The organism is Paracoccus alcaliphilus (assembly GCF_028553725.1).
In the GTDB taxonomy this organism is placed as follows: Bacteria; Pseudomonadota; Alphaproteobacteria; order Rhodobacterales; family Rhodobacteraceae; genus Paracoccus; species Paracoccus alcaliphilus.
The window spans coordinates 2,919,072-3,371,248 of record NZ_CP067124.1; the positions used below are offsets into that span (position 1 = coordinate 2,919,072).

The 452,177-nt window shown below is 65.0% G+C and carries 436 protein-coding genes, 7 tRNA genes, 13 pseudogenes and 2 riboswitches (2 of these 458 cut by a window edge); of the genes and pseudogenes, 182 read left to right on the top strand and 274 right to left on the bottom strand.

Annotation, left to right across the window (positions count from 1 at the left end):
* On the top strand, positions 1-69 hold the final stretch of the coding sequence (locus JHW40_RS15205) for an N-formylglutamate amidohydrolase (protein ID WP_244519270.1). It extends 690 nt beyond the left edge of the window; only the last 69 of its 759 coding nucleotides appear in the window; the start codon falls outside the window, past its left edge; it ends in the stop codon at positions 67-69.
* An 81-nt stretch (positions 70-150) separates the two neighbouring features.
* Here the strand turns inward: JHW40_RS15205 and JHW40_RS15210 are convergent, their stop codons facing one another.
* Positions 151-1,011: a D-amino-acid transaminase gene (locus JHW40_RS15210; RefSeq protein WP_090614427.1), complete on the bottom strand. Its 861-nt coding sequence runs from the start codon at positions 1,009-1,011 to the stop codon at positions 151-153.
* Between the two features lie 191 nt (positions 1,012-1,202).
* Between JHW40_RS15210 and JHW40_RS15215 the strand changes: the two genes are divergently transcribed.
* Together JHW40_RS15215 and JHW40_RS15220 are read left to right on the top strand one after the other, a co-directional pair.
* Positions 1,203-2,162, top strand: a complete 960-nt coding sequence (locus tag JHW40_RS15215) for an L-malyl-CoA/beta-methylmalyl-CoA lyase (protein WP_090614430.1) — start codon at positions 1,203-1,205, stop codon at positions 2,160-2,162.
* Positions 2,163-2,338: 176 nt separating this feature from the next.
* Positions 2,339-2,480: riboswitch (FMN riboswitch) on the top strand.
* A gap of 75 nt (positions 2,481-2,555) precedes the next feature.
* Positions 2,556-2,990 carry a 6,7-dimethyl-8-ribityllumazine synthase gene (locus tag JHW40_RS15220; protein WP_090614432.1) on the top strand — a complete coding sequence of 145 codons (435 nt, stop codon included), beginning with the start codon at positions 2,556-2,558 and terminating at the stop codon, positions 2,988-2,990.
* 43 nt (positions 2,991-3,033) lie between these two features.
* On the opposite strand, the gene JHW40_RS15225 is transcribed toward JHW40_RS15220, so the two are convergent.
* Positions 3,034-3,987: a TIGR02186 family protein gene (locus JHW40_RS15225; RefSeq protein ID WP_244519271.1), complete on the bottom strand. Its 954-nt coding sequence runs from the start codon at positions 3,985-3,987 to the stop codon at positions 3,034-3,036.
* Positions 3,984-4,904, bottom strand: coding sequence for a sulfite exporter TauE/SafE family protein (locus JHW40_RS15230; protein WP_090614435.1), 921 nt, complete (start codon positions 4,902-4,904; stop codon positions 3,984-3,986). Before JHW40_RS15230 ends, JHW40_RS15225 begins: the two co-directional genes overlap by 4 nt.
* A 149-nt stretch (positions 4,905-5,053) precedes the next feature.
* Between JHW40_RS15230 and surE the strand changes: the two genes are divergently transcribed.
* The 5 genes from surE to JHW40_RS15250 all read left to right on the top strand — a co-directional run bounded on the left by surE (position 5,054) and on the right by JHW40_RS15250 (position 8,340).
* Positions 5,054-5,908, top strand: coding sequence for a 5'/3'-nucleotidase SurE (gene surE, locus JHW40_RS15235; protein WP_090614437.1), 855 nt, complete (start codon positions 5,054-5,056; stop codon positions 5,906-5,908).
* Positions 5,905-6,564: a protein-L-isoaspartate(D-aspartate) O-methyltransferase gene (locus JHW40_RS15240; protein ID WP_090614440.1), complete on the top strand. Its 660-nt coding sequence runs from the start codon at positions 5,905-5,907 to the stop codon at positions 6,562-6,564. The genes surE and JHW40_RS15240 overlap by 4 nt, the downstream gene beginning before the upstream one ends.
* A 148-nt stretch (positions 6,565-6,712) precedes the next feature.
* Entirely contained in the window at positions 6,713-7,642 is a 930-nt protein-coding gene (locus tag JHW40_RS15245) for a LysM peptidoglycan-binding domain-containing protein (protein ID WP_336390097.1), read from the top strand.
* Positions 7,528-7,797, top strand: coding sequence for a murein hydrolase activator EnvC family protein (locus JHW40_RS24040; RefSeq protein WP_336390115.1), 270 nt, complete (start codon positions 7,528-7,530; stop codon positions 7,795-7,797). Before JHW40_RS15245 ends, JHW40_RS24040 begins: the two co-directional genes overlap by 115 nt.
* 87 nt (positions 7,798-7,884) lie before the next feature.
* The gene (locus JHW40_RS15250; protein ID WP_244519275.1) at positions 7,885-8,340 is read left to right on the top strand and encodes a site-specific integrase; all 456 of its coding nucleotides are present in this window, start codon (positions 7,885-7,887) and stop codon (positions 8,338-8,340) included.
* Positions 8,341-8,609: 269 nt separating this feature from the next.
* Here the strand turns inward: JHW40_RS15250 and JHW40_RS15255 are convergent.
* Together JHW40_RS15255 and JHW40_RS15260 are read right to left on the bottom strand one after the other, a co-directional pair.
* Positions 8,610-8,686, bottom strand: a tRNA-Pro gene (locus tag JHW40_RS15255).
* A gap of 57 nt (positions 8,687-8,743) precedes the next feature.
* Positions 8,744-9,328, bottom strand: coding sequence for a GNAT family N-acetyltransferase (locus tag JHW40_RS15260; RefSeq protein ID WP_170851879.1), 585 nt, complete (start codon positions 9,326-9,328; stop codon positions 8,744-8,746).
* A 200-nt stretch (positions 9,329-9,528) separates the two neighbouring features.
* Here JHW40_RS15260 and JHW40_RS15265 point away from each other — a divergent pair, with 200 nt between their 5' ends.
* The 5 genes from JHW40_RS15265 to JHW40_RS15285 all read left to right on the top strand — a co-directional run bounded on the left by JHW40_RS15265 (position 9,529) and on the right by JHW40_RS15285 (position 13,518).
* Entirely contained in the window at positions 9,529-10,365 is an 837-nt protein-coding gene (locus JHW40_RS15265) for a glucosamine kinase nucleotide-binding domain-containing protein (RefSeq protein WP_090614448.1), read from the top strand.
* Complete coding sequence (nagA, locus tag JHW40_RS15270; RefSeq protein ID WP_170851880.1) at positions 10,365-11,525, top strand: N-acetylglucosamine-6-phosphate deacetylase; 1,161 nt, start codon at positions 10,365-10,367, stop codon at positions 11,523-11,525. The genes JHW40_RS15265 and nagA overlap by 1 nt, the downstream gene beginning before the upstream one ends.
* 60 nt (positions 11,526-11,585) lie before the next feature.
* Positions 11,586-12,329 carry a TerC family protein gene (locus JHW40_RS15275; protein ID WP_090614454.1) on the top strand — a complete coding sequence of 248 codons (744 nt, stop codon included), beginning with the start codon at positions 11,586-11,588 and terminating at the stop codon, positions 12,327-12,329.
* Between the two features lie 92 nt (positions 12,330-12,421).
* On the top strand, positions 12,422-13,372 hold the full coding sequence (gene lipA, locus JHW40_RS15280; protein WP_090614457.1) for a lipoyl synthase: 951 nt from the start codon (positions 12,422-12,424) through the stop codon (positions 13,370-13,372).
* Positions 13,373-13,434: 62 nt separating this feature from the next.
* Positions 13,435-13,518: transfer RNA gene (locus tag JHW40_RS15285), tRNA-Leu, on the top strand.
* Positions 13,519-13,603: 85 nt separating this feature from the next.
* Here the strand turns inward: JHW40_RS15285 and JHW40_RS15290 are convergent.
* Positions 13,604-13,996: a site-specific integrase gene (locus tag JHW40_RS15290; RefSeq protein ID WP_139208203.1), complete on the bottom strand. Its 393-nt coding sequence runs from the start codon at positions 13,994-13,996 to the stop codon at positions 13,604-13,606.
* Positions 13,997-14,031: 35 nt separating this feature from the next.
* Positions 14,032-14,166, bottom strand: a complete 135-nt coding sequence (locus JHW40_RS15295; RefSeq protein ID WP_272849001.1) for a hypothetical protein — start codon at positions 14,164-14,166, stop codon at positions 14,032-14,034.
* Positions 14,167-14,283: 117 nt separating this feature from the next.
* Here JHW40_RS15295 and JHW40_RS15300 point away from each other — a divergent pair, with 117 nt between their 5' ends.
* A complete protein-coding gene (locus tag JHW40_RS15300) occupies positions 14,284-15,216 on the top strand; it encodes an IS5-like element ISPlc1 family transposase (protein WP_076612002.1) in 933 nt (310 codons plus the stop codon).
* Between the two features lie 340 nt (positions 15,217-15,556).
* Here JHW40_RS15300 and JHW40_RS24045 read toward each other — a convergent pair whose 3' ends face one another.
* From JHW40_RS24045 to efp, 3 genes and pseudogenes are all read right to left on the bottom strand, one after another.
* Positions 15,557-16,525 (bottom strand): terminase gpA endonuclease subunit, encoded by a 969-nt coding sequence (locus JHW40_RS24045; protein WP_336390116.1) that lies wholly within the window; start codon positions 16,523-16,525, stop codon positions 15,557-15,559.
* A gap of 39 nt (positions 16,526-16,564) precedes the next feature.
* A pseudogene (locus JHW40_RS24050) lies at positions 16,565-17,285 on the bottom strand (phage terminase large subunit family protein); the annotation flags it as partial.
* Positions 17,286-17,468: 183 nt separating this feature from the next.
* Entirely contained in the window at positions 17,469-18,032 is a 564-nt protein-coding gene (gene efp, locus JHW40_RS15310; RefSeq protein WP_090617857.1) for an elongation factor P, read from the bottom strand.
* Positions 18,033-18,394: 362 nt separating this feature from the next.
* Here efp and JHW40_RS15315 point away from each other — a divergent pair, with 362 nt between their 5' ends.
* The gene (locus tag JHW40_RS15315) at positions 18,395-18,718 is read left to right on the top strand and encodes a DUF6280 family protein (protein WP_090617855.1); all 324 of its coding nucleotides are present in this window, start codon (positions 18,395-18,397) and stop codon (positions 18,716-18,718) included.
* Positions 18,719-18,829: 111 nt separating this feature from the next.
* On the opposite strand, the gene JHW40_RS15320 is transcribed toward JHW40_RS15315, so the two are convergent.
* The 3 genes from JHW40_RS15320 to JHW40_RS15330 form a co-directional block, all read right to left on the bottom strand.
* Positions 18,830-20,818 carry a TonB-dependent receptor domain-containing protein gene (locus tag JHW40_RS15320; RefSeq protein ID WP_090617853.1) on the bottom strand — a complete coding sequence of 663 codons (1,989 nt, stop codon included), beginning with the start codon at positions 20,816-20,818 and terminating at the stop codon, positions 18,830-18,832.
* Positions 20,819-20,974: 156 nt separating this feature from the next.
* Positions 20,975-21,928, bottom strand: a complete 954-nt coding sequence (locus tag JHW40_RS15325) for a 1-phosphofructokinase family hexose kinase (RefSeq protein ID WP_090617851.1) — start codon at positions 21,926-21,928, stop codon at positions 20,975-20,977.
* Complete coding sequence (locus tag JHW40_RS15330; protein ID WP_090617849.1) at positions 21,925-22,332, bottom strand: metallopeptidase family protein; 408 nt, start codon at positions 22,330-22,332, stop codon at positions 21,925-21,927. The genes JHW40_RS15325 and JHW40_RS15330 overlap by 4 nt, the downstream gene beginning before the upstream one ends.
* Before the next feature lie 78 nt (positions 22,333-22,410).
* Here JHW40_RS15330 and gltX point away from each other — a divergent pair, with 78 nt between their 5' ends.
* The 4 genes and pseudogenes from gltX to JHW40_RS15350 all read left to right on the top strand — a co-directional run bounded on the left by gltX (position 22,411) and on the right by JHW40_RS15350 (position 26,633).
* Positions 22,411-23,736 (top strand): glutamate--tRNA ligase, encoded by a 1,326-nt coding sequence (gltX, locus tag JHW40_RS15335; protein ID WP_090617847.1) that lies wholly within the window; start codon positions 22,411-22,413, stop codon positions 23,734-23,736.
* 194 nt (positions 23,737-23,930) lie between these two features.
* A tRNA-Met gene (locus JHW40_RS15340) sits at positions 23,931-24,007 on the top strand.
* A 391-nt stretch (positions 24,008-24,398) separates the two neighbouring features.
* A pseudogene (locus JHW40_RS15345) lies at positions 24,399-25,332 on the top strand (IS5 family transposase).
* 68 nt (positions 25,333-25,400) lie between these two features.
* Positions 25,401-26,633, top strand: coding sequence for a hypothetical protein (locus tag JHW40_RS15350; protein ID WP_272849002.1), 1,233 nt, complete (start codon positions 25,401-25,403; stop codon positions 26,631-26,633).
* Between the two features lie 127 nt (positions 26,634-26,760).
* Here the strand turns inward: JHW40_RS15350 and guaD are convergent, their stop codons facing one another.
* Genes guaD through xdhA form a run of 4 tightly spaced genes read right to left on the bottom strand, consistent with a single transcriptional unit; the run spans position 26,761 to position 32,541 of the window.
* Positions 26,761-28,041 (bottom strand): guanine deaminase, encoded by a 1,281-nt coding sequence (gene guaD, locus JHW40_RS15355; RefSeq protein ID WP_090616806.1) that lies wholly within the window; start codon positions 28,039-28,041, stop codon positions 26,761-26,763.
* The gene (xdhC, locus tag JHW40_RS15360) at positions 28,029-28,769 is read right to left on the bottom strand and encodes a xanthine dehydrogenase accessory protein XdhC (protein ID WP_090616805.1); all 741 of its coding nucleotides are present in this window, start codon (positions 28,767-28,769) and stop codon (positions 28,029-28,031) included. The genes guaD and xdhC overlap by 13 nt, the downstream gene beginning before the upstream one ends.
* Positions 28,766-31,087, bottom strand: a complete 2,322-nt coding sequence (gene xdhB / locus JHW40_RS15365) for a xanthine dehydrogenase molybdopterin binding subunit (protein ID WP_090616804.1) — start codon at positions 31,085-31,087, stop codon at positions 28,766-28,768. Before xdhB ends, xdhC begins: the two co-directional genes overlap by 4 nt.
* Before the next feature lie 2 nt (positions 31,088-31,089).
* The gene (gene xdhA / locus JHW40_RS15370; protein ID WP_090616803.1) at positions 31,090-32,541 is read right to left on the bottom strand and encodes a xanthine dehydrogenase small subunit; all 1,452 of its coding nucleotides are present in this window, start codon (positions 32,539-32,541) and stop codon (positions 31,090-31,092) included.
* Positions 32,542-32,656: 115 nt separating this feature from the next.
* Between xdhA and JHW40_RS15375 the strand changes: the two genes are divergently transcribed.
* Positions 32,657-33,550: a LysR family transcriptional regulator gene (locus JHW40_RS15375; protein ID WP_090616802.1), complete on the top strand. Its 894-nt coding sequence runs from the start codon at positions 32,657-32,659 to the stop codon at positions 33,548-33,550.
* 21 nt (positions 33,551-33,571) lie between these two features.
* On the opposite strand, the gene JHW40_RS15380 is transcribed toward JHW40_RS15375, so the two are convergent.
* The 8 genes from JHW40_RS15380 to bhcA form a co-directional block, all read right to left on the bottom strand.
* Positions 33,572-34,840, bottom strand: a complete 1,269-nt coding sequence (locus JHW40_RS15380; RefSeq protein ID WP_090616801.1) for an NAD(P)/FAD-dependent oxidoreductase — start codon at positions 34,838-34,840, stop codon at positions 33,572-33,574.
* A 78-nt stretch (positions 34,841-34,918) separates the two neighbouring features.
* Positions 34,919-36,181: a urate hydroxylase PuuD gene (locus JHW40_RS15385; protein ID WP_419182448.1), complete on the bottom strand. Its 1,263-nt coding sequence runs from the start codon at positions 36,179-36,181 to the stop codon at positions 34,919-34,921.
* Positions 36,182-36,184: 3 nt separating this feature from the next.
* Positions 36,185-36,538: a hydroxyisourate hydrolase gene (uraH, locus tag JHW40_RS15390; RefSeq protein ID WP_090616800.1), complete on the bottom strand. Its 354-nt coding sequence runs from the start codon at positions 36,536-36,538 to the stop codon at positions 36,185-36,187.
* Positions 36,539-36,764: 226 nt separating this feature from the next.
* Positions 36,765-38,258, bottom strand: coding sequence for a nucleobase:cation symporter-2 family protein (locus JHW40_RS15395; RefSeq protein ID WP_090616799.1), 1,494 nt, complete (start codon positions 38,256-38,258; stop codon positions 36,765-36,767).
* A gap of 34 nt (positions 38,259-38,292) precedes the next feature.
* Positions 38,293-39,255, bottom strand: coding sequence for an iminosuccinate reductase BhcD (gene bhcD / locus JHW40_RS15400; RefSeq protein ID WP_090616798.1), 963 nt, complete (start codon positions 39,253-39,255; stop codon positions 38,293-38,295).
* Positions 39,255-40,421, bottom strand: coding sequence for a 3-hydroxy-D-aspartate aldolase BhcC (gene bhcC / locus JHW40_RS15405; RefSeq protein WP_090616797.1), 1,167 nt, complete (start codon positions 40,419-40,421; stop codon positions 39,255-39,257). The genes bhcD and bhcC overlap by 1 nt, the downstream gene beginning before the upstream one ends.
* Positions 40,422-40,432: 11 nt before the next feature.
* Positions 40,433-41,395 (bottom strand): beta-hydroxyaspartate dehydratase BhcB, encoded by a 963-nt coding sequence (gene bhcB / locus JHW40_RS15410; RefSeq protein ID WP_090616796.1) that lies wholly within the window; start codon positions 41,393-41,395, stop codon positions 40,433-40,435.
* The gene (gene bhcA, locus JHW40_RS15415; protein WP_090616795.1) at positions 41,395-42,585 is read right to left on the bottom strand and encodes an L-aspartate--glyoxylate aminotransferase BhcA; all 1,191 of its coding nucleotides are present in this window, start codon (positions 42,583-42,585) and stop codon (positions 41,395-41,397) included. Before bhcA ends, bhcB begins: the two co-directional genes overlap by 1 nt.
* A gap of 186 nt (positions 42,586-42,771) precedes the next feature.
* Here bhcA and bhcR point away from each other — a divergent pair, with 186 nt between their 5' ends.
* A complete protein-coding gene (gene bhcR / locus JHW40_RS15420) occupies positions 42,772-43,578 on the top strand; it encodes an HTH-type transcriptional regulator BhcR (protein ID WP_090616794.1) in 807 nt (268 codons plus the stop codon).
* 61 nt (positions 43,579-43,639) lie between these two features.
* Here bhcR and JHW40_RS15425 read toward each other — a convergent pair whose 3' ends face one another.
* Positions 43,640-44,941 (bottom strand): NCS2 family permease, encoded by a 1,302-nt coding sequence (locus JHW40_RS15425; protein ID WP_090616793.1) that lies wholly within the window; start codon positions 44,939-44,941, stop codon positions 43,640-43,642.
* Between the two features lie 226 nt (positions 44,942-45,167).
* Between JHW40_RS15425 and puuE the strand changes: the two genes are divergently transcribed.
* Complete coding sequence (gene puuE, locus JHW40_RS15430) at positions 45,168-46,574, top strand: allantoinase PuuE (RefSeq protein WP_090616792.1); 1,407 nt, start codon at positions 45,168-45,170, stop codon at positions 46,572-46,574.
* Positions 46,575-46,687: 113 nt separating this feature from the next.
* Positions 46,688-47,464, top strand: coding sequence for a bifunctional allantoicase/(S)-ureidoglycine aminohydrolase (locus JHW40_RS15435; RefSeq protein ID WP_244519342.1), 777 nt, complete (start codon positions 46,688-46,690; stop codon positions 47,462-47,464).
* A gap of 24 nt (positions 47,465-47,488) precedes the next feature.
* Here JHW40_RS15435 and JHW40_RS15440 read toward each other — a convergent pair whose 3' ends face one another.
* The 7 genes from JHW40_RS15440 to JHW40_RS15470 all read right to left on the bottom strand — a co-directional run bounded on the left by JHW40_RS15440 (position 47,489) and on the right by JHW40_RS15470 (position 55,259).
* Entirely contained in the window at positions 47,489-48,667 is a 1,179-nt protein-coding gene (locus JHW40_RS15440) for a DUF1501 domain-containing protein (RefSeq protein WP_090616790.1), read from the bottom strand.
* Positions 48,668-48,671: 4 nt separating this feature from the next.
* Positions 48,672-50,039: a DUF1800 domain-containing protein gene (locus JHW40_RS15445; RefSeq protein ID WP_090616789.1), complete on the bottom strand. Its 1,368-nt coding sequence runs from the start codon at positions 50,037-50,039 to the stop codon at positions 48,672-48,674.
* A 74-nt stretch (positions 50,040-50,113) separates the two neighbouring features.
* Positions 50,114-51,889 carry an aspartate--tRNA ligase gene (gene aspS / locus JHW40_RS15450; protein WP_090616788.1) on the bottom strand — a complete coding sequence of 592 codons (1,776 nt, stop codon included), beginning with the start codon at positions 51,887-51,889 and terminating at the stop codon, positions 50,114-50,116.
* A gap of 60 nt (positions 51,890-51,949) precedes the next feature.
* A complete protein-coding gene (locus tag JHW40_RS15455; RefSeq protein ID WP_090616787.1) occupies positions 51,950-52,612 on the bottom strand; it encodes a CPBP family intramembrane glutamic endopeptidase in 663 nt (220 codons plus the stop codon).
* A complete protein-coding gene (locus JHW40_RS15460; RefSeq protein WP_090616786.1) occupies positions 52,585-53,370 on the bottom strand; it encodes a glycoside hydrolase family 25 protein in 786 nt (261 codons plus the stop codon). The genes JHW40_RS15455 and JHW40_RS15460 overlap by 28 nt, the downstream gene beginning before the upstream one ends.
* 161 nt (positions 53,371-53,531) lie before the next feature.
* Positions 53,532-53,807 (bottom strand): lipase chaperone, encoded by a 276-nt coding sequence (locus JHW40_RS15465; RefSeq protein WP_090616784.1) that lies wholly within the window; start codon positions 53,805-53,807, stop codon positions 53,532-53,534.
* Between the two features lie 72 nt (positions 53,808-53,879).
* Positions 53,880-55,259, bottom strand: a complete 1,380-nt coding sequence (locus JHW40_RS15470) for an FAD-binding oxidoreductase (RefSeq protein WP_090616782.1) — start codon at positions 55,257-55,259, stop codon at positions 53,880-53,882.
* 144 nt (positions 55,260-55,403) lie between these two features.
* Here JHW40_RS15470 and JHW40_RS15475 point away from each other — a divergent pair, with 144 nt between their 5' ends.
* The gene (locus JHW40_RS15475; RefSeq protein ID WP_419182449.1) at positions 55,404-56,279 is read left to right on the top strand and encodes a glycosyltransferase; all 876 of its coding nucleotides are present in this window, start codon (positions 55,404-55,406) and stop codon (positions 56,277-56,279) included.
* Positions 56,280-56,286: 7 nt separating this feature from the next.
* Positions 56,287-57,096, top strand: a complete 810-nt coding sequence (locus JHW40_RS15480) for an NAD-dependent epimerase/dehydratase family protein (protein WP_090616780.1) — start codon at positions 56,287-56,289, stop codon at positions 57,094-57,096.
* Between the two features lie 11 nt (positions 57,097-57,107).
* Here JHW40_RS15480 and JHW40_RS15485 read toward each other — a convergent pair whose 3' ends face one another.
* From JHW40_RS15485 to JHW40_RS15500, 4 genes are all read right to left on the bottom strand, one after another.
* The gene (locus JHW40_RS15485) at positions 57,108-57,404 is read right to left on the bottom strand and encodes a hypothetical protein (RefSeq protein WP_090616778.1); all 297 of its coding nucleotides are present in this window, start codon (positions 57,402-57,404) and stop codon (positions 57,108-57,110) included.
* Positions 57,404-59,032 carry an IS66 family transposase gene (gene tnpC, locus JHW40_RS15490; protein ID WP_272849003.1) on the bottom strand — a complete coding sequence of 543 codons (1,629 nt, stop codon included), beginning with the start codon at positions 59,030-59,032 and terminating at the stop codon, positions 57,404-57,406. Before tnpC ends, JHW40_RS15485 begins: the two co-directional genes overlap by 1 nt.
* A gap of 62 nt (positions 59,033-59,094) precedes the next feature.
* Complete coding sequence (gene tnpB, locus JHW40_RS15495) at positions 59,095-59,442, bottom strand: IS66 family insertion sequence element accessory protein TnpB (RefSeq protein ID WP_272849004.1); 348 nt, start codon at positions 59,440-59,442, stop codon at positions 59,095-59,097.
* Positions 59,439-59,807, bottom strand: coding sequence for a transposase (locus JHW40_RS15500; protein ID WP_272849005.1), 369 nt, complete (start codon positions 59,805-59,807; stop codon positions 59,439-59,441). The genes tnpB and JHW40_RS15500 overlap by 4 nt, the downstream gene beginning before the upstream one ends.
* Before the next feature lie 205 nt (positions 59,808-60,012).
* Here JHW40_RS15500 and JHW40_RS15505 point away from each other — a divergent pair, with 205 nt between their 5' ends.
* Complete coding sequence (locus JHW40_RS15505) at positions 60,013-61,428, top strand: IS4 family transposase (RefSeq protein ID WP_272848964.1); 1,416 nt, start codon at positions 60,013-60,015, stop codon at positions 61,426-61,428.
* A gap of 190 nt (positions 61,429-61,618) precedes the next feature.
* On the opposite strand, the gene cobT (JHW40_RS15510) is transcribed toward JHW40_RS15505, so the two are convergent.
* The 3 genes from cobT (JHW40_RS15510) to cobS are packed head-to-tail and all read right to left on the bottom strand — an operon-like array spanning position 61,619 to position 65,548.
* Entirely contained in the window at positions 61,619-63,487 is a 1,869-nt protein-coding gene (gene cobT / locus JHW40_RS15510; RefSeq protein ID WP_090614488.1) for a cobaltochelatase subunit CobT, read from the bottom strand.
* On the bottom strand, positions 63,484-64,539 hold the full coding sequence (locus tag JHW40_RS15515) for a glycosyltransferase 61 family protein (RefSeq protein WP_090614490.1): 1,056 nt from the start codon (positions 64,537-64,539) through the stop codon (positions 63,484-63,486). Before JHW40_RS15515 ends, cobT (JHW40_RS15510) begins: the two co-directional genes overlap by 4 nt.
* A gap of 37 nt (positions 64,540-64,576) precedes the next feature.
* Positions 64,577-65,548 (bottom strand): cobaltochelatase subunit CobS, encoded by a 972-nt coding sequence (cobS, locus tag JHW40_RS15520; RefSeq protein WP_090614494.1) that lies wholly within the window; start codon positions 65,546-65,548, stop codon positions 64,577-64,579.
* A gap of 144 nt (positions 65,549-65,692) precedes the next feature.
* Here cobS and JHW40_RS15525 point away from each other — a divergent pair, with 144 nt between their 5' ends.
* From JHW40_RS15525 to JHW40_RS15555, 7 genes are all read left to right on the top strand, one after another.
* Positions 65,693-66,196: a hypothetical protein gene (locus JHW40_RS15525; RefSeq protein WP_090614497.1), complete on the top strand. Its 504-nt coding sequence runs from the start codon at positions 65,693-65,695 to the stop codon at positions 66,194-66,196.
* The gene (locus JHW40_RS15530) at positions 66,193-66,582 is read left to right on the top strand and encodes a hypothetical protein (protein ID WP_090614499.1); all 390 of its coding nucleotides are present in this window, start codon (positions 66,193-66,195) and stop codon (positions 66,580-66,582) included. Before JHW40_RS15525 ends, JHW40_RS15530 begins: the two co-directional genes overlap by 4 nt.
* Positions 66,583-66,708: 126 nt before the next feature.
* Positions 66,709-67,710 carry a DUF808 domain-containing protein gene (locus tag JHW40_RS15535; RefSeq protein WP_090614500.1) on the top strand — a complete coding sequence of 334 codons (1,002 nt, stop codon included), beginning with the start codon at positions 66,709-66,711 and terminating at the stop codon, positions 67,708-67,710.
* Positions 67,711-67,911: 201 nt separating this feature from the next.
* Positions 67,912-69,231, top strand: a complete 1,320-nt coding sequence (gene ugpB, locus JHW40_RS15540; RefSeq protein ID WP_090614502.1) for a sn-glycerol-3-phosphate ABC transporter substrate-binding protein UgpB — start codon at positions 67,912-67,914, stop codon at positions 69,229-69,231.
* Between the two features lie 60 nt (positions 69,232-69,291).
* Positions 69,292-70,170, top strand: coding sequence for a sn-glycerol-3-phosphate ABC transporter permease UgpA (gene ugpA / locus JHW40_RS15545; protein ID WP_090614507.1), 879 nt, complete (start codon positions 69,292-69,294; stop codon positions 70,168-70,170).
* Positions 70,170-71,018, top strand: a complete 849-nt coding sequence (gene ugpE / locus JHW40_RS15550) for a sn-glycerol-3-phosphate ABC transporter permease UgpE (protein WP_090614509.1) — start codon at positions 70,170-70,172, stop codon at positions 71,016-71,018. The genes ugpA and ugpE overlap by 1 nt, the downstream gene beginning before the upstream one ends.
* Positions 71,019-71,021: 3 nt before the next feature.
* The gene (locus JHW40_RS15555; protein WP_090614512.1) at positions 71,022-72,026 is read left to right on the top strand and encodes a sn-glycerol-3-phosphate import ATP-binding protein UgpC; all 1,005 of its coding nucleotides are present in this window, start codon (positions 71,022-71,024) and stop codon (positions 72,024-72,026) included.
* Positions 72,027-72,053: 27 nt separating this feature from the next.
* Here JHW40_RS15555 and JHW40_RS15560 read toward each other — a convergent pair whose 3' ends face one another.
* The 3 genes from JHW40_RS15560 to pdxH all read right to left on the bottom strand — a co-directional run bounded on the left by JHW40_RS15560 (position 72,054) and on the right by pdxH (position 73,954).
* A complete protein-coding gene (locus JHW40_RS15560; protein ID WP_090614514.1) occupies positions 72,054-72,566 on the bottom strand; it encodes a DUF192 domain-containing protein in 513 nt (170 codons plus the stop codon).
* A 3-nt stretch (positions 72,567-72,569) separates the two neighbouring features.
* Positions 72,570-73,178: a cold-shock protein gene (locus tag JHW40_RS15565; RefSeq protein ID WP_090614625.1), complete on the bottom strand. Its 609-nt coding sequence runs from the start codon at positions 73,176-73,178 to the stop codon at positions 72,570-72,572.
* Between the two features lie 173 nt (positions 73,179-73,351).
* Positions 73,352-73,954: a pyridoxamine 5'-phosphate oxidase gene (gene pdxH, locus JHW40_RS15570; RefSeq protein WP_090614518.1), complete on the bottom strand. Its 603-nt coding sequence runs from the start codon at positions 73,952-73,954 to the stop codon at positions 73,352-73,354.
* An 88-nt stretch (positions 73,955-74,042) separates the two neighbouring features.
* On the opposite strand from pdxH, the gene fabI reads away from it, so the two are divergent.
* From fabI to JHW40_RS15590, 4 genes are all read left to right on the top strand, one after another.
* On the top strand, positions 74,043-74,870 hold the full coding sequence (fabI, locus tag JHW40_RS15575) for an enoyl-ACP reductase FabI (protein ID WP_090614522.1): 828 nt from the start codon (positions 74,043-74,045) through the stop codon (positions 74,868-74,870).
* Between the two features lie 25 nt (positions 74,871-74,895).
* Positions 74,896-75,510, top strand: coding sequence for a LysE family translocator (locus JHW40_RS15580; RefSeq protein ID WP_244519276.1), 615 nt, complete (start codon positions 74,896-74,898; stop codon positions 75,508-75,510).
* A 31-nt stretch (positions 75,511-75,541) separates the two neighbouring features.
* Entirely contained in the window at positions 75,542-76,027 is a 486-nt protein-coding gene (gene gpt, locus JHW40_RS15585) for a xanthine phosphoribosyltransferase (RefSeq protein ID WP_090614526.1), read from the top strand.
* A 147-nt stretch (positions 76,028-76,174) separates the two neighbouring features.
* Positions 76,175-76,915: a PRC-barrel domain-containing protein gene (locus JHW40_RS15590; RefSeq protein WP_211657360.1), complete on the top strand. Its 741-nt coding sequence runs from the start codon at positions 76,175-76,177 to the stop codon at positions 76,913-76,915.
* A 109-nt stretch (positions 76,916-77,024) separates the two neighbouring features.
* Here the strand turns inward: JHW40_RS15590 and trpE are convergent, their stop codons facing one another.
* The 4 genes from trpE to JHW40_RS15610 all read right to left on the bottom strand — a co-directional run bounded on the left by trpE (position 77,025) and on the right by JHW40_RS15610 (position 82,610).
* Entirely contained in the window at positions 77,025-78,527 is a 1,503-nt protein-coding gene (trpE, locus tag JHW40_RS15595) for an anthranilate synthase component I (protein ID WP_090614530.1), read from the bottom strand.
* Positions 78,527-80,461 carry a peptidylprolyl isomerase gene (locus tag JHW40_RS15600; protein ID WP_244519277.1) on the bottom strand — a complete coding sequence of 645 codons (1,935 nt, stop codon included), beginning with the start codon at positions 80,459-80,461 and terminating at the stop codon, positions 78,527-78,529. The genes trpE and JHW40_RS15600 overlap by 1 nt, the downstream gene beginning before the upstream one ends.
* A gap of 67 nt (positions 80,462-80,528) precedes the next feature.
* Complete coding sequence (locus tag JHW40_RS15605) at positions 80,529-81,704, bottom strand: aminotransferase (protein WP_090614533.1); 1,176 nt, start codon at positions 81,702-81,704, stop codon at positions 80,529-80,531.
* 3 nt (positions 81,705-81,707) lie between these two features.
* Positions 81,708-82,610 carry a hypothetical protein gene (locus JHW40_RS15610; protein WP_090614540.1) on the bottom strand — a complete coding sequence of 301 codons (903 nt, stop codon included), beginning with the start codon at positions 82,608-82,610 and terminating at the stop codon, positions 81,708-81,710.
* 107 nt (positions 82,611-82,717) lie between these two features.
* On the opposite strand from JHW40_RS15610, the gene JHW40_RS15615 reads away from it, so the two are divergent.
* From JHW40_RS15615 to lexA, 7 genes are all read left to right on the top strand, one after another.
* Positions 82,718-83,308, top strand: coding sequence for an anthranilate synthase component II (locus JHW40_RS15615; protein ID WP_090614543.1), 591 nt, complete (start codon positions 82,718-82,720; stop codon positions 83,306-83,308).
* A complete protein-coding gene (gene trpD, locus JHW40_RS15620) occupies positions 83,305-84,330 on the top strand; it encodes an anthranilate phosphoribosyltransferase (RefSeq protein ID WP_090614546.1) in 1,026 nt (341 codons plus the stop codon). The genes JHW40_RS15615 and trpD overlap by 4 nt, the downstream gene beginning before the upstream one ends.
* Positions 84,327-84,992, top strand: coding sequence for a uracil-DNA glycosylase (locus JHW40_RS15625; RefSeq protein ID WP_090614549.1), 666 nt, complete (start codon positions 84,327-84,329; stop codon positions 84,990-84,992). Before trpD ends, JHW40_RS15625 begins: the two co-directional genes overlap by 4 nt.
* Before the next feature lie 15 nt (positions 84,993-85,007).
* A complete protein-coding gene (gene trpC / locus JHW40_RS15630) occupies positions 85,008-85,799 on the top strand; it encodes an indole-3-glycerol phosphate synthase TrpC (protein WP_090614552.1) in 792 nt (263 codons plus the stop codon).
* Positions 85,796-86,269 (top strand): cyclic pyranopterin monophosphate synthase MoaC, encoded by a 474-nt coding sequence (moaC, locus tag JHW40_RS15635; RefSeq protein WP_090614555.1) that lies wholly within the window; start codon positions 85,796-85,798, stop codon positions 86,267-86,269. The genes trpC and moaC overlap by 4 nt, the downstream gene beginning before the upstream one ends.
* Complete coding sequence (locus tag JHW40_RS15640; protein ID WP_090614557.1) at positions 86,266-87,450, top strand: molybdopterin molybdotransferase MoeA; 1,185 nt, start codon at positions 86,266-86,268, stop codon at positions 87,448-87,450. The genes moaC and JHW40_RS15640 overlap by 4 nt, the downstream gene beginning before the upstream one ends.
* A 94-nt stretch (positions 87,451-87,544) precedes the next feature.
* Positions 87,545-88,267 (top strand): transcriptional repressor LexA, encoded by a 723-nt coding sequence (lexA, locus tag JHW40_RS15645; RefSeq protein WP_090614560.1) that lies wholly within the window; start codon positions 87,545-87,547, stop codon positions 88,265-88,267.
* A 12-nt stretch (positions 88,268-88,279) separates the two neighbouring features.
* On the opposite strand, the gene hemC is transcribed toward lexA, so the two are convergent.
* On the bottom strand, positions 88,280-89,221 hold the full coding sequence (hemC, locus tag JHW40_RS15650; RefSeq protein WP_090614562.1) for a hydroxymethylbilane synthase: 942 nt from the start codon (positions 89,219-89,221) through the stop codon (positions 88,280-88,282).
* A 73-nt stretch (positions 89,222-89,294) separates the two neighbouring features.
* Between hemC and hemE the strand changes: the two genes are divergently transcribed.
* The 4 genes from hemE (at position 89,295) to JHW40_RS15670 (ending at position 92,756) form a co-directional block, all read left to right on the top strand.
* Positions 89,295-90,323 (top strand): uroporphyrinogen decarboxylase, encoded by a 1,029-nt coding sequence (gene hemE, locus JHW40_RS15655; RefSeq protein WP_090614565.1) that lies wholly within the window; start codon positions 89,295-89,297, stop codon positions 90,321-90,323.
* A complete protein-coding gene (locus JHW40_RS15660; protein WP_090614568.1) occupies positions 90,320-91,192 on the top strand; it encodes an EamA family transporter in 873 nt (290 codons plus the stop codon). Before hemE ends, JHW40_RS15660 begins: the two co-directional genes overlap by 4 nt.
* 136 nt (positions 91,193-91,328) lie before the next feature.
* On the top strand, positions 91,329-91,922 hold the full coding sequence (locus JHW40_RS15665) for a DUF4956 domain-containing protein (RefSeq protein ID WP_211657362.1): 594 nt from the start codon (positions 91,329-91,331) through the stop codon (positions 91,920-91,922).
* Between the two features lie 27 nt (positions 91,923-91,949).
* Positions 91,950-92,756: a polyphosphate polymerase domain-containing protein gene (locus JHW40_RS15670; RefSeq protein WP_090614570.1), complete on the top strand. Its 807-nt coding sequence runs from the start codon at positions 91,950-91,952 to the stop codon at positions 92,754-92,756.
* A gap of 40 nt (positions 92,757-92,796) precedes the next feature.
* Here the strand turns inward: JHW40_RS15670 and hemF are convergent, their stop codons facing one another.
* Positions 92,797-93,651 carry an oxygen-dependent coproporphyrinogen oxidase gene (gene hemF, locus JHW40_RS15675; RefSeq protein ID WP_244519278.1) on the bottom strand — a complete coding sequence of 285 codons (855 nt, stop codon included), beginning with the start codon at positions 93,649-93,651 and terminating at the stop codon, positions 92,797-92,799.
* 77 nt (positions 93,652-93,728) lie between these two features.
* On the opposite strand from hemF, the gene JHW40_RS15680 reads away from it, so the two are divergent.
* On the top strand, positions 93,729-94,166 hold the full coding sequence (locus tag JHW40_RS15680) for a hypothetical protein (RefSeq protein ID WP_090614576.1): 438 nt from the start codon (positions 93,729-93,731) through the stop codon (positions 94,164-94,166).
* Here JHW40_RS15680 and JHW40_RS15685 read toward each other — a convergent pair.
* The 3 genes from JHW40_RS15685 to clpS are packed head-to-tail and all read right to left on the bottom strand — an operon-like array spanning position 94,144 to position 96,278.
* Positions 94,144-94,965 carry an SDR family NAD(P)-dependent oxidoreductase gene (locus JHW40_RS15685; RefSeq protein WP_090614579.1) on the bottom strand — a complete coding sequence of 274 codons (822 nt, stop codon included), beginning with the start codon at positions 94,963-94,965 and terminating at the stop codon, positions 94,144-94,146. The two genes, JHW40_RS15680 and JHW40_RS15685, sit on opposite strands and share 23 nt — an antisense overlap.
* The gene (locus JHW40_RS15690; protein WP_090614582.1) at positions 94,962-95,957 is read right to left on the bottom strand and encodes a class I SAM-dependent methyltransferase; all 996 of its coding nucleotides are present in this window, start codon (positions 95,955-95,957) and stop codon (positions 94,962-94,964) included. Before JHW40_RS15690 ends, JHW40_RS15685 begins: the two co-directional genes overlap by 4 nt.
* A gap of 3 nt (positions 95,958-95,960) precedes the next feature.
* A complete protein-coding gene (gene clpS / locus JHW40_RS15695) occupies positions 95,961-96,278 on the bottom strand; it encodes an ATP-dependent Clp protease adapter ClpS (RefSeq protein WP_090614584.1) in 318 nt (105 codons plus the stop codon).
* A gap of 299 nt (positions 96,279-96,577) precedes the next feature.
* On the opposite strand from clpS, the gene JHW40_RS15700 reads away from it, so the two are divergent.
* Together JHW40_RS15700 and JHW40_RS15705 are read left to right on the top strand one after the other, a co-directional pair.
* Positions 96,578-98,233: a D-alanyl-D-alanine carboxypeptidase family protein gene (locus JHW40_RS15700; protein WP_139208205.1), complete on the top strand. Its 1,656-nt coding sequence runs from the start codon at positions 96,578-96,580 to the stop codon at positions 98,231-98,233.
* Between the two features lie 396 nt (positions 98,234-98,629).
* Positions 98,630-100,207, top strand: a complete 1,578-nt coding sequence (locus JHW40_RS15705) for an OpgD/OpgG family glucan biosynthesis protein (protein WP_090614587.1) — start codon at positions 98,630-98,632, stop codon at positions 100,205-100,207.
* 63 nt (positions 100,208-100,270) lie between these two features.
* Here the strand turns inward: JHW40_RS15705 and folE2 are convergent, their stop codons facing one another.
* The 6 genes from folE2 to JHW40_RS15735 form a co-directional block, all read right to left on the bottom strand.
* Positions 100,271-101,317 carry a GTP cyclohydrolase FolE2 gene (folE2, locus tag JHW40_RS15710; protein ID WP_170851884.1) on the bottom strand — a complete coding sequence of 349 codons (1,047 nt, stop codon included), beginning with the start codon at positions 101,315-101,317 and terminating at the stop codon, positions 100,271-100,273.
* A 31-nt stretch (positions 101,318-101,348) separates the two neighbouring features.
* Positions 101,349-102,536: an O-succinylhomoserine sulfhydrylase gene (gene metZ, locus JHW40_RS15715; RefSeq protein WP_090614590.1), complete on the bottom strand. Its 1,188-nt coding sequence runs from the start codon at positions 102,534-102,536 to the stop codon at positions 101,349-101,351.
* Positions 102,537-102,643: 107 nt separating this feature from the next.
* A complete protein-coding gene (locus JHW40_RS15720; RefSeq protein WP_090614593.1) occupies positions 102,644-103,969 on the bottom strand; it encodes a sigma-54-dependent transcriptional regulator in 1,326 nt (441 codons plus the stop codon).
* 17 nt (positions 103,970-103,986) lie between these two features.
* Positions 103,987-105,702: a sensor histidine kinase gene (locus JHW40_RS15725; protein WP_170851887.1), complete on the bottom strand. Its 1,716-nt coding sequence runs from the start codon at positions 105,700-105,702 to the stop codon at positions 103,987-103,989.
* A 141-nt stretch (positions 105,703-105,843) separates the two neighbouring features.
* A complete protein-coding gene (purQ, locus tag JHW40_RS15730) occupies positions 105,844-106,512 on the bottom strand; it encodes a phosphoribosylformylglycinamidine synthase subunit PurQ (RefSeq protein WP_090614599.1) in 669 nt (222 codons plus the stop codon).
* A gap of 148 nt (positions 106,513-106,660) precedes the next feature.
* Entirely contained in the window at positions 106,661-106,879 is a 219-nt protein-coding gene (locus tag JHW40_RS15735) for a SlyX family protein (RefSeq protein ID WP_090614602.1), read from the bottom strand.
* Between the two features lie 54 nt (positions 106,880-106,933).
* Here JHW40_RS15735 and hisS point away from each other — a divergent pair, with 54 nt between their 5' ends.
* From hisS to tig, 4 genes are all read left to right on the top strand, one after another.
* On the top strand, positions 106,934-108,415 hold the full coding sequence (gene hisS, locus JHW40_RS15740) for a histidine--tRNA ligase (RefSeq protein ID WP_090614645.1): 1,482 nt from the start codon (positions 106,934-106,936) through the stop codon (positions 108,413-108,415).
* Complete coding sequence (locus JHW40_RS15745) at positions 108,412-109,482, top strand: ATP phosphoribosyltransferase regulatory subunit (protein WP_336390098.1); 1,071 nt, start codon at positions 108,412-108,414, stop codon at positions 109,480-109,482. Before hisS ends, JHW40_RS15745 begins: the two co-directional genes overlap by 4 nt.
* On the top strand, positions 109,479-110,162 hold the full coding sequence (hisG, locus tag JHW40_RS15750) for an ATP phosphoribosyltransferase (protein ID WP_090614605.1): 684 nt from the start codon (positions 109,479-109,481) through the stop codon (positions 110,160-110,162). Before JHW40_RS15745 ends, hisG begins: the two co-directional genes overlap by 4 nt.
* Positions 110,163-110,347: 185 nt before the next feature.
* Complete coding sequence (gene tig / locus JHW40_RS15755; RefSeq protein ID WP_090614651.1) at positions 110,348-111,682, top strand: trigger factor; 1,335 nt, start codon at positions 110,348-110,350, stop codon at positions 111,680-111,682.
* Positions 111,683-111,745: 63 nt separating this feature from the next.
* Here the strand turns inward: tig and bluB are convergent, their stop codons facing one another.
* From bluB to JHW40_RS15775, 4 genes are read right to left on the bottom strand one after another with little or no spacing between them, the layout of a single operon-like run.
* Positions 111,746-112,369: a 5,6-dimethylbenzimidazole synthase gene (gene bluB, locus JHW40_RS15760; protein ID WP_090614608.1), complete on the bottom strand. Its 624-nt coding sequence runs from the start codon at positions 112,367-112,369 to the stop codon at positions 111,746-111,748.
* A gap of 3 nt (positions 112,370-112,372) precedes the next feature.
* The gene (locus JHW40_RS15765; RefSeq protein WP_272849006.1) at positions 112,373-112,711 is read right to left on the bottom strand and encodes an SMR family transporter; all 339 of its coding nucleotides are present in this window, start codon (positions 112,709-112,711) and stop codon (positions 112,373-112,375) included.
* Positions 112,712-112,733: 22 nt separating this feature from the next.
* Positions 112,734-113,726, bottom strand: coding sequence for a YihY/virulence factor BrkB family protein (locus tag JHW40_RS15770; protein WP_170851885.1), 993 nt, complete (start codon positions 113,724-113,726; stop codon positions 112,734-112,736).
* A 19-nt stretch (positions 113,727-113,745) separates the two neighbouring features.
* Complete coding sequence (locus JHW40_RS15775; protein WP_090614612.1) at positions 113,746-114,510, bottom strand: hypothetical protein; 765 nt, start codon at positions 114,508-114,510, stop codon at positions 113,746-113,748.
* Positions 114,511-114,651: 141 nt separating this feature from the next.
* Between JHW40_RS15775 and purB the strand changes: the two genes are divergently transcribed.
* The 4 genes from purB (at position 114,652) to gap (ending at position 118,425) form a co-directional block, all read left to right on the top strand.
* Positions 114,652-115,965, top strand: coding sequence for an adenylosuccinate lyase (gene purB / locus JHW40_RS15780; protein WP_090614616.1), 1,314 nt, complete (start codon positions 114,652-114,654; stop codon positions 115,963-115,965).
* An 82-nt stretch (positions 115,966-116,047) separates the two neighbouring features.
* A complete protein-coding gene (locus tag JHW40_RS15785) occupies positions 116,048-117,067 on the top strand; it encodes a FliG C-terminal domain-containing protein (RefSeq protein ID WP_090614619.1) in 1,020 nt (339 codons plus the stop codon).
* Between the two features lie 54 nt (positions 117,068-117,121).
* Positions 117,122-117,265, top strand: coding sequence for a hypothetical protein (locus tag JHW40_RS15790; protein WP_170851886.1), 144 nt, complete (start codon positions 117,122-117,124; stop codon positions 117,263-117,265).
* A gap of 158 nt (positions 117,266-117,423) precedes the next feature.
* Positions 117,424-118,425 carry a type I glyceraldehyde-3-phosphate dehydrogenase gene (gene gap, locus JHW40_RS15795; RefSeq protein WP_090614622.1) on the top strand — a complete coding sequence of 334 codons (1,002 nt, stop codon included), beginning with the start codon at positions 117,424-117,426 and terminating at the stop codon, positions 118,423-118,425.
* Between the two features lie 116 nt (positions 118,426-118,541).
* Here the strand turns inward: gap and JHW40_RS24245 are convergent.
* Positions 118,542-118,637: pseudogene (locus JHW40_RS24245) on the bottom strand (IS5/IS1182 family transposase); the annotation flags it as partial.
* A 229-nt stretch (positions 118,638-118,866) separates the two neighbouring features.
* Here JHW40_RS24245 and JHW40_RS15800 point away from each other — a divergent pair.
* Positions 118,867-119,880 carry an IS110 family RNA-guided transposase gene (locus JHW40_RS15800; RefSeq protein WP_272848955.1) on the top strand — a complete coding sequence of 338 codons (1,014 nt, stop codon included), beginning with the start codon at positions 118,867-118,869 and terminating at the stop codon, positions 119,878-119,880.
* A gap of 335 nt (positions 119,881-120,215) precedes the next feature.
* Here JHW40_RS15800 and JHW40_RS15805 read toward each other — a convergent pair.
* A pseudogene (locus tag JHW40_RS15805) lies at positions 120,216-120,663 on the bottom strand (IS3 family transposase); the annotation flags it as partial.
* Between the two features lie 64 nt (positions 120,664-120,727).
* Here JHW40_RS15805 and JHW40_RS15810 point away from each other — a divergent pair.
* Positions 120,728-121,660 (top strand): IS5-like element ISPpa3 family transposase, encoded by a 933-nt coding sequence (locus tag JHW40_RS15810; RefSeq protein ID WP_026155396.1) that lies wholly within the window; start codon positions 120,728-120,730, stop codon positions 121,658-121,660.
* 48 nt (positions 121,661-121,708) lie between these two features.
* Here the strand turns inward: JHW40_RS15810 and JHW40_RS15815 are convergent.
* The 5 genes and pseudogenes from JHW40_RS15815 to JHW40_RS15835 form a co-directional block, all read right to left on the bottom strand.
* Positions 121,709-122,043, bottom strand: a pseudogene (locus tag JHW40_RS15815) (IS3 family transposase); the annotation flags it as partial.
* 282 nt (positions 122,044-122,325) lie between these two features.
* Complete coding sequence (grxD, locus tag JHW40_RS15820; protein ID WP_090617537.1) at positions 122,326-122,688, bottom strand: Grx4 family monothiol glutaredoxin; 363 nt, start codon at positions 122,686-122,688, stop codon at positions 122,326-122,328.
* A gap of 59 nt (positions 122,689-122,747) precedes the next feature.
* Entirely contained in the window at positions 122,748-122,990 is a 243-nt protein-coding gene (locus JHW40_RS15825) for a BolA/IbaG family iron-sulfur metabolism protein (protein ID WP_090617540.1), read from the bottom strand.
* A 139-nt stretch (positions 122,991-123,129) separates the two neighbouring features.
* Complete coding sequence (glnA, locus tag JHW40_RS15830) at positions 123,130-124,536, bottom strand: type I glutamate--ammonia ligase (RefSeq protein ID WP_090617543.1); 1,407 nt, start codon at positions 124,534-124,536, stop codon at positions 123,130-123,132.
* A 79-nt stretch (positions 124,537-124,615) separates the two neighbouring features.
* On the bottom strand, positions 124,616-124,954 hold the full coding sequence (locus JHW40_RS15835) for a P-II family nitrogen regulator (RefSeq protein ID WP_090617546.1): 339 nt from the start codon (positions 124,952-124,954) through the stop codon (positions 124,616-124,618).
* Positions 124,955-125,109: 155 nt separating this feature from the next.
* Here JHW40_RS15835 and JHW40_RS15840 point away from each other — a divergent pair, with 155 nt between their 5' ends.
* From JHW40_RS15840 to JHW40_RS15860, 6 genes and pseudogenes are all read left to right on the top strand, one after another.
* Positions 125,110-126,828, top strand: a complete 1,719-nt coding sequence (locus JHW40_RS15840; RefSeq protein WP_090617548.1) for an NAD(P)H-hydrate dehydratase — start codon at positions 125,110-125,112, stop codon at positions 126,826-126,828.
* A 125-nt stretch (positions 126,829-126,953) separates the two neighbouring features.
* A pseudogene (locus JHW40_RS24250) lies at positions 126,954-127,016 on the top strand (hypothetical protein); the annotation flags it as partial.
* A gap of 57 nt (positions 127,017-127,073) precedes the next feature.
* Positions 127,074-127,665, top strand: a pseudogene (locus JHW40_RS15845) (integrase core domain-containing protein); the annotation flags it as partial.
* A gap of 50 nt (positions 127,666-127,715) precedes the next feature.
* Positions 127,716-128,078 carry a transposase gene (locus JHW40_RS15850; RefSeq protein WP_419182450.1) on the top strand — a complete coding sequence of 121 codons (363 nt, stop codon included), beginning with the start codon at positions 127,716-127,718 and terminating at the stop codon, positions 128,076-128,078.
* A gap of 16 nt (positions 128,079-128,094) precedes the next feature.
* Positions 128,095-128,310: pseudogene (locus JHW40_RS15855) on the top strand (integrase core domain-containing protein); the annotation flags it as partial.
* 68 nt (positions 128,311-128,378) lie between these two features.
* Positions 128,379-129,182, top strand: coding sequence for a DNA adenine methylase (locus JHW40_RS15860; protein WP_170851972.1), 804 nt, complete (start codon positions 128,379-128,381; stop codon positions 129,180-129,182).
* A 533-nt stretch (positions 129,183-129,715) separates the two neighbouring features.
* Here JHW40_RS15860 and JHW40_RS15865 read toward each other — a convergent pair.
* Positions 129,716-129,789, bottom strand: a tRNA-Gly gene (locus JHW40_RS15865).
* Between the two features lie 275 nt (positions 129,790-130,064).
* Between JHW40_RS15865 and JHW40_RS15870 the strand changes: the two are divergent.
* Positions 130,065-130,288: pseudogene (locus JHW40_RS15870) on the top strand (IS3 family transposase); the annotation flags it as partial.
* Positions 130,289-130,325: 37 nt separating this feature from the next.
* Here JHW40_RS15870 and JHW40_RS15875 read toward each other — a convergent pair.
* A complete protein-coding gene (locus tag JHW40_RS15875) occupies positions 130,326-131,414 on the bottom strand; it encodes a YcjF family protein (protein ID WP_336390099.1) in 1,089 nt (362 codons plus the stop codon).
* The gene (locus JHW40_RS15880) at positions 131,411-132,781 is read right to left on the bottom strand and encodes a YcjX family GTP-binding protein (protein ID WP_090617555.1); all 1,371 of its coding nucleotides are present in this window, start codon (positions 132,779-132,781) and stop codon (positions 131,411-131,413) included. The genes JHW40_RS15875 and JHW40_RS15880 overlap by 4 nt, the downstream gene beginning before the upstream one ends.
* 135 nt (positions 132,782-132,916) lie before the next feature.
* On the opposite strand from JHW40_RS15880, the gene hrpB reads away from it, so the two are divergent.
* On the top strand, positions 132,917-135,376 hold the full coding sequence (gene hrpB, locus JHW40_RS15885; RefSeq protein ID WP_090617557.1) for an ATP-dependent helicase HrpB: 2,460 nt from the start codon (positions 132,917-132,919) through the stop codon (positions 135,374-135,376).
* On the opposite strand, the gene JHW40_RS15890 is transcribed toward hrpB, so the two are convergent.
* Complete coding sequence (locus tag JHW40_RS15890) at positions 135,373-135,708, bottom strand: DUF2794 domain-containing protein (protein WP_419182451.1); 336 nt, start codon at positions 135,706-135,708, stop codon at positions 135,373-135,375. The two genes, hrpB and JHW40_RS15890, sit on opposite strands and share 4 nt — an antisense overlap.
* Before the next feature lie 211 nt (positions 135,709-135,919).
* Between JHW40_RS15890 and JHW40_RS15895 the strand changes: the two genes are divergently transcribed.
* Positions 135,920-137,335 carry an IS4 family transposase gene (locus tag JHW40_RS15895; protein ID WP_272848964.1) on the top strand — a complete coding sequence of 472 codons (1,416 nt, stop codon included), beginning with the start codon at positions 135,920-135,922 and terminating at the stop codon, positions 137,333-137,335.
* 11 nt (positions 137,336-137,346) lie between these two features.
* On the opposite strand, the gene JHW40_RS15900 is transcribed toward JHW40_RS15895, so the two are convergent.
* The 3 genes from JHW40_RS15900 to JHW40_RS15910 form a co-directional block, all read right to left on the bottom strand.
* Positions 137,347-137,634 carry an I78 family peptidase inhibitor gene (locus tag JHW40_RS15900; protein WP_244519183.1) on the bottom strand — a complete coding sequence of 96 codons (288 nt, stop codon included), beginning with the start codon at positions 137,632-137,634 and terminating at the stop codon, positions 137,347-137,349.
* Positions 137,635-137,638: 4 nt separating this feature from the next.
* Complete coding sequence (locus JHW40_RS15905; RefSeq protein ID WP_090612113.1) at positions 137,639-138,022, bottom strand: hypothetical protein; 384 nt, start codon at positions 138,020-138,022, stop codon at positions 137,639-137,641.
* A 129-nt stretch (positions 138,023-138,151) separates the two neighbouring features.
* Positions 138,152-138,688, bottom strand: a complete 537-nt coding sequence (locus JHW40_RS15910; protein WP_244519184.1) for a TetR/AcrR family transcriptional regulator — start codon at positions 138,686-138,688, stop codon at positions 138,152-138,154.
* 327 nt (positions 138,689-139,015) lie between these two features.
* On the opposite strand from JHW40_RS15910, the gene JHW40_RS15915 reads away from it, so the two are divergent.
* Positions 139,016-140,443: a Glu/Leu/Phe/Val family dehydrogenase gene (locus JHW40_RS15915; RefSeq protein ID WP_090612280.1), complete on the top strand. Its 1,428-nt coding sequence runs from the start codon at positions 139,016-139,018 to the stop codon at positions 140,441-140,443.
* Between the two features lie 252 nt (positions 140,444-140,695).
* On the opposite strand, the gene JHW40_RS15920 is transcribed toward JHW40_RS15915, so the two are convergent.
* Positions 140,696-141,058, bottom strand: a complete 363-nt coding sequence (locus JHW40_RS15920; RefSeq protein ID WP_139208153.1) for a hypothetical protein — start codon at positions 141,056-141,058, stop codon at positions 140,696-140,698.
* A 244-nt stretch (positions 141,059-141,302) separates the two neighbouring features.
* On the opposite strand from JHW40_RS15920, the gene JHW40_RS15925 reads away from it, so the two are divergent.
* From JHW40_RS15925 to JHW40_RS15945, 5 genes are all read left to right on the top strand, one after another.
* Positions 141,303-141,989 (top strand): aquaporin, encoded by a 687-nt coding sequence (locus JHW40_RS15925; RefSeq protein ID WP_090612119.1) that lies wholly within the window; start codon positions 141,303-141,305, stop codon positions 141,987-141,989.
* Positions 141,990-142,088: 99 nt separating this feature from the next.
* The gene (locus JHW40_RS15930; RefSeq protein WP_090612122.1) at positions 142,089-143,492 is read left to right on the top strand and encodes a protein adenylyltransferase SelO; all 1,404 of its coding nucleotides are present in this window, start codon (positions 142,089-142,091) and stop codon (positions 143,490-143,492) included.
* A gap of 96 nt (positions 143,493-143,588) precedes the next feature.
* Positions 143,589-144,272 (top strand): endonuclease/exonuclease/phosphatase family protein, encoded by a 684-nt coding sequence (locus JHW40_RS15935; RefSeq protein WP_090612125.1) that lies wholly within the window; start codon positions 143,589-143,591, stop codon positions 144,270-144,272.
* A gap of 68 nt (positions 144,273-144,340) precedes the next feature.
* Entirely contained in the window at positions 144,341-145,615 is a 1,275-nt protein-coding gene (gene eno, locus JHW40_RS15940; RefSeq protein ID WP_090612127.1) for a phosphopyruvate hydratase, read from the top strand.
* Positions 145,616-145,835: 220 nt separating this feature from the next.
* Positions 145,836-146,969, top strand: a complete 1,134-nt coding sequence (locus JHW40_RS15945; protein WP_090612282.1) for a TRAP transporter substrate-binding protein — start codon at positions 145,836-145,838, stop codon at positions 146,967-146,969.
* Positions 146,970-147,032: 63 nt separating this feature from the next.
* Here the strand turns inward: JHW40_RS15945 and JHW40_RS15950 are convergent, their stop codons facing one another.
* The 5 genes from JHW40_RS15950 to cobU all read right to left on the bottom strand — a co-directional run bounded on the left by JHW40_RS15950 (position 147,033) and on the right by cobU (position 151,788).
* Entirely contained in the window at positions 147,033-148,850 is a 1,818-nt protein-coding gene (locus JHW40_RS15950) for a TRAP transporter large permease (protein ID WP_090612130.1), read from the bottom strand.
* The gene (locus JHW40_RS15955) at positions 148,847-149,494 is read right to left on the bottom strand and encodes a TRAP transporter small permease subunit (RefSeq protein WP_090612132.1); all 648 of its coding nucleotides are present in this window, start codon (positions 149,492-149,494) and stop codon (positions 148,847-148,849) included. The genes JHW40_RS15950 and JHW40_RS15955 overlap by 4 nt, the downstream gene beginning before the upstream one ends.
* A 101-nt stretch (positions 149,495-149,595) precedes the next feature.
* Complete coding sequence (locus JHW40_RS15960) at positions 149,596-150,324, bottom strand: adenosylcobinamide-GDP ribazoletransferase (protein WP_244519185.1); 729 nt, start codon at positions 150,322-150,324, stop codon at positions 149,596-149,598.
* Positions 150,317-151,270 (bottom strand): nicotinate-nucleotide--dimethylbenzimidazole phosphoribosyltransferase, encoded by a 954-nt coding sequence (cobT, locus tag JHW40_RS15965; protein WP_090612138.1) that lies wholly within the window; start codon positions 151,268-151,270, stop codon positions 150,317-150,319. Before cobT (JHW40_RS15965) ends, JHW40_RS15960 begins: the two co-directional genes overlap by 8 nt.
* Complete coding sequence (gene cobU / locus JHW40_RS15970; protein WP_090612139.1) at positions 151,267-151,788, bottom strand: bifunctional adenosylcobinamide kinase/adenosylcobinamide-phosphate guanylyltransferase; 522 nt, start codon at positions 151,786-151,788, stop codon at positions 151,267-151,269. Before cobU ends, cobT (JHW40_RS15965) begins: the two co-directional genes overlap by 4 nt.
* Positions 151,789-151,890: 102 nt before the next feature.
* Here cobU and JHW40_RS15975 point away from each other — a divergent pair, with 102 nt between their 5' ends.
* The 3 genes from JHW40_RS15975 (at position 151,891) to gluQRS (ending at position 155,714) form a co-directional block, all read left to right on the top strand.
* Positions 151,891-153,480, top strand: a complete 1,590-nt coding sequence (locus tag JHW40_RS15975; RefSeq protein WP_090612285.1) for a peptide ABC transporter substrate-binding protein — start codon at positions 151,891-151,893, stop codon at positions 153,478-153,480.
* Positions 153,481-153,543: 63 nt separating this feature from the next.
* Positions 153,544-154,881: a methylenetetrahydrofolate--tRNA-(uracil(54)-C(5))-methyltransferase (FADH(2)-oxidizing) TrmFO gene (gene trmFO / locus JHW40_RS15980; protein WP_090612141.1), complete on the top strand. Its 1,338-nt coding sequence runs from the start codon at positions 153,544-153,546 to the stop codon at positions 154,879-154,881.
* Complete coding sequence (gene gluQRS, locus JHW40_RS15985; RefSeq protein WP_090612144.1) at positions 154,863-155,714, top strand: tRNA glutamyl-Q(34) synthetase GluQRS; 852 nt, start codon at positions 154,863-154,865, stop codon at positions 155,712-155,714. The genes trmFO and gluQRS overlap by 19 nt, the downstream gene beginning before the upstream one ends.
* Before the next feature lie 64 nt (positions 155,715-155,778).
* On the opposite strand, the gene hisI is transcribed toward gluQRS, so the two are convergent.
* Positions 155,779-156,138 carry a phosphoribosyl-AMP cyclohydrolase gene (hisI, locus tag JHW40_RS15990; RefSeq protein ID WP_090612146.1) on the bottom strand — a complete coding sequence of 120 codons (360 nt, stop codon included), beginning with the start codon at positions 156,136-156,138 and terminating at the stop codon, positions 155,779-155,781.
* A gap of 62 nt (positions 156,139-156,200) precedes the next feature.
* On the opposite strand from hisI, the gene JHW40_RS15995 reads away from it, so the two are divergent.
* Entirely contained in the window at positions 156,201-156,644 is a 444-nt protein-coding gene (locus JHW40_RS15995; protein WP_090612148.1) for an iron-sulfur cluster assembly scaffold protein, read from the top strand.
* Positions 156,645-157,020: 376 nt separating this feature from the next.
* Here JHW40_RS15995 and lepA read toward each other — a convergent pair whose 3' ends face one another.
* Entirely contained in the window at positions 157,021-158,820 is a 1,800-nt protein-coding gene (gene lepA / locus JHW40_RS16000; protein ID WP_090612150.1) for a translation elongation factor 4, read from the bottom strand.
* 145 nt (positions 158,821-158,965) lie between these two features.
* Positions 158,966-159,880 carry a DMT family transporter gene (locus tag JHW40_RS16005; protein WP_090612153.1) on the bottom strand — a complete coding sequence of 305 codons (915 nt, stop codon included), beginning with the start codon at positions 159,878-159,880 and terminating at the stop codon, positions 158,966-158,968.
* A gap of 236 nt (positions 159,881-160,116) precedes the next feature.
* Here JHW40_RS16005 and JHW40_RS16010 point away from each other — a divergent pair, with 236 nt between their 5' ends.
* Both JHW40_RS16010 and JHW40_RS16015 read left to right on the top strand, forming a co-directional pair.
* The gene (locus tag JHW40_RS16010) at positions 160,117-160,419 is read left to right on the top strand and encodes a hypothetical protein (RefSeq protein ID WP_090612156.1); all 303 of its coding nucleotides are present in this window, start codon (positions 160,117-160,119) and stop codon (positions 160,417-160,419) included.
* 4 nt (positions 160,420-160,423) lie between these two features.
* Positions 160,424-161,098 carry an NAD-dependent deacylase gene (locus JHW40_RS16015; protein ID WP_090612158.1) on the top strand — a complete coding sequence of 225 codons (675 nt, stop codon included), beginning with the start codon at positions 160,424-160,426 and terminating at the stop codon, positions 161,096-161,098.
* Positions 161,099-161,104: 6 nt separating this feature from the next.
* Here JHW40_RS16015 and parA read toward each other — a convergent pair whose 3' ends face one another.
* A complete protein-coding gene (gene parA / locus JHW40_RS16020) occupies positions 161,105-161,740 on the bottom strand; it encodes a ParA family partition ATPase (protein ID WP_090612159.1) in 636 nt (211 codons plus the stop codon).
* Between the two features lie 77 nt (positions 161,741-161,817).
* Positions 161,818-162,141, bottom strand: a complete 324-nt coding sequence (locus JHW40_RS16025) for an antibiotic biosynthesis monooxygenase family protein (protein ID WP_090612161.1) — start codon at positions 162,139-162,141, stop codon at positions 161,818-161,820.
* 131 nt (positions 162,142-162,272) lie between these two features.
* On the opposite strand from JHW40_RS16025, the gene JHW40_RS16030 reads away from it, so the two are divergent.
* A complete protein-coding gene (locus JHW40_RS16030; RefSeq protein WP_090612162.1) occupies positions 162,273-163,319 on the top strand; it encodes a dipeptidase in 1,047 nt (348 codons plus the stop codon).
* A 106-nt stretch (positions 163,320-163,425) separates the two neighbouring features.
* Here the strand turns inward: JHW40_RS16030 and JHW40_RS16035 are convergent, their stop codons facing one another.
* Positions 163,426-164,700, bottom strand: a complete 1,275-nt coding sequence (locus JHW40_RS16035; RefSeq protein ID WP_090612164.1) for a helix-turn-helix domain-containing protein — start codon at positions 164,698-164,700, stop codon at positions 163,426-163,428.
* Between the two features lie 111 nt (positions 164,701-164,811).
* Positions 164,812-166,041: a 5-aminolevulinate synthase gene (gene hemA / locus JHW40_RS16040; protein ID WP_090612287.1), complete on the bottom strand. Its 1,230-nt coding sequence runs from the start codon at positions 166,039-166,041 to the stop codon at positions 164,812-164,814.
* Between the two features lie 163 nt (positions 166,042-166,204).
* Between hemA and JHW40_RS16045 the strand changes: the two genes are divergently transcribed.
* Positions 166,205-167,590, top strand: coding sequence for a dipeptidase (locus JHW40_RS16045; protein ID WP_090612165.1), 1,386 nt, complete (start codon positions 166,205-166,207; stop codon positions 167,588-167,590).
* A gap of 323 nt (positions 167,591-167,913) precedes the next feature.
* Here JHW40_RS16045 and JHW40_RS16050 read toward each other — a convergent pair whose 3' ends face one another.
* Entirely contained in the window at positions 167,914-168,558 is a 645-nt protein-coding gene (locus JHW40_RS16050; RefSeq protein ID WP_244519186.1) for a lytic transglycosylase domain-containing protein, read from the bottom strand.
* A gap of 252 nt (positions 168,559-168,810) precedes the next feature.
* Here JHW40_RS16050 and gatB point away from each other — a divergent pair, with 252 nt between their 5' ends.
* Complete coding sequence (gene gatB / locus JHW40_RS16055; RefSeq protein WP_090612170.1) at positions 168,811-170,325, top strand: Asp-tRNA(Asn)/Glu-tRNA(Gln) amidotransferase subunit GatB; 1,515 nt, start codon at positions 168,811-168,813, stop codon at positions 170,323-170,325.
* Here gatB and JHW40_RS16060 read toward each other — a convergent pair.
* On the bottom strand, positions 170,322-171,437 hold the full coding sequence (locus JHW40_RS16060) for a DUF6456 domain-containing protein (RefSeq protein WP_090612172.1): 1,116 nt from the start codon (positions 171,435-171,437) through the stop codon (positions 170,322-170,324). The two genes, gatB and JHW40_RS16060, sit on opposite strands and share 4 nt — an antisense overlap.
* Positions 171,438-171,650: 213 nt before the next feature.
* On the opposite strand from JHW40_RS16060, the gene JHW40_RS16065 reads away from it, so the two are divergent.
* Positions 171,651-171,974 carry a DUF6477 family protein gene (locus tag JHW40_RS16065; RefSeq protein ID WP_090612175.1) on the top strand — a complete coding sequence of 108 codons (324 nt, stop codon included), beginning with the start codon at positions 171,651-171,653 and terminating at the stop codon, positions 171,972-171,974.
* A gap of 3 nt (positions 171,975-171,977) precedes the next feature.
* Here JHW40_RS16065 and JHW40_RS16070 read toward each other — a convergent pair whose 3' ends face one another.
* Entirely contained in the window at positions 171,978-173,570 is a 1,593-nt protein-coding gene (locus JHW40_RS16070; RefSeq protein ID WP_090612176.1) for a helicase HerA-like domain-containing protein, read from the bottom strand.
* Between the two features lie 466 nt (positions 173,571-174,036).
* Between JHW40_RS16070 and JHW40_RS16075 the strand changes: the two genes are divergently transcribed.
* Positions 174,037-174,864 (top strand): invasion associated locus B family protein, encoded by an 828-nt coding sequence (locus JHW40_RS16075; protein ID WP_090612179.1) that lies wholly within the window; start codon positions 174,037-174,039, stop codon positions 174,862-174,864.
* Positions 174,865-174,933: 69 nt separating this feature from the next.
* On the opposite strand, the gene JHW40_RS16080 is transcribed toward JHW40_RS16075, so the two are convergent.
* The 4 genes from JHW40_RS16080 to JHW40_RS16095 all read right to left on the bottom strand — a co-directional run bounded on the left by JHW40_RS16080 (position 174,934) and on the right by JHW40_RS16095 (position 179,235).
* Positions 174,934-176,142, bottom strand: coding sequence for a beta-ketoacyl-[acyl-carrier-protein] synthase family protein (locus tag JHW40_RS16080; protein WP_090612289.1), 1,209 nt, complete (start codon positions 176,140-176,142; stop codon positions 174,934-174,936).
* Positions 176,143-176,204: 62 nt separating this feature from the next.
* Positions 176,205-176,471, bottom strand: coding sequence for an acyl carrier protein (locus tag JHW40_RS16085; protein ID WP_090612180.1), 267 nt, complete (start codon positions 176,469-176,471; stop codon positions 176,205-176,207).
* Between the two features lie 12 nt (positions 176,472-176,483).
* The gene (locus JHW40_RS16090; RefSeq protein ID WP_090612183.1) at positions 176,484-177,584 is read right to left on the bottom strand and encodes a UDP-3-O-(3-hydroxymyristoyl)glucosamine N-acyltransferase; all 1,101 of its coding nucleotides are present in this window, start codon (positions 177,582-177,584) and stop codon (positions 176,484-176,486) included.
* Positions 177,585-177,609: 25 nt separating this feature from the next.
* Positions 177,610-179,235 (bottom strand): L,D-transpeptidase family protein, encoded by a 1,626-nt coding sequence (locus JHW40_RS16095; RefSeq protein WP_244519187.1) that lies wholly within the window; start codon positions 179,233-179,235, stop codon positions 177,610-177,612.
* Between the two features lie 304 nt (positions 179,236-179,539).
* Here JHW40_RS16095 and mepK point away from each other — a divergent pair, with 304 nt between their 5' ends.
* Both mepK and JHW40_RS16105 read left to right on the top strand, forming a co-directional pair.
* Entirely contained in the window at positions 179,540-180,100 is a 561-nt protein-coding gene (gene mepK / locus JHW40_RS16100) for a peptidoglycan L,D-endopeptidase MepK (protein WP_090612185.1), read from the top strand.
* A 263-nt stretch (positions 180,101-180,363) separates the two neighbouring features.
* Entirely contained in the window at positions 180,364-180,951 is a 588-nt protein-coding gene (locus tag JHW40_RS16105; RefSeq protein ID WP_170851813.1) for a TetR/AcrR family transcriptional regulator, read from the top strand.
* A gap of 3 nt (positions 180,952-180,954) precedes the next feature.
* On the opposite strand, the gene JHW40_RS16110 is transcribed toward JHW40_RS16105, so the two are convergent.
* Positions 180,955-181,572 (bottom strand): TetR family transcriptional regulator C-terminal domain-containing protein, encoded by a 618-nt coding sequence (locus JHW40_RS16110; RefSeq protein ID WP_090612189.1) that lies wholly within the window; start codon positions 181,570-181,572, stop codon positions 180,955-180,957.
* 234 nt (positions 181,573-181,806) lie between these two features.
* Here JHW40_RS16110 and JHW40_RS16115 point away from each other — a divergent pair, with 234 nt between their 5' ends.
* From JHW40_RS16115 to JHW40_RS16145, 7 genes are all read left to right on the top strand, one after another.
* Positions 181,807-183,072: a Zn-dependent hydrolase gene (locus JHW40_RS16115; RefSeq protein ID WP_170851814.1), complete on the top strand. Its 1,266-nt coding sequence runs from the start codon at positions 181,807-181,809 to the stop codon at positions 183,070-183,072.
* Positions 183,073-183,140: 68 nt separating this feature from the next.
* Positions 183,141-184,592 carry a dihydropyrimidinase gene (gene hydA / locus JHW40_RS16120; RefSeq protein WP_090612190.1) on the top strand — a complete coding sequence of 484 codons (1,452 nt, stop codon included), beginning with the start codon at positions 183,141-183,143 and terminating at the stop codon, positions 184,590-184,592.
* 7 nt (positions 184,593-184,599) lie between these two features.
* The gene (locus JHW40_RS16125; protein WP_090612294.1) at positions 184,600-185,367 is read left to right on the top strand and encodes an ABC transporter ATP-binding protein; all 768 of its coding nucleotides are present in this window, start codon (positions 184,600-184,602) and stop codon (positions 185,365-185,367) included.
* A 43-nt stretch (positions 185,368-185,410) separates the two neighbouring features.
* Positions 185,411-186,274 carry an ABC transporter permease gene (locus tag JHW40_RS16130; protein ID WP_090612297.1) on the top strand — a complete coding sequence of 288 codons (864 nt, stop codon included), beginning with the start codon at positions 185,411-185,413 and terminating at the stop codon, positions 186,272-186,274.
* A gap of 46 nt (positions 186,275-186,320) precedes the next feature.
* Entirely contained in the window at positions 186,321-187,166 is an 846-nt protein-coding gene (locus tag JHW40_RS16135) for an ABC transporter permease (protein WP_090612192.1), read from the top strand.
* Between the two features lie 23 nt (positions 187,167-187,189).
* A complete protein-coding gene (locus JHW40_RS16140) occupies positions 187,190-188,173 on the top strand; it encodes an ABC transporter substrate-binding protein (protein ID WP_090612194.1) in 984 nt (327 codons plus the stop codon).
* 87 nt (positions 188,174-188,260) lie between these two features.
* Positions 188,261-189,199, top strand: a complete 939-nt coding sequence (locus JHW40_RS16145; RefSeq protein ID WP_090612196.1) for a nucleoside hydrolase — start codon at positions 188,261-188,263, stop codon at positions 189,197-189,199.
* Here the strand turns inward: JHW40_RS16145 and JHW40_RS16150 are convergent.
* The 8 genes from JHW40_RS16150 to pyrH form a co-directional block, all read right to left on the bottom strand.
* A complete protein-coding gene (locus JHW40_RS16150) occupies positions 189,196-189,930 on the bottom strand; it encodes an OmpH/Skp family outer membrane protein (RefSeq protein WP_090612198.1) in 735 nt (244 codons plus the stop codon). The genes JHW40_RS16145 and JHW40_RS16150 overlap by 4 nt on opposite strands.
* Positions 189,930-192,266: an outer membrane protein assembly factor BamA gene (bamA, locus tag JHW40_RS16155; protein WP_090612200.1), complete on the bottom strand. Its 2,337-nt coding sequence runs from the start codon at positions 192,264-192,266 to the stop codon at positions 189,930-189,932. The genes JHW40_RS16150 and bamA overlap by 1 nt, the downstream gene beginning before the upstream one ends.
* Positions 192,267-192,369: 103 nt before the next feature.
* On the bottom strand, positions 192,370-193,701 hold the full coding sequence (gene rseP, locus JHW40_RS16160; protein WP_090612203.1) for an RIP metalloprotease RseP: 1,332 nt from the start codon (positions 193,699-193,701) through the stop codon (positions 192,370-192,372).
* Positions 193,698-194,855, bottom strand: a complete 1,158-nt coding sequence (gene dxr / locus JHW40_RS16165) for a 1-deoxy-D-xylulose-5-phosphate reductoisomerase (protein ID WP_090612204.1) — start codon at positions 194,853-194,855, stop codon at positions 193,698-193,700. The genes rseP and dxr overlap by 4 nt, the downstream gene beginning before the upstream one ends.
* Before the next feature lie 5 nt (positions 194,856-194,860).
* On the bottom strand, positions 194,861-195,709 hold the full coding sequence (locus JHW40_RS16170; protein ID WP_090612207.1) for a phosphatidate cytidylyltransferase: 849 nt from the start codon (positions 195,707-195,709) through the stop codon (positions 194,861-194,863).
* Positions 195,706-196,440, bottom strand: a complete 735-nt coding sequence (gene uppS, locus JHW40_RS16175; protein ID WP_090612209.1) for a polyprenyl diphosphate synthase — start codon at positions 196,438-196,440, stop codon at positions 195,706-195,708. The genes JHW40_RS16170 and uppS overlap by 4 nt, the downstream gene beginning before the upstream one ends.
* Positions 196,441-196,448: 8 nt before the next feature.
* Positions 196,449-197,012 (bottom strand): ribosome recycling factor, encoded by a 564-nt coding sequence (gene frr / locus JHW40_RS16180; protein WP_090612211.1) that lies wholly within the window; start codon positions 197,010-197,012, stop codon positions 196,449-196,451.
* Between the two features lie 125 nt (positions 197,013-197,137).
* A complete protein-coding gene (pyrH, locus tag JHW40_RS16185; RefSeq protein WP_090612299.1) occupies positions 197,138-197,872 on the bottom strand; it encodes a UMP kinase in 735 nt (244 codons plus the stop codon).
* Between the two features lie 86 nt (positions 197,873-197,958).
* Here pyrH and miaA point away from each other — a divergent pair, with 86 nt between their 5' ends.
* A complete protein-coding gene (gene miaA, locus JHW40_RS16190; RefSeq protein WP_090612213.1) occupies positions 197,959-198,837 on the top strand; it encodes a tRNA (adenosine(37)-N6)-dimethylallyltransferase MiaA in 879 nt (292 codons plus the stop codon).
* A gap of 172 nt (positions 198,838-199,009) precedes the next feature.
* The gene (locus JHW40_RS16195; protein WP_139208154.1) at positions 199,010-199,936 is read left to right on the top strand and encodes a helix-turn-helix transcriptional regulator; all 927 of its coding nucleotides are present in this window, start codon (positions 199,010-199,012) and stop codon (positions 199,934-199,936) included.
* Here the strand turns inward: JHW40_RS16195 and JHW40_RS16200 are convergent.
* From JHW40_RS16200 to JHW40_RS16215, 4 genes are all read right to left on the bottom strand, one after another.
* On the bottom strand, positions 199,924-200,676 hold the full coding sequence (locus JHW40_RS16200; RefSeq protein ID WP_090612218.1) for an RlmE family RNA methyltransferase: 753 nt from the start codon (positions 200,674-200,676) through the stop codon (positions 199,924-199,926). The genes JHW40_RS16195 and JHW40_RS16200 overlap by 13 nt on opposite strands.
* Positions 200,677-200,692: 16 nt before the next feature.
* Positions 200,693-201,814, bottom strand: coding sequence for a Ppx/GppA phosphatase family protein (locus JHW40_RS16205; RefSeq protein ID WP_090612221.1), 1,122 nt, complete (start codon positions 201,812-201,814; stop codon positions 200,693-200,695).
* A gap of 86 nt (positions 201,815-201,900) precedes the next feature.
* Positions 201,901-203,481, bottom strand: coding sequence for an amino acid ABC transporter ATP-binding/permease protein (locus JHW40_RS16210; RefSeq protein WP_090612223.1), 1,581 nt, complete (start codon positions 203,479-203,481; stop codon positions 201,901-201,903).
* A complete protein-coding gene (locus JHW40_RS16215) occupies positions 203,478-205,124 on the bottom strand; it encodes an ABC transporter ATP-binding protein/permease (protein ID WP_090612302.1) in 1,647 nt (548 codons plus the stop codon). Before JHW40_RS16215 ends, JHW40_RS16210 begins: the two co-directional genes overlap by 4 nt.
* Before the next feature lie 99 nt (positions 205,125-205,223).
* Between JHW40_RS16215 and JHW40_RS16220 the strand changes: the two genes are divergently transcribed.
* Entirely contained in the window at positions 205,224-206,672 is a 1,449-nt protein-coding gene (locus JHW40_RS16220) for a TrkH family potassium uptake protein (protein ID WP_090612304.1), read from the top strand.
* Here the strand turns inward: JHW40_RS16220 and JHW40_RS16225 are convergent.
* Positions 206,669-208,162, bottom strand: a complete 1,494-nt coding sequence (locus JHW40_RS16225; protein ID WP_244519188.1) for a peptidoglycan-binding protein — start codon at positions 208,160-208,162, stop codon at positions 206,669-206,671. The genes JHW40_RS16220 and JHW40_RS16225 overlap by 4 nt on opposite strands.
* Positions 208,163-208,280: 118 nt before the next feature.
* On the opposite strand from JHW40_RS16225, the gene JHW40_RS16230 reads away from it, so the two are divergent.
* The 3 genes from JHW40_RS16230 to glyS are packed head-to-tail and all read left to right on the top strand — an operon-like array spanning position 208,281 to position 212,052.
* On the top strand, positions 208,281-209,222 hold the full coding sequence (locus tag JHW40_RS16230) for a glycine--tRNA ligase subunit alpha (protein WP_090612225.1): 942 nt from the start codon (positions 208,281-208,283) through the stop codon (positions 209,220-209,222).
* The gene (locus tag JHW40_RS16235) at positions 209,219-209,692 is read left to right on the top strand and encodes a DUF6446 family protein (protein WP_244519189.1); all 474 of its coding nucleotides are present in this window, start codon (positions 209,219-209,221) and stop codon (positions 209,690-209,692) included. The genes JHW40_RS16230 and JHW40_RS16235 overlap by 4 nt, the downstream gene beginning before the upstream one ends.
* Positions 209,692-212,052 carry a glycine--tRNA ligase subunit beta gene (gene glyS, locus JHW40_RS16240; RefSeq protein WP_090612227.1) on the top strand — a complete coding sequence of 787 codons (2,361 nt, stop codon included), beginning with the start codon at positions 209,692-209,694 and terminating at the stop codon, positions 212,050-212,052. The genes JHW40_RS16235 and glyS overlap by 1 nt, the downstream gene beginning before the upstream one ends.
* Before the next feature lie 85 nt (positions 212,053-212,137).
* Here the strand turns inward: glyS and hflX are convergent, their stop codons facing one another.
* The 9 genes from hflX to dusB all read right to left on the bottom strand — a co-directional run bounded on the left by hflX (position 212,138) and on the right by dusB (position 224,277).
* Entirely contained in the window at positions 212,138-213,463 is a 1,326-nt protein-coding gene (gene hflX, locus JHW40_RS16245; RefSeq protein WP_090612230.1) for a GTPase HflX, read from the bottom strand.
* Positions 213,464-213,697 (bottom strand): RNA chaperone Hfq, encoded by a 234-nt coding sequence (hfq, locus tag JHW40_RS16250; protein ID WP_020949330.1) that lies wholly within the window; start codon positions 213,695-213,697, stop codon positions 213,464-213,466.
* Positions 213,698-213,834: 137 nt separating this feature from the next.
* Positions 213,835-215,445 (bottom strand): potassium transporter TrkG, encoded by a 1,611-nt coding sequence (locus JHW40_RS16255; RefSeq protein ID WP_090612232.1) that lies wholly within the window; start codon positions 215,443-215,445, stop codon positions 213,835-213,837.
* 11 nt (positions 215,446-215,456) lie between these two features.
* Positions 215,457-216,833, bottom strand: coding sequence for a Trk system potassium transporter TrkA (gene trkA, locus JHW40_RS16260; RefSeq protein ID WP_090612234.1), 1,377 nt, complete (start codon positions 216,831-216,833; stop codon positions 215,457-215,459).
* 76 nt (positions 216,834-216,909) lie between these two features.
* Positions 216,910-218,301 (bottom strand): nitrogen assimilation response regulator NtrX, encoded by a 1,392-nt coding sequence (ntrX, locus tag JHW40_RS16265; protein WP_090612237.1) that lies wholly within the window; start codon positions 218,299-218,301, stop codon positions 216,910-216,912.
* Positions 218,298-220,562, bottom strand: coding sequence for a sensor histidine kinase NtrY-like (locus JHW40_RS16270; protein ID WP_090612240.1), 2,265 nt, complete (start codon positions 220,560-220,562; stop codon positions 218,298-218,300). The genes ntrX and JHW40_RS16270 overlap by 4 nt, the downstream gene beginning before the upstream one ends.
* A 75-nt stretch (positions 220,563-220,637) precedes the next feature.
* On the bottom strand, positions 220,638-222,092 hold the full coding sequence (locus JHW40_RS16275; protein WP_090612242.1) for a response regulator: 1,455 nt from the start codon (positions 222,090-222,092) through the stop codon (positions 220,638-220,640).
* A gap of 11 nt (positions 222,093-222,103) precedes the next feature.
* Positions 222,104-223,246: a two-component system sensor histidine kinase NtrB gene (locus tag JHW40_RS16280; protein WP_090612245.1), complete on the bottom strand. Its 1,143-nt coding sequence runs from the start codon at positions 223,244-223,246 to the stop codon at positions 222,104-222,106.
* Positions 223,243-224,277, bottom strand: a complete 1,035-nt coding sequence (dusB, locus tag JHW40_RS16285; protein WP_090612248.1) for a tRNA dihydrouridine synthase DusB — start codon at positions 224,275-224,277, stop codon at positions 223,243-223,245. Before dusB ends, JHW40_RS16280 begins: the two co-directional genes overlap by 4 nt.
* Positions 224,278-224,516: 239 nt before the next feature.
* Between dusB and JHW40_RS16290 the strand changes: the two genes are divergently transcribed.
* The 4 genes from JHW40_RS16290 to JHW40_RS16305 all read left to right on the top strand — a co-directional run bounded on the left by JHW40_RS16290 (position 224,517) and on the right by JHW40_RS16305 (position 229,971).
* Positions 224,517-225,899: an L-serine ammonia-lyase gene (locus tag JHW40_RS16290; RefSeq protein ID WP_090612250.1), complete on the top strand. Its 1,383-nt coding sequence runs from the start codon at positions 224,517-224,519 to the stop codon at positions 225,897-225,899.
* A 96-nt stretch (positions 225,900-225,995) separates the two neighbouring features.
* Positions 225,996-226,985 carry a hypothetical protein gene (locus tag JHW40_RS16295; RefSeq protein WP_090612252.1) on the top strand — a complete coding sequence of 330 codons (990 nt, stop codon included), beginning with the start codon at positions 225,996-225,998 and terminating at the stop codon, positions 226,983-226,985.
* Positions 226,986-227,122: 137 nt separating this feature from the next.
* Entirely contained in the window at positions 227,123-229,324 is a 2,202-nt protein-coding gene (locus JHW40_RS16300) for a YjbH domain-containing protein (protein WP_090612253.1), read from the top strand.
* Positions 229,321-229,971 carry a YjbF family lipoprotein gene (locus JHW40_RS16305; RefSeq protein WP_090612256.1) on the top strand — a complete coding sequence of 217 codons (651 nt, stop codon included), beginning with the start codon at positions 229,321-229,323 and terminating at the stop codon, positions 229,969-229,971. The genes JHW40_RS16300 and JHW40_RS16305 overlap by 4 nt, the downstream gene beginning before the upstream one ends.
* A 178-nt stretch (positions 229,972-230,149) precedes the next feature.
* Here JHW40_RS16305 and JHW40_RS16310 read toward each other — a convergent pair whose 3' ends face one another.
* On the bottom strand, positions 230,150-230,353 hold the full coding sequence (locus JHW40_RS16310) for a hypothetical protein (protein ID WP_419182452.1): 204 nt from the start codon (positions 230,351-230,353) through the stop codon (positions 230,150-230,152).
* A gap of 424 nt (positions 230,354-230,777) precedes the next feature.
* The gene (locus JHW40_RS16315) at positions 230,778-231,275 is read right to left on the bottom strand and encodes a Fur family transcriptional regulator (protein WP_090612260.1); all 498 of its coding nucleotides are present in this window, start codon (positions 231,273-231,275) and stop codon (positions 230,778-230,780) included.
* A 181-nt stretch (positions 231,276-231,456) separates the two neighbouring features.
* Between JHW40_RS16315 and hemP the strand changes: the two genes are divergently transcribed.
* The gene (hemP, locus tag JHW40_RS16320) at positions 231,457-231,633 is read left to right on the top strand and encodes a hemin uptake protein HemP (RefSeq protein ID WP_090612263.1); all 177 of its coding nucleotides are present in this window, start codon (positions 231,457-231,459) and stop codon (positions 231,631-231,633) included.
* 35 nt (positions 231,634-231,668) lie between these two features.
* Here the strand turns inward: hemP and JHW40_RS16325 are convergent, their stop codons facing one another.
* Positions 231,669-233,132: a pseudouridine synthase gene (locus JHW40_RS16325; protein WP_090612265.1), complete on the bottom strand. Its 1,464-nt coding sequence runs from the start codon at positions 233,130-233,132 to the stop codon at positions 231,669-231,671.
* A gap of 119 nt (positions 233,133-233,251) precedes the next feature.
* Between JHW40_RS16325 and JHW40_RS16330 the strand changes: the two genes are divergently transcribed.
* The 4 genes and pseudogenes from JHW40_RS16330 to JHW40_RS16345 all read left to right on the top strand — a co-directional run bounded on the left by JHW40_RS16330 (position 233,252) and on the right by JHW40_RS16345 (position 235,522).
* The gene (locus JHW40_RS16330; RefSeq protein WP_090612267.1) at positions 233,252-233,704 is read left to right on the top strand and encodes a nucleoside deaminase; all 453 of its coding nucleotides are present in this window, start codon (positions 233,252-233,254) and stop codon (positions 233,702-233,704) included.
* 60 nt (positions 233,705-233,764) lie between these two features.
* Positions 233,765-234,311, top strand: a pseudogene (locus JHW40_RS16335) (transposase); the annotation flags it as partial.
* A gap of 321 nt (positions 234,312-234,632) precedes the next feature.
* Positions 234,633-235,028, top strand: a complete 396-nt coding sequence (locus tag JHW40_RS16340) for a VOC family protein (protein ID WP_090612271.1) — start codon at positions 234,633-234,635, stop codon at positions 235,026-235,028.
* Positions 235,029-235,090: 62 nt separating this feature from the next.
* Positions 235,091-235,522, top strand: a complete 432-nt coding sequence (locus tag JHW40_RS16345) for a GFA family protein (RefSeq protein WP_244519190.1) — start codon at positions 235,091-235,093, stop codon at positions 235,520-235,522.
* 4 nt (positions 235,523-235,526) lie between these two features.
* Here the strand turns inward: JHW40_RS16345 and JHW40_RS16350 are convergent, their stop codons facing one another.
* Complete coding sequence (locus JHW40_RS16350) at positions 235,527-236,030, bottom strand: DUF892 family protein (RefSeq protein WP_090612273.1); 504 nt, start codon at positions 236,028-236,030, stop codon at positions 235,527-235,529.
* A 147-nt stretch (positions 236,031-236,177) separates the two neighbouring features.
* Here JHW40_RS16350 and JHW40_RS16355 point away from each other — a divergent pair, with 147 nt between their 5' ends.
* Positions 236,178-238,031: an ABC transporter ATP-binding protein gene (locus JHW40_RS16355; RefSeq protein ID WP_090612276.1), complete on the top strand. Its 1,854-nt coding sequence runs from the start codon at positions 236,178-236,180 to the stop codon at positions 238,029-238,031.
* 61 nt (positions 238,032-238,092) lie between these two features.
* Here JHW40_RS16355 and tuf read toward each other — a convergent pair whose 3' ends face one another.
* Entirely contained in the window at positions 238,093-239,268 is a 1,176-nt protein-coding gene (gene tuf, locus JHW40_RS16360; protein ID WP_090616862.1) for an elongation factor Tu, read from the bottom strand.
* Between the two features lie 197 nt (positions 239,269-239,465).
* Here tuf and JHW40_RS16365 point away from each other — a divergent pair, with 197 nt between their 5' ends.
* Complete coding sequence (locus JHW40_RS16365) at positions 239,466-240,329, top strand: tellurite resistance TerB family protein (RefSeq protein WP_090617907.1); 864 nt, start codon at positions 239,466-239,468, stop codon at positions 240,327-240,329.
* A gap of 57 nt (positions 240,330-240,386) precedes the next feature.
* On the opposite strand, the gene parC is transcribed toward JHW40_RS16365, so the two are convergent.
* Positions 240,387-242,609: a DNA topoisomerase IV subunit A gene (gene parC / locus JHW40_RS16370; RefSeq protein ID WP_090617909.1), complete on the bottom strand. Its 2,223-nt coding sequence runs from the start codon at positions 242,607-242,609 to the stop codon at positions 240,387-240,389.
* Between the two features lie 137 nt (positions 242,610-242,746).
* On the opposite strand from parC, the gene JHW40_RS16375 reads away from it, so the two are divergent.
* The 9 genes from JHW40_RS16375 (at position 242,747) to betC (ending at position 250,257) form a co-directional block, all read left to right on the top strand.
* Positions 242,747-243,277, top strand: a complete 531-nt coding sequence (locus JHW40_RS16375; RefSeq protein WP_090617910.1) for an SH3 domain-containing protein — start codon at positions 242,747-242,749, stop codon at positions 243,275-243,277.
* Positions 243,243-244,097: an SDR family NAD(P)-dependent oxidoreductase gene (locus tag JHW40_RS16380; protein ID WP_090617911.1), complete on the top strand. Its 855-nt coding sequence runs from the start codon at positions 243,243-243,245 to the stop codon at positions 244,095-244,097. The genes JHW40_RS16375 and JHW40_RS16380 overlap by 35 nt, the downstream gene beginning before the upstream one ends.
* A gap of 44 nt (positions 244,098-244,141) precedes the next feature.
* On the top strand, positions 244,142-244,339 hold the full coding sequence (locus JHW40_RS16385; RefSeq protein ID WP_090617913.1) for a twin transmembrane helix small protein: 198 nt from the start codon (positions 244,142-244,144) through the stop codon (positions 244,337-244,339).
* A 2-nt stretch (positions 244,340-244,341) separates the two neighbouring features.
* Positions 244,342-244,914, top strand: coding sequence for a cob(I)yrinic acid a,c-diamide adenosyltransferase (locus JHW40_RS16390; protein WP_090617915.1), 573 nt, complete (start codon positions 244,342-244,344; stop codon positions 244,912-244,914).
* 108 nt (positions 244,915-245,022) lie between these two features.
* Positions 245,023-245,781, top strand: coding sequence for an electron transfer flavoprotein subunit beta/FixA family protein (locus JHW40_RS16395; protein WP_272849007.1), 759 nt, complete (start codon positions 245,023-245,025; stop codon positions 245,779-245,781).
* On the top strand, positions 245,781-246,707 hold the full coding sequence (locus JHW40_RS16400) for an electron transfer flavoprotein subunit alpha/FixB family protein (RefSeq protein WP_090610920.1): 927 nt from the start codon (positions 245,781-245,783) through the stop codon (positions 246,705-246,707). The genes JHW40_RS16395 and JHW40_RS16400 overlap by 1 nt, the downstream gene beginning before the upstream one ends.
* 159 nt (positions 246,708-246,866) lie before the next feature.
* Positions 246,867-247,742: a 3-hydroxybutyryl-CoA dehydrogenase gene (locus JHW40_RS16405; protein WP_090610921.1), complete on the top strand. Its 876-nt coding sequence runs from the start codon at positions 246,867-246,869 to the stop codon at positions 247,740-247,742.
* A gap of 89 nt (positions 247,743-247,831) precedes the next feature.
* The gene (choX, locus tag JHW40_RS16410; RefSeq protein WP_090610922.1) at positions 247,832-248,767 is read left to right on the top strand and encodes a choline ABC transporter substrate-binding protein; all 936 of its coding nucleotides are present in this window, start codon (positions 247,832-247,834) and stop codon (positions 248,765-248,767) included.
* Positions 248,764-250,257, top strand: a complete 1,494-nt coding sequence (betC, locus tag JHW40_RS16415) for a choline-sulfatase (protein ID WP_090610923.1) — start codon at positions 248,764-248,766, stop codon at positions 250,255-250,257. Before choX ends, betC begins: the two co-directional genes overlap by 4 nt.
* Positions 250,258-250,294: 37 nt before the next feature.
* Here the strand turns inward: betC and JHW40_RS16420 are convergent, their stop codons facing one another.
* From JHW40_RS16420 to JHW40_RS16445, 6 genes are all read right to left on the bottom strand, one after another.
* Entirely contained in the window at positions 250,295-250,657 is a 363-nt protein-coding gene (locus JHW40_RS16420) for a DUF2852 domain-containing protein (RefSeq protein ID WP_244519126.1), read from the bottom strand.
* 117 nt (positions 250,658-250,774) lie between these two features.
* A complete protein-coding gene (locus JHW40_RS16425; protein WP_244519127.1) occupies positions 250,775-251,389 on the bottom strand; it encodes a TetR/AcrR family transcriptional regulator in 615 nt (204 codons plus the stop codon).
* 7 nt (positions 251,390-251,396) lie between these two features.
* Positions 251,397-251,675 carry an HPr family phosphocarrier protein gene (locus tag JHW40_RS16430; RefSeq protein ID WP_090610926.1) on the bottom strand — a complete coding sequence of 93 codons (279 nt, stop codon included), beginning with the start codon at positions 251,673-251,675 and terminating at the stop codon, positions 251,397-251,399.
* Positions 251,672-252,094: a PTS sugar transporter subunit IIA gene (locus JHW40_RS16435; protein ID WP_090610927.1), complete on the bottom strand. Its 423-nt coding sequence runs from the start codon at positions 252,092-252,094 to the stop codon at positions 251,672-251,674. Before JHW40_RS16435 ends, JHW40_RS16430 begins: the two co-directional genes overlap by 4 nt.
* A 36-nt stretch (positions 252,095-252,130) precedes the next feature.
* The gene (gene rapZ / locus JHW40_RS16440; RefSeq protein ID WP_090610928.1) at positions 252,131-253,102 is read right to left on the bottom strand and encodes an RNase adapter RapZ; all 972 of its coding nucleotides are present in this window, start codon (positions 253,100-253,102) and stop codon (positions 252,131-252,133) included.
* Between the two features lie 42 nt (positions 253,103-253,144).
* The gene (locus JHW40_RS16445) at positions 253,145-253,555 is read right to left on the bottom strand and encodes an HPr kinase/phosphorylase (RefSeq protein WP_090610929.1); all 411 of its coding nucleotides are present in this window, start codon (positions 253,553-253,555) and stop codon (positions 253,145-253,147) included.
* Between the two features lie 208 nt (positions 253,556-253,763).
* Between JHW40_RS16445 and JHW40_RS16450 the strand changes: the two genes are divergently transcribed.
* Together JHW40_RS16450 and JHW40_RS16455 are read left to right on the top strand one after the other, a co-directional pair.
* Complete coding sequence (locus tag JHW40_RS16450; protein ID WP_090610930.1) at positions 253,764-255,359, top strand: phosphoenolpyruvate carboxykinase; 1,596 nt, start codon at positions 253,764-253,766, stop codon at positions 255,357-255,359.
* Positions 255,360-255,520: 161 nt separating this feature from the next.
* Positions 255,521-256,055: pseudogene (locus tag JHW40_RS16455) on the top strand (transposase); the annotation flags it as partial.
* Positions 256,056-256,127: 72 nt separating this feature from the next.
* On the opposite strand, the pseudogene JHW40_RS16460 reads toward JHW40_RS16455, so the two are convergent.
* The 3 genes and pseudogenes from JHW40_RS16460 to JHW40_RS16470 all read right to left on the bottom strand — a co-directional run.
* A pseudogene (locus JHW40_RS16460) lies at positions 256,128-256,649 on the bottom strand (IS3 family transposase); the annotation flags it as partial.
* Positions 256,650-256,730: 81 nt separating this feature from the next.
* Positions 256,731-257,027: pseudogene (locus tag JHW40_RS16465) on the bottom strand (integrase core domain-containing protein); the annotation flags it as partial.
* A 114-nt stretch (positions 257,028-257,141) separates the two neighbouring features.
* Positions 257,142-257,924 carry a 3-hydroxybutyrate dehydrogenase gene (locus JHW40_RS16470; RefSeq protein WP_090610931.1) on the bottom strand — a complete coding sequence of 261 codons (783 nt, stop codon included), beginning with the start codon at positions 257,922-257,924 and terminating at the stop codon, positions 257,142-257,144.
* Between the two features lie 234 nt (positions 257,925-258,158).
* Between JHW40_RS16470 and JHW40_RS16475 the strand changes: the two genes are divergently transcribed.
* The 3 genes from JHW40_RS16475 (at position 258,159) to JHW40_RS16485 (ending at position 261,483) form a co-directional block, all read left to right on the top strand.
* On the top strand, positions 258,159-260,027 hold the full coding sequence (locus JHW40_RS16475) for an extracellular solute-binding protein (protein WP_090610932.1): 1,869 nt from the start codon (positions 258,159-258,161) through the stop codon (positions 260,025-260,027).
* A gap of 127 nt (positions 260,028-260,154) precedes the next feature.
* The gene (locus JHW40_RS16480; RefSeq protein WP_090610933.1) at positions 260,155-260,496 is read left to right on the top strand and encodes a hypothetical protein; all 342 of its coding nucleotides are present in this window, start codon (positions 260,155-260,157) and stop codon (positions 260,494-260,496) included.
* Positions 260,497-260,595: 99 nt separating this feature from the next.
* On the top strand, positions 260,596-261,483 hold the full coding sequence (locus JHW40_RS16485) for a cation diffusion facilitator family transporter (RefSeq protein ID WP_090610934.1): 888 nt from the start codon (positions 260,596-260,598) through the stop codon (positions 261,481-261,483).
* 9 nt (positions 261,484-261,492) lie between these two features.
* Here JHW40_RS16485 and xth read toward each other — a convergent pair whose 3' ends face one another.
* Complete coding sequence (gene xth / locus JHW40_RS16490; RefSeq protein ID WP_090610935.1) at positions 261,493-262,278, bottom strand: exodeoxyribonuclease III; 786 nt, start codon at positions 262,276-262,278, stop codon at positions 261,493-261,495.
* Between the two features lie 63 nt (positions 262,279-262,341).
* Positions 262,342-262,665 (bottom strand): HesB/IscA family protein, encoded by a 324-nt coding sequence (locus tag JHW40_RS16495; RefSeq protein WP_090610936.1) that lies wholly within the window; start codon positions 262,663-262,665, stop codon positions 262,342-262,344.
* Positions 262,666-262,735: 70 nt separating this feature from the next.
* Here JHW40_RS16495 and JHW40_RS16500 point away from each other — a divergent pair, with 70 nt between their 5' ends.
* Entirely contained in the window at positions 262,736-263,932 is a 1,197-nt protein-coding gene (locus JHW40_RS16500) for a deoxyguanosinetriphosphate triphosphohydrolase (protein ID WP_090610937.1), read from the top strand.
* Between the two features lie 87 nt (positions 263,933-264,019).
* Complete coding sequence (locus tag JHW40_RS16505; RefSeq protein WP_090610938.1) at positions 264,020-264,514, top strand: superoxide dismutase family protein; 495 nt, start codon at positions 264,020-264,022, stop codon at positions 264,512-264,514.
* A gap of 35 nt (positions 264,515-264,549) precedes the next feature.
* Here the strand turns inward: JHW40_RS16505 and JHW40_RS16510 are convergent, their stop codons facing one another.
* Positions 264,550-265,977, bottom strand: coding sequence for a mannose-1-phosphate guanylyltransferase/mannose-6-phosphate isomerase (locus JHW40_RS16510; protein ID WP_090610939.1), 1,428 nt, complete (start codon positions 265,975-265,977; stop codon positions 264,550-264,552).
* A 157-nt stretch (positions 265,978-266,134) separates the two neighbouring features.
* On the opposite strand from JHW40_RS16510, the gene JHW40_RS16515 reads away from it, so the two are divergent.
* The gene (locus JHW40_RS16515; RefSeq protein ID WP_170851761.1) at positions 266,135-266,557 is read left to right on the top strand and encodes an OsmC family protein; all 423 of its coding nucleotides are present in this window, start codon (positions 266,135-266,137) and stop codon (positions 266,555-266,557) included.
* Positions 266,557-267,411, top strand: a complete 855-nt coding sequence (locus JHW40_RS16520; RefSeq protein ID WP_090610940.1) for a transglutaminase-like domain-containing protein — start codon at positions 266,557-266,559, stop codon at positions 267,409-267,411. The genes JHW40_RS16515 and JHW40_RS16520 overlap by 1 nt, the downstream gene beginning before the upstream one ends.
* A 6-nt stretch (positions 267,412-267,417) precedes the next feature.
* On the opposite strand, the gene JHW40_RS16525 is transcribed toward JHW40_RS16520, so the two are convergent.
* The gene (locus JHW40_RS16525; RefSeq protein WP_090610941.1) at positions 267,418-269,013 is read right to left on the bottom strand and encodes a peptide chain release factor 3; all 1,596 of its coding nucleotides are present in this window, start codon (positions 269,011-269,013) and stop codon (positions 267,418-267,420) included.
* Positions 269,014-269,288: 275 nt separating this feature from the next.
* Here JHW40_RS16525 and JHW40_RS16530 point away from each other — a divergent pair, with 275 nt between their 5' ends.
* Positions 269,289-270,749, top strand: coding sequence for a hypothetical protein (locus tag JHW40_RS16530; RefSeq protein ID WP_139208115.1), 1,461 nt, complete (start codon positions 269,289-269,291; stop codon positions 270,747-270,749).
* 9 nt (positions 270,750-270,758) lie between these two features.
* Here the strand turns inward: JHW40_RS16530 and JHW40_RS16535 are convergent, their stop codons facing one another.
* Entirely contained in the window at positions 270,759-272,429 is a 1,671-nt protein-coding gene (locus JHW40_RS16535; protein ID WP_090610943.1) for a formate--tetrahydrofolate ligase, read from the bottom strand.
* Positions 272,430-272,525: 96 nt separating this feature from the next.
* Positions 272,526-273,113, bottom strand: coding sequence for a uracil-DNA glycosylase family protein (locus tag JHW40_RS16540; protein WP_090610944.1), 588 nt, complete (start codon positions 273,111-273,113; stop codon positions 272,526-272,528).
* A gap of 175 nt (positions 273,114-273,288) precedes the next feature.
* Between JHW40_RS16540 and JHW40_RS16545 the strand changes: the two genes are divergently transcribed.
* Genes JHW40_RS16545 through kdsA form a run of 3 tightly spaced genes read left to right on the top strand, consistent with a single transcriptional unit; the run spans position 273,289 to position 276,579 of the window.
* Entirely contained in the window at positions 273,289-273,942 is a 654-nt protein-coding gene (locus JHW40_RS16545; RefSeq protein ID WP_090610945.1) for an ABC transporter ATP-binding protein, read from the top strand.
* Positions 273,926-275,743 (top strand): capsule biosynthesis protein, encoded by a 1,818-nt coding sequence (locus JHW40_RS16550; protein WP_211657242.1) that lies wholly within the window; start codon positions 273,926-273,928, stop codon positions 275,741-275,743. Before JHW40_RS16545 ends, JHW40_RS16550 begins: the two co-directional genes overlap by 17 nt.
* Complete coding sequence (kdsA, locus tag JHW40_RS16555; RefSeq protein ID WP_090610946.1) at positions 275,740-276,579, top strand: 3-deoxy-8-phosphooctulonate synthase; 840 nt, start codon at positions 275,740-275,742, stop codon at positions 276,577-276,579. The genes JHW40_RS16550 and kdsA overlap by 4 nt, the downstream gene beginning before the upstream one ends.
* Here kdsA and JHW40_RS16560 read toward each other — a convergent pair.
* Positions 276,576-277,757, bottom strand: a complete 1,182-nt coding sequence (locus tag JHW40_RS16560) for a BaiN/RdsA family NAD(P)/FAD-dependent oxidoreductase (protein WP_090610947.1) — start codon at positions 277,755-277,757, stop codon at positions 276,576-276,578. The genes kdsA and JHW40_RS16560 overlap by 4 nt on opposite strands.
* A 93-nt stretch (positions 277,758-277,850) precedes the next feature.
* On the opposite strand from JHW40_RS16560, the gene JHW40_RS16565 reads away from it, so the two are divergent.
* Positions 277,851-277,925 (top strand) — tRNA-Gln (locus JHW40_RS16565).
* A gap of 86 nt (positions 277,926-278,011) precedes the next feature.
* Here the strand turns inward: JHW40_RS16565 and JHW40_RS16570 are convergent.
* From JHW40_RS16570 to JHW40_RS16670, 21 genes are all read right to left on the bottom strand, one after another.
* Positions 278,012-279,454: an FGGY-family carbohydrate kinase gene (locus JHW40_RS16570; RefSeq protein ID WP_090610948.1), complete on the bottom strand. Its 1,443-nt coding sequence runs from the start codon at positions 279,452-279,454 to the stop codon at positions 278,012-278,014.
* A 16-nt stretch (positions 279,455-279,470) separates the two neighbouring features.
* The gene (locus JHW40_RS16575; RefSeq protein ID WP_090610949.1) at positions 279,471-280,136 is read right to left on the bottom strand and encodes an HAD family hydrolase; all 666 of its coding nucleotides are present in this window, start codon (positions 280,134-280,136) and stop codon (positions 279,471-279,473) included.
* 9 nt (positions 280,137-280,145) lie between these two features.
* Positions 280,146-281,609 (bottom strand): mannitol dehydrogenase family protein, encoded by a 1,464-nt coding sequence (locus JHW40_RS16580; RefSeq protein ID WP_090610950.1) that lies wholly within the window; start codon positions 281,607-281,609, stop codon positions 280,146-280,148.
* A gap of 63 nt (positions 281,610-281,672) precedes the next feature.
* Positions 281,673-282,671 carry an ABC transporter ATP-binding protein gene (locus tag JHW40_RS16585; RefSeq protein WP_090610951.1) on the bottom strand — a complete coding sequence of 333 codons (999 nt, stop codon included), beginning with the start codon at positions 282,669-282,671 and terminating at the stop codon, positions 281,673-281,675.
* A 15-nt stretch (positions 282,672-282,686) separates the two neighbouring features.
* Positions 282,687-283,517, bottom strand: a complete 831-nt coding sequence (locus tag JHW40_RS16590; protein WP_090610952.1) for a carbohydrate ABC transporter permease — start codon at positions 283,515-283,517, stop codon at positions 282,687-282,689.
* 3 nt (positions 283,518-283,520) lie between these two features.
* The gene (locus JHW40_RS16595; protein ID WP_090610953.1) at positions 283,521-284,390 is read right to left on the bottom strand and encodes a carbohydrate ABC transporter permease; all 870 of its coding nucleotides are present in this window, start codon (positions 284,388-284,390) and stop codon (positions 283,521-283,523) included.
* Positions 284,391-284,453: 63 nt separating this feature from the next.
* A complete protein-coding gene (locus JHW40_RS16600; protein WP_090610954.1) occupies positions 284,454-285,761 on the bottom strand; it encodes an ABC transporter substrate-binding protein in 1,308 nt (435 codons plus the stop codon).
* Positions 285,762-286,257: 496 nt separating this feature from the next.
* Positions 286,258-286,413 carry a hypothetical protein gene (locus JHW40_RS16605; RefSeq protein WP_272849008.1) on the bottom strand — a complete coding sequence of 52 codons (156 nt, stop codon included), beginning with the start codon at positions 286,411-286,413 and terminating at the stop codon, positions 286,258-286,260.
* Between the two features lie 516 nt (positions 286,414-286,929).
* A complete protein-coding gene (locus JHW40_RS16610) occupies positions 286,930-287,706 on the bottom strand; it encodes a succinate dehydrogenase iron-sulfur subunit (RefSeq protein WP_090610955.1) in 777 nt (258 codons plus the stop codon).
* Positions 287,707-287,718: 12 nt separating this feature from the next.
* Entirely contained in the window at positions 287,719-288,564 is an 846-nt protein-coding gene (locus tag JHW40_RS16615) for a hypothetical protein (protein WP_090610956.1), read from the bottom strand.
* Positions 288,565-288,605: 41 nt separating this feature from the next.
* On the bottom strand, positions 288,606-288,908 hold the full coding sequence (locus JHW40_RS16620) for a hypothetical protein (RefSeq protein ID WP_090611070.1): 303 nt from the start codon (positions 288,906-288,908) through the stop codon (positions 288,606-288,608).
* Positions 288,909-288,912: 4 nt separating this feature from the next.
* Positions 288,913-289,284 (bottom strand): hypothetical protein, encoded by a 372-nt coding sequence (locus JHW40_RS16625; RefSeq protein WP_090610957.1) that lies wholly within the window; start codon positions 289,282-289,284, stop codon positions 288,913-288,915.
* Positions 289,284-291,086 (bottom strand): succinate dehydrogenase flavoprotein subunit, encoded by a 1,803-nt coding sequence (sdhA, locus tag JHW40_RS16630; protein ID WP_090610958.1) that lies wholly within the window; start codon positions 291,084-291,086, stop codon positions 289,284-289,286. The genes JHW40_RS16625 and sdhA overlap by 1 nt, the downstream gene beginning before the upstream one ends.
* Positions 291,087-291,093: 7 nt before the next feature.
* Positions 291,094-291,480, bottom strand: coding sequence for a succinate dehydrogenase, hydrophobic membrane anchor protein (sdhD, locus tag JHW40_RS16635; RefSeq protein WP_090610959.1), 387 nt, complete (start codon positions 291,478-291,480; stop codon positions 291,094-291,096).
* 17 nt (positions 291,481-291,497) lie between these two features.
* Positions 291,498-291,890: a succinate dehydrogenase, cytochrome b556 subunit gene (sdhC, locus tag JHW40_RS16640; protein ID WP_090610960.1), complete on the bottom strand. Its 393-nt coding sequence runs from the start codon at positions 291,888-291,890 to the stop codon at positions 291,498-291,500.
* A 292-nt stretch (positions 291,891-292,182) separates the two neighbouring features.
* The gene (locus tag JHW40_RS16645) at positions 292,183-292,752 is read right to left on the bottom strand and encodes a P-loop NTPase family protein (RefSeq protein WP_090610961.1); all 570 of its coding nucleotides are present in this window, start codon (positions 292,750-292,752) and stop codon (positions 292,183-292,185) included.
* A 7-nt stretch (positions 292,753-292,759) separates the two neighbouring features.
* Entirely contained in the window at positions 292,760-293,794 is a 1,035-nt protein-coding gene (locus JHW40_RS16650) for a MaoC family dehydratase (protein WP_090610962.1), read from the bottom strand.
* Between the two features lie 9 nt (positions 293,795-293,803).
* Complete coding sequence (locus tag JHW40_RS16655; protein WP_090610963.1) at positions 293,804-294,010, bottom strand: DUF1737 domain-containing protein; 207 nt, start codon at positions 294,008-294,010, stop codon at positions 293,804-293,806.
* Position 294,011: 1 nt separating this feature from the next.
* Complete coding sequence (locus JHW40_RS16660) at positions 294,012-294,563, bottom strand: NnrU family protein (protein ID WP_090610964.1); 552 nt, start codon at positions 294,561-294,563, stop codon at positions 294,012-294,014.
* Between the two features lie 41 nt (positions 294,564-294,604).
* Complete coding sequence (locus tag JHW40_RS16665; protein WP_090610965.1) at positions 294,605-295,453, bottom strand: HpcH/HpaI aldolase/citrate lyase family protein; 849 nt, start codon at positions 295,451-295,453, stop codon at positions 294,605-294,607.
* 81 nt (positions 295,454-295,534) lie between these two features.
* A complete protein-coding gene (locus JHW40_RS16670) occupies positions 295,535-296,287 on the bottom strand; it encodes a sulfite exporter TauE/SafE family protein (RefSeq protein ID WP_272849009.1) in 753 nt (250 codons plus the stop codon).
* Positions 296,288-296,467: 180 nt separating this feature from the next.
* On the opposite strand from JHW40_RS16670, the gene mdh reads away from it, so the two are divergent.
* From mdh to JHW40_RS16685, 3 genes are all read left to right on the top strand, one after another.
* Positions 296,468-297,430 (top strand): malate dehydrogenase, encoded by a 963-nt coding sequence (gene mdh, locus JHW40_RS16675; RefSeq protein WP_090610966.1) that lies wholly within the window; start codon positions 296,468-296,470, stop codon positions 297,428-297,430.
* Between the two features lie 226 nt (positions 297,431-297,656).
* Complete coding sequence (locus tag JHW40_RS16680; protein WP_244519130.1) at positions 297,657-299,321, top strand: site-specific integrase; 1,665 nt, start codon at positions 297,657-297,659, stop codon at positions 299,319-299,321.
* A 90-nt stretch (positions 299,322-299,411) separates the two neighbouring features.
* A complete protein-coding gene (locus JHW40_RS16685) occupies positions 299,412-300,239 on the top strand; it encodes a phage portal protein (RefSeq protein ID WP_090610968.1) in 828 nt (275 codons plus the stop codon).
* Positions 300,240-300,612: 373 nt separating this feature from the next.
* On the opposite strand, the gene JHW40_RS16690 is transcribed toward JHW40_RS16685, so the two are convergent.
* Entirely contained in the window at positions 300,613-301,374 is a 762-nt protein-coding gene (locus tag JHW40_RS16690; protein WP_090610969.1) for an NAD kinase, read from the bottom strand.
* Between the two features lie 177 nt (positions 301,375-301,551).
* On the opposite strand from JHW40_RS16690, the gene glyA reads away from it, so the two are divergent.
* Together glyA and JHW40_RS16700 are read left to right on the top strand one after the other, a co-directional pair.
* Positions 301,552-302,847, top strand: coding sequence for a serine hydroxymethyltransferase (glyA, locus tag JHW40_RS16695; protein ID WP_090610970.1), 1,296 nt, complete (start codon positions 301,552-301,554; stop codon positions 302,845-302,847).
* 209 nt (positions 302,848-303,056) lie between these two features.
* Complete coding sequence (locus JHW40_RS16700) at positions 303,057-303,668, top strand: OmpW/AlkL family protein (protein WP_090610971.1); 612 nt, start codon at positions 303,057-303,059, stop codon at positions 303,666-303,668.
* Positions 303,669-303,705: 37 nt separating this feature from the next.
* On the opposite strand, the gene JHW40_RS16705 is transcribed toward JHW40_RS16700, so the two are convergent.
* Both JHW40_RS16705 and JHW40_RS16710 read right to left on the bottom strand, forming a co-directional pair.
* Positions 303,706-304,203, bottom strand: a complete 498-nt coding sequence (locus JHW40_RS16705; RefSeq protein WP_170851753.1) for a lysozyme inhibitor LprI family protein — start codon at positions 304,201-304,203, stop codon at positions 303,706-303,708.
* Positions 304,204-304,214: 11 nt separating this feature from the next.
* Entirely contained in the window at positions 304,215-304,730 is a 516-nt protein-coding gene (locus JHW40_RS16710; RefSeq protein ID WP_170851754.1) for a lysozyme inhibitor LprI family protein, read from the bottom strand.
* Positions 304,731-304,863: 133 nt separating this feature from the next.
* On the opposite strand from JHW40_RS16710, the gene JHW40_RS16715 reads away from it, so the two are divergent.
* From JHW40_RS16715 to JHW40_RS16735, 5 genes are all read left to right on the top strand, one after another.
* Positions 304,864-305,433, top strand: coding sequence for a histidine phosphatase family protein (locus tag JHW40_RS16715; protein ID WP_244519131.1), 570 nt, complete (start codon positions 304,864-304,866; stop codon positions 305,431-305,433).
* A 16-nt stretch (positions 305,434-305,449) separates the two neighbouring features.
* Positions 305,450-306,355, top strand: a complete 906-nt coding sequence (cbiB, locus tag JHW40_RS16720) for an adenosylcobinamide-phosphate synthase CbiB (RefSeq protein ID WP_090610974.1) — start codon at positions 305,450-305,452, stop codon at positions 306,353-306,355.
* A gap of 124 nt (positions 306,356-306,479) precedes the next feature.
* Positions 306,480-307,691, top strand: a complete 1,212-nt coding sequence (locus JHW40_RS16725; protein WP_090611073.1) for an efflux RND transporter periplasmic adaptor subunit — start codon at positions 306,480-306,482, stop codon at positions 307,689-307,691.
* A gap of 1 nt (position 307,692) precedes the next feature.
* Complete coding sequence (locus JHW40_RS16730; RefSeq protein WP_090610975.1) at positions 307,693-309,657, top strand: MacB family efflux pump subunit; 1,965 nt, start codon at positions 307,693-307,695, stop codon at positions 309,655-309,657.
* Positions 309,658-309,728: 71 nt separating this feature from the next.
* The gene (locus tag JHW40_RS16735; RefSeq protein ID WP_090610976.1) at positions 309,729-311,429 is read left to right on the top strand and encodes an ABC transporter ATP-binding protein; all 1,701 of its coding nucleotides are present in this window, start codon (positions 309,729-309,731) and stop codon (positions 311,427-311,429) included.
* A gap of 93 nt (positions 311,430-311,522) precedes the next feature.
* On the opposite strand, the gene JHW40_RS16740 is transcribed toward JHW40_RS16735, so the two are convergent.
* The 9 genes from JHW40_RS16740 to JHW40_RS16780 form a co-directional block, all read right to left on the bottom strand.
* Positions 311,523-312,494: a siderophore-interacting protein gene (locus JHW40_RS16740; protein ID WP_090610977.1), complete on the bottom strand. Its 972-nt coding sequence runs from the start codon at positions 312,492-312,494 to the stop codon at positions 311,523-311,525.
* 89 nt (positions 312,495-312,583) lie between these two features.
* Entirely contained in the window at positions 312,584-314,902 is a 2,319-nt protein-coding gene (locus JHW40_RS16745) for a Tex family protein (RefSeq protein WP_090610978.1), read from the bottom strand.
* A gap of 63 nt (positions 314,903-314,965) precedes the next feature.
* Entirely contained in the window at positions 314,966-315,931 is a 966-nt protein-coding gene (locus JHW40_RS16750) for a HesA/MoeB/ThiF family protein (RefSeq protein ID WP_090610979.1), read from the bottom strand.
* A complete protein-coding gene (locus JHW40_RS16755) occupies positions 315,918-316,541 on the bottom strand; it encodes a thiamine phosphate synthase (RefSeq protein WP_211657245.1) in 624 nt (207 codons plus the stop codon). Before JHW40_RS16755 ends, JHW40_RS16750 begins: the two co-directional genes overlap by 14 nt.
* A 2-nt stretch (positions 316,542-316,543) precedes the next feature.
* Positions 316,544-317,302, bottom strand: coding sequence for a thiazole synthase (locus tag JHW40_RS16760; protein WP_090610981.1), 759 nt, complete (start codon positions 317,300-317,302; stop codon positions 316,544-316,546).
* 3 nt (positions 317,303-317,305) lie between these two features.
* Positions 317,306-317,503, bottom strand: coding sequence for a sulfur carrier protein ThiS (gene thiS, locus JHW40_RS16765; RefSeq protein ID WP_090610982.1), 198 nt, complete (start codon positions 317,501-317,503; stop codon positions 317,306-317,308).
* Positions 317,493-318,419, bottom strand: a complete 927-nt coding sequence (locus JHW40_RS16770) for an FAD-dependent oxidoreductase (protein WP_090610983.1) — start codon at positions 318,417-318,419, stop codon at positions 317,493-317,495. Before JHW40_RS16770 ends, thiS begins: the two co-directional genes overlap by 11 nt.
* Complete coding sequence (thiC, locus tag JHW40_RS16775; protein ID WP_090610984.1) at positions 318,419-320,233, bottom strand: phosphomethylpyrimidine synthase ThiC; 1,815 nt, start codon at positions 320,231-320,233, stop codon at positions 318,419-318,421. The genes JHW40_RS16770 and thiC overlap by 1 nt, the downstream gene beginning before the upstream one ends.
* A gap of 100 nt (positions 320,234-320,333) precedes the next feature.
* Positions 320,334-320,461: riboswitch (TPP riboswitch) on the bottom strand.
* A gap of 25 nt (positions 320,462-320,486) precedes the next feature.
* Positions 320,487-321,434 carry a hydrogen peroxide-inducible genes activator gene (locus JHW40_RS16780; protein WP_090610985.1) on the bottom strand — a complete coding sequence of 316 codons (948 nt, stop codon included), beginning with the start codon at positions 321,432-321,434 and terminating at the stop codon, positions 320,487-320,489.
* Positions 321,435-321,583: 149 nt separating this feature from the next.
* Here JHW40_RS16780 and katG point away from each other — a divergent pair, with 149 nt between their 5' ends.
* Entirely contained in the window at positions 321,584-323,755 is a 2,172-nt protein-coding gene (gene katG, locus JHW40_RS16785) for a catalase/peroxidase HPI (protein WP_090610986.1), read from the top strand.
* 61 nt (positions 323,756-323,816) lie between these two features.
* Here the strand turns inward: katG and JHW40_RS16790 are convergent, their stop codons facing one another.
* Together JHW40_RS16790 and JHW40_RS16795 are read right to left on the bottom strand one after the other, a co-directional pair.
* Positions 323,817-324,434, bottom strand: coding sequence for an inner membrane-spanning protein YciB (locus JHW40_RS16790; RefSeq protein ID WP_090610987.1), 618 nt, complete (start codon positions 324,432-324,434; stop codon positions 323,817-323,819).
* Between the two features lie 78 nt (positions 324,435-324,512).
* Entirely contained in the window at positions 324,513-325,454 is a 942-nt protein-coding gene (locus JHW40_RS16795; RefSeq protein ID WP_170851755.1) for a DUF1223 domain-containing protein, read from the bottom strand.
* A gap of 219 nt (positions 325,455-325,673) precedes the next feature.
* Here JHW40_RS16795 and acnA point away from each other — a divergent pair, with 219 nt between their 5' ends.
* On the top strand, positions 325,674-328,430 hold the full coding sequence (gene acnA, locus JHW40_RS16800) for an aconitate hydratase AcnA (RefSeq protein WP_090610989.1): 2,757 nt from the start codon (positions 325,674-325,676) through the stop codon (positions 328,428-328,430).
* A gap of 208 nt (positions 328,431-328,638) precedes the next feature.
* Here acnA and cysE read toward each other — a convergent pair whose 3' ends face one another.
* The 24 genes from cysE to nth all read right to left on the bottom strand — a co-directional run bounded on the left by cysE (position 328,639) and on the right by nth (position 349,577).
* Positions 328,639-329,460, bottom strand: coding sequence for a serine O-acetyltransferase (gene cysE / locus JHW40_RS16805; protein ID WP_170851762.1), 822 nt, complete (start codon positions 329,458-329,460; stop codon positions 328,639-328,641).
* 99 nt (positions 329,461-329,559) lie between these two features.
* Positions 329,560-330,273, bottom strand: a complete 714-nt coding sequence (locus JHW40_RS16810; protein WP_090610990.1) for a DUF2793 domain-containing protein — start codon at positions 330,271-330,273, stop codon at positions 329,560-329,562.
* On the bottom strand, positions 330,260-334,147 hold the full coding sequence (locus JHW40_RS16815; RefSeq protein WP_090610991.1) for a baseplate multidomain protein megatron: 3,888 nt from the start codon (positions 334,145-334,147) through the stop codon (positions 330,260-330,262). Before JHW40_RS16815 ends, JHW40_RS16810 begins: the two co-directional genes overlap by 14 nt.
* Before the next feature lie 18 nt (positions 334,148-334,165).
* Positions 334,166-334,594 (bottom strand): C40 family peptidase, encoded by a 429-nt coding sequence (locus JHW40_RS16820; RefSeq protein WP_090610992.1) that lies wholly within the window; start codon positions 334,592-334,594, stop codon positions 334,166-334,168.
* The gene (locus JHW40_RS16825; RefSeq protein WP_090610993.1) at positions 334,587-335,420 is read right to left on the bottom strand and encodes a DUF2163 domain-containing protein; all 834 of its coding nucleotides are present in this window, start codon (positions 335,418-335,420) and stop codon (positions 334,587-334,589) included. Before JHW40_RS16825 ends, JHW40_RS16820 begins: the two co-directional genes overlap by 8 nt.
* Positions 335,417-336,049, bottom strand: coding sequence for a DUF2460 domain-containing protein (locus tag JHW40_RS16830; protein ID WP_090610994.1), 633 nt, complete (start codon positions 336,047-336,049; stop codon positions 335,417-335,419). Before JHW40_RS16830 ends, JHW40_RS16825 begins: the two co-directional genes overlap by 4 nt.
* Positions 336,050-336,064: 15 nt before the next feature.
* Positions 336,065-336,718 carry a phage tail tape measure protein gene (locus tag JHW40_RS16835; RefSeq protein WP_090610995.1) on the bottom strand — a complete coding sequence of 218 codons (654 nt, stop codon included), beginning with the start codon at positions 336,716-336,718 and terminating at the stop codon, positions 336,065-336,067.
* On the bottom strand, positions 336,708-336,956 hold the full coding sequence (locus JHW40_RS16840) for a rcc01693 family protein (RefSeq protein WP_090610996.1): 249 nt from the start codon (positions 336,954-336,956) through the stop codon (positions 336,708-336,710). The genes JHW40_RS16835 and JHW40_RS16840 overlap by 11 nt, the downstream gene beginning before the upstream one ends.
* Positions 336,953-337,267 (bottom strand): gene transfer agent family protein, encoded by a 315-nt coding sequence (locus tag JHW40_RS16845; protein ID WP_090610997.1) that lies wholly within the window; start codon positions 337,265-337,267, stop codon positions 336,953-336,955. The genes JHW40_RS16840 and JHW40_RS16845 overlap by 4 nt, the downstream gene beginning before the upstream one ends.
* Positions 337,267-337,680 (bottom strand): phage major tail protein, TP901-1 family, encoded by a 414-nt coding sequence (locus JHW40_RS16850; protein WP_090610998.1) that lies wholly within the window; start codon positions 337,678-337,680, stop codon positions 337,267-337,269. Before JHW40_RS16850 ends, JHW40_RS16845 begins: the two co-directional genes overlap by 1 nt.
* Before the next feature lie 12 nt (positions 337,681-337,692).
* Complete coding sequence (locus JHW40_RS16855) at positions 337,693-338,112, bottom strand: DUF3168 domain-containing protein (protein ID WP_090610999.1); 420 nt, start codon at positions 338,110-338,112, stop codon at positions 337,693-337,695.
* The gene (locus JHW40_RS16860) at positions 338,109-338,447 is read right to left on the bottom strand and encodes a head-tail adaptor protein (RefSeq protein ID WP_090611000.1); all 339 of its coding nucleotides are present in this window, start codon (positions 338,445-338,447) and stop codon (positions 338,109-338,111) included. Before JHW40_RS16860 ends, JHW40_RS16855 begins: the two co-directional genes overlap by 4 nt.
* Positions 338,447-339,061, bottom strand: coding sequence for a head-tail connector protein (locus JHW40_RS16865; protein ID WP_090611001.1), 615 nt, complete (start codon positions 339,059-339,061; stop codon positions 338,447-338,449). The genes JHW40_RS16860 and JHW40_RS16865 overlap by 1 nt, the downstream gene beginning before the upstream one ends.
* Positions 339,062-339,251: 190 nt before the next feature.
* Complete coding sequence (locus tag JHW40_RS16870) at positions 339,252-340,415, bottom strand: phage major capsid protein (RefSeq protein ID WP_090611002.1); 1,164 nt, start codon at positions 340,413-340,415, stop codon at positions 339,252-339,254.
* A gap of 106 nt (positions 340,416-340,521) precedes the next feature.
* The gene (locus tag JHW40_RS16875) at positions 340,522-341,049 is read right to left on the bottom strand and encodes an HK97 family phage prohead protease (protein ID WP_090611003.1); all 528 of its coding nucleotides are present in this window, start codon (positions 341,047-341,049) and stop codon (positions 340,522-340,524) included.
* A gap of 3 nt (positions 341,050-341,052) precedes the next feature.
* Positions 341,053-341,295 (bottom strand): GTA head formation protein, RCAP_rcc01685 family, encoded by a 243-nt coding sequence (locus JHW40_RS16880; RefSeq protein ID WP_244519132.1) that lies wholly within the window; start codon positions 341,293-341,295, stop codon positions 341,053-341,055.
* Positions 341,288-342,472, bottom strand: coding sequence for a phage portal protein (locus JHW40_RS16885; RefSeq protein ID WP_090611076.1), 1,185 nt, complete (start codon positions 342,470-342,472; stop codon positions 341,288-341,290). Before JHW40_RS16885 ends, JHW40_RS16880 begins: the two co-directional genes overlap by 8 nt.
* 148 nt (positions 342,473-342,620) lie before the next feature.
* Positions 342,621-343,961 (bottom strand): DNA-packaging protein, encoded by a 1,341-nt coding sequence (locus tag JHW40_RS16890; RefSeq protein ID WP_090611004.1) that lies wholly within the window; start codon positions 343,959-343,961, stop codon positions 342,621-342,623.
* Positions 343,912-344,127, bottom strand: coding sequence for a hypothetical protein (locus JHW40_RS16895; protein WP_139208117.1), 216 nt, complete (start codon positions 344,125-344,127; stop codon positions 343,912-343,914). Before JHW40_RS16895 ends, JHW40_RS16890 begins: the two co-directional genes overlap by 50 nt.
* Before the next feature lie 488 nt (positions 344,128-344,615).
* Complete coding sequence (locus JHW40_RS16900) at positions 344,616-345,059, bottom strand: hypothetical protein (protein WP_090611006.1); 444 nt, start codon at positions 345,057-345,059, stop codon at positions 344,616-344,618.
* 129 nt (positions 345,060-345,188) lie between these two features.
* A complete protein-coding gene (gene mltG / locus JHW40_RS16905; RefSeq protein ID WP_170851756.1) occupies positions 345,189-346,370 on the bottom strand; it encodes an endolytic transglycosylase MltG in 1,182 nt (393 codons plus the stop codon).
* Positions 346,370-347,632, bottom strand: coding sequence for a beta-ketoacyl-ACP synthase II (gene fabF / locus JHW40_RS16910; RefSeq protein WP_090611008.1), 1,263 nt, complete (start codon positions 347,630-347,632; stop codon positions 346,370-346,372). Before fabF ends, mltG begins: the two co-directional genes overlap by 1 nt.
* Before the next feature lie 272 nt (positions 347,633-347,904).
* Positions 347,905-348,918, bottom strand: a complete 1,014-nt coding sequence (locus JHW40_RS16915) for an adenosine kinase (protein WP_090611009.1) — start codon at positions 348,916-348,918, stop codon at positions 347,905-347,907.
* The gene (nth, locus tag JHW40_RS16920; RefSeq protein WP_090611010.1) at positions 348,915-349,577 is read right to left on the bottom strand and encodes an endonuclease III; all 663 of its coding nucleotides are present in this window, start codon (positions 349,575-349,577) and stop codon (positions 348,915-348,917) included. Before nth ends, JHW40_RS16915 begins: the two co-directional genes overlap by 4 nt.
* Positions 349,578-349,839: 262 nt before the next feature.
* Between nth and JHW40_RS16925 the strand changes: the two genes are divergently transcribed.
* Together JHW40_RS16925 and JHW40_RS16930 are read left to right on the top strand one after the other, a co-directional pair.
* The gene (locus JHW40_RS16925) at positions 349,840-350,502 is read left to right on the top strand and encodes a YiaD family glycine zipper/OmpA-like lipoprotein (RefSeq protein WP_090611011.1); all 663 of its coding nucleotides are present in this window, start codon (positions 349,840-349,842) and stop codon (positions 350,500-350,502) included.
* Positions 350,503-350,606: 104 nt separating this feature from the next.
* Positions 350,607-351,377, top strand: coding sequence for a FadR/GntR family transcriptional regulator (locus JHW40_RS16930; protein ID WP_090611012.1), 771 nt, complete (start codon positions 350,607-350,609; stop codon positions 351,375-351,377).
* Between the two features lie 358 nt (positions 351,378-351,735).
* Here JHW40_RS16930 and JHW40_RS16935 read toward each other — a convergent pair whose 3' ends face one another.
* The 5 genes from JHW40_RS16935 to JHW40_RS16955 all read right to left on the bottom strand — a co-directional run bounded on the left by JHW40_RS16935 (position 351,736) and on the right by JHW40_RS16955 (position 354,412).
* Positions 351,736-352,296, bottom strand: coding sequence for a F0F1 ATP synthase subunit B (locus tag JHW40_RS16935; protein ID WP_090611013.1), 561 nt, complete (start codon positions 352,294-352,296; stop codon positions 351,736-351,738).
* On the bottom strand, positions 352,293-352,901 hold the full coding sequence (locus tag JHW40_RS16940; protein ID WP_090611014.1) for a F0F1 ATP synthase subunit B': 609 nt from the start codon (positions 352,899-352,901) through the stop codon (positions 352,293-352,295). Before JHW40_RS16940 ends, JHW40_RS16935 begins: the two co-directional genes overlap by 4 nt.
* 74 nt (positions 352,902-352,975) lie before the next feature.
* The gene (locus JHW40_RS16945) at positions 352,976-353,212 is read right to left on the bottom strand and encodes a F0F1 ATP synthase subunit C (protein ID WP_090611015.1); all 237 of its coding nucleotides are present in this window, start codon (positions 353,210-353,212) and stop codon (positions 352,976-352,978) included.
* An 82-nt stretch (positions 353,213-353,294) separates the two neighbouring features.
* Complete coding sequence (locus JHW40_RS16950) at positions 353,295-354,002, bottom strand: F0F1 ATP synthase subunit A (RefSeq protein WP_090611016.1); 708 nt, start codon at positions 354,000-354,002, stop codon at positions 353,295-353,297.
* Positions 354,003-354,040: 38 nt separating this feature from the next.
* Positions 354,041-354,412, bottom strand: a complete 372-nt coding sequence (locus JHW40_RS16955) for an AtpZ/AtpI family protein (RefSeq protein WP_090611017.1) — start codon at positions 354,410-354,412, stop codon at positions 354,041-354,043.
* 209 nt (positions 354,413-354,621) lie between these two features.
* On the opposite strand from JHW40_RS16955, the gene JHW40_RS16960 reads away from it, so the two are divergent.
* Genes JHW40_RS16960 through JHW40_RS16970 form a run of 3 tightly spaced genes read left to right on the top strand, consistent with a single transcriptional unit; the run spans position 354,622 to position 356,767 of the window.
* Complete coding sequence (locus tag JHW40_RS16960; protein WP_090611018.1) at positions 354,622-354,969, top strand: ArsR/SmtB family transcription factor; 348 nt, start codon at positions 354,622-354,624, stop codon at positions 354,967-354,969.
* Positions 354,966-355,847, top strand: a complete 882-nt coding sequence (locus tag JHW40_RS16965) for a PfkB family carbohydrate kinase (protein WP_090611019.1) — start codon at positions 354,966-354,968, stop codon at positions 355,845-355,847. Before JHW40_RS16960 ends, JHW40_RS16965 begins: the two co-directional genes overlap by 4 nt.
* Positions 355,844-356,767: a pseudouridine-5'-phosphate glycosidase gene (locus JHW40_RS16970; protein WP_090611020.1), complete on the top strand. Its 924-nt coding sequence runs from the start codon at positions 355,844-355,846 to the stop codon at positions 356,765-356,767. Before JHW40_RS16965 ends, JHW40_RS16970 begins: the two co-directional genes overlap by 4 nt.
* 14 nt (positions 356,768-356,781) lie before the next feature.
* Here JHW40_RS16970 and JHW40_RS16975 read toward each other — a convergent pair whose 3' ends face one another.
* Together JHW40_RS16975 and prfB are read right to left on the bottom strand one after the other, a co-directional pair.
* Complete coding sequence (locus JHW40_RS16975; RefSeq protein WP_090611021.1) at positions 356,782-357,843, bottom strand: patatin-like phospholipase family protein; 1,062 nt, start codon at positions 357,841-357,843, stop codon at positions 356,782-356,784.
* 106 nt (positions 357,844-357,949) lie between these two features.
* On the bottom strand, positions 357,950-359,077 hold the full coding sequence (gene prfB / locus JHW40_RS16980) for a peptide chain release factor 2 (RefSeq protein ID WP_090611022.1): 1,128 nt from the start codon (positions 359,075-359,077) through the stop codon (positions 357,950-357,952).
* 126 nt (positions 359,078-359,203) lie between these two features.
* Between prfB and JHW40_RS16985 the strand changes: the two genes are divergently transcribed.
* Positions 359,204-359,701: an MgtC/SapB family protein gene (locus JHW40_RS16985; protein WP_090611023.1), complete on the top strand. Its 498-nt coding sequence runs from the start codon at positions 359,204-359,206 to the stop codon at positions 359,699-359,701.
* 97 nt (positions 359,702-359,798) lie between these two features.
* Here the strand turns inward: JHW40_RS16985 and JHW40_RS16990 are convergent, their stop codons facing one another.
* The 3 genes from JHW40_RS16990 to JHW40_RS17000 all read right to left on the bottom strand — a co-directional run bounded on the left by JHW40_RS16990 (position 359,799) and on the right by JHW40_RS17000 (position 364,791).
* Positions 359,799-362,351, bottom strand: a complete 2,553-nt coding sequence (locus tag JHW40_RS16990) for a penicillin-binding protein 1A (protein WP_090611077.1) — start codon at positions 362,349-362,351, stop codon at positions 359,799-359,801.
* Between the two features lie 80 nt (positions 362,352-362,431).
* The gene (locus JHW40_RS16995) at positions 362,432-363,658 is read right to left on the bottom strand and encodes an N-acetylmuramoyl-L-alanine amidase (RefSeq protein ID WP_090611024.1); all 1,227 of its coding nucleotides are present in this window, start codon (positions 363,656-363,658) and stop codon (positions 362,432-362,434) included.
* Entirely contained in the window at positions 363,655-364,791 is a 1,137-nt protein-coding gene (locus tag JHW40_RS17000) for a pyridoxal phosphate-dependent aminotransferase (RefSeq protein WP_090611025.1), read from the bottom strand. Before JHW40_RS17000 ends, JHW40_RS16995 begins: the two co-directional genes overlap by 4 nt.
* A gap of 164 nt (positions 364,792-364,955) precedes the next feature.
* On the opposite strand from JHW40_RS17000, the gene JHW40_RS17005 reads away from it, so the two are divergent.
* Positions 364,956-365,708, top strand: a complete 753-nt coding sequence (locus tag JHW40_RS17005; protein ID WP_090611026.1) for a DsbA family protein — start codon at positions 364,956-364,958, stop codon at positions 365,706-365,708.
* A 188-nt stretch (positions 365,709-365,896) separates the two neighbouring features.
* Here JHW40_RS17005 and ispG read toward each other — a convergent pair whose 3' ends face one another.
* From ispG to JHW40_RS17040, 7 genes are all read right to left on the bottom strand, one after another.
* A complete protein-coding gene (gene ispG / locus JHW40_RS17010) occupies positions 365,897-367,033 on the bottom strand; it encodes a flavodoxin-dependent (E)-4-hydroxy-3-methylbut-2-enyl-diphosphate synthase (RefSeq protein ID WP_090611027.1) in 1,137 nt (378 codons plus the stop codon).
* Between the two features lie 82 nt (positions 367,034-367,115).
* On the bottom strand, positions 367,116-367,781 hold the full coding sequence (locus tag JHW40_RS17015; protein ID WP_090611028.1) for a thiamine diphosphokinase: 666 nt from the start codon (positions 367,779-367,781) through the stop codon (positions 367,116-367,118).
* The gene (locus tag JHW40_RS17020) at positions 367,778-367,990 is read right to left on the bottom strand and encodes a DUF2842 domain-containing protein (RefSeq protein WP_090611029.1); all 213 of its coding nucleotides are present in this window, start codon (positions 367,988-367,990) and stop codon (positions 367,778-367,780) included. The genes JHW40_RS17015 and JHW40_RS17020 overlap by 4 nt, the downstream gene beginning before the upstream one ends.
* A 103-nt stretch (positions 367,991-368,093) precedes the next feature.
* A complete protein-coding gene (locus tag JHW40_RS17025) occupies positions 368,094-369,386 on the bottom strand; it encodes an adenylosuccinate synthase (RefSeq protein WP_090611030.1) in 1,293 nt (430 codons plus the stop codon).
* A gap of 288 nt (positions 369,387-369,674) precedes the next feature.
* Positions 369,675-370,886, bottom strand: a complete 1,212-nt coding sequence (locus JHW40_RS17030; RefSeq protein WP_090611031.1) for an NADP-dependent isocitrate dehydrogenase — start codon at positions 370,884-370,886, stop codon at positions 369,675-369,677.
* A gap of 108 nt (positions 370,887-370,994) precedes the next feature.
* On the bottom strand, positions 370,995-372,122 hold the full coding sequence (locus JHW40_RS17035) for an HD domain-containing protein (RefSeq protein ID WP_090611032.1): 1,128 nt from the start codon (positions 372,120-372,122) through the stop codon (positions 370,995-370,997).
* A 57-nt stretch (positions 372,123-372,179) separates the two neighbouring features.
* Positions 372,180-372,842, bottom strand: coding sequence for an alpha/beta hydrolase (locus JHW40_RS17040; protein ID WP_090611033.1), 663 nt, complete (start codon positions 372,840-372,842; stop codon positions 372,180-372,182).
* Positions 372,843-373,016: 174 nt separating this feature from the next.
* Between JHW40_RS17040 and iscR the strand changes: the two genes are divergently transcribed.
* Positions 373,017-373,475, top strand: a complete 459-nt coding sequence (gene iscR / locus JHW40_RS17045) for a Fe-S cluster assembly transcriptional regulator IscR (protein WP_090611034.1) — start codon at positions 373,017-373,019, stop codon at positions 373,473-373,475.
* A 7-nt stretch (positions 373,476-373,482) separates the two neighbouring features.
* Here the strand turns inward: iscR and JHW40_RS17050 are convergent, their stop codons facing one another.
* From JHW40_RS17050 to JHW40_RS17060, 3 genes are read right to left on the bottom strand one after another with little or no spacing between them, the layout of a single operon-like run.
* On the bottom strand, positions 373,483-374,163 hold the full coding sequence (locus tag JHW40_RS17050) for an NADPH-dependent FMN reductase (protein ID WP_211657244.1): 681 nt from the start codon (positions 374,161-374,163) through the stop codon (positions 373,483-373,485).
* Complete coding sequence (gene arsC, locus JHW40_RS17055) at positions 374,163-374,528, bottom strand: arsenate reductase (glutaredoxin) (RefSeq protein ID WP_090611036.1); 366 nt, start codon at positions 374,526-374,528, stop codon at positions 374,163-374,165. The genes JHW40_RS17050 and arsC overlap by 1 nt, the downstream gene beginning before the upstream one ends.
* Before the next feature lie 29 nt (positions 374,529-374,557).
* On the bottom strand, positions 374,558-375,073 hold the full coding sequence (locus tag JHW40_RS17060) for an Lrp/AsnC family transcriptional regulator (protein ID WP_090611037.1): 516 nt from the start codon (positions 375,071-375,073) through the stop codon (positions 374,558-374,560).
* Between the two features lie 101 nt (positions 375,074-375,174).
* On the opposite strand from JHW40_RS17060, the gene JHW40_RS17065 reads away from it, so the two are divergent.
* The 5 genes from JHW40_RS17065 to JHW40_RS17085 are packed head-to-tail and all read left to right on the top strand — an operon-like array spanning position 375,175 to position 379,145.
* Entirely contained in the window at positions 375,175-375,507 is a 333-nt protein-coding gene (locus JHW40_RS17065; protein WP_090611038.1) for a DUF2849 domain-containing protein, read from the top strand.
* A complete protein-coding gene (locus JHW40_RS17070) occupies positions 375,500-377,161 on the top strand; it encodes a nitrite/sulfite reductase (protein WP_090611039.1) in 1,662 nt (553 codons plus the stop codon). Before JHW40_RS17065 ends, JHW40_RS17070 begins: the two co-directional genes overlap by 8 nt.
* Positions 377,154-377,885, top strand: coding sequence for a phosphoadenylyl-sulfate reductase (locus JHW40_RS17075; protein WP_090611040.1), 732 nt, complete (start codon positions 377,154-377,156; stop codon positions 377,883-377,885). Before JHW40_RS17070 ends, JHW40_RS17075 begins: the two co-directional genes overlap by 8 nt.
* Positions 377,882-378,253: a DUF934 domain-containing protein gene (locus JHW40_RS17080; protein WP_090611041.1), complete on the top strand. Its 372-nt coding sequence runs from the start codon at positions 377,882-377,884 to the stop codon at positions 378,251-378,253. The genes JHW40_RS17075 and JHW40_RS17080 overlap by 4 nt, the downstream gene beginning before the upstream one ends.
* Positions 378,254-378,305: 52 nt before the next feature.
* On the top strand, positions 378,306-379,145 hold the full coding sequence (locus JHW40_RS17085) for a ferredoxin--NADP reductase (RefSeq protein ID WP_090611042.1): 840 nt from the start codon (positions 378,306-378,308) through the stop codon (positions 379,143-379,145).
* 11 nt (positions 379,146-379,156) lie between these two features.
* Here the strand turns inward: JHW40_RS17085 and JHW40_RS17090 are convergent, their stop codons facing one another.
* Entirely contained in the window at positions 379,157-379,972 is an 816-nt protein-coding gene (locus JHW40_RS17090; protein WP_170851757.1) for a hypothetical protein, read from the bottom strand.
* On the opposite strand from JHW40_RS17090, the gene JHW40_RS17095 reads away from it, so the two are divergent.
* Positions 379,958-381,301: an OmpA family protein gene (locus JHW40_RS17095; protein ID WP_170851758.1), complete on the top strand. Its 1,344-nt coding sequence runs from the start codon at positions 379,958-379,960 to the stop codon at positions 381,299-381,301. The two genes, JHW40_RS17090 and JHW40_RS17095, sit on opposite strands and share 15 nt — an antisense overlap.
* Before the next feature lie 72 nt (positions 381,302-381,373).
* Here the strand turns inward: JHW40_RS17095 and JHW40_RS17100 are convergent, their stop codons facing one another.
* The 3 genes from JHW40_RS17100 to rlmB form a co-directional block, all read right to left on the bottom strand.
* A complete protein-coding gene (locus JHW40_RS17100) occupies positions 381,374-381,805 on the bottom strand; it encodes a CoA-binding protein (protein WP_090611044.1) in 432 nt (143 codons plus the stop codon).
* A gap of 214 nt (positions 381,806-382,019) precedes the next feature.
* Entirely contained in the window at positions 382,020-382,430 is a 411-nt protein-coding gene (locus JHW40_RS17105) for a YHS domain-containing (seleno)protein (RefSeq protein ID WP_090611045.1), read from the bottom strand.
* A gap of 90 nt (positions 382,431-382,520) precedes the next feature.
* On the bottom strand, positions 382,521-383,324 hold the full coding sequence (rlmB, locus tag JHW40_RS17110; protein ID WP_090611046.1) for a 23S rRNA (guanosine(2251)-2'-O)-methyltransferase RlmB: 804 nt from the start codon (positions 383,322-383,324) through the stop codon (positions 382,521-382,523).
* 121 nt (positions 383,325-383,445) lie between these two features.
* Here rlmB and JHW40_RS17115 point away from each other — a divergent pair.
* From JHW40_RS17115 to JHW40_RS17125, 3 genes are all read left to right on the top strand, one after another.
* Positions 383,446-383,529, top strand: a tRNA-Tyr gene (locus JHW40_RS17115).
* 157 nt (positions 383,530-383,686) lie between these two features.
* On the top strand, positions 383,687-383,968 hold the full coding sequence (locus JHW40_RS17120; protein WP_090611047.1) for a type II toxin-antitoxin system RelE/ParE family toxin: 282 nt from the start codon (positions 383,687-383,689) through the stop codon (positions 383,966-383,968).
* 13 nt (positions 383,969-383,981) lie between these two features.
* Positions 383,982-384,272, top strand: a complete 291-nt coding sequence (locus JHW40_RS17125) for a HigA family addiction module antitoxin (protein WP_090611048.1) — start codon at positions 383,982-383,984, stop codon at positions 384,270-384,272.
* Between the two features lie 70 nt (positions 384,273-384,342).
* Here the strand turns inward: JHW40_RS17125 and JHW40_RS17130 are convergent, their stop codons facing one another.
* On the bottom strand, positions 384,343-384,690 hold the full coding sequence (locus JHW40_RS17130; RefSeq protein ID WP_090611049.1) for a hypothetical protein: 348 nt from the start codon (positions 384,688-384,690) through the stop codon (positions 384,343-384,345).
* Between the two features lie 124 nt (positions 384,691-384,814).
* On the opposite strand from JHW40_RS17130, the gene JHW40_RS17135 reads away from it, so the two are divergent.
* Positions 384,815-384,970, top strand: a complete 156-nt coding sequence (locus JHW40_RS17135; protein WP_170851759.1) for a hypothetical protein — start codon at positions 384,815-384,817, stop codon at positions 384,968-384,970.
* 15 nt (positions 384,971-384,985) lie between these two features.
* Here the strand turns inward: JHW40_RS17135 and JHW40_RS17140 are convergent, their stop codons facing one another.
* From JHW40_RS17140 to JHW40_RS17180, 9 genes are all read right to left on the bottom strand, one after another.
* Positions 384,986-385,606 carry an SOS response-associated peptidase gene (locus JHW40_RS17140; protein WP_090611050.1) on the bottom strand — a complete coding sequence of 207 codons (621 nt, stop codon included), beginning with the start codon at positions 385,604-385,606 and terminating at the stop codon, positions 384,986-384,988.
* Between the two features lie 4 nt (positions 385,607-385,610).
* Positions 385,611-385,859, bottom strand: a complete 249-nt coding sequence (locus JHW40_RS17145) for a hypothetical protein (protein WP_244519133.1) — start codon at positions 385,857-385,859, stop codon at positions 385,611-385,613.
* Positions 385,860-385,940: 81 nt separating this feature from the next.
* Positions 385,941-386,189, bottom strand: a complete 249-nt coding sequence (locus JHW40_RS17150) for a hypothetical protein (RefSeq protein WP_090611052.1) — start codon at positions 386,187-386,189, stop codon at positions 385,941-385,943.
* A 143-nt stretch (positions 386,190-386,332) separates the two neighbouring features.
* Positions 386,333-387,076, bottom strand: coding sequence for a sulfite exporter TauE/SafE family protein (locus JHW40_RS17155; protein ID WP_090611053.1), 744 nt, complete (start codon positions 387,074-387,076; stop codon positions 386,333-386,335).
* A 301-nt stretch (positions 387,077-387,377) separates the two neighbouring features.
* Entirely contained in the window at positions 387,378-387,824 is a 447-nt protein-coding gene (locus tag JHW40_RS17160; protein WP_090611054.1) for a hypothetical protein, read from the bottom strand.
* Positions 387,825-387,868: 44 nt separating this feature from the next.
* Complete coding sequence (locus JHW40_RS17165) at positions 387,869-388,276, bottom strand: hypothetical protein (protein ID WP_090611055.1); 408 nt, start codon at positions 388,274-388,276, stop codon at positions 387,869-387,871.
* Positions 388,266-391,265, bottom strand: coding sequence for a hypothetical protein (locus tag JHW40_RS17170; protein ID WP_090611056.1), 3,000 nt, complete (start codon positions 391,263-391,265; stop codon positions 388,266-388,268). The genes JHW40_RS17165 and JHW40_RS17170 overlap by 11 nt, the downstream gene beginning before the upstream one ends.
* On the bottom strand, positions 391,262-392,710 hold the full coding sequence (locus JHW40_RS17175) for a hypothetical protein (RefSeq protein ID WP_090611057.1): 1,449 nt from the start codon (positions 392,708-392,710) through the stop codon (positions 391,262-391,264). Before JHW40_RS17175 ends, JHW40_RS17170 begins: the two co-directional genes overlap by 4 nt.
* A gap of 412 nt (positions 392,711-393,122) precedes the next feature.
* Positions 393,123-393,593 (bottom strand): hypothetical protein, encoded by a 471-nt coding sequence (locus JHW40_RS17180; protein ID WP_090611058.1) that lies wholly within the window; start codon positions 393,591-393,593, stop codon positions 393,123-393,125.
* Between the two features lie 272 nt (positions 393,594-393,865).
* Between JHW40_RS17180 and JHW40_RS17185 the strand changes: the two genes are divergently transcribed.
* Together JHW40_RS17185 and JHW40_RS17190 are read left to right on the top strand one after the other, a co-directional pair.
* Positions 393,866-394,429: a recombinase family protein gene (locus JHW40_RS17185; protein ID WP_090611059.1), complete on the top strand. Its 564-nt coding sequence runs from the start codon at positions 393,866-393,868 to the stop codon at positions 394,427-394,429.
* 44 nt (positions 394,430-394,473) lie between these two features.
* Positions 394,474-394,803, top strand: a complete 330-nt coding sequence (locus JHW40_RS17190; RefSeq protein ID WP_090611060.1) for a hypothetical protein — start codon at positions 394,474-394,476, stop codon at positions 394,801-394,803.
* A 119-nt stretch (positions 394,804-394,922) separates the two neighbouring features.
* Here the strand turns inward: JHW40_RS17190 and JHW40_RS17195 are convergent, their stop codons facing one another.
* From JHW40_RS17195 to JHW40_RS17225, 7 genes are all read right to left on the bottom strand, one after another.
* Positions 394,923-395,264 carry a hypothetical protein gene (locus JHW40_RS17195; RefSeq protein WP_090611061.1) on the bottom strand — a complete coding sequence of 114 codons (342 nt, stop codon included), beginning with the start codon at positions 395,262-395,264 and terminating at the stop codon, positions 394,923-394,925.
* Positions 395,261-395,806 carry a hypothetical protein gene (locus JHW40_RS17200; protein ID WP_139208118.1) on the bottom strand — a complete coding sequence of 182 codons (546 nt, stop codon included), beginning with the start codon at positions 395,804-395,806 and terminating at the stop codon, positions 395,261-395,263. The genes JHW40_RS17195 and JHW40_RS17200 overlap by 4 nt, the downstream gene beginning before the upstream one ends.
* 595 nt (positions 395,807-396,401) lie before the next feature.
* Complete coding sequence (locus tag JHW40_RS17205) at positions 396,402-398,534, bottom strand: bifunctional DNA primase/polymerase (RefSeq protein ID WP_090611063.1); 2,133 nt, start codon at positions 398,532-398,534, stop codon at positions 396,402-396,404.
* A gap of 95 nt (positions 398,535-398,629) precedes the next feature.
* The gene (locus JHW40_RS17210) at positions 398,630-398,971 is read right to left on the bottom strand and encodes a hypothetical protein (protein ID WP_170851760.1); all 342 of its coding nucleotides are present in this window, start codon (positions 398,969-398,971) and stop codon (positions 398,630-398,632) included.
* 208 nt (positions 398,972-399,179) lie between these two features.
* On the bottom strand, positions 399,180-399,401 hold the full coding sequence (locus JHW40_RS17215; protein ID WP_090611065.1) for a helix-turn-helix transcriptional regulator: 222 nt from the start codon (positions 399,399-399,401) through the stop codon (positions 399,180-399,182).
* A 94-nt stretch (positions 399,402-399,495) separates the two neighbouring features.
* A complete protein-coding gene (locus JHW40_RS17220; protein ID WP_090611066.1) occupies positions 399,496-400,233 on the bottom strand; it encodes a hypothetical protein in 738 nt (245 codons plus the stop codon).
* Complete coding sequence (locus JHW40_RS17225; RefSeq protein ID WP_090611067.1) at positions 400,230-401,489, bottom strand: tyrosine-type recombinase/integrase; 1,260 nt, start codon at positions 401,487-401,489, stop codon at positions 400,230-400,232. Before JHW40_RS17225 ends, JHW40_RS17220 begins: the two co-directional genes overlap by 4 nt.
* Before the next feature lie 172 nt (positions 401,490-401,661).
* Between JHW40_RS17225 and JHW40_RS17230 the strand changes: the two genes are divergently transcribed.
* Positions 401,662-402,810: a DUF6538 domain-containing protein gene (locus JHW40_RS17230; RefSeq protein WP_139208119.1), complete on the top strand. Its 1,149-nt coding sequence runs from the start codon at positions 401,662-401,664 to the stop codon at positions 402,808-402,810.
* Here the strand turns inward: JHW40_RS17230 and JHW40_RS17235 are convergent.
* From JHW40_RS17235 to JHW40_RS17260, 6 genes are all read right to left on the bottom strand, one after another.
* Positions 402,791-403,723, bottom strand: a complete 933-nt coding sequence (locus tag JHW40_RS17235; RefSeq protein WP_076612002.1) for an IS5-like element ISPlc1 family transposase — start codon at positions 403,721-403,723, stop codon at positions 402,791-402,793. The genes JHW40_RS17230 and JHW40_RS17235 overlap by 20 nt on opposite strands.
* 240 nt (positions 403,724-403,963) lie before the next feature.
* Positions 403,964-405,574, bottom strand: coding sequence for a glucose-6-phosphate isomerase (gene pgi, locus JHW40_RS17240; protein WP_090615465.1), 1,611 nt, complete (start codon positions 405,572-405,574; stop codon positions 403,964-403,966).
* A gap of 42 nt (positions 405,575-405,616) precedes the next feature.
* On the bottom strand, positions 405,617-406,288 hold the full coding sequence (gene pgl, locus JHW40_RS17245; RefSeq protein ID WP_170851907.1) for a 6-phosphogluconolactonase: 672 nt from the start codon (positions 406,286-406,288) through the stop codon (positions 405,617-405,619).
* Between the two features lie 2 nt (positions 406,289-406,290).
* The gene (gene zwf / locus JHW40_RS17250; RefSeq protein WP_090615472.1) at positions 406,291-407,742 is read right to left on the bottom strand and encodes a glucose-6-phosphate dehydrogenase; all 1,452 of its coding nucleotides are present in this window, start codon (positions 407,740-407,742) and stop codon (positions 406,291-406,293) included.
* A gap of 58 nt (positions 407,743-407,800) precedes the next feature.
* Positions 407,801-408,328 carry an RSP_2648 family PIN domain-containing protein gene (locus tag JHW40_RS17255; RefSeq protein ID WP_090615476.1) on the bottom strand — a complete coding sequence of 176 codons (528 nt, stop codon included), beginning with the start codon at positions 408,326-408,328 and terminating at the stop codon, positions 407,801-407,803.
* On the bottom strand, positions 408,325-409,521 hold the full coding sequence (locus JHW40_RS17260) for an RSP_2647 family RNA methyltransferase (RefSeq protein WP_090615480.1): 1,197 nt from the start codon (positions 409,519-409,521) through the stop codon (positions 408,325-408,327). The genes JHW40_RS17255 and JHW40_RS17260 overlap by 4 nt, the downstream gene beginning before the upstream one ends.
* 219 nt (positions 409,522-409,740) lie before the next feature.
* Between JHW40_RS17260 and edd the strand changes: the two genes are divergently transcribed.
* Complete coding sequence (gene edd / locus JHW40_RS17265; protein WP_090615483.1) at positions 409,741-411,543, top strand: phosphogluconate dehydratase; 1,803 nt, start codon at positions 409,741-409,743, stop codon at positions 411,541-411,543.
* A 91-nt stretch (positions 411,544-411,634) separates the two neighbouring features.
* Here the strand turns inward: edd and JHW40_RS17270 are convergent, their stop codons facing one another.
* Complete coding sequence (locus tag JHW40_RS17270) at positions 411,635-412,498, bottom strand: LysR family transcriptional regulator (RefSeq protein WP_090615486.1); 864 nt, start codon at positions 412,496-412,498, stop codon at positions 411,635-411,637.
* Between the two features lie 137 nt (positions 412,499-412,635).
* Between JHW40_RS17270 and JHW40_RS17275 the strand changes: the two genes are divergently transcribed.
* Entirely contained in the window at positions 412,636-412,863 is a 228-nt protein-coding gene (locus JHW40_RS17275) for a DUF1127 domain-containing protein (protein WP_170851905.1), read from the top strand.
* A gap of 109 nt (positions 412,864-412,972) precedes the next feature.
* Complete coding sequence (locus JHW40_RS17280; protein WP_090615491.1) at positions 412,973-413,902, top strand: sugar-binding transcriptional regulator; 930 nt, start codon at positions 412,973-412,975, stop codon at positions 413,900-413,902.
* A 185-nt stretch (positions 413,903-414,087) separates the two neighbouring features.
* Here the strand turns inward: JHW40_RS17280 and JHW40_RS17285 are convergent, their stop codons facing one another.
* Both JHW40_RS17285 and JHW40_RS17290 read right to left on the bottom strand, forming a co-directional pair.
* Positions 414,088-414,696 carry a TetR/AcrR family transcriptional regulator gene (locus tag JHW40_RS17285; RefSeq protein WP_090615497.1) on the bottom strand — a complete coding sequence of 203 codons (609 nt, stop codon included), beginning with the start codon at positions 414,694-414,696 and terminating at the stop codon, positions 414,088-414,090.
* Between the two features lie 523 nt (positions 414,697-415,219).
* Positions 415,220-415,296 (bottom strand) — tRNA-His (locus JHW40_RS17290).
* Positions 415,297-415,398: 102 nt separating this feature from the next.
* Here JHW40_RS17290 and JHW40_RS17295 point away from each other — a divergent pair.
* Positions 415,399-415,617 (top strand): DUF6324 family protein, encoded by a 219-nt coding sequence (locus JHW40_RS17295; protein WP_090615500.1) that lies wholly within the window; start codon positions 415,399-415,401, stop codon positions 415,615-415,617.
* Here the strand turns inward: JHW40_RS17295 and JHW40_RS17300 are convergent.
* The 7 genes from JHW40_RS17300 to JHW40_RS17330 form a co-directional block, all read right to left on the bottom strand.
* The gene (locus tag JHW40_RS17300) at positions 415,598-416,065 is read right to left on the bottom strand and encodes an MmcB family DNA repair protein (RefSeq protein ID WP_090615503.1); all 468 of its coding nucleotides are present in this window, start codon (positions 416,063-416,065) and stop codon (positions 415,598-415,600) included. The two genes, JHW40_RS17295 and JHW40_RS17300, sit on opposite strands and share 20 nt — an antisense overlap.
* 329 nt (positions 416,066-416,394) lie before the next feature.
* Complete coding sequence (locus JHW40_RS17305) at positions 416,395-417,282, bottom strand: DUF481 domain-containing protein (RefSeq protein WP_090615507.1); 888 nt, start codon at positions 417,280-417,282, stop codon at positions 416,395-416,397.
* 408 nt (positions 417,283-417,690) lie between these two features.
* A complete protein-coding gene (locus JHW40_RS17310) occupies positions 417,691-418,008 on the bottom strand; it encodes a hypothetical protein (protein ID WP_090615511.1) in 318 nt (105 codons plus the stop codon).
* Positions 418,009-418,070: 62 nt separating this feature from the next.
* Positions 418,071-418,565, bottom strand: a complete 495-nt coding sequence (gene nusB / locus JHW40_RS17315; RefSeq protein WP_090615514.1) for a transcription antitermination factor NusB — start codon at positions 418,563-418,565, stop codon at positions 418,071-418,073.
* Positions 418,562-419,113, bottom strand: a complete 552-nt coding sequence (locus JHW40_RS17320) for a 6,7-dimethyl-8-ribityllumazine synthase (protein WP_090615519.1) — start codon at positions 419,111-419,113, stop codon at positions 418,562-418,564. Before JHW40_RS17320 ends, nusB begins: the two co-directional genes overlap by 4 nt.
* Before the next feature lie 3 nt (positions 419,114-419,116).
* Positions 419,117-420,235, bottom strand: coding sequence for a 3,4-dihydroxy-2-butanone-4-phosphate synthase (ribB, locus tag JHW40_RS17325; RefSeq protein ID WP_090615522.1), 1,119 nt, complete (start codon positions 420,233-420,235; stop codon positions 419,117-419,119).
* Positions 420,236-420,277: 42 nt separating this feature from the next.
* On the bottom strand, positions 420,278-420,880 hold the full coding sequence (locus JHW40_RS17330) for a riboflavin synthase (protein ID WP_090615525.1): 603 nt from the start codon (positions 420,878-420,880) through the stop codon (positions 420,278-420,280).
* A gap of 255 nt (positions 420,881-421,135) precedes the next feature.
* Here JHW40_RS17330 and JHW40_RS17335 point away from each other — a divergent pair, with 255 nt between their 5' ends.
* The 3 genes from JHW40_RS17335 to JHW40_RS17345 all read left to right on the top strand — a co-directional run bounded on the left by JHW40_RS17335 (position 421,136) and on the right by JHW40_RS17345 (position 425,670).
* Positions 421,136-422,434 (top strand): capsule biosynthesis protein, encoded by a 1,299-nt coding sequence (locus JHW40_RS17335; protein ID WP_090615529.1) that lies wholly within the window; start codon positions 421,136-421,138, stop codon positions 422,432-422,434.
* Between the two features lie 100 nt (positions 422,435-422,534).
* Positions 422,535-423,653 carry a polysaccharide biosynthesis/export family protein gene (locus JHW40_RS17340; protein ID WP_244519306.1) on the top strand — a complete coding sequence of 373 codons (1,119 nt, stop codon included), beginning with the start codon at positions 422,535-422,537 and terminating at the stop codon, positions 423,651-423,653.
* A 7-nt stretch (positions 423,654-423,660) separates the two neighbouring features.
* Positions 423,661-425,670, top strand: coding sequence for a capsular polysaccharide biosynthesis protein (locus JHW40_RS17345; RefSeq protein ID WP_090615533.1), 2,010 nt, complete (start codon positions 423,661-423,663; stop codon positions 425,668-425,670).
* Between the two features lie 48 nt (positions 425,671-425,718).
* Here the strand turns inward: JHW40_RS17345 and ribD are convergent, their stop codons facing one another.
* The 12 genes from ribD to coaBC all read right to left on the bottom strand — a co-directional run bounded on the left by ribD (position 425,719) and on the right by coaBC (position 439,339).
* Positions 425,719-426,702, bottom strand: coding sequence for a bifunctional diaminohydroxyphosphoribosylaminopyrimidine deaminase/5-amino-6-(5-phosphoribosylamino)uracil reductase RibD (gene ribD, locus JHW40_RS17350; protein ID WP_090615625.1), 984 nt, complete (start codon positions 426,700-426,702; stop codon positions 425,719-425,721).
* A 29-nt stretch (positions 426,703-426,731) separates the two neighbouring features.
* A complete protein-coding gene (gene nrdR, locus JHW40_RS17355) occupies positions 426,732-427,196 on the bottom strand; it encodes a transcriptional regulator NrdR (protein ID WP_090615537.1) in 465 nt (154 codons plus the stop codon).
* Between the two features lie 174 nt (positions 427,197-427,370).
* Positions 427,371-429,557, bottom strand: a complete 2,187-nt coding sequence (gene uvrB / locus JHW40_RS17360) for an excinuclease ABC subunit UvrB (protein WP_090615540.1) — start codon at positions 429,555-429,557, stop codon at positions 427,371-427,373.
* A 167-nt stretch (positions 429,558-429,724) separates the two neighbouring features.
* A complete protein-coding gene (locus tag JHW40_RS17365; RefSeq protein WP_090615543.1) occupies positions 429,725-430,945 on the bottom strand; it encodes an NAD(P)/FAD-dependent oxidoreductase in 1,221 nt (406 codons plus the stop codon).
* A 100-nt stretch (positions 430,946-431,045) separates the two neighbouring features.
* Positions 431,046-432,257, bottom strand: coding sequence for an aminotransferase class V-fold PLP-dependent enzyme (locus tag JHW40_RS17370; RefSeq protein WP_090615547.1), 1,212 nt, complete (start codon positions 432,255-432,257; stop codon positions 431,046-431,048).
* The gene (locus JHW40_RS17375) at positions 432,254-432,847 is read right to left on the bottom strand and encodes a Yip1 family protein (protein ID WP_090615551.1); all 594 of its coding nucleotides are present in this window, start codon (positions 432,845-432,847) and stop codon (positions 432,254-432,256) included. The genes JHW40_RS17370 and JHW40_RS17375 overlap by 4 nt, the downstream gene beginning before the upstream one ends.
* Positions 432,844-433,341 (bottom strand): hypothetical protein, encoded by a 498-nt coding sequence (locus tag JHW40_RS17380; protein ID WP_090615554.1) that lies wholly within the window; start codon positions 433,339-433,341, stop codon positions 432,844-432,846. The genes JHW40_RS17375 and JHW40_RS17380 overlap by 4 nt, the downstream gene beginning before the upstream one ends.
* A gap of 8 nt (positions 433,342-433,349) precedes the next feature.
* Positions 433,350-434,684 (bottom strand): SufB/SufD family protein, encoded by a 1,335-nt coding sequence (locus JHW40_RS17385; RefSeq protein WP_090615558.1) that lies wholly within the window; start codon positions 434,682-434,684, stop codon positions 433,350-433,352.
* A 1-nt stretch (position 434,685) separates the two neighbouring features.
* Positions 434,686-435,441, bottom strand: a complete 756-nt coding sequence (gene sufC, locus JHW40_RS17390) for a Fe-S cluster assembly ATPase SufC (RefSeq protein WP_090615562.1) — start codon at positions 435,439-435,441, stop codon at positions 434,686-434,688.
* Between the two features lie 68 nt (positions 435,442-435,509).
* Positions 435,510-437,030, bottom strand: a complete 1,521-nt coding sequence (sufB, locus tag JHW40_RS17395; protein ID WP_090615566.1) for a Fe-S cluster assembly protein SufB — start codon at positions 437,028-437,030, stop codon at positions 435,510-435,512.
* A gap of 33 nt (positions 437,031-437,063) precedes the next feature.
* On the bottom strand, positions 437,064-438,107 hold the full coding sequence (locus JHW40_RS17400) for a cysteine desulfurase family protein (RefSeq protein WP_090615569.1): 1,044 nt from the start codon (positions 438,105-438,107) through the stop codon (positions 437,064-437,066).
* On the bottom strand, positions 438,104-439,339 hold the full coding sequence (gene coaBC, locus JHW40_RS17405; protein ID WP_090615574.1) for a bifunctional phosphopantothenoylcysteine decarboxylase/phosphopantothenate--cysteine ligase CoaBC: 1,236 nt from the start codon (positions 439,337-439,339) through the stop codon (positions 438,104-438,106). The genes JHW40_RS17400 and coaBC overlap by 4 nt, the downstream gene beginning before the upstream one ends.
* Positions 439,340-439,465: 126 nt before the next feature.
* On the opposite strand from coaBC, the gene JHW40_RS17410 reads away from it, so the two are divergent.
* Both JHW40_RS17410 and ade read left to right on the top strand, forming a co-directional pair.
* Positions 439,466-440,980, top strand: a complete 1,515-nt coding sequence (locus tag JHW40_RS17410) for a YifB family Mg chelatase-like AAA ATPase (RefSeq protein ID WP_090615577.1) — start codon at positions 439,466-439,468, stop codon at positions 440,978-440,980.
* A 64-nt stretch (positions 440,981-441,044) separates the two neighbouring features.
* Positions 441,045-442,742 (top strand): adenine deaminase, encoded by a 1,698-nt coding sequence (ade, locus tag JHW40_RS17415; RefSeq protein ID WP_090615628.1) that lies wholly within the window; start codon positions 441,045-441,047, stop codon positions 442,740-442,742.
* Between the two features lie 38 nt (positions 442,743-442,780).
* Here the strand turns inward: ade and JHW40_RS17420 are convergent, their stop codons facing one another.
* Positions 442,781-443,368, bottom strand: a complete 588-nt coding sequence (locus tag JHW40_RS17420; RefSeq protein ID WP_090615581.1) for a (d)CMP kinase — start codon at positions 443,366-443,368, stop codon at positions 442,781-442,783.
* A 192-nt stretch (positions 443,369-443,560) separates the two neighbouring features.
* Here JHW40_RS17420 and JHW40_RS17425 point away from each other — a divergent pair, with 192 nt between their 5' ends.
* Complete coding sequence (locus JHW40_RS17425) at positions 443,561-444,322, top strand: helix-turn-helix transcriptional regulator (RefSeq protein ID WP_272849010.1); 762 nt, start codon at positions 443,561-443,563, stop codon at positions 444,320-444,322.
* A gap of 310 nt (positions 444,323-444,632) precedes the next feature.
* On the opposite strand, the gene tsf is transcribed toward JHW40_RS17425, so the two are convergent.
* On the bottom strand, positions 444,633-445,523 hold the full coding sequence (gene tsf / locus JHW40_RS17430; RefSeq protein ID WP_090615590.1) for a translation elongation factor Ts: 891 nt from the start codon (positions 445,521-445,523) through the stop codon (positions 444,633-444,635).
* An 84-nt stretch (positions 445,524-445,607) separates the two neighbouring features.
* Complete coding sequence (gene rpsB / locus JHW40_RS17435; protein WP_090615595.1) at positions 445,608-446,405, bottom strand: 30S ribosomal protein S2; 798 nt, start codon at positions 446,403-446,405, stop codon at positions 445,608-445,610.
* A 338-nt stretch (positions 446,406-446,743) separates the two neighbouring features.
* Here rpsB and eda point away from each other — a divergent pair, with 338 nt between their 5' ends.
* Together eda and JHW40_RS17445 are read left to right on the top strand one after the other, a co-directional pair.
* Positions 446,744-447,388, top strand: a complete 645-nt coding sequence (eda, locus tag JHW40_RS17440; RefSeq protein WP_090615599.1) for a bifunctional 4-hydroxy-2-oxoglutarate aldolase/2-dehydro-3-deoxy-phosphogluconate aldolase — start codon at positions 446,744-446,746, stop codon at positions 447,386-447,388.
* A gap of 23 nt (positions 447,389-447,411) precedes the next feature.
* Entirely contained in the window at positions 447,412-448,605 is a 1,194-nt protein-coding gene (locus JHW40_RS17445) for an MFS transporter (RefSeq protein WP_090615602.1), read from the top strand.
* Between the two features lie 54 nt (positions 448,606-448,659).
* Here JHW40_RS17445 and xseA read toward each other — a convergent pair whose 3' ends face one another.
* Positions 448,660-450,210: an exodeoxyribonuclease VII large subunit gene (gene xseA, locus JHW40_RS17450; RefSeq protein ID WP_090615606.1), complete on the bottom strand. Its 1,551-nt coding sequence runs from the start codon at positions 450,208-450,210 to the stop codon at positions 448,660-448,662.
* Between the two features lie 62 nt (positions 450,211-450,272).
* Between xseA and purD the strand changes: the two genes are divergently transcribed.
* Positions 450,273-451,529 carry a phosphoribosylamine--glycine ligase gene (purD, locus tag JHW40_RS17455; RefSeq protein WP_090615611.1) on the top strand — a complete coding sequence of 419 codons (1,257 nt, stop codon included), beginning with the start codon at positions 450,273-450,275 and terminating at the stop codon, positions 451,527-451,529.
* Positions 451,530-451,631: 102 nt separating this feature from the next.
* On the opposite strand, the gene JHW40_RS17460 is transcribed toward purD, so the two are convergent.
* Positions 451,632-452,177 carry the end of an IS4 family transposase gene (locus JHW40_RS17460; RefSeq protein WP_272848964.1) on the bottom strand. It continues 870 nt past the right edge of the window, so only the last 546 of its 1,416 coding nucleotides appear in the window; the start codon falls outside the window, past its right edge; it ends in the stop codon at positions 451,632-451,634.

The following is a 452,177-nucleotide window of genomic DNA, read 5'->3' on the forward strand; positions in this document are numbered from 1 at the left end:
GGTCAGGCCGAATGGGCCCACCGCCTCGCCCCCGTCATCACCCGCACATTGGCGCAAACCGGCCTCTGACCCCTCGCACTCCTGAAAAATACCTCGGGGGTCCGGGGGCAGCGCCCCCGGCCATCGCGGGACGCAAGCGCCCGTTTCCCCTCAGATCGCCGTCTTGCGGCTCTCTTCCAGATAGATCTCGCGCAGGCGCTTCGCCACCGGGCCGGGCGCACCATCCCCCACCGACACGCCGTCGATCCCGACCACCGGCATCACGAAGGCCGAGGCCGAGGTCGCGAAGGCCTCGTCCGCCGCCTGCGCCTCGGCGATGGTAAAGCTGCGCTCCTCGATCCGCATCTGCGCCTCTTTCGCCAGCCGCAGCACCGCCGCGCGGGTGATGCCGTGCAGGATGTCATGGCTCAGCTCTCGCGTGACGATCACCCCGTCCTTGACGATATAGACGTTGTTCGAACTGCCCTCGGTCACCTTGCCATCCTCGACCAGCCAGGCATCGTCGCAACCGCGCGCCTTGGCCTCCATCTTCGCCATCGAGGGATAGAGCAGCTGCACCGTCTTGATGTCGCGACGCCCCCAGCGCAGATCCTCGACACTGGCGACTTTCCAGCCGGTCCGCGCGGCGGGCTGATCGGCCAGACCCGGCTTTGACTGGGTGAACATGACCACGGTCGGGCGCGTGTCCTTCGGCGGATAGGCGAAATCGCGATCGCCCGGATTGCCGCGCGTCACCTGCAGATAGATCAGCCCGTCGGTGATGCCGTTGCGGGCGACCAGTTCGCGATGCGCGGCCAGATAATCCGCATCCGCCAGCGGATTGGCGATCTCCAGCGCGTCCAGCGAACGGTTCAGCCGTGCCAGATGGCCGTCGAAGTCCAGCAGCTTGCCATCCAGCACGCTGACCACCTCATAGACACCATCGGCCATCAGGAACCCGCGGTCAAAGACCGAAACCTTCGCCTCGTCCTCGGGCAGGTAATCGCCATTCACATAGACTGTCCGCGTCATGCCGCATCCTTTCCTTCCTCGTCGGTGGCGCCGGTCCTGCGCCCATTCGCCGCTTGCGTCAAGCACCTGTCAGGCGCCGCAGGTCATCTTGCAGTTGCAGCATAACGGCATCAGATTTTTCGCACTTGCGGCATCGGGCGCGAAAGATTATTGCTCTGATCAGCCAGTTCACGACATATGAGGACCCGACCATGAGCTTTCGTATGCAACCCCTGCCCCCGGCGCGTCTCAATCGCTGCCAGTTGTTCGGCCCAGGTTCCCGCGAAAGCCTGTTCGAGAAGATGGCGAAATCCGACGCCGACGTGATCAACCTCGATCTCGAGGATTCGGTGGCGCCCGACGACAAGGATCAGGCCCGCCGCAACATCATTCAGGCCATCGGCGACATCGACTGGGGAGCCAAGACGCTGTCGGTCAGGATCAACGGGCTGGACACGCCCTTCTGGTATCGCGACGTGGTGGACCTGCTGGAACAGGCGGGCGAGCGGCTGGACCAGATCATGATTCCCAAGGCCGGGAACGCCAGCGACATCTATGCCGTCGATGCGCTGGTCACCGCCGTCGAGCGCGCAAAGGGCCGCACGAAGCCGATCCATTTCGAGGCGATCATCGAAACCTCGGCCGGGATCTGCCATGTCGAGGACATCGCCGCCGCCTCGCCCCGGATGCAGGCGATCAGCCTTGGCGCGGCCGATTTCGCCGCCTCGATGGGCATGGCCACGACCGGCATCGGCGGGACGCAGGAAAACTATTACATGATCCGCGAGGGGCAGAAATACTGGCCCGATCCGTGGCACTGGGCGCAGACCGCCATCGTCGCCGCCTGCCGCACGCATGGGCTGCTGCCGGTCGATGGTCCCTTCGGCGATTTCAGCGACAGTGACGGCTTTGTCGCGCAGGCCCGCCGTTCCGCGACGCTTGGCATGGTCGGCAAATGGGCGATCCATCCCAGCCAGATCGCGCTGGCCAACGAGGTTTTTTCACCCTCGGAAGCGGCGGTGACCGAGGCACGCGAGATCCTGGCCGCGATGGAGGAAGCCAAGCGTTCCGGCGCCGGCGCCACGGTCTACAAGGGCCGTCTGGTCGATATCGCGTCCATAAAACAGGCAGAGGTGATTGTGCGTCAGGCGGAAATGCTGCAAAAGGCGTAACGGAATCACAAGCGGGGTGGCCCTGTGGAGGGGGTCGCGCCGCGACGTGGGAGGAGGAACGGGCTCTGCGCTGTCGCAGGGCCCGTTTCGTATCAGAACTTCCAAAACCAGCCCCGAAAAGAGAAATCCGCTTCCGTCCGCAGTCTTGCCCCTGTCCCGGGGCTGTGCGAATGTCGCCCCGTTCTCAGGGCGGGGTGGAAATCCCCACCGGCGGTAAGCAGAAATGCAAGCCCGCGAGCGCCTTCGCAAACCGAAGGGTCAGCAGATCTGGTGCAATTCCAGAGCCGACGGTGACAGTCCGGATGGAAGAGAATGTGCCGTGCAAGCCGCGCCTGCGGTCTTGCGGGCATGTGATCGCCTTGGGTGACGTGTCGCTTGGCCAAAGGAGATCACATGGCACACACCCGTTTCGCATTCATCAAGGCCGGCTGGCATGCCGAAATCGTCGATCAGGCGCTTGCGGGCTTTCTGGAACTGATCCCGCAGGATCGGGTCGATGTCTTCGACGTCCCCGGCGCCTTCGAGATGCCGCTGCTGGCCCGCGATCTGGCCCGGACCGGCAAATATGCGGCGGTGGCTGCGGCGGCGCTGGTCGTGGATGGTGGCATCTACCGCCATGATTTCGTGGCGCAGGCGGTGGTCAGCGGGCTGATGCAGGCGGGGCTGGACAGCGATGTGCCGGTGCTGTCGGTGTCCCTGACGCCGCATCACTATCAGGAAACTGATCATCACAACCGCATCTATCGCGACCATTTCGTGGCCAAGGGCCGCGAGGCCGCCGAAGCCGCGCTGAAGATCACCGAAACGCGCAAGGCGCTGCGATCCTGATCGGGGTGAGGGTGGGACGGCCTTTGGCCGGGGCCACCCGCCCTTACCCGCGCCGCAATCTGCGAAACAGGGCCGAGGCGCCCCAGCCTGCACCGATCGCGACCGCCAGCGACATCAGCCCGTAAAGAAAGGGCTGATCGAAGGCCAGCCGATACAGCCAGCGTTCCAGCCCCACCTTGCGCACGTTGATCGGGGCCACGAACACATCCATCACCTGCCCGTCGCGCAGCAGGAAAATGCGGGTCTTGTAGGCGCCCTCGATCAGGTTCGCGGGCAGGCTGACATCGGCGCGAAACAGCGTCTGGTCGATCAGATGCACCCCGGCCTCGTCCAGCCGATACAGGTCGTGCTCCTCGCGCAGGCGCATCAGTGCTTGGGTGAAGGGCACGATATTATCGACTTCCTCGGTTCCGGCGAAGGCCCGCAGCGCCAGCGGGATCGAGATGCGGTAACGCGCATCCCATTCCGGCAGCAGGATGCTGTCCAGCGGAGCGGTCGAGGCCACGGCATAGAAATTCGGCGCCGCCGCCACCCGCACCGATTCGGTGTTCATCCAGATGCCCAGCCTGCGCGCCTTGCGCCAGACGGTGACGGCGGTCGAGGGGGCCTCGACGGTGACGATGACCTGCAAGGGCGGGCCGGACGGGATCGGCGTTTCGCGCTTGATCGCGCCATAGATCAGGATGTCCGAGCCGTCAAAGCTGGCGGTGATGGCGACCGAGTCGCTGGACAGGCCCGCCACGACCTGCTCGGCCGGGGACACGTCCACCGGCGCGCCGGGCGTGTCGCCCGCTTCGACGGCCTCGGTGGTGGATTGCGCCTCGGTCTCGGCCTCCGAGGCCAATGGCTCGACATCGCGGGGCGCGCTCGGGCGGGGCAAGGTCTCTTGCGGGGCCAGATCGGGCACCAGCGACCCCTGCCCGCCCTGATCCTGCGCCAGTGCCGCAACCGCCCAGACCAGCGCCGCCAGCCCGACGACCGCCCCCCGCCCCCTCACGACCGGATCCCGGCGCTGATGGCATAAAGCTCGTCCGGGGTCAGGAACAGGTCCAGCGCCAGCTTGCCGCAGACCGCCAGCACCAGCAGTGCCAGCAGGATGCGCAACTGCTCGGCCCGCAATTTCGCGCCAAGCGTGGTGCCGAACTGCGCCCCCACCACGCCACCGAGAATCAGCAGCACGGCCAGCATGATATCGACGGTGTTATAGCTGACGGCGTGCATCACCGTGGTAAAGGCGGTGACGAAGGTGATCTGGAACAGCGAGGTGCCGACGACGACCTTGGTCGGCATCCCCAGCAGATAGATCATCGCGGGCACCATGATGAAGCCGCCGCCCACGCCCATGATCGCCGCCAGAACCCCCACGACCAGCCCGACCAGCAGCGGCGGGATGACGCTGATATAAAGGCCCGAGGCGCGGAACTTCATCTTGAACGGCAGCCGGTGAACCCAGTTGTGGTCATGCAGCCGCCGCCTGCGGGTGGCGGGATTGCGCGACCGGCGCAGGGCGCGGACGCTTTCCTGCAACATCATCATCCCGATCAGGCCCAGAAAGACGACATAGCAAAGCTGCACCACCAGATCGACCTGACCCAGCCCCTGCAGGACATTGAACACCGCAACCCCCAGCCCCGAGCCGACCAGCCCGCCCGCCATCAGCACCCAGCCCATGGGGAAATCGACCGACTTGCGCTTGACATGCGCCAGCACGCCCGACACCGACGAGGCCACGACCTGATTGGCCCCGGTGGCCACCGCGATCGGGGGCGGGATGCCGATGAAGAACAGCAGCGGCGTGATCAGAAAGCCGCCGCCCACGCCGAACAGCCCGCTCATCAACCCGACCAGCCCGCCAAGCCCGACAAGGGTAAAGGCGTTGACGGAAACTTCGGCAATGGGAAGGTAAATCTGCATGTCCTGCGCGCGTCTGAGTTATCAAAGGATGCAACGGCTGGCGGGGCAGGTCAAACGCCTTTCAGGCACCTATCGCGGGTTGAAGCGTGAACGGCGCAAGGCTAAGCATGACCAAGCCAGCATGCACGCAGAACAAGGGCCGGACATCCATGCGTATTCTCATCACCAATGACGATGGCATCAATGCGCCGGGCCTTGAGGTTCTGACCGAGATCGCGACCCGGATCGCAGGCCCCGGCGGCGAGGTCTGGACCGTCGCCCCCGCCTTCGAGCAATCCGGCGTCGGGCATTGCATCAGCTATTCCCATCCAACGCTGTTGGCACAACTGGACAAGCGCCGCTTTGCCGCCGAAGGCAGCCCCGCCGATTGCGTTCTGGCGGCGCTGGCCGATGTGATGGCCGACAACCCGCCCGATCTGGTGTTGTCCGGCGTCAATCGCGGCAATAACGCGGGCGAGAACGCGATGTATTCGGGCACCATCGGCGGTGCGATGGAGGCCGCGCTTCAGGGTCTGCCCGCCATTGCCCTGTCGCAATATCTGGGCCCCGAAACACAAACGCTTGACGATCCCTTTCAATGCGCCCGCGCTCATGGCCCGGAAATCATCCGTCGCCTGCTGGCACAGGCGAATTGGGGCGCGGTCAGCGATTACCGATTGTTCTACAACGTGAATTTCCCGCCCCTGCCCGCCAATGCCGTGCGCGGCCTGCGGGTTTCCCCGCAAGGGCGTCGTCAGGACAGCAATTTCGGGGTGGTTCCCTACAGTGCGCCCAATGGCCGCCGCTTCATGTGGGTGGCGGGCGGATCGCAGCATGCCCCCGCCCAGCCGGGCAGCGACGTGATGGTGAACATGGAGGGTTACGTTTCGGTCACGCCGATGCGCGCCGACCTGACCTGCCACCACTCGCTGGCGGCGTTGGATCGGGCGCTGGACCCCGACCTGCCCCCCATCGACACCGACCAGCTGCCGGATCGCAAAATCGAGGTGACCGAGTCCCGATGACCCATGAGGAGGACGATGACAGCCCGGCCGAGCGCAAGATGCGCTTTCTGTTCCAGCTGCGCTCGCGCGGGGTGACCGATCCGCGCGTGCTGGAGGCGATGGAGCGGATCGACCGGGGTCTGTTCGTGCGCGGCCAGTTCTCGGATCGCGCCTATGAGGATACGCCGCTGCCGATCCCCTGCGGCCAGACGATCAGCCAGCCCTCGGTCGTGGGGCTGATGACGCAGGCGCTGAACCCCGGGTCGCGCGACACCGTGCTGGAGGTCGGCACCGGCTCGGGCTATCAGGCCGCCGTGCTGTCGGGGCTGTGCCGCCGGGTCTATACCGTGGACCGCCACCGCCGTCTGGTGCAGGAGGCCGAGGCGATCTTTCAGCGCATCGGCCTGTTCAACATCACCGCGCAGGTGGCCGACGGATCGCGCGGGTTGCCCGATCAGGCGCCCTTCGACCGCATCCTTGTGACCGCCGCCGCCGAGGATCCGCCCGGTCCGTTGTTGGCACAGCTGAAGATCGGCGGTATCATGGTCGTGCCTGTCGGGCAGTCAGACGCCGTGCAGACGCTGATCCGCGTCACTCGATCCGAAAGCGGCTTCGACTATGACGAGTTGCGACAGGTGCGCTTCGTGCCGCTGGTCGAGGGGTTGGGACAGACATGACCCCCATGCCGGGCATGTTCATGAGGACGATTGTATGAGCAGTATTTTCAGGCACAGCATTGTTGGGCCCAGCCCTTCCGGACGCGGCATCGCCGGGCGCGGTATCTTCAGGCGGGGGTGGGGGCCATATGTCCCGGCCAGCGCGCTGATGGTCCTTCTGGCATCCTGCGGCACCAATGGCCGGTTCGATCCCGATTTTCGCGGCTGGATGCCCGGATCGCTCAGCACCGCCGAGGCCGCTGCCACCGCCGCGCCGCGTCCCGCCCCCGATGCGCGGGGGATAATCACCTTCCCGAACTATCAGGTCGCCGTGGCACGCGAGGGCGACACCGTGGCCAGCGTCGCCACCCGCATCGGGCTGGGCGCGGACGAGCTGGCCCGCCATAACGCGCTGCAACCGACGGCACAGTTGCAGGCCGGGGCGGTTCTGGCCCTGCCCCGCCGTGTCGCCGGAACCGTCGCCCCTGCGGCGGGCGCCACATCCGGCACCGGGCTGGTGACCGACCCCTTCGCCGGACAGGGGACCACCAGCACCCCCGCCTCCCCGGCCCCCGCACCTGCCGCCGCCAATCCGCGAGAGCATGTCGTGGTCTCGGGCGAGACCGCCTGGTCGATCGCACGCAAATACAACATCTCGGTGCAGGACCTGTCCTCGTGGAACGGCCTGCCCTCGGACATGTCGATCCGGGTCGGCCAGCGTCTGATGATCCCCGCTGCCGGGCAGACCGCACCCGCCAATACCACCACGGTTCCCGGTCAGGGCAGCCCGACGCCGCGCCCGCCCTCGGCCGCCGCCCCGCTGCCGGACGAGCGCACGACCCCCGCCGCGACCCTGCCCCCGCCGCCGAGGCCCCCGACATGGGCGCGAACCGCACCGCGGCCTCTTCAGGCGGGCGGTTCCAGATGCCGGTATCGGGCTCGATCATCCGGGTCTATGAAAAGGGCCGCAACGACGGCATCGACATCGCCGCCAATGCCGGCACCGCCGTCAATGCGGCAGGCGGCGGCACGGTGGCGGCAATCACCCGCGACACCTCCGGCGTGCCCATCGTCGTCGTCCGCCACGAGGGCGACCTGATGACGGTCTATACCGGGCTTGACGGGCTGAACGTGGCCAAAGGCGACCAGGTCTCGGCCGGCCAGTCCATCGGTACCGCCGGCAGCGGCGGCTTCGTCCATTTCGAAGTCCGCCGCGGCTTTGAAAGCGTGAACCCCGAAGGCTATCTCAACTGAGCGGTCACAACACAGCGCGCCGCCCGCCAGCGGCACCTGTTTCCCCAAGTCACCCCATCACTACGATGATGGCCCTGACCCGCAAGAATGCGCTCTTCGCCGGCCATGACGAGGGCGGTCGTTCTTGGGCGCGCATTGCCTCTCTCATCGCCACCGCAAAGATCAACGGCGTCGAACCATTCGCCTATCCGCTCTGTCTATAAAAGCCAGCGCGCGAAGATATTCTGGCGGCCCGAAGAAATCGAGGCTTTGCAGCTCGGGGCCCCGCCGCATGTGTGGCGCATCCGCGCCATTGCGCTGGAGACAGGCCTGCGACCGGGCGATCTGGCGATTCTTTCACGTGAACATATCCACCGCACACCGCACGGCAGGAGAATCGTGATCTGGACGCAGAAGCGAAATCAGCTGGCATCTATACCGGTCACAGACCGCATGGCGGCATTGATTGACAACACCGCTGCCCCGCAGTCCCGCCTGATCGTGAACACGCGCGGCGCCCCCTATCAGCATGAGAATTACCTGGGAGACGCCGTGAGCCAGTAGAGCGATTCGCTTAAAATCCGGAAGGAACCGCGCCTCTATGATGCCAAAGGCACTGCGGCCACCCGCCTGCTTGAGGCGGGAGCGGAACTGAAGGAAATCGCCACGCATATGGGATGGTCGCTCAAGCACGCGGCAGAGGTGATCAAGCGGTATGTGGCGCTGTCACCTGCCATGTCGGATGGCCGCGCGGAAAAGCTGCGGAAGGCCAAATCCGGAACAAGGCTGTAAAATAACCGGTAAGACGGGGCACCTGAAATACAGCCGAGTGCTGGTCGGGGCGAGAGGATTCGAACCTCCGGCCTACGGTACCCAAAACCGTCGCGCTACCAGGCTGCGCTACGCCCCGACTGCGGCGCTCTTAGCGGATCGGGCGGGTAGAGGGAAGAGGCCTTTGCAATCAGCCTCAACCGGCCGGGCGAATGTCGGGCAAGGGTGGGCCGGGGCGGGCGGTTTCGCCGGGCGGCGGCAGGGTCACCACGAATTCCAGCATCCCCTCGACATGGCGGCCATGCGCCCCGACATCCCGGGCCAGCGCCCGCATCCGGTCGTTGTCGCGGCTGCAGATGATATGCAGCCTGTGCATCCCCAGATGGCGGGCCGCCAGAAACATCGCCAGCACCAGCATCTTGCCGAAACCCGAATGCTGGTGATCGTCCTCGACCGAGACCGAAATTTCGGCCGAACCGGGGTCGGTCATCGGGATCAGTTCGCCCACCGCGCGCAGGGTGCCATGAACGAATACCCCGAAAACAAAGACATGCCGCCAATCCATGCCCCGGACATAGGACCGGATCGCGGCATCGCTGATGGCGGACTGGAACCGGGCGCGACGACCCTCGGGCGAGAGGCGTTGCAGATGATCGGCATGTTGCTGCCAGTCGCCCTCGTTCAGTCCGCGCAGGCGGATCCCGGCGTCACCCGCCCCGGGAAACAGGCCTGGATTGACCGCCCAGTCCGACGCGAAAGGATTCTGGCCCGTTCCGAACACTATTGCCGCCTCTTTCAGACAGTTTGCTGCGTTGCGGCATAGGTAGGGAGACCCCTGCCCCGCTTCAACCGAAAGTCTGATACATCCGCGTGAAGTGACGTAACGGCGTCCGCGTGACGCCACCCACCCCATGCGCATATTCCATTCCGGCGCTCGCATCTGCTAAGGCTTTGGCTCTGTTGCCCGGCAAGGAGGCCGCGATGCATTTTCTGGGGATGGACGGCGGCGGTACCGGCTGCCGGGCGGCGGTTTCCGACCGGACGGGCCGGATCATCGGCCGGGGTCAGGGCGGACCTGCGAATATCAACACCGATGTGGAGCAAGCGGCCGAAAACATCCTTGCGGCGACCCGGCAGGCGCTTGGCAACAGCGGTGTGGCGCCCGAAGGGCTGGTTGCGGTGCTGGGGCTGGCGGGTGGCGCGATGGGCGCGGCAAGGGCGCGGCTGGGTGGATTGCTGCCCTTTGCCCGCACCCTGATCGTCAATGATGCCGTCACCGCCACGCGCGGCGCGCTGGGTCCGGGCGATGGCATCGTGGCTGCGCTTGGTACCGGATCGGTCTTTGCCGTCCAGCGCGGCGGTATCATCCGCCAGTTCGGCGGGCGGGGCTTTCTGATGGGCGACGAAGGCAGTGCGGCGGTTCTGGGGCGCTGCCTGCTGGCGCAGGCGATGCGCGCCGCCGACGGTTTTGCCCCGATGACCCCGCTGCTGGCCGATATCCTGACCGAGTTCGGCGGCATCGAGGGGATCATCGGTTTCGGCAACCGCGCTTTGCCCGCCGAATTCGGGGCGCTGGCGCCGCGCATGACCGGCAGCGACGACCCCGCCGCGCGGCAATTGCTGGACGACGCCGCCGATCATGTCGCCCATGTGCTGACGGTGTTGCAGGATGGCGGCGCTTTGCCGGTGGTGTTTCAGGGCGGGCTGGGCCCCTGGTACGCGCGGCGGCTGGCGGGGCACTGGCCCATCGCGGCACCGCTTGGCAATGGCGTCGATGGCGCGCTGGAGATGGCGCGGCAGTCAGAGGAGGCTTCGTGATGCAGGTGATCGCCGCGCGCCGGGTCTTTGACGGAATCGCCCTGCTGGAAAACCACGCCATCGAGGTCGAACATGGCCTGATCCGCGCCCTGCGTCCCGCCGCGTCGGATGAGGCCCTGCTGGACGGGCTGCTGGCCCCGGCCTTTCTGGATCTGCAGGTGAATGGCGGCGGCGGGCTGATGGTCGATGGCGCGACCGACATGGCCCGCCTGCGCCATATCTGCGACACGCATCGCCGTCTTGGCTGCGCGGGGGTGCTGCCGACGCTGATCTCGGACAGCGCGCAGGCCACCGCCGCTGTCATCGCGGCAGGGATCGCCGCCGCGCAAGAGGGCGTTCCGGGCTTTCTGGGCCTGCATCTGGAGGGGCCGCATCTGGACCCACGCCGCAAGGGTGCCCATGATGCCGCGATGATCCGCCCGATGACGGATGACGATCTGGCGCAGCTTTGCGACGCGGCGGCGCGGCTGCCGGTGCTGATGGTGACGCTGGCACCCGAGGCCGCGACCCCGCAGCAGATCACCACCCTGACCCGGGCGGGGGTCATCGTCAGCCTTGGCCACAGCGATTGCAGCTTCGAGACGGCGCAGGCCGCGCTGGCCTCTGGCGCGCGCTGCGCCACGCATCTGTTCAACGCCATGAGCCAGATGGGCCATCGCCAGCCGGGACTGGCCGGGGCGGTGCTGTCGGGCGACTGCCATGCCGGGCTGATCGCCGATGGCATCCATGTCCACCCCGCCGCGATGCGGGTTGCGCTGGCGGCGCGACCGGGCGGGATCTTTCTTGTCACCGATTGCATGGCATTCGCGGGCACCGACCTGACCGAACTGAGGCTGAACGGGCGGCAGATGCTGCGCCGGGATGGTCGCCTGACGCTGTCGGACGGGACGCTGGCCGGGGCCGACCTGACCATGGCCGGGGCGGTCGGCAACCTGATCCACCTTGCCGGGGCCACATCCGAACGCGCGCTGAGCATGGCCTCGGCCGAGCCCGCCCGCGTGATCGGGGCCGAGGACCGCTTCGGCCATCTGCGGACCGGCAACGCGGCCGAGATCGTGCTGCTGGACGGCGATTTCGGGCTGGCCGCGGTCTGGTCCGGCACCGGCTGGCTGACCCGCCCCGCCAAAATCGCGCAGGCAGGGAACCGCAAAGACCATTGACGACTTTTCTGCCTGTCACGGCTGCCAGAGCGTCTTGCGGCCGATCAACAGGAAAGCCGAATGCAGGATATTCTTGCCCTTGTTCAGGACCCCGCAGCATGGGTCGCGCTGGTCACATTGATGGTGATGGAGGTCGTGCTGGGCATCGACAACCTTATCTTCATCTCTATTCTGACGAATAAATTGCCGCGCGCACAGCGCGAACGCGCCCGCCGCATCGGCATTGGGCTGGCGCTGATCATGCGTCTGGGCCTGCTGGCCACGGTGGCATGGATCGTGCAGCTGACCGAGCCGGTGGTCACCATCCTTGGCAACGATCTGTCATGGAAGGACATGATCCTGATCGCGGGCGGGCTGTTTCTGGTCTGGAAGGCCACGCGGGAAATCCATCACCATGTCGATCCCTCGGACAAGGGCGACAGCCCGGTCAGCGGTCAGGTCGCCATGACATTCGGCGGCACCGTGGCGCAGATTCTGGTGCTGGATCTGGTGTTCTCCGTCGACAGCATCATCACCGCCGTCGGCATGACCCCGCATATCGAGATCATGGTGGTCGCGGTCGTGGTTGCGGTGGTGGTGATGCTGCTGGCGGCGACGCCTCTGGCCGATTTCATCGAACGGAACCCGACCATCGTCATGCTGGCGCTGTCCTTCCTGCTGCTGATCGGCACGACGCTGATCGCGGAAGGTTTCGGCGTTCATGTGCCCAAGGGCTATGTCTATGCCGCGATGGCCTTTTCCGCGCTGGTCGAGGGGCTGAACATGATGGCCCGCAATGCCCGCAAGCGGAAGGCCGTACGTTAACCCCGGCAGCGGCCCGTTCCCCCACGGGCCGCGTTGCCAAAAGCGTCGGAAGAGGCTATCTCCAAGGGAACCTCGACCGAAAGGACGATACCTTGCGCGATCTCAGAATCCCGGATCAACGCCATCCCGAAAAGGCCCACCGGCCCGATCAGGCCCAGCCAAAGAAACCCGACTGGATTCGCGTCAAGGCGCCGACATCCGAGGGTTACAAGCAGACCCGCGACCTGCTGCGCGAGCATCGCCTGTCCACCGTCTGCGAAGAGGCCGGCTGCCCCAATGTCGGCGAATGCTGGAGCCAGGGCCACGCCACCATGATGATCATGGGCGAAATCTGCACCCGCGGCTGCACCTTCTGCAACGTCGCCACCGGCAAGCCGAACGCGCTGGACGCGTTCGAACCGGGCCGCGTCGCCCATGCGGTGCAGAAGCTGGGCCTGAACCATGTCGTGATCACCTCCGTTGACCGCGACGATCTGGACGATGGCGGGGCCGAGCATTTCGCCCAGACCATCCGCGCGATCCGCCACCGCTCTCCCTCTTCGACGATCGAGGTGCTGACCCCGGATTTCCTGAAATCGAAACCCGGCACGCTGGAAATCGTGGTCGAGGCCCGGCCCGATGTCTTCAACCACAATCTGGAAACCGTGCCCGGCCTTTATCCGACGGTGCGGCCCGGCGCGCGCTATTTCCACAGCCTGCGGCTCTTGCAGAGGGTCAAGGAACTGGACCCGGCCATGTTCACCAAATCCGGCATCATGGTGGGTCTGGGCGAGGATCGGCAGGGCGTGTTGCAGGTCATGGACGACATGCGCGCCGCCGATATCGACTTCATGACCATCGGTCAGTATCTGCAACCGACGCCCAAGCACCACCGCGTCGACCGCTTCGTCACGCCCGAGGAATTCGCCAGCTATGAGAAGGCGGCTTATGGCAAGGGTTTCCTGATGGTCTCGGCCACGCCGCTGACGCGGTCGTCCTATCACGCGGGCGACGACTTCGCACAGCTCCGCGCGGCGCGTCTGGAAAAGCTGGGACAGGCCTGAGGCAAATTTCCGTGACGCGGACCCTTGCAAATCCCCGCGCCTCGGCTTAGGCGAACAGGCAGGCCCGAGTGGCGGAATGGTAGACGCAGCGGATTCAAAATCCGCCGCCGCAAGGCATGCCGGTTCGAGTCCGGCCTCGGGTACCAATTGATTTGGCTTCACTTTCCACCCTCCTGTGGGGGGGGTGAGGTGAAGCGCGGCAGGCGGTTGCCACACAGCCTTGCCACACTTTCACGTTTCATTTTCGTTCTGTTCCGCTGCCGCTTTCATGCTGAATGCGGCCGTGGAACGCCGCTTCCGGCTGGCCTTCTTGCGGTAGTAGTCAACCATTCCCGGGCTTTGGTTGGTGATGGCCTGTATCTGGGCGTCGAAGCATCCAGTCTCGGCCAGCCTGATGATCGCCAGCTTGCGAAGCCCGTGCAGGCTGTATTTCAGGGCGCGTTCGCCCAAGGTGGCGCGCCATGTCCGGAACGCCTTTTCCACCGAATTGTAACCAAAGGGCTGCGTCAGGTGCTTCGGGATGACATGCCCACCACGAATCGGCAGCGCCGAGAGAGAGGGCCGCAGTTCAGCCGGGCAGTAAACCTCATAGCCGTCATCCTCCTTTTCGTCGGTGGCGGTCATCCATTCGCCCCGAAGCTGATCACGAGCGAAGTTCATCAGCAGGCGGATAATCTGAATATAGCGACCGCCTTGCGGGGGGTGTCGCCATACTTGGCATGGATCGCCAGAACGGCGGCGCGCGTCATGTTTCTGACTGGCTTGGTCGCGTTCTTCTCAAGGATCGCGTCCATCACCCGGTCGTAATCAGGCTTGGTACCTTGGGCCAGCTTCCGATACTTCGCAGAGGCTCTGTTGCACAAATCCCGTGAGGGATTCATCTTGTGAATCCAGTGTGGTAGCTGTGATTCATGAGCAGACCCAAGCCCCCGACCTACAAGACCAGGAACTGGCCAGCCTATAACGAAGCGCTCAAGCGCCGCGGCTCGCTGACGATCTGGTTTGACCCCGAGATGAGTTGGGATGCCGCGCCGTCAGGCAGGCGTGGCCGCCAGCAGAGCTACAGCGATGCCGCGATCCAGACGTGCCTGTCGATGAAGGTGTTGTTCGGCATGGCCTTGCGGCAGACGACCGGGTTCGTCGAGAGCTTGCTGCAGCTGGTCGGCCTGAACTGGGCAGTGCCGGATTTCAGCACGCTGTCCCGCCGTCAGAAGACCCTCGCCGTGAACATCCCGTATCGTGGTTCCAAAGGGCCGTTGCACCTGCTGATAGACAGCACCGGCATCAAGGTCGAGGGCGAAGGCGAGTGGCATGCGCGCAAGCACGGTGGCCCGAAGCGGCGTGTCTGGCGCAAGATTCATCTCGGGATCGACGAGCAAACGCTGGAGGTCAGGGCTGTCGAGGTCACCGGGAGCCACATCGGTGATGCGCCCGTTCTGCCCGATCTTCTCAGTCAAATCCCGGAGGACCAGGAGATCGGCAGCGTCACCGCCGACGGCGCTTACGACACGCGCAAATGCCACGATGCGATCGCCGACCGCAGCGCTCATGCCGTCATCCCGCCCCGCAAGAACGCGAAGCCCTGGAAAGCTATCACAGCCGGAGCCATGGCCCGAAACGAAGCCCTTCGCGCCGCGAAATATCTGGGGCGCACCCTCTGGCGACGATGGAGCGGATATCACCGCCGAAGCCGCATCGAAACAAAGATGCATTGTGTGAAACTGCTGGGCCAGCGCCTCATGGCGCGGGACTTCGACCGCCAGGTCGCCGAACTCCAGGTCCGTATCGCTGTCCTGAACGGTTACACCGCGCTCGGCATACCCGTCACGGAAGCTGTGGGATAAGTCCGTCCGGGGAAGGGGGAACCTCGGCCATCACCCGATTTGTGCAACAGAGTCCAAAAAACATCGGCATAAAAGCCATCAGATGAAACAACTTTACGGTTTATGAATTTAACGGGTTCTTTGATGAACCCTCATCTCAGAACGGAACCTCCGTTCACCGACGAGGACGAAGTTATTGTCAATAGATACGTAGAGGAAAACACCGAGTTGAAGTCGGCTTTATATGAAGGAATGTTGATCGGTATAACAAGAAAACAGCATCTTATTGACTTAATGATAAACGATATTTCTGACTTGGTTGACGGGTGCACCCAATAATGCACATAACCGTGTGCCTCATTTACCGCCGTGCCATCCATTCCGATTGCAACACGGGCCGCTTCGGCGCAGTCACCGGCTCGGCCTGCGCCAGATCGGCGCGGCGCACCTCGGGCACGATGTTGACCAGTTGGCGCGCTGCAACCGCGTAAACGGTGCAATCCAACGCCTCGGCCCGCCGCCCTGGGACGCGCACAAACTGGCGCACCGGCTGGCCCCGGCTGTAACGGATCACGGCGCGTTCAGCCGTTGCCTGCTCATACCAGATGGCGGGCAAGCTATCTGAAAACCTTACAGAGGATGCGCGCGGGAATTTTGCGAAAATCTGCGTCTTGATCGTATCAACGCCGACAATCCACAGCCGCGCGCCGGTCTTGGTCTTTGACCCGGCCCGTTCGATCACCGGGCGGTTGCCGGGTGCGCCCTTGATGGCGACGATCTTGCGGCGGGTGCGGGCGCGACAGAAATCCGTCACCCGGTTCATCGACGTGCCGTCGCCCGCATCAACGGCGGTGGCATTGATGCCGATCCTGCCGCCCAAGTCATGCGAAAAACGTTCCGCCAGCAGCGTATCCAGTTCGCGCCATGTTTCGTCCGCGTCCCATGCGCCCCAGATCACCCGATGCCCGAGGATCAGCATGCAGCCGGTTTCCGTCCAGCCGATATAGGTCAGCTCAAGCCGGTCGTGTTGCACGTCGCAACCCACGGTCAGGGCCAGCACCTCGGCGGGCACCTTGTCCAGGCTGAACGGCTCGGCGCGCGCCTGCATGGCCGTTTCGTCCAGTTCCTCGCCTTCAGCGCGCCAGCCTTGGCCCAAGATCGTGTTGACAAAGGTCTGCAACGTGGTCGGATCGTCCTTCGCGCCAATGAATTCCGCCGCCAGCTTGGCCCATGAGGCATTGGCATGCAGCGAGACAAGGGCATTCATGCGAAAACCGGCATGGCCCTGCACCTCGGGCCGCAGCGCGCGCCAGCGGCCATCCTCGACCATGCCGGGCTTGTGGCGTTCCTCGATCTCGGCGGCGCAATGCGGGCAGCGCCAGCGGGCCGATTCCGGCGCGCCTTCGTCCCATGTGATCGCGTCCCATGTGATTTCCGAGAAGGTGCCGCATTCCGGGCAAGGCACCTCGAAGATGCGCTGATCGGACTGGGCATAGGCACGCAGAACGTGGCTGGCATCCTCATGCACCGGGGTCGATCCGAAAACGATCTTGCGATCCGGGAACGACAGAGTGCGGCGTTCGGCCAGCACGATGGGCGAGCCTTCGGCGGTGGCCTCCATGCCGTCCGCTTCGTCGATGAACAGCAGGCGGACGTTGTGTCGCCGCAGGTTCCGGGGGGCCTTCGCGGCCACCACCTTGAGCGATCCGCCGGGGACGCGCCGCGACAGCAGGCGAGGCGGCAAAGATCGGCTCCACATCTGAGACCATGTAATCGCGGCAATCGGCCTCGGCGGGCAGCAGGCAGAGAATGGGTGCGGGATCGTTGGCAACGAAGCTGGCGACAGCCGAGATCAGCAAGGTGGTGAAGCCGACGCGCACCGGCTTGACCAGCGTCACCCGCTCAATCAGCGGATCTCCGATGGCGTCGGCAATCTCGCGCTGGAACGGCCACAGGCGGACCGGGCCGGGCTGCGCACTGACGCCCTCGGGCAGCTGCACCTCGCGCTCGATCCAGTCGGACAGGCGCAGCCTGGGCGACGGCAACAGGGCGCGCAGCGCTTCGCGGCGGATGGTTTCAATCGTCGCCATTGGCAAACGCCCACAGTGATCTCCTCACACCCTTGCTCTTGCCAAGATGGACCCGGAAGATGCAGCCACGAGACGGGACCGCGGGGCGATGGCCAGGGCGGGAGGTGATCTGGTGTCACGGAATGACAACGCCCCGGTCGGGCCGGGGCGTTGGATTGGGTGCAGCGTCGCAATCGCCTGAGGTCAGGCGCGTTCGCTGTACTCGAACTGTTCGGTGTTGACCACGATGTCCTCGCCCTCGCCGACGAAGGGCGGGATCATGATGCGCACGCCGTTGTCCAGAATCGCGGGCTTGTAGCTGTTGGCGGCGGTCTGGCCTTTCACCACCGGCTCGGTCTCGGCGACCTTGCAGATGACCTTTTGCGGGATCGACACCGACAGGGCCTCTTCGCCGTAATACTCGATGGTGGCGGTCATGCCGTCCTGCAGGAAGGGGCGACGCTCGCCCAGCAGGTCCGAGTCAAGCTCGGTCTGCTCGAAGGTCTCGCTGTCCATGAAGACCAGCTTGCCATCGGATTCATACAGGAATTGCTGGTCCTTCTGGTCCAGACGGACCCGCTCGACCTTGTCTTCGCTGCGAAAGCGTTCGTTCAGCTTGCGACCGTCGCGCAGGTTCTTCAGTTCGACCTGGGCGAAGGCACCACCCTTGCCGGGTTTGACATGGCTGACCTTCACGGCGGCCCACAGGCCCCCGTCATGTTCCAGCACGTTGCCGGGGCGGATTTCGTTGCCGTTGATCTTGGGCATGGGGACAGACCTTGGGAAAAAGATGAAGGATGTCGCCGTCCCAAAGGTTGAACGGCGTTGCCGCGACCCTATATCCGGGGCTGCGGTAACTGGCAACCAGAACACGTTTCCCGCGTTGTCAAGGCAGGCCCTGGCGGGTGGGAGCAGTAAATTTGGTGTCAGTAAGGCAGATTTCACCTGATTTTTGCATGGCATGCATATAGAGCATGGCAGACATGCGGTGCAGGGAATACCGAATCGGCGCGTTCATCGCTATTGCATGCGACACCGTCGAAGAAACGGAATGAATAAACAAGGGATGGCGTCAAGCCTTCCCGCTTTTCCCGTGTCTGTATCGCGGGGATTGAACCAGGACGAATGATATGCGCGATTTTGTTGACGGCTCGGCTTTCAATTTCGAACAGGGGCAACGCGCCCGCAAGCTGTTTGCGGCCGTGGTGCTGGCTGCGCTGGATGATGCTATTGCAGACGACAAGAAATATGGCAACGGCCCCGAGCAGATTGCGCGTTGGGCGCGGTCGCGCGATGGGCGCGAGGTGCTGTCCTGCGCGGGCATCGACCCCAATGAGCGTGTGGTGAAAGGACTGATGGAGTTCGTGTCGAAAGGCGTGCGGACCTCGGTCGCCCTGTCGCGCGAGGAAAGCGAACGCCGCATGGCCGCCGAGGCAGAGGCCGAAGCCGCCTGATCGCTGCCCCGGCATCGCGAAATGGCCGCCCCGGGGGCGGCTTTTTTCGTTTTGACCGGCAAGGAAAAGGGGCCGGTCACGCGGACCGGCCCCCTTGGTGTCGAAACGGGATCAGAAGCTTTTCGCCAGCGTCAGCTTGACATTGCGGCCCGGCGCGTTGCGCGTGGCCAGCCAGTTCTGATATTCCTTGTCGAACACATTTTCGATGCCGACCCGCACTTCCGCGCCCTGCAGCACGCCCGATTGCGGACGATAGGTGGCGCGGATGTTGTGGACGACATTGCCCGCGCGTTCATCCACGCCCGTGTTGACGCGATCCATGCGGGCCGAGGCGATGGCCTCCCAGCTCAGGTCCAGCTCTTCGGTCAGGTGCTGACCCAACGTCAGGCGCAGCCGGTCGGTGGGGGCGTTGGTCCAGTATTGCGGACCCGCCACACCGATCTGATCGCCCTCGGTGATATTGGCGTTCAGGTCGGCATAAAAGCCGTTGGCCATCACATAGGAGGATTCGATCTCCAGCCCCTTCATCGACACATCGGTCACGTTGGAATAGGAGGTCACGTCCCAGACATCCGTCCGATAGAGGTTCGCCTTCACCGCCAACCGGTCGCCGCCCGAGAACAGGTCGCCGCGCTCATAGGCCGCGCCGACTTCCCAGGTCCGCGCCTTTTGCGGCTGGTTCATATAGCCGGGCGTGTCGAAATCGTCGAGGATCGGCAGGTTCTCGGTATAGGCGGCGCTGGCAAAGACCGAAATGCCATTGCCGAAGGCATAGCGCAGCGACAGACCGCCCATGACCGCATCGTTGTCATATCTGGTCGGGTTGGCCGAGGTCGCATCGCCCGAACGGGTCAGTTCCTGCGTCTCGTATCGCAGCGCCGGAGAGATCGTCCAGCCGCCCGAGGTGATGTCATCGACCGCAAAGACCGCGATGCGGCGATCCTTGCCGCCGGGCGCGGAATTGGCCTCGGCGCGCTCCTTGTGGATGAACTCGATCCCGGTGCGCAGGTCGTGACGGAAGGCGCCGGTGGCGAAGTCGGCGGTGTTCTTGATCGTCAGCTTGGTGGTCTCATAGCGGTGATCGGCGTTCAGCAGCTCGGTGATCATCGGAATGTCACCCAGGGGCGAACTGCCCGGGATATAGCTGCTGTCGATCTTCTGATCGGCATAGCTGAGGTTGGCCACGACATGGATCAGCGGATTGTCGGGATTATAGTCGTATTCCAGTACCGTGGTGCGGGTGTCGATATCGCGATCCACGTTGCCGAACATGCCACCGCCCAGCCCGAACTGGTCATAGGGCATGTCGCGCTCGGAGATTTGCGTATCGTTATAGGACAGCGTCAGCGACTGGTCGCGCGCGGCGCCAAAGGTGAACTTGCCCTTGACCATATAGGACGGCAGGTCGAACGGCTCTGCCCCCAGATCGTTGCCGGCGCCGTCATCCTGACGGTCCTGCTTGCGCTTCACATATTGCGCCAGAAACTCCAGATCCTCGGTCGGCTGCCATGCAAGGATCGAGGACGAGGTGATCCCGTCGCCATTGCTGGTGAATTCAAAGGTCTGCCGCCCGGCCCAGCCGATCTGGCCGCCGGTGAAGTCCGAGGCATCCTTGGTGCGCAGCCGCACCAGACCGCCGACCACGCCCGAGCCATATTCGAAACTGCCCACGGTGCCGCGCTGGACGTCGATTTCCTTGTACAGCGACGGATCGGTATAAAGCTGGGTGCCGATACGATAGAGTTCCTCGGAACCCTGCGTGGCGCCATCGACCTGGATCATCACCATCTGGTCGGTGCCATAGGATCCGGTCGCGCCAAAGCCGCGGATGTTGATGCCCGATCCGCCGGGCGTGTTGCCGTTCATCAGCGAGACGCCGGGGACGGAATCGATCAGTTCCGCCACGGTACTGGCCTGACGGTCGTCGATTTCGCGCTGGTCGATGCGCGAAATGGGGATGGCGGTGTCGGTTTCGACCTCGCGTTTGCTTTCGACGCTGATCGTGTCCAGAACGACCGGGGCGGCGTCCTGTGCAGCGGCGAGAAGCGGGAATAGAATAGCGGTGCCGCCCAGCAAGGCGACATATCTGCGGGATCGCATGGTACAAGCTCCTGTCAACAAAAGCGGGAAGGCTTGCATGCGGCTGGCACCCCAACAGCGTCTTTCTTACGCTGCCGCGGGTTGCGAGTGAAGCGCAATGACGCCTTGACGACATTGCGTCCCAAGGCTGTGGACTCGCGGTGACATGGGGGCTGGCTACAGCCGGGTGACGACCCGCGCGGCATAGAAGCGTTCGACATCATCGGCGTGACACAGATCGGTGGCGGGGGTCATCACCGCCGCCGCCGCTGCCGCGGTTCCCAGCGCCAGCGCATCCGGGACCGGCCAGCCGCGCGCCGCCGCCAGCACGAAGCCCGCCACGAAGCTGTCGCCCGCGCCGACCGCGCTGACGACCTTGACCTTTGCGGCCTCGGCATGCCAGGCGCCGTCCGGCCCGGCAATGACCGAGCCATCGGCGCCCCGCGCCACGATCACCGATTTCGCCGCACCGTTCTGCACCAACCCAGCTGCGAAAGCCGCGCTGTCGCTGCGCAATGGCAGGGGGCGACCGGCCAGCCCCTCGGCCTCGTGGCTGTCCATGCGCAGCACATCGACCGGGGTGGAGGAACCCGACAGAACCCGCAAAGCCTCGCCCGAGGTATCGACGATCAGCCGGGCCGAGCTGTCCTTCAGCCGCACCGTCAGCATCTGCTCGAACCCGTCCGGCACGCCCGGCGGGTTCGATCCCGACACCACCACCCAGCCGCCCGCCCGCGCCGATTCCGCGATGGCCGAGGTCATGTCGGCCACATGCGCCCGGTGCCATTCCGGCCCCGGCAGCACGAAACGATACTGCCCGCCGGTCGCCCGGTCGTTGACCGCCAGCGATTGCCGGGTCTCGCCCGGGGCGGTCAGGCGCACGACCGACAGCCCGTCGGATTTCAGCATCTCGGCGATGCGGGTGCCCGTGGTGCCGCCAAGCGCGACCATGGCGGTGGATTGCCCGCCCAGAATCTTGATCGCGCGGCTGACATTGATTCCGCCGCCGCCCGGCTCGACCACCGGCTTGTCGCAGCGCAGCTTCAGATCGGGGCGCACCTCATCGGCCGAGGTGGACAGATCGAGGGCCGGATTCAGCGTGACCGTCAGGACCGGCTGCTGCGCGGTCATTCCCACCACCGGTCAATGCTGGCGATATCGGCGTCGGACCAGCCGAAATGATGCGCCAGTTCATGCGTGACCACATGGCCGACCAGATCGCCAAGCGCCACATCGCCCCGCGCCACCCATTCATCCAGCAGCGGACGGCGATACAGCCAGACGATATCCGGGCCGCCAGGCTGGTCCATCACCGATTTTTCCGTCACCGGGATGCCGTCGTAAAGCCCGGTCAGCTCGAACGGATCGTCGATCTGCAATTCGTCCAGAATCTCTTCGGGGGCGAATTCAGCCACCCGGATCGCCACATCGGCGGCCAGAGGGGCGAATTCGGCGGGCAGGGCCTGCAGGGCGGCGCGCGCCATGTTTTCCAGCTCGGCGGCGTCGGGGGCGGTCAGCGCGTTCAAATCTTTCATCCGCATCTCCTGCATATGCAGCCTGATATGGACAAAAATCGCCGCATATGAAAGAGCAACCCCAACAGGAGACCTCCGATGACCATCACCCGCTTTGCTCCGTCACCCACCGGCCACATCCATGTCGGCAACCTGCGCACGGCATTGTTCAACTATCTGATCGCACGCAAGGCGGGCGGCACCTTCATCCTGCGCCTCGACGATACCGACCGAGAGCGTTCGAAGCAGGAATATGTCGATGGCATCAAGCGTGATCTGGACTGGCTGGGCTTGCACTGGGACCGCGAAGAGCGTCAGTCGCTGCGGCTGGACCGTTACGCGCAAGCCGCCGACGGACTGCGTGCTGCCGGGCGCCTCTATGAGGTGTTCGAGACCCCGACCGAGCTGGACCTGAAACGCAAGAAGCAGCTGAACATGGGGCGTCCGCCGGTCTATGACCGCGCCGGGCTGAACCTGTCGGATGCGGAAAAGGACAAGCTGCGGGCCGAGGGGCGCGAGGGTTACTGGCGGTTCCGGCTGGATCTGGAACGGATCGAATGGATGGACGGGATTCTGGGCGACATCTCGATCGACGCGGCTTCGGTCAGCGATCCGGTGCTGATCCGTGCCGATGGGCAGGTGCTGTATACCTTTGCTTCATCGGTTGATGATACCGATATGGGCGTGACCCATATCGTTCGGGGTGCCGACCATGTGACCAATACCGCGACCCAGATCCAGATCATCCGCGCGCTTGGCGGCACGCCGCCGGCTTTTGCCCATCACAGCCTGCTGACCGGTGCGAAGGGCGAGGAACTGTCCAAGCGGCTTGGCGCGCTGTCGATCCGCGACCTGCGCGAGGCAGGCGTCGCCCCCGAGGCGCTGCTGTCGATGATGGCGCGTCTGGGCTCCAGCCAGCCGGTCGAGCTCAAGACCAGCCTCGACGATCTGGCCGAGGGGTTCGATCTGTCGCAATTCGGCGCCTCGCCCACCCGCTTCGACGCCGAGGATCTGTGGCCGCTGACCCGCGAACGCAACCAGGCGCTGCCCTTCGACGCCGTGCAGGACCGCATCGCAGCCCTTGGCGTGCCGAACGATCTGGCCGAACGCTTCTGGCGCGTGGCCTCGCAGAACATCACCCGGCTGGACGATCTGGCGGGCTGGTGGACGATCTTCAGCGAAGGGGCCGAGCCGCAGATCGACCCCGAGGACGCCGATTTCATCGCCGAGGCAATGACGCTGCTGCCCCCGCCGCCCTATACCGACGCCAGCTGGGCCGAGTTCACCACGAAGGTCAAAGAGGCGACCGGCCGCAAGGGCAAGGGTCTGTTCATGCCGCTGCGCAAGGCGCTGACCGGCCAGGCGCACGGCCCCGACATGGGCGAGGTAATGCCACTGCTGCAGGTCGTCCGCGCCCGCGGCTGACCTGCTGCGCGCCACCTGCGGACCTTTTCCAGCCAGGGGCATGCCCATGATTCAGGCCCCTGGCACGGCTGGCCCCACGCCGCCGAACGCCGCATGAGTAGCCTGTTTCGCCGTCACCTACATTCTTGTTCGGAAAAGGTTCAGAAAACCGCTTGACGCCCCTGCCCGCAGCCCTTACATCGCCCCTCACCCGTGGCGGAGTAGCTCAGTTGGTTAGAGCAGCGGAATCATAATCCGCGTGTCGGGGGTTCAAGTCCCTCCTCCGCTACCATTGATCTTGAAGCGTTTTCCCGGTTAAGGTGCCTAGCACCATAGAACAGTTGGGAGTCTTTGTTGCTCCCTCATATGCTTCACGTTTCCGAATAGCCGACAATCCCAGTGCCGAATCGCGGCTCAGATAATGGGAATCCAGAATGGCCTCGACCTGTTTGAGACTGTGGCCCGTCAGAGTCGCAATCTCAGGTGTCGTGCAACTGGCGACAGCAAGCCGTGTTACAGCCGTGCCGCGCAGATCGTGGAACGTGAGTCCATCAATCCCAGCGGCAGCGCAGACTGTTCGCCACGATGAGCGAAAGCCGGATTCCGTCCATGAGGTGGCGTTGTTGCAGAACTGATCATCATCCGGGATTCACGGCGTGAATCTGGTGGGTTAAGAGCCTGCCATGAGCAAGCCCGAACCTGCCCGCTACGGTACGACCAACTGGCAATCCTATAACGACGCGCTGAAGCGGCGCGGATCTCTGCTCGTCTGGCTGGACCGGGACATGGACTGGCCTGCGCCGAAGGCAGGCAAGCCCGGACGTCCGCCGGTCTTCTCCGACGCCACCATCCAGTTCTGCCTGATGATGAAGGTGCTCTTCGGCCTGCCGCTTCGGCAAACGACCGGACTGGTCGCCAGCATCCTTGAGATGGCTGGTCTGGACTGGCCGGTCCCGGACTTCTCCACGCTCAGCCGCCGCCAGAAGACAATCACGGTCCAGCTTTCGTCGCGCCGGGCTCCGGGCGCTCTGAACCTGCGGGTGGATAGCACCGGGATCAAGTTCCTGGGTGACGGAGAGTGGCTGGCGAGGAAGCATGGCACCCACCGCCGGCGCCAGTACCGCAAGGTCCATCTGGCGATGGACACGGCGACCGGCGACATCCGGGCGGTGGAATTCACCTCCAGCCGTGAGGGCGACAGCCCCGTTCTCCCTGATCTTCTGGACCAGATCCCGGAAGACGAGGAAATCGGCACCGTTACCGGTGATGGCGCCGCAGGATACCCGCCGTTGCCATTCGGCGATCCTCGCGCGCGGTGGCACAGGGATTATTCCCATCCGCAGAAATGGCCGCCTCTGGAAAGAAGATTGCCCCGCTGCCCTGGCCCGCAACGACATCCTGAGGGCAACCCGGCGTCTCGGCCGGACGATTTGGAAAAGATGGTCCGGCGACCATGTCCGCAGCCGGGTCGAGGCCCGGATGAGGAACCTGAAATCCTTCGGCGAGCGGATCGCCTCGAGGGACCCCGACCGTCAGACAGCCAAGATCCACATCCGCGTGGCCCTGATGAACCGCTTCAATGCCCTCGGCACCGCCCAGATCGAACGCGTGGCATGAACTCAGCCGGGAAAAGCGGCATTATGTCCTGAAAACGACTTCTGCAACAATGTCGGGTGCATGGGCGGTTGTCGCAAGAAAAGCAGCACTCGAACTGGCTTGACCAATTTGGCTTGCAGGCCGCGGCGGCGTTCTATGCTGCTCTTGGACGTCTGATCGAAGGACGCGAGAGGGGGCGGCGCCCGGCCTGGACCCCAGCCGCCCCTGATCACGCGGATCTGGGGTTTCGCCTGGCGCGGGCTGGCGAGGGGGCCATTCGCGGATTTCTCGTCGAGCATCAGGAGGCCTGGTCTCCAGGGAACGGGCAGAAGCGGGTGTTCGGCGGGCTCCATTCCTTGCTGGCGGGTGATGCCGTTCCGGAATCCCTTCGCCCCTTCCGTCAGTTGTTGCGGGATCATGTCAGCACAACCTGGCCGCTCGGTCCGGGAGACGAACTGCTCGGCGAACCTGTTTTTGAGCGCCGGCATTATTCGGTCGGTGCCATGGCCCGCCTTTTGCGGGTGGAGGCAACTGCCCTTCGGGACAAACTGGGGCCCGACCTGTCCGAGTTCTCGCGCCGCAAGCCGGACGATTGGGCGCTGTTCGATGCCAGGAAGGCGAAATCAGCCCTGTCCGACCTGACGGCCCAGCTGACCGACGGCCAGTTCTGTGAGTGCTTGTCGCTCAGCCCGGACCTGTTCCAGGACCTGGCTGGCTGCGGCATTCCTGATGAGGCGCGGTGCGAAAACGATCGGGGCTGGGATGTGTTTGCAGGTCAGGGGATCGTCGAGCAGCTGCTTCTGGGGGCTCAGCAGGTTGGCCGTCTGGCCCCGGAATGGATGCCTCTCGAACAGGCAGCCGTTCACCTTGGATGCTCTCCAGCCCAGATCGTCGAAAGGATCAGGGACGCCCGGCTGCCATGGGTCGGGCGGCATCTGAAGCGGTCGGGATTTGCGTCGATCCTTGTGAATCTGTCCGGCCATGACGGCGGCGAGATTTCGGCGGAGATGTTTGCCCTGTCGCAGGGGTTGACCTTCAGCGAGATTCTGAGCTTCTTCAGGAAGGGCCATTCGCCCGCTGAAATTGCCAAACGCGAAACCGGACGCAAGGACCGGATCATGCTGACCCCAGAGCAGGTCGCAGCCTTTCATGAGAGTTTCGTCAGCTTTCGCCGGCTTGCTCTGGCACATAGACTGTCCTGGGACGCGCTCGACCAGCGACTGGAGGGCTTCGGCATCGCGCCGGTCGACGGGTGCGTGCGCATCTATCGCAAGAGCGAAACCGGTCCGCTCCTGCAAGGTGTGGCGTCAGCAGGTATATAAAACCACAAAAATTCAGCAGGTAAGCGAATTATCGCCACCCCAGCGTCGATTTTCCTTGACCGGGCTTGCGCACGCTATTGCTTGCTTTTGCGCACTCTATTCCTTTTTCTGGCTTCTGGCTGGCGCATCACACCGTTTTCATCGCCACCCCCGCGACATAGGTCTGCGCGATGCTGCGGTCGTCGCCCATGATCTGGAGGATGAACAGCTCTTCGGCCAGCGTCTCGGCCCGGTCGGAACGCAGGGCCATGGCCGGGGTGGCGCGGCTGTCCAGAACCACCAGATCGGCCATGGAGCCAGGGGCAAGGGTGCCGATCTGATCCTCCATCCCCAGAACCTTCGCATTGCCGCGGGTGATCCAGTGGAAGGCCGACAGGGCCGTCAGCTTCTGGCCGCGCAGTTGCAGGATCTTGTAGCCCTCGTTCAGCGTTTGCAGCATCGAATAGCTGGTGCCGCCGCCGACATCTGTGGCGATGCCGCTGGTGATGCCCGCGGCGCGCAGACCGGCCTTGTCGAACAGGCCCGAGCCAAGGAACAGGTTCGAGGTCGGGCAGAAGACCGGATGGCTGCCGGTCTCGGCCATGCGGGCGATCTCGCGCGGCTCGAGGTGGATCGAATGGCCCAGAAGGATCCGGTCGCCCAGCAGGCCATAGCTTTCGTAGATATCCAGATAGTCGCGCGCCTGCGGGTAAAGGCTGAGGGTGAAATCGATCTCGTCGCGGTTTTCCGACAGATGGGTCTGGATATGGCAATCGGGGTGTTCGCGGACCAGTTGGCCCGCCATCTCCATCTGTTCGGGGGTCGAGGTGATGGCGAAACGCGGGGTGATCGCGTAACGCTGGCGGCCCTTGCCGTGCCAGCGGGCGATCAGCGCCTTGCTGTCGTCATAACCCTGCTGCGGCGTGTCCAGAACCTCGGGCGGGGCGTTGCGGTCCATCATCACCTTGCCCGCGACCATCGCCATGTTGCGGGCATGGGCAGCGGTGAACAGAGCGTCAGCCGATTGCGGATGGACCGAGCAGAAGGCGACGGCGGTGGTGGTGCCATGCGCCGTCAGCAGGTTCAAGAAAGCATCGGCCATGGCCGGGGCATGGCCCTGCTGGGCAAAGCGGGCTTCCTCGGGGAAGGTATAGGTGTTCAGCCAGTCCAGAAGCTGCGCGCCCCAGCTGGCGATCACCTGCACCTGCGGGAAGTGGATATGGGTGTCGATGAAGCCCGGCAGGATCAGATGCGGGCGGTGGTCGATTTCCGGCAGGCCGGGCCGGGCGAGTTTCGCGTAATCGTCCACCGCGAGGATGCGGCCACCTTCGATCAGGATGGCGCCGTCCTCGAGATAGAGGTGGTTGTCGTCGGTATCGGTGGGGTCGGCGTGAAAGCCGAGAATGCGGCCCCGGATCAGCTGTTGCATGGATATTTATTCACCAAAGATATGTCAGTCAGCCGCGCGATCAGTTCGGCGGCGGCGAAGGCGGCGATGACCGCCGGGCGTTTGTCGCTGCTGAACCCTGCGCCGATGGGGCAGATCAGCGGCGTGGAATCGATGCCGCGCGCGCGGGCGAAGCGGGTGAACTGGGCGCGTTTGGTGGCGCTGCCGATCATGCCGATATAGGCGAGATCGTCGCGGGCAAGCGCCTCGGCGGCCAGCAGGAAATCCAGCGCGTGGTCGTGGGTCAGGATCACCACGGCGCTGCCGGGGCGGGCGGCGCGGATATCGGCTTCGGGCAAGGGCGTCAGTTTCGTGGTGATGCCGGGGGCGGCGCGGGCCAGTTCCTCGGCCCTGCCGTCGATGAGGGAGACATTGACCGGCAGTGGCTGCAAGGCCAGCGCCAGCGCCCGACCGACATGGCCCGCACCGAAGACCAGCACATCGGGATGCTGTTGCGGCGTGGGGCCGCGACGGTCCAGCGCAAGGACCACCCTGCCCCCGCAGCACTGGCCGATCTCGGGGCCGAGGGGGATGTCCATTTCGGCCTCGGCCTCGTCCGAGGCCAGCATCTGCCGGGCGCGGTCGATGGCCATGTATTCCAGCTGACCGCCGCCGATGGTGCCCTCGACGCGGGTGGGGCCGACGAACATTTCGGCGCCGGCCTCTCGCGGGGTGGACCCGCGGGCCGATATGACCCGCACACGGATCATTTTCGCCCCGGTTCCTGACGATGGGCCTCGATCGCCATCAGCACGCGTTCGGGCGTGGCCGGGGCGTCCAGACGGGCCGGTTCACGATAGTCGCCGAAGGACGCCACCGCCATATTGATTGCCTCGAACACGCTGATGCCCAGCATGAAGGGTGGCTCTCCGACCGCCTTGGAGCGCTTGATGGTGCGTTCGCTGTTTTCCGACCAGTCGGCCAGTTTTACGTTGAAGATGCGCGGCTTGTCCGAAGCCAGCGGGATCTTGTAGGTCGAGGGCGCGTGGGTGCGCAGGCGGCCCTTGTCGTCCCACCAGAGTTCCTCGCAGGTCAGCCAGCCCGCGCCCTGCACGAAGGCGCCCTCGACCTGGCCCTTGTCGATGGCCGGGTTCAGGCTGCGCCCGACGTCATGGATCACGTCGGCACGGTCGATCACATATTCGCCGGTCAGCGTATCGACCGACACTTCGGACACCGCCGCGCCATAGGCGTAGTAATAGAAGGGCCTGCCGCGCCCGGTCGCGCGGTCCCAGTGGATCTTGGGCGTCTTGTAGAAGCCCGCCGCCGACAGGTGGATGCGCGCCATATAGGCGGCGTTGATCACCTCGGCCCACGGGATATCGCGGTCGCCCACGCGGATATGGCCGGGGACGAATTTCACGTCCTCGCGCGGGGCCTGCCAGCGTTCGGCGACGAAGTCGATCAGCCGCGCCTTGATCTGTTCGGCCGCGTCCAGCGCCGCCATGCCGTTGAGGTCGGTCCCCGAAGAGGCCGCCGTGGCCGAGGTATTGGGCACCTTTTCCGTCGTGGTGCGGGTGATCTTGATCCGCGAGATGTCGCATTGGAACGCCTCGGCCACGACCTGCGCCACCTTGGTGTTCAGCCCCTGCCCCATCTCGGTGCCGCCATGATTCAGCGCGATGGACCCGTCGGAGTAGATATGGATCAGCGAGCCCGCCTGATTGAACCATGTCGCGGTAAAGCTGATGCCGAATTTCACCGGGGTCAGCGCGATGCCCTTGCGGATCACCCCGCCCTTCGCATTCCAGTCCAGCACCGCCTGACGGCGCGCGTGATAATCGCTGGAGGCCTCGATCTCCTGAAAGATGCGGGGCAGGATCTGGTCGTTGACCTCTTGATGATAGGGGGTCAGCTGCCCGTTCTGGTAAAGGTTCAGCTTGCGGATTTCCAGCGGGTCGCGGCCAAGCGCATAGGCGATTTCCTCGGTGATGCGTTCGGCGACGATCACGCCCTGCGGGCCGCCGAAGCCGCGAAAGGCGGTATTGCTGACGGTATTGGTCTTCATCGGATGCGAACTGACGCGCACATCCGGGTAATAATAGGCGTTGTCGGCATGGAACAGCGCCCGGTCCGTCACCGGCCCCGACAGGTCCGAGGAAAAGCCGCAACGGGCATACCAGTCACCCTCGACCGCCAGAATCCGGCCATCGTCGTCAAAGCCGACCTCGTAATCCACGACGAAATCGTGGCGCTTGCCGGTGGCGGTCATGTCGTCATCGCGGTCGGGACGGATCTTGACCGCGCGGCCCCATTTCCGGGCGGCCATGGCGGCGACGGCGGCAAACAGGTTCATCTGCGTTTCCTTGCCGCCGAACCCACCGCCCATGCGGCGCACATTCACCACCACCGAATGGTTGGGCACACCCAGCACATGGGCCACGACATGCTGCACCTCGGACGGGTGCTGGGTCGAGACGTTGATGACCACGTCATCATCCTCGCCCGGCACGGCCATCGCGATCTGGCCCTCCAGATAGAAGTGATCCTGCCCGCCGATGCCGAAACGTCCCTTGATGCGGCGCGGCGCGGCTTCCATCGCCGCCGAGGCATCACCCCGGCGCAGGGTCAGCGGTTCGGTCACATAGCCCATGCCCGCGTCACGCGCCGCGATCGGGTCCAGCGCATGGGGCAGCGCCTCGTATTCGATCCTGGCCTTATGGGCGGCGCGGCGAGCCTGATCGCGGGTCTCGGCGATCACGGCAAAGACCGGCTGACCCCAGAACAGCACCACCCCATCGGCAAAGATCGGGTCGTCATGCTTGCCATTGGCCGACACATCGTTGTCGCCCGGAATGTCGGTGGCGGTCATCACGTCGATCACGCCCGGCGCGGCGCGCACCGCGTCCAGATCCATGCGGACGATCCGGCCATGGGCGCATTGCGACAGGCCCAGACAGGCATGCAGCAAGCCATGCGGCTCGGTCAGGTCGTCGGTGTAATCCGCCCTGCCCTGCACCTGCTTGATGGCGGAATCGTGGATCGTGTCGGTATGGGCAAGGCCCCGGATGGTGGTTTCGTCCTTCATGGTCATTCTCCCACCGCATATTGCAGCCGCACGGGCAGATCGGGTTCGGATTGTTCCAGCCAGAAGCGGCGGAAAAGGTTGGCCGCCACCGTCCGGCGATAATCGGCACTGGCCCGCCAGTCGGACAACGGCTGGAAATCATCAGCCACGGCCCGCGCCGCCGCGTCGAAACTGTCGGCGGTGAAAGGCTGGCCGGTCAGCGCGGCCTCGGCTTTGCCAGCGCGTTTCGGCGTGGCGGCCATGCCGCCGAAGGCCACACGAGCATCGGTGATGATACCATTTTCAACGCTGACGCAAAAGCCGGTGGCGACGGCGGTGATGTCGCTGTGGCGGCGTTTGCTGACCTTGTAGGCGGCGATTTTCGCATCGGACCGCGTGGGGATGATGACGGTTTCCACGAATTCACCCGGCGCGCGGTCCTGCTTGCCGTAATCGATGAAGAAATCCTCCAGCGCGATTTCACGCCGCGCCGCGCCCTTGCGCAGCACGATCCGCGCGCCAAGCGCGATCAGCAAGGGCGGCATGTCCCCAATGGGCGAGCCATTGGCGATATTCGCGCCGATCGTGCCCATATTGCGCACCTGCCAGCCCGCGATCCGCAGCAGGTAATCGTAAGCCTGCGGCAGATGCTGGCGAAACAGCGGCGCGGCCTCGGAATAGGTCACGCCCGCGCCCAGACGCATCTCGTCCCCGGTGACGGTCACGTCCTTCATCAGATGGCCGATGAACACCGCAGGAGAGATGTCGCGCAGGAACTTGGTCACCCACAGCCCGACATCGGTGGCACCGGCAACAATGGTCGCCTTGGGGTTTTCCTCCAGCACCGCGGCCAGATCGTCGGTATCGGCGGGAATGACGGCGCGTTCGCCGCCCTTGGACAGCTCGACCCGGCCGCCCCGCATGTCGCGCAGCCTGGCCGCCACCGTCTCGCGTTCCGCGGCCAGCGCGTCCATCGCCTGCCCGCCCGCGCGGCCTGCGGCCAATGCGGCGTTGATGATCGGCTCGTATCCGGTGCAGCGGCACAGATTGCCTTGCAGCGCGTTCTCGATATCGGTGACGCCGGCATCCGGCTGTGTCATCCACAGCCCATAAAGCGCCATCACGATGCCCGGCGTGCAGAACCCGCATTGGCTGCCGTGGTTTTCCACCATCGCCTGCTGGATCGGGTGCAGCTCGCCTTCCGGTCCCTTCAGATGTTCGATGGTGACGATATGGCAGCCGTGGCAGGATGCCAGAAAGCGGATGCAGGCATTGATCGGCTCATAGATCAGCCCGGCATCCGTCAGCCGTCCCAGCATGACCGTGCAGGCGCCGCAATCGCCCTCGGCGCAGCCTTCCTTGGTGCCGGTCAGGCGGCGGTTGATGCGCAGGAAATCCAGCAGGGTTTCCGAGGCGCCGACCTCGGTCAGCCGGACATCCTGACCGTTCAGCAGAAATTGCAGGCTGGGCATCATGGCGTTCCTTGTGGCTGTGAACCCGTTCAACGACAGGGTAAGCCGGAAAAAGTCATTGCGAAATCACTTCTGACACGGAAGACTTTACATAAATCATTGAAAGCGACCCATTGCCATGTCCTATCTGGAAAGCCTGCGCGTGTTCGTCCGCGTCGTCGAACTGGGCTCTATCACGGCCGGGGGCCGGGATTTGCGGCTGTCCCCCGCCGTTGCCTCGAACCGCGTCAAGGATCTGGAGCAGCGTTTCGGCGTCCGTCTGCTGAACCGCACCACCCGGAAACTGACCCCGACCGAGATCGGCCGCAGCTTCTATGACCATGCCCGCCGCGTCATCGACACGTTGGACGAGGCCGAGGCGATGGTCAGCAGTTTCTCGGGCAAGCCGCAGGGGGTGATTCGGCTGACCGCGCCGCTGGGGCTGGGCAGGCGACTGATCGCGCCGCTGATCCCGCCCTTCTGCGAGGAAAACCCCGGCATCGACATCCGGCTGCGGTTGTCGGATCGCAGCATCAACATCGTCGAGGACGCCATCGACCTGGCCTTCTTTCTGGGTCAGCCCGCCGATTCCGCACTGAAATGGCGCAAGATCGCGGATTGCCCGCGGCTGCTGGTCGCCTCGCCCGATTATCTGGAACGGCACGGCACGCCGTCAGGCCCCGGCGATCTGGCCGATCACAACTGCCTGCTGCTGCGCTATCCGCGCAGCCCGGAATATTTCTGGGTGCTGCAAACCCCCGACGGGCCGCAGAAGATGATGGTCAAGGGCCGCTATGACACCGATGACGGCGATGTGCTGCGGCAATGGGCACTGAACGGTCACGGCATCGCCAACCGCCCGCTGTATGAAGTGGACGAGGATATTCGCGAGGGCCGTCTGGTTCAGGTCCTGCCGCAGACTCCGCCCGAGGTCGCGCAATTCGGCTGCCTGACGCCGCATCGCCGCTTGCAGGATCCCAAGGTGCGCATGTTCGCCGATATGGCGGTGCGGGAACTCAAGCGGTTCTTCTGAAGGGGGGCCATTAACCGGGCGCTATTTGTCCTGCTTCTCGTCTTTCAGCGTCTCTTTCTGGGTGATCAGCCGGGCCGAGTTCTGCCCCGACAGGAACACCCACAACCAGCTGAGCGAGACGAACAGTCGCGACCGCGCACCGATCAGGAAATAGATATGGGCGATGCCCCAGACCCACCACGCCAGCCAGCCGCGCATCCTGAAGCGGCCATATTCGATCACCGCCGCATTGCGCCCGATCGTCGCCAGATTGCCCATATGGCGGTAACGGAACGGCGCGGGCGCGGGCTTGCCCCGCAGCCGCGACAGGATCGTGCGCGCGGCATGGTTGCCCTGCTGCTTGGCGGCGGGCGCGACGCCCGGCACGTCCTTGCCGCCAGACATGACATGCGCCGTATCGCCCAGCACGAAGATCGCCGGATCGTCCGGCAGGGTCAGATGATCGCTGACGATCACCCGGCCCGCGCGGTCGGCCTCGGCCCCCAGCCAGTCCTTGGCGCGTGATGCCTGCACCCCGGCGGCCCAGATGGTGGTGCGGGCGGGGATCAGCGCGCCATCGACGACGATGCCGGTCGAATCGCATTCGGTGACCGGATGGCCGGTCATCACCTGAACCCCGCGCCGGGTCAACGCGCCTGCCGCATATTGTGACAGACTCTCGCTGAAGGCGGGCAGGATGCGCGGCCCGGCCTCGATCAGCAGCACGCGGGCCTTGCGGGTATCGGTGCGGCGGAATTCGCGCGGCAGGATGCGATGGGCCAGTTCGGCGATGATGCCGACCAGCTCGACCCCGGTCGGCCCGGCCCCGATCACGGCGAAGGTCAGCAGCGCCTGCCGTTCGGCCATGTCCTCGGTCAGTTCGGCCCGCTCGAAGGCCAGCAGCATGCGGCGGCGGATGGTGGTCGCATCCTCCAGCGTCTTCAGCCCCGGCGCGTCGGCCTCCCACGCGTCCTTGCCGAAATAGGCGTGCCGCGCGCCGGTCGCGACCACCAGCGTATCATATGCGATCCGCTGGCCGGTGCGCAGGATCACCTCTCGCGCGCCGCGATCCACGCCTTCGACCGTGCCCAGCAACGTGGTCACGTCCCTGCGGTCGCGCAGCAGCGCCCGGATCGGCCAGGCAATGTCCGAGGTCGCCAGCAACGTCGTGGCGACCTGATACAGCAGAGGCTGGAAAAGGTGGTGGTTGCGCTGGTCGATCAGCGTGATGTCGCAATCCGCGCCCTTCAGGCCCAGAACGGTCTGCAAACCGGCAAAGCCTGCCCCAATGACGACGACCCGATGTTTCATGGCCTATCCCGCATTCCTGTTCAGCACAGGAATAAAGCCAATTTCACCGCCCGAACACCCAACCTTAGGTCGTGGACCCTAGATCCCGGCCAGCGCGGTGCCGCCGATCTGACGGAACCAGCGGATCACCTGCCGGCGCTCATCGGGCTCCATAGAGGTGATATTGGCGGGCGGCATCGCATCGGTCAGCCCGGACTGGACATAGACCTCGCGCGCAAGCCGGGCGATATCGGCGCGGGTTTCCAGAAACACGCCCTTGGGCGCGTGATGGATGCCCTCGAACACCGGCTCTCTCGCGTGGCACATCGAGCAGCGGCCGACAATGATGTCAGCCACCTGATCGAAGCCCTCGGCATCGGCGAATTTCGTCTCGATGGGGGTCAGGGCGCGGGCCTCGGCCTCTTCATAGGTATCCTGATTGAGACCCATCGCGCTCAGCCACATGATCGCCACGAACAGGATCGTCGTCACCGCCCATGTCCACCACTGATATCCGCCCCGCGCATGCAAAGTGTTGAAGAAATGCCGGATCGTCACGCCCATCAAAAAGATCAGCGCCGCGATCAGCCAGTTATACTGGCTGGCAAAGGCCAGCGGATAATGGTTCGACAGCATCAGGAAGATGACCGGCAGCGTCAGATAGTTGTTATGCGTCGAACGCAGCTTGGCGATCTTGCCGTATTTCGGATCGGGCGCGCGCCCGGCCTTCAGATCGGCCACGACGATGCGCTGATTGGGCATGATGACCAGAAACACATTGGCGGTCATGATGGTGGCAGTGAAGGCCCCCAGATGCAGCAGTGCCGCGCGACCGGTAAAGACCTGATTGTAACCCCAGCCCATGATCACCAACGCCACGAACAGCAGCAGCATCAGGATGGTCGGCGTCTCGCCCAGCTTCGACTTGCACAAGGTGTCATAGATCAGCCAGCCCACCGCCAGCGACCCTGCGGAAATCGCGATCGCCTGCCATGTCGCCAGATCCATCTTGGCCGGATCGATCAGATAGAGATTCGCCCCGGCCCAATAAGTGACCATCAGCAGCGCCGCCCCCGACAGCCAGGTCGAATAGCTTTCCCATTTGAACCATGTCAGATGCTCGGGCATCCGCTCGGGCGCGACCAGATATTTCTGGATGTGATAGAAGCCGCCACCATGAACCTGCCATTCCTCGCCATGCGCGCCCTTGGGCAGCCCCGGCGCCTTTTGCAGCCCCAGATCCAGCGCGATGAAATAGAACGAACTGCCGATCCAGGCGATGGCGGTGATGACATGGGTCCAGCGGATCGCAAAGGCAATCCATTCCCAGATGATGGTCAGGTCGGGGATCAGCGGAATCATCGCTCAGCTCCCCCGATAGGTCGAAAAGCCGAAGGGCGAGACCAGCAGCGGCACATGGTAATGATCGTCCTGCGACATGCCGAAACGGATCGGGATCACATCCAGAAAGCGCGGGCTTTCCGGCGCGACGCCGCTGGCATCCATCCACGCGCCGGCGTGGAATTCCAGCTCATAGGTGCCGGTCGCGAAATCCGCCTGCGCCAGTATCTGGCGATCGGTGCGGCCGTCGTGATTGGTGCGCATCCGCGCAAGCTCGGTCCTCTGCCCGTTCTGCAACCGGTAAAGCACGATTTCCATCCCCTCGGCCGGACGACCACGGGCGGTATCCAGAACATGGGTCGTCAGGTAACCTGGCATCCTTCGTTCCCCCTCATTATCTCTCATCCATTGATAACCGAAGCGGCCCTGCCCGCACGAGACACGATGCCTGCAAGGCAGTCTATAGTTTTCATGTAAAATCCCGGCGCCATCGCAAGGATGCCCGAAAACGGCCCAGCCTTCCGCACCATGCGGAAGGCTGGGAGAAATCGGCAAGGACGGCCCGCAAGGGCCGTCCTTTCATTGGGATCGGCAATCGGCGGGATCAGTGATCGGCCAGCTTGCCCGCCGCGCGCAATTCCTCTTCATCCGCATGAGGGGCGCCGTTGTAATACCAGTTCAGCAACACCGCCGAGATCGCCGCCAGCAGGATGCCCGAATGGATCAGCGGATGGATCGCATGCGGCATCCATTGCTGAAAGTCCGGGGCGACCACCGGGATCATCGCCATGCCGATCGAAATCGCGATGATGAACAGGTTGTGCCGGTTGCTGCTGAAATCGACCCGGCCCAGAATCCGCACCCCGGTCGCCGCGACCATACCGAACATCACCAGCCCCGCGCCGCCCAGAACCGTGGTCGGCAGGCTTTCGACCAGCGCACCCATTTTCGGGATCAGCCCCAGCACGATCATGATCAGCCCGCCCGCCACGCAGACAAAGCGCGACCGCACGCCGGTCACCCCGACCAACCCGACATTCTGCGAGAACGAGGTATAGGGGAAGGTGTTGAACAGCCCGCCCAGAAACGTCCCCAGACCATCGACCCTCAGGCCCGCCGCCAGTTGCTTCTGTCCGACGGGCTTCTCGCACATATCCGACAGGGCCAGAAACATGCCGGTCGATTCGATCATCACCACGATCATGACCAGAACCATGGTGATGATCATGATCGGATCAAAGATCGGCAGCCCGAAATGCAGGGGCGTGATGACGGCGAACCAGCTTGCGGTGCCCAGATGCTCGAAATTCATCATCCCGAAGGCACCGGCGACGACGCCACCCACGGCAATGCCGATCAGCACCGCAATATTCGACAGGAACCCCTTGCCGAAGCGCGACACCAAAAGGATCGTGCCCAGCACCAGCACCGCGATCAGGATATTGCTGCCCGAGGCATAAAGCGGGTTCTGCACCGTCGGTGCCAGCGTCACCCCTTCGGGCACCCCGCCCGAGGCGACCACCCCGTCCAGCCAGACCTGATGCGCGGGATCGACCAGCGACGGCGCGGTGGGGCCGACCTGCAACCCGAAGATCCAGTTGATGCCGATGGGCATCAGGCTGATACCGATGGCAAGGATCACCGTGCCCGTCACCACCGGTGGAAAGAACCGCAGCATCCGGCTGATCGCCGGTGCCAGCAGGATCGAGATCAGCCCCGCTGCCATGATCGCGCCGAACAGGGCGCGTGCGCCTTCGGTCCCCGGCATCTGCTGGGCAATCGCCACCATCGGGCCGACCGCGGCAAAGGTCACCCCCATCATCACCGGCAGCTTGATGCCGAAATATTGCGTCATCCCAAGGCTCTGGATCAGCGTCGCGATACCGCAGACGAACAGGTCGGCCGAGATCAGGAACGCCACTTCCTCGGGCGAAAGCTGCAGGGCGCGGCCAACGATCAGCGGAACCGCGATGGCTCCGGCATACATGACCAATACATGCTGAAAGCCCAGTGTGATCAGTTTGGGCGTCGGGATGCGTTCATCCACTGGATGAACGCCCCCGGCATTGAAGGTTGGATTTGGTGTTGTATCAGACATCGCGGACCTCCCCTTCCACTTCGTCGGCTTTCACTCAGATGGCGACCTCGATCGCCTTCCCCTGCTGTTTTGCCAGTTCCACGACGGCGGCGGCGACGGCGAGGTCCTGCAAGCCCACGCCGGTGCCGTCGAAGATGGTGACTTCGGCATCGCCGCGGCCTTCATGCTGACCGTTTATCACCTGACCCAACGCGATCACGTCGCCTTCGGAAATCAGTTTCTGCGCTGCAGCGTGCTGGAATTCACCGATGCTGACGGATTGGGCAACCTCGTCGGTGAACAGGCGCGACCGGGCGACCAGCACCGGATCCAGTTCCTGCTTGCCCTTGGTGTCGGTGCCCATCGCGGCAATATGGGTCGGCCCCGTCACATGAGCGTCCAGCAGCAGCGGCTCGAAGGCCGAGGTGATCGAGATGATCACATCGGCATCCGCGCCCAGCCGGTCCAGCTCGACCGCCTCGAAGGGCAGGCCCAGTTCCGCCGCGGTATCGGCCAGACGGGTCAGCATCTCGGGATGCGGGTTCCAGCCGATGACGCGGTCGAAGTCACCGAAGCGCACGGCGGCCTTCATCTGGAAGGCCGATTGATGGCCCGCCCCGATCATGCCCAGCACCTTCGCGCCCTTGGGCGCCAGATATTTGCTGGACACGGCGCTGGCCGCAGCGGTGCGCAGGGCCGTCAGCAGGTTGCCCCCCACCGCCGCCGAGACACGCCCGGTATCGGGATCGAACAGGAACACCGTGGACTGGTGGTTGATGATGCCGTGCTTGGCGTTGTTCGGCCAATACCCCCCGGCCTTCAGGCCAAGGGTCATGCCCGCCCCATCGAAGCCGCCCTTGAAACCATAAAGCGCATCTTCATGCCCGATGGCTTCGCGCACGACGGGAAAGTTGCTGGCATCGCCGCGCGCCATGGCGGCAAACACCGCCTCGACCGCGTCAAACGCGGCCTCGGGGGTCATCAGTCCGGCGATCTCGCCCTCAGGAACGATCCACATCAGTAGGCCTTTCCGCGCGCAGACACCGGCCACAGGGTTTCGACCTTGCCGCCGCGCACGCCGACATACCAGTCATGGACGTTGCAGGTCGGGTCGCAATGGCCGGTGACCAGCTTCAGCTTTTCATTAATCTTCAGCACGCCTTCGGGGTCATCGACCACGCCATGCTCGTCGCTGCACTTGATGTATTTCACATCGACGCGGCCATAGATGAAGGGCAGACCGCTATCGACCGACTGCGCCTTCAGCCCCGCATCGACCACCGCCAGATGCGGCTTGGCGTGGGACATCACCGAGGTCAGGATGAACAGTGCGTTTTCCCATTCACCCTGATCGATCCGCTTGCCGTCCTTGTCCAGAATACGGCCATAATCCGCATCCATGAAGGCATAGGAGCCGCATTGCAATTCGTTGTAAACGCCCGAATTGCTTTCGAAATAATAGCTGCCGGTGCCGCCGCCCGAGACGATCTCCGGCTCCAGCCCGATGGCTTTCAGCGCCTCGACCGCGTCACTCACCTGCGCGATGGCGGCGTCGAGTTTCGCCTTGCGATCCTCATAGCTGTCCATGTGCTGCATCGCGCCCTGATAGGCCTGGATGCCGGTGAATTTCAGCCCTGCCGCCGCGTCGATGGCCTTTGCGATCTCGACCACTTCCGGCGTGGTCTTGACGCCGCAGCGGCCCGCGCCGCAGTCGATTTCCACGAAACATTCGATGGTGGTGCCGTGCTTGACAGCCGCCGCCGACAGGTCGGCCACGTTGGCCACGTCATCGACGCAGACGATCACCCGCCCGCCGCTGACCTTGGGCATCCGCGCCAGCCGGTCGATCTTGGCCGGGTCGCGGACCTGATTACTGACCAGAATGTCCTTGATCCCGGCGCGGGCAAAGACCTCGGCCTCGCTGACCTTCTGGCAGCAGACGCCGATGGCGCCGCCCAGTTCCATCTGCAATTTCAGCACATCGACGGATTTGTGCATCTTGCCATGGGCGCGGTGGGCCATGTTATGGGCCTTGGCGTAATCGCCCATCTTCTTGATGTTCCGCTCCAACGCGTCCAGATCGAGGATCAGGCAAGGCGTCTGGATATCGGCCTCATCCATCCCCGGCAGGGCGGGAACGTCGAAACCCACTTCAAGATTGTCGAGATTCACAGGCGCATTCATCGCTTTTCTCCTCAGGTCCAGGGCAGCTTGTCGAGATCGACATTGCCGCCGGTGATGATGACGCCGACGCGCTTGCCGGCAAAAGTTTCGGGGTTCTTCAGGATCGTGGCCAAAGGCACCGCGCTGGAGGGTTCCAGCACCACCCGCAGATGTTTCCACGCCAGTTTCATCGCATCGACGATCTCCTGATCCGAAACCGTCAGGATGTCCGACACATGGTTTTTCACGAAATGCCAGGTCAGGTCCTTCAGCGGCACCAGCAGCCCGTCGGCGATGGTCTTGGGCGCATCATCGGCGATGATATGGCCCGCCTTGAAACTGCGATAGGCATCGTCGGCCTGTTCGGGTTCGGCCGCGATCACCTTCACCTCGGGCGCCAGCGTCGCCAGCGTCAGGCAGGTGCCCGAAATCATGCCGCCGCCGCCGATGGGCGCCACCACGGCATCCAGCCCATCGGTCTGCTCCATGAACTCTTTGGCGCAGGTGCCCTGTCCCGCAATCACCCGCGGATCGTTATAGGGGTGGACGAAATCGCCACCCGTTTCGGCCTGCACCCTGGCGAAGGTCTCTTCGCGCGATGAGGTCGAGGGCTCGCATTCGGTGATCTGGCCGCCATAGCGGCGCACCGTGTCCTTCTTGGCCTGCGGCGCGGTGCGGGGCATGACCACGTTGCAGGGAATCCCCCGCAGCATGGCGGCATAGGACAGGCAGGACGCATGGTTGCCCGAGCTGTGCGTGGCAACCCCCTTGGCCGCCTGCGCGTCGTCCAGCCCGAACACCGCGTTGGTGGCGCCGCGCACCTTGAAGGCGCCCGGCTCCTGGAAATTCTCGCATTTGAAGAACAGCTGCGCGCCCGTCACCTCGTTCAGATAGTCCGAGACGCGGATCGGCGTGCGGCGGATATGCGGCTTGATCCGCTCATGCGCCGCCAGCATGTCCTCATAGGTCGGGATATACATCGGCTGATCCTTCATCACGCGGCCTTTTGCTGCGCCCCGGCGACGCTTTGGCGGTAATGTTCCTGCGCGGCGGCGACGCCCGAGCCCAGCTGCACTGGCAGCCCCAGATCGGCCATGACCATTTCCGCCGTGGCGATGCCCGACAGCGCCATCACATCGGTCAGGCTGCCCAGATGGCCGATGCGGAAGACCTTGCCCGCGACATCGCCCAGACCGGTGCCGAAGGCCACGCCATAGGTGTTCAGCGCGTGGCTGACGACCTTGTTGGCGTCGAAACCTTCCGGCACGCGAATGGCGCTGACGCTGTCCGAATACAGTTCCGGCCGCGCGGCGCAAAGCTGCAACCCCCATGCGGAAACCGCCTTGCGCACGCCTTCGGCAATGCGGTGGTGGCGGGCAAAGACGTTCTCCAGCCCTTCCTCCAGCAGCATTTCGCAAGCGACGTTCAGCCCGTTCAGCAAGCCGACCGGCGGCGTATAGGGATAGCCGTTGGCGGCGTAACCCTTGGCCATGTCGCGGATGTCGAAGAAGGTGCGCGGCAGTTTCGCGGTCTCGACCGCTGCCATCGCCTTGGGCGAGAAGCCGACGATGGCCAGACCCGGCGGCAGCATGAAGCCCTTCTGGCTGCCGGTGACAGCGATATCGACGCCCCATTCGTCCATGCGGAAATCATAGCAGCCGATGGACGACACCCCATCAACGAACAGCAGCGCCGGGTGGCCCGCCGCGTCCAGCGCGCGACGGACAGCGGCGATGTCAGAGCGCACGCCGGTCGCGGTCTCGTTATGCGTGGCCAGAACCACCTTGATTTCGTGACCTTTGTCGGCGGTCAGGATTTCCTCGAACTTGTCGGCCGGGACGCCCTCGCCCCATTCCTGCATGACGACCTGCACATCCAGCCCGTGACGCTGGCACATGTCGATCCAGCGATGGCTGAACATGCCGTTGCGCGTGGCCAGAACCTTGTCGCCCGCCGACAGCGTGTTGGTGATCGCGGTTTCCCAGCCGCCGGTGCCGGTCGAGGGGAAGACAAAGACTTCCGCCTGCGTCGATTTCAGTACCTTCTTCACGCCTTCCAGCGCGGGGTGCAGAATCTTGCCGAAAACCGGGCTGCGGTGGTCGATCGTGGGCATATCCACGGCCTTGCGCAGCACCTCGGGGATGTTCGTCGGGCCGGGAATGAAAATCGGGTTCTGGTTAGACATGGCGTGTCCTCCTACGGTCAATCTACACATTAACCTTGGGGGCTTGCGCTTGCAATTTTTCTGGAAAATAATTCCGTCATCCGAAAATATCAGGGGTTATCGTTCAGGATCAACAGGTTGCACTTTTCCACTTGCGAGAGGTGATTTTCATCCACAGAAATAGGCATTCTTAAGCAGAGGTATAAAATGGCCGAACCGACTCGCCGCCGTGGCCGCCCGCGCAGCACGACCGAAACCTCGGGCACCATTCAGGCGCTGGACCGGGCACTGGATATTCTGGACCTGCTGGCCGCCCATCCGGGCCTGACGCTCAGCGAGGTGGCCGAGAAGATGGGGCAGTCGCCCTCGACCGTGCATCGGGTGCTGCATACGCTGGCCGCGCGGGGCGTGGCCGAAAGCGACACCGCCACCCAGACATGGCATATCGGCCCGGCGACCTTCCGGCTTGGCTCGGCCTTCATGCGGCGTTCCGGCATTGTCGAGCGCGCCCGCCCGGTCCTGCGCACACTGATGGAACATACCGGCGAAACCGCCAATCTGGGCATCCTGAACGGCGATGCGGTGATGTTCGTCAGCCAGGCCGAAACCCACGAGACGATCCGCGCCTTCTTTCCGCCCGGCACCCGCTCGCCCCTGCATGCCTCGGGGATCGGCAAGGCGCTGCTGGCCTTCGGGCGGCCGGAAACCTTGCAAGTGTTGTTGCAGAACGGCGAGTTGCAGCGGTTCACCGACAAGACCCTGACCACGCGCGAGGCGCTGACCGAGGATATGGCCCGCATCCGCAACCGCGGCTTTTCCTTCGATGACGAGGAACGCACCCGCGGCATGCGCTGTATCGCGGCCCCGGTCTTCGACCTGACCGGAGAGGCCATCGCCGGCGTCTCGGTCAGCGGCCCGACCCATCGCATCGGGCCAGAGCATGTCAAGACATTGGGCGCCGTGGTGGCCGCCGCCGCATCCGAACTGTCCGCCGCAATGGGGGCGGATCGATAGGGCGGCCGAAATGGAATGTCCTGCCGCGCAGACCAGATGGCCGCGCGGCAGGACGGGGCGATCAATGCCCGCCGAAGAAGGCGAACTTGATGACGAACAGCCCTGCCACGATCCAGGTCGCGGCATGGACCTGCGATGCCTTGCCGGTCAGCAGCTTGATCAGCGCATAGCTGATGAAGCCGAAAGCCAGACCGTTCGCGATCGAATAGGTCAGCGGCATCGCCAGCGCGGTCAGCACGGCAGGCGCGGCCTCGGTCACGTCGTCCCAGCTGATCTCGGTCAGTTCACGCATCATCAGCGTCGCGACATAGAGCAGCGCGGGTGCCGTCGCATAGGCGGGCACCGATCCCGCCAGCGGCGCAAAGAACATCGCCAGCAGGAACAGCCCCGCCACGACCAGCGCCGTCAGCCCGGTGCGCCCGCCCGCCTGAACGCCCGAGGCGCTTTCGACATAGGCGGTGGTCGAGGACGTGCCCAGCAGCGAACCCGCCGTGATCGCGGTGGAATCCGCCATCAGCGCCCGGCCAAGGTTCTTGTTCTGGTGGGTCGGCCCCTCTTTCAGCAGGCCCGCGCGTTTGGCAACGCCGATCAGGGTGCCGGTGGCGTCGAACACCTCGACCAGCACCATCACCAGAATGACGTGGAAAATGCCGTAATGCAGCGCGCCCATCACATCCAGTTGCAGGAAGGTCGGCATGATCGAGGGCGGCATCGACATGATTCCCCCGAATTCAGTGACGCCCAGCAGGATCGCCAGGACGGTCACGACCAGAATCCCGATCAGGATCGCGCCCGTCACCTTCAGCGCGTCCAGCGCCACGATGACGAAAAAGCCGACGATGGTCAGCAGCGTGCCGGGATTGGTCAGATCGCCCAGGGTCACCAGCGTGGCCGGGTGATCGACCACCAGCCCCGAGGATTGCATGGCGATGATGGCCAGAAACATCCCGATGCCGGCCGCGACGCCGCTGCGCATGGATACGGGGATGCCCGCGATCAGCCAGCGCCTCAGCCCGGTGATCGACAGGATCAGGAAGATGATGCCCGAGATGAACACCGCCCCCAGTGCCTGTTGCCATGTAAAGCCCATGGCCCCCACGACGGTAAAAGCGAAAAAGGCGTTCAGCCCCATCCCCGGCGCCATGGCGATGGGCCAGTTCGCCCACAGCGCCATGATGGCCGAGCCAAGCGCGGCGGCCAGGCAGGTCGCCACGAAAACCGCGTTGCGATCCATGCCGGTGCTGGACAGGATGTCCGGGTTGACGAAAATGATATAGGCCATCGTCAGGAAGGTGGTGATCCCTGCGATCACCTCGGTCCGGACATTGCTGCCATGTTCCGCAAGCTTGAAATAGCGTTCCATAAGGTCCTCCGAGCGGCCTCCTCCGGCCACGATCCGCCGAACCTATCGGGGTGGGCCTGTTCCTCACAATCGCCCTCATCCTGCAAGTCTTTCAATAGTGTTTTGAAAGCAAGGTAAATTTTGCGGTGATCTTTGTCGTTTTATTGATACAGAATTTCACTCTTGCCCGCTTGCCGTGCAGCCGCGCAAAGGCTTTGCTGTATGGAATCTGCCACAGGAGGATTCCATGCGCTACAGCCGCGATCTGCGAGGATATGGCGAAACCACACCCGACCCGCAATGGCCCGGCGGCGCGAAGATCGCGGTGCAGATCGTCGTCAATTACGAAGAGGGCGGCGAAAACAGCATCGAGCATGGCGACGCCGCATCCGAGGCCTTCCTGTCCGAGATCATCGGCTGTCAGCCCTGGCCCGGCCAGCGTCACTGGAACATGGAATCGATCTATGACTATGGCGCGCGGGCGGGCTTCTGGCGGCTGCACCGGCTGCTGAAGGATATTCCGGTCACCGTTTACGGCGTTGCCACCGCGCTGGAGCGCAGCCCCGGACAGGTCGCGGCGATGCAGGCGGCGGGTTGGGAAATCGCCACCCACGGGCTGAAATGGATCGATTACAGGGACGTCCCCCGCGAGGTCGAGGCCCAGCATATCGCCGAAGCCATCCGCCTGCACGAGGCCGTGACCGGCAGCCGCCCCTTGGGTTTCTATCAGGGCCGCACCTCGATGAACACGGTCGCGCTTGGCTGCGAGGAGGGCGGCTTCGAATATCTGGCCGACACCATCGCCGACGACCTGCCCTATTGGCATGTGCATCAGGGCCGCCCGCAACTGATGGTGCCTTATACGATGGACGCCAATGACATGCGGTTTTCCAGCGGTCAGGGCTTTGGCACCGGAGTCGAGTTCTTCGACTATCTGCGCGACAGCTTCGACGTGCTTTATGCCGAAGGTCAGGCGGGTGCGCCCAAGATGATGTCGATCGGGCTGCATTGCCGCCTTGCCGGTCGTCCGGGCCGGGCAATGGCGATCCAGCGGTTCCTTGACCATGCCCGCGCGCATGAGGGCGTCTGGTTCGCCAGCCGTCTGGATATCGCGCGGCACTGGGCGGAAACCCATCCCTTCCAGCCCCGGCTTCGCCCGTCCGAAATGTCGCGCGATGATTTTGTGGCGAAATTCGGCGGCATCTATGAACATTCGCCCTTCATCGCCGAACGTGTCTGGGACGCCGAGATGGGCGCGGTCCATGACAGCGCGGCGGGCCTGTCGGCGCGGATGGCGCAGGTGTTTCGCAGCGCCAGCGATCAGGAGCGGCTGGGCGTACTGGTCGCCCACCCCGATCTGGCAGGCAAACTGGCGCAGGCGAAACGCCTGACCACGGAAAGCACCGCCGAACAGGCCAGCGCCGGGCTGGACAGCCTGACCGACGAGGAACGCGCCACCTTTACCGCGCTGAACGACGCCTATGTCGGCAAGCACGGCTTTCCCTTCATCATCGCTGTGCGCGACCATGACAAACCCGGCATCCTTGCCGCCATGCAGCGCCGCGTCGAAAACGACACCGTAACCGAGCGGGCCGAGGCCGAAAGACAGGTCACGCGCATCGCCGAACTTCGCCTGAAAGAGGTTCTGACATGAACGATCTTCCCCCCGAAGGCGCCCCCACGGGCGATATCGCAGAAATCCCGCAGGAACAGCTGCGTTTCAACCCCTATGCCGGGCCCGTCGCGGGCCTTCCGCCGCAGACCGGGATGACCACCGACACGGCGATCTTTACCGAAGCCTATGCGGTGATTCCCCGCACGGTGATGCGCGATATCGTCACCTCTTATCTGCCGGGCTGGCAGGGGATGCGGATGTGGATGCTGGCGCGTCCGCTGACCGGATTTGCCGAGACCTTCAGCCAGTATATCGTCGAACTGGCCGAGGGCGGCGGCAGCGACAGCCCCGATGACGACCCCGAGGTGCAGCACGCCCTGTTCGTCACCGGCGGCGAGATGTGCGTGACCATCGACGGCACCGACCATCTGCTGAAACCGGGCGGCTTCGCCTATATCCCGCCGGGCACGCCGTGGAAGGTGCATAACTGCACGCCGGGCAATACCGGCTTTCACTGGTGGCGCAAACGCTGGCAGCCCTGCAATGGCGTGGACAAGCCCGCCCCCATCGTCGCGCATGAGGACCAAATCCCGCCCTCGCCCATGCCCGATACCGATGGCGCATGGGCCACGATCCGCTTCATGGACCCCGCCGATCTGAGCCACGACATGCATATCACGCTGGTCAGCTTCAAGCCCGGCGGCTCGATCCCCTTTGCCGAAACCCATGTGATGGAGCATGGCCTGTTCGTGCTGGAAGGCAAGGCCGTCTATCGCCTGAACCGCGACTGGGTCGAGGTCGGCCCCGGCGATTACATGTGGCTGCGCGCCTTCTGCCCCCAGGCCTGCTATGCGGGCGGGCCGGGCCGGTTCCGTTACCTGCTGTACAAGGACGTGAACCGGCACGCGCCCCTGTGGCCGAACCGCTGAACCTGCCTCTGGCCTGATCCCGGATCAGGCCAGAATGCCGGGATTGTCGCCCATCTCCAGCCCCGGAAACACCGTCCGCTCCAACAGATCGCGCGACAGATCGAACAGATCATGCATCGCCCATGCGGCATAGGCGCGGATATCGCGCACCGGCATCAGGTCGCGCCCGGCATAGAGGTCGCTTTCCCCCAGCCCCGGCCAGCGTCCCAATGCCTTGCCGCCACGGATCGCGCCCCCGGCCATCAGCAGCGCGCCCCCCGTGCCGTGGTCGGTCCCGCCCGAGCCGTTCTCGTGCACAGTGCGGCCGAATTCGGTCATGGCCAGAACCGTGGTCCGCTGCCAGTTGTCGCCCAGATTGTCGTGCAGGGTCAGGATCGCATCGGCCAGCCGCTCCAGCGCGCGGTCGATGACTTTCGCCTGATTGGCATGGCTGTCCCATCCCGCCAGCGAGAATGTGGCGATGCGGGTATCCTGATTCAGCCGCTCGGCGCTGAACCGGGCCAGCGCGCGGGCGTCGCGGGTCGGGCCACGCTCTTCCTCGATGCCGCCCAGATCCATGCCGGCGATCTCCATCGCCCGTCCGCCCGCCGTCCTGAACAGTTCGTCATCGTGATAGACATGTTCCAGCAACCGCTGCGCCTGCGGGCTGAGATCCAGCGAGACCTGCGGCGCCCAGCTCATCGCCGGGGCCTGACCCGACAGGATCCGCATTTCCTCGACCCCCACGGCATAGGCGGTTTCGGAACGCGCATCGGGCATGTGCTGCAACAGCCGGTTCAGCCAGCCGTCGCGCTGCTGGGATTCCTCCAGATCGGCGCCGGTCCCGGCTTCGAGGATATCCTGCCCGTCGAAATGGCTGCGCTTGTCGCGATAGGGGGTGGACACGGCGGGGGCAAAGCCCATCTCTCCCTTGCGCCACAGCGGCATCAGCGAGGCCAGCGCCGGGTGCAGCGCAAAGAACCCGTCCAGATCATGCGCGCCCTGATCCGGCCCCAGCGACAGCGTGCCGCGCAGCCCGCGCAATTCGGGATCGCCATAAGGCTGGAACACGTCCAGCCCGTCCATCGCGCCGCGCAGGATGATGACCACCAGCCGGTTCTCGCCCGGGGCGGTGGCGAAGGCGATCGAGTTCAGCAACGGATGCGCCGCCGCCGAACAGCCGATCAGGGCGGTGGATTTCAGAAACAGGCGACGGCTCAGCATCGGCTTACCTCCGGTTGAAATCGGCCGAGGCCAGAACGATCACCAGCGCCTCGCGGGCGGTTTCCGCCTTGGGTACGGCCCATTGCAGCGGCTCGGACGCCGTCGATCCCAGCGCCGCCTGAAGAAAGACCGCGGGCTTGGGCAGGTCCGGCACCATGCGCGGCGCAATGCGCATCACCCAGTCGATCCGCGCCGCCAGCCCCTGCGGGCTGGCCCAGCTTTCGGCGGCCTCGGGCCAGCCATCGGGCCCGGTGGGCAGACCCCATCGCTGCCCCATCCGGGTCAGGGGATATTGCAGCCAGTTGCGGACCTGCTTCATCTCGAACGCCCGAACGTCATCGCCCGTCAGGCCAAGCGCCCGCATCGATGCGACAATGAAATCGAACGGCTGGCGGACCTTCTTGCGAAAATGGCTTTCCAGTTCCGACGATTCGGCCAGCACTGCGTAAAGTTCGGACAGATGGCCGTTGCTGCTGGTCCATGTCTCGGCCAACCGTTCCACCAATGGCTGCGGCGGGTCGTCATCGACGAAATGCGCGGCTAACTTGCGCGCCATATGCTGCGCGGTCGAGGGGTGGCGGGCCAGATCCTCCATCACCGCGCGGATATCGGCCAGATCGGCCTTGCCATCGCCGCCATAGCTTTCGCCCAGCACGGTTTCCGCCCCCGGCTCGGCCAGTTCGGGGCGGAAGATGCGGTCCTGCCCGGGGTTGAACCGCAAGCCCGTCAGCAATTCCGCCAGTTCGCGCACATCGTCCTGGGAATAGTCGCCGCCGACCCCCAGCGTGTGCAGCTCGATCATCTCGCGCGCGAGGTTCTCGTTCAGGCCCAGATTGCGCTTTGGCTGATTGCGGGCGGCGCGGGAATTCGGCCCGACCGAGCTGTTCTGATCCAGATAGGTCAGCATCGCCGGATGGGTCTCGGCGGCGAACAGCATATCGGTGAAATGACCGTTCAGATGCGGGCGGATCGCCTCATCGACATGGGCGACGGTCAGCAGGCGGCGAAAGGATTCGCCGATACGGGTGGTGAAATGATCGGACCAGAACTGCACCAGCCTTTCGCCAAAGCCGACAGGTTCATCGACCGCACGGGCAAAGCGCAGCTGCATGGTGCGGAAATACATGTCGTTGGCCTTGCGGCGCAGATCGACCAGTTCCTGCCGCGCGCCCTGATCCCCGTCGCGGGTGCGCCGGTTGATCTCGTTCCGGGCCGAGATGATCTCGATGAAATCCTGGGTCCGCAGCGCATCGCCATCGGGCGCCGCCGCCCCCACCGAGGACAGCACCGCCGCCACATCTGCCGGAGGGTCGGCCAGCGGCGACAGGCCGTAACCAAGCCGGATCGCCGCGAGTTCAGGATAGGCAACCATATGCGCACCAACTGTTCCGCTGCGGGCCTTGCGCCCCGCAACATCTATGCCATGCGGCGATGCGCGATGTCAGTTCACTCTTTCGGCAAAACCCGCAGGCGCAGATCACGAAGCTGTTCGTTCGCCGGCTCGCTTGGCGCGCCCATCATCAGATCCTCGGCACGCTGGTTCATCGGGAACATGATGACCTCGCGGATGTTCTGCTCATCCGCCAGCAGCATCACGATCCGGTCGATCCCCGCCGCACAACCACCGTGGGGCGGCGCGCCATAGCGGAACGCCTTGACCATGCCGCCGAAACGCTTTTCGACCTCGGATGCCGGATAGCCCGCCAACTCGAACGCCCGGAACATGATTTCCGGCTTGTGGTTGCGGATCGCACCCGACACCAGTTCATAGCCGTTGCAGGCCAGATCATACTGAAAGCCCATGACCGCCAGCGGATCGGCCTCCAGCGCCTGAAGGCCCCCTTGCGGCATCGAGAAGGGGTTGTGGCTAAAGTCGATTTTCCCGTCATCGGTTTTCTCATACATCGGAAAATCGACGATCCAGGCGAATTTGAACTGGTTCTCATCGGTCAGCTTCAACTCGCGGCCGATCTCGTTGCGGGCACGTCCCGCCACAGCCTCGAAGGTCTCGGGCTTGCCGCCAAGGAAGAAGGCCGCGTCGCCTTCGCCCAGCCCAAGCTGCTGGCGGATCGCCTCGGTGCGCTCGGGCCCGATATTCTTGGCGATGGGACCGGCGGCTTCGGTGCTGCCATCCTCGGCCTTGCGCCAGAAGATGTAACCCATGCCGGGCAGACCCTGCTGTTGCGCGAAGGCGTTCATGCGGTCGGCGAACTTGCGCGACCCGCCGCCCGGCGCGGGAATGGCGCGGACTTCGGTGCCGTCCTGCTCCAGCAGCCTGGCGAAGATCGCGAAGCCCGAGCCGCGGAAATGGTCAGAGACCACCTGCATCTCGATCGGGTTGCGCAGATCGGGCTTGTCGCTGCCGTATTTCAGCATTGCCTCGGCATAGGGGATGCGCGGCCAGTCGGCATCAACCGGGCGGCCACCCCCGAATTCCTCGAACAGCCCCTGAATGACCGGCTGGATCGCGGCAAAGACGTCCTCTTGATCGACAAAGGACATCTCCAGATCAAGCTGATAGAAATCGGTCGGGCTGCGGTCGGCGCGCGGATCCTCGTCGCGGAAGCAGGGTGCGATCTGGAAATACTTGTCGAAGCCCGCGACCATGATCAGCTGCTTGAACTGCTGGGGCGCTTGCGGCAGGGCGTAGAACTTGCCCGGATGCAGGCGCGAAGGCACTAGAAAGTCGCGCGCGCCTTCGGGGCTGGACGCGGTGATGATCGGGGTCTGGAATTCGGTGAAACCCTGATCCCACATGCGGTTGCGTAAGGAGCGCACCACCTGCGACCGCAGCATGATGTTGTTGTGCAGGCTTTCGCGGCGCAGATCGAGAAAGCGATAGGCCAGCCGCGTTTCCTCGGGGTAATCCTGATCGCCAAAGACCGGCAGCGGCAGCTCGTCCGCGGGGCCAAGCACCTCGATTTCGGTGGCATAGACCTCGATCTCGCCGGTGGGCAGCTTGGGGTTGACCAGCGCCGCATCGCGCGGTTTCACCCGACCGTCGATGCGGATCACGGTTTCAGCCCGCAGCTTCTCCATCGCGGCGAAGGCGGGGCTGTCACTGTCGGCCAGCACCTGCGTCATGCCGTAATGATCGCGCAGATCGACGAACAGCACGCCTCCGTGATCGCGAACGCGATGGACCCAGCCCGACAGACGGATGGTTTCACCGGCATTCGCGGCGGTCAGATCGCCACAGGTATGGCTGCGATAGGCATGCATGATCGGTCCCCAGTTATTCAGCCCCCGCATGAAGCGCGGGACGCGGGCGAAGTCAACCGCTCAGAACGGGCGAACGACGTTGCCGGTCCAGAAATAATAGCCCATGCCGGTGGTGAACAGCATGTTGCCCGCCAGCGCGTGCAGCAACCACGCCGAGGCAAAGCCGCGCCACAGATAGGCCAGGGCAAAGATCAGCCCGCCGAAAAAGGTCATGGTGGCGACGACCGCGCTCCAATACATCAGATGGGCAAAGCTGAAGATCGCGGCATTCATCACCACCGCCACCCTGACATCGGAAAACAGGCTGCCGAAGCGGTGGAAGAACAGCGGTCGGAAGATCAGTTCCTGCGGCAGCGCCGACAGCAGCGGGTAAAGCACCCAGATCATGGCCAGAAAGCGCAGCCTCTCGGGCGTCAGGCGGCGCAGGTAATCGGGATTGGTCGCCGCGATGATCGCCCAGCCGATCAGCCCCACACCCAGCGTGAAGGCCAGCGCGAACAGCCACGGCACCCTGCCCCACCCGCTGACCAGCGACCGCCAGTCGAAACCGCCGGTCCGCCACAACAGCATCAACCCGGCGATGCTGAAGACCGCCAGCGCCGGAAACAGCATCCCGTGCGGCAGGAATATCGCAATCACCAGCGGCGCCCCGATATAGAGCGCCGCGAACTCGATCCAAAGCCAGGTGCGTGGCCTTATCGTGTCAGTCGTGTCTGTAACCATCGCTGCCAATCGGTTGCTGTGCCGGCGAATGCGTTCAGGTCGGTATTGCCCTGAATGCCCGGAACGATGCCGGTGCCGGTATATTGCCAGAACGCCCAACGCTGCCCCGGATAGGTCATGCGCGGATGATCCGCGACCGAGCGCAGCCAGAATTCCGCCCGCATATCGCCCAACTGGTTGTCGCGGTAGAAGTCCACCGTGGTATAGATGATCGGGCGCTGGCCATAATGGCGGCCGACGATGTCCAGAAAGACATTCGCCTCGCGCTTGACCTCATGGGGCGGCGGACGGCGCGGACAGGTGCGCGAATTGGTCCATTCCAGATCCAGCACCGGCGGCAGCGAGCCGACCTCGCGCGGGACATTGCGGATGAACCATGCCGCCTGCTCGGCCCCGGTGCGGCAGAAATAGTAATAGTGATAGGCGCCGCGCGGAATCCGCGCCTGCCCCGCCTCGCGCCAATAACGCTGGAAGTTCGGATCGCTGTGATCGCCGCCTTCGGTCGACTTGATGAAGGCAAACGAAATGCCCGCCTGCCGGACCTGCCCCCAGTCGATATCGCCCTGCCAGCGCGACACGTCGATGCCGTGGACCTGATGGCCGTAGGGATGCCCGTTGCGCCATTCATGCGGCCGCGAATCCCCCAGCATCGGGTTCGCCCCCGGCCCGGGGCTGGGCCCATAAGACCCCGGAGAGCGGGCGCAGGCCGCCATCGCCACCAGCACCACCGCGATTATCAGTTTCTTCAGAACACCCATTCCCTGCCCTCGTCCCTCGCTCTTTTTTTTTGCCTGTCATGCTTTGCACGTTTTGCGCCGTTATCGCAAAGGCGTGAGCGAAAGTCACCGGGCCTTGAGGGTCACGATAGCGTCAGGAACGGGGCGCGGCGGGACCATGACCCCGCCCGCGCAGCGCGGTGTCAGTTCGCCGGTTCGGCCTCGGATTCCGTGTCGGGCACGGTGCCTTCGACCTCTTCGGGGATGACCGGGGCCGATTCGCTGGCGTCGGTGCCCTCGGCCTCGGTCGAGGTGGTGCCTTCGGGTGGCGCGGTCGTGGCGATTCCGTCCTCTTCGGGGGCGCCGGGGATAAGCACCACGAATGCCAGTATCGCCACCACCACGGCGACGGCGATCGCGATCAGCGCCGGGTTGTGACGCCGGGCCGATCGCTCGGGTTTGTTGTCGTTATGGGACATGCCGATCCTCCTTGATCCGGTTGAAAAACCAACGGTTCAGGGCGGGTCCGGTTCCCCGGCGTCAGGCAGGTTTCAGTTGCGATCCGCCACCAGCTTGCCCGGATTGAGGATATTGCGCGGGTCCAGCGCCGCCTTAATATCGCCCATCACCTGCCAGCCCGCGCCGTGCTGCGCGGCCATCAGGCCCCGCTTGCCGACGCCGATGCCATGTTCGCCCGAAATCGTGCCGCCCACGGCAATGGCGCGTTCGGCCATGCGGGTGGCGACCTGCTTGGCGCGCGCGATCTCATCGGCATTTTCGGGATCGACCAGCAGCAACGTATGGAAATTGCCGTCTCCGACATGGCCGACGATGGGGCCCAACAGGCCCTCGGCCTCGATATCGGCGGCGGCCGCGGTGACGGCGGCGGGCAGTTCCGACATCGGCACGCAGACATCGGTGATGATGCCCCGCGCGCCCGGACGCAGCACGAAACTGGCGTGATAGGCGCCATGACGCATCCGCCACAGCCGCGCCCGGTCCTCGGTGCTGCTGGCCCAGTCAAAGCCCTGCCCGCCAAATTCCCCGGCCAGCGCGCCAAAGGATTCCGCATCCTCGCGCACAGATACGGGCGAGCCGTGGAATTCGACCATCAGATGCGGCTTTTCCGGCAGGCTGGCGCCGGAATGCAGGTTGAAGGCCCGCGCCGTGGCGGCATCGACGAATTCGATCCGCGCCATCGGAATGCCCGACTGGATGGTGGCGGTGACGCATTCGACGGCGTGATCCAGCGTGTCGAAGGCGCAGACGGCGGCGGCGACCTCTTCGGGCTGGCCATGCAGGCGCAGCGTCAGTTCGGTGATGACCCCCAGCGTACCCTCGGCCCCCACGAACAGCCCGGTCAGGTCATAGCCCGCGCTGGATTTCGCCGCCCGCGTGCCGGTGCGGATGATGCGGCCATCGGCCAGCACCACCTCCAGCGCAAGCACATTGTCGCGCATGGTGCCGTAACGCACGGCGGTCGTGCCGCTGGCCCGGGTCGCGGCCATCCCGCCCAGACTGGCATTGGCGCCGGGATCGACCGGAAAGAACAGACCGGTCGCGCGAAGTTCGGTATTCAGCGCCTCGCGCGTCACGCCCGGCTGGACGGTCACCTGCATGTCGCCCGCCCTGACCTCGACGATCCTGTCCATCCGCATCAGATCCAGCGTCACCCCGCCGGTATAGGCCAGCGCATGACCTTCCAGCGAGGTGCCGGTGCCCCAGGGAATCACCGGCGTGCCGGTCTCGTTGCAGGCGGCCAGGATCTGCGCCACCTCATCGGCGGTTTCCGGCCAGACGACGGCATCGGGCGGAGGCGCGCTATGCAGGCTTTCCGAGCGGGCATGTTCACCGCGATCGGCAGCCGTTACCGACAACCGCGCACCCAGCAGGTCGCGCAGGCGGTTTTCCAGATCGGGATTGAGGCTCATGGGCGATCCTTTGCTTGTTTACGGCTGTGTAGCGCGTGCATGAAACTTGGCAAACCCCTTGGGGTTCTGTCATCAACTGTTCACGCAAGCGCCATAACGTCGCGTCTCGTATCGCAGGATCAGAGATCAGGACCTTGTCTCAAGATGGACCACGCCCGAATTTCCCGCATTCCGCGCCGCATGGGATCGCCCGAGGGTCTGAACCCCGAATCCCCCTCGCGGGCGGATCATGCCTATGTGACGCTTGTCACCAACCCCGATTACCTGCCCGGCGCCGAGGCGCTGCTGCGTTCGCTGCGCCTGACCGGGACCAAGGCGGATATGGTGGTGATGCATCGCGGACTGCAACCGGCGCATCTGGCGCGGCTGCGGGCTTTGGGCGGACGGCTGATCGAGGCCGGGCTGCTGCCCACGTCCGAGCATTTCGACCGCACCCATGCCCGCGACGCGCTGCATGCCCGCGCGGCCTTTACCCGTGGCGGCAAGCCCGATTTTCACACCCCGCTGGACAATTTCATCAAGCTGCGGCTGTGGCAGCTTGATTACGACCGCTGCGTGTTCATCGACGCCGATGCGGTGGTGCTGCGCGATGTGGACAAGCTGTTCGAGATGCCGCAATTCTGCGCCGCGCCGAATGTCTATGACGGTCTGGACGGGTTCCACCGGATGAATTCGGGCGTTTTCACCGCGCGGCCCGATCTGCGGACCTTCCGCGACATGCTGGCCCGGCTGGACCAGCCCGGTGCCTTCTGGAGACGCACCGACCAGACCTTCCTTCAGGATTATTTCACCGACTGGCACGGGCTGTCGATCCATCACAACATGCTGCAATATGTCTGGCTGAACATGCCGGAATTGTGGAGTTGGCGGGACATTCGCATCCTGCATTACCAATATGAGAAACCGTGGCAGGACCATGACAAGGCGCATCTGCTGCGCCCGCTGATCGATCTGTGGCGCGCGATCGCCTCGGGCCAGTCGATGCCGGATCTGGCCACCCAGACCCGCCCGGCCGCCTGACGCCACCATGCGCATCGTCCTGACCGGCGCCAGCGGCATCGCCGGCAGCTTCATCGCCCGGGCCTGCCGCGCCGCCGGGCATGATCTGACGCTGCTGGGCGTCGGCGATGGCTGGCGGCTGGGACAGCCTGCGGATCTGCGCGGCCATGACGCCCTGATCCATTGCGCCTTCGCCCATGTGCCCGGCCGCTATCGCGGCGGCGAGGGCTGCGACCCGCAAGGCTTCCGCCGCGCCAATCTGGACGGCTCGATCCGGCTGTTTTCTCAGGCCGCCGATGCCGGCTTGTCGCGGATCCTGTTCCTGTCCTCGCGCGCCGTCCATGACGGCCACCCCGCAGGGATGATTCTGCCTGACGACCTGCCCCCGGCGCCCGCCAATCTGTATGGCGAGGTCAAGGCACTGGCCGAGGCGCATCTGGCCCAAAGCCCCCTGACCACCACCGCCATCCGCGCCACCGGTCTCTATGGTCCCGGCAAGGCCAATAAATGGCGCGACCTTTTCGCCGCCCATCTGGCGGGTCGTCAGGCCCCGTCGCGCATCGCCACGGAACTGCATGTCGATGACCTTGCCGCCGCGATCCTTCTGCTGCTGACCCACCCCGCGCCGCCCCGCACGGTCAATGCCAGCGACCTCCTGCTGGATCACCGCGACCTGCTGGCAATGGTGTCGGAGCTGACGGGTTGTCGCACTCCGCTGCCCGCCCCAGCCGACTCCTCCGGCCTACGTCAGCTTCGCTGTGATGCGCTGGCGGCCATGGGATGGCGGCCCGGCGGAACAAAGCGCCTGCGCCAAACCCTGCCCGCCCTTGTTGAGTAACCGACTGATTGTTACCGCAGCGATTGGGCTTTGATGCGGGCGACGAGTTCTGTGTCATCGACAAGGTCGTCGAGGAACGCGTGCCAGGTTTCGGTGGTGATGCGCGCGTCCCTGAGCATGTCTTTCAGTTCGTCGATACCGTCATCGGTCAGGGCGGTGACGGTGTCATCGGGGCCGGTATAGACGCTGATGATCGCGCCGTAGGTCAGGTTGTCATCGTTGTAGACGATGGCTTCGAGAAGCTCGGGGTCCTCGCCCAGCATCTTTGCGACGTAGTCGAGGGTGCAGACGTGGGTGACGGTTGCCATCAGGCGGCCTCGTGCTGGGCGGAGGGCAGCGGCGACCAGTTCCAGGGCAGCAGATCGTCGAGCCGGTTGATCTTGTGATCATGGATACGGGCCAGAATGTCGGCCAGATAGGCCTGCGGGTCCAGGCCATTCATTTTGGCGGTCTCAACGATGGTCATGGCCCGGGCCAACGTTTCGGCTCCGGTATCGGCCCCCGCGAAGAGCCAGTTACGGCGGCCAACGCCGATCGGGCGCAGGGCGCGCTCGGCCGGATTGTTATCGATGCCCACGCGCCCATCGGACAAGAACAGGCTGAAGGCGTCCTGACGGCTCAGCCCATAACGGAAGGCTTTGGCCAGATCCCCCTTGCCGGGGATCCGCGAGAGTTGGCTCTCTGACCAGGCGAAGAAGGCCTCGACCTTCGGGGCGCTGTGCTTCTGGCGCGCGGCAAGACGGATCGCGGCGGGATGACCGGTGATCTCCCGCTCGATGTCGTAGAGCGCGCCGATACGGTCGAGCGCTTCGCGGGCGATCGCGGATCTGGTCTTGTCCCATTCGTCATGGAAGTCGCGCCGCAGGTGGGCCCAACACGCTGCCTCTTGCAGGCGGTGCGCCCCATCCGGCTGTGGAGCATAGAGCTTTGCATATCCCTTGTAGCCATCGGCCTGCAGGATGCCGCGGGTGTTGGCCAGATGGCGATGGACGTGTTCTTCCTTCCAATCCGGCGCAAACGCATAGACAGCACCGGGGGGCGAGGCACCCGACCAAGGCCGCTGGTCACGGATATAGGCCCAGATCCGGCCCTTCTTCACGCCCTTGCCCAGCCCCTTGTCCCGGCCCACACGATCCAGCACCCGGATCGGTGTATCGTCGGCATGCAGCAGGTCGCTGGTCATCACGTCCGCCTCGATCCGTTCGATCAACGGGGCCAGCACCTTCATGGCGCGACCGCACCAGTCGACCAGTGTGCTGTCGGGGATATCCGCTCCCATCCGGGCGAAGATCTCGTGCTGGCGATACAAGGGAAGATGGTCGTCGAACTTGGAGACGAGGATATGCGCCAGCAGGCCCGCGCCTGCCACGCTGCCGGGGATCGGGCGGCTGGGGGCCGGAACTTGCACCATGCGTTCGCAGCGGCGGCAGGATTTCTTGAGCCGGGCGATCTGCACGACCTTCAACTGTGCCGCGATCAGATCCAGCATCTCGCTGACATCCTCGCCCACCAGACGCAGATCGCCACCGCAATCGGGGCAGCACCTGCCGGGGTCCAGTTCCTGCCGCTCGCGCGGCGTGCTGTCCGAGACCCGAGGGCGGCGGCGGGAGGGGCGGTCAGAGACGCCATCGGTCGCTGACGTTTCCAGCGTATCATCGCCCTGACCGTCAGCCGGGACCGAAGTCTCGCTTTCGGCCGTCGCGATCAGCAGATCCTCCAGCGCCAGCTCAAGCTGCTCGATCTCGCGCTCGATCTTTTCCGAGGACTGGCCGAACACCTGCTTCTTCAGCCTCGCGATGCGCAGCCGCAGGGACTGGATCAACTGGTCATGGGCGCGCAAGGTGGCCGAGATCTTCGCGTTTTCCGCCTGCAATGCCGCGATCAGCGCCTTCAGAAGCGCAGGATCATCAGGAAGGATCTGGGGCACAGCCGACATGCGCCCGACGACCACAAGGCAGCCGGAATGGCCATAAAAACAAGGCGTTTCAGTAGGATAAATCAGCCGACGCGAGCCGGTGGCGCACCCCGGACCGGTCTGCGCCAGTCGATCCCTTCCCAGAGCATCGCCAACTGCGCAGAGGTCAGACGCGCGGCGCCGTCACCGTGCGCGGGCCAGGGGAAGCGTCCCTTTTCCAGCACCTTGTAATAGAGGCAGAAGCCTTGCCCATCCCAATACAAAAGCTTCAACCTGTCGCCGCGACGCCCACGGAATGCAAAGACCGCACCGCCGGTCGGCTTCTGGCGCAGGTGATCCTGTGCGAGAGCGGCCAACCCCTCGATGCCTTTCCTCATGTCCGTCACGCCACAAGCCAGATAGACCCGGACGCCTGTGCCGGGTCCGATCATACGGCCTCCGGCACACGGATCAGCCGCGCAAGAGATCGGTCATCGATCGTCTCGGCGCAACGAACATGCCGACCGTTGCGCAGCAATATCTCGATCATCGGCACCGACCCGGGTGCCAGGGGCTGGCTGCGGCCAGCGGCATCTTCGTCAACCGGCACAAACAGCGCCGAACCCGAGACAGGCCAAAGCCCCTTGCGCCGCATCTCCTGGCGCCACTGATAGATGTGTTGCCGCGTCAGGTCGGCCTCGCGCGCAACATCCGTCACCGTCCTGCCGTTGACACCCACGCGCTCCAGGACCGAAATCTTCTCGGCATCCGACCATCTACGGCGACGCTCCCGTCCCAGAACCTCAACATGACCCACAGAGCTCAGCTCCCCGATACGACGTCGGTAAGGACGTCAATAACGACGTAGCTTAAGGTCCGAGACCCAGATCAAAAGGCGGTGGCAACCGGCTTGCAGTTACCCACAAGTGGTGCGGCGAATTGATTCACCCACCAGACTTGGCCTTGCCTGAGCACAAGCGATCATGATTCGTCATGTGGCACCGAATAATTGAGGTGCAGACATGGGACAGAGTTGGGTGGAAACGGAAACGGCCGGATGCGATCTGGGAGATGTCAGGCTGAACAGGCGGCTTGAGGCAATGCTCGAGGCCCTCGGGGAACGGCCGGGAAAATCGCTGCCGACGGCATTCCAGGACTGGTCGAATACCAAGGCCGCCTACCGCTTCTTTGCTAACGGCAATGTCAGCGAGGACAAGATCCTCGAGGGCCATTTCGCTGCCTCTGCCCTGCGCATCCGGGCAACCGATGGTCCCATCCTGATCCTGCAGGACACCACGGAATTCTCCTTCAAGCGTTCGGCTCCGGAGAAGGTGGGGTTCACGACGGTGTCGACTGGACGCAAACTGAAGGAAGGTCGCTATCAGAAACATGCGGTCTGCGGGCTTTTGATGCATGCCAGCATGGCCATCACGCCGGATGGGCTGCCGCTCGGCCTGACGGCGGCCAAGTTCTGGTCGCGCAGCAAGTTCAAGGGAACCGCCGCTCTTAAACGGAAGATCAATCCGACCCGGGTGCCGATCGAACAGAAGGAAAGCATGCGCTGGCTCGACAATCTGCGCCTGTCCACCGAACTGACAGGGGTGCCAGAGCGCTGCGTGCATATCGGTGATCGGGAAAGCGACATATACGAACTCTACTGCCTGTCCGAAGAACTCGGGACCGGGTTCCTCGTCCGCAGCTGCGTCGACCGTCTGGCGGAGGATGGCGGCACGACCATTGCCAAGGTGATGGCAGAGGTGCAGTCCAGCGGCACCCACGAGGTCCGGTTCCGCGATGCGCAGGGCAAGGATCATTGCGCCGTGCTCTCGGTCCGGCACGCTACAATGACGGTCCGCCCGCCGATCGGAAAGCAGCGGAAATACCGGCATCAGAATCTTCAGATCATCCATGCCGAGGAGCTTGACCCGCCGGAAGGCCGGGTGCCCGTCTTCTGGAAGCTGATCACGAACTTGCCGGTGGCGACCCACGCGGACGCAATCCACAAGCTCCAATGGTATGCGCTGCGCTGGAAGATCGAGACATTCTTCCGGACCCTGAAGACCGGGTGCCGGATCGAAGAGCTGCGCCTGGCCACGGCTGATCGACTGGCAAACTGTATCGCGTTGTGCTGCGTCGTGTCCTGGCGCGTGTCATGGATGACGATGCTCGGCCGAGAGGTGCCGAAAGCATCGCCTGCTGCCGTCTTCACCGACGCCGAACGCCAACTGCTCGAGCGCACAGCGCCCGAGAGCAAGCAAAAGCTTCCGCGTGACCTCGATTTCTATGTCAGACTCGTCGCGCGGCTCGGCGGCTATCTCGATCGGACCTCCGATGCGCCACCAGGAACCACCGTCATATGGCGCGGCCTCTCCCGCCTCGCCGATCTTGTCGAAGGCGCTCGCATCGCCGAAACACCATCATCCGAGACATATGGGTAACTGCAAGGGCAACCGGGCCGTTACGTTGAACAGGCGCAACAAAGACAAGCGTGATCTTATCGGAGTTGGCAGAAGGGGGCTTTGCCCCCGTCGCTGCGCGACTCCCCCAAGGTATTTTCAAGGAGTGCGAGGATACAGGAGGTCGCGCCTCCCTCGCACTCCTGCCAAATACCTTCTTGGGGGACTCGAATCAGGCGCGGCGCAGGGGGGCCATGCCCAGAACCCGGGCGCGTTTGCGCGGATCGCTGTCGAACAGCGCCGCCAGTTGTTCTGTGATCGCCCCGGCCAGTTGTTCGGCATCGGTGATCGTGACCGCGCGTTCGTAATAGCGGGTCACGTCATGGCCGATGCCGATGGCCAGCAGCTCGACCGCCCGTCGGCGCTCGACCATGGCGATCACATCGCGCAGGTGCTTTTCGAGATAGTTTGCCGGGTTCACCGACAGCGTGGAATCATCAACCGGGGCGCCGTCCGAGATCACCATCAGGATCTTGCGGGCCTCGGAGCGTTTCACCAGCCGCTTATGCGCCCATTCCAGAGCCTCGCCGTCGATATTCTCTTTCAGCAGCCCTTCCTTCATCATCAGGCCCAGATTGGGCCGCACCCGCCGCCAGGGGGCGTCGGCGGATTTATAGATGATGTGGCGCAGGTCGTTCAGGCGTCCGGGCTGGGCGGGACGGCCTGCCTGCAACCATGCCTCTCGCGCCTGCCCGCCTTTCCAGGCGCGGGTGGTGAAGCCAAGGATCTCGACCTTCACCGAACAGCGTTCCAGCGTCCGGGCCAGAACGTCGGCGCAGATCGCGGCAATCGAGATCGGGCGACCGCGCATCGAGCCGGAATTGTCGATCAGCAGCGTCACCACCGTATCGCGGAACTCGGTGTCCTTCTCGATCTTGAAGGACAGCGGCGTCGTCGGGTTCGCCACCACGCGGGCAAGGCGGCCCGCATCCAGCACGCCCTCTTCCTTGTCGAATTCCCAGCTGCGGTTCTGCTGCGCCTGAAGGCGGCGTTGCAGCTTGTTGGCCAGACGGCTGACCGCGCCGCGCAAGGGGTCCAGCTGCTTGTCCAGATAGGCGCGCAGGCGTTCCAGCTCTGCCGGATCGGCCAGATCCTCGGCCCGGATCTCTTCGTCCCATTGCTGGCTGAAGACCTTGTAATCGGGCGAGGCCTCGCTGACCGGCGGCGGGGTGTCGGGCGGCGTTTCCGATTCCGGCATCTCGGCCTCGTCGGTCAGCATCTCGTCGGACTGGTCGTCCATGCTGACCTGCGCCTGACGTTCGTCCTGCTGCTGTTCCTGCGATTGTTCGGGCGAGGCTTCGGCATCCTCGTTTTCATCCTGATCGCGGGCCTGATTGTCGCCGGCCTCTTCATCCTGCTCGGCGTTTTCCTCGCCCTCGTCCTCATCGGGTTCGTCAGGGTCCTCGCCCAGTTGGTCGCCATAGCCCAGATCGCTGATCACCCGCCGCGCCAGACGTGCGAAGGCCGCCTGATCGGCCAGCACGCTGTTCACATCGGCCAGCGTCTCGCCCGCCTGCTGTTCGATGAAGGGGCGCCACAGATCGGCGACATGCTGCGCCCCGCGCGGCAGCTCCCGCCCCGTCGCCGCCTGCCGCAACACATAGCCCGCCGCGACCGCCAGCGGCGCATCCGCCGCCGCCTTGATCTGGGTATAGCCCTTCTTGTCGGCATCCGCGCCGATGCGGGCGTCGATATTGGACAGTGCGCCGGGCATCTCGCGCGCGCCCAGGGCCTCGCAGCGGGCGGTCTCCATCGCCTCATAGAGTTCCCGCGCCATCGGGCCCGAGGGGGCGAATCGCGAATGGGTGGCCGCGTCGTGATGGCGCATCCGCATGGCCAGCGCATCGGCGGTACCACGCGCCAGCAGCACCTCTTCCCGCGTCATCCGGCGGCTGACCTGAGGCAGGCGCATCGTGTCGCCCGTCACCCCCGAGGGGTCGGCGCTGAAGGTCACGTTCAGATCGCCCTCGTCAGCCAGGGCGCGGGTGGCCTCGGTCAGGGCCTTCTTGAACGGATCGGCGGGATTGTCAGTGCGTTTCATGTTTGACGCCGCATTGCCAAGTCAACAGTCCTCAGAATCTCATCCGGGTCGGCGAGATAGCCGTCTGCAGTTCGTCGCATTACGACACTGCCATAACCAAGATCAAATGCATTCGCGACGCCTCGTTCTCGCATGGTAAACCGATCCGCGGGAGTAAGGCTGATGATACTGGATCCTGCCAACATAGCAAAGTAAGCGTGATTTACATGACTGCCATCCACAGTCACAAGGACCGGTGCGGCGGCGAGCCGTTGGTAGCGATCCTCGAAATCGGTATGCAGGTCAATAATATCGAATCCCTGTGCAGCCAAACGCTTGCACAGAACATCCTCATGAGCAAGCAGACGCGCAGCACCAGTTGTTCCGCGCTTGAGATATGCCGGACGGCGCGGAACTTCATCTTGTATCTGAATGGTGTTCCGTAGCCGCTTTCTCAGCGCTGCATAACGTTGACGTTTTGATTTTCCTTGAGAGTAATCTGAATAGACGGTTAGCGTAGTAACGCGCATTGCTTCGGGTGGTGATGTCTTGATCTGAAAACGCCGCGCATAGGAAATGGTATCCGGCCAGTCGGGTCGACAATCCAAAATGACCTCGTCAGGATTTTCGGCCAAGAGCGCGGTCGAGCAGGCGTCAGTCAGCCAGTGTCCAAAATAAATATGACTGACTAATGACATGCAATATGTTTTCGTGGGCTCCATGACCACTTTGGCGTAATTGAAACGGTCACGCACCTCCCGGGTTTTTGCGATAAAACCACCATGATATTCAACGCCCCCTTTATGTACCAGACAATCAGAGAGAACGTATCTAACGACGGGCGCATGAGTGAAAACCGACACGGTTGCCGCATCGAGTTCCTGTTGTGCTGTGCTATGCCCCGGGACTCCGTTTGTGACTCTGTCAAGCATTCCAGGCAGGATTGCGATAGGAGGGGCGATCTCAACTGTTTCGGGCTCAATAATCTCTACAGCGTCTGCCACTTCGCTAATAGCTTTGCTCATACGCAATTTTGAACGCGCGATGTTCAGCAACGGGTTAGGACGTAGCATTTTTCCCCTCCTGATGGCGATTTAGGCAGGCTTGCCTCTAGCCCGCCTTCGCCACCGCGCTTTCCGGCAATTCCTCGTCGAACAGGCGCTGGTAGAACTCGGCCACGGTCTGGCGTTCCAACTCGTCGCATTTGTTCAGGAAGGTCAGCCGGAACGCATAGCCCACATTGTCGAAGATCCGGGCGTTCTGCGCCCAGCTGATGACGGTGCGCGGCGACATGACCGTGGACAGGTCGCCCTGCATGAAGGCGGTCCGCGTCAGGTCGGCCAGCGTCACCATCTGGCTGATCGTCTTGCGGCCCTTTTCGGTGTTCCAGGTCGGGTTCTTGGCCAGCACGATATTGGTTTCGGCGTCATGCGACAGATAGTTCAGCGTCGCGACCAGCGACCAGCGGTCCATCTGGCCCTGGTTGATCTGTTGAGTGCCGTGATAGAGGCCGGTGGTGTCGCCCAGACCCACGGTATTCGCGGTCGCGAACAGGCGGAAGCAGGGGTTCGGGGTGATCACCTCGTTCTGGTCCAGCAGGGTCAGCTTGCCGTCAGCCTCCAGCACGCGCTGGATCACGAACATCACATCCGCCCGGCCCGCGTCATATTCGTCGAACACGATGGCGGTGGGGTTGCGCAGCGCCCAGGGCAGGATGCCTTCGTGAAAGACCGTGACCTGCTTGCCATCGACCAGCTTGATCGCGTCCTTGCCGATCAGGTCGATCCGGCTGACATGACTGTCAAGGTTCACCCGCACGCAGGGCCAGTTCAGCCGCGCCGCCACCTGCTCGATATGCGTGGATTTGCCGGTGCCGTGATAGCCCTGGATCATCACCCGGCGGTTATAGGCGAAACCGGCCAGAATCGCCATCGTCGTGTCGGGATCGAATTTGTAGGTGGTGTCGATCTCGGGCACGCGCTCGGTCCGTTCGGCAAAGCCCCGGACCTTCATGTCGCTGTCCAGACCGAACACTTCGCGCAGGTCGATTTCTTCCGTAGGTTTCGCGTTCTGATCCAGCATGTTTTCAGGGCCCTTTCATCGCAACGTCGTCTTGATCGCGCATAAGAGCGCCGCGTGCAAGCGCCCGCGAAGGCCGTCGCGTTGACGGCCCCGGCACCGACCCCTAGGATCGCGCCGAAACCAAGACCGCAAGACGAGGCTTCCGTGCAGGACAGACGACAGACCGAAACCGGCAATCTTCTGTCACGGGTGGCCGGCGGCGACCGAGCGGCGTTCGATCAGCTGTATCAAAGGACATCCGCGCAGCTGCATGCGCTGGGAGTTTCGATCCTGAAGGATCGCCCCGCCGCCGAGGATGCGCTGGAACAGGTGTTCCTGCGGATCTGGTCCGAGGCGGGCCAGCAGCCAGACAGCGGTCTTTCGCCGATGGCCTGGCTGGTGGTGCTGACCCGCGACATGGCGGTGGCGCGGATGGAGGCCGAGGGGCTGCCGGGGGCGGTCACGCGATCCTCGGCCATCGAGGCGATCTGGCTGGAGGGCGCGACGCTGCCCGCCCTTGCCCGCCGCGACGGCTTCGTCGCCGACGGGATGCGCGCCCGGATCAGGGCGGAACTGGCGCAGATGGCCGGAACGCAGGCCGCGCCGACCGCCGATCTGGCACCGGACAAGGCCCCCCAACCCGAGCAGGCAGAGGGCCGCGACGAATGACCCAGAACAGCGCACCGACCACGCCGACAGCCCCTGCCGAGGGCGCGGCCGAATCCGACCGCAGCCTGCTGGCCGCCGAACTGGCATTGGGGATCCTGCCCGATGCAGAGGCCGAGACCGCCCGCGCCCGGCTGAGCGATCCCGCCTTTGCCGCCGATCACCTGCAATGGCAGGAACGCTTTGCCGCCATGACGCTGCGGCAGACCCCGGTGATGGCCCCGGCCCGCGCCCGCCAGCGTATCCGCGAAGGGCTGGGTCACGCGCAGGCGCCGCTGAGCATCGATCCGACCGAACAGCCCTCGCCCTGGCTGCGTCGGCTGCTGTGGCTGGCATTGCTGGGTGGGATCGCGCTGCTGATCTGGTGGGTGATGAATGGGCAGGGCTGAGCCCGCCCACAGCCCCTCTCGCCCGCATCTGTCGGGCCGCGTCAGCATGCTGACGCCTGATCCCGAACATACCCCGACCCCGCGACGGACAACCCGCCCGGTCGCGTACTTTATGACGAGGATGGCATGAGCGGTCTGATCGCACTTCTTGATGACGTGGCGGGCATCGCCAAGATCGCGGCGGCTTCGGTCGATGATGTCGCGGGACAGGCGGCCAAGGCGGGGGCAAAGGCGGCGGGCGCGGTGATCGACGATGCCGCCGTGACGCCGAAATATGTCCACGGCTTCGATGCCAGCCGGGAATTGCCGATCGTGTGGAAGATCGCGCGCGGCTCGGTGTTCAACAAGCTGGTGATCCTGCTGCCCATCGCGCTGCTGCTGTCGGCCTTCGCGCCCTGGGCGATTTCGCCGCTGCTGATGCTGGGCGGGGCCTATCTGTGTTTCGAAGGCGCCGAAAAGGTCGCCCATGCCCTCGGCCACCACTCGGACACCCATGACAGCGACAGGCATATCCGCCCCGAAGGCGGCGGTGCGGCGCTGGAAGAGACGCGGGTCGCGGGCGCGATCAAGACCGATTTCATCCTCTCGGCCGAGATCATGACCATCGCCCTGTCCACGATCCCCGCCGATGACTCGCTGTGGATGAAGGGCGTCATTCTGGCGCTGGTCGGCATCGCGATCACCGTCGCGGTCTATGGATTCGTCGCGCTGGTGGTCAAGGCGGATGATGCCGGTCTGCATCTGGCCACGCAACGCAGCGGGCTGCTGGCGGCGATGGGGCGCGGCATCGTTCGCTTCATGCCGGGCTTCATGTCGGTGCTGACCGTGGTCGGCACGGCGGCGATGATCTGGGTCGGCGGGCAGATCATCATCCACGGGCTGCACGAGTTGGGCTGGCATGCGCCCTATGACTGGATCCGCCAGATGGCCGAGGCCGCCGCCATCGCGCTGCCGCAGATGCCGGGCGTGGCCAATTGGGTCACCACCGCCTTTTTCGACGGGATATTCGGGCTGCTGCTGGGGTTGGTGCTGATCCCGCTGGTGAAACACGTCATCAACCCGGTGCTGGGCGCCACCATCCTGCCGCTGATCTCGGCCCTTCGCGGCGACAAGAAACGCGCCGATTGACCTCGACGACATCGAGAAATCCGGCGCATTCCACAGAAAGGAAAGGTCTTTTTTTCGCCTGCCGATGACGTGGCGGCAGGCGGGCGGAAAGATTGACCAAGCAGTCAATCGCTGTCACATTACCTTCACAATACTGTTGCGTCATCGTCACCCCTCACCGCTAGGCCCGTCGACGATACTCAACTCCAATGGGAGGAATTCATGTCTCGACTTCTCACCGCCTCTGTGGCGGCTCTGATCGCATCGCTGTCAGCGGCGCAGGCCAAGACCGATATCCAGTGGTGGCATGCCATGGGCGGCGAACTGGGCGGCAAGCTGGAAGAGATCGCCCGCAATTTCAACGAAAGTCAGGACGACTATAATATCGTGCCCTCCTACAAGGGCACCTATCCCGAGACGATGACCGCCGCCATCGCCGCCTTCCGCGCGCAGCAGCAGCCCGCCATCGTGCAGGTCTTCGAGGTCGGCACCGGCACCATGATGGCGGCCGAAGGCGCCATCGTGCCGGTCTATCAGCTGATGTCCGATCATGGCGAAACGTTCGACCCGCAGGCCTATCTGCCCGCCGTCGTCGGCTATTACAGCGACACCGACGGCAATATGCTGTCGCTGCCCTTCAACAGCTCGACCCCGATCCTGTATTACAACAAGGACGTGTTCGAGAAGGCCGGGCTGGACCCGGAAAGCCCGCCCGAAACCTGGGCCGAGCTTGAGGAGTATTCGGCCCGGATCAAGGATTCGGGCGCGGCCACATGCGGCTTCACCTCGCGCTGGATCAGTTGGATCCAGACCGAGAATTTCAGCGCATGGCACAACCAGCCCATCGGCACGCTGGAAAACGGCCTTGGCGGACCCGAGGCGCGGCTGAGCCTGAACGGCCCCGAGCAGGTCAGGCATTGGGGCAACCTGAAGCGTTGGGCGGATGAGGGGCTGTTCAAATATGGCGGTCCGGTGGCCGGCGACGGCGCGGCCCCGCTGTTCTATTCGCAGGAATGCGCGATCTATATGGAAAGCTCGGGCGGGCGTGCGGGCATCGTCGCCAATGCCACCGGTTTCGAGGTCGGCTTCGGCATGCTGCCCTATTACGACGATGTGGAGGGCGCGCCGCAGAACTCGATCATCGGGGGCGCCACGCTGTGGGTGCTGTCGGGCCGTTCGGACGAGGAATATGCCGGCGTCGCCAGGTTCTTCGAATATCTGTCCAGCCCCGAGGTTCAGGCCGAATGGCACCAGTTCACCGGCTATCTGCCGATCACGCAGGCGGCCTATGATCTGGGCAAGGAACAGGGTTTCTATGACGAAAATCCCGGCACCGAGGTCAGCATCCAGCAGATCACGCTGAACGAGCCGACCGAGAACTCCAAGGGGCTGCGTTTCGGCAATTACGTCCAGATTCGCGGCATTATCGACGAGGAGTTCGAGCAGCTTCTGTCGGGTTCCAAGGATGCGCAGGGCGCGCTGGACAGTCTGGTGCGGCGCGGCGATGCCCTGCTGGAAGAGTTCGAGGGCCAGAGCCAGTAAACCCACCATCGGGGCCGCGACCACGCGCGGCCCCGCCCCCTTCTGCCGACCGGAGCCGCGATGAAGCGCACGATTTTCAGCAACCAGTTGCTGCCCTGGCTTTTGCTGGCGCCGCAACTGACCATCACCTTCGTGTTCTTTCTGTGGCCCGCCGGTCAGGCGATCCGGCAAAGTTTCCTGCGGCAGGACGCCTTTGGCATCAATACCAGCTTCGTCGGGTTGCGGAATTTCCGGGCGCTGCTGAACAGTGCCGAATATCTGAATTCGTTGCAGGTGACCGCCGTTTTCGCGGTCTCGGTCACGGTGCTGTCGATGGGGCTGTCGCTGCTGCTGGCGGTGGCAGTGGACCGGATGATCCGCTCGACCAGCGTCTATACGACGCTGCTGGTCTGGCCCTATGCGGTGGCGCCCGCGGTCGCCGGTATCCTGTGGTGGTTCATCTTCAACCCGACCATCGGCGTCATGCCCTATGTGCTGAACATGGTCGGCTATAACTGGAACCACATGACTTCGAAATCCGACGCGATGACCCTTGTGGTGATCGCCAGCGCGTGGAAGCAGATCAGCTATAACTTCCTGTTCTTCGTGGCCGGGCTGCAATCCATCCCCGCATCGCTGCGAGAGGCCGCCGCCATCGACGGGGCCGGGCCGGTGCGGCGCTTCTTCGACATCACCTTTCCGCTGCTGTCGCCGACGACCTTCTTCCTGCTGGTCGTCAACATCGTCTATGCCATGTTCGACACCTTCGCCGTGATCGACGCCACAACCGAAGGCGGCCCGGCACAGGCCACGAACATCATGGTTTACAAGGTTTATTTCGATGGCTTCATCGGCCAGAACATGGGCTCTTCGGCGGCCCAGTCGGTGGTGCTGATGGTGATCGTGATCGCGCTGACCGTGCTTCAGTTCCGTTACGTTGAAAAGAAGGTGGCTTACTGATGGTCGAGAACCGCCCCTTTCTGAACCTTCTGGCGCATCTGACGCTGATGCTGGGCGTTGCCATCGTCGCCCTGCCCGTCTGGGTGGCCTTCGTTGCCTCGACCCACAGCGCGACCGATTTCATGTCCGGCACCGTGCCGATGTGGCCCGGCCCGCATCTGGTCACGAATTACAGCCGGATGCTGGAATCCGGGGTCTCGACCAGCGGCACGCCGCCGGTCGGCACGATGATGCTGAATTCGCTGATCATGGCGCTGTCCATCGCCATCGGCAAGATCGTGATCTCGGTCACCTCGGCCTTCGCCATCGTCTATTTCCGCTTTCCGTTCCGCAATCTGGCCTTCTGGTGCATCTTCATCACCCTGATGCTGCCGGTCGAGGTCCGCATCGTGCCGACATTCCAGGTGGTGGCCGATCTGGGGATGCTGAACTCTTACGCGGGGCTGTCCATTCCGCTGATCGCATCGGCCACGGCGACCTTTCTGTTCCGGCAGGTGTTCCTGACCATCCCCGATGAGCTGACCGAGGCCGCCCGCATCGACGGCGCCGGCCCGCTGAAATTCTTCCGCGACATCCTGCTGCCTTTGTCGCGCACCAATATCGCGGCGCTGTTCGTGATCCTGTTCATCTATGGCTGGAACCAGTATCTGTGGCCGCTGCTGATCACGACCAGCGCGGATTATTATACCATTGTCGCGGGCATCAAGCGGATGGCCGACGCGGTGGACGGCGTGCCCCAATGGCATCTGGTCATGGCGACCGCGATGCTGGCGATGATCCCGCCGGTGGCGGTGGTGATCGGAATGCAACGGCTGTTCGTCAAGGGCCTTGTCGAGACGGAGAAATAAGAAATGGCATCCATTACCCTCGACAATGTGGGCAAGGTCTATGCCGGCGGCACCCGTGCCATCGGCGACGTGAATCTGGACATCGCGGATGGCGAGTTCATCGTGCTGGTCGGCCCCTCGGGCTGCGGCAAATCCACCCTGCTGCGCATGGTCGCGGGGCTGGAAACCATCACCGACGGGCAGGTCCGCATCGGCGATCGCGTGGTCAACGAGATCGAGCCCGCCGATCGCGACATCGCCATGGTGTTCCAGAACTATGCGCTTTATCCGCATATGACGGTGCGTCAGAATCTGGCCTATGGGCTGAAGAACCGCCGCACGCCCCGGGCCGAGATCGACCGCCGCGTGTCCGAGGCCGCCGATATCCTTCAGATCGGCCCCTATCTGGATCGCAAGCCCCGCGCCCTGTCGGGCGGGCAGCGTCAGCGGGTGGCGATGGGCCGCGCCATCGTGCGCGAACCCGCCGCCTTCCTGTTCGACGAGCCGCTGTCGAACCTTGACGCCAAGCTGCGCGTCGCCATGCGGCTGGAAATCAAGCAGTTGCAGCGGCGCCTGCGCACGACCTCGATCTATGTGACGCATGACCAGCTGGAGGCGATGACGCTGGCCGACCGGCTGGTGGTTCTAAGCGCCGGGCGTGTCGAGCAGATCGGCACTCCGCTGGATGTCTATCGCCGCCCGGCCACGGCCTTTGTCGCGGGCTTTATCGGCAGCCCGGCGATGAACCTGCTGCCGGCCCGCGCGGTCGGGCAACTGCCCGGCACCGCCCATGCCGATCTGGTCGGCATCCGCCCCGAGGATATGGTCATCAGCGATGATGGTCAGGTCGAGATGCAGGTGCAGGCGGTCGAGGAACTGGGCGCGCAGCGGCTGGTCCACGGCGTGACCGGCGGCGAGACCATGACGGTGACGATGCCATCCGATTCGGCGCTGTCGGACAACCTGCGCCTGACCGTGCGGCGCGAAGACATGCATCTGTTCGACAAGGACGGCATCAGGATCAACTGAACCCCGGGGCCGTCCTGTGACGCAACGTTACGGGCAGGGAAAGACGGCGGTGGTCTGGCGCAGACGCGGATGCGCCATCGCCTGTCCTTCCCGCAGCCCCAGCCGTCTGGCCTCTCCGCCGCCGATTTCCAGCACCATCAGCCGCGCGGGTTGCGGGTCGCCCTCGACCGCGCCGGGCAGCGGCGTCTCGTCCAGCGGTCTGGCGTTGTGATGGATATGGCGGATGACGCCGCGCGCATCGAAAAAGACGATATCCAGCGGAATCAATGTATTGCGCATCCAGAAAGCCATCGTGCCGGGCTGAGGATAGATGAACAGCATCCCCGTCCCCCGCTCCAGCGAGCGGCGGAACATCAGCCCGCGTGCGCGGGTTTCCTCGGTATCCGCAATCTCGACCGTAAAGGACTGCACGCCGCTGCCCTGCCGCAGCAGGACAAGATCATCTGCGCAGGCCAGATCCCGTGCCTGCGCCGCGCCGCCATTCAGCAGCACGGCCAGGGCAAGGAACGCGCAGAATTGCCGAACCCTTGTCAGCCACATCCCTTATTCAGCCACATGCGCCATATAGAGGACCTTTTCGCCGGTTTTCTCCTGCCTCAGACCGCCGGCGACGGCCCTTCGGGGTGAGCAGTCGTTGGCACTGTCCCAGCTGCAGATCTGGGCGGCCATCAGGCCACGAGGTCCTTCGATCACCCGCAGGCAGACGGCCTCGCCAATGGCAAGATCGCCGAAACCGGAATGGCGCAGCACCTCGATATGCACGAACACATCTTCGTCATTACCGAAGATATTGGCGAAACCGAAACCCTTGGCCTTGTCGAACCACTTCACCCGAGCCGGGCAAAGCGGAAGATCGTCCAGATTCTCGATCACATCTTCGCCAAGATCGGCGATGGGTGGTGCCCCGTCCATGTCTGGTGGTTCGATATCCACCACTTCGGTTGCCTGCAGCCCCCGACCGGTCTGTTGAACCCATGCACTGATTCTGGATTGATCCGCGACCGAACTGCGACCGAAGTTGCGCAGAACATTCGCATGCAAAAGGATGTCAGACTGACCATCGCCATTGACAATAAACCCGTAACCCTTTGACGGGTCATACCATTTCACAAGCCCTGTTATCAGATACGGCTTGTCGTCTTCCTTCGTCATCATTCCACCGTTCAGCGCGTCACGTCATTCTTGGCCGGAAAACCGGATCTCAGGTGAAATACACCGTTCATTCGCCTGTAACGACCAGAATAACGCATGCGGTTGTGGTGCCGCCGCGCTTGTTTTGTTGCCTCAAGCGGCGATGTTGATCCTCCTTTTCGGGATCGTCAACCTTAAGGTGAAAGTCTTTGGACCTTCCAGCGATTGTCCGCCTGCATATCCCAGCGGAACCGGTCATGCAGCCGGAACGCGCCATCGGCCCAGAATTCGATCTGCGACGGAAAGATGCAAAACCCGCCCCAAAAGGGCGGGCGCGGCGGGTTGGTACCGTGAATCAGCCCCTGCCGTGCCGCTTCGGCCACCAGCGACGTGCGGCCGTCCAGCGGCCGCGACTGGGCCGAGGCCCAGGCCCCCAGACGGCTTTGCAAAGCGCGGCTGGCGAAATAGGCGTCGGCGCGGTCGTCATCCTCGCGCGTGACGGTGCCGCGCACGCGAATCTGCCGGCGCAGGGATTTCCAGTGCATCACGAAAGCCGCCTTGCCGGTCGCCTCGATCTGCTGGCCCTTGGCGCTTTCGTAATTGGTATAAAAGACGAAATGATCCGACGCGATGTCCTTGAGCAGCACCATGCGGACATCGGGCAGCCCCTCGGGATCGACGGTGGCCAGTGCGATGGCGTCGGGGTCGTTGGGCTCGGTCCCGCGCGCCTCGGCCAGCCATGTCCGGGCGATGTGGAAGGGATCGTCGCCTGCGAAAATTCCGGTGCGGTCGGCCATGTTCCCCCCGATGTTCCCCTTGCGCTTGATGCCGCCAGACCTTTGGCCTAATGACGTCGCAATGAGTTGAAACCGCGAGGAGCGGCGCATGTCAAGCGAGCATATAACCGGATTGATGGCCGGAAAACGCGGGCTCATCATGGGTCTGGCCAATGATAAATCCATCGCATGGGGTATCGCAAAGGCCCTTTCCGCGGCAGGCGCCGAGCTTGCCTTTTCCTATCTGGGCGACGCGCTGAAACGCCGGGTCGATCCGCTGGCCGCCCAGCTTGGCTCGGATCTGGTGCTGCCCTGCGATGTCGGCGACGAGGCCTCGGTCGATGCGCTGTTCGACACATTGCAGCAGAAATGGGGCCGTCTGGATTTCATCGTCCACGCCATAGGCTTTTCCGACAAGGACCAGTTGCGCGGCCGCTATGCCGATACGACCCGCGACAACTTCCTGATGACGATGGATATTTCGGTCTATTCCTTCACCGCCGTTGCCCGTCGCGCGGCGGCGATGATGACCGATGGCGGCTCGATCCTGACGCTGACCTATTACGGGGCCGAACGTGTCATGCCGCATTACAACGTCATGGGCGTGGCCAAGGCCGCGCTTGAGGCCAGCGTGCGCTATCTGGCCGAGGATTTCGGCAAGGACGGCATCCGCGTCAACGCGATCAGCGCCGGGCCGATCAAGACGCTGGCGGCCAGCGGGATCGGCGATTTCCGCTATATCATGAAGTGGAACGAGCTGAATTCGCCCCTGCGCCGCAACGTCACGCAGGACGATGTCGGCAATTCGGCGCTGTATCTGCTGTCGGATCTGGGCGCGGGCGTCACCGGAGAGGTCCATCACGTCGATGCGGGCTATCACGTCGTGGGCATGAAGGCGGTCGATGCGCCCGATATCGCGACGGTGAAGAAAGACTGACACCGACACCGATCCGGGGGGCGCCATGCTGTCGATCACTGCGGATCAACTGGCGCTGTTCATCGGCACCCTGTCGGTGGCGATCGTCTCGCCCGGTCCGGCGGTGATCGCGGTCAGTCAAAGCGCCTTCGCGCTGGGGCGCAGGCGGGTCCTGCCCTATGCTTGGGGGTTGGCCGCGGGGGCGTCGATATGGTGCATCTTCGCGCTGCTGGGGCTGACGGTGATGTTCCGCATCATGCCCTGGACCTATGATCTGATGCGGATTCTGGGCGGAGGCTATCTGGTCTGGATCGCATGGAAGATGTGGCAACACGCCCCCGACCCCCTGCCCGATCCGGCGCAATCGCGGCTGGGCATGTCCTTCTGGGGCGGCGTCGTGCTGAACCTGTCCAATCCGAAACCGGCGCTGTTTTACTCGGCGGTGCTGCTGTCGATCTTTCCCGCGCTGCTGTCGGGGGCCGACAAGCTGGCGATCTATGCCACCGCGCTGTCGGTAGAGATGGCATTTTATACCGCGCTGGCGTCGCTGATGGCTTTGCCTTGGCTGCGACGGCGTTATTATGAGTCGAAATTCGGGATCGACCGGGCGGCGGCGGCGCTGATCGGGCTGCTGGGCCTGTCGCTGATCCTGCGGCTGTGATCGAAAGACCGAAACGAAGGAAAGGATAGCGATGGACCGCCTGCCCCACGAGAAAGGTTTTCACGTCAGCTGGGATCAGCTGCACCGCGATGCGCGCGCTCTGGCGTGGCGGCTGGACGGCACCCCGTGGCGCGCGGTGGTGGCGATCACGCGCGGCGGGCTGGTTCCGGCGATGATTGTCGCGCGGGAACTGGATATCCGCACCATCGACACGATCAGCGTCAAATCCTATCACAAGCAGGCGCAGGGCGGGCTGGAAGTTTTGAAAAGCCCCGATCCCGAACTGATGCGCGATGGCGACGGCATCCTTGTCGTCGATGATCTGGTCGATTCGGGCCGCACGCTGGAACTGGTCCGCGAGCTCTATCCAAAGGCGCATCTGGCCACCGTCTATGCCAAGCCCAAGGGCAACCCGATGGTGCAGACCTTCGTGACCGAGGTCAGCCAGGACACCTGGATCTTCTTTCCCTGGGACATGGCGCTGCAATATGTTCAGCCCTTCCGGGGCGAGGATTAAGCGCGTTTTCGGGGTTTCCCCCACAAGCAGGATCACGGGTTTGTGATCCGTCAGCAATGGCCGGGAGGAAACCACAAGGGGTCCCCGGCCATTGACCCTCCAACGAGCAGGACGTTTTGCACCGCTCGATCAAAATGGAGGAAAGCTATGCGTAAGCTTCTGTTGACGACGACAATCGCCCTTCCCCTTACCTTTGGCGCGGCATTTGCGCAGGAGACGCCCGCCCCTGCCGACGATCCGGCTGCCGAAAGCGAACCGTTGGGCACCGATACCATGACCGAACCCTCGGCGGACCCGGCGGCCGATCCGATGGCCGAACCGGCGGATGATCCTGCGGCCGACCCGCTGGCGGAACCGGCTGACGATCCTGCCGCGGATATGGGCACCGATCCTGCCGCCGATCCGCTGGCTGATCCGGCTGCCGACCCGCTGGCCGATCCCGACGCCGATCCGGCCGCGCAGGATGCCGATACCGCCGCGATGGAGGCCGAGATGGCCGCCAGCGACAAGATCGCCCGCGAGCAGGCCGCCAATGAGCTGCGTCTGGAATGGATCACCGACGCCACGGTGACCGCGCCTGACGGGACCTCGATCGGCTCGATCAACGATCTGATCGTCGATGGTGAAAGCGGCAGCATGATCGCCGCCATCGTGGGTGTCGGCGGGTTCCTGGGGATCGGCGCGAAACAGATCGCGGTGCCGTTCGACCAACTGACCATCAACTTTGATGCGCAAGAGGTCACCAGCGACCTGACCAAGGAAGAGGCCGACGCGGCGCCCGAATATGTCTTCCGCGACCGCGACCCCGGCCCCGAGCCGGTGGGTGATGCCGGTGGTATGGGCGGCGACGACGGCATGGCCGACCCTGCGGCACCTGCGGTGAATTGATATCACACAGATATCACGGCCAGCCGATGATCAATCGCTTTGGCTGACACAGGAAAGCGGCCCCTTCGGGGGCCGTTTTTCATGTGGTGGACATTCGAAGATGGGCAGATCAGTTGCCGCGGGTAAAGCGGGCCGCGCCTTCCGCCGCGCGACGCAGAGCGCGGCTTTTATTGACGGTTTCCTCGAACTCGGCCTCGGGGTCGCTGTCATAGACCACGCCGCCGCCCGCCTGAATATAAAGCCCACCGTCCTTGATGACCCCGGTGCGCAGTGCAATGCACATGTCCATCTCGCCATTGGCGGCGAAATAGCCCACCGCCCCGGCATAGACGCCGCGCTTTTCGGGCTCCAGTTCGTCGATGATCTGCATGGCGCGGACCTTGGGCGCGCCCGAGACCGTGCCTGCGGGCAGCCCCGCCAGCAGCGCCGACAGCGCATCCTCGCCCTCGCGCAATTCACCCACCACGTTCGAGACGATATGCATCACATGGCTGTAACGCTCGATGGTGAATTGCTCGGTCGGGCGGACGGTGCCGACACGGGCGACGCGGCCCACATCGTTGCGGCCCAGATCCAGCAGCATCAGATGCTCGGCCAGTTCCTTCTGGTCGCCCAGCAGATCGGCCTCCAGCGCGCGATCCTCGGCCTCGTCGGCCCCGCGTGGGCGGGTGCCTGCGATGGGGCGGATCGTCACCTCTCCGTCGCGCAGCCGCACAAGGATTTCAGGGGATGCACCGACGATCTGGAAACCGCCCATGTTCAGAAAGAACATGAAGGGCGAGGGGTTGGTGCGCCGCAGGCTGCGATAAAGCGCGAAGGGCGGCAACGGGAAATCCATCCGCCAACGCTGCGAGGGCACGACCTGAAAAATGTCGCCCGCGCGGATATAGTCGCGCGCCTTCTCGACCGCCGCCAGATAATCCGCCCTGGCGAAGTTCGAGACCGGCTCTCCGATCTGCGCCTCCTGCCCCAGCGCGCGGGGTTCCGACGGCTGACGATCCAGCGAGCGCAGCGCATCCATCACCCGTTCGGCGGCCTGCGCATAGGCCGCGCGGGCATTGTCGCTGCCGTCGTGCCAAGCGGGGGCGCACAGCGTCACCTCGCCCTTGACCCCGTCCAGCACGGCGACGACCGAGGGCCGCATCAACATCGCATCGGGCAGGTCCAGCGGGTCGGGATTCACGTCCGGCAGATGCTCGACCAGCCGGATCATGTCATAGCCCAGATAGCCGAACAGCCCCGCCGCAACCGGCGGCACGCCGTCAGGCAGGGTATCGATGCGACTTTCAGCGATCAGCGCGCGCAGGCTGTCCAGCGCCGGGCGCTCGTCCGGGATGAACTCGTCGGAAAACCGCGCCTGACGGTTGATCCGGGCGCGGCCATCGCGGCAGTCCCAGATCAGGTCCGGCTTCATGCCGACGATGGAATAACGGCCCCGCACCTCTCCGCCGGTCACCGATTCCAGCATGAAGCTTTGCGGCGCGGCCTCGGCCAGTTTCAGCATCAGGCTGACCGGCGTATCCAGATCGGCGGCCAGCCGGATCGTCACCAGCTGGTTCAGACCGGCCTTCCAGCCCTTCTCGAACCCGGCGAAATCAGGGGTAAGATCCATTACTGAACCTGCGTATTCACGGCGTTGATCGCATTCTGGTTCAACTGCACGCCCGCACGGGTCTGGACCGCGCGATTGTAATAGTCGAACAGATCCGCCTGCAAGGTTTCGTCCAGCCGGGCGCTGACCGCGTCGCGCACCTGCTGGCCGGTATCCTGATCCAGATCGGCATCATGGACCGCATCCAGACGCACAAGGAAAACCCGGCCCGGCGCATCCGCCACCTCTATCTCGCCCGGTGCGGCGATGGTGAAGGCGCTGGCCAGAACCTCGGCGGGCAGATCCTCGATCCAGCCATCGCGGGTCAGGCCGGTCTCGGCGGTCCAGTCGTCCTGCGGGGCGTCCACGGGCACGACCGGGGCCACCGGCTGTTGCCCGACGGTCGTCTGCGCGGCGGAAACCCCTTCGGCCAAAGCGGCGGGGTCCAGCGCGGCGGCGGCCTGCACCCGTTCCTCGTCAGCCATCGCCAGCAGCAGGCGCTGCGTTTCCGAGCGGCGCCAGTCGGCCAACACCTCTTCGCGCACCTCGGCAAAGGGCTTCAGCGTCGGCGGCACGATTTCATCCAGACGCAGCGCAAAGATGCCGCCATCATCCAGCCGCGCCATATGCGGGAAGTCGTCCTGCCCCACGGTCTCGGCCTGTTCGCGGAAGGCTTCATAGCCGGCGATGCTGCCCTCGGCCGGATCCTGATCAGCGATCCATTCCAGTTGACCCAGTTCCAGCGGCGTGTCGGCGGCGATTTCCTCCAGCGTCATGCCGGCGGCCAGCATTTCCTCGAATTCATCGGCGCGGGCCTCGATGCTGCGTTCGGCGCGATCCATCGCGGCCTCTTGCCGCAGCGAGTCACGTGCCTCGTCAAAGGGGATATCCACCGGGTCGAGGATCGCGTTCATCTGATACAGCGCCGGGCCCAGATTGGTCTCGATCGGGCCGACCACGCCGGGCTGGTCCAGCTCAAAGACGGCATCGCCGGCCGCGCCCAGCTGTTCGCGGGTCATCTCGCCCAGATAGGCATCATCGACCTGAAGCCCGCGTTGCAGCACCAGCGCCTCGAAGGGGATCTCGCCCGCCTCGATATCGGCCTTGCCCTTCTCGGCAGCCTCTTGCGAGGGCATGATCAGGCGGCTGACCATGCGCCGCTCGGGCTGCTGATATTCGGCGATATTGCGGTCATAGGTCTCGCGCAGGGCGGTCTCGTCCAGTTCGACCTCGGGGGCCATCATCTCGGGCGTCACCCAGACATAGGTCAACTTGCGGATTTCAGGCGCGGTAAAGCGGTCCGCATTCGCCTGATGCCATGCCTCCAGCGCGCCTTCGTCGGGGTCGGTGATCGGTTCGGGCAGGTCGTCGGCGCGCAGTTCGCGCCATGACAGATCGCGCGTCTCCAGCAGCCATTTCGCGGTCTGATCCACCATCGCCCCCGGCGCGACCACGCCGCCCGTCACGGCGCGTTGCAGCATCAGCCGGGCCTCGTCCACGCGCACCTCAGCCTCGAACTGCGCTTCGGTCAGGCCCTGACGGCGCAGCACCTCGGAATAGGCGGTGCGGTCGAAGCGACCACTGGGAGAGCGGAAGGCAGGCGCATCGGCGATGGAGCTGACCACCCGGTCATCACCGACCGAGATGCCGATGACGCGGGCCTGTTCCTCCAGCGCGGCGGCGGTGACAAGCTGGGCAAGGATCGCATTCGGCAGACCCATCGCCTGCGCCTGTGCCATGCTGACATGCTGTCCGGCCTGCTGCGACATGGCCTGCAACTGCTGACGCAAGCCGCGGGCGTAATCATCCGCCGTCAGCTTGGTTTCACCCACCCGCCCGATCTCGGTCGAGCCGCCGGAAAAGCTGGTCACGCCGAAGCCGCCCAGCCCCAGCACCAACAGGCCCATCACCACCCAGACGATGGCGGATTTCCCCTTGCGACGCAGCTTGCTCATGGCGCGGCCTTTCCTGTGGTCGTGTCGCCAGCGTCTTTAGGATGCCAGCGGCCCCGCCACAAGGGTTTCAGGCCCCAAGCGATGCAAGTCGCCGCGCCAGTTCCACGATGCCGCCGCGATCCACATTGGCAAAGGCCAGCCGCAGATGCCGCGCCCCGGCCGGATCGTCACTGGCCATGAACATCGTCCCCGGCAGCGCCAGAACGCTGATTTCACGCAGCATTCGCCGCGCCAGATCGGGCGAGCCGATATCGAACGGATGTTCCACCCATGCGAAATAGGCCCCCGCGCTTTTCAGCCGCCATCCGGGCAGGTCGCTCAGGGCCTCGGTGGTGGCGGCGCGGCGGGACAGGATTTCCGCCCTTTCGCCCGCCAGCCAGTCACGCAGATGTGTCAGCCCCCACAGCGCCCCGATCTGCCCCAGTTGCGAGGTCGAGATGGCGACGGCATCCAGAAACTTCTCGATCTGGACCATGCGGTTGACGGATGCGATCAGCGCGCCGACACGATGCCCGGTCAGCCGATAGGCCTTCGAGAAGGAATAGAGCTGCACCACCGTTCGACCCCAGTCGGGCAGCGTCAGCAGATCATGGGGCGGGCCGCTGCGGCTGTCGAAGTCGCGATAGGTCTCATCCAGAATCAGTGCCAGCCCGTGACGCGCGGCCAGATCGTAAAAGCCGCGGACCAGATCGGCGGGATATTCCGCGCCCGAGGGGTTGTTCGGCGTGACCAGCACGATGGCCCGCGTGGCCGGGCCGATCAGCCGCGCGGCATGGCCCGGATCGGGCAGCATGTCGGCTCCGCAGGGCAGCGGCACCGCCCGGATGTCCTGCATGTCCAGCCACATTTTATGATTGAAATACCACGGTGTTGGCAGGATAATCTCATCCCCGGCGCCGGCCAGCGTGGCGATGGTGGCGCAGAAGGCCTGATTGCATCCCTGCGTGATCGCCACCTGTTCCGGCGCGACCTGCCCGCCATAGGCGCTGCCGAATTCAGCCGACAGTGCCGCGCGCAGATCGGGATTGCCCAGCACCGGCCCATAGAGATGCGCCTCGGGCCGGTCCAGCGACGCCTGCGCGATGGCCGCACGCAAGGGTTCGGGCGGCGGCTCGACCGGCGCGGCCTGACTGACATTCAGCAAGGGCCGGTCGGGTGGAAAGGTCATCCCCTGCAACCAGCGCCGCGCCTCCATCACCGGGGGCGCGAAGGTGGCGGCGATGGCGGGATTGATGGGCGCCATCGGTCAGTCGCGCCGCAGTCGCTGAAGGTCGGTCAGATCGGGCGGCAGCGACAGATCCAGCGCCGGGGCGGGCATGGCGGGCGACGGCGTCACCACTTGTCCGGTGTCCGCAGCGGCGGGTCGATCGGGTTCGGGCATTTCCGTTTCGGCCTCAGGCCCGGCCTCCTCGTCATCGGCCTCGTCCTCGGGCATCTGCGGCGCAGCGATGACCGGTTCGGGCATGTCAGGCGCGGGCGTGGCAGGCGCGGGCCTTGCGGGTTCCTCTGGCTGCGCGGGCGGGGCGTCGCCGCCCTCGGCCCCCGCAGGCAGGCTGTCGGGATCGCTGGCCCCGGCAAATCCCGGCAGAGAGGGCAGTTCAGGCAGACCCAGCGCCTCGGGGCGGGTGACATCGGCGCCCTCGACCGCCTCCGGCCCCTCGCTGGCGGCGCGGATGCTGCCGGTGTCAGAGGTCTCGGGACGGGCGTCGTCAGTGGTGACGGCGACCGGGGCGGGTTCCGCCGCCGGGGCGCTGACGGCGGGGGCATCGGCCTGCCCCATACGGTCGGGCAGCCGGGACAGCGGCGCGGGCAGTTGCGGTGGAATATCGCCGCCACGCGCAAATTCCGACCCCACCGGCAGATCGACGCTTGGCGCCTCGGGCCGATCAGACCCGGGCCGGTCAGTGGCGGCGGGCGGGGCGGGATCGGCGGCGGATTCCGGCTGGCTTGCCGCGCTGGTCGGGACGGGTGTGGGATCGGTGGGGGCAGGATCGGCAGGCGGACCCGCATCCACCGCCGCCGCCGCGTCCGGGGATTCGGGTTCGGTTACGGGCGGCGCCGAGACCGGCACCAGAATCGCCAAAACGGCCAGAGCGGCGGCGCTCAGCACGCCTCCATGCAGCAAACCTGTCCAGAATCCGCGTGCCATACGTCTTGTCACCTCATGGCCGGGGCTTGACCCCCCGGCGCGCTTTGGCCCATCTATAACCGACCCGTTTGCGCGGGGAAACCGCCCTCCATATTCAAGGCGCCCCGATGATCCTTCTGATCGACAACTATGACAGCTTTACCTGGAACCTCGTGCATTATCTGGGCGAAGCCGGTGCCAGGGTCGAGGTGGAGCGCAACGACGCCATCACCGCAATCGAGGCCGTGGACAGGCGACCTGATGGAATCGTGATCTCGCCCGGGCCATGCGATCCGTCGCGGGCGGGGATCTGTCTGGACCTGATCGCCGCTGCGGGCGAAAGGCGCATTCCGCTGTTCGGGGTCTGTCTGGGGCACCAGTCCATCGGTCAGGCCTTCGGCGGCAGGATCGTGCCGGCCACCCGCATCCTGCATGGCAAGGTCGATCAGATCAGCCATGACGGCAGCGGCGTCTTTGCCGGGCTGCCCTCGCCGCTGGACGCCACGCGCTATCACTCGCTGACGGTCGATCCGGGCAGCCTGCCCGATTGCCTGCGCGTCACCGCAACCTCGGACGATGGCACGATCATGGGGCTGGTCCATCGCGACCTGCCCATCGAGGGGGTGCAGTTCCACCCCGAATCCATCGCCTCGCAACACGGCCATGACATGATCCGAAACTTCCTGAGCCGCTGCCGCCCCGACGAGGCCGCCGCATGAGCGTCACCGATATCCGCCCGCTGATCGGGATCGCCGCCAACCGCCCCCTGACCGGGACCGAGGCCGACGCCGCCTTTGCCGCGCTGTTCGACGGCCGCGCCACCCCGGCCCAGATCGGCGGGCTGCTGATGGCGCTGCGCGTGCGCGGAGAGACCGTGGACGAGATCGCAGCCGCCACCCGCGCCATGCGCAAGCGGATGACCCGCGTCCATGCGCCCGAAGGGGCGATGGACATCGTCGGCACCGGCGGCGACGGCAAGGGCACGCTGAACATCTCGACCGCGACGGCCTTCGTGGTGGCGGGGGCGGGCGTGCCGGTGGCCAAGCATGGCAACCGCAACCTGTCGTCGAAATCGGGCGCGGCCGATGCGCTGACGCAGATGGGCATCAACGTCATGGGCGGCCCGGCCATTGCCGAACAGGCGATCCGGCATGCGGGCATCTGCTTCATGATGGCCACGATGCACCATCCGGCGATGCGTCATGTCGGTGCGCCGCGCGCGGAACTGGGCACGCGCACGATCTTCAACCTGCTGGGACCGATGACCAATCCGGCCTCGGTCCGCAGGCAACTGACCGGCACCTTCGACGTGCGCTGGGTCCGCCCGATGGCCGAGGTCCTGCACGAGCTGGGCTCGGACGCGGCGTGGCTGGTTCACGGCACCGACGGCACCGACGAGATCAGCATCGCGGGCGAGACCTATGTCGCGGCGCTAAGCGATGGCCGGATCGAGGAATTCACCATCGCGCCTGAGGATGCCGGCCTGAAGCGCCACCCGTTCGAGGCCATCATCGGCGGCGAACCGGCCCATAACGCGGCGGCCTTCCGGGCGCTGCTGCGCGGCGAAGAGGGGGCCTATCGCGATGCGGTCCTGCTGAATGCGGCGGCGGCGCTGCTGATTGCGGGCAAGGCCTCGGACCTGCGCGAGGGCGCGGCGCTGGCCGCCGAATCCATCGACAGCGGCGCAGCCAGCGCCAGGCTGGCGAAGCTGGCCGAAATCACCGGCCCGCCCGAGCCGTGACGCCCGCGCCCCCTGCCCTCTGGGCGCATCTGCCGTTCTTCGCCAGCCACTGGCCCGGCATCCGCGACCGGTTGGCGGGTTTGGGCGACTGGCTGCCCGGCCCCGCCCGCCTGTTCGCCGCGCTGGAGGCCAGCCCCCCCGAGGCCGTCCGCGTGGTGATTCTGGGTCAGGACCCCTATCCGACGCCGGGCCACGCCAACGGGCTGGCCTTTTCCGTGGCCCCCGACATCGCCCTGCCGCGCTCGCTGAGAAACATCTTTGCCGAGATGCGCGACGATATCGGCACCGCCCCCGAAAACGGTGACCTGTCGCATTGGGCGCGTCAGGGGGTGCTGTTGCTGAATACCGCGCTGTCGGTGCCCGCAGGCAATGCCAATGCCCATGCGAAATGGGGCTGGGACCGGCTGGCCCGGCAGGCCGTGGCCGAGGCGCAGAAACACGGGCCGCTGGCCTTCGTGCTGTGGGGCGGTCACGCGCAAAAGGCGCTGGCGGGCTTGCCGCGCGACGGTGATCTGGTGATCGCCAGCGCCCATCCCTCGCCGCTCTCCGCCCGGCGCGGCTTTTTCGGCAGCCGCCCGTTCAGCCGCGTGAATGACTGGCTGGTGGCGCAGGGTCGCACCCCCATCGACTGGACCCGGCCCCTTCCCCCGACCGGTCTATAAGGATAGAAGCAGAACATGCATATTCTGGACAAGATCAAGGCCTACAAGCTGGAAGAGATCGCCGCCGCCAAACGCGAGCGGCCCCTGTCCGGCATCGAGGCCGAGGCCCGCGCCGCATCCGCCCCGCGCGGTTTCGCCGCCGCCCTGACCGCCCGGGCTGAATCCGGCCCCGCCCTGATCGCCGAGATCAAGAAGGCCAGCCCCTCGAAAGGTCTGATCCGGCCCGATTTCGATCCGCCCGCGCTGGCCCGCGCCTATCAGGCCGGCGGTGCCGCCTGCCTGTCGGTGCTGACCGACAAACCCAGCTTTCAGGGCGATCCGGCCTATCTGACCGCCGCCCGCGCCGCCTGCGAACTGCCGGCGCTGCGCAAGGATTTCCTCTATGACCCCTATCAGGTGGCCGAGGCGCGGGCATGGGGCGCCGATTGCATCCTGATCATCATGGCCAGCCTTGACGACACGCAGGCCGCCGAGCTTGAGGACGCGGCATTCCACTGGGGCATGGACGCGCTGATCGAGGTTCACGACAGCGCGGAACTCGACCGCGCCCTGCGGCTGAAATCGCCGCTGATCGGGATCAACAACCGCAACCTCAAGACCTTCGATCTGTCGCTGGACGTGACCCGCGAACTGGCGCCGCGCATCCCCTCGGACCGCGATATCGTCTGCGAAAGCGGGCTGTTCACCCCCGCCGATCTGGCCGCGATGATGCAGGTCGGCGCGCGCCGCTTCCTGATCGGTGAAAGCCTGATGCGGCAGGACGATGTGACCGCCGCCACCCGCGACATTCTGGGCATCGCGGCATGAGCCTGACCCATTTCGACAGCGCCGGTCAGGCCCATATGGTCGATGTCTCGGGCAAGGAAGAAACCGCGCGGGAGGCCGTCGCGACCGGCTGCGTCACCATGTCGCCCGAAACCCTTGCGCTGGCGCAGGGGGGCGCGGCCAAGGGCGACGTGCTGGGCGTGGCGCGGCTGGCCGGGATCATGGGGGCCAAGCGGACCTCGGACCTGATCCCGCTGTGCCATCCGCTGCCGATCGCCAAGGTCTCGCTGGATCTGGTGCCGGACCCGGATCTGCCCGGCATCCGCGTCACTGCCACCGTGCGCACCACCGGCCGCACCGGGGTCGAGATGGAGGCGCTGACCGCCGTTTCGACCGCCTGCCTGACCATCTATGACATGCTGAAAGCCGCCGAAAAGGGCATGCGGATCGAGGGCATCCGCCTTCTGCGCAAGGAAGGTGGCAAATCCGGTCCCTATGAGGCGCAGCCATGATCCCCGTGCCCGAGGCCCTGTCGCGCGTTCTGGCCTTGGCCCATGCGCCACGCCCCGAGATCCTGCCGCTGGATCGGGCTGCCGATCGGGTGCTGCTGGAACCCGCCACGGCGCGGCTGACCCAGCCGCCTTTCGACGCCGCCGCGATGGACGGCTATGCCCTGCGCCGCGCCGATGGCGACGGCCCCCTACGCGTCATCGGAGAGGCCGCCGCCGGTCACCCGTGGCGGGGTCAGGTTCAGCCCGGCAGCGCCATCCGCATCTTTACCGGCGCGCCGGTTCCCGAGGGTTACGATTGCGTCGCAATGCAGGAAAACGTGACCCGCGACGGCGATGAAATCCGCATCCACACACTCTCGCCCAACGACAATATCCGCCTTCGTGGCAATGATTTTGCCGCCGGTGACGTGATTGCCGCCGGGCGGCATCTGGGCGCGCCCGATATCGGCCTTCTGGCGGCGATGAACGTGCCGCAGGTGACCGTCGCCGCCCGGCCCCGCGTCGCCATCATGGCAGGCGGGGACGAGTTGGTGCGCCCCGGCACCGATCCGGCGGACGGCCAGATCATCTGTTCGAACGATCTGGCCATCGCGGCCCTTGCCCAGGAGGCCGGGGCCGAAGTCACCATCCTGCCCATCGCCCGCGATACCGAAGCCAGCCTGCGCGACAATTTCTCGACGGCGCAGGGGTCGGATCTGATCGTGACCATCGGCGGCGCTTCGGTCGGCGATCACGACCTGATCGGCAAGGTCACCGGCGATCTGGGGATGGAGCGCGCGTTCTATAAGCTGGCGATGCGTCCCGGCAAACCGCTGATGGCCGGACGGCTGGGCGACGGCGCCATGCTTGGCCTGCCCGGAAACCCAGTATCTGCAATTGTTTGCGGGATATTGTTCATGCAACCCTTGATCCGCCGGATGCAGGGATTGCCGGCCCGCCACCTGACCCGCCGCGCGCGCCTGGCCCATCCGGTCCGGGCCGAGGGCGAACGCCAGCACTATCTGCGCGCGCGCCTGTCCGAGGGCGATGATCTGCCCCGGATCGACCCGTTCGGCGATCAGGATTCCGCCCGGCTGGGCCTGATGGCGCAGGCCGATGCGCTGCTGATCCGCCCTGCGGGCGATCCGGCACGGAACGCGGGGGATGTGGTCGAATATATCCCTCTGGGCGGTGATTTTTAACCATTTATTCATCGCAACCGGTTCAGCTTGTTGACGTGATTCGGCCGATGCGCTAGAACATTCATGGAACACTTGCGGTTTAAGGACCGGGACAATGCTGACCAAAAAGCAGATTCAGTTGCTGGATTTCATTCAAAAACGAATGGCGCGAGACGGCGTCCCGCCCTCTTTCGACGAAATGAAGGATGCGCTGGACCTGCGATCCAAGTCGGGCATTCACCGGCTGGTCACCGCGCTGGAGGAACGGGGTTTCATCCGCCGACTGCCCCACCGCGCCCGAGCGCTGGAAATCCTGCGGCTGCCCGATGCGCTAAACGCCAATACGCAGGCCAATGACGCGGCAGATCCCCCGTCGGGTGGTTTCTCGCCGCGCGTGATCTCGAACAATCGCCCTGCGCGACCGCGTGGCGCCATCGCCATCGTGGACAGTCCGGCGGTCGAACTGCCGGTGATGGGGCGTATCGCCGCAGGCGTCCCGATCGAGGCGATTTCCGAGGTGTCACACCACATCGCGGTCCCCGGCACCATGCTCAACGGGCGCGAACATCATTATGCGCTTGAGGTGACCGGCGATTCGATGATCGACGTCGGGATCAACGATGGCGATATCGTGGTGATCCGCGAACAGGACACCGCCGATAACGGCGACATCATCGTGGCGCTGGTCGAAGGGCATGAGGCGACGCTGAAACGCTATCGCCGCAAGGGCCGTATGATCGCGCTGGAGGCTGCAAACCCCGCCTATGAAACCCGCGTCCTGCCCGAGGATTCGGTGAAGGTTCAAGGCCGTCTGGTGGGGCTGATCCGCAGCTATTGAACCGCCGGTGGTCTAATGCCCAGCCAGAAAGCCCGGCCCTGCGCGGCCCAGCAATTCCTCGGCCAGGTCACGACCCATCGCCTCGCCGTCCGTGGCCAGCCCTTCGCGCCGTGCGGCAACGGCCTCCGAGCCGTCAGGGCGCAGGATCTCGCCGCGCAGCAGCAGCCGGTCGCCGTCCAGTTCCGCCAGCCCCGCGATCGGCGTCTGGCAGGAACCATCCAGCCGGGCCAGAAAGGCGCGCTCTGCCGCGACCCGCAACGCAGTCGGGTGATCGTTGATCGGCTCCAGCAGCCGGGCAATGGCCTGATCGTCCGCGCGCCGCTCGATCCCGATGGCGCCCTGCGCGACGGCGGGCAACATCTCGTCGGGCGATATCTGCGTGCGCGCCACCTGGGTCATGCCCAGCCGGTGCAGCCCCGCCATCGCCAGAAAGGTCGCGACCGCCACCCCATCGGCCAGCTTCTGCAAACGGGTCTGAACGTTGCCGCGAAACTCGACCAGTTGCAGATCGGGACGGCGATTGGCCAGCTGCGCCCGCCGCCGCAGGCTGGAGGAACCGACGACCGCGCCCTGCGGCAGATCCGCGATGCTGCTGAAGTCCAGACTGACAAAGGCGTCGCGCACATCCTCGCGCGGCAGCAGGCAATCCAGCACCAGCCCGGCCGGTTGCAGCGTCGGCATGTCCTTCATCGAATGGACGGCGATATCCAGTGCGCCGGTCGCCAACGCCTCTTCGATCTCGCGCGTGAACAGACCCTTGCCGCCGACCTCTTTCAGCGGGCGATCCAGAATCCGGTCGCCGCTGGTCTTGATCACCACGACCTCGAACGCGTCCTGCGGGAGACCATGGGCCGCCATCAGCCGGTCGCGGGTTTCATGGGCCTGCGCCAGCGCCAGAGGAGAGCCTCGGGTGCCGATGCGCAACGGGGCGGTGCTGTCGAAAATCCTGTCCATGGGCCCGGCTTAGCGCCCGGCGCGACGCTTGACAACGCCCGCCCTTCGGCCATGAAGGGGCGCAGGAGGCCACATGACCAAACTTATGCTGCGCGCCCTGGCTGGCGAAACCCTTCCCACCCCGCCGATCTGGATGATGCGCCAGGCCGGACGCTATCTGCCGGAATACCGCGCCACGCGGGCGCAGGCGGGCGATTTCCTGTCGCTGTGCTATGCGCCCGATCTTGCGGCCGAGGTGACGCTGCAACCGATCCGCCGTTACGGTTTCGACGCGGCGATCCTGTTTGCCGATATCCTGCTGCTGCCGCAGGCGCTTGGCGCCGATCTGTGGTTCGTCACCGGCGAGGGGCCGCGCCTGTCCACCATCACCACCGCGCAGCAGGTGGCGGCGCTGAAGCCCGCCGATGCGGTGCATGAACATCTGGCCCCGGTCTATGAAACCGTCCGCATCCTGTCGCGCGAATTGCCGCGAGAGACCACGCTGATCGGCTTTGCGGGCGCCCCCTGGACGGTCGCCACCTATATGGTCGCGGGTCGCGGCACGCCCGATCAGGGTCCGGCCCATGCCATGAAAGCCGCCGACCGCGCCGCGTTCAGCGCCCTGATCGAGCGGATCACCGAGGCCACCATCCTGTATCTGTCGGCCCAGATCGAGGCCGGGGCCGAGGTCGTCAAGCTGTTCGACAGCTGGGCGGGTTCGCTGAAGGGGCAGGATTTCGACGATTTCGCCATCACCCCCACCCGCCGCATAATCGCCGCGCTGAAAGAGCGCCATCCGGGCATCCCGGTGATCGCCTTCCCGCGCGAGGCAGGCGAACGCTATATCGGCTTTGCCCGTGCCACCGGCGCGGATTGCGTGGCGCTGGACAATTCGGTTTCAGCGGAATGGGCGGCCAGCGCGGTGCAGTCCGACGGTTGCGTGCAGGGCAATCTGGCACCGCGGCATCTGGTCACAGGCGGCCCCGAACTGGTGGCCGAGGCACAACGCATTACCCGCGCCCTGCGCGGCGGGCCGCATATCTTCAACCTTGGCCACGGCATCACCCCCGACGCCGATCCCGACAATGTCACCGCGATGATCGAGGCCGTCCGCAGCGCATGATCTGGATCGCCGCGACCCTGATCGCCGCGGCAGCCCAGACCTTTCGCAATGCGGCACAGTCGGGGCTGACGCGGCAGATCGGCACCATCGGCGCGACCTCGGTGCGCTTCGTCTTTGGTGTGCCCTTCGCGCTGCTGGCGCTGGGGCTGGCCGCGCTGGCCTTTGACATTCCCCGCCCCGGAGGCACGACGCTGGCCTGGGCTGCGCTGGGGGCCGGGGCGCAGATCGCCGCCACCGTCTTCATGCTGATCACCATGCGCGGGCAAAGCTTTGGCATCGCCACCGCGCTGATGAAAACCGAACCCGTGACGCTGGCCATCATCGGCGCCATCGTTCTGGCCGAGCCGCTTGGCCCGGCCCGCATGGGCGCGATCGTGTTGGCGACGGCGGGGGTGGTGCTGGCATCGGGGGCGCGATGGTCGCGCGCCTCGGCCCGGCCGGTGCTGACGGGCATTGCGGCGGGCGCGCTGTTCGGCCTGTCCTCCATCGGCTTTCGCGGCGCGATCCTGTCGCTGCCCGATGGTGGTTATGTCATCCGGGCGCTGACGACGCTGGCGATCACGCTTGGCCTGCAATCGGCGGCAATGCTGGCATGGATGGCGATCATGGACCGGCCCGCGCTGCGCGGCATTGTCGGCGAATGGCGCGTCTCGCTGGCGGCGGGGGCGCTGGGGGCCTTTGCGTCACTGTTCTGGTTCATCGGTTTCGCGCTGACCGCTGCCGCCAATGTCCGCACGCTGGCGCTGATCGAGGTGCCGCTGGCGCAGATCCTGTCGGGTCGCGTTTTCCGCGAAACCATCGGGCGCGCGCAACTGCTGGGCATCTGCATGATCGTGCTGGGCGTCGGCTGGCTGCTGGCCGCTGCCTGAGGCGCCTTTCCGCCCAACAGGACCGCCCGCCCACAACCTGCGGATGACCAAATGGAATTGTAACGGCTTTGCCCCGTTCTTGTATCAGCGTCACGACATTCATGTGACGCGGATAACGACGAAGGACGAGGTTGCCATGTTTATCACCGACATCTTGCAAGGCCTGCTGCCGCCGCTGGACATGACCCTGCGCTTTGCGCTGAACCTGCTGGCGATGCTGCTGCTGGTCTTCGGCCTCTATTACCGCCGCTATCGCGACAAGGAGCTGGTGACGGCAGCGGCGATGTTCAACGTCTTTGCCTTCGGGGTGCTGTCGATCCTGTCATCGGTGGAATTCGGTATCGGCGCGGGCTTTGGTCTGTTTGCCATCCTTGCGCTGTTCACCCTGCGATCCGAGCAGATTTCCAAGACCGAGATCACCTATTTCTTCGGCTCGGTCTCGATCGCGGTGATCTGCGCCATTCCGGGGACCGAGCTGGAATTCGTGCTGGCCGTGATCGTGCTGGTGCTGCTGATGGCGTGGATCGTCGATCATCCGCGACTGCTGAAATCCGCCGATGGGGTGCGGCTGAACCTCGACAAGATCGACCGGCATGCGCTGTCCGATCCGGCGCTGATGCGGCAGGAACTGTCGCGCCGTCTGGGGGTCGAGGTGATGTCCTATCGCATCACCGAACTGGATTACATCACCGACCGCGCCGCGATCTCGGTCTTCTTCCGCCGCGCCTGAACCCTTGCCTCAACCGGAGTAACGATCATGACCCACCGGATCGACCATGCCCTTGCAGGCTTTCGCCCGATCACGCTCGACGCCCTGAATGACAAGGCCGCGATGCTGGAACGGCTGGACAACAAATATATCGTCACCGCCCCCCAGATGGCTGCGGCACTGACCCGATTTGCCGATCATTTCGACGTGCTCGAGATCGACGGCAAGCGCGCCTTCACCTACCGCACCTGCTATTTCGACGATTCCGCGCTGAGCTCCTATCGCGATCACCATCAGGGGCGGCGGCGGCGTGCCAAGGTCCGCACCCGCGACTATTGCGATGCCGGGTTGCGCTTTCTGGAGATCAAGCTGAAGGACCGCCGCTCGGTCACCATCAAGAAGCGGCTGAAGCTGCAACCGGACGGGGTGCTTGACGCCGCCGGGTTGCGCTTTATCGATGCCGAATACCGCGCGCTGTACGGAGAGCCGTTTCCCGGAAGGTTGCAGCCGGTGATCCGCATGGAATACCGCCGCATCACGCTGGTCGCGCGCGACAGCAGGGAACGCATGACCATCGACAGCGGGCTGGTCTTTCACAGCGACGGGCAGCGGCGGCAGGTCGATCCGGGCATGTTCATCATCGAGACGAAATCCGAACGCGCCAACGGTCTGGCCGACAAGATCCTGCGCTCGCTGCATCTGCATCCGACCAAGCGGGTGTCGAAATATTGCGTCGCGATGGCCTCGATGGGGCGGGCGCCGCGTGCCAACCGCTTTCTGCCCGCGATGCGGCGGCTGGGGCTGGCGCCGTTTTCGGACGGCGCGATGCGCGGCATGCCCGAGCGTCAGCCATAAGACCCCCGCCCGGCCGTTCACCCGGCCGGGCGGTGCTGGTTCAAAGCCATTTCGCCAATGGCGGCAGGCTCATCAGCACGGCATCGGCGTTATGGCCGGTCTCAAGCCCGAATTTCGTTCCCCGGTCATAAACGAGGTTATATTCGGCATAGAGGCCGCGATGGATCAGTTGCGCATCCTTGTCGGCGTCAGTCCACTTCTGGGCCATCCGCGCCTCTGCCAGCGGCAGGAAGGCGGGCAGGAAGGCCTCGCCCACCGCGCGGGTAAAGGCGAAATCGGCCTGCCAGTCGCCGGTGTTCAGATCGTCATAGAAGACACCGCCCACACCCCGCGCCCGGCCACGATGCGGGATAAAGAAATACTCATCCGCCCATGCCTTGAAACGGTCATAGTAATCGGCCCCGTGCGGGGTGCAGGCATCGCGCAGGGTGGCGTGGAAATGCGCCGTATCTTCGGCATATTCGATGCAGGGGTTCAGGTCCGCGCCGCCCCCGAACCACCAGGCGCCGGGGGTCCAGAACATTCGCGTATTCATATGCACGGCGGGCGCATGCGGGTTCTGCATATGCGCCACAAGGCTGATGCCGCTGGCCCAGAAACGCGGGTCGCTGTCCATGCCGGGCACGCCACGCGCGGCCATCGCCGCCTGCGCGCGCGGCGCAAGCGTGCCGTGAACCTCGGACCAGTTGACCCCGACCTTCTCGAACACCCGGCCGCCGCGCATCACCGACATGATGCCGCCGCCGCCATCTTCACCGCGCTGCGTCGGCGTGACCTCGAACCGGCCCGCCGGACGATCACCGGGGCCGCGATCCTCCAGCCCCTCGAAGGCGGCGGTGATCCGGTCGCGCAACTCATGGAACCAACTGGCCGCCTGACTGCGTTCTGTCTGCATGAAGACCCCCATTCGTGATTTGCCAAACCCGCCAGCATAGGGCTAGCATCCCGTAACCTGCTGTAAAGAGACCGGCCATGACCCGCAACTCTGCCGTCGCCCTGATCCTGACCCTGCCGCTGCTGGTGGCCTGCGGCACCCCCCAGGAACGCTGCATCAGCCGCAACACCAGCGAATACCGCAATGTCAGCCGCCTGCTGGCCGAGGTCGAGGGCAACCTTGCCCGTGGCTATGCGTGGGAGGAACGGCAGATCGTGCGCGACCGGCTGACGCATTGCCGCAGCTATTCCCGCGACCGCGATGGCCGGGTCTATCCGACGATGGTGCCCTGCTGGCGCGATTACGTCGAAACGCAGCGTTACCGCGTGCCCATCGACCCGGCGGTAGAGACCCGCAAGCGCGACAATCTTGCCAACCGCCAGAAGGCGTTGGCCGGACATGCGGAATCCTCGGTCCGGGCATGCAGGGCAGCATATCCCGAAGACGGCGAGGTCACGGCACAAGCCCCTTCCTGACCGTCCCCGTCACCCCATCGACCAGACTGCGCCCGCCATCCACGGTCAGCACCTGACCGGTGACAAAGCGCGCGCCCTCGCTGACCAGATAATGCACCACCTCGGTCAGTTCGTCCGGCCCGGCGATCCGGCCAAGCGGCGTGCCCGCCAGCATCCGCGCCCGCAGATCGGCGTCGGCCTTCAGCGACTGTTTCAACTCGTGCGACATGACGCTGCCGAAACGCACGGCATTGACCCGGATGCGCCGCGGCGCCAGCACCAGCGCCAGATTGCGGGTCGCCTGTTCCTGCGCCGCGCAGGCGATGGAATAGCCCATCCGGGCCGGATCGGGACGCGCCCCGGCCAGCGTGGTCAGGTTGACGATGGCGCCCGCCTGCACCGGGTCATGTTCATCCGTGGCCTGCCGGATCATCCGCCGGGCGACGATCTGCGACAGCCGCAGCGGGCCCATGACGTTATGACGCAGCATTTCCTCGACCGCCTCGGAATCGGGCTCCAGCGGGTCGGTTTCGCGCACCAGCCGATGCGCGTTGACCAGAATATCCACCCGGTCAAAGGCATCCAGCGTCGCCGACAGCAGATTGGCCAGCGTCAGCCTTTGCGACAGATCGCCGGAAAACCACCGCACCGGCCCCGAGTCGGGATCATGCTGTGCAAGCCCGACCTGCAAGGCGGTTTCATCCCAGTCGGCAAACATGACATTGGCGCCAAGCGAGACGAAATGATCCGCGATCGCCCGCCCGATCCCATGCCCGGCGCCGGTGACGATGGCAGTCCTGCCCTGAATGGACAGGCTCATCGGTGCTTTTTGGCGCGCCCCGCGCCTGTCGCCTCGATCACCTTGAAGCGGGTATCGCCGCCGATTTCCGTCACCTTGGCGAAATACTCGGCCAGCACGGTTTCATAGGGCAGATGCCGGTTCGCCACCATCCACAGCCGCCCGGCCCCGGTCAGCAGCCGCGCCGCGCTGGCGATGAAGGCCGCGCCCAGCCGTGGATCGGCCTGTCGTCCGCTGTGGAAAGGCGGGTTCATGATGACGCCGTTCACCGGCTCGGCCAGACGGAAATCGCGCGCATCGGCCCAGTGGAACTGCGCGCGCGGGTCGGCGATGTTGTCGCGCGCCGATTGCAGCGCCGCATGGTCGGCTTCGACCAGATGCAGCACCTCGACCCCCTCATGCGCCAGGGCCTGCGCCGCCAGCCAGCCCCAGCCAGCCCCCAGATCAACGATCCGCGTGGGCAGACGCTCGGGCAGATGCCGCGCCAGCATGGCCGAACCCGGATCGACCCCATCGGCGGAAAAGACGCCGGGGCGGGTGACGAAACCCGGCGCGACCTCGACCGGACGCGCCGCCCAGTCGGCGGGCAGCCAGTCGCCTTCGGGGATGTTCAGGCGAAAGCTTTTGCCATGGGCCTTGCTGTGAACCTCGTCAATGGGCACAAACCGGCGCAATTCCTTCAGCACGCTGTCGATGCCGTCGGTTTTCTGCCCGTCGATCCACAAAGCCGCACCCGCAGGCAGACGCCCCGCCGCATCGGCGATCTGCGCCCGCGCGGCGGCCTTGGCGCGCGGCAGGATGACCAGAGCTGCGTCGAATTCCCCCTCGACCTCGGGGGAAACCTGCCAGCCCTGCTGCGACAAGGCATGATGATCGGGGAAATGTCCCTGCCGGATCCATGTCCGGTCCCGGTCGAAACGGCCCAGATCGCTGCCGGCATTGGCGCCGATCACCAGCAGGCGCCCTTCCGGCGCGCCAGCCACAAAGACGCTGTCCAGTCGCGATGTTGCCACGGTCTACTCTTTTTCCATTGTGCATTGCAGCGGATGCTGCTGCCGCCGGGCCAGTTCCATGACCTGCGCGACCTTGGTTTCCGCCACCTCGTGCGAAAAGACGCCGACCACCGCGACGCCCTTGCGATGCACCGTCAGCATGATCTCGATCGCCTGCGCGTGGGTCATGTTGAACAGCCGTTCCAGCACATGCACGACAAACTCCATCGGCGTGAAATCATCGTTCAGCATCAGGATCTTGTACATTGGCGGCCGCTGCGGCTTGGTGCGCGGTTTCACGGCCAGATCGGCCTGATGATCGGTCTTGCTGGGGTCGGACATCCAGTGCGTCATGGGAATTCGCTGCGTCCTCGGCAAGCGTGGCGGTAAAAACGAGCGGGGGCAGAGCCGAGGGTCACTGGCCCGCCGAACTTGAAATATAGTCCAAATTTCCGGGGTTGGAACCCCCTCGGATCGGACCAGACCGTCACAAGGCGGATGTCGGCGGCCCATCACCGGCGTCACTTGAGGAAAATAAGTCAAATGCAAGGTTTTCTGGGCAAAATTCTCGTGCTATTGTCGGTTTGTTAATAAGGGCGTGCAATTAATGATACGCCTGACGAGGCAGAGAGACAGAGACAGTGACCCGACTCATACCGACAGCCCGCCTGTGGGCATTGCTTCTGCTGGCAGTCATCCTGCCCGCCCAGCTCAGCGCCGCGCCCTTTGCCGCCTATGTGATGGACGCGCGCACCGGCCAGCCGATCTACAGCCAGAACGCCGATACCCGGCTTCATCCGGCCTCATTGACCAAGATGATGACTCTCTATCTGGCCTTCGCCGCCATCGAGCGCGGGCAGGTGCGGCTGGACTCGAAATTCACCATTTCGTCCAACGCGGCAGCCGAACCGCCCTCGAAGCTGGGGCTGCGCGCCGGACAACAGATCGAACTGCGCTATCTGATCCGCGCCGCCGCGATCAAATCGGCCAATGACGCCGCCACCGCCATCGGCGAGGGGCTGGCGGGTTCTGAAAGCGCCTTTGCCCAGCAGATGACGGCGACGGCCCGCGCGCTGGGAATGCGCAACAGCCAGTTCCGCAACGCCCACGGCCTGACCCAGGAAGGTCACTATTCGACCGCGCAGGACATGAGCCTGCTGGGGCGGCGGCTGTTCTATGATTTCCCGCAATATTACAACATCTTTTCGCGCCGTTCGGCGGATGCGGGGATCGCGCAGGTCGCCTCGACCAACAAGCGGTTTCTGGATGATTATAACGGCGCGGACGGCATCAAGACCGGCTATACCCGCGCCGCCGGGTTCAACCTGACGGCCTCGGCGCAGCGCGGCAACAAGCGGCTGATCGCAACGGTTTTCGGCGGCACCTCGACGGCGCAGCGCAATCAGGTGATGTCGCAATTGCTGGATGCGGGGTTCAACCGGGTCCCAAACCGCGTCCGTGAAGTGCAACCCGAACCGCCCAAGCTGCTGGCGCAGCGGGTCGTTCGCCGCGCGCAAGTCGAACCGACGCCCGCCGCCACGCAGGCACAACCGCAACGTATGGTGCTAAGCGCCTCGGCAGCGCCGCGTCCGAATGAGCGCCCGGCGCAGGCGGCCTCGACCGTGAATGCCTTTGCTGCCGCGCCCGAAAGCACGCCGCAGCAGGCGGTCCGGCAGGCCAGCGCGCTTGGCCTTGCCACCAGCATCCGGCCCCGCCTGCGTCCCGCCGCCCGTTCGGCTGCGGTCGAGGAAGCGGTCGAGATGGCAGCCGCAGCAGCCCCGCAGCAAAGCGCCAGCCTTGCCGCGCCGGTTCTGGCCAGTTCGACCCGTCCCCGCCCCTCGCCGCGCAGCCGCGCGACGGCCAGCGCCAGCACCGCGAATGTCGTGGCCGAACCCGAGGCCGAAACGGTTGCCGCGGCCCAGCCTGTGTCCGATGCGTCGCTCAGCCTCGATGCCTCGCGCGCGCCGAAGCGCCGCTCGGAAGGGGTCATTCTGGCCGCGATGGGTGAAGGCGATCTGGCCGATCCCGAAGCCGTCGAGATCGTCCGCCGCCCGGCCAATAGCGGGCGCAACTGGGGCGTCTCGCTGGGGCTGTATCGTTCGCGGACCGAGGCCGACCGGCTGCTGTTGCAGGCGGCATTGCAGGACGGCGCCGCGCTCAGTCAGGCACGGCGCAGCGTGGCCGATACCAAACGCGGCTTCCGCGCGGATTTCGTCAACCTCAACAAGGCCGAGGCCGAACTGGCTTGCAGCCGGTTGGTCGCACGCCAGCAGGACTGCACCGTCACCGGCCCATAAACCGGCCGGCGATGGCGCGCTCTGCCAAATTCCCCCCTGCCGTCACGGTCGGGGGGATTTTTTATGCCGTGCTGCCATGTGGATTCGACGACCCCGGAACGACGCCATTTCGCAAATGGTTCCGCCGGAAACGCAGATCCGTCAACCAATTTTCTGCATCAGCACGAATTCGCGTGTCTTTTACCCAACCCTATGGGTTATCTTGGCAATATCCCGCGCCTTCACCGCCGCCCGCCCATGCAAACCGCTTCGTTCTTGCCAGCCTGCCCACCGCCACCTAGGCATGTCGCGTCTTTCGCCATGATTCCAAACCGCTATGCCCTCAACGATGGAGATCCCATTTTGCGCCCCGCCCGAGGACAAACCCTCCGACTGATCGCCGCCACCGTCACTCTGATGATCCCGCCCATCGGGCTTGCCCATGCCCAGCAGGCGGATTTCCAGCCCGAATATGGCGAGGCGCAGGATTTCTCGTTCGAGACCTTGACCGAACGCGCCCGCGATCTGGCCCAAAACGACTATGCCGCGCCCACGGTCCAGCAGGCCGATATCCTTGAGGCGATCGATTACGACGCCCATTGGCGCATCGCCTTCCGCAAGGAGGCCACCGTCGAAGTCGGCGACATCCCCGTGCAGTTCTTCCACCTTGGCACCTATTTCCGCAATCCGGTAAAAATGAGCGTGGTCGAGAACGGAGAGGCCCGCGAGGTCCTCTATGATCGCGATTTCTTTGACATGCCCGAGGACAGCCCGGCGCGGAACCTGTCGGACAATGCCGGGTTTGCCGGTTTCCGGCTGATGGACGAAGGCCTGCAAAGCGACTGGATCAGCTTTCTGGGCGCGTCCTATTTCCGCACCTCGGGGCCGTTCAACCAATACGGCATGTCGGCGCGCGGGCTTGCGATCGATTCCGGCATGCCGAAACCCGAGGAATTCCCGAACTTTACCGAGTTCTATATCGAGAACGCGCCCGAGGATGACAGCGAATCCGACGTGATCATCTATGCGCTACTCGACAGCCCCTCTGTCACCGGCGCCTATGAGATGAAGATCCGCGACGGCGAGGATGGCGACGGCCAGAAGATGGAGATCGCCTCGCGCCTGTTCTTCCGCGATGCGGTCGAGCGTCTGGGCGTGGCGCCGCTGACCTCGATGTATTGGTATTCCGAGACCAACCGGGTGCTGGGCTTCGACTGGCGCCCCGAGGTTCACGACGCCGACGGCCTGAAGATCATCAGCGACAGCGGCGAAAGGCTGTGGCGACCGCTGAACAACCCCGACCGCGTCATGACCTCCAGCTTCGTCAGCGAAAACCCGCGCGGCTTTGGCCTGCTGCAACGCGACCGCAAATTCGAGAATTACGAGGATGACGGGGTTTTCTATGACAAGCGCGCCTCGGTCTGGATCGAGCCGCGCGGCGATTGGGGTGCCGGTCAGGTGCAGCTGATCGAGATTCCGACCGACGACGAGATCTATGACAATATCGTCGCCTTCTGGAACCCCGCCGATGCGCCGCAACCGGGCGACGAGCTCAGCTTCGATTACGCGCTGCACTGGGTGGACGACGCCCCCGACGACAGCGAGCTGGCGCGCACCGTCGCCACCCGGATCGGCGCGGGCGGCGTGCCGGGCCAGCCGCGCCCCGATGGCCATCTGAAGATCGTCGTCGATTTTCAGGGCTGGGAACTGTCCGGTCTGGGTCAGGATGAGGGGGTCGAGCCAGAAATCACCGTGCCCGAGGGCGTGACGCTGGAACAGGCCTATGCCCTGCCCGTCGTCGGAACCGATCGCTGGCGTCTGGTCTTTGACATTTCAGCCGAAGGGGTCGAGACCGCCGATATCCGCGCCTATCTGTCGCGCGACGGTGCGCCGCTGACCGAAACATGGCTGGGGCAGGTTCATCCGGTGCAGTTCGACGCCGCCCGCCCCGGCCATCGCAGCGCCGAACCAGCGCAGGAAACCGCCGCCGAATAGACCCAAGGAATGAACCGGCCGGACCCGCAAGGATCCGACCGGTTCCGCATAACAATCACGGTTTCAGGCGCGCAGCCCGGCAAAGGTCATCGGGTCCAGCGAGGATTGCACGAATGTCGGCCCCTCGGTCAGCAGGCTGACGGCGTCATGGGAATGCAGCGATTCCTGATGGCTGGCGATGACGCGGAAATCGCCGATCCGCGAATCCTCCTGCAATTCCTTGGCGAAGGCACGCACCGCATCCTCGACGAAGATCGGGTTCGAGGCGTTCAGTTCCGCGAAGGCCTGCTCGTCCTCGCGCTTGACCATCACCTGCGTCTCGGTCGGCACGGCGCGGCGGCACATATCCACCATATCCTCGAACCAGACCTTTTCCGGACCCAGCATCACCGCCGAAATCCGTGCGACCGAACGCTGCGAATGCGGCGTGGCCAGCCTGCCCCGGACCTCTCGCGCATGTTCGGACAGTTCCAGCGAACAGGGGCAGGTCGAGGAATAGACGTAATCGAAATGCATGATCCGCAAGCGGTGGCCCTGATGTTCCAGCACCTCTTGCGCGATGTCGTAATATTGCCAGCCCGACAGGCCGGAACGCAGCGAATCCACCCGGATCGGATAGGAAAACCGCATCTGGATCCGCGCATCGAAAGCGTCCAGATCGGATTTGTAATCGTCCAGCGCCGCCTCCAGCACCTTCAGGCTGAACAGATGTTCCGAATGGCCATAGAAAGAGCGCATGATGCGGGACATGTTGATGCCCTTGCGGTCGGCCTCGAGGCTGACGGTGCCGGTCACGCTGGTTTCCAGCGTCAACTCGCCGCCGTCGCGCGTCTGATAGCGGATCGGCAGGCGGAAATTCGAGATGCCGACATGCTGGATCGGCGCGCGGGCACCGACGATCAGGCTGGCCGGACCGTTCTGCAGATCGGGCAGATCGTCCTTATAGGCGGGATCGACCTGAAAATCCGCATCATATTCGCGGATCAGCGCCGGATAGGCCGGGACAAGCGGACGGGCTTCGGTCATGCAAGCGTTCTCCTCGCCGTATGCGACGTCAGATATAGGACTGCCGCCCCCTCTTCTAAAGACAGGGCGGCGGGTTTTCATCATGAATTATCAAAAGCGGGACTTTTGGAGCCTGTCAGCTGTCCAGTGCCTGACGCAGGTCGTTTATCAGGTCCTGCGCATCCTCCAGCCCGACCGACAGCCGCAGAAGCCCCGGGGTGATGCCCAGATGCGCCCGGTTCTCCTCGCTCAGCCGCTGATGGGTGGTGGTGGCGGGATGGGTTATGATGGTTTTCGCATCACCCAGATTGTTCGAGATATTGATGATCTCCAACCGGTCCTGCATGCGGAAGGCGGCATCCTTGCCACCCGCGACCTCGAACGCGATCATGGTCCCGCCCGAGCCCATCTGCGCCATGGTCAGCGCGTGCTGCGGATGGTCGGGCAGCCCCGGATAGATCACCTTTTCCAACCCGGGATGACCCTGCAAGGCGCTGGCGATGGCCGCCGCGCTGTCAGCCTGCGCGCGGACCCGCAGGTCCATCGTCACCAGCCCGTTCAGCATGATCCAGGCATGAAACGGGCTGATCGCGCCGCCGGTATGTTTCAGATAGGGTTCAGCCGTGCCGCGAATGAAATCGCGCGTGCCGCAGATCACCCCGGCCAGCGCCCGCCCGCCCCCGTCGATATGCTTGGTGGCGGAATAGACGACGATATCCGCGCCCAGTTCCGCCGCCCGCGAAAAGACCGGCGTGGTAAAGACGTTATCGGCCACGACCAGCGCGCCCGCCGCATGGGCCAGATCGGCGACCGCCTTCATGTCGATCACCTCCAGCGTGGGGTTCGACATGGTCTCGAAGAACACCGCTTTGGTGCCGGGCCGGATCGCGGCCTGCCACTGATCCAGATCGGTGCCGTCCACATATGACACCTCGACCCCGAATTTCGTCAGCAGTTCCAGCACATAGAGGCACGATCCGAACAGCGCGCGCGCAGCCACGATGTGATCGCCCGGACTGCACAGCGAAAACAGCGCGCCATTGACCGCCGCCATGCCGCTGGCCGTGGCAAAGGCATCCTCGGTCCCTTCCAGCGCGGCGATCCGATCCTCGAACATGCGGCTGGTGGGGTTGCCATAACGGGCATAGATGAATTCGTCCGGCCCGGATTTCTGGAACCGCGCCTCGGCCTGTTCGGCGCTGTCATAGACGAAGCCCTGCGTCAGAAAGATCGCCTCGGCCATCTCTCCGTACTGGCTGCGGCGGGTACCGTGATGGACGGCGCGGGTGCGCGGATGAAGACCCTTGGCAGACGTATCGCTCATGTTTCGGGATGCCTTCCAACTAGCTGCTATGGCGGGGTTAAACCCGCGCTGGCCCTGACGCAAGCCCCTGCCCCGGCACTTGCGCGCGGGGGCAGGGAAACCACAGGTTACAAGTAATCGCTGCGCTGCAACCCGTATTTCGCCATCTTCTCGTTCAGGGTCCGGCGCGGCAGGCACAGTTCCTCCATGACATTGGCGATGCTGCCCTTGTGGCGGCGCATGGTATTGTCGATCAGCATCTTCTCGAAGCTTTCGACATATTCCTTGAGCGGCTTGCCCTCGGTCGTGGTGGCCTGCTGGTTGTCCTCGCCATCCGCCATCAGCAGCGACGCGATCGAGCCGGAACCGCGACGGTTTTGCAGCACGGCACGTTCGGCCACGTTGATCAGCTGGCGGATATTGCCCGGCCACGGCGCCTGCAACAGCTGCGCGGCCTCTTGCGCCGAGACCTGCGGTGGCTCGCAGCCATATTCGTCCGAGAACTGTTCCGACATCCGCGTGAACAGCGCCAGAATATCCTCTCCGCGCGCGCGCAGCGGCGGCAGGGTGATCTTCAGCGCCGACAGGCGATAGAACAGGTCGGGACGCAGCGAATCCTCGGCCTTGCGGCCTTCGGCGCGGGCGTTGGAAATGGCGATGATCCGGGTTTCGGCCGGCGCACCCTGATCGCTGATGAAGGCCAGCAGACGCGCTTGCAGGGCTTCGGACAGCGCCTCGATATCCTCGAGGCACAGGGTGCCGCCACGGGCTTCCTCGACGGCGGGCAGCCCCTCTTCGATGGGGCCGAACAGCCGCGCGGTCAGCGCCTCGTCATTATAGGCCGCGCAGGAAACCGGCACGAATTTCTTGGACGCACGCGGCCCCACGGCATGCAGCGCATGGGCCACCAGCGTCTTGCCGGTGCCGGTTTCGCCGTCGATCAGGACGTGGCCGTCGGCCTGCCCCAGATCCAGAATATCCTCGCGCAGGCGATCCATCACCGGGCTGGTGCCGATCAGCTTGGACATGACCTGCTGACCCTCGGACAGGTCGCGGCGCAGGGCCCGGTTGTCCAGGGTCATCCGCCGCGCCTGCGTCGCCTTCTTGGCAAGCTGGCTCATCCGTTCGGGGTTGAACGGCTTTTCCATGAAATCCATGGCGCCAAGGCGCATCGCCTCGACCGCCATCGGCACATCGCCATGCCCGGTGATCAGGATCACCGGCAGACCGGAATCGATGCTCATCAGCCGTTTGAGAAACGCGATCCCGTCCATCCCCGGCATGCGGATGTCCGAGACGACGATGCCGGGCCAGTCGGGGCCGATCACCTTCAGCGCATCTTCGGCGCTGGCATAGGTCTCTGTCTCGAATCCCGACAGGACCAGCCACTGGCTGATCGACTCGCGCATATCCGGCTCGTCGTCAACGATAGCGATCTTCAACTTGCGCGACATTCAGTCACTCCCTTTCTTCATTCGGCCGCCAGCGCCTTCTGAGGCTCTCCCGGTCGGTGCAATGGCAATTCAACCCTGAACACGGCGCCACCTGCGGTTTCGTTATGTGCGGTCAGCCGTCCCCCGAAATCGGCCACGATGGTCGAGGAAATGGCCAGACCCAGCCCGGTCCCTTCGCCGGGCTTCTTCGTTGTCCAGAATGGTTCAAACAGTTTTTCCAGATCGGAAACACCCGGTCCATTGTCATGCACAGACACATAGGCGTGAGTTCCGGCCGCAACCGTGATGCCGATTTCCGCGCCGCGCCGGTCCTTGACCGCATCGACGGCATTGCGCAACAGGTTGATGATCACCTGTTCCAGCCGGATCCGGTCGGCCAGCACCATCACCGGCTGGCGCGGAACCGAGCGGTTGATGCGGATGGTCCGGCTGCGCAATTGCGGCTCCATCATGGTCAGCGCTGACGAGACCGCGCGGCGCAGGTCCACCGGCTCGACCGCCTCGCCACCCTTGCGGGCATAGGATTTCAGCTGCCGGGTGATCGCGCCCATCCGCTCGATCAGGTCGTCGATGCGCTGAAAGCTGGACAGGGCCTCTTCGCTGCGCCCGCGTTGCAGCAGCAGCCGCGCCCCGGCCAGATAGGTCTTCATCGCGGCCAGCGGCTGGTTCAGTTCGTGGCTGACGCCCGCCGACATTTCCCCCAGCGCCGCCAGTTTCGAGCTTTGCTGGACCGTCTGTTCCGCCACGCGCAATTCGCTCTGGGCGCGCTGACGGGCCTCGATCTCAGCCGTCAGGCGCATGTTCAGTTCGCGCAGATCGGCTGATTCGCGCATATAGGCCTCGGACTGCATCCGCGCCCGGCGCGACAACAGATAGAACGCCGCCGCCAGCAGCACGGCAAAGCCCATGATCTCCAGCGCCAGAACCGCATTCACCCGTGCGCGGATCGAATCATAGGTGGTGAAGCCGACCATCCGCCAGCCGCGAAACGGCATCCGGGCCTCGCTCTGCATCACCGCGCGACCGTGGACATAGGCATCCGCCGGGCTGTTGGTCCAATCGGCCGTCACCTGAAACGCGCGCTGGATGGCCGAAGGGGCGGAACGGACCGCCAGCGCCTCGGGCAGGGTCAGGCCACGCCAGCGCGCCTCGGTCGCAAGGATGATTTCACCGGCGCTGTCCAGCACCGCAACCGCGTCCGAGATCCCCGACCACGACCGCTCCAGCTGCGTCAGATCGGCGCTGACCACAATCACCCCCAAAGTGCGCCCATCCGAGATCACGGCGCGGGAATAGGTGAATTCATATGATCCAGAGCCATGATTATAAACGGTAAAGACCGTATCACGCGAACGCAGCGCATCAACGAAATAGGGCGCCGTCACCTGAGTCTTGCCGATCTGATAGCGATCGGTCGAGCCCACCGTCCGCCCCGAGGCATCCAGCAACCGGATCGAGGCCGCGCCGATTTCCTTCTGCGCCGCGATCAGCCGGGCCGAGGTGGTGGAAAATTCGTTGCTGTTCAGCGATCCGATCAGCGCCGGATCGCGCGCCAGCAGCAGCGGCACGACCGAGGTCCGTTGCAGATCCGAGATCAGGTTACCGGAATACAGCGCCAGCCGCAGTTCGGCCCGCACGCGGGTATTCTCGGAAAACCGTTCGGTCAGCCAGGCATTCGTCGTCCAGGTCGCCCCGGCGGCCAGCAGAAAGAACAACGCCAGCCCCGAACGCAGCCACCACGGATTACCCCGCTGGTCAGCGTCCGCCCGGCGCTTGCCGCGGCGCGGTTTTGTATCTGCGTCAGCGTTCACGGAGTGGTTCCGGCTAAATCGCTCAATTGACGCAATTTATGCCCAGATCGTCTGCCGCTCAAGTCACGCCGTCACCAGATCGTTCACCAATGACCGAAACAGGGGCGCGCCATCGCTGCCGCCAAGCGCCGGATCGGCCGCGCGCTCGGGATGCGGCATCATTCCCAGCACCCGACGATTGGCCGACAGCACCCCGGCGATATCGGCGACCGAGCCGTTGATTCCGGGCGCATAGGTAAAGGCGATGCGGTCCCCGGCCTGCAACTCGGCCAGCCCTTCGGGGGTGATCTGGTAATTGCCGTCGTGATGGGCCACGGGAATGGCGATCTGCTGGCCCTTGTCGTAACCGGCGGTAAAGGCGCTGTCGGTCGTGGCCACATTCAGCATCGCCGGACGGCAGAGGAACGTCAGACCCTGATTGCGCATCAGCGCGCCGGGCAGCAGGCCCAGTTCTGTCAGCACCTGAAAGCCGTTGCAGATGCCCAGCACATAGCCGCCACGATCCGCATGATCGCGCAGCGCCGCCGCAATGGGCGATTGCGCGGCGATGGCCCCGCAGCGCAGGTAATCGCCGAAGGAAAAGCCGCCCGGAACCGCGACCAGATCGGTGCCCGCGGGCAAATCCTGATCCTTGTGCCAGACCGTGCTGACCTCGGCCCCCGCCTGTTTCAGCGCGACGGCAAGATCGCGGTCGCAATTCGATCCGGGAAAAGTGACGACGGCGGCTTTCATGCAAAGCTCCTGACATGGCGGGATGAGCAGGACATAGCGCAATGGGCGCAGCGGGGAAAGGGGGCTCTGCCCCCGCGCAAGCCGGACCCCTCAATGGGGTCCGGCTTGCGCTCCCCCGGGATATTTTCGGCACCAGTGATGGACAGAATCACCAATGCGGGGGGCGTTGATCGGCCAGCGGGATCGAATTGCCGGATTCGAGTTGCTGTTCGGCAGCGGCGCGCAGAAGCATTTCTACCCGGCGTGTCAGGCGCGCGAGTTCGGCGTCCTGGCGGGCGATCACCTCGCTCAGATCCTCGGTCTGCCGGGTCAGATGCGCCAGCGCCTCTTCCAATGCGCGAATGCGTGTCAGCCCGTCCTTGTCCATGTCGCCCCCTTCCGTTAGATGCGGCCACGGATTTGGCCGGAAGGGCGCATGACCATGGCGAAGGATCAGAAAAAACAGCCCCGTCCCAAGGCGGAAACGCCGAAGGGCTTTCGCGACTATTTTGGCGCGGATGTGACCGAACGCAAGGCGATGCTGGACCGTATCGCCGAAATCTATCATCGCCACGGCTTTGATCCGTTGGAAACCAGTGCCGTCGAGACGGTCGAGGCGCTGGGGAAGTTCCTGCCCGATGTGGACCGGCCCAATGCCGGGGTGTTCGCCTGGCAGGAAGAAGCGGTTCCGGGCGGCGGTTCCGGCGACTGGCTGGCGCTGCGTTATGATCTGACGGCGCCTCTGGCCCGGGTGGCGGCGCAGTTCCGCAATGACCTGCCTTCGCCTTATCGCCGCTATGCCATGGGGCCGGTCTGGCGCAACGAGAAGCCGGGACCGGGGCGGTTCCGGCAGTTCTATCAATGCGATGCGGACACCGTGGGGTCTGCGTCGGTGGCCGCCGACGCCGAGATCTGCGGGATGCTGGCCGATGCGCTGGAGGCCGTGGGCATCGCGCGTGGCGACTACATCGTTCGGATCAACAATCGCAAGGTTCTGAATGGCGTGCTGGAGGCGGCAGAGGTCCGGGAGGATCAGGCCGAGGATGTCCTGCGCCAGATCGACAAGTTCGACAAGGTTGGCCGCGAGGGCGTGCTGGCCCTGCTGACCGAGGGGCGCAAGGACGATTCAGGCGCGTTCATCGATGGCGTGGGGCTGAGCGAGGCGCAGGCGGCACCGGTTCTGGCATTTCTGACCTCGAAAGGCGACAGCAATTCCGAGACGCTGGACAATCTGCGCGCAGCGGTCGGCGGATCGGGGATCGGAGCCGAGGGTGTGGAGGAACTGGCGCAGATCGCCGGAATGCTGGCGGCCATGGGCGTGGGCGAGGATCGGGCGGTGATCGATCCGTCCATCGTTCGCGGGCTTGGCTATTATACCGGGCCGGTTTTCGAGGCCGAACTGACCTTTGAAATCCTCGATGAAAAGGGCCGCAAGCGGCAGTTCGGCTCGGTCGCGGGGGGTGGTCGCTATGACGGGCTGGTCGAGCGGTTTACCGGCCAGAAGGTTCCGGCGACCGGCGTCAGCATCGGCGTGGACCGGCTGCTGGCGGCACTGCGCGCTAAGGGGCTGGCCGGGGCCGAGGACCGGGGACCGGTGGTCGTGACGGTGATGGATCGTGACCGGATGGCAGATTATCAGGCCATGGCTGCCGATCTGCGCGCGGCGGGAATCCGTGCCGAGGTTTATCTGGGCAATCCGAAGAACTTTGGCAACCAGTTGAAATATGCTGATAAACGCAGCGCTCCGGTGGCGATCATCCAGGGCGGCGACGAGGCGGCGCGGGGTGTCGTGCAGGTCAAGGATCTGGTGCTGGGCGCAAGGATCGCGCGTGATGCCAGCCATGAAGAGTGGAAATCCCAGCCCGCCCAGACCGAAGTCGCCCGCGCGGATCTGGTGGCGGAAGTGCGGCGGATCCTCGGATGATCCCCAAGCGCGACAAGCAGGCGGTGGGCCAGCGGTTTCTGGCGGCGTTCCGCGATGCCGGCGCGGTCGAGGTCGCGCCCGATATCCTGCTGCCCGCCGAGACGCTGCTGGACCTTTATGGCGAAGATATCCGCGCCCGCGCCTATGTCACCACCGACCCGCTGCGCGGCGAGGTGATGCTGCGCCCGGATTTCACCGTGCCGGTGGTGCAGATGCATATGGCGAACGGGGCCGAGCCTGCGCGCTACTGCTATCTGGGTGAGGTGTTTCGCAAGCAGGATCCGGGCGAAGAGCGTCCCGCCCATCAGCGCGACAATGAATATCTTCAGGCCGGGTTCGAGTTGTTCGCCCATGATACAGGCGCCGATGCCGAGGTTTTCGCGCTGTTCCAGCGGCTGCTGGTGCCGCATGGGCTGGTGTCGGTGATCGGCGATATGGGGTTGCTGGTGCAGGCCGTGCGCAGCCTGCCCCTGTCCGGCGCCCGCCGCGATGCCGCGCTGCATCACATCTGGCGGCCCGGTCGCTTCGCCCGGCTGATCGAGCGGTTCTCGAACCCGCAGCCGCCGCGTGATTTGCCGGCACCCTCGGGTCATTGGGCCGGGTTGCGCAGTCAGGACGAGATGGCGCGGCGCATTGTCCGCCTGCAGGCCGATGCCACCGAGCCACCCCTGCCGCCGGAATGGCCGCAGCGGCTGGAGCGGCTGTTTGCGATTGCGGCCCCCCTGCCCGAGGCAATCGCGGCTTTGCGCGGGCTGGCGGCGGAATGGTCTGATCTGCGCCCTGCGGTCGAGCGGATCGCGGATCGTGTCGCGGCCCTGACCAGGCTGGGAATCGATTGCGATGCGATCCGTTTCGATGCCAGCCACGGGCGGCACACGATGGAATATTACGACGGCTTCACCTTCAGCTTCGTGGCGCCGGACCGGCTGGAATGGCCGCCGGTGGCCTCGGGCGGGCGCTATGACGCACTGACGGCGGTGCTGGGGCGCGGCTGCGGGCGCGCGATCCCGGCGGTGGGCGGCATCATCCGCCCCGGACTGGTCGCGGAACTGGAGGCGGGCGCATGATCCGGCTGGGGGTGCCCTCGAAGGGGCGGCTGATGGAGCAGACATTCGACTGGTTCGCCGCGCGCGGGGTACGGCTGTCGCGGACGGGTTCGGACCGCGAATATGCGGGCCGGGTCGAAGGTGTCGAGGGTGTGGCGCTGGTGCTGCTGTCGGCCGGAGAGATCCCGCGCGAACTGGCGGCGGGCCGGATCGAACTGGGCGTGACCGGCACCGATCTGGTGCGCGAGAAGCTGGCCGGGTGGCGCTCGGACCTGATCGAGGTCGCGCCGATGGGTTTCGGTCATGCCGATCTGATTCTGGCGGTGCCGGAATGCTGGGTCGATTGCGTGGATCTGGACGACTTCGCCTCGATCGCGCGGGATTTCCGGGCGGCGCATGGGTTCCGGCTGCGGATCGCCACCAAATATCACCGGCTGGTGCGGGCCTGGCTGGCGGGGCGCGAGCTGGCCGATTATCAACTGGTGGACAGTCAGGGCGCGACCGAGGGGACGGTGGCCAACCAGACCGCCGAAGCCATTGCCGATATCACCAGCTCGGGCGAGACCTTGCGGGCCAATAACCTGAAAATTCTGGCGGAAGAGCCGATCCTGCGTTCCGAGGCGACGCTGTTCGCCTCTCGCGCGGGGATGGGCGACGAGATGTCGCGGTTTCTGACGCTGCTGGGGGTAGCGGCGGAATAAGGGGGCTGTCTGCCCCCGTCCCCGTGCCGGGGACTCCCCCGAGGATATTTGCGCACCCGAGATGGGTGGGGCGGGTTTGGGCGGATCCTGCTATTTGCTTGCACGTTGCGGGTGCGGCGACTAGAAGGGGCGCCAATTTTCAGGTCGTCCCGTTCCGGTCGGCCCTTCTTGATATGAGGACGATGATGCAGCTCAAGGAAACCCTGAACGAAGGTCTGAAGCGGGGCTATCAGTTCACCCTGCCCGCCGCCGAGCTGGCCGCGACGGTCGAGGCCAAGCTGAAAGAGGCGCAGCCCGAGGTCGAGATGAAGGGCTTCCGCAAGGGCAAGGTGCCGCTGGCGATGCTGAAAAAGCAGTTCGGCCCGCGCATTCTGGGCGATGCCATGCAGGAGGCCATCGATGGCGCGCTGCAGAACCATCTGACGGAATCGGGCGACCGGCCGGCGACCCAGCCCAAGGTCGAGATGGAGAATGGCGAGAACTGGAAAGAGGGCGACGATGTCGTCGTCAACGTGTCCTATGAGGCGCTGCCCGCCATTCCCGAGGTCGAGCTGGGCAACCTGACGCTGGAGCGGCTGTCCGTTCCCGCCGAGGAAGCCGCCATCACCGAGGCGCTGGAGAATCTGGCCAAATCGGCGCAGAATTTCGAGGACCGCCGCAAGGGCAGCAAGGCCAAGGACGGCGATCAGGTGATCATCGACTTCAAAGGCTTTGTCGATGGCGAGGCTTTCGAGGGCGGCGAGGCCGAGGATTACCCGCTGGTTCTGGGCTCGAACAGCTTCATCCCCGGTTTCGAGGCGCAGCTGGTCGGCGTCAAGGCCGACGAGGATGTGAAGGTCGAGGTCAAGTTCCCCGAGGAATATGGCGCGCCCAATCTGGCCGGCAAGGATGCCGTCTTTGAATGCAAGGTGAAGGCCGTCAAGGCGCCGAAAGCCGCCGAGATCGATGACGAACTGGCCAAGAAATTCGGCGCCGAGGATCTGGACGGGCTGAAGAAGCAGATCACCGAGCGTCTGGAAGCCGAATATGCCGGCGCCGCCCGCGCGGTGATGAAGCGTTCGCTGCTGGATCAGCTGGATGTTCAGGTCAAGTTCGATCTGCCCGAATCGCTGGTCGAGGCCGAAGCGGCGCAGATCGCCCATCAGCTGTGGCACGAGGAAAACCCTGAGGTTCAAGACCACAATCACGACACCATCGAACCCACCGACGAGCACAAGACGCTGGCCGAGCGCCGCGTGCGTCTGGGCCTGTTGCTGGCCGAGATCGGACAGAAGGCCGAAGTGACCGTCTCGGATCAGGAAATGACCCAGGCCGTTCTGCGCGCCGCGCGTCAATATCCGGGTCAGGAGCGTGCGTTCTTTGAGTTCGTGCAGCAGAATCAGGCGGTTCAGCAGCAGCTGCGGGCGCCGATCTTCGAGGACAAGGTGGTCGATCATATCGCCGAAGCCGCCAAGGTCAGCGAAAAGCAGGTGACCAAGGAAGAGCTGGAAAAAGCCGTCGAGGCGCTGGACGAGCTGTGATCGCGTCCCGATCCTGAACTGGAAAGGCCGTGGCATCTGCCGCGGCCTTTTTCGTTGCGCCGGTTACAGGATTTCCCAGTCGCTTTCGTCGTTTTCCTGCCAGCCCTCGCGATGCAGCAGGGGCGTGTCGTCGTCGAAGGTCGGATGACCGATGCAGAGCCAAGCGGCAAAGCGCCAACCGGCGGGACGTTGCAGGATGGCCTCGATCCGGTTGGGGTCGAGGATCGACACCATGCCGACGCCCAGATTCTGCGCCCGCGCCGCCAGCCAGATCGAAAAGATCGCCATCGCCGTCGATTGCAGCAGGGTCTGCGGCATGGTCTGGCGGCCCAGCCCGTGCCCGGTTTCGGGATCCTCGAGCGAAAAGACGGCCAGTTGCAGGGGCGCGGTCTCCATCCCCTCCAGCTTGAGGCGGTCGTAATGGCGCAGCCGCTCTCCGTGGTAAAGCGTCGCGGCATCGGCATTACAGCGGCGGAACTCGGCCTGGGCGGCCTGCCGCAATTCGGCGCTTTGGACCCGGACCACGCGCCAGGGCCGGGAGTTCCCGACCGAAGGAGCCAGCGCCATCGCCCGTTCCAGATGCCGCAGCGCCTGATCGGGGATCGGGTCGGGGCGGAAATGGCGCACGTCGCGGCGCCATTCCAGCAGCAGCATCAGGCGGTCAAGATCGCTGTCGGTGAACTGCATGGCCTAATGCCCGACGCTGCTGGAAAACAGGTTGACCACCACCACCCCGGTCACAATCAGCCCTAGGCCGATCACGGCGGGCAGGTCCAGCCGCTGGCCGAACAGCACCAGCCCGATCAGCGCCACCAGCACGATGCCCACCGCGCTCCAGATTGCATAGGCGATGCCAAGCGGCAGCGCCCGCAGGCTGAGCGACAGCAGATAGAAGCTGGCCAGATAGCAGACCGCCATGCCGAAGGTCGGCCAGATCCGGCTGAATTGCTCGGACCGTTGCAGGAACGAGGTGCCGACCACTTCAAGGGCGATGGCAAAGCCAAGCGGGATATAGGGCGACATCAGCATGGGACCTCCGCGATTGTGCCCCTCATACCTCGCCGAGATCACCATGCAGGCGCAAGGCCTTTCGCCGCCCCAGCACTGCGTTCAGCTCGGCCCCCGCCAGCAGGATCGAGGCCGACAGCCACATCCACATCATCAGCGCGATCACCGCCCCAAGCGTGCCATAGGTCTGGTTGTAATTGCCGAAATTGGCCGCATACCACGAAAACAGCATCGAACCGCCGACCAGCACGATCCCCGCCAGAACCGCGCCGGGCAGGACCGGGCGCGGCCCTGCCGCCCGACGCTCGGGCCGCGACGGCCCCCAGCGATAAAGCGCCGCCAGCCCCGCCACCAGCAGCGCAAACAGGATCGGCCAGCGCAGCATGGCCACCATCGCGTCGGTCTGGCCGGGCAGCCATTGCAGCAGGATGGGAATGACCGCAATGGACATCAGCATCAGCGCCGCCATCAGCAACCCGCCGAGGGTAAAGCACATGGCGACAAGGTTCAGACTGACAAATCCCCGCGTCTCTTTCTGGAACAGTGCCACATTCAGCGCCGACAGCATCGCCTTCATCCCGCCATTGGCCGAATAAAGCGCCAGCCCAAGGCTGAACAGCCCCGCCACCGACAATGCGCTGCCCGAGGTCGAGGCGATGGCCTCGACCTGTCCCCGCACGATATCCACCCCGCCTTCGGGCAGCAGCGTCGCCAGCATGTCCATATGCGCCGAGATCCGCGCAGGGTCGGCCGCCAGCCCGTAAATCGACACGAAGGCGGTGATCGCGGGAAACAGCGACAGCAGCGCGAAAAAGGTCACGCCGCCCGCCACGGCGGTCACCCGGTCCTCTCCGATCTGCGCTGCGGTCTGCTGGCCGATCTGGATCAGGCCACGCCAACCGGGTTTCGGACGATCCGGCGCCTTTGGCCCCTGCTCCGGCATTTCAGCCAGCCCGTAACGGCGGCGGGTTTCATCGTCCAGATCGCCCAGCAGCGCATCGCGAACCGAGCGGCCAGCCGCTTGCCGATCCCTCATCCTATCCCCCTGCCCCGTATCAAAGCCGGTGGGTGCGCCGGTCGTCGTCGCCCTCTGCCCGATCGCCGTCTGTTTGATCGCGGGCGGAGGCGGCATCGGTTCGCCCCATCATGCCGCGCAGCTGTTCGGCGGTCGAGGCGAATTCGCCGATGATCGCGCTGGCCTGCGCCGCAACGCTGCGAAAGCCGTTAAAGGCGCTGGTCAGGGACTCCGCCAGCCCGTTCAGCCCCGCCGACAGATTCGTCGCGGTCTCGGTCATGCCGCTTGCCACATTGCGCGGCCCATGACGGCGGCGCGAGGCATCGGCACGGCGGCGTGCGGCAAGGCGGCTGTCCTCGCGCGCCTGCGCGCGGCTGCGGCGGCGGATTTCCTCGCGCTCTTCCTCGTCCAGTTCGGCAAAGCGCGGCGCCAGGGTCTGCGGCGCGCGGCTGTCATGCAACGGCACATCCGGCGCATGATGCACCGGCTGATAACGCGGCCCGGAATCGTCCGAGATCATGTCAGCGATCTTGCGCGTGGCGATGACCGCCGCCGCCGTCGCCCCGGCCACGCCGACCGCGACGCCGCCCCACACAAGCAGTTTGGCCGTCAGCGAGGGTTCGGGCCACGGCTTGCCGTCCGGGCCAAGCCGACCCGACGGGATCACCTTGCTGGAACGCATGGGCCGATGCGGATAGGGGCTGGCGGTCTTGTGGCCCTCGGGCACCGGGCGGGGGCCGAAGCGGGTCTCGCTTTGCCGATCCGCCTCGGTCAGGTTATGGATATCGTCGTCGCTGCGGTGCATCCTGCGGCCTCCGGCTGTTCATCTTTGGCCTATCAACCCCGGCCAATGCGGGAATGTTCCGCCCCTGCCCGCGAAACGCAACGAAATCTTGCCCCTGCGCGCCCGCGCCGTTATGCCCGCCCCAACGACAAGGAGCCTGCCATGATCCCGCGCTATGCCCGCCCCGAAATGACCGCCATCTGGTCGCCCGAAACCAAGTTCCGCATCTGGTACGAGATCGAGGCCCATGCCTGCGACGCTCAGGCCGATCTGGGCGTGATCCCGCGCGAGAACGCCGAGGCCGTCTGGCGCGCGAAGGATGTGGAATTCGACGTGGCCCGCATCGACGAGATCGAGGCCGTGACCAAGCATGACGTGATCGCCTTCCTGACCCATCTGGCCGAGCATGTGGGCAGCGATCAGGCCCGCTTCGTCCATCAGGGCATGACCAGCAGCGACGTTCTGGACACGACGCTGAACGTGCAATTGGTGCGCGCCGCCGACATCCTGCTGGCCGATATGGACAAGGTTCTGGATGCCCTGAAACGCCGCGCCCACGAGCACAAGGACACGGTCCGCATCGGCCGCAGCCACGGCATCCACGCCGAGCCGACCACGATGGGCCTGACCTTCGCCCGCTTCTATGCCGAGATGGCGCGCGGCAGGACACGGCTGCAAGCGGCACGCGCAGAGGTCGCCACCGGCGCGATTTCCGGCGCGGTCGGCACATTCGCCAATATCGACCCGGCGGTGGAAGAGCATGTCTGCGCAAAGCTGGGCCTGCGCCCGGAACCGATTTCGACGCAGGTGATCCCGCGCGACCGCCACGCGATGTTCTTCGCCACGCTGGGTGTCATCGCCAGCTCGATCGAAAACATCGCCATCGAAATCCGTCATATGCAGCGGACCGAAGTGCTTGAGGCAGAAGAATATTTCAGCCCCGGCCAGAAGGGCTCATCGGCCATGCCGCACAAGCGCAACCCGGTCCTGACCGAGAACCTGACCGGGCTGGCGCGTCTGGTCCGCATGACCGTGATCCCCGCGATGGAGAATGTCGCGCTGTGGCACGAACGCGATATTTCGCACAGCTCGGTCGAGCGCGGCATCGCCCCCGACGCCACGATTACGCTGGATTTCGCACTGAACCGGCTGGCCGGGGTGATCGACAAGCTGGTCGTCTATCCCGAAAACATGCTCAAAAACATGAACAAGTTTAGGGGTCTGGTGATGTCCCAGCGGGTGCTGCTGGCGCTGACACAGGCCGGGGTCTCGCGCGAGGATGCCTATCGTCTGGTGCAGCGAAACGCCATGAAGGTCTGGGAACAGGGCGCTGATTTCAAAGAGGAACTTCTGGCAGATGCCGAAGTGACCGCGGCCCTGTCGCCCGCCGAGATCGAAGAGAAATTCGACCTTGGCTATCACACCAAGCATGTGGATACGATTTTCCGCCGGGTATTTGATGAAAATCCTGCGTGATTTCCGTCTGGCGCTAACCCTGGGTTAGTCATTTTCTGCCAGAGTGGCCGTAACGGAATATACGGCCAGTCGGGGAACGGAAATGAATGTGCAGACGCAGCTGAGCCAAAGGCAGAAGGCGGCGGTGATCGTGCGGCTTCTGCTGGATCAGGATGACGACGACGGCGCCTTCGGGCTGGAGCGTCTGGACAGCGACAGCCAGACCCTGCTGGCCGAGGCGATGGCAGGCATGGAACTGGTCGATCGCCAGACCCGCGATGCCGTCATCGACGAATTCTGCGACAGTCTGGAAGCGGTGGGCGTAACCTTCCCCGGCGATATCGACGGCACCCTGCGGATTCTGGGCGAACGGCTGTCTCTGGACAGCACCGACCGGCTGCGACGTCTGGCGGCTCTGACGGGCCGGGGCGATCCCTGGGCGCGAATCGCCGCCCTGCCGAAAGAGGCGGTCCTGACGCTGGCCGCGCAGGAACCCATAGAGATCGTGGCGCTGATGCTGTCGAAACTGCCGGTCGGCCGGGCCAGCGACGCATTCAGCTCGCTTCCGATGGAACGGGCGCAGGCGGTGGCGCAGGCCATGTCGCTGACCGGCGGCGTCAGCGCACAGGCGCTGCACCGGGTCGGGCTGATCCTGCTGCAATCAGCCGATGCCCTGCCCCGTCCCGCCATCGACACGCCTGCCGCCGACCGCGTGGGCGCGATCCTGAACTTCGCCAGCGCCGATCTGCGCGATTCGGTCCTGCAGGCGCTGGACGATTCCGATCAGGTCTTTGCGGGGGGTGTGCGAAAGGCGATCTTCATCTTTGCCCATATCCCCGCCCGGATCCTGCCCCGCGACATTCCCCGCGTGGTGCGCGAGGTCGAACAACCCATGCTGATCCGCGCCCTTCTGGCTACCGGAGAGGCGAATGAGACAACCTCGCGCTTCATCCTCGAAAACCTGTCCCAGCGCATGGCGGACGGATTGCGCGAAGAGATGGAGGAAGCCGGCAAGGTCTCGGCCAAGGACAGCGAAGAGGCAATGAACGAGGTCATCGCCGCCATCCGCCGCCTGGAAGAGGCGGGCGAACTGGCCCTGATTCAGCCCGAGACCGAAGAATGACGGCGGCTCTTGCGGTCCCGGCGCACAACGCGGATAAATGCGCCGGATATCGCCATGACCAATCAGATCGCCCTCACCCTCATTGCGCTTATCGTCGCGCTTTTGCTGCTGGATTACCTCTGGCTGGGTCTGGATATACCGGTCCTGATCGGCAAGCAGTTCGACGACCTCATCGAATATTTCAGCTTCTGGCGCTGATACCGCCCGCCTGCCACGTTTCAGCCTGCGACAATCCGCCTCAACATGTTAGCGCAGGTCACCCATTCTTTCGACGCAGCCCGGTGACGTGACATTTGCATCCGCTCATTTCGCAGGCTAGAGGAAGCCGACATCATCTGGTCGGGAGAGAGAGCACCATGGCAGTCAAAGTCGCGATCAACGGGTTCGGGCGCATCGGCCGCAATGTCCTGCGCGCCATCGTGGAATCGGGCCGCACCGATATCGAGGTCGTCGCCATCAACGATCTGGGTCCGGTCGAAACCAACGCCCACCTGCTGCGCTATGACAGCGTCCATGGCCGTTTCCCGGCCAAGGTGACGACCAGCAGCGACACGATCGACGTGGGCCGTGGCCCGATCAAGGTCACCGCGATCCGCAACCCGGCCGAACTGCCCTGGGGCGATATCGACGTGATCATGGAATGCACCGGCATCTTCGCCTCGAAGGAGAAGGTGCAGCCGCATCTGTCCACCGGCGCCAAGCGCGTGCTGATCTCGGCCCCCGGCGACAATGCCGACAAGACCATCGTCTTCGGGGTGAATGACGACACGCTGACCAAAGACGATCTGGTGGTTTCCAACGCCAGCTGCACCACCAACTGCCTGTCGCCGGTCGCCAAGGTGCTGAACGACGCCATCGGCATCAATCGCGGCTTCATGACCACGATCCACAGCTATACCGGCGATCAGCCGACGCTGGACACGATGCACAAGGACCTGTATCGCGCCCGCGCCGCTGCCCTGTCGATGATCCCGACCTCGACCGGCGCCGCCAAGGCCGTGGGTCTGGTGCTGCCGGAACTGAAAGGCCGTCTGGACGGCGTCGCCATCCGCGTCCCGACGCCGAATGTCTCGGTCGTGGATCTGACCTTCGAGGCCGCCCGCGACACCAGCGTCGAGGAAATCAACGCCGCGATCAAAGCGGCCGCAGATGGCCCGCTGAAAGGCATCCTCGGCTATACCGAAGAGCCCCTGGTCTCGTCGGATTTCAACCACGATCCGCATTCGTCGGTCTTCCACATGGATCAGACCAAGGTCATGGAAGGTCGTTTGTGCCGCATCCTGACCTGGTATGATAATGAATGGGGCTTCTCGAACCGCATGTCCGATACGGCAGTTGCCATGGGCAAGCTGATCTGAGCCGCAAATCCAGTCGCGACACCGCCTGTCAGAATTTCTGGCAGGCGTTTTCGTTTCAAATGTCGCTTTAGGGCCTGTCGGGATTCATCGTGAGTAGATGAAAGCGGCAGCGAGGCGACCATTGCTTCGAAGCTCTGATCGGTCTTGCAGGCAGGCAAGGCCATGCGCTTGAACTCCTTGATCTTGCAGAAGAAGTTATCGATGAGGTGGCGTCAGATGCAGATGTCGGCGTCGATCCTGAGTTTCTGCGCACGGGTCTCCGAACCTTCGCAGGCTTGCCGCGGTTCGGGGTGCTTTCATGAACCGTCGCCGGTTCTGCTCGAACCGATGGCGCAGTATCGGCTCGATGTCGTTCTGAACTGATGCGGTGGATGCCCCCACCCATCGGCATCTCTTATGCCATGATGGTTGCATCGAAACCGAACGGAGGGCACATCAATGATGACAACGATCAGCATGTTGGCGATCGACTTGGCGAAGGGCAGTTTCCAGGTCTGCGCGATCGGGCTGGACGGGGCGGTTCTATATAACCGTGTGCTGTCGCGGACCCGTCTGACGAATCTCCTTGCCGAACAGTCGGCCTGCGTGGTGGCGATGGAGGCCTGCGCCACGTCGCATTACTGGGGCCGGGTGGCGCAGTCCCACGGTCACGAGGTGCGTCTGGTGCCAGCGGTGTATGTGAAACCGTTCGTGAAACGACAGAAAAACGACAAGGCGGATGCCGAAGCCATCGCCGAGGCCGCGTCGCGCCCGACCATGCGGTTCGTGGCCGTGAAGAGTGCCGAGACGCAGGGCCGCGCAGTGGCGTTTCGGACGCATCAATGTCTGGTGCGGCAGCGCACGCAGCTCATCAACGCCCTCCGCGGACATCTGGCCGAGTTCGGGCTGGTGGCGCCGAAGGGGCCCGCGAGCCTGAAGGTTCTGGAGAATGCACTGGCAGATCCGGCCAGCGATGTGCCAGGCCATGTTCGGGAGATGGGCGCGATCTACGTCGAGCAGATCGCGAGGTTGACAGAGGTGATCGGACGACTGGCGGAAGAACTCGAGGCCGCATCAAGGACAGATACGCAACTTCGTCGGCTGTGCACCATCCCCGGGATCGGCCCGGTCACCGCCGGAGCTGTTGCGGCATTCGCACCGGATCTTGCCACGTTCGACAGTGGGCGCAATTTTGCCGCTTGGCTCGGCCTGGTGCCGAAACAGAGGTCGACGGGTGGAAAAACCAGACTGGGTTCGGTCAGCAAAATGGGGCAGACCGATATCCGCCGCCTGCTGATCGTCGGTGCCATGAGTGTGATCCGCTGGGTTGTCCGCAAGGGGGGCAGCGCGAACCGTTGGCTGGCCGCGCTGGTGATGCGCAAACCGAAGATGGTCGCGGCCGTTGCGCTGGCGAACAAGATGGCCCGGATGATCTGGGCGCTGACGACAAAAGAACAGGATTACAGAATGGCGTGACCCGAGCCCGGAAAGGGGCGACGGCACGGCATGGCCGAAAGGCCGGGGTGAGCGATCGACGAGGAGTAGGCGACACGGACTTCGAAGTTCAAGGCAGGAAGATTCAGTCCCGGGGCTCGAGCGCATGCAGCTCTCTGAACCGATGTGAACCCAGCCTTCCGAACAGCATACCGGCCCGTGGCGTCGTGGAAGGCCACGCTGAGAGGCCTGACACACGTCCGATCGAAGACCCCGCCGACAAACCGAAGATTTAGCTTGCCAAACCGGGGGTATCCACACACGCTCCGGGTTTGCCGGGGGCTGCTTTTGGTTAGTTGCACGGCCCTGGGTTCAGTTTCCAGAGCGGCGTAGGAATTGGCCTCGGCTTCGGCTGGTGGGATATTCCCAATCGCCTCGAGCAGGCGGCGGTTGTTGAACCAGTCCACCCATTCGAGGGTCGCGTATCCCACGGCCTTGAACGGCCCGTTGATCGTCTCCGCCAACGCTGCCCACCGAGGGTTCGATCCCGCCAGGCGCTCAGTGTCCCGAATGGACAGGTATTGCGAGCCCCTGTCGGAATAGTGGACCAGCGCCATGCCCTTTTCGGGACGGCGATCAAGCACCGCCTGCTCCAGAGCATCCGGGACGAAGCCCGCATGCGCCGAGGTGCTGACACGCCAGGCGACGATCTTGCAGGCACAGGCCTCGATGATCGGGCCATGGGAACGCCACTGGTCCGAGAGACCATGGCGAGGGGCGACAATGGACGAAGCCCCTCCATGTGACGACACAGGTGAAATCGGCGTTGTTGCAGAACTCCGTTTTCTGAGGGATTCACACTGCGAATCCAGTGGGCTAAGGGGCGAGTATGAGCAAGCCTGAGCCGACCCGCTACCGCACGATGAACTGGAAGTCCTACAACGATGCCTTGAAGCGGCGCGGGTCCCTTCTGATCTGGCTGGACAAGGACATGGTTTGGCGCGCACCCAAATCCGGATGCAATGGTCGGCCGCCGGTCTTCTCTGATGCCGCGATCCAGTTCTGCTTGATGGTGAAGGTTCTGTTCGGCCTGCCTCTGCGGCAAACGACAGGGATGGTGGCGAGCATCCTTTCGATGGCCGGGCTCGACTGGCGGGTGCCCGATTTCTCGACCCTGAGCCGCAGGCAGAAGCGCATCACGGTTCAGATCACGAGCCGCCGTGCGCCGGGGCCGCTGAACCTGCTGGTGGACAGCACCGGGATCAAGTTTCTTGGTGATGGGGAATGGCTTGCCCGCAAGCATGGCCCGCATCGCCGACGCCAATATCGTAAGGTTCATCTGGCGATGGACACGGCTACAGGTGACATCCGCGCCGTCGAATTCACCTCAAGCCGTGAAGGCGACAGCCCTGTTCTGCCCGACCTGCTCAACCAGATCCCAGAGGATGAACAGATCGGCACCGTCACCGGCGACGGTGCCTTTGACACCCGACGCTGCCACACCGCGATCCTGGATCGAGGCGGCACCGCTATCATCCCGATCCGGAGGAATGGCCGTCTCTGGAAGGAGGATTGCCCCGCAGCCAGGGCGCGCAACGAGATCCTCCGGGCAACCCAGCGCTTGGGCAGGGCCATATGGAAGCGCTGGTCAGGTTATCACGTCCGAAGCAGGATCGAGGCAAGGATGCGCTGCCTCAAGGCCTTCGGTGAACGCATCTCATCACGAGACCCGGACCGCCAGACCGCCGAAATCCATATCCGCATCGCCCTCATGAACCGCTTCAATGCCCTCGGATCCGCCGAGATCAAACGCGTGGCATGAACTCAACGCGGAAAGGGAAAACTGCGCTCACACACTGACTTCTGCAACAACGCCGGTGAAATCGCTGACCCAGAGCATGTTGGGCGCAGGAACGCCGAACGCGCGGTTCACCTTGTCCAACGGGCACGGGGCCTTCGTGTCCGGGATCGTCTTCCGGTGCGGCTTGTCGCGGATGGTGCCCTGAATGGCCATGTCCTTCATGAGCCTTGCCACTATGCGAGCCATGCGACATCGAACCCTTCCCGGACGAACTGCCGCCAGACCTTGCGAACGCCGCAGACCCGCCAGTTTTCTTCGAAAACACGCCGGATCTCGGGCCGCAGGGCTTCATCGTGGCGGGCGCGGTCCGACAGGCGAGCCGGATCAGCCCGCTTTCCATGCGCGAATGCCTCGCGTTCTGCCCGAAACGGCATGAATTCGACAAAGAGCAACGCGTCGAGTCCACCTTCTTGGCTCTGAAGAGAAAAACCGTACCAGTGAGAGTGGCCTTAACACAGCTCGGTATTCAGCATCGCGGTCATGTGCCATTGTCGGCCACGCCAGTGATCCCGACAGTCGTGTCGGGCTGCACTCATGCTGCAAGCCATGCACCCACGCCTCTGCCCTGTGAAAACGACGAAGGCCGGCATTCCTGCCGGCCTTCATACCGTTCGCCAGCCGCCGGTTCAGGCGTTGGCTTCGCGGATCTTGTTGGCGGCATCCTTGTCGTATCCGACGCTTTTCTGGTCGAACAGCTGGTCCAGCTCTCCCGAGAGGGTCATCTCGGTGATGATGTCGCAGCCGCCGACGAATTCGCCCTTGACGTAAAGCTGCGGGATGGTCGGCCAGTCCGAAAATTCCTTGACCCCCTGACGGACATCCTGATCGGCCAGCACGTTCACGTCGTGATATTCGACACCCATGTAGTTCAGCACCCCGGCCACGCGGCTGGAGAATCCGCATTGCGGCATTTCCTTGGTGCCTTTCATGAACAGCACCACATCATCGGCATCGATGATATCCTGAATCCGGGTTTTCACATCGCTCATCTTCTGATCCTTCTGGTCCGGGCCCGCCCTGCGCGCCGGTCATCGTTTCGCCGCCCGCTCTAGTCCGGGGCCTTGGTCGTCAGCGCAAGGGCATGCAATTCCCCCGCCGGGCCGTCCATCCGGCCCTGCAGCGCGGCATAGACGGCACGCTGCTGCTGGACCCGGTTCAGGCCGCGAAAGCTTTCGTCGATCACCTCGGCCGCGAAATGGTTGCCGTCCCCGGCAAGGTCGGTAATCGTGATCTGCGCGTCGGGAAACGTGGCGCGGATCAGTGCTTCGATGTCATGGGCTTCCATCGCCATGGCAATAGTCCTTTCACAGTTGCCTCAAGATGTAGGTCATGGGGCAATGTCCCGCAAGCCCATCTGCCGCCTGTCGCCCGACGGAACCCCATGAAAAAGGGCGCCCCGATGGCGCCCCTTCCCGATATTTCCGCCGTGATCAGACCGAATAATACATCTGGTATTCGACCGGGTGCGGCGTGTGTTCATAGGCATAGACCTCTTCCCACTTCAGCGCGATATAGGCCTCCAGCTGATCGCGGGTGAAAACATCGCCTGCCAGCAGGAAGTCCATGTCCTTCTCCAGCTCTTCCAGCGCCTCGCGCAGAGAGCCACAGACGGTCGGGATCTCGGCCAGTTCCTCGGGCGGCAGATCATAGAGATCCTTGTCCGAGGCGGGGCCGGGATCGATCTTGCCCCGGATCCCGTCCAGCCCGGCCATCAGCAGCGCGGCAAAGCACAGATAGGGATTCGCCGAGGGATCGGGGAAACGCGCCTCGACCCGTTTGGCCTTGGGCGATTCGGTCCACGGGATGCGCACGCAGCCCGAGCGGTTGCGCGCGGAATAGGCGCGCAGCACCGGCGCCTCGAAGCCCGGGATCAGCCGCTTGTAGCTGTTGGTCGAGGGGTTGGTCAGCGCGTTCAGCGCCTTGGCATGTTTCAGGATGCCGCCGATGAAATACAGCGCCTCTTGCGACAGATCGGCATATTTATCGCCAGAGAACAGCGGCTTGCCGTCCTTCCAGATCGACATGTTGACATGCATCCCCGACCCGTTGTCGCCCTTCATGGGCTTGGGCATGAAGGTCACCGACTTGCCATAGGCATGGGCGACGTTGTGGATGACATATTTGTATTTCTGGATGTTGTCGGCCTGTTCGGTCAGCGAACCGAAGATCAGCCCCAGCTCGTGTTGGGCGCTGGCGACCTCGTGGTGGTGCTTGTCCACCTTCATGCCCATGCGCTTCATGGTGGACAGCATCTCGCCGCGGATATCCTGCGCCGCGTCGATCGGGTTCACCGGGAAATAGCCGCCCTTGTGACCGGCGCGGTGGCCCTGGTTGCCCATCTCGTATTCCGTGTCGGTGTTCCATGCCGCATCGACCGAATCGATCTGGAAGGAAACCTTCTGCGGCGTCACCGAATAACGCACATCGTCAAAGATGAAGAACTCGGCCTCGGGACCGAAATAGGCCGCATCGCCGATGCCGCTGGATTTCAGATAGGCCTCGGCCTTCAGCGCGGTGCCGCGCGGGTCGCGGGAATAGGGCTCTCCGGTGTCGGGTTCGGCCACGTCGCAATGCACGCACAGCGTCTTTTCCGCATAGAACGGATCGATATAGGCCGAAGCCGGGTCCAGCATCAGCTTCATGTCGGACTGGTCGATGGATTTCCAGCCCGCGATCGAGCTGCCGTCGAACATGAAGCCTTCCTCGAACAGGTCCTCATCGACCAGATCGACATCCAGCGTCACATGCTGCAGCTTGCCCTTGGGGTCGGTAAAGCGGACATCGACATAGGCGACCTCCTCATCCTTGATCAGCTGCAATACTTCCTTGATATCCATCTCTTCCCTTTCCTGATCTCAATGGCCCGGTGTCGCAGATGGATGTGTCCGGGCCCGGAAATTCTTCAATGCTGGCGGCTCAGACCGCGTCGTCGCCGGTTTCACCCGTGCGGATGCGGATCGCCTGTTCGACGGGCGAGACGAAGATCTTGCCGTCGCCGATCTTTTCGGTGCGCGCCGCGCCGACGATGGCGTCGATGGCGGCTTCGACCTGATCGTCGGGCAGCACCATCTCGATCTTCACCTTCGGCAGGAAATCCACCACATATTCCGCGCCGCGATACAGTTCGGTATGCCCCTTCTGACGGCCGAAACCCTTGACTTCGGTCACCGACAGACCCTGCACGCCAACCTCTTGCAACGCCTCTTTGACATCGTCCAGTTTGAATGGCTTGATGATCGCCTCGATCTTTTTCATCGCAATAGACCCTTCCTCGCGGCTTGCCTGCAGCCTGATTGGCGCGTTTGATCGGTGCGGTAAATGACAGTGCCCATCCTTTGGGGCATCGGGCCGGATGATCCGGTGCTTCTGCCCAATATTTATGCACAAAAGCTGAAAAATAGGCAACGAAGATGCCAGTTGGATCAGAAATCCTGACGACCGCCCAGATGCGCGCCACCGAATCCGCCGCCATGAGCAGCGGGCGCGTCACCGGCGCCGAATTGATGGAGCGCGCGGGCCGCGCCGTCGCCGGCCATATCCGGCTGCGCTGGCCCCGACCGGGCCGGGCGGTGGTGCTGTGCGGGCCAGGCAACAATGGCGGCGACGGCTATGTCATCGCGCAGCATCTGCACCGGGCGGGCTGGCAGCTGCGGGTGCTGGGACTGGCGAACCAGCCGGGACCGGATGCTGCGCAGATGCGGCAGCGCTGGCAAGAGATCGGGCCGATCCTGCCGCTGGACGCCGCGACATTTGCCGGGGTGCAGGATTGCGATCTGGTGATCGACGCGATTTTCGGCACCGGCCTGACCCGCGCGCCGACCGGCCCCATCGCTGCCCTGCTGGCGGCACTGACCGATCCGTCGCTGCCGCCCGTGGTGGCGGTCGATTGCCCCAGCGGGCTGTGCCTCGACAGCGGCGGCTGGCCGGGCCGGGATCGCGGCACGGCCACAGGGGCCCGTGCGCGATTGACCGTCGCCTTCGACCGCCCGAAACCGGGCCATGTGCTGGAGAGCGGCGCCTTTCGCTGTGGAGAGCTGGTCATTGCCGATATCGGGCTGGGCGACTGGCACCACATAGCCTCGAATGCGCCGCAAACCCTGCTGCTGCATCCCGCGATCCCGACGCCGTGGCTGCCCGCGCCGCAGGGCCCGGCATTCTCGCTGCTGGCGAAGCCCGCCGATGGGCACAAGTTCCTCAGCGGCCACGCCCTGATCCTTGCCGGAGGCCCTGCCCGTGGCGGAGCCGCGCGCCTGTCCGCCCGTGCCGCCCTGCGGGTCGGGGCGGGTCTGGTGACGCTGGCGCCCCCCGTCGATGCGCTGGCCGAACATGCAGGTCCGCCCGATGCGCTGATGCGACAACCGGTGGAGGATGCCTCCGACCTGGCCGACATGCTGGCCGATTCGCGTATCACCGCGCTGTGCCTCGGCCCCGGCTGCGGGATCGAGCGGGCGGCCGGATTGCTGCCCTCTGCCCTTGCCTGCGGTCGCCCCTGCGTGCTGGACGCCGATGCGCTGACCGCCCTGTCGCAGCGCCCGAAGGCCGAACGCTTCCGCGACCTGCATGACAAGGTGATCCTGACCCCGCATATGGGCGAATTCGCGCGGCTGTTCCCCGATCTGGCCAACAGGCTGGTCGCCGCGGACAACACCGGCCCATTGTTCTCGCGGCTGGATGCCGCCCGTCAGGCGGCAAGCCGGGCGCGGGCTGTCCTGCTGCTGAAAGGCCCCGACACCGTTATCGCCACCCCTGATGGCAGCGCGCTGATCCATACCGTCACCGACCTGCCCTGGCTTGCCACGGCGGGCGCGGGCGATGTGCTGGCGGGCCTGATCGCAGGCCTTCTGGCCCGCTCTCTGCCGCCCCTGCAAGCGGCTGGACTGGCCGTGCAACTGCACGCCCTCGCCGCACGCCGCTTCGGCCCCGGCCTGACCGCCGACGACCTGCCGGATCAGATCCCCGCCATATTGCGCGACCTGCTGGAAGGTGCCTCGGGTGTGTTCGAACGCGGGGGCCGGAAAAAAACCGGGATCGACGAGATGCAGGTGAAGGAACTCCACGCCAGGATCGAGGAACTGGCCGTGGCCAACTCTTTTTTGGAAAGAAAGCTGAAGCCCTGGGGCGGGAAATGAGGCGCGGCATGGTTGAGCCGGATCATCCGGACTTGTCGATCACTTGGCAGTGCAAGCTGCTGTCGATCTCGCGCCCGTCCTTCCATTACGCAGCAAAGGGCGAGAGCGCGCAGAACCTCGCCCTCATGCGGCTGATCGATGAACAGTTCCTGGAAACGCCCTTCTTCGGTGTCCGACAGATGACCTGGCATTTGCGCAACGATGGCCATCAGGTGAACGTGAAGCGCATCCGCCGGCTGATGCGGCGCGGGTTTCTCTACCTGGTTGTCATTATGGATTGGCACACCCGCAAGGTCCCGGCCTGGCGCATCTCGAACATCGCGCCACGCTCCGCCACCGGTCCGAGGACCATGGCGAGGAAGGCCGATTTCTGCGTCGAGGCGCTGAACGAGGCGGTCTTCGTCCCGGATGCTCTGGAGCAGGCGGTGCATGATCGCCGTCCCGAAAAGGGCATGGCGCTGGTCCACCATAGCGACAGGGGCACAATACCTGTCCATTCGGGACACTGAGCGCTTGGCGGAAGCCGGGATCGAACCCTCGGTGGGCAGCGTCGGCGACAGCGACGACCACGCTTTGATGGAGACAATCGACGGGTTATGCAAGGCCGAGGTCATACGCCGTCGCGGATCTTGGCGCAGCTTCGAGGCCGTGGAATACGCGACCCTCGACTGGGTGGACTGGTTCAACGACCGCCGCCTGCTCGAGGCGATCGGGAATATCCAGCCAGCCGAAGCCGAGGCCAATTCCTACGCCGCTCTGGAAACTGAACCCATAGCCGCGCGACTAACCAAAAGCAGCCCCCCGGCAAACCCGGAGCAGGGCACTACCCCCGTCTGAATCTACTCGCGGTTACCACAAACCTTAGCACACGCGCCCCGGAGTTGATGATGTCTCATGGAATAGCCACCCTGACAGTCGCAGAAATGTTGATCCTGGTCGGCGATAATCCAACGCGCATCCGGTCAGAAGCGGCATTTGCAAAGCTTTGCGGCGTTTGCCCCATTCCAGCATCCAGTGGCCGGACCCATCGCTTCCGACTGAACCGAGGCGGCAACCGGCAAGCGAATGCCGCGCTCTACCGTGTGGCCATCGTCAGGATGCGAAGTCATGAGCCGACACTGGCATATGTGAAGAAGCGCACGCAGGACGGGAAGAGCAAAAGCGAAATCATACGCTGCCTGAAACGCTATATCGTCCGTGAAATCTACAGCCAGCTATGCTTGCCGAAAACCGCCATAAACGCCACTTGACGGATATAGGAGCTTCAACGCCTTGGCCGAGACGATCAATGGCCTCTTCAAGGCTGAGGTTATCCACCGTCGCGGCCCGTGGCGCAGCTTCGAGGCTGTCGAATATGCCACGCTGGAATGGGTCGACTGGTTCAACAACCGCCGTCTGCTCGAACCGATCGGGAACATCCCGCCTTCGGAAGCAGAGGCCAACTTCTACGCCGCTCTGGAAACTGAAGGCATGGTCGCGTAACTAATCGAAATCAGCCTCCGGCAAACCCGGCGCGGTTCATTATCTTGCCATGAACAACAGGAATTGCCGTGCTCGCCTCCATCAACCCTACCGACCCCGTCGCCCCTTGGCAGGGCGGTAAACGCAATCTCGCGCGCCGGATCTGCGCTATCATCGACACCACGCCCTGTAAGACCTATGCTGAGCCTTTCGTCGGCATGAGTGGGATCTTCCTGCGCCGCTCGGCCAGGCCGAAGGCCGAGGTCATCAATGACCGGGGCCGAGACATCGCTAATCTGTTCCGAATCCTTCAGCGGCACTATCCGCAGTTTCTGGACACGCTCCGATTCCAACTGACAACGCGGGCAGAATTCGATCGGCTGGTGAAAACCGATCCCGACACGCTGACCGACCTCGAGCGCGCAGGGCGTTTTCTATACCTTCAGCGCACGGCATTCGGTGGTAAGGTTTCCGGACGCAACTTCGGCGTGTCGAAGGACCGCCCCGGTCGGTTCAATCTGACCACGCTACAACCGATGTTGGAGGACCTGCACAGCCGCCTTGCTGGCGTCGTGATCGAGTGTCTGGATTGGTCGGAGTTCATCCCGCGTTACGACGGCGCCGAGACGCTGTTCTATTTCGATCCGCCCTACTGGGGCTGCGAGGACGATTACGGTAAAGCCATGTTCGAGCGGGCCGATTTCCGGTGCATGGCCGACCAACTAGCGAGGATCAAGGGCCGGTTCATCCTATCACTGAACGACGTACCCGAAGTGCGCGAAATCTTCGCGGGCTTTCGAATCGAAGAGGTCCGCGCCACCTATTCAATCAGTAGTAGGCGCAATGACGGCGTCGGGGCGCGGGCGGAGCTTCTGATCTCAAACATGGTCTAGGGCCGAAAATCGCTTGAAGGTTCGGTGCCAGTGTTCAGCGAACCTGTCATCCGGCATGCCATTGTAAAACAAACATAATACTGAACATTCAAGCGACCGATTAAACTTTCGGCCTGATTTGAAGGTTCGGATCATGGAAAGCCGCGTCCGAAATCACCGGAAATCTGCCCCAAACCCCTTATTTCGTGGGCTGTGGGCCACTGTAACCATTTCAGGCACGGCCTCAATCGCAGTCCTTCCACAGGCCGTTTAAGGTCCCTTTCAAGGGCTAACTGCATGACATACCGCCAGCGCCGTCTCATCGCCCCAGCTGGCCTTACAGGCCTTGTTTTACTGGGCCTTCGCGGTTCTTCGCAGGTCTTCGGGTCTCTTCGCACATCCCTGCAGATATTGGTGTCACTCAACACCGCCGGCATTCAGCGTTGGGAGAGGGACATCGCTTGCCCTGTGAACGCCAAGCAGCCTGAACGAGCACATTGTAGCCTCGCAAGTACGTGACAGGCTATAATAAAGCACACATAAGTGATTGAACTTGGAGCGGGTGAAGGGAATCGAACCCTCATCATAAGCTTGGAAGGCTTCTGCTCTACCATTGAGCTACACCCGCACTGCGTCTCTCATAATATTTACCTATCTGATGCGCAAGGCGGATTGAATACGGTGACCCGCGCCGGGTTTGCCGCAGGCTGTCGAGGCGCCGGCGAATGCCCGTCCGTTGCGAACTCTATGCGGCTGATGTAGGAGGCGAGATGCCTGCATTCAGGATGCGTGGATCATAGCAGACGATATGGAAACGAACGAACATGTGGCTTCCTTGCCGTCGCCGCTGAGGATTGGCTTGGTCACGCCGGCTTGGCCTGGCAACAAGACCGCAAACCGGCAGAGGTGGTTCGGATGAACCGGACCATCAAAGAGGCCACCGTCAAACGCTTCCACTACGAGAGCCACGACCAGTTGCGCCGGACCCTTGAGGACTTCATCCACGCCTACAATTTCGGACGCAGCCTCAAGCCTTAAAGGGCCTGACGCCATGCGAGTTCATCTGCAAACAGAGGACTTCAGAGCCGGATCGTTTCATCATCGATCCAATCCATCAAAGGCCGGGACCGGACAGTTCGGGGTTGGCCGGGATCTCGGAGGAAGTTACCGATCCGCAACCCGCTCGTGATCCTCGCCGAACAGGCCCCGCAGCCCGCGCGCCACGAGATTGCCCACCTTCGGGCGCGGCTGGGCGAGAAAGGGCAGCGGGCGGCAGACTTCCATCGCAGCGATGCCGACTCGGGCGGTCAGGGCGCCGTTCACCACGCCTTCGCCAAAGCGGCGCGACAGTTTCGACAGCAGGCCGCCGCCAGCGACCGTCTCGATCATGTCGTCGCCGGCCGCCACCGCGCCGGTGGCGACCAGATGCGTCATCACCGTGCGCGCCAGCCGCCATCCGCCGACCGCGCCCGCGCGCCCGCCATAGATCTCGGCCATGCGGCGGATCATCCGCAGATTGGCGGCCAGCGCCGCGATCACATCGACCAGCGCCAGCGGGATCAGCGCCGTGGCGGCGGCGACGGTGCGGGATGCGGCCTCGATTTCCCGCCTTGCCTGCTGATCCAGCGGGGCCAGCAGCTCGGTCTCGGCCATGGTCAGCAGGGTGCGCGGGTCATAGGCATCGGCGCTGTGCTCGGCCAGCCGCTGGCGGCCCCATTCGGTTTCCGGGCGGCGGGCATAGAGCGCGACCAGCGCCGTGCTGACCTGCCGGGCGGCCTCGATGTCGTCATCGGCCAGCGCCGCGCCCGCCTGCCGTTGCAGCGCGTCGATCCTGGCGAAACGCGCCCATGCCCGATATTCGCGCCATGCCATGCCAAGCGCGGCCAGCGTGAACAGCGCAAACAGCGTCACCGCGATCCAGCCCAGAACCGGGTAGCGGTTCAGCAACCCGTTGATGAAATCCAGCGCGGCGATGGACAGCAGAAAGGTGAACAGCGCCACGCCGGTATTGATGAAAAACCGGGTCAGCCGCGAGGGCGGGCGCCCGATCAGTCGCGTGACCATCTCCATCGTGCGGGGATGAGGCAAGGGCGCGTCGATCCGATCCACGGGCGGGGCATCCGCAGGGTTCAGCGCCGGATCGCCGGGTGTGCCGTCGCGCTGTTGCGGGGCGGCGCGGGCGGGTTGCGGCTGGGCCTCGTCCTCCATCTCGATCAGGACGGGGCGGCGCTTGCGGGGCGTGTCCTCGGTCACAGGCGGTCTCCGATCAGGAATTCGGCGGCGCGGTCCAGCCGGATATGCGGCGGGCCGTCGCCGGGGCGCGCGGTCATCGGTGCGGGGGCGAAGTTCATGATCGCATAATCCCCGTCCAGCCATTCGCTGGCGCCGTCGCGCGCCGGATGCAGCAATTGCGCCGGGTCGGGGGGCAACTCGCCCGGATAGAAGGCCGCCTGCCGCCCGTCCAGCAGCCGCCCGCGCACGGCGGGCAGTTCCTCGCCCTCGTGGCGGATCACGTCCTCGGTCGTGGCGCGCAGGGCGGCGATGGACATGGCCTCGGTCCGCGCGCCACTGAAATCGGCGCGGTCGCGGGCCTCGCGCAGCATGGCCGAGACGATGGCGGTCAGCCGGTTGTGCTGGCTGTGGTGCAGATGGTCGGCCTTGGTGGCGGCGAACAGGATGCGTTCCACCCGCCGCGTGCCAAGGATCTGCGCCAGCCAGCCCGCGCGACCGGGGCGGAAGGCGGTCAGCACATCGGCCATGGCGCGGCGCATGTCCTCGACCGCCTTGGGTCCCTGATGGATTGCGCCCAGCACATCGACCAGCACCACCTGCCGGTCGATCCGGGCAAAATGTTCGCGGAAGAAGGGCCGGACCACGCGGGATTTATAGGCGTCGAAGCGGCGGCGGAATTCGCGATGGATGCGGCTGCCCTCAAGCCCGGCGGGCAGCGGCGCAAAGGTCAGCGCAGGCGAGCCTGCCATTTCGCCGGGGATCAGAAACCGGCCCGGCGTGCAATCCGACCAGCCCGCCGCCCGCGCGGCATGCAGATGCGCGGTATAGGTTTCCGCCAGTTGCTGGGCCAGCGGTTCGTCAAAACGCCCGTTGGGGTCCAGTTGCGCCACGGTGGCCAGATATTCGGGGGCCAGCGGCCGGCCCTCGATCCGCCCCAGCACCTCGGCCGACCATTCGCTGAAATTCTTTTCCATCAGGCGCAGGTCCAGCAGCCATTCGCCCGGATAATCGACGATATCCAGATGCAATGTCTGCGGCCCGCGCAGCCCCGAAAACAGGCCCCTCGGCTGCAGCCGCAGCGACAGGCGCAGCTGGCTGACATGGCGGGTGCCGTCGGGCCAATGCGGCTCGGGCCCGGTCAGCGCTGCCAGATGACGCTCGAAGTCAAAGCGCGGCACGGTATCGTCGGGCTGCGGTTGCAGCCAGGCGGCCTTGAGGCTGCCATTGGCGGCGGCATGCAGCGCATGCATCCGCCCGCGATCCATCAGGTTGGCGACCAGCGAGGTGATGAAAACGGTCTTGCCCGCCCGCGAAAGTCCCGTGACGCCCAGCCGGATCACCGGATCCTGAAGACCAAGCCCCTGCATCACGTCGCTGCCGATACCCATGCCGTCTCCAGTTCCTCTGCGGTCGCGTGATACAACGCGGCCAGTGCAAGATAGGTCCGCGCGCAGGCGAAGTGTAGGCCATCCGTGTCACCTTGCTGCGTTGCGCGCGACCTGCGTTCCGGGCTAATCCGGCGCATGACCAGCGCCCTGCCCATCGATGAAGCCCTGCCCGATCTGTGCGACGCATTGGCGCGTCATGGCCGGGCGGTTCTGGTCGCGCCTCCGGGGGCGGGCAAGACGACACGGGTGCCGCTGGCGCTGATGGCGCAGATACCGGGCCGGATCATCATGCTGGAGCCGCGGCGGCTGGCCGCGCGCGCCGCCGCCGAGCGGCTGGCGGCGGGGCTGGGCGAGGCCGTGGGGGCGCGCGTCGGCTATCGCATCCGGGGCGAATCGGTGCCGGGGTCGCGCATCGAGGTCGTGACCGAGGGCATCCTGACCCGGATGATCCAGTCCGATCCGTCGCTGGAGGGGATCGGCTGCGTGATTTTCGACGAATTCCACGAACGCAGCCTGAATGCCGATCTGGGCCTTGCGCTGGTCTGGGAGGCGCGGGGCGCGCTGCGCGAGGATCTGGCGCTGCTGGTGATGTCGGCCACCTTGGATGCCCAGCCGGTCGCGGCGCTGATGGATGACGCGCCCATCATCCGTTCGGACGGGCAGAGCTTTCCGGTCGAGACGCGCTGGCTGGACCGGCCCTTGCCTGCGGGCCATCGGTTCCTGTCCGAGGCCGCGCGGCTGATCGCCGAGGCCGAGGCCGGGACGCGAGCGACGGGCGGCACGGTTCTGGCCTTCCTGCCCGGCGAGAGCGAGATCCGCCGCGTCATGGCCATGCTGTCTGATATCGGGTGCGAGTTGCTGCCCCTCTATGGCGCGCTGGATCTGCGGGCGCAGCGCGCGGCCCTGTCGGCGCCGGGTGGGCAGCGGCGGATCGTGCTGGCGACCTCGATTGCCGAGACCTCGCTGACCATTCCCGAGGTGCGGGTGGTGGTCGATACCGGCCGCGCGCGGCGGGCGCGCTTCGATCCGGGCAGCGGCATGTCGCGGCTGGTGACCGAGCGGGTCAGCCGGGCCGAGGCCGATCAGCGCCGGGGCCGGGCAGGACGGGTGGCGCCGGGGATCTGCTGGCGGATGTGGTCGCGGGCCGAGGAAGGCGCGCTGCCCGGTTTTGCCCCGCCCGAGATCGCGGTGGCCGATCTGTGCGGGCTGGCGCTGGAACTGGCGGTCTGGGGGGCCGGGGCGGCGGATCTGGCCTTTCTGACCCCGCCCCCCGAGGCGGCGCTGTCCGAGGCGCGGGACCTGCTGCGCGCGCTGGAAGCATTGGACGATGCGGGACGGATCACCGCGCATGGCCGGGCGCTGGCGCGGCTGCCGCTGCATCCGCGTCTGGCGCATATGTTGCTGAGATCGGGCGGGGCGGCGGCGGATCTGGCGGCGCTGCTGTCGGATCGCGATCCGCTGCGCGGGGCACCTGCCGATATCGGTTTGCGGCTGGCGGCGATGCGCGATCCGAAGCGGTTCGCGGCGCGCAGTCCGTATGAGGTCAATCCGGCAGGAATCCACCGGTTGCGGGACGAGGCGGCCCGGTTGCGCCGGTTGCTTGCGTCCCGCGACGGCGGGGGGGCGCTGCCCCCCCCGACCCCCCCGGGATATTTGGGCACCAAAGATGGGGCGATGCTGGCTTTGGCCTATCCCGACCGGATCGGGATGCGGCGCAAGGGAGGACTGCCGCGCTTTGTGCTGTCGGGTGGCAAGGGGGCGTTTTTCGAGCCGGGCGATGCGATGGGGCAGGCACGACTGGTCGTCGCGGCGGATCTGGATGGCGATATGCGCGAGGCGCGTATCCGGCTGGCGGCGGCTCTGGATGAGGAGGATTTGCGGGCGTTGTTTGCGGCGCAGATCCGCGAAGTGGATATTTGCGAATGGTCGCGTCGCGAGGGTCGCGTTCTGGCGCGGCGGCAGGAGCGGTTGGGGGCGCTGGTGCTGTCGGATCGCGGCTGGATGGATGTGCCCGACGAGGCGGTGGCGCGGGCGGCGCTGGAAGGGTTGCGGATCGACGGGCTGACATGGAGCCGGGCGGCCGCCCGGCTGCGGGCCCGGATCGCGCTGGTTCCCGCGCTGGGGGCGGTGGATGACGACAGTCTGCTGGCCGAGGGCGATTGGCTGCTGCCCTGGCTGGGCAAGGCTCGGGCGCTGGCCGATCTGCGCGGGCTGGATCTGGTGCCGCCGTTGCTGGCGCGGCTGGGCTGGCAGGGACAGCAGGTTCTGGATCGAGAGGTTCCGGCGCATTTCGTCACACCTTTGGGGCGCAGGGTGGCGATCGATTACGACCATGATCTGCCCTCGATCGAGTGCCGGTTGCAGGAGTTGTTCGGCGTGACGCGCCATCCGGTGGTGGGCGGCAGGCCGTTGCGGATCAGCCTGTTGTCTCCGGGGGGCAAGCCCGTGCAGGTGACCAGCAATCTGCCGGGGTTCTGGGCCAATTCCTATGCCGATGTCCGGAAGGACATGCGCGGGCGCTATCCCCGCCATCCGTGGCCCGAAGACCCGACCTCGGCCGATCCGACGCTGCGGGCCAAGCCGCGCGGCAGTTAGTCGATGGCGCGGATCAGCTTTTTCTCCAGCACCCGCAGCACCTGCTTCAGGTCGTGGCCGCGTTTCAGCACTCGTCCATCCATGCCGATCACCGCATAGGCGCCCTGTGCCCCGCGCAGGGTGGGGCGCTTTTCGATGCGATAGAGCGGGTGTTCCGTCGCGCGGCGGAAGACGCTGAAGATGGCGGCGTCGCGCAGGAAGGACATCGCATAATCGCGCCATTCGCCCGCGGCGACGAAACGCCCATAGACAGAGAGGATCATGCCCAGTTCGGTCCGGTCGAAGACCACGCGATCAGGGGCGGCGTGAAGCGACGGGGTGACATTCATCATGACGAAATGGTGACATCGGGCGCGGGGCAAAGCAAATGAAAAGGGCGGCCGGATGGTGACGGCCGCCCCGGAATGACCCTGGGAAGGCAGCGGTCAATCTTGCAGTTACCCACAAGTGGTGCGGCGAATTGATTCACCCACCAGACTTGGCCTTGCCTGAGCACAAGCGATCATGATTCGTCATGTGGCACCGAATAATTGAGGTGCAGACATGGGACAGAGTTGGGTGGAAACGGAAACGGCCGGATGCGATCTGGGAGATGTCAGGCTGAACAGGCGGCTTGAGGCAATGCTCGAGGCCCTCGGGGAACGGCCGGGAAAATCGCTGCCGACGGCATTCCAGGACTGGTCGAATACCAAGGCCGCCTACCGCTTCTTTGCTAACGGCAATGTCAGCGAGGACAAGATCCTCGAGGGCCATTTCGCTGCCTCTGCCCTGCGCATCCGGGCAACCGATGGTCCCATCCTGATCCTGCAGGACACCACGGAATTCTCCTTCAAGCGTTCGGCTCCGGAGAAGGTGGGGTTCACGACGGTGTCGACTGGACGCAAACTGAAGGAAGGTCGCTATCAGAAACATGCGGTCTGCGGGCTTTTGATGCATGCCAGCATGGCCATCACGCCGGATGGGCTGCCGCTCGGCCTGACGGCGGCCAAGTTCTGGTCGCGCAGCAAGTTCAAGGGAACCGCCGCTCTTAAACGGAAGATCAATCCGACCCGGGTGCCGATCGAACAGAAGGAAAGCATGCGCTGGCTCGACAATCTGCGCCTGTCCACCGAACTGACAGGGGTGCCAGAGCGCTGCGTGCATATCGGTGATCGGGAAAGCGACATATACGAACTCTACTGCCTGTCCGAAGAACTCGGGACCGGGTTCCTCGTCCGCAGCTGCGTCGACCGTCTGGCGGAGGATGGCGGCACGACCATTGCCAAGGTGATGGCAGAGGTGCAGTCCAGCGGCACCCACGAGGTCCGGTTCCGCGATGCGCAGGGCAAGGATCATTGCGCCGTGCTCTCGGTCCGGCACGCTACAATGACGGTCCGCCCGCCGATCGGAAAGCAGCGGAAATACCGGCATCAGAATCTTCAGATCATCCATGCCGAGGAGCTTGACCCGCCGGAAGGCCGGGTGCCCGTCTTCTGGAAGCTGATCACGAACTTGCCGGTGGCGACCCACGCGGACGCAATCCACAAGCTCCAATGGTATGCGCTGCGCTGGAAGATCGAGACATTCTTCCGGACCCTGAAGACCGGGTGCCGGATCGAAGAGCTGCGCCTGGCCACGGCTGATCGACTGGCAAACTGTATCGCGTTGTGCTGCGTCGTGTCCTGGCGCGTGTCATGGATGACGATGCTCGGCCGAGAGGTGCCGAAAGCATCGCCTGCTGCCGTCTTCACCGACGCCGAACGCCAACTGCTCGAGCGCACAGCGCCCGAGAGCAAGCAAAAGCTTCCGCGTGACCTCGATTTCTATGTCAGACTCGTCGCGCGGCTCGGCGGCTATCTCGATCGGACCTCCGATGCGCCACCAGGAACCACCGTCATATGGCGCGGCCTCTCCCGCCTCGCCGATCTTGTCGAAGGCGCTCGCATCGCCGAAACACCATCATCCGAGACATATGGGTAACTGCAAGGCGGTCAATAGCAGCTGATCTTTTCGATCCGCCCGCTGCTGCCGTGTTCGATATTCAGCCGGTCGGGCCGGAAATCTGCCGTGACCGCGTCATTCGGGCCGATTTGCCGCGTGCCGATGGGGAAGGTCATCCCGCCCAGCACCGAGATCGGCTGACCGATCAGGCCCTGATAGCCCGCAGCGCCGCAAGCGTCCTCGGGTTCCGGGGACTGTTCGACCGGGGCTGGGATGGGTTCGCAGGCGGCCAGCGCGGCGAAAGCGGCCAGCGCGAAAACGGTTTGTCTGATCATCATTGGTTCACCCGCAATCTGTGTCGCTGATATTGCCCGCCGCATCCAGCCGGAAGACCAGACGGTTGGGATCATAGTCCTGCGGCTCGATCCCGCGGAATTCCACCACCCGATAGCTGCGCGATATGTCAAGCGACGGCAGCGCGCTGCCCGGTTTGCCGATATGTTCGCGGTAAGCCGCCGCGCCGCAGACATCGGGCTTGCGCTCATTCAGCCCGGAATTCGCCAGTGTGGGTGGTGGTGCGACCGGCGCCACCGGAACGGGATCATAGGCCGGGGTGGCGGGCAGGGTCTGGGGCGCGGGTGCCACCGGCACCGATGGCGGAACCGGCATGCAGCCAGCCAGCAAGGCCGCCGCCACTGCCACAGGCAGGATCGTCGTTCTTGTCATTTTCAAAGTCATTCCCTCGTTGGCCCGGATATGTTCCGGATTATGATCATGGTTATACGGTCGCCAGCCGGGCTTGAGAAGCCGCTGACCGTTTCACGAATCCATCATCGCATCCGGGCAACAGACCGGCTAGCGGGCGGCACCGCTGTTGCGCGGGGCATAGGCGCGCAGGAACAGCGCCACCGCGGATTCGCAGATTTCGCCGATTGCGGCCTCGGTCAGCGGGATATGGGGCAGCATCGCGGCGCGCTCGGTCAGGGTCGCGCCGGTCAGGCGCCACAGTTGCGCCGCGGCCAGCGCGCTGTCCTCGAGTGTCAGATCGCCGCGTTCGACCCAGCGATCCAGCGCCGCCGTCAGCAATTGCACCCGCTGTTCGGGCACCCGCTGGAAATAGCCGCGCGCCAGTTTCGGAAAGCGGCGCGCCTCGGCGATGCCCATGCGATAGATGCCGGTCTGCAAATCGCTGACCGCGTCCTGCGACAGGGCGGCGACCAGTCGTGACAGCCCCTGTTCCGGCGACAGCTCGGGGTCCGGCAGCGCGGTTTCCAGCCGTTCCGCCTCGACGATCTCGTTTCGCATGATCTCTTCGAACATCAGCTGTTTATGCGGGAAATAGCTGTAAAGTGTGGCCTTGGAGACGCCTGCCGCGCGGGAAATATCGTCCACGCTGGCGCCTTCGTAACCGTCACGCAGGAATATCTGGCGCGCGCCACGGCAGACCTGGTGAAATTTTCTGCCTCGGTAAATTTCTTTTTGTTCAACCACAAGTCACATCCGTTACCTGGTTACAGTAAGATCGGGAATCGATCGCGGGTCTGAATTAACGCTGGAATCACCGACCGGGTTTCAGACGGGCGGCGGACAGTAATCGTCCGCGCCCCTCCCCCGGGCCGGCATTTTTCATCGTTTACAACTTTCGTCTGGCAAAGAATCGGGCAGTTCGCGCATCAATGGATGGCGGGCGCGTTGGGCGCCGGGGAGGAGATCAGGATCATGGCGCATAAAAACGCATCATTCAGGGACTCGGTGGACCGCATGTTCACCCACGCCGCCTCACTCATGGAATTGCCTCCGGGGCTTGAGGAAAAGATTCGTGTCTGCAATTCGACCTATACAGTTCGCTTCGGTGTGCGTCTGCGTGGGCAAATCCATACCTTCACCGGATATCGCTCGGTCCATTCCGAACATATGGAGCCGGTGAAGGGCGGCATCCGCTATTCCCTGGATGTCAGCCAGGACGAGGTCGAGGCGCTGGCGGCGCTGATGACCTATAAATGCGCGCTGGTCGAGGTGCCGTTCGGCGGTTCGAAGGGCGGTCTTTGCATCGATCCGCGCGCATGGGACGCCGACGAGCTTGAGCGGATCACCCGGCGCTTTACCTACGAGCTGTCGCGGCGCAACCTGATTTCGCCCAGCCAGAACGTGCCGGCGCCCGACATGGGCACCGGAGAGCGCGAGATGGCGTGGATGGCCGATGCCTTCAAACGGCTGCATCCCGACGACATCAACGCCAAGGCCTGCGTCACCGGCAAGCCGCGCCATGCCGGCGGGATCGATGGCCGGGTCGAGGCGACGGGCCGGGGGGTGCAATATGCCGCGCGAGAATTCTTCCGTCACCCCGACATGATGAAGCGCGCCGGGCTGGAAGGCACGCTGGCGGGCAAGCGGGTGATCGTGCAGGGTCTGGGCAATGTGGGTTATCACGCCGCGCAGTTCCTGTCGTCCGAGGACCGCGCATTGATTACCTGCGTGATCGAGCGCGACGGGGCCATCAGCAATCCGCAGGGCCTGAACATCGACGCGCTGCGCGGCCATATTCAGGCAACCGGCGGTGTGCGCGGGTTCTCCGGCGGCGATTACCGCGAGGAAGGGCTGCTGGCGCTGGAGGACGACTGCGACATCGTGATTCCGGCGGCGGTCGAGGGGGTGATCCGCGCCGACAATGCCGACCGGATCAAATGCCGGCTGATCGTCGAGGCCGCCAATGGTCCGGTCACCGCCGATGCCGACGAGATCCTCAAGCGCAAGGGCGTGGTCATCATCCCCGACATGTATGCCAATGCGGGCGGGGTCACCGTCAGCTATTTCGAATGGGTCAAGAACCTGTCGCAGATCAGTCTTGGCCGACTGGAACGCCGTCATGAAGAGGCGCGGGCCAGAATGATCGTCGAAGAGCTGGAACGGCTGTCCGCCGATACCGGGCTGAACTGGACGCTGTCCAAGGGCTTCAAGGAGGCCTTCCTGACCGGCGCCGATGAACTGGAGCTGGTGCGCTCCGGTCTGGACGACACCATGCGCGAGGCCTTCGGCAAGATGACCGAGGTTTTGCAGGGCAACAGCCGTGTCGATGACCTGCGCACCGCGGCCTATGTGGTGGCGATCCGGCGGATTTCCAACGTCTATGGTTCGCTGGGATTGTAACTGCGGGTTGCGAGGTGGCTGTTAGTGGATGCCGGGGTGAGGTGACGAAGAGTTCCGGTTTTCTCAGCAATCACGGCGCGCATTCCGGAGGTCAACAGGGCGTGATATGGCTCGCTTCCAGGGCCGGTCACCTTCAGGCGTTCTCCAGTATCGCCGTCCCGTTCCGCCTCATGGTGAAGGGCGTCCCTGAACGGGCGAAGCCCTCGGGCGGGGCGGTAAGGCGATCGGTCACGACAGCGCTTGCGGCGTTGGCTACTCGGCAAGCGCCTTGCGCAACGCCTTGTTATAGACAGGCATATGACGCTGCAAAAAGGCGGCAATTTCTGTGATCACCTTTTTCCCCAGATCTTCGGCACTCCCCCCGTCAGTCTCGGCCCTGGCATATTCCCCGCTGGTCTGCACATCTTTGCCGCTCAAATGCCTGACTTCCTGCCGGACCATGCCGATGGCCTCGAAAGGGCAGAACCGGAATATCCGCCGCTCGATCTCGCGAAAGGCCTCTCCGCCGGAGCCAATCAACAATTCCTCGATGGCTTTCGCTTGATTGAGGTAGCATTTTTGTATCCCACTATCTCTGTCATCGGTAGCAACTTGCTTCATCGTGTAGCGTCTCAATCAGGGGACACATTTTCGGCGAAGGTTATGTTCAGTCCCCGTCGCCGCGCGATACAAGCCGGACTGGCCGTCGCGTGATAGCGCAGCCGCCCCAGTTCCCGCGCCTGACAGCCCGGCACCGGCTTGCCGACCGAAATCACCGCCACCACCCGCCAGCGACGAAAAACCGCAATTGATTAACCCGCCCTGATCGGCCAATGCCCGCGCAGGGCCGGTCCGGCCCCGTGTGGTTAAGGAGTTTTTCATGTTCAACAAGGCCCTGGCCGAATTCTTCGGCACCTTCATCCTGGTCTTTTTCGGCGTCGGCTCAGCGGTGCTGATGGGTGCCCATATCGGCTTTCACGGCATCGCCATCGCCTTCGGCCTCTCGATCGTCGCTGCAGCCTATGGGCTGGGCGCGATCTCGGGGGCGCATCTCAATCCGGCGGTGTCGCTTGGCTTCGTGGCCTCGGGACGGATGACGGCGGCGGATTTCGTCACCTATTGCATCGCCCAGATCGCCGGAGGCATCGCCGCAGCCGGCGTCATATATGTCATCGCCACCGGCAAGGCCGATTACGCCATCGCCAGCGACGGGCTGGGCCAGAACGGATTCGGCGCGGGCTATAACGGCGGCTATTCGATGATGGCGGCACTGGTCTTTGAATTCGTGGCCACATTCCTCTTCGTCACCGTCATTTTAGGCGCCACCCGCGCGGACGCGCCTGCGGGCTTTGCCGGGCTGGCCATCGGGCTGACGCTGGCGGGCATCCATCTGGTCGGCATCGACGTGACCGGGGTCTCGGTGAACCCCGCCCGCTCGATCGGGCCGGCGGTCCTTGCCGGCGGACAGGCCATCGCCGATCTGTGGCTGTTCATCGCCGCCCCTCTGGCCGGAGGGCTGGTCGCGGGGCTGTTCCATGCCGCGGGTCTGACCCGGAACGAGGATTGAATACGGCCCGACAATCCCGGGGCCGGGCCGGGAAAACCGGCCCGACCCTTTTCGACCGGCCTTGCCGCCCCTAGATCAGATGAGGCACAGGAGGTCGCCATGATCCATTTCGACAACAGCTATGCCCGCCTGCCCGAAGGCTTCTTTGCCCGGGTCGCCCCCACGCCGGTCGCCGCGCCGCGGCTTCTGGCGCTGAACGAGCCGCTGGCCGGGCGACTGGGGCTGAACAGGGACTGGCTGCTTGGCCCGGACGGTCTGGCGATGCTGGCCGGAAACGGTCTGCCAAAGGGGGCCGATCCCATCGCGCAGGCCTATGCCGGGCACCAGTTCGGCGGCTTCGTGCCACAACTGGGCGACGGCCGCGCGGTGCTGCTGGGCGAGGTTGTGGCATCTGACGGGGCCCGTTTCGACATCCAGCTGAAGGGCAGCGGCCCGACGCCGTTTTCGCGGCGCGGCGACGGCCGGGCGTGGATGGGGCCGGTGCTGCGCGAATATATCGTCAGCGAATTCATGGCGGCGATGGGCGTGCCCACGACCCGCGCGCTGGCGGCCGTCGCCACGGGCGAGACCGTCTGGCGTGAAAACGGCCTGCCCGGCGCGGTGCTGACGCGGGTGGCGGCCAGCCACATCCGGGTCGGCACCTTCCAGTTCTTCGCCGTGCGCGGGGACGAGGATTCGCTGCGAAGGCTGACCGATCACGTCATCGCCCGCCACTATCCGCAGGCCGAGGGTCCGCTGTCGCTGCTGGATCACGTCGTCGCGCGGCAGGCCGAGACCATCGCGCAATGGATGGCGCTCGGCTTTATCCATGGGGTGATGAATACCGACAATATGGCGGTCTCGGGCGAGACCATCGATTACGGCCCCTGCGCCTTCATGGACGGCTATCACCCCGATACGGTGTTTTCCTCGATCGATCACGCGGGACGCTATGCCTGGGCGCAGCAACCGCAGATGGCGGTCTGGAATCTGGCACAGCTGGCCACCTGTCTGATCCCGCTGATGGGCGAGCGCGATGCCGCCATCGAGGCCGCGACCCGCTCGGTCCATTCTTTCGCACCGCTCTATCAGGCGGCATGGACGCGCCGCTTCGGCGAAAAGCTGGGGCTGACCGATTGTGACAAGACCGGGCTGGCGCTGATCGAGGAGCTGCTGTCGCTGATGGCCCGGCAACGGGCGGATTTCACCCGTGTCTTTGCCGGGTTGCAGGATGGCCGGGCACGGGACGAATTCACCGACGCCACAGAGTTCGCGGAATGGGAGGCGCGCTGGCGTGCCCACCATCCCGACGCAGAGCTGATGGCAAGGGCCAATCCACAGCGAATCCCCCGCAACCACCGGATCGAAGAGGTGATCGCCTCGGCCGTGGCGGATGACATGGCGCCGTTCGAGCGGCTGTTTCAGGCGGTGATCCATCCGCATGAACTGCGCAAGGAATGGGCAGAACTGTCGCTGGCGCCGCAGCAAGACCAGATCGTGCGTCAGACATTCTGCGGAACCTGACGGAATGCGGTGCGGAAAGGGGGGCTTTGCCCCCCGCCCTCTTGCAGAGGGCTCCCCCCAAGGTATTTTCAAGGAGTGCGAGGGGAAAGACGCGACTTGCTGAGACTGGCCAGCTATAATCTGCATAAATGCCGGGGTCTGACCGGTCCGCACGCGCCCGAGCGAAATCTGGCGGTGATCCGTGATCTGAAACCCGATATCATCGCCCTGCAGGAGGTCGATTTCCGTTTCGGGGCCCGGCCCGAGGCGCTGCCGCGCCGTCTGATCCACGAGATGACCGGGCTGGTGCCGGCCGAGATCAGCCGCCGAAGCGGTGAGAACTCGCTTGGCTGGCATGGGCAGACGATTCTGATGCGGCCGGATCTGGCCGAACAGGCGGTGATCCGGCGGATGCCCCTGCCGGGGCTGGAGCCGAGGGGCGCCGTGGCGCTGCGCCTGCCGGGCCTGACCGTGATCGGGCTGCATCTGGGGCTGGTGCGGACATCGCGCCGGGCGCAGCTGGCGCGGATCAGCGCGCAGGCCTCTCGCATCGCCGAGGACCATATCGTGATGATGGGCGATTTCAACGAATGGCGCGATGATCGCGGGCTGGAATCGCTGGCCGGCTTTCAGGTGATCGCGCCGGGGCCGTCCTATCCCGCGCCCCTGCCCCGGCTGCGTCTGGACCGCATCGCCATGAGCCGGAATCTGGAGCTGCTGGACGCCGGGGTCTTCAAGGGGGCGGGCGCGCGGGATGCCTCGGACCACCTGCCGATCTGGGCCGAGATCCGTCTGCCCTGAAATTGCGGCTTTCCGATCAGCCCCGGCCCGGCTATGCAGGCCGCGGATGCAGTTCGAAGGAGAGGCCCATGACCGCCATCATCGACATTTTCGCCCGTGAGATTCTGGACAGCCGCGGCAATCCGACCGTCGAGGTCGATGTGACGCTGGAGGACGGCACGCAGGGTCGGGCGGCGGTGCCTTCGGGGGCCTCGACCGGGGCGCATGAGGCGGTGGAAAAGCGCGACGGCGACAAGGCGCGCTATCTGGGCAAGGGCGTGCTGGAGGCGGTGGCCGCCGTCAATGGCGAGATTGCCGAGAACCTGATCGGCGAGGACGCGACCGAGCAACGCGCCATCGACGCGCTGATGTGCGAGTTGGACGGCACCCCGAACAAGGCCCGGCTGGGCGCAAATGCCATTCTGGGCGTCTCGCTGGCCGTCGCCAAGGCCGCGGCAGAGGCCTGCCAGCAGCCGCTTTACCGCTATGTTGGCGGCACTGCCGCGCGGATCCTGCCGGTGCCGATGATGAACATCATCAATGGCGGCGAACATGCCGACAACCCGATCGATATCCAGGAATTCATGATCATGCCGGTCGCGGCGGACAATATCCGCGAGGCCGTGCGGATGGGTTCCGAAGTGTTCCACACGCTGAAGAAAGAGCTGTCCTCGGCCGGCCTGGCCACCGGCGTCGGCGACGAGGGCGGATTCGCCCCGAACCTGTCCAGCACCCGCGACGCGCTGGATTTCATCCTGAAGGCGATCGAGAAGGCCGGCTACAAGCCCGGCGACGACATCATGCTGGCGCTGGATTGCGCGTCCACGGAATATTTCAAGGGCGGCAAATACGAGATGGCCGGCGAGGGCAAATCGCTAAGCCCGGCCGAGAATGTGGATTATCTGGCCGCGCTTTGCGCCGATTATCCGATCCTGTCGATCGAGGACGGCTGTTCCGAGGATGACTGGGAGGGTTGGAAGCTGCTGACCGAGCGTCTGGGCGCATCGGTGCAGCTGGTCGGCGACGATCTGTTCGTGACCAACCCCACCCGTCTGGCCGAAGGCATCGAGAAGGGCTGCGGCAATTCGCTGCTGGTCAAGGTCAACCAGATCGGCACGCTGTCCGAGACGCTGGACGCGGTGCGGATGGCGGATCGTGCGGGCTTCACATCGGTGATGTCGCACCGTTCGGGCGAGACCGAAGACGCCACCATCGCCGATCTGGCGGTCGCCACCAATTGCGGCCAGATCAAGACCGGATCGCTGGCGCGTTCCGACCGGCTGGCGAAATACAATCAGCTGATCCGCATCGAGGAAATGCTGGGTGCCACCGCCGAATATGCCGGGCGAAGCATCCTGCGCTGAGCGGGCTTAATGCTGAACGACGCCCGCGGGATCGGTTCCTGCGGGCGTTTTCATATCCGGTGACAGCCCCGAAAGCGGTTTTTTACGCCTGAATGTCGTAACGACCCTCGACAGCCGGTCATGGCCCATTAAAATACCGCCATCGAACAACGGGATTGCAGCCCCAGGCCCAGGGTTCAGCAGATTACAGCGGAGGAATTATATGGAAAACAAGGATAAAATCGGGCGCCGGTCGTTTCTGACCCGCGCGACCGTGGGCGGCGCGGCTGCGGCGGCGGGTGGAGCGCTGGCGGCCCCGGCTTTGGCGCAGGAGACGCCGAACATCAACTGGCGGCTGGCCTCGTCCTTTCCCAAATCGCTGGACACGATCTTCAGCGGCGGCGAGGAACTGGCGCGGCGCGTCAGCGAGGCGACCGATGGCCGGTTCCGCATTCAGGTCTTTTCCGCCGGAGAGATCGTGCCGGGGCTGGACGCGATCAATGCCGCGACCGATGGCACCGTCGAATGCGCGCATTCGGTCGGATATTATAACTGGGGCAAGGATCCGGCCTTCGCCTGCGGGGCCGAACTGCCCTTTACCTTCAGCGCGCGCTCGAAATCGGCCTATAACTATTATGGCGGCGGGATCGATCTTTATAACGAATTCCTCGAAAAATACTCGCTGGTCAGCTTTCCGGCGGGCAATACCGGCACCCAGATGGGCGGCTGGTATCGCAAAGAGGTCAACACCCCCGCCGATGTGCAGGGGCTGAAGATCCGCATCGCCGGTCTGGCCGGGCGGGTGCTGGAACGGATGGGCGCGGTGCCGCAGCAGTTGGCGGGCGGCGATGTCTATCCGGCGCTGGAAAAGGGCACGATCGACGCCGCCGAATGGGTCGGCCCCTATGACGACGCCAAGCTGGGCTTCCACAAGGTCGCGCCCTATTACTATTACCCCGGCTTCTGGGAGGGCGGGCCGACCGTCAGCATGTTCTTCAACAAGGCAAGGTACGACCAGTTGCCCGACAGCTATAAATCGCTGCTGCGCAGTTGCTGTCAGGCGGTCGATTCCAACATGCTGGCCAATTACGACTACAAGAACCCCACCGCGATCAAGGAACTGGTGGCGCAGGGCGCGCAATTGCGGTCCTTCAGCCAGGAGGTGATGGTGGCGGCGTTCGAGGCCGCGAACGAGGTCTATGCCGAACTGTCGCAGCAAAACGAGTCGTTCAAGAAGCAGTACGAGGCGATGCTGCAATTCCGTGACGACTGGTATCTCTATGCCCAGACGGCGGATTACACCTTCGACACCTTCATGATGACGCTGCGCAATCAGGATGCGCTGGCACCGTCGAATTTCGGTGTGGGCGAGTAGGCAGCAGCCGGTAACGCAAATGACAGGGCCGTCGCGATCATGCGGCGGCCCTTTTCGTTGGGCTCAGTTCCCGCCAAGACCGGGTGGCGGGCTGCCAAGGCCGGGCGCCGCAGGGGTCGGCGCCTCGGGCGCGGCGTTTTCAGGCTGGGGCGCCGGGGAACCCCCGAAATTCGGCACCCCCGGCCCGGTGCCCAGACCACCCGGCGCGGCATTTCCGCCACCTGCCGGTGCGCCCTGCCCGAAGGGAGAACCGCCGACGCCGCCCAGCCCGCCCGAGGGCAGATGGATGCGGATGTTGCTGGTATCGACCGCTGGCCCCCGATAGTGCATCACCATCTGCGGAAAGGCGATCACCAGCCCCACCATCACGATCTGCAAGCCGACGAAGGGCACCGCCCCGCGATAGATGTCGCCGGTCGAGACCGCGGGAATCCGCCCGCCGGTGATCTTGTCCAGATAGGATCTGCGCGGCGCCACCGACCGCAGATAGAACAGCGCAAACCCCACCGGCGGCGTCAGGAACGAAGTCTGCATGACCACCGCCAGAATGATGCCGAACCAGACCAGATCGATGCCCAACTCGTTCGCCGCCGGGATCAGCAGGGGAACGATAACGAAGCTGAGTTCGAAAAAGTCGAGGAAGAAGGCCAGAAAGAAGATGATCGCCGACACCGCCAGCAGGAAGCCGTATTGCCCGCCCGGCAGCGCGGTCAGCAGATCCTTGACCCAGATGTGACCGTTGATCGAGTAATAGGTCAGCGAAAACACCGTCGCGCCCAGCAGGATGAACATCACGAAGCTGGACAGCCGCACCGTGGACAGCAGCGCCTGATTGACCACATCGGGGTTCAGCCGCCGCTTCAGTCCCGCAAGGACCAGCGCGCCGACCGCGCCCATCGCGCCCGCCTCGGTCGGGGTGGCGATGCCCAGAAAGATGGTGCCCAGCACGACGAAGATCAGCGCCAGCGGCGGGATCATCACGATGATCACCTGCCGCGCCAGATGCGACAGCAGGTTCAGGCCCAGCCGCGCGTCCAGTTGCGCCATCAGCATCAGCGCGATCACCGCGATGGCCGCCGACCAGATCGCCGCGTCCGAGCCCCTGCCCAGCCCGTCATGCAGCAGCCATTGCGCGCCCATATAGATCAGACCCGCAATCGCGAAGGCCACCAGCAGCGAGGCCACGCCCGGCCCCAGCGTGCGCACCTCGGGCGGCAGGGCGGGCATGGCGCGCGGGCGGATGAAGGACAGCACGATCACATAGAGCAGATACAGCCCGGTCAGCCCCAGCCCCGGCAGCAGCGCCGCCTTGTACATATCGCCCACCGATCGGCCCAGCTGGTCGGCCAGCACGATCAGCACCAGCGACGGCGGCAGGATCTGGGTCAGCGTTCCCGCCGCCGCGATCACCCCCGTCGCCAGCTTGCGGTCGTAACCATAGCGCAGCATGATCGGCAACGAGATCAGCCCCATCGAGATGACCGAGGCCGCAACCACCCCGATCGTCGCCGCCAGCAATGCGCCGACCAGAATCACCGCCATCGCCAGCCCGCCCCGTACCGGGCCGAACAGCTGCCCGACGGTTTCCAGCAGATCCTCGGCCATGCGGGACCGTTCCAGCACGATGCCCATGAAGGTGAAGAACGGAATCGCCAGCAACACATCGTTGCGCATGATGCCGAACACCCGGTCGCCAAGCGCCTGCAACAGGTTCCAGCCCAGATTGACCTCGGTGCTGTAGGGGGTCAGGAACACGCCGATCAGAAAGAACAGCAGCCCGTTTGCCGCCAGCGCGAAGGAAATCGGATAGCCGATCAGCAGAAAGGCAGCCATCGAGAAGAACATGATGGGCGCCAGATTATGGGCAACAAGATCGATCACTGGCTGTCCTCGCGCTTGTGTTTTTCGACCTGATCCAGCACCGGGGCGGATACCGAGGCATCCACGTCCAGTTGCGCCGCCATCAGTTCGGCCTCTCGCATGGCCTGTTCCTCGACGGACAGATGCGTCTGTTCGTCAGGGATCAGGCCGCGCATCACGGCGATCTTCTTGATGACCTCGGACAGGCCCTGAACGAACAGCAGGATGAAGCCGGTCAGCAGCACCGCCTTGGCCGGCCAGACGATCAGCCCGCCGGCATTGCTGGACATCTCGCCCGCGCGCCACGAACTGCGCAGCGACGGCCAGACCAACGAGATCATCAGCCCGGTGAAGGGCAGCAGGAAGAACAGCGTGCCCAGAAGGTCGATCCAGTGCTGAACCCGACGCGACCAGTTGCCATAGAGGATATCGACGCGGACATGCTCGTTTTCCAGCAGGGTATAGGCCGCGGCCAGCATGAAGGCCGCGCCGAACAGATACCATTGCAGCTCCAGCCAGGCATTGGACGAGATACTGAAGATCTTGCGGATGATGGCATTGCCCGCGCTGACGAAGATCGCCAGCAGGATCAGCCATGCCACATACCGCCCGATGAACGAATTGATGCGGTCAACGCCGCCCGACAGGGCCAGCAAGGCGCCCATGCACGTTCTCCTCCCCATGTTCTGACGCCGCCGGGGCGCCGGTCTTTGACCGGATTACAGGCCCGCTGGTATGCGCAAAGCGCATGGCCCGGTCAAGTTTTTCACGCAGGTGCCGTAGGGTCGCCAAGGGCGAAGGCGATCAGCATCGCGGTCTCGACCGCCAGCGACAGCGTGCCCAGAACATCGCCGGTCTGCCCGCCCAGCCATTTTCGTGCCCGGGCGATGACCCATGCCGCGGCCACGACCCCGGCGATCGCGGCACCCGGCGCTCCCGGCCCGGCCAGCGACAGGGCCAGCGCGGCAAGGGTCAGCGCCACCAGCAGCGCGGCGACCGAAGGGCGGCCCGCATCCCGGCCCAGACCATCGCCGCGCGCGGGCGGCAACAGGATCATGCCGGGCAGGATGGCCGCCCGCCCGCAAGCCGCCGCCGCGATCAGCGCCAGAGGCGAGACCAAGGTCAGCGCCGCAATCCGCAGCGCCGTCGTCAGAATCAGCGCCATCGTGCCATAGCTGCCGATATGCGAATCGCGCATGATCCGCAGCCGCGTCTGCTGGTCCTGCCCGCCAGCGGCGTCGGTGAAATCGGCCAGGGCATCCTCGTGCAGCGCGCCGGTGAACCAGACCATCAGCGCCACCGACAGGCAGGCCGTCAGCAGCGACGCATCCCAGATCAGCAACGGAAGCGCGCCCACCGCACCCACCACCGCGCCCGCCAGAGGAAAGGCCCATGCGGCCTCTTTCAGCGGCAGGATGCGCGCGGGCAGCAGGCGCCCCAGCGGCAGGCGGGTCAGAAAGACCAGCGCCAGCAGCAATTGATGCAGCCTAGCCAATTCCGGCCTCGGCGAAGGTCGCCATCCCCTCATGGCAGGCGATGGCGCCGCGCAGCACCATCAGCGCCACCGCCGCGCCCGAGCCCTCGCCCAGCCGCATGTCCAGCGACAGCACCGGCTGCATCCCCAGCGCGGAGATCAGCCGCCTGTGCCCCGGCTCGGCGCTTTCATGGCCGATCAGGCAATGGGCCAGCGCGGCGGGGTCGTCGCGGGTCAGCACGGCGGCGGCGGCGGTGCAGATGAACCCGTCAAGGATCACCGGCAGGCGCAGTTCCCGCGCCCGCAGCACCGCGCCGCAGATCGCCGCCTGCTCTCGCCCGCCGAAGGCCGCCAGCGTTTCGGCCACCGAGGCCGGGCGATGACGCGCCAGCCCCGCATCGACGGCGCGCAGCTTGTTTTGCAGGATCGCGCTTCCTGCCCCGGTCCCCGGCCCGACCCAGTCCTGCGCCTGCCCGCCAAAGACCGAAGCCGCCTGCACCGCCGCAATGGTGGAATTGCCGATCCCCATCTCTCCCAGCAGCAGCACATCGGCGGCGGGATCGACGGATTCGGCCCCGATCCGCATCGCGGCCTTGCCCTCGGCGGCGTCCATCGCCGCATCTTGGGTGAAATCGCGGGTCGGGTGGTCCAGATCCAGCGGCACCACCGACAGATCCGCCCCCGCCACCCGGCAAAGCTGGTTGATCGCCGCCCCGCCCGCGCGGAAATTCTGCACCATCTGCGCCGTCACTTCGGGCGGAAAGGGATTGACCCCTTGCGCGACGATGCCGTGATTGCCCGCAAAGACCACCGCCTGCGCATGGTCCAGCCGCGGCACCGCCCGCCCCTGCCAGCCCGCCATGAAGACCGCCAGTTCCTCCAGCCGTCCCAGCGATCCCGGCGGCTTGGTCAGGCTGTCCTGCCGCGCCCGCGCCGCATCCGCCGCCTGTTGGTCAAAGCCCGTCATGGCTGCCCCGCAGGCGCGGGCTTGATCCGCAGGGGCTGACCGCAGACGGCCATCCAGACCTCATCGGCGACTTCCGCCACCGCCTGATTCATCCAGCCATGCGCATCCCGGAACTGCCGCGCCAGCGCATTGTCGGGCACGATGCCAAGGCCAAGCTCATTCGTCACCAGCACCACCGGATCGCGCTGCTGGCGCAGCACCGCCACCAGCGCCGCAATATCGGCCTGTCCCATCGTGTTCGACAGCCACAGCGTCAGGCAATCGACCAGCCGGGTGCCCTGCCCATCGGTGGCAGACAATACGCCGACCAGATCCACGGGCTCCTCTACCGTGATCCAACCCTGATCGCGGCGCTCCTTATGTAGCTGAATACGCTGCGACATTTCATCATCAAAGGCCTGCGCCGTGGCGATATAGACGCGCCCGCCGCCCTGTTGCAGCACCAGCCGCTCGGCCAGGGCCGATTTTCCCGAACGGGCACCGCCGGTCACCAGCGCGATATGGGCATGCTTCATCATCGCGCCATCTGTTCCACAGCCCTGCACCGTTGAAAAGTGGCTTGTGCGATTTACCACGGCGTCGGGATGGTTAAACCTGTGGCCGTTACCGATGAGGCCCCCGTGACCCGATTCCTTGCCGCCGCCCTTGCCGCTTTGCTTGCGCTGCCCGCCTTGGGACAGCCTGCCGAGGGCGAACGGCTGGCCGAGGATCAAAGCTTTACCTTCTGGCTGCCCGATGCTGTCGGCGTTCTGGACCCGGCCCAGACCAGCGATCCCGAGGGCATGGACCTGCTGCGGCAGTTGTTCGAGGGGTTGATGACCGAGGACGCGACCGGCGCCATGATCCCCGGCATGACCGAGCGCCACGAGGTCAGCGAGGACGGGCTGACCCACAATTTTCAACTGCGCGCGGCCCGCTGGTCGAATGGCGATCCGGTGACGGCGGATGATTTCGTTGCCGCCTGGCGGCGGGTGGTGGACCCGAAAACCGGCTCGGCCCATGCGCGATATCTGGCGCTGATGCAGATCGAGAACGCGGCCCCGATCATCGCGGGCGAGATCCCAGCCGAGCAGCTGGGCGTGACCGCCCTCGATGCGCGCCGGTTGCAGGTCACGCTGACCCGGCCCGTGGCCCATTTCGCGGCGATGCTGTCCCATCCGGCGACTTTTCCCATACCCCCCGACTCGTCCGGGGACGACGGGGGGATCCAGCCGGGCAAGCTGGTCGGCAATGGCGCCTTCACGCTGCAAGCCCATGATCCGGGCGCATCAATCACCCTGACCAAGAACCCCGCATATTGGGACGCCGCCAATGTGGTGATGGAGACCCTGCGCGGTGTCACCGAGATCGACGGCCAGGCGGCACTGACCCGCTTTCGCGCCGGCGAACTGGACCGGGTGCCCATCCCCGTCGGGGAATATCCGCAACTGCATGAGGATTTTCCCGATCAGGCAACGGCGCTGCCCATCCCCTGCACCTATGCCTATGTTTTCAACCTGTCCGACAAGGGGCCCGAGGCGCTGAAGAACCCTGCCCTGCGACGGGCGCTGTCGCTGGGGCTGGAGCGTGACCTGATGGTGTCGAACGTGCTGCAAGGCGGCCAGCGCCCCGCGCAAGGCTGGACGCATTGGGCGATCGCGGGCCTTGACGCACCCGAAGGCGGGCCTGCCGCGCTGGATCAGGATGCCAGGACCGCGCTGGCCCGCGAATTGCTGGCCGGGGCGGGTTACGGCCCCGACAACCCGCTGCGGCTGGTGCTGCAATATAACGGCGACGAGTTGCACCGGCTGCTGGCGCAGGCCGCACGGCAATACTGGAAACCGCTGGGGGTCGAGGTCTCACTGAACAATCTGGACTGGATGACCCATGCCGACCGGATGCACCGTCAGGATTTCGAGATCGCCCGCTATGGCTGGTGCGCCGATTACAACGAGCCTTCGGCCTTTCTCGACTGGTTCCGCAGCGACGGTGAAAACAGCGGCGGATGGTCGAATGATGAATATGACCACCTGCTGGATCAGGCCCGGCTGGCCGATGATCCCGCGCCGCTTTACCGTCAGGCCGAAGAGATCCTTGCAGCCGAGGCCCCCGCCGCCTTCGTCTATCACTATGCCACGACTGAGATGATCAATCCCGCGATCCGGGGGCTGCCTCGTGGCAATGCGATGGGGCGATGGTATGGCAAGGACCTGTATCGACTGGCGCCATGACCCTTTCCAACCTGCGCCCCGGCTGATAATCAGCGGTCTTTCGGCATCCCAAGCGAGGTTTCCATGCAGCCCGTGAACATCGTCGGCGCCGGTCTGGCAGGGTCCGAGGCCGCATGGCAGGTCGCCCGCGCGGGCGTGCCCGTGATCCTGCACGAGATGCGCCCGACCGTCGCCACCTTCGCCCACAAGACCGGCGATTGCGCGGAAATGGTCTGCTCGAACAGCTTTCGTTCGGACGATGACGTGATGAACGCCGTGGGGCAATTGCATTGGGAAATGCGCGCGGCAGGCGGGTTGATCATGGCGATGGCCGACCGCCACCGCCTGCCCGCAGGCGGCGCGCTGGCCGTGGACCGGGATGCGTTCTCGGCCGCCGTGACCGAAACCCTGCGGGCCGAACCGCTGGTCCGGATCGTCGCGGGCGAGATCACCGAGCTGCCCACCGATGGCAACTGGATCGTGGCCACCGGGCCGCTGACCTCGGACGCGCTGGCGGGCGCGATCCGCCGGGTGACGGGCACCGAGGCGCTGGCCTTTTTCGACGCCATCGCCCCCATCGTCCATGCCGAGACCATCGACATGTCGGTGGCCTGGGAACAAAGCCGTTATGACAAGGGCGAATCTGACGCCGAACGCCGCGCCTATATCAACTGCCCGATGACCCGCGACGAATACGAGGCCTTCATCGACGCCCTGCTGGCCGCCGATAAAACCGAATTCCGCGAGGGCGAGACCGCCGGTTATTTCGACGGCTGCCTGCCGATCGAGGTGATGGCCGAACGCGGACGCGAAACCCTGCGCCACGGCCCGATGAAGCCGGTCGGGTTGACCAATGCCCACAAGCCCCAGGAAAAAGCTTATGCGGTGGTCCAGCTTCGCCGGGACAATGCTTTGGGAACGCTGTATAATATCGTCGGCTTCCAGACCAAGATGAAATACGGCGCGCAAACACAGGTGTTCCGCATGATCCCCGGCCTGCAAAATGCCAGCTTTGCACGTCTTGGCGGTATCCACCGGAATTCATTCCTGAATTCTCCGACGCTGCTGGATGACCGGATGCGGATGCGGCAACGCCCGAACCTGCGCTTTGCCGGTCAGGTGACGGGTGTCGAAGGCTATGTCGAAAGCGCCGCGATGGGGCTGCTGGCGGGCCGGATGGCGGCGGCGCAGGCAAAAGGCGCCGAGCTTGCCCCCCCGCCCTTCACCACGGCGATGGGCGCTCTGGTCAACCACATCACCGGTGGGGCCGAGGCAAAGACCTTCCAGCCGATGAACGTGAATTTCGGCCTGTTCCCGCCGCTGGACGACGCGCGTGGCGGCCGTCGCGGCCGCAAGGACCGCTATCCGGCCTATACACAGCGTGCCAAGGACGATTTCAGCGCATGGCTGGCGGCACAATAATCCGCACGCGCTTCGCGCCCTCGCCCACCGGCCTGCTGCACCTGGGCCATGCCTATGCCGCACTGGTCGCCGCACGAGAGGCTGATACCGGCCAGTTCCTGCTGCGGATCGAAGATATCGACCGCGACCGCTGCCGCCCCGAATACGAGGCCGCGATCCAGGACGATCTGGTTTGGCTGGGCCTTGACTGGCAGCAACCCATCATGCGGCAATCCGACCGTATGGAAGCCTATCGCGCGGCCCTGAAGCAACTGGCCCCGTTCAGCTATCCCTGCCGCTGCCGTCGCGGCGACATCCGCGTAGCCCTTGCCGCCCCGCAAGAAGGCGCCCTACCCGCCGGTCCCGACGGGTTGATCTATCCCGGCACCTGCCGCGGCCGCCCGCTCTCGGATGCCGGGCCCGGTGACGTGATCCGGCTGGACGCAGAACGCGCCTTCGCCGCCCTCACCCTCGACCGGATCGGCTTTCGCGATCAGGCCATCATGCCCGGCCATGACCACATCCTGACCCGAGAGCAGTTCCTGGACGGCATCGGCGACGTGATCCTGTCGCGGCGCGGCATGGGCACATCCTATCATCTCGCCGTGGTCGTGGACGATACCGCGCAAAAGGTCACAACCGTTACACGCGGAAAAGATCTGTTCGATTCCACATATATACACGTTCTTCTTCAGAAACTTCTGAAACTGCCGACGCCGCGTTACCATCACCACCGCCTGATCCGCGACGACTCCGGCAAACGGCTGGCAAAACGTGACGACGCCCGCGCCATCCGCCATTACCGCGACGACGGTGCCACCCCACAGGACATCCACCGCATGCTCGGCTTCTGACCATCTCTGGTGCCGAAATATCCCGGGGGAGTCGCTGGAACGGCGACGGGGGCAGCGCCCCCGATCAACCCGCCATCGGCACCATGATCTCGACCTCATCCCCGCCCCGGATCGCAGTATAAAAGCACGAACGCCGGTTGGTGTGACACGCCGGTCCGGTCTGGCGGACCAGCGCCAGAAGGCAATCGCGGTCGCAATCGACGCGCAATTCCACCAGTTCCTGCACATGACCCGAGCTTTCGCCCTTGACCCAGAACGAAGCCCGCGACCGCGACCAATAGGTCACCCGCCCGGTCTGCAAGGTCCGTGCCACGGATTCGGCATTCATCCAGGCCATCATCAGCACCTGCCCGCTCTCCGCATCCTGCGCGATGGCCGGGATCAACCCCTTTTCATCATATTTAAGGCTTGCGGGATCGAACATCGGGTTTCCTTTCGCAGCAGGTCTTCCTATCTAAGATGGATTGCAGGCGCGGGAAAGGACCGATGGCCGATACCGATCTGATGCAGCTTTATTCACGCCGGATCCTGGCGTTGACCACCTCGATCCCGCATCAGGGACGACTGGACGCCCCGCAGGGCAGCGCCAGCCGACGTTCTCCGCAATGCGGGTCCTCGGTGACGGTCGATGTGGTGCTGAAGGATGGCCGGATCACGGATTTCGCGCAAGAGGTGCGGGCCTGCGCGCTCGGTCAGGCCTCGGCCGCGGCGCTGGGCGCGGCGGTGATGGGGCTGCCCCGGGACGATATCGCCCGGACCCGCGACCAGCTGGAACTGATGCTGAAACAGGACGGCCCGCCACCCACCGCCCCTTTCGCCGAACTCGAGGCGCTTCTGCCTGCCCGCCTCTATCCCAACCGTCACGCCTCGATCCTGCTGGCATGGGATGCGACGCTGGCCGCGATGGACGAGGCGCTGGCCGCAGCCTGACCCCCACGTTTAATGAAAAAACCGGCCCACAAAGGGGCCGGTCAAGTTGCGCGTGGCTCGAGGACAGGCGGACGCACAGGCGGTGGCGCCGCATTGGCAACGCGGGGCAGAAATTCAGGGTTGCAGGATGGCAGGCAGCCAAAGCGTGACGATCGTGCTGACAGAGATCGCAGCGACACCCATGAGATCGAAGATAAAATCGCGGGACATGATGGCCTCCGGTTAAGGTTGCCATTTTGTTCTCATATTGCGATGCCCGTGTAAAGAACTTTTTAGGAACATCTTAACTTTTTTCTGGAACAAACAGAAAACCCCGCTTCCGAAAGGGAAACGGGGTCGATCAGCGCAAGGATGCCGGATCATGCGGAACGGGCGGTCAGTTATCCATCTTCAGCGCCTGAATGAAGGCCGTCTGCGGGATTTCGACCTTGCCGAACTGGCGCATCTTCTTCTTGCCGGCCTTCTGCTTCTCCAGCAGCTTCTTCTTGCGCGTGGCATCCCCGCCATAGCATTTTGCGGTCACATCCTTGCGCATCGCCGACAGGGTTTCACGCGCGATCACGCGGCTGCCGATGGCCGCCTGGATCGGGATCTTGAACATATGCCGCGGGATCAGCTCTTTCAGCTTCTCCACCATGACCCGCCCCCGCGATTCGGCCCGGTCGCGATGGACCATGATCGACAGCGCGTCCACCGGTTCGTCATTCACCAGGATCGACATCTTGACCAGAAAATCCTCGCGGTATTCGCTGATCTGGTAATCGAACGAGGCATAGCCCTTGGTCACCGATTTCAGCCGGTCATAGAAATCGAACACCACCTCGGCCAGCGGCAGGTCATAGACGACCATGGCGCGCGACCCGGCATAGGTCAGGTCCAGCTGGATGCCGCGCCGGTCCTGGCACAGTTTCAGCACATCGCCCAGATATTCATCGGGCACCATGATCGTGGCGCGGATGCGCGGTTCCTCGATATGGTCCACCAGCGTCAGGTCGGGCATGTCGGCGGGGTTGTGCAGGTCGCGCACCTCGCCATCCTTCATATGCAGCTTGAACACGACCGAGGGCGCGGTGGTGATCAGGTCCAGATCATATTCGCGTTCCAGCCGGTCGCGGATCACCTCCAGATGCAGCAGCCCCAGGAAACCGCAGCGGAAACCAAAGCCAAGCGCGGCCGAGGTTTCCATTTCATAGCTGAAGCTGGCATCGTTCAGCGCCAGTTTCTCGATCGCCTCGCGCAGCCCTTCGAAATCATTGGCATCGACCGGGAACAGCCCGCAGAACACCACTGGCTGGGCGGGTTTGAAGCCCGGCAGCGCCCGGGCGGCGGGTTTGCGTTCATGGGTGACGGTGTCGCCAACGCGGGTATCGCGGACCTGCTTGATCGAGGCGGTAAAGACGCCGATCTCTCCCGGCCCCAGTTCCTCGATATCGCGCATGGCGGGGGTCAGCACGGCCAGCTTGTCCAGCCGATAGCTGGCGCCGGTCTGCATCATCTTGACCTGATCGCCCTTGCGGATAATCCCGTCCATGACCCGGATCATCACCACCACGCCCAGATAGGCGTCATACCAGCTGTCCACCAGCATCGCCTTCAGCGGCGCATCGCGTTCCCCTTTGGGCGCGGGCAGCCGGGTGACGATGGCCTCCAGCACGTCGGGAATGCCAAGCCCGGTCTTGGCGGAAATCGGCACCGCGTCCGAGGCATCAATACCGATCACATCCTCGATCTGCTCCTTTACCCGGTCCGGCTCGGCCGCGGGCAGGTCGATCTTGTTCAGCACCGGCACGATCTCGTGATCGGCGTCGATGGCCTGATAAACATTGGCCAGCGTCTGCGCCTCGACCCCCTGGGTGGCGTCCACCACCAACAGCGAGCCTTCGACCGCGCGCATCGACCGGCTGACCTCATAGGCAAAGTCCACATGACCCGGCGTGTCAATCAGGTTCAGGATATAGGTTTTCCCGTCCTTCGCCGGATAGGAAATCCGCACGGTATTGGCCTTGATGGTGATGCCACGCTCACGCTCGATATCCATGCTGTCCAGCATCTGGGCCTTCATGTCGCGTTCGGCGACAGTGCCCGTCAACTGGATCAGCCGGTCGGCCAGGGTGGATTTGCCGTGGTCGATATGGGCCACGATGGAAAAATTGCGGATGAGGGACAGGTCGGTCATGGGCCGGGCTATACAAGGGCGGAAGGGTTACGGAAAGGGGATTTTTGCGGCGAGGCGCGACGATGGCACCCGCGTGGGGGGCGGCGCAGCCGGCCCAGCCTTTCCGGCCCCTCGACGGGGTTGGAAAGGCTTCTCCCGCCAACGGTCACAACTTGCCCGGCTGCATCGGTCCGGCACTGGCGCGGGCGGCGTTCTGGCGCTTCATCCGCCGCTCGCGCCACATGGTATAGCCACCCGCGACCGCGATCACCGCCGCCCCGCTCAGCGTCCACATATCGGGCCGCTCGCCAAAGACGATCACGCCCAGAATGATCGCAAAGACCAGCCGGGAATAGCGGAAGGGCGCGATTGCCCCGATCTCTCCGATCCGGGTGGCGATGACCATGGTGATATATCCCGCCAGACCAAAACAGACCGCCAGCACGGTGATGGCCGATTGCGCCGGGCCGGGCTGCGCAAAGCCCTGCCCGCCCAGCACCATCAGCACCGTCCCCGCGATCGCCATCGACCCGAAGGCCGAGGCCGTCAGCATCCCCGAGCCGATATGCACAGGCAGCCGCCGGGTGACCAGATCGCGCACCGCAATGGCCAGAACCGCGATCAGCGCCAGCACCGAACCGATCTGGAAACCCTCGGTGCCGGGCCGGACGATCATCAGCACCCCGACGAACCCCACCACAATCGACAGCCAGCGCCGCCAGCCCACCGGCTCGGCCAGAAACAGCGCCGCACCAAGCGTCATCAGCAGCGGCAGCGCCTGAAGGATGGCCGAGGCGACGCTGAGATCACCCATCGACAGCGCGGTCAGGAAACAGACTCCGGCAACCGCTTCACACAGGTTGCGCAGGATCACCGCAGGCAGCAGCAGTTCGCGCAGCCGCAGCCCCTCGGGGCCAAGCGCCACCCATGCGCCGAAGGCCAGCATCCCCAGCAGGCCCGCCATCAGCAGGATCTGCCCCACCGGCAGCCCGCGCGACAGCAGCTTGAGCAGCGTATCCTCGCAGGCGAAGCACGCCATCGACAGCGTCATCAACATCGCGGCGCGCGCATTCTGGTTCATGTCGTTCCATCCAGCCGCGAAGTCGGGCGAATCGCATCACCCCTTTTGTCACAAGCCATCGCGGCGGGCCAGCAGCCCGCACCAGATATTGCGCCGCATCGCGGCCATGCCACGATTACCGCGCCCAGTTCCCGATTGAGCCGGATTAACGATTTTGCTATCTTTATGGCCTAACAAGGGCAGGAAAAACCGTAACAAGCGGCCGCCCGGTATCGAGGACACGAGGAGACAGCCCCATGCTCAACCGCATCGCCATCGCGGCAGCCACCGTCGTGCTGACCGCCCCACTGGCCATGGCAGGCCCGATCGACAGCGCCTGCGTCCGCTCGGACCGCGCCCGCGGCAATGCGCCCCTGTGCGGCTGTATCCAGCAGGTCGCCAATCAGACCCTGTCGCGTTCCGATCAGCGCCGCGCCGCCAGCTTCTTCCAGGACCCCCACCGCGCGCAAGAGGTGCGGATGTCCAAAAGCGATTCCGACAACGCCTTCTGGGCGCGCTACAAGCGCTTTACCTCGGCGGCCGAGGCTTATTGCCGCTGATTCCATGCGTATCGTCATTCTGACCGGGGCCGGGATTTCGGCCGAAAGCGGGCTGGCCACCTTTCGCGCCAGCGACGGGTTGTGGGAAAATCACCGGATCGAGGACGTCGCAACGCCCGAGGGCTTCGACCACGATCCGGCGCTGGTCCATCGCTTCTATAACATGCGCCGTCAGGCGGCCCGACAGGCCCGCCCCAATGCCGCCCATCACGCCCTTGCCGAACTGGCCGGGCGGCATGATCTGACGCTGGTCACGCAGAATGTCGATGACCTGCACGAACGTGGCGGCAGCCCGCAGGTGATCCACATGCACGGGGAACTGAATCGCGCCCTCTGCGCCGGTTGCGGCCATCGCTGGGACGCGCCGCCGCTGATGCAGCCGCATGACGAATGTCCCGCCTGCACCGCCCCGTCCACCCGCCCCGATATCGTCTGGTTCGGAGAGATGCCCTATCACATGGAGCAGATCTGGAAGGCGCTGGATCACGCCGATCTGTTCGCGGCCATCGGCACCTCGGGCAATGTCTATCCCGCTGCCGGTTTCGTGCAATATGCTGCGCGCAAGGGGGCCGAATGTATCGAGATGAACCTTGAAGCCAGCGCCAATGCCCGGGATTTCGACCGCCGTATCCTTGGCCCGGCCAGTGTCACCGTGCCGGAATGGATCGCCAGCCTCTAGCCCCGGTCATTCCAGCGCGGCCAGAACCTCGTCGGTCAGCGCGGTGATCTCGGCCTGCAGGGGGGTATTGCGCTGTTTCTCGGTCGCACCCAGGCCCAGCCCCAGCGTCTCGGCATAGGCGACACGATTGGCCAGCTGCGCCGAGGCGACATCCGCGCCCAGTTCCGCAGCACTTGCGGCGACCTCGGCCGACAGCCGGGTATGGGGGCGCACCCGGTTCAGCACCACCAGCACCGGCGATTTTTCGCGCCGCGCCAGATCCAGAACGCCCTCGGTCGCCCAAAGATCGACATGGCTGGCGGCCACCGGCACGATCACCAGATCCGCCACGCGCAAAGCCGGGCGAAGGTCGCTGTCGATCTTGGGCGGCGTGTCGATAATGACGAAATCAAAGCGTTTCTTCAGCTTTTCCGATTCATAGCTGGCCCCCCAGGCCGACGAGGTCGAGAAATCCATCGCCTCGTCCTCGCCCCGCGCCTGCATCCGCTCGACGAACCAGCGGCCCATGCTGCCCTGCGGATCGGTATCGATCAGCGCCACCGAATGACCGCGCTGATGCAGACTGACGGCCAGATTGACGGCGATGGTGGTCTTGCCCGACCCGCCCTTCTGCTGCGCAACCGTTATGATCCTGCCAGACATCGCCGCCCCTCCGCCTTGTTATGGGCCGAGAATAACGCGGCTTGCGGCGATTGCACGATCAATTTGCAGATGCAGCATCAATCCTGAAAAACCGCCTGCACCTCGTACATGACCGGCTCGAAGCTTTTGCACATGCCGTTGATCTGGCGATTGCGCTCGCGCATTTCCGGGCTGCGCAGCATCGCCTGATAATCGCGACGGTCGCGCCATTGCGAATAGGTGGCGATCCGCGTCTGCGCGTCGTTCAGATGGATCGCCCCCGAGACGAAACCCGGCTGGCGGCTGATCACCTCGTCCCAGGCGATGTTCAGCAGATCGAGCACGTCATGGGCGCTGCCCGGCGTGACATCGAAGGTGCAGATCACGGTCTGGCCGTCGAAATCCTGACGGATATATGGCATGGCTTGTCCTCCGCTCTGGCTGTGCCCGACACCAGATTAGGCGGGATTTGCGGCGCTGCAAGCGTGAAGGCGTTGCCGGGCCCCGCGCCCGGGTGCATGGTCGGGGCGAAATTTCGGACAAGGAGCGCAGCATGATCCCGGTTTTCGACGGCCATAACGATTTCCTTCAGCGCGTCACCGCCGCCGGTGCGCAGGGCGTGCAACTGTGGCTGGAGGGCGACGGGACCGGCCATCTGGATCTGCCGCGGATGAAGGCGGGCGGAATGGTCGGGGGCTTTTTCGCGATCTGGGTGCCCTCGCCCGCCGGGCCGAACGATGCCGAGGCCATGCGGCTGATGGAGAACCCGCCCTTTGCCCTGCCCCTGCCCGACCCGATCGGCTGGGCCGAGGCCCTGCCCCCGGCCTTTCAGCAGGCAGCGGCACTGCGCGCGCTGGAGCTCAGCGGCACGCTGGATGTGGTCAGCTGCGCAGCGGATATCCGTGACAGCATCGCCGCCGGGCGCATCGCGGCGGTGATGCATATGGAAGGGGCCGAGGCGATCCGCGACATGGACGCGCTGCATCTGTGGCACGCGGCCGGGCTGCGGTCTCTGGGGCCGGTCTGGTCGCGCCCGACCGCTTTTGCCGAGGGCGTGCCCTTCGCCTTTCCCGCAGGACCCGATATCGGCGGCGGGCTGACAGGCGCCGGGCAGGATCTGGTGCGCGAATGCGACAGTTTGCGGATCATGCTGGACCTGTCGCATCTGAACGAGGCCGGTTTCGACGACATCGCCCGCCTGTCCGACATGCCGCTGGTGGCCAGCCACAGTTGCGCCCATGCGATCTGCCCCAGTGCGCGCAACCTGACCGACCGGCAATTGGGGGTGATCGCCGACAGTGGCGGGCTGGTCGGGCTGAATTTCGCCTCGAGCTTTCTGCGCGAGGATGGCCGGCGCCTGCCCTTGCAGGATCTGGACGTCATGCTGCGGCATCTGGATCATCTGCTGGCGATTCTGGGCGAGGATGGCGTGGCGCTGGGGTCAGATTTCGACGGCGCGCTGATGCCGAAGGATCTGGCCGATGCCAGCGCCCTGCCAAAGCTGATCGAAGTGATGCGCCCGCATTATGGCGAGGACCTGACCCGCAAGATCGCCGCCGGGAACTGGATCGGGCTGCTGGAGCGGGTCTGGGGGCGGTAGGCCCGCCACCGGCGATGTCTTTGCAAAGCGGGGGCGCTGCCCCCGCACCCCCGAGGTATTTGGCAGGAGTGCGAGGGGCGGGCGATTTGCTGCGGACCCTTGCGGGTCATTCCGTGGTCGATTGATCCGCCGCAGTGATGCCGGTTTCGGCGCGGGCGACGGCGATCATCTGCGCCAGTTCCGGATCCGCGTTCAAGTCGGCGAAGGCATAGGTGGCGGTCACGTCGTCGGGCGACAGTTTCACATTGCGTACCACCTGCGGCCCCGGCGCAACCGGGCCATAGGTGCGCCCGTTCACCGCGAAATAGACCGCGCCGGAATTGCCGGTGCGCAGCAGGGGCGGTTCTTCGAGGCTGGGAACGGTAAAGCGTTCGCCGGCATCCATGATCTTTTCCAGCAGCACCGTGCCATCGGCCGAGGTGACGCGGACCCATGCCGGACGCGCCGCCAACAGCTCGATCGCGGGGGCGTCCTCGGCGATGGTGCGGACCTGCAAATCCTCTTGCCCGATCTGCGGGCCATAGGCCATCGCATCGGCCAAGGTGGTCGGGCCGTTCTCGGGATTGGCGGCGGGCGTTTCGCCGCCCTGCGCCGCCTCGGCCGCCAGTTCCGACACGGTCAGGCCGGGATCGATGGCGGCAATCGGCCCATCACGCGCGGTCAGCACCGGCGCTTCGAGGATCTGCGGGCGGTAAAGGCGGTCGAGGATCTGCGGCTGCGGCAGGTTCTGCACCAGATCGGCGGTATCGCCCGATTCCAGCGGCGGCTCTGGCAGGGCTGCTCCCTCGGCCGGGTCCAGCGCCGCCACCACGCCCGGCGCATCGTCGCCCGGCGTCAGCGTGACGCGCTGCACCTCTTGCAGGACGGACCAGCCACCATAGGCCAGCCCGCCGACCAGTGCCACCAGAACCAGAATCGATCCCAGCGCCCTAGGCTCGACCGAGGACCAGAAGCTTTCCTGTTGCGGAATGAACAGCGCACGCGGATTGGCCAGCGCCTCGGCCGGGTCCGAGGGACGCCGCGCGGGTTTCGGCCCCGAGGCCGCCGGGGCCATCCCATGCGTCGGCTGAAAGCCCGACTCGGTGCAGAAGCGGCGGAAGGTCCAGTCCTGATCCATGCCCAGATAACGGGCATAGGAACGCACATAGCCCGCCACGAAGCTGGGCGTATCGAAGGCGCTTATGTCACAATTCTCGATCGCGGCGATGTAAGAGGCGCGGATACGCAACTCTCGCTGAACGTCCAGAAGCGACTTGCCCAATGTCGCCCTTTCGCCCCGCATGACGTCGCCAAGGCGCGTATCATCGTCGTCGAGGAAGTCCTGAAATTCCTCCACCTGCGAATATCCTTCTGACGGGTCTTCTGCCCGCAGCCTGCTCATTTACGTCTGCCCCATTCGCCCGTTAACCCTATCGCCCGAATCGGGACGATAGCAGTGTTTGATTACTGCAAGGTTATCACGGGCGCGAGAGCAGTTCACCCGCCGATTTCATCAGGCGGTCATTTCCTGACGATTGAGCGCGCATTGCGACCACAGCGCATCCATGGCGCGCACCAGATGGTCGATCTGCCGGGCATCATGCACCGGCGAGGGGGTAAAGCGCAGACGCTCGGTCCCGCGGGGCACGGTGGGGAAGTTGATCGGCTGGACATAGATGCCATAGTCGCGCAGCAGCAGGTCCGACAGCGATTTGCAATGGACCGGGTGGCCGACATGGACCGGCACGATATGGCTGCCGTGGTCGATGATCGGCATCCCCAGCGATTTCAGCCGCATTTTCAGGATTCGCGCATGCAATTGCTGGGCATCGCGCAGATGCTGGCCTTCCGCGCCCTTCAGGAACCGGATCGAGGCCGCCGCCCCCGCCGCCACCGCAGGCGGGATCGAGGTGGTGAAGATGAAGCCGGGCGCATAGGACCGGATCGCGTCGCACATCCGGGCCGAGCCGGCGATATAGCCGCCAAAGACGCCGAACGCCTTGCCAAGCGTACCGTTGAAGATGTCGATGCGATGGGTCAGGCGGTCACGCTCGGCCACGCCGCCGCCGCGTGGGCCATACATGCCGACCGCGTGAACCTCGTCCAGATAGGTCAGCGCGTTGAATTCATCGGCCAGATCGCAGATCGCGGAAATAGGGGCGAAATCCCCATCCATCGAATAGATCGATTCGAAGGCGATCAGCTTGGGCGCCGCCGGATCATCCGCCGCCAGCAATTCGCGCAGATGCGCGACATCGTTATGGCGGAAGATGCGCTTGGCGCCGTCGAACCGCTTGATCCCCTCGATCATCGAGGCGTGGTTCAGTTGGTCGGAATAGATGATCAGCCCCGGAAACAGCTTGCGCAGGGTCGAAAGCGTCGCGTCATTGGCGGTATAGGCGCTGGAGAACACCAGCGCGGACTCCTTGCCATGCAGATCGGCCAGCTCGGCCTCAAGCCGCTTGTGATGGACAGTCGTGCCCGAGATGTTGCGGGTGCCGCCCGATCCGGCACCGACGGCATCAAGCGCCTGATGCATTGCCTCCAGAACCACCGGATGCTGGCCCATGCCCAGATAATCATTGCCGCACCAGACGGTGATTTCCCGCGTCGAGCCATCCGGACGGGTCCAGGTAGCCTGCGGAAAATGGCCTTTCGTCCGCTCGATATCGATGAAGGTGCGATAGCGCCCCTCCTCGTGGAGACGTCCGATGGCCTGGTCAAGTGCCGCATCATAATTCATCGCGGGCGTTCCCTTGCGTTGCTTGCTGGGTGCGATCATTGTCAGATCACGCGAGGCCACACCTTGATAGAGATCAAAACGCGAAAATGACAGGCCGAATTTGTCGCACCCCGACGAAAGGCCGATGGGAATACCCAAGCAAAACAGTCGGAAAGGACATCGAATGAGCAAGGATGCACAGCTGGACGGAATGCTGGCCGAACTGGATCGCGGGCACGATGCCGCCTTGCAGCGGCTGCTGGAGTTCCTGCGCATCCCCTCGGTCTCGACCGATCCGGCCCATCGTGGCGATGTACGCCGCGCCGCCGAATGGTTGTGCGATCAGCTGCAACAGCTTGGTTTTCAAGCACAGATTCGCGACACGCCGGGCCATCCGATGGTTGTCGCCCATTCCCAAAAAGGCGATGCGCGACCGGTCCTGTTCTATGGCCATTACGACGTGCAGCCGGTCGATCCGCTGGAACTGTGGGACCGCCCGCCCTTCGAGCCCGAAATCCAGCAGACCCCGGAAGGCGCGGTGATCCGTGGCCGGGGCGCCTCGGACGACAAGGGCCAGCTGATGACCTTCATCGAGGCCTTCCGGGCATGGAAGGCCGTTCACGGCGAACTGCCCTCGGATCTGACCCTGCTGTTCGAGGGCGAGGAAGAATCAGGCTCTCCGTCGCTGCGCCCATTCCTGCACGAAAATGCGGCGGAACTGAGAGCCTCACTGGCGATGATCTGCGACACCGGACTCTATGCCGATGGCCGCCCCGCGATCACCACTCAACTGCGCGGGCTGGTCGGAGAAGAGGTGATCATCCGCGGCGCCGATCGCGACCTGCATTCGGGCAGCTTCGGCGGGCTGGCGGCCAATCCGGTAATGGTGCTGGCACAGGCACTGGGCGCGCTGAAGGATGGAACCGGGCGCGTGACCCTGCCCGGCTTTTATGATGGCGTGACCGATCTGCCGCCCGAATTGCGCCGCGACTGGCAGGCGCTTGGCTTCGATGCAGGCGATTTTCTGGGCAGGGTCGGGCTGAGCGAACCGATCGGCGAAAAGGGCCGGATGCCGCTGGATATGGTCTGGAACCAGCCCACCGCCGAAATCAACGGCATCGTCGGCGGCTATGCGGGCGAAGGCTTCAAGACCGTCCTTCCGGCCGAAGCCCGCGCCAAGGTCAGCTTCCGCCTGACCGGCAGTCAGGACCCTGAAAAGATCCGCGACGCCTTCCGCGATCATATCCGACGCTTCCTGCCCGCGGATTGCACAGTCGAATTCACCAATCACGGCGGCAGCCCGGCCAGCGTGATGGATATTTCGGACCCGGCCTTCGCCTCCGCCCGCGCCGCGCTGAGCGAGGAATGGGGCCGCGAGGCCGCTTTCATCGGTGCGGGTGGCTCCATCCCCGTCGCGGGCGATTTCAAAGAGATCCTCGGCATGGATTCGATGCTGATAGGCTTTGGCCGCGACGATGATCGCATCCATTCACCGAACGAGAAATACAACCTGGAAAGCTTTACCAAAGGCGCGCGGTCATGGGTACGCATCCTCGCAACTCTGCGCTGAGCCGTGATGGAGGGCAAAAGGGGGCTTTGCCCCCTCGGCCCGTGCCGGGCCTCACCCCCAAGGTATTTTTCAGGAGCGCGAGGGGCGTTAACCGCCACTTAATCTTTCTGTGTCATCACGAAAAAGCGGTACAGGCGGAGGCGCCGATGACCGCAGGAGAGCGAGGCACCCTGGTTCCTGCCCTGATCGATGGAACAATGTACGGGCCGGAACCGGGGTGACCTTCAGCCCTCGCACTCCTGAAAAATACCTCGGGGTGAGGGGTGTCGAAGACGCGCCGAGGGGCGGAGCCCCTTTTTTGCTGCGTTTGCACCGCTATCCGATCAGGTATCGGTCTTTGCGCTGCAATAGCTCTGACTGCTGGTCCAGGCTGCAATATCGGCGCGTTTCGAAGAGTTGCGCATCGGCGCCCAGTCCCGGGCCACACCGCGCCAGCCGTTGCCGTCATGGGCGACCGCATTGTCGCGGCCCACCTGGCGGGACATGATCCGCACCGCGCAGGTCATGTTATCGGCCCCATCGGTGATATTGCCCGAACAGCCGTAATGGTTCCATGTCGCGGGCGCGATCTGCATCAGGCCCAGCCATTTGCCGCCGCCGCCGCGCGCGCCCGGATTATAGGTGCTTTCATGCTTGGCCACTGCCGACAGCAGGCCGGCCCAGAAAGCCTTGCGCCCGGTCTGGCCCAGTTCGGCGTAATTGGGGCAGAAGCTGTCGATATCGGCGGGCACCTGCGACAGGATCGTCACGCCTTCGCGGTCCAGAGCCGTCAGCGTCGCTTTCGTCCACGCATCAGAGCCGCCATTCCCCTGCCAGCGCATCGGGGGATTGGCCGCCAGCGCCATTTGCTGCGCCTCTTGCCGGGCGATCTCTTGTGTCGAGGGGCCGGATGTATTGCAGGCGGCAAGAAGGGCAAGGGTGGCCAGAGCGAGCGCAGGGCGCATACGAACCTCATCGGGCTGTTTCATCTGACACATGCCCATAGCCGCAAGACGGATTCACGCAAGCGTGCCGATAGCGCATCGGCGGGATCACGCCAATCAACAGCCTGACGACAGCCTGAATCCGCCGCGGCAGGGCATGCGTTCAACGCAATGTCATTGTCCCACTGCAAGTCGCTGGCGAACTGATACTTTGCCGACGCAACCGCCCCCCGTGACAATACGCGCGACCTGCCCTAGAACCGCTGCCAGATCGCAATTCCGCAGCCGAGGCCGCCCATGCTTGACCACCTGTCTTACACCGCTCCGCAACCGAAGGTCATTGCCGGGGCCAAGGGCGATTGGGAGCTGGTGATCGGGCTGGAGGTTCATGCGCAGGTCGCCTCGAACGCGAAACTGTTTTCCGGCGCCTCAACCGGTTTCGGGGCCGAGCCCAACAGCAATGTGGCCTTTGTCGATGCGGCCATGCCGGGGATGCTGCCGGTCATCAACGAGTTCTGCGTGGCGCAGGCGGTGCGCACCGGGCTGGGGCTGAAAGCCAAAATCAACCTGCGCAGTGCCTTTGACCGCAAGAATTATTTCTATCCCGACCTGCCGCAGGGCTATCAGATCAGCCAGCTTTACCACCCCATCGTGGGCGAGGGCGAGGTGATCGTGGACATGGGGCCCGGCATCGCCCGCCGTGTCAGGATCGAGCGCATCCACCTGGAACAGGACGCCGGCAAGTCGATCCACGACATGGACCCGAACATGTCTTTCGTGGACCTGAACCGCACCGGCGTCGCGCTGATGGAGATCGTCAGCCGCCCCGACATCCGCGGCCCCGAGGAAGCCGCCGCCTATGTCGGCAAGCTGCGCCAGATCATGCGTTACCTGGGCACCTGCGACGGCAACATGCAGAACGGCAACCTGCGCGCCGACGTCAATGTCAGCGTCTGCCCGCCCGGCGCCTATGAGCGCTATCAGGAGACGCAGGATTTCAGCCATCTGGGGACGCGCTGCGAGATCAAGAACATGAACTCTCTGCGCTTCATTCAGGCCGCCATCGACTTTGAGGCGCGGCGCCAGATCGCCATTCTGGAGGATGGCGGCGCGGTGGTGCAGGAAACCCGTCTCTATGATCCCGACAAGGGCGAAACGCGGTCGATGCGGTCCAAGGAAGAGGCGCATGATTACCGCTATTTCCCCGATCCCGACCTGCTGCCGCTGGAGATCGAGCAGGCTTGGGTGGACGGCATCGGCGCCTCGATGCCCGAACTGCCGGATGAGAAGAAGGCACGTTTCGTCAAGGTGATGAGCCTGTCGGAATATGACGCGGGCGTGCTGACCGCCGAGGTCGAGAATGCCGACTATTTCGAGGCCGTGGCGCAGGGCCGCGACGGCAAGCAGGCGGCGAACTGGGTCATCAACGAATTGTTCGGCCGGCTGAACAAGGAGGGGCTGACGATCCAGACCTCGCCCGTCTCTGCCGCGCAACTGGGCGGCGTGATCGACCTGATCGCCAGGGGCGACATTTCGGGCAAGATCGCCAAGGACCTGTTCGAGATCCTGTGGCTTGAGGGCGGCGATCCGGCCGACATCGTGGAATCGCGCGGTATGAAGCAGGTCACCGATCTGGGCGCGATCGAGAAGGCCGTGGACGAGATCATCGCCGCCAACCCGGCGCAGGTCGAAAAGGCGCGGGCCAATCCGAAACTGGCGGGCTGGTTCGTCGGGCAGGTGCTGAAGGCAACCGGCGGCAAGGCCAATCCCGCTGCCGTCAACGAACTCGTGGCGAAAAAGCTGGGCGGCTAACCGATCAGCGGCGCGCCATTGCCATAGGCTTCACGGTAATGGCGCTCCAGCCGCATCAGCGCCAGACGCAGCACGATCTTGCCCGAGCGCGCCGACCAGCCAAGGCGGCGCTCGGTCATCTCGATCCCTTCCAGAAAGCAGCAGACGCGCAGCACGATATCGCCCATGCCCGGCCCCAGATCGCGCAAGGCCGCCGCTACCCGTTCGCGCGCCGTTTCCGACCCACCGCGATAGCCGCCGCCCGAACGACCGACATCAATCCCCGCGGTCATGAAACCATCCCAGTTCTGGGTGATCCGGGGACCGAGCTGGGCCAGCTCGAAATCCTCGCGCAGGCGTTCTCCGGCGGCGACCAGCGCCGGGGTCAGGAACGGCTGACCGTTGGTGTCGCGCCGCCGCGCCAGAACCAGCAACGGGCTTTCGGCCAGATTGATCCGGCGAGGCTTGCGGCGGCCATCCTCGGGGTCCTGAATGTCGCGCTCTTCCCAGATCCGGTGCTGATCCGCATGGGGCGTGCCCTCATCGGCGGGCGCATTCACCGGGCTGGCATCGGCGAAATCGCCCGGCCGCGGCACGGCATTGCGCTGACGCGGTGAACGCAGCATCCGCCGCAGCGCCTCGCGCCCACCGGGCGAAATGACATAGCGTTGCAGCCGCGCGCCCTGCCCCAGTTGCACGACCCAGCCCTTCAGCGCCATCATCTCGGCCAGTTCGCGATCCAGAACGGCGGTACGGATGTCGTCGCGGGTCACGATCGCCTTGGGCAGCGCCTCGGCCGTGGCCAGGATCGCCCCCGGCTCGGCCAGTCGCCGCAGCACCCGCAGCACCTGCCGGTCGTCGGCGGGCGCCGCCTTTGCCTTGACCGACAGCGCCCGATCCACCAGCGGATCATCGCGGCGCGCCTCGAACCGGCGTATCCGGCGCAGGATGGTCGAGGCATGACAGCCCGCCTCGCGCGCCAGAGACCGGATGGATTCGCCATTCTCGACATGTCGAAGGTAAAGGCGCGCATCGTCGGGCAACGCCGCTGGCGCGGAATCGCCCTTGTCGTCGTCGGATGGCAACACGGCAATGCCGGTTCCATTTGCGAAACCGCCGGAAAAAACAGTCATGACTCGTCCCTTGTCGTCCTCGGATAGCTGGGCATAAAACCATCCTGGGTTGTGCTGCATTACGCAGGCGGCAGGAGGTTTTCCTTACGCCAAAGCAACAATCCCTAACAAATCCTAAAGAATCATTGCCCCGGCGTGCGCTGCATCCATCCGGACGGCAACACATCTATGGGTTGTGCAACTCTGAGCCCGAAAATCCCTCAGGAGCACCCCATGTCCATATCCAATATCGTCAGCTTTCCCCTGCGCCCGGCAACGGAAACCCTGCGCCGCCCCCGCCTGCTGATCCGCGCCGCGCGCGAGGGTCAGGCCGGGTGGCGGCGCGAACGCGATCTGCCCCGACTGTTGCGCGCCGATCACTGCCCGTCCCCCGGCAGGGCGCTGGCGCGGCTGCGCGCGGAAGAGGATATGCTGAACGGCGCGCGGCTGGCCCGTTCGGCGGATTACAACCTCAGACGTCACGTCCTGCTGATGATCGCGATTCTGGCCGAGATGCGGGTTGCCGCCGCCCTGCCCGACCGCGCAGCGATGGCCTGACCTCTAACGCCCCCGCATCAGTGATCCCAGAACGCCGCGGACCAGCGCCTGTCCGGATTTGGTGCCCAACTGGCGGGCAAGGCTTTTGCCGAAGGTCTCGACAATGCTGTCTGACCGGGACGAGCGGGTTTTCCGCGCGGCGGGCTGGGTCGGCTCGTATCGCCTGCCCCGGCCCGGCTGCGCGCGCCCCTCATTGGTATCCATCTGCCACAGATCGTCATCGTTGCGGCTGGCCTGTTGCGGGCGCGTCTCGGCCTTGGCCTGTTCCTTCGCCGTATCCTCGGCCCGGCGGGCAAGGATCTCATAGGCGGATTCGCGGTCGATCTCTTGCCCGTATTTCAGACCCATGGGGGACGCGGTCATGGTCTCGGCCCGTTCGGCCTGGGTCACGACGCCCATGCGGCTGAAGGGTGGGCGAATCAACGTACGCTGCGCAATGCCGGGCACGCCCTTGGCCTCCAGCAGCGATGTCACCGCCTCGCCCGTGCCGACATGCTGGATGGCCTCGGCAATGTCGAAATCGGGATTGGGGCGATAGTTTTCGGCGGCCATGCGCAGTGCCTTCTGGTCCTTGGCGGTAAAGGCCCGCAGCGCGTGCTGCACCCGGTTGCCCAACTGGCCCAGAATCGCCTCGGGGATATCGGCGGGGTTCTGGCTGATGAACCAGACGCTGACCCCCTTTGACCGGATCAGCCGCGCCACACGCTCGACCTTTTCGATCAGCGCCTTGGGCGCGTCACTGAACAGCAGATGCGCCTCGTCGAAGAAAAAGGCGATTCGCGGGCGGTCGGGGTCGCCGACCTCGGGCAATTGCTCGAACAGTTCCGACAGCAGCCACAGCAGGAAGGTCGCATAAAGCCGGGGCGCGTTCATCAGCCGTTCGGCCGCGAGGATATTGATGGTGCCACGGCCCGAGGCGTCCTGCCGGATGATGTCGGCCAGTTCCAGCGCCGGTTCCCCGAACAGTCGGTCGCCGCCCTGATTTTCCAGCACCAGCAGCGCGCGCTGGATGGCGCCGACGCTGGCGGTGCTGACATTGCCATATTGCAGTGACAGGTCCGCCGCGTTCTGGCCCACCCAGACCAGCATGGATTGCAGGTCCTTCAGGTCCAGCAGCGCCAGCCCTTCCTCGTCCGCGACGCGAAAGGCGATGTTCATCACGCCTTCCTGCACATCGGTCAGCCCCAGCAGGCGCGACAGCAGCAGCGGCCCCATATCCGCGGGGGTGGTGCGGACCGGGTGGCCCATCTCGCCCCAGACATCCCAGAAGGTGACGGGAAAGCCCTGATAGTCCAGATCGACGCCGATCTGCCGGGCGCGGGTGTCAAAGGGCTCGGCCAGCTTGGGGTCGGTGCCGCCGGGGCGCGACAGCCCGGCCAGATCGCCCTTCACATCGGACAGAAACACCGGCACCCCGGCCAGCGACAGGCTTTCGGCCAGCGTTTGCAGGGTGACGGTCTTGCCGGTGCCGGTGGCGCCCGCGATCAGCCCGTGACGGTTGGCGTATTTCAACAGCAGATGCTGCGCCACGCCATGCCCTTCGCCCGCGCCGCCGACGAAAACGGTGCCCGCCTCATTGTCCAGAACCTCTGCCATTCCTGCCCCCTGTTTCGCGCGCCGTGGCGCTTTATCGCCCATGACGCAACATGCGCGCGTTAAGACAATACAAATTTAACATTCTTGTGCCAGACTGTCGTTATCCGGTCCCTCCATTTGCCGGGGGGCCGGATCTTCCTCCCTGTTGGACTGCCGCGCCGTCATGGCGCGGCCTTTTTGTGATCGGCCAAAGGTACCAAATCTGTTGACGGATCACGGTGTCGCGACTAGCGTGCACCTCAATATGACCGGCCAGTCCGGCAGGGAGCTAACGCATCAGCGTTCAGGGTCGCAGTCAGCAGCTGCGGCCCTTTCGTTTGTCGTGCCAGCACCTCCTGCCCCTCCCCCGGATGCGGCCCGACGGGGTCAAGCCAAGGTGAAGCGACTGGTCCCTGTTGGCGACTGACATTCCCGAACAGACATGCTAACCCGCGTTCAATGCATTGAGCAAAGGGAAGAAACATCCATGATCCTCAAAACCTCTCATGCGCTGCTGGCGGCTTTGGCCCTTGTCGCGGGCCCGGCCTTCGCTCAGGACACCGAATCCCCCGCGACCGGGGATGCCGCCACCCAGGAGTCACAGCCCGAGGCAGAGACCACCCAGCCCGAAGGCGAAACCGCCCCGGCTGATGACGCTGCGACCCCGGCCGACGGCGCAGAGGCCCAGCCCGAAGCGGAACAGCCCGAGGCAGAGCAGCCCGCCGCTGAAGACGGCGCGCAGCCCGAAGCCGGTGCCGCCCCCGCTGAAGGCGAAGAGGCATCCGACGAACCGCGGGTCGGTTCCTATTACGCCCGCTCGACCCACGGCGACTGGACGGTGCGCTGCATCAGGACCGAAGGCGAGGTCGATCCCTGCGAGCTGTATCAGCTGATGTCGGATCAGGACGACAATGCGGTGGCGGAAATCACCATGATCCCGCTGCGCAATGGCAATGTCGCCGCAGGCTCGACCCTGATCGCGCCGCTTGAAACCGACCTGATCCAGGGTCTGGGCTTTGGTGTCGATAATTCCGAAGTGCGCGGCTATCCGTTCAGCTTCTGCGCGCCGGTCGGCTGCGTGTCACGGATGGGCTTTACCGCCGAGGAACTGAACGCGATGAAGCGCGGCAACAAGGCCGTGGTTACGCTGCTGCCCTTCGGCGCCGATCCCGAAGACCCGGTCCGTCTGGACCTGTCGCTGACGGGCTTTACCGCCGCCTTCGCCGAGGTCGAGAAGGTCGCGGACGAGGCAGGCGATGCCGCCCCTTCGGTGCTGGAGGAAAGCAACACCCCGGCCCCGCAACCCGCCGAATAACGCGGCAACCGGCAACGCAAAACCGCGCCCCGTTGGGCGCGGTTTTTTCATGTTGACCTGTGATGCGGATCAGATCCGGCGCAGCGCGATCACCGCATTCAACCCGCCAAAGGCGAAGGCATTGGACAGGACCGCATCGACCTGCGCCTCACGCGCCTCGTTCGGCACCACGTCCAGCGCGCATTCGGGGTCCGGTTCCTCGTAACCGATGGTGGGTGCGATCACGCCGTCACGCAGCGCCATGATGCAGGCCAGCAATTCGACCGCGCCGGTGCCGCCGATCAGGTGGCCATGCATCGACTTGGTCGAGGACATCATCACCCGGTCCGCGTGATGGCCGAAGGCATGGGCCACGGCGGCACATTCGGTCTTGTCATTGGCCGCCGTGCCGGTGCCGTGGGCATTGATATAGCCGAACTGATCCGGGTTCAGCCTGGCATCGCGCATCGCCGCCGTGATCGCCCGCTCGGCCCCCTGAGCCGAGGGCATGACGATATCCTGCGCGTCCGAGGACATGGCGAAACCCACCACCTCGGCCAGGATTTCGGCTCCGCGCGCACGGGCATGTTCGTAATCCTCGAAGACGAAGACGCCCGCGCCCTCGCCCTGCACCATGCCGTTGCGATTGGCGGAAAACGGGCGGCAGGCATCCTTGGACATGACCCGCAACCCCTCCCATGCCTTGACGCCGCCAAAGCACAGCATCGCCTCGGAGCCGCCGGTCAGCATCACCTGCGCCGCGCCCGAGCGGATCATCTGGAAGGCCAGCCCCATCGCGTGATTGGAACTGGCGCAGGCGGTGGCGACGGTAAAGGCCGGGCCGCGCAGACCGTATTCCATGCTGACATGGCTGGCGGCGGCATTGTTCATCAGCTTGGGCACGACGAAGGGATGGACGCGGTTCTTGCCCTCTTCATAGACGGCGCGGTAATTCTCGTCCCAGGTGTTCAGCCCGCCACCGGCGGTGCCCAGCACCACGCCCGACCGCAGCCCCAGCGCACCCTGAAAGTTCAGCCCCGCCTGCGCAACCGCCTGCTTGGCGGCCAGCAGGGTGAACTGGGTGAACTTGTCATAAAGCAGGATCTGCTGGCGGTTGAAGTAATCCTCGGCCCGCCAGTCATGGATCTGCCCGCCGATCTGGATCGACAGCCGCTCGACATCGCGGAACTGCAACTGGCTGATGCCGCAGCGGCCTTCGCGAAACGCCTCCATCGTGGTGGCGACATCGTGACCCAGCGCGTTGATCGTGCCTGTCCCGGTAATCACCACCCGGCGCAGGCCAGAGGGCGTGGTGGCTTCAAGCCCGGCCTTGGGGGCCTTCCTGCCGTCCTTCTTGCCGCTCATGCGGCCTTTTCCGCCACCAGCCGCTCGACCGCGGCGATGATGGTGCCCATGTTCGAGATGTCGAAATCCGACTTGTCGGGCTCATTGGCGTTGAAGGGGATCGAGATGTCGAACTCTTCTTCCAGCGCAAAGATCGATTCGACCAGACCCAGACTGTCGATGCCCAGTTCCTCGGGCGTGGACTGGTCGGTGATCTGTTCGGGCTCCAGCATGGCCTGATCGGCGATGATGGCCTTGATTCGGGAATTGATGGTGTCAGTCATGGTGCCTCCTGCTCAGCCCTTTTCCAACAGCCGTGTAACGGTTTCCTGAAGCCTGGCCAGTTGCTGGGCCATGCGGGGCAAACGGCGCACGGCTTTCTGAATTTCCATCTGCGTATCCATCCTGACCGCCGGATTGCCAAGGATGACGCGCCCGGCCGGAACGCGGGTGAATATCTTGCTGGCCCCGCCCGCGATCACGTCATCGCCCACGGTGATATTGTCGTTGACGCCGACCTTTCCGGCCAGAACGACGCGGTTGCCGACGCGCGCCGACCCGGCGACGCCCACTTGTGAACACAGCAGGCAGTCATCGCCGATCACCACATTATGGCCCAGCATGACAAGGTTATCGATCTTGGTGCCGGATCCCACGCGGGTCGAACGGATCGTGCCCCGGTCGATGGTGCTGTTGGCGCCGATTTCGACATCATCGCCGATCTCGACCCCGCCAAGCGAATGGATGCGGGTCCAGTGCTGGGCCTTGATCTCGGCCCGTTCGCCAAGGGTGCGGCGGATTTCCTCGATGCCCGATTCCTCGGGCGTGACGAAGGAAAAGCCGTCGCCACCGATCGAGGCGCCGGGCTGCACGATCAGCCGGTCGCCCGCCGTCACGCCATGCGCGATGCGCACCCCGGCATGCAGGATCGCGTCGCGCCCCAGGCGGCTGCCCCGCCCGATCGAGACATGGCTGGCAATGCGCGCGCCGGGGCCGATCACCACATCCGCGCCGATCACGACGAAGGGGCCGATGGCCGCGCCCTCTCCGATCTGCGCCGAATCGTCGATCACCGCGCTCGGGTGGATGCCGGGCGCGATATCGGGGCCGGGATCGAAGGCGCGGGTCAGCCCGGCCATCACCAGACGCGGGCGTGGCGCGAAGATCGCGGCCCGCAGACCATAGGCTTCGGGATCCATCCCCTCGGCCAGAATCGCCATGCAGCCGGGTTTCAGCGCATCGGCATATTTCGGTGACATGGCCAGCGCGATCACGCCACCGTCACCCTCGACCGGCTGCACGTTGTCGGGTTCGGCCGCGCCGGTCACCTGCAGCGACTGTTCGCCCCAGCTTTGCGCATCCAGCGCTTGCGCCAATTCTGCTATGGTCACAGGCATATCGGTTCCCCTTTGCCAAAGGGGCTTAATCGCTCCGCGCGCGCGAATCCAGCCCGGCCTGTTCAATCAATGGCCAAAGCGCCTCGTCCCGGCCATAGATATCGTCGTGGAATGCGACCCTTCCATCGGCATCGGGAAAGGCGGTGAAATAGACCAGATGCACCGGCACATTCGGCGTCAGCGCCAGCCAGCGTTCACGCCCGCCCTCCAGCGCGCGGCGGAACATTGCCTGCGGATCGTCGGTCTGCTGCGACAGCAGCACATGGGCCAGATCGAACGGATCGCCGATACGGATACAGCCGTTGGAATAGGCGCGGCTGCGATTGCCGAACAGATGCTTGGTCGGGGTGTCGTGCAGATAGATGTTCCACGGATTGGGAAAGATGAATTTCACCAGCCCCAGCGCATTGTTGTCGCCCGGCTTCTGCTGCATCCGAAAGGGAAAATTCGCCGCCGTATAGCGCGAAAAGTCGATCTGTCCGCGCGGAATCACCCGCCCGGCGCCATCGACGACATCAATATGCGACACCGCGTGCCGGTTGGCCTTCAGCTGCGGCAGATAGTCCCGCACCGTAATCGAGCGCGGCACGTTCCAGCGCGGATTGACCACGACATATTCCATCTGGTCCGAGAATTCCGGCGTCTGCCGGTCGGCATCAGTGGTGCCGACAACCGTGCGGGTCTGGAAAACCTGCTGGCCCTGATCGAAAATCCGCGCGGTGAATTCGGGGATGTTCACCCAGACGTGACGGGCCTGCAAATCCTCGCCGGCCAGCCAGCGCATCCGCTCCAGCGACATGATGATGCGACGGCTGCCCTCGTCCAGCCCGGCATTCAGCGCCCGGATCGTGCGCGGACCGGCGATGCCATCGGCGGGCAGCCCGATCGCCTGCTGATAGCGCATGACCTCGGCCGCAAGCGTCGCGTCGTAAAGATCGGCGGGGCCGGCCGCGCCAAAGCCGATGGCGGCCAGACGCCGACGCAGCGGTACGACGCCCTCGCCGCGCATACCGACGCGCCAGACGGCTTCGGGCGCCTTGGGCAGATCGGGCGGCGCGGTCAGGGCGGGACGCTCTGCCAGCGCCCGCCGCAAGACCTCATAGGCCGGGTGCTGCGGCGCGACTGATTCCAGAAAGCCCGCCGGATCATCGCTGGCGATGAATTCGGCCATCAGTCGATCCACGGCGGGTCGGTTGACCTGCCGGTGAATCTGCGCGCTGACCCGCCCCGGCCGGATCATCCCGCCGGTCAGATCGGACAGATAGCGTGCCAGAGCCTCGGCATGGGCGATCTCTGCCGCCAGATCCTGCCCGGCACCGGCCAGCAGGTCGGGGCGGTAACGCGAAACCGGGATGCCATGAGAGCCGCTGTCGGATACGGCCCGCTGCACGGCCTCGCGCCGAATCTGTCCCTCGGGCCCGTCGAAAACCGGCTGCAAACCATTCGCGCCATAAAAGGCCGCGACCACGGGATTCGCCGCCGCAGCCCGCGCCAGAGCCATTTCATCAGCCGAAAATTCAAGCCGGGGGGCGATGGCGGCATGCAAAGGCGCAAGACCGGCCTGTGGCGCGGCTGGCTGCGCAACCACAGATTGCCCGGCCATCAGGACCATCAGGGCCAGAAACGCCGCCATTTTTTTGCCGCCGATCATCACGCCCTCATCACGCGAACCACACTGAATTTTCACATTTTCTCAAGTTTTGGTCCATATTCCGTGACCGCACCACCAGCCGAGCCTGGTCCACCGTTGCGAAAGGAACACATGGCTATGGCTGTTGCGTCACAACCCAGGGTATCGGCAAAAACCCGCCTATGCCAGCAAAAGAAGAGCAAAAGGCGAAGGAAATAGTTCCCGAAACCGCCCGGCTTTGACATATTGTTAGGAAGTTCAGGTTAAAACTCTGGGCGCACCGCGCGGAACGCGGCAAAAAACGAAGCAGGACAGGCGATCTGACATGACAATGGACCTAATCTCCCGTCGGGGCATCATGGGTGTCTTTGCGGCGACCACGGTGGCTGCCGCCCCCGTGATGGCGAATGCCTTCGGTTTTCTCCGTGGTGCGGGCGACATGCGGCGCGTTCGCATGTATTCGGGCAGGACCGGGGAAAGCATCGACACGGTTTACTGGGTCGATGGCAAGTATATCCGTGAATCCCTTAATGAAATCAACATCTTCATGCGTGACTGGCGGACCGGAACGGCCATCGGCATCGACCCGCGCACCATTGATGTGGCTGCGGCCTCGCACCGGCTGTTGCAGACCAACGAACCCTATATGATGCTGTCGGGCTATCGCTCGCCGCAGACCAATGCCATGCTGCGCCGCACCTCGGGCGGGGTCGCGCAGAACTCGCTCCATGTGACGGGCAAGGCGGCGGACCTGCGGCTGAAATCGCGTTCGGTCAACCAGATGTATCAGGCAGCATTGTCCTGCCGGGCCGGGGGCGTCGGCAAATATTCGCGCTCGAACTTCGTGCATATGGATTGCGGGCCGATCCGCAGCTGGGGTTCCTGATCACCCCTGCGCGATCCACGACTTGCCGAACCAACCTTCCTGCGCCGCCCGACGATATGCCGGGCGGCGGGATGGTTTCAGGACCGCCGCGGCGGTCTTTTTGGTATTTGGCGCCCCCTCTCCTGCCCGATCCCGCGTGGATTCCGACAGGTCATGCGACACGAACAGCCATTGACACTGGGGGGCGGCTTCGCAACCCTTGACGGATGAACACATCCGTCTGGCCACCCCGTGGCCGATCGAAGGAGCGACGATCAACACGCATGACCTCGCCATCCCCCCGCAGGATCCGCACGCTGAAGCGAATCCAGGCCTCTGCCATCCGCCTTGCCCTTGCCGAAGGGCTGAACAACATCACGACCGAGAGCATCGCCCGCGATGCGGGCATCAGCACGCGCACCTTCTTCAACCATTACCCTTATAAGGAAGCGGCGATCATGGGGCCGCCGCCCGACTATCCTGCGGATGCGACCGAGCGTTTCGTCAGTGGGCGCGGACGGTTGATCGATGATCTGAACCTGCTGATCGCGGCGCATTTGAGGCGCTTCGTCGATGACCGGGAAATGATCGCCAACATGCTGCGGCTCAGCGAAACCGACGCGAAATTGCAGGCGCTGCGCAAGAATGCGGTGCTGGCCCGGCGCGCGCAGCTGAACCAGATGCTGCAACGCCGGATGCCGCATGTGCGGCCGGTCATGGCCGAGATCCTCGCCTCGGCCATCATCGCGGCGACGAACAATGCCACCGACGAATGGGCCTTTGGCCGGCGTGAAGATTTCATCGAACTGGCCCGCGAGAATCTGGAGCTGATCCTGCCCTCGGCCGCGCTGCTGAACGCGCCGCCCGGCTGATTTTCAGACCGACAGCATCCGCCGATAGAGGTTTTCCAGAAAGGCCCCGGCCTCGGCCAGCGGATCATGCCCCGGCCCCAGCACCGCCCGGACCTGCGTGTCGAAATCGGCGTAATGCTGCGTCAGCGCCCAGATCGAGAAGATCAGGTGATGCGGATCGACCGGCGCCAGCCGCCCGGCATCCGACCATTGCCGGAAGATGGCGACAGTCGCATCGACAAGCTCGCGCAGATGGCCGCCCAGAATATCGGACAGATGCGGCGCACCCTGAATCACCTCATGCGCAAAAAGACGGCTTTCGCGGGGATAGTCGCGCGACATCTCCAGCTTGGCGCGGACATAGCGCAGAATTTCCTCCAGCGGGTCGCCCTGCGGGTCGATCCGGCGCAGCGGCGCCAGCCACATATCCAGTTGCGCGCTGAGCAGGGTGCGATGGATTTCGTCTTTGGAATCGAAGTAATAAAGCACGTTCGGCTTGGACAGGCCGGAAGCCTCGGCGATCTGATCGATGGTCGCACCGCGAAATCCATGCGCCGCAAAGACGGTCAGCGCGCCCTCCAGAATCAATTCCCGGTTGCGCTTCTGGATCCGGGTCATCCGGGGCTGGCTGTCATCACTCATCGTCGCTCCGCTGGATATGGCTGATATTAGGGCAGATTTGATAAAAATGGGATCCGGGACAAGGGCGCGCTTGACTGATTACGGCCCCGTGCTAGCGTAAGACTGACCATTTGGTCAGCAATTGGCAAGGATTGTCGCGCGAACCGCCGCTGTCGGGCCTTCCGCAAGACATCGACGATCCGGACCATGGCCCGACCCCGCAAAAGACGGGGCGGACAACAGGAAGGAACAGACATGACCGATGCAAGCGGGCTGCCCGCCGCTGCCAATATGAAGGTCGATGGCGACAGGCTGTGGGACAGCCTGATGCAGATGGCCAGGATCGGCCCCGGCGTGGCCGGTGGCAACAACCGACAGACCCTGACCGATGCCGATGCCGAAGCCCGCATCCTGTTCCGGACATGGTGCGAGGCGGCAGGCATGGTCATGGGCCTCGACCGCATGGGCAACATGTTCATGCGGCATGAGGGCGCTGAGCCCGATCTGGACCCGGTTTATATCGGCAGCCATCTGGATACCCAGCCCACGGGCGGCAAATATGACGGCGTGCTGGGTGTGCTGTCGGGGCTGGAGGTGGTCCGCTCGATCCGCGACATGGGGCTGGTGACGCGACGCCCCATCGTGGTGACCAACTGGACCAATGAGGAAGGTACCCGCTTTGCCCCGGCGATGCTGGCCTCGGGCGTGTTCGCGGGCGTGCTGACCGAGGATTACGCCAACAGCCGCGAGGATGCCGAGGGGCTGCGTTTCGGCGATGAGCTGGACCGGATCGGCTGGCGCGGCGACGAGGTGCCGGGCGACCGCAAGATCCATGCGATGTTCGAGTATCACATCGAGCAGGGACCGATCCTCGAGGCCAAGGGCAAGCAGATCGGTGTGGTGACGCATGGGCAGGGCTTGTGGTGGTTGCAGGTCACGCTGACCGGCAAGGATGCGCATACCGGATCGACGCCGATGAGCATGCGGGTGAATGCGGGGCTGGGCATGGCGCGGATCATCGAGGCGGTGCATCGCATCGCCATGGATCATCAGCCCGATGCCGTGGGCGCGGTCGGGCAGGCCAATGTCTGGCCGAACAGCCGCAACGTGATCCCGGGCCGGGCGGTCTTTACCGTCGATTTCCGCAGCCCCGATCAGGCCAAGCTGGACCGGATGCGGGCGCTGCTGGAAGATGAGGCGCCGAAGATCGCGGCCGAACTGGGCCTTGGGATCGAGATCGAGCCGGTCGGCCATTTCGACCCGGTGACCTTCGATCCGGAACTGGCCGGGACACTGCGCTTGGCAGCCGAGAGGCTGGGCTATAGCCATATGGATATCGTCAGCGGCGCGGGACATGACGCCTGCTGGATCAACAGGGTCGCGCCGACGGTGATGATCATGTGCCCCTGCGTGGACGGGCTGAGCCATAATGAGGCCGAAGAGATCAGCCCGGAATGGGCCAAGGCGGGGGCCGATGTGCTGCTGCATGCAGTGCTGGACACCGCAGGGACTGTCCGCTGAGGCCAGGTGCGGCCGGGGGCCAGCCCCCGGACCCCCGGGATATTTGAACACCAGAGATGAGGACGGCGATGAGCACGATTATTCGCAACGGGACTGTCGTGACGGCGGATCTGACATACAAGGCCGATGTGCTGATCGAGGGTGGCAGGATCGCCGCGATCGGCGAGGGGCTGGTGGGCGATGAGGTTCTGGATGCCTCGGGCTGCCTGATCATGCCGGGGGGGATCGACCCGCATACCCATCTGGAGATGCCCTTCATGGGCACCTATTCCGCCGATGATTTCGAATCCGGCACGCGGGCGGCGCTGGCGGGCGGGACGACCATGGTGGTGGATTTCGCCCTGCCCTCGCCCGGGCAGGGGCTGATGGATGCGTTGCAGATGTGGGACAACAAGTCCGGGCGGGCGCATTGCGATTACAGCTTTCACATGGCGGTGACATGGTGGGGACAGCAGGTCTTTGACGAGATGGAGGCGGTGGTGAAGCGCGGCATCACCAGCTTCAAGCATTTCATGGCCTATAAGGGCGCGCTGATGGTGAATGACGATGAGCTGTTCGCCAGTTTCCGCCGGGTCGGTGATCTGGGCGGGGTCGCGCTGGTTCATGCCGAGAATGGCGATGTGGTGGCGGAACTGTCGGCGCGGCTGCTGGCCGAGGGGAATGTGGGGCCCGAGGGGCATGCCTATTCCCGGCCGCCGCAGGTCGAGGGCGAGGCGACGAATCGCGCCATCATGGTGGCCGATATGGCCGGGGTGCCGCTTTATGTCGTGCATGTCAGTTGCGAGGACAGCCATGAGGCCATCCGGCGGGCGCGGGCCCAGGGCAAGCGCGTCTGGGGCGAGCCGCTGATCCAGCATCTGACTCTGGATGAGAGCGAGTATTTCAATGCCGACTGGGACCATGCCGCGCGGCGGGTGATGTCGCCTCCGTTCCGCAACAAGAGCCATCAGGCCAGTCTGTGGGCCGGGCTGCAATCGGGCAGCCTGTCGGTCGTGGCCACCGATCATTGCGCCTTTACCACGGAACAGAAACGCTATGGCGTCGGCGATTTCACCAAGATCCCCAATGGCACCGGCGGGCTGGAGGACCGGATGCCGATGCTGTGGACGCATGGCGTGGAAACGGGCCGTCTGACGCCCAATGAATTCGTCGCCGCCACCTCGACCAATATCGCCAAGATCCTGGGGATGTATCCGAGGAAGGGTGCGGTTCTGGTGGGCAGCGATGCCGATCTGGTGGTCTGGGACCCCGGGGCGGAAAAGACCATCAGCGCGGGCAGTCAGCAATCTGCCATCGATTACAATGTCTTCGAAGGGCAGAAGGTGAAGGGGCTGCCGCGCTATACCCTGACGCGCGGTGTGGTTGCCGTAACCGAGGGTAAGCTGGACAGTCGCGAAGGGCATGGCGAATTCGTCGCGCGTGAGCCACGCGGCAATGTCAACCGGGCGCTGTCGGCATGGAAGGAACTGACCGCGCCGCGTCCGGTGGAACGGTCGGGCATTCCGGCAAGCGGGGTGTGATTTGGGCGTGATCGAGGCGCGGGACGTCAGCCTGACCTTTCAGACCGCCGACGGGCCGGTCCATGCGTTGAAGGATGTCAGCCTGACGGTCAATCAGGGCGATTTCGTCAGTTTCATCGGGCCGTCGGGCTGCGGCAAGACCACTTTCCTGCGCACCATCGCCGCGCTGGAGGCGCCGACCGGCGGTCATCTGGCGGTCAACGGGATGAGCGCGGATCAGGCGCGGCGGGCGCGGGCCTATGGCTATGTGTTTCAGGCGCCGGGCCTTTATCCGTGGCGGACGATTGCCGGCAATATCAGCCTGCCGCTGGAGATCATGGGGTTTTCGCGCACCGACCGGGCCGAGCGAATCGCGCGGGTGATGGAACTGGTCGAGCTGTCGGGTTTCGGCGGCAAATTTCCGTGGCAATTGTCGGGCGGGATGCAGCAACGGGCCAGCATCGCCCGCGCCCTGGCCTTCGACGCCGATATCCTGCTGATGGACGAACCCTTCGGCGCGCTGGACGAAATCGTGCGCGACCGGCTGAACGAGGCGCTGCTGGAACTGTGGCGCAAGACCGGCAAGACCATCGGTTTCGTAACCCACTCGATTCCCGAGGCGGTCTATCTGTCCACCCGCATCGTCGTCATGTCGCCGCGTCCGGGCCGTATCACCAGGGTGATCGAAAGCCCGCTGCCCCGTGAACGGCCGCTGGAAATCCGCGACACGCCGGAATTCATCGCCCTGTCGCAAGAGGTGCGCGAAGGGCTGCGCGAGGGGCACAGCTATGACTGAGGTGGCGCCTGCCCTGCCCCGCGATGGCGCGCTGAGCCGTGGCCTGCGGCGGGTGCTGCCGGTGCTGAGCGTGCTGCTGGCCATCATCCTTATCTGGTATGTCGCGGCGGTCGCGATGAATGCCCGCTGGGAACGCGATCAGGCTGCCCGCGCCGGGGTCGAGATCGCCCTGCCCGACCTGATCGGCAAGACCCTGACGCAGGACCGCCCCGTTCTGCCCGCCCCGCATCAAGTGGCGGCGGGGTTGTGGGACGGGCTCGCGGGGCAAAAGATCACATCTCGCCGCAGCCTTGTCTGGCATGGCTGGGTGACGCTGTCGGCGACCTTGGCCGGTTTCGGCATCGGTACGGCGGCGGGGATCCTGCTGGCCGTTGGGATCGTGCATAACCGCGCGATGGATCAGTCGGTGATGCCCTGGGCGGTGGCCAGCCAGACCGTGCCGATCCTTGCCATCGCGCCGATGGTGATCGTGGTTTTCGCCAGTGCCGGGATCACCGGGCTGCTGCCCAAGGCGATCATCGCGGCATGGCTGTCGTTCTTTCCGGTGCTGGTCGGCATGGTCAAGGGGCTGCGCACGCCCGAACGGATGCAGCTGGACCAGATGCGCAGCTGGAACGCCAGCGATGGCCAGCAGTTCTGGCGGCTGCGGTTGCCCAGTTCGATGCCCTATCTGTTCGCCAGCCTCAAGGTCGCCATCGCCGCCGCCCTGGTCGGCACCATCGTCGGAGAGCTTCCGGCGGGCGCCACGGCGGGTCTGGGCGCGCGGCTGCTGTCGGGCAGCTATTACGGGCAGACGGTGCAGATCTGGGCGGCGCTGTTTGCCGCCGCGATCCTTGCCGCCGGGCTGGTCATGCTGATCGGCGTGATCGAGCGGCTGACGCTGAACCGCATGGGGCTGGCGCGATGACGGCGCGGCGGATGACAGGGGTTGCGACCCATCGGCGGGGTGGAACATGCTGAACGCGCTGCCGATCATCGCCGTCTGGCTGGGGGCGCTTGGTCTCAACACATGGCTGGCGCGGTTCGATACACGGGTCACGCGGCTGCTGGTGGCGCTGATCTTCGGCGCCACCATCCTGATCCTGTGGGAGATGACCGTCCGCATCTATCGGGTGCCGACGGTGATCCTGCCCGCGCCCAGCCAGATCGGCGCCAGCTTTACCGCCAATACCGCGATCCTCTGGGTCGATTTCGTGCAGACCATCGTCAAAGGTGCGCTGACCGGCTGGGTGATCGGGGCGCTGGCCGCCATCGGCACCGCCATCGCCATCGACCGCAGCCCGTTTCTGCAACGCGGCCTGCTGCCCATCGGCAATTTCGTCGCGGCCCTGCCCATTGTCGGCATCGCGCCGATTCTGGTCATGTGGTTCGGCTTCGACTGGCAGTCCAAGGCCGCGGTGGTCGTGGTCATGGTGTTCTTTCCGATCCTTGTGAACATGGTGGCCGGGCTGGCGGCAACCGATCCGATGCAGCGTGACCTGATGGCGACATGGGCCGCGCCCTATGGCGCCAGCCTGTGGAAGATGCGTCTGCCCGCCGCCATGCCCTTCCTGTTCAACGGGCTGAAGATCACCACCACGCTGGCGCTGATCGGCGCCATCGTGGCCGAGTTCTTCGGCAGTCCGACGCGGGGCATGGGCTTTCGCATCTCGACCGCCGTGGGGCGGCTGGACCTGCCGCTGGTCTGGGCCGAAATCCTTGTGGCGGCGATTGCAGGATCGCTGTTCTATGGCATTGTGGCGCTGATCGAAAAGAAGGTGACGTTCTGGCACCCGTCGCAGCGCCCATCACGGGGGTAACCCCTCAACAGGAGAGTAGGAAGATGAAACGACTGATGCTTGGGGCCGCCTCTGCCGTGCTGCTGACCGGCGCCGCCCATGCCGATCAACTGACCCTGCAACTGAAATGGGTCACGCAGGCGCAATTCGCCGGCTATTACGTCGCGCAGGAAAAGGGCTTCTATGAGGAAGAGGGGCTGGAGGTCACGATCCTGCCCGGCGGCCCCGACATCGCGCCCACGCAGGTTCTGGCGGGTGGCGGCGCTGATGTGATCGTCGAATGGATGCCCGCCGCATTGGCCGCGCGCGAAAAGGGCCTGCCGCTGGTCAATATCGCGCAGCCGTTCAAATCCTCGGGCATGATGCTGACCTGCCTGAAGGAAAGCGGCATCACCGATCCCGCCACCGATTTCGCAGGCAAGACGCTGGGGGTCTGGTTTTCCGGCAACGAATATCCGTTCCTGTCATGGATGAGCCATCTGGGCCTGTCCACCGAGGGCGGGACCGAAGGTGTCACCGTGCTGAAACAGGGCTTCAACGTCGATCCGCTGTTGCAGAAACAGGCCGCCTGTATCAGCACCATGACCTATAACGAATATGGGCAGGTGCTGGATGCCGGGCTGGCTCCCGAGGATCTGGTGACGTTCAAATACGAGGATCAGGGCGTCGCCACGCTGGAGGACGGGCTGTATGTTCTGGAATCCACGCTGGAGGACAGCGAAAAGGTCACCGATCTGGTCCGCTTCGTCCGCGCCAGCATGAAGGGCTGGCGCTATGTCGAGGAAAACCCCGAAGAGGCCGCCGAGATCGTTCTGGACAATGACGAAACCGGCGCCCAGACGCTGGACCATCAGGTCCGCATGGCACAGGAAATCGCCGCGCTGACCGAGGGTTCGGACGGCACGCTGGACGAGGCCGATTACCAGCGCACGGTCGATACCCTGCTGGCGGGCGGCTCGGACCCGGTGATCTCGGCCGCGCCCGAAGGCGCCTTTACCCATCTGATCACCGACCGCGCCTTCGACTAGACCGCGGGCTTGTCCCGCAGCCTTTCCGGCCCCTCGACGGGGTTGGAAAGGCTTCCCCCTTCTCTGCGCAAACAGGAAAGCCCGCGGATGACGCAAAAGATCATCATCGACACCGATCCCGGGCAGGATGATGCCGTGGCGATCCTTCTGGCGCTGGCCAGCCCCGAAATCGAGGTTCTGGGCCTCACCGCCGTCGCCGGGAACGTGCCGCTGACGCTGACCGAACTGAACACACGCAAGATCTGCGAACTGGCGGGCCGTCCCGATCTGGCGGTCCATGCCGGTTGCGACGCGCCGCTGTCGCGCCGACTGATCACGGCCGAGCATGTCCACGGCCAGACCGGCCTCGACGGGATCGACCTGCCCGCGCCCGGGATGGCATTGCGCCCGCAACATGGCGTCGATTTCATCATCGAAACCCTGCGCGGCGAAGCCCCCGGCACCGTCACGCTGGTGCCCATCGGTCCGCTGACCAATATCGCCAGTGCCATCGCCCGCGCCCCCGACATCATCCCCCGCATTCAGCGCATCGTGCTGATGGGCGGCGCCTATTTCGAGGTCGGCAACGTCACCCCCGCCGCCGAATTCAACATCTTTGTGGACCCAGAGGCCGCGCAACAGGTATTTCAGGCCGGCATTCCACTGGTGATGATGCCGCTGGACGTGACGCATGAAGCGATGACCAGCCGCGTCTGGGTCGAGGCGATGCGCGCCCTGCCCAATCGCTGCGGCCCGGCGGTGGCCAGCTGGACGGATTTCTTCGAACGCTATGACCGCGAGAAATACGGCAGTCAGGGCGCACCGCTGCACGATCCCTGCGCCATCGCATGGCTGCTGCGCCCCGACCTGTTTCAGGGCCGCCAGATCAATGTCGAGATCGAGACCGAGGGCCGTTTCACCACCGGCATGACCGTGGCCGACTGGTGGCGCGTCACCGACCGGCCGGCGAATGCGCTGTTCATCCGCCACGTCGATCGCGACGGCCTGTTCGACCTGCTGACCGAAAGGATCGCGCGCCTGCCCTAATCGGCGGCGGGGGGATCGGCTGCCTCGCCATCCTCGGTTGCGCCCATCGTTCCGGGGCGGCCCGCGCCATCACCCAGCGCCTCGTCCAGTTCTCCGATCAGATCGCCGGTAATGTCGATGGCATCCAGAGACACGAACACCGTGCGACGATCCAGCACCACCACCGCGCCACGGCTGATCATCATCTCGCCCATGATCGGCAAGGCGGCCTGATAGAAAGCATCCCGGTCGGTTTCGGCCCGCGCGTTCAGTTCTTGCACTACCTGCGCCCGTTCGCGACGGATGGTGGTGGCGCGACTGTCAAACGCCTCGGCCAGACTGCGAAACTCGGCGGGTTCCAGTTCCGGCCTGCGCTCGGCCAGTTCAGCCTCTTCGGCGGCCAGCTGATCTGCTAGCCGTTCGTTTTCGGCGGCAATCTCGGCGCCCTCTTCCTCAAGCTGCGCCTGCACCCGCCGCCCCCAGGCCGAACCGGTGAACAGCGCGTCCTGATCGACGGTCAGAACCGGCGCGATCACCGTCTGCGGGCGATCCTCGGGCGTCTCGATGGTGCGGGTGGGCAGGTCGGTGCCGTGTTCCCGCTCGGGCTGCGCCTCGGGCGCGGCGGGTTCCATGCCCAGCCCGTCGGGGGCTGGCACCTCCTGCGCGGCCGAAGGCGCGGCCCAGATCAGCAGGGCCGCGACCAGCAAGGCCCCCATCGGCAATGCCAATGCGAAAGGGGCCCGCGCGCGCATCAGAACCGGGTCGAGATCGTCAAGTCAAAGTTCTGCTCGTCATCGTAATCCATCTTCTTCACCGCCTTCGAGAAGTTGAAGCGCAGCGGACCGATGGGCGTGGTCCAGAAGATCGAGGCACCGATCGCGGCGCGCACATGCATGCCGTCATCGACCAGCACGCCGTCCTGCCCGACGCGATCCTCCAGCCCCCAGATCGAGCCGATATCGGCAAACAACCCGCCGGTAATGCCGTATTCCTCGGGCAGACCGATGGGGAATTGCGCCTCGGCACGCGCGGCCCAGAAATAGTTGCCGCCAAGCGCGTCCTGATTGCCCGCCTCCAGATCGCGCGGTCCGATGCCGTTGGGCTCAAACCCGCGGATCTTGCTGCCGCCGCGGAAACGGTCGGTGATGCGGGTGGTGTAATCGTTCAGCGGATGCAGCGCGCCGGCTTCGAATTCGGCCCGCAGCGCCACCTCTTCACGCCATGCGCGGCTTTCGATCCCGGCCAGCAGCGTCGTGGTGACCATCTCGATATCACCGCCCAGCCCGGCGTAATCCTGCGAGAAGTTGAGCTTATAGCCGGTCAGCGGGTCCAGCCCGGTGATCCGCGTGTCATATTTATAGCTGTAGCCAAGCGACGACGACCACAGCCCGCCACTCTCTTCCTCGCGCAGCAGGATCGGAGAACTGCCCAGACGCGGCGGATCGGCCTCGGCATCGCCACGATCCACGTTCAGCAGCGTGTCCTTGGCCAGACGATAGCGCAGCTCCAGTCGGCCATTGGCCGAGATCGGGAATTCGATCGAGGGGCTGATGCCCACCGAGCGGGTGTCGTAATAGGAATTCAGGCTGTCGGTGACCTGATACCATGTCGTAAAGCCGAAACGCAGGTCGCGGCCCAGGAAATACGGCTCGGCAAAGCTGAACGAGGCCTGCTGTTCGTCGCTGGCGGTCGAGATGGTCAGACCGACGCTTTGCCCCCGACCAAGGAAGTTCGCCTCGTTCAGCGAGGCATTGAAGCCGACGCCCGACGCCACACCATAAGACGCCCCGAAGCTAAGCGAGCCGGTCGGCTGTTCCTCGACATTGACATCGACGATGACCTGTTCGCTGCTGCTGCCCTGACGGCTGTCTACCTGCGCGTCGCTGAAATAACCCAGCGCGCGGATACGTTCGGCAGCGTTACGGATTTCGCGCGGGTTGAACGGGTCGCCCTCGACCACGGTGAACTGGCGGCGGATCACCTCGTCCAGGGTGGTGGTGTTGCCCTCGATATCGATACGCTCGACAAAGACCCGCTGGCCACGGGTCAGCGCAAAGGTCAGATCCAGCGTCTGGTTCTGGGGATTGCGGGTCACGCGCGGCTCGATATTGACGAAGTTCAGGCCCTGCTGGATCGCCACGGTTTCCATCCGGCGGATGGTGTTGTCGATGACGGCGGGGTTATAGACATCGCCACGGCTGACCCGGTTCTGCGCCGCGAAGGCCGAGGCATCGACGCCGGGAATTTCCGACACCGTATTCACATTCGCAAAGCGATAGCGCGGGCCTTCCTGAATGTTGAATGTGATATAGAAGGCATCGCGTTCGCGGGCCAGCTCCGGCGCCACGCCCTGCACGCGGAAATCGGCATAGCCGCGCGACCGGTAATAATCCGTCAGCAACTGCTCATCCAGCGGGATGCGTTCGGGCGCGAAGGTGTCGCGGCGGATGAAGGTACGCAGCAGGCCCGCCTGTTTCGTCTCCAGCACCTGCCGCAGGCGGCGGTCGGAAAAGGCGCGGTTGCCGGTAAAGCTGATCCGCTCGATCTCGGTCACGTTGCCTTCGCGGATCTCGAACACCAGATCGATGCGGTTGTCGCTGCGGCGGATGATGCGCGGATCGACGCGGGCGGCCAGACGGCCCTGCGCGGCATAGGCCTGCGCGATCCCCGAGGCATCGGCAATGGCCAGCGACGGCTGATAGACCCGGCGCGGCTGGCTTTGCACCATCTGCGCCAGCTGGTCATCCTTGATGCGGCGATTGCCCTCGAAGCTGATCTGGTTGATCGTCGGATATTCGGCCACCCGGATCACCAGCAGGTTGCCCTGAGGGACGACCTCGACCGACTCGAACAGGCCGGAATTCTGCAACCGTTGCAGCGCGTCGTTCAGCTCTCCGGCGCTGACATCCTGCCCGCGCGCGATATTGGCATAGGACAGGATCGTCCCCGGCTCGATCCGCTGCGCGCCCTCGATGCGCACGTCGTTGAAGACATAGGCCGAAGCGGCAAGCGGCATCAGCGCCACCGGAGCCGCCATCGTCAAGGCCGTCATAAGCGCAACCGCGCGCGTGCCCAGTTTCCGTGTCATAGCCGCCCCTCTGGTTTCCAGCCTGCGTTCGCGCCGTTCTGGCGCATTCTTTTGCCATATTCCATAGCTTCAACAGGGTATCCCTGTCAAAACGCAACCGCCCTCACGGGCAGAAAAGATCGTTCGTGAGGCCGAAAATCATCAAGGTCAATACAGCCGCCATACCGATCGCGGTCAGCAGGTTCAGCGCCCGATCCGAGGGCGGACGGCCGGTCACGGCCTCCCAAGTATAGAACATCAGGTGCCCGCCATCCAGAACCGGGATCGGCAGCAGGTTCAGAAAGCCGATGGCGGCGGACAGAACCGCGATCCACCACAGGAAATTCGCCCCCCCCGCGCTGGCCGCCTGCCCGGTGCTTTCGGCGATCGAGATCGCGCCGCCCAGGTTGCAGGCGCCGATCTGCCCCGAGATCATCGCCCACATCCCCGTCAGGGATGAACCGATGATGGCCCATGTCTGGGTGATCCCCAGCCACAGCGCCTCGAAGGGTCCGGCGCTGCGGGTGGCGGGGGTGAAAAAGCCCTCGCCGCCGCTGATCCCGATCAGCCAGCGTTGCTCGAACCCGCCGCCCGCCGCAGGCAGGTCCTGCCGCTTGGGAGCCAGAGTATAGCTGGCCTCGCCCTGCCCCTCGCGCCAGACGGTCAGCAGCAGGGGCTGGCCTTCGGCGGCCTCGACATGGGCGCGGACCTCCGTAAAGCGGGTGATCGGATCGCCATCGACAGATGTGATCACATCGCCCGCGCGCAGACCGGAATCCGCCGCCGCGCTGCGTGGTGCGACGCCGCTGATCCGCGCGGGCATCGGGTCCGGCCCGGCCACGGTGACCGAGACCCCGCCGCGTTCCACCCGCCATTCGTGCTGGGCGGTCGGCGGCAGATCCTCGATCGCGCGGCCCAGATCGCCCCAGTTCTTGATCTGGTGGCCGTCCACCGCCAGAATCCGGTCGCCCGGCTGCAATTCATTCACCACGCCGGGCGGGCTGGCCATGATGCGCCCGACCTCGACCCGGTCCGAGGGCAGGCCCTGAAAGACCGCGAAACCGGCAAAGATCAGGATCGACAGGATGAAGTTGAAGACCGGCCCGGCCAGCAGCGTCGAGAACCGCGCCCAAAGCGGCGCGCCGGTCAGGGTCTGGCGCCGGATCGCGGGATCGACCGGACGGCCCGGCCCGGCGCTGGCCGCATTGGCATCGCCCATAAAGCGGACATAACCGCCCAGAGGCACCGCCGCCACCTGCCACAGCGTTCCCCGCCGATCACGCCGCGAGAACAGGCGCGGACCGAAGCCCACCGAAAACACCTCGGCCCGGATGCCGGACCAGCGCCCGACGATGTAATGGCCGTATTCGTGGACCGAGACGATGACCGCCAGGGCCACGACAAAAGCCGCCAGCGTCCACAGCGTGCCGCCGAATTGGGGGATCAGTTCGCTCATGCAGCGGCCTCCTGTCTTGCGGCGCGGTCCCATTCCAGAACCGTTTCCAGATCCGCCGGATCATGTCCGAAACCGGGCCGGGCCGACAGGGCCTCCAGCGTGGCCTCGACCTGCGGCGCCATCCGGGTGAATCCGATCCGTCCGGCGATGAAATCATCCAGCGCCTGTTCCTTGGCGGCGTTGAACACCGCCCCCGCCGCACCACCCGCCGCCATCACCTCTCGCGCAAGGCGCAGCGCGGGCCAGCGGGTTTCATCAGGGGTGCGGAATGTCAGGCCACCGATCGCCGCCAGATCCAGCGGCGCCACCGGCAAGGGCCGACGATGCGGCCAGTTCAACGCATAGCCGATGGCATGGCGCATGTCGGGCGCGCCCATATGCGCAATCGTGCCGCCATCGACATGGGACACCAGCGCGTGAATGATGGATTCGGGATGGACCAGCACCCTGATCCGCTTGGGCTCAAGCCCGAAAAACTCATGCGTCTCAATGATCTCCATCGCCTTGTTGAACATCGAGGCCGAGTCGATGGTGATCCGCTGCCCCATCGCCCAGTTGGGATGGGTCGAAGCCTCGGTCACCGTCGCCGTCGCCAGACGCTCCAGCGGCCAATCACGGAATGCCCCGCCCGAGGCCGTGATGGTCACATGCTGGACACTTTCGAGGGTTTCATTTCCAAGACATTGAAAGATCGCGGAATGTTCCGAATCAACTGGCAGGATGGTGGCCCGGTGATCTTCGGCCACCCGGCGCATCAACCCACCCGCGCAGACCAGCGATTCCTTGTTGGCCAGCGCCAGAGTCGCCCCGTGCCGCAACGCCGTCAGACCCGGCAGCAGCCCCGCCGCGCCGATGATCGCCGACAGAACCCAATCCGCCGGACGCGCGGCGGCCTCCAGCAGCGCCTGCCGCCCCGCCGCCGCCTCGATCCCGCTGCCCGCCAGCGCGGCGCGCAGGTCGTCCAGCAGTTCCTCATGCGCGGTCACGGCGACATCGGCGCGCAGATCGCGCGCCATCTTCGCCAGCCGCGCGATATTGCGCCCGCCGGTCAGCGCCACCACGTCAAAGGCATCGGCCCCGCCCGCCTGCATCAGCAGATCGACGCCATTGGCCCCGACCGAGCCGGTGGCCCCGAATATCGAAATCCGTCTCATTCCGTTCAATTCACCGCAGGCAGGCTGGTCACCAGCCCGATCAGCATGGCGGCCAGCACCGCGCCCGTCACCGCGTCGAAGCGATCCATGAAACCGCCATGCCCCGGAATCAGGTTCGAGCTGTCCTTGACCCCCGCCCGGCGTTTCAGCCAGCTTTCGGCGATATCGCCCATCTGCCCGGCAAGCGCAACCAGCGGAGAGATCCAGATCAGCGAGGCATCGCCCATCTCGAACCACCACAGCGCCAACCCCAGCAGCAGCGCGCCGACCCAACCGGCGATCGTGCCCGACCAGGTTTTCTTGGGGCTCAGCTTCGGCCAGAATTTCGGCCCGCCCACGACCCGCCCGACAAAGTAACCCGCCGTGTCGGAAATGATGACAATGCCCATCAGCCACAGCACGAAATGCAGGCCATATTCCTCTCGGAAGCCGACCAGCCCATAGGCCACCAGCATGATCGCCGCGCCAAAACCGGCATAGGTCCAGCGATCACGCGCCGTCGCCCCCGGTATTCCGGCAAGGATCGGCAGCAGCAGCGCCAGCGGCGCGGCGGGGTGGAACATGTTCAGCGCGGCGGCCTGCGCCAGCCCGGCGATGATCGCCAGCGCCAGCGGGCGATGGCGGCCAAAGGCGGTCAGATGCAGTTCGGGATGGCGCCAGCCGGTCATGGTGGCCAGCTCCCAGAAGATCACGGCGGAAATCACCGCCATGCCCAGCCGCAACCAGATGCCGGACGCAAGCGCCAGCAGCACCCCGATCCCCAGCAGCACCAGCGTCGAGGCGATGCGTCGCGACAGGTCGCCCCATTTCCCCGGTGGCGTCAGCCGTTTACCTGTGGCACCCGGCCCCGTCATAATCCGCCGAAACGACGCTCGCGCAGACCAAAGCGGTCCAGAATCCCGGCCAGATGCTCGGGCGTGAAATCCGGCCACAGGGTCGGCGTGAATTCATATTCGGCATAGGCCGCCTGCCAGGGCAGGAAATTCGAGGTCCGGGTCTCGCCCGAGGTGCGGATCACCAGATCGGGATCGGGTTGGCCTGCCGTGTCCAGACAGGCCTCCAGATCGCTTTGTCCGGGATCGCTGATTTCGCCCCGCGCGACTTTCTGCGCCAGACGGGCAGCGGCGCGCGTCAACTCGTCCCGGCCGCCGTAATTGATCGCCACGGTCAGGTTCAGCCGGGTATTGCCCGCCGTGCGAGCCTCGATCGAGGCCATCAACTGTTGCAGTTTCGGGTCCAGACGCTCTCTCCCGCCGATAAAGCGAAGCCGCACGCCCTCGCCCGACAGCCCCTCGGCCTCGCGCTCGATATAGCGGCGGAAGATCTTCATCAGACCCAGCACCTCTTCGGTCGAGCGTTTCCAGTTCTCGGTCGAGAAGGCATAGACCGTCAGCCAGTTCACCCCCAGATCGGGGCAGGCCCGGACGATCTGCTTGACTCGTTCGGCCCCGCGACGATGCCCGACCAACCTTGGCCAGCCGCGTTCGGTCGCCCAACGCCCGTTTCCATCCATGATGATCGCAACGTGGCGGGGCCGTTCATCGGTCCCGCCGGTCCGCAGGCGTGGCGCGCTATCGGCTGGCATATGTTCCCTCAGACCTGCATGATCTCGGCCTGCTTGGCCTCCAGCGCCTGATCGACGCCGCCAATCATCTTGTCGGTCAGTTCCTGCACGGCGGTTTCCCAGAATTTCTGGTCGTCCTCGGGCATGCCATTGGCCTTGCCCTTCTTGATCTGGTCCATGCCGTCGCGGCGCACGTTGCGGATGGCGACGCGGGCGCTTTCGGCATATTGCGCGGCGACCTTGGTCAGTTCGCGGCGGCGTTCCTCGTTCAGTTCGGGGATCGGCAGCATGATGATGGTGCCGTTCAGCTGCGGGTTGATGCCCAGACCGCTTTCGCGGATCGCCTTTTCGACCTTGCCCACCATCGCCTTGTCCCAGACGTTGATGGTGACCATGCGCGGCTCGGGGACGTTGACGGTGCCCAGCTGGTTGATCGGCGTCATCTGGCCATAGGCATCGACCTGAACCGGCTCGACCATGCTGGCCGAGGCGCGGCCGGTGCGCAGACTGCCGAATTCATGGCGCAGGCTTTCCATCGCCCCTTTCATGCGCCGTTCCAGATCGTCAATGTCGATGTCGATGTCCTCTGCCATGTGAAGCCGCCTCTGAACTGATTTTCGAACGCTTGTAACCGGATCGCCGCAAATTGGCAAAGCCTTTGCCCGTAAAATGGGCGAGGCTTTGCATCTTCCCTGACTGTGATAAAATCCGTGGAAAATCAGCAGTGAACGCGGGTATAGGTGCCCTCTCCCGCCAGGATCGAGCGGAAACCGCCCGGCTCGTCCAGCGAGAAGACGATGATCGGCAGCCGGTTGTCACGGGCCAGCGCGATGGCCGAGGCGTCCATCACCCCCAGATGTTTCTGCAACACCTCGTCATAGCTGACATTCTCGTAACGTTTTGCATCGGCGTGCTTTTTCGGGTCCTTGTCATAGACGCCATCGACCTTGGTGCCCTTGAAGATCGCCTCGCAGTTCATCTCGTTGGCGCGCAGGGTCGCGGCGGTGTCGGTGGTGAAATAGGGATTGCCGGTGCCCGCGGCAAAGATCACGATCCGCTTCTTTTCCAGATGCCGGATGGCTCGGCGGCGGATATAGGGTTCGCAGACCTCGTCCATGCGGATGGCGCTGATGACCCGGCAGTAAAGACCCCGTGCCTCCAGCGACGATTGCATCGCCAGCGCGTTCATCACCGTGGCCAGCATGCCCATGTAATCGGCGGTCGTCCGCTCCATCCCCTGCGCGCTGCCCTGCAATCCGCGGAAGATGTTGCCGCCGCCGATGACCATGCAGACCTCGACCCCCATCGCGGCCACCGATTCGACCTCGCGCGCGATCCGCTCGACCGTGGGCGGATTCAGGCCGTAACCCTGATCGCCCATCAGCGCCTCGCCAGAAATCTTCAGCATTACCCGGCCATATTGGGTGGGCGCTGTGCCCATGTCGTCGGTCATGTGGGTTCCTTCCTGAACGGCACCGTCGCTTTCATTGTCGCGCAAAATGTCGCAAAAGGCGCGCAGGTTCAACTGTATGGAAAACCATGAGCGGCCCCGTCCTGTCCCTGATCGACGCATCCCGCCATTTACTGATCGCAGGCCCCACCGCCAGCGGCAAATCGGCGCTGGCGGCGGCGGTCGCACAATCGCAGGGCGGGCTGATCGTGAATGCCGATGCGTTGCAGGTCTGGTCTTGCTGGCGGGTGCTGACCGCGCGGCCATCGGTTGCCGAGGAAAACGCCCTGCCCCATGCGCTTTATGGCCATGTCGCGCCGGGGCGCGGCTATTCCGTGGGCGACTGGTTGCGGGATGTGGCGGCGCTGACAGGGCAACGGCTGATCGTGGTCGGGGGAACGGGGCTTTACCTGACCTCGCTGACGCAGGGGCTGGCCTGGGTGCCGCCCGTGCCGCCTGAAATCCGGGCCGAGGGCGACGGGCTGCTGGCGGATCAGGACGGCCTTGCGCGGATGGTCTCGGATCTGGACCCCCTGACCCGCGAACGCATCGACCTGCGCAATCCCGCCCGCGTGCAGCGCGCATGGGAGGTTCTGCGCGCCACCGGACGCGGGCTGGCCGAATGGCAGGCCGAGACCCCGCCGCCGCTGATCGCCCCCGCCGATTGCCAGCGCATCCTGCTGACCGCCGATCGCGACTGGCTGGCCGACCGGATCGCGCGGCGCTTTCACGCGATGATGCGGATGGGCGCGCTGGACGAGGTGCGGCAGATGCTGCCGCATTGGGACCCGCGCCAGCAATGGGCCCGCGCCATCGGAGCGCCGGAACTGGTCGCGCATCTGCGTGGCGAAACCGATCTGGCCGCTGCGACCGAGGCCGCGATCATCGCCACGCGCCAATATGCGAAATCCCAGCGCATCTGGTTCCGGGGCCGGATGAAAGACTGGTTGCAATGGCCGGTAAGCTGATACTGGTTTACTCTACCTTGACGCGAATCAATCGGGATTTTTAACTGCATTAAGCCTCGCTTAATGATTGGCAGGCTATAAGTCGGTTTGTCGGTTCTCCTGTCGGGTCAGGCTCATGTCGGTGTTTTCGCGTAATGATTGGCAAGACAATTTCCCCTTCACGCGCAGTATCTTGCGCGACGTCTCCGGCCAGACTGCGACGCCGCGCGGAATCGGTGTCCTTGCCAGGGCGGGAATCAATGAGGGCGGGATCCTTGACGGCCATGCGCAAATTCCTGCAACAACCCTGACGGGCATTGACCCGGTTCCTGTTTCCACACGCGAAGCCGCCGGGCGGGACGCGATCCGGCTGCTGCCGCTGGAGGGATTCGTCTGGGGCGGCGCCTCCTTGCAACCGCGCACACGATCCGAACATGCGTTGATCTGGGTGACGGATGGGCGGCTGCGACTGGACCTGCCGCGTCAGCCGGGGATCATGCAGGCGGGCGATCTGCGCTGGATTCCAGCGGGGACCGCCTTCGCCGCCACGCCCTTGCAGGCGGCCTCTGGCCATGTGCTGCTGATCCGCCCCGAACAGATGCGCGATCTGGCCCCGCGCTACCAAATCGCGGCCTCGACCGGCAGGCATGGGCCGCAAATGCTGACCGTTCTGCGCAATCTGGAGCAGGCGGCGCGTCAGGGCGCGGCGCTGACGCGGCAGTTGGACCTGCTGATGCGGGTGATCGGCGAAATGCCACCCTCGCACCCCGACTCGGCCCCCGACCTGACGCGCAGCAGCGGTGCCGGGCTGGTGGAACGGTTCGAGGGGTTGGCGCAAGGCGCCTTCGGCCCGACCGTGACGGTGGCCGATCTGGCGCGGATGCTGGGTTGCGGCACAGCGGCACTGGACCGGGCGGCGCTGGATCATCGCGGCAAGCGCGCGGTGGACATCCTGAACGACATCCGCCTGCGGCAGGCGATCACCCTGCTGCGCGAAACCCGGTTAAGCGTGACGCAGATCGCCGCCGACACCGGATTCGCCAGCCACGCCCATTTCGCCCGCGTCCTTTGCGCGGCAACGGGCCGCCGCCCCGAGACGTTCCGCAATCAGCCCGGTTGATCGTCACCCTTTTCCGGGCGGCCACGAAAACCGGTGGCGACGACAAATTTCTCGGACGAATCGCTGCGGCTGGCCGGGGGTTTCACATTCGCGACCTTGGTGAAGTTGCGCTTCAGCAGCGCCTGCATATCGGTTTCGGCCCCGCCTGCCAGCACCTTGGCGACAAAGGTTCCGCCCGGCTCCAGCACGTCAAAGGCCAGCGCGGCAGCCGCCTCGACCAGCGCCACGATGCGCAAATGGTCGGTGCCCTTGTGGCCCGAGGATGCCGCCGCCATGTCCGACATCACCACATCGGCCGGGCCGCCCAGCCATTGCTTGACCTGTTCGTCGGCCCCTTCGGACAGGAAATCCAGCTGGTGGATCTCGGCGCCGGAAATCGGATCGACCGGTTGCAGATCAACGCCCAGCACCTTGCCCACCGCCTTGCCGGATTTCTCGCCCAGGGCGTTCACGCGTTCCACGGCCACCTGACACCAGCCGCCCGGCGCGCAGCCCAGATCGACGACCCGAGCACCCGGCACCAGAAAGCGGTATTTGTCATCCAGTTCAAGGATCTTGAAGGCCGCACGCCCGCGATACCCCTCGCGCCGGGCCCGCGCCACATAGGGGTCGTTCAACTGCCGTTCCAACCACAGCGTGCTGGACAGCTTGCGCCCCTTGGCGGTCTTGACCCGCACCCGCAGATCGCGCTGGCCGCGCCCGCTGGTCTTTCCCGCACGGCTTCCCGGTGCTTTCGTCATCGCCGGTCCTTCACTGTCATGCCACTCCGTTCATCCCGTCCGGGGTCAACACCCCGTCGCGCACCATCTGCGCATATAGCAGCCCTTCGCGCAGACCGCGATCCGCAACCGACAGCCGTCTGGTCGGCCAGACCCGCATCAGCGTCTGCAGGATCGCCACGCCCGACATGATCAGCGCATGGCGTTCGCGCCCGATGCGGGGATCGGCACGCCGCCCGTCCGGCCCCAGCGCCAGATAGGAATGGATCACCCGGTCGATCTGCTCGGTCGTCATGGTCATGCCGTCCACCTTGGTCCGGTCATAGCGGCGCAGGCCCAGATGGCTGGCCGCGACCGTCGTCACCGTCCCCGAGGTACCGATGATCTGGAACCCCTCGTCGGGTGATCCGTCGGCATAGGGGGCGAAATCCGCCAGCAATTCCTCGAAATACCAGCTCATCAACGCGAAACGGCCCTGATCGTCCTCGACATCGGCGAACTGGTCGCGCAGCGTCGCCACGCCCAGCGGGACGCTGATCCAGTCCACCACCCGCGCATCGCCCGGCCGTGGATTGCCGAAGCCGTTCGACAGCCGCATGATCGCCCGCGAGCGCTCTTTGGGTTCGACATCCTCAAGGTCGATCCACACCAGCTCGGTCGAGCCGCCGCCGATATCGACCACCAGCAATGTCTCGGTCTTGTGATTGACCAGCGGCGCGCAAGAGATCACCGCCAGACGCGCCTCTTCCTCGGCGCCGATGATCTCGATCGGCAGGCCGGTCTCTCGCCGGATCGTGCGCATGAAATCGCGGCTGTTGCGGGCGCGGCGGCAGGCTTCGGTCGCCACCAGCCGCATATGCGGCACGCGGTGCTGTTCCAGCTTGCGCCGGCAGACCTGCAATGCGTGAACGGTACGCGCCATCGAACTGCGGGACAGGCGTCCCGAAGCCTCCAGCCCATGACCAAGCTGAACAGGCTTGGAAAAGCTGTCAATGACCTGAAACTGACTGCCACGCGGTCGCGCAATCAGCATCCGGCACGAATTGGTGCCGAGATCCAGCGCCGCATAGAGCGGCGCCTCCTCGGTTTGGCGGGTGATGGATGGCTCTACCGGCTTTTTCGGGAACGCGTCCACACCCGCAGGACGCTTGGGCGCCATCGTATACGCCCTCCGATCTCAAGTTGAATTCAACGTAACCTGCCGCCCGGTCCCGTTCAAGTCCTGCTCCTCTTACCTGCCGGGCGTTACAGCGCGACGATGCGGTCGGCCATGCGTCTTTCGGCCTGCCGATGGGCGGCGGTCAGGATCGCGGCGTCGGGCAGCCAGTCGCGGATACCGGCCAGCACCCGTTCGGCGGTGGCGGCGTCCAGACCCTCGGTCGGCTCGTCCAGCAGCAGGATATCCGGGCGACGGATCAGAACACGCGCCAGCGCCAGCCGCCGCGCCTGTCCGCCCGAAAGGCCCGATCCACCCTCGCCCAACCGGAGATCCAGCGGCAGATCCAGCGCGACATGGCGCAGCACCGCGCCCATCATCACATCATCGGCATCGGGCGCGGCCAAGGCCAGCGCATCGCGCAAACTGCCCGCCAGCAGCGCCGGGCGCTGGGGAAGATAGCCGACCTCTCCGCCCACCTGCACCTGCCCCGAGACCGGCGCGACCAGTCCCGCGATGGTGTTCAGCACCACGCTTTTGCCGCGCCCGCTGGCCCCGGTCAGGGCGACGGTCTCTCGCGGCGCAACCTCCAGCGTCAGGTCGCGAACCACCGGCGGCAGGCCGGGCAATGCGGCGGCCGTCAGCCCCTGCAACCGCAAACCCGGACGGGTTGCCGTGGCCGGCGCGGGCCGTTCGTGGGACATCTGCAACAGCGGCACCACCCGGCGCGCCGCGTCACGCATCCGTCCCAGTTCCGCCGCGCCACGCTGAAGCGCGCCGGTCAGTTCCCCCATCGCCAGCGCCACAAAGACCGCCAGCCCGGCCTGCGCCGCCCCGATCCGCCCTTGCAGCACCAGATCGCCCGCCAGCCACAGCGCCCCGGCCAGCACCAGCGCCGACAACGCCTGCAACAGCACCTGCGCGCGATGCTCGATCCTTGCCTGCGCCATCTGGGCGCGGCGCGCATCGGCGTCCAGCGCCAGCAACTCGGCCCCTGCGTCCTCCAGCCTGCCCGCAACCGCCAGAACCGGACGCCCGCGCAACCGGTCGATGGTGGCGGAACGCAGCGCCTGATGCCGCGCCTCGGCCTCGGCAGCCGGGATCATCGCGGCGCGGCCCGACCAGATCAGCACCGCCAGCGCGCCGGTCAGCGACAGGCCCACAACCCAAAAGGCCACGCCCGGACCGACCCACAGCCACAGCGCCGCGAATGACAGCGCGCAGGCGATCAGCCCCGACAGCGCCGGAAAGACCAGCCGAATCGCCAGCCCGTCCAGCGCGTCGATATCGGCGGTCAGCCGGTTCAGCGCCTCGCCACCCCGCAGCCGCGATTGCTGGGCGAAATCCGCCTGCGACAGCCCGTCCAGCACCCGCACCCGCAGCGCGGCCAGCGCCTTCAGCGTCGCATCATGGGTCAGCAGCCGCTCGCCATAGCGGCTGGCGGTGCGGGTGATGGCCAGAAACCTGATCCCGGCCGAGGGGCGGAACACGTCGAAATGCGCCCCAAGTCCTGCCGCTCCGGCGATCCCGGCGGCGGTGATGAACCAGCCCGACAGGCCCAGCAACGCGACCCCCGACAGCGCCACCGCGACGCCAAGCGCCAGCCCTCGGCGCATCTCGCGCGGATGGGCGGCGCGAATCACGCGCCATATCTGGCGAAGCGGGCTCATGGTGCAACCTCGATCCGGCGCGGCAGGGCAGCGATCAGGCGCGGGTCATGGCTGGCGGCGATCAGTGTAGCGCCTTGCCCGTGCAGCGCCAGCAGCGCGGCAATCACCGCCCCGGCGGTCGCGTCATCCAGATCGGCGGTCGGCTCATCGGCCAGCACCAGCGGGGCATGGCGCAGCGCGACACGGGCGATGGTCAGCCGCCGCGCCTCTCCACCCGAGACCCCGGCGCCGTTTTCGCCCAGTCGCGTCTCCAGCCCCTCGGGCAGACGCGCGACCAGCGGCGCGGCCTGCGCCAGATCCAGCGCGGCGCGGATGTCATCATCGCTGCAATCCCGCCCCAGCGTCAGGTTCTGCCGCAGGCTGAGGTCCAGAAAATGCACCCGTTGCGAAACCAGCGACAGCCCGGCCCGCCAGCCATCGGCATTCGCGTCACCGATGGGGTGGCCACCCACGCGCAGCGCGCCATCGGAGGGCAGCAGCCCGGCCAGCATCTCGATCAGCGTGGTCTTGCCGCTGCCTGACGGCCCGGTCAGCGCCACGGCCTCGCCCGGCTCCAAGTCGAAGGGCGGCAGGTCACGCCCGCGAAAACGTCCCCCCGCGAATGCGATCGCACCGGTCAGGGGCCGCGCCTGCCGTCCCGCGCCGGGGATGGCGGGCAGCGCCAGCGCCTCGTCCGCGATCAGGTCGCGGGCCACCGCCTGCGCCGAGATGCGGTCATGCCAGGCGGCGGCCAGATCGCGCAGCGGCTGAAAGAAGGCGGGCGCCAGCAGCAGCAGAAACACGCCCTCGGCCAGCGTCAGGCCACCCCATGTGCCGAAATTCAGCGCGCCCAGCAGGGTGAAGCCGACGAAAACCGCCATGATCGCCACACCCAGCGCGGCAAACAGCTCCAACACCGCGCTGGACAGAAAGGCGATGCGCAGCACCGTCATGGTGCGGTCGCGCAGATCGTCGGCGCGGCGGGTGAAATCGGCCAGCATCGCGGGCCGCGCGCGCAGCAGGCGGATATCGACCAGCGCCTGCAACCGGTCCATCAGCAGGGTGTTGAGGCTGGCGATCTCATCCATCTGCCGGGCCGAGGCATCCCGCGCCGCCAGACCCACCAGCGCCATGAACACCGGGATCAGCGGCCCGCTGATCATCAGGACCAGCGCCGCCACCCAAGAGATCACGCCCGAGACCAGCAGGATCAGCAGCGGCACGACCATCACCCGCGCTTTGGCCATATGCCAGCGCAGCAACCACGGCCGCAGCATCGCCAGCTTGTCGGTCAGCAGCGCCGCCACCGCAGCCGAGGCAGGCGCCCCCGCCCCCGGCGCAAGACGCAGGTTGCGCGCCAGCAACGGCGCGCGCGTGGCGGCAATGACGTGATCGGCGGCGGTTTCCGCCAGCCTTGATGCCCGCAACGACAACAGCGCCCGCGCCAGCCCCACCGCCGCCACGATCAGCGCCGCCGCGCCAAGGCCGCCCGCCCCGGTCTGCCCATCCGCCAGCCCCGCCAGCGACCAGGCCAAAGCGCCCGCCTGCACCAGCCACAGCGCCTCGGCGAAAGCGGCGCATCCGGCGCTGATCCGCAACCGCCGCCGCTGCGGGGCGGCCAGCGCACGCAGGCGCGCGGCGATCTGGGGGCGGTCGGGTTCCATGCCGCCTTCCATGCCGGGCTTTCGCCGCCCGGGTCAATGCGCCCCGGCGTCGCGCCGCGCCCGCTTGACGGCGGCAATCCGGCGCGGCAAGCAATGGCCATGATCGACATTCGTCCGGTGGCCCATCCGATTGGCAAGATCGTCGCCGCTTTGGGCGCGTCGATGCTGTTGCCGGTCGCGGTGGACTGGTGGCACGGCAGCCCGCACTGGCAGGTGTTTTTCGAAACCGGGATGCTGACCTTCATCGCCGGGGTGCTGCTGGCCGTCGCCACCGGCGGGGCCGAGCGGTCGATGACCATCCGGCAGGCGTTCCTGTTCACCTCGGCGCTGTGGCTGGTGGTGCCGGTCTTTGGCGCCCTGCCCTTCGTTCTGGGTCAGCCCCATGCCAGCCTGACCGACGCCTATTTCGAGGCCATGTCAGGCGTCAGCACCACCGGTGCGACCGCCTTTCCGGAACTGGACGGGCTGCCGCGCGGCGTGCATCTGTGGCGTGTCATGCTGCACTGGATGGGCGGGCTGGGGATCGTCGTCGTGGCGATGGTGTTTTTGCCCGCGATGCGCGTCGGCGGGATGCAGTTCTTCCGCTCGGAAGGTTTCGACACGATGGGAAAGATCCTGCCCCGCGCCAGCGAAATCGCCGGAGAGGTCGCGCGGCTTTACCTGATCCTGACCGCGGCCTGCATGCTGACCTTCATCCTGCTGGGCATGAACGGGTTCGACGCGGTGGTGCAGGCGCTGTCCACCGTCTCGACCGGGGGGTTCTCCAACCGCGACGCCAGCTTCGCTGCCTTCAGCGGGGCACCGGAATGGGCGGCGGCGGGCTTCATGGTGCTGGCCTCGATCCCCTTCATCCGCATGGTGCAGGCGATGCGCGGCCAGTTCGGGCCGATCTGGCAGGACGGCCAGATCCGCGCCTATCTGCGCTGGATGGTCTATGCCTGTGCGGCGGTGTTTCTCTATCGGCTGCTGGACGAAGCGCCTGACAGCCTGACCGGGATGCTGCGCGAAACGGTGTTCAACACGGTGTCGATCTTTTCGGGCACCGGTTTCGCCTCGGCCGATGTCAGCGCATGGGGGCAGTTTCCGCTGGCGGTGCTGTTTCTGTGCGGGCTGATCGGCGGCTGCACCGGATCGACCAGTTGTTCGGTCAAGGTGTTCCGCTGGCTGGTGCTGTTGCAGGCGGTGCGGGCGCAGATCCGGCGGATGCAACTGCCGCATCGCGTCTATCCGCTGCGTTTTGCCGGGCGGGTGCTGGAAAAGGACGTGATCGATTCGGTGATCGCCTTCTTTACCCTGTTCATGCTGACCTTCGGGCTGCTGATCGTCGCGCTGTCGCTGACCGGGCTGCATCCGCGCACGGCCCTGACCGCCGCCTGGACCTCGATCGCCAATATCGGCCCGGTCTGGGGCCCCGAGATCACTGGCAACGGTTCGGTGGCCCAACTGCCCGGCGCCGCCAAATGGCTGATGATCGCCGGGATGTATCTGGGCCGGTTGGAGCTGATCGCGGTCCTTGTGATCCTGCTGCCGCGGTTCTGGCGCGGCTAGGGCTGCGTCGTATCGTCAGCGGGGCTGGCCGGAGCCGTCGCCTGCGCGTCGTTCTGCGCCGGGGCAAAGCGCGACAGACTGTCGCTGAGTTCGGCGGCGACGCGGGCCTGATCCTCGGCAGCACTGGCCGCCCAGATCAGCACGAAGCCTTCGGCCCGGCCGTCGCGCACCCAGCCCTCGGCATGGCCGATATGGTCGGCGTTTTGCCCCTCCAGCAGCGCGTGCCCTTGCGAAATGCTGCGTTCGGGCTGCGGCACCCAGCCAAGCGCGGTCACAAGCCCGGTCATGTCCAGCAATTCCTGCTGGCCGCCCGGCTGGCTGAACAGGATCAGCGCCGCGCCCGAATCGTTCTTCGGCCCATAGATCGCCAATGAGCGTTCGTTGCGGTTGAATTCCAGCACATCCAGCGGCGCGATCGCCGACAGGCCGGTGTAATCGTCGCGCAATTCGGTCAGCCCCATCTCTTGCCGCCATTCGGCGCGGCGTTCGATCAGCAGCCGCATCGCCGTGCCCGCATCGGGCGACAGCCGCAGATTGGCGACCTCGGCGGCGATGGCGGCGCGGGTCTGCGGGCCGGTCTTGCCGTCGATAGCACCGTCGTAATGCCCTGCCCAACGCAGGGCGCGCTGGATATCCTCCAGCGGCGGCATCTCTTGCGTCTCGCCCGGTGCGGGCAGGGCCAGATCGGGGCCGGTCTCCAGCGCCTCGCCCATCTCTGCCGCGTCCGAGGTGAAGGCATCGCGCGGCACCTGTCCCGCCTCGCGGAAGGCCGCCAGCCACGCATTGGCCGTCGCGTCCTCCAGCGGGCCAAGCGCAATGGCAAAGCGCCCGCCGGGGATCCGCCACAGCGACGCCTCGGGGAAGGTCTGGCGCCATTCGGCCAGCGCGGATTCGGCCTCGGCTTGCCCGGCAAGGGTTTGCAGACGGATATGCGTGCCGGGCGCGGATGGCTGCGGATCGGGTTCCGGTTCGGCCACCGCGCCGCCCGGCCCCCGCCCCGTTACCGTTTCCTCGACCGAGCCCGGCTGATCCTCGGCCCGGCCATCGATCACGATGTCATCGCCGGACAGCAGGCTGCCGCCGCCCTCGCCCGCCGCCGCACCAGCCGCAAGTGACGCATTGCCCGACCCGCCCGTATCGGCGCCATCAGACGTGTCAGACTGCGCATCCGCCGCCAGCGGGGTCAGTTCCACGCCTTCGGGGACCGACACGAAACTGTCGGCAGGAATGGCATTCGCGGCCTTCAACTCGGCCAGACGGGCATTCGCCTCTGCGGGGTCCAGCGGCCCCAGCGCGATGCCGAACCAGCCGCGCGCCATCGGAAATGTCACCACATCGTCGAATTGCCGCCCCCAGTTCGCGGCGGCCTCGGCGGCGGCCTCTGCGCCGCGCTTGGCCTCGATCCGGATCACCGCATCCTGCGCATGACCGGCCAGCGGCCATCCCGCCACGAATGCCATCGCCAGACCCGCCCTTACCGCTCGCCGCATTCCGGTCTCCTTTTTCGTCCTCGTTATCCGCCCCGTCGGCCGGGCTTTATTGACCCTGTCCGGCACCACGCCTAGAAGGCGCGAGAGCTTTGCCTGATCTATGCAAAAGGATGGCCCGATGACCAGCCCCAACCGACCCCGCAGCTTTCAGGAGGTGATCCTGCGCCTGCAAACCTATTGGGCCGCGCAGGGCTGCGCCGTGCTGCAACCCTATGACATGGAGGTCGGCGCGGGCACCTTCCATCCCGCGACCACGCTGCGGTCGCTTGGGCAGCGGTCCTGGGCTGCGGCCTATGTCCAGCCCTCGCGCCGCCCCACGGATGGCCGCTATGGCGAAAACCCGAACCGGCTTCAGCATTACTATCAGTATCAGGTAATCATCAAACCGTCGCCGCCGAACCTTCAGGAACTGTATCTGGGCAGCCTGAGCGCCATCGGGCTGGACCCGCTGATCCATGACGTGCGCTTTGTCGAGGATGACTGGGAAAGCCCGACGCTTGGCGCATGGGGGCTGGGATGGGAGGTCTGGTGCGACGGCATGGAAGTCAGCCAGTTCACCTATTTCCAGCAGGTCGGCGGGCATGACTGCCGCCCCGTCTCGGGCGAGCTGACCTATGGGCTCGAACGCCTCGCCATGTATGTGCTGGGCGTGGAACATGTGATGGACATGCCCTTCAACGATCCCGACGCGCCCATTCCGCTGACCTATGGCGACGTGTTCCGCCAGACCGAGCAGGAATATTCGCGCTGGAATTTCGATCAGGCCGATACCGACATGCTGTTCCAGCATTTCAGGGATGCCGAGGCCGAATGCGCCCGCATCCTTGCCGCCGATCCGACCGACAGCGCCGGGCGGCATATCCCGATGGCCCATCCCGCCTATGACCAGTGCATCAAGGCAAGCCATATCTTCAACCTGCTGGACGCGCGCGGCGTGATCTCGGTCACCGAACGCCAGGCCTATATCGGCCGGGTCCGCGCATTGGCCAAGGCCTGCGCCGATCTGTTCGTGACCACCGAGGCGGCACAGGTCCAGACCGGCAAGGGGCAAGCGGCGTGAACGGCAAGATCGTCGGTATCGTGCTGGGCGCGGCCATGCTGATCGCCGGTGGCGGCATGTGGTATCTGCAGGAATATTACTTCTATGACCGCATCCCCGCCGACAGCCCCACCGCCGCGCTGGCGGTGACGACCGCGACCGGCAGCGATGCGCTGACCATCTCGGACTTTCAGGGGATCGACGCCGACAGTTCTCCGCTGCGGTGGCGGGCCTGCGCGACGGTTCAGGACATCCCGGCGGATCTGACCCCCTATCCCGATGCGACGCCACTGATCGGGCCGCGCTGGTTCGATTGCTTCGACGCCCGCCAGATCGGCGCCGACCTCGAATCCGGCGCGGCGCAGGCGGTGCTGGGCCAGACCGATATCCGCCCCGACGTGGATCGCGTCTTTGCCATCTATCCCGACGGCCGCATCTTCGGCTGGCACCAATATAGCGAAAAGAACCCGGAACGCGGAGTAATGGACTGATGCCCGATTTGCTGATCGAACTTTTCAGCGAGGAAATCCCCGCCCGGATGCAATCGCGTGCCCGCGACGACCTGAAACGCCTTGTGACCGATGGTCTGGTCGAGGCCGGGCTGACCTATGCCTCGGCCGGTGCGTTCAGCACCCCCCGCCGCCTGACCCTGACCATCGAGGGACTGACCGCCCACAGCCCGACCACCCGCGAGGAACGCAAGGGCCCACGAACCGACGCCCCCGAAAAGGCGCTGGATGGCTTTCTGCGCAGCACTGGCCTGACCCGCGCCCAGCTTGAGGCACGCGACGACAAGAAGGGTCAGGTCTGGTTCGCCACCATCGAAAAGCCCGGCCGCCCCGCCGCCGGGATCGTGGCCGAGGTGCTGGAAACGACGATCCGCAATTTCCCCTGGCCCAAATCCATGCGCTGGGGCGCGGGCTCTCTGCGCTGGGTGCGCCCGCTGCATTCCATCATCTGCCTCTTGTCCGACGAATCCGGCGCGGCCATCGTGCCGCTGACCATCGAGGGCATCACCGCAGGCGACAGCACGCGCGGCCATCGCTTCATGGCCCCCGATGCCTTCACCGTCACGGGTTTCAGCGACTACGCCGCAAAACTGCGCCGCGCCCGCGTCATGCTTGACCCGGCCGAGCGCGAATCCGCCATCCACCAGCAGGCCGACAACCTCGCCTTCGCGCGCGGCTGGGAAATCGTCCCCGACGATGGATTGCTGGCCGAGGTCGCGGGTCTGGTCGAATGGCCGGTGCCGCTGATGGGTGTGATCGAAGAGCGTTTCCTCGACCTGCCGCCCGAGGTGCTGCAAACCTCGATGAAAGAGCACCAGAAATTCTTCTCGGCCCGCAACCCAAAGACCGGCCGGATCGAGGGTTTCGTCACCGTCGCCAATATCGAGACCGCCGATGACGGCGCAACGATCCTTGCGGGCAACCAGCGCGTTCTGGCCGCCCGCCTGTCGGACGCCGCCTTCTTCTGGGACAACGACCTGCGCGAGGCGAAGGCGGGAATGGAGACCTGGGCCGACGGCCTGAAATCCGTGACCTTCCACAACAAGCTCGGCTCGCAGGCCGACCGGATCGCCCGCATCGCCGCACTGGCCCGCGAAATCGCCCCACTGGTCGGCGCCGATGCCGATCAGGCCGAACAGGCCGCGCGTCTGGCCAAACTGGACCTGCGGTCTGCGATGGTCGGCGAATTTCCCGAACTTCAAGGCATCATGGGCCGCTATTATGCGCTGGCGGCAAACCACCCCGAACCCGTGGCCGACGCCGCCCGCGACCACTATTCCCCGCTCGGCCCCTCGGACGAGGTGCCCACCGCACCGGTTTCCGTGGCCGTCGCGCTGGCCGACAAGCTCGACACGCTGACCGGCTTCTGGGCGATTGATGAAAAGCCCACGGGATCGAAGGATCCCTTTGCGTTAAGGCGGGCAGCGTTGGGCGTTATTCGGTTGGTGCAGTCCTCGAACACACCTATTCCTCTTATACCGATAGTGTACGAGGCTTATCTAGCATGTCTCGCACAGGAACAGGCACGCACTGATAAAACCCTATTTATATGCGCTTATTCGACAACGGAAAATGAGCAATTTGTTCACGCTGCATCGGTTGATGGCTTACGGTTTTCGGGTAAGGGGGTTCGAAAGCATTTAAGCGAAGAGTCCGGGAGCCAATGGCTTCTTACAAACCTCGATTGGGATGATCCGGTTAAGGCTTTCACTAACAACAGATCAGAAAACGTCGAGTTTCCAAATTTCAGCACCTACACGGCTAGCGTAGAAGGCTCCCAACTTGAAGCTACCTATCCTTCATTGAATAATATTGTCGGAGGTGTCCTCTCCTTCCTCCACGACCGCCTCAAGGTCCACCTCCGCGACCAGGGCATCCGCCACGACATCATCGACGCCGTCCTTGCCCAACCCGGCAATGACGACCTCGTCCTCGTGGTAAACCGCGCCACCGCCCTCAACGACATGCTGCAAACCGAGGATGGAAAAAACCTCACCCAGGGCCTCAAACGCGCCGGAAACATCCTGTCGCAGGCCGAGGAAAAGGACGGCGTCGAATACAGCTTCGGTGCAGATGCGAAATTCGCCGACACCGACGAGGAACGCGCCCTTTTCGCCGCCCTCGACACTGCGGACCCGGCGATCCGACAGGCCATCGCGGACGAGGACTTCCCCGCCGCCATGAGCGCCATCGCCGCCCTGCGCACCCCTATCGACGCCTTTTTCGAGGCGGTTCAGGTCAACAGCGACAACCAGATCCAGCGCCGCAATCGCCTGAACCTGCTCTCACGCATCCGCGAAGCAGGCCGCCAGATCGCCGATTTCACCCGTATCGAGGGCTGACCAACCGCCCCATCTCTGGTGTGCAAATATCCTGCAGGGGGGTCCGGGGGGACGCAAAGTCTCCCCGGCAATCGCGGGACGCAATTCACTCGCTGTCCAGCGCCTCGAAGCCCGCCTTCTGCCGCGCCGTCCAGCGCAGATGCAGGATCAATCCCTTCTCGCCGGTCTCCTCACGCTCGACCACGCCGGCCTCGTGCAGCCAGGCGCGCCGCCGGCCATCGGCGAAATCCAGCGCCACCATGGCCGCCTCGCGCGGCTCGTCAAGGGCACGGGACAGGTGGGCGTCGATGGCTAGGACCAGATCGTCCAGCCCCTCGCCGCTCAGCGCACTCAGCGCCTGAACGCCCTCGGAACGGGCATCGGTGCGGCGCAGGGCGGCGCGGGTTTCGGGCGACAGCGCGTCGATCTTGTTCCAGACCTCGATCAGTTCGACATCCTCATCGACGCCCAGACCTTCAAGGATTTCGGCCACGTCGGCGGCCTGCTCTTCGGTCTCGGGATGGCTGATGTCGCGGACATGCAGGATCAGATCGGCAGAGAGAACCTCTTCCAGCGTGGCGCGGAAGGCCGCGACCAGTTCCGTCGGCAGGTCAGAGATGAACCCCACCGTATCGGACAGGATGATCCGGCGCCCTTGCCCGCCACCGCCCATATCGGGCAGGCGGACGGCACGCATGGTCGGGTCCAGCGTCGCGAACAGCATGTCCTTGGCCAGCACATCGGCCCCGGTCAGGCGGTTGAACAGCGTCGATTTCCCGGCATTGGTATAGCCCACCAGCGCCACGATCGGATAGGGCACCTTGGCACGGGCGGCGCGATGCAGGCTGCGGGTCTTGACCACGCGCCCCAGCTGACGGCGCAGGCGGACCATCTGGTCGTCGATGGCGCGGCGGTCGGCCTCGATCTGGGTCTCGCCGGGGCCGCCCACGAAACCCAGCCCGCCGCGCTGGCGTTCAAGGTGGGTCCATGCCCGCACCAGCCGCGTGCGCTGATAGGACAGCGCCGCCAGTTCCACCTGCAACACGCCTTCACGCGTGCGGGCGCGGTCGGCAAAGATTTCGAGGATCAGCCCGGTCCGGTCCAGAAGCTTGACGTCCCAGTCCTTTTCCAGATTACGCTGCTGCACGGGCGATACCGGGCCGTCGATCAGCACCAGATCGACCTCGGCATCCTGCAACCGCTGGCCGATCTCGGCCAGCTTGCCCTTGCCGAACAGCCGCCCGGCATCGGGGCTGCGCAGCCGCACCACTTCGGTACCCACGATCTCGATCCCCGGCAGGGCATGGGCCAGCGCCACCGCCTCGGCCAGCGCATGTTCAGGCGCACGCCGCTGATTGCGGTTCGAGCCCAGATCGGGGTGGATCACCCAGGCACGGGCCGCCAGTTCCTCGGTCGAGGTCGGCTCGGCCAATCAGTCCTCACCTTCATAGAGGCTGATCGGCTGGCCCGGCATGATCGTGCTGATCGCGTGTTTATAGACCAGCTGCGACTGCCCGTCGCGGCGCAGCAGCACGCAGAAATTGTCGAACCATGTGATGACGCCCTGCAACTTGACGCCGTTGATGAGGAAGATCGTGACCGGAACCTTCGCCTTGCGGACATGGTTCAGGAAGGCGTCCTGAAGGTTTTGCTTATCACCAGCCATCGTTCATTCCCAAGCATGTTCTTATAGGTTGTTACAAAACATCTAGGCCAGCAAGCCATCCCATGCAAGACACCGCAAACGCCAAACCGGGCAGTTTGCCCGGATAGATGGCCGCATGGCAACTGCGGCCCCATGTCCTAGCGCCGCCAGAAATCCGGCGACATCAGCGCAAGGATCGCCAGGGTTTCGACCCGGCCAAGGATCATCGCCAGCGCCAGCACGGTCTTGCTGGCCCTGGGCAGGCCCGACCAGCCCTCCCACGGGGCCGAGGCGATGCCGGCGCTGGTCTCGAAAACCGGGGTCAGGGCGATGGCGCTGGCCAGTTGCCCGGTATTGGTCAGCGCCGCGACCGACAGCACCGTCGCCGACTCGATGCCCACCCGCTGCAATGAGATCAGCAGCATCGTGCCCGCCAGCGACAGCGCGAACAGCATGAAGAAGATGAAGGCCAGAAACGCGCCCTCGCGCCGCAATCTGCGCGCCATCGGCCCCCCGCCTGATACGGCGCTGGGGTGGATGATGCGGTTCATCTCGCGCTCTCCGTGCCGGGCCAGCGCATAGACCCGCATCAGCTTGACCCCGCCCGCCGTGGTCGCCACCCCGCCGCCCATCATCGCCAGCCCCGCCAGCATCAGGCCCGGCGCCTCCAGCCCCGACCATATCCGCACGCCATGCCATTCCAGCGCGCCCCACCCCGTCGTCGTCAGATAGCTGAGCGCGTTGAACGCCGCCGCCCAGATCACCGACAGCGTATCGGACAGCCCGCCCGTCACCGCGTCGGGCGCCTCGATGATCCAGATGAAATGGCGCGCGAACAGCACCAGCACCACCAGCGCGACAAGGCCTGTTGCCATGCGCAGTTCAGGATCGTCGCGCAGGCGCTGCGTCACCTGCAATTCCGCGCCGCCCGGCCAGAAGCGGCGCGACAACGCGGGCAGCAGGAACAGCATCACCGCGGCCTCTCCGGGCAGGCCCGAGGCCGCGCCCAAAGGTCCGCCCACTGGCGAGATCCCGCTGGTGGACAATGTGCCCATCGCCCGCATCAGCGCCACCAGCCCCGGATCGCCCAGCATCAGCAGCAGCACCCAAAGCGCCAGCGTCAGCCCGGCATAGGCGGGCGCCACCGCCGCACCCGCCCGCAGCAGCCGCCACGAGGGATCGGAAAAGCGGGTGTGGAATTCGGGCGCCGACAGATGCGTCAACCGGTCCACCGGATCGGTCAGCCCGGCCACGTCGCGCGGCAGATCGGGGCGGTCCTGAGGGGCCGAGATCAGCTCGAACCCGCCGATCCGAAGCGGTGCCAGAATGGCCGTGGCCGCCACCAGAATGAAGAACCCGCCCAGCCAGCCGACGATACCGCGCCACAGATGCAGCGACGCAGGCAGCAGATCGGCGGCATAGAGCGACGCCCCGGTCGTCGTCACCGAGGACACCATTTCCCACCATGCGTTGAACAGGCCGGTATCGGGCAGGCTCTGGGCGAAGGGGATGGCAAGGACCACCGGCAGCAGGCCAAAGACCGCGACCATCGTCAGCAGCGCCTCGCGCGGGTGGTTGCGGCGCGGTCGCAGCCCCAGCGCCAGCCCGATCAGCACACAAAGAATCAGCACCAGCACCGCGCAATAGAAGAAGTTGCGCGCGATGGCATGCTGATCCTGTTCCGAGGCATGGGCCGCCGGAATCAGCATCGCCAGCGCCGCAAATGCGGTCAGTGTCAGCGGCATCGGCAGGCGCGACAGCAGACCCATCCCGGCCGCCGTCAGAAGAAGTCGATCGAGACCTGCAACAGGCGCTCGACCTCTGGCACGTCATGGGTCAGGGCAAAGATCAGCACCAGATCGCCCTCTTCGATGCGGGTGTCGGGCTTGGGTTTCACGAAACGCTCGCCCTTCTGGACCGCGCCGACCAGAACGCCCTCGGGGAATTCGATGTCACGGATCGCCCGGCCGGACATCGGCGAGGTGGACAGAACCTGCGCCTCGATCACCTCGGCCTCGGCATCGCCGATGGAATAGATGTCGCGCACCCGCCCATGCCGGATATGGCGCAGGATGGTGGAAACGGTGGTGGCGCGCGGGTTGATATAGGCGTCGATATCCAGCGCCTCGACCAGCGGCACCATGGTCGGGTCGTTGATCAGCGAAATCGCCATGCCCGCGCCCGCCTGCTTGGCGCGGACGGCGGCAAGGATGTTGGTCTTGTCGTCATCGGTCAGCGCCAGAACAGCATCGGTGGTGGCCACGCCGGCCTCTTCCATCAGTTCTGCCGACAGCCCGTCGCCATTCAGCACGATGGTCCGTTCCAGCGTGTCGGCGGCGATCTCGGCGCGTGCGCGGTTGCGCTCGATCAGGCGGGTGCGGATGCGGTCGGGCCGGGCCTCCAGCGCCTGCGCCACGGGCAGCCCGACGCTGCCCGCCCCGATGATCACCACCCGAGAGGTCTTCAGCGCCGGTTTGCCGAAGATTTCCAGCACCCGCGCCACATCATCGGCGTGGCTGAAGATATAGGCCTGATCGCCCGCGAACAGCTGGTCATTCGGTTCGGGCGCGAACAGCCGCCCCTCGCGCCGCACACCGGTGACAATGGCGCGCAGGGTCGGAAAGATCTCGTCCAGCTGCCGCAGGGGCGTGTTCAGCGCCGGGCAGTCCTCTTCCAGCAGGATGCCCAGCAATTGCACCTTGCCACGCATGAACACCTCGGTATCGAAGGTCGAGGGCGCGGCCAGCCGTTGCAGCGCGGATTTCGCGACCTCTCGTTCCGGGCTGATAACGACGTCGATGGGCAGATGGTCGGTGCGGTAAAGATCGGAATAGATCGCCTGAAGATAGGCCGGGCTGCGCAGCCGCGCGATCTTGCGGGGAACCTGAAAGACCGAGTGGGCGACCTGACAGGCGACCATGTTCACCTCGTCGGAATGGGTGGCGGCGATGATCAGGTCGGCATCGCGGGCGCCCGCCCTGTCCAGCACGTCGGGATGGCTGGCAAAACCCGCAACCGCCTGCACATCCAGCGCATCCGCCGCGCGCCGGGTCAGTTCGGGGTTGATGTCGATGACGGTCACGTCGTTGCGCTCGCCCGACAGATGCCGCGCGATCTGCCAGCCGACCTGCCCCGCCCCGCAGATGATGATCTTCATGGCAAACCCCGATCAGCGCATGTCCCAATGCCTATGTCCATGCGCGCCCGTGGGCAATGGGCATGACAAGGCCGGGTCACTTGCCGGTCATCACCTCGTCGTCGTTGCGCATGCCGCCGACCACGCCAAGCGATTTCAGCTTGCGGTGCAGCGCGCTGCGCTCCATGCCGACGAATTGTGCGGTGCGGCTGATATTGCCGCCGAAACGGTTGATCTGGGCCAGCAGGTATTCGCGCTCGAACAGCTCTCGCGCCTCGCGCAGGGCCATTGCGGTGATCTGCGGGCCAAGGCTCAGCGCGTCGCTGTTATCGGGGGTGGCGCCCTGCGGCTCAAGCTCGGCCGGCTGGATCGGGCCGCTGCTTTCGGCCAGGATCAGCACCCGCTCGATCACGTTGCGCAGCTGGCGGATATTGCCGGGCCAGCGCATCGCCTGCAGCGCCGCCACCGTTTCATCGGGCAATTCGCGCAGGGCCAGCCCCTGCAACTGGTGGAACTGCTCGATGAAGTGACGGGCCAGAACCGAGATGTCGTCGCGCCGGTCGGCCAGCGACGGCACCGCCAGAGGCACCACGTTCAGCCGGTCATAAAGCTCTTGCCGGAACCGGCCCGCCGCGATCTCTCCGGGCAGGTCGCGATTGGTCGAAGAGATCACCCGCAGATCGACCCGCACCCGGTCCGAGCCGCCCGCCCGCATGAACTGCTGTTCGGTCAGCACCCGCAGGATCTTGGGTTGCGTGCCCAGAGGCATGTCGCCGACCTCGTCGAAATAGATCACGCCGCCATGAGCCTGCTCCAGCAGGCCGGGCTCGACGCCGCGTTCGGGGGTTTCGCGGCCGAACAGGACCTCTTCCATCCGCTCGGGCTCGATCGCGGCACAAGAGACGGTGATAAAGGGGGCGCCCGCCCGTGGGCTTTGGGCGTGGATATAGCGCGCGGCCAGTTCCTTGCCGCTGCCCGGCTCACCGCTCAGCATCACCCGGCCATTGGACTTGGCCACCTTGTCAAGATTTTCGCGCAACCGCTTGAAAGAGGCCGAATGTCCCAGCATCTCTGCCAGCCGCCCATCGCCACGCCGCAGATTGCTGTTTTCACGCCGCAGGCGGCTGGTTTCCATCGCGCGGTTGATCACCACCATCAACTGGTCGATGTTGAACGGCTTTTCGATGAAGTCATAGGCACCCTGTTTGATCGCGGCGACCGCGATCTCGATATTGCCGTGACCCGAGATGATGATCACCGGCACTTCGGGGTTGTTGCGCTTGACCTGTTTCAGAATGTCGATCCCGTCCATCCGGCTGTCCTTCAGCCAGATATCAAGGATCATCAGCGCCGGCTCCTCGTCGTTCAGCATCGTCACCGCCTCGTCGGAATTGGCAGCGGTGCGGGTTGCGAAACCCTCGTCCTTCAGAATGTCCGCGATCAGTTCGCGGATGTCGCGTTCGTCATCGACGATCAGAATATCGCTCATATCGTGCCTGCCTCGTCTTTTTCGTGTTTCACTTTGCGCCCGACCCCGCGCACCGGATGGCGCTCGCGTGGCAGACGGATTTCGGCCATGGCGCCGGGGCGCTCTGGCGCATCGGTCAGGATCAGGCTGCCGCCATGTTCCTCGACGATCTTCTTGACGATGGGCAGGCCCAGACCGGTGCCATGCGACTTCATCGTCACATAGGGTTCGAACAGACGCGAGCGGTCGGCGGGAAGGCCCGGCCCGTTGTCGATGATGCGGATGGTCACCGTATCATGGTCGGCCTGCATCGTGACCCTGACCTTGCCATCCCAGCCATCAGGCGCTTTTTGCGCGTATTCATCAATGGCTTCTCCGGCATTCTTCAACAGATTGGTAAAGGCCTGCCGCATCATGCCCGCATCGCAATCGACGATGATCGGATCCTCGGGAATCTCGCTCAGCAGCGCGCCCTGCACGGCGTCCTGTTGCAGCAGGACGGATTCGCGCAGCAGCCGCGCCAGATCGGTCTCGGCCCGGTCGGGTTCGGGCATCCGGGCAAAGCGGCTGAACTCGTCCACGATGCGGCGCAGGTCGTTGGTCTGGCGGATGATGACATCGACATATTGATCCAGCGCCGCCTTGTCCTCGGGATCGGCCAGAGGCACGAACTTGCGCCGCAGACGTTCCGCCGACAGCTGGATCGGGGTCAGCGGGTTCTTGATCTCATGCGCGACGCGGCGGGCCACGTCGCCCCATGCCGCCATCCGCTGTGCGCTGACCAGCTCGGTCACATCGTCGAAGGCCACCACATAACCTTCCAGCGCGCCGTCGGTATCGCGCCGCACGGCCATGCGCACCAGCAGGCTTTCCATCCGCCCCTCGCGCATCAGGCGGATCTCGTCCTGCACCGCCTCGGCCACCGAGGCCGACAGCCGGTCGAACAGTGGCGCGAATTCCGGCACCGCCTCGGACAGCAGCGCGTCGATGTCGCGCTTCGGCTCCAGCCCCAGCAGCCGCGTGGCCGAACGGTTGAGGAAGTCGATCTCTCCGGCCGCGTCCAGCCCGATCACGCCCGAAGTAACCGAGGACAGCACATTGTCGAACAGCCGCCGCTGCTCGTCGCTGACGCGATAGCTTTCGACCAGTTCGACCCGCTGCTGTTTCAGCTGCCGGGTCATGTGGTTGAAGGCGCGGCCAAGAGTCTGGATCTCGTCTCCGGTATCGGGTTCGGGAACCTGCACGTCCAGATCGCCCTGACCCACACGCTCGCTGGCCTCGGCCAGCAGGCCGATGGGCTTGGACAGGCGGCTGGCGAACCACAGCCCGGCCCATGTCGCCGCCGCCACCAGCAGCAGCGCAAAGCCCAGATAAACCAGCGAAAACTCGAACAGCACCTGTCCGCGGGTCTGCTCCAGCCGCCGGTAATCGCCCACGGTCGCGCGGGTATCGTCCAGCAATCCCAACAGGTTGCCGTCAACATCTCGGGTAACATAGAGATATCTGTTGGCCAGCGGCGGCAGGGCGACCAGCGCGCGGAAGGCGTTGTTCTGCCAGTCCTCGATCAGCACCAGCCCATCGGTCCGGGCCTGATCCAGCTGCTCGCTGGCCGGGGTGTCATACCAGAACAGATAGCTGCGATCGCCCCGCGCCCGGATCGTGCCCGCGCCATCGACCAGATAGGCCTCGCGCAGCCCGCGCTGGATCTGGGTCTGGCCCTGCACCAGCAGCTGGCGCAAATCGCCGTCCTCGATCAGCGGATTGGTGCGCCCGGCATGGATCAGCACGCCGGCCAGGGCGCGCGCATCCTCGATCAGGTCCTGGCGGTGTTCCTCCTGATAGGCTTCGGCGGCGGCCTGAGAGCTGAGAACCACCTGCTGCACCCGATCCGAGAACCAGCCCTCCAGCCCGATATTGACCAGGAAACCGGCAAAGATCGCCACCAGCACCGTCGGCACCAACGCGATCCCGGCAAAGATGGTGACCAGCCGCCCATGCAGGCGCGAACCGGCATCCTGCTGGCGGCGCGCGGCGATCAGCCGGGCCATGCGCAGCACGACAAAGGCGAACAGCACCATCAGATAGGACAGATCCAGCAGCAGGATCAGCCGCAGCAATTGCGGTTCTGCCCCCCGGCTGACCGGGCCAAGCACCGACAGCGTGGCCGCCGCCAGCGCGGCACCGACGAGGATCATCCCCCACGCCAGAACCGGGCGCCAGTGACGCGCCAACCGGACTCGTGCCAATCTGTCCCAGCTCAGTCCCGTAATCGAGCCTGCCATCACCCACCACCTGCCGTCTTGCGCGGCATCTTCAGGCGGCAACGCGTGTCTTTGTCACCGCTGCCTGTGGCGGTTTTACATCAGTTTGCGCCGTCTGGCCACCTCGATGTTCAGTTCGGTCAGTTTCTTGCGCAGCGTATTGCGGTTGATTCCCAGCAAATCGGCGCAGCGAAGCTGATTTCCACCGGTGGCATCCAGCGCGACCTGCAACAGCGGCCGCTCGATTTCCCGCAGGATGCGGTCATAAAGACCCGGCGGCGGCAGCGCGTCGCCATGCAGGTCGAAATAGCGTTGCAGATGCGCCTCGACCGAATCCGACAGCCGGGCATTGGCGGCGGGCATCACCATCGGCTCGGGCGGCTCGGCCGAGGCGCCGAACGATCCGGCAATGACGCCGCCGGGCAGCGGCACGGGACGCGCGGCACCCTGCTGGTTCAGGGTCTCGCGCATCTCGGCCTCGGTGATGACCGGGCCGGACGCCGTCAGCGCCAGCCTGCGCATGTTGTTTTCCAGTTCCCGCACATTGCCGGGAAAGGGATGGGCGCGCAGCATAGACGCGGCCTCGTCGCCCAGTGTCCGCTCGGGCAGGCCCTGCGCCGCCGCGCGGGCCAGCAGATGCGTGGCCAGCGGCAGGATGTCATCGACCCGCGCCCGCAAGGGCGGCACCGTCACCGTCACCCCCGCCAGCCGGTAATAGAGATCCGAGCGCAGCCGCCCCGAGGCCACATCCGCCTGCGGATCCGGCCCGCTGGTGGACACGACGCGCGGCGCCATCGCCCGGTCGGGGCCGGATTCCATCGCCTCGATCATGCCGATCAGCCGCGCCTGCGCCGCCGCGTCGAAGCCCACCGGGTTTTCGATCAGGATGGTGCCGCCCCGCGCCTTTTCCACCGCGCGCAGCACCGAATCCTCGCCCGCATCGGCCGAGGTCAGGACCGCCAGCCCATGCTCGCGCCGTTCGGACAGGTCGTGGAAGCTGCGGGCGATGGTGGTCTTGCCCACGCCTGCCTCTCCGGCGATCAGCACCGGCAGATCGGCGTTCAGCACCCGTGCCGCCATGCGAAACAGCGCCTGCATGGCGGGGGCGTGACCGATCAGCGGCATGGCCGGATCGGCGGCATCGCGGCTGGCGACAGGCGTATCGGGCGTGGGGTCCGACCGGCGCACCCGCCGCGACAGCGCCTGATTGGCCTTACCCATCAGATCCGGCAGATCGAAGGGTTTGGGCAGGTATTCGAAAGCCTCGGCCTCGGTCGCGCGGATGGCGGTGACGATGGTGTTCTGGGCCGAGATCACGATCACCGGCAGATCGGGCCGCGATGCGCGGATCGCGGGAATGCGGTCGATGCCGTTGCCGTCGGGCATCATCACATCGGTGATGACCAGATCGCCGCGCCCTTCCTCGACCCATTTCGACAGTTGCGCAAGCGAGCCGGTGGCATGAACCCGGCACCCCGCCCGCGTCAGCGCCTGAGTCAGCACGGTTCGGATGGTGCGGTCATCGTCGGCGATCAGAACGGTTCCGTCCATGGGGTCGGTCCTTATGTCTTGGCGGGTGGGAATTTGGGCAGCGAAAGGCGAAACACCGTGCGGCCGGGGCGGCTGTCCACCCGGACCAGCGCGCGATGGTCGGTGATGATCTTGCTGACCAGCGCCAGCCCCAGCCCGGTGCCGTTCTCGCGCCCGGAAACGAAGGGCTCGAACACCTCGTCGGCGATGGCGTCGGGCAGGCCGGGACCGTTATCCTCGATCTCGATCTGCAAGGGCAGCGGGCGGCCCGCAGGGTCGATCGCGTCGGGCGGCAGCCGCAGCATGTGGTCATAGAAGCTGCGCAGCCGGATCGTCGGATGGGGCACGCCGTTCAGCGCCTCGGCGGCGTTCTTGACCAGATTGAGGCAGACCTGTGTCAGCTGATCGCCATCGGCCAGCGCCAGCGGCAGCGAGGGGTCGTAATCCGTCACCAGCATGATGCCGCGCGCAAAGCCCACCCTGGCCGAGCGGCGGACCTGCTCCAGCACGTCATGGATATTCACCGGACCCAGCCGGGGGGCCGAGGTGTCGCCGAAGCGTTCCACCTGATCCAGAAGCGCGACGATGCGACGCGATTCGCTGACGATCATCTCGGCCATCTCGCGATCCTCGGGGGGCGCGCTCATCGCCATCAGCTGCGCCGCACCGCGGATACCGGCCAGCGGGTTCTTGATCTCATGCGCCAGCATCTCGGCCATGCCGATGGCGCTGCGGGCGGCACTGCGCACCTGCCGGTTCTGGCTGGCCAGACCTGCATGATCCTGCGGCACGATCAGGATCATCACCGCAGCCTGCGCGCCTGCCGCCGGTTCCAGCGGTCCGGCATGGACCACGGCCAGCCGCGCCTGATGCCCGCCCACCCGGTCGCCCAGATCAAAGCGGATATCAAGTTGATAAAGCGCCTCGTCCCCGCGCAACACCCGCTGCATCAGCGGCCGCAGCGACGGAGAGATCATCAGCCGCGTCGCCATCTCGTCGCCATCCAGCGCCCGGCCAAGCGTAGAGTTGCGCGACATGTTCAGCCAGACCTCGGCCGCGTCATTCATCGCCGCCACCCGGCCCTCGGCGTCCAGCACCAAGGCCGGCAGCGGCAGCGCATGCCAGCCGGGGCCGGGCTCGATCTGGCGGAAATCTGCGGGGGCCGGGCTGGTCATGCGGCCCGTCCCGCAGGCATGGTCGCCCCGCCCGCTGCATCCGCAAAGGCCCGGCGGATCAGTGCGATGGTGGCGGCAGGGGTATCCGCGCGCAGCATCTCGGCCCGCAGGGGGGCGCCATTGGCGTCGGCATACCAGCCCAGATGCTTGCGCGCGACGCGCAGGCCCAGTTCCTGACCATAGAAGGACAGCATCGCGGTGTAATGTTCCTCGACCAGATCGGCCAGGGCGGCGCCGATGGGAATGGCGGGCGCGGGCGTGCCCCATAATGCGTGCGAGATCGCCGCCAGCCGCCAGGGCGCCCCCTGCGCGCCGCGCCCGACCATCACCGCATCCGCGCCCGATTGCGCCAGCGCCGCGCGGGCGCTGGCCGCATCGACCACATCGCCATTGGCGACCAGAGGCGGACGGCCCGGCAGGTTCGCCACCGCCCGGCCCACCGCCCCGATCGCCGCCCAGTCGGCCCGGCCCTTATAGAATTGCGCCCGGGTCCGGCCATGCACCGTCAGCATCCGCACCCCGGCCTCCGCCGCCCGCCGCGCCAGTTCCGGCGCGTTCAGGCAAGCATCGTCCCAGCCCAGCCGCATCTTCAGCGTCACCGGCACGCTGACCGCGCCCAGCACCGCCTCGATCAGCCGCAGGGCGTGGTCCAGATCGCGCATCAGCGCCGAACCCGACAGCCCCCCCGTGACCTTCTTGGCCGGGCACCCCATATTGATGTCGATGAGACGCGCACCCATCCCTTCGACGATGCGCGCGGTCTCGGCCATCGCCCCGGCCTCTCGCCCGGCGATCTGCACCGAGACCGCCGCGCCTTCGTCCATCAACGCCTTGGCCCGCACCGCCGCGCGGGTCGAGGGGCGCGGCGTCACCATTTCGGTCGAGGCCACCATCTCGCTGACCAGCAGCCCGGCGCCGAAACGCGCAACCATGCGGCGAAACGGCAGATCGGTGATCCCGGCCATCGGCGCAAGAAACACCGGCGGGCCAAGCCGCAGATCGCCAAGGGATATCGGTTCGGGCAGTTTCATATCCTGTTCCTTCGCCTTGCCGCCGGGTGCCCGCAAGGTTGGCAGGCCGCCACGATGCCGGGCACTCGCCACGCCCCGCATAATTGACTATATAAAAGGCATGTCGCCTATTAAATGGGCAATCGCGATCTGCCGGGATCATCGGTGGATATCGCTTTTGTCACCGGCCAGCGTCATTTGGGGCATGGCGGCGGTGCCGCAGTCATGCTTGGATCAGTTCGGCACAGCAAGGGGTCATCATGTTCCTTTCGGTCTTTGACATGTTCAAGATTGGGGTCGGCCCGTCCTCGTCGCATACGATGGGGCCGATGGTGGCGGGGGCGCGGTTTCTGCAATCGCTGCGCGGCCTGCCGTTTCACGCCTATGGGGTGCGCGCGACGCTGCACGGCAGCCTGGCCTTTACCGGCAAGGGCCACGCCACCGACCGCGCCACCATCCTGGGCCTTGCGGGTTTCGTGCCCGAGACGATGGATGCCGAAAAGGCCGAAGCCGCGCTGGACGACATCCGCCGCAGCCACGAATTGCAGGTGGACGGCCTGCCGCCGCTGCATTTCGACCCCGAAAAGGACCTGCGCTTCGATTTCGACCACGCCCTGCCCGGCCATGCCAACGGGATGAGCATCTCGGCCACCGACGCGCAGGGCGACGTGATCTTTCACCAGATCTATTACTCGGTCGGCGGCGGCTTCGTGCTGACCGACGAGGAACTGGCGGCCGAAGCCGAAAACCGCGGCAAGGACGACAAGGCGCAGGTGCCCTTTCCCTTTTCCAGCGCCGCCGAGATGCTGGCGATGGCGGAAAGCTCGGGCAAGACCCTTGCGCAGATGAAGCGAGCCAATGAGCTGGTGTTCCGGTCCGACCAGCAGATCCGCGACGGTCTGGCGCGGATCTGGCAGGTGATGCGCGACTGCATGGATCGCGGGCTGGCGACGCCGGGCGTGCTGCCGGGCGGGCTGAAGGTGCGCCGCCGCGCCCATGCGATCCACCAGCAATTGCTGGCCGAACGCGGCATGAACCTGACCGCGCCGCATATCATCAACGACTGGATGTCCACCTATGCCATGGCCGTGAACGAGGAAAACGCCGCCGGCGGCCAGGTCGTCACCGCGCCCACCAATGGCGCGGCGGGGGTGGTGCCTGCGGTGATCCGTTACTGGCTGGACCATGTGCCGGGGGCCGGCGAAAGCCAGATGCCGGAATTCCTGCTGACGGCCTCGGCCATCGGCGGGATCATCAAGCACAATGCCAGCATCTCGGGCGCCGAATGCGGTTGTCAGGCCGAGGTCGGCAGCGCCAGCGCCATGGCGGCGGCGGGCCTGTGCGCGGTGCTGGGCGGCACGCCGCAGCAGATCGAGAACGCCGCCGAGATCGCGCTGGAGCATCATCTGGGCATGACCTGCGACCCGGTGAAGGGGCTGGTGCAGGTGCCCTGCATCGAGCGCAACGGACTGGGCGCGATCAAGGCGGTCAGCGCCGCCTCGCTGGCGCTGCGTGGCGACGGGGTGCATTTCGTGCCGCTGGACGCCGCCATCGAGACCATGCGCCAGACCGGCCGCGACATGAGCGACAAATACAAGGAAACATCCCTCGGCGGACTGGCCGTCAACGTCCCGAATTGCTAGGCGGGATACAGCCGTTGGCGTCGTTGCGGCTTGCCCGGCGGGCGGGCGATTGCTAACGCTGACGCAAAGAGCAACAAAAATCCAACAGAGGCCAGTATGACATTCACCCTTACGCCGCGCCTGACGGTGCTTGCCCTTCTGACGCTGCCGCTGGCGGCATGTGACGGCGCGGGCCTGCCGGGCCTTGGATCGGAACAGCCGCAGGTCGAGGGGCATCGTGGCCCGCCCACCGTGTCGCCCACCGAAGCCCCGATCGAGACAGGCGAGGCCGAAGGCCGCCCCATCGCCACCGCCGAGGCCCGCACACATAACACCGCCGCCTTCAGCGCCCGCGGCAACGAGCCCTTCTGGGCGGTTGATCTGGCCGGGAACACCGCCATCTACAAGACCCCCTCGAACCAGCGCGGACAGGCCGTGCGGGTCAATCGCCTGACCTTCGCGGAAGGCGTGGAATATGTCGGCGTGCTGGGCGGGCGGCCCTTCGTGGTCAATATCCGCGGCACCGATTGTCAGGACAGCATGTCCGGCGAGCGTTTCCCGATGAGTGCGTCCCTGACCGTTTCGGGCCGCAGCGAACGCGGCTGTGCCGGTCCCGCCTCGGCCGAGGTGGCGCAGGCCGTCGCCGCGACCCGCGCGCCCGCCCCCGCCGCGCCGCGCACCACATCGCGCCCGGCGACATCCGCCCCTGCGGCGACACGTCCGGCCTCCAGCCCGGCGACCACAACGGCACCCGCGCCCGAATCGACCAGCGAGGACAGCCCGGCAACCGGCACGACCACGCCCGAGACCACCACGCCGCCCACCGGCAGCACGCCGGCCGAGGCCCCCGCGACCGTCACCCCTGCCACCCCGGCAGATGATACCGGCGCGTCCAGCCCGGCAGGTGGCAGCTCGGCCAGCGACAGCACGGGTGACAGCAGCACCGCGCCTGCCGCATCCGAACCCGCTGCATCCGAGCCCGCTGCATCGGAACCGGCGGCCGATGTCCCGGCGCCCACCACCAGCAGCCCCGCTGTGATCCCGACCCCCGGCGCCGGTTCCGATGCCGGTGCGGACGGGGATGATGACGGCGACAGCAGCCAGTAACGGCCATTTCCTGCCGCCCGGACCCGCTTCGGTGCGGCAGGATTATCGCAACCCTGCGCCAATCGGCGATTGTGGGGTTTCGCGCGATTGAACAGCCGGTATGATCCTGAAACCAGCCGTGACGAAGGACCCATTCGATGCGCAGCACCCCGCTTGCCAGACGCCTCATGGCCTCGACCCTGCCGGTCGCCTTTCTGATCGGAACGGCGTCCGGCACTGCTCAGGCCGATCCCATGATCGCCCGCAACATGTCCAGCTATGGCATGCCCGGCGGGATCGACACGCCAACCGCCGAAGTGCTGCCCGACGGCACGCTTGGCGCGACGGTGTCATGGTCGGATTACGCGCGGCGGGGCAATGTCACCTTTCAGGTGCTGCCGCGACTGACCACGGTGCTGCGGTATTCGCGGGTCGAGGGTATCAACGATTATCGTCAGGACGGCTATATTTCGGACCGCTCGTTTGACCTGCGCCTTCAGATCCTGGACGAACAGGGCTGGCGCCCGGCCATCGCCGTCGGGTTTCAGGATGTGCTGGGCACCGGGATCTATTCCGGCGAATATATCGTCGCGACCAAGAACATCACGCCGACGATCCGCGCCTCGGCCGGTCTGGGCTGGGGTGTGCTGGCGGGCAAGCCCCGCACCATTGATGTCGGCGACGAGGGCGGCACGCTGGATGCCGACAACTGGTTCTCGGGCAGTCCCAAGCCCTTCGCTTCGGTCAGTTGGCAGGTCAATGAGCGCCTGAGCCTCGTCGCGGAATATTCCAACGATATCTATTTTACCCGCTATAGCAGTGGGCGCGAATATCAACAAGGTGACGAAGAGCCGGGCAGCAAGGTCAATCTCGGCGCCTATTACAGCTTTGGCCGCGCCTATCAGGCCGGGCTTTACACCATTGGCGGCGACACCATCGGCGCGCAGCTGACCGTCGCGCTGAACCCGCGCGAGGCCCCCTATCCCTCGGGGCTGGAAAAGGCCCCCGCGCCGGTGCGTCCACGCCCTGCCCCCGCCGCCGATCCCGAAGGCTGGTCGGGCCAGTGGTCGCAGGACCCCACTGCGCAACCCGCCATCCAGACATCGCTTGGCGACGCGCTGGACAAGGAAGGTCAGGTGCTGGAATCCATGGCGCTGTCGGCCAACCGCGCCGAGGTCCGCATCGACAACCGCCGCTATATCAGCCAGGCCGAGGCCGTGGGCCGCACCGCCCGCCTGATGAGCCGCGCCCTGCCACCTTCGGTGGAAACCTTCGTCATCACCTCGACCGCCGAAGGCATGCCGACCTCATCGGTCACGCTGCGCCGCTCGGATGTCGAGCGGCTGGAAAATACCGAGGCCAGCCAGATCGCCTCGGTCGCCGCCCTGACCGATGCGCCGCTGAGGGCACCGGGGCTGGTGCGCAGCGATGAGATCTATCCGCGCTTTCAGTGGTCGATCAAACCCTATGTCGATCTGGGCATCTTCAGCGCCGAGGACGGGCTCACCCACGAGGTCGGGGCCGAGGCCCGCGCCAGCTATGAGCTGATGCCGGGGCTGATCGTCACCGGTGCGCTGCGTCAACGGGCCTTCGGCAACATGGATCAACGCGGGCCGGGCATTCCCGGTCAGCGCGGCGAGCATTACACGGCCGAGGAATATCTGGCCGATCCAAGCCTTGAGACCACACCCGAAGGTGTGCCGCGCGTGCGCTCGGATTCGCGCATGTATCGCGACAACAGCAGCCCGACGATCCCCGAGCTGACGCTGGCCTGGTACAGCAAGCCGACCGAGACCGTCTATACCCGCGTCACCGGCGGCTTGCTGGAACGCGGCTATGGCGGCGTCTCGGCCGAGGCGCTGTGGAAGCCCGCCAATTCGCCGCTGGCCTTCGGGGCCGAGATCAGCCACGTCAAGAAACGCGATTTCGACGGGTTGTTCGACTTCCGCGATTACGAGGTCACGATGGGCCATGTCTCGGCCTATTACGAATTTTCTCAAGGATTTGCCCAGGGCTTCACCGCGCAGTTGGATGTCGGCAAATATCTGGCCGGGGATGTCGGCGCCACCGTCAGCCTGACCCGCGAATTCGCCAATGGCTGGCGCATCGGCGCCTATGCAACCAAGACCGACATGAGCGCCGAGGAATTCGGCGAAGGCAGCTTTGACAAGGGCATCATGCTGTCGATCCCGATCGGCTGGGCCACCGGACAGCCCTCGCGCGAACGGGCCTCGACCACGCTACGCTCTCTGTCGCGCGATGGCGGTGCGCAGTTGAACGTCAACGGCCGGCTTTACGACAAGATCCGCGACAGCCATTCGGTCGAACTCTATGAAGGCTGGGGGAGGTTCTGGCGATGAACGGCGCTTTCAAGATCACGCTGGCCGCCGGTCTGCTGGCCGGGCTGGCCGCTTGTGGCAATGACGACGCAGGTGGCGGCCCGTTGGGTGCACTGACACAGGCCGCGGGTCAGGCCGTGGCCGAACGGCGCGGCGGACAGGACCCCGCCGCCCCGGCCAGAACACCAACCGACGCGGCGGCCGAGGCGCTGCGGGTCAATCCCGGCCCACTGATCCAGGCCGGATTTGAATCGCTTGGCCGCACGCAGGTCATGGCGATGACCGGCCAGAACGGCGCCCTGCGCACCTATATGACCCCGTCCGAAGAGGCGCTGATCCTGCGCGGCGGGATGCTGGTCGGCACGCGGGGGCTGGGCAATGACCTCTCGGTCGCCGAGCCGCAGACCGAGGCGCTGATCCGCGCGGGCAGGTCGGGTTCGGGACAGCGCGTCATGCGCTATTTCACCGGCGACGGGCTGGAGCGGCCGCTGAGTTTCGACTGCACCGTCGGACCGGGACCGAATGCGGGTGTAGTGGTCGAGAACTGCGGAGGTCACGGCACCAGCTTCCAGAACAGCTATATGTCGCAGGGCGGCCAGATCGCTGTCTCGCGGCAATGGGTCGGCCCGGCGCTGGGTTACGTCACCATCCAGACGCTGCGCCCCTGAACCGCCCCCGAACGATGTGAAACAAAGAACCGGCCCAAGGGCCGGTTTTTCTTTGTCCGCCGGTCAGGGGATGATCCGTCAGCCGGGGTTTTCCAGCAGGTGAACCGCGCAAATGAAAAGGGCTGGCCATAGAGGCCAGCCCTTGAAAACCTGACGGGACCCGGGTCCCGTCCGGAAATCAGCTGTCATCATCGTCCGAGGCGATGGCCGCGATCACGCCCAGCAGCAGCAGGGCGGGAACGACCAGACCGGCGTTCGACGAAGCCGGCTGCTCTTCAACAATGACGGGCTCGACTTCGACGACGGGGGCAACATAGCCACCGGCGAGAGCCGAGGAGGCGGTCAGGCCGAGAGCGGCCGCAAAAGTAGCAAATTTGGTCATGATCATGCTCCGTTTCGTTGAAAGCTGCCGTCTCCGGCAACATCGATGCGACAGTTGCACAAACCCGAACGGTTGAAAAGCAGCATTAAATCAAATCCCCCGCGGCCTTGCGCTCACTGTTGCATAATCGCCAACACGCCCGGATGCCCCCTGGTTCCGCCAACCGGAGGGCCGCGTCGCAAAGCTGTGGCAATCCTGCATCATGGGGCGCGGAAGCGCCGGATAAACACAGGAAAAACGCGCGCCTCACCCTGTCGCGACCATGCAGGCCATACCAAAGGGGCAGGAATTTTTACCGTAATTTCAAACCGCACGGTCGGGCAAGGTTTCGCCATCGGCTGGCGGGATCTTGCTATTGCGGCCATTGCGGAGGCGAAGGATCGCGGCATTCACGCAACTGCCCGATCCATGATTCGAGCGCCGGTCAGACAGCCGCCGCACAGGCGGGGCACAGACCCAGCACCTCGACCGTGCTGCGCTCCATCACAAAGCCCGACTCGGCGGCCAGATCGCCCAGCAGATCGCGGATGCGGGTGCCGGGCAGTTCGGCGACCTTGTCGCATTTGCGGCAGATCAGAAAGGCGGGCGCGTGATCATGGCCGGGATGCAGACAGGCCGCAAAGGCGTTCAACCGCTGCACCCGATGCGCCAGCCCGTGCTGGACCAGAAATTCCAGCGCCCGATAGGCGACCGGAGGCTGACGCCCGAACCCTTCCTCGGCCAGACGGTCAAGGATCTCATAGGCGCCCATGGCCCGATGCGATTCCAGCAGGATCTCCAGCGTGCGCCGCCTGACCGGGGTCAGACGCGCGCCCTCGGCGGCCAGCCGCTTTACCGCCTCGTCCAGCGCATGCGCCTCGCAGGCGTCATGGTCGTGCGGGTTGAACGCCGTGTCGGCGGCAGAGTGATTGGCAGCGGCCATGAGAATCCATCCTCTTCGAGGGGTCAGCGCCCCTTATGACATGGGGGCCAAGCCTTTCGCAACAAAGCCCCGAAATGCTCGCATTTCAGGGATGCGCCAATACCCGACTCTTTTCCTTTGACATTTCCGAGGGAATTTGTCAGCTTTCACGGCGAACGAAATGCCAGCCAAGAGGGCCAACATGACCGCTGCGCAACCAGCAGAATTTCCCCGTCCGGGCGCCACTGCCTTGTCCCGGATTCCCCAGCATGACGCGACCGTTCTGACCCGCGGCGGCAATCAGGCGCTGATCGTCCTGGACGATCAGGTCTATCAACTGCGCATCACCCGCGCAGGCAAGCTGATCCTGACGAAGTGATCAAGGGGCGCGGCGCGCCCCTTTTCAATGGCCCTTCAATCGCGTCTGGGGCCACCGGGACGACCCGAGGGCTTGTGCCCGCCCGGTCGTCCGCCCGGCTTGCCTCCGGGTTTGCCACCCCGGCCACCGGCAGGGCCCGGCCCGCCCTTGCCACGGGCGCCAAAATCCTTGCCCCCCGCATCGGGTTTGCCACCGAACCTTGCGCCACGACCTTCGGCTGCGGGGTTGCCACTGCGCGCAGGCTTGTCACCAAAGCCCCGACCTTCGCCATCCCGTGCGGCAAAACCCCTGCCCCCGGCATGCGGCTTGCCCCCGGGCTTGCCGTCGAACCTTCCACGGGAATCCGAGGCGGGCTTGGCCGGATATTTGCCACGCGCGGGCTTGTCGCCAAAGCTGCGGCCCTCTGCGCGCGGCGCCTGACCGTCCTTCGCGGCAAAGCCCCTGCCCGCCCCGGCGCGTTCGGCATGTGGCCGATCGCTTCCCGGTTCGCGACGCGGACGCTTGTCGCCATCACCGCCTTGCCCGGCGGCAAAAGGCCGGGCACCCCAGCTTTTGCCGGTCCCCGAACGCTCGGCAGGCTTGTCGCCGCGACGCTCGGGCCGGTCTGACCCGAAGGCACGAGGCTTGCGCGGACCGGCATCGCCGCCGCGATCACTGCGGCCTTCCCGGCCCCCTGCCCCGAAGGAGCGCGGGCCACGGGACGCACCGGCCGCCCGATGCGGCGCCTCGTCCTCTTCGCCGGTCAACAACCCGCCCAACTGATCGCGCAGCACCCGGCGCTTGACCTCGACCACCTCGTTACGCTCCATCCCGGTCAGCCGGAACGGACCATAGCTGATGCGGATCAGCCGGTTCACCTGCAATCCGACATGGGCCATCGCGCGCCGGATCTCGCGGTTGCGGCCTTCGCGAATACCCACCGTCAGCCAGGCATTGGCGCCCTGCTGACCGTCCAGCTTGATCTCCATCGGCGCGAATTCCTCGCCCTCTATGGTCGCGCCACGGCGCAGGGGCGCAAAGGTCAGATCGTTGGGCTGGCCGTTCACCCGCACGCGATAGCGCCGCAGCCAGCCGGTCGAGGGCAGCTCCAGCCGCCGCTTCAGCTCTCCGTCATTGGTCAGCAGCAGCAACCCTTCCGAGGTCAGGTCCAGCCGTCCGACCGACATCACCCGGGGCAGATCGCGCGGCAGGGCGTCGAACACCGTCTGACGGCCCTTCTCGTCGCTTTCCGAGGTCACCAGCCCGACCGGCTTGTAATACAGCCACAGCCGCGTTTCCTGCTTTTCGTCCAGCTTCTTGCCATCGACCATGATGCGGTCGGCCGGCGACACATCCAGCGCCGGGCTGTCGATCACCTTGCCGTTCACACTGACCCGGCGTTCCAGAATCATCCGCTCGGAATCGCGGCGACTGGCGACGCCCGCGCGCGCCATCACCTTGGCGATGCGGTCGGTCTTGTCGAATTTTTGGGGCTGCTGGTCCTGCTGGTCATCGGTCATGCGATATCTCCTGCGCATCTCTGCGGTGGCAAAACCCTCTTCTACGCGCGCGGCGGCGTCGGTGAAAGCCTTGTTTTGCCCGCTTGCCCGATTGGCCGCAGCCTGCGACAAGCAGCGCAATGCAGCAATTCACCTCGCATATGGCGCAGGCTCTGGCCGAGGCGCAGGCCGCCGCCGACCGTGGCGAGGTTCCGGTGGGCGCGGTGCTGGTCGCCCCCGATGGCCGGGTCGTCGCGGCCGCAGGCAACCGCACCCGTGCCGACCGCGACCCCACCGCCCATGCCGAGATCCTGGCCATCCGCGCCGCCTGCACGGCGCTGGGGTCCGAGCGGCTGCCCGGCCACGCCCTGTGGGTCACGCTGGAGCCCTGCCCGATGTGCGCCGCCGCCATTTCGGCGACCCGGATCGAGCGGCTGTATTTCGGCGCCGACGACCCCCGGATGGGCGGCGTGCTGCACGGCGCGCGGGTTTTCGATCATCCGCAATGCCACCACCGCCCGCAGATCTATGACGGCATCCGCGCCCAGGAGTCCCGACAACTGCTGCGCAGCTTCTTCGCCACTCGCAGATAAAAACCTGCGCCCGGGTGAGCACCTCCCCGATCATTGGCAGGATCGGGCGTAATTCAAGCTGCTCTCCGCACCGCGGCCAGTCTCCGATAAAAGGGGATCGTCCACGGGCGATCGGACGCACGAAGGGGTTCGAGGGGAACAGAAACTGTCCGGCGGACAGTTTCGCCCGAGAACGAACTCCAAGCTGTACATGCTCAGCGACGGCAAGGGCCGGCCACCGGACTTCTTTCTATCTCCCGGTCAGATGGCCGACAGTCGTGGCGCACGCGTGCTTTTGCGCCATCTGCCAACGGCCAGGCGTTTCCTCGGCGACAAGGCGCATGATGCCGACTGGTTGCGCGATGGCCTCAAGGACCGTGGCATCCGCCCCTGCATCCCGCCTCGGAAGAAGCGCAGGAAACCGGCCAGATACAGCAAGCGGCTCTATCGGAAGCGATATCGCATCGAGAATGCCTTCGGCCGCCTGAAGGACTGGCCAATCGTCGGGAAAATAATCCCCCGGACTATTATTTGATCCTCCTCATACATTGCTACCTGCTATGAGCGATGCGGAGACATCTTCCTCAACGCCTTCATCCTCGCCGCAATCATCATCTTCTGGGTCTGAAATTAATAGGGATGGACCCTAACACCAACACCGGATCCAGTGGTTGTTTTACAAGAAAATCTGCCAAAGTCAGCGGCTTCTGCAAAACCGCACGCGACAACTCCCGATTTATCAGGTTCACGGCTTGTTTCCGCTATGTCCTGATAACCCGCGGGCACGCCGTCATTGATTTTTCCGGGAAAATTCGGAGAGGTTCGAGACCGATGTTCTGCCGAATGAGCGCACCCCTCGCCGCCCGGCCGCGATAGGGTTTGCGTCCATCTTGGTCATGCGGATATCTGTCGGGTAACCCTATCCACGCGAAAACCGCAGGAGAGCCAGATGGCAAAATACATCCATTCCATGATCCGTGTGCTGGACGAGGAACGCTCGGTCGCGTTCTATCGGCAGGTCTTCGGCCTCGAAGTCGCCGAACGGCTGGATTTTCCCGAGTTCACGCTGATCTATCTGGCGAATGGCGAAAGCGGGACCGAGCTGGAGCTGACCGTCAACAAGGACCGCAGCGAACCCTATGATCTGGGGGATGGCTATGGCCATGTGGCGTTCTCGGTCGATGATCTGGACGCGACCCATGCAAGGTTGACGGCGGAAGGCTATGCCCCGCGCAAGCTGGTCGATTTCGCGCCGGGGGGCGAGGTGATCGCGCGCTTCTTCTTCATCGCCGACCCGGACGGCTATCAGATCGAGGTGCTGCAACGCGGTGGGCGCTATCAGTGATCTGCTGACCGGAATTGTCAGCATGGTCGGGCGATCATGGCGCACCAGTCAGGAGATGCACCATGAGCGAGCCGGAAACCGACATCACGACCTATCAGGCAAGCTGCTTTTGCGGCGCAGTGCGCTTTGAAGCGGATGGCGATCTGGCGGCGGGCACGATGCGCTGCAACTGCCGGTTCTGCCGCAAGATGCGTTACTGGGAAATGCGCCTGCCCGATCCGGGCGGGTTGCGGCTGATCCGCGGGCAAGAGCACCTGGCCGAGACGCCGCGCGCCGATGGCAACGGGATCGACATGCATCACTGGTTCTGCGCCCGCTGCGGCACCCGGCTGTGGACCGAGGGCGATATCGCGGAAATGGGCGGTCGCTTCGTTCAGGTCTGCGTGCCGGCGCTGGATGCGGACGAGACCGAACTGATCGCCGCCCCGGTCTTCTGGGCCGATGGTGCGCATGACAACTGGTGGAACCCCGCCCCGGAAACGCGTCACCTCTAGGCGGTCACTTGCCGTCCAGCGCCGCCTCGTTGACGCCGCCATCGGCAATGGCGGTCATGTGCCGATCACCGCTGCGGGTGCGTTCCAGACATTCCTGAAGGATCGCGCCATCCCCATCCAGCCCCAGCCGGTTGGCGAAACTGCGCAGGCAGCCATAGCCCGCGATCGCATAATGGACCATGCGCTGATATTGCGAGATGATCGCGGCGTCCTGCGCGTCCTCGTCGCCGAAATCGGTCTCGATGGCGTGGCGCTTGGCCTCCAGCGTCAGCCCCTCCATGCCCTTGCAGATCTCTCCGGTGGGGTCGGTGTCATGGCGTTCGCACAGCTCGGCCAGAACCTCCATGCCGCGCGCGATGCCCTGATTTCCGGCGATCAGCGCCTCGGCCAGTTCGCGCGATTTGGCGTGGCGACCAAGCTCGGTCACGATGGGCAGGGCCTGCTTGCAGGCGGAGTAGAGATCCTTCAACTGGTCCAGATACAGATCCTTCAGATCCTTGATGGTCATTGTTGCCTCCCTTCGATACTGGTCACGCGAATGCAACCGCCCTGCCCCGGCTTCGTTCCATCGGTTGACAAAGATGAACCCGCACAGGATCCCTGCCCCATTGGTCAACCCGGCTGACCCGCAGACCCGATTGCAGAAGGTGCCCCCATGTTCGGCTGGTTCGAACGCCGCATAGAGCCCTATCCCGACGCCGCGCCCGGCATGCCGCCACGGACATTGACGCGGTTCGTGCTGCATTACAGCCGGGGCGCATGGCTGTGGCTGGTGCTGCTGGCCGCAGGTTCGGCCGTAATCGCGGTGATCGAGGTCATGCTGTTCGGCTATCTGGGCGATCTGGTGGACCGGCTGTCCCAGACCGCAAGGGACGAGTTCTGGCAGATCGAGGGCGGGCGCCTGTTCCTGATGGCGGTGCTGCTGCTGGTGGTCCTGCCGGTGCTGAACACGCTCAGCAGCATGGTGCTGCACCAGACCCTGATGGGCAATTACCCGCAGCGCATCCGCTGGCAGGCGCATCGCTATCTGCTGCGCCAGTCCATCGGCTATTTTCAGGACGAATTCGCCGGACGGATCGCGCAGCGGCTGATGCAGACCGCGCTGGCGGTGCGCGAGGTGGCGATGAAGGTCATGGATGTCGGCACCTATGTCGTGGTCTATTTCATCGGCGCCCTGCTGCTGGCGGGCAGTCAGGACTGGCGGCTGGCGCTGCCCTTCGCGGCATGGGCGGCGGCCTATGGCATCATGCTGTGGCAGATCGTGCCGCGTCTGGGGCGGGTCTCGCAGGCTCAGGCGGATGCGCGCTCGGCCATGACCGGGCAGGTGGTGGACAGCTATACCAATATCGCCACGGTCAAGCTGTTTTCCCATTCCGCGCGCGAGGAATCCTGGATGCGTCGGGGCATGGATCGCTTTCTGCATACGGTCCATGCGCAGATGCGGCTGTCCAGCATTCAGGACATCGCGCTGAACCTGATCAACGTGGCGCTGGTCGCCGCCGTCACCGGGCTGGGCCTGTGGCTTTGGTCGCGCGGCCAGATCGCGGTCGGCGCGGTGGCCGTGGCGGTGCCGCTGGCCCTGCGGCTGAACAACATGGCGCATTGGATCATGTGGGAATTCGCCTCGCTGTTCGAAAATATCGGCACGGTGCGCGACGGCATCGCGGGCCTTGCCCTGCCGCGCGAGGTTCTGGACGCCCCCGATGCGCAACCCCTGCGGCCCGGTCCCGGCGCGGTCAGCTTCGATCACGTCACCTTCCGCTATCGCGGGATGGAAGGTGCCCGGCCGCTGGCGGTTCTGGACGACCTGTCACTGTCCATCACCGCGGGCGAGCGGGTGGGGCTGGTAGGACGTTCCGGCGCCGGGAAATCGACGCTGGTCAACCTGCTGCTGCGCTTTCACGATATCGAATCGGGGCGCATCACCATCGACGGGCAGGACGTCGCGACGGTGACGCAGGACAGTTTGCGCGCCGCCGTGGGCGTGGTGACGCAGGACAGCTCGCTTCTGCATCGCTCGGTCCATGACAACATTGCCTATGGCCGCCCCGACGCCACCGAGGATCAGATCGCCGGGGCGCTGCGCATGGCCGAGGCCGAGGGATTCGTGCCCGACCTGACCGACAGCCTCGGGCGGCGCGGGCTGGCGGCCCATGTCGGCGAACGCGGCGTCAAGCTGTCGGGTGGCCAGCGCCAGCGGATCGCGATTGCGCGGGTGGCGCTGAAGGATGCGCCGATCCTGATCCTCGACGAGGCGACCAGCGCGCTGGACAGCGAGGTCGAGGCCGCGATCCAGTCCCGGCTGGAGGCGCTGATGGCGGGCAAGACCGTCATCGCCATCGCGCACCGCCTGTCCACCATCGCCGCGATGGACCGGCTGGTGGTGATGGATCAGGGCCGCATCATCGAACAGGGCAGCCATGCCCAGTTGCTGGCGCAGGGCGGGCTTTATGCGCGGCTGTGGTCGCGACAGTCGGGCGGCTTTCTGGACGTGGACGACCTCGGCTGAGTGCCAACGACAAAGGGCCGCCCTTTCGGGCGGCCCCTGTCTTAAGCGAATGATGTTGCGATCACTCGATGATCTTCGACACCACGCCGGCGCCAACCGTGCGGCCGCCTTCGCGGATGGCGAAGCGAAGCTTCTCTTCCATCGCGATCGGCGCGATCAGCTCGACCTCGAACTTCAGGTTGTCGCCCGGCATCACCATCTCGGTGCCTTCCGGCAGGTTCACCGTCCCGGTCACGTCCGTCGTGCGGAAGTAGAACTGCGGGCGATAGTTCGCGAAGAACGGCGTGTGGCGGCCGCCTTCTTCCTTGGTCAGGATATAGGCCTCGGCCTCGAACTTCGTGTGCGGCTTCACCGAACCCGGCTTGCACAGAACCTGACCACGCTCGACGCCGTCACGGTCGATGCCGCGCAGCAGCGCGCCGATATTGTCGCCAGCCTCGCCGCGATCCAGCAGCTTGCGGAACATCTCGACGCCGGTGCAGGTGGTCTTGCGGGTGTCGCGGATGCCGACGATTTCAAGCTCGTCGCCCACGTTCACCGCGCCACGCTCGACACGGCCGGTCACCACGGTGCCGCGGCCCGAGATCGAGAACACGTCCTCGATCGGCATCAGGAACGGCAGGTCCACGGCGCGCTCGGGCGTCGGGATGTATTCGTCGACCGCCGCCAGCAGCGCACGGATCGAGTTCTCGCCGATTTCCGGATCACGGCCTTCCAGCGCCGCCAGCGCCGAGCCCTTGATGATCGGAATGTCGTCGCCCGGATAGTCATAGCTGGACAGCAGCTCGCGCACTTCCATCTCGACCAGTTCCAGCAGTTCCTCGTCATCCACCTGATCGACCTTGTTCAGGTAAACCACCATGAAGGGGATGCCGACCTGACGGCCCAGCAGGATGTGTTCGCGCGTTTGCGGCATCGGGCCGTCGGCGGCGTTCACCACCAGAATGGCGCCGTCCATCTGCGCCGCGCCGGTGATCATGTTCTTCACATAGTCGGCGTGGCCCGGGCAGTCCACATGGGCATAGTGGCGCGCGTCGGTCTCGTATTCCACATGCGCCGTCGAGATGGTGATCCCGCGGGCTTTTTCCTCGGGCGCACCGTCGATCTGGTCATACGCCTTGAAATCGCCGAAATACTTCGTGATCGCAGCCGTCAGCGTCGTCTTGCCGTGGTCAACGTGACCAATCGTCCCGATATTGACGTGCGGTTTCGTCCGTTCAAACTTTGCCTTTGCCATGAGGGCCTCCTGATCGCGGGGCATGGCTGACGGCCCCGATTTTGACGTGCGCCGCGATGTATAAGGCGGCAGGGGAAAAATCAAGGGCGCTCGGGCAGGGAAACGGTTACGCTGGCACGGGAACCACGACGCGGCGTCCCACGTTTCTGTCGCGGAACGTCCTGCCGGATCGGCAGCGACAGCAAGAGGATGAAAAGATGAGCCTTGTGAAGACTTTGGGGCGCGTCGCCGCCGGCGTTGTCCTGGCCAAGGGCCTTGGGGCCGCCATGCAGCACCGCCAGCAGCAGACAACCCGATCGGGCAGCGGCCAGCCGGGCGATTCGGGTCAGTCCCGGCAGGGCGGGTTGCTGGGCGAGTTGTTCGGCAACAATCTGGGCCGGGAAGGCGGAGGTCTGGGACAGATTCTGGGCGGCAGCCGCAACAGTGGCGGCGCCACGTCTTATGGCGGGCCGAATTCGCCCGGCGCGCAGGGCGGGCTGGGCGGCATGCTGGACCGGCTGACGCAGCAGACGCGCGGCGGCAGCGGCTCGTCCGGCGGGTTTGGCGATCTGCTGGGCGGATTGCTTGGCGGCGCGGCAGGGGGTGCGGCGGCTGGCGGGCTGGCGCAAAAGGGCGCCCAGCCCAGCAATGACGCCACCTTCGGAGAACTGTTCAACGACGCCGTGTCCCATGATGCCGAGCCCGAGGTGGCACCCACGCCCGAACAGAACGCCGTTGCCGGGCTGATGCTGAAGGCGATGATTCAGGCCGCCAAATCGGATGGCAAGATCGACGATGCCGAAAAGCAGCGCCTGCTGGGCGAGTTGGGCGATCTGGACGAGGACGAACGCCAGTTCATCCGCGAACAGATGGCCGCCCCGGTCGATGCCGAGGCGCTGGCCCGCGAGGTTCCCGAAGGGCTGGAGGCGCAGGTTTATCTGATGTCGCTGATGGCCATCGATCTGGATCACGAGGACGAGGCGCGTTATCTGGATGCGCTGGCCCGTGCGTTGAAGATCGACCGGGCGCAGGCAAATCAGATCCATGACGAAGCCGGGGCCAAGCGGCTTTACAACAGCTGATCCGGGCCGGGCCAGTCAGGTCTTGCAGGGGCGCCGTTCTGCGGCGCCCCTGCTGATTCAGGCAAAGCGGTTGTCGCGGGGGAAGCCGCGCGGGGCCATGCGGCCGGCGCTGGCGCGCTTGCCCAGCCATTCGCTCAGATCCGGCTCGGTCCGGGTCTTGCCGCCACCCATCGGCCAGCTGAGCCCATCAGCCAGCGTCAGACATATCGCGTCGGACAGCCCGCCATCCTTGAACTTCTGCAAGCGGACGCCCTTGCCGCGCGACATTTCGGGCAGCTCGGTCAGCGGGAAGACCAGCAGCTTGCGGTTCTCGCCCACCACCGCGACGTGATCGCCGCTGACCGCGCGGCACAGCAGCGCATCGCCGTTCAGCACCTGCTTGCCGGATTTCGTCTGCGCCAGAATATCGCCCGCCGCCACGACGAACCCGTCGCCGGCCTTCGAGGCGAGCAGATATTTCTCGCCCTCGCGCCAGGGGAAGACCGCGATCACCTCGGCCTCGTTCGGCAGATCGATCATCAGCCGCAGGGGTTCGCCCATACCGCGACCGCCGGGCAGGTTGTTGGCGGGCAGGGTATAGAAGCGGCCATTGCTGGCAAAGACCATCAGCTTGTCGGTGGTTTCCGCATGCAGCGCCAGTCCGGGGCCGTCGCCATCCTTGAATTTCAGCTCTGCGTCCAGCGGCTGATGGCCCTTCATCGCGCGGATCCAGCCCATCTTGGACAGGATCACGGTCAGCGGCTCTCGCTCGATCATCGATTCCAGGTCGATGGGGGCCACATCGGCGGCCTCGGTGATCAGGGTGCGGCGCAGGCCTTCGGGCGTGGATTTGCCAAAGAGGTTGCGCACCTCTTTCAGTTGCTCGGTGACGCGGGCCCATTGCGCGGCTTCGTCGCCCAGCATCGCCTGCAAGGCGTCGCGTTCCTCCAGCAGGCTGTCGCGTTCGGCGCGAAGTTCGATTTCCTCAAGCTTGCGCAGGGCGCGCAGGCGCATGTTCAGGATCGCCTCGACCTGCACATCGTTCAGGCCGAATTCGGCCATCATCACCTTTTTCGGCTCATCCTCGTTGCGGATGATCTCGATCACGCGGTCAAGGTTCAGATAGGCGATCAGATAGCCTTCCAGCACCTCCAGCCGGGCGGCGATCTTTTCCAGCCGGAAATTCGCGCGGCGCAGCAAAACCTCGCGGCGGTGATCCAGAAAGGCGCGCAGCACCTCTTTGAGGCTGCACACCTTGGGCACGCGACCGTCGATCAGCACGTTCATGTTCATGCTGAACCGGATTTCCAGATCGCTGACCCTGAACAGCGCCGCCATCAGCTGCTCGGGATCGACGCTGCGGGTCCTGGGCTCCAGCACGATGCGGACATCCTCGGCGGATTCGTCGCGCACATCGGCAAGGATCGGAATGCGGCGGGTCTGGATCAGTTCGGCCAGACGCTCGATCAGCTTGGATTTCTGCACCTGATAGGGAATTTCAGTGATGACGGTCTGCCACTGGCCGCGGCCCAGATCCTCTTGTTCCCATTTCGCGCGGACCCGGAAGGCCCCCCGCCCGGTGCGATAGATCTCGGCAATCGTTTCGCGGCTTTCGACGATGACGCCGCCGGTCGGGAAATCCGGACCCTGAATGATATTGGCCAAGGTGTCGTCGCGGGCCTCGGGCATCTTGATCAGATGCAGGCAGGCGTCGATCACCTCGTGCAGGTTATGGGGCGGCACATTGGTCGCCATCCCCACCGCGATGCCCGACGCGCCATTGGCCAGCAGGTTCGGGAAGGCCGAGGGCAGGACGATGGGTTCGGTCAGCGTGCCGTCATAGTTCGGGCGGAAATCGACCGCATCCTCGGCCAGTCCGTCCATCAGCGATTCCGAGGTCTGCGCCAGCCGCGCCTCGGTATAACGCGCGGCAGCCGGGTTATCGCCGTCGATATTGCCGAAATTGCCCTGCCCGTTCACCAGCGGATAGCGCATGGCGAAATCCTGCGCCAGCCGCGCCATCGCGTCATAGATCGCGGCATCGCCATGCGGGTGATAGTTGCCCATCACGTCGCCGGTGATCTTGGCCGATTTGCGGAAGGCCCCGTTCGGCACCAGCCGCAGCTCGCGCATCGCATAGAGGATGCGGCGATGCACCGGCTTCAGCCCGTCGCGGGCATCGGGCAACGCGCGGTGCATGATCGTGGACAGCGCATAGGTCAGATACCGTTCACCGATGGCGCGGCTCAGCGGTTCGGACTGGGTGTTCTGTTCGGGGTCGATGGGCGTATCTTCTGACATGCCGCATTGGATAGGCCCGCAGGCGTCGCCGGTCCAGACGGAAATTCCACCAGCGGAACAGCTTTGCCGATCGTGGCGTTGACCGGCTGGCTGCGCTAGACCAGAACGCGTGTGAACGAGGGGGACATTTTCAGGCCATGATTCGACTGTTTCTGTTGATCGTGCTGACATTGGCAGGCTTCGTGCTGCTGCTGAACGCCTTTGGCGATCCGGTCGCGCGTCCGGTGGCCAAGACCCCCGCGCCCGTCACCGAAACCCCGCCCGTCCCGGATGAGGCAACCCTGTCCGAGGCCCTTGGCGAAGGCGCGGGCACCGGCGCCGATGGCACGCCACCCGCCGATCTGGTGCAGGTCACGTCGCAAACGCCCGAACAGATCCAGCGTTTCCCCGGCCCGCCGCTGGAACCATCGCCCGAATATGCCGGGCGCACGCCTCCGCCCGCAGCCGCCGCCCTGCCTGAGGGCGCGCAGGGTCCGTTCATGGTCATCACCGGCAACCGGGTGAACATGCGGGCCGGTCCCTCGACCAGCGATGCGGTGCTGACCGCGCTGGACGGCGGCACCCAGGTCGAGGCGCTGGGTCCGACAGGTGGCGACTGGGTCAATATCCGCACGCCGGGCGGTCAAAGCGGCTATGTCTCGGGGCAGTTCCTGCGGGCGGCGAACTGATTTGGCCGGTCGGGTTCTGATCACCGGCTGCTCGTCCGGCATCGGGCTGGACGCCGCACGCCGGTTGCGCGACGAGGGCTGGCAGGTCATCGCCACCTGCCGCAAGGCGCAGGACATCGCCGCCCGACAGGCCGAGGGCATCGACTGCCTTCATCTGGAACTGGCCGATCCCGACAGCGTGGCGGCACTGGCCGCGCAGGTTCTGGCCGATGGCCCGCTGGACGCGCTGGTCAACAACGCCGCCTTTGCCCTGCCCGGCGCGGTCGAGGATATTCCGCGCGGCGCGTTACGCTCGATCTTCGAGGCCAACCTGTTCGGCACCCATGACCTGACCACGCGGCTGATCCCGCATTTCCGCAAGCGTGGCGGGCGGATCGTCAATATCAGCTCGGTTCTGGGACTGGTCGGCATCCCGTGGCGCGGCCCCTATGTGGCGACGAAATTCGCCCTTGAAGGACTGACCGATGTGCTGCGGCTGGAAATGCAGGGCACGGGCGTTCACGTCATCCTGATCGAGCCCGGCCCGATCGCCAGCCGCATCCGCGAAAACGCCATCCCGCATTTCGAGCGCTGGGTGAACTGGCAGGCCAGCCCGCGCGCCGACGAATACCGCGCCAGCCTGCTGAAACGGCTGTATGAACCATCGGGCAAGGACCGGTTCGAACTGCCGCCCGGCGCCGTCAGCGACCGGATCGTGACGGCACTGACCGCCACCCGCCCTGCCCCGCGCTATTACGTCACCACGCCGACCCGAATCGCCGGAATCGCCCGCAGGCTGATGTCCACACGCGCACTGGACTGGTTCGCCCGACGCAGCTAGGGTCTGGCGAATCGCGATTTCGCGACCGTGAAAGGTGGCCTTGCATGCTGGACAGCCCGCTCTTCGTCATTATCGCGCTGGCGATGCTGGCGGTGCTGGTGATCCTTGCAACCGGCATCGGCGGCTTTGCCCGTGGCGGAGAATTCAACCGCCGCAACGGCAACCGGCTGATGCGGTGGCGGATTATCATGCAGGCCGTCGCCGTGGCGCTGATCCTGCTGCTTGTCTGGCTGAAGGGTTAGCAATGGTTGTCCTGAACAAGATCTATACCCGCACCGGCGACAAGGGCGATACCGCGCTGTCGGATGGCAGCCGCGTCGCCAAGCACGACCCGCGGGTCGAGGCCTATGGCACCGTGGACGAGCTGAACGCGACGCTGGGTCTGTGCCGCCTTCATGCCACAGGCGATCTGGCCGAATGGCTGGCGGTGATCCAGAACGACCTGTTCGATCTGGGCGCCGATCTGTCGCGCCCGAACATGGCGGCGGACGATCAGGCGGGCTATCCAGTGCTGCGCATCATCGACGCGCAGGTCACCCGGCTGGAATCCGAAATCGACGCGATGAACGCCGATCTGCAACCGCTGCGCAGCTTCATCCTGCCCGGGGGCTCGGCGCTCTCGGCCTATCTGCATCTGTCGCGCACCGTCGCCCGCCGGGCCGAGCGTCGCGCGACCGAACTGGCGGCCGGCGGGGATGCGAATCCCGCCGCCATCCGCTATCTGAACCGGCTGTCGGACTGGCTTTTCGTGGCCGCCCGGCAAGCCAATGAAAACGGGACGCAGGACGTCCTGTGGGTCCCCGGGGCCAGCCGTTAGCGCCCGCATTCGCAAACGCAGCGTCGAATGCCGTTTTCGACCTGTGCAAGCCAGCAACCTGCGGCTAACACTGCCCCCGACGAAGTTGTAATCAAGGGAGAGAAGCCGATGAAGGTTCTCGTGCCGGTCAAGCGAGTGATCGACTACAACGTTAAGGCTCGGGTCAAGGCTGATGGGTCCGGTGTCGATCTTGCGAACGTCAAGATGTCGATGAACCCGTTTGACGAGATCGCGGTGGAAGAGGCGATCCGGCTGAAGGAAAAGGGCGTCGCGGAAGAGGTGATCGCGGTTTCCATCGGTGTCAAACAGGCGGCCGAGACGCTGCGCACGGCGCTGGCGATGGGCGCGGACCGGGCGATTCTGGTCGTGGCTGCCGATGACGTACATCAGGATATCGAGCCGCTGGCGGTGGCCAAGATCCTCGCCAAGGTCGTGGAAGCCGAAGCCCCGGGCCTCGTGATCGCCGGCAAGCAGGCGATCGACAACGACATGAACGCCACCGGCCAGATGCTCTCGGCGCTGCTGGGCTGGAGCCAGGCGGCCTTTGCCAGCAAGATCGAGATCGAGGGCGAGGCGGCGAAAGTCACCCGCGAGGTCGATGGCGGGTTGCAGACCATCGAGGTGAAACTGCCCGCCATCGTCACCGCCGATCTGCGCCTGAACGAGCCGCGCTATGCCAGCCTGCCCAACATCATGAAGGCGAAGAAGAAGCCGCTCGATGAAAAGACCGCCGCCGATTACGGCGTCGATGTAAGCCCGCGTCTGGAGATCGTCTCCACCCGCGAGCCCGAGGGCCGCAAGGCCGGCATCAAGGTCGGCTCGGTGGATGAACTGGTCGGCAAACTGAAAGAAGCGGGGGTGATCTGATGGCTGTTCTGCTGCTTGGAGAAGTCACGAATGGCGTGCTGAACCGCGACGCCACGGCGAAGACGGTAGCTGCGGTGACGGCGCTTGGCGAGGTGACGGTGCTCTGCGCCGGGGCCTCGGCGCGCGATGCCGCCACCGAGGCCGCGACGATCGAGGGCGTCGCGAAGGTGCTGGTGGCCGAGGATGCGCGCTATGGCCACCGTCTGGCCGAACCCACAGCCGCGCTGCTGGTCAGCCTTGCGGGCGATTACGACCACATCGTCGCCCCCGCCACGACCGATGCGAAAAACGTCATGCCGCGTGTGGCGGCGCTGCTGGATGCGATGATCATCTCGGACGCCTCGAAAATCGTCGATGCCGAGACGTTCGAGCGCCCGGTCTATGCCGGCAACGCCATCCAGGTGGTGAAATCGCGCGATGCCAAGAAGGTGCTGACCATCCGCGTGGCCAGCTTCGACGCGGCCCCCGATGGCGGCAACGCCCCGGTCTCGGATGCCGCACTGGCCGATGACCCCGCCCTGTCGAAATGGGTGGGCGACGAGGTCGCGGCCTCGGACCGCCCCGAACTGACCTCGGCGGGCCGGGTGGTCTCGGGCGGTCGCGGTGTAGGTTCCAAGGAACAGTTCGCGATCATCGAGGCTTTGGCCGACAAGCTGGGTGCCGCGGTCGGCGCCTCCCGCGCGGCGGTGGACAGCGGTTACGCCCCGAACGACTGGCAGGTCGGCCAGACCGGCAAGGTGGTCGCTCCCGAGCTTTACGTGGCGGTGGGCATCTCTGGCGCCATCCAGCACCTCGCCGGCATGAAGGACAGCAAGGTGATCGTCGCCATCAACAAGGACGAGGAAGCCCCCATCTTCCAGATCGCCGATTACGGCCTCGTCGGTGACCTCTTCACAACCGTCCCGGAACTCACCGAAAAACTCTGACCCCAATCTTTGGTGTCATAAATATCCCGGGGGAGTCGCGCGACCGCGCGACGGGGGCAGCGCCCCTTCCCCGCCAGCCGCCCCCAGCCGGGGGCGGTTTTGCGTTGCAGCCCATGCCCGCCCGCCCTATCGTCGCCACAACGAATATTGGGGGCAAGCATGACGGTTCAGACGGTGGGCGTGATCGGCGCAGGTCAGATGGGCAACGGCATCGCCCATGTTTTTGCCCTGGCAGGCTATGACGTGCTGATGAGCGACATCAGCCAGGAAGCGCTGGACAAGGCGCTGGCACTGATCGACCGCAATCTGGAACGTCAGGTCAGCCGCGACAGGATCAGCGCCGACGAAAAGAAGGCCGCGCTGGGTCGTATCCGCACCACGCTGAAACTGGCCGATCTGGGCCAGACCGATCTGGTGATCGAAGCCGCAACCGAACGCGAGACCGTCAAGCAGGCGATCTTCGAGGATCTGGTCCCGCATCTGAAACCGAATACGATCCTGACCTCGAACACCTCGTCGATCTCGATCACGCGGCTGGCCAGCCGCACCGACCGGCCGGAAAAATTCATGGGCTTCCACTTCATGAACCCGGTCCCGGTGATGCAACTGGTCGAGTTGATCCGCGGCATCGCCACCGATCAGGAAACCTACAGCACCCTGCACAAGGTGGTCGAAAAGCTGGGCAAGACCGCCGCCAGCGCCGAGGATTTCCCCGCCTTCATCGTCAACCGCATCCTGATGCCGATGATCAACGAGGCGGTCTATACCCTCTATGAAGGCGTCGGGAACGTCAAATCCATCGACGAATCGATGAAGCTGGGCGCCAACCATCCGATGGGCCCGCTGGAGCTGGCCGACTTCATCGGGCTGGACACCTGCCTTGCCATCATGAACGTGCTGCATGACGGGCTGGCCGACACCAAATACCGCCCTTGCCCGCTGCTGACGAAATATGTCGAGGCCGGGTGGCTGGGCCGCAAAACCGGGCGCGGTTTCTACGATTATCGCGGCGACACGCCGGTTCCGACGCGCTGATCGCCCCTGGTTGGTCGTTTTCAGACGTGCATTCTGCGGCAAACCGGGTTTGACTGACGGAACAATCAAGAACCCTGCAGGAGGTAACGATGAAGATCCTCACATCCACAGGCGCCGCGCTGCTGCTGTCGGCGCTGGCCCTGCCCGCGCTTGCCGATGATGCCTCAAGCTGCGGCACGGTGCGGTTCTCGGATCCCGGCTGGACCGATATCACCGCGACCAATGGCGTGGCGGCGGTGCTGCTGACGGCGCTTGGCTATACGCCCGACATTCCGACGCTGTCGGTGCCGGTCGGCTATGAGGCGCTGAAGAATGGCCAGACCGATGTGTTTCTGGGCAATTGGCTGCCCGCGCAGCAAAGCTTCCGCGACGATCTGGACGCGCATGGCAGCATCGTCGAACTGGTGCAGAACCTCGAAGGCGCGAAATTCACCCTTGCGGTGAACAAGGCCGGGGCCGATGCGGGCGTCGCCGATTTCGCCGATCTGGACGCGCAGCGGGACGCCTTTGACGGCAAGATCTATGGGATCGAGCCCGGCGCCCCCGCGAACCAGTCGATTCAGGCGATGATCGAAGCCGACGAGTTCGGGCTGGGCGACTGGGAACTGGTCGAAAGCGGCGAACAGGCGATGCTGGCGCAGGTCTCGCGCAGCGGCAGCAGCCCGGTGGTGTTTCTGGCATGGGCACCGCATCCGATGAACGAGGCGATCGAGATCACCTATCTGTCGGGCGGCGACGCGCAGTTCGGACCGGATTTCGGCGGCGCGACCGTTCACACGCTGGCGCGCGAGGAATGGGTCGAGGCCTGCCCCAATGCCGCCAAACTGTTCAGCCAGTTGATCTTTGACGTGCCGATGGAAAACGTGCTGATGGGCAGGATTCTGGATGACGGAATGGACCCTCAGGACGCCGCCAAAGAATGGATAGCCGAAAATCCGGACCGCGTTCAGGGCTGGCTGGATGGCGTCAGCACGCTGGACGGAGAACCCGGCGCCGAGGCAGTACTGGCAGCGGTAGAGAAGTGACAAAACCGGATATTCTGATCCTGATGGCGGATCAACTGTCGGGGGTGCTGTTCCCCGACGGTCCCGCCGATTTTCTGCATGTGCCGAATCTGCGGCGGCTGACCGAACGCTCGACGCGTTTTGCCAATACCTATACCGGCAGCCCGCTTTGCGCGCCGGGGCGGGCCAGCTTCATGTCAGGGCAATTGCCGCGCCGCACCCGAGTTTACGACAATGCGGCTGAATTTGCGTCCGACATCCCGACCTATGCCCATCACCTGCGCCGGGCGGGTTATCAGACCACGCTGTCGGGCAAGATGCATTTCGTCGGCCCCGACCAGTTGCACGGGTTCGAGGAGCGGCTGACGACCGATATCTATCCCGCCGATTTCGGCTGGACCCCGGATTACCGCAAACCGGGAGAGCGGATCGACTGGTGGTATCACAATCTGGGTTCCGTCACCGGCGCGGGCGTGGCCGAGATCACCAACCAGTTGGAATATGACGACGAGGTCGGCTATCACGCCTGCCACAAGCTCTATGATCTGGCGCGCAGCCGCGATCGGCGGCCGTGGTGCCTGACGGTCAGCTTCACCCATCCGCATGATCCCTTCGTGGCCCGGCGCAAATACTGGGATCTGTATGAAGGCATCCCGCAGCTGGAGCCGCCCGAGCCTGTCGCCTATGCCGATCAGGACCCGCATTCGCAGCGGCTGATGGATGCCTGTGACTGGCGCGAATTCGACATCACGCCCGACCATATCCGCCGGGCGCGGCAGGGCTATTTCGCCAATATCAGCTATATCGACGACAAGATCGGCGAAATTCTGGATGTGCTGGACGCCACCGGGCAGGACCCGATCATCCTGTTCTTGTCCGATCATGGCGAGATGCTGGGCGAGCGCGGGCTTTGGTTCAAGATGAGCTTTTTCGAAGGCTCGGCCCGTGTGCCGCTGATGATCAGGGCGCCGGGGATGGAACCGGGGCGCGTCGATCAGCCGGTCAGCACCATCGACGTGTTGCCGACGCTGTGCGATCTGGCCGGGTTGCCGATGGACGAGATCGCCCCCTGGACCGACGGCGTGTCGCTGGCACGTGGGGCGGATCGCGGCCCGGTGCCGATAGAATACGCGGCCGAGGGCAGCATCACCCCGCTGGTTGCGCTGCGCGACGGGCGCTGGAAATATGTGGCCTGCAATGCCGATCCCGAAATGCTGTTCGATCTGGACACCGATCCGGCCGAGCGGCGCAATCTGGCGTGCGATCCCGACCATTCGGTGACGCTTGACCATATGCGGACGCAGGCGCAGCGGCGCTGGGATCTGGACGCCTATGACGCCGAGGTGCGCCAGTCGCAGGCACGGCGCTGGATCGTCTATGAGGCGCTGCGCAACGGGGCCTATTACCCCTGGGACCATCAGCCCCTGCAACGCGCGTCCGAACGCTACATGCGCAACCACATGGATCTGAACGTGCTGGAGGACAACCAGCGCTTCCCCCGCAGCGAATAGGCGAAGGGCCGGTCATCCCGGCCCTTTCCTTCATTCATCACGCCTCGGCCTTGTCGTCGCGTTGCTGCATGAACTGGTCGAATTCCGCCTTGTCCTTGGCCTCGCGCAGTTTTTGCAGGAAACCCACGAAATCGCGGTGCTCATCCTCCAGCCGTTTCAGCGTCTCGCTGCGATAGGCGTCGAAAGCCGAGTTTCCGGTGGGCGCGGCGTAATAGCGCGCGCTGCTGCGTTTGCTGCTGCATCCGAACATGCGTTTACTCCAGATCATATAGGCAAGGACGGCGAGACCCACCGGCCAGAACAGCACGAACCCAAGGACCATCGTCACGATCCATGCGGGCCGCCCGCGCTCATCCAGCCAGTCGCGGGCGCGACCGACCGGGCCGGTGATTCCGGTCATGTGGCATCCCGGCAGATGTTGCGATGCACTGTGCATCAGGAACCTCCATGTTAATGTTAATCACATTTACATAGATGTGCAGAAGCGGCCCGCCCGTCAAGACCCCCTGCGCATTTTTCAGTCGGGGATCATCCCAAGCCCGCGCAGATAGATGATTGCGGCGCTTTCCAGCATCTCGGATGGCTCGATCGAGCTGCGCCCGCCCGGTCGCCCGCGCGAAAACAGCTCGACCACGCCGTGGCTCAGCGCCCAGATGTGGTTGGCGACCATCCGCGCCGGCGGGCGCTGGTCGGGTGGCAGACGTTCGGCCAGAATCCCCGCCGCGCCCAGCAGCACGCCCTGCGCCCGGTTCGAGGCATGGGAAAGCTCTGCATTGCCGGCAATCGAGATGCCGGATTCGAACATTGCCATATAGAACCCCGGCCGTTCGCGCGCGAAATCCAGATAGGCCTGCCCCATCCGCAGGAAGGCCGACAGCGGTTTCGGGCGGCCATCGTCAAAGGCGCGTTCCAGCCGGTCGGCAAATTCCAGAAACCCCTGCCGGGCGACCTCTTGCAGCAGTTCCTCGCGCCCCTTGAAATGGCGATAGGGCGCGGCGGGCGAGACCCCGGCGCGACGCGCGGCCTCGGTCAGCGTAAAGGCCTGCGGTCCCATTTCCTGGATCAGCGCCGAAGTCGCATCGACCAGCGCCTGCCGCAGATTGCCGTGATGATAGGATCTGCGCTCGGCCACAACCGGCCTACATGCCTTCGCCGAAATAATCAGCGACCAGCGCCTGCAAGGCATCGGCCAGCGGCACCGCATCGGGACCGCGGGTCGTGACCTGGATCCGGCTGCCACGCGGGGCGGTCAGCATCAGCAGGCCCATGATCGAATCGCCCGACACGCACAGCCCGTCCTTCGCCACCTCGGCCTGCGCATCGAATTTCTCGACCAGATCGACGAACTTGGCGCTGGCGCGGGCGTGAAGGCCCTTGACGTTGATGATCTGAAGTTCGCGGGTAACGGATGAACTCATCTGGCGTGATTTCCCGAATCAGCGACGGCTTCCAGAGGGACGTTGTACGAGTTGATGTATTTCCGCCCGGCTTCCTTGGCGAATGACACCGCATCGCGCACCGGCAGATGCCGCGACTTGGCCAGCTTGACCAGCATCGGCAGGTTCGCACCGTAAAGAATGGTCCGGTTGTGGAAGGCACAGGCCGGCAGCGACAGGTTCGAGGGCGAGCCGCCGAACAGGTCGGTCACCACCACGACTCCATCACCCCGGTCCACCGAATCTGCGGCGGCCCGGATTTCAGCCGTTTTCGCGGCCCGGTCGTGGTCATCCTCTATCATCACGGCCGCGATCCCGTTCTGGGGACCCACGACATGCTCGACAGCGGACAGATATTCTCGCGCCAAACCACCATGCGCAACGATGACAATTCCGATCAACGCGCTCCACCAAGTCCAAAGGGCCGTTTCATGTCATCACCCTGCTTCCGCGTTGTGCATCCGCGCCTGATCGGGCGGCAGCACATCACCGGAAGAAGACGACGCCATGACACGGCGCTCAAGTTCCCGATGTCTTATTGACACCGGCCAGCCAGCATCTGCAAGCGCAACCGCCATCTTTTCCACCATTGTGACAGAACGGTGTTGCCCTCCGGTACACCCGAAACCGATGGCCAGATGCGATTTCCCCTCCTCGACATGCGCGGGAAGCAGGAAAAGTATCAGATCGCGGATACGACTGGAAAATTCGTCATAGCGGGGGTCGGCGCCCACGAACAACTGCACCTCGGGGTCGCGGCCGTCATGCGCGCGCAGTTCCGGGTCCCAATGGGGATTCGCCAGAAACCGACAGTCGAACATCAGGTCCAGCCCACGCGGCACCCCGCGCTTGTAGGAAAACGAATGCAGCGACACGCTGAGCCGTCGCCGATCCGCCCGGTCGAACCAGTCGCCCAGTTCGGTCTTCAGGTCATGGGGCGACAGTTCCGACGTATCGACCAGCACATCGGCCCGCACCCGGATCGGCGCCAGCATGTCGATCTCGGCCATGATCCCGGCCATGGGAGAGCCCTGCGGCATCAGCGGATGCCGGCGCCGGGTCTCGCTGTAGCGGCGCACCAGCACATCGGCCGCCGCGTCCAGATACAGCACCTCGGGGGCGAAATCGGGATTGCGGGTCAGCATGTCGATCAGTTCGATCACATTCGAGGTCGAGAAATCCCGGTTCCGCACGTCCAGCCCCAAGGCCAGCGGTGCCGGGCGGGGCGTGCCGTCCAGCAGTCGCGGCACCAACGACAGCGGCAGGTTGTCGATGGCCTCGAAGCCCAGATCCTCCAGCACATTGATCGCGGTCGAGCGTCCGGCGCCCGACGGCCCGGTCACAAGCACGACCCGCTGCCCTTCCCTGGGCAACGTCTGCTGGTCGAATTCCGCTGTGTTCTCAGCCATTCCCGGCCCCATACCTTTCCGGCAGGTCACCATTCCGTCCGATCAATCCGCACGACCGAACAACATCATCTGCCGCAATGCAGCATAAAGATGCGGGCGAAAGGGTCCGAAAACAAGGGGCAGCGGCATCCCCAGCAGGTCACGGGTCCGGGACTGTGGCAAACGATCCTCTTCCGCCTGCCCCAGATCGACAACAAGATGCAGGGGCGCCATGTCCAGCGCCCCGGCCCGCAGGATCCCGATCCCACGTGCCTCGATCCGGCCCCGGATCGCCTGCGGGGCCGAGGCCATGACCCGCCCATCCGCCAGCCGCAGATCGGTGCGGTCATCCGCGACCAGCAGCGCCCCCACCGCCATCAGTTCCAGCGCCAATGTGGACTTGCCCGAACCCGACGGCCCAAGGATCAGCAACCCCTGTCCATTCAGTGCCACCGTCGTCGCATGAAGCTGCATCCGCGAATCACCCCTGCCCCCTGTTCGGCCCAAGAATGCCGGATTTGGGTCGCGAAGGCCCACCCGAGCCGTCATGTTTGCGATAACCTTCTATGTTTACGCTAACCGCCCGCCGCCGGCTTCTTCCCTCGTGCCGACCCCGTGCTATAGCCCTGTTCATTGCGTCACAAAGCTGTCGCAGGTCTCTTCAAGTCAGGAGCAATAGCACATGACCACGCGCGTAAACCCGAACTGCCGATTGGAGGATCAGGGAATCGAGGGCCTCGGCCGGGTTTATTACAACCTGCTTGAACCAGCCCTGATGACCGAAGCCGTCGCCCGTGGCGAAGGCAAGCTGGGCCTTGGCGGCACCTTCCTTGTCTCGACCGGCGCCCATACCGGCCGCTCGCCCAAGGACAAGTTCGTCGTCCGCACCCCCGAGGTCGAGGACACGATCTGGTGGGACAACAACAAGCCGATGGACCCCGAGGCCTTCGACCGCCTGCATGCCGACATGCTGGCCCATATGAAGGGCCGCGACTATTTCGTGCAGGACCTGTTCGGCGGCGCCGACCCGGACGAACGCCTTGACGTGCGGCTGGTCACCGAACTGGCGTGGCATGGGCTGTTCATCCGCCATATGCTGCGCCGTCCCGATGCGCAGGAACTGGCGGGCTTCACGCCGGAATTCACCATCATCAACTGCCCCGACTTCAAGGCCGACCCGGAACGCCACGGCTGCCGCAGCGAAACCGTGATCGCGCTGAACTTCGCCAAGAAGCTGATCCTGATCGGCAACACGGCCTATGCGGGCGAGAACAAGAAATCCGTCTTTACCCTGCTGAACTACATCCTGCCGGGCAAGGGCATCATGCCGATGCATTGTTCCGCCAACCACGCCATCGGCAATCCCGACGATTCGGCGATCTTTTTCGGCCTGTCGGGCACCGGCAAGACCACGCTTTCGGCCGATCCCTCGCGCACGCTGATCGGCGATGACGAACACGGCTGGTCCGACAAGGGCATCTTCAACTTCGAGGGTGGCTGCTACGCCAAGACCATCAACCTGTCGGCCAAGGCCGAGCCCGAGATCTTCGCGACCTGCTCGCGCTTCGGCACCGTGATCGAGAACATGGTGTTCAACGAGGACACGCTGGAGCTGGATTTCGAGGACAACTCGATCACCGACAACATGCGCTGCGCCTATCCGCTGGACGCGATCAGCAACGCCTCGGAAACCAGCCTTGCCGGCCATCCGAAGAACGTGATCATGCTGACCTGCGACGCTTACGGCGTGCTGCCGCCCATCGCGCGGCTGACGCCTGCGCAGGCGATGTATCACTTCCTGTCGGGCTTCACCTCGAAGACGCCGGGCACCGAGGTCGGCGTGACCGAGCCGATCCCGACCTTCTCGACCTGCTTCGGCGCCCCCTTCATGCCGCGCCGCCCCGAGGTCTATGGCAAGCTGTTGCAGGACAAGATCGCCCAGCACGGCGCAAGCTGCTGGCTGGTCAATACCGGCTGGACCGGCGGCGCCTTCGGCACCGGCAAGCGGATGCCCATCGCCGCCACCCGCGCCCTGCTGACCGCCGCGCTGGATGGCAGCCTGAACGACGTTCAGTTCCGCAAGGACCCGAATTTCGGCTTCGAGGTTCCGGTCTCGGTGCCGGGTGTCGAGGATCGTCTGCTGGACCCGCGCCAGACCTGGGCCGACGGACCGGCCTATGACGCGCAGGCCGCCAAACTGGTGCAGATGTTCGGCGACAACTTCGCGCAATATCTGGACGCCATCGACGACGAGGTCCGCGCCGCCGCCATCGGGTAGGGCTTCCACGTCAGAAGAACCGAAAAGGCTGCGCAAATCGCGCGGCCTTTTCATATCAGGAATGCAGTACGCCGTAAGAAATTATGATCCAGGTCGTGTTGACAAAAGGGATTCCTGCGATCGTCGACCTGTGATTCAAGGTCGTCTCTACGTGGGAAACGATCTTGGCGCGGAACCTGATATCTGACGATGAGTGGGCCTTTTTCGAGCGGTTCATCCATGCCGTTCGGCATCCGAATGGGCGCAAGCCAGCCAATCATCGTCCTGTTCCGGATGGCATTTTCTGGATCGCCAGAACGCGAGCGCCGTGGCGGGATCTTCCGGAAGGGTTCGGCAAGTGGTCGTCGGTCTGCCGCCAGTTCCGCCGCTGGACACTCGCGGGCCTGTGGGAGGATATCCTGGACGCGCTGAACCATGCGGGGATCGCGCCCGACAAGCTTCATTTGGTCGACAGCACCGTGAGCCGCGCCCATCACCATGCGGCAGGCGCAGTTTGAGGCAAAGAAACGGCCAGTGGACGTTTCGACCCGATAACGAGGACTCCGAAAGAGGCCCTTGGTCGTTCGAGAGCGTCCGTTGGAAAACGATCCACTGGGGGCTGTTGCCTGACCCGCCTCACTCCCGATGCGCAAGAACCACAAGGTGCGCAAGGTTGTGGACATGACCATCCATATGCTGCGCAACATGGTCGAACGTGTCCGTCGTCAGCAAATTTGGCACAAGTCGCGGCGTAGATTCGTGGAGAGCGGTCCGCGTCTGGGGTTGATGTTAAGCGGCGAGCTTGCGGTGCTGCAAACGCCGATGTTCGATGGTCTTTCGTTTGATCCTTTCGTGCTGTTTGATGGTGGTCTCGGCCCTGCCGAAATAGGCATCGGCGGGCGTCACGTTGCTCAAGTTCTCATGGTATCGCCGGTGATTGTAGTGTTCGACGAAGGCCTCGATCCGGGCTTCGAGATCGCCCGGCAGGAAGTAGTTTTCCAGCATGAGGAGGATCAGGATTTGATCCAGTGAATCAAATCCCCGACGAACGATTTTTGAGTGTCTGGTGCCAGCGCTCGATCTTGCCCTGGGTCTGGGATGCAATGGAGCGCCACGCACATGGCTCATGCCTTGCGCCTCGATCCATTCAGCCAGTTCACCGGCGATACAGCTCGGGCCATTATCGCTGAGCAACCGAGGCTTGTGGCGCACATGGGCCTGATCACAGCCTGAAGCACTGAGCGCCAGTTCCAGCGTATCGGTCACATCCTCGGCACGCATGGTGGTGCAGAGTTTCCAGGCGATGATGTAAGGTTTGTGGTAACCGCGAGTAGATTCAGACGGGGTAGTGCCCTGCTCCGGGTTTGCCGGGGGGCTGCTTTTGGTTAGTCGCGCGGCTATGGGTTCAGTTTCCAGAGCGGCGTAGGAATTGGCCTCGGCTTCGGCTGGCTGGATATTCCCGATCGCCTCGAGCAGGCGGCGGTCGTTGAACCAGTCCACCCAGTCGAGGGTCGCGTATTCCACGGCCTCGAAGCTGCGCCAAGATCCGCGACGGCGTATGACCTCGGCCTTGCATAACCCGTCGATTGTCTCCATCAAAGCGTGGTCGTCGCTGTCGCCGACGCTGCCCACCGAGGGTTCGATCCCGGCTTCCGCCAAGCGCTCAGTGTCCCGAATGGACAGGTACCGGGGGATCAAACAACTGGTGCAATTCCACCATCCTTGCTCATCCCCATCTTTGGTGCTCAAATATCCGCGCCGCAGGCACGCCGCCCGCCCCGGGCGGCGTTCGCTCACAGCCCGCTACAGCGCCGTCCATCCGCCATCCGCGCTCAGCGTCGTGCCGGTGATCTGGGCACCCGCGTCGCTGCACAGAAAGACCGCCATGTCGCCCAGTTGCTCGACGGTGACGAACTCCTTGGATGGCTGCCGCTCCAGCATGACCTTCTCGATCACCTCGTCGCGGCTCATGCCGTATTCCTTCATGGTGTCGGGGATCTGCGCCTCGACCAGCGGGGTCAGGACATAGCCCGGGCAGATCGCGTTGCAGGTGATCGGCTCGCGCGCGGTTTCCAGCGCGGTCACCTTGGTGAACCCCACCACCCCGTGCTTGGCCGCGACATAGGCCGATTTGAACGGGCTGGCGGTCAGACCGTGCGCCGAGGCGATATTGATCACCCGCCCCCAGCCCGCCTTGCGCATCAAGGGCAGCGCGACGGCGGTGGTGTGGAAGGCCGAGGACAGGTTGATCGCGATGATCGCGTCCCATTTCTCGACCGGGAAATCCGGGATCGGGGCGACGTGCTGGATACCGGCGTTGTTGACCAGAATATCGCAGGCCCCCGCCTGTTCGATCAGCGAGCGGCATTCATCCCCCCTGGACATGTCGGCCTTGATATAGCGCACCGTCACGCCGTGCTCGGTTGCCAGCTCGGTGGCCAGCGCGTGATCCTCGTCACGATCGGTAAAGCTGTTCAGCACCAGATCGGCGCCCGCGCGGGCCAGCTGATGCGCCACCCCCAGGCCGATACCAGAATTCGATCCAGTCACGATGGCCGTTTTTCCGGTCAGGAATTTCTTGAACATGACACCTCCTCAGGGCTGATCCACTGGCCGGAGGATGGGCAAAAAAAAGCGCCCGCACAAGGCGGGCGCAAGTCATGAGGCAGGTTTCATACAGGCAAGAAACCTATCGAGCAGTAAGGCATTTATACGCCAAGCACCGTCCGAGTCCAAGGCTGATCTTTGGGCGGCCATTGACGCCCGGCGACTCAGCTTGTTGAAATCGCGGCGAAATGAAGAACAACGAGGCAGCAGGCAATGCGAATCTTCAAAATCCCTAACAAATGCGCGATCTGGCGGGGATTTTCCCGGGTGGCTGCCGTCGTTTTCACTGTTGCAGCAATGCCGCTGGCAACCCTCGCCGAGCCGGCCCATGGCATTGCTATGTATGGAGAACCTGCCCTGCCCGAAGGCTTCGAATCGCTGCCTTACGCGAATCCGCAGGCACCGAAGGGCGGGACGATTCGCCTCGCGGAATCGGGGGTTTTCGACTCGCTGAAGCCCTGGGTGCTGAAGGGAAACCCGGTCTGGCCGATTCTTTTTCAGCCCGGGCTGGTGACCGAGTCGCTGATGTATCGCTCATTGGATGAGCCGTTCACTCTTTATGGTCTGCTGGCCGAAACCGTCGAGACCGATGCCGAGCGCCGCTGGGTCGAGTTCACCCTGCGCCCCGAGGCGCGGTTTTCCGATGGCAGCCCGGTCACGGTCGAGGACGTGATCTGGTCATACGAGACGCTGGGGACGCAGGGGCATCCGCGCTATCACGGCGCATGGTCCAAGGTGGAGCGGATCGAGCAGACCGCAAAGCGCAGCGTCCGGCTGACCTTCAACACTCTTGACCGGGAACTGGTGATGCTGATGGGGATGCGCCCGATCCTGCAAAAGGCGCAATGGGAGGGCAAGGATTTCACCCAGTCCGGGCTGGAGGTACCGATCGGCACTGGCCCCTATGTCATCGACCGGGTGGATACCGGCCGCTCGATCAGCTTTCGCCGCAATCCCGAATATTGGGGCAAGGATCTGGCGGTCAGTCGCGGGCTGCATAATTTCGACGTGATCCGCTTTGACTATTTCGGCGATTCAAATGCCATGTTCGAGGCATTCAAGGCCGGTGAGATCGACGTCTGGCGCGAATTGTCGCCGCTGAAATGGGAAACCGAGTTCAATTTTCCGCGCGCAACCAGTGGCGCGGTGGTCCAGTCGGAGATTCCCAACCAGCGGCCATCGGGAATCGTCGGGCTGGTGATGAACACCCGCAACCCGCTGTTCTCGGATTGGCGGGTTCGGCAGGCGATGATCGAGGCGTTCAATTTCCAGTTCATAAACAATACATTGAACGGTGGCGCCGATCCTCGGATCACCTCATACTTCTCGAATTCCGAGCTGGGAATGCAGCCCGGACCGGCTGAAGGACGCGAGCGGGAACTGCTGGAACCCTTCGCCAGCGACCTGCCGCCGGGCACGCTGGAAGGCTATGCCCTGCCCGAGGGCAGCGACCGGGCGCTGGACCGCGCCGGGCTGCGCCGCGCGCTCGATCTGCTGGAGCAGGCTGGCTGGACGGTGCAGGACGGGCGGCTGGCCGATGCCGATGGCCGCCCCTTCGCATTCGAGATCATGCTGAACCAGTCCGGCTCGGCCATGCGCACCGCGTCCGAGACGCAGCAGATCGTCGATATCTTCGATCAGGCCCTGAAACGGCTGGGTATCGCCGCCCGTATCACCCGGCTGGACGCCGCGCAATTCATTGAAAGAACGAATAATTTCCAGTTCGACATGACATGGTATGAACGCGGATTGTCGCTGTCGCCGGGCAATGAGCAACTGCTCTATTGGGGCGCGGACGGTGTCGATCAGCCGGGCAGCAGAAACTGGATGGGAATGAACAGCCCCGCCGCCGAGGCGATGATCGAGGCGATGCTGAACACCGATGACGATCAGGATTTCGCGGCGGCGGTGCGGGCGCTGGACCGGGTGCTGACGGCCGGGCGCTATGTGATCCCGGTCAGCTTCTCTGCAAACTCGCGTCTGGCCCATTCGTCGCGCCTGCATTATCCTGATCGCAAAACACTGTATGGCGACTGGCCGGGATTCATGCCCGAGACCTGGTGGCAGGAGGCAGAAAAATGAGAGCAGCAGTCTGGGTTATCCTGGCATGCGCAACGCTTGCCGGATGCAACACGATCGCCGGGGTCGGCGAGGATATCACTGGCGTCGCGACATGGACGCAAGGCAGCATCGGCGGAAGAGGCTATTGATGAAGTGGCACCACGTTCAGGCAAACTGGCCCGCCTTCTATGAGGCCATCGTCGAAAAATGGCCCGAGGCCGATGATGCCGATCTTGATGAGATCGACGGCGATCAGCGCGCCTTCGTCGCCTATCTGAGCGAGGCGACCGGACAAGAGCCCGAGGAAATCCGCGAGGAAATCCGCGAATGGCTGCGCGGAGAGATCCCCTCGGACGTGGTGATGGACCCGGTCCATGACAATCACTCGATCGCGCTGTCGTCGAAATACGTCCCCGAGGGCGAGGACGAATATGCCGACGACGCCCGTTTCGGCGACGATGGCGATGACGACGACAAGGACGATGACTGACCCCCGCCCACAAATCGGCAGATCGCAGCGCCCGGCCCCGTTCAGCCGGGCGTTTGCATCTTGCGGCCCCTGATCCCTTCCTCCAAGGACCCCTGCCCCATGTCTCCGACCGTCCGCATTGCCATCGGCAGCATCTTCATCGGGATTCTGGTCCTGGGGCTGAAGGGGCTGGCCTGGTGGCTGACGGGTTCGGTCGCGCTGTTGTCGGATGCGCTGGAAAGCACGGTGAACGTGGCCACGGCCATCGCCGCGCTGGTCGCCATCCGGGTGGCCGCCAAGCCCGCCGACCGCGGCCATCCTTACGGCCATCACAAGGCCGAATTCTTCAGCGCCGTGCTGGAGGGGGTGATGATCATCATCGCCGCCCTGCTGATCATGCGCGAGGCATGGCACGGGCTGGTGGCGCCGCAGGTGATCGAGGCGCCGGTGCTGGGCCTGCTGATCAATGGCGGCGCGGGCGCGATCAATGCGGTCTGGGCCAGCGTGCTGATCTCTCGCGGGCGGGCGCTGAAATCGCCGGCGCTGACGGCGGACGGGCATCACCTGATGACGGATGTATGGTCCTCGGTCGGGGTGATCGCCGGGGTCATTCTGGCGGTGGTGACGGGCTGGACGATTCTGGACCCGATCCTTGCCGGGCTGGTCGGGCTGAACATCCTGTGGCAGGGCTGGAAGGTGACGGCCAATTCACTCAGCGGATTGATGGACGAGGCGGTCGAGGACGGCACCCTGCAACGCATCCGCGACATCATCACGGATCGCGGCACCGGCGCGATACAGGCCCACGACCTGCGCACCCGTCATGCCGGGGCGGTGACCTTCATCGACTTCCATCTGGTGGTGGACGGCCAGACCACCGTGGACGACGCCCACGAGATCTGCGACCGGATCGAGCAATCGCTGAAGGCGATCCTGCCCGAAGCCCAGATCACCATCCATGTCGAGCCTGAACACATGGCCAAGCATTCCGGCATTCTGGTGCTCTAGCCAGCCCGTTCAGGCATCCAGCCGCACCCAGACCGGGACGTGATCGCTGGGTTTCTCGCCCGCGCGGGCTTCCTTGTCGATCTCGGATTCCACCAGCAGGTCGGCGGCCTGCGGCGACAGCAGCAGATGGTCGATGCGGATGCCGTCGTCACGCTTCCACGCGCCGCCCTGATAATCCCAGAAGGTGAACGGCCCGCGCGTCGCATAGGGGTCGTGCAGGCGGATCGCGTCGGACCAGCCCTGATGCAGGATGCGGCGGAACGCAGCGCGGCTTTCGGGCAGAAACAGCGCATCCTCGACCCAGTTCGCCGGATTGGCCGCGTCGCGCGGCTGCGGGATGATGTTGTAATCGCCCAGCATGACCACCGGCATCTCGCTGGCCAGCAGTTCAGCGGCGCGCAGGCGCAACCGCTCCATCCATGACAACTTGTAATCGTACTTTGGCCCCGGCGCCGGGTTGCCGTTGGGCAGGTAAAGCCCCGCGATCCGCACCGCGCGCGACCCGATCACCGTCGCCTCGATATAGCGGGCCTGTTCGTCGGCATCGTCGCCCGGCAGACCGCGCGTCACATCCTCCAGCGGCAGACGCGACAGGATGGCCACGCCGTTGAAGCCCTTCTGGCCGTGAGTCTCGACCGTCCAGCCCAGATCCTCAAGGTATTCGCGGGGAAAGCCCTCATCGACGGATTTGATCTCTTGCAGGACCACGACATCGGCATTCGCACCTGCCAGCCAGTCGCTCAGCGCCGCGATCCGGGCCTTGACGCCATTGATGTTGAATGTCGCGATCTTCATGCCCGCCCCTTTGCCTGACCCTGCCAGCCATAGGGGATTTTCACGTTCAAGACCAGCCGGGCATCACATCGAGAAAGAGGTTCCGCAGCCGCAGCTGGAGCTGGCATTGGGGTTGTCGATCACGAAACGCGCGCCGATCAGTTCGTCGGTGAAATCGATCACCGCGCCCGCCAGATAGGGCAGCGAGACCGGATCGACCACGACCCGCTGACCGGCGCTTTCCAGCACCAGATCGTCATCCTCGGCCTGATCCAGCCGGATTTCATACTGGAAACCCGAACAGCCGCCACCCGACACCGCCACACGCAGCGGGCGGGTATCGGACCCGTCATTGATCTCGGCCAGGCGCGCGAAGGCGCGTTCGGTCACTTTCGGAGGCAAGTTCATGGGGTGTTCCCGTTTTCGTCCGCGTATCCCGAATATAGGTTGCCTGCGCAGCCGTCGCAAGGAACCCCAGATGACCGCGCCCTATGCCTGCCAGCCCGAACTCAGCCGGGGACGCCTGTCCTCCGAGCAATTGTCCACCTTTCGCAGCCCGTGGCAGCGCGACCGCGACCGGATCATCCATTCCAGCGCCTTCCGGCGGCTGAAGCACAAGACGCAGGTCTTTGTCGAACATGATGGAGAGGCCTATCGCGGCGATTATTACCGCACCCGTCTGACCCACACGATCGAGGTGGCGCAGGTCGCCCGCACCATCGCAGGCGCCCTGGACCTGAACACCGATCTGGCCGAGGCCGTGGCGCTGGCCCATGATCTTGGCCACCCGCCCTTCGGCCATACCGGAGAGGACGCGCTGGCAGCCCTGATGGAACCCTATGGCGGTTTCGACCACAACGCGCAGGCGCTGCGCATCGTGACCCGGCTGGAACGCCATTACGCCGATTTCGACGGGCTGAACCTGACATGGGAAACGCTGGAAGGCATCGCCAAGCATAATGGCAGGGTGCTGGAGCGTGACGCGATGGGCGACCCGGTGCCCGCCCCCCTGCCCTATGCGCTGGCCGAGGTGAACGGGCTGTGGAATCTGGAACTGCACACCAATGCCAGCGCCGAGGCGCAGGTGGCGGCGGTGGCCGACGACGTGGCCTATAACCACCACGATCTGCATGACGGGCTGCGCGCCGAACTGTTCACCGAAGAGGAACTGGCCGAACTGCCGGTGATCGGTCCCGCCTTCGCCGAGGTGGACCGGCTGCATCCCGGTCTGGACCGGATGCGCCGCCGCCACGAGGCGCTGCGCCGCGTCTTTGGCGTCATGGTCGAGGATGTGATCGCCGTCGCCCAGAACCGACTGACCGGGTTGCAGCCGCAATCCGTGGACGAGATCCGCGACATGGACGGCCCGATCATCCGCTTCTCGAAACCGCTGTATCAGAACATCAAGGCGATCAAGTCCTTCCTGTTCACGCGGATGTATCGCGCGCCCTCGGTCGTGGTCGAACGGCGCAGCGTCACGGCGATGCTGAACCGGATGTTCCCGCTTTACCTGAACGCGCCGGCCAATATGCCCGACCAGTGGCGCGCCACCGCCGAGGCCGCCGCGGACGAAACCCAGCGCGCCCGGGTGGTGCTGGACTATGTCGCCGGCATGACCGACCGTTACGCCATCGCCGAACATCAGCGGCTGTTCGGCGATCGGCCCGCCGCGTAAGCTCAGCCCCTTGCGACAGGGTGGAACAAAACCCGGCCCGACCGGTTCTGTTTCCAGTTGTGCGCACAAATCCCGGAGTTGGATCGAATGAACAAATATCTCATCGCATTTTCGCTGGCGCTTGCCCCCGCTTTGGCTTCGGCGCAGGACAGCACCGCCAGTTTTGTCGATACCGAAGGCAGCGAGGTCGGCACCGCGCAGATCCAGCCCACCCCGAACGGCGTTCTGTTCACCGTCGAGGTCACCGGCCTGCCCGCCGAGCAATGGGTGGGGTTCCATATCCACGAAACCGGGGAATGCGACGCCGCAACCCATCACGATTCAGCGGGCGGGCATTTCAACCCCGGCGATGTCGAACATGGCTATCTGTCGGAAACCGGCCCTCATGCCGGTGACATGCCCAATATCTGGGTGGATGCCAGCGGCACGGCTCGGGCTCAGGTGCTGAACACCCTCGTCTCAGCCGAGGGCGACAATGCCATCAGCGGGCGCGCGCTGATGATCCATGCGGGCGCCGACGATTATGCCAGCCAGCCGACCGGCGATGCCGGTGACCGTCTGGCCTGCGCCGTGATCGAATGATGCAATGATCCGGTGCCCCTTCTGCGGGCGCCGGATCAGTCGCGGCTGTCGCGGGCATAGACATCCTCGTATCGGATGATGTCATCCTCGCCCAGATAGGAACCCGTCTGCACCTCGATCAGCACCATCGGCACCTTGCCGGGGTTTTCCATCCGATGCACCGCGCCAAGCGGCACATAGATCGACTGGTTTTCCGTCACCAGCGTCACCGTTTCATCCACCGTCACCCGCGCCGTGCCCGACACCACGATCCAGTGTTCCGAGCGGTGGACATGGCTTTGCAGCGACAGCGCCGCGCCCGGCTTGACCACGATCCGCTTGACCTGAAAGCGGTCGGCCAGCGCCAGCGTCTCGAACCAGCCCCAGGGACGGTGATCGCGGGGAAAGCTTTCGGCCTGCTTGCGGCCCTTCTTCTTCAGCGCGGTGACGGCCTGACGCACCTCTTGCGCGCGGTCCATCCCGGCGACCAGAACCGCATCGCTGGTGGCCACGACCATCATGTCATCCAGCCCGATGCCGACGATCTGCAAATCCTCGCTGTCGGAACGCAGCAGCACATTGCGGCAGTCGATCGCGGTCGAGCGCCCGTCCGCGACGATGCCGGTGGCCTCGTCGCCCAACTGTTCGCGCCAGACGGCATCCCAGCCGCCCAGATCCGACCAGTGATCGGAAAACCGCACCACGGTCAGATTGTCGGCCTTTTCCATCACCGCATAGTCGATGGATTCATTGCCCAGCCCCTCCCACGGGGCGCGGGCCAGACGCAGAAAGCCCAGATCGGTATGGGCGCCGTCGATGGCGGCCTGCACCGGGTCGATATAGGCCGAGGCATGGGCGCGGAACGCCTCGATCATGCTGCGGGCAGAGAACAGGAAGATGCCCGCATTCCACAGGAAATTGCCCTGTTCCAGCATCTGCTGCGCGCGGGTCGCATCGGGCTTTTCGACGAAACGCGCCAGCGGCTGCGGCCCCTCGCCCTGCCCGGCCAGCTCCAGATAGCCATAGCCGGTTTCGGGGCGCGTGGGGGTGATGCCGAAGGTCACGATGCGGCCCTGACGCGCGGGCCCGGCACCCGCCTGAACGGCGCGGGCGAAGGCCGCCGCATCGGGGATCACATGATCCGAGGGCGCAACCAGCAGCAGCCGGTCGGGGTCGTCCGCCCCCTCCATCAGCGCGGCGGCCAGAATGGCGGGGGCGGTATTGCGCCCCAGAGGCTCGATCACGATGGCCTGCGGGGTGATGCCGATCTGGTCCAGCTGCTCGGCCACGATGAAACGGAAATCGGCATTGGTCATCACCACCGGATCGCCGAAACCCTCGCCCGACAGCCGCCGGGCCGAGGCCTGAAACAGCGTCTCTTCGCCCACAAGCTGCGCGAATTGCTTGGGAAAGCTTTTGCGCGAGACCGGCCACAGCCGGGTGCCCGAACCGCCCGCCATCAGCACCGGAGTGATTTTCGTCATGTCGCCTCTCCAAACGCCCGTCCCTGAAGCGATAGCCCAAGCGCGGGTCCGGGCCAAGCGGTGACAGGGCGCGGAATTGATAAAGCGCAAGGACAGTGAACCCCCGGCCCCTTCGCCGCGTTGGGCCAGCGAACATCTGGATCAGGAGGATGGCACGATGATTACCCGTGAAGGTTCGGCGCATTGGGAAGGCGGGCTGAAGGATGGCGAGGGCCGGGTTTCGACCCAATCCGGCGCCCTGACCGATCAGCCCTATGGATTCCGCAACAGGTTCGAGGATGCCCCCGGCACCAATCCCGAGGAACTGATCGGCGCGGCCCATGCCGCCTGCTTTTCCATGGCCCTGTCGATGATGCTGGAACAGGCCGGGATCACCGGCACCGTGGTCGATACCCGCTCGGCCATCTCGATGGACAAGGACGGCGACGGTTTCACCATCACCAGGGCGCATCTGACCACCACGATCCGCGGCGATGGCGACCGCGCGCAGATCGAGGAACTGGCGCAGAAGGCCAAGGACGGCTGCCCGGTCTCGAAGCTTCTGAATGCGGAAGTGACCATGGATGCGACCGTCGGCTGATGCTGATCCGCATCGGGCACGAATTCATCATCGAGGCGGAACAGCCGACCCTGCTGGTCTGCCTCGTCACCCCTCATATCGCCCGGCACAATGATTTCACCGGGCCAGAGATTGTCGAGACCACGCCGCAAGTGCCGGTCTACAGCTGGTTCGACGGGTTCGGGAACATCTGCCGCCGCATGATGGCCCCGGCGGGGCGGTTCGTTCTGCGCGGCGATGTCACGCTAAGCGATGACGGCCTGCCCGACCCGATGGATGAAAGCGCCACCGAATGGCCGGTCGAGGCGCTGCCGGATGCGGTGCTGCCCTTTCTCAGCGGTTCGCGCTATGTCGAGACGGACCTGCTCAGCCAGCAGGCATGGGACCTGTTCGGCAACACTCCGCCCGGCTGGGGCCGGGTGCAGCGGGTGGTCGATCACGTCCACAACCACATCCGTTTCGACTACCAGCAGGCCTGCGCGACCCGCACCGCCCAGGGGGCCAATCGCGAAGCCGTCGGCGTCTGCCGCGATTTCGCCCATCTGGCGCTGGGGTTCCTCAGGGCGCTGAATATCCCGGCGCGCTATGTCAACGGCTATGTCGGCGATATCGGCGTGCCGGCCGTGCCCGATCCGATGGATTTCGCGGCATGGATCGAGGTGTTCATCGGCGGGCGCTGGTTCACCTTCGATCCGCGCAACAATCAGCGCCGGATCGGCCGGGTCGTGGTGGCGCGTGGGCGCGATGCGGTCGATGTGCCGCTGCTGAACAGCTTTGGCCCGCACCGGCTGGACAGCTTTACCGTCTGGTGCCACCCCGTCGATGCGCAGGGAAACGAGCTGGACGGGATGCAGTTCGCCCCGGATGCCGCCTGACGGCTGTCAGACCATCATTTCCTTGGTGGCGGTCAGTTTCAGGTCGGGGTGGTCGCGCTCGATCCGGTCGATGTCCCATTGCAGGCGGGTCAGATAGACCAGATCGCCGTCATGGTCCTGCGCCAGATGGCCCTTGTTGGTCTCGGCAAAGGCATCCACCTTGTCCTTCGGCCCCGCCACCCAGCGGGCGCTGGTGAACTGAGAGCCCTCGAACCGCACCGGGATGCCGTATTCCAGCCCGATCCGGCTGGCCAGCACCTCGAATTGCAGCGCGCCGACGACGCCGACGATAAAGCCCGAACCGATCATCGGCTTGAACACCTTGGCCGCGCCTTCCTCGGCGAATTGCATCAGCGCCTTTTCCAGATGCTTGGCCTTCATCGGATCGGTGGCCCGCACCGTCTGCAACAGTTCCGGCGCGAAAGAGGGGATGCCGGTAAAGCGCAGCCCCTCGCCCTCGGTCAGCGCGTCACCGATGCGCAACTGGCCGTGGTTCGGAATGCCGATGATGTCGCCCGCCCATGCTTCCTCGGCCAGTTCGCGGTCGGCGGCCAGAAACAGCACCGGGTTGGTCACCGCCATCGGTTTTTTACTGCGCACATGGGTCAGCTTCATGCCGCGCGCGAAATGGCCGCTGGCAAGGCGCACGAAGGCCACCCGGTCGCGGTGCTTGGGGTCCATGTTCGCCTGCACCTTGAAGACGAAGCCGGTGACGGGCTTTTCCTCGGGCGCGATCTGCCGGGAGGCGGCCATCTGCGGCTGCGGCATGGGGCCGTATTCGCTGATCCCGCCCATCAATTCGCGCACGCCAAAGCTGTTGATGGCGCTGCCGAACCAGATCGGGGTCATATGCCCTTCCAGAAAGGAATTGCGGTCGAAGGCGGGCAGCAATTCGCGCGCCATCTCGACCTCTTCGCGCAGCTTCGCCAGCAGGTCGGCGGGCAGATGTTCGGCCAGTTTCGGATCGTCCAGCCCCGAGATGCTGACCGTCTGGGCCACCTTGTTGCGGTCGGCGCGGTCCATCAGTTCCAGCCGGTCATGCAGCATGTCATAGCAGCCGATGAATTCACGGCCCGACCCGATCGGCCAGCTGGCAGGCGCCACGTCGATGGCAAGGTTTTCCTGAATTTCGTCGATGATCTCGAAGGTGTCGCGGGCCTCGCGGTCCATCTTGTTGCAGAAGGTCAGGATCGGCAGATCGCGCAGCCGGCAGACCTCGAACAGTTTGCGGGTCTGCGATTCGACGCCCTTGGCCCCGTCGATCACCATGATCGCGGCATCGACGGCGGTCAGCGTGCGATAGGTGTCTTCGGAAAAATCGCTGTGGCCCGGCGTGTCCACCAGATTGAAGCGATATTCCCCGAAATCGAAGCTCATGGCCGAGGCCGAAACCGAAATGCCCCGGTCCTGCTCCATCTTCATGAAGTCGGAACGGGTGCGCCGCGCCTCGCCCTTGGCGCGGACCTGACCGGCCATCTGGATGGCGCCGCCATACAGCAGGAACTTTTCGGTCAGCGTGGTCTTGCCCGCGTCGGGATGCGCGATGATCGCGAAGGTCCGGCGGCGGGCGATTTCGGGGGGCAGATCGGGGCGGTTTTCCATGAGCCGCCATGTAGCGCGGCCCGCGTCGGGGCGCAATCACCGGCGGATGATTCGCGTGGGCCACCCGTCACAGCCGCGTCTGCGGCGGGCCCGAACCCACAACTTCAGGTGATTGACGCTGGTTTATTATAATGGAAGGCTTTTTGCGGCTGCATTATCTCTGTTTTTCGCGGTCCCGTTGACATAGGATGGCAGGAATAAACCGGGCAGAAACTGCTTTGAATTGCACAACGTGAAGAACGGCCATGGTTTTTGATGCGCCCTATGATCATTTGTTGCGCCTGCTTTCCAACCGCACAATCGCGTGGTTGCGCGACCAGATCAGAACATTGCCCGCGCGCCTGTCGCCCGAGGATGAACTGACTCCGGTTCTGGCGCTGGCGGCGCGGATGGCCCCGGTCCTGTCGGGCTGGCGCGGCGCACCCTCGCCGCTGGAAAGCATCACGGCCGAGCGGTTCGATGCGACGCTGACCGGTCGCATCACCACCCTGGTGTGGCGCGGCGGCATGGACCCCGACCGCGTGGCGCCGCTGCTGGCGGCGGGGCGGCATGTGAAGGATCAGCCGCTGTGGCAATTGTCGCGCCAGCATCTGGCGCTGCATCCGCCACGCGATCTGGCCGAAAGGCTGGACCTGACCGACGATCCCGACGCCAATCTTGTCGCGGAAACCGAGGCGTTTCTGTGCCGCCCCGTTGCCGCCGATCACCTGACGGAATTGCATGTCGATCTGTTTTACCGGGTCCTGACGCAGCTTTATCATTTCGGGGAATCCCGTCCGCGGACAATCGCGCCAAGGGTATTCGGGCAAGCCTTTGAAAACTGTCTGCGCTTTTCGGAATGGGCGGTCGGGAACAAGAACCTGACCGCGCTGGTGCAGATGATCACCTGCCTGCGGCTGATCGATCCCGACCATGACGTGTCGGCGCTTTTGTCCGAAGTGATCCCTTATCAGCGGCCCGACGGATCGTTTCCGGCGCGGTGCGGCTGGTCGGATCAGCCGCAGGAACTGGCGACGGGAGCAATCCCGACGATCATGGCGATGGTGGCCTTTCATGTGATCAGCCATCGCCGCTGGCACGGGCCACATGCGCCGGACCGCCACGCGCCGCCGATCCATACCTGCCGCGACCAGATCGCCGCGCGGATCGCCGAAAGGCTGGAACAGGCCGGAACGATGCCCCCGTCCGAACGGCTGCTCGTTGCCGCCTCGATCAGCCGCGCGACGGGCCGGAACGGCTTTCTGCTGCTGGAGGGCTTGGGCGGCTATGTCCCGACCCGAGGCGAGGTGCAGGCGCTGGCCGTGCGGCTGGCCGGGTTCCCCATCGCGGCCCAATATGCGCGCCGTACTCTGGCGCTGACCCAGCCATTGCAGGAACTGATCGACGCGCTGCCGCCCGAGGGCGGCCCCCTCTTGGACGCGCTGCGTTGGCTGAGGGCGCCCACCGCCCGGATCGCCAGCCCCTCGCCCGAGGATTTCATCCGCGACTGGGACCACGCGGCCCGCCAGGGGGACGAGCCGGGCTTTCTGCGCCATTGCGAACAGGCCGCGCAATACGGCCTGCACGACAACAGCCCGCATATCCGCGAAATGGCCGTGCATCTGGTTCAGCGCGAACAGCGCGCCTTTCTGGCCCGTCCCCGCGCCGGCCTGCCGGAATTGCTGCGGCGGCTGGACCTGATGGCACTGATGGCGCTGGTGTTCGAGCCCGAGCCGGAGCTGGCCGCCGCCGCCTGACGGACGGTTTCAGAACAGCCCTTCTATCTGCCCCAGATCGTTCAGCCGGATGGTTTCCGCCGCCGGACGGCGCGGCAGGCCGGGCATGGTCATGATCTGTCCGCAGATCACCACCACGAAACCGGCACCCGCCGACAGGCGGACCTCGCGCACCGGGATCACATGACCTTCGGGCGCGCCGCGCAGGTCCGGATCGGTCGAAAAGGAATATTGTGTCTTGGCGATACAGACCGGCAGATGGCCATAGCCGTCACGCTGCCAGCCCTCCAGCTGGGCGCGGATCGCGGGCGACATCTCGACCCCCGCCGCGCGATAGATCCGGGTACAGATCGTTTCGACCTTGTCGATCAGCGGCATCTCGTCGGGATAGAGCATCTGGAAATCGCCCTCCGCGCCCTCGACCATCGCGACGACCTCCTGGGCCAGTTCTTCGGCCCCGGCCCCGCCTTCGGCCCAGTGCCGCGCGACCACCGCCTTGACCCCGAAGCCGGCGCAGTAATCGGTGACGGCGGCGACCTCGGCCTCGCTGTCGCCCGAGAAATGGTTGACGGCGACCACCACCGGCAGACCATAGAGGCGTAGATTCTCGATATGGCGCCCCAGATTGACGCAGCCGCGGGTCAGGGCCTCGACATTCTCGGCCCCCAGATCGGCGCGGGCAACGCCACCGTTCATCTTCAACGCCCTCACTGTCGCCACCAGCACCACCGCCGAAGGCGTCAGCCCGGCGATCCGGCATTTGATGTCCAGAAACTTCTCGGCCCCCAAATCGGCACCGAATCCGGCCTCGGTCACGACGTAATCGGACAGGCGCAGCGCGGTTTGTGTGGCGATGGCGCTGTTGCAGCCATGAGCGATATTGGCGAAGGGGCCGCCATGGACCAGCGCCGGGTTGTGTTCCAGCGTCTGCACCAGATTGGGCTGCAACGCCTCTTTCAGCAGGACGGTCATCGCGCCGTCGGCCCCCAGGTCGCGCGCCGTGACCGGATCGCCCGCTCGGCTATAGCCGATGACGATGCGGCCCAGACGCTGTTCCAGATCGGTCAGATCGCGCGACAGGCACAGGATCGCCATCACCTCGGAGGCGACGGTGATGTCAAAGCCGCTTTGCCGCGCGAAGCCGTTGCCCGCGCCGCCCAGCCCGATGACCATATCGCGCAGCGCCCGGTCGTTCATGTCGATCACCCGCCGCCAGGTGATCCGCCGCGTGTCGATATCCAGCGCGTTGCCCCAGTGGATATGGTTGTCGATCATCGCCGACAGCAGGTTATGGGCCGAAGTGATGGCATGGAAATCGCCGGTGAAATGCAGGTTCATGTCATCCATCGGCACGATCTGCGCCAGGCCGCCGCCCGCCGCGCCGCCCTTCATGCCGAAATTCGGACCCAGACTGGCTTCTCGGATGCAGATGGTGGCGCGCTTGCCGATCCGGTTCAGCGCATCGCCCAGACCGACGGTGGTGGTGGTCTTGCCCTCGCCCGCCGGGGTCGGGTTGATCGCGGTCACCAGAATCAGCCGTCCTTCGGGCCTGCCCGCCAGCGCGGCCACGGATTGATGCGGGATCTTTGCCTTGTCGTGACCATAGGGCAGGATCTCATCGGGTCGCAGCCCCAGTTTGGCGGCGATTTGGGCAATGGGCTGCTTGGCGGCCTCGCGGGCGATCTCGACATCTGATTTCATGGCGGCCTCTGGCTCGGATTGCGTTGTGCAGATGCCTTAACCGATCCTGACCCCCGGAGTCATCAAAACCGGCCTGACTGGTGCAAAGGTCTGGCCCTAATTGCCCCTTTGCAGCAGATTATCCACCGCAAGTCGCAATTCCGGCAGCAAGTCGGCCTGAAACCAAGGGTTCCTGCGCAGCCACGCGGTATTGCGCCACGAGGGGTGCGGCAGCGGAAAGACCTGCGGGGCATGGTCGCGCCAGGCGGCGACGCTGGCGGTCACGTCGCGGCGGCCCAGATGCCAGCGGATCGCATGGCCGCCCACCAGCAGGATCAGCCGCGGCCGCAACTGCCCCATCACCTGATCGCGCCATGTCCGCGCACAGATCGCGGGCGGGGCCAGATCGGCGCCCTTGGCGTCATAGCCGGGAAAGCAGAAGGCCATCGGCACGATGGCGATCCGATCGCGGTCATAGAAGGTGGCCTCGTCCACGCCCATCCACTCTCGCAGCCTGTCGCCCGAACGGTCGGTGAACGGCCTGCCGCTGTGATGCACCCGCATCCCCGGCGCCTGCCCCGACACGAGGATCGGCGCGCCGGAACGGAACCAGACCACCGGGCGCGGCGCATGGGCGGTCGCGGTCAGGGCGAACCGCTCGGCACACAGGCGGCAGGCAGAGATACGGGCGGAAAGCTGGCTCATCCGGTGGCATTTAGTGCAAATGCCGCGCGAATAAAGCACTGCTCGCCAAGGTTTGTTTGGCACCCGGGCTGGAAACTGGACAGGATGCCGCCACCGACCTATGTTCCGCCCGCACAGGTCGGGGAATTCCGGCACGGCAGGCCGGACAGAAACCGACGGATAAAGGCGATCAGCCATGCTGGAATTCGACAATGTCTCGAAATCCTTCTGGACCGGGACTCAGCGCAAGGTGATTCTGGAACGCGCCTCGTTCCGGGTCGAACTGGGCAATTCCATCGGCATCCTGGCCCCCAACGGCACCGGCAAGACCACGCTGATCAACATGATGTGCGGGCTGGAAAAACCCGATGAGGGCACCATCCGCAGCACGTGCAGCGTGTCCTTTCCGCTTGGCTTCATGGGCGGCGTGGTGGCGCGCCACTCGGCCAATGAGAACGCCCGATATATCGCCCGCATCTATGGGCTGGATCCCGACTATGTCGAAGCCTTCTGCCGCTGGCTGACCGATATCGGCGAATATTTCGACATGCCGGTGGGGACCTATTCGGCGGGGATGCGGCAGCGGTTTTCCTTCGCGCTGTTGCTGGCGCTGAAATTCGACATCTATCTGATCGACGAGGGCATGCCGCAGACCACGGATGTCGAATTCAACCGCAAGGCGGGCTCGGTCCTGTATGAGAGGCTGCGCGATTCGACCGTGATCGTGGTGTCGCACCAGCCCTCGACCATCGAGAAGTTCTGCCGGACCGCCGCGATATTGCGCGACGGAAAACTGTATATGTTTGAAACCCTTGAAGAGGCCAAGCAGTATTATGACTTTACCGCCTAAGGCGAGCCGCTTCCACGCCTCTCCGGCCGAAGCCGTCCGTCCGCATACGGGCGCAGATCCGGCAGCAGAGACCCGCCCGCCGGCTGGCGACAAGCCGGATATCCGGGTCGAACTGCACAAGAAGGCCGACCTTCCGCCGCGTTTCGGCGAAGGCCCGATGTCGGGGGCCTCTGCCGCCAGCTCTGACGAACAGCGCAAGGAACGGATAATGCAGACCGAGCCCGTCGATGACGGTTTCGGCGACATGCGTTTTCCGACCGCCGGTCCCGCATCCGAAGGGACCACGCCCGCGAAGGATGGCGGCAAGGCCGATCCCGCCGACGCGGCGGGCGAGGATCTGGAGGCAAAGCTGGCCGCGATCCGGGCCGAAAAGCTGTCGGACCGGCAGTTGCGCATCGCCCGCCGCATCGCCGCGCTGCACCAGATCCCGGTCGAGTCGGACGAAGAGGCCGTGCTGCGCCTGCGCGAACGCGGCATCGACCCGTCGCAGCGCGCCGCGCTGAGCCAGATCCTGTCCAGCGAGGGCAGCCGGTCCCAGGCCAGCCCTTCGGCCAATGCGCCTGCGGTGGTGCCACGCGCGCCTCTACCTGCCTCGCGGCCCAATACCCAGCCCGGCCCCGCCCTGCCCTCGCGCGAGCAACTGACCGAGGACCGGCGCGCGGCGGAAATCCTGCTGATCCAGCGGGACATCGCGCGGCGCAGGCGCAGGCGGCTGGCGATGCTGGCGATGCGGCTGATGCTGTTCGTCATCATTCCGACCTTCATGGCGGGTTGGTATTATTTCCGCGTCGCATCGCCGCTTTATGCCACCCATTCGCAATTCCAGATCCAGATGGCCGACGGCATGTCCGGGTCCAGCATGGGCGGGCTGTTCAGCGCCTCGCAACTGGCCACCAACCCCGATTCCGTCGGTGTGCAAAGCTATCTGACCTCGCGCGATGCGATGCTGCGTCTGGATGGCGAACTGGGCTATCGCCGCGCGTTCCAGGACCCGTCGCTGGACGCGATCAAGCGCCTGCCGGAAAATGCCAGCAACGAAGCCACCTATGAACTGTATCAGAAATCGGTGCGCATCGGCTATGACCCGACCGAGGGCATGATCAACATGGAAGTGATCGCCCCCGACCCGGAACTCAGCCGCGATTTCTCGCTGGCGCTGATCAAATATGCCGAGGGTCAGGTGGACCAGATGACCGCCCGCCTGCGCGACGATCAGATGAAGGGCGCGATCGAGGTCTATGAGGATGCCGAGGCCAAGGTTCTGGCCGCGCAGCAACGGGTGCAGGAATTGCAGCAGAAGCTGGGCGTTCTGGACCCGGTGGCCGAAGGCTCGGTAATCATGAATCAGGTCGCCGAACTGGAAATGCAGCTGGCCACCAAGGAACTGGAACTGGGCCAGCTGCTGGCCAATCCCAGCCCGCAGCAAAGCCGCGTCACCGCCTTGCGCGGCGATATCACCCGGCTTCAGGAAATGATCGCCCGCACCCGGCTGCAACTGACCGAGGGCAATGCGACACGCTCGTCGCTGGCCGCGATCTCGGGCGAGTTGCGCATTGCCGAAAGCGATCTGGCGACCCGGCAGGAATTGCTGGCCGCCGCTGCCGCCCAGATGGAAACCGCGCGGGTCGAGGCCAGCAAGCAGGTCCGCTATCTGTCGCTGTCGGTGGCCCCCGTCGCCCCGGATGAGGCCACCTATCCCAAGGCCGTGCAGAATACGCTGGTGGCGTTTCTGATCTTCTCGGGCATCTATCTCATGCTGTCTCTGACGGCTTCGATCTTGCGGGAACAGGTATCGTCATGACCCATCGCCACATCCCCATCGGCCCGCTGACCTGCGGCAACGACCTGCCGCTGACGGTGATCGCCGGTCCCTGCCAGCTGGAATCGCTGGACCACGCCCTGATGATCGCCGAAGCGATGGCGGCGGCCTGCCGCGATGCGGGCGCGGGCTATGTCTTCAAGGCCAGCTATGACAAGGCCAACCGCACCTCGCTGAAGGGTCGCCGCGGCATCGGCATCGACGAGGGGCTGGAGATTCTGGCCAGGGTCCGCGCCGAGTTGGGCTGTCCGGTGCTGACCGACATTCACGACGCCGAACAGGCCGTTCGCGCCGCCGAAGTGGTGGACGTGATCCAGATCCCCGCCTTTCTGTGCCGCCAGACCGACCTGTTGCTGACGGCGGGCCGGACCGGCGCGGTGGTGAACATCAAGAAAGGCCAGTTCCTTGCCCCGTGGGACATGCCGAATGTCGCCGACAAGGTCGCCTCGACCGGTAATGAGAACATCCTGCTGACGGAGCGCGGCGCCAGCTTTGGCTATAACACGCTGGTGGCCGATATGCGGTCGCTGCCGATCATGGCGCGGACCGGCTTTCCGGTAATCATGGACGCCACCCATTCGGTGCAGCAGCCGGGTGGTCAGGGTGGCTCTTCGGGCGGGCAGCGTGAATTCGCGCCGGTGATGGCCCGGGCCGCCGTCGCTCTGGGCGTGGCGGGCGTGTTCATCGAGACGCATGAGGACCCGGACAATGCGCCCTCGGACGGGCCGAACATGGTGCCGCTGGACCGGATGCCCGCGCTGATCGCCTCGCTGATGCGTTTCGACGCGCTGGCCAAGGCCGAGCCGCTGAAGGTCTAGCCCGCCAGCGCCTTGCCCGCCGCATCACCCGAGGCCCAGGCCCACTGAAAGTTGTAGCCGCCCAGCCAGCCGGTGACATCGACACATTCGCCAATGAAATGCAGCCCCGGCACCGACCGGGCCTGCATCGTCTTTGCATCCAGATCGCGGGTATCGACGCCCCCCAGCGTCACCTCGGCGGTGCGGTACCCCTCGGTCCCGACCGGGCGCAGGGACCAGCGGTTGACCCGTGCCCCCACTGCCTCCAGCACCTTGTTGGGCTGATCCGCCAGCCGCGCCTGCGCCAGCCCCATCCCGGCGGTGATCGCCGCCGCCAACCTTTCGGGCAGGTGCTGCGCCAGCGCCGTCGCCACCGCCACGCGCCCCGCCTGTCCCCGCACCCGTTTCAGTTCCGCCGCCATATCACAGTCGGGTGCCAGATCGACGGTCAGTTCATCCCCCGGCTGCCAGAAGCTGGAAATCTGCAGGATCACCGGCCCACTCAGCCCACGATGGGTGAACAGCAGCGCATCGCGGAAATCGCCGCCGCGATGGCGTATCCGCGCCTCGGTCGAGACCCCGGCCAGCGGCTTGCACAGCGCCAGATCCTGCTCGGCAAAGGTCAGCGGCACCAGCCCCGCCCGCGTCTCGACCAGTCGCAGGCCAAAGCTGCGGGCGATGTCATAGCCGACCCCCGTCGCCCCCATCTTCGGAATGGACTTGCCACCCGTCGCCACCACCACGCGATCCGCCGTCAGCGTCGCATCCGTCAGCGAAACGGCGAAACGGTCGCCCTGATGCCGGACCCCCTGCACAGCCGTTCCCAGCCGCAAATCCGCGCCGCGCATCCGGTTCAGCAGCATGTCGGTGATCTGCGTCGCCTTGCCGTCGCAGAACAGCTGCCCCTGCGTCTTTTCATGCCAGCCGATCCGCGCCTGATCGACCAACGCAACGAAGGCCTCGGGCCGGAACCGGGCCAGCGCCGAGGCCGCAAATCGCGGGCTTTGCGACAGGAACCGATCCGGTACCGTCGCCAGATTGGTGAAGTTGCAGCGCCCGCCGCCCGAGATGCGGATCTTTTCGCCCGGCTTGGCCGCGTGATCTATCACCACGACCCGCCGCCCCTGCGTCAGGGCCGATCCCGCACAAAACAGTCCCGCCGCGCCCGCGCCCAGAATGATCAGATCCACATGTTCCATGCAGGCGCCATAACACGTTCAGCCGCACGGGCAAGTTTCCTCATTTTGGCCCTTGCACCCCCCCCGCAGCTTGGCTAAATACCCCCGCACGGTTGGGGCGTAGCCAAGTGGTAAGGCACCGGTTTTTGGTACCGCGCACCGTAGGTTCGAATCCTACCGCCCCAGCCAGTGGAACCTTCCCTTTCCTCTTTGAACACCCGCCGGAACGCCAGCGCGCAATCTGCCCATAGGGTCAGAAACACCTCCGGACATGGCTACATCGCTGCGATCTCGTCTCGGTGCTGCTGCATGCGCAGGAAAATCCGCCAGTCGCGTTCGCGGCGGGCCACCGATTGCGGATCAGGCGTGGTGATTTGCAGCGGACGGGCGAAACGGTCACGCGCCGCGAGGATCCCGCCCGACAGGGGTGCCGCCGCCGCGATGGCCGAACCGCGCAAAACGGCGTCTTCGGGTTGCCAGTGGATCTCGGCCCCGATGGTATCGGCATAAAGGTGGCGCATCAGCGGCGCGCGGGCCTGCCCGCCCGCCATCGCCAGACGCGGGCTGTCCAGCCCCATATGCCGGATGATCTGGCGCGTTCCCAGCGCAATCGCCACCGCCGCCCGCCAATACAACCGGTCCAGTGCCGCGACATCGCGCTGCAAGGACATGCCGTGGATGACGCCGCGCATCCCCGGATCGGCAAAGGGGGTGCGGTTGCCCTTGAAATCGGGCAGCAGATGCAGCGTCTCATCCACGTCCGGGCGGCGGGCCAGCCGGACAAGGATGGCGTCATGGCTTTCGGTGCCGGGATAAAGCTGCCGGATCGATTCCAGCAGCGCGCCGGTTGCGGACTGGCCGCCCTCGGTCACGCTTTCGCCCGGCAGGATCGCGCCGGGATAGGGGCCCCACAGCCCCTGCCCCGGGCGCACATCGCGCGCCATGATGCAGTTCGAGGTGCCCGCGATCAGCGCCGGCATGTCGCCTGCCGCCCCCAGCGCACCGGCAAAGGCGTCGATCAGCCCCGCCGCCACGACCGTTTCGCGATCCAGCCCCAGTTCCGCCGCGCCGCGTTCGGACAGGCAGCCGATGGCGCTGCCGGGCGCCAGCACCGGACCGGGGCGCGGAAAGCCCGCGATCCCCATCTGATGCAGCAGATCCTCTTGCCAGCCGCCCCGGTCGGGCAGCCAGGCCCATTTCGCCGCCGCCGCGCAAAGCGACCGCGCCTCGATCCCCGTCGCCCGCCAGGCCAGATGGTCGCAAAGATCGCGCACCCCGCGCAACGAAGCCCAGATATCGGGCCGGTTCCGCGCCAGCCAGATCAGCTTGGGCGTCTGCATCTCGGGCGAGACCGAACCACCGGCGCGGGCCACCACTTCGTGCCCGGTGGCGCTGAGTTCCGCCGCCTCGGCAGTGGCGCGATGGTCGTGCCAGGCGATCACATCGGGGGTGAAACCCGGCGCATCGACCACCAGCGAGCAGGTCGCGTCAAAGGCCAGCGCCCGCAATTGCGACGGCGCGGCCCCGGCCAGCCGCCTTGCCTCGGCCAGCGCATCGGCAACGGCCTGCCATATTTCGGCGAAATCATGTCCGGCATGGCCATCCGGCCCCGGAACCAGCGAAAAGCCCCGACTGCTGCGTGCCAGCAGCCGCCCATCATCCGCGAACAGTCCCGCCCGCACGCGGGCCGAGCCGACATCAACGGCGCCAAACAACACGTCGCACCTCGCTGCCTCAGGTCAGTTGCGCCAGAGTGTTGGGCAAATCGTCGGCATGTTCAATCAGCGCGTCGGGTTTCAGCGCCGCCAGACGCTCGGCCAGCCGCGCCCGGCCCGCATGGCTGCCCCCCAGAAAGCCAATGACGCGCATCCCCGCCGCGCGCGCGGCACGGATACCGGCGGGGCTGTCCTCGATGACCACACAATCGGCAGCGGGAACACCGATCCCTTGCGCCGCCAGCAGGAACAGGTCAGGTGCGGGCTTGCCCTGCGCCACCATCGTCGAAGAATAGACGTGATCGCCGAAAAATCCTGCAAGTCCCGTAAGTTGCAGAGACAGTTTCAACCGGTCCGGCGCGCTGGACGAGGCCACGGCGCGGGGCGCGTCCAGCATCTGCAAGGCCCCGGCCATGCCCGGCACCGCGGTCAGGTGGCGGTGAAAACGCTCGGCCAGTCTTGCGGCATAGGCGGGCAGTTCCGGGGTCAGATCGGTGTGATGGTCGCGCGCGGCCATCTTGATCAGCGCATTGACCGAGCGGCCCAGAAAATCGGCATAGATCCGGTCGATCCCGATTGGCAGGCCCAGCCCGTGCAGCATCCCGGCCAGTTCCTCGGCCGCCAGCGGCTCGGAATCGACCAGAACGCCGTCGCAGTCAAAGATCAGACCCTGCCATTTGCCCATCGCAACCGCCTAGTGCCCCAGATAAGCCGCAAGCGTGGCGCTGGTGCCGTCGCGCCACAGCCGCTCCAGCCAGTCGGCGAAGGCGGCGGCAAAGACCGGATCCCGCCCCGTCGCGCCATAGATATCGGACATGGCCAGCCAGGCGGACGGGTCCTGCCGCGCCGCCTGCGCCACCTGCGTCAGCCGGTCCCAGTTGGGATCATTGGCTGCGATCTCGGTGCCCGAATCGCTGACGCCCGCGCAATAGCGGCACCACAGCGCCGATTCCAGCGCCAGCCCGGTGACCGGCAGCCCCCGCGCCAGCCGGTCGGCAATGGTCGGGATGATGAATTTCGGCTGCCGGTTCGAGCCGTCGAGGCACAGCCTGCGCACCGTATCGCCGATCTTGGGATTGGCGCAGCGTTCGGCCACGCGGGCGAAATAGGCGCCCAGATCGGTGCCGGGCACGGGCGGCACGGCGGGGATGATCTCGTCACGCTCGACCTTTTCCAGAAAGCCGCGCACCAGCGGGTTTTCCATCGCCTCATGCACGAAATGGATATCCATCAGCCCGGCCGGATAGGCGATGACGGCATGGCCGCCGTTCAGAATGCGGATCTTCATCATCTCCCACGGGGTCACATCGCTGACGAATTCGACCCCGGCCTGTTCCAGCGGCGGACGACCAGCGGGAAAGTTATCCTCCAGCACCCATTGGGTGAAATCCTCGCAGAAGACCGGGGCTGCGTCGGGGATGCCGAACTCTTCGCGCACCAGCCGCCTTTCGCGATCCGAGGTCGCGGGCGTGATCCGGTCCACCATCGCGTTGGGAAAGGCCACCGCTTCCGCGATCCACCCGGCCAGCGCCGGGTCCGACAGCCGCGCGGTTTCGGTTACGGCCTCTCGCGTGACCGCGCCGTTATGGGGGATGTTGTCGCAGCACATGACGGTAAAGGGGGCGTGCCCCGCCGCGCGACGCGCCTTCAGCCCGGCCACGATCAGCCCGAACACCGTCGCCGGATTGTCGGGATCGCGGCCATCGGCGGCGATGGCGGGATGGGCCGGGTCGAAATGTCCGGTGGTGGCGTCGATGAAATAGCCGCCCTCGGTAATGGTCAGCGCCACGATGCGGATCGCCGGATCGGTCATGGTCGCGATCAGCCGCCGGGTGTCGCCCGGCGCGATATGGTCGATGATCGGCCCCAGCACCCGCGCCTGCGATTGTCCGGCGGATTGCTCGACCAGCGTGTAAAGGTAGTCCTGCGCCGCCAGGGTCTGACGCATGACCTCGTCGCCGGGCATGACGCCGGCGCCGATGATGGCGAAATCCTGCGCCAGCCCCATGTTCATCAGCCGGTCCAGATAGGCCGCCTGATGGGCGCGGAAGAAATTGCCGACACCGAAATGCAGCACGCCCGCGCGCAGCGCCGCCCGGTCATAGCCCGGCCCCTGCTGGCCAAGCTGCCCGACAGTGGCATTCGACAATCCATTCATTCCAGTCGCTCCTGTGCGGGGCTGCTGCGGCCCCGTTTGCTGCAAAACCCGGTTCAGGGTGGCTCAGATCGCCAGACCCTGCTGGTCAAAGCGATAGACGCGGCCATCCTGCGGCGTCAGGTGGATGCGGTCGCCGTGATGAACGGGAAATTCGCCCGCCGCCCGCGCCACGACATGGCTGCCGTCATCCAGATCCACATGCAGGAAGGTGTCCGACCCCAGATGTTCGGCCACGCCGACGGTGCCGCCGAAGGCGCCCTCGGTGGTGGACATCTGCCAATGTTCGGGACGCACGCCGATCGCATGGGCGCCATGCGCGCCCGCCGCCTGCCCTTCAAGGAAATTCATGTTCGGGCTGCCGATGAACCCGGCTACGAAACGGTTGGCCGGCGCGCGATAGAGGTCCAGCGGGCTGCCCACCTGTTCGACCCGGCCCGCGCGCAGCACCACGATCTTGTCGGCCATGGTCATCGCCTCGACCTGATCGTGGGTCACATAGACCATCGTCGTCGCCAGCTTCTTGTGCAGCTCGGAAATCTCGACCCGCATGTTCACCCGCAACGCGGCATCAAGGTTCGACAAGGGTTCGTCGAACAGGAAGGCCGATGGTTCGCGCACGATGGCGCGACCGATGGCGACGCGCTGGCGCTGGCCGCCCGACAGCTGCCCGGGGCGGCGTTCCAGATAGTCGGTCAGGTTCAGGATTCCCGCCGCATGCTGGACGCGCTTTTCACGCTCGGCCGCGGGCATCCCGGACATTTTCAGCGGAAAAGCGATGTTCTTGCGCACCGACATATGCGGATAAAGCGCATAGGACTGGAACACCATCGCCAGCCCCCGCCGCGCGGGCGCCGCCTGCGTCATGTCCTGCCCGTCGATCACGATCTGGCCCGAGGTGACATCCTCCAGCCCCGCGATCAGCCGCAGCAGGGTCGATTTCCCGCAGCCCGAAGGCCCGACGAAGACGACGAATTCGCCATCCTCGATTTCCAGATCGACGTCGGGAATGACCTCGACCTCTCCGAATGACTTGCGAACCGATTTCAGCGTGATGCTGCCCATGGTCCCCTCCCTTTTTTATTTCACCGCGCCGAAGGTCAGGCCGCGGACAAGTTGCTTCTGGCTGAACCAGCCGAGGATCAGGATCGGGGCGATGGCCATGGTGCTCGCCGCCGAGAGTTTCGCGTAAAACAGCCCTTCGGGCGATGAATAGCTGGCGATGAAGGTCGTCAGCGGCGCCGCCTGCGAGGTGGTCAGGTTCAGCGTCCAGAAGGCCTCGTTCCATGCCAGAATGACGTTCAGCAGCAGGGTCGAGGCGATGCCCGGAACCGCCATCGGCGTCAGCACATGGACGATCTCGTTTCGCAGGCTGGCCCCGTCCATCCGCGCGGCTTCCAGGATCTCGCCCGGGATCTCGCGGAAATAGGTATAAAGCATCCAGACGATGATCGGCAGATTGATCAGCATCAGCACGATGGTGATGCCCAGCCGCGTATCCAGCAGACCCCAGCTGCGAAACAGCAGATAGATCGGGATCAGCACCCCCGCCGCCGGCATCATCTTGGTGGACAGCATCCACATCAGCAGGTCCTTGGTGCGTTTGGCGGGCTGGAAGGCCATCGACCACGCGGCCGGAATGGCGATCAGCAGCCCCAGCAGGGTCGAACCAAGCGCGATGGTGACCGAGTTCATGAAATGCCGGAAATAGGGCGACCGCGCCTGCACCTCGGCATAGTTCTGCGTCGTCCAGTCGAAGAACAGGAACTTGGGCGGGCTGGCGATGGCGTCGGCCTCGGATTTGAAGCTGGTCAGGATCGTCCACAGGATCGGAAAGAAGATCAGCAGCGCGATCGTCCATGCGATGATGGTGACGGTCCAGCGGCGGGTTTCGGAAACATTGCGTGCCATGGCTTACTCCAGCGTCTTTCCGATCATCCGCATCAGGAAGATCGCGACGATATTGGCCAGAATGACGGCGACGATACCCCCGGCCGAGGCGCCGCCCACATCGAATTGCAGCAGGGCCTGCGAATAGACCAGATAGGTCAGGTTCGTGGACTGATAGCCCGGCCCGCCATTGGTGGTCACAAGGATCTCGGCAAAGACCGACAGCAGGAAGATCGTCTCGATCAGGATCACCACGGTAATGGCGCGCGACAGATGCGGCAGCACCAGATTGGTGAACTTGGCAAAGGCCCCGGCGCCGTCCATCTCGGCCGCCTCCATCTGTTCGCTGTCCAGCGATTGCAGCGCGGTCAGCAGGATCAGCGTGGCGAAGGGCAGCCATTGCCATGACACGATCAGGATGATCGACATCAGCGGTGCCTGCGCCAGAAAGTCGATGGGCTGCGCGCCCAGTGCCTTGGCGATCCATGCAAACAACCCGTTGACCGGGTTCATGAACATGTTCTTCCACACCAGCGCCGAGACGGTGGGCATGATGAAGAAGGGCGCGATCACAAGGATGCGCACGATCCCCTGCCCGCGCATCGGCTGATCCAGCAGCAGCGCCAGCGCGACGCCGCCGCCCACGGTGATCAGCAGCACCCCCCCGACCAGCAGCAGCGTATTCGCCATTGCCGTCCAGAAGGCCGGATCGGACAGGAAATATTCATAGTTCAGAAAGCCGATGAACTGCTCCATCCCCGGAGACAGCAGGTTATAGCTTTGAAAGCTGAACCACAGCGTCATCCCCAGGGGTACGATCATCCAGCCCAGCAGCAGGATGACCGAGGGCGCGACCATCAGCCGTGCAAGCGTTTTCTGATGTCTGGTGGCCATCGCAGCGCCTCCCCGCGCATCGTTTCGATGGAACCGGGGGCGGTCATGCCGCCCCCGCAGGCGTCACTTGGGATAGCCGGCGCGGCGCATTTCGCGCTCGGTGATCTGCTGGGCCATCTGCAAGGCCTGCTCGACCGTGGATTGCCCGGCCAGAGCCGCCGCGAATTGCTGGCCAACGGTGGTGCCCATCGCCTGGAATTCCGGGATGCCCACCCATTGCGTGCCCAGATAGGGGACCTCGACCGTCGTCGGATCGGCCAGATCGGCGGACATGATGCTGTCCAGCGTCGTCTGGGCGAAGGGCGCGGCCTCCTGATATTCCGGGTTCTCGTAAAGCGAGGTCCGGGTGCCCGGCGGCACATTGGCCCAGCCATCGGCGGCGGCGATTTCCTCGGCATAGGCTTTCGAGGTGGCCCATGCGACGAATTTCTTGGCGGCGTCAGGCGACTGGGTCGAGGACGGAATGGCCAGCGTCCATGCCCACAGCCACATCTGCGGCTTCTCGCCCTCGGGCGCCAGCGCATAGCCGACCTTGTCGGCGACGGTGCTGTCATCGGGGTTCGACACAAAGCTGGCGGCCACGGTGGCGTCGATCCACATGCCGCATTTGCCGGTCTGGAACAGCGCCAGATTTTCGTTGAACCCGTTCGAGGACGCACCCGGAGGGCCGGCCTCGTTCATGATGGTGACGTAGTCGGTCAGCGCCTTGTTCCATGCCTCGCTGTCGAATTGCGGATTCCATTCCGCATCGAACCACGGCGCGCCATAGCTGTGCCCCATCGAGGTCAGAAACGCCATGTTCTCGCCCCAGCCCGCCTTGCCGCGCAGGCAGATGCCGTAAACCTCGTTCGGCTTGTCGGTCATCTTGCGGGCGGCATCGAAGACGAAATCCCAGGTCGGACGCTCGGGCATCTCCAGCCCGGCGGCCTCCATCAGATCGGTGCGATACATGATCATCGCCGATTCGCCATAGAAGGGCGCGGCGAAAAGCTGGCCGTCCCGCGACAACCCGGCCGCGATCGGCGGCAGGATGTCCTCGGCGTCGTAGTCCTCGCCCATGTCCTCCAGCGGCAGCAGCCAGTCCTGAGCGGCCCAGATCGGCACTTCGTAATTGCCGACGGTCACGATGTCATACTGCCCGCCGCGCGTGGCGATATCAGTGGTCACGCGCTGGCGCAGGACGTTTTCCTCCAGCGTGACCCATTCCAGCTGAATGTCGGGATTGGCCTCGGTGAAGGACGAGGTCATCCGCTGCATGCGGATCATGTCGCCATTGTTGACCGTGGCAATGGTCAGCGTCTCGGCCAAGGCAGGCGCAGCAAGCGCGGTGATTGCACAGGCCCCCATCAGCCCGCGCCAGATCGTGGTCATATCGTCATCCTCCCTACGGATCAGCATTTGCCAAACTTATGGGCAAATGCTCACACATTCAGGGAGAGCCTGTCAAGACATTGTTACCCGCCCCGCCAGAACTGCTCTGAACTGATCTGTATGACGAAGCGAAACAGCGGGGCCAGCGGGCCGAATGTGGCTCTTGAAGCCGTGCGCGCGGAAGATGACTCCGGCTGATCTGGCCAGAGCGAACCCCGATCGGAAACATGGCCTCGGCCTTTCTGCTCCAAGCGCCGCGCCAGCCTGGTCTGGGTGCAGCATCATTTATTTTACTGGTGTGCGGAATGGCAGTTCGCCTGGAAAAGTAGCGAAGACGAGAATCGCGAAGATCTCACCTACCGCAGCGGTTCTCGCCTTCGCGGCGACGGTAAGCACCCGAGACCGACAGGAAGGATCCGCAACACAAGATTTGTCCGGACGTCCTGAAACGCCTGGTCATCCCGCGGCCCAATCTGATCTGGTGCACCGACATCAGTTACATCTCCATGCGCCGGGCATTCAGCATGACCTTGGACCGTGTGGCGACTCTTGCCTCGCGGCGCAAGTCGATGGAAACGCGCTTTTGCGTCGAGACCCTGATGATCCCCTCGGCGAAGTTGGTATCGGCTGTCTTCGCGATGGCGCGGATCACTGGTTGGTCCGGTCAAGGGATTTTACGGATCGTCAACCTGCGCCTCCTCGAATGACAAAGCGACAGGCCGCGGCCGGGATGCAGATACACATAGGATAGCCGTCCACTCGCCACAGGCGCCCGTGCCGCGAAGCGGTTTAGTCCCTCCGCCCAAAATGTCGATATGATGACATCACGGCGGCGTGAAGCGCCGCGATAGCCGAGGTCTCCGCACGTCCCACCTTCGCCACCTGTGGCCGCATGACTCAGGGCTGTGGTGTTGACATTGATGCAACTGGCTTCCGAACCGGATAAAAACCGGCATATGGGGTGCGACCGCATATTTTATCAGCTTGGCCCCATGAGAAGCGCGATTCATGACGCCCCTCCAACAACGGGCGACACCCCATTTCTGCATGCAAAACCGCCGATGCGCCCACCGACACCCACCGCCCCATCTCTGGTGGGAAAATATCCTGCAGGGGGTCCGGGGGATGCAAAATCCCCCGGCCATCGCGGGACGCAATCAACCCCGCCTTACAAACGCTCGACCATCATGTGTTTGATCGAGGCAATGGCCTTGGCCGGGTTCAGGCCCTTGGGACAGGTGTTCGTGCAGTTCATGATCGTATGGCAGCGATACAGCTTGAACGGATCTTCCAGCTCGTCCAGCCGTTCGCCCGTTGCCTCGTCGCGTGAATCGATGATCCAGCGATAGGCGTGCAGCAGCGCGGCCGGGCCCAGATAGCGGTCGCCATTCCACCAATAGGACGGGCAGGCCGTCGAACAGGACGCGCAGAGGATGCATTCATACAGCCCGTCCAGCTTCTTGCGGTCCTCGATCGACTGCTTCCATTCCTTGCCCGGCGTCGGGGATTTGGTGATCAGATAGGGGTTCACCGATTCATGCTGGGCATAGAAATGCGTCAGATCGGGGATCAGGTCCTTGACCACCGGCATATGCGGCAGCGGATAGATGCTGACATCGCCCTTCACCTCGTCGATGCCATAAATGCAGGCCAGATGGTTGCCGCCGTCGATGGTCATCGCGCAGGATCCGCAGATCCCCTCGCGGCAGGAACGACGGAAGGACAGCGTCGGGTCGATCTCGTTCTTGATCTTGATCAGCGCGTCCAGAACCATCGGCCCGCATTTATCCAGATCGACGAAATAGGTGTCCAGCCGCGGATTCTCGCCCGTATCGGGATCCCAGCGATAGATCTTGAACTTGCGCAGATTGGTTGCGCCCTCGGGCTTCGGCCATGTCTTGCCGACCCGGATCTGGCTGTTCTTGGGCAGGGTGAACTGGACCATGGGTTGCTCCTTTCAGAGAGTGCCTGCGGGCCGGTAGTCGGCATTGAACAGGGGTTGATTGCGCGACACAAGATCGGCGACCTTGTCCCGCGCATGCGGATTGAGCGCGAGCCCGTTGAGGCGGCGCAGAAATTCGGTCGAGCTGTCGCTCAGTCGCTCCATCGAGGGGGCATCCAGCGGCTCCAGCGCGTCGATCTCGGGCGCGCTCAGACCGGCATGGGCCAGAAGCTGGCGCCCGGGCCGCAGCGGGTCGGCCTCATCCTCCAGCCGGAAGCGGGTCACCTGCGCCACGCCCGAAACCCCGGCCAGACGCCGGGTCAGTTCACCCCAGCCGGGCAGCGAGGCGGTTTCATCCATGAAGGTCTGCAACGGCTCGGTATAACCATCGGTCCGCACCGCCTGCGCCCAGACGCTGGGACGCCAGTGGTTCATGTTGCGGGTATAGATCACCAGATCCGGCGCAAAGCCCCCTGCCAGCCCGGCCAGCAAGCCGATGATCCGTGGCATCACCGGAAACAGCCGCGTCTCGCCGCCATTGCCCGGCATCGCACCGGCGATATTCTCGTGGCTCAGCAGCACCGGCAGGCCGTTGTCGGGGATGCTGTCCAGCAGATCGGAAATCGCCAGACGCAGCGCATCCTCGGTATCCGGCGTCTGCCGCAGACTGAAAGCGATGGCCGCGCGCCCAAGGGGCCGCATCGGGCTGCCCTCTTTCGGGGTCAGGATGACCAGCCGGTCCGCCAGCACCCCGGCATTGCGCTGCAAATGCCGCTGCAACGATGTCGTGCCGGTCTTCTGCACACCCGCATGGATGATCAGCCGCCGCCGATCCGCCTTGTTCACCGCCGGGCCCGTCATCTGCGCATCCCGGACATGATCAACCCCACCGGCACCGCCCTCTAGCCCCGGCTGTAATAGGGGCGCGTCGGCATCTGGCCCGAGCGCCGCTGGACGCATCTGTCATAGACCGCAGCGGGATCGCGTCCCATCAGGTAATCCGAGGACATCTCCAGCGAGACCCTTCCCCCGGTATAGGTCGAGCCGCCGCCGCCCCCGACGCCCACCGCGACCGAGCCACGCGGACGCTCGGCCAGATCGGCCTCGCGCAGGCAGCTTGCCTCGGCCTGCTCGACCGGGACGGGGCCGCAGCCCGCGATCCCCGCCAGCAGCGGCAGCGTCAGAAAAAGGGCGGCGGCCCGCATCATGTCAGGCCGTGCCCGACTGGGCGGCAGCCGCGATGCATTGCGTCGTCGCCGGGCGCGACACGATCGAGGCCACGCTGTCGGCGGTGCCGCCGATACCCGCGCGGGTCGCCTGCGCGATGTCGATCAGTTCCGCCGTGGTGGCATTGTTGACCACGCAATCGGTATAGGGCGCGGTATTCGCCCCCGGCAGCCGCTTCTGCATTTCCGTGTTGATGACGTTGCGCGCCACCTGCCGCGAGGCAGCATCCAGCACGGTCGGCGTCTGCGGCGTGGTCTGCCCGATCGGCGCGGTGCCGGGCATCGGCGTGGTCGCGACACAGCCCGCCAAGGCCAGCGCCGCGATACCAAGACCGGCGAAAGACGTAATGCGCATCAATAAACCCTCTTCTTAGGAGCAATCTTCTTCAGGTCGATTCCGCCTTCGTCGAGCGTTGTCAGAGGCTCGAGATGGACGGGACGATAGGCCAGTTTAACCTTGTTCCCTTCCACCCATGCAAGCGAATGCTTGCGCCAGTTGGCGTCATCCCGCTCAGGCCAGTCCTCATGCGCATGGGCGCCGCGGCTTTCCTTGCGGGCTTCGGCAGCGACAATGGTGGTCAGCGCATTGGGCATCAGGTTGGTCAGCTCAAGCGTTTCCATCAGGTCGGTGTTCCAGATCAATCCGCGGTCGGTGACATGCAGATCGTCCAGCTTGGCGGCGATGGCCTCCATCTTTTCGGCCCCTTCGGCCAGGGTCTTGTCGGTGCGGAACACGGCAGCGTCGGCCTGCATGGTGCGCTGCATCTCCAGCCGCAATTCGGCGGTCGGGGTGCCGCCGCTGGCATTGCGCAGACGGTCGAAACGGTCCAGCGCCTTGTCCACCTGCGCCTGATTGGTCGCGGGCACCGATGATACGCGGTCAATCACCTGCCCGGCACGGATCGCCGCCGCACGGCCGAACACCACAAGGTCGATCAGAGAGTTCGACCCCAGACGGTTCGCGCCATGCACCGATGCGCATCCGGCCTCGCCCACTGCCATCAGGCCGGGGAAGACGCGGTCGGGTTCGTCGCCGGTCGGGTCCAGCACCTCGCCCCAATAGTTCGTGGGGATACCGCCCATGTTGTAATGCACCGTCGGCAGAATCGGGATCGGTTCTTTCGTGACATCGACACCGGCAAAGATCTTGGCCGATTCACTGATGCCGGGCAGCCGTTCGGCCAATGCCTCGGGCGGCAGATGCATCAGGTTCAGATACATGTGATCCTTGTCGGGACCGACGCCGCGGCCCTCGCGGATCTCGATGGTGATGCAGCGGGACACCACGTCGCGCGACGCCAGATCCTTGTAGGTCGGCGCGTAACGCTCCATGAAGCGCTCGCCCTCGCTGTTGGTCAGATAGCCGCCTTCGCCGCGCGCGCCCTCGGTGATCAGACAGCCCGAGCCATAGATGCCGGTCGGGTGGAACTGCACGAATTCCATGTCCTGCAACGGCAGGCCCGCGCGCGCGACCATGCCGCCGCCGTCGCCGGTGCAGGTATGGGCGCTGGTGGCGCTGAAATAGGCGCGGCCATAGCCGCCGGTCGCCAGCACCACCATCTTGGCGTTGAAGACGTGGATCGTGCCGTCATCCAGCTTCCAGCAGACGACGCCGGTGCAGCGGCCATCGGTGATGATCAGGTCCAGCGCGAAATATTCGATGAAGAATTCCGCCTTTTCCTTCAGCGACTGACCATAGAGCGTGTGCAGGATCGCGTGGCCGGTGCGGTCGGCGGCGGCACAGGTGCGCTGCACCGGGGGGCCTTCGCCGAATTCGGTCGTATGGCCGCCGAAGGGACGCTGATAGATCTTGCCCTCTTCGGTGCGCGAAAATGGCACACCGTAATGTTCCAGCTCGTAAACCGCCTTGGGGGCCTCTCGCGCAAGGTATTCCATCGCGTCGGTATCGCCCAGCCAGTCCGATCCCTTGACCGTGTCATACATATGCCACTGCCAGTTATCGGGGCCCATATTCGACAGGCTGGCCGCGATGCCGCCCTGCGCCGCGACCGTGTGCGAGCGGGTCGGAAAGACCTTGGTCACGCAGGCGGTGCGCAGCCCCTGTTCGGCCATGCCAAGCGTCGCGCGCAGACCGGCACCACCGGCCCCCACCACGACGACGTCGTAATCATGCGTATGAATATCGTAAGCAGCCATGATGTCCTCAGATCGCGACGGTGGAAAATGCCATCCGGGCCAGCGCGAACAGCGCCGCCGCGATGACCGCCCAGCCGAAGATCACCGAGCCGATGATCGCCGCCTTGCGCGCCGAATGTTGCAGATAATCGTCGATCATCACGCGGGTGCCCTTGATGAAATGGACCATGCCGACGGTGATGAAGCCCGCGGTGATCAGCGCCGGCAGGGGGCGGCCGAAATAGGCCACCAGCCCGGCCTGCGACAACCCGATGGCGCAGGCGATGACCAGCATGAAGGCCGGGGTCAGCAGCACCAGCGCGCAGGCGGTGACGGTCATGAACCAGTGATCCTGCGTGCCGCTGCGTGCCGAGCCGAGGCCGGTGGCAGCTTTGCGTGGGGTGATAAAGCGCATGTCTCGCCTCCTTCGGCTCAGGCCACGAAGAACAGGATGATGCTGATCAGGGTCAGCACGACCGAACCGGCGATGATCAGCTTGCTGGACCGTTCCGCCTGCCCGATCTCCAACCCGTGGCCCGCGTCATAGAACAGGTGCCGGATGCCAGCCAGCGTGTGATACCACAGCGCCCAGGCCGATCCCGCCAGCACGATGAAGCCCAGCCAGGACCGCACCACCCAGTCGGCGACGGCAAAGGCGCCGGGGCCGGTCACGGCGGCGACCAGCCACCAGACGATCAGCACGATCCCCGCGACCAGCGCGTGTCCGGTGATCCGCGTCAGGATCGAGGTCACTGCCGCCAGAGGCAGGCGATAGACCTGAAGATGAGGTGAAAGAGGCCGGTTTCCCCGGTTCACATCGGCCATGATGCGGCGCTCCTTTGTCGGTTCTTGCCCGACCCGTCGCAGACTCTCTGCTGGCCGCTCGGGCTGGCGAATTCGCGTCCTTCTGTCGTCTCTTTTGCCATCTGTCATCCCGATTTGCCAGTCCGGTACCATATTAAAGTCTGATTCCCGCTTTTGTGATCACACTTATCACTCCTGTGATCACAGTTCCCGCGAGTCGCGGTAACAGTTGACGAAATCAAACAGGATTGAACGGTCCGTGCAGCCTCATTCCGCTGCAATAACAGGGTTCCGTCACGCCCCACTTCTGCGATCACATCCCGGCGCCCAGTACCAGACCCGACCCATCCGGCGCCTGTCGGCAATGGGTAAGGATACCCCGCACCTCGGCCCGGCGGGTCAGATGGACCACGCGCAGACCCTCATGCGGCTGGGCCAGCAGCCTTTGAATGCCCTGCCGGGAAGTCTCACGCGTGCGCCAGATGAATTTCAGGAATTCGATGGTCTGGCGGCCAAAGACCTCGGTACATCCTTCGGTCATGTCGGGGCGGTGCTGGCCACGATGGCGCAAGGTGCGGATCAGAACGCGGCTGATGCGCAGCCCGACCGGCAGGTCCAGCCAGATCAGCAGATCGGCACGGGCGGCGCGTTCGCGATAGGTGCGGGAATGACCGCCTTCGAGGATCCAGCGATCCTTCGCGTGAATCTTGCGGGTCAGCAGATCCTTTTCCTGCCGGTCACGCTCGACCCAGCCGGGCAGCCAGTGGATCTGGTCCATGTGGTGAACCGGCAGGCCGCTGATCGCGCCCAGCCGCGTGGCCAGCCAGGATTTTCCCGACCCGGGCCCGCCCACGACCATGATCCGCTGGATGACTGATTCCATGCGCGGATCAAATCGGCATCAGCGCCCAATAGTCCAGATCCAGCAGCACTTGCGGATCGTATTTCCCATCCTCGCCCTTCAGCACGAAATCCGCGCTGTCGCCCTTGGTCGCGACCAGCCGCAGCCGGATCGCGCCAACGCCGGGCGCGTCCGTTTCGGCCTTGTCCAGCACCTCGGACCATGCCCGCAGGGTATCGCCCGAAAAGCACGGATTGGCATGGGCGCCCGCGTTCAGCGCCACGATCATCTGCGCATTGGCCAGCCCGTTGAAGGACAGCGCCCGCGCCATGCTGATGACATGGCCGCCATAGATCAGCCGCCGCCCGTCCTCGCGATTGGTCGCGTCGAAATGCACCTTGGCGGTGTTCTGCCACAGCCGGGTGGCCAGCATATGCTCGGCCTCTTCGACGGTGCAGCCATCGACATGGTTGATTTTCTCGCCCACCGCATAGTCGCCCCAGCGATGCGGTTCCCCGGCCAGTTCGAAATCGTAATCCGCAAAGCTCAGCCCCTCGGGCACGACCAGATCGTCTGCCGCCACCGCCCCGGCCAGTTGCGGCACCACCGCATCGGGCGGAGACGCATCCGCGTCGCGTTTGCGGACCATGACCCAGCGGACATATTTCAGCACCACCTCATCCACCTGATTGAGCCCGCGGGTGCGGACCCAGACCACGCCGGATTTGCCGTTCGAGTTCTGCCTGAGCCCGATCACCTCGGATTCCGAGCGCAGCGTGTCGCCCGGCCAGACCGGCCGCAGCCAGCGCCCCTCGGCATAGCCCAGATTGGCGATGGCGTTCAGGCTGATATCCGGCACCGTCTTGCCGAAGACGACGTGAAAGGCGATCAGATCGTCCAGCGGGCTGCCCTCCAGCCCCGACCGGGCGGCGAATTCGTCGCTGGAATAAAGCGCATGCCGCGCCGGATACAGCGCGTGATACAGCGCCCGCTCGCCCTCCGCGACAGTGCGCGGCACGGCATGGCGGATCACCTGACCGATATGGTAATCCTCGAAAAAGCGGCCCGGATTGGTCTTGCTCATTGCTGTCCCTTATTGCTGGCCCAGTTTCATGTCGGGGTGATAGTCGCCCTCGATTTCCTTGGTCACCGCCTGCGCGCAACGCATCACGCCCTTTTGCGGATCGAACGCCATCGAGGGGCTGCCATGCAGTTGCCAGCCCTTCGACAGCGCCTCGCTGATCTTGTGGCAGAAGGCCGATGTGTCATCCTCGGTCAGCAGGCGATAGATCAGCGGCATGTCACGCTCCGAACGGGTTGGGGCCGATGAACCCGTGAATCAGCCCGATGACGATCAGCACGACGACCGCGCCGACAGCAGCCATCGCCTCTTTGCGGACCGGGAAGGGGCCGGTGGGCGTGGCCGGACGCGGCGTGGTGCGGTTCAGCACCGCCATTTCGACCAATGCCCACAGCAACAGCCCGCCGAACAGCACGAAGGACGGCATGTCGCCATTCGGCAGCAGATGCGCAACGGTGAACAGCGCGAATCCGGTCAGCTGCGGATGGCGCAGATGCGCGACCACGCGGGTTTTCATGCCATCGGCGGCGAACAGATAGATCGCCAGCAGCATCAGCAGGTTGTTGATGCCCTTCAGCGCCGGATGCGGCCCCCAGAAGAAGGCGCCATCGGCCACGCGATAGCCCCAGATCATCAGGATGACCGACAGCAGCAACAGGCCCGCGACCACGCCGCGACCGCCCGACCCCATCGCCGCGCGGCGTTCGGGGGCCAGCCGTTTGAACAGATGCGCGCCCCACCACAGGGCCACACCAAGGATCAGGATCAACATCTGGCCTCCTTTCGCTGGATGTAACGGCGACCACCCTGCCCCTATCCGGCCATGGCCGCAATCGCTCCGGCGCGGTCCAGCGTCTTGCGGGCGGTATCGACATGCAGATTCTCGACGATCCTGCCATCCACCACCGCGACGCCCTTGCCCTCGGCCGTGGCGGCCTCGAAGGCCTCGATCTGGCGGCGGGCCAGTTCGATCTCGCCATCGGTGGGCGCGAAGGCCTGATTGGCGATGGCCAGCTGCGCCGGATGGATCAGCGTCTTGCCGTCAAAGCCCATGTCGCGGCCCTGTTCGCATTCGGCGCGCAGCCCATCCTCGTCCTTGAAGGCGTTGAACACACCGTCCACGATGACCTTGCCGTAAGCTTTGGCGGCCAGCAGGCACAGGCCCAGCCCGGCCTGCATCGGCAGCCGGTCGGCGCGAAAGCGGCTGTTCAGTTCCTTCGCCAGATCGTTGGTGCCCATGACCATGCCTTGCAAGCGCGGATGAGCGGCGATTTCGGCGGCGTTCAGCATCCCCAACGGCGTTTCCATCATCGCCCACAGCGGCAGGTCGGGGATCAGCGCCGCCACGCGGTCCAGATCGGCGGCACTGTTCACCTTGGGAATCAGCACCGCATCGGCCTTGCCCACCAGCGCCGCGCAGGCGCGCGCATCGGCCTGCCCCCATTCGCTGTCCAGCCCGTTGATGCGTACGATCCGCGCCCGGGGGCCGTAATCATTGGCCAGCGCCGCCGCCAACCCCTCGCGCGCGGCGGCTTTTTCACCCGGCGCCACCGCGTCCTCGAGGTCGAAGATGATGGCATCGGTGGCCAGCCCCTGCGCCTTTTCCATCGCGCGGAGATTGGCGGCGGGGATATACAGAACGGACCTGTAAGGGCGGGTCATGGGAACCTCCTCGCAATTTTCTTGCGTGAAACTGCCGTGCGGCGGCAGAAATGGCAAGTCAATTTTCGCTGCATCGCGGCATTACCTGACCAGAGCTTGCCAGATCAGCCGCAGCGACACCGCCAGCAGCCCCCATGTGATCAGTTTGTAGAACAGGTCCTGCGGGATGATCCGCACCAGCCGCAGCCCGATCCAGACCGAGACCAGCGCCACCGGGGTCAGCACCGCCGCCGCCGCCAGATTCGCAGGCGACAGCTGCCCCAGCGCGGCATAGGGGATCAGCTTTACCCAGTTGGTGATGGCAAAGAACCATGTCGTCGTGCCCGCATAGACCAGCGCAGGCAGGCGCAGCGGCTGGACATAGACCTGAAAGGGCGGCGCGCCCGAATGGCTGACAAAGCTGGTATAGCCCGCCACCGACCCCCAGAAATTTCCCTTGACCGGCGAAACCGGGCGCGGATGCGCGCCCAGATCGGGGCGGATCAGCGCATTCAGCGCAAAGGCCAGCCCGATGATGCCGACGATCAGCGTCACCCCCCAATCCGGCACAATATGCGCCGTGGCCCAGCCAAAGGCGATGCCGATAACCGATCCCGGCAGCGCCGTTTTCAGCACCCGCATGTCAAAGCTGCGGCGAAAGGCGATCAGCCCGCCGATATCCGACACGACATAGACCGGCAGCATCAGCCCCGCCGCCTGCACCGGCGACATGACCAGCGACAGCATCGGCACGGCAATGATCGCCACCATCGCCAGCCCGCCCTTGGCCATGCCCACCGCCATCGAGGCCAGCACGGCCAGAATCCAGCCCTCGGTCGTCAGTTCCAGCATCATTCCCCGCCGCTTTGGTCCGCTATTGGCGGCCAAGCCATGCGCCGGATGCGGCGAAATCTCCAGCCCGAAATCGCCGCTGTCAGCGCCAACAATGCCGCGGCGCGGCGTCAAAGGCTTGCGATTCGCCGCATGAGGTCTTAACCCTCGCGCAGCAATCAACCCTGTAATCGGAGGTTAACCATGGCCCGACCCAAAATCGCACTGATCGGTGCGGGGCAGATCGGCGGAACGCTGGCGCATCTGGCCGCGATGAAGGAACTGGGTGACGTCATCCTGTTCGACATTGCCGAGGGCACGCCGCAGGGCAAGGCGCTGGACATCGCGGAATCGGGTCCGTCCGAAGGTTTCGACGCCAGCCTGAAGGGCGCCAACGATTACGCCGATATCGCGGGCGCCGATGTCTGCATCGTCACCGCAGGCGTGCCGCGCAAGCCGGGCATGAGCCGCGACGACCTGCTGGGCATCAACCTGAAGGTGATGAAATCGGTCGGCGAAGGCATCGCCAAACACGCCCCCGACGCGTTCGTCATCTGCATCACCAACCCGCTGGATGCGATGGTCTGGGCGCTGCAGAAATTCTCGGGCCTGCCGGCAAAAAAGGTCTGCGGCATGGCCGGCGTGCTGGATTCGGCGCGTTTCCGCCACTTCCTGTCGCTGGAATTCGGCGTCTCGATGAAGGATGTCACGGCCTTCGTGCTGGGCGGACATGGCGACACGATGGTGCCGCTGGCGCGCTATTCGACCGTGGCGGGCATCCCGCTGCCGGATCTGGTCAAGATGGGCTGGACCACGCAGGACAATCTGGACGCGATCATCCAGCGCACCCGCGACGGCGGCGCCGAGATCGTCGGGCTGCTGAAAACCGGATCGGCCTTCTATGCCCCGGCGACGGCGGGGATCGAGATGGCGGAAGCCTATCTGAAAGATCAGAAGCGCGTCCTGCCCTGCGCCGCGCATGTGTCCGGCGCCTATGGTCTGGACGGCATCTATGTCGGCGTGCCGACGGTGATCGGCGCGAACGGGATCGAAAAGGTCATCGACATCGCGCTGGACGGCGACGAACAGGCGATGTTCGACAAGTCGGTCGATGCGGTCAAGGGTCTGATCGAGGCCTGCAAGGGAATCGAGCCCAGCCTGGCCTGACCTTTGGGTCATCGCGATATCGGCGCGTCCCTGGAGGGGCGCGCCTTTTTCATGCGCGGGTTGCCGGTTGCGTCCCGCGACGGTGGGGGGCTGCCTGCCCTTCTCTATCGGGCCGCTTCCGGCCAGCAAACGCTAGAAACCCCTTGTATTGTTGGCTCAAGTGCCGCTTTTGGTGCCATGGGCGGTGCCAGAATGAGGGAAGCGGATGGCTGGTCAGGCGAGACATTTGAAGGTCAAGGACGGTCGATTCTATGCCCGCCTTGCGGTCCCTGCGCGGCTGCACCAGATCATCGGCAAGACCGAGCTTGTCGTCCCTCTGGGCGGTGAACGTCGCGCGGCGATGAAGGCGCTACCGGCTGCCGTGGCGACCCTACAGCGCCAGATCGACACTGCCGAGAGCAAGACCAACGTCAACCGGCTGGACGATCCGCGCAGCCCGATCACAACGCAGGATTATGGCCGCGCGGTCTGGGCGCGGTATCAGGCGATGCTGGAAGCCGACGACGCCACACGCGCCGCGCATCCATCACCCCGGACGATCAGCGATGAACAGGCTCGACTGCTGGCGCACATGAACAGCGGCGCGGTGCCTGCCGCTCCTCTGGCGGTGCTGGACGCAACGCTTGACCTGACGCGGCTGCACAGCATCCGCGAAATCGACCAATCCGTCCGACAGGTGAAGCTGGACGCCCTGCGCGACGATCTGGCGGCTGGTCGAACCCATCTTGTCGAACATGAGGTTGACGACTTCCTGTTGCGCAACAGCCTGACCGCGCCCGAAGGATCAGCTGAACGCGCGGTGCTGGCGAAGCAGATCATCCGCGCCGAGATCGAGGCGCTGGAACGCACCCGTGAGCGTGACAGGGGTGATTATGGCGGGAAGCCTGCCGACCCGGCTGTAAAGCCGCCAGCGCCCCCCATAGATACGCTGGTGCCGGTCAACCTTGCCAAGCTGCTGGAAGCCTATGTTACGGCGAGAACGCAGGCCGGTTCTATGAAGGATGGCGGCAAGCGGCCCCGCCCCGTAATTGATAATCTTCGCAAGTTTCTGGGTCATTCCGACGCCCGGCGAGTCACCAGAAAAGATTTTCTGGAATGGCGTAAGCACCTGATGGGACCATGCAAGCTGTCCGGCAAAACCGTTGATTCTATCTACCTGTCGTTGGTCCGGTCACTCTGGTCATGGGCGGTTGATAGCGAGATTCTGCCCGAGAACGTCGCGGCGACTGTCAGGCAGGCGAGGCCGAAGCGCCAGCGCACCCGCGAGGCCGGATATACCGATGCCGAGGCCCTCGCGGTCCTGAAAGCAACGGTTCCCTATCAGCCGAAGCAGGATAGCAACGGGCGCATCCATGAGGCATCAAAATTCACCAGCGCGAAACGATGGTTGCCGATCCTTTGCGCCTTCACCGGGGCGCGCGTGGCCGAGATGGCGCAGCTTCGGAAAGAAGATGTGCGCCAAGAGGGCGACCGCTGGGTGATCCGCGTCACCCCGGACGCGGGAACGGTGAAGGCTGGCGGCTATCGCGACGTGCCGCCGCACCGGCAGGTGATCGACCTAGGGTTTATCACTTTCGTGGAAGTCGCGAAGCCCGGCCACCTATTCCATAATGAGGCTGACCCGGCCAGATCAGCTATTGTTGCGGGCCGCTTAGGCAGCAAGCTGGGCAACTGGCTACAAGAGGCGCATCTGGTCCCTACTGGCGTCCAGCCGTCGCATGGCTGGCGGCACCGCTTCAAGACGCAAGCGCGGGAACTCGGGCTTTCGGATCGGATTGCCGACACCATCCAAGGCCACGCTGGCAAGACCGCATCCGACGACTACGGCGACGTTTCCCTGATCGCCAAGGCCCGCGTGATCGACCAGTTGCCGGAATACGATCTGTATTAATGATCAATTACATTGATCATTAATACTTGACCTATCATTATGATTGAGTCATTCTTGCGATAGTAACTATTGCGAGTTTGCGCAGTGTCCATGTTGTCGCGCCTTGGCCGTATGTTCGGCCAAGGCGAACCCATCGAGCAGAAATCAATCAGCCTGACCGACCCCGAAGCCTTCGAGCTGTTCGGCGTTCAACCTGTCGCCTCTGGCGTATCCGTCACCGCCGCCAGCGCCATGCGCGTTCCCGCCGTTCGCCGTGCTGTCAGCCTGATTTCGGAATCCGTCGCTACGCTGCCCTTCAAACTCTATGAACAGGCCAGCCGCGAAGGCGCGCGGGATCACCCGGCTTTCGCCCTTGTCCATGATCACGCAAACGACTGGACCAGCGCCGAAGCCTTCCGCGAACAGTTGACCGTTGATGCCCTGTTGCACGGCCACGGCTTTGCACAGGTGGCCCGCAACGGCGAAGGCAAGCCGGTCTTTCTGCTGCGCATGGACCCCGGCGCGGTCTCAATCGAATATGACGATTACGGCGAACCGTCTTACCGCATCCGCCTGAAAGGTGGCGGCGATCAGGTTCTGCCCTACAGCCACGTGCTGCACATTCAGGCGCTGGGCAGCGTCAGCCCGATCAGTCTGGCCCGCGAGGCCATCGGGCTTACTGTGGCCGCCGAACAGCACCTTGCGGGTTTCTATCGCAATGGTGGCCGCCCTTCCGGCGTGATCCGGCACCCGAACAAGCTGGATGCCGAGGCGATCAAGAAACTGGCTGCAAGCTGGTTCACGTCCCATTCCGGTGATCAGGCAGGCAAGACGGCGCTCCTTGATGAAGGCATGGAGTTTCAGGAAATCGCCCTGAAGCTTAATCGGTCGCTGCACCAGATCAAGCAGGAAAGCGACGCGCAAAAAAAAGTTGCCTGATCCTATGAGACACAACCGCAGGTCCGCCGTATAGGCGAGATACGGGACAGGCATGACCTGCGGCACCCTGCGCCGGAACCGTGTTGCGATTAGAGGTGAGTGCGCGCTAGCTTCCGGCAGAACCCCGTCACGGCACGGCGATTTTCCCTTAGGTCGCGCGGTGTCACTTTCAGACCCCGGCCTCCCGTTCGCCGGGGTCTTTCTTATTCTGCTGACGCAACGTCACACGGTGCCAGAATTGGTGCTAAATCAGGCGCCGGATATTTTCATAATCCATTGAAATAATTGAAATATTCTGCCTGAACTTGCGGACTTGCTGCCCCCCACACCCCCCGGAGGTATTTTCGAGGAGTGCGAGGGATCAGGTCAGGGATCAGACGAATTGTTCGCGTAGCAGGCGTTCTTCAAGGCCGTGGCCGGGATCGAACAGCAGGCGGTGCGAGACGTCGCTGGCGCTGACCACCTCGACATGGCGGACGTGGCGGACCCAGCGGGAATCGGCATCGGCCATCAGCGGACGGCGCTCGGGGTCGATCACCTCGATCTCGACCCGCGCCACCTTGGGCAGAAGCGCGCCGCGCCAGCGGCGGGGACGGAAGGGGGCGATGGCGGTGAGCGCCAGCACATCGGAATCGATCGGCAGGATCGGGCCGTGGGCCGAGTAGTTATAGGCGGTCGAGCCCGCGGGCGTCGCGATCAGTGCGCCGTCGCAGACCAGTTCCTCCATCCGCAGGCGACCATCGACGAAGATCCGCAGCTTGGCTGCCTGCGGACCCTCGCGCAGCATGCTGACCTCGTTGATGGCCAGCATCTCGTGCAGTTCGTCATTCATGTCGGTGGCGCGCATGCGCAGCGGGTTGATGACGGTTTCCTCGGCCAGAAGCAGCCGCCGGGGCAGATCGTCCTCGGAATAGGCGTTCATCAGGAAACCGACCGTCCCGCGATTCATGCCATAGACCGGCAGGCCAAGCCCCTGCGTCGCGTGCAGCGTCTGCAACATGAAGCCGTCGCCGCCCAGGGCAACCACGATATCGGCCTGTTCCAGCGGCGCCTGCCCGTAACGCTGCGCCATCCGCGCAAGCGCTGCCTCGGCCGAGTCGGCCTTGCTGGCGGTGAAATGGATGCGGGGTGTCATGTTCGGGGGATCATCGTCGGGCAGGGTCTCCTTGCTGCGGCAAGCATCGGCGGGGCGTGGGCGGAACGCAAGCCCCCGCCTCGGGGCGGCATCAGACGTTTTGACACTTTCCGCAGCGACACCCCTGCGCTAGAAGACGGAAATCCCAGCTGGCTTCAGCCCGAAAGGACATGCCCGATGAACGCACCGAACCGCGAGAACGGATTTTTCACCGAAACCCTGAGCAGCCGCGACCCCGAGATCGCCGATGCCGTCGGCAAGGAACTGGGCCGTCAGCGCGACGAGATCGAGCTGATCGCATCCGAGAACATCGTCAGCCGCGCGGTGCTGGAGGCGCAGGGCACCGTCCTGACCAACAAATATGCCGAAGGCTATCCGGGCAAGCGTTATTATGGCGGCTGCCAGTATGTGGACATCGTCGAGACTCTGGCGATCGAGCGGGCCAAGCAGCTGTTCGGCTGCGAATTCGCCAATGTGCAGCCCAACAGCGGCAGCCAGATGAACCAGGCAGTGTTTCTGGCGCTGTTGCAGCCCGGCGACACCTTCATGGGGCTGGATCTGAATTCCGGCGGCCACCTGACCCATGGCAGCCCGGTGAACATGTCGGGCAAATGGTTCAACGTGGTCAGCTATGGTGTGCGCCAGCAGGATCAGTTGCTGGACATGGAAGAGGTTCGCCGCAAGGCGCTGGAAAGCAAGCCCAAGCTGATCGTGGCCGGTGGCACCGCATACAGCCGCATCTGGGACTGGGCCGCCTTCCGCAAGATCGCGGATGAGGTCGGCGCATATCTGATGGTGGATATGGCCCATATCGCCGGGCTGGTCGCGGGCGGGCAGCATCCCTCGCCCCTGCCCCACGCCCATGTCGTGACCACCACCACGCATAAATCCCTGCGCGGCCCGCGCGGCGGCATGGTGCTGACCAATGACGCCGACATCGCGAAAAAGATCAACTCGGCGGTGTTCCCCGGCTTGCAGGGCGGCCCGCTGATGCATGTGATCGCCGCCAAGGCGGTCGCCTTCAAGGAGGCGCTGGAGCCGTCGTTCAAGGATTACGCCGCGCAGGTCGTCAAGAACGCGCAGGCGATGGCGGATGAGCTGATGAAGGGCGGTATCGACATCGTGTCGGGCGGCACCGACAACCACCTGTGTCTGGCCGATCTGCGCCCCAAAGGCGTGACCGGCAAGGCGACCGAGGCCGCCCTTGGCCGGGCCCATATCACCTGCAACAAGAACGGCGTGCCGTTCGACCCGGAAAAGCCCTTTGTCACCAGCGGCATCCGTCTGGGCGCCCCTGCCGGCACCACCCGCGGTTTTGGCGAGGCAGAGTTCCGCCTGATCGCCCGCTGGATCGTCGAGGTCGTCGATGGGCTGGCCGCGAATGGCGAGGAAGGCAATGCCGAGGTCGAGGCCAAGGTGAAGTCCGAGGTGGCCGAGCTTTGCGGGCGTTTCCCGCTTTACGCCGGCATGTGATCGCCGCCCTTTCGCACTGAACACCCGAATCCGAAGCCCCCGCCATCACGAATGGCGGGGGTTTTTCGTCATCGGTCAGGCTTTCCGGCAGGCCGGGCCGTGGCGCGATGACGCAGCCCGGATATTACGCGCAAGAGTTTGATCTGGATCATGTTTTACCGGCGCACAAGGGTTCACGGCAGGCGGGCACAAGCAGAAGGAACCATCAGATGAAAACGCTTTGCCTTGCCGCCGCTGCGGCGCTTGCCCTTGCCGGTCCGGTCGCTGCCCAGTCGGCGGGCGACTGGACGCTGGGTTTCGGGATTGCGAATGTCGATCCGAAATCGGACAATGGCACGCTGGCCGGGGGCACGGTTCCGACCAGCATCGGCGACAATACCCGCCCGCAGATCACCTTTGAATATTTCATCCGCGACAATATCGGGATCGAGGTTCTGGGCGCCCTGCCCTTCAAACACTCGATCCGCTCGAACGGGACCGAGATCGGCACGGTCAGGCATCTGCCGCCGGTCGTGTCGCTGCAATATCACTTTGACCTGACCCCGCAATGGAAGCCCTTTGTCGGCGTCGGCGTGAACTTCACCGGCTTTTTCGACGCCGAAGCCAAAGGCCCGCTGGAAGGTGCCGATCTGCGGGTCAAGAACTCGTGGGGGCTGGCCGCGCATCTGGGCACGGATTACTGGATCAACGACCGCGCCGCGCTGCGTGCCGATCTGCGCTGGATCGACATCGATTCTGACGTGATGCTGGGCGGGGCCAAAATCGGCAGGGTCGAGGTCGATCCGGTCGTCGTCGGCGTCAGCTATGTGATGAAGTTCTGATCTGCCCGCCGGGGGCGCATCCTGCCCGGATGCGCCGTCAGTTCCGGTCGCGCTGATAGGACTTCAGCAGGATCACCTGCCGCGCGGTCTCGTTCAGCTTGCAGGCCGGTTCCGCCAGAATGCCGCCGGTGCCGCGCCCGTTGGTCAGCTTGTCATAGGCGCAGCGGGCGTCGCGGAACCCGATCCAGCCCCGCTCCATCGCGACCAGAGCTTCGGCGCGGTCGGCGCCGCGTTCCTCTTCGGTGGCCTTCAGCGCCTCATAGGTTTCACCCAGCGTCGTTTCCCAATATTGCCATTCCGCGTCCAGACAGTTCCACTGCCGGTCGATCAGCGGCACTTCGGCATGTTCTGCCTCGGCATAGGCAAGGCAGCTTTCCTGCCCGACGCCGGCGCAATCCAGCCGTGCGCCATCGGTTCCGGCCTCATCCAGACATGCCTCGACCAGCGCCGGATCGAGGCCCGAGGAATCACCGGCATATGCCCCGGCGCCGGGCAGGGCCAGCGCCAGTCCCGCCAGCAGTATCACGGATTTCATCGCACACCCCGTCATTGCTGCAAATAGTTGGTCAGCCAGATCGTTTGCCGCGCGGTCAGCGTCAGCACGCAATAGGTCTGCGCCGGACCGCCACCCGTGCCGCCGCCCCAGCGGCTGCGTTCGTAATCGCAGGCGGAATCGCGATAGGTGATCCAGTCCTTCTGCATCTGCTGCAAATGCGGCAGCTGCTTTTCGGCGGCGGAATTGAGGATCGCCATTTCCTTGTCGGTATCCTCGGCCAGCGCCACCAGCTTGTCATAGGTCTCGTTCAGCCGCGCGTCCCACAGGTCCAGTTCCTGCCCCAGACAATGCGACATGCCGATGGTCGTCTGCCCGTTCGCACCCCGGCTGCATTGCGTGGCGGCCTTGCCGATACAGCTTTCGGGACCGTCCGCGCCATTGCCCCGGGCGCCCTCAAGACAGGTTTCCAGAACCGATGCGTCAAGCTGCGGAAGGTCCGGCTGTTCCTGCGCCATCGCGCCCCCCGCAAGGATGGTCAGGGCAGCGGTGAGGGTCAGAATACGCATCGGCAATCTCCTTGTTGGCGCCGCGCGAAGCCTGCGGTTTTGGCGGCAAGGCGTCAAGCGGGTGATGCGAAACAGGGCGACGAAGGGCGGAACATGGATTATGACCCCTTGCGGAACGGATGAAGGGGTCGGGATGGTCACCATAGCGGTTCTGCGCCATGCACCGGCGCTGACGGGCGGCAGGCTGGCGGGGCGCGGCGATGTCGATGCCGATTGCGGTGACGCGGCGGCCTTCCGCCGCATGCGCCAGCAGGTGCGGCAGATGCTGGGCGCGGATCTGCGGGCGCTGTCCTCGCCCGCGCGGCGCTGCGTGCAGACGGCGGGGGCGATGGGATTCGCGCCGCCGCCGACCGATCCCGGCCTGTGGGAACAGGATTACGGCGCGTGGGAAGGGCTGACCTATGAGCAACTGCCCGATCTGGGGCCACTGCCGACCCATCAACTGGCCGCGCATCGCCCGTCCGGCGGCGAAAGCTTTGACGACATGGCCGCCCGGGTGCAGCCGGTGCTGCGATCCGTGGCGCATGATACGCTGATCTTCGGCCATGCCGGGACCGCGCGCGCCGCGCTGGCGCTGGTGGTGGGGCATCGGGCGCTGTCCTTCGCCATCGCGCCGCTGTCCTTGACGGTGCTGCGCCGTTCCGGCATGGCCGGGGCCGAGACTTGGGCGATCGAGGCCGTCAACCTGACCGCCCTGCCCTGAGACCCGGAATCCGCCGATGGCCCTGACCGCACTTGTCGCGCTGCTGATCGATGCCGCCATCGGCTGGCCGGATCGGATCTATGCCCGGATCGGCCATCCGGTGACATGGCTGGGGCGACTGATCGCGGCGCTGGACCGGCGCTGGAACCGGGGCGAATCGCGCGTATGGCGGGGGGCGCTGGCCAGCATGCTGGTGATCCTTGCCGCGCTGCTGCCCGCGCTGATCCTGCAAAGGGTGCTGGGGCCGGTTGCGGCAGGGCTGCTGGCATGGCCGCTGGTCGCGGCGCGGTCGCTGCATGACCATCTGCGGGCCGTGCAAGTCCCGCTGGCGGCGGGCGATCTGGCCGGAGCACGGGCTGCCACGGCGATGATCGTGGGCCGCGACGTGCGTCAGGCCGACAGCCCCGCCCTGTCACGCGCCGCCATCGAAAGTCTGGCCGAGAACGCATCCGACGGGGTGATCGCGCCGCTGTTCTGGGCGGCGATCTTCGGGCTGCCGGGCATCGCCGCCTATAAGGCGATCAACACGCTGGATTCGATGATCGGCCACCGCTCGCCCCGGTATCAGGATTTCGGCCGTTTCGCCGCGCGGCTGGACGATGCGGCGAACTGGATCCCCGCCCGGCTGACCGCGCTGCTGTTCGCCGCCGCCGCGCGGTCGCGGCAAGCATGGCGGATCGCGGTGCGGGACGCGGGCGGGCATCGCTCGCCCAATGCGGGCTGGCCCGAGGCCGCGATGGCGGGCGCGCTGGGGGTGCGGCTGTCGGGGCCGCGCGTCTATCAGGGCCGGCTGTCGGCCGAGCCGTGGCTGAACGGTGATGCCCCCGACCCCGATGCCGCCAGCATCGCCGGGGCGCTGCGCCTCTATCGCCGGGCGGTGGCGGTTTTCGCGGGGCTGCTGCTGGTTCTGACGCTGCTGTGATCCTGTGGGACGACTATTTCGCACGGCCCCCGGCCCGCATTTCCTTTTCGTTTGCCTGCGGGGGCTTAAGCCGCAGCAGTGACGACTGCCACCCAAGCCGGTGGCCAATACGGGCAAGGACGATATGACCAAGCGATATCGGCTGATAGTGATCCTTCTGCTGCTGGGGGCCGTGGCGACGGTCGCCTGGCTGCGGCTGAACGACGCGCAGGGCGCCGACCGCCCCGCCGTCCTGACCGCACCGGTCAATCGCGGCACGATCGAGCAGACGGTGCTGGCCGAAGGTATCGTCAAGCCGCTGCGGATGGTCGCGGTCGGGGCGCAGGCATCCGGGCGGATCACGGCGGTTCATGTCAGCGTCGGCCAGCAGGTCAGGCAGGGCGACCTGATCGCCGAGATCGATTCCGTCACCCAGACCAACGACCTGCGCAATGCCGAGGCCTCGCTGGCCAATGTCCGCGCGCAGCTTGCCTCGCAGCAGGCGCAGCTGCGGCTGGCGGAACGGACGCTGGAACGGCAAAGCCAGATGCGCCGCAATCTCAGCGTGACGCAGACCGATTACGACAGCGCCGAAGAGGCCGTGGCCGTCGCCCAGGCCCAGATCGAGGCGCTGGGGGCGCAGATCGCGCAGGCCGAGATCGGGATCGAGACCGCCCGCGCCAATCTGGATTATACCCGCATCACCGCCCCCATCGACGGCACCGTTCTGGCCGTCGTCAGCCAGGAGGGGCAGACGGTGAACTCGGTCCAGCAGGCACCGACCATCGTGGTGCTGGGGCAGCTGGACCAGATGCAGGTGCTGGCGCAGATTTCCGAGGCCGACATCATCCGCGTCGAGGCCGGCCAGCCGGTCTGGTTCACCACGCTGGGGGAACCACAGCGCGTCTATCACGCCACGCTGGAGGCGGTTGAACCCGCGCCGGAATCGGTGGTCAATGACAGCAGCCTTGCGGGCAGCAGCGGCAGCAGCAGCACCACCACCTCCGAGGCGATCTATTACAACGGCCATTTCACCGTACCGAACGAGGACGGGCGGCTGCGCACCTATATGACGGCGCAGGTCCATATCGTGCTGGGCCGGGCCGAGGATGTGCTGACCCTGCCCTCGGTCGCGCTGGGGCAGATCGCGGCGGACGGCACCCAGACGGTGCGGGTACAGACCCGCGACGGCCAGATCGAGACGCGGCAGGTCCGCATCGGCCTGAACGACAGGGTGAATGCCGAAGTGGTCGAGGGCCTGTCGGAAGGCGACCGGGTGGTGACCGGACAGGCGGCGGACCGGGCCGCTGGCGGATCGGGCGGCGGCTCGATGCGCCGTCCGCCGATGGGGTTCTGAGATGGGCGCGGACATTTCCGGCGCGCCGTTGATCGAACTGAAGGGTCTTGGCCGCGAATATCCGGCGGGCGAAATCACCGTGCCGGTGCTGCGCGATGTCGATCTGACCATCCGGGCGGGCGAATTCGTCGCCATCATCGGCGCATCGGGGTCGGGCAAATCGACGCTGATGAATATCATGGGCTGTCTGGACCGCCCCAGCAGCGGCAGCTATCGCATCAAGGGGCGCGAGACCTCGCGGCTGGAACCGGACGAGCTGGCGGCGCTGCGCCGCGAAAGCTTTGGCTTCATCTTTCAGCGCTATCACCTGCTGACGGAACTGACCGCGCTGGGAAATGTCGAGATCCCGGCGATCTATGCCGGGGCCAGCCCGGATGCGCGGCGCGAAAGGGCCATCGCGCTGCTGGCACGGCTGGGCATGGCGGAACGTGTCCACCACCGCCCCGGCCAGTTGTCGGGCGGCCAGCAGCAGCGGGTGTCCATCGCGCGGGCGCTGATGAACAATGCCGAGGTGATCCTTGCCGACGAACCCACCGGCGCGCTGGACAGCCATAGCGGGCAAGAGGTGCTGAAGATCCTCGAAGAACTTCACGCCGAGGGCCGCACCGTCATCATCGTCACCCACGACCCCAATATCGCCGCCCGCGCCGACCGGGTGATCGAGATCAGCGATGGCCGCATCATCCGCGACAGCGGCGCCGCCACGCCCGTCGCCACCCGACCCGAGGGCATCGCCACCCGCCATGTCCGGCTGCTGCGGGCGCTGTGGATCCGCTTTGCCGAGGCGTTCCGCATGGCGCTGCTGTCGATGAGCGCGCATAAGCTGCGCAGCTTTCTGACCATGCTGGGGATCATCATCGGCATCGCCTCGGTCGTGTCGGTGGTGGCGCTTGGCGAGGGCTCTCGCCAGAAGGTGCTGGAAAACATCTCGGGGCTGGGCACCAATACGCTGGAAATCTTCGCGGGCCGGGATTTCGGCGACCGCCGTTCGGGCCGGATCAAGACGCTGGTGGTCGAGGACGCCCATGCGCTGAGCCGCCAGCCCTATGTCGCCGCCGTCACGCCCACTGTCACCGCCAGCGCAACGCTGCGCCACGGCTCGACCGAGCTGAACGCGCAGCTGCGCGGCGTCGGCGAACAGTATTTCGACGCGACCGGCGTCACCGTTACCGCCGGGCGCGGTCTGGACGCGGCCAGCATTCAGGGCATGGTGCAGGACGTGGTGATCGACGAGAACACCCGCGACAGCCTGTTTCCCGATGCCTCGGTAGATCCGCTGGGGCAGGTCATTCTGGCCAACAACGTCATGCTGCGGGTGATCGGGGTGGCCAGCGCCAGCCAGTTCGGGCCGGGCGGCGGGCAGAACCTGTCGCTCTATCTGCCCTATACCACGGTGCAGGCGCGGTTTCTGGGCTCGAACAGTCTGGCCAGCATCACCGTGCGCGTGGCCGACGATGTGGATACCACGCTGGCCGAACAGGGGGTCGAGGCCCTGCTGACCCAGCGCCACGGCACCAAGGATTTCTTCATCGTCAACACCGACGAAATCCGCCAGACCATCACCAGCACGACCGAAACGCTCAGCCTGCTGATCGCGGCCATCGCCATCATCTCGTTGCTGGTCGGTGGCATCGGGGTGATGAACATCATGCTGGTTTCCGTGTCCGAGCGCGTGTCCGAGATCGGCGTGCGCATGGCCGTCGGCGCAAGGCGCACCGACATCATGCAGCAATTCCTGATCGAGGCGGTTCTGGTCTGCATGATCGGCGGCGTGCTGGGCATCCTGACCGCGCTTGGCTTTGGCGCGGCGTTCGGGCGGCTGACCAGCAATTTCTCATTCGTCTATTCGACGCAGGCCATCGTCGCGGCGGTGCTGTCGGCCACCCTGATCGGCATCGCCTTCGGCTTCCTGCCCGCGCGCAACGCCTCGCGGCTGGACCCGGTCGAGGCGCTGGCCAAGGGATAAGGTCCCGTCGCCCCCCAGTGGTCATTCCCGCCTGATGGGGATAAGGCGAAGGGACGAAGGAAGGACATTCCATGCTGCGTCAGTTCTTTTCCTATTACCGGCCCTGGCTGGGGCTGTTCTGGCTGGATTTCGGCTGCGCCGTGCTGTCGGGCCTGCTGGAACTGGCCTTTCCGCTGGCCATCACCGCCTTCATCGACCATCTGCTGCCGCGCGGCGACTGGACGCTGACCATGGCGGCGGCGGCGGGGCTGCTGGCGCTTTATGCCGTCAATGCCGGGCTGCTGACGGTGGTGACCTATTGGGGCCACAAGCTGGGCATCAATATCGAGACCGAGATGCGCGCCCGCGCCTTCGATCACCTGACCCGGCTGTCATGGCGCTGGTATGACCGCGCCCGCACCGGCAAGCTGGTCGCCCGCGTCACCCGCGATCTGGAAGAGATCGGAGAGGTCGCCCATCACGGCCCCGAGGATGCCTTCATCGCGCTGATGACCTTTGTCGGCGCGTTTATGCTGATGTTCTGGATCAACCCGCAACTGGCCTTCATCGTGGCGATGATCGTTCCGGCGATGCTGGCGCTGGTGATCGTCTATGGCGGGCGGATGACGCGGACATGGCGGGCGATCTATTCCCGCGTCGGCGATTTCAACGTCCGGCTGGAAGAGGCGCTTGGCGGTGTCCGCGTCGTGCAGGCCTTCGGCAACGAGGCCCATGAAAGTCATCTTTTCGCCGCCGACAACGTGCGCTATCGCCGCGCCAAGCTGGATGCCTATCGGGTCATGGCGGCTTCGGCGGCGCTGCAATACATGGGGCTGCGGCTGGTGCAGGTCGCGGTCATGGTGGTCGGCGCGGGCTTCGTGCTGTCGGGCGAGCTGACCACCGGCGGCTTTGTCGGGTTCCTGCTGCTGGTCGGGGTCTTCTATCGCCCGCTGGAAAAGATCGCCGCCGTGATCGAAACCTATCCGCGCGGCATCGCCGGTTTCCGACGTTATCAGGAACTGCTGACGACCGAGCCCGAGATCGCCGACAGACCGGACGCCATCGAGGCCCCTGCCCTGCGCGGCGATATCCGCTTTGACGGTGTCAGCTTTGCCTATGACGCGGGCCGCCCGATCCTGACCGGGGTCGATCTGACCGTGACGGCGGGCGAGACCGTGGCCTTTGTCGGACCTTCGGGGGCGGGCAAGACCTCGCTGCTGGCGCTGCTGCCGCGGTTTTACGAGCCGACCGGCGGGCGGATCACCATCGACGGGCTGGCACTGGCCGAAATGCGGCTGAACAGCCTGCGCCGCCAGATCGGGCTGGTCAGTCAGGACGTGTTCCTGTTCGGCGGCACATTGCGCGAGAATATCGCCTATGGCCGGCTGGGCGCCTCGGATGACGAAGTGAACGAGGCCGCGCGGCAGGCGCAGATCCTGTCGCTGATCGAAAGCCTGCCCGAGGGGCTGGACACCGTGGTGGGCGAACGCGGCGTGATGCTGTCGGGCGGGCAGAAACAACGCGTGGCGATCGCCCGCTGTTTCCTGAAGAACCCGCCGATCCTGATCCTCGACGAGGCCACCTCGGCGCTGGACAGCCAGACCGAGCGCGAGATTCAGGCGGCGCTGGATGCGCTGTCGGTGGGGCGCACGACGCTGGTCATCGCCCACCGGCTGGGCACCATCCGCCATGCCGACCGGATCGTGGTGATGGATCAGGGCCGCATTGTCGAAACCGGCAGCCATGCCGAGTTGATGGCGAGGAACGGCATCTATGCGAAGCTGGCGGCCTGAGGGGGCAAAGCCCCGCCGCCCCCATCGAAGGGGCGCCGGGGCTGCGGGGACAGGCCCCGCGGTTGCGCCCGGCGGCGGCTGGCGGTCAGGCCATCAGCTCCAATAGGCGACGGCGGTGAAATCGCGGCGGTCGAAGCCGCGTTCGGTCAGGCTGCGGCGGGCAGCGCGGGCCTCTTCCGCCTGCGCGGCGAACCAGACATAGACGCCCTTGCCCGGCAGCACCGCCGCCTGCGCCGCCAGCAGATCGTCGCATTGCCGCACCCGGGGATCATTCAGCAGCCCGGCCAGATCGGCGGTGCTGGCCCGGATGCAGGCGCGCACCTCATACTTTGCCAGATCCAGCATCCGGATGATCGCGGGCAGCGCAGTCTCATCACCGAACAGCCACAGGGTTTCGGCATCGGGGCACCAGCCGCCGCCGGGGCCGATGATGCCGACCTGTTGCCCGATGGGGTCGTTATCCGCCCAGTCGCAGGTCGGGCTGCCCTTGTGGCGGAAGATGTCGAAATCCAGCAAGTCATCCTGCTGCCCGATCACGGTATAGACCGGGCGATGCAGCGCATCCGGCCCCTCGGGCCAGGTGGTGCGGCCATTGGCGGCGATGCGCGGCCAGACCGGCGCGCGGCCCGGCTGCGGCAGAAGCAGGCGGAAATGCAGGCTGGTTTCGCCGAAACGCGCGGCCTCGGGGCCTTGCAGGCGGACGCGAACAAAGCCCGGCGTGCGCGGCGTGACCGAAACCACCCGCATCAGCGACAGGCCCGGTGCCAGCGCACCCTCGTTCACCCGGTCCCATTTGACGCTGAGACCCTCGGCCTCGAACAGTTCGGTGGCACTGTCCTGCAAGGTGCCGATCAGACGCGCCTCGGGGGCCATCAGGTCGATGCGGACGGTGTCATCCTCGGGCGTCAGGCGCAGTTCGCAGCCCCAGACGAACAGGCTGAGCCGTTCGGGGTTTTCGATCAGCGGCACCTCCCACGCGGCGGCGCGGGCCTTGAGCGCGGCCACGGCGGCGCCGGCGCGCGAAGGGATGATGCCGACCGAGCGATGGGTTCTGAGAACGGACATGCCGGGTTCCTTTGTCCAGAGGGCTTTCTCGGGACAAATCCATATACCAGATCATTTCACTCAACAATAGCCGCGACGCGCCGCGGCGATCATTTCCGCCGCATCGCATCCATCAGCGCCGCGCCAAGACTGCCGGTGTCACTGCCGGTCCGGGGCGCGGGTTTCGATGCGACAGCGTGCTGCCTGTCGCCCTTGCCCTGCGACGGGCGGGCGCCACGGTCGTGCTGCGCACCGCCATCCTTGCGCATGGTCAGCCCGATGCGTTTGCGTGGCACATCGACCTCGGTCACGCGGACGCGGACGACATCACCGACCTTCACGACCTCGTTCGGGTCCTTGATGAAGCGGTCGGCCAGTTGGCTGATATGGACCAGCCCATCCTGATGCACGCCGATATCGACGAAGGCACCGAAGGCCGCCACATTCGTCACCGTGCCTTCCAGCGACATGCCCGGGCGCAGGTCCTTGATATCCTCGATCCCGTCGGCAAAGCTGGCGGTGACAAAGCCGGGGCGCGGGTCGCGGCCGGGTTTTTCCAGTTCCGCCAGAATGTCGCGCACGGTGGGCAGGCCGAAACTGTCATCCACGAACTGTTCCGCCCGCAGCCCCTTCAGCACCGTCCCGTCACCCATGATCGCGCGAATATCACGACCGCAGGCGGCGACGATTTTGCGGGCCACACCGTAAGCCTCGGGGTGAACCGAGGAGGCATCCAGCGGCTCCTTGCCGCCCTGGATACGCAGGAAGCCCGCACATTGCTCGAAGGCGCGGGGGCCAAGGCCGGTCACCTTCTTCAGCGCGGCCCGGGACGGAAAGGCGCCGTTCTCATCGCGCCATGCGACGATATTCTGCGCCAGCGACGGCCCCAGCCCGGCGACATGGGCCAGAAGCGGCGCGGATGCCATGTTCAGGTCCACGCCGACGGCGTTCACGGCATCCTCGACCACCGCCTCCAGCGTCTTGGCAAGCTGGCGCTGGTCCACATCATGCTGATATTGCCCGACCCCGATCGATTCGGGCGGCACCTTGACCAGTTCGGCCAGCGGATCCTGCAGGCGCCGCGCGATCGAGACCGCGCCACGCAAGCTGACATCCAGATCGGGGAATTCCTTCGCCGCCAGTTCGGATGCCGAATAGACCGAAGCCCCGGCCTCGCTGACGACCACCTTCGTCGGCTGTTTGACGCCTTTGGGCAGGCGTTTCAGCACCTCGGCCACCAGCCGCTCGGTTTCCCGGCTGGCGGTGCCGTTGCCGATGGCGATCAGGTCGGCACCATGTTTCGCGATCAGCGCCAGCAGCGTGGCCTCGGCCCCGCGCAGGTCGTTCTTGGGCTGGAAGGGATAGATCGTCGCCGTGTCCAGCAGCTTGCCGGTGGCATCGACGACCGCGATCTTGCAGCCGGTGCGGATGCCGGGATCGACGCCGATGGTCACGCGCGGCCCCGCAGGCGCGGCCAGCAGCAGATCCTTGAGGTTGCGGCCAAAGACGCGGATCGCCTCGTCATGGGCGCGTTTGCGCAGCTCGGTCATCAGGTCGATATACATGGTGTTCGACAGCCGAACCCGCCATGTCCAGCCCGCCACCTGCCGCAGCCACTGATCGCCGGGCCGGTCGCCAAGCGTGCCGATGGCGCGGATCACGATACCCTCGGCTCGCTGCGCCCCGGTCTCGGGGTCGGGCGAGATGTCGATGGTCAGGATTTCCTCTTTCGCCGCCCGCAGGATCGCCAGCGCACGATGCGAGGGGATATCGGCCCATTTCTCGCGATGGTCGAAATAGTCGCTGAACTTGGCGCCGGCCTCCTCTTTCCCGGCAATCACCTTGGCGGCGATGAAGGCGTCGCGGCGCATGAAATCGCGCAGACTCCCCAGCAGAGAGGCGTTTTCCGACAGCTCCTCGACCAGAATGTCGCGCGCGCCGTCCAGCGCGGATTTCACATCCGGCACGGCGTCGGTGATGTAACCGGCGGCCAAGGCAGCCGGATCGGCGGCGCGGTCGTCCTGAATGGCGCGCAGCAGCGGCTCCAGCCCGTTTTCGCGGGCAATCATTGCCTTGGTGCGGCGCTTGGGCTTGAACGGCAGATAGATGTCTTCGAGCGCGGCCTTGGTTTCGGCCCCGGCAATGGCGCGGGCCAGATCGTCGGTCAGCTTGCCCTGCTCCTTGACAGAGTTCAGGATCGCCGCCCGCCGCGCCTCCATCTCGCGCAGATAGGCCAGCCGGTCGGACAGGTTGCGCAACTGCGTATCGTCCAACCCGCCGGTGACCTCTTTGCGGTAACGCGCGACGAAGGGCACGGTCGCGCCGCCATCCAACAATTCCGCCGCCGCCCGGACCTGAGCGGGCGCGGCGCTGATTTCAGTCGCGATGATGCGGGCGATACGGTCGGCGGTGGCGTCGGCAAGGGCCAAGGCGATCTCCTCAGGCTGTGGGAAGATCGTTCTAGCGCCAAGCCACCGTCGCGCCAAGTGCCCTCATCCGGTGGCGATCAGCGCCAGATCGCTGACGCCCCGCGCCTGCAACGCCCGCCCCGCGCGCCATGCCCTCAGCCCGCTGCGGCAGGCCAGAACCACGCGCTGCCCGGCGGGCGGCTGCCAGTCGCCGATGGCCCGGGGCGCGATCCGCATGGCGCGAGAGGTGACGGGCTGCGGCGCCTCGTCCGTGCCGCGCAACTCGATCACGCAATCGGCGTCCATCAGCTGCCCGCGCCCGATAAAGCGCAGCTGTGACTGGGCCTCGGGTTCCGCCGCGCCGTCGAAACGAAAGCCGGAACAGCGCCAGTTCGCCAGATCCAGATTGACAATCTGCCCCAGCGGCGAGGGCGTCAGCCCCAGCAGCACCGACAGCGCCATCTGCGCCTGCATCGCCCCCAGCATCGCCACGACCGGCCCCATCACCCCCGCCGTGGCGCAGCTGGCCGCCGTCTCGGGCAGGTCAGGAAAGACCGCCCGCAGCCCCGGCGCATGGCCGCAGAACCCGCCGGCATAGCCCTGCCGCCCCAGCACCGAGGCCGAGATCAGCGGCACCCCGCGCGGACCGCAGGCATCCGACAGCATATAGCTGACGGCGAAACTGTCGGCGGCGTCGATAACCAGATCCACGCCCGCCAGCAGCGGTGGCAGATTGTCGGGGTCCAGATGCAGCGCCAGGGCGTCAACGCGAATTTCGGGGTTCAGCCCCCGCGCCGCCTCTGCCGCGCATCCGGCCTTGGGGCGACCCAGATCGCCCATACGGAACAGGGTCTGGCGGTGCAGGTTGCTTTCCTCGACCAGATCGTCATCGACAATGGCGATCCGGCCCACCCCGGCCCCGGCCAGCGCCGGGATCAGGCTTGCGCCCAGACCGCCCGCGCCGACGATCAGCACATGCGCGGCCCCCAGCCTTGCCTGACCCGCGCTGCCGATCTGCGGCAGGATCATCTGGCGGTCATAGCGTGACATGACGTATCCCCTTGCGCTGGCCTTCGGTGGCGGCGATCCATTCGCGGGTGCGGGCCTCGGGGTCGGGCGCCATCTGGATATCGGTCACCACGGCGGCGCTGTCGGCGCCTGCGGTAAAGACGCCGGGCAGCCGCGCGGGCGTCAGCCCGCCGATGGCGACCAGCGGCACATCGCCCACCCTGCGCCGCCATTCCGTAACGCGATCAAGACCTTGCGGCCCCCATTTCATCTTTTTCAGCAAGGTCGGCCAGACCGGCCCCAGCGCGACATATTCCGGGTCAAGCGACAGGGCGCGGTCAAGTTCGGCCCCGTCATGGGTGGACAGGCCAAAGCGGATACCCGCCCGGCGCAGGGCGTCGAAATCGGCGCTGTCCATGTCCTCTTGCCCCAGATGGACGAAATCGACGCCCATATCCAGCGCCAGTTGCCAGTAATCGTTCAGCACCAGCGTCGTGCCATGCGCCCGGCAGACGGCCTGCGACCGGGCGATCTGGTCGCGCAGCACGTCCTGCGGCTGATCCTTCACCCGCAGTTGCACCAGCCGCACACCCAGCGGCACCAGACGCTCCAGCAGCCCGGCATCGCCGCAGATCAGATAGAAGGGATCCAGCCTCATGCCAGCACCGCCATGCCGAAGATCGGGGTCGAGGCCACCGCCATGTCGCGGCGCGGCATCAGCCCGGCCTCATGCGCCATGCGACCGGCCCCGACCGCCTGCCCGAAGGCGCGGGCCATCGCAACCGGATCGGCCGCCTGCGCCACCGCCGTATTCAGCAGCACCGCGTCAAAGCCCATCTCCATCGCCCGCGCGGCCTGCGACGGCGCGCCGATACCCGCGTCGATCACCAGCGGGATATCCGGGAAATGCGCCCGCATCGAGCGCAGCGCATCATGGTGGCGCAGCCCCTGCCCCGAACCGATAGGCGCGCCCCAGGGCATCAGGACGCGGCAACCGGCCTCGACCAGTTTTTCGCCAAGGATCAGATCCTCGGTCGTATAGGGAAAGACCTCGAAGCCGTCGGCGCACAGCACGCGGGCGGCCTCGACCAGCGCGAAGGGGTCGGGTTGCAGCGTGTCGGCATGGCCGATCACCTCCAGCTTGATCCAATCCGTCCCAAAGACCTCGCGCGCCATGCGGGCGGTGGTGATCGCCTCGGACGCGGAATGACACCCCGCCGTATTGGGCAGCACGCGACAGCCGGATGCGGCGATCAGGTCGCGAAAGCCCGCGCCGCCCACCCCTTCGCGGCGCAGCGAGACGGTGACGATCTGCGCGCCCGACGCCGCGATAGCATCGGCCAGCACCGCGGGCGAGGGATATTGCGCCGTCCCCAGCATCAACCGCGATTCCGGCTGGAAACCGTAAAACATCGCTCAGCCCCCCTGCATCGGTGACAGCACCTCGATCCGCGCGCCGTCGCGCAGGGACGTATCGCCCCGCCGGTCGCGCGGCACGAAATCGCCGTCCAGCGCGGTGGCGACAGTGGCGGCGGGCAGCCCGCGTTCCTCGATCAGCGCGGCCAGCGTTTCGGCGCGGGTCGTGATGACTTCGCCATTCAGTTCAACCTGCATCTTTCACCTCTTGCGGCAAACGCCCGGCCAGCGTTTCGGCCAGCGCGGGCGCCATCAGAAAACCATGCCTATACATGCCGTTGACATGTATTCTTCCAGCAATTTCGCGGATCACGGGGATATTGTCGGGGAATGCCGGGCGCAGGCCCGCGCCGGTCTGCACCAGGCGCGCCTCGGCAAAGCCGGGATGCAGCGCATAGGCCGCCGACAGCAGTTCCATCACCGCCCGCGCGGTGATCGGGCCGGGATCGTCGCTTTCGATCTGCGTCGCCCCCACCATATAGCGCCCATCCCCGCGCGGCACGACATAGCAGGGAAAGCGCGGATGCAGCAGCCGCACGGTGCGGGTCAGCATCACGTCGGGCGCGTCCAGCATCAACATCTCGCCCCGCACACCACGCAGGTCGGGCAGATGGTCGCGCGCGGCCAGCCCCCGGCAGTCAATCACCTGCCCGCGCGGATCGCCCTGCCGGATCGCCACGCCCCGCGCCGCCAGAGCGTCGCGCAAACCCGCCATCGCGGCGCGGGGGTCCAGATGCGCCTCGGCCTCGAAGAACAGCCCACGCGCGAAACGACCCGCCAGATCGGGCTCCAACGCGCCGGGATCGGCCGGGCGGTGGCCCGAGGTGCGGGCGGCGAAACGGTCCAGTTCCGCCGCGTCGCGGGCCGGGGCCACGACCAATGTGCCGCGCCTTGTGACCGGCACCCGCGCCGCCCACCAATCGACCGCGCCCTGCCCGGCAAGGACCACATCGGGCGGGGCGGTCTCGCCCTCGCAGCCCGGCGCCAGCATCCCCCCGGCCCAATATGAGGCCGGGACGCCATCATCCGCGATCAGCTCCACAGGCAGGCCGCGCTCGGCCAGAGCGGTGGCCACGCAAAGCCCGGCCACCCCCCCGCCCAGAACCGAAAACATCAGTCCTGCCCTGCCGCATCGGCGGGCATGTAGAGGTCACCGCCTTCGCGATATTTCTGCGCCATGTCCTCCATGCCCTGCTGCGCGCGCGCTTCGGCCCGGATGTCGTGGCTGATCTTCATCGAGCAGAATTTCGGCCCGCACATCGAACAGAAATGCGCCAGCTTATGCGCCTCCTTGGGCAGGGTCTGGTCGTGGAAGCTGCGCGCGGTGTCGGGATCCAGCGAGATGTTGAACTGATCCTCCCACCGGAACTCGAACCGGGCGCGCGACAGGGCGTCGTCGCGCAGCTTGGCCGCCGGGTGGCCCTTGGCGAGATCGGCGGCATGGGCGGCGATCTTGTAGGTGATGACGCCCACCTTCACATCATCGCGGTCGGGCAGGCCAAGATGTTCCTTGGGCGTGACATAGCACAGCATCGCCGTGCCGAACCAACCGATCATGGCGGCCCCGATGGCGCTGGTGATATGGTCATAGCCCGGCGCGATATCGGTGGTCAGGGGCCCCAGAGTATAGAAGGGCGCCTCGCCGCAAGTCTCTAGCTGCTTGTCCATGTTCTCCTTGATCTTGTGCATCGGCACATGGCCGGGGCCTTCGATCATCACCTGACAATCCTTTTCCCACGCGATCTGGGTCAGCTCTCCCAGCGTCTCAAGCTCGGCGAATTGCGCGGCGTCATTGGCGTCAGCGATGGATCCCGGGCGCAAGCCGTCGCCAAGACTGAAGCTGACATCATAGGCGCGCATGATGTCGCAGATCTCGTCGAAATGCTCATAGAGGAAGCTTTCGCGGTGGTGATGCAGGCACCATTTCGCCATGATCGAGCCGCCACGGCTGACGATCCCCGTTACCCTTTCGGCGGTCAGCGGGATGAAGGGCAGCCGCACACCGGCATGGATGGTAAAGTAATCGACGCCCTGTTCGGCCTGTTCGATCAGCGTGTCGCGGAAGATTTCCCAGGTCAGATCCTCGGCAATGCCTCCGACCTTTTCCAGCGCCTGATAGATCGGCACGGTACCGATGGGCACGGGGCTGTTGCGGATGATCCAGTCGCGGATATTGTGGATATTGCGCCCGGTGGACAGGTCCATGACCGTATCGGCGCCCCAGCGGATGGCCCAAACCAGCTTTTCGACTTCCTCCTCCATGCTGGAGGTGACGGCCGAGTTGCCGATATTGGCGTTGATCTTCACAAGGAAGTTGCGGCCGATGATCATCGGCTCGACCTCGGGGTGGTTGATATTGGCGGGGATGATTGCGCGGCCCGAGGCAATTTCCTGACGCACGAATTCGGGCGTGACATGATCGGGGATCGCGGCGCCCCAGTCATTGCCGTCGCGGATCAGCTGTTCCCTGGCCGCGCGCCTGCCCAGATTTTCGCGGATGGCGACGAATTCCATTTCCGGCGTGATGATCCCGGCGCGGGCATAGGCCATCTGCGTCACCGCCTTGCCCTCCGTCGCGCGCAGCGGCTGATACTGGCGCGGAAAGGCCGGGGTCAGCCGTTCGCCGGTGACAAAGCCGTTATCCTCGGGCTGGACCTGTCGCCCGTCATAGCGTTCGACATCCCCCGCCACCGTCCAGCCTTCGCGCGGACGCGGCAGGCCCCGGGCAATGTCGATCACCGCCTCGGGATCGGTATAGGGGCCAGAGGCGTCATAAACCGTGACCGGCGGCTCCATCGCGCTGGGATGCAGCTCGATCTCGCGCATCGGCACGCGCAGGCCGGGATGGATCTGGCCGGGGTGCCACACCTTGCGCGAGGCCGGCAGCGGGCCGGTGGTGATCGTCGGGATCGGGTTGTGCTTGTTCATGGCGTCCTCTCAAGCGTTTACTCGAAAAGACCCAAGTGATGGTTCGGGCAAGAAGGGACCGACTGCGACCCCGATGCGGCCGCCACGGCCCAAAGAACGACGCTGCGCCCTTCGGTCTTCCTACGCCAGTATCAACTGGGTCAGGTTCAAAGGGTCGCCTCACCGTGACGCGCGAACGCCACCAATCAGCCTCTCAGTCCCTTGGGCGGGACTCCCCTGACGGCCATCAGGGGACCAGAGCGCGGCTGCGTTGTCAATCCGGCAGTTGCGCCATCTGTGCGCCGGGTGCCTCGCCCGTTGGCAGATCGGGCGGGGCGGACAGGGTTTCCCGCATGATTTCCGCGACATGGCGCAGTTGCGATCCCAGCGGGTTGGTCTTGCGCCAGACCATGCCGATGCGGCGCGAGGGGCGCGGCTGGCGCAGGCGCGCGACCGATACGGCGGCGGATCGCGTCTCGATCGGGATCGCCATCTGCGGAATCAGTGTGACGCCGATTCCCGCCCCCACCATCTGCACCAGCGTGGAAAGCGAGCTGCCCTCCATCAGATCGCGCGGCGCGGCGTTCGAGATATTGCAGAAGGACAGCGCCTGATCGCGGAAGCAATGCCCCTCTTCCAGCAGCAGCAGCCGCATTTCCCGCAGCATGTCGGCGCAGGGGACGGGCTTGGCGGCATCCGCCAGCGGGCGCACCAGCACGAATTCCTCGTCGAACAGCGCAAATTCGGTCAGCGTGGATTCCGAGACCGGCAGCGCCACGATGGCGGTGTCCAGATGCCCGTCGATCAGATCGGCGATCAGCCGCTGGGTCACGGCCTCTCTCGGGCGCAGGTCCAGCCCCGGATATTGCCCGCCCAGACCCTTGATGATGCGCGGCAGCAGATAGGGAGCCACCGTCGGGATCACCCCGATTCGCAGCCGCCCGATCAGCGGGCTGTTCGAGGCCCGCGCCAGATCGCCCAGTTCATCGACCGAGCGCAGGATATCGCGGGCCCGGTCGGCGAAAGCCTCGCCCAGACTGGTCAGCCGGATCTGCCTTGTGCCGCGTTCGATCAGCGGCACACCCAGAATATCCTCTAGCTCTTTCATTTGCAGCGACAGCGCGGGCTGAGAGATGGAGCAATCCTCGGCCGCGCGACCGAAATGCAGGTTCCGTGCCAGCGCACCGAAATAACGGAGGTGTTTCAAGGACAGTCTCTTCATTAATCCTACATATCGCACAGATCAGAAAATGCAAATTTATCTTATGATATTTACCTGCTATCACTATCGCCAAGGAGGAAGGCCAGCGCGGCAAATCATGCTCGGACGGCCTTTCCCGTTCCTGACACGCAGCCAAGAAGGAGAGCGACATGGATGGAAACGATACCCCCACCGGCAAGTGCCCGGTGATGCATGGCGGCATGACCGCCATGGACAAATCGGTCATGGACTGGTGGCCGAACGCGCTGAATCTGGACATCCTGCATCAGCATGACAGCAAGACGAACCCGCTTGGCCCCGATTTCGATTACCATGAAGAGCTGAAAAAGCTGGACGTCGAGGCGCTGAAGGCCGATCTGCGCGCGCTGATGACCGAAAGCCAGGACTGGTGGCCTGCGGATTACGGCAGCTATGTCGGCATGTTCGCGCGCGTGGCGTGGCACAATGCCGGGACCTATCGCACCAGCGACGGACGCGGCGGCGGCAATTCCGGCAACCAGCGTTTCGCGCCGCTGAACAGCTGGCCCGACAACGTCAACACCGACAAGGGCCGTCGCCTGCTGTGGCCGATCAAGAAGAAATACGGCAACAGGATTTCCTGGGCCGACCTGATCGCGCTGTCGGGCAATATCGCCTATGAGGTCGCAGGGCTGAAAACCTTCGGCTTTGCCTTCGGGCGCGAGGATATCTGGCACCCCGAGAAAGACACCTATTGGGGTGACGAAAAGGAATGGCTTGCCCCCAGCGACGAGCGTTATGACAATGTCGGCGATGCCTCGACGCTGTCGAACCCGCTGGCCGCCGTGCAGATGGGGCTGATCTATGTCAACCCCGAGGGCGTGAACGGGCGCTCCGATCCGCAGGCCACCGCCAACCAGATGCGCGAGACCTTCGCGCGCATGGGCATGAACGACGAGGAAACCGTCGCGCTGACCGCTGGCGGCCATACCATCGGCAAGACCCACGGCAACGGCAATGCCGGCGATCTCAGCGCCGATCCCGAATCGGCGGGGCCGGAATTCCAGGGCCTTGGCTGGCTGAACACCAAGGGTCGCGGCGTCGGCCGCAATACCGTGGTGTCGGGTCTGGAAGGCGCATGGACGACCAATCCGACGGTCTGGGATGACGGTTTCTTCAAGATGCTGTTCGACCATGAATGGACCCTGACGCGCAGCCCGGCGGGCGCCTCGCAATGGGAACCCATCACCATCGCCGAGACGGACAAGCCGGTCGATGTCGAGGACCCCTCGATCCGGGTCATGCCGATGATGACCGATGCCGACATGGCGCTGAAGGTCGATCCGGTCTATCGCGAGATCTCGCTGCGCTTCAAGGACGATTTCGCGGCGTTCAGCGATGCCTTCGCCCGCGGCTGGTTCAAGCTGATCCACCGCGACATGGGGCCGAAGGCACGCTATCTGGGTCCGGACGTTCCGGCCGAGGACCTGATCTGGCAGGACCCGATCCCCGCGGGCCGCAGTGACTATGATGTCGAGGCGGTCAAGGCCAGAATTGCCGCCAGCGGGCTGTCGAGCAGCGACATGATCGCGACCGCATGGGACAGCGCGCGGACCTTCCGCGGCTCGGACTATCGCGGTGGCGCGAATGGCGCGCGCATCCGGCTGGCCCCGCAGAAGGACTGGCTGGGCAACGAGCCCGAGCGTCTGGCCCGCGTGCTGTCGGTGCTGGAGCCCATCGCGGCGGAAACCGGGGTTTCGGTTGCCGATGTGATCGTGCTGGCCGGCAATCTGGGTGTCGAGCAGGCCGCGAAGGCCGCGGGTTTCGACATCAGCGTGCCTTTTGCGCCGGGCCGTGGCGATGCGACGCCCGAACAGACCGATGCCGAAAGCTTCGATGTGCTGGAGCCGCTGGCCGATGGTTTCCGCAACTGGCTGAAGCAGGACTATGTCGTCAGCCCCGAGGAACTGCTGCTGGACCGCGCCCAACTGATGCGGCTGACCGCGCCGGAAATGGTCACGCTGATCGGCGGTTTGCGGGTTCTGGGCACCAATCACGGCGGCACGGCGCATGGCGTCTTTACCGACCGGGCGGGCGCGCTGACGACCGATTTCTTCGTCAACCTGACCGATATGTCCAACAGCTGGAAACCGGTGGACGGCAATCTCTATGAGATCCGCGACCGCAAGACCGATACGGTGAAATGGACCGCGACGCGGGTGGATCTGGTGATCGGGTCGAACTCGATCCTGCGCTCCTATGCCGAGGTCTATGCGCAGGACGACAATCACGAGAAATTCGTGAGGGATTTCGTTGCCGCATGGGTCAAGGTGATGAACGCCGACCGTTTCGACCTGCGCTGATAACGGACCACCACAGACATGAAACGGCCCGCCCGCAAATCCTGCGGGCGGGCCGTTTCACTTACTTGCCGTCCTGCGGCTTGTCGCCATCGGGCTTTTCCAGCGCGTGATCGCGGTAAAGCCCGGCATTCGCCATCAGGAACAGAAACAGCAGCACCGGCAGGCCGAAGGTCTTGAACCAGACCCAGCTGGTTTCCGACATCAGCCGCCAGATCAGTTCATTGGCCACGGCCAGCGCCAGAAACATCGCCGCCATGCGCCGGGTCAGCTTGAGCCAGCCGGTCTCGGTCAGGGGCAGCGCCTCGCCCAGCACCGCGCCCAGCCAGTTGCGCCCCGCGATCAGGCTATAGCCCAGCAGCCCCGCGAACAGCAGATAGATCATCGTCGGTTTCATCTTGAAAAAGCGCGGATCGTCAAGCCAGACCGACAGCCCGCCAAAGACCAGCACCAGCACCAGCGTCGCGATCTGCATCGGTGCCAGCTTGCCCGTCAGCCGCCACATGATCAGCGTCGAGATCACCAGAACCGGGATGAAAACCAGCGTGGCAAAGACGAAACCGCTGTAGTCGCGGCCCAGCACATGCACCGAATCCTCGCGGAACAGCATGAAGATGACGAAGAACAGGACCACCGGCCCCAGTTCCAGAACCGGCTTCACCCAGGGCTTCGGTTGCTTCATGCGGGCGTTCCTTGTCTTGCCATTGCGTTTGGCCGCTTGTCGCCCATCGCGGCGCGGCGGGCAAGCGCGCCGGACGTCTCAGTCCAGTTCGATGGCGGCCAGGATCGCGCCGGGCAGTTCGGACCCGGCCAGCCCGATCTGCACCAGAATCACATGCCGCGTATCGTCGGGAAAGCTGCCCTCGCCCGCCTGCCCCGCGCGCACGTTCAGGCGCAAGGGCGCGCTGCCATCCCATTTCGCCAATGTCTCCATCCCCAGAACGATATTGGTATAGGTGATGAAGCGGCCGTCATTTTCGCCGCCCCGGACCTCGACCCGGCGTTCGGGCAGAAAACGGATCAGCGACACATCAACCTGACCTTCCAGATCGGACAGAGGCATCAGTTCGATCAGGTCGGAACCGTCCTGTTTGCGGCGCTGCACGTTCAGCAGCGCGGGCGACATCTGATGCGCCTCGATCAGCCCCATCAGCTGCGCCGGACCCGGCGAGACGGCGGTATCGACGCCCTCGACGATCAGTTGCGGCGTATAGACCGAGCGTTCACCGGCAGCACGGGCATAGGCCTCTTGCCGGGCGCTGAATTCCGGGCGGGCGAAGCTGTCGGCCCAGCCCAGATAGTCCCAGTAATCCACATGGAAGGACAGCGGCAGCACCCCATCCTGATCGGCCAGCTTGGCCATCATCGCATCGGCGGGCGGGCAGGACGAACACCCCTGCGAGGTGAACAGCTCGACCACCACCGGGGTCACGGGGGGCAGCGCATCCAGCGCGGGCGGGGGCAGATCGGTCGCGGCGAAATTGTTGACGCCGACAAAGCCGTCATCTGGCATCGGCGCATCTACGGACGGAATCAAGCGCATCGGGGCCGAGGGGGCAGAGATGACCGGTGCATTCACATCACCCGCGTTCAGGTCAGCGGGGGCCTGCTGCGCGATGCCCATGGCGGGCACGGCCAGAAGCAGCGCAACCGCCAGCGCCTGAGTCGGGAATCGTCTTTGCATCGGGATAAAACCAATCATGTTGACCTTTTCCATAGCCAATCCAGACGGGCAAGAACAAATCAAGGCTTCGTTAAGCTGGCGCGAGCGTGACAAGCGTGCCTCTTGAGCAACGCTGCCAGTTATGGTATGCGATGGCATACAATTTCGATGCAAGCCCTCTTGCGCCCCCTGACCGCATCAGGCAAAGCAAGAACCACGCATGCCCGACCCATCCATTTCGCAGACAGGGAGGCCCTGATGCCCATCCAGACCGGAACCGATACCGCCAAGACCCGTCGCACGCTGACGGCGGCTGGCCGTGAATATGCCTATTACTCGATCGCCGCCGCCACCGAGGCCGGGCTGGGCGATTTCTCGAAACTGCCTGCCGCGCTGAAGGTCGTGCTGGAAAACCTGCTGCGCTTCGAAGATGACGGATTCTCGGTTTCCGTCGAGGACATCAAGGCCTTCGGCGAATGGGCCGACAAGGGCGGCAAGAACCCGCGCGAGATCGCCTATCGCCCCGCCCGCGTGCTGATGCAGGATTTCACCGGCGTTCCGGCGGTCGTGGACCTTGCCGCGATGCGCGACGGCATCATCGGCCTGGGCGGCGACGCGCAGAAGATCAACCCGCTGAACCCGGTCGATCTGGTCATCGACCACTCGGTCATGATCGACGAATTCGGCAATCCGCGCGCCTTCCAGCGCAACGTCGATCTGGAATACGAACGGAATATGGAGCGTTACACCTTCCTGAAATGGGGTCAGAACGCCTTCAACAACTTCCGCGTTGTGCCGCCGGGAACCGGCATCTGCCATCAGGTCAACCTTGAATATCTGGCGCAGACCGTCTGGACCGATACCGACCAGAACGGCACCGAAGTCGCCTATCCCGACACGCTGGTCGGCACCGACAGCCATACGACGATGGTCAACGGCCTTGCCGTTCTGGGCTGGGGCGTCGGCGGGATCGAGGCCGAGGCCGCGATGCTGGGCCAGCCGGTGTCGATGCTGATCCCCGAGGTCGTCGGCTTCAAGCTGACCGGCAGGATGGTCGAGGGCACCACCGCCACCGACCTTGTTCTGAAGGTCGTGCAGATGCTGCGCCAGCACGGCGTGGTCGGGAAGTTCGTCGAATTCTATGGCGACGGGCTGGACCATCTGCCGCTGGCCGACCGCGCGACGATCGCCAACATGGCCCCGGAATATGGCGCCACCTGCGGCTTCTTCCCGATCGACGATGAAACCCTGCGCTATCTGCGCAATACCGGCCGCGAAGAGGACCGCATCGCGCTGGTCGAAGCCTATGCCAAGGAAAACGGTTTCTGGCGCGGCGCGGATTACAACCCGATCTACAGCTCGACGCTGGAGCTGGACATGGGCGAGATCGTCCCCGCGATTTCTGGCCCGAAACGTCCGCAGGACTATCTGCCGCTGACCGATTCGGCCCGCGCCTTCTATAAGGTCGTGGCCGATTATCGTGGCCTTGACGTGTCCAAGGATGCGATGGAGATGGGGGCCGAGGGCGGCGCCATCGTGGCCCCTGCCCTTGACGCCCGCAAGACCGTCCAGGTCGAGGGCAAGGATTACACCATCCGCGACGGCTCGGTGGTGATCGCGGCAATCACGTCATGCACCAACACCTCGAACCCCTATGTGATGATCGGGGCCGGTCTGGTCGCCCGCAAGGCGCGCGCGCTGGGTCTGAACAGCAAGCCTTGGGTGAAAACCTCGCTGGCACCGGGCTCGCAGGTCGTGGGCCAGTATCTCGAGGCCGCGGGCCTGCAAGAGGATCTGGACGCCATCGGCTTCAACCTTGTGGGTTACGGCTGCACCACCTGCATTGGCAACTCTGGTCCGCTGGGTGATCCGGCGATTTCCAAGGCGATCCACGACAACGATCTGGTCGCCACCGCCGTCCTGTCCGGCAACCGCAACTTCGAGGGCCGGATTTCGCCCGACGTGCGCGCGAACTTCCTCGCCTCGCCGCCGCTGGTCGTGGCCTATGCCCTCGCGGGCGATCTGAACATCAACCTGACCCGCGATCCGATCGGCCAGACCCCGGAAGGCAAGGACGTCTATCTCAAGGACATCTGGCCGACCAATCAGGAAATCGCCGATCTGGTCCACGCGACCGTCACCCGCGAAGCCTTCCAGACCAAATATGCCGATGTCTTCAAGGGCGACGAGAAATGGCAGGGCGTCGAGATCACCGACAGCGAGACCTATGACTGGCCGCCGACCTCGACCTATATCCAGAACCCGCCCTATTTCCAGGGCATGACGAAAGAGGCCGGTGTCATCAGCGATATCGACGGCGCGCGGGTGCTGGCGATCCTTGGCGACATGATCACCACCGACCACATCAGCCCCGCCGGGTCATTCAAACCGACCACTCCGGCCGGGAAATACCTGACCGAGCGTCAGGTCGCGCCCAAGGATTTCAACAGCTATGGCTCCCGCCGTGGCAACCACGAGATCATGATGCGCGGCACCTTCGCCAATATCCGCATCAAGAACGAGATGCTGGACGGGGTCGAGGGCGGCTATACCAAGGGGCCGGATGGCGAACAGACCAGCATCTTCGATGCCTCGATGGCCTATCAGGATGCCGGCACCCCGCTGGTGATCTTCGGCGGCGTCGAATATGGCGCGGGCTCGTCGCGCGACTGGGCGGCCAAGGGCACCAACCTGCTGGGCGTCAAGGCCGTCATCGCCGAAAGCTTCGAGCGTATCCACCGCTCGAACCTGGTCGGCATGGGCGTAATCCCATTCGAGTTCCAGCCGGGCGAGAACCGCAAGTCGCTGGGACTGACCGGCGACGAGGTGGTGTCGATCCACGGCCTTGCGGGCGATTTCAAACCGCTGTCGCTGGTGCCCTGCACCATCAAATACAGCGACGGCACGGTCAAGGAAATCCAGCTGAAAGCCCGCGTCGATACCGAGGTCGAGATCGAATACCTCAAGAACGGTGGCGTGCTGCATTACGTGCTGCGCAACCTTGCCAAATCGTGACGCGGCATAACCGCTGACGGCACGGCTGCATCGGGCCAACGCCGGTTGCTTACTGGCCAGTCCTGCCTCGGTCTCCGCAAGGAGTCCGGGGCAGAACCGGCCTTTCTTCGCTGACGATACGGAACGGCAAAAGGTCACCTCGAATATCGAGATGACCTTGAAACACGATCGCCGATAAGCGTGGATACAGACCTGCCCCGCAGTCAGATCACATATAATCGCCGTTACCCAACAACTGGTTCATGCTGTGGGACGGCTCGTCGCAGCCTGCGTCGCCGATCACTCTGGCGGGGACACCGGCGACAGTCTTGCAGGGCGGCACCTCGCGCAGCACCACGGATCCGGCGGCGATGCGCGAACGCTCTCCGATGTGGATATTACCCAGCACCTTCGCACCGGCCCCGATCATCACCCCGTCGCCGATCTTGGGATGGCGGTCGCCGTCCTCTTTCCCGGTGCCGCCAAGCGTGACCGAATGCAGCATCGAGACATCGTTACCGACCGTCGCCGTCTCGCCAATGACGATGGAATGGGCGTGGTCGATCATCACCCCGGTGCCGATCTGCGCGGCCGGATGGATATCGACACCGAAACATTCCGAGCAACGCATCTGCACGAAATAGGCCATATCACGTCGCCCCTGACGCCACAGCCAATGCCCCATGCGATAGGCTTGCAGCGCCTGAAATCCCTTGAAGAACAGCACAGGCTGCAACAGCCGATGCGTCGCCGGATCACGATCATAGACCGCCAGCAGATCCGCCCGCGCCGCATCGCCAAGCGAAGGATCCTCGCGATAGGCCTGATCCGCCAGTTCCCGCAGCAACTGCTCGCTCATCTCGCCGGATGCGAGCTTCAGGGAAAAGCGATAGGCAAGCGCCGCTTCCAGACTGTGGTGATGCAGCAATCCGGCATGGATCAGCGCCCCCAGCAGGGGTTCGTCGCCAACGGCTGATCGCGCCTCATCCTGAAGCTGCGCCCAGATCGCATCCTTATCCAGCTCCAGTGGCTTTTTGGCTCCATGTAGCATGTTCATTTCGGGCCCGCCCGCATTGTTGATCTTCTGCTGATAGACCAGAATGTCCAGCAGTAAAAGTCGCGGGCGGGCACAATAAAGCAAAGGTGGCGATCAGTCGGGCAGACGCAACTCCCACCAATGCGCGGCCAGCCGGACCCGCCCCCCGGCAAATGCGCCGCCCTGTGCCGTCATGATCAGCGTGGCCGGTTCGTAATAGGTCATCGGCGCGCCCAGCATGCCGCGTGCCCATGACCCCTGTCCCTTGCCCAGCCCCTGTCCAAAGCGGTTCTCGGCCCCGGACGTGCCCAGTTGCCATGTCTGCAGGTCGCCTGTCAGCGCCTCGGTCACCTTTGCCACGGCACCCAGAACCATCGCACCGCCCGGGATAAGGACGCCGGTGTCAAAGCTGGCGCCTGCGCTGACGGCGACCTCGGCCTCGGCCATGCCTGCGATCAGTCCCGATCCCTGTATCCCAAGACTGAACGCCCCGACCACCCAGACCGTGCCATCATGGATCGCGCCCACGCCTCGATCGGCGATAAAGGCACGCATACCGGCGGCGGGCGGCTGGAACACCCAGCCGCCATTCACGCCGATGGCGATCTGGCCGCCACGGCCCGACCAATCACCCTGGGCGCCCGAGGGCACCGCCCAGCAGGCACCGTCGATGACGGTTTCGGGCGGGGTGGTGGTCGAGACGCTTTGCAGGACCAGATTGACCTGACCATCCAGCCGCATCAACGCCTCGTTCACCGTGACGTGTTTCTGGGCCTGAGCGGGCAGCAACAACGGCATTCCCAGCCGCATGGTCTCATTGGTTGGCATTGAATTCCCTCCTGACAAACGGGCCTGCGCCATATTCCTCGGACAGTTGTGCAGCGGCGATCTGGAATGGACCGGCGGACAGCGCCATGTTCAGAACCGCCTGCGGCAACTGATATTCCGACGCGGTGGTCGTCGCCTCGTGCAGAACCGCATCGCCCTGCTCCACCCGCAGCAGATACTGCTCCCGCGCCTCGCTCAGCGGCACATCCGGCCCGTCCCAGCCGTCACCGCCGATCCGCGTCCGACGGATCCAGCTGACGCGCGGCCCCTCCAGCCGCAGATGACAGGGCGCATAGGGACGCAAGCCGATCCCCCGGATCGTCACCGCCCGCTGGCGATAGCTGGCATCATCCACCGCGCGCATCGCCGGGCCGATGCGCCAGAACCGCTGCTGGCCGCGTGCCGATGGCGGCAGATCCAGTTGCTGCGCCGCGCCATTCATCAGCACGACCAGAGAACCGGTGGGCCAGACCTGCGGCATGATGGCATCCGTGCCGGCCTGCCCCCGCAACCGCTCGCGAATGTCCCACAGATCCTGACCGACGGGTTCGGCGCGCTGGAATTGCAGCAATTCCCAGTTGGCCAGACTGCCATCCCCGATGGCCAGCACATTGCCGCCCGACAGCATCGCCCGCCGCGTGACCGAGGACAGAACCTCGGATTTCAGCCTGATCCGCAAAGGTGCGCCACGATCGATGATGCCGGGACGTGCTGCCAGCAGCGGCACCTCGGTCCGGCCGATCACGGCACGGCGGGACAGCGCCAGATTGAACTCGAAGCCGCCATCCTCATCCAACGCGCCATAGGCCGCGACAGAGCCGGGCCAAGGTTTTGCCGTCACCGCCAGCCAGGGCGCATGCGGCACCTCGTCCCCGCGCATCAGCGGCAGATCCAGCAGCACCGGCATCACCGGCATGGGCGGGGTATAGCGCCGGATCGGGCCGTCATCCTCGACCGACGGCGCGGGACGATAGACGCCGGGATCGACCCGCACCGCCTCGACGGTGATCGCCCCTGCCCGCTCGGTCCGGTCGATCCGCCACAGATGCGCGCGGCCCGCGCCGTGATCGACGCTGACGACATCCCCCGCCCCCAGACGCGACTGCGACGGAGGCAGGGCAAACCGCGCCGTATCGCGGGCAATCTGCGCCTCGGCCAGCCAGCGCCCGGCGATCCCGCGCCCTTCAGCCCGTGTCAGGACCAGAGGAAATTCACTCTCGGCCACGGCCTGCTGGTCGGGCTGATCCGGCAGCATGGTCTCGGCGGTCGAGGCGGCATAATCCCCCCCGGCCTCGACATGGCTCAACCTTATCCGCCCGCTCAGTTGCAGATCGGCAGAGCGAGTGACCTCAAAACCGCCAAGTTCATCGGTGACGGCCAGATTTTCGGGGGCGATGCTGGCGACCGGCAAGCCCTGCCGCATGACGAAACGCAGCACGCCATCGCGTTCGACCGCATCGAAACCATAGGCCAGCATCAGGGGTTGCAACGCCGCCCGCCCGCTCTCGTTGCCCGACAGGACATAGCCGCGCACCACGCCCGACAACCGGCTGACATCAAACCGGGTCACGCCCGCCATGCGGCAGATATCGCCCACACAGGCGGCCAGCGTGACCGCCCCCGCGCGCCCGTTCAGCCAATGCCCGCGCTCCCACGCCGGGCCGTCCGACCACAGATCACGGCGGTTCGGAAAGGCCGGATAGGGCCGCGCATCCCAGCACCAGACATGACTGCGCGACACATCGACCATGCGCCCGCCGCCGGTCATGGCCGGGTTGTTCCGCGGATCGTCCCAATGGGCCGAAACCGCCCGGACATAGGCCGCCTGCAACGCATCATTGCGCCGCCCGTCCGAATAATGCGGCAGCACGCTTTCGGAACTCATCGCGTCCAGAAACTTGTTGGGCTGGTTGGTGGCCTTGTCCAGCGCCGCACAGCCGATCTCGGTGAACCAGACGGGCTTCGAGCCGGGCACCCATGCACTCGCCTGCTGCGAACGAACCCCGTCGGGCCGGTCGTAATGCAGGTTCTGCCACCAGCTTTTCAAATCCTTGTAACGCCAGACCCACGCCTCGTCATAGCTGCCGTCGGTGATCGGCGTGCGGATCTGCGCATCGCGATCCGCATCCGAGGCATAGAACCAGTCATAGCCCTCGCCCCCCGCGACATTCGACAGCAGGTAATCGGGACCGTCGATCCGCCCCCAATGCGCGTCCAGATGGTCGGTCCCATCGCGCCAGTCCGACAGCGGCATGTAATTGTCGATGCCGATGAAATCGACATTGTCATCGGCCCAAAGCGGGTCGAGGTGAAAGAACAGCTCTCCATCTCCGGGGTGGTGGCCGAAATATTCCGACCAGTCCGCCGCATAACCGATCTTGACCGAGGGCCCCAGGATGGCGCGCACATCAGCCGCCAGCTGCCGCAAACCCGCCACGGCGGGATAGCTGCCCGCCGCCCCCCGGATCTGCGTCATACCCACCATCTCGGACCCGATCAGAAAGGCGTCGATCCCCCCCGCTGCCGCGCAAAGATGCGCGTAATGCAGGATGAAGCGACGATAGGACCATTCGGCAGGGCCGTGGTAATCGACCCTCTCGCCCTCGCGCGAAAAATCGCCGACCGCCGCCGCGCCGAAAAACGCCGCCACCTCGGCTGCCGCCGCCGCAGACCCGTCGCTTGAGCCCACCTGCCCCGGCGCCAGCGCCGTCGTTATCCGCCCGCGCCAGGGCATCACGGCCTGTTCCCCGGCGCCATAGGGATCGGGCAAGCCGTTCCCCGCCAGTTGCTCCATCAGGATGAAGGGATAGAACACCGCCTTGCGCCCGGATGCGGCAATCGCCCGCAATCCCTCGATCACCGACTGATCCGACGGCGTACCGCCATAGACGGGAGAGCCGCCAACCTGCGCGATCTCTTCAGCGTCCGAGCGGCCGATGCCCGCCACACGCCACGGCATCTCGGCCCCGTCATTGGCGACATGCTCGACCTTGGGCTGCACCCTGCAATGCCCGATCCGCAGATCACTGCCGAACCATGACACCACCAGCGAGACCGAACCGACATTCGGCAATTCCCGCCCCAGCACATCCATGGACACGGCGAAATCCGTCCCGCCCATCGGCGTGTTGACATTGATCGAGCGGCTTTCGCCCAGACCCAGATCCAGCGTCACCGGCGTCGTCGCCAGCGAATATTCCCCCGTGCCGGGAATCATCGCCACCGCCCGCACATCGGTACTCAGCCCGGTGCCGTCCTGCGCCGGGCGTGTGACCTCGAAACTCAGTTGCGGCATCCGGTTGCCCCAGCGTTCCAGATGCAGATCCTCCAGCACGACATAGGCGATGCCGCGATAGCTGGGCGCGTCCTCGCCCTCTTGCGCGGCGATGGCGGGGTCGGGCATCTGCACCTCACCGCCATTATAGACCCGCATGTTCAGATCACGCGCGGCGATCTCTTCGCCATCCGCCCAGACGCGACCGACACCAAGGACCACGCCTTCGCACAGGGCCAATGCAACCGACAGGCGATAGCTGATCTCGGTCACGGTGGGCTGGCGCGCGCCCTTGCCACCACCACCACTCTGGCGGGCGACCTCTTCCAGCGGCGATGCCCAGATCACATGGCCCGGCACCCGCATCTGCCCCCAGATCCGCGGGATCGAAGTCCCCTCGCCCGCCGTCTGCAATCGCAGCCGGTCGATGCGACCTGTCTCGACCGCCTTCGCGCCGCCACCCAGCAGGCGCTGGTCGATGGCGCTGCCGATGGTGGCACCGACGGCGCGGCCGATCACCGCACCCGACAGGCCCAGCACCGCGCCTCCGAAACCCGCGCCGATCGACGCACCGACTGCCGAAAGCACTATCGTGGCCATGCCGGCCTCCTTCCCTCGTTATGGAAATTCGAAACGCGCCGCGATGCGCAGACGCCAGGGCGCGCTCAGCGGGCTCTCAACCACGCCGCGGCGGTTATAGGCGTGGATGAAGCTGGGACCGCCCTCCACCCGCGCGACGATCCCCAGATGCTTGGCGACAGAGCCCGAGCGCATCCGGAACAGCAGCACCTGCCCCCCGGCCAGCGCCGCCTCCGGTGCGACCGGCAACAGGTGGCGCAGCGCCGCCTGATGCAACAACTCGCGCCCGCCGCATTCGCCCCAATCGGCGCTGTAGGGCGGCGGCAACTCGGGCTCACAGCCGTGGTGCTCGCGCCAGATCCCCCGGATCAACCCCAGACAATCGCAGCCCGCGCCGATCCGGCTGGCCTGATGGACATAGGGCGTGCCGATCCAGCGCCGCGCCAGCGTGACTACATCCTCAGCCATGACGCCCCGCCGCCTGCGGCGCGATCAGCCAATCCTCGGGCGGCAGATGGGGAAAGCCGCGAAAGTTCAGGAAATTGGCAAATTTCGTTCGACAGGTCGCGGCGCGCTTGTCGCAACCGGCGGTCAGCCTCAGCCAGTCACCCGGTTGCGGGATGATCGCCAGAGGCTCCCACAGTTCCATCTCGCGCAGGCCGCCGGGGCTGGCCACATCGCTTTTGATGGCCGATTTCAGCCCCTCGGCACCGCCATCCAGAACCAGCAGCACGCCATGCTCGAACCAATCCGCATCATAGGCCGGAAAGTTGTTGAACCGAAACACACGGCCTTCGTCGCAACTGGCAAATCCGGTCTCGTGGCGCAGGCTGTCCGGCGTCAGATCGACCCGGCAGGCGGCATCGCCCAGACAGGCGGCGCAGCGCGGATGATAGACCCGGCCAAGCGGGGCGCCCAAAGGCTCGGTCAGCCCGCGCAACTCGGCCCGAAACGCGCCAGAGGCCCGCGTCACCTCGCCCAATGACCCGCTGAAGATCAGCCGCCGCTGCGACACATCACGCCAATCCACCTCCCACAGGCGCAGATCGGCGCCGTCCCAGCGGCCCGCCATCAGATCGCGCTCGGTAATGGCATCGTCGCTCAGCGCGCCCTCGGCCTCGGTATTGTCCACCGCCAGCCCGGCTCCCTGCATCAGCGCCCGCGCCGACAATCCGCTGTCGGGGCGAAACCGCATCCCCTCGAAACGCAGTTCGGTGTCGTGATCGGTAAAGCCCAGCCGCAACCCGTCCGCGCGCAGCACCGCCCAGGCCCGCGCCAAAGTCGTCGTGGTCATATCCGAACCTCCACCACCGGGATCTGCGGCATCTCTCCGGCCTGAAAGGACGCCACCGAAACCGAGATCCGATCCGTGTCGAACCGCACCGGCACATCGAACTCATAACCCGCCGTCACCGCCGCGCCGGCTTCGGGCGGTTCGTGAAAGGTGATCAGCCCGCGGTCGTGATCGACATCATAATCCGCCTCGAAGAAGCGCTCGTCGCCGCCGACGCCCGCCCGGACCAGCCCCCGCACCGGCTTGGTGATCGGCCGGGCATAGCGTGACGGCCCCGAGGCATAGGTCTTGGTCAGCGCGAAGGTGACGGTCTGGCCATCGCCCTGCGCGATCTCCTGATCGTCGAAGGCAGGCTCGCGCGATGGCGGACAGCTTTTGTAATCCGACCAGTCCTTCCAGCGGAACCCATGCATCTGCCCCGCCCGCGCCTCGAAAAACGCGACCAGCGCCGCCAGATCATCCAGCGAGCGCAACCCCATCCCCGCGTCATAGCGCCGACGCGCATGGACCCAGGGGGAATTGCGTTCCTCGAACCCGTTGGACAGGGTGACGATCTCGGTGCGCCGTTCAGGGCCGCCAATCGATCCGAATGACAGATTGGCGGGAAACCTCACCTCGTGAATTGCCATCTTCTCGCTCCTGCGTCATGTGTTGCGGTCGCCGCGCGCAAGGATGCGGCCCAACTGGCCCGCGATCTGCGACTGGCTGCGCTGGAAACCCGCGACATCGGGCGTGCTGACATTGATCGTGACATTGACCGGCCGGGTCGCACCGCCCTGCGCGGCCACCCCCAGACGACCGTCTGCGCCGCGCTTCAGCGGCATGATCGCCTCGGGGCCTGCCTCGCCCATAAGCCCGGTCGCATTGCGCATCGGGAAATGCGTGGGCGCGCTGACCACGCCGCCGCTGGCAAAGGGCATCACCCGGCCCTGCACGAAGCCGGCGCCCTGCGCAAAGGGCAGCGCACCGGACAGCATCTGGTTCATGCCTCCGGCAATCGTGCCCGCAACGGCCTGCCCGACGGGCCGCATCGCGATGGAATAGACCGTGTTCGCGATGCCCTGCCCGACGTTTTTCAGCGCATCGCTCAGCTTCAGCCCGTCGAAGATCAGCCCGTCAAAGGCACGGCGCAACCCGCGCTCGATGCCCCCGGTCAGCGTGCCGACCTCGCGCCCGGTCAGGATCATCGACTGCCGCAGACGCGACAATTCGGCCTCGAATTCCGATACGACGCGGCCATTGCCGTTCAGGCGCTGATCCAGCCGGTCCAGCGCCTGCCCATAAGTTTCATTCGCCATCTTGCTGGCCCCTCATCCCGTTATCCGTCCCGTCCGCACCCGCAGGGCGATCGGGAAAGCGTGCCTCAAGCTCGGCCAGACGCTGGCGGTTCATGGGCGGGCTAAACGCCTCGATGCCCAGGATTGCGGCCAGTTCCGCCGGGGTCAGCGCCCAGAACTCGGTCGGGCGCAGCCCCAGACCGTGCAGCCCCACCCGCATCAGACCGGCCCAGTCCAGCCCCCGCCCGGCCCTGCTCATGCGGCACCGCGAAAGGCCAGCGCCAGCAGTTCCGCGGCCTTTCGCGCCGCCCCCGCCGCGCCATCGCCGATATCGACCGTCAGCAGATCCCCGGCCCGGCCCTGCCAGCCGCCGCCGCGCAGACCGGCGACCAGAACCGCCAGCACATCGCGGCCGGAAAACTGCCCGGCCTCGAACCGTCCGATCAGCGCAATCAGGCTGTCGGCGCCCAGTTCATGCTCCAGCTCCGACAGCGCCCCCAGCGTCAGCCGCGCGACATGGCGCTGCCCGTCCAGCAACAGCTCGACCTCGCCCCGATGCGGATTGACCATCACAGCGCCACAAAGCTCAGCGCCCCGGCCGAGGCCAGCGACAACTCATAGGTGGCCTCGCCGTTATGGCTGCCGGAATATTCCAGCCCGGTGATCTGGAACGGGCCTTCGATGGTGCCGAAATCGGGGATCACCACCTGAAAGCGCGGCACCTCGGCGTCAAAGAAGATCTGTCGCGCCCGCCCATCGCTGTCGGCGTCGCGAAACACCCCCGACCCCGAGATCGAGGCGCTGCGGACCCCCGCGCCACCCAGCAATTCGCGCCAGCCGCCGGGGCTTTCCAGACTGGTCACATCGACGGTCTCGGCGTTGAAGGCCAGCCGTGTGGCCCGCAACCCGGCGACGGTTTCATAAGCGCCATCCCCCGTCATATCCATCTTGATCAGCAGATCGCGTCCATTCTGCACAGCCATTCGCCTGTCTCCTCAGCCAAGATCAATTCGCGCGCGAAAGGTCAGATCGACCCGGCGCGCCGTACTGTTTTCCACCCGGCGCGCCTTGGCGCGCAGGAACCAAAGCCCCGCCAGATGCCCGTGATCCAGTTCCAGCCCGCCACGCTCCAGCGCCTCGGTCACGGCCAGCGCGGCGGCCTTGACCATGCCGAAACCGCCGCTCTGGCTGGTGCCCGACAGGACCGAGATCTCGAAGTCATGGCGCGATCCGCGCGCCGTGACATCGCCCGCCTCCTCGACCTGTTCGGGGCCGATCGAGACATGCACGCCACTGGGCGGCTCGACCGGCATCGCATCGAAAATGGCGTCGCCCACCAGATCGCCCAGCGCCTCATCGCCGCGCAACCGTTCATAAACCGCCGCCTGAAGCGCGACGGAAGCGGCATAGCTCATGCCAGTTCCTCCTCTTTCGCAAAGCAGGTCAGCCAGCGCCCGGCCCGGTCCTGTTCGGCCACCGCCTCGATCACGAACAGGCGCTGATCCAGCCGGAACCGCTGTCCGGGCGCGGGCCTGCGCACATCGCCAACAGGCACGGCGCGCAAGGTGATCTGCCAGGTCACGACACTTTCGGCGCTGACCTCGGCCTGACGTTGCACGCCGGACCGCGCCGCCATCGCCGCCCAAAGCCAGCCCAGATGCCGCCATTCGATGCGATAGCCGCCCAGCCCGTCGCCTTCGCGGTCGGGATGTTCCAGTGCCAGCCGGACATTCAGCACAGGCGGGGCCATCAGCGAACCTCCCGGCTGCCGCGCCCTGCCAGAGTGCGAACGGCGCGCCATTTCTCGATCAGCGCGCTGACCCCGAATGGCAGCACGGCGCGGGCATCCGCATCGCTGCGATCCTCATAGTATCGCGCCGCCAGCATCAGCACCGCCTGCCCCAGATCGGGAGGCACCTGCTGCCACCCCTCGCCGAACCCGGCGATGAAACGCAGCGTGACAAAGCCCCGGCGCGGCACATGCGGCAGGATCACCCCGGTGGGCACGACCATCGGCCGTTGGTTGTCGGGGATCAGCCGCCAGCTGTCGGCAGGCAGCTGCGTGACCTGGCCCATGCCATCGTCGATCTCGATCGCCTCGACCATCAGAACCGGCGCCAGCGGCAGGGGCTGGCCCAGCCGGTCGCGCCAGTCATCCAGTTGCATGCGGAACCGCCGCGTCAGCAGCACCTTGCCGGTCCGCGCCTCGATCGTGGCGATCGCCGCGCGCAAGAACCCGGTCAAAGCCGCCGTTTCGGCGGGATCGTCGGCGATGCCGAACCCGGTTCCCAATCTCAAATGGTCGCGCAGCGCGGCGACAGGCAGCGCCTCCGCCGCAGGCGCCGTTTCCTCGATCAGCATCATCTCGCGAACCTCCCGTCCTGTCGTTCGCCACATCCATCAGAAAGGCGAAGGCCCCTTGCGCAGCCTTCGCCCGTCACCTGCCCGGAAGGCGGGAACGCGCCCGCGCGCCGGCCATCAGCCGCGCGGACAGTTGCCAAGCCGGAACAACCGACACCGCACGCGTTCCCGCCCCTCGCCCGAACCTTTCGGATCAGGCGAACTGCAACAGCTTGATGGCGCGGAAATCGGTCACGCCACCGCCGACGCGCTTGGTGGCATAGAACAGGACATGCGGCTTGGCGCTGAACGGATCGCGCAGCACCCGCAGATCGGGCCGCTCGACCACGGTATAGGCCGCATGGAAATCGCCGAACGCGATGGCCGAGGCGCCGACGTCGATATCCGGCATATCCTCGCTGATCAGCACCGGATGGCCCAGAAGCTGCGCCGACTGGCCCGCATTCAGCGCATCCGACCACAGGAACCGACCGTCGCCATCCTTCATCTTGCGCACGCGGGCGGCGGTCTTGGAATTCATCACGAAACTCGCATTCGCGCGATATTCTGCGCCAAGCGCATAGATCAGATCGATCAGCGCGTCGGCGGGCGCATCGTCATCAAAATCACCCATCATGCCGGTCTCCACGGTGCCGATCTGGCCATCACCGCCCTCGGGGGTGGCCGCAACCGGATAGGACAGGATGCCGCGCGGCTTGGCCACGCCGTCACCATTGATGAAGGCCGCCGCCTCGGCGCGCGCAAATCGGTCGGCGATCCGCTCGGCCAGCCAGGCCTCGACATCGAATGCCGCATCGTCCAGCAACCGCTGGCTGGCCTTGGGCATGGCCGACAGCTCGTGAACCGGGATCGAGATCCGCTCGACCCCGCCCGCCGTGGTTTCCTCGGTCGCAGTCTCGCTGGCCCAGCCCGCGCCCGGCTCGCCCTTGTCCACCAGCGCCTCATAAACCGCGCTCTCGACCGTCACGACATTGGCCAGACGACGCAGCGAGGCCCCCGACAACAGCACCCGCTGCACCGTTTCCGCCACCTGCGGCGCGGCCAGAAAACCGCCATCGCTGGCAACCGTCAGACCCTTTTCCTCGATCACCAGACCGCGCAGCCCGTCATCGTCGCCGGAACGAAGATAGGCGCTGAACGCCTTCTGATGCGGAACCTCGGTCTCGGCCACGGTGGACAGGGGCGCGCGGCCCCGGATGGCAGTCTTGCGATCAAGCATGTTCATACGCTCTTCCTGTGCTTGCAGTTTCATCTGAATATCCCCACGAAACTCCTTGAGTTCATTAACGAACCCAAACAGAGACGCCCTCAGGTCAACGGCCATGCCGTCGCTGTCCGCGGCTTTCACCTCGGTCATTGCCTTCTCCTCATCGCGATGAACGGGGCCTTACCGCCCCTGCCAATCGAAGCCGCCGCGACGGGCGGCACGAACCATGCGGCGCATCAGCCGATGCGCGCGAAACTCATGCCCGCAGCGCCTCGGTCGCCGCATCCAGCAGCCGGGCGATATCGTGCAATTCCTGCGCGTCCTTGCGCCCGACCCGCGCCTGAACCAGCATCGGAAAGGTCACCAGCGACACCTCCCACAGCTCAACCTCGGCCAGCGCCCGCCGGCCCTTGCCGTCACGCTCGGCCCGGATCGTGCGATAGCCGATGGACAGCCCGTCGATGGCCCCGGCCCCGATCAACGCCGCGGCCTCTCGGGCCTGCGCCACCTCGGGCAGTAACCGCCCCTTGACCCACAGCCCCTTGTCATCCTCGCGGATCTCGTCCCAGACCCCGATGGGTTGCGCGGGATCGTGCTGCCACAGCATCCGCACCCGCTCGCCCCCCGCCGCCAGACGCGCCAGCGACGCGCGGAACGCCCCCGGCAGCACCGCATCGCCCCCCTGATCGGTCAGCCCGAACAGGCTGGCATATCCCTCGATCACATGGCCATTGCTCAGCACCGGGGCGCCGCCCGCGAATTTTACCTCAAGTCCCGAAATCATCCCTCAGCCTCCTTTCGGCGCATAGTCCAGGATGCCCTGCACCGCCTGGGTCAGGATCACCGCAACCACGCCATAAACGGTCATCCACAGCCGCCGCTCCAACCCCTCGATCAGCGCCTCGATCCGTTCCAGCCGCTTCTCGACGGCGCCGAATTGCAGCGCCATGATCCGCTCCTGCGCCTCGAAACGCTGATCGTGCCAGATGCCGTCCCGCAAAAAGCGCGACCCCTCCACCGGCTCACCCATCGGCCTTCGGCGCCAGCCCCAGCAGCGCGCGCTTCTCGGCATCGGTCAGGAACGTCGCCTCGCCGATCCGCCGCCATTGCTGATCGCGTTCGGTCGCCAGCGCCGGAATCCCGTCGGGATCGGGGCGCAGATCGACCTCCTCGCCCAGATGCTCGGACAGCCACCACGCGACCGATGCCGATACCCGCGTCGCCAGCGGCAGAACGGTCAGGCGATAGAACGCCCGATGCGCCTCGGCATAGTTGGAATAGGTCGCATCACCCGGAATCCCCAGCAGCATCGGCGGCACGCCAAAGGCCAGCGCAATCTCGCGCGCGGCGGCCATCTTGGTCTCGTGAAACTCCATGTCGCTGGGGCTGAACCCCATCGGCTTCCAGTCCAGCCCGCCTTCCAGCAGCATCGGGCGCCCGGCATTGCGCGCACCCTGATGGTTCATCTCGATCTCGCCCACCAGCCGGTCATATTGCTCGGGCGACAGCACCCCCTGACCATCGGCGCCGCGATAGACAATCGCACCACTGGGCCGCGCCGCATTGTCCAGCAGCGCCTTCGACCAGGCCGAGGCACTGTTATGCACATCCAGCGCCACCGCCGCCGCCTGCATCGGCGACAACCCGTAATGGTCGTCCTGCGGGTGAAAGCTCTTGATATGGCAGATCGGATCGGGGCTGCCGGTCATGTCGAACCGATGCCTGCGCCCGCCCACCGCATATTCATAGGCCACCGGCCAGCCATCGGCACCCGGCACGATGCTCATCCGGTCCGCGCGCAGCACATGCAGCTCTTCCGGCAAGCCCGACGCGTCCAGCCCCACCGCCTCCAGATAGCCATTACCCGACAGCAGCATCTGCCCGAACAGCGCCTCGAACAACTCGGCCCTCCCCTGCCCCGGATTGGGCCGCCGCAACAGATCCATCAGCGGATGCGTCTCAAAGCGCCGCCCGCGATCCGCACAGATCAGCGGAACCGCCGCCGCCGCCTCGGCGATCAGCTTGACAGATCGGAACCCGACCGGATTGCCGACAAAGCCCCCGCGCGTCAGACTGGCCGTGTCCCGCGCCGACCAGACCGCCCGCCCCGAGCCGCTGGCAAAGGCGACCACCCGCCCGGTCGCGCTGGCCTTCCTCTCCGGCGCGAAAACATCCTTCGCCTCCCGCGAAAACAATCGAAACGCCATGCTCGCCTCCTTGCTCACCACGAAAAAGGCCGCCCCGCAGGGCAGCCCATCCATCTTTGGTGTATAAATATCCTCTGGGGTCGCCGGGTGGTGCACCATTGGTTGGGGAACCACCCGGCGACCGGGCGGAAAGCCCCCGGCCTTGCCGTCACAAAACCCGCATCTGCGGTCGCCGCCAACCCGCCGCCGGTTCGATCATCAACTCATGGATCGCCCAGACCAGCGCATCCAGCCGGTCGGGCGATCCGCGCCCCTCGAAACCGCGCACCGTCATCTGGCACATCTGATCCTCCAGCGCGCCCAGCCCCCGCAAATGCCTGACCCGCCCCTGCTCGTAAAGCGCGGCGACAGGCTCTGCCCGCAGCCCCTTGCCCCGCCCGGCCCGCAAGGCCCGGAACGGCACCAGAGGATCGACCTGCCGGATCACGCTTTCCACCAGATCGCCGCCCTGATTGACCTCGGCCACCAGCTTTTCGGCGCCGTGCCGGTCCATCGCCGCGATCGCCGCCCGCGCCCAGTCCAGCGGCCCGCCCCTGATGGTCGCATCCTCCAGCACGAAGGCCCGCCAGTCGCGCGGCTCGCCCTCGGCCAGCACACCCGCGACCACGATGCCGCATTCGTCGCTGGCCTTGCCCGCTGTCACCGCCGGATCGACCGCGACCACGATCCGGCTCAGCTTCGGCGCCGACTCGACCCGGCAACCCTCCAGCCCGGTCGTGGTCCACAGCGCGCCCTCGACATCGTCCAGCAGCACGCCCTCCAGTTCCTGCCGCCCCAGCCGCGTGCCGCCATAGCGCGCCTGAACCTCGGCCAGAAAGCTCTCGGCCAGCCAGGCCCGGTTCGCCTCGGTCGGCGCATGGGTCGTCACGGTGCTGGCATTGCCAAGGATCCGCTTCAGCACGCCGACATTGCGCGGCGTGGTGGTGACCACCTGCTGGGGATGCTCGCCCAGACGCAGCGCGAATTGCAGCATGTCCCAGACCTCCTCGGCCTTCTTCCACTTGGCCAGTTCATCCGCCCAGGCCGCGTCGAACTGAGGTCCGCGCAGCGCCTCGGGCTCATGGGCGCTGTAAACCGTCGCCGTCGCGCCATTGGCCCAGACCAGCCGCCGCCGCCCGGCCTCCCAGACCGGACGGCGATCGGGGGGCGAGCAGGCCAGAATGCCCGACTCGCCCATCACCATCACCTCGCGCGCCTGATCAAAGGTCTCTCCGACCAGCGCGACGCGGCGGCAACGGCCCGGCGCGGCGGCGGTCGGCCCCTCGACCATACGCCGCACCCATTCGGACCCGGCGCGGGTCTTGCCCGCGCCACGCCCGCCCATGATGACCCAGCTTTTCCAGTCGCCCTCCGGGGGCAGCTGATGCGGCAAGGCCCAGAACTCGAACAGCCAGGGCAGCGACAACAGCGCATTGTCGCCCAGCCCTCCCAGAAACGCGTCAACCTGTTCCGGCGCGGCGCAGGCAAGCCAGGCGGCGCCCGATTTCATCTCGTGCCGCGTCAAGGTCGAGGCCACCTCCTCCGACCCCGCCGGCGATATCCTTGCGAAGTTTGTCAACCCTGTTCCTTTCCACCATCAGCAGATGAACCGCCTCGCGGACGGTCCGGGCCGTCTCGACGGCCTTCTTCAGCCGCGCCGGATCGACCTCGCCCATGCCCTTCGCCTCAAGCTCGGCATGATGCGCGCGAAGATCCCGGACATAGGCCCAGAACAACCCTTCGGCGACGGCAATCGCCTCTTCGGGCGGGATCGGTGCATTGTCCTGCCCGCCATCGGCGGCCAGCCCCTCGCTGGACCCTTCGCCATGAAAGGACCCTCGGGATCACCGATCCCGCCCCACTGCATATCATTCATTCGAACTGTCCCGCCTCGTGTCCTGTCCGCACGAGCCCAGAAACAAACAAAGCGGCCCAAGGGGTCGCCCCCCGGCCGCTTGCCCATTTCTCCCAGCATGGATAAGTTCTACCCTCAGGCGTTCTCCAAGTCAACGGCTAACCCCTAAGGCGAGAGTCGACGGCCGATTAGAAGCACCTTTACAACAGGTTACGCAGCGCAACACCCCATGCGCACGCTGCGCAACATGACCCGTCCAGACGGGTTGCACAGCCGGATCCACCGCGAATCCGGCACCGCAACAGGGTGTCAGCCCTTCTTCTTGCCCGGCGATTTCGCCCGCGCCTCGGTGGCCGAGGCGATCGCATTGGCGGCCTCGTCCTGCATCTTCTGGGCATAGCTGACCATCTGCGCGGCATAGGCCTCGGCCCAATCCGCGAAATCGCCGCCCTGCATCTTGCCGGCGGCCACGCGCATTTCTTCGCCGCGCGCCTTCATCTTCTCGAACTGATCTTCCCAGGCGCTGTGCATGGTTTCCCATTGCTTGCGCACATTCTCGCCCGCCTCGTCGAAATAGCCGCGCATCTGCCGGTTCATCTCGTCCTGCCGCTCCAGCGCGGCATCCTGCCATTTGCGCACATTGCCGATCATCTCTTCGTTGCGCGCGGTCAGATCCTTCTGCCATTCGCTTGCGCGTTCCTCGAAGGCGCGGGCATTCTCGGCAAGGGTCGAAAACATATCGGACAGTTTCATCGGCATATCTCCTGATGACGAACGCAACGGGGCAGGCCGTGAAATCCGAATGCACAAAACCCGCCCCCGTGCCGACAAGCCTGCGACACCCGGGGCGGGTCTGTCAAATATTTCACGCCGCGAAACGGCTCAGCCGTCGCCCTGCACCGGACTGTCGGCAGGCTCGCCGCGCTGCCGCTCGATCTCGCGCCAGCGGGCCACGGCGGCGTTATGTTCCTCCAATGTACGAGAGAACGCGTGCCCCCCAGTCCCATCGGCGACGAAGAAGATGTAATCCGTCGTATCCGGGTTCAGCGCCGCATGGATCGCGGCCCGTCCCGGATTGGCAATCGGCGTGGGCGGCAAACCATCGACGCGATAGGTGTTATAGGGCGTCACCGTGTTCAGTTCCGACCGCCGCAATCCGCGGTCAAGGATCCCCTGCCCGCCGGTCACGCCATAGATCACCGTCGGGTCGGTCTCCAGTCGCATCCCCCGCTCCAGCCGGTTGACGAAAACGCTGGCCACCTGCGGGCGTTCGGACGCGACGCCGGTTTCCTTCTCGACGATCGAGGCCATGATCAGCGCCTCCTGCGGATTGTCATAGGGCAGCCCGAAAGGCCGCGCCTCCCATTCCGCCGCAAGGATCGCCTCTTGCCGCCGCGCCATCTCGGCCAGAATGGCGGCGCGGTCATCGCCCTTGTTCACCGCATAGGTATCCGGCGCCAGACTGCCCTCGGCAGGCAGTTCGGACACCTCGCCCGACAGAAACTCGGCCGCCTTCAGTGCCTCGACCACCTGCCAGCTTGTCACGCCCTCGGCCATGACGACGCGCAGGCGCAGATCGTCACGGTCCTCGGCTTCGGCGATAACTTCGGGGCGCTCGGCGCTGGCCGGGTTATAGCGGGCCATTTCCTCATAGGCGCCGGTTTCGGAATTCATGTCGCGCAGCAGGATGTTCGTCTCGCGTACACCGACCAGAACGATCACCTCGGTGCCGCAGGTCGAAGGCCCGCCCGCCGTCACCGTACCGATGATATCCTCCATGCTGGCACCCGGCTGCATCAGATAGCTGCCGAATTTCAGCTGCCCCGCCTTGCCCATGTAATCGGCCCCGGCGCGAAAGATATAAGCGTTCGAGATCGCCCCCTGATCGGCCAGTTGCTGACTGACCGCGTTCAGACTGGCCCCCGGCGCCACCTGCACGCATTGCGCCACCTGGCTGGGTCCGGGTCCGGTGAATTCCTGCCGCGCCCAGGCAACGGCGGCGGCGGCGGCAATCAGCAGAACGATCGCCAGCGTCAGGAAGTTCGAGGCGATATTGCGCCACATCAGTCGGCAACCCGGCCAAGGATCAGACAGGCATTGGTGCCGCCGAAGCCAAAGCTGTTGGACAGGGCCACATCCACCTTGCGTCGCACGGCGGCATTGGCGGCCAGATCCAGTCTGGGCGTTACGGCGGGATTGTCCAGATTGATCGTCGGCGGACAGATCTGGTCACGGATCGCAAGGGTACAGAAAATCGCCTCGACCGCGCCCGCCGCGCCCAGCAGATGGCCGATGCTGGACTTGGTCGAGGACATCACGACATCCCCCGCATGATCGCCCAACAGCCGCTCGACCGCGTTCAGCTCGATGGTGTCTGCCATGGTCGAGGTGCCATGCGCGTTGATGTAATCAATCTGCTCGGGCGCAAGACCCGCCGAGCGCAAGGCGTTCTGCATGGCGCGAAAACCGCCATCGCCATCCTCGCTGGGGGCGGTGATGTGATAGGCATCGCCCGACAGACCATAGCCCAGAACCTCGGCATAGATCTTCGCGCCACGCGTCTTCGCGTGCTCGTATTCTTCCAGCACGACGACGCCTGCACCTTCGCCCATGACGAAACCGTCTCGATCCACGTCATAGGGACGGCTGGCCGCCTTCGGATCATCCCCACGCTTGGTGGACAGCGCCTTGCAGGCGTTGAAGCCCGCGATCCCGATCTCGCAGATCGGCGCCTCGGCGCCGCCCGCGACCATCACATCGGCATCCCCCAGCATGATCAGCCGCGCCGCATCGCCAATGGCATGCGCCCCGGTCGAACAGGCGGTAACGACGGCATGGTTCGGCCCCTTGAAGCCGAAGCGGATCGACACCTGCCCCGAGACAAGGTTGATCAGCGCGCCGGGAATGAAGAAGGGGCTGACCCGCTTCGGCCCACGCTCCTTGATCAGCACCGCAGTCTCGGCGATCGAGGTCAGCCCGCCAATGCCCGACCCGATCATGACGCCGGTCCGCAAGCGGCCCTCCTCATCCTCGGGCTGCCAGCCGGAATCCTTCACCGCCTGCGTCGCCGCGGCCATGCCATAAAGGATGAAATCATCGACCTTGCGCCGGTCCTTCGGCTCCATCCAGTCATCTGGATTGAAGCTGCCATCACTGCCATCGCCTACAGGAATCTCGCAGGCATATTGCGTCACGACATCCTTCGCATCGAAGCGCGTGATCGGCCCGGCCCCGGATTGTCCCGCCAGCAGACGTTCCCACGTCGCCTCGACACCCGAAGCCAAAGGCGTGACCATCCCCAGTCCGGTGACAACAACCCTGCGCATAGGCATATCCTTCAAGCCATTTTTCGTTCCGTCCTGATACAGTCTCCGCTTTCCCCGCGCAACGCTGCGTCTGCGGCATAAGCGGCAGCGGACAGAAAGGGGGCTCGCCGCCCCCTCTTGGCCTGCGGCCAATTCACCCCGCAGGTATTTTCAAGGAGCGCGAGGGAATGAAGAACAGGCGCGAACCCGCCTCTCGCACTCCTTCAAAATACCTTACGGGGGGTCCGGGGGGTGTAAAACCCCCCGGCGGTCGCGGGACGCAATACGTGGTTTCAGATCAGGCGGGCCGCGCGGAAATCGGTGCGCAGGTCGCGTTCGGGGCGCGGGCCGACATGGCCGATCACTTCGGCGGCGGCCATGCAGGCCATGCGGCCAGCGACCTCCAGCGGCGCGCCGGTTGCCAGGCCATAGATCAGGCCAGCGGCGAACTGATCGCCGGCCCCTGTGGCATCGACCGGCACCACCGGGTTTACCGGCGCGCTGATGCGTTCGCCATCGCGGATCAGGATTGCATCCTGACCCGAGCGGGTGCAAATCACCGTGCCGCAATCCGCGACAGCCTGGCTCAATGCCTCATCGAGGGTGTCGGTCTGGTAAAGAGCAGTCCATTCCTGCTGGTTTCCGATGACATAGTCCATCGGACCGGCGACCAGTCTGCGGAAATCCTCGCGGTGGCGGTCGACACAGAAGGGATCGGACAGCGCGATTCCCGCGCGCCCGCCCGCCGCGTGGCAGGCATCGGCCGCCTTGAGAAAAGCCTCTTTCCCCTTCGGCTTGTCGAACAGATAGCCTTCCAGAAACAGCCAGCCCGCCCCCTGGAACACAGCGGGGTTCACGTCATCCGGCCCAAGCTCTGCCGAGATGCCCAGATAGGTGTTCATCGACCGCTCTCCATCCGGTGTGACGAAGATGATGCTGCGCGATGTCGGCAATTGCTCGCCGGCCACCGGCGGATTGACGAAGACCGTGCCCGCGCCCTCGGTCTGTTCGGCATAGGACAGTCCCAGCGGGTCATCCGCGACCCGGCCGATGAAGGCGGTCTTCAGCCCCAGCATTCCGATCCCGGCCAGCGTATTGGCAACCGAGCCGCCGGGCACCAGCCGCGACTGCGCCCGTCCCGGCCCGTGATCGTCCGCCTGCGCCGCCATCAGATATTCCGACCGCTCGCGCTCGATCAGCTGCATGATTCCCTTCTGCACGCCAAGCGCCTGCAACCGCGCCTCGTCGGTCGGCGCGATCACGTCCATCACCGCATTGCCGATGCCGATCACATAGGGGGTGGTCATCCGGTCTTCTCCTCATAGGGGCACAGGTCGTTGATGATGCAGACCGCGCAGCGCGGGCGCCGCGCCTGACAGATATAGCGGCCATGCAGGATCAGCCAGTGATGGGCATGTTGCTGAAAGCGGACCGGAACATTGTCCTCGATGGCGCGCTCGACCTCATCGACATCGCGGCCCGGCGCGATCCGGGTGCGGTTGCCGACGCGGAAGATATGCGTGTCCACTGCCTGCGAAGAATGGCCGAAGGCGCTGTTCAGCACCACATTGGCGGTCTTGCGACCGACGCCCGGCAGGCTCATCAGCGCGCTTCGGCTGTCGGGGACCTCGCCGCCGTAATCCTCGACCAGGATGCGCGACATGGCGATCACGTTCTTCGCCTTCTGCCGGAACAGGCCGATGGTCTTGATGTGCTCGGTCACGCCCTCCAGCCCCAGATCCAGCATCTTCTGCGGCGTGTCGGCAATCGCGAACAGACCTCTGGTCGCCTTGTTCACTCCGACATCGGTCGCCTGCGCCGACAGCGCCACCGCCACCACCAGCGTATAGGGGTTGGTGAAGTTCAGCTCTGTTTCCGGGGTTGGGTTGGATTCGGCCAGCCGCGAGAAGATCGCGACCTGATCGGCGAACGGAAGGGCGGGCGGGATGGAGCGGGTCTTGGCCATGGCGCCCCCTATTGGCCCCACGGGCGGCGCAATGCAAGCTTTGGTCGATATGGCCGGGCACTATGGCGGGCGAAATCCGCCCATCGCCGGAATGTGACGCAAGTTCAGTCCATTCCGCGCAACAGACTGCTTCACATTCGGACGGAACTGCGACAGCCTGACGCGCGTTGGACGGTCAGCCGGGTTCAGCCCGAATCCGGATCCCGTCACAAAGTTTCGCGGCGCGTCATGGCCCGCAACCATCGGAAGGAAAGGGAGTCCCATGAACCTCCGCATCACCACCATTCTGGCCTCTTCGGGGCTGCTCGTGCTGGGCGCCTGCGCCGATCCTTCGGCCACCGGCGGCGCCAATACCGACATGAGCCGCACAACGCAGGGCGCCATTGCCGGCAGCGTCGCGGGTGCCGTGCTGGGTGCCGCCACCGCCGGCAGCGACCGGGGCCAAAGCGCCGCGCGCGGCGCGGTTCTGGGCGGTGTGGCGGGTGCCGTCGCGGGCAACATGATGGACCGGCAGGCCCAGGCGTTGCAGCAGTCGATCAGCAATCCGAACATCCAGATCGTCAACCACGGCGATCACCTGCAGGTGATCATGCCCGAGGGCATCCTGTTCGCCACCTCTTCGGCCGCTGTCTCGGGTGCGGCGCAAAACGATCTTTATGCCGTGGCGCGCAACCTGAACCAGTACCCCAACACCGTGGTCGAAGTGGTGGGCCATACCGACAACACCGGCAGCGCCGCGCTCAACCGCGATCTGTCGCAGCGCCGCGCGCAATCGGTCGCGGGCATCCTCAGCGCGGCAGGCGTCGCCTCGAACCGCATTGCCACCACCGGGCGCGGATTCGACCAGCCGATCGCCTCGAACGCCACCGCCGAGGGGCGCGCCCAGAACCGCCGGGTCGAAATCCTGATCCGCCCGACGCGCTGAGGCCGGATAATCGTCACACCAAAGGGGGCCGGTCATCGACCGGCCCTTTGCTTTTCTGCGCGGATCGGTTCTAATTTCTGACCAATCCATGCAGCAGGCCCGCCATGCCCTTCCACAAGATCGAGGCCGAGAAACTGTCTCAGGCCGTCACCCGCCAGATCGAAAGCCTGATTCTCGATGGCATCCTGCGTCCCGGCGCGCGGCTGCCCGCCGAACGCGACATGGCGGCGATGATGGGCGTATCGCGACCATCCCTGCGCGAGGCGCTGGCGGCGATGCAAGAGGACGGCCTGTTATGCGCCCGCCCCGGATCGGGCATCTTCGTGGCCGAGATTCTGGGCTCGGCCTTTTCCCCGGCGCTGGTTCGGCTGATCGCGCGTCATCCCGAAGCCGCGACGGATTATCTGGAATTCCGCAAGGATCTGGAGGGGATTGCCGCCGAACGCGCCGCCACCAAGGCCAGCGATGGTGATCTGGAGGTCATCGCCGATGCCCTGCGCCGGATGCAGGCCGTCCATGACCAGCACGACGCCGCGCTGGATGCCGAACTGGACGCGGCCTTTCACATGGCGATTGTCGAGGCCAGCCACAATATCGTTGCCCTGCACATGATGCGCTCGATGCAGGATCTGCTGCGGGCGGGGGTGCTTCACGGCCGCGCCGCCGCCTTGTTCGAAGAGACGACCACCCGCGCCCGGTTGCTGGCCCATCACGAGGCGATCAACGGCGCCTTGCAGGAACGCGACGGGCCGCGCGCAAGGGAACTTCTGTGCCTTCATCTGGATTATGTTGCCGAGCGGCTGCAAGAGGCGCAGCGTTATGACCAGCAGGACGATCTGGCCCGGCTGCGGCTGATGCGGCAGCACGGCAGGTAACCCGCTCTGTCGGGAAATTGCCTGCGTCACCATGTCGCGCCAGAATGTAACGCTACGTCACATGCATATTCATCATATGCAGGGCTGGACCCGGCGCGCCAGGGACCCCAAATGCGGCCATCGCAGACCCGCAAGGCGTTGTCCCCAGAACGCGCCGGGCGGAACATGGGCCGGTCTGCTGCCCTTTCGTGAAAGAGCCGGTCCCTGTCTTCGAGGGGCAATCGGGGTGCGGCCTTCAGCCGCCGCGCCCCGGTTGCAGCCCCCGGAAACGGGACAAGAAAAACCCCCGGCCATTCAGCCGGAGGTTTCAGTCACTGTCCAACTTGTCGATACCCTGCCCGATCCGGCGGGTATCCGATCAGTTCAGGCGGCGCGCCACGTCTTCGATGGCGTCGTCGATCCCGGCCGAACGCTGGCCCGAACTGACCTGAGCGGTCAGGATCTGGGTCGCGGCGGCAATGGCGGCCTGCACGGCACGGTCGCGCACGGCGCGAACGGCGTCGGATTCGGCACTGACGATCTGATCCTCGGCGGCCTTCAGGCGGCGCGCGATCGAGTTCTCCAGATCCGCCTTGGCCTTGGCAGCCTGCGCCGCGGCCTCGTGGCCGGCATTGGTGATGATGGCCTCGGCCTGTTCCTTCACCTCGCGCTGGCGGCGCTCATAGCTGGCATAGATCTCCTGCGCTTCGCTGCGCAGACGGCGGGCGTCATCCAGATCCGAGCGGATGCCGTCGGCCCGCTTGTCCAGCAGACCACCCAGCAGCGACGGCACCTTGTAATAGACAAGGATGCCGACAAAGACCAGAAACGCGATCAGGACGATAAAGTCCGTATTGCGCAGCGAAAAGAACGGCCCATCGGCGGCGGCGGCCGGGCTGGCGGCCAGCGCGGCGATCAGCGTCGCGGTCAGCTTTTTCATTGCAGCGCCCCCTTCATGCGATTGTCGATGGCGGCATCGACGGCAGCCTGATCGACGGTGCCGCCGAAATTCTCGACCAGCGCGGCGGTCACTTCGCGCGCGACGGAATGGGCATCGCTGGCGGCGGAATCGCGGATCTCGGCGATGCGCTTTTCCGATTCAGCGGTACGGGCGGCGATTTCGGCATCGGCATGGGCGATGGCGGCGTCCAGCTCTTTCTGGATCTCGGCGCGGTTGGCGGCGATGATCGTCTGAGCTTCGGCCCGGGCATCGGCCAGCGCCTTGTCATAGGCGGCCTCGGCCTCTTTCGCCTTCTGCTTGAATTCCTCGGCGGCCATCAGATCGCCGGTAATGGCACCCTGACGGTCCGACAGGACGGCGGCGATCCGGGGCAGCGCGATCTTCGAGATGGCCCAGTACAGCACGACAAGCGCGACGACCAGCCAGAAGATCTGGTTCGGAAACGTGCCGATATCAAGCTGCGGCAGACCGACAGCTTCGCCAGCGCCATGCGCTGCGGCGTCACCATGCGCAGCCGCATGTGCGGCGGCGTCTTCAGAATGTTCGACCGCGGTGGTGGCGGCCTCTTGCAACAGGCTGATCATATCCTACCCCTTGGCCTTTCAGGTCACGAAGGGGTGGGACCTGCGCCCCACCCCGCCGCAAGGATGGCGAGGGATCAGACCGCGAACATCAGCAGAAGCGCGACGAGGAACGAGAAGATCCCCAGCGCTTCGGCGAAGGCCATGCCGATGAACAGCGTAGCGGTCTGACCGGCGGCAGCCGACGGGTTGCGCAGGGCGCCAGCCAGGAAGTTGCCGGCGACGTTGCCCACACCGATGGCGGCCCCGCCCATGCCGATGGCGGTCAGGCCGACGCCGATATACTGGCCCAGTTCTCCGATATTGCCTTCCATGTCAAATCTCCTTGCGGTTGGAAGTGAGGCATTCTTGGTGGATGCGGCCAAAGGGGCCGCGCGGGGGCCGCAGCCCGTCGCCTCAGTGCGACGGGTGCAGCGCATCCTTCAGGTAAACGCAGGTCAGGATGGTGAACACATAGGCCTGGATGAAGGCCACCAGCAGTTCAAAGGCAAACATGCCGACCACAGCGATGATAGAGACCGGCGCGACTGCGGCGATGGCCGCAAAGCCCGCGAAGACCTTGATGACGGCGTGGCCCGCGATCATGTTGCCCGCCAGACGAATGGAGTGGCTAACCGGACGCACGAAATAGCTGATGACCTCGATCACGGCCAGCACCGGCCGGATCGCCAGCGGCGCCGAGCGGACCCAGAACAGGTCCAGGAAATGCACGCCGTTCTTGATGAAGCCGATGGCGGTGACGGTAAAGAACACCGAAAACGCCAGCACCCCGGTCACCGCGATATGAGAGGTCACGGTAAAGGATTTCGGCAGCAGGCCCAGCAGGTTGCCGAACACGATGAACATGAACAGCGTCATGATATAGGGGAAATATTTCAGCCCGTCCTTGCCCGCGATATCCTCGACCATCTTGTGGACAAGGCCGTAAGCCAGTTCGGCGATGGACTGGCTGCGGTTGGGCACGATGGCGCGGCCACGGGTGCCCAGAACCAGCAGCGCGACGCTTGCCAGCACCACCAGCGCCAGCCACAGCGTCACATTGGTGGGCGTGTACCAGTGGACATCGCCGGCGCCGAACAGCGGCTTGACCACGAATTGATCCATCGGGTGGAATTCCAGGCCGCTTCCTTCAGTCGCCACGATCAATCCCTCTCGTCCATGTCCGGCGCGGGGCCGGTTGCGTCCTTGTCCGGCGCGGGGCCGGTCCTTGTCAGCTCGGCCGCGCTGCGCATCATCGACTTGATGCCGGCCGCGAAGCCGAGGAAGATGAACACGACCATCAGGAACGGCGCGGTGCCGAACAGATAGTCGAGGCCAAAGCCGATCCCGAGGCCGATCCCCAGCCCCGCCACCAGCTCGATCACCATGCGCCAGGCCAGATGGGCCTTGTCATAGTCTGCCATCGGTCCGCGAACCTCTGGCCTGGGGGTCTTTTGCGCCAGCTTTTCTTCCAGAGCGCGCAATCGGGCCGCATCTGCCTGCCGTTCCGCGTCGTTCCGGGGCCCTTCGGCCATCTGTCACGCCCCCGTTATCGTCAGGCCGGGGTTTAGGGACATATCCCCCCCGAGTCAAGCAACGCAGCCTGATTTTCAAATAACTGATATTGCTATGTATTTTAGTCTTACGCCGCGACCGGCACCGGCTTGCAATCGGGCGTTGCCGGCGGCATTATTCAACCATCCGGTTGACTGTCCGTCCGCCCCTGTCGTTGAACCCAAGGCCCATGAACGCTCATTCCCCCGTCCGGCTGGACCTTATCTTCGCCGCGCTTGCCGATCCGACGCGGCGGCGGGTGCTGTCGATGCTGCTGGAGGACGACATGGCCGTCAGCGACGTGGCCGAACCTTTCGAGATGAGCCTTGCGGCGATTTCCAAGCATCTGTCGGTGCTGGCGGGCGCGGGTCTGATCCGGCAGGAACGGCGCGGGCGGATCACATGGTGCATGCTGGACCCCGAGGGGATGCGGGCAGCCTCGGTCTGGATGCAGGGCTTCGGCCAGTTCGATCCCGTCGATCTGGATGATTTCGAGCGGTTCCTCGAAGCGCAGTTGACCGACTGGACCGAGGAATGACGGCCGCTCCCGACATCCTGTGCATCGGCGCGATGCTGTGGGACGTGATCGGTCGCGCGCCGCGCCGGATGGCGCCGGGGGCCGATGTGCCGGGCCGCATCCGCCATCTGCCGGGCGGCGTGGCGCTGAACGTCGCAGTGGCGCTGGCGCGCTGGGGGCTGCGCCCGGCGGTGCTGTCCGCCGTGGGGCTGGACCCCGAGGGGCAGGCGCTGGAGGCCGAGGCGCGGCGGCTGGGCGTGCTGACCGACTGGCTGACCCGAGACAGCGGCCTGCCCACCGATTGCTATATGGGGATCGAGGACAGCGAGGGGCTGATCGCCGCCGTGGCCGACGCCCACAGCCTTGAGGCGGCGGGCGACGCGATCCTGTCGCCGCTGACCGGGCCGCTGGCGGGTTGGTCCGGGCCGGTGGTGCTGGATGGCAACCTGACCGAGGATCTGCTGGCGGTCATCGCCCGCGACCCGCGCCTTGCCCGCGCCGATCTGCGGGTGGTGCCCGCCAGTCCCGGCAAGGCCGAGCGGCTGGAACCCCTGATCGCCGCCCGGCGCGGCTGTTTCTATCTCAACCGGCTGGAGGCCGAGATCCTTGCCGGTCGCGCCTGCCCCGACGCCGCCTCGGCGGCCGAGGCCGTGGTGGCGCGCGGGGCCGCCCGCGTGCTGGTGACCGACGGCCCCAACCCGGCATCCGAGGCGATGGCAGGCCAGCCCACTCTGACCTTTGCCCCCCCGCCCGTGACCGTGGCCCGTGTCACCGGGGCGGGCGATTGCTTTCTTGCCGCCCATCTGGCGGCGGGGTTGCAGAATGAACCTCGCGATACCGCCCTGCGGCGGGCCGTTCAGGCCTCGGCCGCGCATGTTTCCGGAAAGGACGTTCCATGACCGCCGACGCTCCCCTGTCTTTCGCCCCCGAGGTCGAGGCCGCGCTGAAGGCGGGCCTGCCCGTCGTGGCGCTGGAATCGACGATCATCACCCACGGCATGCCCTGGCCACAGAACCTCGAAATGGCCCGCAAGGTCGAGGCCACGATCCGCGACGGCGGCGCCGTGCCCGCCACCATCGCGGTGATGGGCGGGCGGATCCATATCGGACTGACCGACGATTCCTTGCAGGCGCTGGCCCGAACCCCGCCCGATCAGGCGATGAAGCTGAGCCGCGCCGATCTGGCCGTCTGCGTGGCGCAGGGCCGCACCGGCGCCACCACGGTCGCGGCAACGATGATCTGCGCGGCGCTGGCGGGCATCCGAGTCTTTGCCACCGGCGGCATCGGCGGCGTGCATCGCGGCGCCGAGGACAGTTTCGACATCTCGGCCGATCTGCGGGAACTGGCGCAGACCCCGGTGACGGTGGTGGCGGCGGGTGCCAAGGCGATCCTCGATCTGCCCAAGACATGGGAGGTGCTGGAAACCTTCGGCGTGCCGGTGATCGCCTATGGTCAGGACGAATTGCCCGCCTTCTGGTCGCGCCGTTCGGGCATTGCCGCGCCGCTGCGCATGGACAGCGCCGCCCAGATCGCCGCCGCCGCGAACATGCGCGCCCGTCTGGGCCTGACCGGCGGGCAACTGGTCACCAATCCGATCCCGCCCGAAGCCGAAATTCCGCGCGACGAGATCAACCCGGTCATCGAACAGGCGCTGGCCGAGGCCGAGGCGCAGGGCATCGCCGCCAAATCGGTGACGCCCTTCCTGCTGCAACGCATCTTCGAGCTGACCGATGGCCGATCGCTGGAATCGAATATCGCGCTGGTGCTGAACAATGCGCGGCTGGCGGCGGACATCGCCACCGAGATGGCGAAGCCCTGATCAGCCGCCCCTGATCAACGGGGCGTCTGGTCGGGAAACAGCGCGCCCAGATCGACGCTGTCGCGCTCGTTCAGCGCGTCGGCGTGGTCGGCCAGAAAGGTATCGGCGGCCTGTTGCCCGGCCTCGCGCATCCGCTGCAACAGGCCCGGCCCCGGCATCACCTTGCTGCGGGCGTTCAGGTCGTTCATCAGCTTGTCATCCATGATCATGTGCAACAGCACGTTCTTCATCGCCCGGTTGGCCAGCCGGTTTTCCGAAAACAGCTCTTTGACGAAATGGATCGCCCGCAGCTGCGACACCAAAGAACTGTTGAAGCTGATCTCGTTCACCCGGTCCTGAATATCGGCGGGGGAGCGGGGCAAGGTATCACGCAGCATCGGATTGATGTTCACGATCACGATGTCGCGCGGCAGATGCGGGCGATACAGCGGAAACAGCGCCGGATTGCCGGTATAGCCGCCGTCCCAATAGGCCTCGATCCGCCCGGTGGCCGGGTTCTCGATCTCGATGGCCTGAAACAGCGTCGGCAGACAGGCCGAGGCCAGCACCGCCGGCACCGTCGCCCCTTCGCCGGTAAAGACGCGGATATGGCCGGTGCGCACGCAGGTCGCCGCGACATGCAGTTCCGGCCCGCGATCATTGCTGAAATCGGCATAGGGCAGATCGCGCAGCACGGTCTCCAGCGGGTTGACGTAGAACGGCCCGTAATCATAGGGGCTGAAGATGCGGGTCAGGTTGTCCACCCAGGCGGCGGGCGAAAACATCTCGGTCAGGCGCTGAAAGCCGCGCGGCATCGGCATCAGCGAATGCATCCAGCGCACGACGCGATTGTCGCTCATCTGGCCGACCTGGTTCCACAGACAGTCCAGGTTCTCGCGCGCCGCCCGCCGCCCGGCCCGGTCACCCCGCGCCAGCCCGGCCTTCAGCGCCGCCCCGTTCAGCGCCCCGGCCGAGGTGCCGCTGATCGCCGAAATCCGCAGCCAGCGCTCATCCAGCAGCCGGTCCAGCACGCCCCAGGCGAATGCCCCATGCGCGCCGCCGCCCTGAAGGGCCAGATTGATGCTCTTGTCCTTCATCGCCCGTCCCTCTGCCGGATCTTGCAGATGCAGCATAAGCAGGCGCCACCACCCGCCGCAAGCGATTGAGCGCAGGCGTGCAGCATCACCGGACCGGCCCGGTGTCCTAGTCCTCGGACTGCGCCTCGGCCCGGCTTTTCCCGGCCACATCCATGGCCAGCGTGGCGGCCATGAAGCTGTCCAGATCGCCGTCCAGAACGCCCTGCGTGTCGCTGGTTTCCTCAGAGGTGCGCAGGTCCTTCACCATCTGATAGGGATGCAGGACATAGCTGCGGATCTGGTTGCCCCAGCCGGCGTCGCCCTTTGATGCGTGCTGGGCGTTGATCTCGGCATGGCGGCGGTCCAGCTCCATCTGGTACAGGCGCGATTTCAGCGCGGCCATGGCGTTGGCCCGATTCTGGTGCTGGGATTTCTCTGAACTGGTCACCACGATGCCGGTCGGAAGGTGGGTGATCCGCACCGCCGAATCCGTGGTGTTGACGTGCTGCCCGCCCGCGCCCGAGGACCGGTAGGTGTCGATGCGGATCTCATTGTCGGGCACGGTGATCTCGATATTCTCGTCCACCACCGGATAAACCCAGACCGAGCTGAAAGACGTGTGCCGCCGCGCCGCGCTGTCATAGGGGCTGATCCGCACCAGCCGATGCACGCCGCTTTCCGATTTCAGCCAGCCATAGGCGTTATGCCCGGTGATCTTGTAGGCGGCGCTACGGATCCCCGCCTCATCGCCCGAGGTCTCGGACATCAGCTCGACCTCATAGCCCTTCTTCTCGGCCCAACGCACATACATCCGCGCCAGCATGCTGGCCCAGTCGCAGCTTTCCGTGCCGCCCGCACCGGCATGGATCTCCAGGAAGGTGTCATTGGCATCGGCCTCGCCGTTCAGCAGCGCCTCCAGTTCCTTCTGCGCCGCCAGCGCCGCCAGTTCCTTCAGATTGGCCTCGGCCTCGGCCACCAACTCGCCGTCGCCCTCTTCCTCGGCCAGTTCGACCATCTCGGCATTGGCGCTCAGATCGGTGTCGATCCGGCGATAGGTTTCGATCGCATCCAGCAGCGCCTGCCGCTCGCGCATCAGTTTCTGCGCGCGGGCGGGATCGGACCACAGATCACCCGCCTCGATCATCGCATTCATCTCTTCCAGACGATGCGGCGCGGTCTGCCAGTCCATCCGCTGACCCAGCAGGCTCAGCGACTTGCGGATGGCATCGATGGTGGACTGCGTCTCGGCGCGCATGGGCGGTTCCTTCGGCTGGCGTCAGGTCAGGGGTGATAACGCGACAGGACGCGCGCGGCAAGAGCGGCAACCCACGCGCCCCCACCGGCGTTGTCCCGCAACCCCGCCTGTTCCGGAACCCCCGCCATGCCCTTCCTGACCGACACCCTTGCCGACCTCTTCGCCCCGCCGCAAACCATGAACATGGCGTCGGCCTCCATGCGGCTGGTGCTGGCCTCGGTGCTGGGCGCGCTCATCGGCTGGGAACGAGAGGCTCATGCCCGCGCCGCCGGACTGCGCACACATATGCTGATCTCGCTGGCCGCCGCCATGTTCACCCTGATCGCGATGGAGCTGACCCACTTCCCGGCCGAGGACAGCCAGTCCCTGCGCATCGACCCGCTGCGCCTGATCGAGGCCGTCACCGCAGGCGTCGCCTTTCTGGCCGCAGGCTCGATCATCATCAGCGGCGGCAATGTGCGCGGCATCACCACCGGCGCCTCGATGTGGCTGGCAGGCGCCATCGGCCTTGCCTGCGGCAGCGGCGACGGCATGCTGGCCGTGACCGGCACCGCGCTGGCGCTGATCATCCTCTGGGCCATCCGCCAGCTGATCCATCCCCGCGACACCCCCGACGACACCTGACCCCTGCCGGACCTGCCCCCTCGCGCTCCTGAAAAATACCTTCGGGGGGTCCGGGGGACGAAGCGCCCCCGGCGGTCGCGGGACGCAAAACCGGCTGTCAGTAAAGCCCGCCCGAGGACATGGTGCCGAAATCCGTACGCCGCGGAATCACCCGCTGCTGACCGGTCGAGGTGGTGATCGAGGTCGAGGCGCGGCTGTCCGCCCCCGCTTCCCAGGGCAGAACCACCGGCCCGTCGCCAAAGCCCGACACGATATAGGGCGACATCCAATCGGGGTCCGAACCCTCGCGGAAATATTCGGCGATCACATTCGGACCGGACGCATCGTCGGACAGCCGCTGGCCGGTGACGCGGTCGATCTTCACCCAGAACCCGCCCGGCGGCACCTTGAACTCGGACCCGCCATATTCCTTGATCGCCTCGCGCATGAAGGCGTTGAACACCGGAACGCACAGCGTGCCACCATAGGCATTCGCCCCCAGCGTGCGCGGCTGGTCGTAACCCAGATAACAGCCCGCGACGATATTGCTGGAATAGCCGATGAACCACACGTCCTTGGCGTCATTCGTCGTCCCGGTCTTGCCCGCGATCGGCACCGGCAGGTTGACCCCGCTGCCCGATCCGCGCTTGACCACCCCCTCCATCATCGAGGTCAACTGATAGGCGGTGACGGCGTCCATCACCCGCTCGCGGTTGCTGTCGATGACCGGGCCGCGCCCGGCGGGCAGCGCCTGCTGGCCGCAGGTCTCGCAGACGCGGCGGTCGTGGCGATAGACGGTGCGCCCGCGCCGGTCCTGCACCCGGTCCACCAGCGTCGGCTCCACCCGCTCGCCGCCATTGGCGAACATGGCATAGGCCGCGACCATCTTGAACAGCGTCGTTTCCTGCGCGCCAAGGGCATTGGCCAGGAACGGCCGCAGATTGTCGTAAACCCCGAAACGCTCGGCATAATCGGCGACGATCTCCATGCCGATATCCTGCGCGATGCGGATCGTCATCAGGTTGCGCGACATCTCGATGCCGGTGCGCAGCGGCGTCGGGCCGTAATGGCGACCCCCGGCATTTCGCGGCTCCCACAGACCGGCGGGAGTGTTCAGCCGGATCGGTTCGTCCACGACGATGGTGGCGGGGGTATAATTGTTGTCCAGCGCGGCGGCATAGACGAAGGGCTTGAAGCTGGAGCCCGGCTGGCGCTGCGCCTGCGTCGCCCGGTTGAAGACCGAGGATTGATAGCTGAAGCCCCCCTGCATCGCCATGACCCGGCCGGTATTCACGTCCATCGCCATGAAGCCGCCCTGAACCTCGGGCACCTGCCGCAGGGTCCAGCGGATAAAGCCGCCATCGCTGTCGCGGATCATGGCGCGCACCATAACCACTTCGCCGATATCGACCAGATCGCCCGCCACCCGCGCGCGGTCGCGCAGACGCCCGGTCTCGCGGTCCAGCCTGCGCGCCCATTGCACGTCCTCGGCCGGGATCCAGTGGCCGTCGCCATCCTCTTCGATGCCCTCGATCCCGATACGGGCGCGGCCACCATCCAGCGCCAGAACCACCGCCGGATGCCAGCCGGGAATGTCGCGCGGCACGCGGGTTTCCCACAAGGCCCCACGCCAAGCGGCCTCGGTCGCCAGCGCCTCGGGGGGCAGTTCCTCGCCGGTGCCGCGCCAGACGCCGCGGCCGCGGTCATATTGCTCCAGCGCCTCGCGCAGCGCATCGGCGGCGGCGGATTGCAGTTCCGGGTCCACCGTCGCGCGGATCGTCAGCCCGCCGCCGAAAAACTCGTCCTCGCCGAATTCGCGCGACAACTGGCGGCGGATTTCATCGGTGAAGTAATCGCGCGGCGGCATCTGGCTGTGGGCCGAGGGGAAATCACCGTTCTGCACGCTGCGCAGCGGCAGCTTGGCCTCGGCCTCATAGGTGGCCTCGTCGATGAATCCGTTCTGCCACATCTCGCGCAGGACATAGTTGCGCCGCTCGGTCACCCGTTCCTTGGCGCGGACGGGGTGATAGCGGCCCGGCGCCTGCGGCATGGCGGCCAGCATCGCGGCCTCGTGCGGTTCCAGTTCCGACAGCGACTTGTTGAAATAGGTTTGCGCCGCCGCCGCCACGCCAAAGCTGTTCTGCCCCAGAAAGATCTCGTTCAGGTAAAGTTCCAGGATCTGATTCTTGCTCAGCGTTCGTTCCAGCCGCGAGGCCAGGATCACCTCTTTCACCTTGCGCTCGACGCTGCGGTCGCTGGACAGCAGGAAGTTCTTCATCACCTGCTGGGTGATGGTCGAGGCGCCGCGCACGCTGGCCCCGCGCGAGGCCACGGCCTCGTATGCCGCGCCGACGATACCGCGCACGTCATAGCCGGGATGGCTGAAGAAGTTCTTGTCCTCGGCGCTGATGAAGGCCTGCTTGATCTGGTCGGGGATTTCCTCGATCGGCACGAAAATGCGGCGTTCCTGCGCGAATTCGTCGATCAGCATCCCTTCGCCGGAATAGATGCGGCTGATCGTCTTGGGCGTGTATTGCGCCAGCGTCTCATGGCCCGGCAGGTCGCGCGAATACATCCAGAAGATCGCACCGACCGTCAGCGCGATGAAAAAAGTGGCGGTAACGAACCAGGAAAAGATCGCACCGAAAAAGGAAAGAATGGCCCGAACCAAATGCAACACGCCTTTTGCTGTGTGGCCCCGTCTATAGCGGCGCCTGTGGCTTGCGTCAAAACAACATCATGACAGCGCGATCAGCGCCGCAGCAACCCCCGCCGTTGCGTCTCGTCCTGCCCCCATGCGGCGATGGCATCGGCCAGCGCGCCCACCATGCGCCCCTGCCATTCCGGGTTCAGGATATTGGCGCGGTCCACCGGGTCGCTGATAAAGCCCAGTTCCAGCAGGACCGAGGGGATATCGGGCGATTTCAGCACCGAAAACGCCGCCCCCTGCACCGGACGGCCATGCAGCCCGATCCCCGCCCGCGCGAGGTGAGAGGTCAGGAATCCCGCCATGTTCTCGGACCGGGGATGGGTATCCGTGCGGGCGAAATCCATCAGCACCGTGGCCAGCGCGTCGTCATGGCCGGTCAGATCGACCCCCGCCAGCAGGTCGTCGCGGTCGTGGCGTTCCGCCAGCAACCGCGCCGCCAGATCGTTCGAGGCCGGGTTCCAGACATAGACCGTCGCCCCCGCCGCCTGCCCTTGCGGCAGCGCATCGGCATGCAGCGACAGCAGCAGATCGGCCCCCGCGTCGCGGGCGATGGTCATGCGCGATTCCAGACTGACGAAACGGTCGTCGGAGCGGGTCAGGTGAACCTCGATCCCGCGCGCCTGCAATGCGCCGCGCAGGTCCAGCGCATAGGCCAGCACCAGATCGGCCTCGCGATGGCCCTCGGCCTGCGCGCCCGGATCGAAACCGCCGTGGCCGGGATCCAGCACCACCGTCAGCGCCTCGCTTTCCGACTGCGGGGCAGGCGCGACCGGATCGGGCAGATTGCGCAGCGCCGCCGTCGCGCTGGGTCGGGGGGCGAATTCCTCATCGGAAACCGGGCTGATCGAGACATGGATCTGCGGCTCTGGCGCGCGGCTTCGCAGATAGGCCTGTTCGATCCGATAGGGGCCGGGCAGTTCCAGCACGATGCGCGACCAGTCCTTGCCGAACCGGCCCCAGCGCATCGCGGGCACCAGATCGGCGCCGAACATCTGGTCCGGACTGTAATCGCCGAAATCCAGCCCCTTCACATCGACGATCAGCCGGATCGGATCGGCCACCAGAAACGCCCGCCACGCCGCCGCCTTGCTTAGCGTCAGGCGCAGGTCCATCGGTCGCGGCCGGCCTCGGTCACGCCCCTCGGCCGTCAGGGTCGAGGCGCCGATGACCAGTTCCGGCCCCGCTGCCGTCCCCATCTGGGCCATGCCCCGCTGCGGCACCGCGGTCAACAGCACCAGCAGCATGGCGAATGCGGCAAGCCACCTCATCGCGCCGACATGAACTCCGTCAGGCGACGCAGCCCCTCGGCGATGTCTTCGGTCGCGCGGGCATAGGAAAAGCGCAGCGTCCGCCCCCCGCGATCAGGGTCGAAATCCAGCCCCGGCGTCACCGCGACCCCGGCGCGTTCCAGTATCTCGGCGGCGAAGGCCAGCGAGTCATCGGTCAGATGCGACACATCGGCATAGATATAGAACGCGCCTTCGGGCGGCGCGATGCGGTCGAAACCGGCCTTGGGCAGCCCCTCCAGCATCAGGCGGCGGTTCTCGGCATAGACGGCCAGATTGGCGTCGGCCTCGTCGGTGCAGTCCAGCGCCGCAAGCGCGGCAAGCTGGCTGGCATGGGGCGGGCAGATGAACATGTTCTGCGCCAGCCGTTCCACCGTGCGGATATGGCTGTCGGGCACGATCATCCACCCGATCCGCCAGCCGGTCATGGAAAAGTATTTGCTGAAAGAGTTGATGACGAAAACCTCGTCCGTCACCTCAAGCGCGGAATGGCAGCGGTCGCCATAGGACAGCCCGTGATAGATCTCGTCCGAGATCAGCGCCATGCCCCGCGCCTGCGCCGCGCCCGCCAGCGCCGCCAGTTCGTCCTTGCGCAGCACCGTGCCCGACGGATTGCCGGGCGAGGCCAGGATCAGCCCCTGGCAATCGCCCGGCAGATCCTGCGCACGCGGCTGATAGCGGTCCTCGGCCCGGGTCTGGATGCCTACGGGCTCCAGCGACATGGCCCGCAGGATCTGGCGATAGCTGGGATAGCCGGGAACCCCGATCGCCACCCGGTCGCCCGCATCGAACAGCGCCGAGAAGGCCAGCAGGAAGGCCCCGCTGCTGCCCGGCGTGACGATCACCCGGGCCGGGTCCAGATCGACGCCATACCAGCGGCGATACAGATCCGCGATCCCCTGCCGCAGCGCGGGCAGACCCAGCGCAACGGTATAACCCAGCGGCTGATCCAGCGCCCCGGCCAGCGCGCGGCGCGCGCCCGCGGGGGCGGGGGTGCCGGGCTGGCCGACCTCCATATGGATGATGTGGCGCCCGGCGGCTTCGGCGCGGGCAGCGGCATCCATCACATCCATGACGATGAAGGGATCGACCTGTCCCCGAACGGATTGTCGCATGGCTGTGCCTCATCTTGACGTGCTGTTGCTGTTGCGCGTCTTTAGCGCGTCGCTTCGGCAGGCTCCACCTCTATGACATCTCTCACGCAGAGGTGTGGCGGCCCGTCTTGCCAAGCCCCGCCCCCCCGCTATGCTGCCCGCGACCAAACGGCCCGAGGATCCCCATGAAACGCCTGATTGCCGCGCTGCTGCTGAGCGCCAGCCCCCTGCCCGCCCTTGCCTTCGACATCTCGGCCATGTCCGATGATGAAAAGGCCGCCTTCGGTCAGGCGGTGCGCGACTATCTGGTGGAAAACCCCGAAGTGCTGGTCGAGGCGATCAGCGTGCTGGAACAGCGCAATGCCTCGGCCGAGGTGGAAAACGACCAGCAACTGGTCGCGACCCATCACGAGGCGATCTTCAACGACGGTCACAGCTGGGTCGGCGGCAATCCCGAGGGCGATCTGACCATGGTCGAATTCATCGATTACCGCTGCGGGGTCTGCCGCCGCTTCAATCAGGAAGTCCATGACATTGTCGAGGCTGACGGCAATATCCGTCTGGTCCTGAAGGAATTTCCGATCCTCGGCCCGGACAGCGAGGCCTCGGCCCGCTTTGCCGTCGCGATCCGTCAGGTGGCGGGCGACGATGCCTATTTGCAGGCCCATGACGAGTTGATCACCCTGCGCAGCGACGCCAGCGAAGAGGCCCTGCGCGGCGTGGCGGACCGCATCGGCGTCGATGCCGATGAGGTCATCGCCGAGATGCAAAGCGAAACCGTCACCGCCGTTCTGCGCGACAACCGCCAGCTGGCCGAGCAGATGGCGATTCAGGGCACCCCCACCTTCGTGATCGGCGAGCATCTGCTGCGCGGCGTGCCCGGCGCGGGCCTGACCGCCACGGTCGAGCAGATCCGCGCCGAGCAATCCGAAGGCTGAGCCCGACCGGGGCGCAGACCCCGGCCGATCGCATCATTTCAGCGAAGCCGCGACCAGATCGGCCAGCGGGGTCGAGGTCAACCTGCCCGGGATGCTGGAGCGCGCTGAATGGCGAAGGGGCGCGCCGGTGGCTGGGACGGATGCCTCCGGCGGGGATATTTATGCACCAAAGATGGGGTGGTTGCGCGTTATTCGGCGGCGGTGGCGGGGTCTGCGGCCTCTTCGGCGGCGATCTGGGTGGCGCGTTCCTCGACCAGTTCGACGATATGGTCGATCATCTGTTCGTTGCTCATCTTATGACTTTGGCGTCCGGCCATATAGACCATACCGCTGCCCGCGCCGCCGCCGGTGAAGCCGAAATCGGTCATCAGCGCCTCGCCCGGGCCGTTCACGACGCAGCCGATGATCGACAGGCTCATCGGGGTCTTGATATGTTCGAGACGCTGTTCCAGTTTTTCCACGGTCTTGATGACATCGAAGCCCTGGCGGGCGCAGGATGGGCAGGAGATGATCTGCACGCCGCGGGTGCGCAGGCCGAGCGATTTCAGGATCTCGTAGCCGACCTTGACCTCTTCCACCGGATCGGCCGAGAGCGAAACGCGGATCGTATCGCCAATGCCCATCCATAGCAGGGTGCCAAGTCCGACGGCGGATTTGACCGTGCCGCCGACAAAGCCGCCGGCCTCGGTGATGCCCAGATGGATGGGGGCGTCGGTCGCCTCGGCCAGTTGCTGATAGGCCGCGGCGGCAAGGAACACGTCGCTGGCCTTCACGCTGATCTTGAATTCGTGGAAATCATTGTCCTGCAGGATCTTGATATGGTCGAGACCGGATTCCACCATCGCATCCGGGCAGGGTTCACCATATTTGTCCAGCAGGTGCTTTTCCAGCGATCCGGCATTGACGCCGATCCGCATCGAGCAGCCGTGGTCGCGGGCGGCGCGGATGACCTCGCGCACGCGGGCCGCATCCCCGATATTGCCGGGGTTGATACGCAGGCAGGCAGCGCCGGCCTCGGCGGCCTCGATCGCGCGTTTATAGTGGAAATGGATGTCGGCCACGATCGGCACCGGGCTTTCGCGACAGATTTCCTTCAGCGCGCGGGTAGTTTCCTGATCGGGGGCCGAGATGCGGACGATATCGGCCCCGGCATCGGCAGCACGGATTACCTGATCCAGCGTGGCGCGCACGTCATGGCCGTCGGTATTGGTCATCGTCTGCACGCTGATCGGCGCATCGCCGCCCACGGGGATATTGCCGACCATGATCTGGCGGGACTTGCGGCGTTCGATATTGCGCCAGGGACGGATCGGGTTCAGCGACATGGCATGGCCTTTCGGGTTCATGCCTGAAATACGCCATCGCAGGGGTGGCGGCAACCGGCGCACGGCTCTGTGATCGCGCGGATCAGGGATGCGGCAGTTGCAAGGCGGCCATCACGGTGGCCAGTTCCTGTCGCGGCAGCATCACCAGCATCGGGCCGTCGATATGCAGCGTAACCGGCCCGGTCGCGCGATTCGAGGTGCCAATGCGGCTGTCCGGGCCAAACGCGATCCCGTCGACGGGCCATTCCAGGCCGCTCGACACGCCTTGCGCAGACCCCATGGGAAACAGCGACAGCCGGGTGCCGGGTGCCAGAGGCAGGCTCAGACGGGGCGGCGCGACAAAGACCAGATCATCCGAGGCCAGCATGATCACCGGCACCTGCCCAAAGCGCAGCATGCTGTTCAGCGCCGCCAGCGTATGATCCAGCCGCCGCCCGGCAAAACCCACGGCGATGATGAAGGGCGCCGCGATCCGGGTCAGACATTTGGTGAAATCGGTGCTGTCCTGCTCGGCCAGATGCAGGATACGATCCGTCCCGATCCGCGCGTGCGCCGCATCCGACAGGCTGTCCAGATCACCGATCACCCGGTCAGGCAGATGCCCCAGCGCCAGCGCCTGATCCGCCCCGCCATCGGCCGCCACCAGCAGCGGCGCGACATCCAGAGCCAGCACCAGATCGTCTGGCTGCACAAGCCCGCCACCAATCACCGTCACGCCATGATCCGCGATGACCACCGGCCGGTTCATTCCCCGCGACCGACGCCGGTAAAAACCCGCTTGAAGGGCAACGTCCACAATACCCCCAGCACGATATAGACCAGCAGCTCGACCCAGATCGGCTGCCGCCCCCAGCGCGCATCCATCCAGTTCACGAGCGTAACCGCCACCACGATATAAAGCGGCAGCCCGACGACAAGGATCAGGATCGCCAGCCGCTTGCGGGCCTTCAAATTCATCTCCTCATCCCTCTCATCTTTGGTGTCCAAATATCCCCCCGGGGGTCTGGGGGATGGGAAATCCCCCAGCACGCAGCACGCGCCGCACGCCGCAATGGCGCCGTCAATCCGCGAAAGGATCAGTCACCAGAATCGTATCTTCACGCTCGGGGCTGGTCGAAAGCAGCGCGACCGGGCACTGGATCAGTTCCTCGACCCGGCGGACGTATTTCACTGCCTCGGCGGGCAGATCCGCCCAGCTGCGCGCGCCCTCGGTCGATTGCTGCCAGCCCTCCATTTCCTCATAGACCGGCTTGACCTTTGTCTGCAGCGCAGCCGCAGTGGGCAGATAGTCGTAACGCTTGCCGTCGATCTCGTATCCCACGCAGATCTTCAGCGTCCTGAACCCGTCCAGAACGTCCAGCTTGGTCAGCGCGATGCCATTGGCACCAGAGATCGCACAGGTCTGGCGCACCAGAACCGCATCGAACCAGCCGCAGCGGCGCTTGCGGCCGGTGACGGTGCCGAATTCATGGCCGCGCTCTCCCAGCCGCTGACCGTCCGCGTCGTCAAGCTCGGTCGGGAACGGACCTTCGCCGACACGGGTCGTATAGGCCTTGACGATGCCAAGCACGAAATCGATCGCCCCCGGCCCCATGCCCGTGCCCGAAGCCGCAGCCCCCGACATGGTGGTCGAGCTTGTGACATAGGGATAGGTGCCGAAATCGATATCCAGCAACGAGCCCTGCGCGCCCTCGAACAGGATGCGTTTACCGGATTTGCGCGCCTCGGCCATGACTTTCCAGACCGGCTGCGCGAATGGCAGCAGTTTCGGCGCAATTTCCATCAGCTTCGCGCGCAGATCGGCGCGATCGATGGGTTCGGCGCCCAGGCCCTGACGCAACGCGTCGTGATGGGCCAGCAGCCGGTCCAGACGCGCGTCCAGCGTCTCCTCATCGCCCAGATCGGCGACGCGGATGGTGCGGCGACCGACCTTGTCCTCATAGGCCGGACCGATGCCGCGGCCGGTGGTGCCGATTTTGGCCTTGCCCGCAGCCTCTTCACGCAACTGGTCCAGATCCTGATGCAGGGGCAGGATCAACGGGGTGTTTTCCGCGATCATCAGATTTTCGGTCGAGATGGCGACGCCCTGCGCCGTCAGCTTGTCGATCTCGGAAAACAGTGACCAGGGGTCCAGCACGACGCCATTGCCGATCACCGCCAGCTTGTTCTTGCGCACGATCCCCGAGGGCAGCAGCGACAGCTTGAAGACCTGATTGCCGATGACCAGCGTGTGGCCGGCATTGTGGCCGCCCTGAAAACGCGCGATCACATCGGCCCGCTCGCTGAGCCAGTCAACGATCTTGCCCTTGCCCTCGTCGCCCCATTGCGCGCCGACAACCACCACATTGGCCATGAACAGGTCCTTCCCGTGCCCGAAATTCGTCCCGCGCAGGGTCTATCCTAAGCCATGCCCGGGGAAAAGCGCCATTTCCACCCTTGCGGGGCACAGGAGGGTGAAGCAACGCCCCACCTTCCCTCTTATCGCGACGGTCCGAGGGCGTCCGGGGGCTCTGCCCCCGCGCAAACCGGACCCCTCGATGGGGTCCGGCTTGCGCTCCCGGGATATTTTCTGCACCAAAGATGGGGTTGGCATGGAAAGGGCCGGGCGTGGTGCCCGGCCCGGTTCAGGTCGTGGCGCGGATCAGTTCAGCGCCTTGTTCAGATATTCATCGACCTTTTCCAGATAGCCCATCGTGGTCAGCCATTTCTGGTCCGGGCCGACCAGCAGCGCCAGGTCCTTGGTCATGAAGCCGTCCTCGACCGCCTGTACGGTGACCTTTTCCAGCGTTTCGGCGAAGGTTTTCAGCTGGGCGTTGCCGTCCAGCGTGGCGCGGTGCTTGAGGCCGCCGGTCCAGGCGAAGATCGACGCGATCGAGTTGGTCGAGGTCGCGTTGCCCTTCTGGTGTTCGCGGTAATGGCGGGTGACGGTGCCGTGGGCAGCCTCGGATTCCACGATCTTTCCGTCCGGCGTCATCAGCACCGAGGTCATCAGCCCAAGCGAACCGAAGCCTTGCGCCACCGTGTCGGACTGCACGTCGCCGTCATAGTTCTTGCAAGCCCAGACATAGCCACCCGACCATTTCATCGCCGAAGCCACCATATCGTCGATCAGGCGGTGTTCGTAATGGATGCCGGCCTTCTTGAAGCGGTCCTCGAATTCTTCCTCATAGACCTTCTGGAACAGGTCCTTGAAGCGGCCGTCATAGGCCTTGAGGATGGTGTTCTTGGTGGACAGATAAACCGGTACGCCGCGCACAAGGCCATAGTTCATGCTGGCGCGGGCGAAGTCGATGATCGACTGGTCGAGGTTGTACATCGCCATCGCGATCCCGGCCCCGGGGGCCTGGAAGACCTCGTGCTCGATGGTTTCGCCGTCATCGCCGGTGAATTTGATCGTCAGCTTGCCTGCGCCGGGGAAGCGGAAATCGGTGGCGCGATACTGGTCGCCGAAGGCGTGGCGGCCGACGATGATCGGCTGGGTCCAGCCCGGCACCAGACGCGGCACGTTCTGGCAGATGATCGGTTCGCGGAAGATCACGCCGCCAAGGATGTTGCGGATCGTGCCGTTGGGGCTGCGCCACATCTTTTTCAGGCCGAACTCCTCGACCCGCGCCTCGTCGGGGGTGATGGTGGCGCATTTCACGCCGACGCCGTATTGCTTGATCGCCTCGGCCGCGTCCACGGTGATCTGGTCGTCGGTGCGGTCGCGCTCCTCGATGCCGAGATCATAGTATTTCAGGTCGATATCCAGATAGGGCAGGATCAGTTTCTGCTTGATGAAGTCCCAGATAATCCGGGTCATCTCGTCCCCGTCGAGCTCGACGACGGGATTGGCGACCTTGATCTTCGACATGGGTATCCCCCTTTTGGCGTTGGATTGGTGCTGAGCGCGCTATAGCGGGAATCGCAGCGGAATGAAAGACGGTATGCGATTGTATGCCGATTTCATTCCGCAGATCCGTCAGCGGGGGCCGAAATAAACCCGCGCGCTTTCATCCAGCCATTCCCAGATCCGTGGCGCACCACGCGCGACGCGGTTTCCGACCCGTTCGACCAGTTGGACATAGGTCACCTGATATTCCACCCAGCTGCCGCCGCCGCAGGCGATGTTCTGCATCACCGGCTGCGCCCGGTCCAGCGATTTGGCGAAGATCGCGTCGGGGGTCTCGTTCGCCTCGAACTCGGTCCACAGCGCATGGAATGCGGCGCCCTCGTCCCCGGGCAGCAGGCCAAACAGCCGGGTGGCGGCGGCCTGTTCGGCGGCCATCTGGGCGGCGGCGGAATGGGCCGCGCCATTCCGGGAATGGATGGGCACGTCGCCCGCGTCGATCTCGACCAGATCATGCAGGATCAGCATGCGAATCACCCGGCCGATATCGACCGACGGCCCCGCCTGCCCGGCCAGCACCAGCGCATAGAGCGCCAGATGCCAGCTGTGTTCGGCGCTGTTTTCACGTCGCGAGGCATCGCAGAGCAGGCTGGCACGGGTCACGGATTTCAGCCGGTCGGCCTCGGCCAGAAAGCGCAGCCGGGCGGCAAGATCGCCCTGAGGCGTGCCGCCATCCAGCAGGGTCTGCGCGGCAGTCATCGCCTCGGGCCATTCCTGCCACAGCCGCGCGGCGCGGCCCGACTGCATGTTCCGGCGCACGATGGCGACATGCTCCGGCAAGGGGTCGGGCGCGAACAGCACCTGAAACAGCGGCTGGACGTGATCCATGCGCCGGGCCATGCGGGCGTCATCAGTCTGGCCGGATTCGAATTCATGCCACAGCGCCAGCAGCGCATCGCCACCGGGCAGCATGGCGAAAAGGCGGCGGGCGGCGGCATCCTCGGCCGCCTGCACCACGGCCGCGTCATGGGGCAGATGGATCGGATGGTCGCCCACGTCGATTTCCACCAGATCATGCAGCAGCAGCATCGCGATCACGCGGTCCGATGCGCCGAACACCATCGCGTAAAGCGCGACATGCCAGCTGTGTTCGGCGCTGTTTTCACGCCGCGACAGATCCATCAGCACATTCGCCCGCTGAACCGATTTCAGCCGGTCGGCCTCATTCAGGAATGCGAAACGGGCGGCAAGATCACTCATCGGCACAGGGTTATGGCATAAGGAAAGGGGCCGGTCGGGCCGGCCCCGGATGCGCTTTTATCGGGTGGTTTCGGTCAGGCGGCGCCGGACATAGCCCTGCATCAGATCGATCATCGGCTTCATATGCGCCTCGTCGTCGCGGAAGAAGTGGTCCGCGCCCTCGATTTCCTCGTGGGTGACGGTGATGCCCTTCTGCTCGCGCAGCTTGGCCACCAGCGTATGGGTATCCTTGGGCGGCGCCACCCGGTCGGCGGTGCCGTTCACGATCAGCCCCGAGGACGGGCACGGCGCAAGGAAGCTGAAATCATACATGTTCGCAGGCGGCGCGACCGAGATGAAGCCGGTGATCTCGGGGCGGCGCATCAGCAATTGCATCCCGATCCAGGCGCCGAAGCTGAAGCCAGCAACCCAGCAATGCTTGGAATTCGGGTTCATCGCCTGAAGGTAATCCAGTGCCGAGGCGGCATCAGACAGTTCGCCGATGCCCTGATCGAATTCGCCCTGACTGCGCCCCACGCCGCGGAAATTGAACCGCAGTACGGTAAAGCCCATATTGTGGAAGGCATAGTGCAGGTTATAGACAACCCGGTTGTTCATCGTGCCGCCATATTGCGGATGCGGATGCAGCACGATGGCAATGGGCGCGTCGGGTTTGCCGGGCTGAGGATGGTAACGGCCTTCAAGACGACCTTCGGGTCCGGGGAAAATCAGCTCTGGCATGGTGTTCCTTCAAGGCGGTTGAGTTTCTTGACCTATTGGCCTGCGGCTTCTAGTCAGCTATCTGGGAAGCCTGCACGACCTGCGCAAGAAACTAGCCTAGGCGAGATAGCGCAGCCGGATGCCAGCCGTCAATGCACAGGTCCGGAATGACCGATCAAATGCGGAGAAAACGCAATGAAACTGTCCACCAAGGGGCGTTACGCGATCATTGCGCTGGTCGATCTGGCCATTGCGAAGGGGGATGAGCTGACTTCGCTGGCCGAGATCTCGAAGCGGCAGGACATCTCGTTGCCTTATCTGGAGCAGCTTTTCGTCAGGTTGCGGCGGGCGGGGCTGGTGACCTCGGTGCGCGGTCCCGGCGGCGGCTATCGTCTGGCCCGCACCCCCGAGACGATCCGCGTGGCCGAGATCCTGGAGGCCGTGGACGAAACCGTCAGCGCCATGCATGTCGGCGCGGGGGCCTCGGGCGGGGTGTCGGGATCGCGGGCGCAGACGCTGTCGAACCGGCTGTGGGAAAGCCTGTCGGCGCATGTCTATGTGTTCCTGCATAACCATTCGCTGGCCGATGTGGCCAAGAACCAGCTGCTGCCCTGCCCGGCGCTGCCGATGATCCTGAACGTGGTGGACGAATAGGCCGGGTTCAGCCCCGCCGCACCGCCGCCCGCCGGGAATAGCGGTCGGCCAGCTGCGCCCGCCACGGTCGCGTCAGCAGGGTCAGGCGCATCAGTTCCTCGGCCAGATCGACGATGCGGTCATAGCAGGCCCCGGCCCGCATCCGCCCGTCGGGTCCGAATTCGTGATGCACCCGCGCGACCGAGCATTGATGCGGGATGGTCAGCATCCGCATCGAACGCCCCATCACCCGCATATTGTTCAGCGCGTTGAAGCTTTGGCTGCCGCCGCAAACCTGCATCAGCGCCAGCACCTGCCCCTGCGTCGGGCTGATGCCGCCTTCGTCCAGCGGGATATGTTCGACCTGCGCCTTCAGCAGCCCCGACATCTGGCCGTGGGTTTCGGGCGTGGACCACAGCATCGCATCGGCCCATCCGGCCTGCGCGCGCAGCTCGGCAATGGCGGGGTGGCCGTCCTTCTGCTGATCGGGAAACGGCAGGTCCGAGGGATCGAAAATCCGCGCCTCCGCCCCCATCCGCAACAGCAGCCGCGTGGCCTCTTCGGCGGCAAGGCGTGAAAAGCTGCGTTCGCGCAAGCTGCCATACAGCACCAGCACCCGCACGGGCGGATCGGCGGGCGCCAGTTCCGGCAGGGCGTCGGGGTCCAGCGCCGGGAAAACCTCGGGATCCGGCAGGGTCCGCAGCCGCATCACCCGCCCTGCCCCGGCAAAAGATCGAAGATCCTTTCCTTGGGGCGACACAAGGCCGCACCCCGTGGGGTAAAGACGACCGGGCGCTCGATCACGGCGGGATGGGCGGACATGGCGGCGATCAGCGCGTCATCGCTCAGCCCCGGATCGCCCAGGCCCAATTCGTCGTAAGGCGTGTTCTTGCGACGCAGCAATTCACGCGGCGACAGCCCCGCAGCCGTCAGCGCCGCATGCAGTTCGGCGACCGAGGGCGGGTCCTTCTGGTAATCGCGCACCACGGGCTCGATCCCCGCATCGCGCATCGCCGCCAGCACGAAACGAGAGGTCGAGCATTTCGGATTGTGCCAGATGATATGGTCGGACATGCGGCCCCCTTCGGTCATTGCCGGGCAACCTAGCCCGAGGCCTCGGCTATGGGAAGCGCGCTTGATGCCTTGATTTCCTCCATCGACAACAGGGCGGTGACGTTGTGGATCTTCACCTCGCCGATCAGCGACTGATAGAAGCGGTCATAGGCCCGCGCATTGCGCACCTGCACCTTGAGGATATAGTCGATATCGCCCGCCAGCCGGTGCGCCTCGACCACCTCGGGGCGTTCGCGCAGCGCGCGCAGGAACCGCGCCGCCCATTCCTTGTCATGTTCGCTGGTGCGGATCAGCACGAAGAAACAGGCCTCCAGCCCCAGCGCCTCGGGGTCCAGAATCGCCACCTGCCTGCGGATCACGCCCGCCTCTCGCAGCTTGCGGATCCGGTTCCAGACCGGGGTCTTCGAGGCCCCGACACGGTCCGCAATCTGGTCCAGCGACAGGCTGGCATCCTGTTGCAGCAGGGACAGGATTTTGCGGTCCACGTCATCCAGCCGGACAAACGTCTTGTCGCCATCGGGTTTGTCAGGAATCTGTTCCGTCATTTCCACTTTCCTAGTCCATTCATCCTTATTTTCAGGAAGCTATCGCAAAAATACAGAACAAAATTCTATATTACACCTACGAGATTAACGAGGTTCGACAGATGAGCAAAGCCTTCATTCCCAGTGCTGCAAAACCCGGTGTCATCACCGCCAACGATCTGCGCGAAGGCCACAACGTCTGGATGTGCGAGGATGGCTGGACCGCCGATCCCGCGCAGGCGACCCTGTTCGAGGACGAGGCCATCGCCGAGCTGGCGCTGCTCAAGGCCATCGGTCAGGCCGATCTGGTCGTCGGCCCCTATATGGTCGAGGCAAGGCGCGGCCCCAACGGGCCCGAGCCCACCCATTTCCGTGAGGCGTTCCGGCAGACCGGACCCTCGAACTATTTCCACGGCATTCAGGCCGAGAAGCAAGCCGAGGCAAGCCATGTTTGACGCCCGCCCCGTTGATACCGACTATGTGCGCCACCGTGCGGCCCAGTTCCGCGCCCAGGTCGAACGACGCCTGGACGGCAGCCTGACGGAAGAGGAATTCCGCCCGCTGCGGCTGATGAACGGCGTCTATCTGCAACTGCACGCCTATATGCTGCGGATCGCCATTCCCTATGGCACGATCCGCCCCGACCAGATGCGCATGCTGGCCCATCTGGCGCAGCATTACGACAAGGGCTATGGCCACTGGACCACCCGCCAGAACATTCAGTTCAACTGGCCCAAGCTGGTGGATATTCCGGATATGCTGGATCATCTGGCCTCGGTCGGGATGCATGCCATCCAGACCTCGGGCAACACGATCCGCAACACCACCACCGACGCCTTCGCCGGGGCCGCCCCCGACGAAATCGCCGATCCCCGCCCCTATGCCGAGCTGCTGCGCAGCTGGTCCACCGACCATGCCGAGTTCCAGTTCCTGCCGCGCAAGTTCAAGATCGCCATCTCGGGCGGTGCCCGTGACCGCGCCATCGTGGCCGCGCATGATATCGGCCTGCGTCTGGCCCTGCGCGACGGCAAGATCGGCTTCGAGGTCTGGATCGGCGGCGGTCTGGGCCGCACGCCGCTGCTGGGTCAGGTCGTCCGCGACTTCCTGCCCGAAGAGGATCTGCTGCCTTATGTCGAGGCGATCGTGGCGACCTACAACCTCGCCGGGCGTCGCGACAACAAATACAAGGCGCGCATCAAGATCACGGTTTCGGAACGCGGCATCGACACCATGCGGGCCGAGATCGAAGAGGAATTCCTGCGCCGTCGCCGCGACTTCCGCGGCGTCGATCAAGAGGCGCTGGCGCAGTTCCGCGACCGTTTCGCGCCCCCCAGCTTCCGCAATGCGCCGACCGACGATTACGAGGCCGAACGCGCCGCCAATCCGGCCTTCCGCAGCTGGACCGACACCAACCTGCACCCGCACAGGGTCGAGGGCTATGCCAGCGTCATCGTGACCTTCAAGGCGCATGGCAAGACGCCGGGCGACGCCAGCGCCGAACAGATGCGGCTGCTGGCCGATCTGGCCGAGGAATACGGCCATGGCGACATCCGCATCAGCCACGATCAGAACGTGGTGCTGCCGCATATCCACAAATCCGGCCTGCCCGCGATCTATGCCGCGCTGCGCGAGGCCGGGCTGGCCGTCGCCAATGCCGGGCTGACCAGCGACATCATCGCCTGCCCCGGCATGGATTACTGCACGCTGGCCACCGCCCGCTCGATCCCCATCGCGCAGGAAATCGCCACGCATTTCCGCGATGAGGGGCTGGAGGACGAGATCGGCAAGATGAGCATCCGCATCTCGGGCTGCATCAACGCCTGCGGCCATCACCATCTGGGCCATATCGGCATTCTGGGGCTGGATCGCGCCGGGGTCGAAAACTATCAGATCACCCTTGGCGGCGACGGATACGACATTCCGGCCATCGGTCAGCGTGCCGGGGCGGGTTTCCCCGCCGAAGAGGTGGTCCCGGCCATCGACCGGCTGATGCGGGCCTATCTGGAACTGCGCGAGGAGCCCTCGGAACGGTTCATCGACGCCTATCGCCGCCTCGGCCCCGCGCCGTTCAAAGCCGCCCTTTACCCCGCCGAGGCCGCCAATGCTTGATGACACGCTGGACAACCGCGCCGAGCGGCTGAACCAGCGCTATCGCCACCACGCCGCATCCGAGGTGCTGCGGCGGGCGGTCAACGACCCGGATCTGGGTCGCGTGGCGCTGGTGTCAAGCTTTGGTGCCGAATCGGTGGTGCTGCTGCATATGGTCTCGGTCGTGGCACCGGGGCTGCCGGTGCTGTTCATCGACACGCAGATGCTGTTTCCCGAAACGCTGGACTATCAGCGCGAGGTCGCGGCACAGCTGGGCCTGACCAATGTGCAGGTGATCCGCGCCAGCCAGCAGGAGGTCGCGCTGACCGATCCCGACGGCACCCTGCACAGGACCAGCCCGGATGCCTGCTGCAACCTGCGCAAGACCGTCCCGCTGGAACGGGTGCTGTCGGGCTATGACGCCTGGATCACCGGCCGCAAGCGGTTTCAGGGCGGCGAACGCAGCGTGCTGGAGTTCTTCGAGCCCGAGCCGCCGACCCGGCTGCGCGTCAATCCGCTGTCGCATTGGCGGGCCGAGGATGTTCAGGAATATATGGTTGAAAACAACCTGCCGCGTCATCCGCTGGTCGCCAAGGGCTATCCCTCGATCGGTTGCGCGCCCTGCACCTCGCCCGTGAAACCGGGTGAGGATCAGCGCGCAGGCCGCTGGCGCGGCTCGGAAAAAACCGAATGCGGCATTCACTTCATCGGCGGACGCATGGTCCGCGGAAAGGTATCGGCATGAGCGAACAGATCGTCGCCCGCGACGACGGCTTTCACCGCGTGTCCGACACGGCCGGCGTGACGCTGGCCCCGGACACCGACCCCACCGAGCTGTCGGAACATCTGCATCACGAGTTGATCGACATCGAGTTTCCCGCCTTTACCGACGGGCGCGGTTTCTCGCTGGCGCGGCGGCTGCGGGAACTGGGCTTTCAGGGCCGACTGCGCGCCACCGGCAGGCTGATCGCCGATCAATATGCCATGGCCCGCCGCGTCGGCTTTGACGAGGTCGCCGTGGCCGAGGACATCGCCGCCCGCCAGCCCGAGGAACAATGGCTGGCTCGTGCCGACTGGCAGGACTGGAACCACCGGTCCCAGCTTTCCGGCTGACCGCCCCTTTCGTCCGACCGCCATTGCGCCTAAAAGACTCAGGAATTTTGACATGACGCTGGATATCCCCGTGGCCGAAGCCGCTCAGAAACCCGTGAAGACCCTGCCCGATGCGCAGCTCGTGACCTCGGTCAAGCACTGGACCGACCGGCTGTTCTCGTTCCGGGTGGCGCGGCCGCAATCGCTGCGCTTCCGTTCGGGAGAGTTCGTGATGATCGGCCTGCTGGGCGACAACGGCAAGCCGCTGCTGCGCGCCTATTCCATCGCCTCGCCCAACTGGGACGAAGAGCTGGAGTTCTATTCGATCAAGGTGCCGGACGGGCCGCTGACCTCGAAACTGCAACATATCCAGCCGGGCGACGAGATCATCCTGCGCCCCAAACCCGTGGGCACGCTGGTTCTGGACGCGCTGCTGCCGGGCAAGCGGCTGTGGTTTCTGGCCACCGGCACCGGCATTGCGCCCTTCGCCAGCCTGATGCGCGACCCCGAGACCTATGAGCGGTACGAGCAGGTGGTGATGATGCATACCTGCCGCACCGCGGACGAACTGAACTATGGCCGCGAACTGGTCGAGAACCTGCGCCACGATCCGCTTCTGGGGGAACTCTATGGCGAGGATTTCGCCAGCCGGCTGCTGTATTACCCGACCACCACGCGCGAGGAATCGCCACTGATGGGCCGGATCACCGACAACATGACCTCGGGCAAGGTGTTCGAGGATCTGGGCCTGCCCCCGATCAGCGCCGAGACCGACCGGGCGATGATCTGCGGCAGTCTGGCCTTCAACGTCGATGTGAAAGAGGTTCTGGAAGGCTTCGGCCTGCGCGAGGGCGCGAACTCGGAACCCAAGGAATTCGTTGTGGAAAAGGCTTTCGTCGGCGACGGGATCTGATCCTTCCCCTTTTAAGTGCGGAAAATTTTACGGGCGCGGGAATAAATCCGCGCCCTTTTCGTTATTTCTGAACCTCTCCGCGCCATCACGGCGGGGTCACGCGCTTGTTTGGAACCGCCCCACGCAGCGGATGTTATGGAATACGGCAGCGTCACGCCGCCCAGAGGAAAGGAGCACTCATGCGCCGGATCATTCACAACAGCACCGCGATCCTGGCCTGTCTGGCGATCCTCGGCCCGGATATTGCACAGGCGCAGGTGCCGATGCCGCAAATCCAGCTGGCCCAGAACGAGGGCCGGTTGCAGGAAACCGAGCAACGCCAGCGGGAACGCCGCCGTGAACAGCGCCAGCCACAATCCGACCGGCAGGAACGCCGCCAGCAGCAACAGCGCAACGACAACCAGCAGCAACAGACACAACAGCGCGAGCAGCGCGAACAGCGGCAGCAGCAGCAAGCCCAGCAACGCCAACAGCAAGAACGCCGCGAACAGCGTCAACAGCAGCAGGCCGAGCAACGACAGCAGCAGGAACGCCGCGAGCAACGGCAGCAGGAGCAAGCCCAGCAACGCCAGCAGCAGGAACGCCGTGAGCAACGAGAGCAGGAACAGGCCCAGCAACGCCAGCGCGAAGAACGTCAGCGTGAACGGCGCGAGGCGGATCGGGAACAGGCACAAGAACGGCGCGAACGGCAGGAACGCCGCGAGGAACGGGCCGAACGCCAGCAACAAGAGCGACGCGAACAGCGTCAGCAGCAGCGCCGGGACCGCCCCGCGCTTGCCTCGGGCGACACCGCGCGGCAGCGGGCCAGCAACATGCCGGGGCTGCATGGCGTGCTCAGCCGAGAGGTGGATGACGGGCTGCGCCTCGATCAGCTGCGTTGCCTTGGCGGCGGCCGCGCGCCTTGCGCCAATGACGCGCCGATGGTGACGCCGCGCGGCGTGGTGGTGAATACCAACCCGCGCGGAGAACTGGTGCTGGCCCCCTCGGGCCGCCAGATGAACCGTGTCGATGGCGATGGCCGGATCGTGCGCCGCGCCGCCGAAGAGGATACCCGCCGGACCCAATCCGCGATCGAGGCCGCGCTGGAACGCAGCGCCCGCCGCGCCAACGCGCTGGACGATCGCCGTGGCGGCGGCCTGTTCGAGCAGCTGATCACCGAAGGCAACAGCCGCCGCTCATCGCAGGAATTCGGCACCAGCCTGCGTGATGCGCTAAGCGGGAATGACCGCCGCGACCGGCGCAACGACTGGCGCCGCAGCAATGACGACGACGACAGCGGCAGCGACCTGACCAAGGCGCTGGTGCTGGGGCTGGGCGCGCTGGCGGTGGGCAGCATGCTGAACAACAACCGGCAGGTCGCGCTCAGTTCGCCCGACCGGGTGGTGCTGACGCGGCAGGATGGCAGCCAGGAGGTCATCAAGGACGAGGTGGCGCTGCTGCGTCAGCCCGGCTCGACCGTGGCGACCGAAAATTTCGACGACGGCTCGTCGCGCACCATCGTCACCCGCCCCGATGGCAGCAAGGTGGTCACCATCCGCGACGCCGATCTGCGGGTGCTGCGGCGCACGCTGGTGACACCCGACGGGCGCAGCACGCAGCTGATCGACGACACGGCCGAGGTCGAGCCGGTCGATATCGCCTCGCTGCCCGCCCCCGCGCCGGTGCCCGTCGATACCTCCAGCATGGACGAGGCCGCGCTGGCCGCCGCCCTGCGCCGCGAGGCCGATGTGAACCGCAACTTTACCCTTGGCCAGATCCGCAACATCCCCGAAGTCCGCGCGCTGGTCGCCCCCATCGATATCGACGCGATCACCTTCGACACCGGCTCGGCCGCGATCACGACGGATCAGGCGCAGCAACTGTCGGTTCTGGGCCGGGTGATTCAGGACGCCATCGCCGACAACCCGCAAGAGATCTTTCTGATCGAGGGCCATACCGACACCGTGGGCTCGGACGCGATGAATCTGGCGCTGTCGGACCGCCGCGCGGAATCGGTGGCGCTGGCGCTGTCGGAATATTTCGACGTGCCGCCGGAAAATCTGGTCGTGCAGGGCTATGGCGAGCAGTTCCTGAAGGTCCGGGCCGAGGGCGATATCCGCGACAACCGTCGCGCCGCCGTGCGCCGAATCACCGACCTGCTGCACCACGAGGGCTGATCCGGGGGCCTGACCGGCATCACCTGCGCAAGAAAAAGGCCCCTGCGGGGGCCTTTTTTGACGCAAGGCATTTTACAGAAATCGTGGAAATTCGATCTTGGGGCAGCGATCCTGGATCACCGTCAGACCCTGCGCGCGGGCCTTTTGCGCGGCTGATTCGCTGGTAACGCCCAGTTGCGTCCAGATCACCTTCAGCGCGGGCAATGACGCCAGCGCCTCATCCACGATCTGCGGCACGGCCTCGGACCGGCGGAAGATATCGACCATCTGCACCCCCGCCTCGGTGGGGATCTGCGTCAGATCGGCATAGACCACCTCGCCCAGAATCGACTTGCCCGCATGGCCCGGATTTACCGGAATGACCCGATATCCCTGCGATTGCAGGTAACGTGCCACGCCCCATGCCGGGCGCGCCTCGTTCGGCGACAGCCCGACCATCGCAATGGTCCTGACAGTGTGGGCGATTCTTTCGATATCCTCATCTTCCGTGACGGCAGCATCCATGATGGGGCCTCCCTACCTCATCCGTAAGTTGCAACAACCTGTCATAGAAAAGGCGCCCGGTCCAGAAGCTGGCCGGGCGCAAGTCGCGGAACGAGGGACAGTGATCTGAACATGACCGTTCCGTGGTCATGTTCACAAAGATAAATGTGCATCACCGGCAGAAAGTTCCAGCCCCTTCGCGATTTCGTGATTCACAGTCGCGGGAACGAGAGGTCTAGCGCATCGTTTCCCAGACCGCCGCTGCCCGCGCCAGAACCGCATCGCTTTCCACCTCCATCTGGCGCTGCGCCTGCGCCGAGCGCATCAGATAGAGCGTGCTGCCCACAACCATGAAGTAACGCGGATCGCCGCGTTCCATGCGCCCCTCGGACAATGAGACCGGGCAGTTTCCGGCGAAACCGGGGGCATAGCCCTGCGGGTCGGCCTCGAACCTTGCGCGATTGTCCTCGCTGGCGAAATGCCAGATCTTGCCCTTCCACATGGTGGCAATGTCGCTGCGGCCCGGAACCGGGCGCCCCTGCGCGACATAGCCCACGGGGTCATAGCCTTCCAGCGCCCAGTCCTGCGCCACCGCAGCCAGCGGGCAAAGCAGAAGCGCCGTCACAAGAAGAAAAAAGGATCGCATGGCATCCGGAAGGGTGAACGTCAGCCTAGATAGGCGCGCGGGCGACCGATTCTCAATCATCACAGCCATATGTCGCAAGGATTTGATGTGTCACGCCTGCGACGCGGCATAAAGTGCCACCGCCGCCGCGTTCGACACGTTCAGCGACCCGAAGTCGGCGGCAAAGGGTATCCGCGCGATGTGATCGCAGCTTTTCATCGTCAGTTCGCGCATCCCCGGCCCTTCCGAGCCCAGCACCAGACAGATCGCCCGATCCGGCATCTCCGCCAGCACCGCCGGCAGATCCTGCTGCCCGGTCCCGTCCAGGCCGATCAGCGTGAACCCCATGTTCTTCAGCTGTTTCAGCGCCTCGGCCAGATTGGGCACGCGCAGATAGGGCTGACGCTCCAGCGCGCCCGAGGCGGTCTTGGCCAGCGCCCCGGTTTCCGGCGCGGAATGGCGGGCCGGCGCGATCACCGCCCTTGCCCCGAACACTTCGGCCGAACGCAGGATCGCCCCGATATTATGCGGATCGCTGACCCGGTCCAGCGCCACCAGCAGCGGCCGCCTCTCGCCCGGGGCCTCGCGCAGCACGACATCGCTGAGTCCGCCCCATTTCAACGGCCGAACCTCCAGCGCGGCGCCCTGATGAACGCTGTCGGGGGCCAGCGGCACGGCCTTGGCAAAGACCCGCGGATCGGTGATCTCGGGCACGGCGCCATGCAGATCGCCCAGCCGGTCCAGCGCATTCTGGGTGATGACCAGCCGCAGCTTTTCCCGGGCCGGATTGGCCAGCGCATCGCGCACCGCATGCAGCCCGAACAGCCAGACGGTCTCGGCCGCCGAGGCCCGGCGCCCGCGTTCCTTGTCGATCACCCAGGTCGGTTTTCTGGATTTCTCCGGTTTGTCGGACATGCCACGATCCCTTTTCTGCGCAATTCTCTCTGCGCGTCGAAAAGCTTGGACGCAAGCCCCGGAAATGCGCTTGACGCCCCGCTCTTGGACGGATAATCACCCCCCACGCCGATGGTGAGGCGGGCGACGTGCTGCAAGGTGCGGCAGCGGACTGTAACTCCGCCGGGGAGACCCATGCCTGGTTCGATTCCAGGGTCGCCCACCATTCTTTCAAATCAAAGACTTAGGTGGAACTTCTCGAAACAGTTTAGGCTGTTTTGGACGCGCCGTGTAAGCAATATGTAAGCAGGATGCTTAGATTTCTCGCGAACATGTGAGGGCTGACAGATTGACTATGTATCACGCCGCGATACATTGAAGCCATGTTACAAAGCACCAGAGGAAAGCTGGCCGCCGATGCGGTAAAGGATCGGTTCGGCAAGGGCTTCCCTTCTGATCTGGTGAAGCGCACCCGTGCGATGCTGTCGGCGCTTCATGCGGCCACTGTGCTTGAAGACCTGCGGTTTCCTCCGGGAAACCATCTTGAGGAACTGAAAGGCGACCGGGCGGGGCAACATTCCGTCCGCATCAACAAACAATGGCGCATCTGCTTTGTGTGGACGGAAACCGGCCCCGCGGATGTCGAAATCGTGGACTACCATTGAAAGGGGAATGCCGATGATCGCTCTTACCAATCCGTCGCACCCCGGCGAAGTGCTTGCCGAACTGTTCCTGCAACCGCTCGACATGAGCGCGGGCGCGTTGGCCAAGCGTCTGGACGTCCCGCGCACCCGGATAGAACGGCTTGTGAAGGGCGTGACGCCCGTCACCGCTGACACGGCGCTGCGGCTGTCGGCGTTCTTCGGGAATACCGCCGAATTCTGGATGAACCTTCAGCGTGCCTATGATCTCACCGAAGCGCGCGGCCATGTGGACGTTTCCGGTATCAAGCCGCTGCAAGCGGCCTGACGCCTCCAGCGCATCGGAAATGAAAACGCCCGACCGAAGCCGGGCGCTCATGCGTTGTGTCGGGCGCCGATCAGTCGGCCATCTCGCCACAGATTTCTTGCCCCACGATCAGCAGCCGGGCCGCCGCGGCGTCCGCGATCGCCAGCACCGCTTTGCACTCATCCGAAAGGGCGGCCAGCGTGTCCGACAGATCGGTCAGGGCTTCCGGGTCGTCCTCGAAGTCGCGGCGCAATTCGTCTTGCGTCTTTGCGACCGTCAGGGCCGCCATGCGGGCCCGCGCACCGAACAGTCGTTCGCGATCTGCGCTGAATGCCCCCGCCTGCATGGCGACGGCATCGAAATGGGGCTTTTGTGCCTGCGCGCCGGTGCTTCTGGTTTCCTCGGGCGTGCCGTGGGTGGTATGATCGTTGGTAGCCATTCGCGATCTCCTGTCGATCGGGTTTCGGTTAGGGCCGGTTAAGAGGGGCAAACTCTTGCCCGGCCCGCTTCGATCTACTACACTCTCCAACATAATACAACAACATTGTTGGAGAACGTAGTAGATGGCTAAGGGCGCCCCGATCGGGTTTCGCATCGACCCCGAAATCAAGGCGGCGCTTGAGGCCGCCGCGAAAGCTGACGATAGATCGGTTTCGTCGCTGGTGACGATCGTCTTGCGCGACTGGCTGCGCGAAAACGGCCATCTGCCGAAGGACTGACGCTGCCCCGCGGCCTTAGCGCGGTTCGTCGATCAGTTGCAGCGTCCCGTCGGGCAGCGGCCGTTGCATGTCCGGCGCGGGATGCCCCGCCAACCATGCCCGCCATTCGTCCGGCCTGGTCAGGATCACCGGCATGGCTTTGGGATGGACGGCCTTCACCTCGGAGTTCGGCTCGCAGGTCAGGAACGCAAACAGGTCGTCCTTCGTCTCGCCGTCCTTCACCTTCCGCACCGATCGCCAGTCCCGAACCTCGATGCCGGCAAAGAACATCTGCGCGTCAGGATCGGCCGCCGCAAACCATTGGTTGCCCCGGCCCTTTCCCAGCGGCTCGGCGAAGCTGGTCAGCGGAACAAGACAACGGTTGTCCGGCCCCAGCCATCGGCGCCAATGGGCAGACCCGAGATTGCGCACGTTCGTCACGCCAGGATCACGAGCGGTTTTCAGGACGCTGGGCGGTGACGGCATGCCCCAACGCGCTTTGACCAGTTCCGGCCCGTCCGCGCCGTGCCTAACGATCGGCGCCATCTGGTCGGGATAGAACATGCCCGGTTGCAGGTTGCCCGCTTGATCGGACAGGCTTTCAATGATCCGGCGCATGGCCTCTTGCGTGGACGTGTTGGAATAAAGATTGCACATGCGGTCACGCCTTTTCGTCGCGCCATATCCAGCGTTCGACCTTGCGAACAGGACGGCGCACGGTCAAGCCCTCGACCAGTTCGGCCGCCATCGGGTAATGCCACCGCATCACCATGTATTCCTTCGTCCGGCAGCGCGAACAGGGCCACAGCGGTATATGCGCCTGATGGTCAGGATTGGGGGCCACCTTCACCAGATCGGACGCCCAATAGTTGACCTGTCGGCGGCAGCCATTGCAGCGCATGACGATCATGAGGCCGTCATGCGCGCATGTGCGGATCGTTCTGTTGACCGTAGGATTGTTTGACGGGACCGCGGGCATGGTGCTGACAGATTACCGGAAGCGTTCAACCGGCCAGGTTTCTGTAGCGTTGGCCCGGACCTTCTCCAGCGCATGTTCGATCGTATCGACCTGGCCGGAAGCGCGTTCGTCGGTGATCGTCTGCCATAGCCATTTTAACCCCTTGTCGGGGATATTCTGCAACCGGACACGGCCCACAACCCAACCGTCGCGCTTGACCAACCAGTCATCGCCTATGACCCGCCCGTCGATGGTCATCTTCCTGCGCGTCCACTTCGCCATGCCTCGATTCCTTTCGAGGCAATGAGAACATAGAGGGAACACTTAGGCAAGGCGCCCGGTAATCAGGTCTTCGCGATTGCGCCGGTTGGGACTGACGGGTGGCGGGGAAGCGGCAGATTTTGGGGTGTGTTCATCGCGAGGCGCTACCAGATAAGCTTGATGCCTGACATCACGAGTAGAAACGACAATATCCCGCGCAGCCAGCGGTCAGATAGAAAACGGCTGCCGATATAGGCCCCGATGGTCCCGCCAGCGGCAACAGCAACGAGCCATGCGGGAAGCGATGAGGGGATATGATCCCAAGCGGCATACGCCCCGATTAGCGCCGCGAAGGAGTTTATGAGATTGTAAACTGCCGTAGTGGCGGCTGTCTGCCGCGCCGTTCCCCAGTTCATCGTCAGGATAATGGGGGCTAGGAATACGCCGCCGCCTGTGCCGGTCGTCCCCGAGACGAAACCGATGATTGCCCCCGTGACTAACGCCGCCGCAAAAGGGGGCGTGGCAGGCGCATCCGATCCAGCAGCTTTGCCCATAAACGCTGTTCGGGCCATCTGAAGCGCAGAAAGGATCAGAACCGCCCCGACCACCGGAAAATAGACGTTCTCGGACAGGTGAACTGCGCCGCCCAGCATCGAGAAGGGGAAGCCCAGCACAGCGAAGGGCCAGACATTTCGCCATGATAGCCTTCCCGCCCGCAGGAACAGGGCGGTGCCGATGCCGGCAACCAGCAGATTCAGAGAAAGGGCCGTCGTTTTCATGGCAAGGGGCGCAAAACCTGCCAATCCCATGATGGCGATATAGCCCGAAGCCCCGGCCTGCCCGACCGCCGCATAGATCAGAGCCGTGGCCAGAAATGCCATCGAGAGCAGAAGTGTTTCGCTGTTCAAAGTATTCCCTTAGCCTGCGACAGTCCCACTGTATGCCCCCTGTGAAGGTTTGCGCCAAGGGCAGATACTGGGTTGAAAGCTACCACCCACAGCAGCGCCCCGCGCGGGATGGACGAAATGGCCTGCTGACCGGCCCCGCGTCACGGGGGATCGGGCTATTCGGGCTCGGGCCCAAAGTTCCAGAAAACGGCAATTTTGTGCGGGCATGGCACGGCCGTTTTCGGGGTGAATTTGGAGTGATACCGGGGGGGGTGGGTCCGGGGGTGCGGCCCGGCCCTTCCCGCCTGGGCGCGCGCCGCGATCATTGCAGAATGGCTGGTGCCTCATGCGTCGGTGCAGGTCTGGCGGCAATCGCCCGCTGGGCCAGGTCGTGCAGATCGCCTTCAATACAGATGTTGTGGCAGGCGTTGCGCAGCCATCTGGCGATGATCGGCGCCACATGATCGGCGACGTCCGGCCTCGGCCCCCGGTCCAGCTTGCCCCACAGCGCCGCCATATGCACGGCGCCGCTTATGCCCTTGCTGGCCATGTTCCGCTGTGCGGGATCGGGAAACATCGCCAGCACCGGACTGTTCACCAATGCCAGAGCGCCGATGATCTGCAACGCCCATTCCTTGGATATGCGCCCGCGCTCATAGAGCCGATCGAGCGAACAGAGCGCATGGGAAACATAATACGCTGTGTTATCGCCCGCTGCGGCGCGTTGCAGAAAGCCGATGATCATCCTGGCCCGTTCGTCCGGCGTCATACGCGCGCCGTGGTTTATGGGAAAGCCTGTTCTCATTTCTCTGCCTATTGCTGAAGATGTGCCGCGCCCTGATCCGGGTCGGTGTTCAGGCGCCTGCCATGTCGTTTCAAGATCAGCCCCGACATATCGACCAGCCCCGCGATGTAGCGTTGCCGCAGCGCCCGGCCATCAATTTCGGCCAGCGCCGCGACGGTCAGCAACTCGGGACTGCGCCGCAACCATATGTCCGCATGGCGCCGGACGGGCTCGCGTTCCCCCGCCGTCAGGCCGGTGCCGTATCCTGTGGCGTCCAGCAACGCGGTTTCGATCACCCGCGCCCATAGCTGACGACAAGCGGCTGCCTCGACGGGGATCGGTGAAACCGGCGACGCGGGCGGCGCGCGCCGGCCGATGCCCCGGACAGGGACGGCCCGGCCCGATCGGGCGGGGCCGCCGGAAAGATCAATCTGCACCGATAAATTCATCGAACGCCTGGTCCGCTTCGCTGTAACCGCCCAATTCCTCATTCACGATGTTGGCAAGCTGCGGCACGCGCAGCCCATGAGAGCGCAGGAACCGGCGGCCCATCAGTTGCGCATCATAGGGGTTATGTTTGCGCAGCAGCGCGGCGGCCAGCGTCGGGTCGTCCATTGCCTTGGTCATCAACTCGTTGATCGCGGCGGCCTGCACCTGCCGGGACCGGCCCCGGACCCAGCCCGCCAGCAGGTGGATGCCTGCGATCGGTTTGGACATCTGGCCGCGCTGGACGGAACGCAGCGTCGAGGAAACCGACGTGGCGGTAAGCGCCGGGTCGATCTTGCCTTGCAGGCTGATCGAGGCGGTGCCCGACGATGCCGGGGGCTTGGCGCGCAAGGCGCTTTCGCTGTCGATCAGCGCAGAACCAATCTCGCGCAGGTTCTTCAGGTGGGTTTCGCTGCCCTGCCACAATTCGTCCATGACGGCCTGAACCTTCGGGTTCTTCAGGAAACCATCCAGCACGCGACCATTCCAGACGATATTGCCCGCCGCGTCGTGGCCGGAATTGGTGGTCGTCCGGGCCATGTCCTCGAAGAAAGCAGCGCGCGCGTTCTTCAGGTTCTGCGGCGATCGTCCGGCCGTATCCAGAACCTCCTTGATCGCCTGCCGGGGCTGCGCAGACTTCCACACGCCCCGCATGGCGTCCGCAACGCCCGTATCATCGTGGCGGGTGAACCGGCCAACGGGGGAATTGCTGCCCGGTGCATAGCGGCCTTCCTGCGCCTTGACGAACGCCTCGGCCTGATCCAGTTGCGTGCGGCTGACGCCTGCGGCCTCCAGCGCGGCGCGGGCATCGGGGAAATCGTCAAACTGATAGGCCCGCTGGGTCAGAAAGCGGTTCAGGCTGTCCTGATTGCGCAGCGCGCCGGCGTTGCCCGCATCGGCCAGTATCTGGTCGCGAACCGCGCCGCGCGTGCCTTCGCGGGTGCCGGTCAGGCGCATCGTGTCGCGGTATCCGGTTTCGCTGCCGGTCACACGCGGCCCGATGGCCTCTGTCGCCAGTTTCGGCCGATCATGCGCGGTCTGGTCGAGAATGCGCGACGGCAGGTTGCCGTCCTCGAAATCGGCCGCCACCGACCGGCGCAAGCCGCGCGCGGTTTCATCCAAGGCCCGCGTCTCGGGCGACATGGCGCCGTCAATCTCGCGGCGCAGCGCATCGTTCATGCGTGAAATGGCGCGATGTTCCGGCGCGCGCCCGGCGGCCAATGCCTCGCGCTGGCGGGTCGTCAGCCCATGCCGCAATGACAGCGCCTCTGACAGCGGGATTTCTGCGGCGACGTCGGGCTGACGCATGACCGGGGCGCCGAACATATCGACCAGTCCTGTCGCCTCGGGCGATGATGCGTCCGGGGCGATCCTGCGGGCGGTCCCCATGACATCGGCCGGCACATAGGCGTCCTGTTCATAGGCCGTCATCCGGTCGGCCTCGCCGCGCAGCGCCCGATATGGCGCCCCGGCCTCGATCCGGTCATTCGCCATTGCAGCGTCGCGGGCCTCATAGGCCTGACGGTATTCGGCGGTGCGCTCGCCGTGCAGGTTCGTCATGTCGTCGCGGATCATCTGGCCGCGGTCGATCGGCTGCATCCGGGGGCGCACGGCGTCCAATGCGTCATCCAGTTGCGCGCGGGCGGTGCCTGCGGTGCCGCGGGCGCTGTCGATGATCGCGCCTGCACTGTCGCGCACGGTATCCAGAAAGGCCGGGGCGTTCCCATCGGGGATAAGGCCGCGGATATGATCGCCAACAGCCGACATGTTCCGTTCGCGGCGCATATTGGCCGCTCCCGGCGCCAGCGCCTCGGTGTTATAGGCCAGCGATCGGATGCCGCTGTCGCCCGCCCTGTCGGCCGTGCCAGCGCGATAACCGGGCACCAGGTTCTCCAGCGCGGTCGGGTTGTCCAGCCGATCGGCCAGAACATCCGCGTCCAGCGGCCTGCCCGCGAAACGTTCCGCCTGCATGGTGGTCGAATTGTCCACCAGCCTGTCGGCCACGGCCTCGCCCGCAATGCTTTCCTGAAAGCGGGGCGATCCGCTGACATGACGGCCGATATTGGCGACAGATCGGCCGATGCCTTCGGCGGCGCCTGCGATACCCAGCCCGCCAAGGCCGCCGACAAGATCGGTCCACCACGTCCCGCCGTCGCCGCCGGTGGCCGCGTCATGGGCCATATTGGCCGCTGCGGCGCCCGATCCTGCGGCCACGGCGCCCGCCATCTCTCGGGTGACTGCGGCGCGGGGGTTGCGCACGAACGGTTCGACCAGGTTGCGGATGCCCTCATGCGTCGCGCGGCGCACCGCAGGATTGCCGACGAAGTTTTCGCCATAGCGCAGCGCGGCGCCCACCGGCAGGGCCGATGCGCCGACCTCATTGCCGACGCGTTCCGCGAACCGGCCCGTCTGGGTCTGGGGCTCATAGTCCAGCGCCCCGAAGCCATTGGTGAAGTCCTGCAACGTGACCGGCGCTGTCCGGGTGCCCTCGGGAACGGAAAAGCCGTCGCCTGCAATCCAGTTATCGAAGGCCGCCCCCGCATCGGTGATCGAGCCGATATCGGGGTAAGCGTCTTCCATGCCGGGGATCAGTTTCGGCAGGTTCAGCACGCGGGGCAGATTGTTGATGCCATGCACGGCAGCATCGGGAATGGCCGTCACCCCGTCACGAACGCCCTTGGCCCCGGATGCGGCCACGTCCAGAAACCAGTTGTTGACCGGGTCGTCATCGGTCGCGCCGGGCGCCACGGTGCCATCGGCATAGATCGGCGGGGCGATCAGCGCGGCCTCTTGCTCCAGCGCGGACGGCTCGGCGGGTGCCGGTGCGGCCTGCGGCTGGTCGCGCAGCGTTATCGCGATTTCCAGCAACCGGCGCGCATCGTCCGCTTCGCCCGCGGCATCGGCCTGCCTTGCGGCGGCCATCACTTCGTCAAAGTTCATGGCTGCAATCCGTATTTGCGGAACAGATCGTCATTGCCGCCGGCCTGGTTGGCCGGGGGCGGCGTGGTCGTGCTGCCATCGCCCAGACCCGGAACCGGGCCGGTGCTGGCAACGGAGTTCTGTTCGAGCGACTGGCGCAAGGTGGCCTCGCGCGTGTTCAGCATGGTGATAGCTTCATCCAGCGCATTGGTGCCCCGGAAGGCGTTGCTCAAACCGCCGTCGAGGCCCAGCGATTGACGCCAGTTCTTGACGTCTTCATTCGACAGCCGTTCGCCAGACTGAACCTTTGCGATCTGGTAGACGAACAGGTTTTTCAGGAAGTCGATACGGGGCAGCGCCGGGTTCAGCACGCCGCCCGCCCCGATCAATCCGGCATCTGCGACGCCGTTCTGGATGTCCTGGAAAACGTCGTGATAACCATTGCCGAACAACTGGCCGATTTCGCCGCCGGTGGAAATCGCATCCTGCGCGGTCCCCTGCAACCAGCCGACCGCGCCCAGCGCACCGGGGTTTTCTTGCAGCAAAGGCAGAAGGCGGTTCGCCGTGGATTTTGCCGCCTCGACCTCCAGGAGGTCGGTTTGAATGCGGTTCTGTGGCGTCCGGCCCAACCCCATTGCATCGGCGTCGCCGGTCGCATTGGCGCTGAACGGGATCGTGCCTGCGGGCAGCGGGTTGCCGGTTCTTGCCTCGACATAGCCGCCGTGATCCTCGACCGCGCCGGTCACGCGGCCATCGGGCGTCCGCACGGATTTGATGCCGGGGATTTTCGATCTGTCCTCATAGACCCCCATTCCTGCGGCTTCATGCGGCCGGGCCAGAATGGCATTGCCGTCAGCATCCACCGCGTTGACCGGGTCTTTCGAGCCGCCCAGAACCCAATTCGCAAAGTCCGGGTCGTCCAGTGCCGCCTGCCCGAGAAGCTGACCCTCGACCTCTGTTTTCGACAAGGGTTTGGGCGCGCCGGCCTGGTCGATACCGCCGACATTGCCGCCGGTCGCCCATGCCGCGACGTCGTCCGGCACCTGTCGCACCTCGCCTTGCGCCAGCGGTGCCGAGACATGGCCGAAGATATTGCCCTTCAGGGTGTTGTCGCTGGTGTATTTCGTTCCGGCCAGTGCCTGATCGTGGCCGTAAATGGCTGCTTCCCGCGTCAGGTCTTGCCCGCGCCGATTGGTCGCGTCGCCCATCTGCACCGCGCCCCAGGATTGGTTCGGCGTGTAGAGCCCCGCCGCGATGCCGGCGCGGTCGTCGATCGGGCCCTCGCCGCTGGCGAACATGTCGATCAACGAAAGCTGTTGCGCCTGCCGAGCGGCCTGCTGCCGGTTCAGATCGGCCGCCGCATAACCGGCCACGTCCGATCCGCTCATCGGGGCGAACATGCCCGCAAGGCTCTCGAACGCGGCGCCCAGCGACGGATCGTTATATCTGTTGGCCCTGATATTCATGCGTCACTCCTACAGCCCCGCGTGTGTGGTGTTATAATACCACAATGTCAGCGAAAAACACCCTGAAAATCAGATGAAACGATGAAAAACTGCACTGAATTTGCGCGGAAATGATCGCGATACGGTATCTGATTACCTCACCTGCGACAGGATAACTCGACAGGGGGTAAAGCAGGTGCGGATTGGGCGCCGCACACGGCAACGGCCGATGCGGGACAGCAACCGGCGTTGGCCTCGACCCCTAACGACGGAGGCGGCCAAGTCGCTCGGCGACGGCGACGCGGGCCGGTCAGATGAGTGAAGGTGCCCCGCGCACGGGGAAAGCGCGGGGCGGGCAGTAACGGCGCACCGGAAGGCAGCGCGCCGGGTTGGTAATATTCGCGCGCCTGGAATGTTCCCAGGTTGCTGCGGGTCATCCAGTGAAGCGGCAAAGGAAGTTGGATATTTGCACGCTGGGCGTTTCCTCTGTCAGAAACAGGCTGAAAGTGTTCAACTCGACGCCCCGCAACGTTCGTCGGTCAAGGACGATCGCCGTCGGCCCATATCCGCAAGTTATGGAAATGTGGTTCTCTGTGCAGATTTGCTTGCCGCTGCCGATCTGCATCCAATCCGCCCAGCGGGAAAGCGAAATGTCGGATAACGCCCGGCCGTCGGTCCACATCGTGAATGTCGGCTTGTGGTCACCGCCCAGCGGGATTTCCCGAACCTCGGGGTTTGCAGGGTCGTCATACGTCAATTCACGCGATGCGCCCCATTCGCAAGTCAGTTGGCGCGCCGGGGCTTCCGGCAGCGGCAGCATGACCTGTTCTGCGCTGACCGTGCCAACATGGCCGGCAAAAAGAACGTTAGCGCATATCGCCCAAAGCTTCGCTGTCCTTCGCATCGCCCCTCACCGCGTTACGCCGGCTTGATCGTGCGGCATCCGATATGCGGACGCAACGAATCGCGGACACATTTAGGCGCATGACCGATTGCACAGCGGCCAATCTCGCGCTCGCCGATGGCGCAAGCACGGGGCGACTGTCTCACTGACCAAGCCCAAGCGGGATGTCTCACGGCGAATGCAGATATGTCTCAAAAGAATGGTGTTGACGCATTGAGACAGTTCACCCTATAACGTCTTAGAACCTGTGAGACAGTATGAGGGATGGTAAAATGCTGATTGGATATGCCCGCACATCGACCCTGGACCAGAAGGCCGGACTGGACGCGCAAAAGCGCGATCTGGAAGCGGCAGGTTGCGAGCGCGTCTTTATCGAGGAAGTTTCTTCCGTGGACGTGGCGAAGCGTGAACAACTGGCCGCGGCTCTGGCCTTCGCCCGTCAGGGCGATACGTTGATTGTCACGAAGCTGGACCGGTTGGCGCGATCAGTCGCGCATCTGGTCGAGGTGCTGGCCCTTCTGGAAGGCAAGGGCGTGGCCTTGCGCATCCTCGCCATGGGCATTGATACGTCCACCCCCACCGGCAAGCTGATGTTGACCATTCTGGGCGGCGTTGCCGAGTTCGAGCGGGAAATCATGCTGGAACGCCAGCGCGAAGGGATCGCGAAGGCCAAAGCCGAAGGCAAATACAAGGGCCGCGCCCCGACCGCCCGCGCGAAAGCTGATGATGTGCTTGCCCTGCACCGCGATGGCATCGGCGGAACGGAAATCGCCCGCCGCCTCGGGATCGGCCGCGCCAGCGTCTACCGCATCCTGAACGATACCGCGAACGCCTGACACGCCCTCTCGATCGACCGCCACCCAATAAAAGGACAAAGCCAATGCACGACGAAAACCAATCTGCCGCACGCCGCGAAGCCTCGACCCTTCTTACCATCATGAACGAATTGGCCGAAGCAAAGGCCCAGCGCGATCAACTCGAAATCTGGTGGTCATTGGAAGACTTGGCCGGCTTGGCGCTGGACGCCAGCAATGCGTCCATTCGGAACCGCGCGCGTCGGATGCTGGACGGTTACCGCGATCAATACCGGGTCGAGGGTTGCACCGATCGCTTCAAGGCTCTCGACGTCTTCTGGAACCTGCCGCCCGCACCGTTCCCATATATCGAACCGGCAAACGACGATGCGGCACCGGGGACATGGGCCCTGTAGCGCGGCCCCTGCGCGGCGCTGGGCGGTTCCGCGGCCGCCTTGCGCGATCCTCGGCGCCCTCGCGTCCTGCGCCCTGCTGGGCGGCCCTGTGGCAGCTATGGCGCCGCCGCGGGGAAGGATTATCCGAACAGACCGTCTTCGCCGTCCTGGGCCTCCGCATCGAGCGCAGCCGACTGCTTTTGCAGATTGGCAATGTGCGCCTCGCCGTTGCGGATGAATTCGGCCAGTTCATCGGCCGTCATATCGCCCGGGTTCTTGTCGAGGCCGCCGCCGCCGTCCTTGGTATCGAACAGACCGGCGGCGCGGAATAAGGCCGAGCCGCAGGCCGCGCGCGCGGGCGCCGGGGCCTTCGGATCGCGGCAGACCTCCAACATCGCCTGAAAGGCAGCCGGGACGCCCTCCAGGTGGATGCGGTCCATGATGTCGCGCTTGGCGGCGCGGGGGGTTTTCTTTGCGGTCATCCGAAAATCCAATCTTCTGCAAGGTGGTCGTCAGCCACGGTTTCGGGTTGTGCCGGCGCCGTGCTGGCGGCTGCGGCTCGATCGGCGGCCTTGTCGTGTTCCGCCCACCGCGCGCGCGTCTCTGCGTTCTGCTGGCGCTCCAGCTTCTTGCGCTGGCGATACTCGGGCGTGCCCAGCGGCCGGTCGCGGTGCCATTTGTCATGTGCGGCCCGTTCCTCGGGCGTCATCCGGGCCAGTCGCTTTGCGCGGGCTTCCTGATCCTTGCGGGCCTTCCACAGCTTTGCCTCTGTTTTCGGCCATGCGTTCGGCGCGGATTTGTCCGGCAATTGCATCCGGTGCCAGTTCTTGCCTTTCGGCGTCTTGCCGCCATGATATTGGCAACGCCCATTCGCCAACGCCAGATGCCGGCAGGGCTGGCCGCTGTGTTTCGCGATGGCCCCGCATTTGGGCATCAGGTGCCGCTGGGCCGCCCGGCGGCGCAGAACTTCCCGGCCCGCAGCGATGAGCGCGGGCGGCGCGCTTTTCTTCTTTCGCTCTGTCATCCGTCGGCGTCCCTCGATGCCATAAAATAGAAACAATCTCATGAGGTATAACTATACCACACCGCTGGCGGCCATAGGAAGCCTTATGTTTGTTCGGTGCTGCGCGCCCAAATGACGGCCATGTCCCATCCCTTGCCAGCGGGTCCGAAAATCAACCAGTGGCCGTCTATCAAACCGATAAGATATGATTGGGCGCAGCCGCACTGGGTCGGGGGGCCTCTCTGGGGTAGCGAAGCGACCCCGACCCGGTGCGCGCAAGCCATCTCTTATATAGGGCAGCTTGCACTTGTGTTTGCAAGTCGGGGCTTTCTACTTGTTTAAATAAAATCAATAACTTACAAAGGAACTTGTTCTACTTGCAGGCCACTTGCAGGCCACTTGCACTTGCACTTACTTGCACAATGAAATCAATGACTTAGCCTAGGTCCGAAATCTACTTGCAGGCGACTTGCACGACATACAAACCTTAAATCGGCCTAAGATTTGTATGTCACAACGCTAAAATCCGCCCACAGAACGACGATCGCCGCGACGATGGCGGGAACCATCGACGCGGCGCATATCGCCTTGAAGGTGGTGGCGTGCGCTCCTGCGATCAGCCGAATACGCCCACGTCATCGAAAACACTGGCCGGATCAACCGGCACGAACTGCGGCACCAGCACTTTTGCCCGCTGACCTGGGCTTGTTTCGACGGTCACGATGCCTTCGGCCACCCAGCCATCAACCATTTCCTTTGCCCGATCGGCCTTAATGTCAAAGGCCCGGGCCATGATATAGCGGAAGCGCCGGGTGCGGTCGGTAACATTGTTCGCGTATAGCCATCCGCGCCCGGCGTCGTAATCGGCCTTCATAAGCTTCAGAACTTCCGGCGCCTGATCGGGACCGCCCTGCGCGGAAGCATCGGGCTTTCCCTTGTCGATCTGGTCTGTCCCGATATGGTCGAACACCAGCGACGACGGGATTTCGCCGTCTTCGTCGGCGGGTTCGTCCATGAGGACATGGTGGATCAATCTGTAAGGATAGGCGATGTTTTCGGGGCCATCCTTCTGTTTCACGACGGTTATAACACCTTCCAACGAACCTCGGGCACTTTCCATCCGTAGGGTGAAATCCACATCATTCCCGAAGGTGCCAGACCCCCGCATATTCTTGCTGTCATTCTTTGAGGGGTGATGAACAGCCATCACGCAACCGCCCAGATCACGTTTAAGCCGTCCGCAAGCGTTCACGAACAAGGATGCATCTGCCTGGCTGTTTTCATCCGCGCCGGCCATCGACTGCGACAACGTATCTACAATTATCAAGCTGGGCCTTGCCGACAAGCTTCTGGCGGTCCGTATCAGCCTGTCTATATTCTTGCTGTCCTTGAAATTAATCGCCATGTCGATGACGAACAATTTTTCATCCTGATAATCAGTAACGCCCCGTGCTTGTAGCCAAGCCTTGATCCGGGGTTTCAGCCCGGACGACCCTTCACCGGCGATATAGATGACGCTGCCGTCACCTGCCGGTTTGATCCTTCGGCCATGCCATTCCTTGAATTCGTGGACGATCGACATAGCCAAGTCGAAAGCCATGAATGACTTTTTCGACCCGGACGGCCCGAACAGTATCCCGACGCCTTCTTTAGGCAAGAATTCTTTGACCAAGAAAACCGGGCTCGGCCGGGTAATAATGTCGCTGATCCGCTGGACCGGATAGACGTCTTCGCCATCCTCGACGTCGGGGGCTCGATCCCGCTTCGCGATCTGGTCGAAGACAGTGGCCAGCGCCGTGTCGTCGGGGTCGTATTTCGCGGGGAACGGAATGGCGTTTGGGTTTTCGATCACTTCGAACAAGCCAATCACGCGTTTCGCCTGGTGCTTGTGCGACAACGCGGCCAGATCGGCGCCGGCTTCCTTCGCCAGTTTGAACAGTGTCGCCGCGGTTACGGGCGCGTGCTGCGAAACTTCAGACTTTCCAAAGCCGGCGAATTTCTCATAGACCAGACCTTCCTTGTAGCGGTGCGGCGCGCGGGCGCTCCATTCGTCCGCTATCGACACGCCCTCGTCGCCAAACTCATGGTGGATGGCCATCAGCACCGGATACCAATCGTCGTAAGAGACATCCGCGCTGATATGGGACAGGGCTTCCTCGACCTCGGCCATCGACCGTCCCGACGTTCCGTTCGGGTTGCCGAAAGTCTCGGCCGCCGTGCGCTCGGGGCGCTTCAGCCATTCCGGCGCCTGTGCGGGCGTCATATCGTTCTGAAACCGATAAACGCCCCCTTCAAATGCGGACGGCTCTGCGAGGATATAGCCCTGATGCTTGCCATCCACGCCTTTGCAGGGCTTGTCCCGGTAACGGGCGCCCGGCTCGGCCCGGAATATCAGATGCGTGCCACCACGGGCGCTGCGTTGCTCCAGTGTGGCCGGCACATCGCGACCGACGGCGAAGGTCGGCCATTCGCAATCATCCTTGTAAGCGTCGATGTCCACGGCCACCAGACCGGACAAGGAAAGCGCCAGCCCGATATTGGCATCCGGCCATCGCGTCCACCATGCCTTGATCTGATCGGTATCGGTGGACGCATCCTTGTAGCCGTGCCGTGTCAGCGGGCCCTTGGCGTTGGGCTCGACGGGCAAGACGTGGTAGCCGCGTTCGGCATAGGCCAGTGCGGCGGCGGCGAGACGATCTTCCGGCGTGACGTCGCCGGGGGTTTCATGCGGTTCTGCTGTATCAGCCATGTTATTCTTTCCGCGCCGGGCCGCAATCGCGCGAACCTCGGTCAGTTATGGTTTCGGGGCTTGGGCTCGGGGCGGTCAGATTTCAGGGACGGGGTTCAACCCGTCTGGGGCAGGCCATCGACGTCAAGGATTTCCAGCAGTTCCACGCGGGCCTTTGCGCCTGCCATGCGGGCGGCTTCGGCGTCAGCCATCCGCTTGATGCGCGCCGGCATCTTGCGATGTTCCACATAGCCCATGCCCTGAATGGCGTAAGCGCCGCAGCCTGCCGCATCGAGGCCAACAGCCAGCGCATAGACCGTGTTCGCGACATGTGGCTGTTGACCGGGGAAGCCCAGCGCCTCGCGCTCTGAAACCTGCATGACGAATGATTTGCCGCCGCGGCGGATCAGTTGCGCAAAAGCCCGTTCCAGGGCGCCGCGCGCCCGGCGGTTGTCCACCGTCACATTCTTCCCGGTTTCATCGCGACCGTAGCACGCGGCGGCCGCCAAAGACGCGGCGGTTTTGATTTGCGCACCGGAAATCCGGCGTTCGTTTCTATTGAGCATTTCTTGCCTCTTTACTTGCGGGCAAGGTGCAAATGGAATATATCAGCATCAGGAACACTGATAATGGCCGCCGCTCCTTGTCCCAGGGGTGGCGGTTTTCTTATTTTGCGGATTGCAAGTTCGCTTCTATAAAAGCGGCGACATCGCTGGCGCGATAACGGACCAGACGGCCAAACTTGACGTAGGGAATTCTGGCGCCGACCCAACGGTCACGCTCGAACCACTTTTCTGACAAGCGCGTATACTCTGATACCTCTTTCTGCGTCATCAGCCGCGGCACGGTTACCGTGGCAGGGTTCAGAGTTGCGGTTTCCTGTTTCATTTTTGTGCCCTTGCTGATTGCCCGTAATGGGCGGATGGCAGCATAAGGACATTTAGTTTCTAATTTGGGAACGTGGGGGCTGGTCAGGTTTCGGTCAGGTTTCCGGATGGGGTTTCCGCGCGAGAAACTCGGCTGTCATTTGTTTTTCAGCCTTAGAGGATCGCCCGCCAGAACGGGGCAATTGAATTTCTTCGGCTATCGATCGCCAGAATGCCTCGAAACTTTCGTCTGACGCGCCTGGGTAGCTGCGTCGATATTCTTCGGACACCAGGTCGCGCGTCGGTCGGCCGCCTTGCTCTCGCATTTCTCTGACCCAGAATTTGATTTCGTCACCTGTTGCGCGGCGGCCGTGGCGCAATTCATAAAGATCAGTTTTGCACGCCTGCCGGTCAAGCACGATCGGGCACCCGATAAAAGGACCGTGGCGGGCCGCGTGCTGAACTTCGCTTTCGTCCAGCCAATCTTCGGGTCCGCTGAAATCCTCCGGCTCGACCGCCCAACGTGCGGAACCAACCGTCCCGATTGTCAGGTCAAGCGCCATACCGACGGGCTGGGCCGGTTGGCACACCGTAAAGAGGGAAGGCCAAGCGGGAACGGTTGCGCCGCTGCCCAGCAGCACCCACGCGCGCCCCTGCGCGTGCTGCTGCACCAGGAAGGGCCAGACACGTTCGCAGGCCGACGCGGACAATGCGTGCTCATGTGCCTCGCGCGCTGCACATGCCGCGAAAATGTTGTCTGTCTCCGGTTCCTCGAAGGGCCGCGTATCGCGCAACGCCTCGATCACGCTTTCCATGAATTGCTGAACGTGAACCCATCCCGTTGCGCCCGTCATTCCTCGGCCTCCGCTTTTTCCTCTGGTGCCCGCAGCATGTGGTTTTCGATCTTCTGCATGGCCTCGCGCAGATCATCGAATTCCACATCCACATAGTCCGCGGTCACATCGTTGCCGCTGATGTGGTTGGTCAGACGCTTCACCTTGTAGGACGATATGTCCAGCTTGCTGGCGATGCTGGCGAAGGTGCGGCGCAGGTCATGGGCCGTCACCCATAACCCGGTGGCCGTCTCCAGTCGCTTCAATGCCGGCCGCAAGCTGAACGGCAAGGTGCCATCGGCCGCGCTGAAAACGAACTCGGCCCCAGCCCGCTTCTGGCGGTCCTTCAGCAGCGCCCTAAGCTGCGACGGCAAGGGCAATTCGTGATCCAGCCGGTTCTTGGTATCGGGGAACGTCACCTTGTCCTGTCGGAAATCCACGGCCGACCATCGCAAGGGCTCGTATCCGTCCGGTTTCGAGCCCAGCAACTCGCCGATGCGCGCGCCGGTCAGCAGCATGAACAGCAGCGCGTCGCGCATCTCTGATCCATGCGCCATGTCGTCCAGGCCGGTTTTCACGGCCTCGACCCACTCGGGAATGATCCGATCGGGGATGCGGCCCTTGGCCGGGCGCACATCGGCCCATTGGTTCGTCCGGTTCAACCGCGTGACCGGGTTGGTCTTGACGATCGGCGCCGCGCCTTCGTCGGTATCTGCGATCAGGTTGTTGATGGCCGCGCGGAAATACCGGAATGCCAGATTGGCCTGTGCCGGGCTGTCCTTGGCAATTTCCGCATGCCGTTCCTTCACCATGCTTTCGGTGATGTCGGTGACGGGCCGGGCCATCCAGTCGGGAAACTTGCGCTGCATAACCACGCGGATGTCGCGCTGCGTGCGGGCCTTCTTCAGCGCGCCCTTGCCGACCCCCTTCTTTTTCGGGGCGGCGATATAGGCCTCCATCGCTTCCGCCAGCGTGGTGGCCGCTCGGGCCTTGGCATCCCGCGCCTGCACCGGGTCCACTCCTTCCGCGAACTCGGCCGCCAGCACCGTGGCCTTCTTGCGGGCCGCCTCGGCGCTCATGTCGTCGGCCCGGCCGATCGTGACGCGGCGGGTCTTCGCCCCTGCCCTGCGCTGCATGATATACGCCTTCACGCCGCCCGGCGCGACGCGCAGACCGAAGCCGCGAATTTCGGTATCCCAGACCAGCACCTGCCGGGCGCCGTCCGCCTCGATCGCGGCCACGCTGGCCTTGGTCAGCTTCATTCTGTTTTGGCTCATGCCGCCCCGCGTGTAAGCAATTTGTAAGCACGATGCAGAGAAACAGCGCGTGCTGATGGCTGATACTTAGAACAAAAACAGACGCAATATCAAGATAATAAGTGCTTACACGGCGCCCAAAGTAAGCTTGAGAAGCCATAGAAAACGGACTGTAACTCCGCCGGGGAGACCCATGCCTGGTTCGATTCCAGGGTCGCCCACCATTTTCCCTAAAATCAAGTACTTAGATACTGCTTTCGCTTGGTGCGCCACACAAGTGAGCCACAACATGCGCATTACAGCGTATCTCAGCCGATCCCGGCACAGGGTGTTTTACTTCCGCTGGCCGATTCCTGCCTGCCTGCATCCTGACCAGAAGTGCAGCCATGTTCGGCTGTCCCTACGAACAAGATGCCCGGCCACCGCACAGCGGCTATCCCGTGCATTGGTGCTAGCTGGACAATCCGGCGTGACTTCGGCAATTGCTAAGAACATGCGATACGCAGAGATCAGGCAGCACGTGCTGGAGCATTTCAGGGGAATGCTGGAACGGTTCAAGGACGGCATTGCCGATGCCGGGCCGATAGAGGCAATGCGGCTGGATGCGCTCAAGGCGTCGCAGAGCCTCGCAGACGTCGATACCGATAGCTGGGCTGGGTTGGTGCATCCTGACGGGGCAGACGGCCTGCTGCGCGAGTTCTGCGCCTTGCGGGGCATCCCCGAGGATGATCTATCCGCAGACAATCGAGCTTGGCTGCTGGACGCTATGCGGCAAGGCCATCAGGCATTTGCTGATCGCGCCTTGGGGCATGTGGATACGCTCAACAGGTTCGATCTGGATATGCCGCCCCCGGATGCCGCCCATAGCAATGCTGATCCCGCCCCGGCAGTAGACAGCGCCAGTTATCACGATGTGCAAGACCAGTATTTCACGGAACTGGACAGGACGGGGCAGCTTGCTGCCAAGACAATGGCCTCCAAGCGCGAAGCACTCGCACTGCTGGGTGAGATCACAGACCACAAGCCCATCGCGGCCATGACCAAGGCTGACGCACGGCAGGTTAAAGATATCCTGCTGCGATACCCGAAGAACCGGAACAAGCTAGCTGCTACCAAGGACAAACCCCTGTCCGAGATACTGGACTTACCCGGCATTGAGACTATCGCACCCCGCACGGTGAATGCGAGTATCAGCAGCCTACAGACATTCTTTGGTTGGGCGGTATCGAACGGCCATGCTTCCGAGAACATCTTTGACGGCACCAGAGGACTCTGTTGCACAAATCGGGTGATGGCCGAGGTTCCCCCTTCCCCGGACGGACTTATCCCACAGCTTCCGTGACGGGTATGCCGAGCGCGGTGTAACCGTTCAGGACAGCGATACGGACCTGGAGTTCGGCGACCTGGCGGTCGAAGTCCCGCGCCATGAGGCGCTGGCCCAGCAGTTTCACACAATGCATCTTTGTTTCGATGCGGCTTCGGCGGTGATATCCGCTCCATCGTCGCCAGAGGGTGCGCCCCAGATATTTCGCGGCGCGAAGGGCTTCGTTTCGGGCCATGGCTCCGGCTGTGATAGCTTTCCAGGGCTTCGCGTTCTTGCGGGGCGGGATGACGGCATGAGCGCTGCGGTCGGCGATCGCATCGTGGCATTTACGCGTGTCGTAAGCGCCGTCGGCGGTGACGCTGCCGATCTCCTGGTCCTCCGGGATTTGACTGAGAAGATCGGGCAGAACGGGCGCATCACCGATGTGGCTCCCGGTGACCTCGACAGCCCTGACCTCCAGCGTTTGCTCGTCGATCCCGAGATGAATCTTGCGCCAGACACGCCGCTTCGGGCCACCGTGCTTGCGCGCATGCCACTCGCCTTCGCCCTCGACCTTGATGCCGGTGCTGTCTATCAGCAGGTGCAACGGCCCTTTGGAACCACGATACGGGATGTTCACGGCGAGGGTCTTCTGACGGCGGGACAGCGTGCTGAAATCCGGCACTGCCCAGTTCAGGCCGACCAGCTGCAGCAAGCTCTCGACGAACCCGGTCGTCTGCCGCAAGGCCATGCCGAACAACACCTTCATCGACAGGCACGTCTGGATCGCGGCATCGCTGTAGCTCTGCTGGCGGCCACGCCTGCCTGACGGCGCGGCATCCCAACTCATCTCGGGGTCAAACCAGATCGTCAGCGAGCCGCGGCGCTTGAGCGCTTCGTTATAGGCTGGCCAGTTCCTGGTCTTGTAGGTCGGGGGCTTGGGTCTGCTCATGAATCACAGCTACCACACTGGATTCACAAGATGAATCCCTCACGGGATTTGTGCAACAGAGCCTCATAGGTCGCTGAAAAGCGGAATCCATTTTGTCAACATAGCTTAAGCCGGCTTGCCCACCATGCGGCAAGAAAACCAATCCTGCAGGGCGAAGCGGAAACGGCCTGAAATTCGGCCGTTTCGCGGAACTCGGATATCATTCAGCCGATCACCCACGGAAGCCGGGGACGTGCCCTCTCATCCGCGCAACAGCCGGAACCTGCGGGCCAGCTCCCTTGTCGAGGCGTCATGTCCTACTGCGTCCTCACCCTTCAGCAGGGGCTCGACCTTCAGGGCCAGTTCCTTGCCCAGTTCCACCCCCCATTGGTCGAAACTGTTGATCCCCAGAATCACACCCTCGACAAAGACCCGATGCTCGTACAGCGCCACGATCTGCCCCAGCGCAAACGGCGTCAGCCGCTCGATCAGCAATGTGGTCGAGGGGCGGTTGCCGGGAAAGACCCGGTGGCGGGCCTGCCGCTCCAGCTCGGCCCCCTCCAGCCCCTTCGCCGCCATCAGCGCGCGGGCCTCGTCCAGCGAGCGGCCGCGCATCAGCGCCTCGGACTGCGCAAGGCAATTCGCGGCCAGCAGGATATGGTGATGGTCCAGCGCGTCCTCGTGCCCGCGCGCGGCAAGGATGAATTCGCAGGGGACCGGGGTCGTGCCCTGATGGATCAGCTGATAAAAGGCGTGCTGGCCGTTGGTGCCCGGCTCTCCCCAGACCACCGGGCCTGAAGGCAGGGTCAGATCGCTGCCGTCCATCGCCACCCGCTTGCCGTTCGATTCCATCTCGAGCTGTTGCAGATAGGCGGGCAGACGCAGCAGGCGGTTGTCATAGGGCAGCACGGCGCGGGTCGGGTATCCGCAGATCTGGTGGTGCCAGATGCCCACCAGCGCCAGCAGCACTGGCAGGTTTTCCGCCAGCGGCGCGCTGCGGAAATGCGCGTCCATCGCGGCACCCCCGGCAAGGAATTCGTCGAAGCGTTCCGGCCCGATGGCCAGCATCAGCGACAGCCCGATCGGGCCCCAGACCGAATAACGCCCGCCGACCCAATCCTCGAAACCGAAAACGCGCGAGGGGTCGATGCCGAAATCAGCCGTCCTGTCCAGCGCCGAGGACAGTGCCACGAATTGTGCCGCCGGGTCAGTGACGGACCCGGCCATCCAGTCGCGCGCGGTCGCGGCATTGGTCATCGTCTCGATGGTGGTGAAGGTTTTCGAGGCCACGATGACCAGCGTCGTGGCCGGGTCCAGCCCCTTCAGCTTGTCATGGATGTCGGCGCCGTCCACGTTCGACACGAAATGGCACCGCGGCCCGTCATGGTAGGGCGCCATCGCCAGCACCGCCATATAGGGGCCAAGGTCCGATCCGCCGATGCCGATATTGACCACATCGGTGATCCGCCCGCCCTGCCCCGCAAAGCGGCCCTCTCGCAGATCGCGGGCAAAAGCCGCCATGCGGTCATGGGTCGCGCGCACACCCCCGATCACGTCCTGACCATCGACCTGAACCGACGCCGACAGATTGCGCAGCGCGGTATGCAGCACGGCGCGGCCCTCGGTCTCGTTGATCTTCGCGCCGCTGAACATCGCCTCGCGCCGCGCCTCGACCCCGGCGCCAGCGGCCAGTTCCAGCAGCAGATCGCGTGCCCCCGCGTCGATCATCGTCTTCGACCAGTCCAGCAGCAACCCATCCGCGCTGGTCGAAAATTCTTCGGCGCGGGACGGGTCGGCCTGAAACAGCGACTCCATTCGCGTCTCGCCCTGCGCTGCACGGTGATCGGCAAGGCGTTCCCAGATCGTCGTCATGCGATCATCCTTCCTTCGTCAGATGGCACTTGTCGGATGGGCCTATTCGGCCCAATGCACGGTGGCGGCGTCCAGAAAGGCCCGGATCGGGGCCTCCAGCGGGTCCAGCTTCTGCGCCCGTTCCAGCGCCTCGCGCTTTTCCGGGCCCATGATCAGCAGATGCAGATGGATCGCCTTCGACAGGACCGGCCGGGTCAGGGTCAGGCGCGGCTCTTCGGCGCCCGGGGCGTGGATCGCCATCAGCGGCGGCGCATCGCTGGCCAGCGCCTCGGCCAGACGGTCGCCACCCGGAAACAGGCTGGCGGTGTGCATGTCATTGCCCATGCCCAGCAGCGCCACGGTGATCGGCAGATGCTCTGTGATCCGCTGCGACAGCGCGTCCGCCGCATCCTCGGGCCGCTCATCGCCGGTATAGAGGTCGATATGGCTGGCCGCCGCCGCCCGGTCGCGCAGCAGATGCCGCCGCAGCAGCCGCCCGTTCGAGCGTTTATGCTCGCCATCGACCCAGCGTTCATCGCCCAGAAAGATCGTCACCCGGTCCCAGTCGATATCCGCCCCGCTGAGGGTTTCGAAAACCGGAATCGGGCTGGTCCCGCCCGGCACGCAAAGCGAGGCCGTGGGGCTGGTGCGCAGATGCTGTCCCAGCTGCCCCGCGATCCGGTCGGCCACCGAAAGGGCCAGCATTTCCCGATCGGGATATTCCTTGAATTCCATGCTCATGCGCGGATCTCCCTCCATCGGCGGTTGTCGCGATGCATCAGGCGCAGCGCCTCTTCGGGCCCGGAAGAGCCCGCATCGTAAGGTTCGGGGCGCTGTTTGCCCTCTTCCCAGGCGGCGATGATGGGATCGGTCCAGGCCCATGCGGCCTCGACCTCGTCGCCGCGCATGAACAGGGTCTGGTTGCCCCGGATCACATCCATGATCAGCCGCTCATAGGCGTCCGGCATGTCCTGCCCATCCGGCCCCAGCGCATCGGCGAATGACATATCCAGCGGCACCTGCACCAGACGCATCCCCCCCGGACCCGGTTCCTTGATCATCACCTTCAGGTTCATACCTTCGTTCGGCTGCAACCGGATGACAAGCTCATTGGCCTTGGGCGTGCCGCTGTCGTCAAAGATCGAATGCGGCGGCTCCTTGAAGGTGATGGCGATCTCGCTGGTCCGTGCCCGCAGTTTCTTGCCGGTGCGCAGATAGAAGGGCGTGCCCTGCCAGCGCCAGTTGGAAATCCGCACCTTCATCGCGACATAGCTTTCGGTCCGCGAATGGCCGTCTCCCGCGTCCTGCGGATAGCCCGGCTCGTCCCCGTCGGCCTGATACTGGCCGCGCACGATATCGCCCGGCGCCAGCGGCTCCAGCGCACGGATCACCTTCAGCTTTTCATCGCGCACGGCGTCGGGATCGAAGTGATAGGGCGGTTCCATCGCGATCAGGCACAGAAGCTGCATCATGTGATTCTGCACCATGTCGCGGATCGCGCCGGACTTGTCGTAATAGCTGCCGCGCCCGGCCACGCCCACGGTCTCGGCCACGGTGATCTGCACATGGTCGATGAATTGCGCGTTCCACAACGGCTCGAACAGGACATTGGCAAAGCGCACGGCCATCAGGTTCTGGACGGTCTCCTTGCCCAGATAATGGTCGATGCGATAGATCTGATGTTCGTCGAAATGCTGCGCCAGCGTCTGGTTCAGGGCCTTGGCGCTGGACAGATCGCGGCCAAAGGGCTTTTCCACCACGATGCGGCTGTCGGCATCGGCGATCCCGTGCCCGGCCAGCCGTTCCGCAATATCCCCGAACAGCGCCGGCGCGACCGAGAAATAGAACGCCTGCACCACGCCGCCGCGCATCTTGCCCTTCAGCGCGGACCAGCCGCCCTCGCCCTGCGCGTCGATCGCGACATAGCTCAGATGGCGCAGGAAATCCTTCAGTTGCGGATCGTCGCGGGCCACGCCGCCGAATTCCGCAATCGCCGCCGCCGCCATGTCGCGAAAGGCCGCATCATCCTGTTCGGTCCGGGCGGCGCCGATGATCTGTGCCGATTCGGGCACCTGCCCCGCGACATAGCGTTTGAACAGCCCCGGAAGGATCTTGCGATGCGCCAGATCTCCGGTTGCGCCAAAGATCACAAGGTCGAAATCTTCGACCGGGATCACACGAGAGACCATGCTGTCCTCCTTGTCTGCTGGCCCCCGCATATCGTTTGTTAGCGATAACAACAAGTCCCTACCCCTTCAGCGCGCGCGCCAATCTGGGCAGTCGCGCCTTTTTCAGCATGCCGGTCAGATCCATCTCGCCGCCCAGCCGCGCCGCCTTGTCACGCGCCTTCTGCGCCGCGTGACGGACGGCTGCCGGGTCCAGATCCAGCAGGAAAGCATCGGGATGAACCGCCCTCAGCCCCAACCCGGCCATCAGCCCGCGCGGAAAGTCGCGCAGATTGGCGGTGACGATCAGCCCGGCGCGGCCCGCCAGCGCCGCCTCGACCACATGCGCATCCGCCGGATCGGGCAGATCCAGGCCCAGCACGATGCCCGCCGGATCGACACAGGCATCGGGAAAACGGTCCTGCAACAGCGCGATCTCGGCCCCCGCGACCGATGCGATATCGGGGCCGGAACGGGCCGCGACATGACGCCACTCGTCCAAAATGCGCGGCGACCACAGCGGCTGATACACTCCCGCCGCCGCGACATCGGTCAGGATCTCTCGCAGGATGGTTGGGAACAGGACATTGGCGTCCAGAACCGCCCTCATCCGTCCAGCCGGAAGAACAGCGCCTTGAGATATCCGGTCTCGGCCAGTTGCGGCAGGGTGGGATGGTCCGGGCCGGCCTGCCCGCTGTGGATCAGCACCCCGCGCCGCCCGCCACGCCCGATCCCGCGCGCGCTGACGTTGCGGAACGCGCTCAGATCGGCGGAATGGCTGCAACTGCACAGCGCCAGATAGCCCCCCGGCGCCACCAGCGGCGCGGCCAGCTTTGCCACCCGCTCATAGGCCCGCAACCCCGCCTCCAGTGCCGGTTTCGAAGGCGCGAAAGCAGGCGGATCGCAGACAACCAGATCAAAGCGGCGACCCTCGCCCGCCAGTTCCTCCATCGCGCCAAAGGCGTCCGAGCGCATCACCGCCAGTCGCGCGCCCACCCCCATCGCCTGCGCGCCCCCGGCGGCCAGTTCCAGCGCGGCGGCGCTGCCATCGACACAGGTCGCATGCTCTGCCCCCGCCGCCAGCGCGGCCAGCCCGAAGCCGCCCACATGGCTGAACACATCCAGCACCCGCGCACCCTTCGCCAGACGCTGCGCAAATGCCTGGTTCGGCCGCTGGTCATAGAACAGCCCGGTTTTCTGCCCACCCATCAGATCGGCCAGATAGGTCGCGCCATTCATCGCGACCTGCACCGGTCCCGCAGGGGCCTGCCCGCGCAGAACCTCCATCCGCTCGCCCAGCCCTTCCAGCCCGCGCGCCCGCCCCTGCCCGTTCAGGATCACCGTCCCGACCCCGGTGATATCGGCCAGCGCCCCGGCAATCTCCTCGGCCATTCCATCGGCCCATGCCGCATTGGGCTGGATTACGGCCGCATCGCCGAAACGGTCGATCACCAGCCCCGGCAATCCATCCGCCTCGGCATGCACCAGCCGATAGAAGGGCGCATCATACAGCCGCTGCCGCATCGCCAGCGCCCGCCCGATCCGCGCCCGCAGCCAATCGCCATCAATCCGCGCGCCCTCGTCCATATCCATCATCCGCGCGACGATCTTCGACAGCGGATTGACCGTGACCAGCCCCAGCGGCCTGCGCTCCGCATCCTCCAGCATGGCGAAACTGCCCGGCGGCAGCCCGCGCGTCCGCCGGTCCAGCACCACCTCATCGGCAAAGACCCAGGGAAAGCCGTGACGGATCGCCTGCGGCTTCGATTTCGGACGCAGACGGATAACGGGCAATTCGCTCATGACAGATTTCCTTTCCCCGCCGATCTGACACGCCCCCCGCCCGCATACAAGCCACCTGCCCCATCTCTGGTGTCCAAATATCCAGCCGACAGGTCAGCCCCCCAAAACCCGCCGCCCATTTTCAGCGTCGAACCGGATCACGCCCCAAAACATCAGGGAATGGTTGAACCGTTATCGCTAACGGTCTATATTCCGGCGCAAGAGCCAGAGGAGCCAGCCATGTCCCTTCACGCCACGATCGACCGCGTCACCGACAGGATCCGCGAGCGTTCGGCGAAATCCCGCAGCGCCTATCTCGCCAAGATCGCAAGGGCCGCCGAGGAAGGCCCGCGCCGCGCCCATCTGTCCTGCGGCAATCAGGCCCATGCCTATGCCGCCATGCCCGACAAGCAGGACATGGCCACCACCCACAAACCCAATATCGGCATCGTCACCGCCTATAACGACATGCTTTCGGCGCATCAGCCCTATGAGCGCTTCCCCGACCTGATCCGGCAGGCGGGTCATGCAGCGGGCGCGACGGTGCAGGTCGCGGGCGGCGTGCCTGCCATGTGCGACGGCGTTACGCAGGGCCGTCCGGGGATGGAACTGTCGCTGTTTTCCCGCGACGTGATCGCGCTGGCAACCGGGGTTGCGCTCTCGCATGACTGTTTCGACGCGGCGCTCTATCTGGGCGTTTGCGACAAGATCGTGCCGGGGCTGGTCATCGCGGCGGCGACCTTCGGCCATATCCCCGCCGTCTTCATCCCGGCAGGGCCCATGCCCTCGGGCCTGCCCAATGACGAGAAATCAAAGGTCCGCCAGCAATTCGCCACCGGAGAGGTCGGCCGCGATGCGCTGATGGCGGCCGAGATGGCCTCCTATCACAGCCCCGGCACCTGCACCTTCTACGGCACCGCGAACAGCAACCAGATGCTGATGGAGTTCATGGGCCTGCACCTGCCCGGCTCCAGCTTCGTCAACCCGAACACGCCCTTGCGCGACGCACTGACGGTGGCCGGGGTCGAACGCGCCGCCGGCATCACCCGGCTGGGCAATGATTATCTGCCCGCGGGCGAGGTGCTGGACGAACGCGCCTTCGTCAACGGCATTGCCGGGCTGATGGCGACGGGCGGCTCGACCAATCTGGTGCTGCATCTGCCCGCCATTGCCCGCGCGGCGGGCGTCCTGCTGGATATCGAGGATTTCCACGACATCTCGGAATCGGTGCCACTGATGGCGCGGGTCTATCCCAACGGTCTGGCCGATGTGAACCATTTTCACGCCGCAGGCGGGCTTGGCTACATGATCGGCCGGTTGCTCGATGCCGGGCTGCTGCATCCCGACGTGAAAACCATCAACGGCACCGGACTGGACGGCTATACCGCCGAGCCGAAACTCGACGGCACCCGCATCCGCTGGGAAAAGGGCGCCCGCGAATCCCTGAACGACCGGATCCTGCGCCCCGCCACCGACCCCTTCGCGCAGACCGGCGGGCTGAAGCAGCTTCAGGGCAATCTGGGCCGGGGCGTCATCAAGGTCAGCGCCGTCGCCCCCGAACGCCATATCATCGAGGCGAAGGCCCGCGTCTTCAGCGACCAGGAACAGGTCAAGACCGCCTTCAAGGCAAACGAATTCACCGAGGACACCATCGTCGTCGTCCGCTTCCAGGGGCCGCGCGCCAACGGCATGCCGGAACTGCATTCGCTGACCCCGACGCTGGCGGTGTTGCAGGATCGCGGCCTCAGGGTCGCCCTGCTGACCGATGGCCGCATGTCGGGCGCCTCGGGCAAGGTCCCCGCCGCCATCCATGTCTCGCCCGAGGCTTCGGTCGGTGGCCCGCTGGCCCGGCTGCGCGACGGCGACCTGATCCGCCTCGACGCGATCACCGGCCAGATCGACTGCCTCGCCCCGGATTTTGAGAGCCGCCAGCCCGCCACGTTCGATCCCGCCACAAGCAGCGAAGGCATGGGTCGCGAACTCTTCGCCGCCTTCCGCGCCGTCGCCGGCCCCGCCACCGAAGGCGCAGGCGTCGTCGTCTGATCCTGCCTATCACTGGTGCCAAAATATCCCGGGGGAGCGAAAGCCGCCCCCATCGAGGGGGCGGCTTTCGCGGGGGCAGAGCCCCCCTGCCTCAGGCCGCCGCCGCCACCTCGCATACCGCACGTCGCAGATAGCCAGCAAAATCGGCCGCCTCGCGCCGGGCGGGACCATCTGCGACATAGACGTTCAGCCAGGTCGGCGGCAAAGGCGGCAGCGCGCCGCCATGATCGACCGGCGCCAGACCCGATTGCGAAATACCGCGCGGCAGGATGGTGATCCCCAGATCCGCCGCCGCGCTGACCTTCCATGTGTCGCTGCCGCCTTCGGCCACGCCCTGCGCCCATTCGATCCCGGCGCGATCCAGCGCCGCCATCCCGATCGAGTAATAGGCGCAATGCGGCGAGTTCGCGATCGGCAGCGGCCGCTGCGTCCAAGCCTGCCCTCCGATCGCACCGAACCACGCCAGATCGACCTTGGCCAGGTGGATCGCCCCCGGCGGCGCCTCGAATTCCGTGGTCAGGATCACGTCATGCTCGCCCCGCTTCATCTGTTCGCGCAGATCCTTGCTGCGGGCATCGTTGATGATCAGCGCAACTCGGGGATTGTTCTGGCGGAAATCCCGGACCGCCTGCGCCACCTTGGCAAACAGCCAGTCGCTGGTCAGCCCGACACGCAGCCGTCCCTCGGGCCGGGCATCGGTAAACCGCGCCAGAATCGCATCGTTCAGCGCCACCAGCTTGCGCCCCTCGATCAGCATCTCGGTGGCGAAATCCGAGACGATCACGCCGCGCCCCTGCTTGATCAGCATCGCCTCGCCGAACAGCTCCTCCAGCCGCTTCATCTGCATCGACAGCGCGCTTTGCGTCATGTTCAGCGCCTCGGCCGCGCGGGTGACCGAGCCATATTCGGCCACCGCCTGCAACGACCGGATCGTCGCGATATCGAGATTTCGCATCCTTCAATCCCCCTGATGGTTCGGATCAAAATCATTCGTTTCACAAATATCACTACCCCGCCTATCTATCAACAACGCAGATGATACGCACACAACAAATCATCACCATTGATGATATCCATCATCGGAGTTGAACCATGGCACAGAATTCCCTTGCCGCCGCACATCCCGCGACCCGTCCGGGTATCCTGCCGCGCAAAGGCTGGCGCGCGCGCCTGCTGACCATGCTGGATCTGCGGCGCAGCCGTCTCGATCTGGAACATCTCGAAGACAGCCGGCTCGGCGACATCGGCCTGACCCGCGACCAAGCCCGGGCCGAGGCCGGACGCCCCGTCTGGGACGTGCCCGCCAACTGGCGCCGCTGAGGCCCGCGACAGGAAAACCCCACCCGCTATCTGGACGGGGTGGCACCGCCCGCGCTAGGGTCGCACCGCACGAAACACGCGCCTTTGGCGCAGGGCGCGGACGGGCCGGATGTCAAATCAGGGACGCAAACTGGAACAGGCGGCACGGGCGGCGTGGCTGTCGCATGTCGCGGGCAGAACCCAGGACGAAATCGCCGGGCTGATGGGCATTTCGCGCCAGACAGCACAGCGTCTGATCGCGCAGGCCATGGCCGAGGGGCTGGTCAAGATCCGCATCGATCACCCCTTTGCCCATTGCCTCGATCTGGCGCGCGACCTCTCGGCCCGCTGGAACCTGCGCCTGTGCGAGATCGCCCCCGCCGACGCCCCCGAATCCGGCGTCGCCCATCTGCTGGCCGATGAAATGGAGCGCTGGCTGCGCAGGCCAGAGCCGCTGACGCTGGCCATTGGCACCGGGCGCACGCTTCGCGCCGCGCTGGCCGAGCTGCCGCATATCGACTGCCCCCGGCACCGGATCGTATCGCTGACCGGCAACATCGCGCCCGATGGCTCGACCGCCTATTACAACGTGCTGTTTTCGCTGTCGGAACTGGTTACCGCCCGCAGCTTTCCGCTGCCTTTGCCGGTAATCGCCCCTTCCTCTGCGGAACGCGCCGCCATCACCGGTCAGCCCGGCATCCGCCGCGTGATCGAAATGTCGGCGCTGGCCGAGGTCGCCTTTGTCGGCATCGGCACGCTGGACCGGAATGCGGCGCTGATGAAGGACGGATTTCTGAGCGCCGACGAACTGGCCGCGCTGGTCCATGCAGGCGGCGTGGGCGAGATCACCGGCTGGGTCTATGACGCCTCGGGGCGGCTGATCGAGGGGCAAAGCAATGACCGCGTGGCCTCGGCCCCGATCCCGCCGCGAGACAGAACGCTGGTCGTCGGCGCCGCCTTCGGCACGCAGAAACTGCCCGCCATCCGCGCCGCCTTGCGGGGCGGCCTGATCAGCGGACTGATCACCGACGCCACCACCGGCGCCGCGCTGCTGGAATAGTCATTCCCAACGGAAGTTCGGCGGATTGCCCTTTGACAGGAACGCCTGATCGAGGCGAGGACTTCATCGGTGGTCTCCGAAAATTTCGATGTCACCGTCCTTTTCAGCTCCTGTCCCAGCTGGGAAACGGCAGCCGAGATCTCCAGCGTCAATCGGGCCGGTTTTCAGCAGGAAGGTCACTCCCGCTATCGCAGCACCCGTTCGATCAGACCGTGCAGGATCGCGCGGGCGGCGTCGCGGTCCGAGAGGCCCGGTGTCCATCTTGCCAGATCGCCCAGCAGCATCTTGCTGGCCACGCCATAGGCATAGGTGTGGGCGATGGCGACCAGCAGTTGCAGATCCTCGTCCTCGGCGATCGCGCCGGCGGATTGAGCGCGCGCCAGCATCCGCAGCATCACCTCGTGGATGGATTGCTCATACCGCGTCAGCGTCTCGTTTCCCTCGAACTGGCCGGCGGGCATCGAGCCGATGAAGCGGAACTCTCGGGGGTTGTTATGGGACCACTCGACATAGGCGTCGGCCAGCGCCGAAAACTGCGCGATCGGGTCGCCCGCATCGGCCGCGACGACCGCGCGCGTGCATTCGTCATGCAGCAGGATCATCGCATTCTCGGCCACCACCATCAGCAGATGACCCTCGTCGCGGAAAATCCGTCGCAGGGCATCTTCGCCGACCGACATGGATTTTGCCAGCTCTGCCAGGCTGGGCACCTGCCCCGTCCTGTCCATCAGGCTGGTCATGGCCTCGATGGCATCGGAACAGATATTGCTGCCGGGACGCGTGGCGGATGGCATGGCAGGGTCTCCAGTAGGTCTTGCCGGCCAAGGCCGGACGGCGAGCAAACCACACACCAGAAACGGACGAAAGACTGAACCGTACGGAACAGACGCAACGTTTCCACAACCATGCCGCCACGGACCGATGATGCAAGACAAATTGTTCATAACGCAATTGGTCGGGAACGATTGCGGCATGTCGTCCAATGATCCTGTCGGGATACGCCTTTTCAGGGGTGCGGAATACCTGACCAAAAAGTCAGGCTGACATAACGAACAAAAGTTAAGATAAGACTGACATTCCCTAGGGTGTGGGAATAAGTTGGACGGATTGCGGAGCGGTGATTTTCTTCCCATCCCCGGGTGAAGAGTTGGTTACGAGTGCTCTGTTCGTATTGAGTGACCGCGTTTCGCAATCCGTCCGCTGTTTCACGACCATTCCTGTTCGCGACGATTCCAGCTGTCTGGCAAAGTCAACGCGCTGAACAACGCAAGCTGTTGATAATACGTCATATTCGTATGGAAGCCGGGGGATCTTTGATGGTACCGCCTCCCCGGCTTGAACGGGGGACCTCTGGATCCACAATCCAGCGCTCTAACCAACTGAGCTAAGGCGGCACGGATGCGTTGTGTAAACCTGCCGCGTCCGGGTTGCAAGCCCGACTTGCCGGGATTTTGACAACAGGATAGAGAAAACCTGTCACAACAAGGAAGCGATCCGTGGGTATCAACAGCGAAAGCGAAATCGCCGCCAATCTGCAGGTCGGGCCGACCGATCAGGGCATGGTGCGCATCTATGTCGAGGCCCCGGGCGTCGATCTGCCGCTGGATTTCGACGCGGATGAGGCAACCGAAATCGCCGAGGAATTGCTGGCCGCCGCCGAAGTCGTCCGGGGGATGGGCAAAAAGGGCGGCAAGCCTAAAAAGCCCCGCCGCTGACCCCTTGCGGGTCCTGCAACCGGTGCAGGCGCAGGGCCGCCGCGCGCCCGAAATCCCGCATCAGCCGGTTGCGTCTTGCGCCGGCCAGTCGCGCCTCGGGCGCCATGCGCTGGATCTCGGCGCCATAGGGATCGGCCAGAATCAGACCGCTTTCCCCGGGCAGAAGTTCGGCCGGAAAATCGCAATCGACCGCCCAGAAATAGCGGTCGCACCAGTCCAGATAGCCCTGCCACTTGCGGTCCCCGGCAAAATCGGCGCGGCAACTTTTACATTCGATGATCCAGATCTCTCCCTTCGGGCCAAGGCTGATCAGATCGACGCGCAACCCGCGTGCGGGCACGAATTCGGGCAGAACCGCGTGATCCAGGCCGGCCAGCATCCGCGCCACGCCGCGCGCCAGCCTTTGTCCGGGCAAGGCCGGCAAGGGGATGGGTGGTTCATCGCACATGCCCGCATCCTAGAACAAACAGGAAACGTCAGACAAGGCTTTGCAGGTGCTTGAAAGCCCGGCGCGCGGGCCTTATCTGCATGCTTGGCGGGCTTCTGCTCTTCTCGCGTGCGGCCATTTTTCCACTGGCCTATAACTTTTCCGAGGGGGCTGGCTCTGACGTGACCCTGGTCTCGTTACCTGGCGCCCACCTGGTACTCCAGGCTTTCGGGAAATCTCGTGCCGTCGCGGTTGCTGCGGTTCCCGCCACCCTTCCCCACCATCGGCGCATACGCAAAAGGGCGACCCAAAGGGCCGCCCTTTCGAGAGAGACTCTGATCGAGGGAAGATCAGAAGCCGTAAACGATCGACACGCCCAGCTTGTTGTCGGTGCGGCTGGAAGCCCCGTCGGTGGCTTCCGTGTACTCGGTCAGATAGCTGACACGGGTTGCCAGCTGCTCGGTCATCGCGAAGTTGACTCCCAACTCGTTGGTCAGGCGGTAGGGCAGATCCCCGCCGGAATCCAAGTAGTCGGTGTCGTTGGTCAGGAAGATATTCTCGTTGAAGCGGTGATAGAGCCGCGACGAAACGATCCAGCCAAATTCCGAGTACGAGTCGCCGTTGAATTCCGGGCCGGTTTCGTATTTGCCATAACGGACACCTACACCACCCTGAACACGCCATGCGGTCGTGTCGTTGTTGATGACCCGGTAGCCCGGACCGACTGCCAGAATGCCGTCGCGACGCAGTTCATCGGGGCTCGCGATACCGTCGATGTTAAGGCTGCCCAGACCGAAGGCGTAGAACTGGTCGTTGATGTAATACATCGCGTCATAGATAGCCTTGACGCTTTCTTCTTCCTTGCTGCCGTCGTCGTTCTCAGTGAACTCGATCAGCAGGCCGACAGTCTGCGCCCATTGCGGCGTAGCGTAGGACACGCGCCCACCGATCAGCAAATCCTGGTTGTCGGTACCTGACTCAGAGTTGCTGCTGCGGCCGGTATAGCTCAGCGACATCGAGCCCGACAGGCCCTGACGACGCTCGGCCGGACCAAAGCGGTAAGCGTCGCCGCTGCGGGCAAAATCGTCCTCGACATCGTCCTGAACGTCGGTGATGGCGCGATCAACGTCGCCAAGGCCGGTCACATTGCCGCCGGTGGCGAATTCGGTTTGCGCGTAGGCAGGCACGGACAGAGCGGCCAGAATGGCGGCAGTGCCAAGAAGCTTCACTTGTTTCATCTCGTGTTTCCTCATGAACTCGAGTTTCGTATTGGTGGCCTTGTCAGTGCCACTGCATCGCTGCTGAGGGATGAATTAATCCGAAGCCCGTCCGGTTCAAAGGCCTGCGAAAAACACGGAAAACTCGCAAATTCGTGAGAGATCGGGCGCGGCTGTAACAACGGCGGGAAAGCGCCGAAATATATTTGTGATGGCCGTTTTCGGAACTTGCTTGACCCAAAGGTAAGTCCAGAGAAACGGCTGATAAAATCGCGACATCAAAACCGCGCCGTTCAGGGGCTGAATCGCATGCTAATGAAACAATTGCGTGACTGGTTAAAATTTAGGCAGTCTTAGCATGGCGCGGAAGGCACAATTCTGTTGCACAATCGACACGGCGCAGGGGCGTTATCGGCACGCTCTCACAGTTCAGCGATCCCTGGAACGGGTCGCAGGCACGCGGATCGCCAGCGCCGGCGCGCCCATCCGGGGCATGCGTTGCCGCCGCCCGCCCCGGGGAGGGGGCGAATCGGCCATGCGCATGATGACGAAAGCGAACTGGACCCCGGAAAAGACGATGCCGTTGAAGATCACCAGCATCGCCACCGCCAGCCAGCCGATCAGGGATGACAGGATCAGATGCCGCAGGTGCGCGACATCCAGCCAGATCAGCAAGGCGGTGAACAGTGCCGCAAGGGCAAAGCCCAGAACGATACTGCGGATATAGAGGCGGACCAGCGGCTGCATTGCACGGCTCTCCGAACAGGGGGAAAAGCCATGATAGCGCCGCGCGGCCCGGTGGGAAGGGGTCATTCCGTCACGGAGGGAAAGGCGTCGGGGCGCATCTCTCGTGCGACGTGATCCAGCACCGCATTGACGAATTTCGGCTCGCGGCCTTCGGGAAAGAACGCTTCGGCCAGCCGCACATATTCGGTGATGACCACCTTGGGCGGGGTGGATGGCCGGGTCAGTTCGGCCCCGGCGGCCCGGAACAGCGCCCGCAGCACCGGGTCGATCCGGTCGATGGGCCATTTCGCCACCAGCCCGCGATCCGTCGCCTGATCAATCTTCGACTGCCACGTCACCACATCGTCGATGATGCGCGAGAACAACGCCTCATCGGCCTCGGGGTGGGGGCCGGATTCATCCTCGACCCCGATGCGATAGCTGAGGAATTCACGCTGGACGCGATCGGCGCCCTGCCCTGCGGCCTCCATCTGGAACAGCGCCTGCACAGCATAGAGCCGCGCGGCGGAACTGAGCGCGCGACGATCAGGGCGGGTCGGTTTTCCGGTCGTGGTCATGCCCGTCCCGGTCCTTCCAGTTCTCCGGCCAGCCGGATCAGGTCGGTCTCCTGCGGCGGCGCGGTGTCGCGACCGCGCCCCGTCCAGCGCCGTTTCAGCGCGATCAGATGCAGCGCGGCGGCGGCAGCGCCCCCGCCCTTGTTCTGCCCGGCGGGATCGGCGCGAACCTCGGCCTGCGCCTCGTTCTCGACCGTCAGGATGCCGTTGCCGATGGCCAACCCCTGCAAGCCCAGAAGCGTCAGCCCGCGAGAACTGTCGTTGCAGACGGTGTCATAATGCGTCGTCTCGCCCCGGATCACGCAGCCAAGCGCCACGAATCCGTCGTAATCCGCCTGCCGCCCGGCGATACCGATGGCGGTGGGGATCTCCAGCGCGCCGGGAACCTCGACCAGATCGACGGTCGCGCCTGCGGCCTCGGCCACGGCACGGGCACCGGCAATCTGATTGTCGGCGATGGTCTTGTAATAGGGCGCAACCACGATCAGCAGCCGCACCGGATCGTCGAAACGGGGCAAGGGCAATTCGTGATGCTGGGTATTCGAGGCCATGTCTCAGTCCTTCGGGATAGGCCGGGTGGAATGGATCGAAAGTCCGTAGCCGTCAAGCCCCACGATCTTCACCGGCACCGAATTGGTCATCAGTTCCAGTTCAGACAGGCCAAGCGCCGACAGGATCTGCGCGCCGACGCCATATTGACGCAGCGTATGGGGGCCGGCCTCGCCACCCGGACCGATGGTGTTGTTCAGGTCGCGGATCAGCACCACGACGCCGCGCCCCTCGGCGGCGATGGCGCGCATCGCGGCAGGCAGGCTGCCGGCATCCTCGCGCCCGATGCCCAGCACGTCATGCAGCGGGTCCAGCGCGTGCATCCTGACCAGCACCGGCCCCGGCGCGGCCAGATCGCCCTTGGTCAGCACAATATGTTCAGCGCCCTGAATCTCGTCGGCAAAGATGCGCATCATCCATTCGCCGCCGTGGATCGAGCTTACCGCCTGCTGCTTGCGTTCCGCGATCAGATTGTCATGGCGGCGGCGATAGCGGATCAGATCGCTGATCGTGCCGATCTTCAGCCCGTGCCGCTGCGCGAAGGCGATCAGGTCGGGCAGCCGCGCCATGGTGCCGTCCTCGTTCATGATCTCGCAGATCACGCCCGAAGGGTTCAGCCCGGCCAGCCGGGAAATATCGACGGCGGCCTCGGTATGACCCGCGCGGACCAGCACGCCGCCATCGCGGGCACGCAGCGGAAAGACGTGACCGGGCGAAGCGATATCCTGCGGCCCGCTGCCCGGATCAATGGCAACACCGACGGTGCGGGCGCGGTCATGGGCGGAAATGCCGGTGGTCACGCCTTCGCGGGCCTCGATGGACATGGTGAAGGCGGTCTCGTGACGGCTGGAATTCTTCGGGCTCATCAGTTGCAGCCCCAGCGCGTCGATCCGCTCGGGCGGCATCGCAAGGCAGATCAGCCCGCGACCATGCGTCGCCATGAAATTGATCGCATCGGGCGTGGCCATCTGGGCGGGGATGACCAGATCGCCCTCGTTCTCGCGGTCCTCGTGATCGACAAGGATGAACATCCGGCCATTGCGGGCATCCTCGATGATCTCTTCGGTCGAAGAAATCGCGTCCGACATGTCACGCTCGACCGGACCGGGTTTTTCATACTGCATCTGGCATTCCTTCGAAATACTGTCGCCCCCTGCCGCCGCCGGTCACGACGCCGCGCCCATCTCGGCCAGCCGCGCGACATAGCGCGCCAGCGTGTCGATCTCCAGGTTGATGCTGTCGCCTGCGCGCGCATCGCCCCAGGTGGTGACCTCTTGCGTATGCGGGATCAGGTTGATGCCGAAACGGTTGCCCTCGACCTCGTTCACCGTCAGCGAGGTGCCGTTCAGCGCCACCGAGCCCTTGGGCGCGATGAACCGCGCCAGTTCCGGCGGTGCGGCGAATGTCAGGCGCAGGCTGTCGCCCTCGTCATGCATCTCGACGATGGTGGCCACGCCATCGACATGGCCGCTGACGATATGGCCGCCCAACTCGTCGCCGACCTTCAGCGCGCGTTCAAGATTCACGCGCTGCCCGACCGCCCAGCCATTCGCGCCGATATTGGTTTTCGACAGCGTCTCGGCCGAGACATCGACATCGAACCAGTCCGCGCCCTTGGCCACCACCGTCAGGCAGACGCCGTCGCAGGCGATCGAGGCGCCGATGGCCACGCCCTCCATGTCATAGCCGCAACCGATCCGGGCGCGCATGTCGCCCCGCGCCTCGACCGCCATGATTGTGCCGATATCGGTGATAATTCCCGTGAACATCCGCTGCCCTCGTATCCTTTTCCCGACCTAGGGCATCCACATGCCCCGTGCAAGCGGTCAGCCGCTCATGCAGCCGCCCTGTCCAAACAGACAGCATGGTCATCGCGATGTTATGCTGGCATTATCCCTGATTGCGAGTCATTCCCTGTTTTTGCGCCGCCGGTTGGCGCGTCACCGGAACCGACCAGTCAGGACCCGAGTCTGCGCATGTTTCACACGCCTGTCGCCACCCGGCTCGAGGACGCAGGATCGGCCATGACCGATGCCCCGGCGAATGGGTCACGAGTCTTTCTGATGTTGCAGGGGCCGCACGGGCCGTTCTTCAACCAGTTGGCCGGGCTTTTGCGCGATGCGGGGGCGACGGTCTGGCGCTGCGGCTTCAACGCGGGCGACGAGTTCTTCTGGTCCGACAAGGAAAAATTCATCCGCCACGAGGGCACGCAGGACGACTGGCCCGACCATCTGCGCCGTATCGCCGACGACAAGGGCGTGACCGATATCGTGCTTTATGGCGATGTGCGCCCGATCCATGCCGCCGCCCGCGCGCTGGCCAGCGCGCGCGAATTGCGGCTGCATGTGTTCGAGGAAGGCTATCTGCGCCCCTACTGGATCAGCTATGAACGCGGCGGCTCGAACGGCAATTCGACGCTGATGCATATCCCGCTGTCGCAGATGCGCAGCGTGCTGCGCGACACATTGACCGAGATCCGCCGCCCGCCCGCCAAATGGGGCGACATGCGGCATCATAAGTTCTATGGCGCCTTCTATCATTTTCTGGTGCTGGTGGCGAACCGGCGTTACCGCGCCTATCACGGACATCGGGCGATTTCGGTACTGCAAGAGTTCCGGCTGAACCTGCGCCGTCTGGTGCTGGCGCCGGTCTATAGCGTCCAGCGCTCGTTGCAGTGGCGCCGATTCCGCCGCAGCGGCTCTCCCTATTCGCTGGCGCTGATGCAGTTGGAGCATGATTCCAACTTTCTTGGCCATTCCAGCTTTCGCCACAATTCCGAATTCATCGAGATGGTGGTCGAGGAATTCGCCCGTTCCGCGCCGCATCACCATCACCTGCTGTTCAAGGCCCACCCGCTGGAGGATGGCCGCGCCCGCAATCTCAGTTCGATCCGCAACGCCGCCCGCCTGCATGGCATCAGCGACCGCGTGCATTACCTGCGCGGCGGCAAGCTGGCCGAGCAGCTGGGGCAGGCCCGTTCGGTGGTCACGGTCAATTCCACCGCAGCCCAGCAGGCGCTGTGGCGCGGCATCCCGGTCAAGGCGCTTGGCAATGCCGTCTATGACAAGCCCGGCATCGTCTCGGATCAAAGCCTGCGCGATTTCCTGATCCGGCCCAAGACGCCCGACGCACAGGCCTATCGCTGCTTTCGCGACTATCTGTTGCAGACCAGCCAGATTCCGGGCGGGTTCTATTCCGCACGCTCGCGTTCCCATGCGCTGCGTCTGGTCAGCGATCTGATCCTGGCACCCGACGACCCGTATGAATCGCTGGCTTCGGGACATGCGACCCATCGGCATCAACTGGCGGATTCCGAAAACTGATCGCATGATATTATGGAAACCGGGGCGAAGTCGCGCTAAGGTCCGGTTCATTAATAAAAACAGACTTCCATGGACAGGAGATCTTGAGGTGACAGCGCTGATGCCCCTGGGCGGGCTTTACCGATTGACGATGCTGGCTGCGCTCTGTCTCGTCACTGCCTGCGGTCTGCCGCGTTCCGGCCCGACCAAGAAAGAGATTTATTCGGGCGCCGTCGAGCGGGGCGGGAATACCCATGTCATCTATGTGAATGACCATGTGGCCCGGGCCAGCAATTTCGCCGCCTCTTATGGTTTCTCCAACAGCTTCCGGCAGGCGGCGACCGTGGGCGCCGACGAGATCCGCGCAGGCGATGTGCTGGGCCTGTCGATCTGGGAAAACGTCGATGACGGGCTGCTGACCTCGCTTGGTACCAGTTCGACCGACCTGACCGAGATTCAGGTGGACAGCGGCGGTTATATCTTCGTGCCCTATGCCGGGCGCATCCGGGCGGCAGGCAACACGCCCGACCAACTGCGCAACATCATCACCGAACGCCTCAGTTCGCAGACGCCCGACCCGCAGGTCACCGTGGCCCGCGTGGCGGGCGACGGCGCGACCGTGTCGGTGATGGGCAAGGTCAACGGACAGGGCGTCTATCCGATCGAGCGTCCGACCCGCAGCCTGTCGTCCATGCTGGCGCGTTCCGGCGGTGTGTCGATCGAGCCCGAGGTCGCGGTCGTCACCGTCAAACGCGGCAATGATTCCGGCAAGGTCTGGCTGACCGATCTGTATGCCAGCCCCTCGAACGACATCGCACTGCGCCCCGGCGACGTGATTCTGGTGGAAGAGGATCAGCGTTCCTTCACCGCCATCGGCGCCCTTGGCGGCCAGACCCGCGTGCCTCTGGGCAACGAGATGATCAACGCCATCGAGGCCGTGGCCATGGTTGGCGGGCTGAGCACCAACCTGGCCGATCCCACCGGCGTCTTCATCCTGCGCGACGAGCCGGAATCGGTCGCCAGCCGGGTGCTGGGCAAGCCGGTCGTGGGCTCGCAGCGCATGGCCTATGTGCTGGACCTGACCCGTCCCAACGGGCTGTTCCTCGCCCGCGACTTCCTGATCCGGGACGAGGATACGATCTATGTCACCGAAGCGCCCTTCGTTCAGTGGAACAAGCGTCTCTCGGCGATCACAGGCGGCATCAGTTCGGCCGATTCCGTGGCATCCTTCGGCAATTAAGGTCGTCATGCCGCCGACAACAGATCCGGTCGCCGGGGGGATTCCCCGGCGGCTTTTCGTTTACAACGGCGGTTTCTGGACCAAACCCCGGCTGCGGCGGATCCTGTCGCTGGCCGGGTGGCAGATCGCCGCCGGCCTGCCCCGACGCGGCGGTGCCATCGGCATCTGGGGGGCCAGCCCGACGGCTTGGCGCGGCCGCCATATCGCGCAGCGGCGCGGCGTCGATCTGGTCACGGTCGAGGACGCCTTCCTGCGATCCGTCCTGCCCGGGCGGGCCAAGGGTGCGCTGGCGCGGCGCGGTCCTATCGGATTGCTGATCGACCCCCACGGGCTGCATTTCGATCCCGGCCGCCCTTCGCTGATCGAGCATCTGATCCACGATCCGCAAACCGCCACCCTGACCGATCAGGCACGGCTGGGCATCGACCGGCTGCGGGCGCTGGATCTGTCGAAATACAACGCCCACCGGCCCGATCTCGATCCGCCCGGCAGCGGCTATGTGCTTGTGATCGACCAGACGCGGGGCGATGCCTCGCTGATGGGTGCGGGGCGCGATCTGTTTCTGCGCATGCTGGCGGCGGCGCGGGCCGAACATCCGGGCAAGCCGCTGGTGATCCGCAGTCACCCCGAAACCGCCGCCGGTCTGCGCCTCGGCCACCTGACCCCCGCAGACCTGCAACCGGGTGAAACCTTTTGCGACGGGCCCATCTCTCCATGGAAGCTGGTCGGCCAGGCGGCGGCGGTCTATGCCGTCAGTTCGCAACTGGGATACGAGGCGCTGCTGGCCGATCATCGTCCGCGCCTGTTCGGACAGCCCTTTTACGCCGGCTGGGGCCTCAGCGATGACGAATTTCCGCTGCCCGCCGACCGCCGCGGCCGGGCCACACCCGAATTGCTGTTCGCCGCCAGCCATCTGCGCGCGCCGGTCTGGTATGATCCCTGCCGCGATGCGCTGACCGATTTCGACGGCGCGCTGAACCAGATCGAGGCCGAAACCCGCGCCTTCCGGCAAGACCGCGACGGCCATCTGGCCTATGGGATGCGGCTGTGGAAACGCCCCTTCATCGCCCACATCTTCGGGAATGGGCGCGGCGTGCGCTTTACCCGCCGCCCCTCGCCCGATGTGACGCTGGCATGGGCGGGCAAGGCCGCCGAGACCCCCGGCGCGATCCGGGTCGAGGACGGCTTCCTGCGCTCTCGCGGGTTGGGGGCGGCGCTGATCCCGCCCCTGTCGCTGATCGCCGACGATCTGGGCATCTATTACGACCCGACCCGCCCCAGCCGACTGGAGCATCTGATCGCCGCCCCGCCGCCTCCGGGCGCCACCGGGCGCGCCCGCCGCCTGATCGACATGATCCGTCAGGCGCGGCTGTCGAAATACAATCTGGTGGGCGACCCCACCCCGCTGCCGCCCGGCGATGGCCCGCTGATCCTCGTGCCCGGTCAGGTCGAGGATGACGCCTCGATCCTTCTTGGCGCCGGGGTCGAGCGCAGCAATCTGGCGCTGCTGGAACGGGTGCGGGCGGAAAACCCCAAGGCACGGGTGATCTACAAGCCGCATCCCGATGTCGAGGCCGGGCTGCGTCCCGGCGCCGTTCCGCCCGCCGATCTGGCGCGCCTGACCGATGCGGTGGCCCGCCATGCCGACCCGATGGCGCTGCTGGATCAAATGGATGCGGTCTGGACAATGACCTCGACGCTGGGGTTCGAGGCGCTGCTGCGCGACCTGCCCGTTACCACACTTGGCGCACCCTTCTATGCCGGTTGGGGACTGACCCGCGATCTGGGTCCGGTGCCCGAACGCCGTCAGGCGCGACCGGGGATCGAGGCGCTGGCCCATGCCTGCCTGATCGCCTATCCGCGCTATTTCGATCCGGTCTCGGGCCTGCCCTGCCCGGCTGAAATCGCGGTGCTGCGGCTGACCGACCCGGCGCTGGCGGCAGGCGGTCCCGCGCTGCGTTTGCTGGCCAAGGCGCAGGGGCTGATGTCGGGGCACAGCTGGATCTGGCGGCGCTGACCGGGCCGAAGGTCCGGGCCGCGGTGGCGGCCCCCTCGATGGGGGCCGTCAGCGCGATCCGGCCTGCCAGCGATGGAACAGATCGCCGCCGATGCACCGCGTCTCGATCAGATCGAAGCGCGGCGCATCTGCCAGCCGCTCCAACCCCATCGCCGCCACCGCCGCGCTGCCATCGCCACCCAGCGCAACCCCGGCGGTATAGCCGACCAGCTGATCCACCAGCCCCGCCTTCAGCAGCGATGCGGCCAGCATGCCGCCGCCCTCGCAAAACACCCGCGTCAGCCCCCGCGACCCCAGTTCCGCCATGAAATCCGCCGGATCGCCCGCGACCTGCCACAGCGGGCCATGCGCCGCATCCTCGGGCGGCAACGCAGGCAGGGGCTGCGCCGACACGATCACCCGCACCGGCTGCCGCACCGCGCCGAAACCCCGCACGTTCAGCGCAGGCAGGTCGGCCCGCGCCGTGCCGCCGCCCACCATCACCGCGTCATGGGAAAACCGCAGCGCATGGACATGCGCACGCGCGGCGGCTCCGGTGATCCACCGGCTTTCTCCTGATGCCGTCGCGATGCGTCCGTCGAAACTGGTCGCCAGCTTCAGCGTCAGCAAGGGCCGCCCGCGCGTGATCCGGCCAAGAAACCCGGCCTGCAAGGCCCGCGCCTCGGCCTGCCGCACGCCTTCCGTCACCTCGATCCCCGCCGCGCGCAGGATCGCGTGGCCACGGCCCGCCACACGCGCATCCGGGTCGGTCAGGGCCGAGACCACCCGCCTGATCCCCGCCTGCACCAGCGCCTCGGCGCAGGGCGGTGTGCGGCCGTGATGGGCGCAGGGCTCCAGCGTGACATAGGCGGTGGCGCCGCGCGCGCCCTGCCCCGCCTGATCCAGCGCCATCCGTTCTGCATGGGGTCGCCCGCCGGGTTGTGTCCAGCCGCGCCCCACGATCCGGCCATCCCGGACCAGCACGCAGCCCACCGCCGGGTTCGGCCAGACATTGCCCAGACCCCGCCGCGCCAGACGCAACGCATGGGCCATATGGCGCGCGTCGTCGTCAGACCGGGGCATCACCCGCTGATATGGCTGGGACGCAGTTCCGATACGAACTTGTCGAAATCGTCCGCATCCTGAAAGTTCTTGTAAACGCTGGCAAATCGCACATAGCCCACGTTGTCGATCCGCGACAGCGCCTCCATCACGATCTCGCCGATCATCTTCGAGGGAATGTCGGTTTCACCCGTGCTTTCCAGCCGCCGCACGATGCCGCTGATCATCTGCTCGATCCGCTCAGGCTCGACCGGGCGTTTCTGCATGGCGATACGGATCGAGCGGGCCATCTTGTCGCGGTCGAAATCCTCGCGGCGGCCATTCGACTTGACCACGACCAGATCGCGCAGCTGCACCCGTTCATAGGTGGTGAAACGGCCACCGCAGGCAGGGCAGAAGCGACGCCTGCGGATTGCGACATTGTCCTCGGCCGGTCGGGAGTCCTTGACCTGCGAATCGACGTTTCCGCAAAACGGGCAGCGCATGTTCTTGTCCCTTCGGCCCTGATATCCGCAGCGACTATAGGAGGGACCGCATGGCTTGGGTAGCCTTATCCACAGGCCACAAGATAGGCTGTCACGAACCTGTGACCTGAAAGTCGCGTTGAGACCGGCAAATCCGTCGCAAGATCAAGCCATTGCCGCCCGGGCCAGCCCAAATCAGCCGCGTTTCCGCGATCGCTTGTTGCCGCCGCGCTGCCCGGCCCTGCCCGCCGTCGAACGGCCCGAGGCGCGTGTGGCCTCTTCCGCTGCCGCCTCGATCGCGGATTGGCGGGCCAGAGGGTCGTCGGCCACGGCCAGTTCGACCGCCTCCAGCCGCTTGACCTCGTCGCGCAGACGCGCGGCTTCCTCGAATTCCAGATTCTCGGCGGCCTTGCGCATCTGCACCCGCAGCGCCTCCAGATGCGCGGCAAGGTTGGCGCCGACCAGCGGCTTGTCCACCCTGGTGGTGATGCGCGACTGGTCGGTATCGCCCTGCCACAGCCCCGCCAGCACATCATCGACATTCTTGCGCACGGTCTGCGGCGTGATGCCGTGTTCGACGTTATACGCCATCTGCTTGATACGCCGCCGTTCGGTTTCGGCCATGGCACGTTCCATGCTGCCGGTGATCTTGTCGGCATACATGATGACGCGGCCATCGACGTTCCGCGCCGCCCGGCCGATGGTCTGGATCAGCGAGGTCTCGGAGCGCAGAAAGCCTTCCTTGTCCGCATCCAGAATGGCCACCAGCCCGCATTCGGGAATATCCAGCCCCTCGCGCAGCAGGTTGATGCCGATCAGCACGTCGAAGGCGCCCAGACGCAAGTCGCGCAGGATCTCGATCCGCTCGATCGTGTCGATGTCGCTGTGCATATAGCGCACGCGGATGCCCTGTTCATGCAGATATTCGGTCAGGTCTTCGGCCATGCGCTTGGTCAGGGTGGTGACCAGCGTGCGCATTCCGGCGGCGCTGACCCGGCGCACCTCGTCCAGCAGATCATCCACCTGCATCTCGACCGGTCTGATCTCGATCTGCGGGTCCAGAAGGCCGGTCGGGCGGATCACCTGTTCGGTAAAGACGCCGCCGGTCTGGTCCATCTCCCATTGCTGGGGCGTGGCGCTGACAAAGACCGATTGCGGGCGCATCGCGTCCCATTCCTCGAATTTCAATGGCCGGTTGTCCATGCAGCTTGGCAGGCGGAAGCCATGTTCGGCCAGCGTGAACTTGCGCCGGAAGTCGCCGCGATACATGCCGCCGATCTGCGGCACCGAGACATGGCTTTCGTCGGCGAATACGATGGCATTGTCGGGGATGAATTCGAACAGCGTTGGGGGCGGCTCGCCCGGGGCGCGGCCGGTCAGGTAACGGGAATAGTTCTCGATGCCGTTGCAGACGCCGGTGGCCTCCAGCATCTCCAGATCGAAATTGGTGCGCTGTTCCAGCCGCTGCGCCTCCAGCAGCTTGACCTCATCAGTCAGCTGCTTCAGCCGCTCGGCCAGTTCCTTGCGGATGCCCTTGATCGCCTGCTGAAGCGTCGGGCGCGGGGTGACATAGTGGCTGTTGGCATAGATGCGGATCTGCTTGAACGTGTCGGATCTGGCGCCGGTCAGCGGGTCGAATTCGGTGATCGATTCCAGCTCGTTGCCGAAGAAGTCGAAACGCCATGCCCGGTCTTCGAGGTGGGCAGGCCAGACCTCGACCACATCGCCGCGCACGCGAAAGCCGCCGCGCTGGAAGCTGGCGTCGAGGCGGCGGTATTGCTGCGCCACCAGTTGCCCCAGAAATTCGCGCTGGTCATAGCTGTCGCCCACGACCATGTCCTGCGTCATCGCCGAATAGGTCTCGACCGAGCCGATGCCATAGATGCAACTGACCGACGCCACGATGATCACGTCGTCGCGTTCCAGCAGCGCCCTTGTGGCCGAGTGACGCATCCGGTCGATGGCCTCGTTGATCTGGGATTCCTTCTCGATATAGGTGTCCGAGCGCGCGACATAGGCTTCGGGCTGGTAATAGTCGTAATAGCTGACGAAATATTCGACCGCGTTTTCGGGAAAGAAGCCCTTGAATTCGCCGTAAAGCTGGGCCGCGAGGGTCTTGTTCGGGGCAAGGATGATGGCGGGGCGCTGCGTCGCCTCGATCACCTTGGCCATGGTATAGGTCTTGCCGGTGCCGGTCGCGCCCAGCAGAACCTGATCGCGTTCACCATCCGTCACGCCCTTCGCCAGTTCGGCGATGGCCGTGGGCTGGTCGCCCGCCGGCTGGAATTCGCTGTGCATGACGAAGCGTTTGCCGCCTTCAAGCTTGGGGCGGCTCACTTCTGGAAAGCGCGCTGTCGGCGCATTGGTGTTGTTGTGAGCCATCGGGCATCCTTCATGCGACAGACCCTAGAAGGTGTGTCCGCGCGCGCGAAAGTCAACCGGGCTGCTGACGGAAAACGTCAGCAGATGTGACGCAAGCAAGGGGGCTGCCTGCCCCCGTCGCCGTTCCGGCGACTCCCCCGGGGATATTTGGGCACCAAAGATGGGGATCAGGTCTGGCGTTTGAAGCGGGCGGGTTGCATTTCCGCCCAGCCCGGCGCGCCGTCGAGTTCTTCGGCAAGGATTTCGGCGGTGACCGGGCCGAGGGTGAAGCCCTGATGGCCATGGCCGAAATGCGCCCAGAGGTTGGACTGGTCCGGGACCCGGCCGATCACCGGCAGCATGTCGGGGATGCAGGGGCGGCGGCCGGTCCAGGGTTCGGCCTCGACCGGGGCGCCGATGTCGAAGAGTTCGCGGGCGGCCTTTTCGCCGTGGCGCAGTTGCGGCGGGGTCAGGCGCGGGTGGCTGGTCAGTTCCGCCGCCGTGGCGATGCGCAGGCCCCGCCGCATCGGTGAGAGGACGACCGAATTGCCGAAATCGGCGATCGGGTGATTGGGCGGCGTCTCCATCCGGTAATGGCGGTGATAGCCGCGTTTGAACACCATCGGCACCTTCAGCCCGTAACGCGCCAGCAGCATCGGCGACCAGGGGCCAAGCGCCACGACGGCGTGTTCACCGGTATAGTCATCGGCCCGCCAGCCCGCGCCCTGACGGTGCAGATCGCCCGCATCGCCGTTCACGATCCGCCCGCCGCGACGTTCGAACAGCGCCGCATAGGCGGCGACCAGCCCGCCGGGATCGGTGCAGGCCCAGGCATCGGCCCAATGGGTCGCGCCCTCGACCTCGATCTTGATCGTCGGTTCCAGCGCGCGCAGTGCCTTGCCGTCGATCAGCGTGGCCTCGACCCCGAATTCGTCCAGAAAGCGTTTGGCGGCGGCGCGGGCCCTGGCCATCCGGGCGGGGGTGCGATGCACCTCGATATAGCCGTCGCGGGTGATGATGTTGTCGGCGCCTGCCGCCTGCACCAGCGGGGCATGGGCCTGGGTCGATTGCCGGATCAACTTGCCCCATGTCAGCGTCGCCCGGCGATGCCCGGCAGGCAGCGAGTTCAGCGCATAGGTCCAGACGGCGCTGACCTGCGACAACAGCCCCGGCAGGTTCCATTTCACGTCATAGCCCCGGCCAAGCGCGATCTGGATCAGCGCCGCGGGCGAGAGCGGCATGGCATAGGGTTCGACCGCCTCGGTCTGGATCAGCCCGGCATTGCCATAGCTGGTTTCACGCCCCGGAATGCCGCGTTCGATGATGGTGACATCATGCCCGCGCGCCTGCAATGCAAGGCCCGTGCTGACGCCGACCATACCCGCACCCAGAACCAGAACTTCAGCCATTATCACCTCCTGACCGATCTGCGGTCAGGGATGCAGATGCTGTTCAATCCGGCAAGAATTTTCGCGCATTCTTCGGCATCTGCCGAAAACTTTGCAAGATTCAGGCGAAAAGCTCTCGGCAGAAGCTCAAAGCTTCGACAAGCGCATCCACTTCTTCGGTGGTGTTGTACATGGCGAAAGAGGCCCGTGCGCTGGCGGTGATTCCATAGAACTCCATCAGCGGCATGGCGCAATGGCTGCCCGCGCGCACGGCGATGCCGCGCTTGTCCAGAATCGTGGACAGGTCATGGGCATGGGCGCCCTCCATCGTCATGGAAAAGATCGCCCCCTTGTCCGGCGCGTCGCCCTGCACGTTCAGCCAGTTCAGGCTGCGCAGCCGGTCGCGGGCATGGTCGCGCAGGGTGCGTTCATGGGCGGCGATGTTCTCCATCCCCAGATCCATCAGATATTCCAGCGCCGCGCCAAGGCCGATCTGGTTGACGATGCCGGGGGTGCCCGCCTCGAATCGCAGGGGCGGGTCGGCATAGTCGATGGCGTCGCGCGTCACCGTGCGGATCATGTCGCCGCCGCCCATGAAGGGGCGCATCTCGGCCTGACGTTCCTTGCGGATCCAGATCGCGCCCGAACCCGAGGGACCATAAAGCTTGTGTCCGGTGATGGCGTAGAAATCGACGCCAAGCGCCCCGACATCGACCGGCATATGGACCGAGGCCTGAGAGCCGTCGGCCAGCACCGGCACATCGGTTCCGCGCGCAATGGCGCCGACATCGACCACGGTGCCGGTCACGTTCGACATATGCGTGACCGCGATCAGCTTCGTTTTCGGCCCGACGGCGGCCAGCACCTTTTCCGGCGGCAGGCTGCCATCGGCTTCGGGTTCAACCCATTTCAGCGTCACGCCCTGGCGTTCGCGCAGGAAATGCCAGGGCACGATATTGGCGTGATGTTCCAGCACCGACAGCACGATCTCATCGCCCGGCTGCAAGCGCGGCGCGGCCCAGCCATAGCTGACCAGATTGATCCCCTCGGTCGCGCCCGAGGTGAAGATCACCTCGTCCTCGTGCGGGGCATGCAGGAAGCGGGCGATGATCGCGCGGACGCGCTCGTAATTCTCGGTCGCCAGATTGGACAGGAAATGCAGACCGCGATGGACGTTGGAATATTCGTCCTCATAGGCGCGGGTGATGGCCTCGATCACCTGACGCGGCTTTTGCGCGCTGGCGCCGCTGTCGAGATAGACCAGCGGCTTGCCATTGACCTGACGCGACAGGATCGGGAAGTCCTTGCGGACCTTTGCGACATCAAAGCTCATTGCGGCATCTCGGGCAGAAGGCCGAAACTGGCGGCCATGATTGACAGGACGAAACCAAGCGCGATGGCCGTGGCGAACAGCCCGACCAGAACCTTGAATCCGCTGGTGAAGCCATGCAGCTCTTTGGTGAATTGCACGGTCAGCCAGAAAAACAGCACGATCGCGATTACCCCCAGCATCGAGGCCAGCGCGGGCAAAATCAACATCAGAAGGATCTGCAGGGTCTGAATGACCAGCAGCACGACCTCGATCCAGACGGTCAGCAGCAGCGCGTCCTCGAACCGGCCATGACCGCCGAACAGCCGCCCCACCCCGGACATCAGCCCTGCCGCGATCACCACCGCCGCCAGCTGCATCCCGGCCATCGACAGCGGCTGCGACACGGCGTCCGAGAAGGGGCTGCGCATCTCGGCCGGGACGGGGGCGATCTGGCCCGCGATCCAGGCCAGCAGACCCGAGACGCTGACCGCCAGAACCAGCGCCATCCAGCGCGTGGACATGGGCAGGCCCAGCCCGATCAGCAGACGCGCCACCTGCGCCGGGTCGCGCAGGGTCAGCAGCAGCAAGGCCTTGAGATCGTTACCCGTCATGTCCGCTCCGCCGCCAGGGTGAAGATCCCGGCCCCCCAAATCACCAGAAAGCCGATCCCGGCCAGTGCCTGCGTCAGGGTCAGTTCCAATCCCGGCCCGATCAGCCCGCCGACAACCCCCGACAGCAGCATCGCCGGACTGACCGCCAGCAGCGCCCAGAACAGCGCCAGCCGCGAATCCTCGTGGCTCAGCCGCCAGGGCGTCAGCCGCGACAGCGCCGCCACCAGCCCTGCCAGCCCATAGACCAGAACCGGCATCAGGAACATGACCGCCAGCAGCGATCCGCCCATCCGCGCCCCCAGCGGGATCGACGGATCGACATAGGCCGCCCGCGCATGGCCGGGCATCTGCGCGATCAGAAAGATCAGCATCGCCAGCATCAACACGACCAGCTTGACCCGTTCGGGCATGTCGCGAAGGCCCCGCACCACCCGGCGCGGAGCCCACCAGCTTTGCACCACGCGCGGCAGGATGCCGCCCGATGCACGGCCCATGTCGCGCCCTAGCCCTGTGCGCGTTCGGTCAGCCATGCATCCAGACGTTCATAGATCCGCTCGCGCAGTTCCTCGCTCTCGACCTCTTCCAGCGCGTCGGCAAGGAAGGACAGGACCAGAAACACGATCGCCTGCGCCTTCGGCACCCCGCGCGAACGCAGATAGAACAGCGCCGTCTCGTCGATCGCGCCGGTGGTCGAACCGTGAGAGCATTTCACGTCATCGGCATAGATTTCCAGCTCTGGCTTGGCCAGAAACTGGCTGCGCTCATCCAGCAGCAGCGCCTGACTGATCTGATAGCCGTCGGTCTTCTGCGCGCCCTGCTTGACAAGGATCTTGCCCTGGAACACGCCCTCGGCGCCGTTCTTCAGCACCTTCTTGAACACCTGCCGGCTTTCGCAACGCTCGGCGCCGTGGGTGATGAAAACGGTGTCGTCCTGATGGAACGGTCCGTTATCGCCATCGCCCAGCACGGCAGCGGCGATATGGGCCACCGCGTCGTCACCCATGATGTCGATCACGCTTTCCTGCCGCATCAGCGTGCCATTGACCGACAGCGCAAAGCTTTTCAGCTCGGACCGCTCGGCCACCCGCGCGAAGATATGCGACAGGCCGACCCGCGGATCGCTGGCCCGTTTCGAGGTGATGTGATGCAGACGCGCACCCGGCGCCAGATCGATCTCGATCAGCCCGTTCGAGCGCGCACCGCTCATCCCCGTTTCAAGGAAGGTCAGCTCGGCCCCTTCCTCGACGCGGATGACATGGTGCCAGATCGCGTCGGCATCGGCGCGGGCGCGGCGATGGATGACATGGACCGGGCGCGACGGTTTGCCCGTCACCCGAATCAGCACGCCATCACGCGCGGCCACGGTGTTCAGCGCGGCAAAGGGACGGCGCACGGGCTTTTGCCCGGCAGCCTCCAGCGTGCCGAACAGCGAAGCCGCCCAGTGATCGCCGGATTCCGCCGCGGCCAGAATGTCGATCTGCACGCCATCCAGCGCCAGATCGTCCGAGGCCGCCGCATCGAATGCGCCATCGACAAAGACCAGCTTCAGCCGGTCCACATCGTCGAACAGCGCCGGAGCCGAATCGTCACCCAGCGGCAATGCCTGCGGTTTCGACGCATTGAACGGGCGTGGATCGGTATAGCGCCAGTATTCGTCGCGCGGCCCCGGCAGGCCCATCTCGCGCAGACGCGCCAGCGCGTCACGCCGGGCGGCGGCGGTAAAGCCACCCTCGGGCGGCGACAGCGCGGCCAGATGCTGGGCCAGCGCGTCAGGCGCGGCGCCCGAACCGCTGACCTGCGGGGTCACGTCCTTGGTCTTGACTGCAACATCCGACATGTCAGCCGGCCTCCGCCAGAAGATCGCCGTAACCTTCTTCTTCGACCCGCAGCGCCAGATCCGGTCCGCCGGTCTTGATGATGCGGCCCTCGGACAGGATATGGACGACATCGGGCTGGATATGGTTCAGCAGCCGTTGATAGTGGGTGATGATCAGGAAGGCCCGGTCGGGACTGCGCAGCGCGTTCACGCCATCGGCCACCAGCCGCATCGCATCCACGTCGAGGCCGGAATCGGTCTCGTCCATGATGCACATGCGCGGCTCCAGCATGGCCATTTGCAGGATCTCGTTGCGCTTCTTCTCGCCGCCCGAAAAGCCCACATTGACCGGCCGTTTCAGCATGTCGGCGTCGATCTTCAGTTCTGCCGCGCGGGCGCGGACCAGCTTCAGGAACGCACCCGAGGACAGCTCTTCCTCGCCACGCGCCTTGCGCTGCGCGTTCATGGCGGTGCGCAGGAAGGTCATGTTGCCCACGCCGGGGATCTCGACCGGATACTGGAAGGCAAGGAACAGACCGGCGGCGGCGCGCGCCTCGGGCTCCATTTCCAGCAGATCATGGCCATCGAGCGAGGCAGCCCCCTCGGTCACCTCATAGCCGTCGCGGCCCGACAGCACATAGGACAGCGTCGATTTTCCCGAGCCGTTGGGGCCCATGATGGCATGGACCTGACCGGCGGGAACCTCCAGCGACAGACCCTTCAGGATCTGTTTGTCCTCTTCTTCAAGTTTAACGTGCAAGTTATCGATTTTCAGCATTTTTTCCTCATCAGATGGTGGCGGCGGTGCCGAAGCCCGGCACCATCATCAAATCCGTTACTGCGCGGTCAGCCGACCGAGCCTTCCAGCGAAATCGCGACCAGCGCCTGTGCTTCCATGGCGAATTCCATCGGCAGGGCCTGCAACACCTCGCGGCAGAAACCGTTCACGACCAGCGCCACGGCCTCTTCCTCGTCCATGCCGCGACTGCGGCAATAGAACAGCTGGTCATCATCGACCTTGCTGGTCGTGGCCTCGTGTTCCACGCGGCTACTGGTGTTCTTGACCTCGATATAGGGCACGGTATGGGCGCCGCATTTGTCGCCGATCAGCAGGCTGTCGCATTGGGTATAATTGCGGCTGTTGGTGGCACGCGGATGCATGGTCACCAGCCCGCGATAGGTGTTCTGCGCCCGGCCCGCGGAAATCCCTTTGGAAACAATGCGAGAGCGCGTGTTCTTGCCAAGATGGATCATCTTGGTGCCGGTATCCGCCTGCTGATAGTTGTTGGCGATGGCGATCGAATAGAACTCGCCCTGCGATTCATCGCCGCGCAGGATGCAGGACGGATATTTCCAAGTGATCGCCGATCCGGTCTCGACCTGCGTCCACATCACCTTGGCGCGCGGGCCACGGCAATCGGCGCGCTTGGTCACGAAGTTATAGATGCCGCCCTTGCCTTCCTCGTCGCCGGGGAACCAGTTCTGGACGGTCGAATATTTCACCTCGGCATCGTCCAGAATCACGATCTCGACGACGGCGGCGTGCAACTGGTTGGTGTCGCGCTTGGGCGCGGTGCAGCCTTCCAGATAGCTGACATAGGCGCCCTTGTCGGCGATGATCAGCGTACGCTCGAACTGACCCGTATTCTCCGCGTTGATGCGGAAATAGGTGGACAGCTCCATCGGGCATTTCACGCCTTCGGGCACATAGACGAAGCTGCCGTCGGAAAACACCGCGCTGTTCAGCGTGGCGAAGAAGTTGTCCGATTGCGGCACGACGCTGCCCAGATATTTCTTCACCAGCTCGGGATGTTCGCGGATCGCCTCGGAGATCGAGCAGAAGATGACCCCGGCCTTCGCCAACTCGTCCTTGAAGGTGGTGCCAAGGCTGACCGAATCGAAAACCGCATCGACGGCCACCCGGCGCGCGTCGGCGGGCGCATCCTCGGCACCTTCGATTCCGGCCAGAATCATCTGCTCTTTCAGCGGGATGCCCAGCTTTTCATAGGTGGCCAGCAACTTGGGATCGACCTCGTCCAGCGACTTCGGCTTCACTTCCATGCTTTTCGGGCGGGCATAGTAATACTGATCCTGATAGTCGATCTCGGGATAGTTCAGCATCGCCCATTTCGGCTCGATCATGGTGGTCCAGCGGCGATAGGCCTCAAGCCGCCATTCCAGCATCCATTCGGGTTCTTCGTTCTTTTTCGAGATCAGACGAACGATATCCTCGTTCAGCCCCTTGGGGGCATAGTCCATCTCGATCTCGGTATTCCAGCCGTACTTATAGCTGCCCATATTCTGCACGGTCTCGACCGTTTCGCGGTCAACACCCTCGCGAACGTCAAGATCGATGTGAGAAGTCATTTCTTGTCCTTCCTCGGTAGGCGAGCCCGTCGCTCAGCCGTTCCTGTCGCGCCAGCGTGAATAAGCCTTTTGCCACGCATCCGCAAATTGGTTCAACTCATCATCACCCAAAGCGGGGCTTATCGAGACGCGGATCGCCGATTGCGCCTGCTGATCGCTGAATCCCATGGATTGCAACACTCCGCTGGCGCGCACCTTGCCCGACGAGCAGGCCGAACCGGCCGAAATCGCAAACCCGGCCAGATCCATCTGCATGACCTGCGTCTCGCCTTTCCAGCCCGATGTAAGAATGCAGGTCGTGTTCGGCAAGCGCTTTGCGTCTTTTCCGGCGATAACTGCGTCCGGTGCGGCCTCCAGCAGCCGGTTTTCCAGCGCATCGCGACGTTTTGCCACCTCATCCCACAGCCCGGCCGACAGATCACGCTGCGCCGCCGTGGCCGCCGCGGCAAAGCCTGCGATGCCGATCAGGTTCTCGGTCCCGCCGCGCCGGCCCTGTTCCTGCCCGCCGCCGCGCAGGATCGCCCCGACCTCGGTGCCCTTCCTGACGATCAGCGCGCCGATGCCCTTGGGGCCGCCCAGCTTGTGCGCGCTGACAAAGCCCGCCGTGATCCCCAGCCAGTTGAAGGCGAAGGGGACCTTGCCGAACGCCTGCGTCAGGTCGCTGGAGGCCAGCCCTTCGGGCAGCTTCTGGATCACGCCGGTCTCGTTATTGGCCAGTTGCAGGCTGGCGCGTGCGGGGTCGGGCACGGTCACGACACCGTCACCATCCACCGCCAGCACCTGATCGCACCAGACCTTGACGGCGCTGTGTTCCACCGGCGCGCATTGGATGTCCCGCCCCGGCAGCACCATCGCCGCCGCCTCGGTCGCGCCCGAGGTGAAGATCACATCCGCCCCCTCGGCCCCCAGCGCGGTCGCGACGGCCTCACGCGCGCGTTCCAGCAGCATCTTGGCGGCGCGCCCCTCGTCATGCACCGATGAGGGGTTCCCGGCCACATCCATCGCCTCGATCATCGCCGCGCGCGATTCCGGGCGCAGCGGGGTGGTGGCGTTCCAGTCCAGATAGGTGCGGCTCATGTCAGCTCCTTCGCGATGCGGCTGGCAAGGATGCGGGCGACGGCGGGCTTGCCCATGCGCGGCCATTCCTCGGGACCTTCGGCGGTGATCAGCGTCACGGCGTTTTCCGCCCCGCCCATGATGCCGGTCGCGGGGCTGACATCATTGGCGACGATCCAGTCGCAGCCCTTGCGCAGCCGCTTGTCGGTGGCATGGGCGGTCACGTCATTGGTTTCGGCGGCAAAGCCCACCACCAGCTTCGGGCGGCGCTTGTTCAGCTTGCTGACCCAGGCGAGGATATCGGGATTCTCGGCCATCTCCAGCGCCGGGGGGCGGCCCGATCCGTCCTTCTTCATCTTGCGTTCCGCCGCATTGGTGACACGCCAGTCGGCCACCGCTGCCGCCATCACCGCCGCATCGGCGGGCAGCGCGGATTCGACCGCATCGCGCATCTGGCGCGCGGTCTCGACCCGGATCACGTCAACGCCCTCGGGCGCGGGAACCTGCGCCGGGCCGGTCACGAAACTGACCCGCGCGCCCAGATCGCGCAGCGCCGCCGCGATCGCCGTGCCCTGCGCCCCGCTGGATCGGTTGGCGATATAGCGCACCGGGTCGATCGGCTCATGCGTGGGGCCGGATGTCACGATCACATGCCGCCCGGCAAGGGGGCGGGGCTGCACCTGCGCCTCGGGCAACAGCTTCAGCGGACCGGCACCCGCCAGCGCGTCGCGGATCGCGCCCAAGATCGCCTCTGGCTGGGCCATCCTGCCGGGGCCGTATTCGCCGCAGGCCATGTCGCCCTCGTCGGGGCCGACCGTCAGGATACCATCCGCCCGCAACATCGCCAGATTGCGCTGCGTCGCCGGGTGCTGCCACATCCGCACATTCATCGCGGGCGCGATCAGCACCCGCTTGTCGGTCGCCAGCAGCAGGGTCGAGGCCAGATCATCGGCCAGCCCACCCGCCATTTTCGCCATCAGATCGGCGGTCGCCGGCGCGACCACCACCAGATCGGCGGCGCGCGACAGCTGGATATGGCCGATCTCGGCCTCGGTCGATATGTCGAACAGCCCTTCATGCACCGCCTCGCCCGCCAGCACCGACAGGGTCATCGGCGTGGTGAACTGCGCGCCCGCACGGGTCAGGACCGGCGTCACCGCCATGCCCTGCCCCCGCAGCAGCCGGATCAGTTGCGGGATCTTGTAGGCGGCGATGCCACCACCGACGATCAAAAGGACGCGCTTGCCGTTCATCTTCACCCCCAAGAGTGCTTCGCGACAGATAGCCATGCTTGCGCCCACCCGCAAGGAAAGCCCGGTTAACCAATTCTTAAGGCTCGCCGGGTTAGACCTGTGGCAAAACCGGGGGCAGGAAGAAAAATGGTCGCAGTCGCCTATTCGGTCGCCTTTGACGGGATCGAGGCAAGGCTGGTCGAGGTTCAATGCGCCGTCTCTGCCGGGCTGCCGGGATTCGCCATTGTCGGCCTGCCCGACAAATCGGTCAGCGAGGCACGCGAACGGGTGCGCGCGGCCTTTGGCGCAATGGCGGTGGCACTGCCGACCAAGCGGCTGACGGTGAACCTGTCGCCCGCCGACATCCCGAAAGAGGGGTCGCATTTCGATCTGCCCATCGCGCTGGCCGTGCTGGCGGCGCTGGAGGTGATACCGGGCGACGAATTGGCCCGCTATGTCTGCATGGGCGAATTGGCGCTGGACGGGCGGCTGCTGCCGGTGACGGGCGCCCTGCCCGCCGCCATGGCCGCGGCCGAGGATGACCGCGCCCTGATCTGCCCGCGCGATTGCGGGCCCGAGGCCGCATGGATCGACCGGGTGCCGGTGCTGGCGGCATCCTCGCTGCGTCACGCGGTGGATCACCTGACCGACCGCGCGCCACTGGCCCGCGCCCTGCCCGGCCAGTTGCAGGATCCCCCACCCATCGGCTGCATGTCCGAGGTGCGCGGTCAGGAACGCGGCAAGCGCGCGCTGGAAATCGCCGCTGCCGGACGTCACCATCTGCTGATGGTCGGCCCGCCCGGCGCGGGCAAGTCGATGCTGGCCGCCCGCCTGCCCGGTCTGATGCCGCCGCTGAACCCGGCCGAGGCGCTGGAAAGCTCGATGATCCATTCGCTGAACGGCAGCCTGCCGCCCGGCGGGCTGATCCGCCATGCGCCATTCTGTGACCCGCATCACAACGCCTCGCTGCCCGCGATGGTCGGCGGCGGACGGCGGGCGCAGCCCGGTCAGGTCAGTCTGGCCCATAACGGCATCCTGTTTCTGGACGAATTGCCCGAATTTCCCCGGCAGGTTCTGGAAACCCTGCGCCAGCCGGTCGAGACGGGCGAGGTCGTGGTGGCCCGCGCCAATGCCCATATCCGCTATCCCTGCCGTTTCCTGCTGGTGGCGGCGGCCAATCCCTGCCGCTGCGGCCATCTGGGCGATCCGGCCAGCGCCTGCACCCGCGCGCCGGGCTGCGGCACGGACTATCTGGGCCGCATCTCGGGGCCGCTGCTGGACCGCTTCGATCTGCGGCTGGAGCTGCCCGCCGTCAACCTGTCCGATCTGGACCTGCCCGCCAGCGGCGAAACCACGGCGCAGATCGCCGAACGTGTGGCGCGCGCCCGCGATATCCAGTCGCGCCGCTTTGCCGATCATCCCCGCATCCGCGTCAATGCCGAAGCCTCGGGCGCGGTGCTGGACCAGATCGCCAGCCCCGATGCCGAGGGCCGCGACCTGCTGATAAAAGCCGCCGAAAAGCTGCGGCTCAGCGCGCGCGGCTATCACCGCATCCTGCGCAGCGCCCGCACCATCGCCGATCTGGACGGGGCCGAAACCGTCCGCGCCCCGCATCTGGCCGAGGCGATCAGCTATCGCCTGCCATTCGTCGCAGGAGGATAGCGCCTCTGGACGCGGGGGGCCGGATGGGGTTCTCTGTCCGGCACAACCGATGGTGGAGGCCCCGATGGACGATCTTGAAACCCGCATCGCGCAGGCGCGCGGCGACATGCCCGCCGATCTGGTCCTGCGCGGGGGACAGGTTTTCGATCTGGTCACCGGAACGATGATCGCGGGCGATGTGGCGATCTGCGGCAGCCATATCGCCGGGATCGGTGCCGGTTACGACGGCCAGCGGGTGATCGACGTCAGCGGGCTGGTGCTGGTGCCGGGGTTCATCGACACCCATCTGCATGTCGAAAGCAGCCTTGTCACGCCGCATGAATTCGACCGCTGCGTGACCCCGCGCGGCATCACCACCGCCATCTGCGACCCGCATGAGATCGCCAATGTCATCGGCACCGACGGCATCCGCTGGTTCCAGCAGGCCAGCGCGCATCTGCTGATGGATCTGCGGGTGCAGCTGTCCTCTTGTGTGCCATCAACCGAGATGGAGACCTCGGGCGCGCGGATCGGGGCCGGGGATCTGGCGCCGCTGATGGGCCATCCTTCCGGCATCGGGCTGGCCGAATTCATGAACTATCCCGGCGTGATCCATCGCGACCCGGATGCCATGGCCAAACTGCGGCTGTTCGCGGGCGGCCATATCGACGGCCATTGCCCGCAACTGTCGGGGCGCGACCTGAACGCCTATATCGCCGCCGGCATCCGCACCGAACACGAGGCCACCACCGCCGAAGAGGCGCTGGAGAAGCTGCGCAAGGGGATGCGGGTGCTGATCCGCGAGGGCTCGGTCAGCAAGGATCTGGAGGCGCTGCAACCGATCCTGACCGAGGCGACCAGCGCGTATCTCTGCCTGTGCACCGACGACCGCAATCCGCTGGATATTGGCGAACAGGGGCATCTGGACCATATGATCCGGCGGCTGATCGAGCTGGGCACGCCGCCGCTGGCGGCCTATCGCGCGGCCTCGCTGTCGGGGGCGCAGGCCTTCGGGCTGACCGATCGCGGGCTGATCGCGCCGGGGCTGCGCGCCGATATCGTGGCGGTGGACACGCTGGAGGGCTGTCATGCGCAACTGGTGCTGGCAGGCGGACGGGTGGTGGATGACGCGGCTTTCGCGGCCCGGCCCCCGCTGCCCGGGATCGGCCGCCGCTCGGTCAGGGCGCCGCGTATCGGCGCGGATGACTTCCGCCGCCGCGCCAACCGGCCCGAAACCGATGTGATCGGCATCATCGAGGGCAAGATCATCACCGACCATCTGCGCGAGAACATCGCCATCGAGGATGGCGACCAGCGCCCCGACCCCGCCCGCGACCTGATGCGCATCGCGGTGATCGAGCGGCACGGCAAGAACGGCAATATCGCCACCGGCTTCGTGCGCGGTTTCGGAATGCAGGCGGGGGCCATCGGCTCGACCGTCTGCCACGACCACCACAATATCGCGGTGGTGGGGGCCGATTACGATGACATGGCACTGGCCGCGAACCGTCTGGCCGAGATCGAGGGCGGTTTCGTCGTCACCCGCGACGGCGCGGTTCTGGCCGAACTGGCGCTGCCGGTTGCCGGGCTGATGAGCCTTGAGCCCTTCGAGACCGTGCGCGAACGCCTTATCGCCCTGCGCGAGGCCGCAGGGCAGTTGGGCGTGGTGCTGGAAGAGCCGTTCCTGCAACTGGCCTTTCTGGCGCTGCCGGTGATTCCGGCGCTGAAGATCACTGATCGCGGCATGGTGGATGTCACGAAATTCGAGATCATCGCGCGGTAATCACCGTCGGCAGGGATATTTGTGCACCAAAGATGGGATCAGCGCGGCAAGAGGCGTTCGACCTCGGCCATGGCGGCGGCGATGGCGTCGCCGATGCTGAGCGTGCTGGTGTCGAGGATCACCGCGTCGGGGCTGGGCTTCAGCGGCGCGGTGGCGCGTTCGCTGTCGCGGCGGTCGCGTTCGCGCAATTGCGCCAGCACCTCGGCGGGGTCGGCGCCCAGTTCGGCGGCGCGGCGGGCGGCGCGGACCTGATCCGAGGCGGTGACATAGAGTTTCACCTGCGCATCGGGGCAGATCACCGTGCCGATATCTCGGCCATCCAGCACCGCCCCGGGTTCCTGTGCGGCGAATCGGTGCTGAAAATCGACCAGGGCGGCGCGCACCTCGGGGATGGCGGCGATCCGGCTGGCGGCCTGACCGGCCTCGGCGCTGCGCAGATCATCGCGGTCCAGATCCTCGGGCGTCAGGGCGCGGGCGGCCCGGACCGGATCCCCGCCCCTGGCGCCGGTGGCACGATAAAGCAGGCCGGTATCGAGGTGATGAAAGCCGTAATGGCGGGCAAGGGCGCGGGCGATGGTGCCCTTGCCCGATGCCGCGGGGCCGTCGATGGCGATGATGAAGGACATGGGTGCGTGTCTGGCCCGTTACGAAAATACCGCTGCGTCCCTTCGCACAGCATCGCCCCGAGGTCCAGTATTCGGGCATTTCGAACCGGACGGTTCATGGGCGGCAATACGCCGTGAAAAGCCATTTGTTCATTTCGTTCTTGGCATTCAATTCTGCGTCAATTTCAGTTAACGTCATCGTGTTTCTTATGTGTGTCACTGGGTTCAATGTTACTTAATCATATGGAGCGCCTTGTTGGGGCGCAGTCTGTTGTCGATATCCGGGATATCTACTTCAAGGCGATTGGCGATTACGGATACCCGCATGTCGTGTATGCCGCGTCATATCAATCGAATTTCCCCGCCGCCGTCATTCGCGAAGAGGCGCAAATTTATTGCAATCTTCCCGAGAGTTTCGGCCAGGAGCTGGAAAAGAGTTTCCAGTTCTCTTCTCTTCCCTGGGTTGATTGGGCACGGCATAACCAAGGCAATATCAGGCTGTCGAAATTGACGGCGGAGTTGCGGGATCGCCCCGATATCGTGAAGGCCTACGGGATTGCACAGCGTCACGGGCTGGGGGCGGCGCGTCTGATCAGCCTCAGATGCCGAGTCGCGCGGGCCGAGGGTGTGGTCGCGATCTGCCCGGCCATGAGCACCAGCACCGACGCAGAGGAACTGCTGTGGGCCAGGGTCCGGCGCGAAATCAGCACGCTGACCTATGTCGCGCATATGCGGCTGGCGACAATTGCCGGCAGTCCGTCGGGCAGCAGGCTGACGCCACGCCAGCGCGAGGTTCTGGAATGGACATCCGCGGGCAAGACCGTGGCCGAGGTCGCGACCATTCTGGGCCTGACGCCCGCGACGGTCGAAAAGCATCTGCGGCTGGCACGGGATGCACTGGATGCGGGCAGCACTGCTCATGCCATTCTCAAGGCGCATATCACCCACCAGATTTTCCAGCAGAACTCTGCGTGATTAACGCAAGGTAAGGCATACCTGACTTTCAAATGGGCAAACAAATTAGATTAATGGGTCTGTTCCGTGAGTGGTGGCACAAATCGTGTCAGGAACAGGGTGCCTCTGAATCCGTTTGTTGCCCGGATCAGGTGCCAGCCGGAGTAATCCGGAGAGGTTCTATCGAAGGCATTTTTGCTTTTCGGTAGAACCTTCTGGGCAACCTTCCTTGAAATTTTATGAAACTTCGGGGTCGCGTGAAATCTGTCGCATTCATAAAAAGCGCCGACCCGCGGGGGGCCGGCGCTGATCTTGTCTGATCGAAGGGGAATCAGTTGCCGCTGAGGGTCTTGGCGACCTCGGCTGCGAAATCCTCTTCCTTCCTCTCGATGCCTTCGCCAACCGCGACGCGGGCATAGCCGGTCACTTCGACGCCCGCCTCTTTCGCGGCTTCGGCGACGGTCACGTCCGGGTTGATGACGAATTTCTGGCCCAGCAGGGTCACTTCCTCGAAGAACTTCTTCATCCGGCCTTCGATCATCTTCTCGATGACGGCTTCCGGCTTGCCCGATTCGCGGGCCTGTTCGGTCAGAACGGTTTTCTCACGCTCGACCAGCGCGGGGTCCAGATCGGCTTCGGACAGCGAGGCGGGCGAGGTCGCGGCGATATGCATGGCGATCTGCTTGCCGATCTCTTGCGCCTTGGCCTTGTCACCGTTCAGCGCGACCAGCACGCCGATCTTGCCCATGCCTTCCGCAGCGGCGTTGTGGACATAGGACACGATGGTGTCGCCTTCCAGAACATGCATCCGGCGCAGGGTCATGTTCTCGCCGATGCGGGCGATGGCGTCGGTCAGCACGTCACTGACCGGGCGGCCGTTCAGATGGGTGGCCTTCAGCACCTCGACATCCTCGCTGACGGTCAGCGCGACGTCGGTGATGTCACGGACCAGCTGCTGGAAATCGGCATTCTTGGCAACGAAATCGGTTTCCGAGTTCAGCTCGACCGCGACGCCCTTGCCATCGGTGACGGACACGCCCACCAGACCCTCGGCGGCCACGCGGCCCGATTTCTTGGCAGCCTTGGCCAGACCCTTGGTGCGCAGCCAGTCAACGGCGGCTTCCATGTTGCCGTCGTTTTCGGTCAGCGCCTTCTTGGCGTCCATCATGCCTGCGCCGGTCGTCTCGCGCAGTTCCTTCACCATCGCGGCGGTGATTGCCATCTGTCGTCTCCTTTGATCAACGCATCAGGCGGGGCATATCCCCGCCTGACGACAATTCGGTAAAATCCGGAAAAAACGGGCCGGTCAGGCGTCGGCGGTCGCTTGCTCGGCCGCTTGCGCCTCGGCCTCGCCCTCGTCCAGGATTTCCTCGGGGGCGTCCGACAGCGCGCCAAGATCGACACCGGCAGCGCCCATCTGCGCGGTCATGCCGTCCAGAGCCGCGCGGCTGGCCAGATCGCAGTAAAGCGCGATGGCGCGGGCGGCGTCGTCGTTGCCCGGGATGATATAGTCAACGCCATCGGGCGAGCAGTTGGTATCGACCACGGCCACGACCGGGATGCCCAGCTTCTTAGCTTCCAGAATGGCCAGATCTTCCTTGTTCACGTCGATCACGAACAGCAGGTCCGGCAGGCCGCCCATGTCGCGGATGCCACCAAGGCTGGCTTGCAGCTTGGCCTGTTCCCGCTCAAGACCCAGACGCTCTTTCTTGGTCATGCCTTCGGCGCCGGCTGCCATCGTCTCGTCAATGGCCTTCAGGCGGCTGATCGACTGGCTGACGGTTTTCCAGTTGGTCAGCGTGCCGCCCAGCCAGCGGTGGTTCATATAGAACTGCGCGGATTTCTCGGCGGCTTCGGCGACGGCCTTCTGGGCCTGACGCTTGGTGCCGACGAACAGCACGCGGCCACCCTTGGCGACGGTATCGCGGATGACCTGCAGCGCCGCGTCCAGCATCGGAACGGTCTGGGTCAGGTCAACGATATGGATGCCGTTGCGGTCACCATAGATGTATTCGCCCATGCGCGGATTCCAACGCTGGGTCTGGTGGCCGTAGTGAACGCCAGCTTCAAGCAGCTGACGCAGCGAAAATTCGGGAAGCGCCATGTCTTTTCCTTTCCGGTTTGCGCCTTGGCAGGGGATCTCAGGGCGATTGCCCCAACCGGTGGACCTTTTGCGGATGTCTCCCGCAAGGGCCCGCCCCTGCCTGTGAAGTGAGCGCGCAAATAGACGCTGCCCGCGCGGAATGCAAGTCCTTTCGCGACGGGCCGCTGACGCTTTGCGCGCAGGCCCCATGTCGGTGTTCGCCCGTCCCGCGTCAAGTCCGGCTTGACCTGTGGGCAAAATGCGATAGCGGTAACAGCGGCTTTCCCGCGCGACAGGGGGCCTTGCATCCCCGGCCCGCCGGGACCAACCTGAGACCGATCCGGCAGAAAGAGGTGGCCATGACCCCCGAGCTTCAATCCCGACAGACACGCAGCCTGTGCCAGCTGGCGCCGGTCATTCCGGTCATCGTCATCAAGGATCTGGCCCGCGCCGAAGGGCTGGCGCAGGCGCTGGTCACGGGCGGGCTGCCGGTGCTGGAGGTCACGCTGCGTTCCGAGGTCGCGCTGGACGCGATCCGCGCCATGTCGGCGGTCGAGGGCGGCCATGTCGGGGCGGGCACCGTGCTGACCCCCGATGACGCAAAGCGCGCGTGCGATGCGGGGGCGCGTTTCGCCGTCTCGCCCGGGCTGACCGACCGGCTGATCGACGCCTGTCAGGAAATCGGGCTGCCGCTGCTGCCCGGCGCGGTGACGGCCTCGGAGGTGATGCGGGCGGTCGATGCGGGCTATGACATGCTGAAATTCTTTCCGGCCGAGGCCGTGGGCGGAGCGCCCGCGCTGAAATCGCTGGCCGGGCCCTTGCCCAAGGTCAGCTTCTGCCCGACGGGCGGGGTCACGCCGAAGAACGCGCCGGACTATCTGGCGCTGCCGAACGTGGTCTGCGTGGGCGGCAGCTGGATCGCCACCGATGCCGATACCGGCGCGGGCAACTGGGCCGCCGTTCAGGAAAGGGCCAGCATCGCCGCCGGCCTGACGCGCGCCTGACAGGCCGCGGACGGAGACCGGTGATGGACAGGGCAAGGCGCAACGTCGCGGTTCTGGTCGCGGCCCAAGCCATTCTGGGCGCGCAGATGTCGATCAATTTCATCATCGGCGGGCTGGCCGGGCAGATTCTGGCACCGAACCCCTGTATCGCGACCTTGCCGCTGTCGATGATCGTTCTGGGATCGGCCCTTGCGGCACAGCCCCTGTCGGGATTCATGCAGCGTCACGGACGGCGGGCGGGTTTCCTGCTGGCGGTGGGTGCCGGGGCCAGCGGTGCGGCGCTGTCGGCGGCCGGGCTGTGGATCGGTTCCTTCTGGCTGTTCATGGCCGGATCGCTGCTGACTGGCATCTATATGGCGGCGCAGGGTTTTTATCGCTTTGCCGCCACCGACACGGCGCCGCCGGACTTTGCCGCCCGGGCGATCAGCTGGGTGATGGCGGGCGGGCTGCTGTCGGCGATCATCGGCCCCGCCGTGGTGCGGCTGACCAATGACCTGACGGCGGTTCCCTTCATGGCCAGCTATGCCGCGGTCATCGTGCTGAACCTGACCGGGCCGTTCCTGTTCGCCTTTCTGGACATCCCGAAACCGCCCGCCCCCGGCGTGGTGGGGGAAACGGGGGGACGGCAGTTGCGCGAAATGCTGCGCGTGCCGCAGATCGGCGTCGCGATGATCTGCGGCATGGTATCCTATGCGCTGATGAATCTGGTGATGACCTCGACCCCGCTGGCGGTGGTCGGCTGCGGTTTCGCCCCCGAGAATGCCGCCGATATCGTCAGTGCCCATGTGTTGGCGATGTTCGTGCCCAGCTTTTTCACCGGCCATCTGATCGTCCGTTTCGGGGCCGAGCGCATCGTCGGTCTGGGGCTGATCATCCTGACGCTGGCCGGGGCCGTCGCCCTGAGCGGGGTCGAGCTGGGCCATTTCTTCGGCGCCCTGATCCTGCTGGGGGTGGGCTGGAACTTCGGCTATATCGGCGCGACGGCCATGCTGACCCGCGCCCATCGCCCCGAAGAGCGTGGACGGATCCAGGGCGTGAACGACTTTTTCGTCTTTGGCGGGGTGTTTCTGGCCTCGCTGTCCTCGGGCGGGCTGATGAACTGCCTTGGCGGCTCGGTTCAGGCGGGCTGGAATGCGGTCAATCTGGCGATGCTGCCGTTCCTGTGTCTGGCCGGAGCGGCGCTGATCTGGCTGATGATGCGTCCCGAGGAAAGCTGAGCAGCGGGGGCGCTTCGCCCCCCGCACCCCCCGAGGATATTTGGGCACCAAAGATCAGAACAGGGATTTCTGTTCCGGTGGTTCGGATTTGCGGGATTTGGGTGCGGCATCAGGGCGGGCCGGGAGGCGGCCGTCGGTGAATTCGATCTCGAATCGCGTGGACTGGCGGGCGGCCTCGACCGAGGTGATCAGCCCATCGGAGCCATGGATCACCGCAAAGCCGCGTTTCAGCGTTTCGCCATAGCCGAGCGTCTGCCGGGTGCGGTCCAGACGCAGGAGGGTTTCGCGCCGGATGATGATTGCACGCTGGCCGGCCTTGGTCAGCCGCGATTGCAGGATTTTCAGTCGTTCGGTCTGGGTGAGAATATCGCGGCGTGTGCTGCCGGTAATTCGCGCCAGCGAGGCATCCAGCCGCTCTTGCAACACGATCAACCGGTCGCGCGGGCGCTCCAACCGTCGGGTGCGGGCCAGATCAAGCCGGGTGCCTGCCCGGTCCAGCAAATGACGCTTGGCGGCGGTGAACTGGCGCAGGGTGGCGGCGGGCATCGGGCGCGAGGCCAGTTGCTGGCGGCGGTGGCGGACCAGCGCGCGCAGGGCCGGTTCCAGCCGTGCGCCCCAGAGGTCGAGCCGCTGCCGCGCGCCCTCGGTCAACGCGCCGGGGCGGCCAAGGGCCCGCGACAGATCGTGCAGGCGCTGACGGGGGCGGTCGATCCGCTGGCTGCTGGCGCGGGTCATGCGGGCACCGGCCTCGGCCAGCCTTGCGGCCAGATCGGCGCGCACCGGCACCGCCATTTCGGCGGCTGCGGTGGGTGTGGGGGCGCGGCGGTCGGCGGCGAAGTCGATCAGTGTCGTGTCGGTTTCGTGCCCCACCGCCGAGATCAGCGGGATCTGGCTGCTGGCGGCGGCACGCACCACCGATTCCTCATTGAAGCCCCAGAGGTCTTCCAGACTGCCGCCGCCACGCGCGACGATGATCAGGTCGGGGCGCGGCACCGGCCCATCAACGGGCAGCGCGTTGAGGCCCCGGATCGCGGCGCTGACCTGTGGCGCGCAGGATTCGCCCTGCACCGCCACCGGCCAGATCACCACCCGCGTCGGAAAGCGGTCGCGCAGCCGGTGCAGGATGTCGCGAATCACCGCACCCGAGGGCGAGGTCACGACACCTATCACGCGCGGCAGGAAGGGCAGCGGGCGTTTGCGCGAATCGTCGAACAACCCTTCGGCGGCCAGCACCTTGCGGCGTTTCTCCAACATCGCCATCAGCGCGCCGATCCCGGCAGGCTCGATCTGATCGACGATCAGCTGGTATTTCGACTGGCCCGGAAAGGTGGTCATGCGGCCGATGGCGATCACCTCCATGCCCTCCTCGGGACGTTGCGCCAGACGCGCCGCCTGCCCCTTCCATGTCACCGCCGCCAGCACCGCCCGGTCATCCTTGAGGTCGAAATAAAGATGCCCCGAGCCCGGCCGCGACACCCGGCCGATCTCGCCACGCACGCGGACGCGGCCGAACTGGTCCTCGATCGAGCGTTTCACCGCGCCCGACAGTTCGGATACCGTGAATTCATGGGCATTGCTGCCCGGCGCGTCTTCCAGAAGGTCCATGGATCTTGTTCCCTTTCCCGCGCCAGACTAGAACGCCGCCATCAGAAGCGAAAGGGCGGCAGATGAACATCCTGATCCTCGGTGGCGGCGGGCGCGAACATGCGCTGGCATGGGCCATCCGGCAGAACCCGAAATGCGACCGCCTGATCGTCGCGCCCGGCAATGCCGGCATCGCCCATGTCGCGCGCTGCGCCGATATCGACATCACCTCCCGCTCGGACGTGCTTGATTTCGCGCAGGAAAACGCCATCGACTTCGTGGTTGTCGGCCCCGAGGCGCCACTGGCCGCCGGTGTCTCGGACGCCTTGCGCGATGCGGGCTTTCTGGTTTTCGGCCCCTCGCAACAGGCAGCCCAGCTTGAGGCGTCAAAGGCGTTCACCAAGGAAATCTGCGACGCCTGCAACGCACCAACGGCCAGCTGGGCCCGCTTTACCGACGCCGCCAGCGCCCGCGCACATGTCACGCAGCACGGCGCCCCGATCGTGGTCAAGGCCGACGGGCTGGCCGCAGGCAAGGGCGTCACCGTCGCCGAAACCATCGAGCAGGCGCACGAGGCCATCGACCTGATCTTTCAGGGCGAATTCGGCGACACCTCTGTCGTGATCGAAGAGTTCATGGCGGGCGAAGAGGCCAGCTTCTTCGTCCTCAGCGACGGCACGAACTGCCTGCCCATCGGCACGGCACAGGACCACAAGCGCGTGGGTGATGGCGATACCGGCCCCAATACCGGCGGCATGGGCGCCTACAGCCCCGCCCCGGTGCTGACCGACGCCATCCAGACGCAGGTGATGGACCAGATCATCCGCCCCACCATCGCCGAAATGGCCCGCCGCGACATGCCGTTTCAGGGCGTGCTCTATGCCGGACTGATGATCCGCGACGGCCAGGCCCGGCTGGTCGAATACAACGTGCGCTTCGGCGACCCCGAATGTCAGGTGCTGATGATGCGGCTGGGCGCGCAGGTGCTGGACCTGCTGCTGGCCTGCGCGACCGGAGAACTCGACCGGATCACGGTCAACTGGGGCGAGGATCATGCGCTGACGGTAGTGATGGCCGCCAACGGCTATCCCGGCAGCTATGACAAGGGCAGCACCATCAACGGGCTGGAAAACGCCGCCGAATCCAGCTTCCAGATGACATTCCACTCCGGAACCAGCGAACGCGACGGCCGCATCATCGCCACCGGCGGCCGCGTTCTGGCCTGCACCGGCCGCGGCGTCACCCTGGCGCAGGCCCATCAGCGCGCCTATGCCCTGATCGACGGCATCGACTGGCCCCAAGGCTTCTGCCGCCGCGATATCGGCTGGCGCGCCCTCTGATCAACGGGCCGGTTTCAAACCCGGCCCTCATCTCTGGTGCTGCAAATATCCCCGCCGGAGGCTCCGACGGGGCCGCCGGCTCCACCCTCAGCCGGCTTGCAGTTACCCATATGTCTCGGATGATGGTGTTTCGGCGATGCGAGCGCCTTCGACAAGATCGGCGAGGCGTGAGAGGCCGCGCCATATGACGGTGGTTCCTGGTGGCGCATCGGAGGTCCGATCGAGATAGCCGCCGAGCCGCGCGACGAGTCTGACATAGAAATCGAGGTCACGCGGAAGCTTTTGCTTGCTCTCGGGCGCTGTGCGCTCGAGCAGTTGGCGTTCGGCGTCGGTGAAGACGGCAGCAGGCGATGCTTTCGGCACCTCTCGGCCGAGCATCGTCATCCATGACACGCGCCAGGACACGACGCAGCACAACGCGATACAGTTTGCCAGTCGATCAGCCGTGGCCAGGCGCAGCTCTTCGATCCGGCACCCGGTCTTCAGGGTCCGGAAGAATGTCTCGATCTTCCAGCGCAGCGCATACCATTGGAGCTTGTGGATTGCGTCCGCGTGGGTCGCCACCGGCAAGTTCGTGATCAGCTTCCAGAAGACGGGCACCCGGCCTTCCGGCGGGTCAAGCTCCTCGGCATGGATGATCTGAAGATT

Coding starts and splice junctions, on each gene's coding strand:
- JHW40_RS15210 (WP_090614427.1), bottom strand. CDS start 1,011: ATGACGCGGACAGTCTATGTGAATGGCGATTACCTGCCCGAGGACGAG.
- JHW40_RS15215 (WP_090614430.1), top strand. CDS start 1,203: ATGAGCTTTCGTATGCAACCCCTGCCCCCGGCGCGTCTCAATCGCTGC.
- JHW40_RS15220 (WP_090614432.1), top strand. CDS start 2,556: ATGGCACACACCCGTTTCGCATTCATCAAGGCCGGCTGGCATGCCGAA.
- JHW40_RS15230 (WP_090614435.1), bottom strand. CDS start 4,904: ATGCAGATTTACCTTCCCATTGCCGAAGTTTCCGTCAACGCCTTTACC.
- surE (WP_090614437.1), top strand. CDS start 5,054: ATGCGTATTCTCATCACCAATGACGATGGCATCAATGCGCCGGGCCTT.
- JHW40_RS15240 (WP_090614440.1), top strand. CDS start 5,905: ATGACCCATGAGGAGGACGATGACAGCCCGGCCGAGCGCAAGATGCGC.
- JHW40_RS15245 (WP_336390097.1), top strand. CDS start 6,713: ATGGTCCTTCTGGCATCCTGCGGCACCAATGGCCGGTTCGATCCCGAT.
- JHW40_RS15250 (WP_244519275.1), top strand. CDS start 7,885: ATGCGCTCTTCGCCGGCCATGACGAGGGCGGTCGTTCTTGGGCGCGCA.
- JHW40_RS15265 (WP_090614448.1), top strand. CDS start 9,529: ATGCATTTTCTGGGGATGGACGGCGGCGGTACCGGCTGCCGGGCGGCG.
- nagA (WP_170851880.1), top strand. CDS start 10,365: ATGCAGGTGATCGCCGCGCGCCGGGTCTTTGACGGAATCGCCCTGCTG.
- JHW40_RS15275 (WP_090614454.1), top strand. CDS start 11,586: ATGCAGGATATTCTTGCCCTTGTTCAGGACCCCGCAGCATGGGTCGCG.
- JHW40_RS15290 (WP_139208203.1), bottom strand. CDS start 13,996: ATGACCGCCACCGACGAAAAGGAGGATGACGGCTATGAGGTTTACTGC.
- JHW40_RS15295 (WP_272849001.1), bottom strand. CDS start 14,166: ATGGACGCGATCCTTGAGAAGAACGCGACCAAGCCAGTCAGAAACATG.
- JHW40_RS15300 (WP_076612002.1), top strand. CDS start 14,284: ATGAGCAGACCCAAGCCCCCGACCTACAAGACCAGGAACTGGCCAGCC.
- JHW40_RS24045 (WP_336390116.1), bottom strand. CDS start 16,525: ATGGTCGAGGATGGCCGCTGGCGCGCGCTGCGGCCCGAGGTGCAGGGC.
- efp (WP_090617857.1), bottom strand. CDS start 18,032: ATGCCCAAGATCAACGGCAACGAAATCCGCCCCGGCAACGTGCTGGAA.
- JHW40_RS15315 (WP_090617855.1), top strand. CDS start 18,395: ATGCGCGATTTTGTTGACGGCTCGGCTTTCAATTTCGAACAGGGGCAA.
- JHW40_RS15320 (WP_090617853.1), bottom strand. CDS start 20,818: ATGCGATCCCGCAGATATGTCGCCTTGCTGGGCGGCACCGCTATTCTA.
- JHW40_RS15325 (WP_090617851.1), bottom strand. CDS start 21,928: ATGACCGCGCAGCAGCCGGTCCTGACGGTCACGCTGAATCCGGCCCTC.
- JHW40_RS15330 (WP_090617849.1), bottom strand. CDS start 22,332: ATGAAAGATTTGAACGCGCTGACCGCCCCCGACGCCGCCGAGCTGGAA.
- gltX (WP_090617847.1), top strand. CDS start 22,411: ATGACCATCACCCGCTTTGCTCCGTCACCCACCGGCCACATCCATGTC.
- guaD (WP_090616806.1), bottom strand. CDS start 28,041: ATGCAACAGCTGATCCGGGGCCGCATTCTCGGCTTTCACGCCGACCCC.
- xdhC (WP_090616805.1), bottom strand. CDS start 28,769: ATGATCCGTGTGCGGGTCATATCGGCCCGCGGGTCCACCCCGCGAGAG.
- xdhB (WP_090616804.1), bottom strand. CDS start 31,087: ATGAAGGACGAAACCACCATCCGGGGCCTTGCCCATACCGACACGATC.
- xdhA (WP_090616803.1), bottom strand. CDS start 32,541: ATGATGCCCAGCCTGCAATTTCTGCTGAACGGTCAGGATGTCCGGCTG.
- JHW40_RS15375 (WP_090616802.1), top strand. CDS start 32,657: ATGTCCTATCTGGAAAGCCTGCGCGTGTTCGTCCGCGTCGTCGAACTG.
- JHW40_RS15380 (WP_090616801.1), bottom strand. CDS start 34,840: ATGAAACATCGGGTCGTCGTCATTGGGGCAGGCTTTGCCGGTTTGCAG.
- JHW40_RS15385 (WP_419182448.1), bottom strand. CDS start 36,181: ATGATTCCGCTGATCCCCGACCTGACCATCATCTGGGAATGGATTGCC.
- uraH (WP_090616800.1), bottom strand. CDS start 36,538: ATGCCAGGTTACCTGACGACCCATGTTCTGGATACCGCCCGTGGTCGT.
- JHW40_RS15395 (WP_090616799.1), bottom strand. CDS start 38,258: ATGTCTGATACAACACCAAATCCAACCTTCAATGCCGGGGGCGTTCAT.
- bhcD (WP_090616798.1), bottom strand. CDS start 39,255: ATGTGGATCGTTCCTGAGGGCGAGATCGCCGGACTGATGACCCCCGAG.
- bhcC (WP_090616797.1), bottom strand. CDS start 40,421: ATGAATGCGCCTGTGAATCTCGACAATCTTGAAGTGGGTTTCGACGTT.
- bhcB (WP_090616796.1), bottom strand. CDS start 41,395: ATGAAGGATCAGCCGATGTATATCCCGACCTATGAGGACATGCTGGCG.
- bhcA (WP_090616795.1), bottom strand. CDS start 42,585: ATGTCTAACCAGAACCCGATTTTCATTCCCGGCCCGACGAACATCCCC.
- bhcR (WP_090616794.1), top strand. CDS start 42,772: ATGGCCGAACCGACTCGCCGCCGTGGCCGCCCGCGCAGCACGACCGAA.
- JHW40_RS15425 (WP_090616793.1), bottom strand. CDS start 44,941: ATGGAACGCTATTTCAAGCTTGCGGAACATGGCAGCAATGTCCGGACC.
- puuE (WP_090616792.1), top strand. CDS start 45,168: ATGCGCTACAGCCGCGATCTGCGAGGATATGGCGAAACCACACCCGAC.
- JHW40_RS15435 (WP_244519342.1), top strand. CDS start 46,688: ATGACCACCGACACGGCGATCTTTACCGAAGCCTATGCGGTGATTCCC.
- JHW40_RS15440 (WP_090616790.1), bottom strand. CDS start 48,667: ATGCTGAGCCGTCGCCTGTTTCTGAAATCCACCGCCCTGATCGGCTGT.
- JHW40_RS15445 (WP_090616789.1), bottom strand. CDS start 50,039: ATGGTTGCCTATCCTGAACTCGCGGCGATCCGGCTTGGTTACGGCCTG.
- aspS (WP_090616788.1), bottom strand. CDS start 51,889: ATGCATGCCTATCGCAGCCATACCTGTGGCGATCTGACCGCCGCGAAT.
- JHW40_RS15455 (WP_090616787.1), bottom strand. CDS start 52,612: ATGGTTACAGACACGACTGACACGATAAGGCCACGCACCTGGCTTTGG.
- JHW40_RS15460 (WP_090616786.1), bottom strand. CDS start 53,370: ATGGGTGTTCTGAAGAAACTGATAATCGCGGTGGTGCTGGTGGCGATG.
- JHW40_RS15465 (WP_090616784.1), bottom strand. CDS start 53,807: ATGTCCCATAACGACAACAAACCCGAGCGATCGGCCCGGCGTCACAAC.
- JHW40_RS15470 (WP_090616782.1), bottom strand. CDS start 55,259: ATGAGCCTCAATCCCGATCTGGAAAACCGCCTGCGCGACCTGCTGGGT.
- JHW40_RS15475 (WP_419182449.1), top strand. CDS start 55,404: ATGGACCACGCCCGAATTTCCCGCATTCCGCGCCGCATGGGATCGCCC.
- JHW40_RS15480 (WP_090616780.1), top strand. CDS start 56,287: ATGCGCATCGTCCTGACCGGCGCCAGCGGCATCGCCGGCAGCTTCATC.
- JHW40_RS15485 (WP_090616778.1), bottom strand. CDS start 57,404: ATGGCAACCGTCACCCACGTCTGCACCCTCGACTACGTCGCAAAGATG.
- tnpC (WP_272849003.1), bottom strand. CDS start 59,032: ATGTCGGCTGTGCCCCAGATCCTTCCTGATGATCCTGCGCTTCTGAAG.
- tnpB (WP_272849004.1), bottom strand. CDS start 59,442: ATGATCGGACCCGGCACAGGCGTCCGGGTCTATCTGGCTTGTGGCGTG.
- JHW40_RS15505 (WP_272848964.1), top strand. CDS start 60,013: ATGGGACAGAGTTGGGTGGAAACGGAAACGGCCGGATGCGATCTGGGA.
- cobT (WP_090614488.1), bottom strand. CDS start 63,487: ATGAAACGCACTGACAATCCCGCCGATCCGTTCAAGAAGGCCCTGACC.
- JHW40_RS15515 (WP_090614490.1), bottom strand. CDS start 64,539: ATGCTACGTCCTAACCCGTTGCTGAACATCGCGCGTTCAAAATTGCGT.
- cobS (WP_090614494.1), bottom strand. CDS start 65,548: ATGCTGGATCAGAACGCGAAACCTACGGAAGAAATCGACCTGCGCGAA.
- JHW40_RS15530 (WP_090614499.1), top strand. CDS start 66,193: ATGACCCAGAACAGCGCACCGACCACGCCGACAGCCCCTGCCGAGGGC.
- JHW40_RS15535 (WP_090614500.1), top strand. CDS start 66,709: ATGAGCGGTCTGATCGCACTTCTTGATGACGTGGCGGGCATCGCCAAG.
- ugpB (WP_090614502.1), top strand. CDS start 67,912: ATGTCTCGACTTCTCACCGCCTCTGTGGCGGCTCTGATCGCATCGCTG.
- ugpA (WP_090614507.1), top strand. CDS start 69,292: ATGAAGCGCACGATTTTCAGCAACCAGTTGCTGCCCTGGCTTTTGCTG.
- ugpE (WP_090614509.1), top strand. CDS start 70,170: ATGGTCGAGAACCGCCCCTTTCTGAACCTTCTGGCGCATCTGACGCTG.
- JHW40_RS15555 (WP_090614512.1), top strand. CDS start 71,022: ATGGCATCCATTACCCTCGACAATGTGGGCAAGGTCTATGCCGGCGGC.
- JHW40_RS15560 (WP_090614514.1), bottom strand. CDS start 72,566: ATGTGGCTGACAAGGGTTCGGCAATTCTGCGCGTTCCTTGCCCTGGCC.
- JHW40_RS15565 (WP_090614625.1), bottom strand. CDS start 73,178: ATGACGAAGGAAGACGACAAGCCGTATCTGATAACAGGGCTTGTGAAA.
- pdxH (WP_090614518.1), bottom strand. CDS start 73,954: ATGGCCGACCGCACCGGAATTTTCGCAGGCGACGATCCCTTCCACATC.
- fabI (WP_090614522.1), top strand. CDS start 74,043: ATGTCAAGCGAGCATATAACCGGATTGATGGCCGGAAAACGCGGGCTC.
- JHW40_RS15580 (WP_244519276.1), top strand. CDS start 74,896: ATGCTGTCGATCACTGCGGATCAACTGGCGCTGTTCATCGGCACCCTG.
- gpt (WP_090614526.1), top strand. CDS start 75,542: ATGGACCGCCTGCCCCACGAGAAAGGTTTTCACGTCAGCTGGGATCAG.
- JHW40_RS15590 (WP_211657360.1), top strand. CDS start 76,175: ATGCGTAAGCTTCTGTTGACGACGACAATCGCCCTTCCCCTTACCTTT.
- trpE (WP_090614530.1), bottom strand. CDS start 78,527: ATGGATCTTACCCCTGATTTCGCCGGGTTCGAGAAGGGCTGGAAGGCC.
- JHW40_RS15600 (WP_244519277.1), bottom strand. CDS start 80,461: ATGAGCAAGCTGCGTCGCAAGGGGAAATCCGCCATCGTCTGGGTGGTG.
- JHW40_RS15605 (WP_090614533.1), bottom strand. CDS start 81,704: ATGGCGCCCATCAATCCCGCCATCGCCGCCACCTTCGCGCCCCCGGTG.
- JHW40_RS15610 (WP_090614540.1), bottom strand. CDS start 82,610: ATGGCACGCGGATTCTGGACAGGTTTGCTGCATGGAGGCGTGCTGAGC.
- JHW40_RS15615 (WP_090614543.1), top strand. CDS start 82,718: ATGATCCTTCTGATCGACAACTATGACAGCTTTACCTGGAACCTCGTG.
- trpD (WP_090614546.1), top strand. CDS start 83,305: ATGAGCGTCACCGATATCCGCCCGCTGATCGGGATCGCCGCCAACCGC.
- trpC (WP_090614552.1), top strand. CDS start 85,008: ATGCATATTCTGGACAAGATCAAGGCCTACAAGCTGGAAGAGATCGCC.
- moaC (WP_090614555.1), top strand. CDS start 85,796: ATGAGCCTGACCCATTTCGACAGCGCCGGTCAGGCCCATATGGTCGAT.
- JHW40_RS15640 (WP_090614557.1), top strand. CDS start 86,266: ATGATCCCCGTGCCCGAGGCCCTGTCGCGCGTTCTGGCCTTGGCCCAT.
- lexA (WP_090614560.1), top strand. CDS start 87,545: ATGCTGACCAAAAAGCAGATTCAGTTGCTGGATTTCATTCAAAAACGA.
- hemC (WP_090614562.1), bottom strand. CDS start 89,221: ATGGACAGGATTTTCGACAGCACCGCCCCGTTGCGCATCGGCACCCGA.
- hemE (WP_090614565.1), top strand. CDS start 89,295: ATGACCAAACTTATGCTGCGCGCCCTGGCTGGCGAAACCCTTCCCACC.
- JHW40_RS15660 (WP_090614568.1), top strand. CDS start 90,320: ATGATCTGGATCGCCGCGACCCTGATCGCCGCGGCAGCCCAGACCTTT.
- JHW40_RS15665 (WP_211657362.1), top strand. CDS start 91,329: ATGTTTATCACCGACATCTTGCAAGGCCTGCTGCCGCCGCTGGACATG.
- JHW40_RS15670 (WP_090614570.1), top strand. CDS start 91,950: ATGACCCACCGGATCGACCATGCCCTTGCAGGCTTTCGCCCGATCACG.
- hemF (WP_244519278.1), bottom strand. CDS start 93,651: ATGCAGACAGAACGCAGTCAGGCGGCCAGTTGGTTCCATGAGTTGCGC.
- JHW40_RS15680 (WP_090614576.1), top strand. CDS start 93,729: ATGACCCGCAACTCTGCCGTCGCCCTGATCCTGACCCTGCCGCTGCTG.
- JHW40_RS15685 (WP_090614579.1), bottom strand. CDS start 94,965: ATGAGCCTGTCCATTCAGGGCAGGACTGCCATCGTCACCGGCGCCGGG.
- clpS (WP_090614584.1), bottom strand. CDS start 96,278: ATGTCCGACCCCAGCAAGACCGATCATCAGGCCGATCTGGCCGTGAAA.
- JHW40_RS15705 (WP_090614587.1), top strand. CDS start 98,630: ATGATCCCGCCCATCGGGCTTGCCCATGCCCAGCAGGCGGATTTCCAG.
- folE2 (WP_170851884.1), bottom strand. CDS start 101,317: ATGATGAAAACCCGCCGCCCTGTCTTTAGAAGAGGGGGCGGCAGTCCT.
- metZ (WP_090614590.1), bottom strand. CDS start 102,536: ATGAGCGATACGTCTGCCAAGGGTCTTCATCCGCGCACCCGCGCCGTC.
- JHW40_RS15720 (WP_090614593.1), bottom strand. CDS start 103,969: ATGTCGCGCAAGTTGAAGATCGCTATCGTTGACGACGAGCCGGATATG.
- purQ (WP_090614599.1), bottom strand. CDS start 106,512: ATGAAAGCCGCCGTCGTCACTTTTCCCGGATCGAATTGCGACCGCGAT.
- JHW40_RS15735 (WP_090614602.1), bottom strand. CDS start 106,879: ATGGACAAGGACGGGCTGACACGCATTCGCGCATTGGAAGAGGCGCTG.
- hisS (WP_090614645.1), top strand. CDS start 106,934: ATGGCGAAGGATCAGAAAAAACAGCCCCGTCCCAAGGCGGAAACGCCG.
- JHW40_RS15745 (WP_336390098.1), top strand. CDS start 108,412: ATGATCCCCAAGCGCGACAAGCAGGCGGTGGGCCAGCGGTTTCTGGCG.
- hisG (WP_090614605.1), top strand. CDS start 109,479: ATGATCCGGCTGGGGGTGCCCTCGAAGGGGCGGCTGATGGAGCAGACA.
- tig (WP_090614651.1), top strand. CDS start 110,348: ATGCAGCTCAAGGAAACCCTGAACGAAGGTCTGAAGCGGGGCTATCAG.
- bluB (WP_090614608.1), bottom strand. CDS start 112,369: ATGCAGTTCACCGACAGCGATCTTGACCGCCTGATGCTGCTGCTGGAA.
- JHW40_RS15765 (WP_272849006.1), bottom strand. CDS start 112,711: ATGCTGATGTCGCCCTATATCCCGCTTGGCTTTGCCATCGCCCTTGAA.
- JHW40_RS15770 (WP_170851885.1), bottom strand. CDS start 113,726: ATGAGGGATCGGCAAGCGGCTGGCCGCTCGGTTCGCGATGCGCTGCTG.
- JHW40_RS15775 (WP_090614612.1), bottom strand. CDS start 114,510: ATGCACCGCAGCGACGACGATATCCATAACCTGACCGAGGCGGATCGG.
- purB (WP_090614616.1), top strand. CDS start 114,652: ATGATCCCGCGCTATGCCCGCCCCGAAATGACCGCCATCTGGTCGCCC.
- JHW40_RS15785 (WP_090614619.1), top strand. CDS start 116,048: ATGAATGTGCAGACGCAGCTGAGCCAAAGGCAGAAGGCGGCGGTGATC.
- JHW40_RS15790 (WP_170851886.1), top strand. CDS start 117,122: ATGACCAATCAGATCGCCCTCACCCTCATTGCGCTTATCGTCGCGCTT.
- gap (WP_090614622.1), top strand. CDS start 117,424: ATGGCAGTCAAAGTCGCGATCAACGGGTTCGGGCGCATCGGCCGCAAT.
- JHW40_RS15800 (WP_272848955.1), top strand. CDS start 118,867: ATGACAACGATCAGCATGTTGGCGATCGACTTGGCGAAGGGCAGTTTC.
- JHW40_RS15810 (WP_026155396.1), top strand. CDS start 120,728: ATGAGCAAGCCTGAGCCGACCCGCTACCGCACGATGAACTGGAAGTCC.
- grxD (WP_090617537.1), bottom strand. CDS start 122,688: ATGAGCGATGTGAAAACCCGGATTCAGGATATCATCGATGCCGATGAT.
- JHW40_RS15825 (WP_090617540.1), bottom strand. CDS start 122,990: ATGGCGATGGAAGCCCATGACATCGAAGCACTGATCCGCGCCACGTTT.
- glnA (WP_090617543.1), bottom strand. CDS start 124,536: ATGGATATCAAGGAAGTATTGCAGCTGATCAAGGATGAGGAGGTCGCC.
- JHW40_RS15835 (WP_090617546.1), bottom strand. CDS start 124,954: ATGAAAAAGATCGAGGCGATCATCAAGCCATTCAAACTGGACGATGTC.
- JHW40_RS15840 (WP_090617548.1), top strand. CDS start 125,110: ATGCCAGTTGGATCAGAAATCCTGACGACCGCCCAGATGCGCGCCACC.
- JHW40_RS15850 (WP_419182450.1), top strand. CDS start 127,716: ATGTCTCATGGAATAGCCACCCTGACAGTCGCAGAAATGTTGATCCTG.
- JHW40_RS15880 (WP_090617555.1), bottom strand. CDS start 132,781: ATGGGTATCGGCAGCGACGTGATGCAGGGGCTTGGTCTTCAGGATCCG.
- hrpB (WP_090617557.1), top strand. CDS start 132,917: ATGACCAGCGCCCTGCCCATCGATGAAGCCCTGCCCGATCTGTGCGAC.
- JHW40_RS15890 (WP_419182451.1), bottom strand. CDS start 135,708: ATGATGAATGTCACCCCGTCGCTTCACGCCGCCCCTGATCGCGTGGTC.
- JHW40_RS15895 (WP_272848964.1), top strand. CDS start 135,920: ATGGGACAGAGTTGGGTGGAAACGGAAACGGCCGGATGCGATCTGGGA.
- JHW40_RS15900 (WP_244519183.1), bottom strand. CDS start 137,634: ATGATGATCAGACAAACCGTTTTCGCGCTGGCCGCTTTCGCCGCGCTG.
- JHW40_RS15905 (WP_090612113.1), bottom strand. CDS start 138,022: ATGACAAGAACGACGATCCTGCCTGTGGCAGTGGCGGCGGCCTTGCTG.
- JHW40_RS15915 (WP_090612280.1), top strand. CDS start 139,016: ATGGCGCATAAAAACGCATCATTCAGGGACTCGGTGGACCGCATGTTC.
- JHW40_RS15925 (WP_090612119.1), top strand. CDS start 141,303: ATGTTCAACAAGGCCCTGGCCGAATTCTTCGGCACCTTCATCCTGGTC.
- JHW40_RS15930 (WP_090612122.1), top strand. CDS start 142,089: ATGATCCATTTCGACAACAGCTATGCCCGCCTGCCCGAAGGCTTCTTT.
- eno (WP_090612127.1), top strand. CDS start 144,341: ATGACCGCCATCATCGACATTTTCGCCCGTGAGATTCTGGACAGCCGC.
- JHW40_RS15955 (WP_090612132.1), bottom strand. CDS start 149,494: ATGGGCGCCTTGCTGGCCCTGTCGGGCGGCGTTGACCGCATCAATTCG.
- cobT (WP_090612138.1), bottom strand. CDS start 151,270: ATGACGGGCTTTGACCAACAGGCGGCGGATGCGGCGCGGGCGCGGCAG.
- cobU (WP_090612139.1), bottom strand. CDS start 151,788: ATGATGAAGCATGCCCATATCGCGCTGGTGACCGGCGGTGCCCGTTCG.
- trmFO (WP_090612141.1), top strand. CDS start 153,544: ATGCAGCCCGTGAACATCGTCGGCGCCGGTCTGGCAGGGTCCGAGGCC.
- gluQRS (WP_090612144.1), top strand. CDS start 154,863: ATGGCTGGCGGCACAATAATCCGCACGCGCTTCGCGCCCTCGCCCACC.
- hisI (WP_090612146.1), bottom strand. CDS start 156,138: ATGTTCGATCCCGCAAGCCTTAAATATGATGAAAAGGGGTTGATCCCG.
- JHW40_RS15995 (WP_090612148.1), top strand. CDS start 156,201: ATGGCCGATACCGATCTGATGCAGCTTTATTCACGCCGGATCCTGGCG.
- lepA (WP_090612150.1), bottom strand. CDS start 158,820: ATGACCGACCTGTCCCTCATCCGCAATTTTTCCATCGTGGCCCATATC.
- JHW40_RS16005 (WP_090612153.1), bottom strand. CDS start 159,880: ATGAACCAGAATGCGCGCGCCGCGATGTTGATGACGCTGTCGATGGCG.
- JHW40_RS16010 (WP_090612156.1), top strand. CDS start 160,117: ATGCTCAACCGCATCGCCATCGCGGCAGCCACCGTCGTGCTGACCGCC.
- JHW40_RS16015 (WP_090612158.1), top strand. CDS start 160,424: ATGCGTATCGTCATTCTGACCGGGGCCGGGATTTCGGCCGAAAGCGGG.
- parA (WP_090612159.1), bottom strand. CDS start 161,740: ATGTCTGGCAGGATCATAACGGTTGCGCAGCAGAAGGGCGGGTCGGGC.
- JHW40_RS16025 (WP_090612161.1), bottom strand. CDS start 162,141: ATGCCATATATCCGTCAGGATTTCGACGGCCAGACCGTGATCTGCACC.
- JHW40_RS16030 (WP_090612162.1), top strand. CDS start 162,273: ATGATCCCGGTTTTCGACGGCCATAACGATTTCCTTCAGCGCGTCACC.
- JHW40_RS16035 (WP_090612164.1), bottom strand. CDS start 164,700: ATGAGCAGGCTGCGGGCAGAAGACCCGTCAGAAGGATATTCGCAGGTG.
- hemA (WP_090612287.1), bottom strand. CDS start 166,041: ATGAATTATGATGCGGCACTTGACCAGGCCATCGGACGTCTCCACGAG.
- JHW40_RS16045 (WP_090612165.1), top strand. CDS start 166,205: ATGAGCAAGGATGCACAGCTGGACGGAATGCTGGCCGAACTGGATCGC.
- JHW40_RS16050 (WP_244519186.1), bottom strand. CDS start 168,558: ATGAAACAGCCCGATGAGGTTCGTATGCGCCCTGCGCTCGCTCTGGCC.
- gatB (WP_090612170.1), top strand. CDS start 168,811: ATGCTTGACCACCTGTCTTACACCGCTCCGCAACCGAAGGTCATTGCC.
- JHW40_RS16060 (WP_090612172.1), bottom strand. CDS start 171,437: ATGACTGTTTTTTCCGGCGGTTTCGCAAATGGAACCGGCATTGCCGTG.
- JHW40_RS16065 (WP_090612175.1), top strand. CDS start 171,651: ATGTCCATATCCAATATCGTCAGCTTTCCCCTGCGCCCGGCAACGGAA.
- JHW40_RS16070 (WP_090612176.1), bottom strand. CDS start 173,570: ATGGCAGAGGTTCTGGACAATGAGGCGGGCACCGTTTTCGTCGGCGGC.
- JHW40_RS16075 (WP_090612179.1), top strand. CDS start 174,037: ATGATCCTCAAAACCTCTCATGCGCTGCTGGCGGCTTTGGCCCTTGTC.
- JHW40_RS16085 (WP_090612180.1), bottom strand. CDS start 176,471: ATGACTGACACCATCAATTCCCGAATCAAGGCCATCATCGCCGATCAG.
- JHW40_RS16090 (WP_090612183.1), bottom strand. CDS start 177,584: ATGCCTGTGACCATAGCAGAATTGGCGCAAGCGCTGGATGCGCAAAGC.
- JHW40_RS16095 (WP_244519187.1), bottom strand. CDS start 179,235: ATGATCGGCGGCAAAAAAATGGCGGCGTTTCTGGCCCTGATGGTCCTG.
- mepK (WP_090612185.1), top strand. CDS start 179,540: ATGACAATGGACCTAATCTCCCGTCGGGGCATCATGGGTGTCTTTGCG.
- JHW40_RS16105 (WP_170851813.1), top strand. CDS start 180,364: ATGACCTCGCCATCCCCCCGCAGGATCCGCACGCTGAAGCGAATCCAG.
- JHW40_RS16110 (WP_090612189.1), bottom strand. CDS start 181,572: ATGAGTGATGACAGCCAGCCCCGGATGACCCGGATCCAGAAGCGCAAC.
- JHW40_RS16115 (WP_170851814.1), top strand. CDS start 181,807: ATGACCGATGCAAGCGGGCTGCCCGCCGCTGCCAATATGAAGGTCGAT.
- hydA (WP_090612190.1), top strand. CDS start 183,141: ATGAGCACGATTATTCGCAACGGGACTGTCGTGACGGCGGATCTGACA.
- JHW40_RS16135 (WP_090612192.1), top strand. CDS start 186,321: ATGCTGAACGCGCTGCCGATCATCGCCGTCTGGCTGGGGGCGCTTGGT.
- JHW40_RS16140 (WP_090612194.1), top strand. CDS start 187,190: ATGAAACGACTGATGCTTGGGGCCGCCTCTGCCGTGCTGCTGACCGGC.
- JHW40_RS16145 (WP_090612196.1), top strand. CDS start 188,261: ATGACGCAAAAGATCATCATCGACACCGATCCCGGGCAGGATGATGCC.
- JHW40_RS16150 (WP_090612198.1), bottom strand. CDS start 189,930: ATGCGCGCGCGGGCCCCTTTCGCATTGGCATTGCCGATGGGGGCCTTG.
- bamA (WP_090612200.1), bottom strand. CDS start 192,266: ATGACACGGAAACTGGGCACGCGCGCGGTTGCGCTTATGACGGCCTTG.
- rseP (WP_090612203.1), bottom strand. CDS start 193,701: ATGAGCGAACTGATCCCCCAATTCGGCGGCACGCTGTGGACGCTGGCG.
- dxr (WP_090612204.1), bottom strand. CDS start 194,855: ATGAGACGGATTTCGATATTCGGGGCCACCGGCTCGGTCGGGGCCAAT.
- JHW40_RS16170 (WP_090612207.1), bottom strand. CDS start 195,709: ATGACGGGGCCGGGTGCCACAGGTAAACGGCTGACGCCACCGGGGAAA.
- uppS (WP_090612209.1), bottom strand. CDS start 196,440: ATGCCAGCCGATAGCGCGCCACGCCTGCGGACCGGCGGGACCGATGAA.
- frr (WP_090612211.1), bottom strand. CDS start 197,012: ATGGCAGAGGACATCGACATCGACATTGACGATCTGGAACGGCGCATG.
- pyrH (WP_090612299.1), bottom strand. CDS start 197,872: ATGACCGACGACATGGGCACAGCGCCCACCCAATATGGCCGGGTAATG.
- miaA (WP_090612213.1), top strand. CDS start 197,959: ATGAGCGGCCCCGTCCTGTCCCTGATCGACGCATCCCGCCATTTACTG.
- JHW40_RS16200 (WP_090612218.1), bottom strand. CDS start 200,676: ATGACGAAAGCACCGGGAAGCCGTGCGGGAAAGACCAGCGGGCGCGGC.
- JHW40_RS16205 (WP_090612221.1), bottom strand. CDS start 201,814: ATGGCGCCCAAGCGTCCTGCGGGTGTGGACGCGTTCCCGAAAAAGCCG.
- JHW40_RS16210 (WP_090612223.1), bottom strand. CDS start 203,481: ATGAGCCCGCTTCGCCAGATATGGCGCGTGATTCGCGCCGCCCATCCG.
- JHW40_RS16215 (WP_090612302.1), bottom strand. CDS start 205,124: ATGGAACCCGACCGCCCCCAGATCGCCGCGCGCCTGCGTGCGCTGGCC.
- JHW40_RS16220 (WP_090612304.1), top strand. CDS start 205,224: ATGATCGACATTCGTCCGGTGGCCCATCCGATTGGCAAGATCGTCGCC.
- JHW40_RS16225 (WP_244519188.1), bottom strand. CDS start 208,162: ATGCGGCGAGCGGTAAGGGCGGGTCTGGCGATGGCATTCGTGGCGGGA.
- JHW40_RS16230 (WP_090612225.1), top strand. CDS start 208,281: ATGACCAGCCCCAACCGACCCCGCAGCTTTCAGGAGGTGATCCTGCGC.
- glyS (WP_090612227.1), top strand. CDS start 209,692: ATGCCCGATTTGCTGATCGAACTTTTCAGCGAGGAAATCCCCGCCCGG.
- hfq (WP_020949330.1), bottom strand. CDS start 213,697: ATGGCTGGTGATAAGCAAAACCTTCAGGACGCCTTCCTGAACCATGTC.
- JHW40_RS16255 (WP_090612232.1), bottom strand. CDS start 215,445: ATGGGTCTGCTGTCGCGCCTGCCGATGCCGCTGACACTGACCGCATTT.
- trkA (WP_090612234.1), bottom strand. CDS start 216,833: ATGAAGATCATCATCTGCGGGGCGGGGCAGGTCGGCTGGCAGATCGCG.
- ntrX (WP_090612237.1), bottom strand. CDS start 218,301: ATGAGCGATATTCTGATCGTCGATGACGAACGCGACATCCGCGAACTG.
- JHW40_RS16270 (WP_090612240.1), bottom strand. CDS start 220,562: ATGGCAGGCTCGATTACGGGACTGAGCTGGGACAGATTGGCACGAGTC.
- JHW40_RS16275 (WP_090612242.1), bottom strand. CDS start 222,092: ATGGACGGAACCGTTCTGATCGCCGACGATGACCGCACCATCCGAACC.
- JHW40_RS16280 (WP_090612245.1), bottom strand. CDS start 223,246: ATGACCAGCCCGGCCCCCGCAGATTTCCGCCAGATCGAGCCCGGCCCC.
- dusB (WP_090612248.1), bottom strand. CDS start 224,277: ATGAAACTGCCCGAACCGATATCCCTTGGCGATCTGCGGCTTGGCCCG.
- JHW40_RS16290 (WP_090612250.1), top strand. CDS start 224,517: ATGTTCCTTTCGGTCTTTGACATGTTCAAGATTGGGGTCGGCCCGTCC.
- JHW40_RS16295 (WP_090612252.1), top strand. CDS start 225,996: ATGACATTCACCCTTACGCCGCGCCTGACGGTGCTTGCCCTTCTGACG.
- JHW40_RS16300 (WP_090612253.1), top strand. CDS start 227,123: ATGCGCAGCACCCCGCTTGCCAGACGCCTCATGGCCTCGACCCTGCCG.
- JHW40_RS16305 (WP_090612256.1), top strand. CDS start 229,321: ATGAACGGCGCTTTCAAGATCACGCTGGCCGCCGGTCTGCTGGCCGGG.
- JHW40_RS16310 (WP_419182452.1), bottom strand. CDS start 230,353: ATGACCAAATTTGCTACTTTTGCGGCCGCTCTCGGCCTGACCGCCTCC.
- JHW40_RS16315 (WP_090612260.1), bottom strand. CDS start 231,275: ATGGCCGCTGCCAATCACTCTGCCGCCGACACGGCGTTCAACCCGCAC.
- hemP (WP_090612263.1), top strand. CDS start 231,457: ATGACCGCTGCGCAACCAGCAGAATTTCCCCGTCCGGGCGCCACTGCC.
- JHW40_RS16325 (WP_090612265.1), bottom strand. CDS start 233,132: ATGACCGATGACCAGCAGGACCAGCAGCCCCAAAAATTCGACAAGACC.
- JHW40_RS16330 (WP_090612267.1), top strand. CDS start 233,252: ATGCAGCAATTCACCTCGCATATGGCGCAGGCTCTGGCCGAGGCGCAG.
- JHW40_RS16340 (WP_090612271.1), top strand. CDS start 234,633: ATGGCAAAATACATCCATTCCATGATCCGTGTGCTGGACGAGGAACGC.
- JHW40_RS16345 (WP_244519190.1), top strand. CDS start 235,091: ATGAGCGAGCCGGAAACCGACATCACGACCTATCAGGCAAGCTGCTTT.
- JHW40_RS16350 (WP_090612273.1), bottom strand. CDS start 236,030: ATGACCATCAAGGATCTGAAGGATCTGTATCTGGACCAGTTGAAGGAT.
- JHW40_RS16355 (WP_090612276.1), top strand. CDS start 236,178: ATGTTCGGCTGGTTCGAACGCCGCATAGAGCCCTATCCCGACGCCGCG.
- tuf (WP_090616862.1), bottom strand. CDS start 239,268: ATGGCAAAGGCAAAGTTTGAACGGACGAAACCGCACGTCAATATCGGG.
- JHW40_RS16365 (WP_090617907.1), top strand. CDS start 239,466: ATGAGCCTTGTGAAGACTTTGGGGCGCGTCGCCGCCGGCGTTGTCCTG.
- parC (WP_090617909.1), bottom strand. CDS start 242,609: ATGTCAGAAGATACGCCCATCGACCCCGAACAGAACACCCAGTCCGAA.
- JHW40_RS16375 (WP_090617910.1), top strand. CDS start 242,747: ATGATTCGACTGTTTCTGTTGATCGTGCTGACATTGGCAGGCTTCGTG.
- JHW40_RS16380 (WP_090617911.1), top strand. CDS start 243,243: ATGTCTCGGGGCAGTTCCTGCGGGCGGCGAACTGATTTGGCCGGTCGG.
- JHW40_RS16385 (WP_090617913.1), top strand. CDS start 244,142: ATGCTGGACAGCCCGCTCTTCGTCATTATCGCGCTGGCGATGCTGGCG.
- JHW40_RS16390 (WP_090617915.1), top strand. CDS start 244,342: ATGGTTGTCCTGAACAAGATCTATACCCGCACCGGCGACAAGGGCGAT.
- JHW40_RS16395 (WP_272849007.1), top strand. CDS start 245,023: ATGAAGGTTCTCGTGCCGGTCAAGCGAGTGATCGACTACAACGTTAAG.
- JHW40_RS16400 (WP_090610920.1), top strand. CDS start 245,781: ATGGCTGTTCTGCTGCTTGGAGAAGTCACGAATGGCGTGCTGAACCGC.
- JHW40_RS16405 (WP_090610921.1), top strand. CDS start 246,867: ATGACGGTTCAGACGGTGGGCGTGATCGGCGCAGGTCAGATGGGCAAC.
- choX (WP_090610922.1), top strand. CDS start 247,832: ATGAAGATCCTCACATCCACAGGCGCCGCGCTGCTGCTGTCGGCGCTG.
- JHW40_RS16420 (WP_244519126.1), bottom strand. CDS start 250,657: ATGACCGGAATCACCGGCCCGGTCGGTCGCGCCCGCGACTGGCTGGAT.
- JHW40_RS16430 (WP_090610926.1), bottom strand. CDS start 251,675: ATGAGTTCATCCGTTACCCGCGAACTTCAGATCATCAACGTCAAGGGC.
- rapZ (WP_090610928.1), bottom strand. CDS start 253,102: ATGGCTGAGAACACAGCGGAATTCGACCAGCAGACGTTGCCCAGGGAA.
- JHW40_RS16445 (WP_090610929.1), bottom strand. CDS start 253,555: ATGCAGCTTCATGCGACGACGGTGGCACTGAATGGACAGGGGTTGCTG.
- JHW40_RS16450 (WP_090610930.1), top strand. CDS start 253,764: ATGACCACGCGCGTAAACCCGAACTGCCGATTGGAGGATCAGGGAATC.
- JHW40_RS16470 (WP_090610931.1), bottom strand. CDS start 257,924: ATGTTCAAGAAATTCCTGACCGGAAAAACGGCCATCGTGACTGGATCG.
- JHW40_RS16475 (WP_090610932.1), top strand. CDS start 258,159: ATGCGAATCTTCAAAATCCCTAACAAATGCGCGATCTGGCGGGGATTT.
- JHW40_RS16480 (WP_090610933.1), top strand. CDS start 260,155: ATGAAGTGGCACCACGTTCAGGCAAACTGGCCCGCCTTCTATGAGGCC.
- JHW40_RS16485 (WP_090610934.1), top strand. CDS start 260,596: ATGTCTCCGACCGTCCGCATTGCCATCGGCAGCATCTTCATCGGGATT.
- xth (WP_090610935.1), bottom strand. CDS start 262,278: ATGAAGATCGCGACATTCAACATCAATGGCGTCAAGGCCCGGATCGCG.
- JHW40_RS16495 (WP_090610936.1), bottom strand. CDS start 262,665: ATGAACTTGCCTCCGAAAGTGACCGAACGCGCCTTCGCGCGCCTGGCC.
- JHW40_RS16500 (WP_090610937.1), top strand. CDS start 262,736: ATGACCGCGCCCTATGCCTGCCAGCCCGAACTCAGCCGGGGACGCCTG.
- JHW40_RS16505 (WP_090610938.1), top strand. CDS start 264,020: ATGAACAAATATCTCATCGCATTTTCGCTGGCGCTTGCCCCCGCTTTG.
- JHW40_RS16510 (WP_090610939.1), bottom strand. CDS start 265,977: ATGACGAAAATCACTCCGGTGCTGATGGCGGGCGGTTCGGGCACCCGG.
- JHW40_RS16515 (WP_170851761.1), top strand. CDS start 266,135: ATGATTACCCGTGAAGGTTCGGCGCATTGGGAAGGCGGGCTGAAGGAT.
- JHW40_RS16520 (WP_090610940.1), top strand. CDS start 266,557: ATGCTGATCCGCATCGGGCACGAATTCATCATCGAGGCGGAACAGCCG.
- JHW40_RS16525 (WP_090610941.1), bottom strand. CDS start 269,013: ATGGAAAACCGCCCCGATCTGCCCCCCGAAATCGCCCGCCGCCGGACC.
- JHW40_RS16535 (WP_090610943.1), bottom strand. CDS start 272,429: ATGAAATCAGATGTCGAGATCGCCCGCGAGGCCGCCAAGCAGCCCATT.
- JHW40_RS16540 (WP_090610944.1), bottom strand. CDS start 273,113: ATGAGCCAGCTTTCCGCCCGTATCTCTGCCTGCCGCCTGTGTGCCGAG.
- JHW40_RS16545 (WP_090610945.1), top strand. CDS start 273,289: ATGCTGGAATTCGACAATGTCTCGAAATCCTTCTGGACCGGGACTCAG.
- JHW40_RS16550 (WP_211657242.1), top strand. CDS start 273,926: ATGACTTTACCGCCTAAGGCGAGCCGCTTCCACGCCTCTCCGGCCGAA.
- kdsA (WP_090610946.1), top strand. CDS start 275,740: ATGACCCATCGCCACATCCCCATCGGCCCGCTGACCTGCGGCAACGAC.
- JHW40_RS16560 (WP_090610947.1), bottom strand. CDS start 277,757: ATGGAACATGTGGATCTGATCATTCTGGGCGCGGGCGCGGCGGGACTG.
- JHW40_RS16575 (WP_090610949.1), bottom strand. CDS start 280,136: ATGGGCAAATGGCAGGGTCTGATCTTTGACTGCGACGGCGTTCTGGTC.
- JHW40_RS16580 (WP_090610950.1), bottom strand. CDS start 281,609: ATGAATGGATTGTCGAATGCCACTGTCGGGCAGCTTGGCCAGCAGGGG.
- JHW40_RS16585 (WP_090610951.1), bottom strand. CDS start 282,671: ATGGGCAGCATCACGCTGAAATCGGTTCGCAAGTCATTCGGAGAGGTC.
- JHW40_RS16590 (WP_090610952.1), bottom strand. CDS start 283,517: ATGGCACGCAATGTTTCCGAAACCCGCCGCTGGACCGTCACCATCATC.
- JHW40_RS16595 (WP_090610953.1), bottom strand. CDS start 284,390: ATGGCCACCAGACATCAGAAAACGCTTGCACGGCTGATGGTCGCGCCC.
- JHW40_RS16600 (WP_090610954.1), bottom strand. CDS start 285,761: ATGACCACGATCTGGCGCGGGCTGATGGGGGCCTGTGCAATCACCGCG.
- JHW40_RS16610 (WP_090610955.1), bottom strand. CDS start 287,706: ATGGTCCAGTTCACCCTGCCCAAGAACAGCCAGATCCGGGTCGGCAAG.
- JHW40_RS16615 (WP_090610956.1), bottom strand. CDS start 288,564: ATGACGGGCCCGGCGGTGAACAAGGCGGATCGGCGGCGGCTGATCATC.
- JHW40_RS16620 (WP_090611070.1), bottom strand. CDS start 288,908: ATGCGGGCCGCCGCCCTTTTTCTGACGCTGCCGCTGCTGGCGGGGATC.
- JHW40_RS16625 (WP_090610957.1), bottom strand. CDS start 289,284: ATGCGCATTACGTCTTTCGCCGGTCTTGGTATCGCGGCGCTGGCCTTG.
- sdhA (WP_090610958.1), bottom strand. CDS start 291,086: ATGGCTGCTTACGATATTCATACGCATGATTACGACGTCGTCGTGGTG.
- sdhD (WP_090610959.1), bottom strand. CDS start 291,480: ATGCGCTTTATCACCCCACGCAAAGCTGCCACCGGCCTCGGCTCGGCA.
- sdhC (WP_090610960.1), bottom strand. CDS start 291,890: ATGGCCGATGTGAACCGGGGAAACCGGCCTCTTTCACCTCATCTTCAG.
- JHW40_RS16645 (WP_090610961.1), bottom strand. CDS start 292,752: ATGGAATCAGTCATCCAGCGGATCATGGTCGTGGGCGGGCCCGGGTCG.
- JHW40_RS16650 (WP_090610962.1), bottom strand. CDS start 293,794: ATGAGCAAGACCAATCCGGGCCGCTTTTTCGAGGATTACCATATCGGT.
- JHW40_RS16655 (WP_090610963.1), bottom strand. CDS start 294,010: ATGCCGCTGATCTATCGCCTGCTGACCGAGGATGACACATCGGCCTTC.
- JHW40_RS16660 (WP_090610964.1), bottom strand. CDS start 294,563: ATGTTGATCCTGATCCTTGGTGTGGCCCTGTGGTGGGGCGCGCATCTG.
- JHW40_RS16665 (WP_090610965.1), bottom strand. CDS start 295,453: ATGACCCGCCCTTACAGGTCCGTTCTGTATATCCCCGCCGCCAATCTC.
- JHW40_RS16670 (WP_272849009.1), bottom strand. CDS start 296,287: ATGATGCTGGAACTGACGACCGAGGGCTGGATTCTGGCCGTGCTGGCC.
- mdh (WP_090610966.1), top strand. CDS start 296,468: ATGGCCCGACCCAAAATCGCACTGATCGGTGCGGGGCAGATCGGCGGA.
- JHW40_RS16685 (WP_090610968.1), top strand. CDS start 299,412: ATGTTGTCGCGCCTTGGCCGTATGTTCGGCCAAGGCGAACCCATCGAG.
- JHW40_RS16690 (WP_090610969.1), bottom strand. CDS start 301,374: ATGACACCCCGCATCCATTTCACCGCCAGCAAGGCCGACTCGGCCGAG.
- glyA (WP_090610970.1), top strand. CDS start 301,552: ATGAACGCACCGAACCGCGAGAACGGATTTTTCACCGAAACCCTGAGC.
- JHW40_RS16700 (WP_090610971.1), top strand. CDS start 303,057: ATGAAAACGCTTTGCCTTGCCGCCGCTGCGGCGCTTGCCCTTGCCGGT.
- JHW40_RS16705 (WP_170851753.1), bottom strand. CDS start 304,203: ATGAAATCCGTGATACTGCTGGCGGGACTGGCGCTGGCCCTGCCCGGC.
- JHW40_RS16710 (WP_170851754.1), bottom strand. CDS start 304,730: ATGCGTATTCTGACCCTCACCGCTGCCCTGACCATCCTTGCGGGGGGC.
- JHW40_RS16715 (WP_244519131.1), top strand. CDS start 304,864: ATGGTCACCATAGCGGTTCTGCGCCATGCACCGGCGCTGACGGGCGGC.
- cbiB (WP_090610974.1), top strand. CDS start 305,450: ATGGCCCTGACCGCACTTGTCGCGCTGCTGATCGATGCCGCCATCGGC.
- JHW40_RS16725 (WP_090611073.1), top strand. CDS start 306,480: ATGACCAAGCGATATCGGCTGATAGTGATCCTTCTGCTGCTGGGGGCC.
- JHW40_RS16730 (WP_090610975.1), top strand. CDS start 307,693: ATGGGCGCGGACATTTCCGGCGCGCCGTTGATCGAACTGAAGGGTCTT.
- JHW40_RS16735 (WP_090610976.1), top strand. CDS start 309,729: ATGCTGCGTCAGTTCTTTTCCTATTACCGGCCCTGGCTGGGGCTGTTC.
- JHW40_RS16740 (WP_090610977.1), bottom strand. CDS start 312,494: ATGTCCGTTCTCAGAACCCATCGCTCGGTCGGCATCATCCCTTCGCGC.
- JHW40_RS16750 (WP_090610979.1), bottom strand. CDS start 315,931: ATGTCACGCTATGACCGCCAGATGATCCTGCCGCAGATCGGCAGCGCG.
- JHW40_RS16760 (WP_090610981.1), bottom strand. CDS start 317,302: ATGTTTTACGGTTTCCAGCCGGAATCGCGGTTGATGCTGGGGACGGCG.
- thiS (WP_090610982.1), bottom strand. CDS start 317,503: ATGCAGGTTGAACTGAATGGCGAAGTCATCACGACCCGCGCCGAAACG.
- JHW40_RS16770 (WP_090610983.1), bottom strand. CDS start 318,419: ATGTTTTCGGTTCTGGGCGGGGGGGTGGCCGGGCTTTGCGTGGCCACC.
- thiC (WP_090610984.1), bottom strand. CDS start 320,233: ATGAACAAGCACAACCCGATCCCGACGATCACCACCGGCCCGCTGCCG.
- JHW40_RS16780 (WP_090610985.1), bottom strand. CDS start 321,434: ATGAAGAGACTGTCCTTGAAACACCTCCGTTATTTCGGTGCGCTGGCA.
- katG (WP_090610986.1), top strand. CDS start 321,584: ATGGATGGAAACGATACCCCCACCGGCAAGTGCCCGGTGATGCATGGC.
- JHW40_RS16790 (WP_090610987.1), bottom strand. CDS start 324,434: ATGAAGCAACCGAAGCCCTGGGTGAAGCCGGTTCTGGAACTGGGGCCG.
- JHW40_RS16795 (WP_170851755.1), bottom strand. CDS start 325,454: ATGATTGGTTTTATCCCGATGCAAAGACGATTCCCGACTCAGGCGCTG.
- acnA (WP_090610989.1), top strand. CDS start 325,674: ATGCCCATCCAGACCGGAACCGATACCGCCAAGACCCGTCGCACGCTG.
- cysE (WP_170851762.1), bottom strand. CDS start 329,460: ATGCTACATGGAGCCAAAAAGCCACTGGAGCTGGATAAGGATGCGATC.
- JHW40_RS16810 (WP_090610990.1), bottom strand. CDS start 330,273: ATGCCAACCAATGAGACCATGCGGCTGGGAATGCCGTTGTTGCTGCCC.
- JHW40_RS16815 (WP_090610991.1), bottom strand. CDS start 334,147: ATGGCCACGATAGTGCTTTCGGCAGTCGGTGCGTCGATCGGCGCGGGT.
- JHW40_RS16820 (WP_090610992.1), bottom strand. CDS start 334,594: ATGGCTGAGGATGTAGTCACGCTGGCGCGGCGCTGGATCGGCACGCCC.
- JHW40_RS16825 (WP_090610993.1), bottom strand. CDS start 335,420: ATGACCACGACGACTTTGGCGCGGGCCTGGGCGGTGCTGCGCGCGGAC.
- JHW40_RS16830 (WP_090610994.1), bottom strand. CDS start 336,049: ATGGCAATTCACGAGGTGAGGTTTCCCGCCAATCTGTCATTCGGATCG.
- JHW40_RS16835 (WP_090610995.1), bottom strand. CDS start 336,718: ATGGCGAATGAAACTTATGGGCAGGCGCTGGACCGGCTGGATCAGCGC.
- JHW40_RS16840 (WP_090610996.1), bottom strand. CDS start 336,956: ATGAGCAGGGCCGGGCGGGGGCTGGACTGGGCCGGTCTGATGCGGGTG.
- JHW40_RS16845 (WP_090610997.1), bottom strand. CDS start 337,267: ATGGTCAATCCGCATCGGGGCGAGGTCGAGCTGTTGCTGGACGGGCAG.
- JHW40_RS16850 (WP_090610998.1), bottom strand. CDS start 337,680: ATGGCTGTGCAGAATGGACGCGATCTGCTGATCAAGATGGATATGACG.
- JHW40_RS16855 (WP_090610999.1), bottom strand. CDS start 338,112: ATGAGCTATGCCGCTTCCGTCGCGCTTCAGGCGGCGGTTTATGAACGG.
- JHW40_RS16860 (WP_090611000.1), bottom strand. CDS start 338,447: ATGGCCCCGCCTGTGCTGAATGTCCGGCTGGCACTGGAACATCCCGAC.
- JHW40_RS16865 (WP_090611001.1), bottom strand. CDS start 339,061: ATGATGCTGATCGAGGAAACGGCGCCTGCGGCGGAGGCGCTGCCTGTC.
- JHW40_RS16870 (WP_090611002.1), bottom strand. CDS start 340,415: ATGACCGAGGTGAAAGCCGCGGACAGCGACGGCATGGCCGTTGACCTG.
- JHW40_RS16875 (WP_090611003.1), bottom strand. CDS start 341,049: ATGATTTCGGGACTTGAGGTAAAATTCGCGGGCGGCGCCCCGGTGCTG.
- JHW40_RS16880 (WP_244519132.1), bottom strand. CDS start 341,295: ATGGGTGAGCCGGTGGAGGGGTCGCGCTTTTTGCGGGACGGCATCTGG.
- JHW40_RS16885 (WP_090611076.1), bottom strand. CDS start 342,472: ATGGCGTTTCGATTGTTTTCGCGGGAGGCGAAGGATGTTTTCGCGCCG.
- JHW40_RS16890 (WP_090611004.1), bottom strand. CDS start 343,961: ATGAAATCGGGCGCCGCCTGGCTTGCCTGCGCCGCGCCGGAACAGGTT.
- JHW40_RS16895 (WP_139208117.1), bottom strand. CDS start 344,127: ATGGGCGAGGTCGATCCGGCGCGGCTGAAGAAGGCCGTCGAGACGGCC.
- JHW40_RS16900 (WP_090611006.1), bottom strand. CDS start 345,059: ATGAAACTGTCCGATATGTTTTCGACCCTTGCCGAGAATGCCCGCGCC.
- mltG (WP_170851756.1), bottom strand. CDS start 346,370: ATGTGGCGCAATATCGCCTCGAACTTCCTGACGCTGGCGATCGTTCTG.
- fabF (WP_090611008.1), bottom strand. CDS start 347,632: ATGCGCAGGGTTGTTGTCACCGGACTGGGGATGGTCACGCCTTTGGCT.
- JHW40_RS16915 (WP_090611009.1), bottom strand. CDS start 348,918: ATGACCACCCCCTATGTGATCGGCATCGGCAATGCGGTGATGGACGTG.
- nth (WP_090611010.1), bottom strand. CDS start 349,577: ATGGCCAAGACCCGCTCCATCCCGCCCGCCCTTCCGTTCGCCGATCAG.
- JHW40_RS16925 (WP_090611011.1), top strand. CDS start 349,840: ATGAACCTCCGCATCACCACCATTCTGGCCTCTTCGGGGCTGCTCGTG.
- JHW40_RS16930 (WP_090611012.1), top strand. CDS start 350,607: ATGCCCTTCCACAAGATCGAGGCCGAGAAACTGTCTCAGGCCGTCACC.
- JHW40_RS16935 (WP_090611013.1), bottom strand. CDS start 352,296: ATGAAAAAGCTGACCGCGACGCTGATCGCCGCGCTGGCCGCCAGCCCG.
- JHW40_RS16940 (WP_090611014.1), bottom strand. CDS start 352,901: ATGATCAGCCTGTTGCAAGAGGCCGCCACCACCGCGGTCGAACATTCT.
- JHW40_RS16945 (WP_090611015.1), bottom strand. CDS start 353,212: ATGGAAGGCAATATCGGAGAACTGGGCCAGTATATCGGCGTCGGCCTG.
- JHW40_RS16950 (WP_090611016.1), bottom strand. CDS start 354,002: ATGGATCAATTCGTGGTCAAGCCGCTGTTCGGCGCCGGCGATGTCCAC.
- JHW40_RS16955 (WP_090611017.1), bottom strand. CDS start 354,412: ATGGCCGAAGGGCCCCGGAACGACGCGGAACGGCAGGCAGATGCGGCC.
- JHW40_RS16960 (WP_090611018.1), top strand. CDS start 354,622: ATGAACGCTCATTCCCCCGTCCGGCTGGACCTTATCTTCGCCGCGCTT.
- JHW40_RS16965 (WP_090611019.1), top strand. CDS start 354,966: ATGACGGCCGCTCCCGACATCCTGTGCATCGGCGCGATGCTGTGGGAC.
- JHW40_RS16970 (WP_090611020.1), top strand. CDS start 355,844: ATGACCGCCGACGCTCCCCTGTCTTTCGCCCCCGAGGTCGAGGCCGCG.
- JHW40_RS16975 (WP_090611021.1), bottom strand. CDS start 357,843: ATGAAGGACAAGAGCATCAATCTGGCCCTTCAGGGCGGCGGCGCGCAT.
- prfB (WP_090611022.1), bottom strand. CDS start 359,077: ATGCGCGCCGAGACGCAGTCCACCATCGATGCCATCCGCAAGTCGCTG.
- JHW40_RS16985 (WP_090611023.1), top strand. CDS start 359,204: ATGCCCTTCCTGACCGACACCCTTGCCGACCTCTTCGCCCCGCCGCAA.
- JHW40_RS16995 (WP_090611024.1), bottom strand. CDS start 363,658: ATGAGGTGGCTTGCCGCATTCGCCATGCTGCTGGTGCTGTTGACCGCG.
- JHW40_RS17000 (WP_090611025.1), bottom strand. CDS start 364,791: ATGCGACAATCCGTTCGGGGACAGGTCGATCCCTTCATCGTCATGGAT.
- JHW40_RS17005 (WP_090611026.1), top strand. CDS start 364,956: ATGAAACGCCTGATTGCCGCGCTGCTGCTGAGCGCCAGCCCCCTGCCC.
- ispG (WP_090611027.1), bottom strand. CDS start 367,033: ATGTCGCTGAACCCGATCCGTCCCTGGCGCAATATCGAACGCCGCAAG.
- JHW40_RS17015 (WP_090611028.1), bottom strand. CDS start 367,781: ATGAACCGGCCGGTGGTCATCGCGGATCATGGCGTGACGGTGATTGGT.
- JHW40_RS17020 (WP_090611029.1), bottom strand. CDS start 367,990: ATGAATTTGAAGGCCCGCAAGCGGCTGGCGATCCTGATCCTTGTCGTC.
- JHW40_RS17025 (WP_090611030.1), bottom strand. CDS start 369,386: ATGGCCAATGTGGTGGTTGTCGGCGCGCAATGGGGCGACGAGGGCAAG.
- JHW40_RS17030 (WP_090611031.1), bottom strand. CDS start 370,886: ATGTCGAAGATCAAGGTCGCCAATCCCGTCGTCGAGCTCGACGGGGAC.
- JHW40_RS17035 (WP_090611032.1), bottom strand. CDS start 372,122: ATGAGTGATCTTGCCGCCCGTTTCGCATTCCTGAATGAGGCCGACCGG.
- JHW40_RS17040 (WP_090611033.1), bottom strand. CDS start 372,842: ATGCCAGAGCTGATTTTCCCCGGACCCGAAGGTCGTCTTGAAGGCCGT.
- iscR (WP_090611034.1), top strand. CDS start 373,017: ATGAAACTGTCCACCAAGGGGCGTTACGCGATCATTGCGCTGGTCGAT.
- JHW40_RS17050 (WP_211657244.1), bottom strand. CDS start 374,163: ATGCGGCTGCGGACCCTGCCGGATCCCGAGGTTTTCCCGGCGCTGGAC.
- arsC (WP_090611036.1), bottom strand. CDS start 374,528: ATGTCCGACCATATCATCTGGCACAATCCGAAATGCTCGACCTCTCGT.
- JHW40_RS17060 (WP_090611037.1), bottom strand. CDS start 375,073: ATGACGGAACAGATTCCTGACAAACCCGATGGCGACAAGACGTTTGTC.
- JHW40_RS17065 (WP_090611038.1), top strand. CDS start 375,175: ATGAGCAAAGCCTTCATTCCCAGTGCTGCAAAACCCGGTGTCATCACC.
- JHW40_RS17070 (WP_090611039.1), top strand. CDS start 375,500: ATGTTTGACGCCCGCCCCGTTGATACCGACTATGTGCGCCACCGTGCG.
- JHW40_RS17075 (WP_090611040.1), top strand. CDS start 377,154: ATGCTTGATGACACGCTGGACAACCGCGCCGAGCGGCTGAACCAGCGC.
- JHW40_RS17080 (WP_090611041.1), top strand. CDS start 377,882: ATGAGCGAACAGATCGTCGCCCGCGACGACGGCTTTCACCGCGTGTCC.
- JHW40_RS17085 (WP_090611042.1), top strand. CDS start 378,306: ATGACGCTGGATATCCCCGTGGCCGAAGCCGCTCAGAAACCCGTGAAG.
- JHW40_RS17095 (WP_170851758.1), top strand. CDS start 379,958: ATGCCGGGGCTGCATGGCGTGCTCAGCCGAGAGGTGGATGACGGGCTG.
- JHW40_RS17090 (WP_170851757.1), bottom strand. CDS start 379,972: ATGCAGCCCCGGCATGTTGCTGGCCCGCTGCCGCGCGGTGTCGCCCGA.
- JHW40_RS17100 (WP_090611044.1), bottom strand. CDS start 381,805: ATGGATGCTGCCGTCACGGAAGATGAGGATATCGAAAGAATCGCCCAC.
- JHW40_RS17105 (WP_090611045.1), bottom strand. CDS start 382,430: ATGCGATCCTTTTTTCTTCTTGTGACGGCGCTTCTGCTTTGCCCGCTG.
- rlmB (WP_090611046.1), bottom strand. CDS start 383,324: ATGTCCGACAAACCGGAGAAATCCAGAAAACCGACCTGGGTGATCGAC.
- JHW40_RS17120 (WP_090611047.1), top strand. CDS start 383,687: ATGTTACAAAGCACCAGAGGAAAGCTGGCCGCCGATGCGGTAAAGGAT.
- JHW40_RS17125 (WP_090611048.1), top strand. CDS start 383,982: ATGATCGCTCTTACCAATCCGTCGCACCCCGGCGAAGTGCTTGCCGAA.
- JHW40_RS17130 (WP_090611049.1), bottom strand. CDS start 384,690: ATGGCTACCAACGATCATACCACCCACGGCACGCCCGAGGAAACCAGA.
- JHW40_RS17135 (WP_170851759.1), top strand. CDS start 384,815: ATGGCTAAGGGCGCCCCGATCGGGTTTCGCATCGACCCCGAAATCAAG.
- JHW40_RS17140 (WP_090611050.1), bottom strand. CDS start 385,606: ATGTGCAATCTTTATTCCAACACGTCCACGCAAGAGGCCATGCGCCGG.
- JHW40_RS17145 (WP_244519133.1), bottom strand. CDS start 385,859: ATGATCGTCATGCGCTGCAATGGCTGCCGCCGACAGGTCAACTATTGG.
- JHW40_RS17150 (WP_090611052.1), bottom strand. CDS start 386,189: ATGGCGAAGTGGACGCGCAGGAAGATGACCATCGACGGGCGGGTCATA.
- JHW40_RS17160 (WP_090611054.1), bottom strand. CDS start 387,824: ATGACGCCGGACGAACGGGCCAGGATGATCATCGGCTTTCTGCAACGC.
- JHW40_RS17170 (WP_090611056.1), bottom strand. CDS start 391,265: ATGAACTTTGACGAAGTGATGGCCGCCGCAAGGCAGGCCGATGCCGCG.
- JHW40_RS17175 (WP_090611057.1), bottom strand. CDS start 392,710: ATGAATATCAGGGCCAACAGATATAACGATCCGTCGCTGGGCGCCGCG.
- JHW40_RS17180 (WP_090611058.1), bottom strand. CDS start 393,593: ATGCGAAGGACAGCGAAGCTTTGGGCGATATGCGCTAACGTTCTTTTT.
- JHW40_RS17185 (WP_090611059.1), top strand. CDS start 393,866: ATGCTGATTGGATATGCCCGCACATCGACCCTGGACCAGAAGGCCGGA.
- JHW40_RS17190 (WP_090611060.1), top strand. CDS start 394,474: ATGCACGACGAAAACCAATCTGCCGCACGCCGCGAAGCCTCGACCCTT.
- JHW40_RS17195 (WP_090611061.1), bottom strand. CDS start 395,264: ATGACCGCAAAGAAAACCCCCCGCGCCGCCAAGCGCGACATCATGGAC.
- JHW40_RS17200 (WP_139208118.1), bottom strand. CDS start 395,806: ATGACAGAGCGAAAGAAGAAAAGCGCGCCGCCCGCGCTCATCGCTGCG.
- JHW40_RS17205 (WP_090611063.1), bottom strand. CDS start 398,534: ATGGCTGATACAGCAGAACCGCATGAAACCCCCGGCGACGTCACGCCG.
- JHW40_RS17215 (WP_090611065.1), bottom strand. CDS start 399,401: ATGAAACAGGAAACCGCAACTCTGAACCCTGCCACGGTAACCGTGCCG.
- JHW40_RS17220 (WP_090611066.1), bottom strand. CDS start 400,233: ATGACGGGCGCAACGGGATGGGTTCACGTTCAGCAATTCATGGAAAGC.
- JHW40_RS17225 (WP_090611067.1), bottom strand. CDS start 401,489: ATGAGCCAAAACAGAATGAAGCTGACCAAGGCCAGCGTGGCCGCGATC.
- JHW40_RS17230 (WP_139208119.1), top strand. CDS start 401,662: ATGCCTGGTTCGATTCCAGGGTCGCCCACCATTTTCCCTAAAATCAAG.
- JHW40_RS17235 (WP_076612002.1), bottom strand. CDS start 403,723: ATGAGCAGACCCAAGCCCCCGACCTACAAGACCAGGAACTGGCCAGCC.
- pgi (WP_090615465.1), bottom strand. CDS start 405,574: ATGACGACGATCTGGGAACGCCTTGCCGATCACCGTGCAGCGCAGGGC.
- pgl (WP_170851907.1), bottom strand. CDS start 406,288: ATGGAATTCAAGGAATATCCCGATCGGGAAATGCTGGCCCTTTCGGTG.
- zwf (WP_090615472.1), bottom strand. CDS start 407,742: ATGGTCTCTCGTGTGATCCCGGTCGAAGATTTCGACCTTGTGATCTTT.
- JHW40_RS17255 (WP_090615476.1), bottom strand. CDS start 408,328: ATGAGGGCGGTTCTGGACGCCAATGTCCTGTTCCCAACCATCCTGCGA.
- JHW40_RS17260 (WP_090615480.1), bottom strand. CDS start 409,521: ATGAGCGAATTGCCCGTTATCCGTCTGCGTCCGAAATCGAAGCCGCAG.
- edd (WP_090615483.1), top strand. CDS start 409,741: ATGTCCCTTCACGCCACGATCGACCGCGTCACCGACAGGATCCGCGAG.
- JHW40_RS17270 (WP_090615486.1), bottom strand. CDS start 412,498: ATGCGAAATCTCGATATCGCGACGATCCGGTCGTTGCAGGCGGTGGCC.
- JHW40_RS17275 (WP_170851905.1), top strand. CDS start 412,636: ATGGCACAGAATTCCCTTGCCGCCGCACATCCCGCGACCCGTCCGGGT.
- JHW40_RS17280 (WP_090615491.1), top strand. CDS start 412,973: ATGTCAAATCAGGGACGCAAACTGGAACAGGCGGCACGGGCGGCGTGG.
- JHW40_RS17285 (WP_090615497.1), bottom strand. CDS start 414,696: ATGCCATCCGCCACGCGTCCCGGCAGCAATATCTGTTCCGATGCCATC.
- JHW40_RS17300 (WP_090615503.1), bottom strand. CDS start 416,065: ATGTGCGATGAACCACCCATCCCCTTGCCGGCCTTGCCCGGACAAAGG.
- JHW40_RS17305 (WP_090615507.1), bottom strand. CDS start 417,282: ATGAAACAAGTGAAGCTTCTTGGCACTGCCGCCATTCTGGCCGCTCTG.
- JHW40_RS17310 (WP_090615511.1), bottom strand. CDS start 418,008: ATGCAGCCGCTGGTCCGCCTCTATATCCGCAGTATCGTTCTGGGCTTT.
- nusB (WP_090615514.1), bottom strand. CDS start 418,565: ATGACCACGACCGGAAAACCGACCCGCCCTGATCGTCGCGCGCTCAGT.
- JHW40_RS17320 (WP_090615519.1), bottom strand. CDS start 419,113: ATGGCCTCGAATACCCAGCATCACGAATTGCCCTTGCCCCGTTTCGAC.
- ribB (WP_090615522.1), bottom strand. CDS start 420,235: ATGCAGTATGAAAAACCCGGTCCGGTCGAGCGTGACATGTCGGACGCG.
- JHW40_RS17330 (WP_090615525.1), bottom strand. CDS start 420,880: ATGTTCACGGGAATTATCACCGATATCGGCACAATCATGGCGGTCGAG.
- JHW40_RS17335 (WP_090615529.1), top strand. CDS start 421,136: ATGACCGATGCCCCGGCGAATGGGTCACGAGTCTTTCTGATGTTGCAG.
- JHW40_RS17340 (WP_244519306.1), top strand. CDS start 422,535: ATGCCCCTGGGCGGGCTTTACCGATTGACGATGCTGGCTGCGCTCTGT.
- JHW40_RS17345 (WP_090615533.1), top strand. CDS start 423,661: ATGCCGCCGACAACAGATCCGGTCGCCGGGGGGATTCCCCGGCGGCTT.
- ribD (WP_090615625.1), bottom strand. CDS start 426,702: ATGGCCCATGCGTTGCGTCTGGCGCGGCGGGGTCTGGGCAATGTCTGG.
- nrdR (WP_090615537.1), bottom strand. CDS start 427,196: ATGCGCTGCCCGTTTTGCGGAAACGTCGATTCGCAGGTCAAGGACTCC.
- uvrB (WP_090615540.1), bottom strand. CDS start 429,557: ATGGCTCACAACAACACCAATGCGCCGACAGCGCGCTTTCCAGAAGTG.
- JHW40_RS17365 (WP_090615543.1), bottom strand. CDS start 430,945: ATGGCTGAAGTTCTGGTTCTGGGTGCGGGTATGGTCGGCGTCAGCACG.
- JHW40_RS17370 (WP_090615547.1), bottom strand. CDS start 432,257: ATGAGCTTTGATGTCGCAAAGGTCCGCAAGGACTTCCCGATCCTGTCG.
- JHW40_RS17375 (WP_090615551.1), bottom strand. CDS start 432,847: ATGACGGGTAACGATCTCAAGGCCTTGCTGCTGCTGACCCTGCGCGAC.
- JHW40_RS17380 (WP_090615554.1), bottom strand. CDS start 433,341: ATGGGCCGTGCATCGGGCGGCATCCTGCCGCGCGTGGTGCAAAGCTGG.
- JHW40_RS17385 (WP_090615558.1), bottom strand. CDS start 434,684: ATGTCGGATGTTGCAGTCAAGACCAAGGACGTGACCCCGCAGGTCAGC.
- sufC (WP_090615562.1), bottom strand. CDS start 435,441: ATGCTGAAAATCGATAACTTGCACGTTAAACTTGAAGAAGAGGACAAA.
- sufB (WP_090615566.1), bottom strand. CDS start 437,030: ATGACTTCTCACATCGATCTTGACGTTCGCGAGGGTGTTGACCGCGAA.
- JHW40_RS17400 (WP_090615569.1), bottom strand. CDS start 438,107: ATGAGCCGCACCTATCTGGACTGGAACGCCACCACCCCGCTGCGCCCG.
- coaBC (WP_090615574.1), bottom strand. CDS start 439,339: ATGAACGGCAAGCGCGTCCTTTTGATCGTCGGTGGTGGCATCGCCGCC.
- JHW40_RS17410 (WP_090615577.1), top strand. CDS start 439,466: ATGGTCGCAGTCGCCTATTCGGTCGCCTTTGACGGGATCGAGGCAAGG.
- ade (WP_090615628.1), top strand. CDS start 441,045: ATGGACGATCTTGAAACCCGCATCGCGCAGGCGCGCGGCGACATGCCC.
- JHW40_RS17420 (WP_090615581.1), bottom strand. CDS start 443,368: ATGTCCTTCATCATCGCCATCGACGGCCCCGCGGCATCGGGCAAGGGC.
- tsf (WP_090615590.1), bottom strand. CDS start 445,523: ATGGCAATCACCGCCGCGATGGTGAAGGAACTGCGCGAGACGACCGGC.
- rpsB (WP_090615595.1), bottom strand. CDS start 446,405: ATGGCGCTTCCCGAATTTTCGCTGCGTCAGCTGCTTGAAGCTGGCGTT.
- eda (WP_090615599.1), top strand. CDS start 446,744: ATGACCCCCGAGCTTCAATCCCGACAGACACGCAGCCTGTGCCAGCTG.
- JHW40_RS17445 (WP_090615602.1), top strand. CDS start 447,412: ATGGACAGGGCAAGGCGCAACGTCGCGGTTCTGGTCGCGGCCCAAGCC.
- xseA (WP_090615606.1), bottom strand. CDS start 450,210: ATGGACCTTCTGGAAGACGCGCCGGGCAGCAATGCCCATGAATTCACG.
- purD (WP_090615611.1), top strand. CDS start 450,273: ATGAACATCCTGATCCTCGGTGGCGGCGGGCGCGAACATGCGCTGGCA.